General features: G+C 62.8%; 411 protein-coding genes, 3 tRNA genes, 1 other RNA gene and 4 pseudogenes (2 of these 419 only partly in view). 225 read left to right on the top strand and 194 right to left on the bottom strand.

The annotated features are described in order from the left end of the window. From recB to ACUXVH_RS09700, 5 genes are all read left to right on the top strand, one after another. On the top strand, positions 1–371 hold the end of the coding sequence (gene recB, locus ACUXVH_RS09720) for an exodeoxyribonuclease V subunit beta (RefSeq protein WP_065364678.1). 3,322 nt of this gene lie to the left of the window's left edge; 371 of the gene's 3,693 nt are visible here — the last part of the coding sequence; its start codon lies beyond the left edge, outside the window; the stop codon is at positions 369–371. Then, complete coding sequence (gene recD, locus ACUXVH_RS09715) at positions 368–2,449, top strand: exodeoxyribonuclease V subunit alpha (protein WP_065364677.1); 2,082 nt, start codon at positions 368–370, stop codon at positions 2,447–2,449. The genes recB and recD overlap by 4 nt, the downstream gene beginning before the upstream one ends. A 116-nt stretch (positions 2,450–2,565) precedes the next feature. Further along, positions 2,566–3,147, top strand: coding sequence for a YfiR family protein (locus ACUXVH_RS09710; RefSeq protein WP_026020227.1), 582 nt, complete (start codon positions 2,566–2,568; stop codon positions 3,145–3,147). Then, positions 3,144–4,412, top strand: a complete 1,269-nt coding sequence (locus ACUXVH_RS09705; RefSeq protein ID WP_011059108.1) for a diguanylate cyclase domain-containing protein — start codon at positions 3,144–3,146, stop codon at positions 4,410–4,412. Before ACUXVH_RS09710 ends, ACUXVH_RS09705 begins: the two co-directional genes overlap by 4 nt. 14 nt (positions 4,413–4,426) lie before the next feature. Further along, positions 4,427–4,921, top strand: coding sequence for an OmpA family protein (locus tag ACUXVH_RS09700; protein ID WP_015634043.1), 495 nt, complete (start codon positions 4,427–4,429; stop codon positions 4,919–4,921). A gap of 46 nt (positions 4,922–4,967) precedes the next feature. Here ACUXVH_RS09700 and ACUXVH_RS09695 read toward each other — a convergent pair whose 3' ends face one another. Then, positions 4,968–5,918 (bottom strand): LysR family transcriptional regulator, encoded by a 951-nt coding sequence (locus tag ACUXVH_RS09695; protein WP_011059110.1) that lies wholly within the window; start codon positions 5,916–5,918, stop codon positions 4,968–4,970. A 149-nt stretch (positions 5,919–6,067) separates the two neighbouring features. On the opposite strand from ACUXVH_RS09695, the gene ACUXVH_RS09690 reads away from it, so the two are divergent. Next, positions 6,068–7,594: a CoA-acylating methylmalonate-semialdehyde dehydrogenase gene (locus ACUXVH_RS09690; protein ID WP_065364676.1), complete on the top strand. Its 1,527-nt coding sequence runs from the start codon at positions 6,068–6,070 to the stop codon at positions 7,592–7,594. 10 nt (positions 7,595–7,604) lie between these two features. Continuing rightward, on the top strand, positions 7,605–8,492 hold the full coding sequence (mmsB, locus tag ACUXVH_RS09685; protein ID WP_011059112.1) for a 3-hydroxyisobutyrate dehydrogenase: 888 nt from the start codon (positions 7,605–7,607) through the stop codon (positions 8,490–8,492). Positions 8,493–8,827: 335 nt separating this feature from the next. On the opposite strand, the gene ACUXVH_RS09680 is transcribed toward mmsB, so the two are convergent. From ACUXVH_RS09680 to ACUXVH_RS09670, 3 genes are all read right to left on the bottom strand, one after another. Beyond that, positions 8,828–9,346, bottom strand: a complete 519-nt coding sequence (locus ACUXVH_RS09680) for an RES family NAD+ phosphorylase (RefSeq protein ID WP_011059113.1) — start codon at positions 9,344–9,346, stop codon at positions 8,828–8,830. Next, positions 9,343–9,828, bottom strand: coding sequence for a type II RES/Xre toxin-antitoxin system antitoxin (parS, locus tag ACUXVH_RS09675; protein WP_015634047.1), 486 nt, complete (start codon positions 9,826–9,828; stop codon positions 9,343–9,345). The genes ACUXVH_RS09680 and parS overlap by 4 nt, the downstream gene beginning before the upstream one ends. Before the next feature lie 126 nt (positions 9,829–9,954). Next, complete coding sequence (locus ACUXVH_RS09670; RefSeq protein ID WP_011059115.1) at positions 9,955–10,299, bottom strand: cupin domain-containing protein; 345 nt, start codon at positions 10,297–10,299, stop codon at positions 9,955–9,957. A 287-nt stretch (positions 10,300–10,586) separates the two neighbouring features. Here ACUXVH_RS09670 and kynB point away from each other — a divergent pair, with 287 nt between their 5' ends. The 3 genes from kynB to pdxR all read left to right on the top strand — a co-directional run bounded on the left by kynB (position 10,587) and on the right by pdxR (position 13,943). After that, positions 10,587–11,240, top strand: coding sequence for an arylformamidase (gene kynB, locus ACUXVH_RS09665; protein WP_065364675.1), 654 nt, complete (start codon positions 10,587–10,589; stop codon positions 11,238–11,240). 93 nt (positions 11,241–11,333) lie between these two features. Continuing rightward, a complete protein-coding gene (gene kynA / locus ACUXVH_RS09660; protein ID WP_065364674.1) occupies positions 11,334–12,185 on the top strand; it encodes a tryptophan 2,3-dioxygenase in 852 nt (283 codons plus the stop codon). Positions 12,186–12,443: 258 nt separating this feature from the next. After that, the gene (gene pdxR / locus ACUXVH_RS09655; protein WP_065364673.1) at positions 12,444–13,943 is read left to right on the top strand and encodes a MocR-like pyridoxine biosynthesis transcription factor PdxR; all 1,500 of its coding nucleotides are present in this window, start codon (positions 12,444–12,446) and stop codon (positions 13,941–13,943) included. A 27-nt stretch (positions 13,944–13,970) separates the two neighbouring features. Here the strand turns inward: pdxR and ACUXVH_RS09650 are convergent, their stop codons facing one another. From ACUXVH_RS09650 to antA, 5 genes are all read right to left on the bottom strand, one after another. Beyond that, positions 13,971–15,179, bottom strand: coding sequence for a benzoate/H(+) symporter BenE family transporter (locus ACUXVH_RS09650; RefSeq protein ID WP_065364672.1), 1,209 nt, complete (start codon positions 15,177–15,179; stop codon positions 13,971–13,973). Between the two features lie 186 nt (positions 15,180–15,365). After that, on the bottom strand, positions 15,366–16,766 hold the full coding sequence (locus ACUXVH_RS09645; RefSeq protein ID WP_011059120.1) for an amino acid permease: 1,401 nt from the start codon (positions 16,764–16,766) through the stop codon (positions 15,366–15,368). A gap of 67 nt (positions 16,767–16,833) precedes the next feature. Then, entirely contained in the window at positions 16,834–17,856 is a 1,023-nt protein-coding gene (gene antC / locus ACUXVH_RS09640; protein ID WP_065364671.1) for an anthranilate 1,2-dioxygenase electron transfer component AntC, read from the bottom strand. A 17-nt stretch (positions 17,857–17,873) separates the two neighbouring features. Then, positions 17,874–18,365 (bottom strand): anthranilate 1,2-dioxygenase small subunit, encoded by a 492-nt coding sequence (gene antB, locus ACUXVH_RS09635; RefSeq protein ID WP_053156267.1) that lies wholly within the window; start codon positions 18,363–18,365, stop codon positions 17,874–17,876. Between the two features lie 2 nt (positions 18,366–18,367). Next, positions 18,368–19,756 carry an anthranilate 1,2-dioxygenase large subunit gene (gene antA / locus ACUXVH_RS09630; RefSeq protein WP_065364670.1) on the bottom strand — a complete coding sequence of 463 codons (1,389 nt, stop codon included), beginning with the start codon at positions 19,754–19,756 and terminating at the stop codon, positions 18,368–18,370. A 369-nt stretch (positions 19,757–20,125) separates the two neighbouring features. Here antA and ACUXVH_RS09625 point away from each other — a divergent pair, with 369 nt between their 5' ends. Next, a complete protein-coding gene (locus ACUXVH_RS09625; RefSeq protein WP_011059124.1) occupies positions 20,126–21,139 on the top strand; it encodes an AraC family transcriptional regulator in 1,014 nt (337 codons plus the stop codon). Positions 21,140–21,145: 6 nt separating this feature from the next. Here the strand turns inward: ACUXVH_RS09625 and ACUXVH_RS09620 are convergent, their stop codons facing one another. Continuing rightward, on the bottom strand, positions 21,146–21,619 hold the full coding sequence (locus ACUXVH_RS09620) for an Lrp/AsnC family transcriptional regulator (protein WP_011059125.1): 474 nt from the start codon (positions 21,617–21,619) through the stop codon (positions 21,146–21,148). A gap of 187 nt (positions 21,620–21,806) precedes the next feature. On the opposite strand from ACUXVH_RS09620, the gene kynU reads away from it, so the two are divergent. Together kynU and ACUXVH_RS09610 are read left to right on the top strand one after the other, a co-directional pair. Next, complete coding sequence (gene kynU / locus ACUXVH_RS09615; protein WP_065364669.1) at positions 21,807–23,057, top strand: kynureninase; 1,251 nt, start codon at positions 21,807–21,809, stop codon at positions 23,055–23,057. Positions 23,058–23,167: 110 nt separating this feature from the next. After that, entirely contained in the window at positions 23,168–24,571 is a 1,404-nt protein-coding gene (locus ACUXVH_RS09610; protein WP_011059127.1) for an amino acid permease, read from the top strand. 21 nt (positions 24,572–24,592) lie between these two features. Here the strand turns inward: ACUXVH_RS09610 and ACUXVH_RS09605 are convergent, their stop codons facing one another. From ACUXVH_RS09605 to ACUXVH_RS09595, 3 genes are all read right to left on the bottom strand, one after another. Continuing rightward, complete coding sequence (locus ACUXVH_RS09605) at positions 24,593–24,964, bottom strand: MerR family transcriptional regulator (protein WP_053148950.1); 372 nt, start codon at positions 24,962–24,964, stop codon at positions 24,593–24,595. A gap of 64 nt (positions 24,965–25,028) precedes the next feature. Further along, positions 25,029–25,604: an NAD(P)H-dependent oxidoreductase gene (locus tag ACUXVH_RS09600; RefSeq protein ID WP_053156272.1), complete on the bottom strand. Its 576-nt coding sequence runs from the start codon at positions 25,602–25,604 to the stop codon at positions 25,029–25,031. A gap of 56 nt (positions 25,605–25,660) precedes the next feature. Continuing rightward, complete coding sequence (locus tag ACUXVH_RS09595; RefSeq protein ID WP_065364668.1) at positions 25,661–26,542, bottom strand: LysR substrate-binding domain-containing protein; 882 nt, start codon at positions 26,540–26,542, stop codon at positions 25,661–25,663. Positions 26,543–26,756: 214 nt separating this feature from the next. On the opposite strand from ACUXVH_RS09595, the gene ACUXVH_RS09590 reads away from it, so the two are divergent. Next, on the top strand, positions 26,757–27,521 hold the full coding sequence (locus tag ACUXVH_RS09590; RefSeq protein WP_065364667.1) for a sulfite exporter TauE/SafE family protein: 765 nt from the start codon (positions 26,757–26,759) through the stop codon (positions 27,519–27,521). Positions 27,522–27,528: 7 nt separating this feature from the next. Here ACUXVH_RS09590 and ACUXVH_RS09585 read toward each other — a convergent pair whose 3' ends face one another. Then, positions 27,529–27,843: a putative quinol monooxygenase gene (locus ACUXVH_RS09585; protein ID WP_019095171.1), complete on the bottom strand. Its 315-nt coding sequence runs from the start codon at positions 27,841–27,843 to the stop codon at positions 27,529–27,531. Positions 27,844–28,046: 203 nt separating this feature from the next. Between ACUXVH_RS09585 and ACUXVH_RS09580 the strand changes: the two genes are divergently transcribed. The 8 genes from ACUXVH_RS09580 (at position 28,047) to ACUXVH_RS09545 (ending at position 37,532) form a co-directional block, all read left to right on the top strand. Continuing rightward, positions 28,047–28,637: an NAD(P)H-dependent oxidoreductase gene (locus ACUXVH_RS09580; protein ID WP_041115830.1), complete on the top strand. Its 591-nt coding sequence runs from the start codon at positions 28,047–28,049 to the stop codon at positions 28,635–28,637. Between the two features lie 67 nt (positions 28,638–28,704). Next, complete coding sequence (locus tag ACUXVH_RS09575; protein WP_123397687.1) at positions 28,705–29,616, top strand: LysR family transcriptional regulator; 912 nt, start codon at positions 28,705–28,707, stop codon at positions 29,614–29,616. 220 nt (positions 29,617–29,836) lie between these two features. Next, positions 29,837–31,504: a gamma-glutamyltransferase gene (gene ggt, locus ACUXVH_RS09570; protein WP_011059135.1), complete on the top strand. Its 1,668-nt coding sequence runs from the start codon at positions 29,837–29,839 to the stop codon at positions 31,502–31,504. Positions 31,505–31,732: 228 nt separating this feature from the next. Next, positions 31,733–33,178, top strand: coding sequence for a SulP family inorganic anion transporter (locus ACUXVH_RS09565; RefSeq protein WP_065364664.1), 1,446 nt, complete (start codon positions 31,733–31,735; stop codon positions 33,176–33,178). Between the two features lie 190 nt (positions 33,179–33,368). Continuing rightward, entirely contained in the window at positions 33,369–34,718 is a 1,350-nt protein-coding gene (locus tag ACUXVH_RS09560; RefSeq protein WP_065364663.1) for a GntT/GntP/DsdX family permease, read from the top strand. After that, on the top strand, positions 34,719–35,579 hold the full coding sequence (locus tag ACUXVH_RS09555) for a MurR/RpiR family transcriptional regulator (protein WP_053156278.1): 861 nt from the start codon (positions 34,719–34,721) through the stop codon (positions 35,577–35,579). It abuts the gene before it with no gap. Between the two features lies 1 nt (position 35,580). Further along, complete coding sequence (locus tag ACUXVH_RS09550) at positions 35,581–37,047, top strand: N-acyl-D-amino-acid deacylase family protein (protein WP_065364662.1); 1,467 nt, start codon at positions 35,581–35,583, stop codon at positions 37,045–37,047. A gap of 116 nt (positions 37,048–37,163) precedes the next feature. Beyond that, positions 37,164–37,532: a glyoxalase superfamily protein gene (locus ACUXVH_RS09545; protein ID WP_019095177.1), complete on the top strand. Its 369-nt coding sequence runs from the start codon at positions 37,164–37,166 to the stop codon at positions 37,530–37,532. 6 nt (positions 37,533–37,538) lie between these two features. Here ACUXVH_RS09545 and gliR read toward each other — a convergent pair whose 3' ends face one another. From gliR to ACUXVH_RS09525, 4 genes and pseudogenes are all read right to left on the bottom strand, one after another. After that, positions 37,539–38,567, bottom strand: coding sequence for an AraC family transcriptional regulator GliR (gliR, locus tag ACUXVH_RS09540; protein WP_053156284.1), 1,029 nt, complete (start codon positions 38,565–38,567; stop codon positions 37,539–37,541). Between the two features lie 172 nt (positions 38,568–38,739). Further along, positions 38,740–39,453 (bottom strand): methyl-accepting chemotaxis protein, encoded by a 714-nt coding sequence (locus tag ACUXVH_RS09535; protein WP_370505855.1) that lies wholly within the window; start codon positions 39,451–39,453, stop codon positions 38,740–38,742. 144 nt (positions 39,454–39,597) lie between these two features. After that, positions 39,598–40,524 (bottom strand): annotated as a pseudogene (locus ACUXVH_RS09530) (methyl-accepting chemotaxis protein); the annotation flags it as partial. Positions 40,525–40,655: 131 nt separating this feature from the next. Further along, a complete protein-coding gene (locus tag ACUXVH_RS09525; protein ID WP_138641097.1) occupies positions 40,656–40,952 on the bottom strand; it encodes a hypothetical protein in 297 nt (98 codons plus the stop codon). Positions 40,953–41,019: 67 nt separating this feature from the next. On the opposite strand from ACUXVH_RS09525, the gene ACUXVH_RS09520 reads away from it, so the two are divergent. Continuing rightward, a complete protein-coding gene (locus ACUXVH_RS09520; RefSeq protein ID WP_065364661.1) occupies positions 41,020–41,697 on the top strand; it encodes a lipopolysaccharide core heptose(II)-phosphate phosphatase PmrG in 678 nt (225 codons plus the stop codon). A gap of 50 nt (positions 41,698–41,747) precedes the next feature. On the opposite strand, the gene ACUXVH_RS09515 is transcribed toward ACUXVH_RS09520, so the two are convergent. The 3 genes from ACUXVH_RS09515 to ACUXVH_RS09505 all read right to left on the bottom strand — a co-directional run bounded on the left by ACUXVH_RS09515 (position 41,748) and on the right by ACUXVH_RS09505 (position 43,535). Then, positions 41,748–42,329 carry a DUF2589 domain-containing protein gene (locus tag ACUXVH_RS09515; protein ID WP_011059144.1) on the bottom strand — a complete coding sequence of 194 codons (582 nt, stop codon included), beginning with the start codon at positions 42,327–42,329 and terminating at the stop codon, positions 41,748–41,750. Between the two features lie 80 nt (positions 42,330–42,409). Beyond that, the gene (locus ACUXVH_RS09510; RefSeq protein WP_011059145.1) at positions 42,410–43,069 is read right to left on the bottom strand and encodes a DUF2589 domain-containing protein; all 660 of its coding nucleotides are present in this window, start codon (positions 43,067–43,069) and stop codon (positions 42,410–42,412) included. 82 nt (positions 43,070–43,151) lie between these two features. Then, complete coding sequence (locus tag ACUXVH_RS09505) at positions 43,152–43,535, bottom strand: transcriptional regulator (RefSeq protein ID WP_065364660.1); 384 nt, start codon at positions 43,533–43,535, stop codon at positions 43,152–43,154. Positions 43,536–43,703: 168 nt separating this feature from the next. Here ACUXVH_RS09505 and ACUXVH_RS09500 point away from each other — a divergent pair, with 168 nt between their 5' ends. Next, complete coding sequence (locus ACUXVH_RS09500; RefSeq protein ID WP_065364659.1) at positions 43,704–44,261, top strand: pesticin C-terminus-like muramidase; 558 nt, start codon at positions 43,704–43,706, stop codon at positions 44,259–44,261. Positions 44,262–44,303: 42 nt separating this feature from the next. Here ACUXVH_RS09500 and ACUXVH_RS09495 read toward each other — a convergent pair whose 3' ends face one another. The 5 genes from ACUXVH_RS09495 to ACUXVH_RS09475 all read right to left on the bottom strand — a co-directional run bounded on the left by ACUXVH_RS09495 (position 44,304) and on the right by ACUXVH_RS09475 (position 47,531). Continuing rightward, the gene (locus ACUXVH_RS09495; protein ID WP_065364658.1) at positions 44,304–44,762 is read right to left on the bottom strand and encodes a hypothetical protein; all 459 of its coding nucleotides are present in this window, start codon (positions 44,760–44,762) and stop codon (positions 44,304–44,306) included. 85 nt (positions 44,763–44,847) lie between these two features. Beyond that, positions 44,848–45,045, bottom strand: coding sequence for a hypothetical protein (locus ACUXVH_RS09490; RefSeq protein WP_065364657.1), 198 nt, complete (start codon positions 45,043–45,045; stop codon positions 44,848–44,850). Between the two features lie 147 nt (positions 45,046–45,192). Further along, a complete protein-coding gene (locus tag ACUXVH_RS09485; protein ID WP_065364656.1) occupies positions 45,193–46,659 on the bottom strand; it encodes an ArnT family glycosyltransferase in 1,467 nt (488 codons plus the stop codon). A gap of 133 nt (positions 46,660–46,792) precedes the next feature. Then, positions 46,793–47,158, bottom strand: coding sequence for a hypothetical protein (locus ACUXVH_RS09480; RefSeq protein WP_169893843.1), 366 nt, complete (start codon positions 47,156–47,158; stop codon positions 46,793–46,795). A 19-nt stretch (positions 47,159–47,177) separates the two neighbouring features. After that, positions 47,178–47,531 (bottom strand): winged helix-turn-helix transcriptional regulator, encoded by a 354-nt coding sequence (locus ACUXVH_RS09475; protein WP_047283843.1) that lies wholly within the window; start codon positions 47,529–47,531, stop codon positions 47,178–47,180. Positions 47,532–47,637: 106 nt separating this feature from the next. On the opposite strand from ACUXVH_RS09475, the gene ACUXVH_RS09470 reads away from it, so the two are divergent. Further along, positions 47,638–48,672, top strand: a complete 1,035-nt coding sequence (locus ACUXVH_RS09470) for a zinc-binding alcohol dehydrogenase family protein (RefSeq protein ID WP_065364655.1) — start codon at positions 47,638–47,640, stop codon at positions 48,670–48,672. A 100-nt stretch (positions 48,673–48,772) separates the two neighbouring features. On the opposite strand, the gene ACUXVH_RS09465 is transcribed toward ACUXVH_RS09470, so the two are convergent. Then, on the bottom strand, positions 48,773–49,291 hold the full coding sequence (locus ACUXVH_RS09465; RefSeq protein ID WP_065364654.1) for a hypothetical protein: 519 nt from the start codon (positions 49,289–49,291) through the stop codon (positions 48,773–48,775). Positions 49,292–49,376: 85 nt separating this feature from the next. Beyond that, positions 49,377–49,847 carry a hypothetical protein gene (locus ACUXVH_RS09460; protein ID WP_065364653.1) on the bottom strand — a complete coding sequence of 157 codons (471 nt, stop codon included), beginning with the start codon at positions 49,845–49,847 and terminating at the stop codon, positions 49,377–49,379. Between the two features lie 366 nt (positions 49,848–50,213). On the opposite strand from ACUXVH_RS09460, the gene ACUXVH_RS09455 reads away from it, so the two are divergent. Beyond that, positions 50,214–50,531, top strand: coding sequence for a hypothetical protein (locus ACUXVH_RS09455; protein WP_011059155.1), 318 nt, complete (start codon positions 50,214–50,216; stop codon positions 50,529–50,531). A 26-nt stretch (positions 50,532–50,557) separates the two neighbouring features. Here ACUXVH_RS09455 and ACUXVH_RS09450 read toward each other — a convergent pair whose 3' ends face one another. Then, entirely contained in the window at positions 50,558–51,340 is a 783-nt protein-coding gene (locus ACUXVH_RS09450) for an AraC family transcriptional regulator (protein WP_123397686.1), read from the bottom strand. Positions 51,341–51,455: 115 nt separating this feature from the next. Between ACUXVH_RS09450 and ACUXVH_RS09445 the strand changes: the two genes are divergently transcribed. The 3 genes from ACUXVH_RS09445 to ACUXVH_RS09435 all read left to right on the top strand — a co-directional run bounded on the left by ACUXVH_RS09445 (position 51,456) and on the right by ACUXVH_RS09435 (position 54,799). After that, positions 51,456–52,340: an EamA family transporter gene (locus ACUXVH_RS09445; protein WP_015634081.1), complete on the top strand. Its 885-nt coding sequence runs from the start codon at positions 51,456–51,458 to the stop codon at positions 52,338–52,340. Positions 52,341–52,609: 269 nt separating this feature from the next. Next, complete coding sequence (locus ACUXVH_RS09440) at positions 52,610–54,250, top strand: ArnT family glycosyltransferase (protein WP_065364651.1); 1,641 nt, start codon at positions 52,610–52,612, stop codon at positions 54,248–54,250. A 69-nt stretch (positions 54,251–54,319) separates the two neighbouring features. Beyond that, on the top strand, positions 54,320–54,799 hold the full coding sequence (locus ACUXVH_RS09435; protein WP_041115866.1) for a GNAT family N-acetyltransferase: 480 nt from the start codon (positions 54,320–54,322) through the stop codon (positions 54,797–54,799). 1 nt (position 54,800) lies between these two features. Here ACUXVH_RS09435 and ACUXVH_RS09430 read toward each other — a convergent pair whose 3' ends face one another. The 6 genes from ACUXVH_RS09430 to ACUXVH_RS09405 all read right to left on the bottom strand — a co-directional run bounded on the left by ACUXVH_RS09430 (position 54,801) and on the right by ACUXVH_RS09405 (position 61,712). Next, entirely contained in the window at positions 54,801–55,160 is a 360-nt protein-coding gene (locus ACUXVH_RS09430; protein ID WP_176707075.1) for a RidA family protein, read from the bottom strand. A gap of 43 nt (positions 55,161–55,203) precedes the next feature. Beyond that, a complete protein-coding gene (locus ACUXVH_RS09425) occupies positions 55,204–55,857 on the bottom strand; it encodes a DUF3726 domain-containing protein (RefSeq protein WP_065364649.1) in 654 nt (217 codons plus the stop codon). Continuing rightward, complete coding sequence (locus ACUXVH_RS09420; RefSeq protein ID WP_065364648.1) at positions 55,838–57,532, bottom strand: hypothetical protein; 1,695 nt, start codon at positions 57,530–57,532, stop codon at positions 55,838–55,840. Before ACUXVH_RS09420 ends, ACUXVH_RS09425 begins: the two co-directional genes overlap by 20 nt. Beyond that, the gene (locus ACUXVH_RS09415) at positions 57,533–59,092 is read right to left on the bottom strand and encodes a BCCT family transporter (protein ID WP_019092820.1); all 1,560 of its coding nucleotides are present in this window, start codon (positions 59,090–59,092) and stop codon (positions 57,533–57,535) included. A 122-nt stretch (positions 59,093–59,214) separates the two neighbouring features. Continuing rightward, positions 59,215–60,264: a membrane dipeptidase gene (locus tag ACUXVH_RS09410; RefSeq protein ID WP_065364647.1), complete on the bottom strand. Its 1,050-nt coding sequence runs from the start codon at positions 60,262–60,264 to the stop codon at positions 59,215–59,217. Beyond that, positions 60,261–61,712 carry an aldehyde dehydrogenase family protein gene (locus ACUXVH_RS09405; protein ID WP_065364646.1) on the bottom strand — a complete coding sequence of 484 codons (1,452 nt, stop codon included), beginning with the start codon at positions 61,710–61,712 and terminating at the stop codon, positions 60,261–60,263. Before ACUXVH_RS09405 ends, ACUXVH_RS09410 begins: the two co-directional genes overlap by 4 nt. 151 nt (positions 61,713–61,863) lie before the next feature. Here ACUXVH_RS09405 and ACUXVH_RS09400 point away from each other — a divergent pair, with 151 nt between their 5' ends. Beyond that, positions 61,864–62,739 carry a LysR family transcriptional regulator gene (locus ACUXVH_RS09400; protein ID WP_011059166.1) on the top strand — a complete coding sequence of 292 codons (876 nt, stop codon included), beginning with the start codon at positions 61,864–61,866 and terminating at the stop codon, positions 62,737–62,739. Between the two features lie 78 nt (positions 62,740–62,817). Here the strand turns inward: ACUXVH_RS09400 and ACUXVH_RS09395 are convergent, their stop codons facing one another. The 3 genes from ACUXVH_RS09395 to ACUXVH_RS09385 form a co-directional block, all read right to left on the bottom strand. Further along, positions 62,818–63,873 carry a YkvI family membrane protein gene (locus ACUXVH_RS09395; RefSeq protein ID WP_065364645.1) on the bottom strand — a complete coding sequence of 352 codons (1,056 nt, stop codon included), beginning with the start codon at positions 63,871–63,873 and terminating at the stop codon, positions 62,818–62,820. 102 nt (positions 63,874–63,975) lie between these two features. Next, positions 63,976–64,353, bottom strand: coding sequence for a RidA family protein (locus ACUXVH_RS09390; protein ID WP_015634090.1), 378 nt, complete (start codon positions 64,351–64,353; stop codon positions 63,976–63,978). A gap of 26 nt (positions 64,354–64,379) precedes the next feature. Beyond that, positions 64,380–65,516 carry an NAD(P)/FAD-dependent oxidoreductase gene (locus ACUXVH_RS09385; protein ID WP_065364644.1) on the bottom strand — a complete coding sequence of 379 codons (1,137 nt, stop codon included), beginning with the start codon at positions 65,514–65,516 and terminating at the stop codon, positions 64,380–64,382. Between the two features lie 165 nt (positions 65,517–65,681). On the opposite strand from ACUXVH_RS09385, the gene ACUXVH_RS09380 reads away from it, so the two are divergent. Next, positions 65,682–66,311, top strand: coding sequence for a helix-turn-helix domain-containing protein (locus ACUXVH_RS09380; protein ID WP_065364643.1), 630 nt, complete (start codon positions 65,682–65,684; stop codon positions 66,309–66,311). 169 nt (positions 66,312–66,480) lie between these two features. On the opposite strand, the gene ACUXVH_RS09375 is transcribed toward ACUXVH_RS09380, so the two are convergent. Next, on the bottom strand, positions 66,481–66,918 hold the full coding sequence (locus ACUXVH_RS09375; RefSeq protein ID WP_065364642.1) for a GNAT family N-acetyltransferase: 438 nt from the start codon (positions 66,916–66,918) through the stop codon (positions 66,481–66,483). A 285-nt stretch (positions 66,919–67,203) separates the two neighbouring features. After that, entirely contained in the window at positions 67,204–67,752 is a 549-nt protein-coding gene (locus ACUXVH_RS09370) for a GNAT family N-acetyltransferase (RefSeq protein ID WP_015634094.1), read from the bottom strand. Between the two features lie 156 nt (positions 67,753–67,908). Between ACUXVH_RS09370 and ACUXVH_RS09365 the strand changes: the two genes are divergently transcribed. Together ACUXVH_RS09365 and ACUXVH_RS09360 are read left to right on the top strand one after the other, a co-directional pair. Beyond that, the gene (locus ACUXVH_RS09365; protein WP_065364641.1) at positions 67,909–68,763 is read left to right on the top strand and encodes a helix-turn-helix domain-containing protein; all 855 of its coding nucleotides are present in this window, start codon (positions 67,909–67,911) and stop codon (positions 68,761–68,763) included. Positions 68,764–68,847: 84 nt separating this feature from the next. Beyond that, positions 68,848–69,405, top strand: a complete 558-nt coding sequence (locus ACUXVH_RS09360; RefSeq protein WP_123397697.1) for a helix-turn-helix domain-containing protein — start codon at positions 68,848–68,850, stop codon at positions 69,403–69,405. 65 nt (positions 69,406–69,470) lie between these two features. On the opposite strand, the gene ACUXVH_RS09355 is transcribed toward ACUXVH_RS09360, so the two are convergent. The 3 genes and pseudogenes from ACUXVH_RS09355 to ACUXVH_RS09345 form a co-directional block, all read right to left on the bottom strand. Then, on the bottom strand, positions 69,471–69,845 hold the full coding sequence (locus ACUXVH_RS09355; RefSeq protein ID WP_065364640.1) for a DUF6124 family protein: 375 nt from the start codon (positions 69,843–69,845) through the stop codon (positions 69,471–69,473). A gap of 534 nt (positions 69,846–70,379) precedes the next feature. Then, positions 70,380–71,369, bottom strand: coding sequence for a hypothetical protein (locus ACUXVH_RS09350; protein WP_065364639.1), 990 nt, complete (start codon positions 71,367–71,369; stop codon positions 70,380–70,382). 565 nt (positions 71,370–71,934) lie between these two features. After that, positions 71,935–72,051 (bottom strand): annotated as a pseudogene (locus ACUXVH_RS09345) (site-specific integrase); the annotation flags it as partial. A gap of 254 nt (positions 72,052–72,305) precedes the next feature. On the opposite strand from ACUXVH_RS09345, the gene ACUXVH_RS09340 reads away from it, so the two are divergent. After that, on the top strand, positions 72,306–72,446 hold the full coding sequence (locus tag ACUXVH_RS09340; protein ID WP_081305215.1) for a DUF2514 family protein: 141 nt from the start codon (positions 72,306–72,308) through the stop codon (positions 72,444–72,446). 12 nt (positions 72,447–72,458) lie between these two features. Here ACUXVH_RS09340 and ACUXVH_RS09335 read toward each other — a convergent pair whose 3' ends face one another. The 9 genes from ACUXVH_RS09335 to ACUXVH_RS09295 form a co-directional block, all read right to left on the bottom strand. Beyond that, positions 72,459–73,034, bottom strand: coding sequence for a hypothetical protein (locus ACUXVH_RS09335; protein WP_065364638.1), 576 nt, complete (start codon positions 73,032–73,034; stop codon positions 72,459–72,461). A gap of 190 nt (positions 73,035–73,224) precedes the next feature. Continuing rightward, positions 73,225–73,644, bottom strand: coding sequence for a hypothetical protein (locus ACUXVH_RS09330; RefSeq protein ID WP_141679910.1), 420 nt, complete (start codon positions 73,642–73,644; stop codon positions 73,225–73,227). A 138-nt stretch (positions 73,645–73,782) separates the two neighbouring features. Beyond that, positions 73,783–74,176, bottom strand: a transfer-messenger RNA (tmRNA) gene (ssrA, locus tag ACUXVH_RS09325). Positions 74,177–74,264: 88 nt separating this feature from the next. Then, positions 74,265–74,552: a hypothetical protein gene (locus ACUXVH_RS09320; protein WP_019095638.1), complete on the bottom strand. Its 288-nt coding sequence runs from the start codon at positions 74,550–74,552 to the stop codon at positions 74,265–74,267. A 208-nt stretch (positions 74,553–74,760) separates the two neighbouring features. Beyond that, the gene (locus ACUXVH_RS09315; RefSeq protein WP_065364636.1) at positions 74,761–77,571 is read right to left on the bottom strand and encodes an FAD-binding and (Fe-S)-binding domain-containing protein; all 2,811 of its coding nucleotides are present in this window, start codon (positions 77,569–77,571) and stop codon (positions 74,761–74,763) included. Then, complete coding sequence (locus ACUXVH_RS09310; protein WP_065364635.1) at positions 77,568–78,239, bottom strand: LutC/YkgG family protein; 672 nt, start codon at positions 78,237–78,239, stop codon at positions 77,568–77,570. Before ACUXVH_RS09310 ends, ACUXVH_RS09315 begins: the two co-directional genes overlap by 4 nt. Further along, positions 78,239–79,693 (bottom strand): LutB/LldF family L-lactate oxidation iron-sulfur protein, encoded by a 1,455-nt coding sequence (locus tag ACUXVH_RS09305; RefSeq protein WP_065364634.1) that lies wholly within the window; start codon positions 79,691–79,693, stop codon positions 78,239–78,241. The genes ACUXVH_RS09310 and ACUXVH_RS09305 overlap by 1 nt, the downstream gene beginning before the upstream one ends. After that, positions 79,690–80,514: a (Fe-S)-binding protein gene (locus tag ACUXVH_RS09300; protein WP_065364633.1), complete on the bottom strand. Its 825-nt coding sequence runs from the start codon at positions 80,512–80,514 to the stop codon at positions 79,690–79,692. Before ACUXVH_RS09300 ends, ACUXVH_RS09305 begins: the two co-directional genes overlap by 4 nt. A gap of 151 nt (positions 80,515–80,665) precedes the next feature. Then, entirely contained in the window at positions 80,666–82,360 is a 1,695-nt protein-coding gene (locus ACUXVH_RS09295; protein WP_065364632.1) for a lactate permease LctP family transporter, read from the bottom strand. Positions 82,361–82,621: 261 nt separating this feature from the next. Here ACUXVH_RS09295 and ACUXVH_RS09290 point away from each other — a divergent pair, with 261 nt between their 5' ends. Then, the gene (locus ACUXVH_RS09290) at positions 82,622–83,389 is read left to right on the top strand and encodes an FCD domain-containing protein (protein ID WP_015634108.1); all 768 of its coding nucleotides are present in this window, start codon (positions 82,622–82,624) and stop codon (positions 83,387–83,389) included. Positions 83,390–83,470: 81 nt separating this feature from the next. On the opposite strand, the gene smpB is transcribed toward ACUXVH_RS09290, so the two are convergent. Further along, entirely contained in the window at positions 83,471–83,953 is a 483-nt protein-coding gene (gene smpB, locus ACUXVH_RS09285) for an SsrA-binding protein SmpB (protein WP_011059180.1), read from the bottom strand. Between the two features lie 117 nt (positions 83,954–84,070). On the opposite strand from smpB, the gene ACUXVH_RS09280 reads away from it, so the two are divergent. Genes ACUXVH_RS09280 through ACUXVH_RS09270 form a run of 3 tightly spaced genes read left to right on the top strand, consistent with a single transcriptional unit; the run spans position 84,071 to position 86,223 of the window. Continuing rightward, positions 84,071–85,474: a sodium-dependent transporter gene (locus ACUXVH_RS09280; protein ID WP_065364631.1), complete on the top strand. Its 1,404-nt coding sequence runs from the start codon at positions 84,071–84,073 to the stop codon at positions 85,472–85,474. A gap of 7 nt (positions 85,475–85,481) precedes the next feature. Then, positions 85,482–85,916, top strand: a complete 435-nt coding sequence (locus ACUXVH_RS09275) for a type II toxin-antitoxin system RatA family toxin (protein ID WP_011059182.1) — start codon at positions 85,482–85,484, stop codon at positions 85,914–85,916. Beyond that, positions 85,909–86,223 (top strand): RnfH family protein, encoded by a 315-nt coding sequence (locus ACUXVH_RS09270; protein ID WP_053149012.1) that lies wholly within the window; start codon positions 85,909–85,911, stop codon positions 86,221–86,223. Before ACUXVH_RS09275 ends, ACUXVH_RS09270 begins: the two co-directional genes overlap by 8 nt. 60 nt (positions 86,224–86,283) lie before the next feature. Here the strand turns inward: ACUXVH_RS09270 and ACUXVH_RS09265 are convergent, their stop codons facing one another. After that, positions 86,284–86,811, bottom strand: coding sequence for an outer membrane protein assembly factor BamE (locus ACUXVH_RS09265; protein WP_011059184.1), 528 nt, complete (start codon positions 86,809–86,811; stop codon positions 86,284–86,286). A gap of 98 nt (positions 86,812–86,909) precedes the next feature. Here ACUXVH_RS09265 and fur point away from each other — a divergent pair, with 98 nt between their 5' ends. Beyond that, entirely contained in the window at positions 86,910–87,314 is a 405-nt protein-coding gene (gene fur, locus ACUXVH_RS09260; RefSeq protein WP_011059185.1) for a ferric iron uptake transcriptional regulator, read from the top strand. A 94-nt stretch (positions 87,315–87,408) separates the two neighbouring features. On the opposite strand, the gene recN is transcribed toward fur, so the two are convergent. Beyond that, positions 87,409–89,082: a DNA repair protein RecN gene (recN, locus tag ACUXVH_RS09255; RefSeq protein ID WP_011059186.1), complete on the bottom strand. Its 1,674-nt coding sequence runs from the start codon at positions 89,080–89,082 to the stop codon at positions 87,409–87,411. Between the two features lie 250 nt (positions 89,083–89,332). On the opposite strand from recN, the gene grpE reads away from it, so the two are divergent. The 8 genes from grpE to ACUXVH_RS09215 all read left to right on the top strand — a co-directional run bounded on the left by grpE (position 89,333) and on the right by ACUXVH_RS09215 (position 99,832). After that, positions 89,333–89,899, top strand: coding sequence for a nucleotide exchange factor GrpE (grpE, locus tag ACUXVH_RS09250; protein ID WP_011059187.1), 567 nt, complete (start codon positions 89,333–89,335; stop codon positions 89,897–89,899). 102 nt (positions 89,900–90,001) lie between these two features. After that, complete coding sequence (dnaK, locus tag ACUXVH_RS09245) at positions 90,002–91,918, top strand: molecular chaperone DnaK (protein WP_011059188.1); 1,917 nt, start codon at positions 90,002–90,004, stop codon at positions 91,916–91,918. 322 nt (positions 91,919–92,240) lie between these two features. Then, positions 92,241–93,365 (top strand): molecular chaperone DnaJ, encoded by a 1,125-nt coding sequence (gene dnaJ, locus ACUXVH_RS09240; protein WP_015634112.1) that lies wholly within the window; start codon positions 92,241–92,243, stop codon positions 93,363–93,365. Positions 93,366–93,375: 10 nt separating this feature from the next. Next, positions 93,376–94,182: a 4-hydroxy-tetrahydrodipicolinate reductase gene (gene dapB / locus ACUXVH_RS09235; protein ID WP_011059190.1), complete on the top strand. Its 807-nt coding sequence runs from the start codon at positions 93,376–93,378 to the stop codon at positions 94,180–94,182. 256 nt (positions 94,183–94,438) lie between these two features. Continuing rightward, entirely contained in the window at positions 94,439–95,575 is a 1,137-nt protein-coding gene (gene carA, locus ACUXVH_RS09230; RefSeq protein WP_011059191.1) for a glutamine-hydrolyzing carbamoyl-phosphate synthase small subunit, read from the top strand. A gap of 129 nt (positions 95,576–95,704) precedes the next feature. Further along, a complete protein-coding gene (gene carB / locus ACUXVH_RS09225; RefSeq protein WP_011059192.1) occupies positions 95,705–98,926 on the top strand; it encodes a carbamoyl-phosphate synthase large subunit in 3,222 nt (1,073 codons plus the stop codon). Next, positions 98,923–99,399: a transcription elongation factor GreA gene (greA, locus tag ACUXVH_RS09220; protein WP_011059193.1), complete on the top strand. Its 477-nt coding sequence runs from the start codon at positions 98,923–98,925 to the stop codon at positions 99,397–99,399. The genes carB and greA overlap by 4 nt, the downstream gene beginning before the upstream one ends. Positions 99,400–99,427: 28 nt before the next feature. Then, a complete protein-coding gene (locus tag ACUXVH_RS09215) occupies positions 99,428–99,832 on the top strand; it encodes a hypothetical protein (RefSeq protein ID WP_011059194.1) in 405 nt (134 codons plus the stop codon). A 12-nt stretch (positions 99,833–99,844) separates the two neighbouring features. Here the strand turns inward: ACUXVH_RS09215 and ACUXVH_RS09210 are convergent, their stop codons facing one another. Continuing rightward, complete coding sequence (locus tag ACUXVH_RS09210) at positions 99,845–100,153, bottom strand: YhbY family RNA-binding protein (protein WP_015634115.1); 309 nt, start codon at positions 100,151–100,153, stop codon at positions 99,845–99,847. A gap of 104 nt (positions 100,154–100,257) precedes the next feature. Between ACUXVH_RS09210 and rlmE the strand changes: the two genes are divergently transcribed. The 19 genes from rlmE (at position 100,258) to ACUXVH_RS09115 (ending at position 119,375) form a co-directional block, all read left to right on the top strand. Next, positions 100,258–100,887: a 23S rRNA (uridine(2552)-2'-O)-methyltransferase RlmE gene (gene rlmE, locus ACUXVH_RS09205; RefSeq protein ID WP_011059196.1), complete on the top strand. Its 630-nt coding sequence runs from the start codon at positions 100,258–100,260 to the stop codon at positions 100,885–100,887. 201 nt (positions 100,888–101,088) lie between these two features. Then, on the top strand, positions 101,089–102,993 hold the full coding sequence (gene ftsH / locus ACUXVH_RS09200; protein ID WP_011059197.1) for an ATP-dependent zinc metalloprotease FtsH: 1,905 nt from the start codon (positions 101,089–101,091) through the stop codon (positions 102,991–102,993). A gap of 8 nt (positions 102,994–103,001) precedes the next feature. Further along, complete coding sequence (gene folP / locus ACUXVH_RS09195) at positions 103,002–103,853, top strand: dihydropteroate synthase (protein WP_011059198.1); 852 nt, start codon at positions 103,002–103,004, stop codon at positions 103,851–103,853. A gap of 16 nt (positions 103,854–103,869) precedes the next feature. Further along, complete coding sequence (gene glmM / locus ACUXVH_RS09190) at positions 103,870–105,207, top strand: phosphoglucosamine mutase (protein WP_011059199.1); 1,338 nt, start codon at positions 103,870–103,872, stop codon at positions 105,205–105,207. Between the two features lie 66 nt (positions 105,208–105,273). After that, positions 105,274–106,029, top strand: a complete 756-nt coding sequence (tpiA, locus tag ACUXVH_RS09185; RefSeq protein WP_015634119.1) for a triose-phosphate isomerase — start codon at positions 105,274–105,276, stop codon at positions 106,027–106,029. A gap of 4 nt (positions 106,030–106,033) precedes the next feature. Further along, positions 106,034–106,417, top strand: a complete 384-nt coding sequence (secG, locus tag ACUXVH_RS09180) for a preprotein translocase subunit SecG (RefSeq protein WP_015634120.1) — start codon at positions 106,034–106,036, stop codon at positions 106,415–106,417. 29 nt (positions 106,418–106,446) lie between these two features. Beyond that, positions 106,447–106,532: transfer RNA gene (locus tag ACUXVH_RS09175), tRNA-Leu, on the top strand. 96 nt (positions 106,533–106,628) lie between these two features. After that, positions 106,629–106,705: transfer RNA gene (locus ACUXVH_RS09170), tRNA-Met, on the top strand. Positions 106,706–106,835: 130 nt separating this feature from the next. Beyond that, positions 106,836–107,294, top strand: a complete 459-nt coding sequence (gene rimP / locus ACUXVH_RS09165) for a ribosome maturation factor RimP (protein ID WP_041120545.1) — start codon at positions 106,836–106,838, stop codon at positions 107,292–107,294. A 47-nt stretch (positions 107,295–107,341) separates the two neighbouring features. Then, complete coding sequence (nusA, locus tag ACUXVH_RS09160; RefSeq protein ID WP_011059201.1) at positions 107,342–108,823, top strand: transcription termination factor NusA; 1,482 nt, start codon at positions 107,342–107,344, stop codon at positions 108,821–108,823. Between the two features lie 27 nt (positions 108,824–108,850). Beyond that, the gene (gene infB, locus ACUXVH_RS09155; RefSeq protein ID WP_011059202.1) at positions 108,851–111,367 is read left to right on the top strand and encodes a translation initiation factor IF-2; all 2,517 of its coding nucleotides are present in this window, start codon (positions 108,851–108,853) and stop codon (positions 111,365–111,367) included. A 159-nt stretch (positions 111,368–111,526) separates the two neighbouring features. Continuing rightward, entirely contained in the window at positions 111,527–111,928 is a 402-nt protein-coding gene (gene rbfA, locus ACUXVH_RS09150) for a 30S ribosome-binding factor RbfA (protein WP_011059203.1), read from the top strand. Between the two features lie 3 nt (positions 111,929–111,931). Further along, positions 111,932–112,849, top strand: a complete 918-nt coding sequence (gene truB, locus ACUXVH_RS09145) for a tRNA pseudouridine(55) synthase TruB (RefSeq protein WP_011059204.1) — start codon at positions 111,932–111,934, stop codon at positions 112,847–112,849. 115 nt (positions 112,850–112,964) lie between these two features. Beyond that, positions 112,965–113,234, top strand: a complete 270-nt coding sequence (gene rpsO, locus ACUXVH_RS09140; protein WP_011059205.1) for a 30S ribosomal protein S15 — start codon at positions 112,965–112,967, stop codon at positions 113,232–113,234. Between the two features lie 197 nt (positions 113,235–113,431). Further along, positions 113,432–115,537 (top strand): polyribonucleotide nucleotidyltransferase, encoded by a 2,106-nt coding sequence (pnp, locus tag ACUXVH_RS09135; protein WP_015634122.1) that lies wholly within the window; start codon positions 113,432–113,434, stop codon positions 115,535–115,537. Between the two features lie 119 nt (positions 115,538–115,656). Beyond that, positions 115,657–115,732, top strand: a tRNA-Thr gene (locus ACUXVH_RS09130). A 161-nt stretch (positions 115,733–115,893) separates the two neighbouring features. Further along, the gene (locus tag ACUXVH_RS09125) at positions 115,894–117,216 is read left to right on the top strand and encodes a tyrosine-type recombinase/integrase (RefSeq protein WP_065364745.1); all 1,323 of its coding nucleotides are present in this window, start codon (positions 115,894–115,896) and stop codon (positions 117,214–117,216) included. 894 nt (positions 117,217–118,110) lie between these two features. After that, positions 118,111–119,091 (top strand): integrase domain-containing protein, encoded by a 981-nt coding sequence (locus tag ACUXVH_RS09120; protein ID WP_065364744.1) that lies wholly within the window; start codon positions 118,111–118,113, stop codon positions 119,089–119,091. Further along, a complete protein-coding gene (locus ACUXVH_RS09115) occupies positions 119,088–119,375 on the top strand; it encodes a hypothetical protein (protein WP_065364630.1) in 288 nt (95 codons plus the stop codon). Before ACUXVH_RS09120 ends, ACUXVH_RS09115 begins: the two co-directional genes overlap by 4 nt. A 176-nt stretch (positions 119,376–119,551) precedes the next feature. Here the strand turns inward: ACUXVH_RS09115 and ACUXVH_RS09110 are convergent, their stop codons facing one another. Together ACUXVH_RS09110 and ACUXVH_RS09105 are read right to left on the bottom strand one after the other, a co-directional pair. After that, the gene (locus ACUXVH_RS09110; RefSeq protein ID WP_065364629.1) at positions 119,552–121,402 is read right to left on the bottom strand and encodes a phospholipase D-like domain-containing protein; all 1,851 of its coding nucleotides are present in this window, start codon (positions 121,400–121,402) and stop codon (positions 119,552–119,554) included. 2 nt (positions 121,403–121,404) lie between these two features. Beyond that, complete coding sequence (locus ACUXVH_RS09105; protein WP_305955116.1) at positions 121,405–125,046, bottom strand: AAA domain-containing protein; 3,642 nt, start codon at positions 125,044–125,046, stop codon at positions 121,405–121,407. A 1,370-nt stretch (positions 125,047–126,416) separates the two neighbouring features. Between ACUXVH_RS09105 and ACUXVH_RS09100 the strand changes: the two genes are divergently transcribed. Both ACUXVH_RS09100 and ACUXVH_RS09095 read left to right on the top strand, forming a co-directional pair. Then, positions 126,417–126,947: a hypothetical protein gene (locus tag ACUXVH_RS09100; RefSeq protein ID WP_065364627.1), complete on the top strand. Its 531-nt coding sequence runs from the start codon at positions 126,417–126,419 to the stop codon at positions 126,945–126,947. A gap of 321 nt (positions 126,948–127,268) precedes the next feature. Further along, positions 127,269–127,565: a DUF6388 family protein gene (locus tag ACUXVH_RS09095; protein WP_015634123.1), complete on the top strand. Its 297-nt coding sequence runs from the start codon at positions 127,269–127,271 to the stop codon at positions 127,563–127,565. Between the two features lie 40 nt (positions 127,566–127,605). Here ACUXVH_RS09095 and nadC read toward each other — a convergent pair whose 3' ends face one another. Further along, positions 127,606–128,454: a carboxylating nicotinate-nucleotide diphosphorylase gene (nadC, locus tag ACUXVH_RS09090; RefSeq protein WP_015634124.1), complete on the bottom strand. Its 849-nt coding sequence runs from the start codon at positions 128,452–128,454 to the stop codon at positions 127,606–127,608. Between the two features lie 363 nt (positions 128,455–128,817). On the opposite strand from nadC, the gene ACUXVH_RS09085 reads away from it, so the two are divergent. From ACUXVH_RS09085 to ACUXVH_RS09060, 6 genes and pseudogenes are all read left to right on the top strand, one after another. After that, positions 128,818–131,046: a DUF1631 domain-containing protein gene (locus ACUXVH_RS09085; RefSeq protein ID WP_065364626.1), complete on the top strand. Its 2,229-nt coding sequence runs from the start codon at positions 128,818–128,820 to the stop codon at positions 131,044–131,046. Positions 131,047–131,109: 63 nt separating this feature from the next. Beyond that, positions 131,110–131,670, top strand: coding sequence for a 1,6-anhydro-N-acetylmuramyl-L-alanine amidase AmpD (gene ampD, locus ACUXVH_RS09080; protein WP_011059210.1), 561 nt, complete (start codon positions 131,110–131,112; stop codon positions 131,668–131,670). Further along, entirely contained in the window at positions 131,667–132,503 is an 837-nt protein-coding gene (gene ampE, locus ACUXVH_RS09075; protein ID WP_011059211.1) for a regulatory signaling modulator protein AmpE, read from the top strand. The genes ampD and ampE overlap by 4 nt, the downstream gene beginning before the upstream one ends. 295 nt (positions 132,504–132,798) lie before the next feature. Continuing rightward, positions 132,799–133,938: pseudogene (locus tag ACUXVH_RS09070) on the top strand (HAMP domain-containing protein); the annotation flags it as partial. Between the two features lie 144 nt (positions 133,939–134,082). Then, on the top strand, positions 134,083–134,796 hold the full coding sequence (locus ACUXVH_RS09065) for a methyl-accepting chemotaxis protein (protein ID WP_404944722.1): 714 nt from the start codon (positions 134,083–134,085) through the stop codon (positions 134,794–134,796). Positions 134,797–134,992: 196 nt separating this feature from the next. Beyond that, positions 134,993–135,364: a hypothetical protein gene (locus ACUXVH_RS09060; RefSeq protein WP_019095647.1), complete on the top strand. Its 372-nt coding sequence runs from the start codon at positions 134,993–134,995 to the stop codon at positions 135,362–135,364. Here the strand turns inward: ACUXVH_RS09060 and ACUXVH_RS09055 are convergent. Further along, positions 135,350–136,141, bottom strand: a complete 792-nt coding sequence (locus ACUXVH_RS09055) for a TatD family hydrolase (protein WP_065364625.1) — start codon at positions 136,139–136,141, stop codon at positions 135,350–135,352. The two genes, ACUXVH_RS09060 and ACUXVH_RS09055, sit on opposite strands and share 15 nt — an antisense overlap. Before the next feature lie 3 nt (positions 136,142–136,144). Beyond that, on the bottom strand, positions 136,145–137,140 hold the full coding sequence (cra, locus tag ACUXVH_RS09050; protein ID WP_011059214.1) for a catabolite repressor/activator: 996 nt from the start codon (positions 137,138–137,140) through the stop codon (positions 136,145–136,147). 301 nt (positions 137,141–137,441) lie between these two features. On the opposite strand from cra, the gene ptsP (ACUXVH_RS09045) reads away from it, so the two are divergent. The 4 genes from ptsP (ACUXVH_RS09045) to ACUXVH_RS09030 all read left to right on the top strand — a co-directional run bounded on the left by ptsP (ACUXVH_RS09045) (position 137,442) and on the right by ACUXVH_RS09030 (position 144,875). Continuing rightward, positions 137,442–140,303: a phosphoenolpyruvate--protein phosphotransferase gene (ptsP, locus tag ACUXVH_RS09045; protein WP_065364624.1), complete on the top strand. Its 2,862-nt coding sequence runs from the start codon at positions 137,442–137,444 to the stop codon at positions 140,301–140,303. Next, the gene (gene pfkB / locus ACUXVH_RS09040) at positions 140,303–141,244 is read left to right on the top strand and encodes a 1-phosphofructokinase (RefSeq protein WP_065364623.1); all 942 of its coding nucleotides are present in this window, start codon (positions 140,303–140,305) and stop codon (positions 141,242–141,244) included. Before ptsP (ACUXVH_RS09045) ends, pfkB begins: the two co-directional genes overlap by 1 nt. An 11-nt stretch (positions 141,245–141,255) precedes the next feature. After that, on the top strand, positions 141,256–143,001 hold the full coding sequence (locus ACUXVH_RS09035; protein ID WP_065364622.1) for a PTS fructose-like transporter subunit IIB: 1,746 nt from the start codon (positions 141,256–141,258) through the stop codon (positions 142,999–143,001). 332 nt (positions 143,002–143,333) lie between these two features. Then, positions 143,334–144,875 (top strand): alkaline phosphatase D family protein, encoded by a 1,542-nt coding sequence (locus tag ACUXVH_RS09030; RefSeq protein WP_065364621.1) that lies wholly within the window; start codon positions 143,334–143,336, stop codon positions 144,873–144,875. A 266-nt stretch (positions 144,876–145,141) separates the two neighbouring features. Here ACUXVH_RS09030 and ACUXVH_RS09025 read toward each other — a convergent pair whose 3' ends face one another. After that, a complete protein-coding gene (locus tag ACUXVH_RS09025) occupies positions 145,142–147,673 on the bottom strand; it encodes a PepSY domain-containing protein (protein WP_445494579.1) in 2,532 nt (843 codons plus the stop codon). Positions 147,674–147,829: 156 nt separating this feature from the next. Beyond that, a complete protein-coding gene (locus ACUXVH_RS09020; RefSeq protein WP_065364619.1) occupies positions 147,830–150,136 on the bottom strand; it encodes a TonB-dependent receptor in 2,307 nt (768 codons plus the stop codon). 206 nt (positions 150,137–150,342) lie between these two features. On the opposite strand from ACUXVH_RS09020, the gene ACUXVH_RS09015 reads away from it, so the two are divergent. Genes ACUXVH_RS09015 through ACUXVH_RS09000 form a run of 4 tightly spaced genes read left to right on the top strand, consistent with a single transcriptional unit; the run spans position 150,343 to position 152,406 of the window. Next, entirely contained in the window at positions 150,343–151,023 is a 681-nt protein-coding gene (locus ACUXVH_RS09015) for a Fe2+-dependent dioxygenase (RefSeq protein ID WP_053156347.1), read from the top strand. A 3-nt stretch (positions 151,024–151,026) separates the two neighbouring features. Next, the gene (locus ACUXVH_RS09010; RefSeq protein ID WP_065364618.1) at positions 151,027–151,812 is read left to right on the top strand and encodes a tetratricopeptide repeat protein; all 786 of its coding nucleotides are present in this window, start codon (positions 151,027–151,029) and stop codon (positions 151,810–151,812) included. 55 nt (positions 151,813–151,867) lie between these two features. Beyond that, a complete protein-coding gene (locus ACUXVH_RS09005) occupies positions 151,868–152,131 on the top strand; it encodes a CopG family ribbon-helix-helix protein (RefSeq protein WP_047283908.1) in 264 nt (87 codons plus the stop codon). Beyond that, positions 152,128–152,406 (top strand): type II toxin-antitoxin system RelE/ParE family toxin, encoded by a 279-nt coding sequence (locus ACUXVH_RS09000; RefSeq protein ID WP_053156352.1) that lies wholly within the window; start codon positions 152,128–152,130, stop codon positions 152,404–152,406. Before ACUXVH_RS09005 ends, ACUXVH_RS09000 begins: the two co-directional genes overlap by 4 nt. 70 nt (positions 152,407–152,476) lie before the next feature. On the opposite strand, the gene ACUXVH_RS08995 is transcribed toward ACUXVH_RS09000, so the two are convergent. The 5 genes from ACUXVH_RS08995 to ACUXVH_RS08975 form a co-directional block, all read right to left on the bottom strand. Then, entirely contained in the window at positions 152,477–153,640 is a 1,164-nt protein-coding gene (locus tag ACUXVH_RS08995; protein ID WP_015634137.1) for a type III PLP-dependent enzyme, read from the bottom strand. A gap of 678 nt (positions 153,641–154,318) precedes the next feature. Beyond that, positions 154,319–155,476, bottom strand: coding sequence for an osmoprotectant ABC transporter ATP-binding protein OsmV (locus tag ACUXVH_RS08990; protein WP_011059224.1), 1,158 nt, complete (start codon positions 155,474–155,476; stop codon positions 154,319–154,321). Continuing rightward, a complete protein-coding gene (locus ACUXVH_RS08985) occupies positions 155,473–156,126 on the bottom strand; it encodes an ABC transporter permease (protein ID WP_011059225.1) in 654 nt (217 codons plus the stop codon). The genes ACUXVH_RS08990 and ACUXVH_RS08985 overlap by 4 nt, the downstream gene beginning before the upstream one ends. A 12-nt stretch (positions 156,127–156,138) precedes the next feature. Then, positions 156,139–157,032, bottom strand: a complete 894-nt coding sequence (locus ACUXVH_RS08980; RefSeq protein WP_065364617.1) for a glycine betaine ABC transporter substrate-binding protein — start codon at positions 157,030–157,032, stop codon at positions 156,139–156,141. 24 nt (positions 157,033–157,056) lie between these two features. Then, positions 157,057–157,773, bottom strand: coding sequence for an ABC transporter permease (locus ACUXVH_RS08975; protein WP_011059227.1), 717 nt, complete (start codon positions 157,771–157,773; stop codon positions 157,057–157,059). 350 nt (positions 157,774–158,123) lie between these two features. Here ACUXVH_RS08975 and ACUXVH_RS08970 point away from each other — a divergent pair, with 350 nt between their 5' ends. Next, complete coding sequence (locus ACUXVH_RS08970; RefSeq protein WP_011059228.1) at positions 158,124–159,707, top strand: peptide chain release factor 3; 1,584 nt, start codon at positions 158,124–158,126, stop codon at positions 159,705–159,707. A gap of 339 nt (positions 159,708–160,046) precedes the next feature. After that, positions 160,047–160,289, top strand: coding sequence for a hypothetical protein (locus tag ACUXVH_RS08965; protein WP_015634142.1), 243 nt, complete (start codon positions 160,047–160,049; stop codon positions 160,287–160,289). Between the two features lie 104 nt (positions 160,290–160,393). Here the strand turns inward: ACUXVH_RS08965 and ACUXVH_RS08960 are convergent, their stop codons facing one another. The 11 genes from ACUXVH_RS08960 to ACUXVH_RS08910 all read right to left on the bottom strand — a co-directional run bounded on the left by ACUXVH_RS08960 (position 160,394) and on the right by ACUXVH_RS08910 (position 173,396). Continuing rightward, the gene (locus ACUXVH_RS08960) at positions 160,394–161,365 is read right to left on the bottom strand and encodes a peptide ABC transporter ATP-binding protein (protein WP_011059230.1); all 972 of its coding nucleotides are present in this window, start codon (positions 161,363–161,365) and stop codon (positions 160,394–160,396) included. Further along, positions 161,365–162,333 carry an ABC transporter ATP-binding protein gene (locus tag ACUXVH_RS08955; RefSeq protein ID WP_011059231.1) on the bottom strand — a complete coding sequence of 323 codons (969 nt, stop codon included), beginning with the start codon at positions 162,331–162,333 and terminating at the stop codon, positions 161,365–161,367. Before ACUXVH_RS08955 ends, ACUXVH_RS08960 begins: the two co-directional genes overlap by 1 nt. 10 nt (positions 162,334–162,343) lie before the next feature. Then, entirely contained in the window at positions 162,344–163,255 is a 912-nt protein-coding gene (locus tag ACUXVH_RS08950) for an ABC transporter permease subunit (RefSeq protein WP_011059232.1), read from the bottom strand. 11 nt (positions 163,256–163,266) lie between these two features. Next, the gene (locus ACUXVH_RS08945) at positions 163,267–164,277 is read right to left on the bottom strand and encodes an ABC transporter permease subunit (RefSeq protein WP_011059233.1); all 1,011 of its coding nucleotides are present in this window, start codon (positions 164,275–164,277) and stop codon (positions 163,267–163,269) included. A gap of 73 nt (positions 164,278–164,350) precedes the next feature. Continuing rightward, positions 164,351–165,946, bottom strand: coding sequence for an ABC transporter substrate-binding protein (locus ACUXVH_RS08940; protein WP_011059234.1), 1,596 nt, complete (start codon positions 165,944–165,946; stop codon positions 164,351–164,353). A 78-nt stretch (positions 165,947–166,024) separates the two neighbouring features. Next, the gene (locus tag ACUXVH_RS08935) at positions 166,025–167,431 is read right to left on the bottom strand and encodes an OprD family porin (RefSeq protein WP_053149027.1); all 1,407 of its coding nucleotides are present in this window, start codon (positions 167,429–167,431) and stop codon (positions 166,025–166,027) included. 166 nt (positions 167,432–167,597) lie between these two features. Beyond that, positions 167,598–169,199: an ABC transporter substrate-binding protein gene (locus ACUXVH_RS08930; RefSeq protein WP_011059236.1), complete on the bottom strand. Its 1,602-nt coding sequence runs from the start codon at positions 169,197–169,199 to the stop codon at positions 167,598–167,600. Positions 169,200–169,508: 309 nt separating this feature from the next. Further along, positions 169,509–171,134 carry an ABC transporter substrate-binding protein gene (locus ACUXVH_RS08925; protein WP_011059237.1) on the bottom strand — a complete coding sequence of 542 codons (1,626 nt, stop codon included), beginning with the start codon at positions 171,132–171,134 and terminating at the stop codon, positions 169,509–169,511. Positions 171,135–171,247: 113 nt separating this feature from the next. Then, the gene (locus ACUXVH_RS08920; RefSeq protein ID WP_041751953.1) at positions 171,248–171,655 is read right to left on the bottom strand and encodes a hypothetical protein; all 408 of its coding nucleotides are present in this window, start codon (positions 171,653–171,655) and stop codon (positions 171,248–171,250) included. 265 nt (positions 171,656–171,920) lie between these two features. Continuing rightward, positions 171,921–172,484: a helix-turn-helix domain-containing protein gene (locus ACUXVH_RS08915; protein WP_015634148.1), complete on the bottom strand. Its 564-nt coding sequence runs from the start codon at positions 172,482–172,484 to the stop codon at positions 171,921–171,923. A 195-nt stretch (positions 172,485–172,679) separates the two neighbouring features. Next, a complete protein-coding gene (locus ACUXVH_RS08910; RefSeq protein WP_011059238.1) occupies positions 172,680–173,396 on the bottom strand; it encodes an SIMPL domain-containing protein in 717 nt (238 codons plus the stop codon). A gap of 229 nt (positions 173,397–173,625) precedes the next feature. Between ACUXVH_RS08910 and ACUXVH_RS08905 the strand changes: the two genes are divergently transcribed. The 3 genes from ACUXVH_RS08905 (at position 173,626) to ACUXVH_RS08895 (ending at position 177,267) form a co-directional block, all read left to right on the top strand. Then, positions 173,626–174,888, top strand: coding sequence for an ATP-binding protein (locus ACUXVH_RS08905; protein ID WP_015634149.1), 1,263 nt, complete (start codon positions 173,626–173,628; stop codon positions 174,886–174,888). Further along, the gene (locus ACUXVH_RS08900) at positions 174,881–175,441 is read left to right on the top strand and encodes a response regulator transcription factor (protein ID WP_011059240.1); all 561 of its coding nucleotides are present in this window, start codon (positions 174,881–174,883) and stop codon (positions 175,439–175,441) included. The genes ACUXVH_RS08905 and ACUXVH_RS08900 overlap by 8 nt, the downstream gene beginning before the upstream one ends. A gap of 98 nt (positions 175,442–175,539) precedes the next feature. Continuing rightward, entirely contained in the window at positions 175,540–177,267 is a 1,728-nt protein-coding gene (locus ACUXVH_RS08895) for an ABC transporter ATP-binding protein/permease (protein WP_041115965.1), read from the top strand. A gap of 96 nt (positions 177,268–177,363) precedes the next feature. On the opposite strand, the gene ACUXVH_RS08890 is transcribed toward ACUXVH_RS08895, so the two are convergent. Together ACUXVH_RS08890 and ACUXVH_RS08885 are read right to left on the bottom strand one after the other, a co-directional pair. Continuing rightward, the gene (locus ACUXVH_RS08890) at positions 177,364–177,555 is read right to left on the bottom strand and encodes a hypothetical protein (protein WP_011059242.1); all 192 of its coding nucleotides are present in this window, start codon (positions 177,553–177,555) and stop codon (positions 177,364–177,366) included. A 13-nt stretch (positions 177,556–177,568) separates the two neighbouring features. Continuing rightward, positions 177,569–179,209 carry a hypothetical protein gene (locus ACUXVH_RS08885; RefSeq protein WP_015634152.1) on the bottom strand — a complete coding sequence of 547 codons (1,641 nt, stop codon included), beginning with the start codon at positions 179,207–179,209 and terminating at the stop codon, positions 177,569–177,571. A 259-nt stretch (positions 179,210–179,468) separates the two neighbouring features. Here ACUXVH_RS08885 and ACUXVH_RS08880 point away from each other — a divergent pair, with 259 nt between their 5' ends. Next, positions 179,469–180,410 carry an AEC family transporter gene (locus tag ACUXVH_RS08880; RefSeq protein WP_011059244.1) on the top strand — a complete coding sequence of 314 codons (942 nt, stop codon included), beginning with the start codon at positions 179,469–179,471 and terminating at the stop codon, positions 180,408–180,410. A 54-nt stretch (positions 180,411–180,464) separates the two neighbouring features. Here ACUXVH_RS08880 and ACUXVH_RS08875 read toward each other — a convergent pair whose 3' ends face one another. From ACUXVH_RS08875 to gatC, 6 genes are all read right to left on the bottom strand, one after another. Beyond that, complete coding sequence (locus ACUXVH_RS08875; RefSeq protein WP_011059245.1) at positions 180,465–180,845, bottom strand: carboxymuconolactone decarboxylase family protein; 381 nt, start codon at positions 180,843–180,845, stop codon at positions 180,465–180,467. Beyond that, on the bottom strand, positions 180,842–181,906 hold the full coding sequence (locus ACUXVH_RS08870) for a calcium/sodium antiporter (RefSeq protein WP_026020272.1): 1,065 nt from the start codon (positions 181,904–181,906) through the stop codon (positions 180,842–180,844). The genes ACUXVH_RS08875 and ACUXVH_RS08870 overlap by 4 nt, the downstream gene beginning before the upstream one ends. Before the next feature lie 50 nt (positions 181,907–181,956). Further along, the gene (locus tag ACUXVH_RS08865) at positions 181,957–182,331 is read right to left on the bottom strand and encodes a septal ring lytic transglycosylase RlpA family protein (protein WP_019095661.1); all 375 of its coding nucleotides are present in this window, start codon (positions 182,329–182,331) and stop codon (positions 181,957–181,959) included. 187 nt (positions 182,332–182,518) lie between these two features. Beyond that, the gene (gene gatB / locus ACUXVH_RS08860) at positions 182,519–183,964 is read right to left on the bottom strand and encodes an Asp-tRNA(Asn)/Glu-tRNA(Gln) amidotransferase subunit GatB (RefSeq protein ID WP_445494563.1); all 1,446 of its coding nucleotides are present in this window, start codon (positions 183,962–183,964) and stop codon (positions 182,519–182,521) included. A 10-nt stretch (positions 183,965–183,974) separates the two neighbouring features. Next, the gene (gene gatA / locus ACUXVH_RS08855; protein ID WP_053149031.1) at positions 183,975–185,426 is read right to left on the bottom strand and encodes an Asp-tRNA(Asn)/Glu-tRNA(Gln) amidotransferase subunit GatA; all 1,452 of its coding nucleotides are present in this window, start codon (positions 185,424–185,426) and stop codon (positions 183,975–183,977) included. Positions 185,427–185,442: 16 nt separating this feature from the next. Continuing rightward, complete coding sequence (gatC, locus tag ACUXVH_RS08850) at positions 185,443–185,730, bottom strand: Asp-tRNA(Asn)/Glu-tRNA(Gln) amidotransferase subunit GatC (RefSeq protein ID WP_011059250.1); 288 nt, start codon at positions 185,728–185,730, stop codon at positions 185,443–185,445. Positions 185,731–185,941: 211 nt separating this feature from the next. Between gatC and mreB the strand changes: the two genes are divergently transcribed. The 8 genes from mreB to tldD all read left to right on the top strand — a co-directional run bounded on the left by mreB (position 185,942) and on the right by tldD (position 197,119). Next, positions 185,942–186,979: a rod shape-determining protein MreB gene (gene mreB / locus ACUXVH_RS08845; protein WP_002555108.1), complete on the top strand. Its 1,038-nt coding sequence runs from the start codon at positions 185,942–185,944 to the stop codon at positions 186,977–186,979. Positions 186,980–187,121: 142 nt separating this feature from the next. Continuing rightward, entirely contained in the window at positions 187,122–188,219 is a 1,098-nt protein-coding gene (gene mreC, locus ACUXVH_RS08840; RefSeq protein WP_445494643.1) for a rod shape-determining protein MreC, read from the top strand. Continuing rightward, a complete protein-coding gene (mreD, locus tag ACUXVH_RS08835) occupies positions 188,219–188,710 on the top strand; it encodes a rod shape-determining protein MreD (RefSeq protein ID WP_011059252.1) in 492 nt (163 codons plus the stop codon). Before mreC ends, mreD begins: the two co-directional genes overlap by 1 nt. 43 nt (positions 188,711–188,753) lie before the next feature. Beyond that, positions 188,754–189,359, top strand: coding sequence for a Maf family protein (locus tag ACUXVH_RS08830; RefSeq protein WP_011059253.1), 606 nt, complete (start codon positions 188,754–188,756; stop codon positions 189,357–189,359). Between the two features lie 56 nt (positions 189,360–189,415). Continuing rightward, complete coding sequence (rng, locus tag ACUXVH_RS08825) at positions 189,416–190,873, top strand: ribonuclease G (protein ID WP_011059254.1); 1,458 nt, start codon at positions 189,416–189,418, stop codon at positions 190,871–190,873. Between the two features lie 75 nt (positions 190,874–190,948). Next, entirely contained in the window at positions 190,949–194,752 is a 3,804-nt protein-coding gene (locus ACUXVH_RS08820) for a YhdP family protein (protein WP_065364615.1), read from the top strand. 58 nt (positions 194,753–194,810) lie between these two features. Continuing rightward, the gene (locus tag ACUXVH_RS08815; protein WP_011059256.1) at positions 194,811–195,650 is read left to right on the top strand and encodes a carbon-nitrogen hydrolase family protein; all 840 of its coding nucleotides are present in this window, start codon (positions 194,811–194,813) and stop codon (positions 195,648–195,650) included. A 26-nt stretch (positions 195,651–195,676) separates the two neighbouring features. Continuing rightward, complete coding sequence (tldD, locus tag ACUXVH_RS08810; protein ID WP_011059257.1) at positions 195,677–197,119, top strand: metalloprotease TldD; 1,443 nt, start codon at positions 195,677–195,679, stop codon at positions 197,117–197,119. Between the two features lie 49 nt (positions 197,120–197,168). On the opposite strand, the gene yjgA is transcribed toward tldD, so the two are convergent. Beyond that, positions 197,169–197,690, bottom strand: a complete 522-nt coding sequence (gene yjgA / locus ACUXVH_RS08805; protein WP_011059258.1) for a ribosome biogenesis factor YjgA — start codon at positions 197,688–197,690, stop codon at positions 197,169–197,171. 108 nt (positions 197,691–197,798) lie between these two features. Here yjgA and pmbA point away from each other — a divergent pair, with 108 nt between their 5' ends. The 6 genes from pmbA (at position 197,799) to ACUXVH_RS08775 (ending at position 203,167) form a co-directional block, all read left to right on the top strand. Further along, complete coding sequence (pmbA, locus tag ACUXVH_RS08800; protein ID WP_445494558.1) at positions 197,799–199,145, top strand: metalloprotease PmbA; 1,347 nt, start codon at positions 197,799–197,801, stop codon at positions 199,143–199,145. 238 nt (positions 199,146–199,383) lie between these two features. After that, positions 199,384–199,779, top strand: coding sequence for a hypothetical protein (locus ACUXVH_RS08795; RefSeq protein WP_011059260.1), 396 nt, complete (start codon positions 199,384–199,386; stop codon positions 199,777–199,779). Further along, on the top strand, positions 199,772–201,148 hold the full coding sequence (locus ACUXVH_RS08790; protein ID WP_011059261.1) for a class II fumarate hydratase: 1,377 nt from the start codon (positions 199,772–199,774) through the stop codon (positions 201,146–201,148). Before ACUXVH_RS08795 ends, ACUXVH_RS08790 begins: the two co-directional genes overlap by 8 nt. A 28-nt stretch (positions 201,149–201,176) precedes the next feature. Continuing rightward, positions 201,177–201,626 (top strand): hypothetical protein, encoded by a 450-nt coding sequence (locus ACUXVH_RS08785; protein WP_011059262.1) that lies wholly within the window; start codon positions 201,177–201,179, stop codon positions 201,624–201,626. Between the two features lies 1 nt (position 201,627). After that, complete coding sequence (locus ACUXVH_RS08780; protein WP_011059263.1) at positions 201,628–202,239, top strand: superoxide dismutase; 612 nt, start codon at positions 201,628–201,630, stop codon at positions 202,237–202,239. A 34-nt stretch (positions 202,240–202,273) separates the two neighbouring features. Beyond that, the gene (locus ACUXVH_RS08775) at positions 202,274–203,167 is read left to right on the top strand and encodes a ZIP family metal transporter (protein ID WP_011059264.1); all 894 of its coding nucleotides are present in this window, start codon (positions 202,274–202,276) and stop codon (positions 203,165–203,167) included. A 29-nt stretch (positions 203,168–203,196) separates the two neighbouring features. Here the strand turns inward: ACUXVH_RS08775 and ACUXVH_RS08770 are convergent, their stop codons facing one another. The 10 genes from ACUXVH_RS08770 to ACUXVH_RS08725 form a co-directional block, all read right to left on the bottom strand. Next, positions 203,197–203,469, bottom strand: coding sequence for an HPr family phosphocarrier protein (locus ACUXVH_RS08770; RefSeq protein ID WP_011059265.1), 273 nt, complete (start codon positions 203,467–203,469; stop codon positions 203,197–203,199). A gap of 16 nt (positions 203,470–203,485) precedes the next feature. Beyond that, complete coding sequence (gene rapZ, locus ACUXVH_RS08765) at positions 203,486–204,343, bottom strand: RNase adapter RapZ (protein ID WP_011059266.1); 858 nt, start codon at positions 204,341–204,343, stop codon at positions 203,486–203,488. Positions 204,344–204,345: 2 nt separating this feature from the next. Beyond that, positions 204,346–204,810, bottom strand: a complete 465-nt coding sequence (gene ptsN / locus ACUXVH_RS08760) for a PTS IIA-like nitrogen regulatory protein PtsN (RefSeq protein WP_011059267.1) — start codon at positions 204,808–204,810, stop codon at positions 204,346–204,348. Between the two features lie 12 nt (positions 204,811–204,822). Beyond that, positions 204,823–205,128 carry a ribosome hibernation-promoting factor, HPF/YfiA family gene (hpf, locus tag ACUXVH_RS08755; protein ID WP_011059268.1) on the bottom strand — a complete coding sequence of 102 codons (306 nt, stop codon included), beginning with the start codon at positions 205,126–205,128 and terminating at the stop codon, positions 204,823–204,825. Positions 205,129–205,253: 125 nt separating this feature from the next. Beyond that, the gene (locus tag ACUXVH_RS08750) at positions 205,254–206,747 is read right to left on the bottom strand and encodes an RNA polymerase factor sigma-54 (protein WP_011059269.1); all 1,494 of its coding nucleotides are present in this window, start codon (positions 206,745–206,747) and stop codon (positions 205,254–205,256) included. Positions 206,748–206,929: 182 nt separating this feature from the next. Then, positions 206,930–207,655, bottom strand: coding sequence for an LPS export ABC transporter ATP-binding protein (gene lptB, locus ACUXVH_RS08745; RefSeq protein ID WP_011059270.1), 726 nt, complete (start codon positions 207,653–207,655; stop codon positions 206,930–206,932). Then, the gene (gene lptA / locus ACUXVH_RS08740) at positions 207,655–208,200 is read right to left on the bottom strand and encodes a lipopolysaccharide transport periplasmic protein LptA (RefSeq protein WP_011059271.1); all 546 of its coding nucleotides are present in this window, start codon (positions 208,198–208,200) and stop codon (positions 207,655–207,657) included. Before lptA ends, lptB begins: the two co-directional genes overlap by 1 nt. Beyond that, positions 208,187–208,759, bottom strand: coding sequence for an LPS export ABC transporter periplasmic protein LptC (lptC, locus tag ACUXVH_RS08735; protein ID WP_065364614.1), 573 nt, complete (start codon positions 208,757–208,759; stop codon positions 208,187–208,189). Before lptC ends, lptA begins: the two co-directional genes overlap by 14 nt. 9 nt (positions 208,760–208,768) lie before the next feature. Next, the gene (locus ACUXVH_RS08730) at positions 208,769–209,293 is read right to left on the bottom strand and encodes a KdsC family phosphatase (protein ID WP_011059273.1); all 525 of its coding nucleotides are present in this window, start codon (positions 209,291–209,293) and stop codon (positions 208,769–208,771) included. After that, positions 209,293–210,267 carry a KpsF/GutQ family sugar-phosphate isomerase gene (locus tag ACUXVH_RS08725; protein WP_011059274.1) on the bottom strand — a complete coding sequence of 325 codons (975 nt, stop codon included), beginning with the start codon at positions 210,265–210,267 and terminating at the stop codon, positions 209,293–209,295. Before ACUXVH_RS08725 ends, ACUXVH_RS08730 begins: the two co-directional genes overlap by 1 nt. Before the next feature lie 264 nt (positions 210,268–210,531). Here ACUXVH_RS08725 and ACUXVH_RS08720 point away from each other — a divergent pair, with 264 nt between their 5' ends. The 10 genes from ACUXVH_RS08720 to hisC all read left to right on the top strand — a co-directional run bounded on the left by ACUXVH_RS08720 (position 210,532) and on the right by hisC (position 218,522). Further along, positions 210,532–211,341 carry an ATP-binding cassette domain-containing protein gene (locus tag ACUXVH_RS08720; RefSeq protein ID WP_011059275.1) on the top strand — a complete coding sequence of 270 codons (810 nt, stop codon included), beginning with the start codon at positions 210,532–210,534 and terminating at the stop codon, positions 211,339–211,341. Further along, entirely contained in the window at positions 211,341–212,138 is a 798-nt protein-coding gene (gene mlaE, locus ACUXVH_RS08715; RefSeq protein WP_011059276.1) for a lipid asymmetry maintenance ABC transporter permease subunit MlaE, read from the top strand. Before ACUXVH_RS08720 ends, mlaE begins: the two co-directional genes overlap by 1 nt. Continuing rightward, the gene (gene mlaD, locus ACUXVH_RS08710; protein WP_011059277.1) at positions 212,138–212,605 is read left to right on the top strand and encodes an outer membrane lipid asymmetry maintenance protein MlaD; all 468 of its coding nucleotides are present in this window, start codon (positions 212,138–212,140) and stop codon (positions 212,603–212,605) included. The genes mlaE and mlaD overlap by 1 nt, the downstream gene beginning before the upstream one ends. A gap of 11 nt (positions 212,606–212,616) precedes the next feature. Continuing rightward, a complete protein-coding gene (locus ACUXVH_RS08705) occupies positions 212,617–213,270 on the top strand; it encodes an MlaC/ttg2D family ABC transporter substrate-binding protein (protein WP_011059278.1) in 654 nt (217 codons plus the stop codon). Beyond that, positions 213,267–213,575, top strand: a complete 309-nt coding sequence (locus ACUXVH_RS08700) for an STAS domain-containing protein (protein WP_011059279.1) — start codon at positions 213,267–213,269, stop codon at positions 213,573–213,575. Before ACUXVH_RS08705 ends, ACUXVH_RS08700 begins: the two co-directional genes overlap by 4 nt. Before the next feature lie 116 nt (positions 213,576–213,691). Beyond that, positions 213,692–213,931 carry a BolA family protein gene (locus ACUXVH_RS08695; protein WP_011059280.1) on the top strand — a complete coding sequence of 80 codons (240 nt, stop codon included), beginning with the start codon at positions 213,692–213,694 and terminating at the stop codon, positions 213,929–213,931. 22 nt (positions 213,932–213,953) lie between these two features. Beyond that, a complete protein-coding gene (gene murA / locus ACUXVH_RS08690; RefSeq protein WP_011059281.1) occupies positions 213,954–215,219 on the top strand; it encodes a UDP-N-acetylglucosamine 1-carboxyvinyltransferase in 1,266 nt (421 codons plus the stop codon). 129 nt (positions 215,220–215,348) lie between these two features. After that, positions 215,349–215,984, top strand: a complete 636-nt coding sequence (gene hisG, locus ACUXVH_RS08685; protein WP_011059282.1) for an ATP phosphoribosyltransferase — start codon at positions 215,349–215,351, stop codon at positions 215,982–215,984. A 154-nt stretch (positions 215,985–216,138) separates the two neighbouring features. After that, positions 216,139–217,467, top strand: coding sequence for a histidinol dehydrogenase (gene hisD, locus ACUXVH_RS08680; protein WP_011059283.1), 1,329 nt, complete (start codon positions 216,139–216,141; stop codon positions 217,465–217,467). 2 nt (positions 217,468–217,469) lie between these two features. Then, positions 217,470–218,522 (top strand): histidinol-phosphate transaminase, encoded by a 1,053-nt coding sequence (gene hisC / locus ACUXVH_RS08675; RefSeq protein ID WP_011059284.1) that lies wholly within the window; start codon positions 217,470–217,472, stop codon positions 218,520–218,522. Between the two features lie 33 nt (positions 218,523–218,555). On the opposite strand, the gene ACUXVH_RS08670 is transcribed toward hisC, so the two are convergent. The 3 genes from ACUXVH_RS08670 to algW form a co-directional block, all read right to left on the bottom strand. Beyond that, positions 218,556–219,284, bottom strand: coding sequence for a DUF4198 domain-containing protein (locus ACUXVH_RS08670; RefSeq protein ID WP_011059285.1), 729 nt, complete (start codon positions 219,282–219,284; stop codon positions 218,556–218,558). A 12-nt stretch (positions 219,285–219,296) separates the two neighbouring features. After that, positions 219,297–221,402: a TonB-dependent siderophore receptor gene (locus ACUXVH_RS08665; RefSeq protein WP_404674061.1), complete on the bottom strand. Its 2,106-nt coding sequence runs from the start codon at positions 221,400–221,402 to the stop codon at positions 219,297–219,299. Positions 221,403–221,487: 85 nt separating this feature from the next. Then, the gene (gene algW, locus ACUXVH_RS08660; RefSeq protein WP_011059287.1) at positions 221,488–222,642 is read right to left on the bottom strand and encodes a Do family serine endopeptidase AlgW; all 1,155 of its coding nucleotides are present in this window, start codon (positions 222,640–222,642) and stop codon (positions 221,488–221,490) included. 102 nt (positions 222,643–222,744) lie between these two features. Between algW and ACUXVH_RS08655 the strand changes: the two genes are divergently transcribed. From ACUXVH_RS08655 to cysN, 3 genes are all read left to right on the top strand, one after another. Further along, positions 222,745–223,503: a Nif3-like dinuclear metal center hexameric protein gene (locus tag ACUXVH_RS08655; RefSeq protein WP_011059288.1), complete on the top strand. Its 759-nt coding sequence runs from the start codon at positions 222,745–222,747 to the stop codon at positions 223,501–223,503. Between the two features lie 224 nt (positions 223,504–223,727). Further along, positions 223,728–224,645, top strand: coding sequence for a sulfate adenylyltransferase subunit CysD (gene cysD / locus ACUXVH_RS08650; protein ID WP_011059289.1), 918 nt, complete (start codon positions 223,728–223,730; stop codon positions 224,643–224,645). Between the two features lie 9 nt (positions 224,646–224,654). Beyond that, on the top strand, positions 224,655–226,553 hold the full coding sequence (gene cysN, locus ACUXVH_RS08645) for a sulfate adenylyltransferase subunit CysN (RefSeq protein WP_011059290.1): 1,899 nt from the start codon (positions 224,655–224,657) through the stop codon (positions 226,551–226,553). A 121-nt stretch (positions 226,554–226,674) separates the two neighbouring features. On the opposite strand, the gene ACUXVH_RS08640 is transcribed toward cysN, so the two are convergent. From ACUXVH_RS08640 to ACUXVH_RS08630, 3 genes are read right to left on the bottom strand one after another with little or no spacing between them, the layout of a single operon-like run. After that, positions 226,675–227,580 carry an acyltransferase gene (locus tag ACUXVH_RS08640; RefSeq protein ID WP_011059291.1) on the bottom strand — a complete coding sequence of 302 codons (906 nt, stop codon included), beginning with the start codon at positions 227,578–227,580 and terminating at the stop codon, positions 226,675–226,677. After that, positions 227,581–229,680 carry a phosphate acetyltransferase gene (gene pta / locus ACUXVH_RS08635; RefSeq protein ID WP_019096051.1) on the bottom strand — a complete coding sequence of 700 codons (2,100 nt, stop codon included), beginning with the start codon at positions 229,678–229,680 and terminating at the stop codon, positions 227,581–227,583. A 56-nt stretch (positions 229,681–229,736) separates the two neighbouring features. Continuing rightward, entirely contained in the window at positions 229,737–230,075 is a 339-nt protein-coding gene (locus ACUXVH_RS08630; protein WP_011059293.1) for a DUF3565 domain-containing protein, read from the bottom strand. On the opposite strand from ACUXVH_RS08630, the gene ACUXVH_RS08625 reads away from it, so the two are divergent. The 3 genes from ACUXVH_RS08625 to ACUXVH_RS08615 all read left to right on the top strand — a co-directional run bounded on the left by ACUXVH_RS08625 (position 230,044) and on the right by ACUXVH_RS08615 (position 232,424). After that, complete coding sequence (locus ACUXVH_RS08625) at positions 230,044–230,529, top strand: FKBP-type peptidyl-prolyl cis-trans isomerase (protein WP_011059294.1); 486 nt, start codon at positions 230,044–230,046, stop codon at positions 230,527–230,529. The two genes, ACUXVH_RS08630 and ACUXVH_RS08625, sit on opposite strands and share 32 nt — an antisense overlap. 121 nt (positions 230,530–230,650) lie before the next feature. Then, positions 230,651–231,133 carry a glutathione peroxidase gene (locus ACUXVH_RS08620; RefSeq protein ID WP_015634175.1) on the top strand — a complete coding sequence of 161 codons (483 nt, stop codon included), beginning with the start codon at positions 230,651–230,653 and terminating at the stop codon, positions 231,131–231,133. A gap of 187 nt (positions 231,134–231,320) precedes the next feature. Further along, the gene (locus ACUXVH_RS08615; protein WP_011059296.1) at positions 231,321–232,424 is read left to right on the top strand and encodes an NADH:flavin oxidoreductase; all 1,104 of its coding nucleotides are present in this window, start codon (positions 231,321–231,323) and stop codon (positions 232,422–232,424) included. Here the strand turns inward: ACUXVH_RS08615 and ACUXVH_RS08610 are convergent. Together ACUXVH_RS08610 and cysZ are read right to left on the bottom strand one after the other, a co-directional pair. Continuing rightward, on the bottom strand, positions 232,421–233,701 hold the full coding sequence (locus ACUXVH_RS08610; protein ID WP_065364612.1) for a glycosyltransferase family 4 protein: 1,281 nt from the start codon (positions 233,699–233,701) through the stop codon (positions 232,421–232,423). The genes ACUXVH_RS08615 and ACUXVH_RS08610 overlap by 4 nt on opposite strands. Before the next feature lie 45 nt (positions 233,702–233,746). Beyond that, complete coding sequence (cysZ, locus tag ACUXVH_RS08605) at positions 233,747–234,496, bottom strand: sulfate transporter CysZ (protein WP_011059298.1); 750 nt, start codon at positions 234,494–234,496, stop codon at positions 233,747–233,749. A 310-nt stretch (positions 234,497–234,806) separates the two neighbouring features. On the opposite strand from cysZ, the gene trxB reads away from it, so the two are divergent. Continuing rightward, positions 234,807–235,769 (top strand): thioredoxin-disulfide reductase, encoded by a 963-nt coding sequence (trxB, locus tag ACUXVH_RS08600; RefSeq protein WP_011059299.1) that lies wholly within the window; start codon positions 234,807–234,809, stop codon positions 235,767–235,769. Between the two features lie 146 nt (positions 235,770–235,915). Here trxB and ACUXVH_RS08595 read toward each other — a convergent pair whose 3' ends face one another. The 6 genes from ACUXVH_RS08595 to ACUXVH_RS08570 form a co-directional block, all read right to left on the bottom strand. Next, on the bottom strand, positions 235,916–236,254 hold the full coding sequence (locus ACUXVH_RS08595; protein WP_019093350.1) for a HopJ type III effector protein: 339 nt from the start codon (positions 236,252–236,254) through the stop codon (positions 235,916–235,918). Beyond that, complete coding sequence (locus ACUXVH_RS08590; protein WP_011059301.1) at positions 236,251–236,544, bottom strand: DUF1244 domain-containing protein; 294 nt, start codon at positions 236,542–236,544, stop codon at positions 236,251–236,253. The genes ACUXVH_RS08595 and ACUXVH_RS08590 overlap by 4 nt, the downstream gene beginning before the upstream one ends. Positions 236,545–236,604: 60 nt before the next feature. Next, positions 236,605–236,985 (bottom strand): dihydroneopterin triphosphate 2'-epimerase, encoded by a 381-nt coding sequence (gene folX / locus ACUXVH_RS08585; protein ID WP_011059302.1) that lies wholly within the window; start codon positions 236,983–236,985, stop codon positions 236,605–236,607. A 2-nt stretch (positions 236,986–236,987) separates the two neighbouring features. Further along, positions 236,988–237,548 (bottom strand): GTP cyclohydrolase I FolE, encoded by a 561-nt coding sequence (folE, locus tag ACUXVH_RS08580; protein WP_011059303.1) that lies wholly within the window; start codon positions 237,546–237,548, stop codon positions 236,988–236,990. Between the two features lie 23 nt (positions 237,549–237,571). Further along, positions 237,572–238,282 carry a dihydromonapterin reductase gene (folM, locus tag ACUXVH_RS08575; protein ID WP_041115997.1) on the bottom strand — a complete coding sequence of 237 codons (711 nt, stop codon included), beginning with the start codon at positions 238,280–238,282 and terminating at the stop codon, positions 237,572–237,574. Positions 238,283–238,458: 176 nt separating this feature from the next. Next, entirely contained in the window at positions 238,459–239,028 is a 570-nt protein-coding gene (locus ACUXVH_RS08570) for an antibiotic biosynthesis monooxygenase (RefSeq protein ID WP_011059305.1), read from the bottom strand. Between the two features lie 211 nt (positions 239,029–239,239). On the opposite strand from ACUXVH_RS08570, the gene ACUXVH_RS08565 reads away from it, so the two are divergent. Further along, a complete protein-coding gene (locus ACUXVH_RS08565; RefSeq protein ID WP_015634184.1) occupies positions 239,240–240,181 on the top strand; it encodes a MerR family transcriptional regulator in 942 nt (313 codons plus the stop codon). 11 nt (positions 240,182–240,192) lie between these two features. On the opposite strand, the gene ACUXVH_RS08560 is transcribed toward ACUXVH_RS08565, so the two are convergent. Together ACUXVH_RS08560 and ACUXVH_RS08555 are read right to left on the bottom strand one after the other, a co-directional pair. Then, entirely contained in the window at positions 240,193–240,798 is a 606-nt protein-coding gene (locus ACUXVH_RS08560; protein WP_011059307.1) for a hypothetical protein, read from the bottom strand. A gap of 68 nt (positions 240,799–240,866) precedes the next feature. Beyond that, complete coding sequence (locus ACUXVH_RS08555; RefSeq protein WP_011059308.1) at positions 240,867–241,325, bottom strand: PAS domain-containing protein; 459 nt, start codon at positions 241,323–241,325, stop codon at positions 240,867–240,869. A gap of 154 nt (positions 241,326–241,479) precedes the next feature. Between ACUXVH_RS08555 and ACUXVH_RS08550 the strand changes: the two genes are divergently transcribed. Beyond that, positions 241,480–241,935, top strand: a complete 456-nt coding sequence (locus ACUXVH_RS08550) for a flavodoxin (RefSeq protein ID WP_015634186.1) — start codon at positions 241,480–241,482, stop codon at positions 241,933–241,935. Here the strand turns inward: ACUXVH_RS08550 and ACUXVH_RS08545 are convergent. Further along, positions 241,916–242,812: a LysR family transcriptional regulator gene (locus ACUXVH_RS08545; RefSeq protein ID WP_011059310.1), complete on the bottom strand. Its 897-nt coding sequence runs from the start codon at positions 242,810–242,812 to the stop codon at positions 241,916–241,918. The two genes, ACUXVH_RS08550 and ACUXVH_RS08545, sit on opposite strands and share 20 nt — an antisense overlap. 98 nt (positions 242,813–242,910) lie before the next feature. Between ACUXVH_RS08545 and ACUXVH_RS08540 the strand changes: the two genes are divergently transcribed. The 9 genes from ACUXVH_RS08540 to ACUXVH_RS08500 all read left to right on the top strand — a co-directional run bounded on the left by ACUXVH_RS08540 (position 242,911) and on the right by ACUXVH_RS08500 (position 253,891). Continuing rightward, positions 242,911–243,297, top strand: a complete 387-nt coding sequence (locus ACUXVH_RS08540) for a CidA/LrgA family protein (RefSeq protein WP_011059311.1) — start codon at positions 242,911–242,913, stop codon at positions 243,295–243,297. After that, complete coding sequence (locus ACUXVH_RS08535) at positions 243,287–243,973, top strand: LrgB family protein (RefSeq protein WP_011059312.1); 687 nt, start codon at positions 243,287–243,289, stop codon at positions 243,971–243,973. Before ACUXVH_RS08540 ends, ACUXVH_RS08535 begins: the two co-directional genes overlap by 11 nt. Positions 243,974–244,116: 143 nt before the next feature. Beyond that, complete coding sequence (locus ACUXVH_RS08530) at positions 244,117–244,899, top strand: class II aldolase/adducin family protein (protein WP_011059313.1); 783 nt, start codon at positions 244,117–244,119, stop codon at positions 244,897–244,899. Next, entirely contained in the window at positions 244,899–245,801 is a 903-nt protein-coding gene (locus ACUXVH_RS08525) for an alpha/beta fold hydrolase (RefSeq protein WP_019096053.1), read from the top strand. The genes ACUXVH_RS08530 and ACUXVH_RS08525 overlap by 1 nt, the downstream gene beginning before the upstream one ends. Before the next feature lie 138 nt (positions 245,802–245,939). Next, on the top strand, positions 245,940–246,851 hold the full coding sequence (locus ACUXVH_RS08520) for an SDR family oxidoreductase (protein WP_011059315.1): 912 nt from the start codon (positions 245,940–245,942) through the stop codon (positions 246,849–246,851). 183 nt (positions 246,852–247,034) lie between these two features. After that, on the top strand, positions 247,035–247,394 hold the full coding sequence (locus ACUXVH_RS08515; protein ID WP_019093356.1) for a hypothetical protein: 360 nt from the start codon (positions 247,035–247,037) through the stop codon (positions 247,392–247,394). 497 nt (positions 247,395–247,891) lie between these two features. Continuing rightward, positions 247,892–249,682, top strand: a complete 1,791-nt coding sequence (locus tag ACUXVH_RS08510) for a DUF1302 domain-containing protein (protein ID WP_053156403.1) — start codon at positions 247,892–247,894, stop codon at positions 249,680–249,682. A gap of 24 nt (positions 249,683–249,706) precedes the next feature. Further along, the gene (locus ACUXVH_RS08505; RefSeq protein WP_015634191.1) at positions 249,707–251,074 is read left to right on the top strand and encodes a DUF1329 domain-containing protein; all 1,368 of its coding nucleotides are present in this window, start codon (positions 249,707–249,709) and stop codon (positions 251,072–251,074) included. A 261-nt stretch (positions 251,075–251,335) separates the two neighbouring features. Continuing rightward, positions 251,336–253,891: a LuxR C-terminal-related transcriptional regulator gene (locus ACUXVH_RS08500; protein ID WP_065364610.1), complete on the top strand. Its 2,556-nt coding sequence runs from the start codon at positions 251,336–251,338 to the stop codon at positions 253,889–253,891. A 10-nt stretch (positions 253,892–253,901) separates the two neighbouring features. Here the strand turns inward: ACUXVH_RS08500 and ACUXVH_RS08495 are convergent, their stop codons facing one another. Next, positions 253,902–254,696 (bottom strand): IclR family transcriptional regulator, encoded by a 795-nt coding sequence (locus ACUXVH_RS08495; RefSeq protein ID WP_065364609.1) that lies wholly within the window; start codon positions 254,694–254,696, stop codon positions 253,902–253,904. A gap of 167 nt (positions 254,697–254,863) precedes the next feature. Here ACUXVH_RS08495 and hmgA point away from each other — a divergent pair, with 167 nt between their 5' ends. From hmgA to ACUXVH_RS08475, 4 genes are all read left to right on the top strand, one after another. Beyond that, positions 254,864–256,168, top strand: coding sequence for a homogentisate 1,2-dioxygenase (hmgA, locus tag ACUXVH_RS08490; protein WP_011059321.1), 1,305 nt, complete (start codon positions 254,864–254,866; stop codon positions 256,166–256,168). Positions 256,169–256,171: 3 nt separating this feature from the next. Then, positions 256,172–257,476 carry a fumarylacetoacetase gene (gene fahA / locus ACUXVH_RS08485; protein WP_065364608.1) on the top strand — a complete coding sequence of 435 codons (1,305 nt, stop codon included), beginning with the start codon at positions 256,172–256,174 and terminating at the stop codon, positions 257,474–257,476. A gap of 12 nt (positions 257,477–257,488) precedes the next feature. Next, positions 257,489–258,127, top strand: coding sequence for a maleylacetoacetate isomerase (gene maiA, locus ACUXVH_RS08480; RefSeq protein ID WP_015634196.1), 639 nt, complete (start codon positions 257,489–257,491; stop codon positions 258,125–258,127). Positions 258,128–258,265: 138 nt separating this feature from the next. Further along, positions 258,266–259,633 carry an MFS transporter gene (locus tag ACUXVH_RS08475; protein ID WP_065364607.1) on the top strand — a complete coding sequence of 456 codons (1,368 nt, stop codon included), beginning with the start codon at positions 258,266–258,268 and terminating at the stop codon, positions 259,631–259,633. Between the two features lie 13 nt (positions 259,634–259,646). On the opposite strand, the gene ACUXVH_RS08470 is transcribed toward ACUXVH_RS08475, so the two are convergent. Both ACUXVH_RS08470 and ACUXVH_RS08465 read right to left on the bottom strand, forming a co-directional pair. Then, complete coding sequence (locus ACUXVH_RS08470) at positions 259,647–260,114, bottom strand: GNAT family N-acetyltransferase (protein ID WP_015634198.1); 468 nt, start codon at positions 260,112–260,114, stop codon at positions 259,647–259,649. A gap of 229 nt (positions 260,115–260,343) precedes the next feature. Beyond that, complete coding sequence (locus tag ACUXVH_RS08465; RefSeq protein ID WP_011059326.1) at positions 260,344–261,147, bottom strand: SirB1 family protein; 804 nt, start codon at positions 261,145–261,147, stop codon at positions 260,344–260,346. 182 nt (positions 261,148–261,329) lie between these two features. On the opposite strand from ACUXVH_RS08465, the gene ACUXVH_RS08460 reads away from it, so the two are divergent. From ACUXVH_RS08460 to ACUXVH_RS08450, 3 genes are all read left to right on the top strand, one after another. Next, a complete protein-coding gene (locus tag ACUXVH_RS08460) occupies positions 261,330–262,349 on the top strand; it encodes a Leu/Phe/Val dehydrogenase (RefSeq protein WP_011059327.1) in 1,020 nt (339 codons plus the stop codon). Between the two features lie 79 nt (positions 262,350–262,428). Then, entirely contained in the window at positions 262,429–262,683 is a 255-nt protein-coding gene (locus ACUXVH_RS08455; protein WP_065364606.1) for a hypothetical protein, read from the top strand. Positions 262,684–262,694: 11 nt separating this feature from the next. After that, on the top strand, positions 262,695–263,147 hold the full coding sequence (locus tag ACUXVH_RS08450) for a hypothetical protein (protein ID WP_065364605.1): 453 nt from the start codon (positions 262,695–262,697) through the stop codon (positions 263,145–263,147). Between the two features lie 135 nt (positions 263,148–263,282). Here ACUXVH_RS08450 and ACUXVH_RS08445 read toward each other — a convergent pair. After that, a pseudogene (locus ACUXVH_RS08445) lies at positions 263,283–263,537 on the bottom strand (YebG family protein); the annotation flags it as partial. Between the two features lie 266 nt (positions 263,538–263,803). On the opposite strand from ACUXVH_RS08445, the gene ACUXVH_RS08440 reads away from it, so the two are divergent. Then, positions 263,804–264,304: a phosphate-starvation-inducible protein PsiE gene (locus ACUXVH_RS08440; protein WP_011059330.1), complete on the top strand. Its 501-nt coding sequence runs from the start codon at positions 263,804–263,806 to the stop codon at positions 264,302–264,304. Here the strand turns inward: ACUXVH_RS08440 and ACUXVH_RS08435 are convergent. The 3 genes from ACUXVH_RS08435 to ACUXVH_RS08425 all read right to left on the bottom strand — a co-directional run bounded on the left by ACUXVH_RS08435 (position 264,301) and on the right by ACUXVH_RS08425 (position 267,572). Beyond that, entirely contained in the window at positions 264,301–264,618 is a 318-nt protein-coding gene (locus ACUXVH_RS08435; protein ID WP_011059331.1) for a DUF3509 domain-containing protein, read from the bottom strand. The genes ACUXVH_RS08440 and ACUXVH_RS08435 overlap by 4 nt on opposite strands. Positions 264,619–264,836: 218 nt before the next feature. Next, positions 264,837–266,132 carry a serine/threonine transporter gene (locus ACUXVH_RS08430; RefSeq protein ID WP_065364604.1) on the bottom strand — a complete coding sequence of 432 codons (1,296 nt, stop codon included), beginning with the start codon at positions 266,130–266,132 and terminating at the stop codon, positions 264,837–264,839. Positions 266,133–266,195: 63 nt separating this feature from the next. Next, positions 266,196–267,572, bottom strand: a complete 1,377-nt coding sequence (locus ACUXVH_RS08425) for an L-serine ammonia-lyase (protein ID WP_065364603.1) — start codon at positions 267,570–267,572, stop codon at positions 266,196–266,198. A 135-nt stretch (positions 267,573–267,707) separates the two neighbouring features. Here ACUXVH_RS08425 and ACUXVH_RS08420 point away from each other — a divergent pair, with 135 nt between their 5' ends. Both ACUXVH_RS08420 and ACUXVH_RS08415 read left to right on the top strand, forming a co-directional pair. After that, complete coding sequence (locus ACUXVH_RS08420) at positions 267,708–268,655, top strand: LysR substrate-binding domain-containing protein (protein ID WP_011059334.1); 948 nt, start codon at positions 267,708–267,710, stop codon at positions 268,653–268,655. Positions 268,656–268,868: 213 nt separating this feature from the next. Next, positions 268,869–269,276 (top strand): HPF/RaiA family ribosome-associated protein, encoded by a 408-nt coding sequence (locus ACUXVH_RS08415; protein ID WP_011059335.1) that lies wholly within the window; start codon positions 268,869–268,871, stop codon positions 269,274–269,276. A 72-nt stretch (positions 269,277–269,348) separates the two neighbouring features. On the opposite strand, the gene fecA is transcribed toward ACUXVH_RS08415, so the two are convergent. The 3 genes from fecA to ACUXVH_RS08400 form a co-directional block, all read right to left on the bottom strand. After that, positions 269,349–271,709 (bottom strand): TonB-dependent Fe(3+) dicitrate receptor FecA, encoded by a 2,361-nt coding sequence (gene fecA / locus ACUXVH_RS08410; RefSeq protein ID WP_445494525.1) that lies wholly within the window; start codon positions 271,707–271,709, stop codon positions 269,349–269,351. Positions 271,710–271,911: 202 nt separating this feature from the next. Beyond that, entirely contained in the window at positions 271,912–272,877 is a 966-nt protein-coding gene (locus tag ACUXVH_RS08405; RefSeq protein ID WP_053156423.1) for a FecR domain-containing protein, read from the bottom strand. 8 nt (positions 272,878–272,885) lie between these two features. Continuing rightward, a complete protein-coding gene (locus tag ACUXVH_RS08400) occupies positions 272,886–273,374 on the bottom strand; it encodes a sigma-70 family RNA polymerase sigma factor (protein ID WP_019093370.1) in 489 nt (162 codons plus the stop codon). Between the two features lie 219 nt (positions 273,375–273,593). On the opposite strand from ACUXVH_RS08400, the gene ACUXVH_RS08395 reads away from it, so the two are divergent. The 12 genes from ACUXVH_RS08395 to ACUXVH_RS08340 all read left to right on the top strand — a co-directional run bounded on the left by ACUXVH_RS08395 (position 273,594) and on the right by ACUXVH_RS08340 (position 287,312). Next, positions 273,594–273,899 (top strand): DUF3649 domain-containing protein, encoded by a 306-nt coding sequence (locus ACUXVH_RS08395; protein WP_053149073.1) that lies wholly within the window; start codon positions 273,594–273,596, stop codon positions 273,897–273,899. Then, positions 273,896–275,479 (top strand): PepSY-associated TM helix domain-containing protein, encoded by a 1,584-nt coding sequence (locus ACUXVH_RS08390; protein WP_065364601.1) that lies wholly within the window; start codon positions 273,896–273,898, stop codon positions 275,477–275,479. Before ACUXVH_RS08395 ends, ACUXVH_RS08390 begins: the two co-directional genes overlap by 4 nt. Next, positions 275,480–275,806, top strand: coding sequence for a DUF3325 domain-containing protein (locus ACUXVH_RS08385; RefSeq protein ID WP_047283981.1), 327 nt, complete (start codon positions 275,480–275,482; stop codon positions 275,804–275,806). 11 nt (positions 275,807–275,817) lie between these two features. Next, on the top strand, positions 275,818–276,396 hold the full coding sequence (locus tag ACUXVH_RS08380) for an RNA polymerase sigma factor (RefSeq protein WP_011059342.1): 579 nt from the start codon (positions 275,818–275,820) through the stop codon (positions 276,394–276,396). Next, complete coding sequence (locus tag ACUXVH_RS08375; protein WP_065364600.1) at positions 276,393–277,382, top strand: FecR family protein; 990 nt, start codon at positions 276,393–276,395, stop codon at positions 277,380–277,382. The genes ACUXVH_RS08380 and ACUXVH_RS08375 overlap by 4 nt, the downstream gene beginning before the upstream one ends. 168 nt (positions 277,383–277,550) lie before the next feature. After that, a complete protein-coding gene (locus ACUXVH_RS08370) occupies positions 277,551–277,958 on the top strand; it encodes an ExbD/TolR family protein (protein ID WP_011059344.1) in 408 nt (135 codons plus the stop codon). A gap of 4 nt (positions 277,959–277,962) precedes the next feature. Then, positions 277,963–278,730, top strand: coding sequence for an energy transducer TonB family protein (locus ACUXVH_RS08365; protein WP_011059345.1), 768 nt, complete (start codon positions 277,963–277,965; stop codon positions 278,728–278,730). A 43-nt stretch (positions 278,731–278,773) separates the two neighbouring features. Then, complete coding sequence (locus ACUXVH_RS08360; protein WP_019093373.1) at positions 278,774–281,014, top strand: TonB-dependent receptor family protein; 2,241 nt, start codon at positions 278,774–278,776, stop codon at positions 281,012–281,014. 28 nt (positions 281,015–281,042) lie between these two features. Continuing rightward, entirely contained in the window at positions 281,043–281,687 is a 645-nt protein-coding gene (locus ACUXVH_RS08355) for a MotA/TolQ/ExbB proton channel family protein (protein WP_011059347.1), read from the top strand. A gap of 136 nt (positions 281,688–281,823) precedes the next feature. Beyond that, entirely contained in the window at positions 281,824–283,527 is a 1,704-nt protein-coding gene (locus tag ACUXVH_RS08350) for a bifunctional metallophosphatase/5'-nucleotidase (RefSeq protein WP_065364599.1), read from the top strand. 300 nt (positions 283,528–283,827) lie between these two features. Further along, on the top strand, positions 283,828–286,263 hold the full coding sequence (locus ACUXVH_RS08345; RefSeq protein ID WP_015634217.1) for a TonB-dependent siderophore receptor: 2,436 nt from the start codon (positions 283,828–283,830) through the stop codon (positions 286,261–286,263). Further along, entirely contained in the window at positions 286,263–287,312 is a 1,050-nt protein-coding gene (locus tag ACUXVH_RS08340) for a hypothetical protein (protein ID WP_065364598.1), read from the top strand. Before ACUXVH_RS08345 ends, ACUXVH_RS08340 begins: the two co-directional genes overlap by 1 nt. Here the strand turns inward: ACUXVH_RS08340 and ACUXVH_RS08335 are convergent. The 3 genes from ACUXVH_RS08335 to ACUXVH_RS08325 all read right to left on the bottom strand — a co-directional run bounded on the left by ACUXVH_RS08335 (position 287,309) and on the right by ACUXVH_RS08325 (position 290,834). Continuing rightward, positions 287,309–288,136 (bottom strand): acid phosphatase, encoded by an 828-nt coding sequence (locus ACUXVH_RS08335; protein WP_019093376.1) that lies wholly within the window; start codon positions 288,134–288,136, stop codon positions 287,309–287,311. The genes ACUXVH_RS08340 and ACUXVH_RS08335 overlap by 4 nt on opposite strands. A 51-nt stretch (positions 288,137–288,187) precedes the next feature. Further along, positions 288,188–289,462, bottom strand: a complete 1,275-nt coding sequence (locus ACUXVH_RS08330) for an OprD family porin (protein ID WP_065364597.1) — start codon at positions 289,460–289,462, stop codon at positions 288,188–288,190. A gap of 496 nt (positions 289,463–289,958) precedes the next feature. Then, positions 289,959–290,834 carry an AraC family transcriptional regulator gene (locus ACUXVH_RS08325; protein ID WP_011059353.1) on the bottom strand — a complete coding sequence of 292 codons (876 nt, stop codon included), beginning with the start codon at positions 290,832–290,834 and terminating at the stop codon, positions 289,959–289,961. Positions 290,835–290,988: 154 nt separating this feature from the next. Here ACUXVH_RS08325 and ACUXVH_RS08320 point away from each other — a divergent pair, with 154 nt between their 5' ends. Then, the gene (locus ACUXVH_RS08320) at positions 290,989–291,936 is read left to right on the top strand and encodes a DMT family transporter (protein ID WP_011059354.1); all 948 of its coding nucleotides are present in this window, start codon (positions 290,989–290,991) and stop codon (positions 291,934–291,936) included. A gap of 89 nt (positions 291,937–292,025) precedes the next feature. Here the strand turns inward: ACUXVH_RS08320 and ACUXVH_RS08315 are convergent, their stop codons facing one another. Next, positions 292,026–293,000, bottom strand: a complete 975-nt coding sequence (locus tag ACUXVH_RS08315) for a 2-hydroxyacid dehydrogenase (RefSeq protein ID WP_065364596.1) — start codon at positions 292,998–293,000, stop codon at positions 292,026–292,028. A 327-nt stretch (positions 293,001–293,327) separates the two neighbouring features. Further along, entirely contained in the window at positions 293,328–294,296 is a 969-nt protein-coding gene (locus ACUXVH_RS08310) for a LysR family transcriptional regulator (RefSeq protein WP_011059356.1), read from the bottom strand. A 274-nt stretch (positions 294,297–294,570) separates the two neighbouring features. Here ACUXVH_RS08310 and ACUXVH_RS08305 point away from each other — a divergent pair, with 274 nt between their 5' ends. The 4 genes from ACUXVH_RS08305 to ACUXVH_RS08290 are packed head-to-tail and all read left to right on the top strand — an operon-like array spanning position 294,571 to position 299,362. Beyond that, positions 294,571–296,082, top strand: a complete 1,512-nt coding sequence (locus ACUXVH_RS08305) for an efflux transporter outer membrane subunit (protein WP_065364595.1) — start codon at positions 294,571–294,573, stop codon at positions 296,080–296,082. Between the two features lie 11 nt (positions 296,083–296,093). After that, complete coding sequence (locus ACUXVH_RS08300; RefSeq protein ID WP_019094736.1) at positions 296,094–298,301, top strand: FUSC family protein; 2,208 nt, start codon at positions 296,094–296,096, stop codon at positions 298,299–298,301. Continuing rightward, positions 298,291–298,491: a DUF1656 domain-containing protein gene (locus ACUXVH_RS08295; RefSeq protein ID WP_007930063.1), complete on the top strand. Its 201-nt coding sequence runs from the start codon at positions 298,291–298,293 to the stop codon at positions 298,489–298,491. The genes ACUXVH_RS08300 and ACUXVH_RS08295 overlap by 11 nt, the downstream gene beginning before the upstream one ends. A 10-nt stretch (positions 298,492–298,501) precedes the next feature. Beyond that, positions 298,502–299,362: an efflux RND transporter periplasmic adaptor subunit gene (locus tag ACUXVH_RS08290; RefSeq protein WP_011059359.1), complete on the top strand. Its 861-nt coding sequence runs from the start codon at positions 298,502–298,504 to the stop codon at positions 299,360–299,362. A gap of 185 nt (positions 299,363–299,547) precedes the next feature. On the opposite strand, the gene ACUXVH_RS08285 is transcribed toward ACUXVH_RS08290, so the two are convergent. The 4 genes from ACUXVH_RS08285 to ACUXVH_RS08270 form a co-directional block, all read right to left on the bottom strand. Further along, positions 299,548–300,573 (bottom strand): sel1 repeat family protein, encoded by a 1,026-nt coding sequence (locus tag ACUXVH_RS08285; protein ID WP_255313389.1) that lies wholly within the window; start codon positions 300,571–300,573, stop codon positions 299,548–299,550. Positions 300,574–300,804: 231 nt separating this feature from the next. Further along, positions 300,805–301,833, bottom strand: coding sequence for a hypothetical protein (locus tag ACUXVH_RS08280; protein WP_065364594.1), 1,029 nt, complete (start codon positions 301,831–301,833; stop codon positions 300,805–300,807). Between the two features lie 176 nt (positions 301,834–302,009). Beyond that, positions 302,010–302,834 (bottom strand): SDR family oxidoreductase, encoded by an 825-nt coding sequence (locus ACUXVH_RS08275; protein WP_019094738.1) that lies wholly within the window; start codon positions 302,832–302,834, stop codon positions 302,010–302,012. A gap of 36 nt (positions 302,835–302,870) precedes the next feature. Next, a complete protein-coding gene (locus ACUXVH_RS08270) occupies positions 302,871–303,335 on the bottom strand; it encodes a hypothetical protein (RefSeq protein WP_019094739.1) in 465 nt (154 codons plus the stop codon). Between the two features lie 422 nt (positions 303,336–303,757). Between ACUXVH_RS08270 and ACUXVH_RS08265 the strand changes: the two genes are divergently transcribed. From ACUXVH_RS08265 to ACUXVH_RS08255, 3 genes are all read left to right on the top strand, one after another. Next, the gene (locus ACUXVH_RS08265) at positions 303,758–304,237 is read left to right on the top strand and encodes a YhfG family protein (RefSeq protein WP_011059363.1); all 480 of its coding nucleotides are present in this window, start codon (positions 303,758–303,760) and stop codon (positions 304,235–304,237) included. Continuing rightward, positions 304,230–304,814, top strand: coding sequence for a putative adenosine monophosphate-protein transferase Fic (locus ACUXVH_RS08260; RefSeq protein WP_065364593.1), 585 nt, complete (start codon positions 304,230–304,232; stop codon positions 304,812–304,814). Before ACUXVH_RS08265 ends, ACUXVH_RS08260 begins: the two co-directional genes overlap by 8 nt. 388 nt (positions 304,815–305,202) lie before the next feature. Then, positions 305,203–305,475 (top strand): DUF3077 domain-containing protein, encoded by a 273-nt coding sequence (locus tag ACUXVH_RS08255; protein ID WP_019094742.1) that lies wholly within the window; start codon positions 305,203–305,205, stop codon positions 305,473–305,475. Positions 305,476–305,768: 293 nt separating this feature from the next. On the opposite strand, the gene ACUXVH_RS08250 is transcribed toward ACUXVH_RS08255, so the two are convergent. From ACUXVH_RS08250 to yaaA, 13 genes are all read right to left on the bottom strand, one after another. Next, a complete protein-coding gene (locus tag ACUXVH_RS08250; RefSeq protein WP_011059366.1) occupies positions 305,769–307,220 on the bottom strand; it encodes a mannose-1-phosphate guanylyltransferase/mannose-6-phosphate isomerase in 1,452 nt (483 codons plus the stop codon). Between the two features lie 192 nt (positions 307,221–307,412). Beyond that, on the bottom strand, positions 307,413–308,081 hold the full coding sequence (locus tag ACUXVH_RS08245; protein ID WP_011059367.1) for an alginate O-acetyltransferase AlgF: 669 nt from the start codon (positions 308,079–308,081) through the stop codon (positions 307,413–307,415). A gap of 15 nt (positions 308,082–308,096) precedes the next feature. Continuing rightward, a complete protein-coding gene (locus ACUXVH_RS08240; protein WP_053149123.1) occupies positions 308,097–309,272 on the bottom strand; it encodes an alginate O-acetyltransferase in 1,176 nt (391 codons plus the stop codon). An 11-nt stretch (positions 309,273–309,283) separates the two neighbouring features. Further along, complete coding sequence (locus tag ACUXVH_RS08235; RefSeq protein WP_053149125.1) at positions 309,284–310,849, bottom strand: MBOAT family O-acyltransferase; 1,566 nt, start codon at positions 310,847–310,849, stop codon at positions 309,284–309,286. Positions 310,850–311,036: 187 nt separating this feature from the next. Next, positions 311,037–312,152, bottom strand: a complete 1,116-nt coding sequence (locus tag ACUXVH_RS08230; protein WP_065364592.1) for a mannuronate-specific alginate lyase — start codon at positions 312,150–312,152, stop codon at positions 311,037–311,039. Between the two features lie 8 nt (positions 312,153–312,160). Continuing rightward, on the bottom strand, positions 312,161–313,621 hold the full coding sequence (locus ACUXVH_RS08225; protein ID WP_011059371.1) for an alginate O-acetyltransferase: 1,461 nt from the start codon (positions 313,619–313,621) through the stop codon (positions 312,161–312,163). Positions 313,622–313,632: 11 nt separating this feature from the next. Further along, positions 313,633–315,222: a mannuronan 5-epimerase AlgG gene (algG, locus tag ACUXVH_RS08220; RefSeq protein ID WP_065364591.1), complete on the bottom strand. Its 1,590-nt coding sequence runs from the start codon at positions 315,220–315,222 to the stop codon at positions 313,633–313,635. 26 nt (positions 315,223–315,248) lie between these two features. Beyond that, positions 315,249–316,706: an alginate export family protein gene (locus ACUXVH_RS08215; RefSeq protein WP_036996876.1), complete on the bottom strand. Its 1,458-nt coding sequence runs from the start codon at positions 316,704–316,706 to the stop codon at positions 315,249–315,251. A gap of 143 nt (positions 316,707–316,849) precedes the next feature. Then, a complete protein-coding gene (gene algK, locus ACUXVH_RS08210) occupies positions 316,850–318,355 on the bottom strand; it encodes an alginate biosynthesis TPR repeat lipoprotein AlgK (RefSeq protein WP_065364590.1) in 1,506 nt (501 codons plus the stop codon). Between the two features lie 9 nt (positions 318,356–318,364). Further along, positions 318,365–319,534, bottom strand: a complete 1,170-nt coding sequence (locus ACUXVH_RS08205) for an alginate biosynthesis protein Alg44 (RefSeq protein ID WP_011059375.1) — start codon at positions 319,532–319,534, stop codon at positions 318,365–318,367. Positions 319,535–319,569: 35 nt separating this feature from the next. Continuing rightward, positions 319,570–321,051, bottom strand: a complete 1,482-nt coding sequence (gene alg8 / locus ACUXVH_RS08200) for a mannuronan synthase (protein WP_065364589.1) — start codon at positions 321,049–321,051, stop codon at positions 319,570–319,572. Between the two features lie 142 nt (positions 321,052–321,193). Then, on the bottom strand, positions 321,194–322,510 hold the full coding sequence (locus tag ACUXVH_RS08195) for a nucleotide sugar dehydrogenase (protein ID WP_011059377.1): 1,317 nt from the start codon (positions 322,508–322,510) through the stop codon (positions 321,194–321,196). A gap of 813 nt (positions 322,511–323,323) precedes the next feature. Then, positions 323,324–324,103, bottom strand: coding sequence for a peroxide stress protein YaaA (gene yaaA, locus ACUXVH_RS08190; RefSeq protein WP_011059378.1), 780 nt, complete (start codon positions 324,101–324,103; stop codon positions 323,324–323,326). Between the two features lie 211 nt (positions 324,104–324,314). Between yaaA and ACUXVH_RS08185 the strand changes: the two genes are divergently transcribed. Next, positions 324,315–325,439: a polysaccharide deacetylase family protein gene (locus tag ACUXVH_RS08185; protein ID WP_011059379.1), complete on the top strand. Its 1,125-nt coding sequence runs from the start codon at positions 324,315–324,317 to the stop codon at positions 325,437–325,439. A gap of 346 nt (positions 325,440–325,785) precedes the next feature. Beyond that, a complete protein-coding gene (locus ACUXVH_RS08180; protein ID WP_011059380.1) occupies positions 325,786–327,180 on the top strand; it encodes a PhoH family protein in 1,395 nt (464 codons plus the stop codon). Positions 327,181–327,239: 59 nt separating this feature from the next. On the opposite strand, the gene ACUXVH_RS08175 is transcribed toward ACUXVH_RS08180, so the two are convergent. Genes ACUXVH_RS08175 through ACUXVH_RS08165 form a run of 3 tightly spaced genes read right to left on the bottom strand, consistent with a single transcriptional unit; the run spans position 327,240 to position 331,894 of the window. Beyond that, complete coding sequence (locus ACUXVH_RS08175) at positions 327,240–330,302, bottom strand: MexW/MexI family multidrug efflux RND transporter permease subunit (protein WP_011059381.1); 3,063 nt, start codon at positions 330,300–330,302, stop codon at positions 327,240–327,242. After that, a complete protein-coding gene (locus ACUXVH_RS08170) occupies positions 330,299–331,450 on the bottom strand; it encodes an efflux RND transporter periplasmic adaptor subunit (protein WP_015634242.1) in 1,152 nt (383 codons plus the stop codon). The genes ACUXVH_RS08175 and ACUXVH_RS08170 overlap by 4 nt, the downstream gene beginning before the upstream one ends. 30 nt (positions 331,451–331,480) lie before the next feature. After that, positions 331,481–331,894 (bottom strand): VOC family protein, encoded by a 414-nt coding sequence (locus tag ACUXVH_RS08165; RefSeq protein WP_011059383.1) that lies wholly within the window; start codon positions 331,892–331,894, stop codon positions 331,481–331,483. Between the two features lie 46 nt (positions 331,895–331,940). On the opposite strand from ACUXVH_RS08165, the gene ACUXVH_RS08160 reads away from it, so the two are divergent. Further along, positions 331,941–332,867, top strand: a complete 927-nt coding sequence (locus ACUXVH_RS08160) for a LysR family transcriptional regulator (RefSeq protein WP_011059384.1) — start codon at positions 331,941–331,943, stop codon at positions 332,865–332,867. On the opposite strand, the gene ribD is transcribed toward ACUXVH_RS08160, so the two are convergent. From ribD to ACUXVH_RS08130, 6 genes are all read right to left on the bottom strand, one after another. Then, complete coding sequence (ribD, locus tag ACUXVH_RS08155) at positions 332,846–333,952, bottom strand: bifunctional diaminohydroxyphosphoribosylaminopyrimidine deaminase/5-amino-6-(5-phosphoribosylamino)uracil reductase RibD (protein WP_011059385.1); 1,107 nt, start codon at positions 333,950–333,952, stop codon at positions 332,846–332,848. The two genes, ACUXVH_RS08160 and ribD, sit on opposite strands and share 22 nt — an antisense overlap. Continuing rightward, positions 333,949–335,652, bottom strand: a complete 1,704-nt coding sequence (locus tag ACUXVH_RS08150) for a WD40 repeat domain-containing protein (protein WP_015634244.1) — start codon at positions 335,650–335,652, stop codon at positions 333,949–333,951. The genes ribD and ACUXVH_RS08150 overlap by 4 nt, the downstream gene beginning before the upstream one ends. Positions 335,653–335,732: 80 nt before the next feature. After that, entirely contained in the window at positions 335,733–336,332 is a 600-nt protein-coding gene (locus ACUXVH_RS08145; protein WP_065364588.1) for a GTP cyclohydrolase II, read from the bottom strand. A gap of 66 nt (positions 336,333–336,398) precedes the next feature. Continuing rightward, a complete protein-coding gene (locus tag ACUXVH_RS08140; RefSeq protein WP_170866326.1) occupies positions 336,399–337,406 on the bottom strand; it encodes a formylglycine-generating enzyme family protein in 1,008 nt (335 codons plus the stop codon). A 41-nt stretch (positions 337,407–337,447) separates the two neighbouring features. Beyond that, positions 337,448–338,188 carry a class I SAM-dependent methyltransferase gene (locus ACUXVH_RS08135; RefSeq protein ID WP_015634246.1) on the bottom strand — a complete coding sequence of 247 codons (741 nt, stop codon included), beginning with the start codon at positions 338,186–338,188 and terminating at the stop codon, positions 337,448–337,450. Positions 338,189–338,289: 101 nt separating this feature from the next. After that, a complete protein-coding gene (locus tag ACUXVH_RS08130) occupies positions 338,290–338,736 on the bottom strand; it encodes a DMT family transporter (protein ID WP_011059390.1) in 447 nt (148 codons plus the stop codon). 230 nt (positions 338,737–338,966) lie between these two features. Between ACUXVH_RS08130 and moaC the strand changes: the two genes are divergently transcribed. The 4 genes from moaC to ACUXVH_RS08110 all read left to right on the top strand — a co-directional run bounded on the left by moaC (position 338,967) and on the right by ACUXVH_RS08110 (position 341,128). Further along, on the top strand, positions 338,967–339,440 hold the full coding sequence (moaC, locus tag ACUXVH_RS08125; protein WP_011059391.1) for a cyclic pyranopterin monophosphate synthase MoaC: 474 nt from the start codon (positions 338,967–338,969) through the stop codon (positions 339,438–339,440). Beyond that, on the top strand, positions 339,437–339,679 hold the full coding sequence (locus tag ACUXVH_RS08120; protein WP_011059392.1) for a MoaD/ThiS family protein: 243 nt from the start codon (positions 339,437–339,439) through the stop codon (positions 339,677–339,679). The genes moaC and ACUXVH_RS08120 overlap by 4 nt, the downstream gene beginning before the upstream one ends. Before the next feature lies 1 nt (position 339,680). Further along, complete coding sequence (gene moaE, locus ACUXVH_RS08115; protein ID WP_011059393.1) at positions 339,681–340,133, top strand: molybdopterin synthase catalytic subunit MoaE; 453 nt, start codon at positions 339,681–339,683, stop codon at positions 340,131–340,133. 218 nt (positions 340,134–340,351) lie between these two features. Further along, a complete protein-coding gene (locus tag ACUXVH_RS08110; protein ID WP_019094752.1) occupies positions 340,352–341,128 on the top strand; it encodes an ABC transporter substrate-binding protein in 777 nt (258 codons plus the stop codon). A gap of 94 nt (positions 341,129–341,222) precedes the next feature. Here the strand turns inward: ACUXVH_RS08110 and ACUXVH_RS08105 are convergent, their stop codons facing one another. The 5 genes from ACUXVH_RS08105 to ACUXVH_RS08085 form a co-directional block, all read right to left on the bottom strand. Next, on the bottom strand, positions 341,223–341,852 hold the full coding sequence (locus tag ACUXVH_RS08105; RefSeq protein ID WP_011059395.1) for a helix-turn-helix transcriptional regulator: 630 nt from the start codon (positions 341,850–341,852) through the stop codon (positions 341,223–341,225). Between the two features lie 73 nt (positions 341,853–341,925). Beyond that, entirely contained in the window at positions 341,926–343,065 is a 1,140-nt protein-coding gene (locus ACUXVH_RS08100; protein WP_065364587.1) for an NAD(P)/FAD-dependent oxidoreductase, read from the bottom strand. Positions 343,066–343,098: 33 nt separating this feature from the next. Next, positions 343,099–344,052, bottom strand: coding sequence for an ornithine cyclodeaminase family protein (locus tag ACUXVH_RS08095; RefSeq protein ID WP_065364586.1), 954 nt, complete (start codon positions 344,050–344,052; stop codon positions 343,099–343,101). A 140-nt stretch (positions 344,053–344,192) separates the two neighbouring features. Beyond that, entirely contained in the window at positions 344,193–345,689 is a 1,497-nt protein-coding gene (rhlB, locus tag ACUXVH_RS08090; RefSeq protein WP_015634252.1) for an ATP-dependent RNA helicase RhlB, read from the bottom strand. A gap of 97 nt (positions 345,690–345,786) precedes the next feature. Next, positions 345,787–346,443 carry an alpha/beta hydrolase gene (locus ACUXVH_RS08085; protein WP_445494496.1) on the bottom strand — a complete coding sequence of 219 codons (657 nt, stop codon included), beginning with the start codon at positions 346,441–346,443 and terminating at the stop codon, positions 345,787–345,789. Positions 346,444–346,919: 476 nt separating this feature from the next. Here ACUXVH_RS08085 and ACUXVH_RS08080 point away from each other — a divergent pair, with 476 nt between their 5' ends. The 4 genes from ACUXVH_RS08080 (at position 346,920) to ACUXVH_RS08065 (ending at position 351,078) form a co-directional block, all read left to right on the top strand. Next, positions 346,920–347,948 (top strand): amino acid ABC transporter substrate-binding protein, encoded by a 1,029-nt coding sequence (locus ACUXVH_RS08080; RefSeq protein ID WP_011059399.1) that lies wholly within the window; start codon positions 346,920–346,922, stop codon positions 347,946–347,948. A gap of 65 nt (positions 347,949–348,013) precedes the next feature. Further along, complete coding sequence (locus tag ACUXVH_RS08075) at positions 348,014–349,195, top strand: amino acid ABC transporter permease (protein ID WP_065364585.1); 1,182 nt, start codon at positions 348,014–348,016, stop codon at positions 349,193–349,195. Between the two features lie 10 nt (positions 349,196–349,205). Then, on the top strand, positions 349,206–350,303 hold the full coding sequence (locus tag ACUXVH_RS08070; RefSeq protein WP_011059401.1) for an amino acid ABC transporter permease: 1,098 nt from the start codon (positions 349,206–349,208) through the stop codon (positions 350,301–350,303). Positions 350,304–350,313: 10 nt separating this feature from the next. Next, positions 350,314–351,078 (top strand): amino acid ABC transporter ATP-binding protein, encoded by a 765-nt coding sequence (locus tag ACUXVH_RS08065; RefSeq protein ID WP_041116093.1) that lies wholly within the window; start codon positions 350,314–350,316, stop codon positions 351,076–351,078. 65 nt (positions 351,079–351,143) lie between these two features. Here ACUXVH_RS08065 and ACUXVH_RS08060 read toward each other — a convergent pair whose 3' ends face one another. Both ACUXVH_RS08060 and ACUXVH_RS08055 read right to left on the bottom strand, forming a co-directional pair. Beyond that, a complete protein-coding gene (locus ACUXVH_RS08060; protein WP_065364584.1) occupies positions 351,144–351,626 on the bottom strand; it encodes a type II toxin-antitoxin system MqsA family antitoxin in 483 nt (160 codons plus the stop codon). Continuing rightward, the gene (locus ACUXVH_RS08055) at positions 351,623–351,934 is read right to left on the bottom strand and encodes a type II toxin-antitoxin system MqsR family toxin (RefSeq protein WP_011059404.1); all 312 of its coding nucleotides are present in this window, start codon (positions 351,932–351,934) and stop codon (positions 351,623–351,625) included. The genes ACUXVH_RS08060 and ACUXVH_RS08055 overlap by 4 nt, the downstream gene beginning before the upstream one ends. Before the next feature lie 165 nt (positions 351,935–352,099). Between ACUXVH_RS08055 and ACUXVH_RS08050 the strand changes: the two genes are divergently transcribed. The 5 genes from ACUXVH_RS08050 (at position 352,100) to ACUXVH_RS08030 (ending at position 356,033) form a co-directional block, all read left to right on the top strand. Next, positions 352,100–352,759 (top strand): FadR/GntR family transcriptional regulator, encoded by a 660-nt coding sequence (locus ACUXVH_RS08050; RefSeq protein WP_065364583.1) that lies wholly within the window; start codon positions 352,100–352,102, stop codon positions 352,757–352,759. A 13-nt stretch (positions 352,760–352,772) separates the two neighbouring features. Further along, a complete protein-coding gene (locus tag ACUXVH_RS08045) occupies positions 352,773–354,065 on the top strand; it encodes a CynX/NimT family MFS transporter (protein WP_053156472.1) in 1,293 nt (430 codons plus the stop codon). A 99-nt stretch (positions 354,066–354,164) separates the two neighbouring features. Beyond that, the gene (locus ACUXVH_RS08040) at positions 354,165–354,635 is read left to right on the top strand and encodes a nuclear transport factor 2 family protein (protein WP_011059407.1); all 471 of its coding nucleotides are present in this window, start codon (positions 354,165–354,167) and stop codon (positions 354,633–354,635) included. A gap of 54 nt (positions 354,636–354,689) precedes the next feature. After that, positions 354,690–355,010, top strand: coding sequence for a GIY-YIG nuclease family protein (locus tag ACUXVH_RS08035; RefSeq protein WP_011059408.1), 321 nt, complete (start codon positions 354,690–354,692; stop codon positions 355,008–355,010). A gap of 87 nt (positions 355,011–355,097) precedes the next feature. After that, positions 355,098–356,033 carry a glutathione S-transferase family protein gene (locus ACUXVH_RS08030; protein ID WP_015634257.1) on the top strand — a complete coding sequence of 312 codons (936 nt, stop codon included), beginning with the start codon at positions 355,098–355,100 and terminating at the stop codon, positions 356,031–356,033. A 79-nt stretch (positions 356,034–356,112) separates the two neighbouring features. Here ACUXVH_RS08030 and ACUXVH_RS08025 read toward each other — a convergent pair whose 3' ends face one another. Further along, a complete protein-coding gene (locus tag ACUXVH_RS08025; protein WP_011059410.1) occupies positions 356,113–356,466 on the bottom strand; it encodes a glutaredoxin family protein in 354 nt (117 codons plus the stop codon). Further along, positions 356,466–357,470: a nucleoid-associated protein YejK gene (yejK, locus tag ACUXVH_RS08020; RefSeq protein WP_011059411.1), complete on the bottom strand. Its 1,005-nt coding sequence runs from the start codon at positions 357,468–357,470 to the stop codon at positions 356,466–356,468. The genes ACUXVH_RS08025 and yejK overlap by 1 nt, the downstream gene beginning before the upstream one ends. 394 nt (positions 357,471–357,864) lie before the next feature. Here yejK and ACUXVH_RS08015 point away from each other — a divergent pair, with 394 nt between their 5' ends. Continuing rightward, the gene (locus tag ACUXVH_RS08015) at positions 357,865–358,146 is read left to right on the top strand and encodes an HU family DNA-binding protein (protein ID WP_003440137.1); all 282 of its coding nucleotides are present in this window, start codon (positions 357,865–357,867) and stop codon (positions 358,144–358,146) included. Between the two features lie 94 nt (positions 358,147–358,240). Here ACUXVH_RS08015 and rlmF read toward each other — a convergent pair whose 3' ends face one another. From rlmF to ACUXVH_RS07990, 5 genes are all read right to left on the bottom strand, one after another. Beyond that, a complete protein-coding gene (gene rlmF / locus ACUXVH_RS08010; protein ID WP_065364582.1) occupies positions 358,241–359,266 on the bottom strand; it encodes a 23S rRNA (adenine(1618)-N(6))-methyltransferase RlmF in 1,026 nt (341 codons plus the stop codon). 204 nt (positions 359,267–359,470) lie between these two features. Further along, a complete protein-coding gene (locus tag ACUXVH_RS08005) occupies positions 359,471–362,317 on the bottom strand; it encodes a valine--tRNA ligase (protein WP_445494489.1) in 2,847 nt (948 codons plus the stop codon). Positions 362,318–362,436: 119 nt separating this feature from the next. Next, positions 362,437–362,925 (bottom strand): hypothetical protein, encoded by a 489-nt coding sequence (locus tag ACUXVH_RS08000; RefSeq protein WP_053156481.1) that lies wholly within the window; start codon positions 362,923–362,925, stop codon positions 362,437–362,439. Between the two features lie 7 nt (positions 362,926–362,932). Further along, positions 362,933–363,361: a DNA polymerase III subunit chi gene (locus ACUXVH_RS07995; RefSeq protein ID WP_015634262.1), complete on the bottom strand. Its 429-nt coding sequence runs from the start codon at positions 363,359–363,361 to the stop codon at positions 362,933–362,935. Between the two features lie 60 nt (positions 363,362–363,421). Then, positions 363,422–364,912 (bottom strand): leucyl aminopeptidase, encoded by a 1,491-nt coding sequence (locus ACUXVH_RS07990; RefSeq protein WP_065364580.1) that lies wholly within the window; start codon positions 364,910–364,912, stop codon positions 363,422–363,424. A gap of 306 nt (positions 364,913–365,218) precedes the next feature. Between ACUXVH_RS07990 and lptF the strand changes: the two genes are divergently transcribed. From lptF to pdxJ, 8 genes are all read left to right on the top strand, one after another. Beyond that, positions 365,219–366,337 carry an LPS export ABC transporter permease LptF gene (gene lptF / locus ACUXVH_RS07985; RefSeq protein ID WP_065364579.1) on the top strand — a complete coding sequence of 373 codons (1,119 nt, stop codon included), beginning with the start codon at positions 365,219–365,221 and terminating at the stop codon, positions 366,335–366,337. After that, positions 366,330–367,391, top strand: a complete 1,062-nt coding sequence (lptG, locus tag ACUXVH_RS07980; RefSeq protein WP_065364578.1) for an LPS export ABC transporter permease LptG — start codon at positions 366,330–366,332, stop codon at positions 367,389–367,391. Before lptF ends, lptG begins: the two co-directional genes overlap by 8 nt. 168 nt (positions 367,392–367,559) lie before the next feature. Further along, positions 367,560–369,359 carry a translation elongation factor 4 gene (gene lepA, locus ACUXVH_RS07975; RefSeq protein WP_011059419.1) on the top strand — a complete coding sequence of 600 codons (1,800 nt, stop codon included), beginning with the start codon at positions 367,560–367,562 and terminating at the stop codon, positions 369,357–369,359. Between the two features lie 5 nt (positions 369,360–369,364). Next, positions 369,365–370,219: a signal peptidase I gene (gene lepB / locus ACUXVH_RS07970; RefSeq protein WP_011059420.1), complete on the top strand. Its 855-nt coding sequence runs from the start codon at positions 369,365–369,367 to the stop codon at positions 370,217–370,219. Between the two features lie 216 nt (positions 370,220–370,435). Next, positions 370,436–371,125, top strand: a complete 690-nt coding sequence (gene rnc, locus ACUXVH_RS07965) for a ribonuclease III (protein WP_011059421.1) — start codon at positions 370,436–370,438, stop codon at positions 371,123–371,125. Next, on the top strand, positions 371,118–372,020 hold the full coding sequence (gene era / locus ACUXVH_RS07960; protein WP_019094760.1) for a GTPase Era: 903 nt from the start codon (positions 371,118–371,120) through the stop codon (positions 372,018–372,020). The genes rnc and era overlap by 8 nt, the downstream gene beginning before the upstream one ends. Positions 372,021–372,138: 118 nt before the next feature. Next, entirely contained in the window at positions 372,139–372,828 is a 690-nt protein-coding gene (recO, locus tag ACUXVH_RS07955) for a DNA repair protein RecO (protein ID WP_011059423.1), read from the top strand. Positions 372,829–372,877: 49 nt separating this feature from the next. Further along, on the top strand, positions 372,878–373,624 hold the full coding sequence (gene pdxJ, locus ACUXVH_RS07950) for a pyridoxine 5'-phosphate synthase (RefSeq protein WP_065364577.1): 747 nt from the start codon (positions 372,878–372,880) through the stop codon (positions 373,622–373,624). A 66-nt stretch (positions 373,625–373,690) separates the two neighbouring features. On the opposite strand, the gene mltF is transcribed toward pdxJ, so the two are convergent. Further along, positions 373,691–375,151: a membrane-bound lytic murein transglycosylase MltF gene (mltF, locus tag ACUXVH_RS07945; protein WP_011059425.1), complete on the bottom strand. Its 1,461-nt coding sequence runs from the start codon at positions 375,149–375,151 to the stop codon at positions 373,691–373,693. A 287-nt stretch (positions 375,152–375,438) separates the two neighbouring features. Between mltF and purL the strand changes: the two genes are divergently transcribed. Together purL and ACUXVH_RS07935 are read left to right on the top strand one after the other, a co-directional pair. Further along, positions 375,439–379,335: a phosphoribosylformylglycinamidine synthase gene (purL, locus tag ACUXVH_RS07940; protein WP_011059426.1), complete on the top strand. Its 3,897-nt coding sequence runs from the start codon at positions 375,439–375,441 to the stop codon at positions 379,333–379,335. Between the two features lie 5 nt (positions 379,336–379,340). Next, positions 379,341–379,652, top strand: a complete 312-nt coding sequence (locus ACUXVH_RS07935; protein WP_015634269.1) for a Nif3-like dinuclear metal center hexameric protein — start codon at positions 379,341–379,343, stop codon at positions 379,650–379,652. A 123-nt stretch (positions 379,653–379,775) separates the two neighbouring features. On the opposite strand, the gene nagE is transcribed toward ACUXVH_RS07935, so the two are convergent. The 7 genes from nagE to ACUXVH_RS07900 all read right to left on the bottom strand — a co-directional run bounded on the left by nagE (position 379,776) and on the right by ACUXVH_RS07900 (position 388,301). After that, on the bottom strand, positions 379,776–381,482 hold the full coding sequence (gene nagE, locus ACUXVH_RS07930) for an N-acetylglucosamine-specific PTS transporter subunit IIBC (protein ID WP_065364576.1): 1,707 nt from the start codon (positions 381,480–381,482) through the stop codon (positions 379,776–379,778). A gap of 22 nt (positions 381,483–381,504) precedes the next feature. Then, positions 381,505–384,027, bottom strand: a complete 2,523-nt coding sequence (gene ptsP, locus ACUXVH_RS07925; protein WP_065364575.1) for a phosphoenolpyruvate--protein phosphotransferase — start codon at positions 384,025–384,027, stop codon at positions 381,505–381,507. A gap of 26 nt (positions 384,028–384,053) precedes the next feature. Continuing rightward, on the bottom strand, positions 384,054–385,076 hold the full coding sequence (locus ACUXVH_RS07920; RefSeq protein ID WP_011059430.1) for an SIS domain-containing protein: 1,023 nt from the start codon (positions 385,074–385,076) through the stop codon (positions 384,054–384,056). Next, positions 385,057–386,163: an N-acetylglucosamine-6-phosphate deacetylase gene (gene nagA, locus ACUXVH_RS07915; protein ID WP_015634273.1), complete on the bottom strand. Its 1,107-nt coding sequence runs from the start codon at positions 386,161–386,163 to the stop codon at positions 385,057–385,059. Before nagA ends, ACUXVH_RS07920 begins: the two co-directional genes overlap by 20 nt. 27 nt (positions 386,164–386,190) lie before the next feature. Beyond that, positions 386,191–386,922, bottom strand: a complete 732-nt coding sequence (locus ACUXVH_RS07910; protein WP_011059432.1) for a GntR family transcriptional regulator — start codon at positions 386,920–386,922, stop codon at positions 386,191–386,193. 275 nt (positions 386,923–387,197) lie between these two features. Further along, positions 387,198–387,701: a L,D-transpeptidase family protein gene (locus tag ACUXVH_RS07905; protein WP_011059433.1), complete on the bottom strand. Its 504-nt coding sequence runs from the start codon at positions 387,699–387,701 to the stop codon at positions 387,198–387,200. Positions 387,702–387,749: 48 nt separating this feature from the next. Beyond that, positions 387,750–388,301: an NUDIX hydrolase gene (locus ACUXVH_RS07900; protein ID WP_011059434.1), complete on the bottom strand. Its 552-nt coding sequence runs from the start codon at positions 388,299–388,301 to the stop codon at positions 387,750–387,752. 147 nt (positions 388,302–388,448) lie between these two features. On the opposite strand from ACUXVH_RS07900, the gene ACUXVH_RS07895 reads away from it, so the two are divergent. The 5 genes from ACUXVH_RS07895 (at position 388,449) to purT (ending at position 391,716) form a co-directional block, all read left to right on the top strand. After that, the gene (locus ACUXVH_RS07895) at positions 388,449–389,048 is read left to right on the top strand and encodes a CoA pyrophosphatase (protein ID WP_011059435.1); all 600 of its coding nucleotides are present in this window, start codon (positions 388,449–388,451) and stop codon (positions 389,046–389,048) included. Between the two features lie 56 nt (positions 389,049–389,104). Next, complete coding sequence (locus ACUXVH_RS07890) at positions 389,105–389,629, top strand: gamma carbonic anhydrase family protein (protein WP_011059436.1); 525 nt, start codon at positions 389,105–389,107, stop codon at positions 389,627–389,629. Next, a complete protein-coding gene (locus ACUXVH_RS07885; protein WP_011059437.1) occupies positions 389,626–389,841 on the top strand; it encodes a DUF1289 domain-containing protein in 216 nt (71 codons plus the stop codon). Before ACUXVH_RS07890 ends, ACUXVH_RS07885 begins: the two co-directional genes overlap by 4 nt. 132 nt (positions 389,842–389,973) lie before the next feature. Then, complete coding sequence (locus ACUXVH_RS07880; RefSeq protein WP_011059438.1) at positions 389,974–390,441, top strand: preQ0 transporter; 468 nt, start codon at positions 389,974–389,976, stop codon at positions 390,439–390,441. 93 nt (positions 390,442–390,534) lie between these two features. Beyond that, a complete protein-coding gene (gene purT, locus ACUXVH_RS07875) occupies positions 390,535–391,716 on the top strand; it encodes a formate-dependent phosphoribosylglycinamide formyltransferase (protein ID WP_015634276.1) in 1,182 nt (393 codons plus the stop codon). 77 nt (positions 391,717–391,793) lie between these two features. Here the strand turns inward: purT and ACUXVH_RS07870 are convergent, their stop codons facing one another. The 3 genes from ACUXVH_RS07870 to ACUXVH_RS07860 form a co-directional block, all read right to left on the bottom strand. Continuing rightward, a complete protein-coding gene (locus tag ACUXVH_RS07870) occupies positions 391,794–393,110 on the bottom strand; it encodes an MFS transporter (protein ID WP_019094767.1) in 1,317 nt (438 codons plus the stop codon). A 290-nt stretch (positions 393,111–393,400) separates the two neighbouring features. Then, positions 393,401–394,630, bottom strand: a complete 1,230-nt coding sequence (locus ACUXVH_RS07865) for a transporter associated domain-containing protein (protein ID WP_445494475.1) — start codon at positions 394,628–394,630, stop codon at positions 393,401–393,403. Positions 394,631–394,639: 9 nt separating this feature from the next. After that, complete coding sequence (locus tag ACUXVH_RS07860; protein WP_011059442.1) at positions 394,640–395,452, bottom strand: cytochrome C assembly family protein; 813 nt, start codon at positions 395,450–395,452, stop codon at positions 394,640–394,642. A gap of 209 nt (positions 395,453–395,661) precedes the next feature. Here ACUXVH_RS07860 and ffh point away from each other — a divergent pair, with 209 nt between their 5' ends. The 5 genes from ffh to rplS all read left to right on the top strand — a co-directional run bounded on the left by ffh (position 395,662) and on the right by rplS (position 399,233). After that, entirely contained in the window at positions 395,662–397,038 is a 1,377-nt protein-coding gene (ffh, locus tag ACUXVH_RS07855; protein ID WP_011059443.1) for a signal recognition particle protein, read from the top strand. A 250-nt stretch (positions 397,039–397,288) separates the two neighbouring features. Further along, entirely contained in the window at positions 397,289–397,540 is a 252-nt protein-coding gene (rpsP, locus tag ACUXVH_RS07850; RefSeq protein ID WP_007927680.1) for a 30S ribosomal protein S16, read from the top strand. Between the two features lie 5 nt (positions 397,541–397,545). Then, positions 397,546–398,082 (top strand): ribosome maturation factor RimM, encoded by a 537-nt coding sequence (gene rimM / locus ACUXVH_RS07845; protein WP_011059444.1) that lies wholly within the window; start codon positions 397,546–397,548, stop codon positions 398,080–398,082. Further along, positions 398,064–398,837 carry a tRNA (guanosine(37)-N1)-methyltransferase TrmD gene (gene trmD / locus ACUXVH_RS07840; RefSeq protein WP_019094770.1) on the top strand — a complete coding sequence of 258 codons (774 nt, stop codon included), beginning with the start codon at positions 398,064–398,066 and terminating at the stop codon, positions 398,835–398,837. The genes rimM and trmD overlap by 19 nt, the downstream gene beginning before the upstream one ends. A gap of 45 nt (positions 398,838–398,882) precedes the next feature. After that, positions 398,883–399,233: a 50S ribosomal protein L19 gene (gene rplS / locus ACUXVH_RS07835; RefSeq protein ID WP_009047143.1), complete on the top strand. Its 351-nt coding sequence runs from the start codon at positions 398,883–398,885 to the stop codon at positions 399,231–399,233. A 58-nt stretch (positions 399,234–399,291) separates the two neighbouring features. On the opposite strand, the gene ACUXVH_RS07830 is transcribed toward rplS, so the two are convergent. Continuing rightward, entirely contained in the window at positions 399,292–401,418 is a 2,127-nt protein-coding gene (locus ACUXVH_RS07830; protein WP_065364574.1) for a DUF4132 domain-containing protein, read from the bottom strand. A gap of 324 nt (positions 401,419–401,742) precedes the next feature. Between ACUXVH_RS07830 and ACUXVH_RS07825 the strand changes: the two genes are divergently transcribed. After that, positions 401,743–402,156 (top strand): acyl-CoA thioesterase, encoded by a 414-nt coding sequence (locus tag ACUXVH_RS07825; protein ID WP_019094772.1) that lies wholly within the window; start codon positions 401,743–401,745, stop codon positions 402,154–402,156. Between the two features lie 69 nt (positions 402,157–402,225). Here the strand turns inward: ACUXVH_RS07825 and ACUXVH_RS07820 are convergent, their stop codons facing one another. Next, positions 402,226–404,028 carry a cation:proton antiporter gene (locus ACUXVH_RS07820; protein WP_065364573.1) on the bottom strand — a complete coding sequence of 601 codons (1,803 nt, stop codon included), beginning with the start codon at positions 404,026–404,028 and terminating at the stop codon, positions 402,226–402,228. 107 nt (positions 404,029–404,135) lie between these two features. Between ACUXVH_RS07820 and xerD the strand changes: the two genes are divergently transcribed. The 6 genes from xerD (at position 404,136) to ACUXVH_RS07790 (ending at position 413,922) form a co-directional block, all read left to right on the top strand. After that, the gene (gene xerD, locus ACUXVH_RS07815) at positions 404,136–405,032 is read left to right on the top strand and encodes a site-specific tyrosine recombinase XerD (RefSeq protein WP_011059449.1); all 897 of its coding nucleotides are present in this window, start codon (positions 404,136–404,138) and stop codon (positions 405,030–405,032) included. A 149-nt stretch (positions 405,033–405,181) separates the two neighbouring features. Then, positions 405,182–405,913 (top strand): thioredoxin fold domain-containing protein, encoded by a 732-nt coding sequence (locus tag ACUXVH_RS07810; RefSeq protein ID WP_011059450.1) that lies wholly within the window; start codon positions 405,182–405,184, stop codon positions 405,911–405,913. 134 nt (positions 405,914–406,047) lie between these two features. Next, positions 406,048–407,352, top strand: coding sequence for a homoserine dehydrogenase (locus ACUXVH_RS07805; RefSeq protein ID WP_011059451.1), 1,305 nt, complete (start codon positions 406,048–406,050; stop codon positions 407,350–407,352). Positions 407,353–407,459: 107 nt separating this feature from the next. Then, on the top strand, positions 407,460–408,869 hold the full coding sequence (gene thrC, locus ACUXVH_RS07800) for a threonine synthase (protein WP_011059452.1): 1,410 nt from the start codon (positions 407,460–407,462) through the stop codon (positions 408,867–408,869). A gap of 100 nt (positions 408,870–408,969) precedes the next feature. Further along, complete coding sequence (locus ACUXVH_RS07795; RefSeq protein WP_169892734.1) at positions 408,970–412,572, top strand: ATP-binding protein; 3,603 nt, start codon at positions 408,970–408,972, stop codon at positions 412,570–412,572. 90 nt (positions 412,573–412,662) lie between these two features. Then, positions 412,663–413,922 (top strand): EAL domain-containing response regulator, encoded by a 1,260-nt coding sequence (locus tag ACUXVH_RS07790; RefSeq protein ID WP_072451201.1) that lies wholly within the window; start codon positions 412,663–412,665, stop codon positions 413,920–413,922. On the opposite strand, the gene ACUXVH_RS07785 is transcribed toward ACUXVH_RS07790, so the two are convergent. Beyond that, positions 413,919–414,581 (bottom strand): response regulator transcription factor, encoded by a 663-nt coding sequence (locus ACUXVH_RS07785; RefSeq protein ID WP_011059455.1) that lies wholly within the window; start codon positions 414,579–414,581, stop codon positions 413,919–413,921. The genes ACUXVH_RS07790 and ACUXVH_RS07785 overlap by 4 nt on opposite strands. Positions 414,582–414,789: 208 nt before the next feature. Between ACUXVH_RS07785 and ACUXVH_RS07780 the strand changes: the two genes are divergently transcribed. Next, a complete protein-coding gene (locus ACUXVH_RS07780) occupies positions 414,790–415,077 on the top strand; it encodes a DUF3509 domain-containing protein (protein WP_011059456.1) in 288 nt (95 codons plus the stop codon). A gap of 168 nt (positions 415,078–415,245) precedes the next feature. Here ACUXVH_RS07780 and ACUXVH_RS07775 read toward each other — a convergent pair whose 3' ends face one another. Further along, positions 415,246–416,097, bottom strand: coding sequence for a TIGR02285 family protein (locus tag ACUXVH_RS07775; RefSeq protein ID WP_065364568.1), 852 nt, complete (start codon positions 416,095–416,097; stop codon positions 415,246–415,248). A gap of 76 nt (positions 416,098–416,173) precedes the next feature. Then, a complete protein-coding gene (locus ACUXVH_RS07770; RefSeq protein WP_015634286.1) occupies positions 416,174–417,373 on the bottom strand; it encodes a CaiB/BaiF CoA transferase family protein in 1,200 nt (399 codons plus the stop codon). A 320-nt stretch (positions 417,374–417,693) separates the two neighbouring features. Between ACUXVH_RS07770 and bacA the strand changes: the two genes are divergently transcribed. The 6 genes from bacA to ACUXVH_RS07740 all read left to right on the top strand — a co-directional run bounded on the left by bacA (position 417,694) and on the right by ACUXVH_RS07740 (position 427,896). Then, entirely contained in the window at positions 417,694–418,314 is a 621-nt protein-coding gene (gene bacA / locus ACUXVH_RS07765; protein WP_011059459.1) for a biofilm formation regulator BacA, read from the top strand. Positions 418,315–418,329: 15 nt separating this feature from the next. Then, a complete protein-coding gene (locus ACUXVH_RS07760; RefSeq protein WP_015634287.1) occupies positions 418,330–419,025 on the top strand; it encodes a PspA/IM30 family protein in 696 nt (231 codons plus the stop codon). 66 nt (positions 419,026–419,091) lie between these two features. Further along, positions 419,092–419,733: an OB-fold-containig protein gene (locus tag ACUXVH_RS07755; RefSeq protein WP_011059461.1), complete on the top strand. Its 642-nt coding sequence runs from the start codon at positions 419,092–419,094 to the stop codon at positions 419,731–419,733. Between the two features lie 37 nt (positions 419,734–419,770). Beyond that, the gene (locus ACUXVH_RS07750; protein ID WP_011059462.1) at positions 419,771–421,846 is read left to right on the top strand and encodes a flotillin family protein; all 2,076 of its coding nucleotides are present in this window, start codon (positions 419,771–419,773) and stop codon (positions 421,844–421,846) included. 176 nt (positions 421,847–422,022) lie between these two features. After that, entirely contained in the window at positions 422,023–427,170 is a 5,148-nt protein-coding gene (locus ACUXVH_RS07745) for a DNA repair ATPase (RefSeq protein ID WP_445494462.1), read from the top strand. Between the two features lie 36 nt (positions 427,171–427,206). Beyond that, positions 427,207–427,896 carry a phospholipase D-like domain-containing protein gene (locus ACUXVH_RS07740; RefSeq protein WP_077933399.1) on the top strand — a complete coding sequence of 230 codons (690 nt, stop codon included), beginning with the start codon at positions 427,207–427,209 and terminating at the stop codon, positions 427,894–427,896. A gap of 29 nt (positions 427,897–427,925) precedes the next feature. Here the strand turns inward: ACUXVH_RS07740 and ACUXVH_RS07735 are convergent, their stop codons facing one another. Beyond that, the gene (locus ACUXVH_RS07735; RefSeq protein ID WP_445494459.1) at positions 427,926–429,644 is read right to left on the bottom strand and encodes a hypothetical protein; all 1,719 of its coding nucleotides are present in this window, start codon (positions 429,642–429,644) and stop codon (positions 427,926–427,928) included. Between the two features lie 69 nt (positions 429,645–429,713). After that, positions 429,714–431,450, bottom strand: coding sequence for a hypothetical protein (locus ACUXVH_RS07730; protein ID WP_065364564.1), 1,737 nt, complete (start codon positions 431,448–431,450; stop codon positions 429,714–429,716). A gap of 219 nt (positions 431,451–431,669) precedes the next feature. On the opposite strand from ACUXVH_RS07730, the gene ACUXVH_RS07725 reads away from it, so the two are divergent. From ACUXVH_RS07725 to ACUXVH_RS07715, 3 genes are all read left to right on the top strand, one after another. Continuing rightward, a complete protein-coding gene (locus ACUXVH_RS07725) occupies positions 431,670–432,212 on the top strand; it encodes a YaeQ family protein (RefSeq protein ID WP_011059467.1) in 543 nt (180 codons plus the stop codon). A gap of 57 nt (positions 432,213–432,269) precedes the next feature. Continuing rightward, a complete protein-coding gene (recJ, locus tag ACUXVH_RS07720; RefSeq protein WP_019093923.1) occupies positions 432,270–433,979 on the top strand; it encodes a single-stranded-DNA-specific exonuclease RecJ in 1,710 nt (569 codons plus the stop codon). Positions 433,980–434,389: 410 nt separating this feature from the next. After that, entirely contained in the window at positions 434,390–435,496 is a 1,107-nt protein-coding gene (locus ACUXVH_RS07715) for an NADH:flavin oxidoreductase/NADH oxidase (protein WP_065364563.1), read from the top strand. Positions 435,497–435,656: 160 nt separating this feature from the next. On the opposite strand, the gene ACUXVH_RS07710 is transcribed toward ACUXVH_RS07715, so the two are convergent. Continuing rightward, on the bottom strand, positions 435,657–437,276 hold the full coding sequence (locus ACUXVH_RS07710; RefSeq protein WP_015634296.1) for a glucan biosynthesis protein D: 1,620 nt from the start codon (positions 437,274–437,276) through the stop codon (positions 435,657–435,659). Between the two features lie 200 nt (positions 437,277–437,476). Between ACUXVH_RS07710 and ACUXVH_RS07705 the strand changes: the two genes are divergently transcribed. After that, positions 437,477–438,010 carry a GNAT family N-acetyltransferase gene (locus tag ACUXVH_RS07705; RefSeq protein ID WP_065364562.1) on the top strand — a complete coding sequence of 178 codons (534 nt, stop codon included), beginning with the start codon at positions 437,477–437,479 and terminating at the stop codon, positions 438,008–438,010. Here ACUXVH_RS07705 and ACUXVH_RS07700 read toward each other — a convergent pair. From ACUXVH_RS07700 to ACUXVH_RS07685, 4 genes are all read right to left on the bottom strand, one after another. Further along, positions 438,007–439,200: a DUF418 domain-containing protein gene (locus ACUXVH_RS07700; RefSeq protein ID WP_015634298.1), complete on the bottom strand. Its 1,194-nt coding sequence runs from the start codon at positions 439,198–439,200 to the stop codon at positions 438,007–438,009. The genes ACUXVH_RS07705 and ACUXVH_RS07700 overlap by 4 nt on opposite strands. Before the next feature lie 147 nt (positions 439,201–439,347). Beyond that, positions 439,348–440,370, bottom strand: a complete 1,023-nt coding sequence (locus ACUXVH_RS07695) for a hypothetical protein (RefSeq protein ID WP_228102379.1) — start codon at positions 440,368–440,370, stop codon at positions 439,348–439,350. Between the two features lie 50 nt (positions 440,371–440,420). Beyond that, positions 440,421–440,864 (bottom strand): hypothetical protein, encoded by a 444-nt coding sequence (locus tag ACUXVH_RS07690; protein WP_015634300.1) that lies wholly within the window; start codon positions 440,862–440,864, stop codon positions 440,421–440,423. Next, the gene (locus tag ACUXVH_RS07685; RefSeq protein WP_019093917.1) at positions 440,854–441,264 is read right to left on the bottom strand and encodes a hypothetical protein; all 411 of its coding nucleotides are present in this window, start codon (positions 441,262–441,264) and stop codon (positions 440,854–440,856) included. The genes ACUXVH_RS07690 and ACUXVH_RS07685 overlap by 11 nt, the downstream gene beginning before the upstream one ends. 272 nt (positions 441,265–441,536) lie before the next feature. Between ACUXVH_RS07685 and ACUXVH_RS07680 the strand changes: the two genes are divergently transcribed. From ACUXVH_RS07680 to ACUXVH_RS07645, 8 genes are all read left to right on the top strand, one after another. After that, a complete protein-coding gene (locus ACUXVH_RS07680) occupies positions 441,537–442,262 on the top strand; it encodes a tellurite resistance TerB family protein (RefSeq protein WP_011059476.1) in 726 nt (241 codons plus the stop codon). A gap of 216 nt (positions 442,263–442,478) precedes the next feature. Further along, on the top strand, positions 442,479–444,101 hold the full coding sequence (locus tag ACUXVH_RS07675; protein ID WP_065364560.1) for a methyl-accepting chemotaxis protein: 1,623 nt from the start codon (positions 442,479–442,481) through the stop codon (positions 444,099–444,101). Beyond that, complete coding sequence (locus tag ACUXVH_RS07670; RefSeq protein ID WP_011059478.1) at positions 444,101–444,637, top strand: chemotaxis protein CheW; 537 nt, start codon at positions 444,101–444,103, stop codon at positions 444,635–444,637. The genes ACUXVH_RS07675 and ACUXVH_RS07670 overlap by 1 nt, the downstream gene beginning before the upstream one ends. Next, positions 444,634–445,908, top strand: coding sequence for a CheR family methyltransferase (locus tag ACUXVH_RS07665; RefSeq protein ID WP_041116174.1), 1,275 nt, complete (start codon positions 444,634–444,636; stop codon positions 445,906–445,908). Before ACUXVH_RS07670 ends, ACUXVH_RS07665 begins: the two co-directional genes overlap by 4 nt. Continuing rightward, positions 445,905–446,591: a chemotaxis protein CheW gene (locus ACUXVH_RS07660; RefSeq protein ID WP_015634305.1), complete on the top strand. Its 687-nt coding sequence runs from the start codon at positions 445,905–445,907 to the stop codon at positions 446,589–446,591. The genes ACUXVH_RS07665 and ACUXVH_RS07660 overlap by 4 nt, the downstream gene beginning before the upstream one ends. Next, positions 446,588–448,924 (top strand): hybrid sensor histidine kinase/response regulator, encoded by a 2,337-nt coding sequence (locus ACUXVH_RS07655; RefSeq protein ID WP_123397672.1) that lies wholly within the window; start codon positions 446,588–446,590, stop codon positions 448,922–448,924. Before ACUXVH_RS07660 ends, ACUXVH_RS07655 begins: the two co-directional genes overlap by 4 nt. Next, entirely contained in the window at positions 448,921–449,931 is a 1,011-nt protein-coding gene (locus ACUXVH_RS07650; RefSeq protein ID WP_011059482.1) for a chemotaxis response regulator protein-glutamate methylesterase, read from the top strand. Before ACUXVH_RS07655 ends, ACUXVH_RS07650 begins: the two co-directional genes overlap by 4 nt. A gap of 48 nt (positions 449,932–449,979) precedes the next feature. Next, on the top strand, positions 449,980–450,981 hold the full coding sequence (locus tag ACUXVH_RS07645) for a response regulator (protein WP_011059483.1): 1,002 nt from the start codon (positions 449,980–449,982) through the stop codon (positions 450,979–450,981). 5 nt (positions 450,982–450,986) lie between these two features. Here ACUXVH_RS07645 and ACUXVH_RS07640 read toward each other — a convergent pair whose 3' ends face one another. Next, the gene (locus ACUXVH_RS07640) at positions 450,987–451,397 is read right to left on the bottom strand and encodes a hypothetical protein (protein ID WP_255313390.1); all 411 of its coding nucleotides are present in this window, start codon (positions 451,395–451,397) and stop codon (positions 450,987–450,989) included. A 293-nt stretch (positions 451,398–451,690) separates the two neighbouring features. Here ACUXVH_RS07640 and prfB point away from each other — a divergent pair. Both prfB and lysS read left to right on the top strand, forming a co-directional pair. Next, a protein-coding gene (prfB, locus tag ACUXVH_RS07635) for a peptide chain release factor 2 (RefSeq protein ID WP_100255254.1) occupies positions 451,691–452,786 on the top strand; the annotation gives its coding sequence in 2 pieces (ribosomal slippage) (positions 451,691–451,762 and positions 451,764–452,786; 1,095 coding nt in all). Positions 452,787–452,898: 112 nt separating this feature from the next. Next, positions 452,899–454,346, top strand: the 5' portion of a protein-coding gene (gene lysS / locus ACUXVH_RS07630) for a lysine--tRNA ligase (RefSeq protein WP_011059486.1). Its footprint extends 55 nt past the window's final position; the window shows 1,448 of its 1,503 coding nt (coding positions 1–1,448); it begins with the start codon at positions 452,899–452,901; the stop codon falls past the right edge of the window.

The following is a 454,346-nucleotide window of genomic DNA, read 5'->3' as shown; positions in this document are numbered from 1 at the left end:
ACCTGACCTTCGAACACCAGGGCCGCTATTACGTGGCCGACTACAAATCCAACTGGCTGGGCGCGGACGACGCGGCCTACACCGAGCAGGCCATGGAACAATCGATTCTCGACAACCGTTACGACCTGCAATACGTGTTGTACCTGCTGGCCCTGCACCGGCAATTGAAGGCCCGGCTGGCGGACTACGACTACGATCGCCATGTGGGCGGCGCCTTGTACCTGTTCCTGCGGGGCACCCGTGCCGCCAGCCAGGGGGCCTACTTCGCCCGGCCGCCTCGACAGTTGATCGAGCAACTGGACCGCATGTTCCAGGGCCAGCCCGAGCCACCCAAGGCCGAGCCCGCCTGGGAGCAGGGAGTGTTGCTATGACCCAGGACCTGTTCGATGCACTGGACCAGGCGCCGCAACCGGCCTTCGACCTGGCGCCCCTGAGCCGCGCCGACGACTTGCTGCTGTTGCTTGAGCGCTGGGTCGAGCGCGGCTGGCTGCGTTCCCTGGACCGGGCCTTTGTCGGCTTCCTGCATGAGCTGGACCCGGGCTGTGATCCGCTGGTACTGATGGCCGCGGCCCTGACCAGCCATCAGCTGGGGCACGGGCATGTCTGCCTGGACCTGTTCGAAACCCTCAAGGAGCCGGACTTCGCCCTGTCGCTGCCGCCCGAAGGCGACGCACAAAACGGCGCACCGGCGCTGCCGTCCCAGGTGTTGATGGGGCTTGAAGGGGCGCACTGGTGCAAGGTCCTGGCCGGCAGCCGCCTGGTGGCCCTGGCGGCGGATCATGCCGAGTCTTCCCGGCAGCGGCCGCTGGTGCTGTCCGGCAAGCGCCTGTACCTGCGCCGCTACTGGGCCTATGAGCGGCGTATCGACAACGCCTTGCGCCAGCGCCTGGCCTTGGCCGAGGCCACCCCGGAAAACCTCGCGGCGCGCCTCGACGGGCTGTTCGGCCCGGCCAAGGCGGCGGGGCCCGTCGACTGGCAGAAACTCGCCTGTGCCCTGGCCACCCGGGGCGCCTTCAGCATCATCACCGGCGGCCCCGGCACCGGCAAGACCACCACCGTGGTGCGCCTGCTGGCCTTGCTCCAGGGCCCGGCGGTGGAAGCACGCAAGCCGCTGCGCATTCGCCTGGCGGCGCCTACCGGCAAGGCCGCGGCGCGCCTGACCGAGTCCATCAGCTTGCAGGTGCGTTCCCTGGCGGTGCCCGATGAGGTGCGGGAAATGATCCCCAGCGAGGTGACCACCGTGCACCGCTTGCTGGGCAATCGCCCGGGCACCCGGCATTTCCGCCATCACGCCGGCAACCGCTTGCCCCTGGATGTCCTGGTGGTGGACGAAGCCTCGATGATCGACCTGGAAATGATGGCCAACCTGCTGGACGCCTTGCCCATTCATGCACGCCTGGTGTTGCTGGGGGATAAGGATCAACTGGCCTCGGTGGAAGCCGGCGCCGTGCTCGGCGACCTGTGCCGTGACGCCGAGGCCGGTTGGTACAACCCGCAGACCCGGGCCTGGCTGGAGGCGGTCAGTGGCGAGCACCTGGGAGCCAGCGGCCTGCAGGAAGACAGCGCCCACCAGCATCCCCTGGCGCAGCAGGTGGTGATGCTGCGCCATTCCCGGCGTTTCGGCGAAGGCAGCGGCATCGGCCAGCTGGCGCGTTGGGTCAACCAGCAGCAGGCCGATGAAGCCCGGCGCCTGCTGGCGGCTCGCAGCCATGCCGACCTGTATGGCCTGAGCCTCAAGGGCGAGCAGGATCGGGCCCTGGAGCGGCTGCTGCTGGAGGGCCATGGCGAGGGGCCGCAAGGCTACCGCCACTACCTGAATGTACTGCGCAGCCAGCGCCCGCCGCCGGGTACGCCTCTGGAGGATCGGCGCTGGACCGACTGGGCGCGCCATGTTCTGCAGGCCTTTGATCGCTTCCAATTGCTGTGCGCGGTGCGCAAGGGCCCCTGGGGTGTCGAAGGCCTGAACCTGCGGATCACCCAGGCGCTGTTCAAGGCCCGGCTGATCGACAGCGACCAGCAATGGTACGAGGGCCGCCCGGTGCTGATGACCCGCAACGATTACGGCCTGGGCCTGATGAACGGTGATATCGGCATCGCCCTGAAACTGCCGGAGCAGGAAGGCTCGGAGGCGGGGCGTCAGGTGCTGCGCGTCGCCTTTCCGCGCAACGATGGCCAGGGCGGGGTGCGGTTGGTGCTGCCAAGCCGGCTCAATGACGTGGAAACCGTTTACGCCATGACGGTGCATAAGTCCCAGGGCTCGGAGTTCGCCCACACCGCGTTGATCCTGCCCGACGCTTTGAACCCGGTGCTGACCAAGGAGCTGATCTACACCGGTATCACCCGGGCCAAGGACTGGTTCAGCCTGATCGAGCCCCGTGCCGGAGTGTTCGAAGAGGCTGTTCGGCGCAAGGTCAAGCGTCTGAGCGGGTTGATGCTGGAGTTGGACTGACGCCCATGTTTCCGGCTTTTCTCAGGCATCGTGCTCGGGCGCTGGTCTCGCTGCATTTTCCCGGGCTGTGCTATCGTTGCGGCATCATTTCCGTGAAAATCAAAGAGAATCCCTGCATGGACGTGGCTGTCTTGAGGACAGAGCGCATTTTGGGGTGGAGACAGTGTGTGCTGTCGACCATTCTCTGCCTGTTCAGCCTGTTGGCCATCGCGCAGTCGGAGCCACCGGCGTCCGCGAGCCTGGCCGAGCAACGGGCCAAGGCTGTAACCCAAGTGGTGCTGGGCATTCTCAGCTACGCTCGCTGGCCCGTGGAGCCTGCGCAACTGCGTCTGTGCGTGGTTGGCCCCACCGAATACACCGATGACCTGCTCAAGGGCGCGACCCAGGCCACCGGCCGCCCGGTGCTGGTGCGGCGTCTGCTGGCCAACAACCCGTCGTTGGCCAGTGAGTGCGATTCGGTCTATGTCGGCAAATTGTCCAATGATGAGCGTACCCGCCTGTTCAACTCGCTGATCGGGCAACCGGTGCTGAGCATCAGCGAGGGGGGCGACCAGTGCACCGTGGGCAGCCTGTTCTGCCTGCGGGTCGGCGACAGCCAGGTGTCGTTCGAGGTCAACCTGGATTCCGTGGCGCGCAGTGGGGTGAAGATTCATCCCAGCGTGCTGCAGCTTTCCCGTCGTCGTCCGGCGGCCCCATGAAACTGTTCAAGCCCAACGCCCGCCCTACACTGCGGTCGGTCATCGGTCGCGGCCACCTGATCGTCGCTCTGCTGGCGATCTCCATGGCCAGCCTGTCCCTGACCTTTCTCGGGGTGTTGGCCCTGCGCGTGTACGCCGATCACAACCTGCACCTGATCGCCCGCTCCATCAGCTACACCGTGGAAGCTGCAGTGGTGTTCAACGACAGTGTGGTGGCCACCGAGGCCCTGGCCCTGATCGCCTCCACCGAAGAGGTGGCCGACGCCAAGGTGTATGACAGCCAGGGCCAGTTGCTGGCCAGCTGGCAGCGCCCGGAAAGCGGCTTTCTGACCAATCTGGAAATGCACGTCGCCAGCGCCTTTCTGGAAAAGCCCATCAGCCTGCCGATCCTGCACCAGGGGCGGGAAATCGGCACCATCAATGTCACCGGCCATGGCGGCAGCCTGTTGCGGTTTCTCCTCAGTGGCCTGGTGGGCATCGTGCTGTGCATCGCCCTCAGCGCCTGGTTGGCGCTGTACCTGGCGCGCCGCCAGCTGCGGGGCATCACCGGGCCGTTGCGCAGCCTCGCCGATGTGGCGCACGCGGCCCGGCGCGAACGGGCCTTCGATCAGCGGGTGCCGCCTGCGGAAATCGCCGAACTGGACAACCTGGGCAACGACTTCAACGCCCTGCTCGATGAGCTGGAGGCCTGGCAGACCCATCTGCAAAGCGAGAATGAAACCCTGGCCCACCAGGCCAGCCACGACAGCCTGACCGGCCTGCCCAACCGGGCGTTCTTCGAAGGCCGGCTGATCCGTGCCCTGCGCAGCGCCAACAAGCTCAACGAGCGCATGGCGGTGCTGTTTCTCGACAGCGACCGGTTCAAGGAGATCAACGATAACTTCGGCCACGCCGCTGGCGATGCGGTGCTGGTGGCTGTGGCCACGCGGATTCGCGCGCAGTTGCGCGAGGACGACCTGGTGGCGCGCCTGGGCGGGGACGAATTTGCCGTGCTGCTGACCCCGCTGCACCGGGTCGAGGATGCCCAGCGCATCGCCGACAAGATCATCAGCAGCATGGAAGTACCGATTCAACTGCCCGGCAGCCTGTCGATCCTGACATCGCTGAGTATCGGTATTGCCGTGTACCCGGATCATGGCGCGACACCGGGCAGTCTGTTGAATGCCGCCGACGCGGCCATGTACCAAGCCAAGCGCGGTTCGCGAGGCGGGCAACACACAGTGGGGGCGGAGCCCCCTATCGTTCAGGTTCAAAACAGGAGCTAATTCCCTTGTTCTCGATGACGCAACGTTCGGTTCGACTGTTCAGCACTCTGGTGTTCATGGCCCTGCTGGCCCTGGCCGGCTGTCAGAGCGTGCCGCCCAAAGGTCTGACCCCGAAACAGATCGCGGTACTGAAACAGGAGGGCTTCGAACTGACGGATGAAGGCTGGGCCTTTGGCCTGTCGGGCAAGGTGCTGTTTGGCAGCGATGTGGAAACCCTGAACCAGGCCAGTACCGAGATCGTCCAGCGCATCGGCAAGGCGCTGCTCAGCGTCGATATCCAGAAGGTCCGGGTCGACGGTCACACCGACGCGTCGGGCAAGGAGGCCTACAACGTGCAACTGTCCGTGCGCCGGGCCAAGAGCGTGGTCAAGGTGTTGACCCAGGTTGGCATGCGTGAAGAAAACATCCAGCTGCGCGGCCTGGGCAGCAGCGAGCCGGTGGCCTCCAACAGCACCGTGGCCGGGCGTACCGAGAACCGTCGGGTGTCGATCGTGGTGATCGCCGACTGATCGACGACCTGCCGGGTTGCGGCTGCAGCCTTGCGGCCGCTAAGGGTCAGGGGGCGGCGAAGCGCATGCTGCGACTCTCGCCCATGAGCAGCGGCCGATTCTGCTCGGTCACCTCGCGGATGTAATCCCATAACAGGGTGATCCGCTTCAACTTCCTGAGATCCTCCCGGCAGTACATCCAGAATTGCCGGGTCAGGTTGATTTCCTTGGGCAGCACTGGCAGCAGGCGCGGGTCCTGGGCCGCCAGGAAGCACGGCAGGATCGCCAGCGAGCGGCCCTGCTGCGCTGCCACGTACTGGGCAATCACGCTGGTGCTGCGCAGGTTGGCGCTGGCCCCGGGCACCACATTGGCCAGGTACAGCAGCTCGGAACTGAAGGCCAGGTCATCCACATAACTGATGAATTGATGCTCGCCCAGGTCGCCGGGGCGGCGGATCGGCGGGTGGCGGTCGAGGTATTCCTGGGTGGCGTACAGCTGCAGGCGGTAGTCGCACAGCTTGCAGCACACATAGGGGCCGTGCTCCGGGCGTTCCAGGGCGATGACGATATCCGCCTCGCGCTTGGACAGGCTGATGAAGTGCGGCAGCGGCAGGATATCCACCGAGATTGCCGGGTAGGCGTCGAGGAAGTGGCTGAGTTGCGGGGTGATGAAGAAGGTGCCGAAGCCCTCGGTGCAGCCCATGCGCACATGGCCGGACAACGCTACTCCGGAGCCCGAGACCTGCTCGCACGCCATGTGCAGGGTGCTTTCGATGGACTCCGCATAACCCAGCAGGCGCTGGCCCTCGGCGGTGAGGACAAAGCCGTTGGTGCGGGACTTTTCGAACAGCAAGGTGCCCAGGGCGGTTTCCAGGGACCCGATGCGCCGCGATACCGTGGTGTAGTCCACCGCCAGACGCTTGGCCGCGCTGCTGGCCTTGCGAGTGCGCGCCACTTCGAGGAAAAACTTCAGGTCGTCCCAGTTCAGGGTGCTTAGCGAAGTGATGTTTTTTTGCATGATGGACCGGATTTTATGTGCGTTCTTATTAGAAGTTTGCACATCTATACTCCAAAAACCGTCCGATACCAACTCGCGACAGGCCTTCTTTCAAGGCGCTTGCCCGCCTTGGTTTCCCTGCATAAGAACTCAAGAAGTCAGGAGACCCCATGAACGCATCCCTCAAGCCCGACGGCACCACCCTGCAACAGGTCAAACTGCTGATCGACGGTGAATGGGTCCAGTCCCAGAGCCAGGAATGGCACGACATCGTCAACCCGGCGACCCAGGAAGTGCTGGCCAAGGTGCCCTTTGCCACTGCCGCTGAAGTCGACGCCGCGATCGCCGCTGCCCAGCGCGCCTTCCAGACCTGGAAACTGACCCCGATCGGCGCGCGGATGCGCATCATGCTCAAGCTCCAGGCCCTGATCCGCGAGCACTCCAAACGCATTGCCGTGGTCCTCAGCGCCGAGCAGGGCAAGACCATCGCCGACGCCGAGGGCGACATCTTCCGCGGCCTGGAAGTGGTGGAGCATGCCTGCTCCATCGGCACCCTGCAGATGGGCGAATTCGCCGAAAACGTCGCCGGCGGCGTGGACACTTACACCCTGCGCCAGCCGATCGGCGTGTGCGCCGGGATCACCCCGTTCAATTTCCCGGCAATGATTCCGCTGTGGATGTTCCCGATGGCCGTCGCCTGCGGCAACACCTTCGTCCTCAAGCCTTCCGAGCAGGACCCGCTGTCCACCATGCTGCTGGTGGAGCTGGCGGTGGAAGCCGGGGTGCCGGCCGGTGTGCTCAACGTGGTGCACGGCGGCAAGGACGTGGTGGATGCGCTGTGCACCCACAAGGACATCAAGGCGGTGTCCTTCGTCGGTTCGACTGCGGTCGGCACCCACGTCTATGACCTGGCGGGCAAGCACGGCAAGCGCGTGCAATCGATGATGGGCGCGAAGAACCACGCCGTGGTGCTGCCCGACGCCAACCGCGAACAGACCCTCAATGCCCTGGTGGGCGCCGGCTTCGGCGCGGCCGGCCAGCGTTGCATGGCCACCTCGGTGGTGGTGCTGGTGGGGGCGGCGAAACAATGGTTGCCGGACCTCAAGGCCCTGGCGCAGAAACTCAAGGTCAACGCCGGCAGCGAGCCGGGCACCGATGTCGGCCCGGTGGTCTCCAAGCGTGCCAAGGCGCGGATTCTGGAGCTGATCGAAAGCGGCGTGAAAGAAGGTGCCAAGCTGGAGCTCGATGGCCGCGACATCAAGGTTCCGGGCTACGAGCAGGGCAACTTCATCGGCCCGACCCTGTTCTCCGGGGTGACCACCGACATGCAGATCTACACCCAGGAAATCTTCGGCCCGGTGCTGGTGGTGCTGGAGGTGGATACCCTGGACCAGGCCATCGCCCTGGTCAACGCCAACCCCTTCGGCAACGGCACCGGCCTGTTCACCCAGAGCGGTGCGGCGGCGCGCAAGTTCCAGAGCGAAATCGACGTCGGCCAGGTGGGCATCAACATCCCCATTCCGGTGCCGGTTCCATTCTTCAGCTTTACCGGCTCCCGCGGTTCCAAGCTCGGCGACCTGGGCCCCTACGGCAAGCAAGTGGTGCAGTTCTACACTCAGACCAAAACCGTCACCAGCCGCTGGTTCGACGATGACAGCGTCAATGACGGTGTGAACACCACCATCAGCCTGCGTTGAGGAGCCTGACATGAACATTGCATTTATCGGCCTGGGCAACATGGGCGCGCCCATGGCCCGCAACCTGATCAAGGCCGGCCATCAGTTGAACCTGTTCGATCTCAACCAGAGCGTGCTGGCCGAGCTGGCGCAACTGGGCGGGCGTATCAGTGCTTCGCCCAAGGCCGCTGCCGAAGGCGCCGAACTGGTGATCACCATGCTCCCCGCTGCGGCCCATGTGCGCAGCGTCTGGCTGGGCGAGGATGGGGTGCTGGCGGGTATTGGCCGCGGCATTCCGGCGGTGGATTGCAGCACCATCGACCCACAGACCGCCCGTGAAGTGGCCGCAGCCGCCGCCAAGCAGGGCGTGGCCATGGCCGATGCTCCGGTATCCGGTGGCACCGGCGGCGCCCAGGCCGGGACCCTGACCTTCATGGTCGGCGCCAGCGCCGAACTGTTCGCCACCCTGCAACCGGTGCTGGCGCAGATGGGCCGCAACATCGTGCACTGCGGTGAAGTGGGTACCGGGCAGATCGCCAAGATCTGCAACAACCTGCTGCTGGGGATTTCGATGATCGGCGTCAGCGAAGCCATGGCCCTGGGGGATGCCCTGGGCATCGACACCCAAGTGCTGGCGGGGATCATCAACAGCTCCACCGGCCGGTGCTGGAGTTCCGACACCTACAACCCGTGGCCGGGCGTGATTGAAACCGCCCCGGCGTCCCGCGGCTACACCGGAGGCTTTGGTGCCGAGCTGATGCTCAAGGACCTGGGGCTGGCCACCGAAGCCGCGCGCCAGGCCCACCAGCCGGTGGTGCTCGGTGCCGTGGCACAGCAGCTGTACCAGGCCATGAGCCAGCGTGGGGAAGGTGGCAAGGACTTCTCGGCCATCGTCAACAGCTACCGCAAGCCGCAGTAAGGCGTCGCTTGTAGGGAGGGGGCGCTGGCGGGTTTGCGCGGCAATCTCGACGCCGCCAGTGGTCTCTCTGGGTATCGTCAAACAAGGCCCTGCGGCTCAGCAGCGGCTACAAGGGGCGATGTAGCCGCTGCCGCAGGCTGCGAACGGCTCCGCAGGAGACGCAGCGGTCTCAAACCCGGCAGAGGTTTGTCTGGGTATCGCCAGGCAAGGCCCTTCGGTCCTTTTCGCAGCTTCGCGGGCTCAGCAGCGGCTCCACGCGTCATTGAATGCAGCCCCTTCAGCCGGGGCATTTGCGGGAACCTGCGTCGGGCAGGTTCCCGCTTTTTTTGCCCGGCTCAGTTCGGCCGGCTGGCAACGGTGCCGGAGGGAGGGTTGAGGCGGGTGTCGAGGCCGAAGCGTTCCTGGATCACCACCTGGTACAGCCCCTTGGCCAGCAGCGGATTGATCAGGATATTCCAGCTGTGCCGGGAAACCGACGAGGGCACCAGCACGAAAGGGTGGTCCGCCAGCAACTGATCGGCGAACTTCTGCTGGCCGGCGCTGGGAATCCCCGGCACCAGCCAGTTGGGGTTGGGAATACGGTTTTCATCGACTCGGTAGATGGCGGTCGGGTCCTGGATCAGGGCGCCGGTGAGTACATGGGGCACGCTGTCCAGGGCGGCAAAACCCTTGTGCACCGCCACTTCCAGAATCGCCGTGGCCGGGTCGGCGCTGGCGTACACCGCCTTCACGCCCTTGGAGTTCCAGCGGCCGCCACACAGTTCGGCGCCAATGCCGCTGTCCCAGCTGTCGGCGTGCCGGGCGGCGTCCAGCCGCCAGAAGTGAAGGGTGCTGCTGCCCGGCACACTGATCACTGATAGACCCCGTATTCCAGGCGGGTGAGGAACTCGTCCACCAGTTCGAAACCGATGGGGTTGGTCAGCAGGTCCACCGGTTTGTGGCCGTCCAGGCCCATCACCGGCTTGGCCATCCACTCCTGGGCCTCTTCACTGCTGCCGAAGATGTCCTCGGCCTTGGCCAGCACCTGGGCGAAGCGCACCGCACGGGCGCTCTGTTCCGGGTTCAGCGGCTCGTCCGGGGTTTTCAGGCGCCGGTGCAGGGTGCGTTCGGAAAGGCCGATGATCTTGGCCAGGACCTGTTCGTCCTTGAGCATGGGCACCGAGGAGACGAACTTGATGATCGCCGTCAGCGGGATGCCCTCCTCGGTCAGGCGATAGATCGAGATACGATCGTCAAAGCGTGCCCGGCCACCCAGAAGGATGTCCGAGGACTGCTCTTTCAATACCAGTTTGCCTCGCCGCTTGGGAACGAGGCCGGTGCCTGTCAGCGCGACCATGAGTGCTGCTCCTGCCTTTTGCCATTTGGCAGTGATTATATAGACATTTGGCAAAAGGCGCTGGCTTGAATCGCAACACGGCCAGGGGAGCCCGGCTGGCGCGGGCTCCCGGTATCGAGGGAGGGCTCAGGCGAAGACGAAGTACTTGCGCACGGTTTCCACCACTTCCCAGGTGCCTTTCATCCCGGGCTCCACCACGAAGATATCGCCGGCGCGCAGGTGGATGGGGTCGCGGCCGTCCGGGGTGATCACGCAGTAGCCTTCCTGGAAATGGCAGTACTCCCACTTTTCATAGGCCACCCGCCATTTGCCCGGGGTGCAGATCCAGGTGCCCATGATCTTGCTGCCATCCTCGCTGGTGTAGGCGTTGAGGTTGACGGTGTGCGGATCGCCCTGGAGTTTTTCCCACTTGCAGGCGTCGAGCACCGGCAGCGGATGAGTGTCGCGAAGAACGGTGATGGGTTGGGACATGCTGTGCTCCTAGCAGGCAGAGAACTGAAGCCGCACCCTATAGCGCCTGGCGGGCAGGGGGTTGTCTGTACTCGACCTCGGGGTATCCAGAAGCGCAGCGCCTGCCCCGAGTCGAGGTGGCTGGGCGCAGGGCCGGGAAGAGGCGTGGCGGTTGCAAGATTCATTCGGCAAACAGGGCTTTGTTAGCAGTAATTGCGAAATACCCGCGGCTGCCCGAGTTATTTCGCAAGAATCTTTACCGGTTTCGCTCGTATCATTCAGCTCGGAGTGACCTAAGAGCCGCACGAATGGAAAATACACCACGCTGGTGGGATATCAGCCCGCCGTTGAGTACCGCAACCCCGACCTGGCCGGGAGATACGCCGTTCCAGGAGGAGCGCGTCTGGCAGTTCGGCCCCGAGTGCCCGGTGAATGTCGGGCGGGTGACCCTGTCGCCCCACACCGGTGCCCATGTCGATGCGCCCCTGCATTACCGGCCGGAGGGCCTGCCCATCGGTGAAGTGCCGCTGGATGTCTACATGGGCCCGTGCCGGGTCCTGCACTGCCTGGACAGCGGTGCTCTGGTGCAGCCCGAGGCGTTGCTCGGGCGCCTCGAAAACTTGCCTGCGCGAGTGTTGCTGCGTACTTATCCACAGGCTCCGCTGAGTGCCTGGGACCCGGACTTTACTGCCGTTGCTCCAGCCACTGTCGAGCTGCTGGCCAGCCTCGGCGTGCGCCTGATCGGCATCGACACCCCGTCCCTCGACCCCCAGCAGTCCAAGACCATGGACGCCCACAACACCGTGGCCCGCCATGGCATGGCGATCCTCGAAGGCGTGGTTCTCGATGAGGTTGCCGAAGGCGACTACGAACTGATTGCCCTGCCACTGCGCTTCGCTCACCTGGACGCCAGTCCGGTGCGGGCGATCCTGCGCCCCCTGGCCGATTCATTCCTACAATAAATACACAGCTGGCCCTTCGCGCCGTTGTGCATCCCGATCCGGGCTGCGCAGCCAGCGATGGGCAACCGCTGCCTGAGGCGAGGAGCCCACGCGATGAGCCAATGTCCCTTTTCAAGCAATCCGCCGGCTGAGTGGCATAACGCCGAGCTGAATTTTTCCGACTCCATGAGCTACGGCGACTACCTGGACCTGGGGCGCATCCTCAGCGCCCAGCATCCCCTGTCGCCGGACCACAACGAGATGCTCTTCATCATCCAGCACCAGACCTCGGAGCTATGGATGAAGCTGATGCTGCACGAGCTCAAGGCGGCCCGCGAGCATGTGCGCCAGGGCCAGTTGCCGCCGGCGTTCAAGATGCTGGCGCGGGTTTCGCGGATTTTCGATCAACTGGTGCACGCCTGGGCGGTGCTGGCCACCATGACGCCGTCCGAGTACAAGTCGATCCGGCCTTACCTGGGCCAGTCCTCGGGCTTCCAGTCGTTCCAGTATCGGGAGATCGAATTCATCCTCGGCAACAAGAGCGCGGCCCTGCTGCGGCCCCATGCCCATCGTCCCGAACTGTTGCAATCGCTGGAAGCGTCGATTGCCACCCCGTCCATGTATGACGAAGCGATCGCCCTGATGGCCCGCAGCGGCTTGAGCATCGACCCTGCGCGCCTGGCACTGGACAGCACCACCACGACTCAGCATGACCCGTCGGTGGAAACGGCCTGGCGCGAGGTCTACGCCAACCCTTCGGCCTATTGGGACCTGTACCAGTTGGCGGAGAAGTTCATCGACCTGGAAGACTCCTTCCGCCAGTGGCGCTTTCGCCATGTGACCACGGTGGAGCGCATCATCGGCTTCCAGCCCGGTACCGGTGGTACCGAGGGCGTGGGCTACCTGCGCAAGATGCTCGACACCGTGCTGTTTCCCGAACTGTGGCGAGTGCGCTCCTCGCTCTGACCCGAAAACGCCCCGCCTGCCGGGGCGTTTTCATGTGCCTGCCGGTGACTGACTCCCAGAGTGCGGCCGCTGCCGCAGACTGCGATCGGCAGCGCAGCAGACGCGTTCTTGAGGTCTGGAAGGTCCTCCGGACCTTATCGCAGCCTGCGGCAGCGGCTACAGAGGTCGTTAGAGAGCAGCGGGCGCTGGCGGCAGTTGCGCTCTGGGGATAAGGTGGCCGCCTTCGGTGCACCATTTTTACTCTCTAAGGCAGACCACATGTCCCGGACCTTCGAGCTTGAAACCCTCAAGATGCGGCTCAGCGATCCTGAGTTCCGCCCTCTGGACCTGCACCAGCGCATCCAGCGCGCCTTGCGCGGGCTGATCCTCGACGGCGCCCTGGGCCCCGGCGTGAAGCTGCCGGCGACCCGGGCCCTGGCCAAGTCGCTGGCGGTATCGCGTGACACCGTGGAAAACGCCTATGTGCAGTTGCAGCGCGACGGTTTTGTCCTGCGGCGCAAAGGCTCGGGGAGCTATGTCTGCGAAACCATCGGTGCCCAATTGCGTGGCCCGTCCCGCCGGCGCCAGCTCCAGCAAGGGTTGCCGGCCCACAGCCCGGAACCGGGAGCGGGCCTGAGCCGGCGCGGCGCGGCACTGTTGGCGCGGGGTGGGGTCAGCGATCAGCAGGCGGTCACGGCCTTCGCTACCGGTTTGCCGGAAACCCGCAGCTTCCCGCTGGAGGTCTGGGAGCGCCTGCAACGCCAGGCATTGAAGGATTACCGTGCCAGCGTGCTGCTGCATGGCGATCCCCAGGGCGCGCTGCCCCTGCGCAAGGCGATTGCCGCCTACCTCAACCTGGAACGCGGGGCCAAGGTGCAGCCCGAGCAGATCCTGGTGCTGAGCAGCACTCGCCAGGCGCTGTTCCTGTGCGCGCAACTGCTGGTGGACGCCGGCAAGCCGATCCTGATGGAGAATCCAGGCTACTTCGGCGCGCGCAAGGCCTTCGAGGCGGCCGAGGCGCGGATCGTGCCCATTGATGTGGATGGCCAGGGCATCCGCACCGACCTGTTGCGAGCCGACCGCAGCGGCGCCCGCTGTGTCTATGTGACGCCCTCGCACCAGTACCCCACGGGTGCCACCCTGTCCCTGGAGCGCCGCCTGGAGCTGACCCGCTGGGCCGCCGAGCACGACCGATGGATCATCGAGGACGACTACGACAGCGAGTTCCACTACGAGGGCCTGCCCACCGCCTGCGTCCAGGGCCTGGACCCGTTTCGGCGCACCCTGTACATCGGCACCTTCAGCAAGACTCTCTATCCGGGCCTGCGCATGGGCTACATGATCCTGCCCGCCGAACTGGTGGGGGCCTTCAGCAGTGCCCGCAGCATCATGGACGGGCACACGCCGCAGATCCTCCAACTGACCCTGGCGCGGTTCATGGAGGAGGGGCACTACAACGCCCATGTACGGGCCATGCGCAAGCTCTACGCCGGGCGCCGGCAGGCCATGCTCGAGGCCATAGGCCGGCATTTGCCGGGCATTGCCAGGGCCTTGCCGCCACCCGGCGGGTTGCAGGTCCCGTGTCTTCTGGAGCCCGGCTGGAGCGAAGAGCTGACCCAGCAACGCGCGGCCAGGGCTGGCATCCAGTTGCCGGGGCTCAGCCGGCTTTATGCGGGCGAGCAGAAGCAGCAGGGCTGGCTATTGGGCTATGCGTCCCTGAGCGCCCATGAGATCGAGGCGGCGATGGCGCGTCTGGCCCAGGCCCTGGGAAAGCCCTAGCCAGCGGCCTTTTTCCAGCGCCGGCGGTCAGGGCTTGGCGCGTTCCAGTGCCAGGGCGCTGCGCGGGCCCAGGATCAACAGGTGCACGGTCAGCCCGGCAACCAGCCCCCAGAAGGCACCACCGATCCCCAGCAGAGTGACGTTGGCGGCAGTGGCAAGGAAGGTGATCAGCGCGGTTTCCCGGGTGGCCGTATCGGCCATGGCGTTGGCCAGGCTGCCGCCGATTGCCCCCAGCAATGCCAGGCCGGCCAGGGTGGTGATAAAGGCCTTGGGCAAGACCATGAACAGGGTCGCCAGGGTGACCCCGAAGGTCCCCACCAGGATGTAGAAAACGCCGCAGGCGATACCGGCGATATAGCGTTTGCCCGGGTCCGGGTGGGCATCTTCGCCGGTACAGATCGCCGCGGTGATCGCCGCCACGTTGAATGCGTGAGCGCCGAACGGCGCCATGATCAGCGAGCCCAACCCGGTGACCGTGAGCAGCGGGTTGGCGCTGGTCTGGAAGCCGTCATTGCGCAACACCAGCATGCCCGGCATGTACTGGCCGGTCAGGGTGATGACGAACAGTGGCAGGGCCACGCCGAGCAAGGCCGACACGGAGAACTGTGGCGCAGTGAACAGGGGAGCGGCGAAGCTCAGGTGCACGCTGGCGAAGTCGACCCGCTCCTGGACGATCAGCAACGCCAGGCCGATGAACAGGATGCCCACCACGGCAAAGCGTGAAGTGAAGCGCCGCAGCACCGCATAGGACAGTACCAGCACGATCACCAGCAGTGGATCGGCACTCGCGCCGCCAAAGGCGTTGATCCCGAACTGCAGCAGGATGCCTGCCAGCAGGCCAGCCGCGATGCCCTTGGGAATCAGGCGCACCAGCTTGTCGAAAGCCCCGGACCCGCCCAGGACGATGAACCCCAGGGCGCAAACCAGGTAGGCGCCGATCACCTCGGCATAGGGCGTGAAGGGCATCACCGTGGCCAGGAAGGCCGCCCCGGGGGTAGACCAGGCGGTGATGATCGGCGCCCTGTAGCGCAGGCTCAGCCACATGCCGCTCAGGCCCACGCCCAGGGACACGGCCCAGACCCAGGAGGTGGTCTGGGCGGGTGTCAGCCGGGCCAGTTCAGCGGCCTGGAACACCAGGATGAAGGTCCCGCCATAGTTCACCAGCACTGAGATCAGTGCCGCCACGGTGGGAGAGAAGATATCGGCCGGTCTAAGGCCTGTCGCGGTTCTGTTCATAAGCCACTCTCCGTCGAGGAACAGGCTCCCTGGCCCAAGCGCCGGGAGAGGCCCGATTCTAGGTAACGGATGGACTATCGTTTCGAGCCACATTCTTGTTTGCTGGCAGACCACTTTGGCGGCGCCGACAAAAAAGCCCGGCCTTGGATAAGGCCGGGCTCGGGGGTGTGGCGTGAACCTGTGGGCTTAGCGCAGGGCGGGTTGCGAAGCTTTCTTCGCCCGGCTCAGGAGGTAGAAGCCCCAGATCACCAGGACCCACACCGGGATCGCGTACACCGAGGCACGGATGCCGGGGATCATCCACATCACGCCGACGATCATCACCATGAAGGCCAGGCACAGGTAGTTGCTCAGCGGCGACCAGAAGGCCTTGAACGAAGGCACCACGCCCTGCTCGGCCATGGCCTTGCGAAAGCGCAGGTGGGTCAGGCTGATCAGCGCCCAGTTAATCATCAATGCGGCCACCACCAGGGCGAACAGCAACTCCAGCGCTTCATGGGGCGCCAGGTAGTTGACCAGCACGCAGAGCAGGGTGATCAGCGCGGAGATGCCCAGAGCCAGGATCGGCACGCCCTGCTTGTTGAGCTTCATCAGCGCCTTGGGTGCGTCACCCTGTTCGGCCAGGCCATAGAGCATGCGGCTGTTGCAGTACACGCCGCTGTTGTACACCGACAGCGCCGCAGTCAGGACCACGAAGTTGAGGATCTGCGCTGCGGCATCACTGCCGATCAGCGAGAAGATCTTCACGAACGGGCTGCTGCTGTAGGCATCGCCGCCAGCGTTGAGGCTCACCAGCAGTTCGTCCCACGGGTACAGCGACAGCAACACCGCCAGGGCGCCGACGTAGAAGATCAGCACCCGGTAGACCACCTGGTTGATGGCCTTGGGAATGACCTTGCGCGGTTCGGCGGCTTCGGCGGCAGTGATGCCCACCAGTTCCAGGCCGCCGAAGGAGAACATGATGAAGGCCATGGCCATCAGCAGGCCGGTGCCGCCGTTGGGGAAGAAGCCGCCGTGTGACCACAGGTTGCTCACCGAGGCCTGGCTGCCGCCGCTGCCGCTGAACAGCATGTAGCAGCCGAGGACGATCATGCCGACGATGGCCACTACCTTGATAATGGCGAACCAGAACTCGGCCTCGCCGAAGAACTTCACGTTCATCATGTTGATCAGGTTGACCAGCACGAAGAACACCGCGGCGCTGACCCAGGTGGGGATCTCCGGCCACCAGAACTGCACGTACTTGCCCACCGCAGTGAGCTCGGCCATGCCCACCAGGACATACAGCACCCAGTAGTTCCAGCCCGCGAGAAAGCCGAAATAGCCGCCCCAGTACTTGTGCGCGAAGTGGCTGAAGGAACCGGCCACCGGCTCCTCGACAATCATTTCCCCCAGTTGGCGCATGATCAGGAAGGCAATGAACCCGGCAATCGCGTAGCCCAGGATCATTGAAGGTCCGGCGGATTTGAGAACCCCGGCCGAGCCGAGGAACAGTCCGGTGCCGATCGCCCCACCCAGGGCGATCAGCTGAATATGGCGGTTCTTCAAGCCACGCTTGAGTTCACCCTGCTTCAAGGTTTGATCCACTAATGTGCGCTCTCTTCTAGTTGTTATCAGGATCGATCGGGGTCGATCACGGCGAATGCTGACGGGATCAGATATTACTCTCGGTGAACCGCTCGTAATACAGCTGAACGCGGTTAAGTTGCTGTTCTTGCAGCCAGATCCGGATCGAATCGACCATTGGCGGCGGCCCGCACACATACATGTCGGTGTCCTGGTCCCGCAGTTCGCTGCTGTCAAAGTGTTCGCTGATGTAGCCGCGCTTGCCCGGCCAATCCGGGTCGGCGTCGCTGATCACCGGGGTGAAGCGAAAGTCCGCCAGGCGTTCGCCATGGGCCTGGATCCGCTCCAGTTCGCACAGGTCGCGGCTGTGGCGCACGCCGTAGTACAGGTGCACCGGCTGCTGGCAGCCCTGCTCGACGATCTGTTCGAGCATCGCCAGCAGGGCCGAGAGCCCGGTGCCACCGGCCACCAGGATCAGCGGACGGCTGATCTGGCGCAGGTAGAAGGCTCCCAGCGGCGCCTCCAGCTGGAGGGTGTCGCCCACCAGGCAGCGCTCGCGGATGTAGTTGCTCATCACCCCGTCGGGCAGCAGGCGGATCAGGAACTGCAACTGGTTGTCCGCCGCCGGCCGGTTGGCGAAGGAGTAGGCCCGGCTAGTGCCGGTACCGGGGATGCTCAGGCGGGCGTATTGGCCCGGGAGGAAATCCAGTGGCGCCTGATGGCCGCCCAGGTCCAGGTGGAGGATGGCGGTGCTTTCGGACACCTGGCGCACGTCGATCACCGAGCCCTGCAACTGCACCGGGTCGGCGCTGTGGCACAGGCTGGAGTCGAAATCGAAATAGAACGCTGCGTCGGACTGCACCCGGGTCTGGCAGGTGAGCATCTTGCGTTGCTCCAGGTCCTGGGCGCTGAGGGCTTCTTCGTCCACATAGTCCTGGCTGTACTGGCCGGACTCGCAACGGCCCTGGCAGGTGCCGCACACCCCTTCACGGCAGTCCAGGGGGATCTTGATGCCGTTGCGCAGGGCGGCGTCGAGCAGGATTTCATTGGCCTTGACCGGGAAGAACAGGGTCTTGCCGTCGGCAAAGCTGAACGCGACCTTGTGCGTCATGGGAGAACTTCCGTGGGTCAGAGGTGATAGAAATCGAGCACCGAGTTGATCGTGTCGTTGAGCAGCAGCACGTGCTTGCGCTGGATCAGCCAACTGTCGCCCTGGGGCTTGAGGTCGTAGGTGGCGTGGCCGTAGAACTCCTCGGCGGTGGCCAGGCGATAGAACAGCGTGTGCCAGTTCAGGCGTACCCGCAGCAGGCCGTTGTCGCCCTCGGCAATGCGCAGGTTGCTGACCATGTGCAGGGTGCGCGGCATGGGGATGGTCGAGGCCGCCTTGCCGGTGCGCAGGCGGAACACCCGGTCCTCCAGCCCCGAACGGTTGGCGTAGTAGATCAGCGACATCTCGCGTTTCGGGTCCCGGGTGTAGACGTGTTCCGAGTCCCACTGGGGCAGGTGGAACTCGCTGTCCACGGCAAACAGTTGCAGGTAGGCGTCCCAGTCCTGGGCATCGCAAAGCTCGGACTTGCGATAGAAGAATTGCTCGATCTGGTACTGCAATTGCGCATTCATGCTTACACCTCACGCAGTTTCAGGGGCTGGCGCTGCAGGCCGTCCAGGAGGAACTTCTGCCAGTTCTGGTGCTGGTTGACGTACAGCCCCTCATGGGTGATTTCGGTGCCGGTCATGGCCGGCTGGATGCCCAGGTTCTCGCTGTTGGCGGTGGGCCCGCTGACCCAGCGGTGATGGCCGCGCGAGACATCGCTCCAGCGCTCCAGGCGCCCCTGGAAACCGCGCTGGGCCTCGCGAAATTCCACCAGGTCGTCCGGCGTGCCCATGCCCGAGACGTTGAAGAAATCCTCGAACTGGCGGATGCGGTTTTCCCGGTCGGCGTCGCTCTCGCCCTTGACCCCGATGCACTGGCTGATGATCTCGGTCTTGTTCCAGGCAATGGGGCGGATGATCCGCAACTGGGAACTGATCTGGTCGAGGAAGAACAGGCTGGGGTAGATGTTCAGGTTGCGCAGGCGGTGCATCATCCACTCGGCCTTGGCCTGGCCGTGCTCGGCCACCAGGCGCGGCATGATGCTGGCGTAGCCGGAGCGCACCGCCGGGTTGGGCATTTCGCTGAACAGCACGCTGTGGCCGTTCTCGAAGGCGAACCAGCCATCGTCGGTGCTGGCGTCGCCGGCGCCGAGCTTGCTGTAGTCCAGGGTGGCGCTGCTGCCGGCGCCGCTGTCGGCGTTGACCTGCTGGCGGTGCTGCACCGTGGCCACGTAGTTGTAGTGCACGGTGCTGACGTGATAACCGTCCAGGCCGTTCTCGTTCTGCAGCTTCCAGTTGCCGTCGTAGGTGTAGGCGGACTTGCCCGGCAGCACCTCCAGTTCACCGTCGGGGGACTGGGCGACCATCATGTCGAAGAAGATCCTGGCGTCGCCGAGGAAGTCTTCCAGGGAATTGTCGGCGGCCACGTCCAGGCTGATGAAGACGAAGCCCTTGTAGCTCTCGATGCGGGCCTTCTTCAGGCCGCGGGTGGCCTTGTCGAAGCCCTCGTCGTATTCCCCTGGCGCCTTGACCTTCACCAGGCGCCCGTCGCTCTTGTAGCACCAGGCATGGAAGGGGCAGGTGAAGGTGGACTGGTTGCCCTTGCCGACCCGGGTCAGGGTGGTGCCGCGGTGCTGGCAGGCGTTGACCAGGGCATTGAGCCGGCCCTCGCCGTCGCGGGTGATGATCATCGGCTGGCGCCCGGCGCGCATCGTGATGAAGTCGTGGTTGTTGGGCAACTCGCTTTCGTGACAGGCGTAGATCCAGTTCTTCTCGAAGATCAGCTCCATCTCCAGGTCGAACAGCTCGGGTTCGGTGAACATGTCCCGGGCGATACGGAACACCCCGTCCGCGGGACGAAAATCCAGGCAGCTGCCGATGAAGTCTTGCCACTGCTCGACGTTTCTTGCACCACTCATGAGTCGGTACCTTTTTTATTCAGGCCAATCGGGTGCAGTCATTAGAGAGAGGGGAGGGGGCCTGCGGCTATCCGCTTAGTCGGCCAAGGTCATCCACAAAATTGCCCGTTCCCGGCAAGGCATGGAGCAGCAGGCCCCTGGGTAGCATCTACCCAGCATCGTGCAGGCAAGCGATGGATGGCTGCCTGTTGGTGCGCTGATCGGCTACTGTGAGCGCAGCCAATGAGGGTGATGGGGCCCGGTTATCCACTTAGTCGACGATTGCTATCCACTGGGTTGGCAGCGCCGTCGGCTGGCGCAAAACTTGCCCTGTCATACAAGACGCGCCGTCAGAGCGCGCTGAATAAAAATTGCCGTGGGTGCGCCGTGATGAATAGCAAGGCTGATGGGCAGTTTCGCGAGATTCGTATCGATCGCTTTGACCTTGAAGGGGCCAGGAACTGGATGGCGGGAATCTGTGGGCCTCACCGCCTGGAAACCGCCAACCCCGAACGCATTCGTTTCCACCACAGTGCCAACGTGCTCAGGTCCCGTTCCACGACCCTGGGCATCATCGAATACGGCACCGATGTGGTGGTGGATATCCAGGACACCGAGCGCTTCAGCAGCTACAGCCTGAGCCTGCCGCTGTGCGGCGAGCAGGAACTGAGCAAGGACGGGCGCCTCTTGCGCTCGGACCGCGGCCAGGGGGTGATCATCGCCCCCAACGAAAGCCAGGTGCTGGCCATCTCCGGAGACTGTCGCAAGCTGCAGGTGGTGATTTCCCGGCCGGCCATGAGCGAGGCCCTGGAAGGCCTGTTGCAGCGCCCGGTGCTGGAGCCGCTGCGTTTCGAGCCCGGCATGGATGCGCTGCACGGTGCCGCCGCGGCCTGGTGGCGCATGGCGCAGCATTTCATCGGCGAACTGGCCCAGGGCAACGAGCTCTATGAACAGCTGGCCTTCACCCGGGAAATCGAAAGCTCATTGATCAAGGGCCTGATCCTGGCCCAGCCCAACAACTACTCCAGCGAGTTGCGGGCAATGCTCGGGGTCAAGCTGCCCCACTATCTGGTACGGGCCCGCCAGCACTTGCATGAACATGCCCGCGAGACCGTGCACCTGGAGGACCTGGAGGCCGCCGCCGGCGTCTCGCGCTTCAAGCTGTTCGAGGCCTTTCGCAAGTACTTCGCCCTGTCGCCCATGGCCTACCTCAAGCGCCACCGGCTCAATGGCGTGCGCCAGGAAATTCTCGAGCACGGCTCGGCGCGCAACATCTCGGAGATTGCCCTGGGCTGGGGCTTCACCCACCTGGGGCGGTTCTCCGCCGAGTACCGCAAGCTGTTCGACGAAACCCCGAGCGTCACTGCCCAGCGTCACCCCGCGCGGCGCCCGGCCGGGTTCTAGGACGGCTTACTTGCGCTGCACCAGGTCCAGCAGGCTGTTCTGCTCCTTGATCTTCTGCAGGACGATTTCCGAGCGGATGTCGGTCACGCCCGAGGCGCGGTTCAGATGGTTGACGATGAAATCCGAGAAGTGCTTGAGGTTGCGCGCCTGGATGCGCAGCACGTAGTTGCTGGCGCCGGTGATCACGTAGGCGGCCACCACTTCCGGCCACTGCTGGACCTTGCCGATAAAGGTCTCGTGCCAGCCTTCCACGTCCTGGCGCAGGGATACGTGGACGATCGCTTCCAGCTCGATGCCCAGGCGCTCGGCATTGAGCTGGGCGCGATAGCCGCTGATGATCCCCTCCGTTTCCAGCAGGCGCAGGCGGCGCAGGCAGGCCGAGGGCGAGAGGGCGACTTTCTCCGCCAGTTCCTGATTGCTGATACGCCCGTCCTGTTGCAGGAAGTAGAGGATGCGCAGGTCCGTGGAGTCGAGGGTCATGGTTGGCATAAATCCGCGTTTTTTATTGGAGGATTAGAATTTTATTCGAGATTAGTACGACAGCGCGCTGCACTTTGCACGAAAATTCTCCCGGCCTTCGTCCATTATTTCTCAAGTTTTCGGGTTTCCAGGACCCCGTGCCCGGCCCCTTCCGGTGGGCATGACATTGACCAAGACAGGACTGCCAATGATCGATAAAAACCACTGCCTGCGTCTCGATGAACAGGACCCCCTGGCGCCGCTGCGCCAACAGTTCAGCCTGCCCGAAGGGGTGATCTACCTCGATGGCAACTCCCTTGGTGCCCGCCCCGTGGCGGCTGCCGAGCGGGCCCGGCAGGTGATCGAGCAAGAGTGGGGCGAGGGCCTGATCCGCAGCTGGAACACGGCCGGATGGCGTGACCTGTCCCAGCGCCTGGGGGATCGGCTGGCGCCGCTGATCGGTGCGGGTGCTGGTGAGGTGGTCATCACCGATACCACTTCCATCAACCTGTTCAAGGTCCTCAGCGCCGCCCTGCAGGTCCAGGCCGGACGTGCGCCCCAGCGGCGGGTGATCGTCTCCGAAAGCAGCAACTTTCCTACCGACCTGTACATAGTCGAAGGCCTGACGCAGCTGCTGCAGCAGGGGTACTCCCTGCGCCTGGTGGACAGCCCGGAACAACTGCCGGCGGCCATCGGCCAGGACACCGCGGTGGTGCTGCTGACCCACGTCAACTACAAGACCGGCTACATGCACGACATGCAGGCGACCACCGGGTTGATCCACGAGGCGGGCGCCCTGAGCATCTGGGACCTGGCCCACTCGGCCGGCGCGGTGCCGGTGGACCTGGGCCGCAGCGGCGCCGACTACGCCATCGGCTGCACCTACAAGTACCTCAATGGCGGCCCCGGCTCCCAGGCCTTCGCCTGGGTCGCTCCGGCGCTCTGCGACCTGGTTACCCAGCCGCTGTCCGGCTGGTTCGGCCATGCCCGGCAGTTCGACATGGCCACCCGCTACGAGCCTTCCAGCGGCATTGCCCGCTACCTGTGCGGCACCCAGCCGATTACCTCTCTGGCCATGGTCGAATGCGGCCTGGAAGTCTTCGAACGGACCGACATGCAGAGCCTGCGGCGCAAGTCCCTGGCGCTGACCGACCTGTTCATCGAACTGGTGGAGCAGCGCTGCGCCGGTCACGAGCTGAAGCTGGTGACCCCGCGTGAGCATGCCAAGCGTGGCAGCCACGTGAGCTTCGAGCACCCCGAAGGCTACGCGGTGATCCAGGCCCTGATCGCCCGGGGCGTGATCGGCGATTACCGCGAGCCGCGGATCATGCGTTTCGGCTTCACTCCGCTGTACACCCGCTTCAGTGAGGTGTGGGAAGCGGTGCAGATCCTCGGTGAAATCCTCGATCAGAAAACCTGGGCCCAGGCGCAATTCCAGGTGCGCCACAGCGTGACCTGAGACGTGTTTCACCCCCTGGTTGCCGCCCTGTGCGGCGACCAGGCCAGCGGCACAAGGACGGGCCGTCACAACGATTTATACGTGCACACAACAATAAAGAGGCACTCAAAGTGACCACCTCCAACAAGGGTTTCGAAGCGATATCCAATCGCGAGCACGGCCTCAGGCGGCAGTTGACCGCCGGCCAGATGAGCATGATCGCCATCGGCGGAGCCATTGGCACCGGGCTCTTCATGGGCAGCGCCTACGCCATCGGTTATGCCGGCCCCAGCGTGCTGCTGAGCTACGCCATCGGCGCGTTGATCACCCTGATCCTGATGGGCTGCCTGGCGGAAATGACCGTGGCCCATTCCACCTCCGGCTCCTTCGGTGCCTACGCCGAGTTCTACGTCAGCCCGCTGGCCGGCTTCCTGGTGCGCTATGCCTACTGGGCGGCCATCGTGCTGGCGGTGGGGGCCGAAGTCACGGCCATCGCCATGTACATGAAGTACTGGTTCGCCAACGTTCCGGAGTGGGTGTGGATCATCTCCTTCTCCAGCGTGCTGATCGTGCTCAACGGCATCAGCGTGAAGACCTTCGGCAACTTCGAATACTGGTTTTCCACCATCAAGATCGCCGCCATCGTCGGCTTCATCATCCTGGCGGTGTACGTGGTGTTCGGCTCTGGCAACCCCGACTACGGGCTGCACAACTACAGCGCTCACGGCGGCTTCTTTCCCAACGGTTTCGAAGGCATGTGGATTGCCGTGATCGTGTCGATCTTCAGCTACCTGAGCGTGGAGATGATCGCGGTGGCGGCGGGGGAGGCCAAGGACCCGCAACGCGCGGTGAAACAGGCCTTTCGCGCCACTATCGTGCGCCTGGTGGTGTTCTATCTGCTGACCCTGGCGCTGATGCTGGCCATCGTGCCCTGGGCCCAGGCCGGCAAGGCCCAGAGCCCGTTCGTCACGGTGATGCAGACCATCGGTATTCCCGGGGCCACCGGGGTGATGAATTTCGTGATCCTGATCGCCGCGCTATCGGCGATGAACAGCCAGCTCTACATCACCACGCGGATGATGTTCAGCCTGTCCCGCGCCGGCTATGCGCCCAAGTCCATGGGGGCCCTGAGCAAGAACGGGATTCCGCTCAATGCCCTGCTGCTGTCCAGCTCCGGCATCGCCCTGGCGACCCTGGTCAACGTGCTGTACCCCGAGAGTTCGTTCACCCTGATGATGGCGATCTCGATGTTCGGCGCGATCTTCACCTGGTTCATGATCTTCCTCACCCACTACTGCTTCCGCCGCTATCACCAGCGCCACGGCGAGCAGCAGTTGTCGTTCCGCATGCGCCTGTTTCCCTATAGCACCCTGCTGGGGCTGGTGCTGATGGGGGCGGTGATGATCACCACCTTCTTCACCGAGGCGTTCAAGATGACCCTGGTGTTCGGGGTGCCGTTCCTGCTGTTGCTGACCCTGGTCTATTACCTGTGCTTTCGTAAGCCGCGGGTGGTCGCCGGCTTGTCGGAGGTCTGAAGCAAGGCCGCCCGGGCGGTCCTAGCGGCTGCCCAGGGGGCATTCCTCTCGCGCCTGTTGCAGGCTGGTCTCGAACAGCTCGAGCCGGCCCTGCAACTGCTGCAAATCCTCGATCTGCTGTTGCAGCTCGCGCTTTTTCTGCGCCAGGGCCGCCTGGGCCCGGTCCCAGGGGAAGGCCTGCCCCTGGTGGGTGGCGAACACCTGCTGCAGTTCCTTGAGCTTGAAGCCCAACTGCTGGGCGCACTTGATGAATATCAGTTGCTCGACGCTCTGCGCGTCATACAGGCGGTAGCGACCCTGGCGCGCCGGCTCCGGCAAGAGGCCGATGGCCTCGTAATGACGGATGCTCTTGACCGTGGTTCCGGACAGTTGCGCGGCTTGGCCGATGTACATGAAGGCTCCTTTTCCAGTACCGGGTCGTCGGGCGGTGGACGGCGTTGCGCATTATCCGGCGCTTTCACTGCCTGGCAAGGTGCTCCACTTGCAGCAGCCAGTCGGCCCGGCGTTCCTGGCTGGCGTCCAGCACCGGGCCGAAGGTCAGGGTGCGCAAGGGCTTGATGCCGCAGAAGGCCAGGGTGGTGCGGCGCATCTGCTGCAAGCCGGGCATGCGGTAGAACCAGCGGAAGTACCAGGGCGGTGTATCCATGGTCACCAGCAGGTGGGCGCTGCGGCCCTTTAGCAGTTGCTCCGGAAAGGCTTTGCCGGGGCGGTACTTGAAGGCGAAGCCCGGCAGCAGCACGCGATCGAGAAAGCCCTTCATCAGCGCCGGGATGCCGCCCCACCAGATGGGGAAGACCCAGGTCAGGTGCTCGGCCCAGAGGATGTCGGCCTGGGCCTGCTGCAGGTCTTCTTCCAGGGGCTGGATCTGGCGATAACCTTCGCGCAGCACCGGGTCGAAATGCAGGTCGCCGAGCTTGAGCTGGCGCACTTCATGGCCGGCTTCCTGCGCCGCTTTCACGTAGCGCTCGCTCAATGCCGCGCACAGGCTGTGGCGCGAAGGGTGGCCGAGAATCACCAGGATGCGTTTGCTCATTGCCGTGGTCCTTGAGGAATAAACCCCAAGGCTAAAGTCTGCCCCTAAGGGGAGAGTCAAGGCTCCAGCAGCGCACGGCACAAGCCCTGGGCATACAGGGGCAGGGCGTTGAAGTCGCGGGCGCACAGCAGCAAGCGGCGGCGTGCCCAGGCCTCGTTCAAGGGGCGGCTTTGCAGAGCCAGGTGCAGGTTGCGTTGCAGGGCCGCCAGGGGCACCAGGGCCAGCCCGGCGCCGCGGGCCACCATGCGCAGCACGGCGTCGAAGCCTTCGGCGCGGATGCGCAACTGCATGCGCCGGCCCAGGTGCAGGGCCTGTTCCTCCAGGTACACCGCCAGGGCGCTGTGGCTGGCCAGGCCGACATAGTCGTGGGCCAGGCTGTCGCTGAAGCTGGGGGCCGCCAGGGCACCCAAGGGGTGGTCCGGGGACATCACCAGCACCAGGGGGTCGTCGCGAAAGGCCCGGGTCATCAGGCCCTGAGTGTCCACCGCATCGGAGACGATCCCCAGGTCCGCCGCGCCCTGGCGCAGGGCGTGGGTGATGCGCTGGCTGGGCAGCTCCTGCAGCTCGATATCGACATGGGGCTGGCTGTGCAGGAAGTCTGCCAGCAGCTCTGGCAGGTACTCGCTGAGTGCGGTGGTGTTGCACAGCAGGCGCACCTGGCCCTTGACCCCCCTGGCGTATTCGCCAAGGTCCTGCTGCAGGTGCTCGGCGTACAGCAGCAGCGTTCGTGCATGCTGGGCCAGGGCCTTGCCGGCGGCTGTCGGGCGGATGCCACGACGCCCGCGTTCGAGAAACTCGATGCCCAGCGAGGCCTCCATGGCGCGGATTCGAGCGCTGGCGGCGGCCAGCGACAAGTGGCTGCGAGCGGCACCGGCGGTGATGTTGCCGGCCTCCAGAATGTTCAGGTACAGGCGCAGGTCGATCAGGTCGAAGTGCATGGGGCATCTCTCGGGGAGCGTCATTTTTGTAGGAGCCGGCTTGCCGGCGAAGAGGCCGCTGGGTTTTGCGCAAATCTCGAAATCGCTTTCGCTGGCAAGCCAGCTCCTACGGCGGTACGGGCCATAGGTTTTTGTATGTGCCTATTGCCGGGCAAGAGGCTGGCTCAGTATATGGCAGATTTTCAGCAGGGCGGGCAGGGCGCAGGATAGGCCCATGAACAGCTCGCTCGCGTTTTATCAGAATCTCGGAATGGCCCTTTCCCTGTTGGTGATCGGCACTTTTGTGCTGGCCGGCATGGTCAAGGGGGTGATCGGTCTTGGCCTGCCCACCGTTGCCATGGGCCTCTTGGGGTTGGCTATGGCGCCGGCGCAGGCTGCGGCCCTGCTGATCATTCCGGCGACCCTGACCAATCTCTGGCAACTGGCCTTTGGCGGGCATCTGCCGGCCTTGCTCAAGCGCCTGTGGCCGATGCTGCTGGCGATCTTTGCCGGCACCGCCGCCGGCTCCCTGTGGCTGGGAATCGACGCCGGGCATTGGGTGGTGCGGGGCTTGGGGGCGGCGCTACTGCTATATGCCCTGAGCGGCTTGCTGTTGCCGACCCTGCGAGTGTCGGCGGCCCAGGAGCGCTGGCTGGGGCCGCTGTGCGGGCTGGTCACCGGGGTCATCACCTCGGCCACCGGGGTGTTCGTGATTCCGGCGGTGCCCTACCTGCAAGCCCTGGGGCTGAACAAGGATCAGCTGGTGCAGGCCCTGGGCCTGTCGTTCACCGTCTCGACCCTGGCCCTGGCCGGCGGCCTGCTGTGGCGCGGCGCCCTGGGCGGCGCCGAGCTGGGGGCCTCGCTGCTGACCCTGGCCCCGGCGCTGCTGGGCATGTGGCTGGGGCAGTGGTTGCGCCAGCGCATCAGCGCCCAGTTGTTCAAGCGGGTGTTCTTTGTCGGCATGGGCCTCTTGGGCGGGCACTTGCTGATCAGCGGCTAGCTTTTGCTCAGCGGCCAGCCGCGGCCGGGCTGAGCATGTCGATGGCGCGGATCTGGAAGTCCTGCTCTAGGTAGTCCATGCGCGCGTCGAGGAACTGCTGCATGTGCGGCAGGCTGGAGTGGCTATCCAGCGCCTCCTGGGAAGCCCAGACCTCGTAGAAAATGAACAGGCTCGGGTCCTGTCGGTCCCGCAGCATGTGGTATTCGATGCAGCCGGCTTCAGCGCGGCTGGCGGCTACATGGCCGAGAAAGAACGCCTCGAAGGCATCAGCCCGTTCCGGGCGGGTCTTGGCGTGAAGGATGAAGGCCTGGGGTGTGGGCATAAGGAGCACTCTTGCTGATGGGGAGGTCGGCAAAAATTCTAAGGCAACAATCCACCGCTGATTCGTGCGTTTGAGTCAAATGTATTTTGAACAACCCGGGCTTATTCTCCGGCCCTGGCCTGATTAACCTGCCGCCATCGTTTTCAATCTTTACAGCCCGCCGCCATCGATGCGCAACGGGTTGTTCCCGATGAGGCTGGATCATGAAAAAAGTACTGCTGCTCAATGGCGCCAAGCAATTCGCCCACTCCGATGGCCGCTACAACGCGACCCTGCACGACACCGCCCTGGCGGTGCTCGACCGGGGTGGTGTGGAGGTCAAGGTCACCCACATCGACGAGGGTTATGACATCCAGGAAGAAGTGGCGAAGTTTCTCTGGGCCGACGTGATCGTCTACCAGATGCCCGGCTGGTGGATGGGCGCGCCGTGGATCGTCAAGAAATACATCGACGAAGTCTTCACCGAAGGCCACGGCAGCCTCTACGCCAGCGACGGCCGGACCCGCTCCGATGCCTCGCAGAAGTACGGTAGCGGCGGCCTGATCCAGGGCAAGCAGTACATGCTTTCGCTGACCTGGAACGCCCCGCAGCAAGCCTTCGACGATCCCACCGACTTCTTCGAGGCCAAGGGAGTGGACGCGGTCTACTTCCCGTTCCACAAGGCCAACCAGTTCCTGGGCATGAGCGCCCTGCCAACCTTTCTCTGTGTGGACGTGATGAAACGCCCGAACATCGAAGGCGATGTGCAGCGTTACGAGGAACACCTCAAGGCAGTGTTCAATCTGCCGGGCTGAATCCGGCTACTATTGAGTGCCTTGAAATTCAGGGGCGATGTCGCCCCGCTGCCGCCAGAGGACTCATGTGAAAGCCCGATCCGACGAGTTGCAAGTCTTCGTCTGTGTCATCGAGTGCGGCTCGATTTCCGCCGCCGCCGAGCAGTTGGCCCAGACCCCTTCGGCGGTCAGCCGCAGCTTGTCGCGGCTGGAGGCCAAGCTCGACACCACGCTGATCAACCGCACCACGCGACGCATGGACCTGACCGAGGAAGGGCGCTACTTCTTCGAACAGGCCAAGCTGATCCTCGATCAGATGGACGAGCTCGAAGAGCGCCTGTCGTCGCGCCAGCGCAACCCGTCCGGGCGCCTGCGGATCAACGCCGCATCGCCCTTCATGCTGCATGCCATCGTTCCCTACGTGGCCGAGTTCCGCAGCCTGTACCCGGATATCCAGCTGGAACTCAACAGCAACGATCTGATCATCGACCTGCTGGAGCAGAGCACCGATATCGCCATCCGCATCGGCGTGCTGGCGGATTCCACCCTGCATGCCCGCTCCCTGGGCTGCAGCCCGCTGCACATCCTCGCCAGCCCTGACTACCTGGCCCGCCACGGTACGCCGCAGAGCGTGGCCGAACTGGCCGAGCACACCCTGCTGGGCTTCACCCAGACCGAGACCCTCAACCACTGGCCGCTGCGCCATGTGCATGGCGACCGCTGGCAGATCCAGCCGGGCATCAGCGCCTCCAGCGGCGAGACCCTGCGCCACCTGGCGCTGGAAGGGCAGGGCATTGCCTGCCTGTCGCACTTCATGACCATCGACGACATCCGCGCCGGGCGCCTGCAACCGGTGCTGGCCTCGTTCAACAGCGGCTATCGCCAGCCGATCAACGCCGTGTACTACCGCAACTCGCAACTGGCCCTGCGCATCCAGTGCTTCCTGGATTTCATCCAGGGCAAGCTGGCCGATTACGCCAACCCCGAGTTCCAGGGCTGAAGGCTCCCCCATTCCCCGCCTATCCCCCGTAGGAGCCGGCTTGTCGGCGAAGGGGCCCCCGGGTTTTGCGCAACTCTTGAAACTGCATTCGCTGGCAAGCCAGCTCCTACGGTTATCCACGGCTGAGGCTTGGGACGTTCGTGCCACGATTGGCGATTGCTCAACCCCCCGTCTCGGGCCTAAGGTTCTTGCCGTTCAATAACAAGAAAAGGAAGGACCTATGCGCATTCTGTTGTTCAAGACCCTGGCCCTGACGGCCGCCATCGCCGCCAGCAGCTCGGCCTTCGCCGTGACCCTGGAAGGCGGCGCGGTGGCCGCGCCCAACCAGTACGGCGCCGATGTCGCGGCGCAGATCCTCAAGAAGGGCGGCAACGCGGTGGATGCCGCGGTGGCCACGGCCTTCGCCCTGGCCGTGACCTACCCCGAGGCCGGCAACATCGGGGGCGGCGGGTTCATGACGATGTACATCGACGGCAAGCCGTACTTCCTCGACTACCGGGAAACCGCGCCCAAGGCCGCGACCCGGAACATGTACCTGAATGAAAAGGGCGAGGTGATCGAGAACCTGAGCCTGGTGGGCGCTCGCGCTGCCGGGGTGCCGGGTACGGTGATGGGTCTGTGGGAGGCCCACCAGAAGTTCGGCAAGCTGCCGTGGAGCGAGCTGATCACCCCGGCCGTGGGTTATGCGAAGAACGGCTTCAAGGTGGCGGACAAGCAGTACCAGTACCGCGAGGATGCGTTGAAGCTGTTCAACGGCACCACCAACTTCGGCGACTACTTCGGCAGCATGAAACCGGGCGAGACCTTCCGCCAGCCGGAACTGGCCGCGACCCTGGAGCGCATCGCCGACCAGGGCGCCAAGGAGTTCTACAGCGGCAAGACCGCCGACTTGCTGGTGGCGCAGATGCAGGCCGACAAGGGCCTGATCACCAAGCAGGACCTGCAGGACTACAAGGTCCAGTGGCGCCAGCCGCTGCAGGTGACCTTCCGTGGCAACACCCTGTACACCGCGCCGCCGCCCAGCTCTGGCGGGGTGGCCCTGGCGCAGCTGATCAGCATCAAGGAAGAGCGCGCGGCGGACTTCAAGGGTGTGGAGCTCAATTCAGCCAAGTACATTCACCTGCTGGCGGAAATCGAAAAGCGGGTGTTCGCCGACCGCGCCGACTACCTGGGCGACCCGGCGTTTTCCGATGTTCCGGTCAAGCAACTGACCGACCCGGCGTATCTGAAAAAACGCGCCGCCGAGGTCAACCCCAACGCCATCTCGGCTACCGAGAAAGTGCGCCCCGGGCTTGAGCCGCACCAGACCACCCACTTCTCCATTGTCGATGCCCAGGGCAACGCGGTGAGCAACACCTACACCCTGAACTGGGATTACGGCAGTGGCGTGGTGGTCAAGGGCGCGGGCTTCTTGCTCAATGACGAAATGGACGACTTCAGCGCCAAGCCAGGCGTAGCCAACGCCTTTGGCGTGGTGGGTGGCGATGCCAACGCCATCGCCCCGGGCAAGCGCATGCTGTCCTCCATGAGCCCGAGCCTGGTGACCCGCGACGGCAAGGTCACCCTGGTGCTGGGCACCCCCGGTGGTTCGCGGATCTTCACCTCGATCTTCCAGGTGCTGAACAACCTCTACGACTACCACCTGCCCCTGGAAAAGGCCGTGGCCGCGCAGCGCGTGCATCACCAGCTGCTGCCCAAGGACACGATCTACTACGACGCCTATGCGCCGCTCACCGGCAAGGTGGCCGACGAGCTCAAGGCCATGGGCTACACCCTGGAAGACCAGGGCTGGGAGATGGGCGATATCCAGGCCATCCGGGTCAATGGCACCGCGCTTGAAACCGCTTCCGACCCACGTGGCCGCGGTGTGGGCAAGGTCGTCAAATAACCGCTGAACCCCTGTAGGAGCTGGCCGGGCGGCGTTCCGCTTGCCGGCGAAAGGGCCCGCAAGCCTGGCGCCAGGTCGAGCGGCCTCTTCGCTGGCAAGCCAGCTCCTACCTTCGTTGTGCAGGCGCCGACGGCCGGCTGGTCGGAGGCGGCTCAATTCCGTAACATTCCCCGCCTTCTTTCCGCACTTCCCAGGGCCGCGCCTGCCGGTCCGTCTATCAGGTCAATCATGAAAGCAAAACGTCTGCGTGCCGATGTCCTGGCCGGACTCACCACCTCCTTTGCCTTGCTGCCCGAGTGCATCGCCTTCGCCCTGGTGGCCCACCTCAACCCGTTGATGGGCCTGTATGGCGCGTTCTTCATCTGCACCCTGACCGCGCTGTTCGGCGGCCGGCCGGGCATGGTCTCCGGCGCGGCCGGCTCCATGGCGGTGGTGATCGTCGCCCTGGTAGTGCAGCACGGGGTGCAGTACCTGCTGGCCACGGTGCTGCTGGGCGGGCTGGTGATGGTCGCCTTCGGCCTGCTGCGCCTGGGCAAGCTGGTGCGCATGGTGCCGCACCCGGTGATGCTGGGCTTCGTCAACGGCCTGGCGATCGTCATCGCCCTGGCCCAGCTGGAACATTTCAAGAGCGGCGAACACTGGCTCAGCGGCCAGCCGCTGTACCTGATGGCCGGGCTGGTGGCATTGACCATGGCCATCGTCTATCTGCTACCGCGCCTGACCCGGGCGGTGCCACCGGCCCTGGTGGCGATCCTCGGGGTCGGCGCGCTGGTGTACCTGCTGGGCCTGCCGACCCGCACCCTGGGGGACATGGCCCACATCGCCGGCGGCCTGCCGAGCCTGGCGCTGCCCCAGGTGCCGTGGAACCTGGAGACCCTGGGCATCATCGCGCCCTATGCGTTCCTGATGGCCATGGTCGGCCTGCTGGAAACCCTGCTGACCCTCAACCTCACCGACGAAATCACCGAAAGCCGCGGCTACCCGGACCGTGAATGCGTGGCCCTGGGCGCGGCCAATGTGGTCTCGGGAATGTTCGGCGGCATGGGTGGCTGCGCGATGATCGGCCAGACCGTGATCAACCTCAGTTCCGGTGGCCGCGGGCGTTTTTCGGGCGTGGTGGCGGGCGCTCTGATCCTGCTGTTCGTGCTGTTTCTCTCACCGCTGATCGAGCGCATCCCCCTGGCGGCGCTGGTGGGGGTGATGTTCGTGGTGTCGCAGCAGACCTTCGCCTGGGCGTCCCTGCGGGTGATCAACAAGGTGCCGCTCAACGATGTGCTGGTGATCCTCGCGGTGACCGTGATCACCGTGTTCACCGACCTGGCCATGGCGGTGTTCTGCGGCATCGTCATTGCCGCCCTCAACTTCGCCTGGCAGCAGGCCCGCGAGCTGTACGCCGACAGCCACCTGGAAGCCGACGGCAGCAAGCACTACCAACTGCACGGCACCCTGTTCTTCGCCTCCACCACGCCGTTTCTCAACCAGTTCGATCCGGCGGGCGATCCTCGGCACGTGACTGTCGACTGTCGCCACCTGAGTTTTGTCGACTACTCGGCCATCGCCGCGCTGAAAACCCTGCGCGAGCGTTATGCCAAGGCCGGCAAGCAGTTGCGGGTGCTGCACCTGTCCGAGCGCTGCAAGAAGCTGCTCAAGCGTGCCCGAGAGCATCACGACTGAGATCGGCCACCGCGGCAGTGGATGAAAATACCCACTGCCGATTTTCATAAGCCGGCCTTTCACTTAGCTGTTCGCGACAAAGCCTGCCTCTTTACGAAAATAAGTTTCACTCGGTTTGAAGTTCACTTTCCTAAGTGATTAATGAATTTCACAACCATTCGAAAGTGACGCTGTTTTCAAGGAGGACGCCATGGCTCCCGCTACGGGTTCTTGGCTGCTGGGCTACGCCGCAGTCGCCATCATTGCGCTGATCGTGTTGATCGCCCGCTACCGACTCAACCCCTTTATCGTCATCACCCTGGTGTCGGTGGGCCTGGCGCTGATGGCCGGCATGCCGCCTTCCGGAGTGGTGAGCGCCTACGAGGCCGGGGTTGGCAAGACCCTGGGGCATATCGCCCTGGTGGTGGCACTGGGCACCATGCTCGGCAAGCTGATGGCCGAATCCGGTGGTGCCGAGCAGGTGGCGCGCACCCTGATCGACCGCTTCGGCGAACGCAACGCCCACTGGGCCATGGTCTGCATCGCCTTCCTGGTGGGGCTGCCGCTGTTCTTCGAAGTGGGCTTCGTACTGCTGGTGCCAATTGCCTTCACCGTGGCGCGGCGGGTCGGGGTGTCGCTGCTGATGGTGGGCTTGCCGATGGTCGCCGGGCTCTCGGTGGTGCACGCCCTGGTGCCGCCGCACCCGGGAGCGATGCTGGCGGTGCAGGCCTATCAGGCGTCGGTGGGGCAGACCCTGGTGTATGCGCTGCTGATCGGTGTGCCCACGGCGATCATCGCCGGGCCGCTGTACGCGCGGTTCATCGTGCCGCACATCCACCTGCCGGCGCAGAACCCCCTGGAGCGCCAGTTCATCGCCCGCGAGCCGCGCCTGCGCCTGCCGAGTTTCCGCCTGACCTTGGCCACCATCCTGCTGCCGGTGGTGCTGATGCTTCTCGGCGGCTGGGCCAACCTGCTGGCCGAGCCCGGCACCGGCCTCAACCAGTTCCTGCTGTTTATCGGCAACTCGGTGATCGCCCTGCTGGTGGCCACCCTGGTGAGTTTCTGGACCCTGGGGCTGGCCCAGGGCATGAACCGCGAATCGATCCTCAAGTTCACCAACGAATGCCTGGCGCCCACCGCCAGCATCACCCTGCTGGTGGGGGCCGGCGGCGGCCTCAACCGCATTCTCATCGACTCCGGGGTGACCAAGCAGATCGTCGGCCTGGCCCATGAGTTCCAGCTCTCGCCGTTGTGGATGGGCTGGCTGTTCGCGGTGCTGATGCGGGTCGCCACCGGTTCGGCCACCGTGGCCCTGACCACCGCTTCCGGGGTGGTGGCGCCGGTGGCCGTCGGCCTGGGCTACCCGCACCCGGAACTGCTGGTGATCGCCACCGGCGCCGGCTCGGTGATTCTTTCCCACGTCAACGACGGCGGCTTCTGGCTGGTGAAGGAATACTTCAATATGACCGTCATCCAGACCTTCAAGACCTGGACCGTGCTGGAGACCCTGATCTCGGTGATCGCCTTCGGCCTGACCCTGGTCCTCGCGGAGTTTTTGTAGATGGACATCCTTTACCAGATCCGCTCGCGCCTGGATTTTCTCAGCGCCGGGGAAGGGCGGATCGCCCGGCTGATGCTCGACGATGTGGGCTTTGCCGCCTCTGCCAGCCTCGACGAACTGGCCCGCCGCGCTGAAGTCAGCGCCGCCACCCTGTCGCGCTTTGCCCGCAGCGTCGGCTGCCGCGACTTGCGCCAGTTGCGCCTGCAGCTGGCCCAGGCCAGTGGGGTGGGCAGCCGTTTCCTGGACCCTGCCGGCACCCCGGAACAGTCCGGGTTCTACCGGCAGATCGTTGGCGATATCGAAGCTGCGCTGCACCAGCATCTGGCCGGTTTCGAGGAGGCCCAATTCGCCGATGCGGTGCGCCTGCTGGGGCGCGCGCGGATGATCCACGCCTTCGGCATGGGCGGCTGCTCGACCCTGTGCAGCAGCGAGTTGCAAGTGCGTCTGGTACGCCTGGGCTACCCCATTGCCGCCTGCCACGACCCGGTGATGATGCGTGTCACCGCCGCCGCCCTGGGGCCGCAGCACGCGGTGATCGCCTGTTCGCTGACCGGTATCACCCCCGAGCTGCTGGAGGCGGTGGCCCTGGCCCGTACCTACGGCGCCGGGATCCTGGCCATTACCTTGCCCGACTCGCCCCTGGCGCAATTGGCGGATGTGCTGCTGCCGCTGCACAGCGCCGAGACCTCGCTCATCTACAAACCCACCGCGGCCCGCTACGGCATGCTGTTGGCCATTGATGTGCTGGCCACCGAGCTGGCCCTGGCCCTGCCCGACGACAACCAGGAACGCCTGCGACGGATCAAGCTGGCCCTGGACCATTACCGTGGCGGCGACGATTGCCTGCCCCTGGGAGACTGACATGCGCTACCACACGCTGATCCGCAACGCCCTGATCATCGACGGCAGCGACCGTCCCGGTTACCCCGCCGACCTGGCCATCCTCGACGGGCGCATCGCGCGCATCGGCGATCTGTCCGCGGCCAGCGCCGAGCAAGAGATCGACGCCGCCGGGCGGGTGCTGGCCCCGGGTTTCATCGATGTGCATACCCATGACGACACGGTGGTGATTCGCCAGCCGCAGATGTTGCCCAAGCTCAGCCAGGGGGTGACCACGGTGATCGTCGGCAACTGCGGGATCAGCGCCGCGCCGGTGACCCTCAAGGGCGAGCCGCCGGACCCGATGAACCTGCTGGGCGAGCGCTCGATGTTCGTCTACCCGCGTTTTCGTGACTACCGCGCGGCGGTGGATGCCGCGCGCCCGGCGATCAACGTGGCGGCGCTGGTGGGGCACACCGCGCTGCGCAGCAACCATCTGCCGGACCTGTTTCGCACGGCCACGGCCGATGAAATCAGCGCCATGCGCGGGCAACTGCGCGAAAGCCTGGAGGACGGCGCCCTGGGCCTGTCCAGCGGGCTGGCCTACGCCAGCGCGTTTTGCGCCGAGACCGATGAAGTGCTGCAACTGGCCCAGGAATTGACGGCGTTCGGCGCGGTGTACACCACCCATTTGCGCAGCGAGTTCGAGCCGGTGCTGGAGGCCATGGCCGAAGCTTTTCTGATTGGTCGCGCGGCCCGGGCACCGGTGATCGTCTCGCACCTCAAGTGCGCCGGCGCCGGCAACTGGGGGCGCAGCCCGCAACTGCTGGCGGCCCTGGAAAACGCCGCCCGGGAACACCCGGTGGGCTGCGACTGCTATCCCTACGCCGCCAGTTCCTCGACCCTGGACCTCAAACAGGTCACCGATGCCTACCGCATCACCATCACCTGGTCCACACCGCACCCCGAGCAGGGCGGTCGCGACTTGAGCGAGATCGCCGCCGACTGGGGCGTCAGCCTGCTGGCCGCCGCCGAGCGCCTGCAACCGGCGGGGGCGGTGTACTACGGCATGGATGAAAACGATGTGCGGCGCATCCTCGCCCATCCGCTGTCGATGATCGGCTCCGATGGCCTGCCGGAAGATCCTTTCCCCCATCCAAGGTTGTGGGGCGCCTTCCCCCGGGTACTGGGGCACTTCAGCCGCGACCTGGGCCTGTTCCCGCTGCACACTGCGGTGCACAAGATGACCGGGCTGTCCGCGGCGCGCTTCGGCCTGCACCAGCGTGGCGAGATCCGCGAAGGGCACTGGGCCGACCTGGTGCTGTTCGACCCGGCGCGGGTGCGCGACGTGGCGGATTTCAAGGAGCCGCAGCGCGCCGCGCAAGGCATCGATGGGGTCTGGGTCAATGGCGTGTGCAGTTTTGCCCAGGGCCGGGCCAACGGTGAACGCCAGGGGCGCTTCCTGCCCCGGGAAGGTGACCTGCGCCCGGGATTTGCATCCGCTGGCTGATTTGTTGACCTCCATCACAATGATGGCGCTGTGCTATTAAAGAATCCCCGAGCGGCGCCGAACTGCTGATAATCGCCGTCTGTATAGTCGGCTCATTTCAGTCAGGGAGTCGCGCAATGAGCTTTGGCAAAACCACCCCCATCCTGCGGATCTTCGATGAAGCCAAGGCCCGGGAGTTTTACCTCGATTTCCTGGGTTTCTCCCTGGATTGGGAACACCGCTTCGAAGCCGATTTTCCGCTGTACATGCAGGTCTCGCGGGGCGAGTGCGTGCTGCACCTTACCGAGCACCATGGCGACTGCTCGCCGGGTGCGGCCCTGCGGATCGAGACCGATGAACTGGAAACCTTCCAGCAGCAGTTGCTGGCCAAGCACTACCGCTTCTCCCATCCGCAGATCCAGGCCATGCCCTGGGGCAGCCAGGACATGACCATCAGCGACCCGTTCGGCAATCGCCTGGTGTTCACCAACGCCATCAGCGTGTAACGGGTTTCAGGCCTTGCCGGAGCTCTGCGCGCTCAGGCGGAACTGCCCCGGGGTCAGCCCGGTGCGGGTCTTGAAACTGCGGTGGAACGAGCGCGGTTCGGTGAAACCCAGGCAATCGGAGATGCCCTGGATCGACAGCTCGCTGTGGCGCAGATAGTGCTCGGCCAGCTCCTGGCGCAGGTCGTCGAGAATCTGCTGGTATGAAGTGCCAGCCTGTTGCAGTTGGCGCTGCAGGGTGCGTACCGACAGGTGCAGGTGCTGCGCCACCTGCTCCTTGCGCGGCAGGCCGTCCTTGAGCAACTGGCGCAGCACGTTGTGCACCTGCAAGGCCAGGGGCGCATCGCCCAGGGAAGCCATCATCGCCTGGGCATGTTCTTCCAGGGTCTTGAGCAGGCGCGCGTCGGCCTGGCGCAGGGGCATCTGCAGGTACTCCAGCGGCGCCACCAGCGCCGAGCAGGGTTGCTGGAACAGCACCGGGCAGCCGAACAACGCCTCGTACTGCGCCGCCTCGACGGGTTCCGGCAGGGCGTGTTCGAACCACACCGCGCTGGGCGACAACTGCGAATCGGCGATCCAGCGCGCATACAACAGCCAGGACGCCAGGACGTTTTCCACCAGGTGGCGGCGGATGTCCGGGCGCTGATGGCGGCAACTCCAGATCAGCCGCACCTGGTTGCCAGCGACTTCGGCGCGGCTGGTGCCCATGTCCCCCACCAGTTTTTCGAACGGCATGATGCGGCCCATGGCTTCGCCGAGGGTCGCGCAGTTCATGGTGATGTAGCCCAGCACATTCCACGAGCTGGGTTTGACGAAGCGCGCCGAATTGAGCCCGAACAGCGGATCGCCCGAGTGCTGGCAGAAGTAGTCCAGCAGCCGCTCATGCACCTCCATCGGCAGGCGCAGGCTGGTGTCGTTCAACTGCGCGGCGCTAAGCCCGGCCGCCGCCAGCGCCGGCTCGGTGGCAATACCCAATTGCTCCGCATAGAGCAGGTATTTCAGCAGGGGCGGGACCGAAGTAAAACCGAGGCTGGGCATGAACGGGTTCCTGGTGACTAATCCCTAGGACAGCAGGACGAAGACCGGGAAAGGTAAGGGCAAACCCTGATGGGTGTAAATGCTCGGGTCCGGGGATTGGCGCCTTTCGCCGGAAAGCCAGCTCCTACGGAGGGTGTAGGAGCCGGCTTGCCGGCGAAGGGGCCTGCGCGAATCAGACGCGGAAGTGGCTGACCATCATCTGCAACTGGCCGCCCAGGCGCGCCAGTTCAACGCTTGCGGCTGCGGTTTCATCGCTGGCGGCGGCGGTCTGTTCGGACACGTCGCGCACGTTGATGATGCTGCGGCTGATCTCTTCGGCCACGGCGCTCTGTTGCTCGGCAGCGGCGGCGATCTGCTGGTTCATCGACTGGATGTTGGACACGGTGCGGGTGATGCTTTCCAGCGAGGCGCCGGCCTTGCGGGTCAGTTCGACACTGCTGTCGGTCAGGCTGCGGCTGTTGTTCATCACGGTAGCCACTTGCTGGGTGCCGTTCTGCAGGCCGGCCACCAGTTCCTCGATCTCTTCGGTGGACTTCTGGGTGCGCTGGGCCAGGGCCCGCACTTCGTCGGCGACCACGGCAAAACCACGGCCGGCTTCACCGGCACGGGCGGCTTCGATGGCGGCGTTGAGTGCCAGCAGGTTGGTCTGTTCGGCCACCGCCTTGATCACGTCCATGACGCTGCCGATCTTGTCGCTTTCCTGTTGCAGCACGGTCATGGCGTCGGTGGAGCGCACCACTTCGCTGGCCAGGCGCTCGATCTGCTCGATGGCCTGGGCCACCACCTTGTCACCCTGGCGGGCTTCGCCGTCGGCGGCGGCCGCGGCCTGGGAGGCTTCTTCGGCATTGCGCGCGACTTCCTGCACGGTGGCGGTCATCTCGTGCATGGCGGTGGCCACCTGGTCGGTCTCGACTTTCTGGCTGTTGACCCCGGCGCTGGTTTCTTCGGTCACCGCGGACAGTTCTTCGGCGGCACTGGCGATCTGGGTCACGCCGTCGCGGATGCCGCTGATCAGCTCGCGCAGGGTCACGCCCATGCGCACGATGCCTTGTTGCAGCACGCCCAGTTCGTCGCGGCGGGTGACCCGCAGGTTCTCGGTCAGGTCGCCGGAGGCAATGCGCTCGACCACGGCCAGGGTTTCCTGCAGTGGGCGGGTGATCTGCCGGGTGATGATCACGGCGGCCAGTACACCGACCAGCAGCGCCAGCAGGGTGCTGATCAGCTGCAGGCTGCGGGCCTGGGCGCTCTCGATGTCGCGGCGGTCCAGCTGGATCTGGTACAGGGCGTCACTGCGGCTGACGATGTCGGCGCCCTGGTCGGTCATTTCCTTGCGCGCCTCTACGGCGTTGGTGAAGGCGACCTTGAAGGCCTGCAGCGAGCTGCGGTAGCCGCTCAGGGCGGTTTCCAGCTGTTGCAGGGCATCGCGCTGGGTGCTGCTGAAATGGGACTTGAGCTGATCCATTTCGGCAATCGCAGCGTTGAGCTGGGTGACGGCTTTCTGTTCGGTGTCCGGGTTGTTGGTGGTGACGTAGCCGCGCACTTCATAGCGCGCCAGCTGGAAGGCTTCCTTGGCCTGGGTGATGGCCTGGAACTGCGTAAAGCGCTCGTCGCTCAGGGGCAACTGCTTGACCCAGGAGTTGATCCCGTTGATCAGGTCATTGGCGCGTTCGGCGTTCTGGTTCATCGCCAGGCGTGCGGCGTCGCCGCTGCGGTAGGCATTGCGCATCTTGTTCAGCGAATCCTGATAGGCACTGATGGTCGCGCCCAGGCCTTGCAGGAGCTTGATGTTTTCCGGGCTCTGGAACGAGGCCAGGAGTTTTTTCTGCTGGGCGCTGAAATCGTCCAGGGTGTTCTGCACGCCTTGGGCGGCGGTTTCGTCGCCGTTGGCCAGCATGTACTGCAGGCGGGTGACCCGCAGCTTGGTCAGGCCGCTGTTGAGTTGAGTGATGTCGCTCATCCAGTTGCTGCGGTCGATCAGGCTGCCCAGGCTGGTCCAGCCGGTCAGTGCAAGGACGGTGGTCAGGGCCAGGACCAGGCCGAAACCCAGGCCCAGCTTAAGGTTGACGCTGATGTTGGCAAACCAACTACTCATTGAATTCCTCCAGGAACGTAGCTCTTCTTGATCTTGAGTTGGCTGGAAGATTGTTGTTGTTGGTGACCAGCAAGGTGTTTTGTAGGGGGTGTATCGGCGGGATGTGCCATAGCTGAAACGATTTCGTCGGCATTGTCCCAAGACAATGTTTTAGGCGATGGACGGCTATTTTGCGGGATGTGCCGCCGGTCCGTTGAGCTTTTTTTCACATTGATTTCACTCGGGTCCCACGCCCGGCGCCCTAGAGTCTGGGCGGTCGATGCCACAGGCATCGGCCAGCGTTCAATTGTCATCAGGCTTTCGTAGCCTTGCTGTGCGCTGCTCAACACATCGGAACATTCTCGTAAGGGCGGCTGGGAATTGACTACAAGACTGGTGTTGCCGGCGAGCAAGCGGCCCTTCCTGGGGCGCGTCCTGGTCCGTTACAAGAACCTGCTGGCGCTGCTGCTGGGCGCCTGCCTGGTGATTCCCCTGGGGCTGTTCCTGCTCCGGCCGGCCTCGGTGCCCGACCTGAGCCACGGCAACGGGGTCGGGCTCCAGGCCCTGACGGCCGCCTGGGACAAGGGCGAAATGATTGTGCTGGTGCGCCACATGGAGCGCTGCGACCGCTCCAATGCCGCGTGCCTGGGCCCGGCCGATGGCATTACCGACCGGGCCCGCGAGGTGGCGGTGGGGCTCGGCGCGCAGTTCGAGCACCTGGGCCTGGAGCGTACCGATATCTACAACAGCCCGTTGACGCGCACCGCGCAGACCGCGAGCTACATGTTCAGCAAGGTCAGCAGTGGCGATGGCTGGCTGTTCAACTGCAAGAACACCATGTTGCGCGATGTCATGGCGCACAAGGTCGCCGGGCGCAACCTGGTGCTGGTGACCCACAGCGAATGCATGGCGCAGATGGAGCAGGACCTGAAACGGGCGACCCCGACCCTGGGGTACGGCGCTTCCCTGTTCGTCTCCACCGATACCCTCAATGGCGCGCCGAAGATGCTCGGCCTGATCGAGGCCAGTGACTGGCGCTCGGTGAACCTCAAGCCCTGACCGCAGGCGGCCGCTCCGTGTGGCTGGCCTTCAGGGGCATAGGAAGCGGCTCAAGGTGCCAGCAGGTCCGGCTCGGCCGGTGGCGTGCCAGCCGCTGGCGGGGTGGCTGGCGGGCCGTCGTTGATGCGCTGCGGGCTGATCAGGTTGGTGAACTCCTCGATCAGGCGCTGGATCGCTTCCGGCGGCTGGCAGTCGCGAAACTCCATGCTGATCTGTACCTCGTCCGGGTCGCGTTCCTGGCCGTCACGTTTGCCGCTGCCGAAGGTGACGAAAAACTTCTCGCTCTGCAGCTCGCCGTTCTCCAGATCGTGGCTGGCCTTCTGCAGCTCGGTGGCCTGCATGCGCACCGACAGGTCGACAGTCATCTTGTGCAGGGCCAGGCCCTTGGGCGAGACCAGGGCAATCAGCGGCACATTGATGATGTGGTCTTCGTTGAGCGCCACCTCGACCATCTTGGCCTTCATCGGCGTGCCCAGGTCGTCGACGTTGTAGTCGAAGAACTGGTCGAACAACTTGATGTACTGCTGGGCGATCAGGTTGTGGGTGGCGGCTGCAGCCTGATGCATGCCGCGGGTGATATGGCTCAGGTCGCTGGCGGACATGGGCTCCTTGCTGCGAGAAAAAAACGCCATGGATCACGCTCCTTGTTCGGTGGCTGAAGTGCCCCGCCATGAAGGCGGGGCGGGTTACTGGGGCGAAGGCGCGATGTGGATCAACCGCCGGTGCCGGTTTTCTTCTCGTCCGCGGCATCGGGCATTTTCAGCGCGTTGGCGGTGGGCAGCTTGTCGGTGTCGGTTGGTTGAGTGCTAGGCAGCCGCACAGGCTTGGTGGCTGCGTCGGTGAGGAAGTCGATGACCCGCATCAGGGCTTCCGGTGGGTCCTGGCGGACGATCTTGGTGCTGATGGCGTAGCGGGCACGGGTGTCGGTCTTGCGGGTCTGGGTCGATTTGTGGCTCGCCGCGCCCTTGACCGAAACGCTGAACGGGCCCCAGCCCATCTTCGCCTCGAAACTGCCGGAGGCTTCGGTGCTGCTGGTGTCCTCGGCCATCTGGCTGATGGTCAGCTCGAACTCGATGGAGCCTTCCTCGATGGTGATGTTGGGGTGACTGATGGCCGCCAGCAACGGGATGCGCATCGACTTCTTCACGGTGCCCTTGTACACCCCCTGCTCATCCACCAGGGTTTCGTCATAGTCGAACTGCACCGAAACCGCCTGGCCGTTCTGAATGCACACGCCCATCAGGAAGTCCGCATAGGCTTTGCTCGCGGCGACCTGCGCCTGAATCATCGCCATCAACGGACCGGTGATCATCTTGTCCAGGGGCAGGGCGGCGATCACGCCGCCAATCAGGCCCTTATCGATATCTGCCATGGTCTAGCTCCTTGTTCTTTGTTGCGCGAAATGCGCCCTTGCAGGTTAAGAAAGCCGTGAAGGCCGATTCAGCAGGAATCGATTACCGGTGAGTGTTGGCATCCAGGCGGCGGATGTTGCCGATCTGCCGCAGGCTCAGGCCGTACTTGTCCGCCAGCACACTGCGGGAAATACCGCCCAGGCTTTCCAGTTGAATGTGCTGGTTGCGGATCTGCCGGCAGAAGTGGTCGGCCTTGGGGATCTCCAGGGCCAGGCCGGCGAAACGCTCGATCAGCGCGTTGAGGGCGTCGGGCGGCAGGATCAAAGCCAGGGAGGTACGTTCGGCGTGCTTGGGGATGTACTTGGGGCGGCCGCCGTATTCACGGGTCAGGTGGTAGGCATTTTCCAGTCCGATGCAGTCGATGAGGGCCTGGAGCGAGTGAGGGAGCTGGCGAACATCGATGAGTACGAGGTCTTTCACGTCCATTTGGTACCTCCTTGGAATTATGGATAAGGCTGGTTTGATCCTAAGGAGGTGTCTCGTCCTCTGTTCAGTGGGAAATTTCCCCCCTATTAAGGGGAACTATTACATTCTGATGTTGTATCGGTCGCTGGTGGTGCACTGGATTTTCCTAAACTGGATGAGGAAAAATCCATGTCACGCTACGCGATTGATTTCAGTTTTATCGCCGCTCTGGAGGGAGCTGCCATTACCCGCGGTTATGTGCCCGATCCGGACAAGAGCAAGAGTGGCGTCACGGTGGGCACAGGCTTCGATCTGGGGCAACGGAACGTAGAGGACCTGCAGGCGCTCAATCTGCCGGTGGACCTGATCCGGCGACTGACCCCCTACCTGGGGCTGAAGGGGCTCAAGGCCAAAGCGTTTCTCGACGGCCAGCCCTTGAACATCAGCAGTGACGAGGCGCTTTTGGTGGACGAGGCATTCAAGGCGCCCTTCGTCGATCTTCTGGCAGCGAACTACACCCAGGCCAGCGGAGTGGACTTCGCCCAACTGCCGGCACCGATGCAGACCGTTATCGCCTCGGTGGCCTTTCAGTACGGCAACCTGGCCAGTCGCACACCGAACTTCTGGGCCCAGGTGGTGGCCCGCGACTGGAAGAGTGCCCTGGCCAACCTGCGCAACTTTGGCGACAGCTACGGCACTCGCCGGCGCAAGGAGGCTGATCTGCTGGGCTCGCAGCTAACCTCGTAAGTGCTCGCCGCCCAGGCTCAAGGCCTGGGCGGCTTGCCGGTTTCAAGGGCAGGGGTAGGTTTGCAGCAGGCTGGCGTTGCCCATGTGGCTGGTGTCTTCGGGTTGTGTGCCGCTGGGCAGCGAGCGCCAGTCCACCAACAGGCACATGGCCTTGAGGGAAATGCCCTTGGCCTGGCCGATGGGGTTGGAAAACTCATAGCGGTACAGCGCCTGGGTGGTGTTCTGCGGGGTTACGCTGCTGGCATTGATCAAGGTGCTGCGAGCCATGTCCGGCAGTTTGTCCTGGGTGATGGTAAAGCGCGGTTGTTCACCCTGTTGGCTGAATGCGCCCTGGTCCCGAGAGCGTTTCCACAGCTGCTGCCACTGGCTGTTGCCGGCGGCGGTGCTCAGGGTGGCGGCATAGGCCTTGAGGGTGGCGGGTGGGAGATTGGTGGTTTCCAGGGCTTGGGCAGCGCTGGCCAGCAGGCTCAGGCCGAGGATCAGTGAACGCAGAATCAACATGGGAATATCTCCTTTTCCAGGCCGCAAGGGCCCGACACGAACATAGGGAAGATCCCGGCAACGAGGGTGTCGCCGGGGGCAAGGCTCAGCGGGCGTCGAGGTAGTCCCAACGCAGGCCTTCCTTGCTGCTCTTGGCGATCAGTTCCTTGGCCACGGTGTTCTCGATGGCGTTGTCGTTGATGTTTTCCACCCCAAGGATGTTTTGCGCCGCCAGTTGCTGGCGCAACTCGGCCTTCTGGGCAAGGGCCCGGCTCAGGGGGCTACTGATAACGGTGATGCTCATGCCTGACTCCTTTTCGGGGAAAGCCCGTCGTTGGGCAGGAGTCATGGTTTCAAGGGCGGCGGGCGGGTATCAGCGGGAAAGGGTTCAAGGGGCATGGGCGGCGGGGATGGGCAAACGGCACCTGATTCAGATGCCGTTTTTTTGCGTTCAGCCGGCCGGCGCCAGGTTGACGAAGTAGTAGGCCTGGCGGCCCACCATGAGGGTCTGCTGGATCTGCAGCGGCGGCTTGGGCGCCTCGGCGCCACCCAGTACCGCCATGTGCTGCGGTGACTCGCGCAAGAAGGCCAGCAGTTGCGCCTCGTTCTGCAGGTCCTTGAGCAGGCTCTGGGTGTAGAACACGCTGGCGCCGGCGATGCGCTCGTTGGCCTGGTACAGCGCCAGCTGGTGCCCGCTACCCTGCAACGCCATGATCCGGTCGGTCACTGGAACGAACGACAGTTCGCGGTCGGCCCTGGGCGCGGCCCATTGGGCGTTGGCCAGGTAGCCGCCGATCACCAGGGCCATGAGCGCTATCAGCCACCCCTTGCGCTGGCGCCCCACGGCACTCCAGAAACCCGTGCCCGGGGCCCGCTTGGCCAGGCGCTGGTAGAGCACTGCGCCATATTCCGCCGCCAGCACCGCCGCGGCCGGGGTCAGGGACATCAGGTACACCGTGCGCTTGCTCGAAGCCAGGCACAGCAGGGCGAACTGCGCCAGCAGCCAGAGGCTGAAAAACAGCAGGTAGCGGTTCTGCACCAGGGTTTTACGGAAATGCCACAGGCCCAGGTAAACCAGGATGTTCCACGGCAGGAAGGCCTGGGGCAGCTTGGCCAGGTAGTAGTAGAAGGGTTCGTAGTGTCCGGCCTCCTCGAAGGAGCCGTCGAAGCGCCCGACGCTGTTGGTCCACAGCACTTCCCCCAGGGCCTGCAGGCCGCCGCGCTGGTAGAGCATGTACAGCCAGATCATCAGCGGCACCAGCCCCAGCAGGGTCAGCAGGCCCGGGCGCAGCCAGTGGCTGAAGGTGAAGCGCTTGTCGATCAGGCTGTCGGCCAGCAGGTAGGCGAAGATCACCACCCCGGGCATGGCCAGGCCGAGCACGCCCTTGCTCAGGGTGGCGATGGCGATCCCGCCGGCGAACGCCAGCCAGGAGAGCAGCGCCGGCTGCTGCGCGGCCTGGCGTCGATGGGCCTGGAAAAACGCCAGCAGGGCCAGGGTTACCCCGAGGCTGAGCAGGGCATCTTCGCCCACGCCGCGCACGTTGCTCCAGTAACTGGCCATGGTGGCCAGCATCAGCCCGGCCATGGCCGCCAGGGCTGCCGGTCGGCCAAAGCGGCGCAGCATGGCGTACAGCAGCATCACGCTGAACAGCCCGGCGAAGGCCGAGGCCAGGCGCACCGCCAGGGGCGTGCCGCCGAAGGCGCGGATGGCCCCGGCATCGAGCCACAGGCTCAGCGGCGGTTTTTCCAGGAATGGCGTGCCGAACAGGCGCGGCGTGACCCAGTCATCGTCCAGGTGCATTTCCATGGCGATCCCGGCCACCCGGGCTTCGGTGGAACCTTGCAACTGGTGGTTGCCCAGGGCGAAGAAGAACAGCAGGCAGGCCAGCAGAAACAGTAGCGGAGCGGGTCGTGACATGAGTTGTGCGCCGGCAGGTCGAGGGGCGCAGCCGGAAGGCCGCGGGCAAGCCCGAAAGTATACGTAGGCAAGTCTTAACGAATTGTGAACAAGTAGGGGTAAAACGTGCGGATGTTCGCCGGCTGTGCGCGGGTTAGCCCATGGCCTGCTGGTAGGCGGCCACGGCTTGCGGGAACAGCTGTTCGTAGAGGGGGTAGGCGATGCCCAGCACGGTGATCTCGATGGCATCGGCGCCACATTCGGCGGAGTAGTCCTGAATGCTCACGCCCAGGGCAGGCACGGGTTGGTCGAGGTGGTGTACTACCAGGTGCAGCCCGCTCTGGCTCGCTCCTGCCAGTGCACGAACCTGCTGCTGGAGGCCGGCATAGGCCGGGGCGGCGATGAATTGGCCGAAGGCCACACCCATGGGCGGGTCGGCCGACTCCAGGGCCGACCAACCGAGCAGGGTCGAGCCCTGGTAGACCTTGAACCTTGCTGGAGCATCCGGGTGGGTGGGCATAGGGGGCTCTGGTGAGGGATCAGGTGAGGGCGCTTTCCTGCTGTTGCCGGCTGATGCGCCCGCGGCCCCAGGCCGACAGCGCCTCGATCACCGGCTGCAGCGATTGCCCCTCGTCGGTCAGGCGGTATTCCACCCGCGGCGGCACCTCGGCGTACACCGTGCGCGACACCAGGCCGGCGGCTTCCAGGTCCCGCAACTGCTTGGTCAAAAGACGTTGGGAGATCCCCGGCAGGCGCCGTTGCAGTTCGTTGAAACGCAGGAACTCGTTGGCCAGCAACTGGTGCAGGACCACGCCTTTCCAGCGGCCGTCGATCAGGTCCAGGGTGACCTCCACCGGGCAGCCTGGAATGTCCTGATAGTGTTTGTTTTTCATTGCCTGACGACCCTTTTGCGTAGCTGGTACGCAAAAGTACCCTACTTGTGCGGGCAGGGCATGAGGGATTTAAGTGTGCGCTTTCAATCGCCAAGGAAGCTCTGCAATGAAGGCCATCGCCTACCTCAAAGGCTCGCACCTGTCTGACCCCCACGCGTTCTGCGAGGTGCAACTGGACCCGCCGCCACTGGAACCCCACGACCTGCTGGTGGCGGTCGAGGCAGTGTCGGTCAACCCCCTGGATACCAAGGTCCGCGCCGGCCAGGTGGCGGTGCCCGACGAGGTGCGGACCCTGGGCTGGGACGCCAGTGGCGTGGTCCGCGCGGTGGGTAGCGCGGTGACCCTGTTCGCCCCTGGGGACGCGGTGTTCTATGCCGGCACCTTCACCCGCGATGGCGCCAATGCCGAGCTGCACCGGGTGGACGAGCGCTTGGTGGGGCACAAGCCGGCCAGCCTGTCCTTCGCCCAGGCGGCCGCCATGCCGCTGACCTCGCTGACCGCCTGGCAATTGCTCTTCGAGCGCCTGGGCCGGGTGCCCGGCGACCTCGCTGAACAGGGCACGCTGCTGATTGTCGGCGGTGCCGGGGGCGTGGGGTCGGTGCTGATCCAGCTGGCGCGCCGGCTGACCGCAATGACCGTCATCGCCACGGCTTCGCGGCCGGACAGCCGCCGGTGGTGCCTGGACCTGGGGGCCCATCAGGTGCTGGACCATTCCCGTTCGCTGGTGGAGCAACTGGCGGCCCTGGACCTGCCACCCGTGACCCATATTGCCGCCCTGACCCATACCCAGCGGCACTATGCCGAGCTGGCCCGGATCATCGTGCCCCACGGCCATATCGCGCTGATCGACGATCACGACTTTTTCGATGCGGTGCCGCTCAAGGCCAAGAGCGTGTCCCTGCACTGGGAGATGGTGTTCACCCGCGCCCTGTTTAAGACCCCGGACATGATCGAGCAGCACCACATCCTCAACCGGCTGGCGCAGTTGCTGGACCAGGGATTGATCCGCTGCACCCTGAATGAAGTCTTCAGCCCGTTCAACGCCGACAGCCTGCGCCGGGCCCATGAGCGCGTGGAGCAGGGCGGCCTGCCGGGCAAGGTGGTAGTGGCCCGCGACGCCCAGGCCATCGCCTCCTTGTAGGCGCTGGCTGGGTGGGCGCTGATTGGGTGCTGGCTTGCCAGCGAAGGCGGCACCACCTCTGGCGCAGGGCCGCAGGGCCTCTTCGCCGGCGAGCCGGCTCCTATGGAAGTGGAGTGTCGGGGAGGACTGATCGGCGCAGGTGGCGCCCGCTGCGCCACCAGAAGATGCCGCCGAGGAAGGCCCCAGAACAGCCGAACAGGGGCGCCATCGGCAGGTAGCGCGCCAGCCCTTCGGGCTCGGGTTCTTCATCCGGCGAGTCGGTGTAGAAGCTCGACGGGGCCAGGCTCATCACCAGCGGAATGGTCGGCATCGCCGCCAGTGCACCGCAGAACAGATAGATCAGCACATTGCGCCAGGCAAAGCGCTGGGCCAGCCAGAAGAACAGCACACAGGGCAGGACCGTGAAAATGCCGATCAGCACACCGCTCAACACCAGGGTCAGCAGGCCCACGAACAGGGTCTGGAGAATGATGTCCGTGTTCAACGCGCCGGCACTGGCCAGCATCCCCAGCATCATCAGCACGGCCACGAGCGTGGCCAGGGCCGTGACGCCGATGAAGTAGGCGGCGAACCAGTCTTCAGGCTGCACGGTACGAAGGGTTGGCGTTTTTGCGGGCATGGGAAATATCGCTTCTTGAGGTGAGTGACAAGGCCGGGGCCGGGGGAGCTTTCTTTGCCGGCATGCCGGCTCCTGCAGGAAGTAGTCAGCGCAGATGACGCCCGCTGAGCCACCAGGACATCGCTCCCAGAAAGGCCCCGCAAACGGCGAACAAGTGTGCCAACGGCGCATAGCGCTCAAGGATGTTGACGCCGTGCGGGAGGTTGAAAAAGCCGGGAGACAGGCTCACCACCATGGGAATGGCGGGCAGCGCCGCCAGGGCTCCGCCCAACAGGTAGATCCACAGATGGCGCCAGGTGAAACGCTGGGCCAGCCAGAAGAACAGGATGCAGGGCAGGGCGGCGACGGCGCCTATCACCGCCACGCTCACCAGCAGCGCCACCACGCTGAAAGACAGGACGTCGAGCAGATTGCTCCACGGGTCTCGGCTGCTGAACTGCACGACCAGGTTGACCAGCAATGTCAGGACCAGGGCCAGCGTCGCGACGCTGATGAAATAGGTGGCAACCCAATCAGAGGGCTCAACGGTGCGAAGGGATGTGGACGGCTGGGGCATGGTGGCAGTGGCTTCAGGCTGAGAATGACCGGAGCAAGGCTATCGGCAGCGAGCCTGTCTGTTTGTGGAGTTTGCGTGGTTTTTTCGCGGTCGACGCGCTCTGGTGGATGACGCCGGGGCAGAAAATCCCTTATACAGGCAGCGGCCCGTCGGTCGTGCACGGGCCCGGTTTGCACCCCCCACCCAGAAGGAGATGGACATGTTCAAGTTCCTGGATATTACCGAGTTGCCTCGTACCCCTGCGCATCGAGATACAGGCTCCGTCAGCGGAGCGATCAATGCCTGGGAGCTGAAAAATCGGGCTCTCAATACGAAGGGGTTTGTTACATGTCCAAAGAATTACTCGGAGTTTCTGCTGTAGGGCTGATGGTGCTGGGCGAGTTCTGCGCCATCTACAGTGAAGTGGTGGTGGCGCGGCTGGCCCATTCCGGCAACACCTCCGGTGCCGAACTGGCGTTGCCAGTGCTGATCATGTGCCTGGGCGGTATCTGCCTGCTGGCGGCCTACTGGCTGGGTTACGTGGCGGTGGGCGACATCTGGATCATCACCGTGGTCTCGGTGACGTCGCTGCTGCTCCTGGAGCCGCTGGTGATCTGGGCCCTGTTCCAGCAGGCGCCCGGGCGCGGTGCCTTGATCGGCTTCTGCCTCGGCGCGCTGGGGATGTTGTCCGCCGTGTTCCTCTAGCACGGCCTCGCTCCGGCTCGGGTCCTTCAGGCCCGGGCCCGGGCAAAATAGCGGCTGGGCGTCTCGCCCAATACCTTGCGAAACACACCGCTGAACGCGCTCGGGCTGCTGTAGCCCAGGTCGCTGGCGACCCGGGTCACGGCTTCGCCCTGGCCCAGGCGCACCACGGCAGCCAGCAGGCAGGCCTGCTGGCGCCACTCGACGAAGCTGATGCCGGTGTGCTGGCGGAACAGCCGGGTGAAGGTGCGGCGGCTCATGCCGGCGCGCTCGGCCATTTCATCGATCCCCAACTCCAGCGAAGGTTGCTCCAGCGCCTCGCGGCAGGCCCTGGCCAGCCGTGGCTCGCGGGGAAGCGGAGCATTGAGGGCAAGGGCCGGCATGGTCGCGACTTCATGCAGCAGCAGGTTCATCACCTGGCCCTGCACGCTGCCCACGGCGTAGCGCGGGGGAATGGCCGTGGCCCGCAGCAGCAACTGGCGCAGCAGCTCGGACACCTCCCGCACCTGGCATTGTTCCGGCAGGCCCAGGCGCTTGGCTGCCCGGGGCCGTACATAGGTGTTGAGCATGGTCACCGGCCCGCTCATGTGCATGGCGTGGGGCACGCCGGCCGGCACCCAGATGGCCCGCTGCGGCGGCACCACCCAGTTGCCCTGGTCGCTGAAGACGCTGATCACCCCCGTGGCCGCATAGGCGAACTGCCCGCGCCGGTGCTGGTGCTCGGCGAAGTACAGGCCGTCGGGGTAGTCGATGGCGGTGACCACCACATCCCGCGGGGTATTTTCGTAAGGATCGATATCGATGGGTTGCATGGCCCGAATCTACTGATAGTTGACCTGATACTGCAAGCGGGCCATGGCGCGCCGGGGCGATAGTTCGGCCCCGGCCGGGGAATGACCCGCGGCCGCCTGTCCTGGACCGCGCGACATGCAGAAAAAACACCTGTTCCTGGCCCTGCTGGTGACGGCCTTGTGGGGCCTGAACTTTCCCATCACCAAACTGGGCCTGGCCAGTATCGATCCGTTGCTGCTCACCGCCCTGCGTTTCACCCTGGCGGCGCTGCCCTGGGTGTTCCTGGTGCCGCGCCCGCCGGTGGCATTCGCCTGGCTGGCGGCCTACGGGCTGATTTTCGGCGTCGCCATGTGGGCGCTGATCAACCTGGGGATCGATCACGGCGTGGCGCCGGGCACGGCTGCACTGTTGATCCAGTTCAGTGCCTTTTTCTCCCTGGGCTGGGGCGTGCTGCTGTTCGGCGAGCGCCTGCGCCTGCAACAGGTGCTGGCCACGGCCATTGCCCTGTGGGGGCTGCTGCGGATCATTGGCGACAGCCCCGGGCATGCCACCAGCCTGGGTTATGCCCTGCTGCTGGTGAGTGCATTCAGCTGGAGCGTGGGAAACGTCATCATCAAGCGCTGCGGGGTGCGCGAGGTGTTTGCTTTCGTGGTCTGGGCGAGCCTGTTTGCGCCATTGCCGCTGCTGGCATTGACCTGGATAAGCCATGGTGCGGCGCCGTTTCTGCAACTGGCCGGGCAAGTGTCCGCCGGCGCGGCCTTGTCGCTGATGTTTCAGGTCTATGCTGCAACGCACTTTTGTTACTGGGGCTGGAACCTGTTGCTGCGCGAGTATCCGGTCTCCCGGGTGGCGCCCTTGTCGCTGCTGATCCCGGTGTTCGGCATGGCCGGTTCGGTGTTGATCCTGGGGCAGCGGCTTGGGGTCGAGGAGGGCATTTCCATGGGCCTGATCCTGCTGGCGCTGGCGGTGGGGCAGTTCGACTGGCGCCGGTTTTTCACCCTGGGTCGCCGTTCCCTGTAGCCGCTGCCGCAGGCTGCGAACGCTCCGGGCGGCACTGTCGCAGGAAGCGCAGGGACCCTGAGGCCGCCAGAGGTTTGCCAGGAGACCGCCAGGCAAGGCCCTGCGGGCCTTTTCGCAGCCTTGCGGGCTCGGCAGCGGCTACAGTCGGTGACAGTCGGCTGTGCGGAGCGGGTTTTTTATCCTTGTTCAGGCACCGTTCAGGGGCTGCGCGAGCAACATGTCCAGCCTTATGCCTCGCTTTGGGTGCGGCGCTTTCTGGTGGGGCGAAGATGGTTCGAGAAACGCGTTTGAGTATTGAGGCATGGGGTATTTACCTGGTGGCCCTGCTGCTGTTCACCTTTGGCATCTGGGACCAGCAGCCCCAGGGTTTCGACGGCCGTTGGGCGCTGTTCCTGCAGGAAATGTTCCGCCACGGCGCCAGCCTGTTCCCCACCACCTACGGCCAGCCATACCCGGACTACCCGGGCACTGCGACCTTCTTCAGCTACCTGTTCGCCCAGGCTTTCGGCGCCCCCAACCACCTGGCCAATATCCTGCCCACCGCGCTGGCCTCGGCCGGGGTGCTGGCGCTGCTGTATCGCTTGCTGGCGCCTTCGGGGCGCACCTGGGCACTGCTCGCGGTGCTGCTCACGGCGCTGACCAGCCAGCTGTTGGACAAGTCACGCTCGGTGTGCCTGGACCAGATGGTTTCCCTGCTGTGCCTGGGCACCTTCTACCTGCTGCACAGTGGCGAGCAACTGGGCTCCCGGCTGCGGTTGTGGGCGGTGCTGTCGCTGCTGGTGCTGGCCTTTGCCATTCGCGGGCCCCTGGGGCTGGTGGAAGTCTGCGGGGTGGCCTGCACCTACTGGCTGCTGGGGGAGAGCCGCACCCGCGAGGCGCGCCTGACGCTGATCAAACGGGTGCTCGCCTATGGCGTCAGTGGCCTCCTGTTGCTGGCCGGCTGCTGGTGGCTGCTGATGCAACTGGCCTATCTCGCTGGTGGCGAAGATTTCGTCCGTCAGGTCTACAACATGCAGGTGGTCGGGCGCCTGGATGAAAGTGGCGAGCCGTTCTACTTCTACTTCCAGCTGGCGCTGTACCGCTACTTCCCGGTGGTGCCCCTGGCCCTGGCGACGCTCTGGGTATTGCGCCGGCAATGGTCGCAGCGCCATGTGAACCCGCAGCTGCGCCTGGTACTTCGGCTGGGGGCCTGTGGCCTGATGATCCTGCTGGGCCTGTCGGTGCCGCACTTCAAGCGCGCCTATTACATCCTGCCCATGGTGCCGATGTTCGCTGCGGTGGCGGCCTACGGCCTGCTCACGGCCCGGGGCTGGCTGGGCAAGGTGCGCAGCGGCTACCTGTGGCTGGTGGGGCTGCTGCCGGGGCTGTGCATCCTGGTGCTGTTCGTCTTGCGCCACAGCTGGCACAAGCACGGTTACTGGCCGCCGGTGTCCATGCCGCTGCTGATCGCGATCTTCGTCGTGTTGCAGCTGCTGGCGCTGTATGGCTGGCGCAGGACCCTGGGCAGTTTCGGGCGGCGTCTGGTGCTGCTCAGCGGCTTGGCGCTGGCGGCGCAATGGACGTTGCTGGTGGCGGTGGTGGACCCGGCCAAGGACCTGCAGTTCGACACTAAGGCCTTCGTTTCCCAGGTGGAGCAGTTGCGCCAGGCCAGCCCCGGGCCGCTGGTGTTCTTCAACCTGGGCCAGGACACCTGGGCGGTGCGCTACATGATGAACCTGGACCACGACGAACAGCCGCTGTTCGTCAGCGGCGACGACCCCGGGCACCTGGACTCGCTGCCCCATGACTCCTTGGTGATCATCGCGCGCAAGGACCGGGGGCTGCTGGATAACACCTCCCTGGAGAATCAATTGCCGGTGTTCGAGGGGCGGCTCAACGACAACCCCTGCCTGGTGTTCCAGTTGCAATAAGTGCTTGGCAGGGCCTGGGGCGGGCCGTATTTTGGCCACTGTCATCCGCGGGATAACCAGGGAGTGGTCATGCAATATCAGGTTCGTCCGGCCGTGCCGGCCGATGCTCCACAGGTCAGCCAGGTGATCCTGGCGGCCTTGCTCGCCAGCAATGCCCAGGACTACCCCGCCAGTGTGATCGAGCGGGTCCAGGCCAGCTTCACCCCCGATGCAGTGCGCCAACTGATGCAGCGCCGGCAGATGTTTGTCGCCCTGGTGCACGGGGAATTGCGGGGCACCGCCAGCCTCGACGGGCGTGCGGTGCGTTCGGTGTTTGTCGACCCGGCCTACCACGGCCAGGGTCTGGGGCGGCAACTGATGGCCGCGGTCGAGCAGGCGGCGCTGGATTCGGGCCAGACCTCGCTGGTGGTGCCCTCGTCGGTCACCGCTGAAGGCTTTTATGCCCGCCTGGGCTTTGTCCGGGTACGCGAGCATTACGAGGGCGAGGAGCTGACGCTGATCATGGAGCGGGCCCTGGTGGCCGCCGAGACCGGGCCAGGGCTGGGCTGATTCAGGCCGGTTGCGCAGCAATCACCAACACTTCGATGCGGTAGTGCGGCTTGGCCATGGGCGCCTGCACGCAAACCCGCACCGGTGCCTGCACACCTTCGAGCCAGGCATCCCAGAGCAGGTTCATGGCCGGGTAGTCGGCCATGTCCTTGAGCCAGATCTGCGCGCTGAGCAGGTGGCCCTTGTCGGTGCCGGCCCTGGCCAGCAGGGCGTCGATCTGTTGCAGCACATCCTGCGTCTGGGCGCGGATGTCCCCTTCGGTCAATTGCGAAACCTGGCCTGCCAGGTAGACGGTCCGGTTGTGGATCACGGCCTGGCTGAAGCGCGCGGTGGTGCCGATTCGCTGGAGGGATGAGGTCATGTCGAGGTCCATTGGTTCGTCCATTGGTTCAAGGGTGGAAAGGTCAGTTGTTGTCGCTCAGGCCGGCCCCGGCGCCCAGCAGGCGCGAGGCTTCGGAGGCCGGCACGTAGGTGCGGGCGGCCAGGTGATCGAGCTCGTGCTGGGGGCTGTCGCCCAGGTCCGGAATGCTGCCCGCCAGAGGCTTGCCGAGGGTGCCGGCAGGATCGGTGCAAGCGCAGCGCACCTGGGCGGCTGTGGCGGCGCCGAGGTTCTGCGCACGTACCAGCCAGGCTTCGCCCGAGGGGGAAAACTTCAGGCAGCAGCCGTTCCAGGACAGCTCCAGCCACAGGCCGAGCTGGCGTGCGGTGGCGCTGGCAAAGGGCAGCAGCAGTTGCGGGTGCGCCACCTGCCTGAGCTCGATGCGGCCGTTGCTGCGCAGCAGGTAGGCGTGGTCGCTCAGGGTCGCCCCGGCAATCAGCGGGCACAGGGCATGCCCGGGCACCTGCCAGGGCTCGGCGCTGACATCCGGGGCCAGTTGCTGGTAGGCACAGCCGTCATTCTGTCGCAGTTGCGTGGCCAGCAATCCGGGCCCGTCGAGGCCGTGGGCCGAGAGCCAGCGCGCGGCCTTGCCGGCTTCCTCCGCCAGGCCCCAGGACAGCCCGGCACCGCGGGCGGCTTTCTTGCACAGGCTTTCGATTTCATTCAACGAGGCATGCACGGCGCTGCTCCTGGCTGTCGAGGTTGGGGTAGGACCAGTCGTCCGCGGCCATCTGCCCCAGCTCATGGGGGAAGGGCGCGTTCTGGTAGAGGGTGATGCGTACCCAACGATCCGAGCGCGGGTCGAAGTGGGTGGCGCCGAAGAACGACAGCTTGCAGCGCAGCAGGTCGATGGGCAGCAGCGCCTGGTCGATCAGGTTGTCCTGGATATCGGCGTAGGGGAACGCTGGCGCCAGTTGCACCCGGCGCAGGCTGTGGCGATGTTCCGGGTGCCGCAGCAGGAAGCTGGCGACGCTTTGCGCGTCGCTCCAGCCGGGCAGGGCGGATTGCAACTGGGCGATGTCCCGGGCCACTGCCAGGGGCTGCTCCAGGTCTTGCCCGGGCTCGGCAAAGCGCTGGCCGATCCGCGGTTCGAGTTTTTCCTCGGAGACGTACCAGAACAGCGCGCGGCTGGCTTGGCTGGAAAAGTCGATGGCCGCGACCCAGGAATAATGCTCGTCGAGTATCTGCCGCAGGCGGCCGATGCTCATGCTGCCGTCGACGCTGAAGCTGGCCTGCTCATCGGCCTGCATGCCGGCGCCCAGCTCATCCACCAGGTGGCCGTAGGGCTCCAGCAGCAGCGACACCAGGCATTCCTGGGCTTCCAGCGACAGCGCGCCTTCGGCCCAGCGATAGAGTTCGTCCCAGGGGGAATCCTGCTCCAGGATGCCGCTGGCGAGATGGTGCTCCAGGCGCTGCAGGTCACCTTGCAGTTGCAGGATGCGGCCGTGTTGCAGTTCATGCTCGGAGTGCCAGTGGCCGATGCCGGCCTGGGCCCGGGTGAGGAATTCGACGAACCGCTGGCGCTCCGCAGCCGATGGCTGGCGCACGGCGCGTACCCGTTGCAGGGCGGTTTCCCGGGCCTGTACCCAGTTGTTCAAGAGCACTGGATGGTTCAGCAGGAACGGCGCCATGCCCAGCCCCGTGGAGTTGCCGATGCCCAGGCGCCGGCGCAGTTGCGGCTCCAGGGGCACCGCCTGCCGGGGCGCCCGGGCCTGGGCCAGATGCTCCACCAGGTCCAGGGTGAAGGCGCGGATCAGGAACACGGTGAGCATTTCCGCCTGGAAGGGTGCCGCCAGCTCCGGCCGCTGGGCGATGCTTTCACGGTCGGCCGCGCCGAACTTGCCGCTGCCGTAGACCGCGGTGGTGCGCATCAGGTAGCCGACTTCATCGATGAACTCGCGCTGCGGCTGGCGGCCGGCAGCCAGGGCCTCGATCACATGGTCGAACAGCCGCACCGAACGGTTGGCCCGGGCCATGCACAGCTCGCGGGAGGAAATGCGCCCGGCTTCCTGCTTCGGCACATTGGCCTCCAGGCGGTCCAGGTCGGCGGCATCGGGGATGCCGTCGAACAGGGCGAAGGTGGCATCCCAGGCGGTGGCGATGACCCGGTCCGAGCGCAGTGCCGGGTCCAGGTCATGGGCGAAGGCCACCAGGCTGTAGCTGCGCTGCGGGCCGGTGGCGGTGTACACCGCACGGCCCACGCCCTGGCTGTCGAGGGTCCACAGCGGGCGTTGGAACTGCCAGTTTTCAGCCTTGAGGCGGCGCAGCAACTGGCGCATGAACGACAGCCGGGATTGGTGGAAGGCCCCCAGGCGCGCCGCCTTCATGACGCTGGCGGGTGGTCGCAGGTTCATTCAGAGCACTCCCTGTTCACGGGCCATTTGCCGGGCAATGCGGATCGCGTCCCAGACCGCCGGGAGGATCAGCAGCGACACCGGCACCGCAGTGATCACGATGAACGACTGCAAGGCACTGATGCCGCCCTCACCGAGGGTGATCAGGGTCGCCCCCACCAGGCCCATGCCGGCGCCCCAGAACACCCGCAGCCAGGCCGGGGATTCGGCGTGGTTGCTGCTGATGGCCATGGCCACGGTATAGGACATGGAGCCGGCGCTGGTGACCACCGAGAAGAAACTGAGGAACAGGAACAGCGCCGAAATCAGGTTGGGCAGCGGCATCGACTGGGCCACCCCGAGCAGCAGCGCCTCAGGTTGCACGCCGTGGCTGATCACGCGGCCCGGCGACTGCAGTTCGATACCGATCCCGGTGCCGCCCACCAGGGTGAACCAGAGCATGGTGATCAGCGGGGCGGCCACCGACATCAGGGTGATCACCTCACGGATGCTGCGCCCGCGAGAGACCTTGGCCACGTAGATACCCATCATCGGCGCGTAGCCGATGAACCAGCCCCAGTAGAACAGGGTCCAGCTGTTGAGCCAGGCGTTGTCATCGCGGTACAGGGCGGTCTGGAAGAAGCTGGTGACGTGCACCGCCAGGCTCTGGGCCAGGGTTTCGCTGAGGAACAGGGTGGGGCCGAAGATGAACAGGAACGCCGCCAGGCCCAGCATCAGCCACACGTGGACCTTGCTCACCAGCCGCAGGCCGCCCAGGCCCACCACACAGGACAGGGTGTAGATCACCGTCACCGAGAGAATCACCATGGCCTGGACCATGATGGTGTTCGGCACGCCCCACACCGAGTGCAGGACGAAGGCGATCTGCAGGCCGAGAAAACCCACCGGGCCGATGGTGCCGGCCACCACCGCGATGATCGCCGAGGCATCGGCGAACACGGCGATCGGGCCCTTCAGGGCTCGCTCGCCCAGCAGCGGATAGAGCAGGGTGCGCGGCATCAGCGGCAGGTTCTTTTCGTGGTGCAGGTACATGTAGACCACGGTCAGCAGGCTGCCGAGCACCGCCCAGGCCATGAAGCCCCAGTGCAGGAACGACTGGGATAGCGCGGCCACGCCGGCGGCGTCGCTCTTGGCCACGGCGCCGAAGTACGGCGGTGGGGCGATGAAATGCATCATGGGTTCGGCAGCGGCCCAGAAGGCGCCGCCCCCGGCCAGCAGGGCGCACATGATCATCGATACCCAGTTGAAGGTGCTGATGCTGGGCTTGTGCCCGACGCCGCCCAGGCGCACCCGGCCCAGGCGGGTGAAGCCGATGTACAGGCTGGCGCCGAAGGTCGCCAGCATCAGCACCTGCCAGTACAGGCCGAAGTAGTGGGTGCTCCAGGTGAAGGCGTGGCCGATCAGGCTGGAAAGGGTGTTCAGGTCTATCAGGGCAATGACCAGGAACAGCAGGAAGAAACCTCCGCTGATCCAGAAAATCGACCAGTCGAGGGTTCCAGCGGCGCGGCTGTGCAGCGAGCGGGTGTCGATCCCCGCTTTGATTTCGCCTGGAATTTCCATGGTGCCTCCGTGTTGCGTTGTCGATCGCTAATAATTGTTATGGGCGCATTTGTTGTTGTTAGTGCTTGGCGATGACCCTGTTCAGGCCGGACGTCAGGACAATCGGGAAACAGTCGGGGACCTCAAACCGCGATCTCGTGAGGGTGGACGGCGGCACCTGCCTGGGCCTTGGCCGGAACAAAATTGTTCTCGAAGAAGCGCAGCCAGTTGCCGCCCATGATCGCGGCGACCTCCTGGGCGCTGAAACCCACGCCGTGCAGGCTCGCCTCGATGTTGGGGAAGTCGCGGTTGTCGCGGAACCAGGCCGGCTGCTCGGGGAAGCCCGGTTGCGCCTTGGAGCCTTCGCCGTAGTCGACATCCAGGGTCCAGCGGCCGACGCGCATCCAGTCCACCACGCTGTTGGGCTGGTCCTGGCACAGGTCGGAACCCAGGCCCAGGTGCTCGACGCCCATCAGCTCGGCGGTGCGCGCGATCATTTCGCAGAAGCTCTGCACGCTGCAGGCGCTCTTGTCCTTGAGGTGGTGCGGGTACAACGAGAAACCGAACATGCCACCGCTCTGGCCCAGGGCCTTGAGCACGGTGTCGGACTTGTTGCGCAGCGCCGCGTGCCAGAACGCCGGGTTGGCGTGGGTGATGGCGATCGGGCGCTCGGAGTGCTCGATGGCTTGCAGGGTCGAGCGTTCGGCGGAGTGGGACATGTCCACCACCAGGCCGACCCGGTTCATCTCCCGTACCACCTGCTTGCCCATGCGGGTCAGCCCCGGGTCTTCCTGTTCATAGCAACCGGTGGCCAGCAGCGACTGGTTGTTGTAGGTCAGCTGCATGAAGCGTGCGCCGAGGCTGTGCACCACTTCCACCAGGCCGATGTCGTCCTCGATGGGCGAGGGGTTCTGGAAGCCGAAGAAGATCGCCGTGCGCCCGGTCTGCCGTGCCAGGGCGATGTCGCTGGCCCACTTGCCGTGCAGGATCAGGTGCGAGTAGCGCTGGAACCTGCGGTTCCAGGCTTCGATATTGGCCACCATTTCGCGGAAGGTCTCATGGTAGGCGATGGTCACGTGGACCGCATCGACGCCGCCTTCGCGCATCTGCTGGAAGATCTTTTCCGACCAGTTGTCGTACTGCATGGCATCGATGCGCGGGCCGCGGCTGGCGAAGGTCTGGGGCAGGTTCATAGTGGCGCCCCTGCGGCGATGTAGCCGGTCTTCACGTGGGTGTAGAACTCCACCGCCGAGCGCCCCTGCTCGCGCGGGCCGTAGCTGGACTCGCCACGGCCGCCGAAAGGCACGTGGTAGTCGGTGCCGGCGGTGGGCAGGTTGACCATCACGCAGCCGACCCGGGCATTGCGGCGAAAGTGGCTGGCGCGGGCCAGGGAGCGGGTCATGATGCCGGCGGTAAGGCCGAAGCGGGTGTCGTTGACCAGGCTCAGGGCCTCTTCGTAGCTGCCGGCCTTGATCACGCAGGCGATGGGTGCGAACAGCTCTTCGCGGTTGATGCGCATGGCATTGCTGCCGCCAATGAACAGCGCCGGTGCCTGGTAGTAACCGGGGCTTTCCAGCTCCAGGCGCTGGCCGCCGGTGAGCAGTTCGGCGCCTTCCTGCTGGCCCAGTTGCAGGTTCGCCAGGTTGGCCTCCAGCTGTGCGGCGCTGGCTACTGGGCCGATCTGGGTGCCGGCTTCCAGGGCGTGGCCGACCTTGAGCGCCTGGGTTGCCGCCAGCAGTTTTTCCACGAAGGCATCGTGGATGCCTGCATGCACGATCAACCGCGAGGAGGCGGTGCACTTCTGCCCGGTGCCGCCAAAGGCGCCATTCACCGCGCAGCTCACCGCCAGGTCGAGGTCGGCGTCGTCCATCACTGCCAGGGCGTTTTTCGAGCCCATTTCCAGTTGCACCTTGGTCAGGTTGGCGGCGGCCGAGGCGGCGATGCCCTTGCCCACGTCCACCGAGCCGGTGAAGGAAATGGCGCTGATGCCCGGGTGCTCGATCAGCGCCTGGCCGATCTCGGAACCGGCGCCCATCACCAGGTTGAACAGGCCCGCGGGCAAGTCCTGGCGGGCGATGATCTCGCTGAGAATCACTGCGCTGGCCGGGGTCAGGTTGGCCGGTTTCCACACCACGGCGTTGCCGAAGGCCAGGGCCGGGGCGATCTTCCAGCAGGCGGTGGCCATGGGGAAATTCCATGGCGAAATGATCGCCACCACGCCGATGGGTTCACGGCGGATATCGATCTCGATGCCGTCGCGCACCGAGTCGGCGGTCTGGCCCAACTGGCGCAGGGTTTCCGCAGCGTAGTAGGTGAAGAACTGCCCGGCGCGGTACACCTCGCCAGCACCTTCGGCCATGGGCTTGCCTTCTTCCCGGGACAGGGTCCTGCCGATTTCCGCAGAACGCTGCATCAGCTCCTGACCGATGGCCATCAGCACCTTGTAGCGTTGCTCGAGGCCGCTGCGGGCCCAGATTCGCTGGGCCTCGCTGGCGGCGGCAATGGCACTGTCCAACTGCGCCCGGGAGGCCTGGGCGTAGAGGCCGATCAGGTCGCGGGTGTCGGACGGGTTGCGGTTCTCGATCTCGCTGGCGCCCTTGAGCCATTGGCCGGCGATGTAGTTGTGATGGTTGTCGCTCATGAAATCCTCCAGGGCGGCACGCCAGGCGGGGCGTTGCCTTTGTGCGGTTCTGGGAGGATTATGAGTCGGCCTTGTATTAAGTAAATCTAATAAATTTTAAGGTTGTTTAAGTAAAATTTAAGCTATGCCTTTGCCAGCAGGACGCGCCGCCATGAGCATCAAGATCTCCAATTTGCAGTTTTTCGTCGCGGTGGCCACCAGCCAGAGCCTGACCCAGGCTGCCCAGCGCCTGCACCGTACACCGGCAGCGGTGTCGCTCTCGCTCAAGCAACTGGAAGAGGAACTGGGCGGCGCCTTGTTCGAAGGCGAGCGCAAGAACCAGCTCAGCCCCCTGGGGCGTTTCGTGCTGCTGGAAGCCCAGCGCGAACTGGCGCATTTCGACCGCACCATCAGCACCATCAAGACCTACGCCAAGGCCGAGACCGGCCTGGTGCGGGTGGCGGCGGTGCCGTCCTTCGCCATCACCCTGCTGCCGCCGCTGCTCAAGCAATTCCATGAACAGCACCCGCAGTTCCACCTGGATATCCGCGATATGGATTCCGAGCGAGTGGTGCAAGCGGTGCTCAGCGGCGACGTGGACATCGGCATCGGCACCGTACCGGCGAGCATCCCCAACATCGACCAGGACTTCCTGTTCTCCGACGCCTTCTGCGTGGTCTGCGCCAGCGACAACCCCCTCAACCGCCTGGCGCGCCCGCTGCGCTGGAGCGACCTGGACGGGCAGAACTTCATCAACAGTGGCTTGGGCGCCGAGATCAACGCCGCCGAGTTCCGGCACATCCGCGACCACTCGACCCTCAGCGTCAGAAACACCACCTCCTTGCTGGCACTGGTGGCCCAGGGCATGGGCGTGACCTTGCTACCGGAACTGCTCAGCCGTTCGGCGGCGGGGGATCAGCTGAATTTCCTGCGCCTGGAAGACCAGCGCATCGTGCGCTCGGTGAGCGTGATCACCGCCCCGCGAGAGACGTTGAACCATGCGTCCTATACCTTCTTGAAGGCGCTCAAGGGCAGTCGGTTTGCTTGAGCGGGCCGCCCCTACGGCACCGGGCTTGACTCAAGGCACCTGGGATAACTCCCGGGTGCCTGCCCCATCGAGCGATGCCTACGCCACCACCACCCGCCGTGGTCGCAGCCAGCCGATCACCACCGCGGCAATCAGCAGGAACCCCAGGTAGCCGAAGAACGGATAGACCTGCCCCACCAGGCTGATAAAGCCCACCAGACTGCCGACAAACGCCAGGGCGCCGGCGGCTATCGAACCGAGGCGGAACTGTCGGGTGCCCGCCGGCAACAGCCGCGCGGAGAAGGAGTACAGGGTGCCCACGGCGGTGTTGAGGATCATGCAGAAGATGATCAGCGCCATCAGCAGCCCCAGGGCCGGTGAGACTTCGCTGGCGATCGACAGCATGGGCATCGGCAGGTCCGCCACGCTGTCCAGGCGCGACAGCAGGCCCAGGCTCATCACCAGCATCAGCACGCCCAGCAGCGCGCCGCCGAGGATGCCGCCCCACATCGCCTGTTTTTCACCCTTGGCCGCGCCGCCCATTATCGCCAGGATCGGCACCCCGGCCACGATGTTGTAGGAGACGTAGAGCAAGGCGCCCAGCAGCCAGTGGCTGGCACCGGCTTCTTGTTTGGCCGCCAGTTGATTGAGTTCGCCGAAGCTCAGGTCGCGGGTCGCGGCGCCATACAGGGCCACGCCCACCGCGGTGATGATCAGGAAGGGCGTCACCGCGCCGATCATGCCGATGACCTTGTGCACGTCCAGGCACACGATGGCGACCACGATCAGGGTCACCAGCACGCTGCCGGCAATGGCGGGAATGCCAAATTGCTGTTCCAGCAGGGCACCGCCGCCGGCCAGCATCACCACGGTCACGGCGAACATGAAGAAGGTGATCATCAGGTCCACCAGGGCACCCAGGTGTTTGCCGCACAGGGCATGCACCACGTCCTTGTGCGACGCCGCTCGCAGGCGGCTGCCCATGCTGGCCAGGGCCATGCCGAGGAAGGTGAACAGCGCCGCGCTGACCACCGCACCCGCCAGGCCCCAGGCGCCGAAGTCGACGAACATCAACAGCAGTTCACGACCGGAGGCGAACCCCGCGCCGACAATCACACCGACGAAGGCGCCGGCGATCTTCAGACTTTCTTTCATGACGATTAGCCTCGATTTTTTGTTGTTATGTGGGGTGGACCACCCCGGCATTCATGGCCTTGGTGGTCCTGGGCATCGCACTTGAGGGCTGGGGCGGGTGACTCAGTTTTCGCCGACCCAGGCCTGGACTTCGATCTCGACATCGACCCCCAGCGCCAGTTGGGCGCTGACGGTGGAACGCACCGGGAAACCGTTCTTGAAGTGGCGCTGGTAGACCTCGTTGAAGCCGGCGAAGTGCTGCATGTCGGTGAGCCAGACAGTGCTCTTCACCACCTGGTCGAAGCTGGCACCGCATTCGGCCAGGGTCTCGCCGATGCGCGCCAGGGCGGCTTCGGTCTGCACGCGGATGTCGCCGTGCACCACTTCGCCTTCGGCGCTCATGGGCACCTGGCCGGAGAGGAACAGAAAGCCGCCGACCCGGATCGCCCGGGAGAAGGGGTAGGGCAGGTGGCTGGGATAACGCTGGATGTCATTGGACATGGCAAGGGCCTCGTGGGCTGGGTGGGTTAACGCAAGCGAGCGGGGGCCAGGGCCTGGGCATCGACGCCCTGGCTTAGCAGTTCTTCGGGGACCGGTTGCCCCAGCAGCAGGGCGCAGGCCAGTTGCGAGACGCCGGCCGCCGACTGGATGCCGTAGCCGCCCTGGGCGGCGAGCCAGAAAAAGCCTTCGCAGCTGTCGTCCCAGCCCACCACCAGATCGCCGTCGGCGACGAAGGAGCGCAGGCCGGCCCAGCTGTGGCGCGGGCGGCGGATGCTCAGGGAGGTGACGTTCTCGATGTGGTAGATGCCGGTGGCGATGTCCAGCTCTTCGGGCATCACGTCCTGGGCCGGCACCGGGTCGGCATTGGCCGGGGAGCCGAGCAACTGGCCGGCGTCGGGCTTGAAGTAGAAGCTTTCGTCGATGCCGATCACCGCCGGCCAGCGGCTGAAGTCTTCATCCGGTGGGCCATCGAAGGTGAAGGCGCTGCGCCGGCAGGGTTGCAGGCCGATGGGGGCCACGCCGCACAGCTGGGCCACGTCATCGACCCAGGCGCCGGCAGCGTTCACCAGATTGCGCGCCTGCAGTACGCGGCCATCACTGAGTTTGAGGTTCCAGTGGCGGTCTTCGCGGCTGGCCTCGACTATGTGCAGGTCGCACTCCAGCAGCCCACCGGCCTGGCGCATGGCCCTCAGGAAGCCCTGGTGCAGGGCGTGCACGTCCAGGTCCTGGGCGGCGGTTTCTAGCATCGCCCCGGCGACGGCCTCGGGGCGCAGGCAGGGCACCAGGGCCCGGGCCTGTTCGGCCGTGATCAGGCGCACATTGGCGGAGCGGGCGCGGGTTTCATCGTAGGTTTGCTGCAATTGGTCCAGCTGTTCCTCGCTGGCCACGTACAGACAGCCACGGGGTTCCATCAACGGGTGTTCGCAGAAACCTTGCGGCGGCCGCTGGTAGAAAGCCCGGCTGGCGCGGGTCAGGGCCTGGATCTGCGGGGTGCCGTAGGCCTCCATGAACATCGCCGCCGAGCGCCCGGTGGAGTGGTAGCCCGGCTGCGATTCACGTTCCAGCACCAGCACGCTGGCCTGCCCGGCCAGGCGATAGGCCAGGGAAGCACCGGCAATACCGGCGCCGATGATGACGAAGTCGAAGCATTGGTTCGCGTGCATGCCGGGGTTCCTGAATCGCTGGGAAATGACAGGGATCAAAATTCTCACATACGAGAAATGTAAGATATGAGAATTTTCCAGTCAACCCGGGGTCATGGGTTAATATTTCGCCACGTGCCCCGGCCAGCGTCGCGGTTGCCCTTATTTGCCAGACAGAGAGCCTCAATGAGTTCCGACCGAGCCCAGCCCGCCTCGAGCTCCCACGCCCATCCACTGATCGACCGGACCCAGGTCGGCGCACGCCTGCGGACCATTCGCAAAAACCAGAAGCTGACCCTCAAACAGCTTTCGGAACGCTCCGGCGTGGCGCTGTCGACCCTGTCGAAAATGGAGCTGGCCCAGGTCTCGGTCAGCTACGAAAAACTCGCCGCCGCGGCCCGCGCCCTGGGCGTCGACATTGCCCAACTGTTTAGCCCGGCGCCGAACCTGATCCAGACCCGCAGCGCCCAGGTGCAACCGACCGTGGTCAGCACCACCATCGCCGACGCCCCCGGCTACAGCACCGGCAACTACGACTACCACCCCATGGCCGGGGACTTTCCCGGGCGCAGCATGACCCCCATGTACGCGCGGATTTTCGCCCGCGAGCTGCAGCAGTTCGAGGATTACATCCGCCACCCCGGGCAGGAATTTGCCCTGGTGCTGTCGGGGCGTGTGCGAATTCAGTTCGAGACCGGAGAAGCTGTAAGCATTGGCCCGCAGGAGACTGCCTACTTCAACAGCAGCATTGGCCATATCTACCTGGCGGAAGGGGATGAGGATGCGGAGGTGATGGTGGTGATGTCGGAGCGTTGAGGCCCCTCACCATCGAGCAAGGCATCCACAATTCCCGGTACAAGTGGTTAGGTTCAACCTGGACGTTTCGCACAATAGAAACAGACTCTGCGCCCTCCTGAGCCATAAGCGGTTGGAGTTGAAGGTAATTAGAACTGTTGTGCAACGCTCGAATTGTATTTGGCGCAGTTCAAATCCTGATCCTCGCCAGCATATCTTCGCCGTCTGCATCCATACCAACCTCGACAAACCCGAAACTGGAGTAAAACCCTTTGGCTACGATGTTGTTGGGGTTGTAGCAAATTTCAATTTCTTCCAAATCCGCGATCTGTTTTATTTCATGTAGGGCGAGGCCCAGCGCTACTCTACCGATGGATTTCTGCTGATGTTCTTTGTCCACCATAAAGCGCCAGATAGAAACTTTGCCTTTTGACTCTTGCACCCACATAAAGAAGCCTACAGGCTCTCCATCCGCGATGATGGCGCGTGTGAAGTAACCTGGGTTGTACGCAGCCTCAACGAGCGACCAGGTATTACTTGCCACGTAGTCTTCCTGCTCTTCAGTGACCTCCAGTTCACAAATTGCTTCATAGTTTTTTTGCGTTACTTGGGTAAGTGAGATTTTCATAAGTCTCCTGAACTGGGGTGTTGATAAGGCTCAATTAACTTTCACGGGCATTCAGTTCCTCCTGCGCCTTCGCCAGCAGCGCGACGAACAGTTCGGCGCTGTCCTGCGGCAGGCTTCGCACTCTAGCTGTTGCAGTTCGCGGCAGTGCTGGGGCGGCGGGGGATTCCGGCTAGCTCTCCCCAAGTAAGGTTTGCACTCCTCTGCGGCGTTCGTGCGGTTTACGTCGTCACCAGACTGCGTCCGTCGGTCGTTGCCGCCGTACACCGGGATCTTCGGTTTGTGCCCTTACTCTTTCGTATGGTCCAGCCATTCTTGGTAGGTGATACGGCTAATGTGTTCTGTCCGATAGTCTTGGAGGAACTGGTTGTATTTGTTTTCTTCCGTGTGATGAAAGCGAAAGCCGCACTTGGATTGAGCAGCATAGGACTGGATGTTGTTGGCGAAGTAACCACACCAAAGTGCTTTGAGATTCAGGTTTTCAAAGGCGTGTCGCATCACTTCACGCACGGCTTCCGGAGTCAGGCCTTTGCCCCAGTACGGCACACCGATCCAGTAGGCGATTTCCCCTTCCTGCTCACTGATTTCAAAATTGCTGTTGCTGCCTATGAGAATGCCCACACAACCAACAGCACGGCGATTTTCCTTCAGTTCGACCGCGTACACCTCGGGGTGATTGAAGACCGTACGGATGATGTCGGCACTGTTCTCCACGCTGGTGTGTGGGGGCCAGCCAGCGATAGGGCCGACTCGGGCGTCTTTGGCATATTCGTATAGATCGGCGGCGTCTGTGGCCTGCCAGGGGCGAAGCAAGAGTCGTTCTGTTTCAAGTGTCATGTCCTTTACCCGAATGGATTGGTTCGTTCGGGACAGAGTATTGGGAGACAGATCATCGGTACACGCCAGTACCTCGGCTTTTTCGGTACTTTTCGAAACAGCTGCGCCAAGCGGTGATAGGATTTTGGCTCTTGTTTGTTGTAGCGCTGGGGCACTATGCATCACATTCCGAAACTTTCCGCTCCTGACGACTCGATGCGGATCGGAGAAACCACGCTAGCGGAAGGGCTCGGTTTACCGCTCTCCTTCGGCCACGCTTACTTGACGCTGCTGGTATGCCTCTGCGGTAGTGCCCACTTCACACTTAACTTCAAAGAGCATGCGGTTAGGCGCGGTGCTGTGATGCTGCTGGCTGAGGACACTATTGCCTTGCTCAAACGTCGCTCGCGCCGCTTCAAGGTGTTTTTCTGCCTTATGCCGAAAAGTTTTGCCGCAGAGGTTGCCTACCCGCTACCCAATACCTTGTTCGTATTTCTGCATGACCATCCTCATTGCGTTCCATCCAAGGACGACATGCCGCTGATAGAGGGCTGGGTGACGCAGATGCGGAACATTGCGCAGACCTGTCCCACCTACCAACGCATCATGTTGCGCAATCAGCTGCAGAATCTCTTTCTGAAGATAGCCGAGCAACTTCCAGCCAACCAGATAGAAAACAGGGGATTCAGCCGGAAGGAAATGCTCAGTTGGCGCTTCTGGGAATTGATAGGCAAACATTGTGTGCGCCACAGAGATGTGAAGTTCTACGCCGACGCACTGAATATCACGCCGTTCTACCTGTCGCAGTTGACCAAAGCGTTTTTCAATGACACTCCCAAGGGCCTGATCGATCGGCAGGTAACCTTGGAGATCAAGGCTCTTCTTTCATACAGTGACTTGGCTATTGGCCGTGTGGCCGACGAATTGAACTTCGTCGACGCGTCTTATTTGTGTCGCTACTTCAAGCGCCAAACGGGAATTTCGCTCTCCCGTTATCGTAAGCACAAGAGAGAGGAGGGGGAGCAGGACTGACCTGCGGTCGAAATGGAGGAGGGAAGGCGCACTATGGAAAAGGTTTCCCTCCTGGATATAACACTGATTCCAGCGCGCGATTGGTTGTCCATAGGACGAAGCCAATTTCATCAGAAGCTGTCCCTAAAACAGCTCTCGGAACGCTCTGGCGTAGCGCTGTCGACCCTGTCGAAAATGGAGCTGGCCCAGGTCTCGGTCAGCTACGAAAAACTCGCCGCTGCGGCCCGCGCCCTGGGCGTCGACATCGCCCAACTGTTCACCCCGGCGCCGAACCTGATCCAGACCTGCAGCGCCCAGGTGCAACCGACCGTGGTCAGCACCACCATCGCCGACGCCCCCGGCTACAGCACCGGCAACTACGACTACCACCCCATGACCGGCGACTTTCCCGGGCGCAGCATGACCCCCATGTACGCGCGGATCTTTGCCCGCGAGTTGCAGCAGTTCGAGGATTACATCCGCCACCCCGGGCAGGAATTTGCCCTGGTGCTGTCGGGGCGTGTGCGGATTCAGTTCGAGACCGGGGAAGCGGTGAGCATTGGCCCGCAGGAGACGGCCTACTTCAACAGCAGCATTGGCCATGTCTACCTAGCGGAAGGGCAGAAGGATGCGGAGGTGATGGTGGTTATGTCGGAGCGCTGAAGCCCCTCATCATCAAGCAACAGCGCGACAGACTGTGCCGCCGCGCCGTGCTGTCGCGGGGTGTTTTACTTCAGCGTTGGCGTGTGGCGACTGCCATCGAGCAAGGCATCCACCACTGCCCGGGCCATCTCCACCGAGTGCACCAGGGACCAGATCAGACCGCGCTCGATGCCGCTGCCGCGTTCGGTGATTTCATCGGAAACCTCTTCGGCGCTTTTCAGCAGCAGGGAGACGTGGAGTAGGGCTTCTTCGGCGCTGATGCCGCCGTGTACCGAGAACAGAGAATCGCGACTCACCGGGGTACTGATGGTTTGCTTCAGTGACTGGATCAGAGAGGCATCGGCAGGCTGAAGTGACAGCTTCTGCCGGATCTGCTGATTGGCCAGATCGTGTTCGGGGTTTCTAACGCGGTGGGGCGGATCGGGGACGAGCTTTTTCATGGCGTAACTCCTAGTACAGAGATAGGAGCCTTCACCGTCGCTGCTAAACGATAGGGTGGCGGCCGTTCGCAGGTTAGCAGACCGGTGTACTAGGAACCCGGCGCACCCGAGGGTGCCCTGCGCACGGCCGCCATAAAGCGGAGCCAAAAAAAGCGCCACGTAATGGGGGCGCCATGCGCCTAGTTACACGTCGAGCTGCTAAACCCGGTCACTGAATTTGCAGTGACGGATCGAGGCTAGCCAGGGTGAGGGGTGAGGCGCAAGCGGCTAGGAGTTTCTAGGAAAGTTCGCCCAATAGAAAGAGACTTAACGCTGCTTTGGGGGAAGGAACGCTTGGCCTGTGAGTGCGGTGGAGATGGAGGTTGGCAATGGTGTCGGAGCGCTGAGGCCAGAAACAACAAAGCCCGCACAAGGCGGGCTTTGTTGGTGCTTCGTTTGGTGGAGCCGGAGGGATTTGAACCCCCGTCTAAGGCCCATCCTGTGCGGATTCCAGTCAGAAGGCTGGCATAAAGCTGTCATTCCTATCAAAGATCGTTACGCGTCTCTAAAAATGTCTTGGGCTTTCCCCGTGGCTACGTAATCCGCCAACCCTTGCAACCGTCTGAAGTAAGCCAGGACGATCTTTACTGCTGACAAAGGATCTCCGCTCGCCAGCCCGAGGATATGATCGCTATGGTCCTGTAGCCCGAATGCCTTGCAGCTTGAGTAGAGGAGCTGAGTCAACTCAACGAGATCTGACGCAGAAAGTTGAATATCTGTGTCTGACTTGCTCAGCCAGTTTCTATCTTGTAAGAATCTACGGGCTTTTCGATAGCTTTCTTGAGCAGGGCTTTCATCGTCATTTATTTCAAGTACAAGCTCGCGTATGGAGTCAGCTACGTCTCCATTCATGTAAAATTTTATTTCGCCAGGAGAAGCGTAGTCTATCTTTCGAATTCCCGCTCGATCTTCTTGAGGGATATTCTTGTAAAGCTCTTTGAAGAAGTTTACTGAGCTGAATCCACCTCTCCACGGATGCTTATGGAATAAGGAGTCTATTTTGGCCTTGGCAGCATTTCCTGTCGCGCCCAACAGCGCGAACCCGAATGAATAGCAATCTTGAACTAGGTCTGAGAACTTACGTAGATCACTGATCTCCCACCGACCATCAATATCTACCACCTTGTAATCGCTGTTGAGGCTCTCTTGCGCATGCCCAGGAATGAACATGCCAGGCTCTGGAAGAAAGTCAGGGTCTAACTCAGAAAAGCGCTTTGTCTGGAACTCTTCACCAAACTTACCCCATAACTCTCCAAACTCATATTTTCCAGTATGAAGTTTGGTTACCGCATAGTGAACATCAATCTTCTCAGCGTAGAGAAGCTTCAAATGCTCTGTTTTTATTCTTGAGAAATAGAATTTATGACCGACCGACGCGTCGTCATAATTCACACCCAGAAAACGGTCACCTGCGCCCGATTTTGCAAGCACCACCAAAGGCATCTCGTAGCTAAGCAAAACCTTTTCGATCTTAAGCTTAGCCATTTAGCTTCTCCACATCTCCGATTTGAGCCACAGGATCTGCGCCCTTAAAAGGCCACCAGTTTACGTGTGTCTCGCTGTCCTTATGCCATACACCGAGTGATGGATCATACGGAACCGGAACCGCGTGGCTAAACTTCATCCGGGGACTCTTCACTACTGCCCTGCATACGGCAAGTGAGGTAACTAGTGAAATCGACCTTGCCAAACATTCGTCGTCATAGGGTCGCGTGGGTAAACGCTCGCGTTGTGAGACAAAATCCGCTGCACAGGGAGACCCTGACTTTAGCAGTCTCCACAGGGTAGGTTCAGTAGGCGGTGTCACATTACTTGGTGGGCAGCTCTCTGGCAGGGGTTCGAGAAATTCAAATCCATTTGTGTTAGACATGAAGCAAGTCCGATGGCAGGGTTCAATTTTCGCGAATTCTGAGTGACCGGCTGAGTACAGTCAAAAGCTAATTTCAAGCGGCTCTTATCCCTTTGATAGTACGTGTATTTCATTTTTCCTATCGGTCGCGAAGGTGCGTTCAGCCTTTTGCCCAGCTTCCTGATCCGCTTGAGGAATTCATCGCCCATAGACCCGCGCAATCATGGCCGAGTCGCTATGCCCCATCTGTTTGGCTACCCACATCGGGTGCTCACCCGCCGAAAGCATCATCGAGGCGTAGGTGTGCCGAGTCTGGTACCGGGTTCATATCGCTGCTTTCAGATTGCATGCCTTCTTGCTCGTACATACACGCATCTGAATACCCATATCCATTTAATCCAGCGAGGTAGCGCTATGCCGCGCGAGCGAGAGACCTGTCAGCAGATGCTGATCAAAGCCGGGGAAGGGGAGTGACGTGCGAGCAGGCCTATGAATGTATCTCCAAGGGCTCGATCAGTTCCGGCCCAGGTTATATCGCTGCCGCTAGAGGCGAGGCAGCCTGCTGCTCCGCCATGGTGCTCTCCGACCAGATCAACCGGTCTGTCGCAACGAATCAAAAGCTGGCGCAAGCTTATGGTCGAGCCAGGGTAACTGGGAAGATGTGTGAATCTACATATGAAGAGTTACACAGTCGTCAGGTAATTAGAAAATAAAGTACATGGTATTCAGGGGAGGTGGGAGTCTAGGTGTTTCAAAAGAACCTCATAGGCGTCAAACATTGTTCTGAATTGCTCCTGGTTTATTTCGTAAGTCTGGCCAAGGCTTCCGACTTTTGTCTTTCTTAGGAAGTCTTCATCAATGATGCCGTAGTTGTGGATGCAGATGTGACGAACCTGAAAGGCAAAGTCAATTTTTATTAAGCTATCTTCTATTTCTGAAAAGTCGTGGCCAGATTCTTTTAGGGTCGCTATCACATCGTTGAATCGTTGATAGAATCCTTTTCCGCTACCCTTCTTGTAATTATATTTTTCGAAGGTTTGTTTGAAAAACAACTCTATGTCGGAGCAGAGTGAAATCACACACAGCTGAAATAAGCGGGCGTATACGTTTCCGAACATCATTCGGTAGTCATACCATGTCTTTATGTCGCTACCCCAGCCTAAAACTTCGCCTGGAAACTTAGTCTTTTGGTCGTCGCTGGCGGCAGTTATGGCGTGTACAAATACTAAGTTATTTGTGCTCTCTAATGCGGTTGTGTAGTGCAAGCGTACATGGCTGTTTTTTAGGTCTTTGGGTTGCATTTTACATCCTTGTGTGAATATTCGCGTTCCGTGCGCCGAAGGTCTTGCGTCGCCTGGGATAGTGGCCGGCCTGCGCAAGACTGACAGCCTGGAGGTGAAGGTACGGGCGCTGCTGGCAGAGGGTCGGCAGCGCATCGGATATGAGAGGGGTCCAGAACCATTTTGAGGGCTTGCCAATAATGGTGTGAGGTCAATCAGGAACTAGTGCAGTAAGTCGTTTGAAAAGCAGCTCTTCTGAGTAGGTAATCGGTACCGAGCCGCGGTCATCGCTTGCTATCCATTTGAAGCCTGGCTGCAGTTTGAATTCAAGCGTGCGATCGTACAAACCAGTTACTTCCACGCAGAACTCCTCTTGCCGGTCGACAACTGAGAACCGCACCACTTGATCCAGAAGATTGATTTCTAACCAATCATCTTCCAATCCCTGGTCGAGGTCTTTCATCGTAACGGTGAGGCCTTCGATCTCTTTGAGGGCTATGGAAATTCCCGAGAAAAGACCTCTTGCATGCTCTTGGGTCTTGGCTCGCCGATCCTCCCGAGCTGTTCTAGCCTCCTCCAGCCTTGATAGGTGCGCTTTGATTTTCAGTTGCAGCTTCTCTGCGTCGGTCATCATCTCGTCCCTAGGATCGCTACGGTCTTTCGTTGTTGATGCTGTCATTAAGCTGGCATAACCGAGCCAAAACAGCCCATTTAGGCACAAAAAAAGCACTCGCGATAAACGCTAAGTGCTTGATTTGTAATACTTGTTTGGTGGAGCCGGGGGGATTTGAACCCCCGTCCGCCAGTACTCCGCTGTCGGTACTACATGCTTAGCCGTGTCTATTGAGTTAACCCTCAGCGACCCGACGGGCAGGGTGCTTTGGGCGAGTTGTGTAAGTTTTAGCCGCTTCGTCCACAACGTACTGCACGGCGATTCTGTTCTATATGACAATCATTTTGGGTTTACAGACATCCCCTGATGATTGCTGGACCCGAAGGTACCAGGGGGGAAGGGCTAAGGCTGCTTACGCAGCGAGAGCGTAATCCCCGTAGGTTTCGTCATTGGCAACTATAGGAAGTTGCAACAGTGGATTTACGAGTTCTGTTACCAACTCGGCATGCACCTAAAGTTTCGCAACCGGCGTCGAATCCTAAACGGCCCCGAACCTGTTGTGCATTACCAACAGGTGGACGGATTCTACGCTAACCGAGGCCAGAAGGCCAACCCGAAGGTTGGCCCAGTGCATCGGCCTACTGATCGCCCTTGGTGTTGTTCTGCAATTTCTGGATCGCCTGGGTGGTCAGGGAGATGCAATTCTTGGTGCCTTGCTCGGTGCCCTTGGCCTGTTCGGCGGTGGCTTGCTGCACCGTGGCGTCGATGTCGCTGCTCAGGTCCGAGCTCATGGCTTCGGTGCTGACTTTGGCATCCTTGATCTTTTGCAGGTTGATCTGGCACAGGTCCTCTTGCCCGGCGGCAAACACCGGGGAGGCCAGCATCGCGGCGGTAATGAACAGTCCAGCCAGTGCGGAACGCTTCATGGTTATCTCCTTGATCGCAGGGGCTCGGTGTTGCCGGTCAACAGGGCCGGCGGCCGAGTGGGCTAAGCCCTTTTTTGCGGGCCTAGAAAATGGACTGTAGCCGCGCGCTGGGGTTCTGTTTTTTTTTCGAAGGAATGAAAAAGCCAGGGGCGTTTTCCGCCAGGCACAAAAAAGGGGCGAAAACGCCCCTTTTTTCCGGCTCGATGGCTCAGAGCGCCTTGGCCCGGGTTACCCGATCCACCAGGTAGACCAGCCCGTGATAGTCGATCCCGCCATGCTGGCTGAGGCCGATTTCGCAGGTGCGGCTGGTGGAGATGCCTTCGCTGCAATACTGCACCGCGTCCTTGAGGCTGCGCAGGGAGTGGGCGTTGAGCTCCGGGGTGGTGAAACCCTTGTCGCCGGCGAAACCACAGCAGTGGATGCCTTCGGGGATTACCACATTCTTGCTGCAACGCCGGGCCAGTTCGATCAAGGCCTGGCTCTCGCCCAGGTGCTGGGTGCTGCAGGTGACGTGCACCGCGATCGGCGCTTCCTGCGGCGTGAACTCCAGGCGCTCCAGCAGGTGGGTGCGGATGAAACGTACCGGATCGTAGAGGTCCAGGCGCACGTCCCCCAGGTCTTGCACTAGGCGCAGGGTGCAGGGGCTGGTGTCGCAGTAGATCGGGTCGAGGCCGCCGCGGCTGGCGTGGAGCAGGGCGCCGATCAGTTCCTGGCGCTTGTCCTCGGCCTGGGTGGCGTAGCCCTTGGAGGCGAACGGCTGGCCGCAGCAGAGGTTGTCCAGGTTGTCCGGCAGCACTACTTGATAACCGGCCTTTTCCAGCAGGCCGCGGGTTTTCTCGTAGAGCGAGCTTTGCTCCTTGTCGCCCGCCGCTGGCCCCATGACCCGGGACACACAGGCTGCCAGGTACACCACCCGCGGACGCGCGTCGCTGACGCTCGGGCTGAAGCGAATGGCCTTTTCCGGCTGAGGCATGGCGCTGCTCCACTGCGGCACCTGGCCTTTGGATAGGCGTGTCAGGCTCGCCGACAGCTTGCTCAGGCGCGGCACGCCCAAGAGCATGCGCGCACCGTTGGCCACGTGCAGGGTGAAGCGGGCGCCCTGCAAGGTGGTGGCAAAGTGCGAGCCGAGCCAGTCGGCGGTGCCGTTATGGGTGGCGTGTTCACTGCGCAGTTTCTTCACCAGCTCGCCGGTGTTGATGCCCACTGGGCAGCGCTGGGCGCACAGCCCGGTGGCGGCGCAGGTGTCGATGCCCTGGTATTGATAGGCCGCTTCCAGCTCGGACGTATCGATGCCGGCCCGTTTACGCGCCTGGATATCACGCCAGATGACGATGCGCTGGCGCGGGCTCAGGGTCAGCCCCTTGGAGGGGCACACCGGCTCGCAGAAGCCGCATTCGATGCACTTATCCACAATCTCGTCGGCCGCCGGCAGTGGCTTGAGGTGCTTGAGGTGGATCTGCGGGTCTTCGCTGAGTACCACGTCCGGGTTGAGGATGTTGTTGGGGTCCAGCAGGCGCTTGAGCTGCCACATCAGCTGGTAGGCATCGCTGCCCCATTCCAGCTCGACGAAGGGGGCCATGTTGCGCCCGGTGCCGTGCTCGGCCTTCAGCGAACCGCCGAATTCCACCGCCACCAGTTGCGCCACGTCGTCCATGAACGCCTGGTAGCGGTTCACTTCCTCGCTACTGTTGAAGCCCTGGGTGAAGACGAAGTGCAGGTTGCCCTCCAGGGCGTGGCCGAACAGGATCGCTTCGTCGTAGTGGTGCTTGTCGAACAGCTCGATCAGGCGGTTGACGCCGATGGCCAGCTGTTCCACGGGGAAGGTCACGTCTTCGATGATCACCGTAGTGCCGGTCTTGCGCACCGCGCCCACCGCCGGGAAGGTGTCCTTGCGGATCGCCCAGAGCTTGGCGTTTTCCTGCGGGTCTTCAGTGAAGTCCACCTGCTTTTCCACCGGGAAGGCGGCCAGGGAATTCATGATCTGCGCCAGTTGCTCATGCAGCAGAGACGAGGATGCGGCGCGGGACTCGATCAGTAGCGCGCAAGCGTTGGCCGAGAGTTGCTGGACGAAGGCCGGCATGCCGGGCTTGTCCTGCACCGAGCGCAGGCTGCGGCGGTCCAGCAGTTCCACAGCAGATACCGGCTGGCTCTTGAGCACGGTCACCGCGTTGCAGCAGGTGTCCACATCGGGAAAGACGATCAGCGCCGACGCCTTGTTCGGGTGGTCGATCACCGTGTCGTAGGTCACTGCGCTGATAAAGCCCAGGGTGCCCTCGGAACCCACCAGCAGGTGGCTGAGGATGTCCAGTGGCTCGTCGAAATCCACCAGGGCATTGAGGGACAGGCCGGTGGTGTTTTTCAGCCGGTATTTGTGGCGGATCTTCGCTGCCAGCTCGCTGTTGGCGCGGGTGCTGCGGCCCAGCTCGGCCAGGCGCTCCAGCAGCGGGCCATGGCTGGCGCGGAAGGCGGCGATGCTGGCCTCATCCTCGGTATCCAGACGCGTGCCATCGGCCAGCACCAGGCGGATGCCGGCCAGGGTGTGATAGGTGTTCTGCGCGGTGCCGCAGCACATGCCGCTGGCGTTGTTGGCGACGATGCCACCGATCTTGCAGGCGTTGATCGAGGCCGGATCGGGGCCGATCTTGCGCCCGAAAGGTGCCAGCCAGGCATTGGCCTGGGCGCCGATCACACCAGGCTGCAGGCGAATCTGCGCACCCTGGTGGCGAATCTCCTTGCCGTTCCAGTTATCCCCCAGAACGATCAGCACCGAGTCACTGATGGCCTGCCCGGAAAGGCTGGTGCCCGCCGCACGGAAGGTCACCGGCACCCGGTCGCGCTGGGCCAGCTGGAGCAGGGCGACCACTTCGTCCTCGGACTCGACGCGGATCACCAGCTTGGGGATCAGCCGGTAGAAGCTGGCGTCGGTGCCGAAGGCCAGGGTCGAGAGCGGGTCGTCGAAGCGCCGCTCCTGGGGAATCAGTTGCTGGGCATCACGCAGAAAAGCGGCCGGTAGGCTCATTGGTCCTCCAGGATCAGCACCACCAGGTCTTTCGGGCCGTGGGCGCCGTAAGCCAGGACTTGCTCGATATCAGCGGTCTTCGACGGGCCGGACACCAGCAGCGCGTTGGTCGGCATGCCGGCGGCCCAGTTCATCTGTTGCTGCACCTGATAGAAGTTGTCGCGGATCTCGCTGGCCTTGAGCAGGGCGAAATGCACCGGCGGCACCAGGCTCATCAGCCGCGGCTCTTCCCGGGTCGGCCAGAGGATCAGGCTGCCGGTGGCGGCGATGGCGCCCAGGGTGGTCGTGAGGCTGGCCGGGGTGTCGTTGAACAGCTCGGCTTTCCATTCTTCCACCGGGCGGTCGTAGGCCTTGAGCGCCGGCAGTTGCGGGTGCTCGGCCCAGTACTGGGTGACCCGCTGGCCGTGGGGCGTGCCGGGGGCGATCAGCAGGCTGGGCAACTGGCGTTCCTGCAGCAGGCGGGCCAGCAGTTCGGGCCAACCGGCGCCGGTGCTCAGGTGGATTTCGGTGTGCACCGCTTCCATCTGTTTGCGCAGCTGCGGGATGCGTTGTTCCGCGCTGTAGCTGTAAGGCTCGGTGACCAGCGCCTCATCGAAGTTATCCACAATCGGCGTGGTGCCGGTCAGGCTGTTGCGCAGCTTGGCGAGGATGTTGTGTTTCGCGCTCATCAGCGGTCTCCCTGCTTGTCCAGGTGCTCACGGGCCAGGTCGTGCAGCGACCGGGCGGCGGGTTTTGGCGCACTGTGGTTCTGCGTCCAGGGGCCGACCTTGCTCGGGGCGAGGGCGCGCAGGCGGGTGGCGGCCAGGGTGAACAGGCGATACAGGGTCGGCGAGCTGTTGAGGCGGGCCCAGGCGTTCCAGATGAAACGTTCCTTGCGCGAGTACTTGCTGCCCTGGCCGCGCATCACTTGATGGGGGCTGTCGGGGGCCTTGACGTTTTCTTCCCGCAGTCGGCGCAGCAGGGCCGGGATCGGGATCTTCACCGGGCAGACTTCGCCACAGGCGCCGCACAGCGACGAGGCGCTGGGGTGATCCGGCACCTTGGCCAGGCCCACCATGTGCGGGGTGATGATCTTGCCGATCGGCCCCGGGTAGACCTCGCCATAAGTGTGGCCGCCGACCCGGGTGTAGACCGGGCAGTGGTTCATGCAGGCGCCGCAGCGGATGCAGTTCAGGGTCTGGCGCAGTTCGCTGTCGGCAAAGGCCTGGCTGCGGCCGTTGTCCAGCAGCACCAGATGCACTTCCTGGGGGCCGTCGAGCTCATGCTCTTTGCGCGGGCCGGAGATCATGTTGACGTAGGTAGTGATGGGCTGGCCCAGGGCCGAGCGGGTCAGCAGCGACAGCAGCGGCACCACGTCCCGCAGGTTCTCGACGACTTTCTCGATCCCAGTGACGGCGATGTGCACTGGCGGCACGGTGGTGGACATGCGCCCGTTGCCTTCGTTTTCCACCAGCAGCAGGGTGCCGGTCTCGGCTACGGCGAAATTGACGCCGGAGACGCCGATATCGGCTTCGAAGAATTTCTGCCGCAAGACCTTGCGACCGATCTGAATGAGTTGGTCAACGTCCTTGGTGTACTCCACGCCGAGTTTGTCGTGGAACAAGGACGCGACCTGACCGGCATTCTTGTGGATCGCCGGCATAATGATGTGTGAAGGCTTCTCGTGGTCGAGCTGGACGATGAACTCGCCCATGTCCGACTCAAGGCATTCAATGCCTTGTTCAGCGAGGACATGGTTCATTTCCATCTCTTCGCTGACCATCGATTTGCCCTTGATCACTTGCCGCGCCTCGTGAGCGCGGATGATCGAGAGGACGATGCCATTGGCTTCGTCCACCGTTTCCGCCCAGTGCACTGTCACACCGTTGCGGGTCAGGTTCTGTTCCAGCCGCTCGAGCAGGTCGGGCAGCTTGGATAACGCCCGGGCGCGAATCGCATTGCCCAGGGCGCGCAGGTGTTCTCTTTCGTGGGCATCGCTGAACGAAGCCGCACGCTTGGCCATGAGTGAATCCATGGCGCTGCGAAAGTTGTTTCGCAGTTGTTGGTCACCCAGGGCCTGGTGGGCCCGGGTGCGAAAATCGTCCGCCACGTTGGTGGTCGGAATCAGCTCTGGGGTGCTCATTGCGCACCTCCAGTACGTTGCCAGAGGAAGCTCGCCAGGTGCTGGCCGCGCAATGCCTCTTGTTGTTTCTCCAGCGCGCCGTTGATGTTCATCAGGCAGCCGCAGTCGGCACTCAGTACCTGGTGGGCGCCGGATTCCTTCAGCGCGCGGGTCTTGTCCGCCACCATGGCGCCGGAGATGTCCGGCATTCGGACGCTGAAAGTCCCGCCAAAGCCACAGCATTCGCTTTCGTGGCTGTGTTCTACCCGTTCCACGTTGCTCAGCTGTGACAGCAACTCACGGCCGTGCAGGTGGGTGTTCATTTCCCGGCGTGCCGAGCAGGAGGTGTGCAGCGCCACCTTGACCGGGGCGCCGCTGTCCTTGAGCTGCACCTTGCACACGTGCAGGAGGAACTCGGCCAGTTCATAGGTGCGGGCGGCCAGGGCCTGCACCTGTTTCAGCGTTTCGGGCTCGTCCTTGAACAAGTCCGCGTAATGCTCGCGCAGCATGCCTGCGCAGGAACCCGACGGCACCACCACCGGATAGTCGCCGGCAAACAGCGCCAGTTGCGAGCGGGCCACGGTGCGCGCCTGCTCGGTGTAACCCGAGGTGTAGGCCGGTTGTCCGCAGCAGCTTTGCCCTTGCGGGTACTCCACGCGAATGCCTTCGCGCTCCAGCAGGTGAATCGCGTCCATCCCGGCTTCGGGATAGAACAGGTCGACCACGCAGGTGCCGAACAGGTAGACCCGCGCCGGCTTCGCACTAGGGTACTGCCGGGGTTCGGCCAGCGGCGGTGCGACACGGGTCGCATTGGGCACGGCGTTGTAGAAAAGCTCGCTCATCAGGCGTGTCTCCGGGTGGTCCCGGTTATTCGTCCGTTGCGGCGGCTGAAAGATAAACCAGCAAGCTTTCAGCAGCCTTGCAGACCGGGTGGTGAATGACTGACGCCGCGGGTGAGGGCGGCGTCGGTTCCATCGGTGTCGCAGGTGTTGCTTAGTGCACCAGCATGCCGGTGAACCAGTAGGCCTGGGCCAGGGTGATCAGACCGACAATAGTGGCAAAGAACAGACTGTGCTTGAGGGTGAAGCGGAACAGGTCCGACTCCTTGCCCACCAGGCCGGTGGCGGCGCAGGCCACGGCGATCGATTGCGGCGAGATCATCTTGCCGGTTACGCCGCCGCTGGTGTTGGCCGCGACCAGCAGAGTGTCATTGACCCCGATCTGGTGTGCGGTGGTGGCCTGCAGCGAGCTGAACAGGGCGTTGGACGAGGTATCGGAGCCGGTGAGGAACACCCCGAGCCAGCCCAGGAACGGCGAGAAGAACGGGAATGCCGCGCCGGTGGCAGCCAGGACCAGGGCCATGGTCGAGGACATGCCCGAGTAGTTGGTGACGAAGGCGAACGCCAGCACCATGCCGATGGACAGGATCGGCCAGCGCAGCTCGTAGAAGGTCTCTTTCAAAGTGGTCAGACCAGTTTTGAAGTCGATCTTCAGCACCAGCATGGAGATCAGCGCGGAGAAGAAGATCGCCGTGCCGGTGGCCGAGATCGGGTCGAGCTTGAACACCGCCGGGATGGCCGTTGGCGTGGTCACGATCGGCGCCATCTTGATCACCAGCTGATCCAGGTGCGGGATGGCGAAGTTGAACACCCAGCCGTACATCGAGCCGCCGGCAGCGAACATCGCCTTGAAGGGCTTGAGGGTCCAGATGGTCACCAGCACGGTGAGGATCAGGAACGGCGACCAGGCCTTGAAGATCTGGCCCAGGCTGTAGGGTGAGGCCTGGGTTTGGCGTGGCTGGCCGAAGCCACCGGCACTGGCGGTGATGGCCGCGCTGGAGGTGGCACCGGCAATCTGCGCGCCGGCGGTGCGCTTGGGCTGCCAGATTTTCAGGAACAGGGTCAGGGAGATCAGGCTGGCCAGGGCCGAGGTGATGTCCGGCAGTTCCGGGCCGATGAAGTTCGAGGTGAAGTACTGGGTGATGGCGAAACTCAGGCCGGCCACCAGTGCGGCGGGCCAGGTCTCTTTGACGCCACGCATGCCGTCCATCATGAACACCAGCCAGAACGGCACGAACAGCGACAGCAGCGGCAGCTGGCGGCCGGTCATGGCGCCGATCTTGAAGGCGTCGATGCCGGTCACCTGGCCGGCGACGATGATCGGAATCCCCAGGGCGCCGAAGGCCACGGGCGCGGTGTTGGCGATCAGGCACAGGCCGGCGGCGTACAGCGGGTTGAAGCCCAGGCCCACCAGCAGGGCGGCGGTGATCGCCACCGGCGCGCCAAAGCCGGCAGCCCCTTCAAGGAAGGCACCGAAGCAGAAACCGATCAACAGCACCTGGAGGCGCTGGTCGTCGGTGATCGACAGCACCGAGCTGCGGATGATTTCGAACTGGCCGCTCTTCACGGTCAGCTTGTAGAGGAAAACGGCGGCGACAATGATCCAGGCGATGGGCCACAGACCGTAGGCAAATCCATAGCCAGCGGCAGCGAGGGCCATGTCGGTGGGCATCTGGAAGGCGAAGATCGCCACCAGGATCGACAAGGCCAGGGTGATACTCCCGGCGACGTGTCCTTTGAGACGGAACACGGCCAGAGCCAGGAAGAAAAACACGATCGGGATAACGGCGGCGAGGGCGGACAGGCCGAGGCTGCCAAGCGGGCTATAGAGCTGTTGCCAGGTTTGCATAATGGGGTGGCCCCTAATTGTTGTTGGTCAGGCACTGCTAGCGTCTTGGTTAATTGGTAAGACCAATTTACAATCGCTGTTGGCTAGGGTAAAAGCCTTGTGCTCGGTGTGTCAATTTGCCGCCCTAAAACTTTTGTCGAATGCGCTATGGCGCGGGCATCTGATCGGTGCAAATGGCCGTGTTCTGACAGGTGTTGGCGCGCCATGAATAGGCCAGAATAGAGCCCCCCGGCGAAGGGTCGGGAGGGTGGAGAGTGAGTTATGGGGTTTGATCAGATACGCCAGCGCCGTTTGTCCGACGATATCGTCGAGCGTCTGGAAGGGATGATTCTTGAAGGCACCTTGACGGCCGGCGAGCGGCTGCCGGCCGAGCGCGCCCTGGCCGAGCAGTTTGGTGTCTCCCGGCCCTCACTGCGCGAGGCGATCCAGAAGCTCACGGCCAAGGGGCTGCTGATCAGCCGCCAGGGTGGCGGCAACTACGTGGTGGAATCCCTGGGCTCGACCTTCAGCGATCCTCTGCTGCACCTGCTGGAAAACAACACCGATGCCCAGCGCGACCTGCTGGAGTTCCGGCATACGCTGGAAGCGTCCTGCGCCTATTACGCGGCGCTGCGGGCGACGGCAGTGGATCGTGAGCGGCTGACTCAAGCCTTCGAGGAGTTGCAGGATTGTTATTCCCGTTCCGACGATGTCAGTCGTATCGAGGAGGGTGCGGCGGATGCCAAGTTCCACTTGGCGATTGCCGAGGCCAGCCACAACGCCGTGCTGCTGCACACCATCCGCGGGCTGTTCGACCTGCTCAAACGCAACGTGGTGACCAACATCGGTGGCATGTACAAGCAGCGCACGGAAACCCGCGACATGCTGATCAGCCAGCACCGAGACCTGTACCAGGCAATTATCGAAGGGCGGGCCGAAGAGGCACGGGAAATCTCCAGCCGGCACATTCTCTATGTGCAGGAAGTGCTCGAAGAAGTGCGTCAGGAAGTGCAGCGAGTGGCCCGGGCCGAACGGCGCAAGGGCATGTAATGCAAATCGCCGGCAAGTCGGCTCCTACCTGGGTGTTGTAGGAGCCGGCTTGCCGGCGAAAGCGACCTCAAGGCAGGAAGATCAGTCTTCCTTGCCCTTGGTCCGCACCGCACGCTGCAGTTCGCGATCGGAATCGCGCTCGCGTTCGGTATGACGCTTGTCGTATTCCTTCTTGCCCTTGCCCAGTGCGATCTCACACTTGACCAGGTGCTTGCTCCAGTAGAGCGAAAGGCATACGCAGGCATAACCCTTCTGTTGCACGGCGGCAAACAGCTTTTCCAGCTCGCGCTGGTTGAGCAGCAGCTTGCGCGAGCGCGTAGGGTCGGCAATGACGTGGGTGCTGGCGGTGGTCAATGGCGTGAAGTGGCTGCCGAGCAACCAGGCTTCACCATCCTTGAGCAGCACATAACTGTCCACCAGCTGTGCCTTGCCTGCACGCAGACTCTTTACTTCCCAGCCGGCCAGGACCATGCCAGCCTCGAACCGATGTTCGATGAAGTAATCGTGACGCGCCTTTTTATTTTGCGCGATGGTCCCTGTTGGGTGTTTCTTCTGTTTAGCCATAGGGGCGGCATTATAGGGAGTTGCGCGCGCGTCGGCTACGGTGACGCAGCGTGCTTGAGCAGGTTGATTGAATCCCGGACAATGCGGCCTCTTTTTTTTCGGTTGGGCGCGTTAACGATGTCGACAGACAGGGTCTCTGTCCACGGCGGCTGGGCAAGCCGCTGGGTCTTTATACTCGCTGCAACTGGTTCGGCCGTGGGCCTGGGGAGTATCTGGAAATTCCCCTACATGGTCGGCGTCTATGGTGGTGGTGCCTTTGTCCTGGTGTTTCTGGCGTGTATTGCGCTGATCGGGTTGCCGGTGATGCTGGCGGAAACCCTGATTGGCCGCCGCGCGCGGCAAAGCCCGGCGAATGCCCTGAAGGTGCTGGCCCTGGAGGCCGGGCATTCGGCCAGGTGGTCCTGGGGCGCCTTTGCCGGAATGATCACGGCGCTGCTGATCCTCTCCTTCTATAGCGTGGTGGGTGGTTGGTCCCTGGACTACATCATCGACATGGGGCGCGGCGATTTTCAGGGTGTCACGGCGGATCAGGTCGGCGCCTATTTTTCCGCGGTGACGGCCGACCCCTGGCGCCTGACCCTGTGGCACACGCTGTTCATGCTGTTGTCGGCGCTGGTGATTGCCAAGGGTGTGGTGGCCGGGCTTGAGCGCAGCCTGCGGGTCATGATGCCACTGCTGTTCGTGATGTTGCTGGTGCTGCTGGGCTACAGCATGACCACCGGGCATTTCATGCAGGGCCTGCACTTCATGTTCGACTTCAGCCTGGAGCGTTTGCTGGACGGGCTGTTGCCAGCCATGGGGCACGCGTTCTTTTCCCTCAGCGTGGGAGTGGGCTCGATCATGATCTACGGCGCCTACATGCCCAAGCATTCGTCCCTGGCCGGCACCGTGGTCGGGGTGGCGCTGCTGGATACCTTCGTTTCGCTGGTGGCTGGGATGGCCCTGTTCCCCATTGTATTTGCCGCCGGGCTGAACCCCGGCGAAGGGCCGGGGCTGATGTTCATCAGCCTGCCGTTTGCCTTCGGGAATGTGGCGTTCGGCCAGCTTATGGGCGTAGTGTTCTTTATCCTGGTGGCGATCGCTGCCTGGAGTTCGGCCATTTCCTTGTTGGAGCCGATGGTGGCTTATCTCGTCGAGAGGACTAAAATCCGCCGCGGCTGGGTGACATTCTGGCTGGCGTTCAGTTGCTGGTTCGTGGGATTGGGAACGGTGTTCTCTTTCAACATCTGGCAACAGGCCAAATTTTTCGTGAACGAAGGCGGCGTTTTTCATCTCTACCAATGGGGCGCGGCCGGCGGTCTGGACTTCTTTGGTGTGATCGACTTTTTCACCTCGCGGATCATGTTGCCTCTTGGCGGTTTGTGCTTCGTGGTATTTGCAGGTTGGGTGATGGGCCGTGAGGCAGTTCGTGATGAGCTGTCGTTACGTAGCCCGCTGTTATTCGCTCTGGCCTTGTTTTTGATGCGCTATGTGGCGCCCGTCGGCATTCTTGTGGTGTTTGCCGCCCAGTTGTGGAAATGAAGCTCACATGACGACCCATATTCAACGTTCGGCCCTTCTGCCCTATCCGGCGCAGTTCCTTTACGACCTGGTCAATGACGTGGCCCGGTACCCGGAGTTTCTGCCCTGGTGCTCGTCGGCCGAGGTGCTGGAAAGCAGCGAAGAGCGGATGCGCGCGAGCCTGGCGGTGGCCAAGGGCGGCATGAGCCAGCGCTTCGTTACCTGCAACAATCTGGTGCCGGGGCAGTCGATCGAGATGAATCTGGAGGAGGGGCCATTCAATCAGTTGCATGGCGTGTGGGTGTTCAAGCCGCTGGGCGAGAAGGCCTGCAAGATCAGCCTTGATCTGTCTTTCGATTATGCGGGGCCTTTGGTTCGAGCGACCTTGGGGCCGCTGTTCAACCAGGCGGCGAATACCCTGGTGGACGCTTTCTGCCAGCGGGCCAAGCAGTTGCATGGCTGAGCCGATGATTTCGATTGAGGTGGCCTACGCGGCTGTCGATCGCCAGGCGTTGATCAGTGTGCAGGTGCCCCAGGGGTCGACGCTGCGTGCAGCCTTGCAGGCTTCAGCCATCGGGCAGCAATTTCCCGAACTGGATCTGGCGGCTTGTCCGGTGGGGATCTTCGGCAAGCAGGTCAGTGACCCTGAACAGCATGTGATTCAGGCGGGGGATCGGATCGAGGTCTATCGCCCATTGCTGGCCGATCCGAAAGAGGTTCGGCGTCTGCGGGCGGCGAAAGCGGCCGAGGCACGCAAGCGCGAATCGTGATTGATGGTGGCAGGCAATAAAAAGCCCGGGCATGCCCGGGCTTTTTTATTTCGCCACAAATTATTCCGGCGAAGTATCCAGTGGTTCAGGCGTAGGAACTGGCACGGTTTTCACGCCATCCACGTCCTTCTGGATCTGGTCGAGCAGCGAGCCAGGCTTGGCTGGTTTCTCGGCTTTTGGTTTCTCGACGTTCTCGGCAGGCGCTGTCACGGTGTTGGCGCTGTCCTTGCCCAGCAGGGCTTCGTCGCGGCTTACACCCGGCATGAAGTCACCGGCCAAGCTGACCAACTGGTCGTTGCCGTTGAAGATCAGGCTCACGCGTTCCTGTTGGCGTTCACCACCACCAGGCTGCAGGCTGTAGAGATAATCCCAGCGATCGGCATGGAACGTGTCGGTCAACAGAGGGTTGCCCATGATAAACCGTACTTGCCGTCGGGTCATTCCGGGGCGCAACTGGTCTATCATGTCCTGCGTGACGACATTGCCCTGCTGGATGTCGATTTTGTAAACCCCGGGGAATGAACAACCGGCGAGTGCGAGCAGTCCCACGAAGGTGAAACTGGTTAGCAAGAGCTTGGTGTTTTGCATCGGTGGGCGACTTCCACTATCTTGGCTGGGACAACGTAAACCCCGATCATACCCGCATTAAGAGAAGCTGCGAAGCAGCATCGGCGAGAAAGCTGACCATGGTTGAAAATAGCGAACTACGTAAAGCCGGCCTCAAAGTGACTCTGCCACGAGTCAAAATTCTACAAATGCTCGATTCCACCGAGCAGCGGCACATGAGCGCCGAGGATGTCTACAAGGCGCTGATGGAAGCTGGTGAGGATGTGGGTCTGGCCACGGTTTACCGTGTACTGACTCAATTCGAAGCAGCCGGACTGGTGGTACGCCATAATTTTGATGGCGGTCACGCTGTATTCGAGCTGGCGGATGGCGGTCACCACGACCATATGGTCAACGTGGAGTCTGGTGAAGTGATCGAATTCTTCGACGAAGAAATCGAAAAGCTTCAGAAGGCGATTGTCGAAAAGCACGGTTTCGAGTTGGTGGATCACAATCTTGTGCTGTACGTGCGCAAGAAGAAGTAAGCCCCTCACGCGGCGTTTATCGTCGTGAAACGATCGAAGGCGACCCTAGGGTCGCCTTCGTGTTTTGCGCCTATATAAAAGAAGCGCTGAAGGTTCAGGCCTTGGCGGTCACCACCATTTTCTTGGCGTGGGCCAGAGACTCCTTGGTCAGGTCGATGCCGCCGAGCATCCGCGCCACCTCCTCGACCCTCTCATTCTTGCCCAGCTTGGATACTGCGGTATGAGTGGCATCGCTGCCGCGCACCTTGTGCACGAACAGATGCTGATGCCCCTGGGCGGCGACTTGCGGCAGGTGTGTCACGGTCAATACCTGGCCGCGTTCGCCGAGGCGGCGCAGCAGCTGGCCGACGATCTCGGCTGTCGGGCCGCCAATCCCCACGTCGACTTCGTCGAATACCAATGTGGGAACCCGCGAGGTCTGCGCGGTGATGACCTGGATCGCCAGGCTGATACGTGACAGCTCACCGCCGGACGCGACTTTCGCCAGGGCCTTGAGGGGTTGCCCAGGGTTGGCACTGACCAGCAGTTCCACCTGCTCCAGGCCGTTGGGCAGCAGTTCATCGCTGCTGTTGGCGCGCAGCTCGATGGTGAAGCGCCCTCCGGGCATGCCCAGGCGCTGGATTTCCTGCTCCACTGCGCTGGCCAGGCTGGTCGCGGCCTGCTGGCGCAACTGGCTCAGTTCCTGGGCTTTCTCCTGATAATGACGAGCGAAGGATTGCAGCTCTTCGCCCAGCCGTTCGATGGATTCGTCATTGGCGTCCAGAGTCTCGATTTCATCCAGCAGGGTTTGCTGCATGGCGGCGAGTTCGAAGGGCTGGATGCGATGCTTGCGCGCCAGGGTATAGATGGCGTCGAGGCGTTCTTCGAGTTGTTGCAGGCGTGCCGGATCTGCGTCGAAGTGGTCAAGGAAACGATTCAACTCGCCCACGGCTTCTTCGACCTGGATCTGCGCGCTGGCCAGTAGGTTGGTGGCCTCCCCCAGGGAGCCCGAGGAGTTGCCGATGCTCGACAGGCGGTTGAGGCTGACAGTCAGGGCGTTCAGGACATTGCCTGAATCACTTTCGCTGCATTGCTCCACCACCTGGCGGCAGATGCCCAGCAGTGTTTCGGCATTGGTCAGGTTCTTGTGCTCCTGCTCCAGCTGTTCGAGTTCATTTTCCCCGAGCCCCAGGTTTTCCAGTTCTTCGAGCTGGTAACTGAGCAGTTGATGGCGAGCGCGCTGCTCGTCGCCGGAGTTGGACAGGCGCTCCAGCTCCAGGCGGGTCTGGCGCCAGCGCTGCGCAGCCAGTTGCACCTGGCGCGCCAGGTCGGTTGCGCCGGCGTACTCGTCCAGCAGGCGCCTATGGGTATCGGTCTTGAGCAGCGACTGGTGTTCATGCTGGCTGTGGATATCGATCAGCAGTTCGCCCAGGGCTTTCAAGTCTCCGAGCGGGCAGGGCGTACCGTTGATATAGCCGCGGGAACGTCCTTCTGCCGTGATGACTCGACGCAGGATGCACGGGCCGTCGGTGTCCAGGTCGCGCTCGGCCAGCCAGGCGTGGGCCTCGGGGATATCCGCCAGATCGAAGGTGGCGAGGATATCGGCCTTGTCGGCTCCGGGGCGTACCACGCCGCTGTCGGCACGATCACCCAGGGTCAGGCCGAGCGCGTCGAGCATGATCGACTTGCCGGCACCGGTCTCGCCGGTAATGACGCTCATCCCGCGATCGAGTTCCAGATCCAGGTGTTCGACGATGGCGTAATTGTGTACGGACAGGTGCACCAGCATTAAGGCCGCTCCCAAACTAGATGTCTGGTTATTTATACAGTGTTTTGTTTCGGGCTGACAATGCTTTCCCTTAGCTCGATTTGCTTGGTCGTTCTGGCTTTTTAGTGCGCTCGGTAATGTCCACATACAGGATTTATCGGGTCGGAACGACTTTTGCTGTGGCTGCGGACTTGAACCTTGAAAATGCGACCCCATATAGCTGGGCAGAAGAGTGAGCCCGGCTCACAGACGATATTGAAAGGAGAATTTCATGGCTGACGAACAGACGCTGGATACGCAAAATCTAGACGCCAATCAGGCTCCCGAGGCATCGGGTGATGACCTGGCGGCTCGTGTACAAGTGCTCGAAGAGCAACTGGCTGGCGCGCAGGATCAGGCTTTGCGTGTTGCTGCCGATCTGCAGAACGTCCGCCGCCGCGCTGAGCAGGACGTGGAGAAAGCTCACAAATTCGCGCTGGAGAAGTTTGCCGGCGACCTGCTGCCGGTGATCGACAGCCTGGAACGTGGCCTGGAGCTGTCCAACCCGGACGACGAAAGCATCCGCCCGATGCGTGAAGGCATCGAGCTGACCTTGAAGATGTTCCACGACACCCTCAAGCGTTATCAGCTGGAAGCCATCGATCCACACGGCGAACCCTTCAACGCTGAACAGCATCAGGCCATGGCCATGCAGGAAAGCGCGGATGTCGAGCCGAACAGTGTTCTGAAAGTGTTCCAGAAGGGCTACCAGCTCAACGGTCGCCTGCTGCGCCCGGCCATGGTCGTGGTCAGCAAGGCTCCTGCACCGGTTTCGCCTTCGATTGACGAAAAGGCTTGAAAACGGCTGTAGAGCCCCCATTTATCAGTCAAGCGTTTAAGTGCTACCGCAGTTTGCCACCACAGCTGCGGCATCCAAATCCAAAGTTTCGGGAGAGTTAACATGGGCAAGATTATCGGTATTGACTTGGGGACCACCAACTCGTGCGTCTCCATTCTTGAAAACGGCAACGTAAAAGTTATCGAAAACGCTGAAGGCGCGCGTACCACGCCGTCGATCATCGCGTACGCCAACGATGGCGAAATCCTGGTAGGTCAGTCGGCCAAGCGTCAGGCTGTCACCAACCCGCACAACACCCTGTACGCAGTAAAGCGTCTGATCGGTCGTCGCTTCGACGAAGAAGTTGTGCAGAAAGACATCCAGATGGTCCCTTACAAGATCGTCAAGGCTGACAACAACGACGCCTGGGTTGAAGTGAACGGCCAGAAAATGGCTCCGCCACAAATCTCGGCTGAAATCCTCAAGAAAATGAAGAAGACCGCCGAAGACTACCTCGGCGAAGCCGTGACCGAAGCGGTCATCACTGTTCCGGCCTACTTCAACGACAGCCAGCGCCAGGCGACCAAAGACGCCGGCCGCATCGCAGGCCTGGACGTCAAACGTATCATCAACGAACCAACCGCAGCCGCTCTGGCCTACGGTATGGACAAGGCCAAGGGCGATCACACCGTGATCGTTTACGACCTGGGCGGTGGTACTTTCGACGTTTCGGTGATCGAAATCGCTGAAGTCGATGGCGAGCACCAGTTCGAAGTGCTGGCCACCAACGGTGACACCTTCCTCGGTGGTGAAGACTTCGACATCCGCTTGATCGACTACCTGGTTGATGAGTTCAAGAAAGAAAGCGGCATGAACCTCAAGGGTGACCCGCTGGCCATGCAGCGCCTGAAAGAAGCTGCCGAGAAAGCCAAGATCGAGCTGTCCTCGAGCCAGCAGACCGACGTCAACCTGCCGTACATCACTGCAGATGCCACCGGTCCTAAGCACCTGAACGTGAAGATTTCCCGCGCCAAGCTGGAGTCGCTGGTTGAAGACCTGGTTCAGCGCACCATCGAGCCTTGCCGTATCGCGCTCAAAGACGCCGGTATCGACGTGGGTTCGATCAACGACGTGATCCTGGTCGGCGGCCAGACCCGTATGCCGCTGGTACAGAAGACCGTAACCGACTTCTTCGGTAAGGAAGCCCGCAAGGACGTCAACCCGGACGAAGCTGTTGCCATGGGTGCTGCCATCCAGGGTGCGGTACTGGCCGGCGACGTGAAAGACGTACTGCTGCTGGACGTCAGCCCGCTGACCCTGGGTATCGAAACCATGGGTGGCGTGATGACCGCGCTGATCGAGAAAAACACCACGATTCCTACCAAGAAATCCCAAGTGTTCTCGACTGCCGACGACAACCAGGGCGCAGTGACCATTCACGTACTGCAGGGCGAGCGCAAGCAAGCCGCGCAGAACAAGTCCCTGGGCAAGTTCGACCTGGCCGACATTCCACCAGCTCCACGTGGCGTGCCGCAGATCGAAGTGACCTTCGACATCGATGCCAACGGCATCCTGCACGTAGGTGCGAAGGACAAGGCTACCGGCAAGACTCAGTCGATCGTGATCAAGGCCAACTCGGGTCTGTCGGATGAAGAGATCCAGCAGATGATCCGTGACGCGGAAGCCAACTCGGAAGAGGATCGCAAGTTCGAAGAGCTGGCCACTGCCCGTAACCAGGGTGACGCGTTGGTGCACTCGACTCGCAAGATGGTGGCTGACGCCGGCGACAAAGTGACTGCGGAAGAGAAGACCGCGATCGAAGCTGCCGTGGTTGCCCTGGAAGCCGCTGTCAAAGGCGACGACAAGGCCGCCATCGACGCTAAGGTCGAAGAGCTGTCGAAAGTCTCGGCCCCGGTTGCCCAGAAGATGTACGCCGAACAGGCTCAGCCTGCAGAAGGCGCGGCACCGCACGCCGAGTCCGCTGAAAAAGCCGACGATGTCGTCGACGCCGAGTTCGAAGAAGTAAAAGACCACAAGTAATGGCTTGTTGGTCGGCCGGTTGACTGCCTTTGGGCGGTGACTGGTAGGATGTCGCCGCGCGGGAGCTTGCTCCCGCGTTGGCGTGTCTGGAGTCAGCGAAATTTTGACGGCGTACAAGCTCCGTTTGTGCGCTGGCGGTCGGGTCGGAGAAGCTCCTGCTTTCCGGCTGTGATGACCGCAATGGTCGGCCCGCAACCGGGTTGGCTTTCCAAGACCAGGATCGTTGAATTGACGTGAGTTGGGTCCGGGCCTGTATTGGGGCTCAGCGAGTTTGGCAGAGCTCAGGAGGGTTTGCCGGACGTCCTTAAGAGTGCAAAGACTTATGGCAAAGCGTGACTATTACGAAGTGTTGGGTGTGGAGCGTGGCTCCAGCGATGCGGAGCTGAAAAAGGCTTACCGTCGCTTGGCGATGAAGCATCACCCGGACCGTAATCCCGGCGACAAAGCGTCGGAAGACATGTTCAAGGAGGCCAACGAGGCCTACGAAGTACTGTCCGATTCCAGCAAGCGTGCCGCGTATGACCAGTACGGCCACGCTGGTGTCGACCCGAGCATGGGTGGCGGGGGTGCCGGCTTCGGCGGGCAGAACTTCTCCGATATCTTCGGTGACGTGTTCAGTGATTTCTTCGGTGGCGGTCGCGGCGGTTCCCGTGGCGGTGCGCAACGCGGCAGCGACCTGCGTTACACCCTGGAGTTGAACCTGGAAGAGGCGGTGCGTGGCACCACGGTGAATATCCGTGTGCCGACACTGGTCAACTGCAAGCCATGCGATGGTTCGGGCGCCAAGAAGGGGTCTTCCCCTGTCACTTGTCCGACCTGTGGCGGTATTGGTCAGGTGCGCATGCAGCAGGGTTTCTTCTCGGTGCAGCAGACCTGCCCGCGCTGCCATGGCCAGGGCAAGATCATTTCCGATCCGTGCGATTCCTGCCACGGCGAAGGTCGGGTCGAAGAGTACAAGACGCTGTCGGTGAAAGTGCCGGCAGGGGTTGATACCGGCGACCGTATTCGCCTGTCCGGCGAAGGCGAGGCGGGGACCCAGGGTGGTCCGACTGGCGACCTGTATGTGGTGATCAATGTGCGCGAGCACGCGATCTTCCAGCGTGACGGCAAGCACCTGTTCTGCGAAGTGCCTATCAGCTTCGTTGATGCGGCGCTGGGTGGCGAGCTGGAGATTCCGACCCTGGATGGTCGGGTCAAGCTGAAGATCCCAGAGGGAACCCAGACCGGCAAGCAGTTCCGGATTCGTGGCAAGGGCGTTGCTCCCGTGCGTGGCGGCGGTGCCGGCGACCTGATGTGCCGGGTTGCGGTGGAGACGCCAGTGAACCTGAGTCGTCGTCAGCGCGAGCTGCTGGAAGAGTTGCGTGGTTCGCTGGACGACGACAATTCTCACTCGCCGAAAACTACCGGCTGGTTCGAGGGCGTCAAGCGCTTCTTCGGCGACCTGTAAGGAGTAACGCATGCGACGTATAGCAGTGATGGGCGCCGCTGGGCGCATGGGCAAGACCCTGGTCGAGGCCGTGCAACTGCGTTCGCCGCTCTCCGGGCTGACCGCGGCGATCGTGCGTCCGGGCAGTTCTCTGGTGGGGGCGGATGCGGGTGAGCTGGCATCCCTGGGGCGTCTTGGCGTGCCGATGTCCGACAGCCTGGAGAAGGTGGTTGATGAGTTCGATGTACTGATCGACTTCACCTTGCCGGAAGTGATGCTCAAGAACTTGGCGTTCTGCCGCAAGGCAGGCAAGGCCATGGTGATCGGTACCACCGGCCTGGGTGCCAGGGAAAAGCAATTGCTGGCCGAGGCGGGCAAGGAGATTCCGATCGTCTTCGCTGCCAACTTCAGTGTTGGGGTCAACCTGTCGCTGAAGCTGCTGGATATGGCGGCTCGGGTGCTGGGTGATGATGCGGATATCGAGATCATCGAGGCGCATCACCGACACAAGATCGATGCGCCATCGGGCACCGCCCTGCGCATGGGTGAGGTGATCGCCAGCGCTCTGGGGCGCGATCTGCAGCAGGTCGCGGTGTATGGTCGTGAAGGCCATACCGGCGCCCGTGAGCGTGAAACCATCGGCTTCGCCACGGTTCGTGGTGGCGATGTGGTGGGGGATCACACCGTGCTGTTTGCCACTGAGGGCGAGCGCCTGGAGATTACCCACAAGGCCTCCAGTCGCATGACCTTCGCCAAGGGCGCGGTGCGTGCCGCGCTGTGGCTGGACGGGCGCGAGGCCGGCCTATACGACATGCAGGATGTGCTGGATCTGCGTTGAGATGCATCTGAAGTGGGGTTGAGGCTGTCCTTCAACCCCACTTCGTACCGCTAGGCGATGTTCTGTCGCATTCCTCTGCCTTTAGGGCTCATTAGCGGTGGACCGAAAAAGCCTTTTTCTGTAAGCTACAGCTTTAGTGTGTCCACTAAAAGCGCGCAGATAATTCGACGAAGAAGCGGGGTGACGTGTCTATACGTCATTCCGCTTTTTTGCAACCTGCGATCGCCCTTTCAGGCTCTATTTACGGGAGGTCTTCTTGACTAAGCCAGCCATACTCGCCCTTGCTGATGGCAGCATTTTTCGTGGCGAAGCCATTGGAGCCGACGGTCAAACCGTTGGTGAGGTGGTGTTCAACACCGCAATGACCGGCTATCAGGAAATCCTTACCGATCCTTCCTACGCCCAGCAAATCGTTACCCTGACTTATCCCCACATCGGCAACACCGGCACCACGCCGGAAGATGCCGAGTCCGACCGTGTGTGGTCGGCCGGCCTGGTCATCCGTGACCTGCCGCTGGTAGCCAGCAACTGGCGTAACACCCTGTCTCTGTCCGATTACCTGAAAGCCAACAACGTGGTGGCGATCGCTGGTATCGACACCCGTCGCCTGACCCGCATCCTGCGTGAGAAAGGTGCACAGAACGGCTGCATCATGGCCGGTGACAACATTTCCGAAGAAGCGGCGATCGCTGCAGCGCGCGGCTTCCCTGGCCTCAAAGGCATGGACCTGGCGAAAGTCGTCAGCACCAAGGAAAGCTACGAGTGGCGTTCGACTGTCTGGGATCTGAAGACCGACAGCCACGCCACCATCGAGGCTTCCGAGCTGCCGTATCACGTGGTTGCCTACGACTACGGGGTCAAGCTGAATATCCTGCGCATGCTGGTGGAGCGCGGTTGCCGCGTCACCGTGGTGCCTGCCCAGACCCCAGCGAGCGATGTGCTGGCTCTCAAGCCTGACGGTGTGTTCCTGTCCAACGGCCCAGGTGACCCCGAGCCTTGCGACTACGCCATCAAGGCGATCAAGGAAATCCTCGAAACCGAGATTCCGGTGTTCGGCATCTGCCTGGGTCACCAACTGCTGGCCCTGGCCTCTGGTGCCAAGACCCTGAAAATGGGCCACGGCCACCACGGTGCCAACCACCCGGTGCAGGATCTGGACAGCGGCGTGGTCATGATCACCAGCCAGAACCACGGTTTTGCGGTGGATGAAGCCACGCTGCCGGGCAACGTCCGGGCGATCCACAAGTCGCTGTTCGACGGCACCCTGCAGGGTATCGAGCGTACCGACAAGAGCGCGTTCAGCTTCCAGGGCCACCCGGAAGCCAGCCCGGGCCCGAACGATGTGGCGCCGCTGTTCGACCGCTTCATCAACGAGATGGCCAAGCGACGCTAAGCGCTCGCCTTGAAAGTGTAGCGAGCAGCGCTTGAGGGCGGCCCCGGCAAATCCGGCGGAACCCCTCGGGCGCCTCAGAGAATGTTCAAGACGGCTTGCCGACTGACCTGCGGATTTGAGTGACAACCCATGCCAAAACGTACAGACATTAAAAGCATCCTGATTCTTGGCGCTGGCCCGATCGTGATCGGCCAGGCCTGCGAATTCGACTACTCCGGCGCCCAGGCTTGCAAGGCCCTGCGCGAAGAGGGTTACCGGGTCATCCTGGTGAACTCCAACCCGGCCACCATCATGACCGACCCGGCCATGGCCGACGCCACCTACATCGAGCCGATCAAGTGGCAGACCGTTGCCAAGATCATCGAGAAAGAGCGTCCGGACGCGCTGCTGCCGACCATGGGCGGCCAGACTGCGCTGAACTGCGCCCTGGACCTGGAGCGTGAAGGCGTCCTGGAGAAGTTCGGCGTAGAGATGATCGGCGCCAACGCCGACACCATCGACAAGGCTGAAGACCGTTCGCGCTTCGACGCTGCCATGAAGTCCATCGGCCTGGCGTGCCCGCGCTCCGGTATTGCCCACAGCATGGAAGAGGCCAATGCGGTCCTCGACAAGCTGGGCTTCCCTTGCATCATCCGTCCATCCTTCACCATGGGTGGCACCGGTGGTGGCATCGCCTACAACCGTGAAGAGTTCGAAGAGATCTGCGCCCGCGGTCTGGACCTGTCGCCGACCAAGGAACTGCTGATCGACGAATCCCTGATCGGCTGGAAAGAGTACGAGATGGAGGTGGTCCGCGATAAGAAGGACAACTGCATCATCGTCTGCTCCATCGAGAACTTCGACCCGATGGGCGTGCACACCGGTGACTCCATCACCGTGGCTCCGGCGCAGACCCTGACCGACAAGGAATACCAGATCCTGCGTAACGCCTCCCTGGCGGTGCTGCGCGAGATCGGTGTGGAAACTGGCGGTTCCAACGTGCAGTTCGGTATCTGCCCGAACACTGGCCGCATGGTCGTGATCGAGATGAACCCGCGGGTATCCCGTTCCTCGGCGCTGGCTTCGAAAGCCACCGGTTTCCCGATCGCCAAGGTCGCGGCCAAGCTGGCTGTCGGCTACACCCTGGACGAGCTGTCCAACGATATTACCGGCGGCAAGACCCCGGCGTCCTTCGAGCCGTCCATCGACTACGTCGTGACCAAGCTGCCACGCTTCGCCTTCGAGAAGTTCTCCAAGGCCGACGCGCGCCTGACCACCCAGATGAAGTCGGTGGGTGAGGTCATGGCTATCGGTCGGACCTTCCAGGAATCCCTGCAGAAAGCCCTGCGCGGTCTGGAAGTGGGCGTTTGCGGCCTGGATCCCAAGCTCGACCTGAGCAATCCGGAAAGCATGAACGTGCTCAAGCGCGAACTGACCGTGCCCGGCGCCGAGCGTATCTGGTACGTGGCTGATGCCTTCCGTGCCGGCATGACCGTCGAGCAGATCTTCGGCATGAACATGATCGATCCTTGGTTCCTGGTGCAGATCGAAGACCTGATCAAGGAAGAAGAGAAGGTCAAGACCCTGGGCCTGTCGGCCATCGACCGCGACCTGATGTTCCGCCTCAAGCGCAAAGGCTTCTCCGATCAGCGTCTGGCCAAGTTGCTGGGCGTGACCGAGAAGAACCTGCGCACACATCGTCAGAAGCTGGAAGTGTTCCCGGTCTACAAGCGCGTCGACACCTGCGCCGCCGAGTTCGCCACCGACACCGCGTACCTGTACTCGACTTATGAAGAAGAGTGCGAAGCCGCACCTTCGACCCGCGACAAGATCATGATTCTGGGCGGTGGTCCAAACCGTATCGGCCAGGGCATCGAGTTCGACTACTGCTGCGTACACGCCGCCCTGGCGCTGCGCGACGATGGTTACGAAACCATCATGGTCAACTGCAACCCGGAAACCGTTTCCACCGACTACGACACTTCGGATCGCCTGTACTTCGAGCCAGTGACCCTGGAAGACGTGCTGGAAATCGTCCGTGTCGAGAAGCCAAAAGGCGTGATCGTGCAGTACGGCGGCCAGACTCCGCTGAAACTGGCTCGTGCCCTGGAAGCCGCCGGCGTGCCGATCATCGGCACCAGCCCAGACGCTATCGACCGCGCCGAAGACCGTGAGCGCTTCCAGCAGATGGTCGAACGCCTGAATCTGCGTCAGCCACCAAACGCTACCGTGCGCAGCGAAGACGAAGCAATTCGTGCCGCCGCCAAGATCGGTTACCCGCTGGTGGTGCGTCCGTCCTACGTGCTGGGCGGCCGGGCGATGGAAATCGTCTACGAGGAAGATGAGCTCAAGCGCTACTTGCGCGAAGCGGTGCAAGTGTCCAACGACAGCCCGGTGCTGCTGGATCACTTCCTCAACTGCGCCATTGAAATGGACGTGGATGCGGTCTGCGACGGCACCGACGTAGTGATCGGCGCCATCATGCAGCACATCGAGCAGGCTGGCGTTCACTCCGGTGACTCTGCGTGCTCGCTGCCGCCGTACTCGCTGCCGGCGCACATCCAGGACGAGATGCGCGAGCAGGTCAAGAAAATGGCCCTGGAGCTGGGTGTGGTTGGCCTGATGAACGTGCAGCTGGCCCTGCAGGGCGATCAGATCTACGTCATCGAAGTGAACCCGCGCGCTTCCCGGACCGTGCCGTTCGTTTCCAAGTGCATCGGTGTCTCCCTGGCGATGATCGCTGCTCGTGTGATGGCCGGTAAGACCCTGAAAGAGCTGGGCTTCACCAAGGAAATCATTCCGAACTTCTACAGCGTCAAGGAAGCGGTATTCCCGTTTGCCAAGTTCCCGGGCGTCGACCCGATCCTCGGCCCAGAGATGAAGTCCACCGGTGAAGTGATGGGCGTGGGCGACACCTTCGGCGAAGCCTTTGCCAAGGCCCAGATGGGTGCCAGCGAAGTGCTGCCGACCGGCGGTACTGCGTTCATCAGCGTGCGCGACGATGACAAGCCTCTGGTTGCAGGCGTGGCCCGTGATCTGATCAACTTGGGCTTCGAAGTGGTCGCTACTGCGGGCACCGCCAAGCTGATCGAGGCGGCCGGCCTGAAGGTGCGTCGTGTGAACAAGGTGACTGAAGGTCGTCCGCATGTAGTCGATATGATCAAGAACGACGAAGTCACTCTGATCATCAACACCACCGAAGGCCGTCAGTCGATTGCTGACTCTTATTCCATTCGTCGTAACGCCTTGCAGCACAAGATCTACTGCACCACCACCATTGCTGCTGGCGAAGCTATCTGTGAAGCGTTGAAGTTCGGTCCGGAAAAGACCGTGCGTCGCTTGCAGGATCTACACGCAGGATTGAAGGCATGAATAAATACCCAATGACCGTCCAGGGCGCGCGCGCCCTGGAAGAAGAGCATGCTCACCTGACCAAGGTCGTGCGTCCGAAGCTCAGCCAGGACATCGGTACGGCCCGCGAGTTGGGTGACCTGAAGGAAAACGCCGAATACCATGCTGCTCGCGAACAGCAGGGCATGGTAGAGGCGCGGATCCGCGATATTGAAGGCCGCCTGCAGAACTCGGTGGTCATCGATGTCACGACCATTCCCCATACCGGCAAGGTGATCTTTGGCACCACGGTAGAAATCGCCAACGTCGAAACTGACGAAAGCGTCACCTACCAGATCGTGGGTGAGGACGAGGCTGACATCAAACTCGGTAAAATTTCCGTCGGCTCGCCGATCGCTCGCGCCTTGATTGCCAAGGAAGAGGGTGATGTGGTGGCGGTCAAAACGCCTGGTGGCGTTATCGAGTACGAGATTGTCGAAGTCCGTCACATCTGAAAGAAGGCGCCCGCTGCACGCGGGCGCCATGCTTTGGCAGCTGGCCCAGATGTTGTGGGTCGGCGGCTTGTGGTTGTTGCATCTCGGCTTGCTGCCCGCCCTGGGGCAGATTGGCCTTGCCCCCTTGCTGATCGAAGAAATCTCGTCGCTGCTCAGTGCGTTGCTGGTAGGTTTTTCGGCGGCGTGCCTGGTCCTGCAGATACTGGTATTGATCCAGTCCGAAGGGCTGAGGAGCTTGTGGCGGGATATTCGGGGGCAACTGCTATTGATGGCGATGTATGCGTGTGCGATGTATTTCGTCGTACGCATCTTGTTGCCGGAAGCTCAGCGCTGGCAGTTGTTCAGCTATCTGGTCCTGGGTTTTTCCGGGCTGGTACTGGTGTTGCAGCCAGTGCCGGGATGGGGTGGCAGGGTGCGCCAGGCACACCCTTGACCCGAGTCGACGTCAGTGGAAACGATGGACGTTCGACAATTGCTTGTTTACCTTGGCGTTCTTGCGGTAGATCAGCGCCATCTTGCCGATGACCTGCACCAGATCCGCTTTGCCGGCCTTGCACAATTGGGCAATGGCTTCCAGGCGCGACTCGCGCTCGAGGATGTTGAGCTTGATCTTGATCAGCTCGTGATCGCTCAAGGCGCGTTCAAGTTCGGCTAATACACCTTCGGTCAAACCGTTGTCAGCCACAGTCAATACTGGTTTCAGATGGTGGCCAATGGATTTGTACTGTTTCTTCTGCTCTTGAGTGAGCGGCATAATCTGACCCCTGCGTCTGATCTTGTAAAAAGCGGCGGCCAGTTTACCCGAGCGAGTCCGGGACCGCCCAGTTAATCACGACCCGTTTTATTTTGAGGTGGCCCGTGGCCCGTTCCAAAACTAGCCATAACTGGCTGAAAGAGCACTTCAACGACCCATTCGTCAAAATGGCGCAAAAAGATGGGTACCGTTCCCGTGCCAGCTACAAACTGCTGGAGATCCAGGAAAAGGACCGCCTTATCCGTCCTGGCATGAGTGTTATCGACCTGGGGGCCGCCCCTGGTGGCTGGTCGCAGGTGACCAGTCGTCTGATTGGTGGCCAGGGGCGCCTAATTGCCTCGGACATCCTGGAAATGGACAGCATTCCCGATGTGACCTTTATTCAAGGGGACTTCACTGAGGATGCAGTACTGGCGCAGATCCTCGAGGCGGTTGGAAATTCTGAAGTTGACCTTGTGATTTCCGATATGGCCCCCAATATGAGTGGGTTAGCAGCCGTGGATATGCCGCGAGCGATGTTCCTGTGCGAGTTGGCGCTGGATCTTGCAGGTCGGGTCTTGCGTCCAGGTGGTGATTTTCTGATCAAGATCTTCCAGGGTGAAGGCTTCGATGAGTACCACAAGAGCGTGCGGCAGATGTTCGAGAAAGTGCAGATGCGCAAACCGTCATCATCTCGTGACCGTTCTCGGGAGCAATACTTGCTGGGTCGCGGCTTCCGTGGTCGTAGTGAGTAAGTAAGAGTTTTGACTGGGGTGATAGGATTTTCGTATTTCGCCCCGTCAGATTAAGCGCATATTGTGTAGTCTAAGTTTCACATAGGGTTACAGACAGCGCCTGCCAGAGCTGTAGGTAATGTAGTAAGTTAGGCCGGTGAATATCATGCGAAGCGCGCGCCAGTAGCGGAGCTTGCTTCAGAGGGTAGTTAATTGAACGACATGGCAAAGAATCTGATCCTGTGGTTGATCATCGCCGCCGTCCTGGTGACGGTGATGAACAACTTCTCCAGCCCTAACGAGCCGCAGACCCTCAACTATTCCGACTTCATCCAGCAAGTTAAGGATGGCAAGGTCGAGCGCGTAGCGGTTGATGGCTACGTGATTACCGGCAAGCGCAACGATGGCGACAGCTTCAAGACCATTCGTCCTGCCATTCAGGACAATGGCCTGATCGGCGACCTGGTGGACAACCACGTGGTGGTCGAAGGCAAGCAGCCTGAACAGCAAAGCATCTGGACTCAACTGCTGGTGGCCAGCTTCCCGATCCTGGTGATCATCGCGGTGTTCATGTTCTTCATGCGCCAGATGCAGGGTGGTGCCGGAGGCAAGGGCGGGCCGATGAGTTTCGGCAAGAGCAAGGCGCGCTTGCTGTCTGAAGATCAGGTGAAAACTACCTTGGCTGACGTTGCCGGTTGCGACGAGGCCAAGGAGGAAGTAGGTGAGTTGGTTGAATTCCTCCGTGACCCAGGCAAGTTCCAGCGTCTGGGCGGTCGTATTCCTCGCGGCGTGTTGATGGTGGGCCCACCAGGTACCGGTAAGACGTTGCTGGCCAAAGCCATCGCTGGTGAAGCCAAGGTGCCGTTCTTCACCATTTCCGGTTCCGACTTCGTCGAGATGTTCGTCGGGGTGGGTGCCAGCCGCGTCCGTGACATGTTCGAGCAAGCCAAGAAGCATGCTCCTTGCATCATCTTCATCGACGAGATCGACGCCGTCGGTCGTCACCGTGGCGCCGGCATGGGCGGCGGTCATGATGAGCGTGAGCAGACCCTCAACCAGTTGCTGGTTGAGATGGATGGCTTCGAAATGAACGACGGCATTATCGTGATCGCCGCGACCAACCGTCCTGACGTACTGGACCCGGCCTTGCTGCGTCCGGGCCGTTTCGACCGTCAGGTCGTGGTTGGCCTGCCGGACATTCGTGGTCGCGAACAGATTCTCAAGGTGCACATGCGTAAAGTGCCAATGGGCGACGACGTTGCACCTGCGGTAATCGCCCGCGGTACCCCGGGTTTCTCCGGTGCCGACCTGGCGAACCTGGTCAACGAGGCCTCGCTGTTTGCGGCGCGTACCGGCAAGCGCATCGTTGAAATGAAGGAATTCGAACTGGCCAAGGACAAGATCATGATGGGCGCGGAGCGCAAATCCATGGTCATGTCCGAAAAAGAGAAGCAGAACACGGCTTATCACGAAGCTGGCCACGCCATTGTTGGTCGTGTCGTGCCCGAGCACGACCCGGTCTACAAGGTGTCGATCATTCCTCGCGGCCGGGCCTTGGGTGTCACCATGTTCCTGCCGGAAGAAGATCGTTACAGCCTCTCCAAGCGTGCCTTGATCAGCCAGATCTGCTCGCTCTACGGCGGTCGTATCGCCGAAGAAATGACCCTTGGCTTCGACGGCGTGACCACCGGCGCCTCCAACGACATCATGCGTGCCAGCCAGATCGCGCGGAACATGGTGACCAAATGGGGTCTTTCCGAGAAGCTTGGTCCGCTGATGTATGCCGAAGAAGAGGGTGAGGTGTTCCTGGGGCGCAGCGCGGGTAGCCAGCATGCGAGCCTGTCTGCGGAAACGGCGAAACTGATCGACTCCGAGGTGCGCAGCATCATCGATCAGTGCTACGGCACCGCCAAGCAGATCCTGACGGACAACCGCGACAAGCTGGACGCCATGGCAGACGCCCTGATGAAGTACGAAACCATCGACGCCGATCAGATCGACGACATCATGGCAGGGCGTACTCCACGCGAGCCTCGTGATTGGGAGGGCGGCTCGGGTACTCCTCCTCCAGTAGTGCAGAATGAGCGTCCGGAAACACCCATTGGCGGCCCAGCAGCCGACCACTAAGGTTTTAAATGACTTCTGTTCCTTCCTCCACCCGGTTGCCTTGCGGCAACCGGGTTCTTGATTTGGCCCATGCACATGTCATGGGCATCTTGAATGTAACTCCCGACTCCTTCTCTGATGGTGGCCGCTTCAGCCAGCTTGATCTGGCTTTGCGGCATGCCGAGGCCATGGTTGCGGCCGGTGCTACGCTGATTGATGTCGGTGGCGAATCCACTCGCCCGGGTGCCCGTGCGGTATCGCCGCTGGAGGAGTTGGAGCGAGTCGCGCCTGTGGTCGAGCGCATCCACCGTGAGTTGGATGTGATCATTTCTGTTGATACCTCGACACCGGCGGTGATGCGTGAAACCGCTCGCCTCGGCGCAGGGCTGATCAATGACGTTCGTTCATTGCGCCGGGAGGGTGCCCTGGATGCGGCGGCGGCCACTGGCTTGCCGGTGTGTCTGATGCACATGCTGGGTGAGCCCGGTGACATGCAGGACAACCCGCATTATCAGGACGTGACCCGAGAGGTTGCCGAGTTCCTGGTTGAGCGCATGGCCCAGTGTGCGTCAGTGGGCATCGGTCCAGAGCGAATTGTGCTCGATCCGGGCTTTGGCTTTGCCAAGACCCTGCAACACAACCTGAGCCTGTTCAAGCATATGGATGCCTTGCATGCACTTGGGCGCCCGTTGTTGGTTGGGGTGTCGCGCAAGAGCATGATTGGCCAGGCCTTGAATCGCCCCGTAGGTGAGCGATTGCACGGCAGTCTGGCGCTAGCGGCCCTGGCAGTGGCCAAGGGCGCGAAAATTATCCGTGTCCATGATGTCGCCGAGACCGTGGATGTGGTGCGAATGATTGCGGCAGTGGAATCCGCCGAATAAGAATGATGGAGTACTTATGACTAAAAAATACTTTGGCACCGACGGTATCCGCGGCCGTGTAGGCGAATTCCCTATCACTCCTGATTTCATGCTCAAGCTCGGCTGGGCCGCCGGCATGGCATTTCGCAGCATGGGCGCCTGCCGCGTGCTGGTGGGCAAGGACACGCGTATCTCCGGGTACATGTTCGAGTCTGCACTGGAGGCCGGGTTGTCTGCAGCCGGTGCTGATGTGATGCTCCTGGGGCCGATGCCGACTCCGGCCATTGCTTACCTGACGCGTACCTTCCATGCGGAGGCGGGCATCGTTATCAGTGCCTCGCACAATCCTCATGATGACAACGGCATCAAGTTCTTCTCGGGCGAAGGCACCAAACTGCCTGACGAGGTCGAGCTGATGATCGAGGAGTTGCTGGATGCGCCGATGACCGTGGTGGAGTCGAGCAAGCTCGGCAAGGTGTCGCGGATCAACGACGCTTCAGGGCGTTATATCGAATTCTGCAAAAGCAGCGTGCCTTCCAGCACCAGCTTCGCTGGTTTGAAAGTTGTTCTCGACTGCGCTCATGGTGCGACCTACAAGGTGGCGCCAAGCGTGTTCCGCGAGTTGGGGGCGCAGGTCACTGTGCTGTCCGCGCAACCCAATGGCTTGAACATCAACGAGAACTGCGGTTCGACTCATATGTCGCAATTGCAAGCGGCGGTCCTGGCAGAGCACGCGGATCTGGGTATTGCCTTTGATGGCGACGGTGACCGGGTGCTCATGGTCGATCAGACTGGCGCGATCGTGGATGGTGATGAGTTGCTGTTCATCATCGCTCGCGACCTGCATGAGCGTGACAAGCTGCAAGGCGGCGTGGTCGGAACGCTCATGAGCAACCTGGGGCTGGAACTGGCCCTGGCGGACTTGGGTATCCCCTTTGTCCGGGCCAACGTCGGTGACCGTTATGTGATCGCCGAGCTGCTGGAGCGCAATTGGCTGGTAGGTGGCGAAAACTCCGGGCACATCGTGTGCTTCCGTCATGCTACTACCGGGGATGCGATCATTGCCGCGCTGCAGGTGCTGATGGCGCTCAAGGCTCGTGGTGAAAGCCTGGCCCAGTCCCGTCAGGGGCTGCGCAAGTGTCCTCAGGTGCTGGTCAATGTGCGCTTTGGCGGCGGTGAGAACCCGGTCGAGCATCCTGCGGTGAAAGAGGCTTGCGAGCGTGTCACGGCCGCTATGGCTGGGCGTGGTCGGGTTCTGTTGCGCAAGTCGGGTACTGAGCCTCTGGTGCGCGTGATGGTTGAAGGCGACGACGAAGCTCAGGTTCGCGCTTATGCCGAAGAGCTGGCGAAACTGGTTGCTGAAGTTTCTGCCTGATTTCGGCTTGCCAGTGTTGTTTTGGTTGGGTAACATCTGCGCCCACTTTGACCGACGAGGTACAGCATGCGTCGCCCTATGGTAGCTGGTAACTGGAAGATGCACGGTACCCGCGCCAGCGTCGCTGAGCTGATCAACGGCCTTCGTCATCTGGCCTTGCCAAGCGGTGTTGATGTCGCGGTATTCCCGCCTTGCTTGCATATCAATCAAGTGATTGATGGCTTGAAGGGTAAGTCGATTCAGGTCGGCGCGCAGAACTCTGCGGTGGAATCCATGCAAGGTGCATTGACGGGCGAGATCGCCCCGAGTCAGTTGGTGGATGCAGGTTGTTCCCTGGTGCTGGTTGGGCACTCCGAGCGCCGCCTGATCATGGGTGAGCGTGACGCGACTCTCAATCGCAAGTTCGCAGCGGCGCAGGCCTGTGGCTTGAAGCCGGTTCTGTGTGTAGGGGAGACCCTCGAGCAGCGCGAAGCCGGGAAGACTCTAGAGGTTGTCGGGCGTCAGCTGGGCAGCATCATCGAAGAGTTGGGTGTTGGTGCGTTCGCCAATGCTGTTATCGCTTACGAGCCGGTCTGGGCCATTGGTACCGGGCTGACTGCGACACCGCAACAGGCGCAGGATGTGCACGCAGCTATCCGCGCGCAGTTGGCGGCAGAAAATTCTGAAGTGGCACGAGGTGTGCGGCTTCTATACGGCGGCAGCGTGAAGGCGGCCAATGCGGTCGAACTGTTCGGCATGCCGGATATCGATGGGGGGCTCATTGGTGGAGCTTCCCTGAATGCAGATGAGTTCGGTGCGATCTGTCGCGCCGCGGGAAACTGAAAAAATGCTGGAAACAGTCGTAGTCGTTTTTCATCTGCTGGGTGCCCTGGGCGTAGTTGCTCTGGTTTTGCTGCAGCAGGGTAAAGGTGCGGATGCTGGCGCGTCTTTCGGTGCAGGTGCTTCAAATACTGTGTTCGGAAGCCAAGGTTCCTCTACCTTTCTTAGTAAGTTTACTGCTATACTTGCCGCCGGTTTCTTCATAACCAGCTTGGGGTTAGGTTACTTTGCTAAAGAGAAAGCTCACCAGCTGACTCAAGTAGGTTTGCCAGATCCAGCAGTGCTTGAAGTACCAAAGCAAAAACCGGCTTCTGATGATGTCCCGGTGCTCCAAGAGCAAAAGTCGGCCAACAGCGCGACTGACGTACCTCCAGCTCCAGAGCAGAAGTAAGAAGAGTTTCACGCAGTAACGTAGTCTATGCCGAGGTGGTGGAATTGGTAGACACGCAACCTTGAGGTGGTTGTGCCCATAGGGTGTAGGGGTTCGAGTCCCCTTCTCGGTACCAATTATCAGGAGAGCCCGCTGTTGCGGGCTTTCTTGTAGGTGGAAGGTTACATTGACCCAAAAAGGGATCAGTCGTATACTTCCGCCCCAGCTTTGTCGCGGGGTGGAGCAGTCTGGTAGCTCGTCGGGCTCATAACCCGAAGGTCGTCGGTTCAAATCCGGCCCCCGCAACCAGTTTTAGCGGAGCCCCTTTTCAGGGGCTTTTTGTTAGCTGGACACTTTACAACGCCGCTATTCAACGGCGTTTCCGGGATGGGCGCTTCGCCCATTTTTTATTTGCACAAGCATGCACGAGGGGGTTCAGGTGTCGAGCAAGCTAGAACAGTTGCAGGCCTTGTTGGCCCCGGTGGTCGTGGCCCTTGGCTATGAATGCTGGGGTATTGAGTTTTCGGCTCAGGGTCGCCACTCATTGTTGCGCGTTTATATCGATAAAGAAGGCGGCGTGCTGGTGGACGATTGCGCCATCGTCAGCCGTCAGATCAGTGGTGTTCTCGACGTAGAAGATCCGATCTCCGTTGAATACACCCTTGAAGTTTCCTCTCCTGGCATGGAACGCCCACTGTTCACTCTTGAACAGTTTGCCAAGTATGTCGGTGAGCAAGTGAAGATCAAACTGCGCTCGCCCTTCGAAGGTCGGCGTAATTTTCAGGGCCTTCTCCGCGGGGTGGAGGAACAGGATGTCGTGGTGCAAGTGGATGACCATGAGTTCCTGTTGCCGATCGATATGATCGACAAGGCCAACATAATTCCCAGTTTTGACTGAGACGCGGATCCCGCGGATCCAATGGCTTGCGAAAGGCGAGGCGTACGATGAGCAAAGAAGTACTGCTGGTTGTTGAGTCGGTATCCAATGAAAAGGGTGTACCGGCAAGCGTAATTTTTGAAGCGCTGGAGCTGGCCCTGGCCACTGCTACCAAGAAGCGTTTTGAGGACGAAGTAGACCTGCGTGTGGAAATCAATCGCCACACCGGTTCCTACGAAACTTTCCGTCGCTGGACGGTGGTCGAAGAAGCCGACCTGGATGATCCAGCGGTCGAGACCTGGTTGAGCAAGGCTCGCGAAACCCATCCCGACGCCAAAGTCGGTGATGTGATCGAAGAAAAGATCGAATCCATCGAGTTCGGCCGCATCGCTGCCCAGACCGCCAAGCAGGTCATCGTGCAGAAGGTTCGCGAAGCCGAGCGCGCACAGGTAGTTGATGCCTATCGCGAGCGCCTGGGGGAAATCATCTCCGGCACCGTGAAAAAAGTGACACGTGACAACGTGATCGTCGACCTGGGTAACAACGCCGAGGCGTTGCTGGCCCGTGAGGACATCATCTCCCGTGAGACTTTCCGGGTTGGCGTGCGCCTGCGCGCGCTGCTCAAGGAAATCCGCACCGAGAACCGCGGCCCGCAGCTGATCCTGTCGCGTACCGCGCCGGAAATGCTGATCGAGCTGTTCCGTATCGAGGTGCCGGAAATTGCCGAAGGCCTGATCGAAGTAATGGCCGCCTCCCGTGATCCGGGTTCGCGGGCCAAGATCGCAGTTCGCTCCAAGGACAAGCGCATCGACCCGCAGGGCGCGTGCATTGGTATGCGCGGTTCGCGCGTCCAGGCCGTTTCCGGTGAGTTGGGTGGCGAGCGTGTGGATATCGTCCTGTGGGATGAGAACCCGGCGCAGTTCGTGATCAACGCCATGTCGCCGGCCGAAGTCGCGGCAATTATCGTCGACGAAGATGCCCATGCCATGGACATCGCCGTTGGCGCAGACAATCTGGCTCAAGCCATCGGTCGTGGTGGTCAGAACGTGCGTCTGGCCAGCCAACTGACTGGCTGGACCCTGAACGTGATGACCGAATCGGACATCCAGGCCAAGCAGCAAGCAGAAACCGGCGACATCCTGCGCAATTTCATCGACGAGCTGGAAGTCGATGAAGAACTGGCACAGGTTCTGGTTGATGAAGGCTTCACCAGCCTGGAAGAGATTGCCTACGTACCGCTGGAAGAAATGCTCAACATCGACGGCTTTGACGAAGACATCGTCAACGAGCTTCGCGCTCGGGCCAAGGATCGCTTGTTGACTAAAGCCATCGCTACTGAGGAAAAGCTGGCAGACGCCCATCCGGCCGAAGACCTGCTCTCGCTTGAGGGTATGGACAAGGATTTGGCGATGGAACTGGCGGTGCGCGGCGTAATTACCCGCGAAGACCTGGCCGAGCAGTCTATTGACGACCTGCTCGACATCGACGGCATTGACGATGATCGTGCCGGCAAGTTGATCATGGCCGCCCGAGCCCACTGGTTCGAGTAATTAGGCGCGGCCTGAGGAGAGAAGTGCATGACGCAAGTCACGGTGAAACAACTGGCCGATGAGGTCAAAACACCGGTAGAGCGCCTGCTGCAGCAGATGCGTGAGGCAGGTCTGCCGCACACCGCCGCCGAGGAACATGTGAGCGACAGTGAGAAGCAGTCGTTGCTGACTCACCTGAAAAGCAGCCACAAGGCGAAAGTGGAAGAACCACGCAAAATTACTTTGCAGCGCAAGACCACCAGCACCCTGCGGGTTGCTGGCAGCAAGAGCATCAGCGTTGAAGTGCGCAAGAAGAAAGTCTTCGTACAGCGCAGCCCGGAAGAAATCGAAGCCGAGCGTCAACGCGAACTGGAAGAACGTCGTGCAGTAGAAAATGCTGCTCGTCAGAAGGCTGAAGAAGAAGCCAAGCGTCGCGCCGAAGAAGAAGCGCGTCGCCAGCCTGCTCCGGTTGCCGAGCCGGTTGCTGCGCAAGCAGCAGCTCCTGCTCCAGCGCCTGTAGTCGAGCCTGTGCAGGAAGCTCCGGTGGCCACTGCGGCTCCAGCAGCTGACGCGCGCAAGAAAGACGAACAGCGCCGTCCGGACAAGACCCGCAACGACGACAACCGTCGTGGCGGCGATGGCGAGCGCAAAAATGCTCCGCATCGTGCTTCGGTCAAGGAAAAGGCGCCAGCTCCGCGCGTTGCCCCACGTACCACCGACGAAGAAAGCGATGGCTTCCGTCGTGGTGGTCGCGGCAAGGCCAAGCTGAAGAAGCGCAATGCTCACGGTTTCCAGAGCCCAACCGGGCCAGTGGTACGTGACGTGCAGATCGGCGAGACCATCACTGTGGGCGAACTGGCCCAGCAGATGTCGGTCAAGGCTGCCGAAGTCATCAAGTTCATGTTCAAGCTGGGTACTCCAGCCACCATCAACCAGGTTCTGGACCAGGAAACTGCCCAGCTGGTTGCTGAAGAACTGGGCCACAAAGTGACCCTGGTCAGCGACACCGCCCTGGAAGATTCCCTGGCCGAGTCCCTGAAGTTCGAAGGTGAAGCGGTTGCCCGTGCGCCGGTCGTGACCGTAATGGGCCACGTTGACCACGGTAAGACCTCGTTGCTGGACTACATCCGTCGCGCCAAAGTGGCCGCGGGCGAGGCCGGCGGCATCACCCAGCACATCGGTGCCTACCACGTAGAAACCGAGCGCGGCATGGTCACCTTCCTCGACACCCCAGGTCACGCCGCGTTTACCGCCATGCGTGCCCGTGGTGCCAAGGCCACCGACATCGTGATCCTGGTGGTTGCAGCGGACGACGGCGTGATGCCGCAGACCGTTGAAGCCGTTCAGCACGCACAAGCTGCCGGCGTTCCGCTGGTGGTTGCGGTGAACAAGATCGACAAGCCGGGCGCCGACCTGGACCGTATCCGCAGTGAGCTTTCGGTTCACGGCGTGACGTCGGAAGACTGGGGTGGTGATACTCCATTCGTACCGGTCTCCGCAAAAATGGGTACCGGTGTCGACGACCTGCTGGAAGCTGTTCTGCTGCAGGCCGAAGTCCTGGAACTCAAGGCGACTCCTTCGGCCCCGGGCCGTGGTGTCGTGGTCGAGTCCCGCCTCGACAAGGGCCGCGGCCCGGTAGCTACCGTGCTGGTTCAGGACGGTACGCTGCGTCAAGGCGACATGGTGCTGGTCGGCTCGAACTATGGCCGCGTGCGCGCCATGCTCGACGAGAACGGCAAGCCAATCAAGGAAGCCGGTCCTTCCATTCCGGTCGAGATCCTCGGCCTGGACGGTACTCCGGACGCTGGCGACGAGATGAGCGTGGTTGCCGACGAGAAGAAAGCCCGTGAAGTGGCTCTGTTCCGTCAAGGCAAGTTCCGCGAGGTCAAGCTGGCCCGTGCTCACGCTGGCAAGCTGGAAAACATCTTCGAAAGCATGGGCCAGGAAGAGAAGAAGACGCTCAACATCGTCCTCAAATCCGACGTCCGTGGTTCGCTGGAAGCTCTGCAAGGCGCTCTGAACGGCCTGGGCAACGACGAAGTGCAAGTGCGCGTAGTGGGCGGCGGCGTCGGTGGTATCACCGAAAGCGACGCCAACCTGGCACTGGCCTCCAACGCTGTACTGTTCGGCTTCAACGTGCGTGCCGACGCCGGCGCACGGAAGATCGTCGAGCAGGAAGGTCTGGATATGCGTTACTACAACGTGATCTACGACATCATCGAAGACGTCAAGAAAGCCCTGACCGGTATGCTGGGCAGCGACGTTCGGGAGAACATCCTGGGTGTTGCCGAAGTTCGCGACGTGTTCCGCTCGCCGAAGTTTGGCGCGATCGCCGGTTGCATGGTCATTGAAGGTGTCGTGCACCGTAACCGTCCAATCCGCGTACTGCGTGAAGACATCGTTATCTTCGAAGGCGAGCTGGAATCCCTGCGTCGCTTCAAGGATGACGCCTCTGAAGTACGTGCCGGCATGGAATGCGGTATCGGCGTGAAGAGCTACAACGACGTCAAAGTCGGCGACAAGATCGAAGTCTTCGAGAAGGTCCAGGTTGCTCGCAGCCTCTAACTCGCGCACTTCAAGAGCCCTGATGGCCGCTCGCATGCAAATGCACGGCGCCCTCGGCGGCCTCTAAACGCAACGCCCGGTCTGGCTTCTGCCAGGCCGGGCGTTTGCCGCTTTCAGACCACACGGGTTTCACCGTGAGGCAGTAACAGGTAACAAGACATGGCAAAAGAATACAGCCGTACCCAACGTATCGGTGATCAGATGCAGCGCGAACTGGCGCAACTGATCCGTCGTGAAGTCAAGGATCCACGCGTCGGTCTAGTGACCATCACCGCCGTGGAAGTCAGCCGCGACGTCGGCCACGCGAAGATCTTCATCACCGTGATGGGCCAGGAAAACGCCGAGCAAATCGCCCAGAGCATCAAGGTGCTGAACTCGGCGGCAGGTTTCCTGCGTATGCAATTGGCCAAGGAAATGAAGCTGCGCAGCGTGCCGCAACTGCACTTCCATTACGACGAGAGCGTCGCCCGCGGGGCGCACCTGTCGGCCCTGATCGAGCGTGCCGTGGCTGAAGACAGCCAGCATGGCGACGCGCCTGCCCCTGAAGACGCCAAGGAGTAAGCGGTGGCTCAGGTCAAGCGTATCCGTCGTAACGTCAGCGGCATCATCCTCCTGGACAAGCCGCTGGGCTTCACCTCCAACGCGGCGCTGCAGAAGGTCCGTTGGCTGCTCAACGCCGAGAAGGCCGGCCACACCGGTAGCCTCGACCCCCTGGCCACCGGCGTTTTGCCGCTGTGCTTTGGCGAGGCCACCAAGTTCTCGCAATACCTGCTCGATTCCGACAAGGGTTACGAAACCCTGGCTCAGTTGGGCAAGACCACCACCACCGCGGACGCTGAAGGCGAAGTTTTGCAGACCCGCGAAGTGACCGTTGGTCGTGCCGATATCGAGGCGGTATTGCCGGAATTTCGTGGCGAAATCAAGCAGATACCGCCGATGTACTCGGCCCTCAAGCGCGATGGCCAGCCACTCTACAAACTGGCTCGTGCAGGGGAAGTGGTGGAGCGCGAACCGCGTTCTGTTACTATTGCGCGCTTGGAATTGCTCGCCTTCGAAGGTGACACTGCTCGCTTGGCGGTGGACTGCAGCAAAGGCACCTATATCCGCACCCTGGTGGAAGATATCGGTGAAAAGCTCGGCTGTGGTGCCTACGTTGCAGAACTGCGACGGACCCAGGCCGGACCTTTCAGCCTGGCGCAGACGGTCACCCTGGAAGAGCTTGAAGCAGTGCACGCCGAAGGCGGCAACGAAGCGGTAGACCGCTTCCTGATGCCATCGGACAGCGGTCTGCTGGATTGGCCGCTGCTGCAGTTCTCGGAGCACAGCGCGTTCTACTGGCTCAATGGCCAGCCGGTACGTGCCCCGGATGCACCGAAGTTCGGCATGGTGCGGGTACAGGATCACAACGGTCGCTTCATTGGTATCGGTGAAGTGAGCGAAGACGGGCGCATCGCGCCGCGTCGACTGATTCGGTCAGAATGACCGGACGAGGGTGGCTGTTAACAGGCACGGTCACTACTCATTTATAGATACAGGGATTTGTCCCTGGCCTGTTGAAACTGTTCTTGAACAGTTTCCTGATATAAGGATTGCCCACATGGCACTCAGCGTTGAAGAAAAAGCTCAGATCGTAACCGACTACCAGCAAGCTGTTGGTGACACTGGTTCGCCAGAAGTGCAAGTTGCACTGCTGACCGCCAACATCAACAAACTGCAAGGTCACTTCAAAGCCAACGGTAAAGACCACCACTCCCGTCGTGGCCTGATCCGCATGGTAAACCAGCGTCGTAAGCTGCTGGACTACCTGAAAGGCAAGGACCTGAGCCGTTACAGCACCCTGATCGGTCGTCTGGGTCTGCGTCGCTAATCAGCGATTGCGCTATGAGGTTGGTTGTTTGCCATGCGTCAGCGGTTTTTCCGCCGGCGTATGGCAGGCTTCCAGCCTCAAGTTTTATCTGCTGCACTGTTTTACCTGGACAATAAAGGCTGGGCCGATTCCCCGCATTGCCCAAGAATTTCGCAAGAATCAAGTTTCCCCAAGAGCCACAAAGAAGGTAGGACACCGTGAACCCGGTAATCAAAAAATTCCAGTTCGGTCAGTCGACCGTAACCCTCGAGACTGGCCGTATCGCCCGTCAGGCCTCCGGCGCAGTATTGGTCACCGTTGACGACGACGTCAGCGTATTGGTGACCGTGGTTGGCGCCAAGCAAGCCGATCCAGGCAAGGGCTTCTTCCCTCTGTCTGTTCACTACCAGGAAAAGACTTACGCTGCCGGTAAGATCCCTGGCGGTTTCTTCAAGCGCGAAGGCCGTCCTTCCGAGAAAGAAACCCTGACCTCGCGTCTGATCGACCGTCCGATCCGCCCTCTGTTCCCAGAAGGCTTCATGAACGAAGTGCAGGTAGTCTGCACCGTGGTTTCCACCAGCAAGAAGACCGATCCGGACATCGCTGCGATGATCGGTACCTCGGCTGCCCTGGCGATCTCCGGCATTCCTTTCGACGGCCCGATCGGCGCCGCTCGCGTGGCATTCCACGAAAGCACCGGTTACCTGCTGAACCCGACCTACGAGCAACTGGCTGCTTCGAGCCTGGACATGGTCGTGGCCGGTACCGAAGAAGCCGTACTGATGGTTGAATCGGAAGCCAAAGAGCTGACCGAAGACCAGATGCTGGGCGCTGTACTGTTCGCCCACGACGAATTCCAGTCGGTGATCAAGGCTGTCAAAGAGCTGGCCGCCGAAGCTGCCAAACCTACCTGGGACTGGGCTGCTGCCCCAGAAGCCACCGAACTGCTGGGCGCTATCCGTGCCGAGTTCGGCGAAGCCATCTCCCAGGCTTACACCATCACCGTCAAGGCCGACCGTTACGCTCGCCTGGGCGAGCTGAAAGACCAGGTCGTCGCCAAGCTCTCCGGTGAAGAAGGCCAGCCTTCGGCGTCCGACGTCAAAGCCGCTTTCGGCGAGATCGAATACCGCACCGTTCGCGAAAACATCGTCAACGGCAAGCCACGTATCGACGGCCGCGACACTCGCACTGTACGTCCGCTGAACATTGAAGTCGGCGTACTGCCCAAGACTCACGGTTCGGCCCTGTTCACCCGTGGCGAAACCCAGGCCCTGGTGGTTGCGACCCTGGGTACTGCCCGTGACGCACAGCTGCTGGACACCCTGGAAGGCGAGAAGAAAGACCCCTTCATGCTGCACTACAACTTCCCTCCGTTCTCGGTGGGCGAGTGTGGTCGCATGGGCGGCGCTGGTCGTCGTGAAATCGGTCACGGCCGTCTGGCCCGTCGTTCGGTCCAGGCCATGCTGCCAGCCGCCGACGTGTTCCCTTACACCATCCGCGTAGTATCGGAAATCACCGAGTCTAACGGTTCCAGCTCCATGGCTTCCGTGTGCGGTGCTTCCCTGGCGCTGATGGACGCTGGTGTACCAATGAAGGCGCCGGTTGCCGGTATCGCCATGGGCCTGGTCAAGGAAGGCGAGAAGTTCGCAGTCCTGACCGACATCCTGGGTGACGAAGACCACCTGGGCGACATGGACTTCAAGGTAGCCGGTACCGCCAAAGGCGTCACCGCGCTGCAGATGGACATCAAGATCAAGGGCATCACCGAAGAGATCATGGAGATCGCCCTGGGCCAGGCCCTGGAAGCTCGCCTGAACATCCTCGGTCAGATGAACCAGATCATCGGTCAGTCCCGTACCGAGCTGTCGGCCAACGCTCCGACCATGATCGCGATGAAGATCGACACCGACAAGATCCGTGACGTCATCGGTAAAGGCGGCGCCACCATCCGCGCGATCTGTGAAGAAACCAAGGCTTCGATCGACATCGAAGACGACGGCTCGATCAAGATCTTCGGCGAAACCAAGGAAGCTGCAGAGGCCGCGCGTCAGCGCGTTCTGGGCATCACCGCGGAAGCCGAGATCGGCAAGATCTACGTCGGCAAGGTTGAGCGCATCGTCGACTTCGGCGCCTTCGTCAACATCCTGCCGGGCAAGGATGGTCTGGTGCACATCTCCATGCTGAGCGACGCTCGCGTTGAGAAAGTCACCGACATCCTGAAAGAAGGCCAGGAAGTGGAAGTGCTGGTACTGGACGTGGACAACCGCGGCCGTATCAAACTGTCCATCAAAGACGTGGCAGCAGCCAAGGCTTCGGGCGTTTAATCACCCTTTAGCCTTACGCTGAACAAGCAGACGCCCCGACTGGTTCGGGGCGTTTTGCTATCTGCAATAAAAGCCTCTCGGTTGCCGGCCCGGGGCGCTGGTGCTAGGTTTTAGCCCACGCCGGTGTAGCTCAGTCGGTAGAGCAGCGCACTCGTAACGCGAAGGTCGCAGGTTCGATTCCTGTCTCCGGCACCAGTTCAGGTTCCAGTGAAGGCTACCAAAATCTCTGGAACCCCCGTAAAACCCGCCTTCTGGCGGGTTTTTTCGTTATGGCGTTCCGTCGGATTCCGACAGCTGCCAGCCGATTTAGGGGTAACGTTTGGGATAAAGTCGATTCGATAAAGGGGTTTACCCTTATGGCTCGTACTACTGTTCCCCTTACTGACACCGCCTGCCGCTCGGCCAAACCTACTGACCGCCCATACAAGCTATTTGACGGTGACGGTCTTTACCTCCTCGTTTACCCCAATGGCCGCAAAGGCTGGCGCTTCCGGTATGTGAAACCGGATGGGCGAGAGGGGCTGACCTCGTTTGGCAACTATCCCGTCATTGGGCTTGCAGATGCTCGGCAGAAGCGTCTGGAGACCAAGCGGATGCTGGCTGAGGGCATTGATCCGATTGCGTCCAAGCAGCAGGCCAAGGCCGAGGCGGTTGTAAGAGGCCACACATTCGAACGCGTTGCCTTGGACTGGCATAAGGAAATGTCCGTGAAGTGGGCACCTGGCCATTCGAGGACCGTGCTGAGTCGCTTGAAGACGCACGTATTCCCGCTGCTAGGCGCACGCGCCATCGTTGATCTGGATACCTTCGACCTCATGCAGCCGCTTGAAGCAATCAAGAAGCGCGGCACGATCGATGTGGCCTTAAGGGTACAAAACTACCTTCAGAGCATCATGCGTGAGGCTAAGCGGCTACGGCTGATCACGGTGAACCCTGCGTATGACCTTGAGGGCTTCATCAGCGCGCCACGGGTTACGCACCGGCCTGCACTCCCGCTCTCACGTCTGCCTGAGTTGATGGACCGCATCGAGAACTACAAAGGGCGCACGCTCACTCGGCTGACAGTCATGCTGTCGCTGCATGTGTTCGTACGCTCCAGCGAATTGCGGTTCGCACGTTGGAGTGAGTTCGACCTGAAGCGCGGTATCTGGGAGATACCGGATACGCGACCCGCGTTGGACGGCGTACCGTATTCGACCAGAGGAACGAAGATGGCGGGTGACATCCATCTTGTCCCTCTGTCACCGCAAGCGGTGGCGTTACTCGAACAGATTCATGCGATCACGGGGTACTTCGATCTGGTGTTCACCAGTGACGCTCGCTCGTGGAAACCTATGTCCGAGAACACGGTCAACAGTGCTCTGCGGAACATGGGCTATGACACCAAGACCGAAATCTGCGGGCATGGCTTCCGGTCCATGGCGTGCAGTGCCTTGGTCGAATCCGGGCTGTGGTCAGAGACGGCTATCGAGCGGCAGATGAGCCACAGGGAGCGCAACAATGTTCGGGCGGCGTATATCCACAAGGCCGAGTTCCTGGAGGAGCGGCGAATGATCATGAGTTGGTGGAGCCGTTACCTCGAAGCGAACCGGCAGGAGCATATCTCGCCGCATGAGTTCGCGAATCAGACCGGGGCAAACGTTTCTAGCCTACGAGCAAGGCGTGGCGCAGTCGAGTGAGCGCACGGCTTTGAAATTTCGGTGATCCGCTTTCCATACGGGTCCATCCAAACAGGGCTGCAAAGCCGCCCTGTTTGGATGGACCTCATCTGAAAAATCAAAAGCACCCAATCTGCCACTGGAAACCACGGGATTCCGTACACGCCCCATGCCATTTTCAACTGCAAAATCCGGCGGGCGAGTCGCTTGACCCTCCTGGATTGCGGGCGTAGAAAAGACAGTGCAAAGGCTGTCGTTGACAGCACCCAGGTGGCCAGAACCTTCGAGGTCACGCCGCTCCCGCGGTGGTTCTCCCCAAGGGCGATTCGCATCCGGCAGCTCGCCCGGTCACTACCCATGTGATGGATGCTCTTACACATATAGCGCTCGTGCGCCAGATACACCGTACCTCGCTGCCCTGCAGCAACCTATCCGCTTGGCCGAATATTGCGCCAACCTGTGCCCGTCTCTTTCTTCTGGAAAGAGACGGGCACTTCTACCACTGCTGCAGCCCGATCGCACAAGGCTTTGCGGCATTTCCCCTCGTGACAATCGGCGTGACAAACGCCGATGTCACCAGCAACAGCGCTGTAGATGATGGTGCCGCAGACCAGGGAATGGACTGCACCTGACTGACAGTCAGGCATGCCCCGGTCATCGCACTGCTGCGTACACTCGGCTCAGGATCTTCAGGCGCTGGTCTCGTCAGCCAATGCAGCCTCCACCCGCCCACCGGTAACGGTGCTCAGGAGGCCAGATCATGAGATGCCCTTGCTCCCGGTCGTAAGGAGCCGCCAGTCCCGCGTAGAGGACATTCCCCACAGGTCGCAGGGGCCTTGATCCCTGATAACACTCAGCATTCTTGGCGGGATGACGTGGGGCGAGGATGGGAGAAGCGGCGATGAGGTGATCGACATGGCATTAGTGGGTAGACGCGATGGTCGTAATTTCGGTTACGGCAGGCAATTGAGTTACGCGGGGCCGCATGCGCTGAAAGACATGTTTGGCGGCGGCCACTACGGCACGGTGAAAGCGCACAGTGATCGATGGTTGGCATTCGTGAAGTGGTGCCGTTCCGAACAGGGGTCAGGTATCAATGATGCGCGGCAGATTGATCGGAAGGTATTGGCCGACTATGCAGCGTATTTGCGCGACGCGGTTGGGCGCGGTGACCTCGCCGTCAGCACCGCACAAAATCGGCTATCCAGCGTTAACAGGACCATGGCGGCGCTTCGCGGTGATCAGTACGTGAAGTTGCCGAGTCCGAGCAAGGCGTTGGGTATGCAGCGCACCGGGGTTCGATATTTAGTGCCGCAGGGCCAAGACCGCGAACAGGTTAAGCAGATTGTCGATGCGCTTAGCAGCCAACATCAGCTACGGGCCGCCGCGATTGTTCTGTTAGCGCGCGCCACCGGTATGCGCTTGCGTGAGGCCATCCTAGCCGACTTGCCACGGCTGAGCCGTGAGGCTAAGGACCTGGGCAGAATCAACATCCAGGATGGCACCAAAGGCGGTCGCGCCGGGGCTTCGGCGCCGCGTTGGATTGCGGTGGACGGCCATGTTCGAGGTGCACTTGAGTTTGCACAGCAGGTGTCGCCTGCGGGTAGTCGCAACTTGATTGCGCCACACGAGAGCTACCTGAGTCTTCTGCAAGAAATTATCCGCCCGGCGCGGGACATACTGCATGCACACAACCTCAAAGGCTTCCATGAGCTACGAGCAGCGTATGCATGCGAGCGTTATGAGCAAATCACCCAACACCCCGCACCTATCAACGGCGGCCAATGTTGCCAGGTAGATAGGCACCTAGATCGTGAGGCCAGAAGGCAAATCAGCTATGAGCTGGGGCACGGTCGGATCGACGTGGTCGCGGCCTACATTGGGGGGCATGCATGAGTAAGCCATTCGACATGGAGCTCTTCTTGGCTGCGGTGCTGACGGGGTCGTACGCAACGCGGCAGCGCCATATACGACAAGCAAAGCTCATCCATGCTGAGATATCAGAACGTTGGCAGCTAGAAATACCTTGGACTTGGCGAAGAAAGCATCTACTTTGGTTTCTGGAGTATCGCCTGACTAGGCGATGCGAGGCGACTAGATATTACTACCTGCTGACCGTACGGCTGATAGCGCGTCGTTTAGAAAGGCCATGGGTCTTCAAGTGCTACTCGAAGATTTGATTTGATAGTAGCGATTGCCCGTTTTCGACATATAGAAGCCTCTTTTCCTAGCTATCTTGTTTTTATTTTGAAGCGAACCCTACGGGCCGCGGCGCCTAGTCGCTGGGGTAGCAGCGACTAGGCTATAATTGAGTTACATCATGGTTTGTGAGATGAAGTGATATGTAGGCGATTAATTACGAAGAAGGGTAGAACTGATTGAAAGAATTCATCATTTGCTCACTAAAATCGCCACCCGTGATGAGTACGCCTAGCTCGCCAAACTCATGCCCCTTTGAAGATGCCGACAGCCAATTTAAACTACTGATTATGAGATTGTTTTGATCCCAAGTGACAAATTTCGCGTGAATTTGTGGGTCATCTGCCTTGGTTATGACGAAACCAAGGTTTCGTAACTCTGCGTTTACTGAGTTAGCATCTCTGTTCTTCATGGCGCCACTGGCGCGTCCGTAAGCAACTTTTACGGTCAAATTTGGATTTTCGCGTTTGGCGGCTAAAAGTGGTGTCAGGATTGGGCGCTCTGCGGCAAAGCTGAAGCGGTGGCTGCAGATAAAAAAATCACTAGTAACGGAATCGCTGGCGTTTTTTATGGTTTGATGATGCTCGGCGGAGGTCAATAGTTGCACCGAGATGGGATTTTTTACGGTATTTTTGTTTAATTCAGATAGTGAGTAAATTCTGGCTGCTTCTACTGCTAACTCACGACTCAATATGTTTGAGACCCCGTACCGACCTGTTGCTAGATCAGACGCAATGTTAAGAGCATCGGCGACAATAGCTAGGTCTTTGATTTGAACCGATGCCTCAAATCTGTTGAATTGCGTAGATAGCCAATTGCATGAGCCTATTGTTAACTGCCAAGAATCGTCTGGCGTATCATGTATGATGAATTTTGAGTGGGAGCCGGTTGGTACAGAGTGGAAATTTATTTGAGTTGATAGGCCCTCGGAATTGATGCGCTCTTGGAAGGACTTAATGCACTCTACTAATTCGTTGTACTGTTGTACGCGGCTTGTTTGTTCAGGTTCGGTTTGCCCCCACAAGATATCAATCTTGGTGCGATTCCTAGCGGCCTCCAATAGGTCAGGAAATAATGTTTCTACTGTTGATGGGTTTATAAAGGTAGAGTGTATTATTAGGCGGGTGTTTGCTGTTTTTATGGATTCAGTCAAATGTTTTTGGTGCTCGCTACCATCGGTTATTACTTTGATTAAGCTTTCGTCGACCTTGCGCGCTTTAAAGTTAGTGTCAATAGATTCTGTTTCGTAAACGCCACTTTTACTATTTTTTGATAAAGTATGGAGTGAGTGTTGTGTAAGGGATTGTCGTTGATTTTCCGCTGCGTGGATTATTGCTTCTTTGAGCAGCGGTGATATTTCTGGGATTCCGGAGATTTGATTGTCTGAGTCAACGCATGCAAGCATGTATCTCAGAGAGTCGCTAAAGTTTTCCTTAATGAATTCGTCTTCAATTCCGACAATTTGTTCATTTTCGTTGGGTAGGCAGTTTAATATTTCTGTTAATAGTGGTGCGTATTTTGGTTGCTTGATTTTGAGCTCGGTAAAATTGCCTCCATACTGTTTGGCTAGACTGTTGGCTTTTGCTGATTTATATATCAGGTAGTTTTGTTTTCTTTTTTTCTTTTCAAATTTATAGCACTCTCCAGTGACTGGGTCTATCAGGAAGCTTCTTACGGCGCTGATTGGTTCTTGGCTAGAAGGTAGCTCTTCGTCGCTAGATACCGCTTTACCTCTGTCTGTCAGGGCGAAGAGAAATTCACTGTTAGAGTTTATAATTTCTACCCAGCCGGCTTTCATTAAAGGTATAAGGATTTCGATTATAAGCTGCCTTGGTAGTTGCGATTCATTTGAAATTATTTCCGAGGACTTAGGCTTTTCTAAAAGAGAAATCAAAATCAAAAGATCAATAGCGCCCCATTTTGTTGAGCGCAATACTTTCAATCGAAATGAGCCGTATCCAAAAGGAACTTTTACGAAAATTTTTTGCTGATTATTTATCTTTGTCATTGTTAACGTTTTCCGGATTGAGGAGTTGGTTCGTAAAAAGCGCTAGAGCCAATGAACGTGACCTCACGTCTACTCCTCAACTCTTCCAGTTTTTTGACAAGCTTGGGTAGGAACTCGTTGTTTAAGTTGCCGCGATCAACCTCTTCGGATTGTATTTTTTTTGACCAGTGAGTAATGAACTCATAAGATCCAATGATTACTAGTTGGTGCTTTGCCCTACTAAGTAAAACGTTCATTCGCCTGCTGTCCAGCAGGATTCCTAAAGCGCTAAGAGGGTATGAGTCGCTATTGTTGCGGGCCAGTGAGACAACTGTTAAATCTGCTTCTGCCCCTTGGAATCCATCTACAGTGCTGCAAAAAGTAGGGAGGTCATCAGGTTTTGAGAAATAGTCTAAGTTTCTAAGGTCTCGCTTGTTTCTGTCGAGCGCGATCGAAATCTTCTCGATTTGTTTGTTGTATGGAGAGAGTAAGGCAAGCTTGGGTGATTTTGAGTTTCCGTTTTTCTTACGCAGGCTTTTAAGCAGATTAATTAATACTTTTACTTCATATGGGTTGTGCCATTGGGGCTTTTTGTCTCCCGAGTCGATTTTTTTGTTGGCTTGTACGTCGGGGGTTTCAATCCATATAATCGGGGAGTCGTTGATTTCGTCTATATTGTTTGTTTGGAAGTAAAATGGCTTATTAGCTTTGGTGTAATATTGTTTTTTTTCTTCCGAGGTATCTAGGTCTTTTTTATAGAACACATGCGATATCACCTCCGCGATTACAGGATGCATTCTATGCTGGATAGTGAGCATGCTTGCGATAGGTTTGTGACGTCGATCATGGCCGTAGTGTTTGCTCGATCTTGCTAACGCAATCTCTTCCTCTGCGATCAAGTTTTCGAATAGCAAGTGAAGTCGCAAGGCAGATTTGCAGATTGTTTCTAATTCAACTTCTGACAGCAGGTCAACATTTTCCTGACTGAATTGTGTTTTTATATATTCTCCTTTTATATTGTTGTTGTATATTTCTTGCGAGAATTGCAATGATTTTTTTAAACTTTCCGTATTGCCTAGCGCTTTCCTCATTACCTCGGAGGCGTAAGGTGGTAATTGTTTATGGTCACCTATCATAAGGCGGCGGTGAGAAAGTAATAGTGGGCTGAGGAGTTCAATTCCGGTGACTTTTCCAGTTTCTTCCATTATGGACCAGTCAAATTGTGAGTTTGATTTTATGAGGTCTTCTACCTGCTTTGAGTTTGTCGTCGCGAAAACAAGGTTCGCCGACTTTAGAAGCTGGCTTACCAACGTGCTGCGTCCAGATCTGTTTCCGGGGTTACTAAGAGCTAGAACATTGTTCTTGGTGCTCTGGGACGGGCTGGATAGGAAAAGTTGGCTGGATACTAATTTGTCGATTTGCTCTCGAGCAATTTCGTCAACTTTTAAGTTTGGGTCTAGGTCATCTTCTGGTGATCCATTTTTGACGCAGCTGATTACTAGTAGTTCTTCTCCATTACCCTCTCCGTTGCTTAGAGCTTTACAGACTTCGTTGTAGAGGTGGTGAACGGTTGAATGACTTTGTGCTGTAAGTAATAGGCGGCTATTGGGTTCGCTTGTAAAGGCTTGCTGTACCAGTGTGGTGACTAAGTAAGTCTTGCCTACGCCGGGAGGACCTTGAACTAGATATAGTGGTAAGGTTTTTACTATTCGCTTGAATACAGCTTTTTTAGATTCATCTAATTCGTCATATGATGGGTGAATTTTAGAGTGCTCATGGGAGTTCATTATCCTGTTGTGAGGCGAACTCAGCAGGGCGATTAGCTCGTCATGCTGGCTTAATGCATCAATTGCCGCAGCTCTTCGTCCTAGTTGGCTAATAGTTCCTTGAGTTGAACTAGTGATAATGAATGGGTTTTTGTATTCTGGATTCACTGCGTTGGTTGTAAATTCATAAATATAGTCGCCGTCTTCAAATTTCGCGGACAGGAAATCAAGCGATATTTCATGGTCTTCTTCGTTAAAGTTTGAGTTGCTCAGCAGTAGCCATCTAGAATATTCGCCACTGTTCTTAAATAACTGTTTTAATCTGACTCCAGGGCTTTTTATTGAGAGGCTTTGCGAAATGGCTTCTGCTTCAATGTCATATCTGGTGCGAAGCTTAACATTGCATAGCGCGGGGTCATCTTCATCTATCGAAAAAGATAATATCTCTATTGGGTATATTTCAGATTTGGCAAATGCTATTTCGGTAAGGTGATATGCTGCAAATCCTGCCGTAAGTTTTTCTGTTTCATCGCTTGCCGCGGCGGGGGTTTCAAGTTGGTTAACATATTCTTCCCAGCTATAAGGGCAGGAATTTTCGATCTCCAATCTGTTTGAATGTAAGAAGCAATTTATATTTCTTTTTATAGCTATTTTTAGGTTTTTTTGGTCGAGTTTAGTAGGTGGGCGTAGATATGCTGAGTGACAAAATGCTGTTGACCAACTGCCCTCTAGATCAGTTCGGTTGCTTTTGTTTTTACCTATAATATACGTAAGCTGGCAGCCAAAAAGTAAGTGCTCCGTATCACCGTTTCTATGGCATACCTTTGTCATGTATGGATTTTCTAAGTCCTGTTTGATAAAGGCAAGTAATTCAGGAGTGTCTGCTTCTGATAGAGAAATTCCATGATTTTCAAAGAAGATAGACTGTACGGCGTTAAATATTGATGTTTTCCCTTGGTTGCTCTGTCCGCTGGTTGTCATGTTGAAGAGAAACGCTACGACCAATGCATTTGGGTTTTTATCTAGCAGGCTGTTTAATTCTGCTAGTATATTCTGAATTTTCGATATCGCAACTTCGGAATTGATAATCTTGTGTGATAAATTTTTATCAATATTGATGACGCCCATCAATCCTCTGATGAGTACTAGCTCATTGATTGTTAGCTCTGTCTCTTCAATGAGTTGTTCGATAGGGTAGTGGTTGTTTGATATTGATTCGCTACGAATTTTGAAAATATTGGCGAGTAAGTAGCCGAGATCTACCCAGTCAGTAAGGAAGGAAAAGTTTGCTTTGCTTCCGATATGATCACTTTTGGATGGATTATCTTCAGATATTCTCTGCATCCTAATGGACCATTCGAAGCCGGTAAGCTGAAAATCACAATTTGCAGTTGGGTCGGTTAGTATGGAGTCGAGATTTAGATGGCGGTGGAGCAATCCCTGTGAGTGAAGTATTCCTATTGCTGAAGCAATTCGTATAATATTCTTCCATAGCCTTATCCTGTTTTCTATTGATCGTGGGTTGTACATCCATGGTTTTTGGAGGGATAGAGTTCTGCTAGTGTTTTTATAGTGGAATGACAGCGGAAGACGAGATCCCGTTTCAAGGACTAAATAGAATCCATGATCGTCGATATGAGACTCTTGAATTGGTGATATGTAATCTCCGACACCTGGGCAACCTCTTAGTCGATGCAGTTGCCTTGTTTCATACAGCCATATCTCTTTGAGTATTTCTGTTTTGTCGTCGTCACGATTCAACCAGTATTTGATTATTACTAGTTTTCCTGAAATCTCAGCGGCAATTAAACCCGGTTTGCCATGGTTGAAGTCGTAATCCTGTATCTGTATCTGGTCGCTGAATTTAGAAAAAAAAGGCAAGCTAATTACATCATGCATTATCAATCTCCGTGATCCCAGCAATAGGGGGCGATTGAATGCTATATCAGGATGGTGTCCTAGTGCCACTAGCGGCCCATGTGGGTAGTAGCCATTTACAGCATGTGCACGGGGAGCACGTTGGCTTGATGTAGTGCGGGCTACGTCAAAGAATGGCTGGGCGTAGCTGATGTCACTGGCTCGACCGCCAGGCAGAAGGAAGCGCAACGCCATCTCGTTGGAGCCGCAGAAGGGTTGTCAGGCCGCCGCGACTATGGCCTAGAGAGTGCTCTGCATGCTCGTCAGCCCTCTTTTTCCGATCGCCAGATGGAGCTCGGGCTGCGCGTACAATCTAGGTTTGAAGGTCGATCAAACCTTCCTCATTCAGTCTCAGGTGAAAACATTGGAGCATCTGATCGAATGTTCCATGACTCCGCCATGGATGTGAAGAAAGAAGGCTTCGAGTCGCCCTGCATCGCTTGCTCAGCGGAACGCGGCGCACTTGGCCGTGAGTTGAGGGACACGCCGATTGCTGCTACGTCCATTTTCACTTCAGGCGGAGAAGGGGAGATGTTCATTCGTTCTTGCAAGAGCTTTTGCTGGGATACTCTCTTAGCCGTCACCTGTACATAGCCCCTAGCCGCTCCTTCACTCTGTTGAGGAAACGAGCAGTTACGAAAATTCTATCCATCTCAAGCAGTTCTCGTGCGGGCCCATGGTCGTGCAGCGGCCGATACAAGCTTGAGGTTCGTTTGGCTCAGACAAACCGGAGCCTTAAATTGAATTTTAAACATGGGTGGCAGAGCGCTTCAGCGCCTCCCATCACCCATGCAAGGCATTTTTACGGCGAACCGGAGTCCGGTAATGGTCTGAGGATAGTTTTAGAGATAGAGCGCTGTAGTCTGAAGGATAATAGTCATTAAATTCAAATAGTTGAGTATTGATACGATTCCTGTCTCCGCACCACATTTCGGGTTGAGAGCAGTTTATGGCTGTCTAAACCCACCCTCCCAACAAAGTTCGCCAGGCTTTGAATAAGCGCCCTTGAAAGGCGGGAAATTACGGAGCACCCGCAAAAGTGTGCTATGGAAGTTTCAGAGGTTCCCGGTGCTATTCAATTGAGCGCTCCTATAGTTGTTTGTGGACGTGCGCCTCATTGTTTATGCGGATTTAGCAGCCAGAGAGACTTGTATCAACGAAGACTTACCGCGCCTGTACTCAGCATCCTGTACCGAGTTTCCAGCGGTTTGCTCAGGGTTATCTGGTGTCGGTGTTTTTGTGTCTGGACGAGGTTAGTGCCCAGTTGTTCACACCTGTGCGGGTCATGAACCGGGTGGTAGCAGCCAGGGGCATTGCGCATAATGACGCCCGCAAATCATGGAGTGACCGGTGTGAAGAAGTGGAAGTTGGCTTTGGCCGGCGTAGTGTCGCTGTCCCTTGCAGCCTGTGAGAAAGGACCCTCTTATGAGTTTGAGGGGGAATATTTTGCCGCTGAAGGCGAAGACTGCACGACGCCAACGAATACCAAAGACCTGGAGCAATATTTCTTAAGAATAACCAAGCAGGTACAGGGAGGAAGTGTGTTGTATTCCGCTGAGTTTCCTGCTGCTTCAAGGGCTCGGCTGCCTGTTGTCAGCGCGCAAAGCGTTTCACCAGGCGATGATAATGAACTGACTTTCAATTTCACTGAGACCAAGGTGCCGGAGAGTCGTCCAGAGAGTCCGACATTGAATTTCGTAGTTACTGTCATCCCTAATCAAAGCAAGGAAGGGTATCTATGGCTGACTAGAGCCGGGATCCTCATAGCCAAGGATGGAGAAGTAAAGGAGTTCGATATTCTCGATAATCTAAGAAGGCTTATCGATGTCGGGCAGACAGGAGCTTGCTTGAGAAAAGGAACAGCTACGGCTGTGGGGTCCTAGCTCCGTAACCTGGTGAAACACCGGCATGAAATATCGCTGCGGCTGCATTTGCGAAATCTCGTTCTCTGAGGGTTCTGCCGGGCTGGCGTCTGCCGGTGGCTTGGAAAACCCGGAGTTTTTCTCCAATGGGTGCATCAGGTCATATAAATCGTGGACCAAAGGTCCTATATTCGGTCCCTGTCTGAGTACCAGCATGCTGTTTTCAGATGATCCAGAATGGTTCTGAAGGCCAGATAAATCGAAGTTCACAACGGTTTTTTGCGGCAGAGAGATCCCAACGATCCAGATCCATCTTCCATTCCCACGATCAGAGAGAACGAGATGATTCCTAAAGAGGCAAGAATCGACGTAGCGCTTGAAAGGTACCTGGCTGCCACGCCTTCCTTGCAAGAGGAAATCAGCGCCCTGAGCCCGGAAGAGCAGAAGCAGCAGGCGCAATGGGCGTTCGAGGACGAGGCGGAATCCCGCGGCATAGAGCCATGGGAACTGGTGCTCGATCTGGTGGCAGAAACACCGGAGGAACTGAAGGCCATGCGCCTGGAGGTGCATCAGGAAGTTGCTGAAGCGCTGGGCATGGACCTGGAGGACTATCTGCAGCTCAACGAGATCGACGGTTGAGCACGACGCCAGCCTGAACCAGGCTGGCGTTTTTCATGGCTCAGAGGCTCAAGCGCATGGACAGGTCCAGCGCTTTCACGTCCTTGGTCATGGCACCGATGGAAATGTAATCCACCCCGGTCTCGGCGATCGGGCGCAAGGTGCTTTCGTTGATCCCGCCACTGGCTTCCAGCTTGGCCTTGCCGGCGTTCAAGCGCACGGCCTCGCGCATGTCGTCCAGGCTCAGTTCGTCGAGCATGATGATGTCGGCCCCGGCGGCCAGGGCCTCCTTCAGTTCCTCCAGGCTTTCCACTTCCACTTCCACCGGCTTGCCCGGGGCGATCCTGTGGGCGGCGCTGATGGCCTGGGCGATACCGCCGCAGGCAGCGATATGGTTTTCCTTGATCAGGAAGGCGTCATACAGGCCGATGCGGTGGTTGTGGCAACCGCCGCAGGTGACCGCGTACTTCTGTGCCAGGCGCAGCCCCGGCAGGGTCTTGCGGGTATCCAGCAGCTTGACCTGGGTATCGGCGACAAAGTCCGCCAGGTACCGCGCGCGGGTGGCCACGCCGGACAGCAGTTGCAGAAAGTTCAGGGCACTGCGCTCGCCGGTGAGCAGCGAGCGGGCTGGGCCTTCGAGGTGGAAAAGCACCTGGTTGGGCACCACCCGCTCACCGTCGGCCACTTGCCAGTGCACAGCGACCCGCGGGTCCAGCTGGCGAAAGACCGCATCGACCCAGGCGGTGCCGGCGACTACTGCGGCTTCGCGGGTAATGATGGTGGCCTTGGCCAGACGTTCGGCCGGGATCAGTTGCGCGGTGATGTCGCCGCTGCCGATGTCTTCCAGCAACGCACGGCGCACGTTGGCTTCGATTTCGGCGGTCAGGTCGGCGAGGCGTAGATTCGGCATAACGGGCTCCACAAACAAAGTGCGCCGATTATAGGGCCAGGGGATCAGCGAACCCAAGGTGGCAAATGCCTGCAAGGCATTGGCGAACCTGTCCTGGATGGCTTTGTCTGATGAATAGGAGTGACTTTTCTTGAGTCGCTAGGGGTTATTTCGGAGGAGGCCACAGAGTCTGCTGGCGCAAGAGGGGACTTTTACAAGATAATATGACTTGTAATTGACGTCATAGCTTTGACGTGTCTTTGGCTTCCCCCTAAATGAAGTGCAGTGGAGTGCATGCGCCTCCGCTGAGAGCCGGCTGTGAGCGTCGTCGGCTTGACTGAATCTTGATCTCGAACCGAAGAAACACCTTTCCAGGAGGCTTGGATGCACAACGACGGGAATGTAGTGCCTTTGCACAAGGCCGCTACAGATCAGGCGACCGCTTCGCCGCTTGCCCGCCTGCCTGTGATTCTGCTTCAGGTCCGAGACAAGGCCGCCCAACAATTGCGCCACGGCTTGCAGGAACTGTTTGATAACGCTGATGACACCCTGTTCGAAATGGCCGATCGGGCCCGCAACAACGTCGAGCAAAACACCCTCTTCGAAGCCATGCGCGACCTGCGGCTGAAGCGCAAGAGCATCGAGCGCGGTTTCCTGGAGGCGTTCTTCCAGGCTTTTGCCTGCCTGGTGCAGTATGACCCGGCCCTGGCCATTCCCCATGCCGTGGTCTACGACCCATCACTGGATCCGTCCCACGATGACCTGGAAAAGACCGTCGCGGTGGATGCCATGGTGGCCAAGGTGCTCAACCGTGATGGCTTCGCCCTGGGGCAGTTGACGGAGCGCCTGAGTGTGCTGCTGGGACGGCGCCTGGTGGATGGGGACAACCCCCTGGGGCCGGCGCTGCTCTGCGAGTATTTCCTCCAGGCCGGGCGCAGCCTGGGGGTGGAAATCAAGGTCAAGCTGATCATCCTCAAGTTGTTCGAGCGTTATGTGCTCAGCGATGCCGAACAACTCTATGCCGAAGCCAACCAACTGCTGATCGCCACCGGGATCCTGCCGGAACTGATGCCTGCTCCGGCCCGCCGGGCGGCCGATCGAGCCCAGGCCGAGGCCCGTGCGTCAGCGACCGAGGGGGGCACGGCGAAATCCAGCCAGTCGCAGCTCGACGAGAGCGTGCAGGAAGTTTTCGCCGCCCTGCAGACCCTGCTGTTTCATGTGCGTGGCAGCGTGGCGCCGACCCTGGAAGCCAGCGCCGAAACCCAGCCGATTTCCACCCGCGACCTCATGCGCCTGCTGTCGCACCTGCAGCAATACGTGCCGGCGCCCAGCGCCCAGGACGATTTCGACCTGCGCAACCAGTTGGAACAATTGCTGACCCGGGTCAGCGTCAAGAGCGGCAAATCCCGGGTGGTGGATGTGGCCGATGAAGACGTGATCAACCTGATCGCCATGCTCTTCGAATGCATTCTCGATGACCGCAACCTGCCGGACTCGCTCAAGGCGCTGATTGGCCGCCTGCAGATTCCCATGCTCAAGGTGGCGGTGCTGGACAAGAGTTTCTTCAGCCGCGGCAATCACCCGGCCCGGCGCCTGCTCAATGAGATCGCCGCTGCAGCCATGGGCTGGGGCGGTTGCGATGACCACCAGCGCGACAGTCTGTACCTGCGGATCGAGCAAGTGGTGCAACGCCTGCTCAGCGAGTTCAGCGATGACCCGGCGATCTTCTCCGAGCTGCTGGCGGACTTCCTGGCCTTCACTGCCGACGAGCGGCGTCGCGCCGAGTTGCTGGAGCAGCGTACCCGTGACGCCGAGGAAGGGCGGGCCAGGGCCGAACTGGCCCGGCGCCGGGTAGAGCAGGCCCTGAATGACGCCCTGCTGGGCAAGGTGTTGCCGCAGAAGGTGGTGGATTTTGTCCGCGAAGCCTGGAGCCAGGTGATGCTGCTCAGTTGCCTCAAGCACGGCGACGACTCGCCAGAGTGGCAAACTGCGGAGCAGACCCTGCTGGAGCTGATCTGGAGCGTGCAGCGCCATGAACAGCCGGATACTGCCATGCGTCTGCTGGCGCTGGTGCCGGGGTTGCTCAAGGGCCTGCGCGATGGTTTGAGCGCGGCGGCTTTCGATCCTTTCGCTACCAGCGAGTTCTTCAGCCAGCTGGAGCTCCTGCACTTGCAGGCATTCGAGCGCGAGGCTCAGGCCCCGCAACTGCAGGGTGCCGTCCTGGAAGCAGACCCTGCACACATGATCGTGGTGGCCGAAGAGATTGTCCTGCCCAGTGCCGAAGAGGGCCCGCTGGAAGTCACGCCGCTGGCGTTGCCGGCCAACGACCCCAGCGTGCAATGGGTGGACCAACTGCGGCTTGGGGCCTGGGTCGAATTCCTGGAGGACGAGGACAACACCCTGCGCTGCAAACTGGCGGCGATTGTTCCCCATCCGGTGGCCAAATACGTGTTCGTCAACCGCACCGGCATGAAAGTGCTGGAGCGTACGCGTATGGGCCTGGCCCTGGAGTTCCAGCGTGGCGCAGTGCGCGCCCTGGATGACACCCTGCTGTTCGACCGCGCCCTGGAATCGGTGATCGGCAACCTGCAGCGACTCAATCACGGCAAGTGATCGCAACCCGAGGGGATAACGCGGCATACTGGGCCACCCAAGGCTTTAGTTGAAGGAATCGGTATGCGGCTGGACCCTGCCACGGGGTGGTGTCATGGCGTACGGCATTGCCCGTCACCCAATTTCAATGAACGTCCGGCGGGCGAGATTTCCCTGCTGGTGATTCACAACATCAGCCTGCCGCCGGGGCAGTTCGGCACCGGCAAGGTGCAGGAATTCTTCCAGAATCGCCTTGATGTCACAGAGCATCCCTATTTTGCCGGGATCGCCGATCTGCGTGTTTCTGCGCATTTTCTGATCGAGCGTGACGGCGCCGTCACCCAATTCGTTTCCTGCCTGGATCGGGCCTGGCATGCCGGTGTCTCGAGTTTCCAGGGGCGTGAGACGTGCAACGACTTTTCCCTGGGCATCGAACTGGAAGGCACCGATGATCAGCCCTTCAGCGATGCTCAATATCACTCGTTGATCAGCCTGAGCAGGCAACTGCGCCGGGCCTTCAGCGACATCACGCCACAACGGATCTGCGGGCATAGCGACATCGCGCCCGGGCGCAAGACCGATCCGGGCCCGGGATTCGACTGGGCACGCTTTCGTGCCGCCTTGGAGAAGGGGGAAGGACAATGAGTTTTCTGGTGTTGCTGTTGGCGGTGTGGATCGAGAAGTTCTCGGCCCTGCGCCAGCGGGTGCAGCGTGATGGCTGGTGGCTGGGGGAATTGGCGCGGCTGGAGTCGAGCCCGCGTATGGCCGGGCATCCGTGGTGGCTGCTGATCGTCATGGTGTTGCTGCCGGTGGCGCTGCTCGGGCTGTTGCTGCTGGTGCTGGAGCCCATCGCCTATGGCTTGCTGGCGCTGCCGGTGCACCTGCTGGTGGTGATCTACGCCCTGGGTCGCGGCGATCTGCTGGGTGAACTGGGCCCGTTCCGTGACGCCTGGCGGCGTGAGGATCTGCAAGCGGCAGCCCATGTCGCAGAACGTGACCTGGGCATCTGCGCCGAAAATGGCGAACAACTGCTGGAGCGAGTGCAGGGCCACCTGCTGTGGCAGGCCTTCCAGAGTTTCTTCGCGGTGATCTTCTGGTACTTCCTGCTGGGGCCGGTAGCGGCCCTGAGCTATCGCCTGTTGGCTCTCGCCGCCGAACATGGCAAGAACCCCGCCCTGGTCGAACGCGCGGGGCAGTTGCGACATGCCTTCGACTGGTTGCCGGTGCGCCTGCTGGCGGCGAGTTTTGCCCTGGTGGGCAACTTTGTCGCAGTCGGCCGGGTGATGCTCCACGAGTTGCTCAACTGGCATATCGGTGCCGCGCAGTTGGTGGAAAAGGTCGGCCTGGTGGCCGCGGAAATCCCGCCGCCGGAAGTCGGGCCTGAAGGTATCAACAGCCTGGATCGTATCTGGGAGCTGTTGTTGCGGGCGGCGGTGCTCTGGTACGCCGGCTTTGCCCTGTGGACCGTCCTGGCCTGAGGTGACCAAGGGCTGGCCCCAACCGCCCACCGAGGGTTTTCTGGCGCAGCGCATCGCAGAGAGTGCGACGGCTGCGCCGTCGATCGGCAGCAAGCTCCCTCGCCACAGCCCGCGAGCTGTCCCCTGGATGCCGCGCTGGCGGTTAACTTTAAGTTACAAAACCTCCCACGAAATTGAGCTATACAGACGGAGCGCCGAATAGTGGCTATCTGCTGCCTTCGCCTGCCTGCCAATAACAATAAAAGAAAAGGGAGACTTCTTTGTGAAGAGCTTGCTCTATCCCGCTGTCGCGCTGATGAACCGCCTGAGCTTCGGCATGAAGTTCAGCCTGATCAGCGTGCTGTTCTTTCTACCCATGCTGGTGACCAACTTCTATCTGGTGCGCGACTCCTACCGCGAATTCCAGGGCACCCGGGTCGAACTGCAAAGCCTCGACCTGCTGGGCAGCAGCCTGGCCCTGCGCCGAGACCTGGAAACCCTCAATAACCTGGTGCAGATCAACGCCAGCCTCGGTCAGTCCGGCAAGGCAGGGGACCTGGAAGGCAAGATCGTGGCCCTGGAGAAATCCGTGCTGGAACGCCTGCAGGCCTTGCAGGCGGTAACCACGGACCCACAGCAGGTGGAGGTCTTCAACGCCAAGCGCGATGAACTGATTGCCGCCTTCAAGACCCAGCAAGTGGAAAGCTCGCTGCTGAACAAAAGCGGCCTGATCGGCAAGTTGCTGGGCAGCGCGCAGTTGTTCAGCCAGATCATCGCCAGCCAGTCGGGCCTGAGCCGCGGTGGCCAGGGTGACATTCGCCAGCTCAGCGAGCTGATCACCAGCGTCACCCCGCAGGTTACCCAGCTCCTCGGTGAAGGCCGGGCCATGGGCGCCTACTCCCTGGGCCAGGGGTTCCTCAATTCCTCGTCCAGCACGCGTTTCGACGAATTGCTGGTGCAAATCGAAAAGCTCCAGGCCGAATACGGGCTCAAGTTGCAGGATGCCCTGGGGTCCAGCCGCGCTGCCCACGATGCTCTCGACACGCTGGCCACGACCAGCAAGGGCAGCCTCAAGCAGGCCAGCGAGCTGTTCGAGGAGCAGGTGGTGATGGCCGATACCCTGGATGCGCCCTGGCAGGCCTTCTACGACCAGGTCAGCGGGCTGATGGCGCAGACCTACCAGCTCAATGAAGGCACCTTGAAATTCCTGGATGTCGAGTTGCAAAAGCGCCTGGAGCAGAACCGTCGCCACATGGTGCTGCTGGTGGCGGCTCTGGCCCTGGTGTTTCTCTCCATCGTCTACCTGTACGGCGGTTTCTACGCTTCCACCCGCACCACTCTGCGGCGCCTGGGAGCGATGATGGACAAGGTAGCGGCGGGGGACATGACCGTCAGCTTCACCGCCCACAGCCGCGACGAACTGGGGGAACTGGGCAGTGTGTTCAACGGCACCGTGCTGAAAATCCACGACCTGATCGAGCGGGTTGGCCACACCGTCAGTGAGGTGGAGCGCCAGGCCGGGCAAGTGCAGAGTGTATCGGCCCAGAGCAATCAGGCCGTGGCTGGCCAGCGCACCCAGATCGAGCAAGTGGCCACGGCGATGAACCAGATGTCCGCCACCTCCCAGGAAGTGGCTCGCAGCGCCGCGGCGGCGGTCAGCAGCGCCCACAGCGTGAATGACGAAACCATCAGCGGCCGCGGGCTGGTGGAATCCCAGCAGGGCAGCATCGCCCGGCTGGCCAGCGAGATCGACCAGTCGGTGCTGGTGATCAACCAGCTGGCCAGCGACAGCCAGTCCATCAGCCGGGTCCTGGAGGTGATCAAGAGCATCGCCGAGCAGACCAACCTGCTGGCCCTCAACGCGGCCATCGAGGCGGCGCGCGCCGGTGAGCAGGGGCGGGGCTTTGCGGTGGTGGCCGATGAAGTGCGGACCCTGGCCAAACGCACCCAGCAGTCCACCGAGGAGATCGAGGACATGATCGGCAAGCTCCACGGTGGCGTCAGCGCGGCGGTCAAGGCCATGGGCAGCAGCCACGCCATGGCCAACGGTACGGTGGACCAGTCGGAAAAGGTCCAGCAGGCGTTGGAAAATATCCTTGGGGCGGTAGGCATGATCGTCGATCAGAACCAGCAAATCGCCGCGGCCGTGGAGCAGCAGACCGCGGTGGCCCACGACATCGACCAGAACATCGTCGAGATCAATCGTGCCGGTGAGCGCACTGCCGAGGGCGCGCACCAGACCGAGGATGCCAGCCGGCAGTTGTCGGCCCAGGTGGTGCAACTGAAGCAATTGATCGGCGCTTTCCGCGTCTGAGCAACGTGCACCGGCTCTCGGCGAGGCCCCGGAAACCAGGGGCTTCGCTGCTTTGCATACAATCGGTAGTAAATGAATGCTTTGTTTGTCGCGTGTTTCCTGTTTTCCTGCGCGTCTGATTTTTCAGCCCCGGTGATGCCGCAGGCTGTTCGACCAGTTGGCCATGTGCCTTGCATGGCCCTGAGGAAATACGTTGATGACTGCCACTTCTGGAATCCAGGGCCGTTGCGCCCATTGCCAGACCCTCCTTGAACTCGAACCCTGGCAACTCAATGCCATGGCGTTGCAGGAAGCCTTCAACTGCAACCATTGCCACAAACCGCTGAAGCTCAGTTGCCCCGAACAGATCAAGCGCCTCAGGTCCCTGGGCTCGCTGGCCACCCTGCGCGCGACCATGATCGTGCTGTGTGCCACGGTGATATTGGTGACACTGGTGCTGGAGTGGGTCGGGCTGGTAAGCCTGGCTCAGCAACTGAGCGTTTCGGCATTGATGCTGGTGAGTTACCTGTTGGTGATGATGGCTGCCCGCCGGCGTCAGCGCCGACCGTTGCAGCTACAGGCCGGCTGAAGGCCAGCCGAACAGCTCGCAGGCGTTGCGGGTGCTGGCGCTGGCCAGTTGCTCGGGCGTGATGCCGATGATCTGCGCCAGGGCGGCGCAGATGGCCGGCAGGTGCTGCGGGCTGTTGCGCAGGCCGGGAAACATGGCAGGCGCCATGTCCGGCGAGTCGGTTTCCAGCACCAGGGCGTGCAGCGGCAGCTCGGCGATCACTTTGCGCAGGCGCAGGGCCTGCGGCCAGGTCGCGGCGCCCCCCAGACCCAGCTTGAACCCCAGCTTGAGGTATTCCCGGGCTTCCTCGCGGCTGCCGGCGAAGGCGTGGATAATGCCGCCACGCTTGAGCTTGAAGCGCTTCAGGCTGGCGATCACCGCCGCGTGGCTGCGCCGGACATGAAGCAGGGCGGGCAACTGGAAATCTGCCGCCAGCTGCAATTGCGCTTCGAAGAGTGCCTGTTGGCGCTCGCGATCCAGGTGCGCAAGAAAGTAGTCCAGGCCGATCTCGCCCACCGCGCACACTTGCGGGTGCCCTGCCAGCCGGGTCAGCCAGTCACCCAGTTGCTGGAGATGTTCCGGGCGGTGATCGTCCAGGTACACCGGGTGCAGGCCAAAGGCCGCGTACAGCTGCGAGTCGCTTTGCACCAGATCCCAGAGCCGCTGCCAATTGGCCTGATAGACCCCCAGCACCACCATTCGCGAGACGCCCAGGGCGCGGCTGTCTGCCAGCAGCGCCCCGCGATCGGCATCGAAATCCGCGAAATCCAGGTGGGTGTGGCTGTCGATCAGCTCCACGGTTCAGCCCTGTTGGATGCGCTGTTTGAAGGTCCGCGCGATGGCCTGCACGCCGGGCTGGTAATGCGCCTCTTCAATGGCAGCCAGGGCCAGTTGCAGGGCTTTTTCGGCGATCAGTTGATGCTGCTGGGCCATGGCATTGACCGGCAGCGGCAGGAAATCCAGCAACTGGGTATCGCCAAAGGTGCCCAGGCGCAGAGGCCGGGATTTCAGCGGGAAGTCGTGCAAGGCATCGAATACCCCTTGCAGCAGGACATAGGAGGTGGTTACCAGGGCATCCGGCAGATGACCCAGGCGCTGCAGCAGTTCTTCCATCAGCTGGCGGCCGCAATCACGACTGAAGGCTTCGCCGTGCTCGATCAGCACCTCGCCGCCGAAACCCTCGAGGGCCTGGCGGAAACCGGCGGCACGCTCCTGGCTGATGCTCAGTTCCGGGCGCGCGCCGATCAGCACGATCTGCTTGGGCTCAGGCTCAAGCAGGCTCTGGGTCAGGTGCAGGCTGGCTTGCAGGTCATCGCTGATCACCGAGCAGAACAGCTCGGGCGGCATCACCCGGTCGATGGCGATGATCGGCAGGCCCTGGGCCTGCAACTGCTGGTAGCTGTCGTCTTCCGGCGGCAGGCAGCTGGCGACGAATAGCGCGTCGCAACGCCGGGCGCGGAACAGCTGGAGCAATTGCCGCTCGCTGTCCGGAGCGTCGTCGGAACTGGCGATCAGCAGCTGATACCCTCGGGCCCGGGCGCCTTGCTCCAGCAGCTTGGCGATGCGTGCGTAGCTGGGGTTCTCCAGGTCCGGGAGAATGAAACCCAAGGTACGGGTGTGCCGGCTGCGCAAGCCGGCCGCCTGGGGGTTGGGCGTAAAGCCGTGTTCTTCCACCACCGCCCGCACCCGTTCCACGGTGGCGTTGCTGATGCGTTGTTGTTCGGCCTTGCCGTTGATGACGTAACTGGCGGTGGTCACAGACACACCGGCCAGGCGAGCGATATCACTGAGTTTCAACCCGGGATTTCCTTGTTTTTGGTGCTTGCCCCGATATTTTCGCCAATCCTACCTGATCTGGGCAGGCGACCAACGTCGGAACCGGCAATCGACCAGAAGGACTTCAAGCGCTCGAGATTATGGAGTAACGTACCAAACTTGCTAGATTAAACGTTTCAGCAAGCGTATTTTCTAGGCCCAAGCCCGAACGGAAAACGCCCCTGCCAGGCACCGAGTCCCGTTTGTGGCAGTAAAGACGCCTACGCTGCTTACTTAAAACAATACCTAGCGCCGCCCCCTGCCGCGCTAAATAGGAGAAGCCATGCTCGAGCTCACTGTAGAGCAGATATCCATGGGCCAGTCGGCTGTGGATAAGTCCGCGGCGCTGCACTTGCTGGCCGACAAACTGGTGGCGGACGGCCTGGTGGCCGAGGGTTACCTGGCTGGCCTCCAGGCCCGCGAAGCCCAGGGCTCGACCTTTCTTGGCCAAGGCATCGCCATTCCCCATGGCACCCCGGAAACCCGCGACCAGGTCTTTGCCACCGGCGTGCGCCTGCTGCAGTTTCCCGACGGCGTGGATTGGGGAGACGGGCAGATCGTCTACCTGGCCATCGGCATCGCGGCTAAATCCGACGAGCACTTGCGACTCCTGCAACTCCTGACCCGCGCCCTGGGTGAAACCGACTTGGGCCAGGCCCTGCGCCGCGCCAGCTCTTCCCAGGCCCTGCTCAAGTTGTTGCAGGGCGCACCCCAGGAACTGGCGCTGGACGCACAGATGATTGGCCTCGGTGTGGCGGCGGAAGATTTCGAAGAGCTGGTCTGGCGCGGCGCTCGCCTGCTGCGCCAGGCCGAGTGTGTGAGCAACGGCTTTGCCGCGGTGCTGCAACAGGTGGAGGCGCTGCCCCTGGGTGACGGCCTGTGGTGGCTGCACAGCGAGCAGACCGTGCTGCGCCCGGGGCTGGCGTTCGTCACCCCGGACAAGCCCATCCGCTACCTGGGCCAGCCCCTCAGCGGCCTGTTCTGCCTGGCCAGCCTGGGGGAAGCCCACCAGGCCCTGCTGGAGCGCCTGTGTGCGCTGCTGATCGAAGGCCGTGGCCAGGAATTGGGCCGCGCCACCAGCAGCCGCGCAGTCCTGGAAGTGCTTGGCGGCGAGTTGCCTGCGGACTGGCCCAGCGCCCGCATCGCCCTGGCCAACGCCCACGGCCTGCATGCGCGCCCGGCCAAGGTGCTGGCGCAACTGGCAAAAAACTTTGAAGGCGAGATCCGCATCCGCATCGTCGATGGCAAGGATTCTGCGGTCTCGGTCAAAAGCCTGAGCAAGCTGCTGAGCCTCGGGGCCCGGCGTGGCCAGGTACTGGAACTGATCGCTGAACCCAGCATTGCCGCCGATGCCTTGCCCGCGTTACTGGCAGCCATCGAAGAGGGCCTGGGCGAAGAGGTCGAGCCATTGCCGGCTGTCAGCACGCCTCGGCAAGCGCTACAAGAGGTCGTCGAGCCGCTCAGCGCCCCGGCCTCCGGCAGCCTGATCCAGGCCATCGCCGCTGCGCCCGGCATCGCCATCGGCCCGGCCCATATCCAGGTCCAGCAAAGTATCGATTACCCACTGCGGGGCGAGTCCACCGCCATCGAGCGCCAGCGCTTGCAGCAGGCCCTGGCCGAGGTCCGCGAGGACATCCAGGGGCTGATCCAGCGCAGCCAGGCCAAGGCCATCCGCGAAATCTTCATCACCCATCAGGAAATGCTCGACGACCCCGAACTGAGCGATGAAGTGGACACCCGCCTCAAGCAGGGCGAAAGCGCCGAAGCGGCGTGGATGACCGTGATCGAAAGCGCCGCCAAACAGCAGGAAGCCCTGCAGGATGCCCTGCTCGCCGAGCGCGCCGCCGACCTGCGGGACATCGGCCGCCGGGTGCTGGCGCAACTGTGCGGCATTGAAACCCCGGCCGAGCCGGACCAGCCCTACATCCTGGTGATGGACGAAGTCGGCCCTTCGGACGTCGCACGCCTCGATCCGACCCGGGTCGCCGGCATTCTCACTGCCCGCGGCGGCGCCACCGCCCACAGCGCCATCGTCGCCCGGGCCCTGGGGATTCCGGCCCTGGTGGGCGCGGGGGCCAGCGTGCTGCTGATCAAGTCCGGTACGCCCTTGTTGCTGGACGGCCAACGCGGGCGCCTGCATGTCGACGCCGATAGCCACACCCTGCAGCGGGCCGCCGAGGAGCGCGACAACCGCGAGCAACGGCTCAAGGCGGCCGCCGAACAACGCCATCAACTGGCCCATACCGCCGATGGTCACGCGGTCGAGGTGTTCGCCAATATCGGTGAAAGCGCCGGTGTCGCCGCCGCCGTGGAAAACGGCGCCGAGGGCATCGGCCTGCTGCGCACCGAACTGATCTTCATGGCCCATCCCCAGGCCCCGGACGAAGCCACCCAGGAAGCCGAATACCGCCGTGTACTCGACGGCCTCGCCGGGCGTCCGCTGGTGGTGCGCACCCTGGATGTGGGCGGCGACAAACCGCTGCCTTACTGGCCCATTGCCAAGGAAGAAAACCCCTTCCTCGGCGTGCGCGGCATCCGCCTGACCCTGCAGCGGCCGCAGATCATGGAAGCGCAATTGCGTGCTCTGCTGCGCTCGGCGGACAACCGCCCGCTGCGGATCATGTTCCCCATGGTCGGCAGCGTCGAAGAGTGGCGCCAGGCCCGGGACATGACCGAGCGCCTGCGCCGGGAAATCCCCGTGGCCGACCTGCAACTGGGGATCATGATCGAAGTGCCGTCCGCCGCCCTGCTGGCGCCGGTGCTGGCCAAGGAAGTGGACTTCTTCAGCATCGGCACCAACGACCTGACCCAATACACCCTGGCCATCGATCGTGGCCACCCGACCCTTTCCGCCCAGGCCGATGGCCTGCACCCGGCAGTGCTGCAACTGATCGACATCACCGTGCGTGCCGCCCACGCCCACGGCAAGTGGGTCGGGGTCTGCGGCGAGCTGGCGGCCGACCCGCTGGCGGTGCCGGTGCTGGTGGGCCTGGGGGTGGATGAACTCAGCGTCTCCGGACGCAGCATCGCCGAGGTCAAGGCGCGGATCCGCGAACTGCGCCTGGCCCAGGCACAAACCCTTGCTCAACAGGCCCTGGCCGTCGGCAGCGCCAACGAAGTGCGCGCCCTAGTGGAGGCCATGTAATGGCGAAGATCCTTACCCTGACCCTCAACCCGGCGCTGGACCTGACGGTGCAGCTGGCGCGCCTGGACGCAGGGCAGGTCAACCGCAGCGACGCCATGTACACCCACGCCGCCGGCAAGGGCGTGAACGTGGCCCAGGTGCTGGCCGACCTCGGCCATCAACTGACCGTCAGCGGCTTTCTCGGGGAAAACAATCCGCAGGCCTTCGACCTGTTGTTTGCCCAGCGCGGGTTTGTCGACGCCTTTATCCGTGTGCCCGGGGACACTCGCAGCAACATCAAGCTGGCCGAAGGCGACGGGCGCATTACCGATATCAACGGCTCAGGGCCCGAGGTCAGTGAAGCCGCGCAACAGGCCCTGCTTGAACGCCTGGAACAGATCGCTCCCGGGCATGACGCGGTGGTGGTGGCCGGCAGCCTGCCGCGTGGGGTCAGCCCCGAATGGTTCCAGGCCCTGCTGCTGCGTTTGAAAAACCTCGGTCTTAAAGTCGCCCTCGACACCAGCGGCGCTGCCTTGCGCGCCGGCCTGGCGGCAGGCCCCTGGCTGGTCAAGCCCAACACCGAAGAGCTGGCGGACGCCCTGGGCAGCCCGGTGGTTTCAGTGGCCGGGCAGGCCGAGGCTGCGCGCCAGTTGCACGCCCAGGGCGTCGAGCATGTGGTGATTTCCCACGGCGCCGAGGGGGTCAACTGGTTCAGTGCTGCACCGTCCTTGCAGGCCTTGCCGCCCAAGGTCCGCGTGGTCAGCACCGTAGGCGCCGGCGACTCGCTGCTGGCGGGCATGCTCCACGGCCTGCTCAGCGCCCAGCCGTTTGAACAGACCCTGCGCACCGCCACGGCGATTGCCGCCATGGCCGTGACCCAGATCGGTTTCGGCATCAGCGACAGGGTGCAACTGGCCCGGCTGGAGCAGGGGGTGCGCGTGCATCCCCTCCTAGAACAATAAGAGGGTTGCCCATGAAGTTAGCCATAGTTACCGCCTGCCCCAACGGCATGGTCACCAGCGTGCTCTGCGCCCGCCTGCTGGACGCCGCGGCGCAGCGCCAGGGCTGGAGCACCAGCGTCGAAGTGCACGATGAAGCGCACCCGGAACGCCAACTCTCGGCGGCCACCATTGAGGCTGCCGAGTGGGTGCTGGTGGTCAGCACCGGGCCTGTGGATATGTCGCGTTTTGTCGGCAAGCGGGTGTACCGCAGCAGCCCGTCCCAGGCCCTGCAGGATGTCGATGCAGTGCTGCGTCGCGGTGCCGAAGAGGCCCAGGTCCATGTGGCCACCGAGGCCCGTGCCGAGCCGGTGCTCGAAACAGGCAAACGCGCCCCGCGGCTGGTGGCGATCACTGCCTGCCCGACTGGCGTGGCTCACACCTTCATGGCCGCCGAGGCCCTGCAGCAAACCGCCAAGCGCCTGGGCTACGACCTGCAAGTGGAAACCCAGGGCTCGGTGGGCGCGCGCAATCCGCTGAGCGCCCAAGCCATTGCCGAGGCCGACGTGGTGCTGCTGGCGGCGGACATCGAAGTACCCACCGAACGTTTTGCCGGCAAGCGCATTTATCGCTGCGGCACCGGCGTGGCCCTGAAACAGTCCGAAGCGACTCTGAACAAGGCCCTGGCCGAGGGCCGGCTGGAGTCCTCCGCAGCAGGCGCCCAGGCACCGGCCAAACAGGAAAAGACCGGGGTCTACAAACACCTGCTGACCGGGGTGTCGTTCATGCTGCCGATGGTGGTGGCGGGCGGCTTGATGATTGCCCTGTCCTTCGTCTTCGGCATCACTGCGTTCAAGGAGGAGGGCACCCTGGCCGCGGCGTTGATGCAGATCGGCGGCGAGACCGCCTTCAAGCTGATGGTGCCGCTGCTGGCGGGTTACATCGCGTACTCCATCGCCGACCGCCCAGGCCTGGCGCCGGGAATGATCGGTGGCATGCTCGCCAGCACCCTGGGTGCGGGTTTTATCGGCGGCATCGTCGCCGGTTTCCTCGCCGGCTATGCGGCCAAGGCGATCAATAAATATGCGCGCTTGCCGCAAAGCCTGGAGGCGCTGAAACCTATCCTGATCATCCCGCTGCTGGCCAGCCTGTTCACCGGGCTGGTGATGATCTACGTGGTGGGCAAACCCGTGGCGGGCATGCTCGAAGCCCTGACCCACTTCCTCGACAGCATGGGCACCACCAACGCGATTCTGCTGGGGGTACTGCTGGGCGGCATGATGTGTGTCGACCTGGGCGGGCCGATCAACAAGGCGGCCTATGCGTTCTCGGTAGGGCTGCTGGCCTCCCAGAGCTATGCACCGATGGCCGCGACCATGGCCGCGGGCATGGTACCGCCCATTGGCCTGGGCATTGCCACCTTCATTGCCCGACGCAAATTTGCCCAGACCGAACGTGAGGCCGGCAAGGCGGCGCTGGTATTGGGCCTGTGCTTTATCTCCGAAGGCGCAATCCCGTTTGCCGCCAAGGACCCGTTGCGAGTGATCCCGGCGAGCATCGCCGGCGGCGCCCTGACCGGGGCTTTGTCGATGTACTTCGGCTGCAAACTGATGGCGCCCCACGGCGGCCTGTTCGTCATGCTGATCCCGAATGCCATCAACCACGCCCTGCTGTACCTGCTGGCGATTGTCGCGGGCAGCCTGCTGACGGCGGTGGTCTATGCGCTGGTGAAACGACCAGAGACCGTCGAACTAGCCCTGGAACCGGCCAAGGCGGCCTGACCTCCACGGCACATCCGTTGCGGCGCAATCCCGCAACGGCACCCGTTGTAGCCGCTGCCGCAGGCTGTGAACGCTTTGGGCGGCACTCCCTCGCAGGAGACGCAGCGATTCCAAACCTGCCCGAGGTTCGTCGGGAAATCGCCAAGCAAGGCCCTTCGGTCCTTTTCGCAGCTTCGCAGGCTCAGCAGCGGCTACAGGGATTACCTGGCTTCGTGTAGCCGCTGCCGCAGGTTGAGAACGACCTATCTGCATTACGGCCTTCAGCTCCTTGTCACACCCCCTTCATCCCCACTGTCTAAGGTGTGCTTTTTGACCATTGTCAGGGAGTCACCATGAGCGAGTTCAACCTCGGCCGTCGTCGGATCATGCAAATCGCCGGGGCGGGGCTGTTGATGCCGAGCCTGGCGCCGGCGGTGATCGCTTCGGTCAAGGATCGGCCGCAGCTCACCGACGGGGTGCAGTCCGGGGATCTGCTGGGGGATAAGGCGATGATCTGGAGCCGCAGCGATCGTCCGGCGCGGATGGTGGTGGAGTGGGACACGCGAAGCATGTTCAGCAACCCTCGGCGTTTCATCTCGCCCCTGGCCGATGCGCGGACCGACTTCACGGCGCGGGTGGAGTTGACCGGGCTGCCGGCCAACCAGGCGATCTTCTATCGGGTGACCTTCGAGGATACCCAGTCCGGCGTGGCCAGCGAACCCTGGTTCGGCCACTTGCGCAGTGCGCCTTCGCAACGCCGGGACATCCGTTTTGTCTGGAGCGGCGACACGGTAGGGCAGGGCTTCGGCATCAACCCGGATATCGGCGGCATGCGCATCTACGAGGCAATGCGTCTGCGCCTGCCGGACTTCTTTATCCACAGCGGCGACACCATCTACGCCGACGGCCCGGTGCCGGCGCAGTTGACCGTGGAAGACGGGCGCATCTGGCGCAACCTCACCACCGAGGCCAAGAGCAAAGTGGCCGAGACCCTCGACGAATACCGGGGCAACTACCGCTACAACCTGATGGACGAAAACCTGCGCCGCTTCAACGCCGAGGTGCCGCAGATCTGGCAGTGGGACGACCATGAGGTGGTCAATAACTGGTCGCCGAGCAAGCAGCTGGACGAACGTTACGTGGTCAAGGACATCCAGACCCTGGTGGGCCGCGCGCGCCAGGCCTGGCTGGAGTATTCGCCCATGCGCCGGCAGAGCGCCGATGGCGGCGGGCGCATCTATCGCAAGCTCAGCTATGGGCCGTTGCTGGATGTGTTCGTGCTGGACATGCGCAGCTATCGCGGCCCCAACGATGACAACCTCGGCGGCGAGAAACCTTTCCTCGGCCGCGAGCAACTGGATTGGCTGAAGCGTGAGCTCAAGGACTCCTCGGCCCAGTGGAAAGTGGTGGCGGCGGACATGCCCATTGGCCTGGGCGTGCCCGATGGCGAAGTCAGCCCCGGGGTGGCGCGCTGGGAGGCGATCGCCAACGGCGACCCGGGCCCGGCCCAGGGCCGCGAGCTGGAGATTACCGAGCTGCTGGCGTATTTGCGCAAGCATCAGGTGCGCAACCATGTGTGGCTGACGGCGGACGTGCACTACTGCGCGGCCCACCACTACCACCCGGATCGGGCGGCGTTCCAGGATTTCGAGCCGTTCTGGGAGTTTGTCGCCGGCCCCCTGAACGCCGGGAGTTTCGGGCCCAATGTGCTGGACAAGACCTTCGGCCCGGAAGTGGTGTTCCAGAAGGCGCCGCCAGCGCAGAACACTTCACCCTTTGCCGGCTTCCAGTTCTTTGGCGAAGTGCAGATCGATGGGCAAACGGCAGAGCTGAAGGTAATCCTGCGGGACCTGGATGGCGTGGCGGTGTACGAGCACAACCTGCAACCGGCGTAACCATCCCCGCCAACGCCCCGTCCCGTAGGAGCCGGCTTGCCGGCGAATAGGGCCCGTGAGCCTTGCGCTGTTCTGAAGGGCGCCTTCGCTGGCAAGCCAGCTCCTACGGAGGGTGCGGCACGATTGATGTAGGAGCCGGCTTGCCGGCGAAGAGGCCCTTGCGCCTTGCGCTGTTCAGGCGGGCGCCTTCGCTGGCAAGCCAGCTCCTACGGAAGGTGCAGCAGGATTGGTGCAGGAGCCGGCTTGCCGGCGAAGCGTCTGACGCCTCAGTAAACGTCGCGGCGGTAGCGACCCTGCTCAATCAGGCGTTCGACGTGGTCTGCGCCCAGTACCTCGATGAGCACCTGATCCACCCCCGACGCCATGCCCTGCAAGCTGCCGCAGATGTAGATCGCGGCGCCATCGTCCAGCCATTTTTTCAGCTCGTCCGCCGCCTGGCGCAGGCGGTCCTGGACGTAGATCTTCTCGGCCTGGTCCCGGGAGAACGCCAGGTCCAGGCGGCTCAGGTCGCCCCGGGTGCGCCATTCCTGCAGTTCATCCTTGAAGTAGAAATCATGCTCGGCATTGCGCTCGCCAAAGATCAGCCAGTTGCGTTGCTGGCCCTCGGCGATGCGGGCCTTGAGCAGGCTGCGCAAGCCCGCCAGCCCGGTGCCGTTGCCCAGCAGAATCAGCGGGCAAGGTTCGGCCGGCAGGTGGAAGCCGCTGTTGCGCCGTACCCGCAGGCTGATGCTCGAACCCACCGCAGCATGCTCGGTGAGCCAGCCGGAACCGATCCCCAGGCTGCCGTCGGCGTGGCGTTCCTGGCGTACCAGCAGCTCCAGGCAACCGTCGGCGGCAATCGAGGCGATGGAGTATTCGCGCATGCTCAGGGGCACCAGGGCATCCACCAGGGCCTGGGCGTGCAGGCCCACCAGGTGGGTGCGGTTTTCTGGTAGCTGGCGGCTGCCCAGGGCTTGTTCCAGGCTCTCTTCCAGGCCGTCGAGCTGGACCCTGGCCTCGCCGGAGAGCCCCAGGCCGTCGAGGAAGTATTCGACCAGCCACGGGCTGTTGCGCGGCATGACTTCCACCAGGTCGCCAGCCAGCCAGCTGCTGGCGCTGGGGGCCAGCAGTTGCAGCAGGTAGACCCCGGAGCCGCTGCTGTCGGGGTTGAGCAGGGTGCGGCTCTTCAGGGTCCAGTTGTCGAAGGCCGGGGCCTGCCACAGGTCTACCGGGGCATGGCCGGTGAGCTGGCCCAGTTGCTGCTGCCAGTGGCGCAGGGCGTAGCTGTCGCCGCTGTCCACCTCGATGGGGGCGAACAGGGTGCTGCCGCCCTGGTTCGACAGCCAGTCGTGCAGGCGTCGGGCAAAGCCGCAGAAGTGCTGGTACTGGCGGTCGCCCAGGCCGAGCACGGCGTATTGCAGGCCTTGCAGCGACAGCTCGCGGCCCAGCAGCTTGCGCTCGAAGCCGCGGGCGCTGTCCGGTGCTTCGCCGTCGCCAAAGGTGCTGACCACGAACAGCGCGCGCTGGGCGTCACGCAGGTCCTGTTCGCTGAGATTGCTCAGCGGCTGGACCTTGGTCGCCACCCCGGCAGCCTGCAATTGCCCGGCGGTCTGCCAGGCCAGTTGCTCGGCAAAGCCGCTCTGGCTGGCGAAGCCGATCAGCCACGCCGAGCCGTCGGGGGCGGTACTTTCCAGGCCCTGGCGGGCCTGCTTGATCTGGCGCTTCTTGCGTCGGCGATCCAGGTACAGCAGCCAGCCGGTGACGAAGAACAGCGGCATGGTCAAGGAGGCCAGGGTCAGCAGGATGCGCCCCACCAGGCCGAAGTAGCTGCCCACGTGCAGTGCGTAGACGCTGGTGAGCAACTGCGACTTGAGGCTCTTGTCGGCGTAGCGGTCATGACGCCTGATCACCCCGGTGGTCGGGTCCAGGGTCAGTTGGTTCAGCGCCCGTTCGTGGGGGGAGCTCTTGAGCAGGTAGAACACAGTCGCCGGCTGCCCGGCCACGGCAGGCATACGGATGTTGTAGGCATTGAGGTCCTTGCCGGCGGCGCTGTAGATGCTGCTCCACATGGCGTTGTAGTCCGCCACCGGGGCCGGGCCCTTGGGCGGCGGGCCACCACGGCCACCACGCTGGCGTTCGCTGTGTGGCGCATCGGAGAGCAGCTTGGTCAGGCCCTCCCGGTACCAATCGTAGGACCAGTACAGGCCGGTGAGGGCGAACAGCAGGTAGAACAGCAGGCACCAGGTGCCGAACACCGCGTGCAGGTCCCAGTTGAAGCCGCGGCCTTTCTTGGCCCAGTCCAGGGTCAGCCACACCCGCCAGTTGCCGACCTGGCGCGGCCAGCGCAGGTACAGCCCGGACAGGCAGAAGAAGATCAGGATCAGGGTGCAGGCGCCGGTGATCTGCCGGCCGGTGTCGCCGATGGCCAGGAAACGGTGCAATTGCAGCATGAGGCCGAAGAAGTCCTGGCCGACGGCGTCGCCCATGAACTCGCCGGTATAGGGGTCGAAGTAGCGCATCTGGCCACGGCGTTCCCCCGGCGGCGGGGTGAAGAACACCCGCGCGGCGTTGCCGCTGTCGGTCTCGACCCAGAGCATGGACACCGTCTTGCCTTCGGCGGCCTGGATTTTTTCCACCAGTTCGGCGGGCGGCAGCACCCCGGCGGGGAGCTTGTCGACTTGCAGCACCGATGGATTGAGGGCGCGCAGGATTTCGTCCTGGAACGACACGGTCGCCCCGGTGATGCCCATCAGGGCCAGGATCAGCCCCGCGCTGATGCCGAAGAACCAGTGCAGCTGGAACAGGGTTTTCTTCAACACGTCACTCGCCTTGTTCGTCCAGAGAGAGGAAACACGGCGCGCATTATGCCGTGTGTTGTCGAGAAGCATTCGTTTTTACATGCAAAAGCCCCAGGCACTGAAATGCGTGGGGCTTGGGCGCCTGTGGCCGTGGCCACAGGAAGGTCTTGCGTTGGATCAGAAGTGGAAGCTGGTGGTCAGCAGCGCGGTACGACCGGCCGCCTGGTTGGCGAAGTGCGCCGCGTAGGCCTTGTCGTAGTAGGTCTTGTCGGTCAGGTTCTGCACGTTCAACTGCAGGTCGACGTTCTTGGTCAGCTTGTAGCTGGCCATGGCGTCGTAGCGGGTGTAGGACGGCACGTACAGGCTGTTGTTGTTATCGCCCCAGACCTTGTCGACGTAGAAGGCGCCACCACCGATGGTCAGCTTCTGGGTCAGGTTATAGGTGGTCCACAGGCTGAAGCTGTTTTTCGGCGTATTTGGCAATTCATTGCCCTTGGCCGGGTTGGCGAGGCCACTGACTTTACCGCTGCGATCACCGCTGGCGCCCGGATCGACGATGGTGCTGTCCAGGTAGCTGTAGCCGGCGAACACTTGCCACTTGTCGGTCAGCTTGCCGCTCGCAGTCAGCTCAAGGCCGTCAACTCGGGTCTTGCCGGCGTTTTCGTAGGTGTAGTTGCTGCTCAGGACCCGGGTGTTTTCCTTTTCGGTACGGAAGATCGCACCGGTCAGTGCCAGACGGTCGTTGAACAGGTCCCACTTGGTGCCGATCTCGTAGTTGACGGTTTCCTCGGGCTTCATGTCGCTGACGATGCTGGTCGGCGTGCCGGAAGTGGTGGCAAACGGGTTGGTCTCGGCGCCGTTGTCCAGGGTGCTGCCGACCGGTGTAGCCGAGGTGGCATAGGAGATATAGACGCTGCCGTTGTCCTGCGGCTTCCATACCAGGCCCAGTTGGCCTGTCACGAATTCGCTGGTGTCCTCGGCCTTGAAGGTGGTGGTGCGCGCGGTGTTCTTGGTCTTGGCCTGGGTTTCGAAGTGGTCGTAGCGCAGGCCCATGTTGACCAGCCACTGCGGGGTCAGCTCCAGAGTGTCGGCAAAGTAGATGGCCCGGGTGGTGCCTTCGGTGTCGGTGCCCGCGTAGTTGCGGCTGATGGTGCCGGCATAGGCGTCATCCGGAGTCGGATTCGACAGCGAGGTACAAACGCCAGCAGGCTGCGGCACGTTGCACTTGATATTGGCGTTGTTGGAAACGGTGTAGCCACTTTTGCTCGAGGACTCGTCGGACAGTTCGATGCCGGCGGAGAAGTTGTTCTTGAAGCCGCCCAGCACGAACTCACCGTACAGATCGGTCTGGTTGGTGGTGGTGTCGGTGTTCGACACCCGGGTGTTGGCCCGGCGCCAGACGGTGCCACTGCGCACGTTGCCCTGGCTGTCGTCCGGCTGGGTCAGGATGTAGTCCTGCATGCTGGTGCCGTGACGGAAAGTGTTCTTCAGGGTCAGCGAGTCATTCAGGTCGTGCTCGATGGCGAAGGTCGCGGTGTCCACGCGGGACTTGCGGAAGTCGCGGTCGGTCAGGCCATAGAAGTTGCTGCTGTCGCCGCCGTTGACCGGTTTGTCCGGATGGGCCGCGGTGTGGGCGGTGCCCATGGAATAGCCGTAGGGAATGCCCGAGTCCGGCAGGTCATCGCTTTCCAGGTGGTAGTAATCGAGGAATACCCGGGTGTCGGTGCCTAGGCCGAAGGCCAGGGACGGGGCGATGCCCCAGCGGTCGTAGTTGACCTTGTCTCGTCCGGCGACGTTGCTTTCATGGCTCATCAGGTTCAGACGGCCAGCGGCGGTATCGCTGAACTGGTAGTTGCCATCCAGGGTGTAGCGCTGGGTCTGATCGGAGCCCCAGGTGAAGCCACCGTCCAGGGAGTTGCCCAGGTGCGCCTTCTTGCTCACCAGGTTGATGCTGCCGCCAGCGGCGCCACGGCCGCCCATGGCCGAGTTGGGGCCTTTGCTGACTTCGATGTTTTCAACTGCGAAGACTTCGCGGCTTTGGGCACCTGTGTCGCGGACGCCGTCCAGGTAGGTGTCACTTTGGGCGTCGAACCCCCGGATGAAGGGACGGTCGCCTTGGGGGTTGCCGCCCTCACCGGCACCGAAGGTGATACCGGGCACGGTACGCAGGGCGTCCTGCAGCGAGGTGGCCGCGGTGTCCTTGAGTACTTGCTGTGGCACCACGGTCACCGAGCGTGGGGTGTTCACCAGCGGCGCGGTGTACTTTTTCGAGGAGGAGTTTTCGACCTTGTAGGACGTCTGGTCCTGGGCCTCACCGGTAATGCTGGTGGCTTCCAGGGCAATGGCTTTGCCCGAAGTCTTCTGCTGAGTCTCTTCAGCCGCCTGGACCATATGGCCTGCGGAGCCGGCGGTGATCGCCACGCCAATTGCAGACGCCAGAAGGCGTGGTGAACTGACAGCGGATGGTGGTTGTTGGCGTGACATGTTTTTCCCCTCCCCAAGGATTTGAGGCGGCGGAATATAGGGGAAAGAAACATTTGTTATCAATTGCGAAATATTGCTATTCGCACTTAATTTACATTCTTTACAATTTGCCTTTACGGTTTTTACGTTCTCATGCGTCCCGGGGTTTTACACAGTCAATAAGAATCAATATCATTGACGGCCTTTCGCTCTGCAGGTACCTGGCCATGTTGCTGCACATCCCTGGCGTGTTCACCCGTGACGAGGTCGGGCGCATCCGTGAAGCCCTGGAACAGGCGGACTGGGCGGACGGCAAGATCACCGCCGGTTACCAGTCGGCCAAGGCCAAGCACAACCTGCAACTGCCGGAAGGCCACCCTCTGGCCCAGGAGATCGGCGCGGCGATGCTCGATCGCCTGTGGCAGAACCCGCTGTTCATGTCCGCCGCCTTGCCGCACAAGGTGTTTCCGCCGCTGATCAACTGCTACACCGCCGGCGGCAGTTTCGACTTCCACATCGACAACGCCGTGCGCCAGCCCAAGGGCAGCCCGGAGCGGGTGCGTACGGACCTGTCGTCGACCCTGTTCTTCAGCGACCCCGAGGATTACGAAGGCGGCGAGCTGGAGATCCAGGACACCTTCGGCCTGCAGCGGGTCAAGCTGCCGGCGGGGGACATGGTGCTGTATCCAGGCACCAGCCTGCACAAGGTCAACCCGGTGACCCGGGGTGCTCGCTATGCCTCATTCTTCTGGACCCAGAGCCTGGTGCGCGAAGATAGCCAGCGCGCCTTGCTGTTCGAGATGGACGGCGCGATCCAGGAGCTGACCCGGGACGTGCCCGAGCATCCTTCGCTGATCCGCCTGACCGGCACCTACCACAACCTTCTGCGTCGCTGGGTCGAGGTGTAAGCCGTGACTTTTCAACTTCGTCGCGAGGAGCTCCTCGACGGCGCGCAACTGAGCGCCATGCTTGAGGAGAGCCCGGCCCGCGCCGCCCAGGCGGTGCTGGCCGCTGCTTCCGAGGGGCTGCTGGACGCCCAGGCGCTGCTGGGGCAGATCCTCCTCGACGGTCGCGGCATCCAGCAGGATCAACCCCTGGCGGTGCGCTGGTTCGAGATCGCCGCACAACGTGGGCACCTGATGGCGCGCAACATGCTGGGGCGCTGCCATGAGCACGGCTGGGGTTGCCCGGCGGATGCCGCCAGCGCGGCCGGGCACTATCGCCTGGCTGCCGAAGCGGGGCTGGACTGGGGGCTGTACAACTACGCCAACCTGTTGGCCACCGGTCGCGGCGTGGTGCAGAACCATGCCTTGGCCCTGGCCTGTTACCGTCGTGCGGCGGACCTTGGCCATGCCAAATCGATGAACCTGCTGGGGCGCTACCTGGAGGAGGGGCTGGTGTGCCAGGCCGACCTTGAAGCGGCGCGGGACTGGTACCGGCGCTCGGCCGAAGGCGGGGATTTTCGCGGGCAGTTCAGCCATGCGGCGGTGCTGGCCGATGCCGGGCGTATCGACGAAGCCGTGGCGTGGCTGCAACGGGCTCTGGCCGGTGGCAACCTGAATTTCCTCCGGGTGGCATGCGCCGCGCTGCTCAAGGCCACGCACCCCGAGATTCGCGACCTGGCCCAGGCCTATCAGCGGCGGGCGGCGCAATTGGGTGACGAACGGGATGGAGAGCGGCTTGCTGTGTTGTCTTAAATCACTATGATTCAAAGCTAATCGCTTTTAATCATTCTGATGCAGGTCTTGCCTCATGCCCGCGACAAAAGTACTGACCGCTCACATTCCCTTGGACCTGGCTGATAAGGTCGATCAACTTGCTTCTCGCCTGGAACGCTCCCGGGCCTGGGTCGTGAAGCAGGCGTTGGTGGCCTGGGTTGACCAGGAAGAAGAGCGCCGTCGACTGACGCTTGAGGCCTTGGCAGATGTCGATGCTGGAAGGGTTGTCGATCATCAGTCAGTGTTGGCTTGGGCGCAGAGTCTGTCTGGCGACAACCCTCTGCCCTTACCAAAATGAGACAGCTGAAATGGACGAGCAAGGCCCTATCCGATCTGGCTCGGCTTTTTGAGTTTCTCGCCCAGGTCAATCGTTCTACTGCTGCTCGGACCGTGCAATCGCTGGTGCAGGCTCCAGATGCTCTTCTATCTAACCCTCGATTGGGAGAGCAGTTGGAGGAATTCAAGCCGAGGGATGTTCGACGATTGCTGGTGGGGCATTACGAGATGCGTTATGAGATTCAAGGCATGGCCTTGTCCATCCTGAGTATTTGGCATGTCCGGGAAGATCGTTGAATCACTGAACCGCGCGCACAAAAAAGCCCATGACAAGTCATGGGCTTTTTCTTGCAGCTAGCTGCCGTCTTTAAACGTAGAAGGCCTTCAGCGGCGGGAAGCCGTTGAATTCCACCGCGCTGTAGCTGGTGGTGTAGGCGCCGGTGGACAGCCAGTACAGGCGGTCGCCGATGGCCAGGTTCAGTGGCAGGCCGTACTTGTAGTTCTCGTACATGATGTCGGCGCTGTCGCAGGTCGGGCCGGCGATCACCACTTCTTCCACTTCACCTTTCTTCTCGGTCCAGATCGGGAACTTGATGGACTCGTCCATGGTTTCGATCAGGCCGGAGAACTTGCCCACGTCGGTGTACACCCAGCGCTCGACGGCGGTGCGGGATTTGCGCGCCACCAGCACCACTTCGCTGACCAGGATGCCGGCGTTGGCGATCAGCGAACGGCCTGGCTCGAGGATGATTTCCGGCAGGTCGTCGCCGAAGTCTTCCTTGAGGAAGCGGATGATTTCCTCGGCATAGGTTTCCAGGCTGTTGGTGCGGGTGATGTAGTTGGCCGGGAAGCCGCCACCCATGTTGATCAGCTTCAGCTCGATACCGTCTTCTTCCTTGAGGCGCTCGAAGATCACCTTGACCTTGGCAATGGCGGCGTCCCAGACGCTGATGTCGCGCTGTTGCGAACCCACGTGGAACGACACACCGTAAGGCACCAGGCCCAGGTCGCGAGCGAGGATCAGCAGGTCCATGGCCATGTCGGTCTGGCAGCCGAACTTGCGCGACAGCGGCCAGTCGGCGGTGGTGGAGCCTTCGGTGAGAATGCGCACGTAGACTTTCGAACCCGGTGCGGCCTTGGCGATGTTGCGCAGGTCGGCCTCGGAGTCGGTGGCGTACAGGCGCACGCCCTTGTCATAGAAGTAGCGGATGTCCTTGGACTTCTTGATGGTGTTGCCGTAGCTGATGTTGGCCGGGTTGACGCCGCGGCCCAGCACCTTGTCCAGCTCGTAGATCGAAGCGATGTCGAAGCTGGAGCCTTTTTCGTGCAGCAGGTCGATGATCTCGACGGCCGGGTTGGCCTTGACCGCGTAGTAGACCTTGGCGAATTCGAAACCGGCGCGCAGGTCGTCGTAGGCCTGGGAGATCATCTGGGTGTCGATGACCACGAACGGGGTTTCTTGCTGGTCGGCGAAAGACTTCATTTTCTGAAAGGTTTCGCGCGCGAAATAGTCTTCGACGTTAATCGACATGCGTTGGGAACTCCTACTGGCAAACGTTGGTAATCAATGGGTTTAAGGACATGTCATTGATGACAGTGCCTTGTGAACGTCCTCCGTATCCCCACTTTGGTTCGCCTACTTCCCAAGGCATGTCGCCGAAAGCAAAAAGGCCATGGGAAATCTGCCCTTGGCCTTGCTGTCTCGTCGTCAGTACTTGAGCCGGATGGATCGTTTCCAGCATGGACGTTCGGCGCGAACTTTAGGCGGTGAGGGGGCTGAGATCAACAAAAAATGTCGCGTTTTTGCACTTGTCTGACGTGCGTTATCGACACCTCTCTTTGTAGCCGACACAGATGACGGACAGATGTTCCCGAAGAATTCTCGAGTGTTAAAAATACCTGCACGTTCGACGCTTTTGCGTGCCAAGTAGCTGGGAAGTATGAAAGCGTCAACATCGGCGACGTTAGCGGCGAGAGGGCGGTTTGAGGGGGATTTTGGCTGTTTCGGAGGAGGGCGTCGGACAGCTCTGACCGGGGCGGCTGTTGATATTTTTTTCCGGCGTGTGGATGGGCCAAAAACACCCGGTGGCGAGGGCGCTTGCTCGCGCCGGATGCGCAGCAGCCCCATTCTTTTTGCAAAGAGGGGCCGCTTCACGGTCCCGCGGGAGCAAGCGCCCTCGCCACAGGTTGGTTATTGGCTATTTATTGATCAGGCGACCACTGTTTCAGCCGGCGAGACGATATTGGTCTTCATCCCCCGCGAACGCCCGGAGCTCAGGTAGGCGGCGATGGATTCCTGAGTCACCTCGCCCAGGAACACCCGCTCGGCATCCATCACCGGCAGCCACGAGCGGTTGAACTCGTACATGCGCGACAGAAGAATCCGCAGGTGTTCGTCGTAGGCGGCTGTAGCGTTGAACTCTCGCAGGAACTGGGCGCAGGTGCCGGTCTGACGGTGCAGGTCGCGACGACGTACATAACCCAGAGCCTTGTTCTCGGCACAGGTCACCACCACGTAGCGGCGGTCGTGTTCGTCCATCAGTTCCAGGGCGTCGGCTACCGGGGTTTCCGGGCTGACCGACGGGGCGTTGTCCGCGGCGTCTTCGGCCTTGACCAGCAACAGGCGTTTCAAGGTGCTGTCCTGGCCGACGAAGTTGCTGACGAAGTCGTCCGCCGGGTGCGCCAGCAGGGTGTCGGGGTGATCGATCTGCAGCAGCTTGCCGGCACGGAAGATGGCGATCTTGTCCCCCAGCTTGATGGCTTCGTCGATGTCATGGCTGACCATGATCACGGTCTTGTTAAGCGCCCGCTGCATCTCGAAGAATTCATTCTGGATCATCTCGCGGTTGATCGGGTCCACCGCGCCGAAGGGCTCGTCCATCAGCAGCAGCGGAGCGTCCGCCGCCAGGGCGCGGATCACCCCGATTCGCTGTTGCTGGCCACCGGACAGTTCCCGTGGGTAGCGATGCAGGTACTGCTTGGGTTCGAGCTTGATCATGCTCATCAGCTCGCGGGCCCGGTCGTGGCATTTCTGCTTGTCCCAGCCCAGCAGGCGTGGCACCACCACGATGTTTTCCTCGATGGTCATGTTGGGGAACAGGCCGATCTGCTGGATCACGTAGCCGATGTTGCGGCGCAGGGTCACTTCGTCCAGGCCGGTGGTGTCCTCGCCATTGATCAGCACCTTGCCCGAGGTGGGCATGATCAGGCGGTTGATCATTTTCAGCGTGGTGCTCTTGCCGCAGCCGGAGGGCCCGAGGAACACGCAGATCTCGCCTTCATTGACGGTCAGGCTTACCGAGTCGACGGCTTTGACATCCTTGCCGTTGCTGCGAAAGGTCTTGGTCAGGTTTTGAAGTTCGATCATTTCAGGAGTCCTTTTGGAGTCAGCGAGCGTTGCAGCCATTGCAGAAGCAGGTCGGCGAAGATGGCCAGGAGACTGACCAGCACGGCGCCGACGATCAGCATCGACATGTCGCTGCGGCTGATGGAAGCAAGAATGAGTACGCCCAGGCCGCCGGCGCCGATGGTGGCGGCGATGGTCATGACGCCGATGTTCATCACCACGGCGGTGCGTACCCCGGCGAGGATCACCGGCACCGCGATCGGCAACTCGACCATGCGCAGGCGCTGGCCGAAGGTCATGCCGATGCCGCGGGCGGCTTCACGAATGCCCGGTTCGACGCCGGTCAGCGCCAGGTAGGTGTTGCGCATGATCGGCAGCAGGGAATAGAGGAACACCGCGGTGATAGCCGGTAGCGGGCCCAGGCCCTGGCCGAACTTGGAGTAGAACGGCAGCAGCAGGCCGAACAGGGCGATGGACGGAATGGTCAGCAGCACGGTGGCGCTGGCCTGCAGTGGGCCGGCAAGGGTCGGGAAGCGGGTCATCAGCACGCCCAGGGGCACGCCGAAGACGATGGCCAGGGTGACGGCGATGCCCACCAGGGTGATGTGCTGCCAGGTCAGGTGCAGGACCTGGGCCCAATCGAGATGGGAAAAGGCGTTCAGGAATTCCATGTCTTCTCCTCTTTAGTTGATCGGGTGCTGGCGCAGGAAATCTGCGGCCACGGCGGATGGGCTTTCATGGTCGACGTCGACCCGCGCGTTCAGCTGGCGCATGGTTTCGTCGTCGAACAGCGCCGCCAGCGGCTTGAGCTCGGCGGCCAGTTGCGGGTGGGCGTCGAGGTAGGCCTGGCGTACCACCGGCGCGGCGGTGTAGTCCGGGAAGTAGTGCTTGTCGTCTTCCAGCAGTTTGAGCTTGAAGGCATTGAGGCGCCCGTCGGTGGTGTACACCAGGCCGGCGAACACCTGGCCGTTGCGCAGGGCGGTGTAGACCAGGCCGGCGTCCATCTGCCGGGTGTTCTTGCGGGTCAGGGGCATGTCATAGAGCTTGACCATCCCGGCCATGCCGTCGGAGCGGTTGGCGAACTCGGTGTCCAGGGCCACCAGGCGGTTTTCCTTGGTGTTTTCGGCCAGGGCCAGGGTCAGGTCGCTGATGCTATTGATCTGCGGATGTTCCTTGGCCACGTTCTCTGGCAGCGCCAGGGCATAGGTATTGCTGAACTTGGACGGTGACAGCCAGACCAGGCCTTTTTTCGCATCGAGTTCTTTCACCCGGGCGTAGGACTGTTCGCTGTCGAGTTTCTCGTCGATGTGGTTGTAGGCCACCAGCGAGACTCCGGTGTATTCCCAGATCAGGTCCAACTGGCCACTTTCCTGGGCACTGCGGGCCAGGTTGCTGCCCAGGCCCCCGGTGACGCGGGTGTCGTAGCCCTTGCTGCGCAAGTACTGGGAGGTGATCTCCGCCAGCAGGGTCTGTTCGGTGAAGACCCGGGCGCCTATGCGGATCAGCGGTTTTTCCACGGCGTGGGCCAATGTGCTGAAAAGCAGGGCGCAGCCGAGTATCAGGCTTAATTTCTTCATGTCGGTTCCTTGGCTCTGACGGGCTTAAGACGGGCGCAGACCACGTTCCAGCCAAAGTCGGCTGGCCAGGGTCACCAGGCCATCGAGGAGCAAGGCCAGCAGCGCGGTGCAGGCGGCGCCGAGCAGCAGTTGCGGCTGATTGTTCAGGGCGATGCCGGGGAAAATCAGGCTGCCCAGGCTGTTGGCGCCGATCAGGAAGGCCAGGGGCGCGGTGCCGACGTTGATCGCCAGGGCCACCCGCACGCCGCCGATGATGATCGGCACGGCATTGGGCAATTCGACTTTCCACAGCACCTGGCGTGGCGTCATGCCGATGCCGACCGCAGCTTCCTTGAGGGAACCCTGGACATTCTTCAGGCCTTCATAGGTGTTGCGCACGATGGGCAGCAGGGAGGCGAGGAACAGCGCGAAAATGGCCGGGCCACTGCCGATGCCGAGGATCCCCAGAGCGATGGCCAGGACGGCCAGGGGAGGGACGGTGTTACCGATGTTGAACACTTGCATGAAGCGTTCGGCGCGTCCGACCATGCTCGGGCGGCTGAGGACGATGCCGGCGGGGATCCCCACCACCAGCGCGGCTAGCATTGAAGCCAGGACCAGGAACAGATGAGCTTGCAGGTAGAACAACAGATCGTCGCGGTAGTGTTCGATCGTAGTGATGCCGATCCAGTGGACCAGCAGGGCCAGGAGGGCGATTACCGCAGCGCCTCCTATCAGCCCTTTGCCATAGCGAATAGCCACAGGCGGACTCCTTTTTGTCGGTCGGCGGGCACTTTCCCGTGTGGCAGGGCCATTCCTGGCTGCCGGGAAAATACGCGCGAAAAGCAGCTCGTCGAGCGCCGGCAGAGCGGCGGGTGAACGGGCCATGAGCGCAGCTTCGTCAAGCTAACTTGCTGATATTTCAGCCCCTGACGACAGTGCGTGACAGGGGAGTGGACGTCTCCACGTTTTAAAAGGTTCCATAATTGGCAGCATTTAGCCACCGTTAATCTGCCGTCCGGTCGCCCGGGCGACGGGGTGAGCTGTGGCCCGCAAGGCTATGTCTGGGCTATAATCTGCGCCCTTTTTTGATCACCGCCAGGCGATTTCCCATGACCCAACAGGCCGCCGAAGTCGCGAAACGCCGCACTTTCGCCATTATTTCCCACCCGGATGCGGGTAAGACCACGATCACCGAGAAGCTGTTGCTGATGGGCAAGGCCATTGCGGTGGCGGGTACCGTCAAATCGCGCAAGTCCGACCGCCACGCCACTTCCGACTGGATGGAGATGGAGAAGCAGCGGGGTATTTCCATTACCACGTCGGTCATGCAGTTCCCCTATCGCGAACACATGATCAACCTGCTGGACACCCCCGGCCACGAAGACTTCTCGGAAGACACCTACCGCACCCTGACCGCGGTGGACTCGGCGCTGATGGTGCTCGACGGCGGTAAGGGCGTCGAGCCACGGACCATCGCCCTGATGGACGTCTGCCGCCTGCGCGACACGCCCATCGTCAGTTTCATCAACAAACTCGACCGGGACATTCGCGACCCGATCGAACTGCTGGACGAAATCGAAGCGGTCCTGAAGATCAAGGCTGCCCCCATCACCTGGCCGATCGGTTGCTACCGCGACTTCAAGGGCGTGTACCACCTGGCCGGCGACTACATCATCGTCTACACCCCGGGCCACGGCCACGAGCGCACCGAAACCAAGATCATCGAAAAGCTCGACTCCGCCGAAGCCAGGGCCCACCTGGGTGACGAGTACGAGCGCTTCATCGAGCAGCTGGAACTGGTGCAGGGCGCCTGCCACGAGTTCAACCAGCAGGAGTTCCTCGACGGCCAGCTGACGCCGGTGTTCTTCGGGACCGCGCTGGGCAACTTCGGTGTCGACCACGTGCTCGACGCCGTGGTGGACTGGGCGCCGCTGCCGCTGGCCCGCGTTGCCAACGAGCGCAGCGTGGCCCCCCAGGAAGAGAAGTTCTCGGGCTTCATCTTCAAGATCCAGGCGAACATGGACCCCAAGCACCGCGACCGCATCGCCTTCATGCGCATCTGCTCGGGCAAGTACGAGAAAGGCATGAAGATGCGCCACGTGCGCACTGGCAAGGACGTGCGCATTGGCGACGCCCTGACCTTCTTCTCCTCCGAGCGTGAGCAACTGGAAGAGGCCTATGCCGGCGACATCATCGGCCTGCACAACCACGGCACCATCCAGATCGGCGACACCTTCACCGAAGGCGAGGCGCTGGGCTTCACCGGTATCCCGCACTTCGCCCCGGAGCTGTTCCGCCGTGTGCGTCTGAAGGATCCGCTCAAGTCCAAGCAACTGCGCCAGGGCCTGCAACAGCTGGCCGAAGAAGGCGCGACCCAGGTGTTCTTCCCCGAGCGCAGCAACGACATCATCCTCGGCGCCGTGGGTGTGCTGCAGTTCGACGTGGTGGCCAGCCGCCTGAAGGAGGAATACAAGGTGGAGTGCTCCTACGAGCCGATCACCGTGTGGTCCGCCCGCTGGATCGAATGCAGCGACAAGAAGAAGCTCGAAGAGTTTTCCAACAAGGCGGTGGAAAACCTGGCCCTGGACGGCGGCGGCCACCTGACCTACCTGGCGCCGACCCGGGTCAACCTGGCGCTGATGGAAGAGCGCTGGCCGGACGTGAAATTCCGCGCCACCCGCGAACACCACTAAGTTCGCCGGCCACCCTCGAGCCCCGCTGTGCAGACAGCGGGGCTTTTTTTTGCGCGCAGGATTGGCCTGCCGCCACCCCGTAGGCGCTGGCTTGCCAGCGACGGCGGCGGACGCTGTTGTGCCTGGCTTGCGGGTTTCTTCGCCGGCAAGCCGGCTCCTACGGATTGTGGTGTTCTTAAGGGAGCGCCGTTAGTCGGAAGGGCTTTGGCGGCTCGGGAATCGATAGGGAGCTATCTGGAAAAGCCGGGATATCACGACTAGGTTTCAGACAGTGCTGTGGCCGCCGCAAGGCTGGCGCGCAGCCATCGATGATTCACCTATGAAAGGATGGAATCGGCTATGAGAATTTTCCAACGCGTTGTGCTGTTGATCAAAGTGCTGGTGATGCTGTCGCTCGGAACCTCGGCGGCCTGGGCCCACAACCTGATGCAGGTGAGCGAGCCGGGTTACTCCTCGAGCCAGAGCGCACCGGTGCAGATGCTTGCCAAGTCCGAATCGGAGCCGGGCGATGAAGGTCAGGGTGGCAGTTCCGGCGATGACGACCAGACCACCGACGAGGATGACGGCGACAGCCAGGGCTAAAAGAAACCCCCGACGACGGACTGATGCGCAATCTGTCGCCGGGGGCGGGTCGAACAAGGTTCAGGCGCTCCCGGAGGCATCCGGGAGCGCCTTTTTCATGGCCGCTACAGCACGAATTGCTCGGCGTAGTGGCAGGCCACCTGGCGGCTGTCGAGCTGGCGCAGGGCCGGCTCTTCAGTGCTGCAACGCTCGGTGGCATAAGGGCAGCGCTTGTGGAAGGCGCAGCCCGGTGGTGGGTTCAGCGGGTTGGGCAGCTCGCCGACGATCTTGATCTTCGGCTTGTCCGGGTCCGGGTGGATGGTTGGTGTCGCCGACAGCAGGGCCTGGGTGTAGGGGTGCAGGGGGCGGGTGTAGATGTCCTCCTTGGGGCCCATTTCCACCGGCCGGCCGAGGTACATCACCAGCACCTGGTCGGCCACGTGGCGCACCACTGCCAGGTTGTGGGAAATGAACACGTAGGCGGTGTTGAATTCCTGCTGCAGGTCCATGAACAGGTTCAATACCTGGGCCTGGATCGATACGTCTAGGGCCGAGGTCGGTTCGTCTGCCACCAGCACCTTGGGCTGCAGCATCATTGCCCGGGCCAGGGCGATACGCTGGCGCTGCCCCCCGGAGAACATGTGCGGGTAGCGCTGGTAATGTTCGGGGCGCAGGCCTACCTGCTTCATCATCGCCTGGACTTTTTCCCGGCGTTCGGCGGCCGACAGCTTGGTGTTGATCAGCAGCGGCTCGGCCAGCTGGTCACCGATCTTCTGCCGCGGGTTGAGCGAGGCATAAGGGCTCTGGAACACCATCTGCACGTCTTTGCGCAGTTGCTTGCGCTGGGCCTTGTCGGCACCGGCGACTTCCTGGCCGGCGATTTTCAGCGAGCCGGAAGACGGTTCCTCGATCAGGGTCAGGGCCCGCGCCAGGGTGGATTTGCCACAGCCGGATTCACCCACCACAGCCAGGGTCTTGCCGGCTTCCAGCTCGAAGGACACGCCGTTGAGTGCGCGCACGGTGGCGTGGCCCTTGAACAGGCCACGGGACACTTCGTAGTGACGGGTGAGGTCGCGGGCGGTAAGAACGACGGCCATTACGCCACCTCCTGATTCAGCGGGTAGAAGCAGCGCACCAGGCTGGCGGCTTTCGGGTCGAGGCTGGGGCGCTGGGCGCGGCAGTTGTCTTGCACGTAGGGGCAGCGCGGCGACAGCAGGCAGCCTTGAGGCCGGTCGTAGCGCCCGGGGACGATGCCCGGCAGGGTCGACAAGCGAGTGGCGCCGAGGCTGTGCTCGGGAATCGCCGCCAGCAGCGCTTCGCTGTAGGGGTGCGCGGGGATGTCGAACAGCTCCGGTACCTGGCCCACCTCAACCGCCTGGCCGGCGTACATCACGCACACCCGCTGGGCGGTTTCGGCGACCACGGCGAGGTCGTGGGTGATCAGCACCAGGCCCATGTTCTGCTCTTTCTGCAGGTTCAGCAGCAGGTCCATGATCTGCGCCTGGATGGTCACGTCCAGGGCGGTGGTGGGTTCGTCGGCGATCAGCAGCTTGGGCTCGCCGGCGATCGCCATGGCGATTGCCACCCGCTGGCTCATGCCGCCGGACAATTGGTGCGGGTAGGCGTCCATGCGGCTGGCGGCGCCGGGGATCTCGACCTTTTCCAGCAGTTCGATGGCGCGCTTGCGCGCCGCCTTGCTGGACATCTTCAGGTGCAGGCGCAGCACTTCCTCGATCTGGAAGCCCACGGTGTAGCTGGGGTTCAACGCGGTCATCGGGTCCTGGAAGACCATGGCCAGGTCCTTGCCGACGATCTGCCGGCGCTGGCGCGCGCTGAGCTTGAGCATGTCGCGGCCGTCGAAGCTTAGGGCATCGGCGGTGACGATGCCGGGGTGCTCGATCAGGCCCATCAGGGCCATCATGGTCACCGATTTGCCGGAGCCGGACTCGCCGACGATGGCCAGCACTTCGCCCTTGTCGACCTTGAGGTCGAGGCCATCGACCACCGGCACCGCAGTGGCGTCGCCGAAACGGACATTGAGATTCTTGATTTCTAGCAGTGACATGGGAATCTCCTCAGGCGGCGTTCTTGAGTTTCGGATCCAGCGCATCGCGCAGGCCGTCGCCCATCAGGTTGATTGCCAGCACGCTGAGCAAAATGGTCAGGCCCGGCAGGCTCACGACCCACCAGGCGCGTTCGATGTAGTCCCGGGCCGAGGCCAGCATGGTGCCCCACTCCGGAGTCGGCGGTTGCACGCCCAGGCCGAGGAAGCCCAGGGCGGCGGCGTCGAGGATCGCCGAGGAGAAGCTCAGGGTGGCCTGGACGATCAGCGGTGCCATGCAGTTGGGCAGCACGGTGATGAACATCAGGCGTGGCAGGCCGGCACCGGCCAGGCGCGCGGCGGTCACGTAGTCGCGGTTGAGTTCGCCCATCACTGCGGCGCGGGTCAGGCGTACATAGGACGGCAGGGACACCACGGCAATGGCGATCACGGTATTGATCAGGCCTGGGCCGAGGATGGCGACGATGGCCACGGCCAGCAGCAGCGATGGCAGGGCCAGCATGATGTCCATCAGGCGCATGATGGTCGGGCCCAGCAAACGCGGGAAGAAGCCGGCGAACAGCCCGAGGAGGATCCCCGGGATCAGCGACATCACCACCGACGACAGGCCGATCAGCAGCGACAGGCGCGAACCCTGGATCAGGCGCGAGAGCAGGTCGCGGCCCAGTTCGTCGGTGCCCAGCAGGAACTGCATCTGGCCGCCTTCGAGCCAGGCCGGAGGGGTCAGCAGGAAGTCGCGGTACTGCTCGCTGGGGTTGTGCGGCGCCACCCAGGGCGCGAACAGTGCGCAGAACACGATCAGCAGCATGAACAGCAGGCCGGCCACCGCGCCCTTGTTGCGGGAGAAGTGCTGCCAGAATTCTTTGTAGACGGACGGATAGAGCAGGCTTTGATCGACTGCTACTGAGGAAGTTGGAGTGCTCATTAGTCTTGATCTCAGCGCTGATGACGGATGCGTGGGTTGGCAAAGCCGTAGAGGATGTCCACCACGAAGTTGACCATGATCACCAGGCAGGCGATCAGCAGGATGCCGTTCTGCACCACGGGATAGTCCCGGGCGCCGATGGCTTCGATCAGCCACTTGCCGATGCCCGGCCAGGAAAAGATGGTTTCGGTCAGGACCGCACCGGCCAGCAGGGTGCCGACTTGCAGGCCGACCACGGTCAGCACCGGAATCAGCGCGTTGCGCAGGCCGTGGACGAACACCACCCGAGCCGGCGACAGGCCCTTGGCCTTGGCGGTACGGATGTAGTCCTCACGCAGCACTTCGAGCATCGAGGAGCGGGTCATCCGCGCGATCACCGCCAGCGGAATGGTGCCCAGCACGATGGCGGGCAGGATCAGGTGCTGCAGCGCGTCGAAGAAGGCGTCGGTGTCTTTGGCCAGCAGGGTGTCGATGAGCATGAAGCCGGTTTTCGGCTCGATGTCGTAGAGCAGGTCGATACGCCCGGAAACCGGGGTCCAGCCCAGGCTTACCGAGAAGAACATGATCAGGATCAGGCCCCACCAGAAGATCGGCATCGAATACCCCGCCAGCGAGATCCCCATTACCCCATGGTCGAACAGCGACCCTCGCTTCAAGGCGGCGATCACCCCGGCCAGCAGGCCGAGCACACCGGCGAACAGCAGGGCGGCCATGGACAGTTCCAGGGTCGCGGGGAACAGCGAGGTGAATTCGCTCCAGACGCTGGTGCGGGTGCGCAGGGACTCGCCCAGGTCGCCGTGGGCCAGCTTGCCGATGTAGTCCAGGTACTGGGCGTACAGCGGCTTGTTCAATCCAAGGCGTTCCATTGCCTGGGCATGCATCTCAGGGTCGACCCGACGCTCGCCCATCATGACTTCCACGGGGTCGCCGGGAATCATGCGTATCAAGGCGAAGGTCAGCAAGGTGATGCCGAAGAATGTGGGTATCAGCAACCCCACACGGCGGGCAATAAAACTAAACATCTTCTGAAGTACCTCAATCAGCCGGTTAGGCGTTCCCGCCATCCTTGGGGTCAAGGACGGCGGGCGTTTCTTATTACTTCACTTGGGTGGTAGCGAAGTTGTTAGTGGTCAGGGGGCTAATGTGATAACCCTCGACGTTCTTGCGCATGGCGGTGAACATTTTCGGATAGGCCATGGGGATCCACGGTTGATCCTGTTCGAAAACCAGCATGGCCTTTTCATAGAGCTCGGCGCGTTTGGCGGGTTCAGCGTCGGAGCGTGCTTCGTCGATCAGATCCTGGAACGTCTTGTTGCACCAGCGGGCGTAGTTTTCGCCGTTTTTCGCCGCGTCACAACTCAGGTTCGGGGTCAGGAAATTGTCCGGATCGCCGTTGTCCCCGGCCCAGCCCGCCGACACCATATCGTGTTCGCCGTTTTTCGCACGCTTGAGCATCTCGCCCCACTCCATCACGCGGATGTCGAGCTTGAGGCCCACCTTGGCCAGGTCGGCCTGCATCATCTGTGCGCCGAGCATCGGGTTGGGGTTGGTCGGGCCGCCGCCGTTGCGGGTGAACAGGGTGATAACCGTACCCTCCGGTACGCCGGCTTCCTTGAGCAGCGCGCGGGCCTTGTCCAGATCCCGGGGCGGGTTCTTCAGGCTGTTGTTGAAGCCCAGCAGGGTCGGCGGATACGGGCCGGTGGCCACCAGGGCGTTGCCCTTGCCGTACAGGCTGTTGACGTAGGCTTCCTTGTCGAAGGCGATGTCGATGGCCTTGCGCACTCGCACGTCGCTCATGTATTTGCGCGTGGTGTTCATGGCGATGTAGCCGGTGGTCATGGCGGCCAGCTCGTCGACCTTGAGGTTGGCGTCGGCCTTGATGCTGGGAATGTCATCGGGCTTGGGGTACAGGGCGATCTGGCATTCGTTGGCCTTGAGCTTCTGCAGGCGCACGTTGTTATCGGTGGTGATCGCCAGCACCAGCGGGTCGGCCGGCGGCTTGCCGCGGAAGTAGTCCGGGTTGGCCTTGAAGCGTACCTGGGCGTCCTTGGCATAGCGGGTGAAGATGAACGGGCCGGTGCCGATGGGCTTGCTGTTGAGCTCAGAGGTCTTGCCTTCCTTGAGCAGCTTGTCGGCGTATTCGGCCGGGAAGATCGACGAGAAGGCCATGGCTACGTCGGCGAGGAAAGGGGCTTCGCGGCGGGTCAGGGTGAAGACCACGGTGTGGTCGTCGATCTTCTCGACGCTTTTCAGCAGTTCCTTGAAGCCCATGCTTTCGAAATAGGGGAAGCCCACGCTGGACTTGTCATGCCAGGGGTGCTTCGGGTCCAGCTGGCGCTGGAAGCTCCAGAGCACGTCGTCGGCGTTCATCTCGCGCGTCGGGGTGAAGTAGTCGGTGCTGTGGAACTTCACGCCCTTGCGCAGATGGAAGGTGTATTGCAGGCCGTCGGGGCTGATGTCCCAGGATTCGGCCAGGGCCGGCTCGATGTCAGTGGTGCCGGGCTTGAAGTCCACCAGGCGGTTGAAGATGGTTTCCGCCACTGCGTCGGCCGTGACTGCAGTCGTGTACTGGACCATATCGAAGCCTTCCGGGCTGGCTTCGGTACAGACCACCAAGGGTTTGGCTGTGGCGCCCAGGGCGACGCTCAGCAGGGCGGCGCCAACGGCCGCTTTCAGGGGAAGCATTTTCATCAGGAACCCTCTGCAATCGATTGAACCAGATTAGCTTGAATGGCGGATTCGTCATGAATCCGCCCTTCAACTGGTGGGTTAGAGAATATTGAATGGGATGGTGGTAACCAGTCGGAATTCATTGATGTTGCCGTCGGCCTGGTTCTCGCTGGCGCGGTGCGTGGTGTAGGTGGCACGGATCGCGGTGGCTTTCAGCGGGCCGCTCTGTACGGCGTAGGAAGCACCGATGCCGTATTCGTAGTGGTGCTCGCCGTCCATGGTGCGTACGCCATAGACCGTACCGTCTGCCTTGACGCCGCTGTAGGCGGTGCCGTTGTAGTGGGTACCGTCGATGCCCCAGCCACGGGCCTGGTAGATGTTGAACTTGAGGCCGGGCACGCCGTACTCGGCCATGTTCAGGCCGTAGGCGATCTGGAAGGATTTCTCGTTCGGGCCGTTGAAGTCCGAGAGCAGGGAGTTGGCCAGGTAGATGCCGTTGGTTTCGTGCAGGTAGTCGAAGTACTCGTTACCGTTAATTTCCTGGTACGAGAAGGTCAGGCTGTGGGCCTGGTGGGTCAGGCCGAGCGACAGCGAGTAGGTGTCGTTGTCGATCTCGCCCATCTTCTTCTTGCCGGTATCGACGGTCTTGTAATAGTTCAGGCCGGTGGTCAGGCTCAGCACCGAGCTGTCGCCCAGCTCGTGGGTGGCGCCGAAGTAGTACTGGTTCCAGAAGTCTTCCACCTTGGAGGCGTAGAGGCTGGTCTTCAGGCTTTTCAGCGGCTGGTAGTTGGCGCCGACCAGGCTTACGCGATCGGTCTCGGCACCGTTGCTGTTGTACTCGGAGCTGAACTTGGACAGGCTCTGTTCGGTCCGTGGCGATACCCGGTCGAAGCTGCCGGCGTCGAACGACAGGTTGTTGAACTCTTCGCTGTGGATGCTCACCCCTTCAAAGCTCGAAGGCAGCGGACGGTTGCCGATGACGTCGACGATCGGCGTGCTGAAGTTCTGCCGGCCGGCGGTCAGGGTGGTGTTGGACACGCGGAACTTGACGTTGGCCAGGCCCAGCTTGCTCCACTGGCCCACGGCGTCGCCGTCGGAGTGGGTCAGGGTGCGGTTGTTCTTGCCGGCGATGTCCTTGCGGTCACGATCCAGAGCAATAGCGTTGTAGGCGGCGACTTCCGTGCTGACGCCAACGGTGCCTTCAGTGAAACCCGAGGTGTAGTTGAGGATGGTGCCCTGGACCCAGTTGATACGGCGCGGGGTCGAGGTATCTACACCATTGTGGTTGTACGAAAAACGGTCGTTACGACGTTTCAGCTCGTTGGCGTACCAGTTGCGCGTGGTACCCGACAGGCTCTGCCCTTCGATAAAACCCTTGGTCTCAGCCTGGGCACTGGTGGCGTTCAGTTCAGTCGGGACGAAGTCCTGGCTGACGTTCTCCGCATAGGCCGAGGCGGTGATGCTACTGATAGCCAAGGCTAACAATGCGCTGCTGCTCAGTTTCATGGGTGAAGCTCCTTTGTTTTCTTTTTTAAATGCCGGTTTTTTTGGGCCGGCTGGTTTTTGGAACTCATTCAAGGCATCGCAAACGTTTGCATGTGGCTTGATCGCCGAATTCAGGCAAAGCGTCTGCGTGAGGGCGAAAATCGCCCCCAGGGTTTTGGCTCATCGGTTATGGGGCTAGGCTGACACCCGAAAAGGCGTTGCGGCCGAAAGGACTGACCTTGAAACCTTCGACTTTCGCGCTCAGCGGCTGGTTGATCGTCGAGTGGGCCACGGGTGTGATAGGGACCTGTTGCTTGAGCAGTTGCTGGGCCTGTTTGTACAGCAGGCTGCGCTGTTCACGGTCGGTGACGACCTTGGCCTGCTTGATCAGCTTGTCGTACTGCGGGTTGCACCACATGGAGTAGTTGTTGCCGCCAATGGCGTCGCAGCTGTACAGCGTGCCCAGCCAGTTGTCCGGGTCACCGTTGTCGCCGGTCCAGCCGATCAGGCTGATGTCGTGTTCGCCGTTCTTGGTGCGCTTGATGTACTCGCCCCACTCGTAGCTGACGATCTTCACCTTGAGGCCGATCTTCGCCCAGTCGGACTGCAGCATCTCGGCCATCAGCTTGGCGTTGGGGTTGTAGGGGCGTTGCACCGGCATAGCCCAGAGGGTGATTTGCGTGCCTTCCTTGACCCCGGCGGCCTTGAGCAGCTCCCGGGCTTTTTCCGGGTTGTAGGCGGCGTCCTTGATGGTTTCGTCGTAGGACCACTGGGTCGGTGGCATGGCGTTGACTGCCAGCTGCCCGGCACCCTGGTACACGGCGTTGAGGATGCTTGGCTTGTTCACCGCCATGTCCAGCGCCTGGCGCACTTCGAGCTGGTCGAAGGGTTTGTGCTGCACGTTGTAGGCGATGTAGCCCAGATTGAACCCGGGCTTTTCGATGACTTGCAGTTTCGGGTCGTTTTTCAGCGTGTCGATATCGGCGGGGCGCGGGTGCAGGGTCACCTGGCATTCGCCGGCCCGCAGCTTTTGTACCCGTACCGAGGCGTCGGTGTTGATGGCGAAGATCAGCCGGTCGAGCTTGACCCGGCTTGGGTCCCAGTAGTGCGGGTTGGCGCTGTAGCGGATCTGCGAGTCTTTCTGATAACGCTGGAACACGAAGGGCCCGGTGCCGATGGGTTTCTGGTTGATCTGGCTCGGGGTGCCGGCCTGGAGCAGTTGCTCGGCGTATTCGGCGGAAAGGATCGCGGCGAAGCTCATGGCCAGGTTCTGGATGAAGGCCGCGTCCACGGTATTGAGGGTCATGACTACGGTCAGCGGGTCGGTCTTTTCGACCCGGGCGATGTTCTTGTTCAGGCTCATGCCGTTGAAGTAGGGAAACTCCGTCGGGTAAGCCTTGCGGAACGGATGTTCGGCGTCGAGCATGCGGTTGAAGGTGAACAGTACGTCGTCGGCGTTGAGGTCTCGGCTCGGCTTGAAATAGGGCGTGCTATGGAACTTCACCCCTTCGCGCAGGTGAAAGCTGTAGGTGAGACCGTCCTCGGAAATGTCCCAGCTCTTGGCCAGCGCTGGCAGCACGTTGGTGGCGCCTCTTTCGAACTCCACCAGGCGGTTGTACAGAGGCTCGGCGGCATCGTTGTCGGTGGCAGTGGTGTATTGGGCGGTGTCAAAGCCCGCCGGGCTTCCTTCGGAACAGAACACCAGGCTGCGTTCGGCGGCGGTGCCGAACGAACTGGCGGCCAACAGGCCACTGCCCAGCAGGGCCGGGAAAATCCAGGAATGACGCATGACCGTACTTCTCCATTTTTGTTGTGATGAGCAATGGGCCATGACTCCTTCCTGGAGCCTGTACAGGCCATTGATGCCAAACCAATACGTGCGGCAGGTGCCCGTTGGCAGACGCAGCTTCGCCTTGCACCGACCTTGAGGGTCGAGGGCCGGGCGGTAACTGCGTCGAACCTGAAATGCCTGTAGGAATCGGCTCTGAATTCGCAAGACAGTGCGCCAGTGGCGGGTCGTTGCGCAGTAGAGACCGAGCTCCAGCGGGCCGGGCTGGTAAAGCAACGGCGACGTCATGGACGTCGCCGTTGCAGAACCTTATTTGCCGATGCTGACGCCGTAGAAGGAGTTCAAGCCAAAGGGGCTGATTTTGAAATCCTGCACGTTGGCGCGCATGGGTTGGAACACCGTCGAGTGAGCGATAGGTGTCATCGGTACTGCATCTTTGAGGATGTGTTGCGCCTGCTTGTACAGCTCGGTGCGCTTGGCTACATCAGAGGTAGCCTTGGCTTGCTTGATCAGGGCGTCGTAAGGCTTGTCGCACCATTTCGAGAAGTTATTGCCGTTCATTGCATCGCAACCGAACAGGGTGCCGAGCCAGTTGTCGGGGTCACCATTGTCGCCGCTCCAGCCGATGATCATCGCCTGGTTCTCGCCGCCCTTGGAGCGCTTGATGTACTCGCCCCACTCGTAGCTGACGATGTTCACTTTCAGGCCGATCTTCGCCCAGTCCGACTGCAGCATTTCGGCCATCAGCTTGGCGTTGGGGTTGTAGGGACGCTGTACCGGCATGGCCCACAGGGTGATCTGGGTGCCTTCCTTGATGCCGGCTTCCTTGAGCAGCTCCTTGGCTTTCTCGGGGTCGTACTTGGCGTCCTTGATGGTGGTGTCATAGGACCACTGGGTTGGAGGCATGGCGTTGACCGCCAGCTGGCCGGCGCCCTGGTACACCGAATCGATGATCTGCGGCTTGTTCACCGCCATGTCCAGCGCCTGGCGCACCTTGAGGTCGGCCAGCGGGTTGGCATCGGTACGGCCCTTGAGGACCGGCATCACGTTGTAGGCGATGTAGCCGAGGTTGAAGCCTGCCTGCTCAGGCATCTTCAGGGTCTTGTCTTCCTTGAGGGCCTTGAGGTCGGCCGGACGCGGGAAGAGGGTGACCTGGCATTCGTTCTTCTTCAGCTTCTGGATACGTACCGAGGGGTCGGTGGTGATGGCGAAGATCAGGTTGTCGATCTTCACGTCTTCAGGCTTCCAGTAGTCCTTGTTGCCGGTGTAGCGGATGTTCGAGTCTTTCTGGTAGCTCTTGAACACGAAGGGGCCAGTGCCGATCGGCTTCTGGTTGATGTCGCTGGCCTTGCCTTCCTTGAGCAGCTTGTCGGCGTATTCGGCGGACTGGATCGAGGCGAAGCTCATGGCCAGGTTCTGGATGAAGGCTGCGTCCACGGTCTTGAGGGTGAACTTGACGGTCTTGTCGTCGACTTTCTCGACCTTGGTGATGTTGGTGTCCATCCCCATGTCGGTGAAATACGGGAATTCGGTGGGGTAGGCCTTACGGAACGGCATGTCCTTGTCGATCATGCGGTTGAAGGTGAACAGCACGTCGTCGGCGTTGAAAGTACGGGTCGGGGTGAAGTACGGCGTGGTGTGGAACTTGACGCCTTCGCGCAGGTGGAAGGTGTAGGTCAGACCGTCGTCCGAGATGTCCCAACTGGTGGCCAGGCCCGGAATGACCGCGGTGCCGCCACGTTCGAACTGGCTGAGGCGGTTGTAGAGGGTTTCGGCTGAGGCGTCGAAGTCGGTTCCGGTGGTGTACTGGCCAGGGTCGAAACCGGCCGGGCTCCCTTCAGAGCAGAACACCAGGTTAGTCGCCGCTTGGGCGAAGGGTGCGCTGGCGAGCAAGCCGGCGCTGACTAATAACGGAAGGACTGCTTTCTTGAACATGGTGGCCTCATGATTTGTTGTCATTTTTGGTGTAGAGGGCGACCTTGTGAGTCGACCCGCCGATACTTATGCAGCCCTCATACCCAATGCAAGATGCAGGGCTGCCACAAGTCTCAAAGAGTGGAACGAACGTACAGGAATGACGCATTTGTATAAATCTTGACGCATTTGATCGTTTGCGCCGGTGTTTTGTGGTGCATGCGCTGCCTTTTCACGGGGCAATCGAAGCCCATCGCGCCCACTCTTGGTGCGGTGCTGGCTGGTGTGCCGGGTGATGCTTGGCCCAGGCGCCCGGCCTTGTCTGACCGGATGGAGGTGGGCGGCTGGGTGAGGGAGGCCGTGGAGAACGGATGCCCGCAATTTTGCTGGCGATGGCGCGTGCTCGGCACATCGTCGCAGGTGCTGAATTCGGGGCTCGCAGTGAGGTTGTCACTGTGGAGGTCGCTGCGGGTTTGTGACGGCGTAGTGCCGCGGATCAGACCAGTTGTCTGCCAAACCTGGAGCGGAAAGGTCTTATCCATGCAAACCTCATTTTTTCTTTTTCTAGGGCATATCTGAGGATTGGCCTTGTGGGCCATGGAAACTCGCCTTCTTATGGGGAGTGGATGCAGCCCCATGGACCCTGTGCGGCGACGGCGATCGCTTTGTTGTGTTGTTGATAGTCGATTCGCCGATGCCGAAATTAAGTCATGCTGAAATCGTGGTCAACGAAAATTAAGCGTGACTAACATTTCTCCTTGTGCACAGGTTTGTCCCAGGGGTTCGACTGACGGCCGTGCGCTGGGCTCAGGCCGCGGAATGGTCGTCGAACAGGCCCATGGTGGTGACGGTCAGGACTTCTGCCGGGCCATTGCCGACGTTGGCCAGGCAATGAGTCTTGGTGGCGTCGAAGTGCACCGAGTCACCGGCACTCAGGGGATATTGACTGCCCTCGATGGTGTAGACGATCTGTCCTGAAAGCACGTAGGAGAACTCCGAGCCGTCATGGGAAATCAGCTCGGACTGGTAGCCTACCGGTATGTTCATCTTGACCGCGTTGATCAGGTTTCCGGGAAAGGAGCTGGACAGGCGCTCGTAGGCCAGTGGCTGGCCTTCGATGGTGTAGCGCACCCGCTTGCCGTCGTGGGAGTCGGGTTGCGCCTGGATCGGCTGGTCGAACAGGGCGTTCAGCGGAACGTTCAGAGACTTGGCGATATTGACCAGGGAAGAGATCGATACACCCGTGAGATTACGCTCTGCCTGGGAGAGGAAGCTGGCGGTCAGACCGGATTCGCTGGCGATCTGGCGCAGGGTTTTCTTGGCGGCGCGGCGATAGCGACGCAGGCGTTCGCCGATGCGATCTGCGGTCATTGAAGAGACTCTTATAGGAAAGAAGCAGTATACCCGGCGGACGTCAGCAACATCTGAGCTGCTGCGTACCGCGGGGCATAACTCTAACACCACAAAGCCGGGTTCCCCCGGGTCCGGGTTGAAATAGCCGGTAACGAAAAACGGCGATAACCTTGATGCCGCAGGTTATCGCCGTTGGAAGACGCAGGGAAAAGGTCAGGGCATCAGCACTTCGATGGCGCCGTCGGCGGTCATGCTGACCTGGCTGGTGCCGGCCTCGACTTCTGGTGTCACTGGGGCCGAATCCATGCTGGCGGCCTTCATCATCATCGGCGCGCGCATGTAAGGCTGTGGATAGCCATTGCTGTTGAGGTTCAGGTTGACGATCTTGTAGCCCTTGCCGCCCAGAGCCTCGGTGGCCAGTTGCGCACGGGCCTTGAAGGCCTTGACCGCATCCTTGAGCAACGCGTCTTCGCTGGCCTTGCGGGTCGGGTCGGCGATGGCGAAGTCCATGCCACCCATCTTCAGGTCGCCCAGCAGTTCACCGGTGAGCTTGGACAGCGCGGCGAAGTCGGAGCTTTCCAGGCGCAGTTCGGCGCGCTCACGCCAGCCTGTGATCTTCTGGCCCTTGCCGTCGTAGATCGGGTAGCTGTTGCGGCTGCCCTGGCGCAGGGTCACGTCCTTGACCTGGCGCGCCTGGTCCAGGGCCTTGTTCATGGTGGTGGTGATTTCTGCGGCGAGCTTGGCCGGGTCGGTGTTCTGCGATTCGCTGTAGAGGGTCACGATCATCAGATCCCGAGCCACTTCCTGGCTGACTTCGGCGCGCAGGGAAATCTGGTTGTAGTGCAGTTCATCGGCGGCCAGGGCGGGCAGGCTGGTGAGGGTGCCGGCGCTGAGTGCGAGAAGGGCGACGCTGCGACTGAAATGCTGCATGAAAACTCCTTGAGTGCGGTCCGCAGGATAAGGTCAGAGCCTGGGTGAAACCTTCAGACTGTGGTTTTTATTCCTCGTTGCGGCCAATTACAACTTTGATACACATGATCGCCATGGATCGTCCGCGGCCGCTCAAGCCAGTGTGGCGCTTTGCCGCAGTTTTGCCTGTGCCGGGGGCTGCTTGGTTATACTCCCGGCGATTGCCCTGGAGCGCTCATCAGGAGAGCTCATGCTCGCCCCCGTAAAATTGCTGTCCGCAACCCGTCAGAACCTCTGGCGCCTGACCTTTATCCGTACCCTGGTGCTGGCCGCTCAGGCCGGTTCGGTGGGGCTCGCCTACTGGCTGGACCTGCTGCCGCTGCCCTGGTTGCAACTGGGCGTGACCCTGATGTTTTCCATGGTGTTGTGCGCTTTCACCGCGATCCGCCTGCGCACCTCGTGGCCGGTGACGGAGCTGGAGTACGCCCTGCAACTGGCCTGTGACCTGTTTATCCACAGTGTCCTGCTGTACTTCTCCGGTGGTTCCACCAACCCCTTCGTCTCCTATTACCTGGTGCCCCTGACCATCGCCGCGGTGACCTTGCCGTGGCGCTACTCGGTGGTCCTGTCGGGTATCGCCCTGACGCTCTATACCCTGTTGCTGGCGCGTTTCTACCCGTTGCAGACCTTCCCCATCGCCCGGGAGAACCTCCAGGTCTACGGCATGTGGCTGAGCTTTGCCCTGGCTGCGGCGGTGATCACCTTCTTCGCTGCACGCATGGCAGAAGAGCTGCGCCGCCAGGAAGAACTGCGGGCGATCCGGCGCGAAGAGGGGCTGCGCGACCAGCAATTGCTGGCAGTGGCGACCCAGGCCGCCGGCGCCGCCCACGAATTGGGCACGCCCCTGGCGACCATGAGCGTGCTGCTCAAGGAAATGCGCCAGGACCATTCCGACCCGCTGCTGCAGGATGACCTCGGCGTGCTCCAGGACCAGGTCAAGCTGTGCAAGGAAACCCTGCAGCAACTGGTGCGCGCGGCCGAGGCCAATCGCCGCCTGGCGGTGGACATGCAGGAAGTCACCCAGTGGCTGGACGAAGCCTTGAACCGTTGGCACCTGATGCGCCCGGAAGCCAGCTACCGTTTCCATCTGTTGGGCGAGGGGCCGGTGCCGCGCCTGGCGCCGCCGCCGGACCTGACCCAGGCCCTGCTCAATCTGCTGAACAATGCCGCCGATGCCTGCCCCGAAGGCCTGGAAGTACGCCTGGACTGGGACGCGGAAAACCTCACCATCAGTATTCGTGACCACGGTGCCGGAGTACCCTTGGCCATCGCCGAACAGATCGGCAAACCGTTTTTTACCACCAAGGGCAAAGGCTTCGGCCTGGGCCTGTTTTTGAGCAAGGCCAGCGTGACCCGCGCTGGAGGCTCAGTGAAACTCTACAGTCATGAGGAAGGCGGAACGCTCACCGAGCTGCGCCTGCCCCGTGCCGCCCGAGGAGACGACCATGAGTGAAGAGATCCAAGTCGAAGGCGAGGAACTGCCGCACCTGTTGCTGGTGGATGATGACGCCACCTTTACCCGCGTGATGGCCCGTGCCATGAGCCGCCGCGGTTTTCGCGTGAGCACCGCCGGTTCCGCCGAGGAGGGCCTGGTCATTGCCCAGCAGGACCTGCCGGACTACGCCGCGCTGGACTTGAAGATGGATGGCGACTCCGGGCTGGTGCTGTTGCCCAAGCTGCTGGAGCTGGACCCGGAGATGCGGGTACTGATTCTCACCGGCTATTCGAGCATCGCCACCGCGGTGGAAGCGATCAAGCGTGGCGCCTGCAACTACCTGTGCAAGCCGGCGGATGCCGACGATGTACTGGCCGCGCTGCTCTCCGAACACGCCGATCTCGACACCCTGGTGCCGGAAAACCCGATGTCGGTGGACCGCTTGCAGTGGGAACACATTCAGCGCGTGTTGACCGAACACGAAGGCAACATCTCCGCCACTGCCCGGGCCCTGGGCATGCACCGCCGTACCTTGCAGCGCAAATTGCAGAAGCGTCCCGTGCGTCGCTGAACCGCGACTGAACGAATGTCCGCTGGGCGTCGTGAAAAAGCGAGCCGATCTACTATGATCGGCTCAACGCTTGCCCTTCTTCCTATCGAGCCTCAACGATGAATCAGAACGCTGAATACTCCGCGGTCAACGATGCCGTGCGCGGGCAATTCTTTCGCCGGGTCTGGGCCATGATCACGCCGTACTGGCGCAGTGAGGAAAAGGGCAAGGCCTGGCTGTTGCTGGTTGCGGTGATCGGACTGTCGCTGTTCAGCGTGGCCATCTCGGTATGGATCAACAGCTGGTACAAGGACTTCTACAACGCCTTGCAGAAAAAGGACGAAGCGGCGTTCTGGCACTTGATCCTGTATTTCTGCGGGATTGCCGCGGTGGCGATCCTGGGGGCGGTGTACCGCCTGTACCTGACCCAGATGCTGACCATCCGCTGGCGGGCCTGGCTCACCGAGAAGCACTTTGCCCGCTGGCTGGGCCACAAGAACTACTACCAGCTGGAGCAGGGCGGCTACACCGACAACCCGGACCAGCGGATTTCCGAAGACCTCAACAGCTTTACCAGCAATACGCTGTCCCTGGGCCTGGGGCTGATCCGCAACATTGTCAGCCTGGTGTCCTTCTCGATCATCCTGTGGGGGGTGTCCGGCAGTATCGAGGTGTTCGGCTACACCATTCCCGGCTACATGTTCTGGTGCGCGCTGGTCTATGCCGCTGTCGGCAGCTGGCTGACCCACTTGATCGGGCGCCGCCTGATTGGCCTCAACAACCAGCAACAGCGCTTCGAAGCCGACCTGCGTTTTTCCATGGTGCGGGTACGGGAGAATGCCGAGAGCATTGCCCTGTATGACGGCGAGAAGAACGAGAACCAGCGTCTGAGCAGCCGTTTCGGCAAGGTCTGGCACAACTTCTGGGACATCATGAAGGTCTCCAAGCGCCTGACCTTCTTCACCGCCGGGTATGGCCAGATTGCGATCATTTTCCCCTTTATCGTGGCTGCCCCGCGGTACTTTTCCGGCAAGATCGAGCTGGGTGAGCTGATGCAGATCAACTCGGCATTCGGGAACGTTCAGGAGAACTTCAGCTGGTTCATCAGTGCGTATTCGGACCTGGCGGCCTGGCGCGCCACCTGTGATCGTCTGCTGAGTTTCCGCCAGGCCATGAGTGATAACGAAGAACGGACCCCGGCTATCGACGTGCAGCATCAGGGCGAACAATTGTGCGTACGTGACCTGGGCCTGGACCTGGCCGATGGCCGGCATCTGCTGGCCGGCGCCGAAATGACCGTGAATCCAGGTGAGCGGCTCATGCTCAGCGGCCGTTCCGGCAGCGGCAAGAGTACCTTGCTGCGGGCCATGGGCCGGCTGTGGCCGGCCGGGCACGGGAGCATCCTGCTGCCGAACCGGCGTTACCTGTTCCTGCCGCAAAAGCCCTATCTGCCCATTGGCAGCCTGCGCGAAGCCTTGAGTTATCCACAGTCTGGCGACAGCTACCCCCAGGAGCGTTATGCACAGGTCCTGGAAACCTGCCGCTTGCCCCATCTGGTGGCGCGCCTGGACGAGAGCAATCACTGGCAGCGCATGTTGTCGCCGGGCGAGCAGCAGCGCCTGGCCTTTGCCCGGGCCTTGCTCTATGCACCGCAGTGGCTGTACATGGATGAGGCCACCTCGGCCATGGACGAAGAGGACGAAGCCACCTTGTATCAGGCGCTGATCGATCAGTTGCCGGGCCTGAGCATTGTCAGCGTCGGCCATCGCAGCAGCCTCAAGCGCTTCCATCCACGGCTCGTTCGTATCGAGCAGGGGCATCTGCAAGAGCAGACTCTTACGGCCTGACGGAGGGCCGAGCGCTAGCCTCAAGCCCAGCGCCATGCAGCGCTGGTGCAAGGGCGCTGGGCCGTTTCGCGAGCGAGCCGTTCCTACAGACCGCGATCAGGCCTGGTGCAGGATCGAACGGTCCACACGTACGGCCAACTGGCCGCTGCCCGGCTTCGCGTTGAAGGCCACGTTGCCATGTTCATCCACGCTGGCTCGGGCGATCGGGGCGCCGTTGAGCAGCAGCTCCAGTGGTGCATCCTTGAGAGACTGGCCGGAGGCCAGTTGCAGTTTCAGGTTGATAGCCATGGTGATCTCCTTATCAGGCGTTGCTGTCGATGAAGTGGCTGGCGTTCTTGTCGATGGAGCCGACCAGCTCCGGTGAACCACCACGGAACTGGCGGAACACATTGCGCCCGGTGGCGCTGCTGTTGCTGGTACCGGCCGGAATGCTCAGGGTTGGCTGGAAGCTGTCGCTCAGTTCCACATAGGCCGACCAGGGGCCGATGTAGGACTCGTTCAACCCGTTGGTTTCGCTGAGGGCGTAGCGCACCGCGTGGCCTGGCAGCCAGTTGGGTTCGCTGGGGCTGTGGCTCTGCCAGCCATCGGCGAGGATCACCGGAACCGCGCTGGGGGTTTCCAGGTAGCCGGTCGGCTTGTTCGGGCTGTAGTTCTGCAGCAGCAGGTAGGTGCTCCAGCCCCACCAGTTGTCGATGGTCTTGCTGTCATTGAGGTTGTTGACGTCGCTGCGGCGCAGGACCTTGTCGCCACTCATCACGAACAGTGGCGAGAAGTTGCCGGTTTTCGCGGCATTCAGGTCCGGCAGGGTTTTCAGGGCTGCGTAGCTGGCGGGTGCGGGGAGGTTGCCGCTGAGGTAGCTGGCGAAGATTTCGTCTGCCGAACTCTGCACAGCCATCTTCACTTGCTGGCGATTGCGATGGTCGACGCTGTCGAAGTAGCGCTTGTCGCCATAGGCGTGCCAGCGATCGCCCTGGGCGTTGCTGACATTCAGGCCGAACTTGCTGTCCTCGTCATGCATGAAGCGGGTAATCAGCGAACCCAGGTCGCTGGGGGTGACGACCGCCGCCACCTGTTTGCGCGGCACCCGTACGTGGCCGGAGGAAAACAGATCGGTGAGGAAATGGTCGGCGAAGGCGTTCATTGCGTAAGCCAGTTCCAGTTGCTTGTCGTCCGCGCTCTTGCCCGCCAGTACCGCTTGCTGCAGCGCTGCGGTATGCCCTGCGGTGTAGGCAGCCAGGGCCCACTCGCCGAAGTGATCGGCGTTGTTGGCCGCCAGCTTCAGGTAGCGCCCCAGGGGGAACAGGGCGGATACCACGCTGCCGCCCCCGGTTATCTTGTTCCACTCCTCGGACAGGGTGTCGCCCAGGGCGTCATAGGCTTCATGGGGCTGCTTGCCGTCGCGGATCGCCTGGTTGGCGGCGACGATTTCCTTTTGCATCACCGCAAGGATCTGCCGGGCTTCGTCTTTCGCGGCCGGCAGTACCGCAAGGGAGTTGAACGCCGCGATAAAGCGCTGCACTCGATCACTGGGGGTTGCACCTTCGCAGATCGGCTGCTCGGGAATGCCATAGAAGTCGCCCCCCAGGGCCACCACCTGGCCGTAGGTCAGCGCCAGGCCGTTAGGTAGGTGCAGTTCGACCTGCCACGCCGGGATGGCCGGTGCATCCTTGACGAAGCGCAGCAGGGTGCTGTCGCCGATGGCTGTGTGTTCGCCGCCCTCGAAACGCAGCTGTGGCTGGCCCTTGGTGGTTTTTTGTGCAGAACGAGGCAGGTCTTCCGGGCGGTGGTACTTGATGGTGTGGTGGCCATCGGCGACCAGTACCAGGGTGTCGCCATCGCCGGAAATGGCGATGCCTTGTTCACTGAACAGGCGGTCCAGGTCGGCGACGATCTTGCCCGCGTGTTGTGGCTGTTGCTGCTTCTGTGCAGAGAGTCCTGACATTTCTAGCTCCTTGATATGTCATGGGGATATTTCCTTATTTAACTGTATGCATATACAGTTAAATCGAGCATAGAGGAAAACGTTTTCCCGTCAAGAAGCGAATGCACCGCTGCAGCATTTTTTCTTTCGCCTCGCAATGGAGCCGCAGGCTGGGTACTGCGTGGGGCAGGCAGATCCCATGGAAGCGAGGCTCCAGACGCCAGCGTGCGGATTGAATTATCATTAGCGCCCTAACGACAGGCTCAAGGTCCACCCGCCCATGCTGGCTATTTTTCTCGAAACCCTGACGATCACGGCGCCGGTCTTTGCCATGTTGCTGCTCGGCCTGTTGCTCAAGCGGGTGGAATGGATCGACGACAACTTCATTCATACGGCCTCGGCCCTGGTGTTCAACGTCACCATGCCGGCGCTGCTGTTTCTCGGCATTGTCCATGCCGACCTGCATTCATCGTTGAAACCCGGGGTGCTGATCTATTTCTCCTTGGCCACCCTGGCGTGCTTTGGCTTGGCCTGGGGCTGGGCGATCTGGCGTTGCCCCAAGGCCGACCGCGGGATCTATACCCAGGGCGCGTTTCGCGGCAATAACGCAATCATCGGCCTGGCCCTGGCAGCCAGCATGTACGGCGATTACGGAATTTCCCTGGGCGCAGTGCTCGCAGCCCTGGTGATCCTGTTCTACAACACCCTCTCGACCATCGTCCTGGCGGTCTACAGCCCGGTGATCAAGTCCGATCCCTGGAGCATCTTCAAGAGCGTTGTCAGCAACCCGCTGATTGTCAGTGTGCTGGTGGCCGCACCGTTCGCCTACTGGCAGATCGGCATTCCCAACTGGCTGGAAACTTCGGGGCGCTACCTGGCGCAGATGACTCTGCCCCTGGCGCTGATCTGCATTGGCGGCACCTTGTCCCTGGCAGCCTTGCGCAACAGCGGCGAGCTGGCGATGAGCTCCAGTTTGCTGAAGATGGTCAGCCTGCCGGCCCTGGCGACCCTGGGGGCCTGGCTGTGCGGGTTTCGCGGGGCGGAGTTGGGGATCCTGTTCCTGTACTTTGGCAGCCCCACCGCGGCGGCCAGTTTTGTCATGGCCCGGGCGGCCAATGGCAACCACGAACTGGCGGCGGCGATCATCGTCATCACCACGGTGATGGCGGCGGTGACCACCAATATCGGGATTTTCCTGTTGCAGTGGGGTGGGTGGATCTAGGTTTTGCCGCGAGCCGGCTCCTGCACGGCTATTGCGTAGGAGCCGGCAGCAGGTTCACTGCGGTTGCTGATAGGTGTCTATCACTTCCTGGGCCGCGCGAAACGCATCGATGGCCGCCGGCACTCCGGCATACACCGCGCAATGCAGCAGCGCTTCACGAATCTCTTCGACACTGCAGCCGTTGTTCAGTGCGCCGCGCACGTGGCCCTTGAGTTCCTGTGGGCACTTGAGTGCGGTCAGGGTCGCCAGGGTGATCAGGCTGCGGGTCTTGAGCGGCAGGCCCTCACGGTTCCACACACCGCCCCAGGCATGCTCGTTGACGAAGTCCTGCAAGGGCTGGGTGAATTCGGTGGCATTGCCCAGGGCGCGATCGACGAACGCATCGCCCATGACCTGGCGACGCATCTGCAACCCGCTTTTCTTGTTCTCGCTCATGGTGCTTCCTTCTTGTGTTGGCGGCGCCAGGCTCGCAGCGAACTGAACAGCAGGAACGCCACCAGCGCTGGCAGGACGAAAAACAGCATCAGGTGTTCCAGCTTGCCGGCCAGAGGCATGCCGGTGGTGAAGGACACCACATGCAGCCCGTAAGCCAGGTACAAGCCCAGGAACAGCAGGCCTTCGGCCCGGGTCACGCGGTATCCGGAATAGAACACCGGCAGGCACAGCACGGCCACGCCGAGCATGACCGGCAGGTCGAAGTCCAGGGCATTGGGCGAGACCGAAAGAGGTGTCGGTGCCACCAGGGCGGTGAAGCCCAGCACTCCCAGCAGGTTGAACAGGTTGCTGCCGATGATGTTGCCCACGGCAATCTCGCGCTGGCCGCGCAGGGCCGCCAGCAGCGAAGTGGCGAGCTGGGGCAGGGAGGTGCTGACGGCGATCACGGTCAGGCCCATGACCCGCTCGGACAGCCCCAGGTCGTCGGCCACGGAGACGGCGGCGCCCAGCAGCAAGTGCCCGGCGAAGACCAGCAGGCCGAGGCCGAGCAGGACCATCAGCAGGCTGCTGATGCGCGGTGCCCAACTGCGCTGGCCGGCCGGTGCGGGTGAGTGGGGGCGGTGCGAATGGCGGGACTGGCGCAACAGCAGGCCCAGGTACAGCACCAGGGCTGCCAGCAGGATCAGGCCGTCGCTGGGGCTGAGTTGTTCGTTGTAGGCCAGCACGAACACCAGCAGGCTGGCGCCGATCATCAGCGGGATGTCCAGGCGCACCAGTTGCCGCGAGACCCGCAGCGGGATGATCAGCGCGGACAGGCCGAGGGTCACCAGGATGTTGAAAATGCTGCTGCCGATCACGCTGCCCACGGCAATGTCGGTGTTGTCGGCCAGGGTCGCCTGCAGGCTGATGGCCATTTGTGGCGCGCTGCTGCTGAAGGCGACGATGCTCAGGCCGATGATCAGTGGGCGCATGTGCAGGCGTGCAGCCAGGCGGATGGCCGCGCGCACCAGCAGTTCGGCGCCAGCGATCAGCATCACCAGGCCGCTGATGAGCTGGATCAGGCTGAGCAGGGGCAGTTCGGCAAAAGCGGTAATGGCGTGGGCTCCCGGGGTCAGTCGCTGAGGGCTTGGACGCGGACTTTGGCAGTTCCGCTGCGCAGCATGTCCAGTTGTTGGGCGGCGGCGCGGGACAGGTCGATCAGGCGGCCTCGGGTGTGCGGGCCTCGGTCGTTGATACGTACCACGACGCTCTTGTCGTTGCCCAGGTTGGTGACCTGTACCCGGGTGCCGAATGGCAGTTCGCGGTGGGCGGCGGTCAGGCCGTTCTGGTCGAAGGGCTCGCCACTGGCAGTGCGATTGCCGTGGTGCCGAGCGCCGTAATAGGAGGCGGTGCCGGTTGTGTCATAACCTCGGGGGTCGATGACGTGGCTGGTGGCGCAGCCGGTGAGCAGAGCGAGCAGGGCGCTAGTGGCAACCAGACGCTTCATTCGGGAGCTCCGATGGTTGATGTGGCGAGGGAGCGTACTCCCGCTGGTCTGTCTGGCAGACCGCAAGCCGACGGCGATGTTCCTTGCTGGAGCGGCGCCGGCCGGTTTGCAGTCGCTGTCGGACCGAGCGGGAGCACGCTCCCTCGTCACGCGCAAGCGGCCGGGGCCGCTTGCGGTTAAACCGCGATCAGCCCTCGAGCTTGCTCTTCAGCAGCTCGTTGACCTGTTGCGGGTTGGCCTTGCCTTTGGATGCTTTCATCGCCTGGCCGACGAAGAAGCCGAACATCTTGCCGCGCTTGCCTTCATCGGCGGCACGGTACTGTTCGACCTGTTCGGCGTTGGCTGCGAGCATCTCATCGAGCACCGCAGAGATCGCGCCGCTGTCGGTGACTTGCTTGAGGCCACGCTTGTCGATGATCTCGTCGGCATTGCCCTCGCCATTGGCCATGGCTTCGAACACGGTCTTGGCGATCTTGCCGGAGATGGTGTTGTCCTTGATCCGCAACAGCATGCCGCCCAGTTGTTCGGCCGAGACCGGGGCTTCGTCGATTTCCAGGCCCTGCTTGTTCAGCAGGCTGCCCAGCTCGACCATGACCCAGTTGGCGGCGAGCTTGGCGTCACCGGCGATGCTGGCGACCTTCTCGAAGTAGTCCGCCTGCTCACGGCTGGTGGCCAGTACGCTGGCGTCGTAGACCGACAGGCCGAACTGCTCCTGGAAGCGCTCGCGTTTCTGTGGTGGCAGCTCAGGCAGGGTGGCGCGTACCTGGTCGAGGAAGGAATCCTCGATGACCACGGGCAGCAGGTCCGGATCGGGGAAGTAACGGTAGTCGTTGGCTTCTTCCTTGCTGCGCATCGGACGGGTCTCGTCCTTGTTCGGGTCGTACAGGCGGGTCTGCTGGATCACCTTGCCGCCGTCCTCGATCAGCTCGATCTGGCGCCGGATCTCGGAGTTGATGGCCTTCTCGATGAAGCGGAACGAGTTGACGTTCTTGATCTCGCAGCGGGTGCCGAACTCGACCTGGCCCTTGGGGCGGATCGAGACGTTGCAGTCGCAACGCAGGGAGCCCTCGGCCATGTTGCCGTCGCAGATGCCCAGGTAGCGCACCAGGGCGTGGATCGACTTGACGTAGGCCACGGCTTCCTTGGCGCTGCGCATGTCAGGCTCGGAAACGATTTCCAGCAGCGGCGTGCCGGCACGGTTCAGGTCGATGCCGGTGGCGCCGTTGAATTCTTCGTGCAGGCTCTTGCCGGCGTCTTCTTCCAGGTGCGCGCGGGTGATGCCGACGCGTTTCATGGTGCCGTCTTCCAGAGGGATGTCCAGGTGGCCCTTGCCGACGATCGGCAACTCCATCTGGCTGATCTGGTAGCCCTTGGGCAGGTCCGGGTAGAAGTAGTTCTTGCGGGCAAACACGTTGTGCTGGCCGATCTCGGCGTCAACCGCGAGGCCGAACATCACCGCCATGCGCACCGCTTCCTGGTTCAGCACTGGCAGCACGCCGGGCATGCCCAGGTCGATCAGGCTGGCCTGGGTGTTGGGCTCGGCACCGAAGGCGGTGGAGCTACCGGAGAAAATCTTCGATTGAGTGGTGAGCTGGGTATGAATCTCCAGCCCGATCACGACTTCCCATTGCATGTGTGTCTCCTCAGAAGCCGGTTGGGGTGCGGGTGTGCCAGTCAGTGTTCAACTGATACTGGTGCGCAACGTTGAGCAAGCGGCCTTCCTGGAAATACGGAGCGAGCAGTTGCACGCCGACCGGCAAGCCGTCGACGAAGCCGGCCGGCATCGACAGGCCCGGCAGGCCCGCGAGGTTGGCGGTGATGGTGTAGACGTCTTCCAGGTATGCAGCGACCGGGTCGCTGCTCTTGGCGCCGAGCTTCCAGGCCGGGTTGGGCGTGGTCGGGCCGAGGATGATGTCGACTTCGTTGAACGCGCTCATGAAGTCGTTCTTCACCAGGCGACGGATTTTCTGCGCCTTGAGGTAGTAGGCATCGTAGTAGCCGGCGGACAGTGCGTAGGCACCGACCATGATCCGGCGCTGCACTTCGCTGCCGAAGCCTTCGCCGCGGGAGCGCTTGTACAGGTCTTCCAGGTTTTCCGGGTTCTCGCAACGGTAGCCGAAGCGCACGCCGTCGAACCGCGACAGGTTGGAAGAGGCTTCCGCCGGGGCGATCACGTAGTACGCGGGGATGGCGTGCTGCATGTTCGGCAGGCTGATTTCCTTGATCACCGCACCGAGCTTTTCCAGCTCCTTGATGCTGTTGTGGATCAGCTCGGCGATGCGCGGGTCCAGGCCGGCGCTGAAGTATTCCTTCGGCACGCCGATGCGCAGGCCCTGCAGCGAGCCGTTGAGGCCGGCGCTGTAGTCCGGCACCGGTTCATCGATGCTGGTGGAGTCGTTCGGGTCGAAGCCGGCCATGCCTTGCAGCAGGATCGCGCAGTCTTCGGCGGTGCGCGCCAGCGGGCCGCCCTGATCGAGGCTGGAAGCGTAGGCGATCATGCCCCAGCGGGAAACGCGACCGTAGGTCGGCTTCAGGCCGGTGAGGTTGGTGAAGGCGGCGGGCTGGCGGATCGAGCCGCCGGTGTCGGTGGCCGTGGCGGCTGGCAGCAGGCGCGCAGCGACCGCGGCGGCGGAACCACCGGACGAACCACCGGGCACGTGTTCCAGGTTCCACGGGTTTTTCACCGCGCCGTACCAGCTCGACTCGTTGGCCGAGCCCATGGCGAATTCGTCCATGTTGGTCTTGCCCAGGGTCACGGCCCCGGCAGCGGCCAGCTTGGCGACCACGGTGGCGTCGTAGGGCGCCTTGAAGTTGTCGAGCATCTTCGAGCCGCAGCTGGTGCGGATGCCCTGGGTGCAGAACAGATCCTTGTGGGCGATCGGCGCGCCCAGCAGGGCACCGCTCTCACCATTGGCGCGACGCTCGTCGGCGGCCTTGGCCTGGGACAGTGCCAGGTCCTGGGTGAGGCTGATGAAGCTGTTGATCTGCGGATCCAGCTGGGCGATGCGCGCCAGCAGGGTCTGGGTCAGTTCTACAGAAGAGAATTTCTTGTCGGCGAGGCCGCGGGCGATCTCGGCCAGAGTCATGTGATGCATTGCAGGCTCTTTCCCTTTAGTCGATGACTTTCGGAACCAGGTACAGGCCGCTTTCGACCGCTGGTGCGATGGACTGATAGGCCTCGCGATGATTGGACTCGGTCACAACGTCTGCGCGCAGGCGCTGGCTGGCTTCCAGGGGGTGGGCCAGGGGCTCGATACCGTCGGTATCGACTGCCTGCATTTCATCCACCAGCCCGAGAATGCTGTTCAGGGCGGAGGTGATGTGTGGAAGATCGCCTTCATTGAGCTTGATGCTGGCCAAATGAGCGATTTTTTCCACGTCGGAGCGTTCAAGCGCCATGGGATTCTCCAGTGGAAAACAAAAACGGATTTCGTCCGCGTGTTAGATTGTCGGAACACTACCGCATTTCTACGGTCTTATGGCCGCGATTGTGGGGGTTGGTGCACAGAAAAGCGGCCAATTTAACATATTGGCGCCTTGCCCAAAATCCCTGTCGTTGTTAGAGTTTGCCGCACTTTTTTACCCACGCGTTGCCTAGGGTCCCTTTCCCATGTTCAAGAAACTGCGTGGCATGTTTTCCAGCGATCTTTCCATTGACCTGGGCACTGCCAACACCCTTATTTACGTGCGCGAGCGCGGTATTGTCCTGAATGAACCATCGGTTGTGGCCATTCGGACCCACGGTAATCAGAAAAGTGTTGTCGCGGTTGGTACTGAGGCCAAGCGCATGCTCGGTCGTACCCCGGGCAACATCGCAGCCATTCGTCCGATGAAAGACGGCGTGATCGCCGACTTCAGCGTTTGCGAAAAGATGCTGCAGTACTTCATCAACAAGGTTCACGAAAACAGCTTTCTGCAGCCCAGCCCACGTGTGCTGATCTGCGTTCCATGCAAGTCCACCCAGGTTGAGCGTCGCGCCATCCGTGAATCGGCCCTTGGCGCCGGTGCCCGTGAAGTGTTCCTGATCGAAGAGCCGATGGCCGCTGCGATCGGTGCCGGCCTGCCGGTTGAAGAGGCCCGCGGTTCGATGGTCGTGGACATCGGTGGTGGTACCACTGAAATCGCCCTGATCTCCCTGAACGGTGTGGTCTACGCCGAATCCGTACGGGTTGGCGGCGACCGTTTCGACGAAGCGATCATCACCTACGTGCGTCGCAACTACGGCAGCCTGATCGGTGAGTCCACCGCCGAGCGCATCAAGCAGGAAATCGGCACCGCCTACCCGGGCGGCGAAGTGCGTGAAGTCGACGTCCGCGGCCGTAACCTGGCCGAAGGCGTGCCACGTGCCTTCACCTTGAACTCCAATGAAGTGCTGGAGGCTCTGCAAGAGTCTCTGGCAACCATCGTTCAGGCGGTGAAAAGCGCCCTGGAGCAATCGCCTCCGGAACTGGCTTCGGACATCGCCGAGCGCGGCCTGGTGCTGACCGGTGGTGGCGCGCTGCTGCGTGATCTGGACAAGCTGCTGGCCCAGGAAACCGGCCTGCCGGTGATCGTTGCCGAAGACCCGCTGACCTGTGTCGCTCGCGGCGGTGGCCGTGCATTGGAAATGATGGACAAACACACCATGGACCTGCTCTCCAGCGAATAACTTCGCCGGTTGCATCTATGCTGTTGCGCTCACAGGCAGCACTTTGCAGTGCTGCCTGTGGCGTTTATCTTCTGTCAATCTGCATCCAGGCCGGTTTGATGCCGTATGAATAAACACAACATTTGCCTGGGAGGAGCGGCCTATTAAACCGCTTTTCGCCAAAGGCCCCTCATTAGGCGTGCGCCTCCTGGTGCTGGTCGTTCTCTCGGTCGCACTGATGGTGGTCGATGCCCGCTTCACACTGCTCAAGCCAGTGCGTAGCCAAATGTCGCTGGTGTTGATGCAGTCCTACTGGATCACCGACCTGCCGCAGCGGCTATGGCAAGGCGTGGCCAGTCAGTTCGGCAGCCGTACCGAGCTGGTCGCTGAAAACGAAAAACTCAAGACCGAAAACCTGCTGCTGCAGGGGCGCATGCAAAAGCTCGCGGCCCTGACCGAGCAGAACGTGCGCCTGCGCGAGTTGCTCAATTCCTCGGCACTGGTCAACGAGAAGGTTGAAGTGGCCGAGTTGATCGGCATGGACCCGAACCCCTTCACCCACCGCATCATCATCAACAAGGGTGAGCGCGATGGCGTGTTCCTCGGCCAGCCGGTGCTCGATGCCCGTGGCCTGATGGGCCAGGTGGTGGAGTTGATGCCCTACACCTCCCGCGTACTGCTGCTCACTGACACCACCCACAGCATTCCGGTGCAGGTCAACCGCAACGGCCTGCGCGCCATCGCCAGCGGCACCGGCAATCCGGAGCGCCTGGAGTTGCGCCATGTGGCCGACACCGCGGATATAAAGGAAGGCGATCTGTTGGTCAGCTCCGGTCTGGGCCAGCGTTTCCCCGCCGGCTACCCGGTGGCCACGGTCAAGGAAGTGATCCACGACTCCGGCCAGCCGTTCGCCATTGTGCGGGCGGTACCCACCGCTGCGCTGAATCGCAGCCGCTACCTGCTGCTGGTATTCAGCGATCCGCGTACCGCCGAAGAGCGTGCCAACGATGCCGCCCAGGCCCAGGAAGCCCAGGACCAGCAGGGCGTCAGCGCCGCGCCAGTGGTCCCTGCCACCGTGCCCAAGCCGGCCGCGGCGGCAAACGCCGGGGCTGCGCCCGCCACTGCGACTCCTGCTGCGCCGGCGACCCCGGCCAAACCCGCGGCTCACGCTCCGGCCAAGCCGGTCCATAAACCTGTGGTGAAACCGGCCGCTGCCAAACCACCGGCAGCAGCACCGGCCACCACCGGAGGAAGAGAATAATGGCGGGTAGCACCTATTCGCGAAATGGCTGGATCGTCTGGTTGACCTTCCTTATCGGGCTGCTGCTCAGCGTCTCGCCCCTGCCGCAGTTCATGGAGATCCTGCGTCCGCTGTGGCTGGCGCTGTTGCTGGCGTTCTGGGCCCTGGCCCTGCCGCACAAGGTCGGCATGGTCACTGCCTGGTGCCTGGGGCTGGCAGAGGATGTGCTCTATGGCACGCTGCTGGGGCAGAATGCCCTGATCCTGACGCTGATCACCTTCCTTGTACTGTCTCTGCAACAGCGCCTGCGGATGTTCCCGATGTGGCAGCAGAGCCTGGTGATCCTGGTGATCTTCGGCCTGGCGCAGTTGGTGCAACTCTGGCTCAGCGCCCTGACCGGCAACCGCCAGCCGACCCTGGCCCTGGTGCTGCCGGCCCTGGTCAGTGCCTTGTTGTGGCCCTGGGTCAGCTTCGGCCTGCGCGGCTTGCGTCGACGTTTCAAAATCAATTAATTCGGTCAGGCATTGGCCCGCACCTCGACAGGGAGATGTCTTGATGAATCCGCTTTACCTCGCTTCCGGTTCGCCTCGTCGGCGTGAGTTGCTGACGCAGATCGGCGTGCCGTTCACCGCCATCAGTGCGGACATCGATGAAACCCCGCTAGCCGATGAGTCACCTGCCGCCTACGTCGAGCGCCTGGCCCGAGGCAAGGCTGCGGCGGGGCGCGGGCTGATCACCAGCAGTGAATCCCAGGCCCCGGCCTGTGTGCTGGGGGCCGACACCGCGGTAGTGCTCGATGGGCGGATTCTCGGCAAACCGCTGGATCAGGCTGATGCGTTGCAGATGCTCATGGCGCTTTCGGGGCGTGAGCATGAAGTGTTCACCGCCATTGCCCTGCTTGACGGTGAACGCTGCGAGTCGCGAGTGGTGCGCAGCCTGGTACGTTTTCGCCCGATCTCACCTGCAGAGGCCGCGCTCTACTGGGCCAGTGGCGAGCCCTGCGACAAAGCCGGTGGCTATGCTATCCAGGGACTGGCAGCGGTGTTCGTCGCCGGCCTCAATGGCAGTTATTCCGCGGTGGTCGGCTTGCCGGTGTGCGAAACCGCAGAACTGCTCGGGCATTTCGGCATACCCTGTTGGCAAAACCTTCCAGTGCGCTAAAGCGCCGTACCCGATTGCTGCGGCCCTCTATGAACACGCCTGAACGAGACACTGCCATGAGTGAAGAGATTCTGATCAACATCACGCCGATGGAATCACGCGTGGCGGTGGTCGAAAACGGAGTGCTGCAAGAGGTTCACGTCGAGCGCACCCAGCGCCGGGGGATCGTCGGCAACATCTACAAGGGCAAGGTGGTGCGGGTCTTGCCGGGCATGCAGGCGGCCTTCGTCGACATCGGCCTGGACCGGGCGGCGTTTATCCACGCCTCGGAAATTTCCACCCGCGAAGGCACTGCGGTAGAGAGCATCAGCGCTCTGGTGCACGAAGGGCAGAGCCTGGTGGTGCAAGTCACCAAGGACCCCATCGGTTCCAAGGGCGCGCGCCTGACCACTCAGTTGTCGATCCCTTCCCGCTATCTGGTGTACATGCCGCGTACCGCCCATGTCGGTATCTCGCTGAAGATCGAGGACGAAGCCGAGCGTGAGCGCCTGAAGCAGGTCGTCAGTGATTGCGTGGCCCAGGAAGGCATCAAGGAGGCCGGTGGTTTTATCCTGCGCACCGCCGCCGAAGGCGCCGGGGCCGATGAGATCATGATGGACATCCGTTACCTGCGCCGGCTCTGGGACCAGATCGGCGCGCAGATCAAGACCATCGGCGCGCCCAATGTGATCTACGAGGACCTGGGCCTGGCTCTGCGCACCCTGCGCGACCTGGTGAGCCCGAAGATCGAGAAGATCCGCATCGACTCCCGGGAAACCTTCCAGAAGACCACGGTGTTCGTGGCCGAACTGATGCCGGAAATCGCCGACCGCCTGGAGCACTACCCCGGCGAGCGGCCGATCTTCGATCTGTACGGCGTCGAGGACGAAATCCAGAAAGCCCTGGAGCGCAAGGTGCCGCTCAAGTCCGGAGGCTACCTGGTGGTAGACCCGGCGGAAGCCATGACCACCATCGACGTCAACACCGGGGCCTTCGTCGGTCATCGCAACCTTGAGGAAACCATCTTCAAGACCAACCTCGAGGCGGCCACCGCCATTGCCCGGCAACTGCGCCTGCGCAACCTGGGCGGGATCATCATCATCGACTTCATCGACATGGAAGATGAAGAGCACCAGCGCCAGGTATTGCGCACCCTGGAAAAGCAGCTGGAGCGTGACCACGCCAAGACCAACATCATCGGCATCACCGAGCTGGGCCTGGTGCAGATGACTCGCAAGCGTACCCGCGAGAGCCTGGAGCAGGTGCTGTGCGAGCCTTGCAGCAGTTGCCAGGGGCGGGGCAAGTTGAAAACCCCGGAAACCGTCTGTTACGAAATATTCCGAGAAATCCTCCGCGAGGCCCGGGCTTATCAGGCAGAAGGGTATCGGGTGCTGGCCAATCAGAAGGTGGTCGATCGGCTGCTGGACGAAGAGTCGGGCAATGTTGCGGAGCTGGAGGGTTTTATCGGCCGGACCATCAGGTTCCAGGTCGAAACCATGTATTCCCAGGAACAATACGACGTGGTGCTGCTCTGATTCCGCGTGTTCTACATCCGTGGAAATGGCTGGCTTCAGCTTTTTGCATGACTTTTACCCTGGGAGCCAACTGAAATGGAGCGGCTGATGCGCCTGTTCACCACGCTGATTCGCTGGGGGCTTGGCTTCTGTGCGCTGGCGCTGGTGGCGACTGCCTTGTATGTCAGTCTGGGCCGGGAACTGACCCCGCTGGTGGCCGAGTACCAGCCCGAGGTCGAGGCCAAGGTGCAGCAGGCCGTGGGCTTGCCGGTGCATATCGGTAGCCTGGAGGGGCGCTGGAGCGGCTTGTCGCCGATCCTGCTGGCCCACGACGTGCAGGTGGGCGAGGGCGCCAATGCGCTGCGCCTGGATCAGGTGAGCGTGGCGCCGGATATGCTCGGCAGCCTGCTGGCCCGTGACCTGCGGATCGGCCGCCTGGAGCTCAGCGGCCTGAGCCTGAGCCTGAAAGAGGGCGCGGACGGCCAGTGGCAGCTTGAAGGCCTGCCGGTGCAACAGGACCAGCCGATGGACCCCCAGCAGTTGCTGGGCCGCCTGCAACAGGTTGCCGAGCTGTCGCTGCTGGACAGCCAGGTCACCTTGCAGCCTCTGGACCACCAGCCCGTGGCCCTGACCTACGTCGGGCTCAATCTGCGCAGCGGTACCAGCCGCCAGCGCCTGGACCTGCGCCTGACGCTGCCGGACGGCCAGCCCCTGGCAATGAACCTGCGGACCAGGATGCGGGCCGAGGCCTGGCGCGATGCCCAGGCCGACTTGTACCTGAGCCTGCCGCAAAGCGACTGGTCGCGTTGGGTGCCGGCCCGGCTGACCCGGGAGTGGAAGCTCTCCGAGCTCAAAGCGGGTGGCGAGCTGTGGCTGAAGTGGGCCAAGGGTGGGGTGCAAAACGCCACGCTGCGCTTGAATGCCCCGCAATTCACCGGGGCCTATGCCGAGCGCACGCCGGTGTCCCTGAGCAACCTGGCGTTGAATGCCTACTTCCAGCGTGACGAGCAGGGCCTGCAGGTGCAGCTTGACTCCCTGGCGCTGAACCTCGGCGAGACCCGCTGGGAATCCCGTGTGCAGGTGCAGCAGCGCAACGCGACCGAGCAGCAGGAAGAACTCTGGCATGTGCAGGCCGACCGCCTGGACCTGAAGCCGATCACCCCGATCCTCGATGCCCTGGCGCCCTTGCCGGAAGGCCTGGCCACGGCCATCGACCGACTGAAAGTCACTGGCGGCCTGCGCAACGTGCTGCTCGACTACCGTCCCCAGAACACTGGCGACCAGCGCCTGAGCTTCGCCGCGAACCTCGACCGGGTTGGCTTCGATGCCTATCACGGTGCTCCAGCAGCACGAAATGTCAGCGGCAGCATCAGCGGCGACCTGGGCAAGGGCGAGCTGCGCATGGACAGCAAGGATTTCTCCCTGCACCTGTACCCGATCTTCGCCAAGCCCTGGCAGTACATCCAGGCCAACGCCACCCTGACCTGGAAGCTCGACAAGGAAGGCTTCACCCTGATTGCCCCCTACCTGAAGGTGCTGGGCGAAGAGGGCAAGATCGCCGGCGACTTCCTGATCCGCCTGCATTTCGACCACAGCCAGGAAGACTACATGGACCTGCGAGTCGGCCTGGTGGACGGCGATGGGCGCTACACCGCCAAGTACCTGCCCCAGGTGCTCAACGCCGGTGTGGATGAATGGCTGCGCACGGCGATCCTCAAGGGCGCGGTGGACCAGGGCTTCTTCCAGTACCAGGGTTCGCTCAACCATGACGCCGTCGAGGCCGCCCGCAGCATCAGCCTGTTCTTCAAGGTGCATGACACCGAGCTGGCGTTCCAGCCGGGCTGGCCGCACCTGACCAAGGTCAGCGGCGATGTGTTCATCGAAGACAGCGGCGTGCGCATCGTCGCCAGCAAAGGCCAGTTGCTGGACACCAAGGTGCGGGATGTCTTCGTCAACATTCCCCATGCTGCCAGCGGGCAGGACAGCCACATGTACATCGATGGCGCCTTTGCCGGTGGCCTGGGCGATGGCGTGAAAATTCTCCAGGAAGCGCCGATCGGCACCGGCTCGACCTTTGCCGGCTGGCATGGCGAGGGCGATCTGCAAGGCAAGCTGGATCTGGATATTCCCCTGGTCAAGGGCCAGGAGCCGAAGATCGTGGTGGCGTTCAAGACCGACAAGGCGCGCCTCAAGCTCAGTGAGCCTGAACTGGAACTGACCCAGCTCAAGGGCGATTTCCGCTTCGATAGTGCCAAGGGCCTGAGTGGCGAGGGCATCAGTGCCCAGGCGCTCGAGCGGCCGGTCACGGCGCAGATCTTCGCCGATGGCAAGCCGGGCAAACCCAACACTCGAGTGGTTGCCAGGGGCCAGGTTGCGGTCAAGAAACTTACCGACTGGTTGCAAGTCGGCCAGCCGTTGCCGGTGTCCGGCGAGGTGCCCTACCAGTTGCAACTGAACCTGGACGGAGCCGACAGCCAGTTGATGGTCAGTTCCAGTCTCAAGGGCGTAGCGGTGGACCTGCCGGCGCCGTTCGGCATGGCGGCCAGCACCGGGCGCAACAGTGTATTTCGCATGACTCTGCAAGGGGCCGAGCGGCGCTACTGGTTCAACTACGGCGAACTGGCCGACTTCACCTTTGCGGCGCCCAGCGGCAAGCTCGCCGAGGGTCGGGGCGAGCTGTTCCTCGGCGATGGCGCGGCCTTGCTGCCGCCGGGTAAAGGGCTGCGGATACGAGGGATTCTCTCCGAGCTGGATGTGGAACCCTGGAAAGCCCTGGTGGATCGCTACGCCGGGCAGGACCCGGGAGGCAGCGCCAAACAGTTGCTCAGCAGTGCGGACTTCAAGGTTGGCAAGCTCAGTGCCTTCGGCACCACCCTGGACCAGGTCAACCTGTTGCTGGCGCGCAAGCCCGCTGCCTGGGAGTTGCAGATCGACAGCCAGCAGGCCAAAGGCAAGGTCGGGATTCCCGATGCCAAGGCGGCGCCGATGGCCATCGACATGGCGTACGTGCGCCTGCCGGCTGCCGATCCGGCAGCGCAGGCCGATGAAAATGCGCCCGACCCCCTGGCCTCGGTGGATCCCAAGAGCGTTCCGCCCCTGGATATTTCCATTGCCCAGCTGTTCCAGGGCCAGGACCTGATCGGCCGCTGGGCGCTCAAGGTGCGGCCGACGTCCAGGGGCATGGTCTTCAATGGCCTGGACCTGGGCCTCAAGGGCATGCAGTTGCAGGGCGAGGGCGGCTGGGAAGGCCAGGCCGGTGCCAGCAACAGTTGGTACCGGGGCCGCATTGGCGGCAAGAACCTGGCGGACGTGCTCAAGGGCTGGGGCTTCGCCCCGACCGTGACCAGTGAAGATTTTCACCTGGACGTCGATGGCCGCTGGCCGGGCTCGCCGGCCTGGGTGGGCTTGAAGCGCTTCTCCGGCAGCCTGGACGCTACCCTGCGCAAGGGCCAGTTCGTCGAAGTCGAGGGCGGGGCCCAGGCCTTGCGGGTGTTCGGCCTGCTCAACTTCAACTCCATCGGTCGCCGCCTGCGCCTGGACTTCTCCGACCTGTTCGGCAAGGGCCTGAGCTATGACCGGGTCCGGGGCGTGCTGGCGGCGAGCAATGGCGTTTACGTCACTCGCGAGCCGATCACCCTGACCGGGCCGTCGAGCAACCTGGAGCTCAATGGCACCCTGGACATGGTGGCCGACCAGGTCGACGCCAAGCTGCTGGTGACCTTGCCGGTGACCAACAACCTGCCGATTGCCGCGCTGATTGTCGGTGCGCCGGCGGTGGGCGGGGCGTTGTTCCTGATCGACAAGCTGATCGGTGACCGCGTGGCGCGCTTCGCCAGCGTCAAATACAACGTCAAAGGCCCATGGAAAGAGCCGAAAATCACCTTCGACAAACCGTTTTGAGAATCCTCGATTCGCGCCTATGGAGTAGCATGGCGGCCTACCCTACAAGGAGTTCGCCATGTCTCTTGCGGTGATTCAAATGGTCAGCCAGAGCGATGTCCTGGCCAATCTGCAGCAGGCTCGGAGCCTGCTCGAACAGGCTGCTGCCGGCGGTGCAAAGCTGGCCGTCCTGCCGGAAAACTTCGCCGCCATGGGGCGCCGCGACATGGCGGCCATTGGTCGCGCCGAAGCGCTGGGCGAAGGTCCGATCCTGCCATGGTTGAAACAGGCCGCCCGCGACCTCAGGTTATGGATAGTGGCCGGCACCTTGCCGTTGCCCCCCGTCGATCAGCCCGAGGCCAAGTCCAATGCCTGTTCGTTGCTGGTGGATGACCAGGGGCAGTTCGTGGCGCGCTACGACAAGCTGCACCTGTTCGATGTCGATGTGGCGGACAATCGCGGACGCTACCGTGAATCCGATGACTATGCTCATGGAGACCGGGTGGTGGTGGCGGATACTCCGGTGGGGAGGGTCGGTCTTACAGTCTGTTATGACCTGCGCTTTCCCGAGCTGTACAGCGAGTTGCGCGCCGCTGGCGCCGAGTTGATCACCGCGCCTTCGGCGTTTACCGCGGTCACCGGTGCGGCTCATTGGGAGGTGCTGATTCGCGCCCGTGCCATCGAGACCCAGTGCTATGTGCTGGCGGCGGCCCAGGGCGGCGTGCATCCCGGCCCGCGGGAAACCTACGGCCATGCGGCGATCGTCGACCCCTGGGGGCGGATAGTGGCGCAACAGGATCAAGGTCAAGGCGTGCTGCTGGCCGAGCGCGACAGCAGCGAACAGGCGTCCATCCGGGCGCGGATGCCGGTGTTCAGTCACCGGCGCATTTTCTCGCAAGGCGTGCAACGGCTTGCATAAGTACGACGAATTTAAGGCCAAAACATATGAGCGGGTTGTTGTCCTCTGTCAGTGAACATCTACTAGCCCCGGGCGGCGTGACCATCGAAAGCTTGCAAGGCGTGCTGGGGGATCTGGCCGGCCCGGGCATCGATGCCGCCGATCTGTATTTCCAGGGGCAGATTTCCGAGTCCTGGTCCCTGGAAGACGGAATCGTCAAGGAAGGCAGTTTCAACCTCGACCAGGGGGTTGGGGTGCGTGCGCAATCCGGTGAGAAGACCGGCTTCGCCTACAGCAATGCCATCACCCTGGAGGCCCTGGGCCTCGCCGCCCGGGCGGCGCGCTCGATTTCCCGGGCCGGGCAAAACGGCACCGTGCAGGCGTTCTCGACCCAGGACGTGGCGCAGCTGTATGCGCCGGACAACCCCCTGGAAGTCATCAGCCGGGCCGAGAAGGTCGAGCTGCTCAAGCGCGTTGACGCCGCAACCCGCGCCCTGGATCCGCGCATCCAGCAGGTCAGCGTGAGCATGGCCGGGGTCTGGGAGCGGATCCTGGTGGCCTCTACCGATGGCGGCCTGGCGGCGGACGTGCGGCCGCTGGTGCGTTTCAACGTCAGCGTCATCGTCGAGCAGAACGGTCGCCGCGAGCGCGGTGGCCATGGCGGCGGCGGGCGTACCGATTACCGCTATTTCCTCAGCGAAGATCGGGCCATGGGCTATGCCCGTGAAGCCCTGCGCCAGGCGCTGGTCAATCTGGAAGCCATTCCGGCGCCGGCCGGAACCCTGCCGGTGGTGCTGGGCTCCGGCTGGTCCGGAGTGCTGCTGCACGAAGCCGTGGGCCACGGCCTGGAGGGCGACTTCAACCGCAAGGGCAGTTCGGCCTACAGCGGTCGCATGGGCGAAATGGTGGCTTCCAAGCTCTGCACCATCGTCGACGACGGCACCCTGGCCGGGCGCCGTGGTTCCCTGAGCGTGGACGACGAAGGCACCCCCACCGAATGCACCACGCTGATCGAGAACGGCGTGCTCAAGGGCTACATGCAGGACAAGCTCAATGCCCGGCTGATGGGCGTGGCCCGCACCGGCAACGGTCGCCGCGAGTCTTATGCGCACCTGCCGATGCCGCGCATGACCAACACCTACATGCTGGGTGGCGAAAGCGATCCGGCGGAAATCATCGCTTCGGTGAAGAAGGGCATCTATTGCGCCAACCTCGGCGGCGGCCAGGTGGATATCACCAGCGGCAAGTTCGTGTTCTCCACCAGTGAGGCCTACCTGATCGAGGACGGCAAGATCACCGCCCCGGTCAAGGGCGCGACCTTGATCGGCAACGGTCCGGAAGCCATGAGCCGGGTATCGATGGTGGGTAATGACCTGTCCCTGGACAGTGGCGTCGGCACCTGCGGCAAGGATGGGCAATCGGTGCCAGTGGGCGTCGGCCAGCCGACCCTGAAGATTGATGCGATCACCGTGGGTGGCACTGGGGCATAAGGAGGGAGGGCGTCGGGTGAGCTGCAGGGCAGCTCACCCGTGGCAAGGCTCAGCGCAGGCCGCGTTGAGTCTCGTCCAGCTCGCGGATGTACTTGAAGATTTTACGGCTTGAGGCCGGTGCCTTGTTATGCGCCAGCTCATGCTGGGCCTGACGGATCAGGGAGCGCAGTTGCTGGCGATCGGCGTCCGGGTACTCGCCGACGAACTTTTCCAGCACGTCATCGCCGCCGCCGATCAGGCGGTCGCGCCAACGCTCTAGGTTATGGAAGCGTTCGTTGTACTGCCGGGTGGAGGCATCGAGTTGGTCAAGCAGTTGCAGAATCGCGTCGGTGTCCTGGTCCCGCATCAGCTTGCCGATGAACTGCAGGTGGCGCTTTCGGGCGATATGGGCGACGTGCTTGGGTGCATCCGCCAGGGCCCGGCGCAAGGCGTCGGTCAGGGGCAGTTTGTTCAGCAAGTCGGGCTTGAGAGTGGTAAGGCGCTCGCCGAGATCAACCAGAGCATGCAGCTCGCGTTTGACCTGGGATTTGCTTTTCTCCCCATCGAGGGAGTCGTCGTAAGAATCAACCATGGTGGCAGTCCGCAAAGAAACGCCGCCATGATAACCAGTCGGGGGCCGCTTGTCCGGCCCGGTCGCTCGCCGGCCTTAATCGAAAGCAGAATTTGAGTGGAGAACAGCATGAGTGCAGCACAAAGCGTCGGCCCACAGGCTTTGCCGGCCCTGCAGGAGCAAGTCGAGCAGATCATCGCCGAGGCCAAGCGCCAGGGGGCCAGCGCCTGTGAAGTGGCGGTGTCCCTGGAGCAGGGGCTGTCGACTTCGGTGCGCCAGCGGGAAGTGGAAACCGTCGAGTTCAACCGCGACCAGGGCTTTGGCATCACCCTCTACCTGGGCCAGCGCAAGGGTTCGGCCAGTACGTCTGCCAGCGGCCCCGAGGCCATTCGCGAAACCGTGGCGGCGGCCCTGGCGATTGCCAAGCACACCTCCGAAGACGAAGCCTCGGGCCTTGCCGACGCGGCCCTGATGGCCAAGGACCTGCAGGACTTCGACCTGTTCCACGCCTGGGACATCACCCCCGAACAGGCCATCGAGCAGGCCCTGACCTGTGAGGCAGCGGCCTTTGCTGCCGACAGCCGGATCAAGAATGCCGACGGCACCACCCTCAGCACCCACCAGGGCTGTCGGGTGTATGGCAACAGCCACGGCTTCATTGGTGGTTATGCGTCCACCCGCCACAGCCTGAGCTGCGTGATGATTGCCGAGGCGGATGGCCAGATGCAGCGCGACTACTGGTACGACGTCAATCGCCAGGGCCAGTTGCTGGCCGACCCGGTGAGCATTGGCCAGCGTGCCGCCCAGCGCGCGGCCAGCCGGCTAGGTGCCCGTCCAGTGCCGACCTGTGAGGTGCCGGTGCTGTTTTCCGCAGAACTGGCCGGTGGCCTGTTCGGCAGTTTTCTCGGGGCGATTTCCGGTGGCAACCTGTACCGCAAGTCGTCCTTCCTCGAAGGCGCCCTGGGTCAACAACTGTTTCCGCAGTGGATGACCATCGATGAGCGCCCGCACCTGATGCGCGCCATGGGCAGTTCGGCTTTCGACGGCGATGGCCTGGCCACCTACGCCAAGCCGTTCATCCAGGACGGTGAGCTGGTGTCCTATGTACTGGGCACCTATTCCGGACGCAAGCTGGGCATGCCGAGCACCGCCAACGCCGGTGGCGTGCACAACCTGTTCGTCACCCATGGCGACGAAGACCAGGCCGCGCTGCTGCGGCGCATGGGCCGTGGCCTGCTGGTGACCGAGCTGATGGGCCATGGCCTGAACATGGTCACCGGGGACTACTCCCGCGGTGCGGCGGGTTTCTGGGTCGAGAACGGCGAGATTCAGTTCGCGGTGCAGGAAGTGACCATTGCCAGCAACCTGCGGGACATGTTCAAGCAGATCCTTGCAGTGGGTAACGACCTGGAGCTGCGTAGCAACATCCGCACCGGCTCGGTGCTGATCGAACGCATGACCGTCGCCGGCAGCTGACCGCGCCCAGCTTCACCCCCAACGCGCCACCTCCCCGAGGTGGCGCGTTTTTTATGGCCGCCATTTTTGTAGGAGCTGGCTTGCCAGCGAAAGCGTCCTGACATCCGGCACCAGGCTCAAGGGCTCATTCGCCGGCAAGGCGGGCCCTATAAGAGTTGGACAAAAATCATACAAGCCAGATTGATTTGATTCTCAATATCATTTAATAATGAAAATCATTATTCGATGAGCCCAGGTCATGAGTTCTGCCTTGCACGAGCAGCCTTACCTCGAAAGCTGGCGCTGGATGAGCCGCCAGATCCGTTGCGCACTGGAACCGGACGAACCCCGTCTGATCGAGCATTACCTCGCCGAAGGCCGCTACCTGGCCTGCTGTACCGCGATGTCGGCCTGGACCGTCGCTGAAACTTCCTTCCGTTTATTGATCGATACCGCAACCGATACAGCGCTGCCCTGGCATTGGCGCAGCCAGTGCCTGGACCAGGCCTGGCGGCCGCTGCGCGACATGGAGCGGTTGTCTTTGTGCAATTGCCGGCTCAAGCGCTGGCAGAGCCACGCCTGGCAGTTGGCGACCTGCTCGCTGCTGCCTTCCATTCCCCTGATAGAACTGGTGCAAGGATTTCCCGATGAGTAATACCCGTATCGAACGCGACAGCATGGGCGAACTGCAGGTACCGGAACTGGCCCTGTACGGCGCACAGACCCAGCGTGCGGTGGACAACTTCCCCATCAGCGGGCAACGCATGCCGGCAGCCTTCATCCGTGCGCTGATCCTGGCCAAGGCGGCTGCGGCCAAGGCCAACGTCGAACTGGGGCAGATCAGCGAAGCCCAGGGCAAGGCCATCGTCGATGCCGCCCAGGGTCTGCTGGAAGGTGATTTCATGCAGCACTTCCCGGTGGACATTTTCCAGACCGGCTCTGGCACCAGTTCCAACATGAACGCCAATGAAGTACTGGCAACCCTGGCCAGCCGCCTGCTGGGTGAACCGGTCAACCCCAATGACCATGTCAACTGCGGCCAGAGCAGCAACGACATCATCCCTACCACCATTCATGTCAGCGCCGCGCTGACCCTGCATGAGCAACTGCTGCCGGCCCTGGTGCATCTGGTGGAGGTCATCGAGCGCAAGGCGGTACAGGTGCACCCCTTCATCAAGACCGGCCGCACTCACCTGATGGACGCGATGCCGGTGCGCATGAGCCAGGTGCTGGAGGGCTGGGCGCAGCAACTCAAGGCCAATATCAGCCACCTGCAGGATCTGCTGCCGAGCCTGCAATCCCTGGCTCAGGGCGGCACCGCTGTGGGCACCGGGATCAATGCGCATCCCGAGTTCGCTGCGCGTTTCAGCCAGCAGTTGAGCAAGCTGACCCAGGTGCAATTCACCCCGGGCAAGAACCTCTTCGCCCTGATCGGCTCCCAGGACACTGCGGTGACGGTATCCGGCCAGCTCAAGGCTACCGCGGTGTCGTTGATGAAGATCGCCAACGACCTGCGCTGGATGAACTCCGGCCCGCTGGCCGGGCTCGGCGAGATCGAGCTGGAAGGTTTGCAGCCCGGTTCGTCGATCATGCCCGGCAAGGTCAACCCGGTGATTCCTGAAGCCACCGCGATGGTCGCCGCCCAGGTCATCGGCAACGACAGCACCATCACTGTGGCCGGGCAATCGGGCAATTTCGAGCTCAACGTGATGCTGCCGATCATTGCCCAGAACCTGCTGAGCAGCATCGAATTGCTGGCCAACTCCAGCCGCCTGCTGGCGGACAAGGCCATCGCCAGCTTCAAGGTCAACGAGCCCAAGCTCAAGGAAGCGCTGTCGCGCAACCCGATCCTGGTCACGGCGCTGAACCCGATCATCGGCTATCAGAAGGCTGCGCAGATCGCCAAGACCGCCTACAAGCAGGGGCGCCCGGTGATCGACGTGGCCCTTGAACATACCGATCTGCCACGCAGCCAGCTGGAGGTCCTGCTGGACCCGGAAAAGCTCACTGCCGGCGGCGTGTAACCCACCGACACCGCTTTGGAGGCTCACCATGGAGCACTGGAAACGCACGATCGAAAGGGCCAATCGCCTCTTTATGCAGGGCGAACTGGTGGATGCTCGCGAGTTCTACCTGCAGGCGCTGGCCCTGGCCCAGGTGCTGTTCGAGCGCTGGTCGGATGCCGACGAAGCGGTGGCGGCCTGTGTGATTTCCCATCACAACCTGGCAGACCTGCACCTGCGCCTCAATCAGCCGGAGGAGAGCGCGGAATACCTCTGCGCCATCCATCAGCGGTTGCTGCAGACCATGCAGGACAGTCGCTTGCCCACAGCCCTGCGGGAAGCGGCCTTGCGCCAAAGCAGCAAGACCTACGTCGAACTGCTGAATTTCATCGGTGATCACGGCGAATACCCGCGCACTCACCGTTTGCTGGACAGCAACGTCGCGGGCCTGTCAGCCGACAGCCCGCAACCAGACAGCCCCTCTTACGGAGCCCATTGATATGTCCTTTACCTTGCCTGCACTGCCTTACGCCTACGACGCCCTGGAGCCGCACATCGATGCGCAAACCATGGAAATCCACTACACCAAGCATCACCAGACCTACATCAACAACCTCAACGCCGCCGTCGAGGGGACCGAATGGGCAGGGTGGGAGGTGGAAAAGCTGGTAGCCAGCGTTCAGCAACTGCCGGAAAAACTGCGTGCTGCGGTGATCAACCAGGGTGGCGGGCATGCCAACCATTCGCTGTTCTGGGCGGTGATGACACCCGCCGGTGGCGGTCATCCCCAAGGCGCCCTGGGGCAAGCCATCGAGCAGCAACTGGGTGGTTTCGAGAGCTTCAAGGAAGCGTTCACCAAGGCCGCACTCACCCGTTTCGGCAGTGGCTGGGCCTGGCTCAGCGTGACACCGGAGAAGAAACTGGTGGTGGAAAGCAGCGGTAACCAGGACAGCCCGCTGATGAACGGCAATACGCCGATCCTCGGTCTGGATGTGTGGGAGCACGCCTACTACCTGCGCTACCAGAACCGCCGTCCGGAATACATCAACGCCTTCTACAACGTCATCAACTGGCCGGAAGTCGCTCAGCGCTACCAGGCCGCGATGGCTTGATACCTTTCCATCAAAACAAGATCTAAGGCCGACTATGGGCACTGAAACACTGGCAATCAGCAGCGGGCGAATGTTTCGTTATGCCTTCGGTTCGCTGTTGCTGTTGGCGGGCACGGCGTTGCTGGTGGCTCAAGGGTTGAGCTGGCTGAACCTGGAGCCGCGCTTGCTGCGCGCCTTGCAGGGCGGTTCGATCTGCGCGCTGGGCACGGCGCTGGGGGCGGTCCCGGTGCTGGTGATCCGGCGGATGCCGGTGGCGGTGAGCGATACCCTGCTGGGCTTTGGTGCCGGAGTGATGCTGGCAGCCACGGCATTTTCGCTGATCGTCCCCGGCATCGCTGCGGCCCAGGACCTGGGCTTGTCTGCCTGGGGCTCCAGCGGCCTGATCTGCGCCGGCATCATGCTCGGGGCCTTTGGCCTGTTCCTGGTGGATCTCAAGGTCTCGGGGGGCAGCCCGGAGGTGCTGGTGGGCACGCCAGAGCATCCGGTGATTGCCCCGCGTATCTGGCTGTTCGTCTTCGCCATCATTGCCCACAACATTCCTGAAGGGATGGCGGTGGGGGTGTCGGCGGGAGGCGGCATGCCGGATGCGGACAGCCTGGCCATGGGCATTGCCCTGCAGGATGTGCCGGAAGGCCTGGTGATTGCCCTGGTATTGGCGGGGGCGGGGATGTCGCGGGTCAAGGCATTCCTGATTGGTGCGGCTTCAGGTCTGGTGGAACCGGTCTTTGCCTTGCTCTGCGCCTGGCTGGTGAGCCTGGCGCAGGTATTGCTGCCCCTGGGCCTGGCCCTGGCGGCGGGGGCGATGCTGCTGGTGGTCACTCATGAAGTGATTCCGGAGTCGCGTCGCAATGGCCATGACAAGCTTGCCAGCCTTGGCCTGTGTATCGGTTTCTGCCTGATGATGGTCATGGATACGGCACTCGCCTGAGAGCCGTATGGTGAGGGGCCCGCCCGGGCCTACTCGCCTTCGTCGAAGAAGTTGTTGATCAGTGCCACCAGCGCATCCATCGCTTCCTGTTCCTGCTCGCCTTCGGTCTTCAGGTGGATCCTGGTGCCCTTGCCGGCGGCCAGCATCATCATGGCCATGATGCTTTTGCCATCGACCATGGAATCCGGGGTCCTGCCGGCGCGGATCTGGCAGGGAAACTGCCCGGCCACGCCGACGAACTTGGCCGAGGCACGGGCATGCAGGCCCAGTTTATTGATGATCTCGATTTCCAGAGCTGGCATCGCGGGGTAGATCCTTTCAGCTAAGGTCGCGGTGGCGAACCTGGACGTTCTTCAGGGATTTTTGCAGGACCTGGCCCAGGCGCTCGGTCAGGTACACGGAGCGGTGGTGCCCGCCGGTGCAGCCGATGGCGATGGTCACATAGGCGCGGTTGCTGGCGGCAAAGCGTGGCAGCCATTTGAGCAGGTAGCTGGAGATGTCCTGGAACATTTCCTCGACATCGGGTTGCGCCGCCAGATACTCGGCCACGGGCGCATCCAGGCCTGATTGGGCGCGCAACTCGGGCTTCCAATACGGGTTGGGCAGGCAGCGCACGTCGAACACCAGGTCTGCATCTACCGGCATGCCGCGCTTGAAGCCGAAGGACTCCACCAGGAACGCGGTACCGGGTTCCGGCTGGTTCAACAGTCGCAGCTTGATGGTGTCGCGCAGTTGGTAAAGGTTCAGGTTGGTGGTGTTGACCTTGAGATCGGCCAGGTCGACGATCGGCCCCAGCAGTTGGGTTTCATCGTGGATGGCTTCGGCCAGGGAGCGGTTGGCGCTGCTCAGCGGGTGGCGCCGACGGGTCTCGGAGAAGCGCTTGAGCAGGGTCTCTTCGTCGGCATCCAGGTACAGCACGTCGCACTGGATATGCCGGCTGCGTACTTCTTCCAGCAATTCGGGGAAGCGCGACAGATGACTGGGCAGGTTGCGGGCATCGATGGATACCGCCACCAGCGGTTGCGCCAGTTCGGTGTGGATCAACGCACGTTCAGCCAATTCCGGCAGCAAGCCGGCTGGCAGGTTGTCGATGCAGTAGTAGCCGTGGTCCTCGAGAACATCGAGGGCGGTGCTTTTACCTGAGCCGGAGCGGCCGCTGACGATGATCAAACGCATGATTACTGACCGTTTTGCTCGTCCAGAACGACCTGATACAAGGCTTCGTTGCTGGTGGCGCTGCGCAGCCGGTCACGGACTTCCTTGCGATCGAGCATGCTGGCGATCTGCCGGAGCAGTTCCAGGTGTGCATCGGTCGCGGCTTCCGGAACCAGCAGGACGAACAGCAGGTCGACCGGTGCGCCATCAATGGCGTCGAAATCGATCGGAGCGTCCAGGTGCATCAGCGCACTGATGGGCGACTCGCAGCCTTTGAGGCGGCAGTGGGGAATGGCGATGCCGTTGCCAAAACCGGTGGAACCGAGTTTTTCACGGGCAATCAGGCTCTCGAAGACATCCTGCATCTCCAGATCAGGCACTTCACGGCTGATCAGGTTGGCAATTTGTTCGAGGGCGCGTTTTTTACTGCCGCCCGGCACGTTCACCAGGGAACGGCCGGGGGTCAGGATGCTTTCAAGTCGGATCATGGGAGGGGAGTGTTAGCGACCCGTGCCTTGGAGAAGGTGGAGTTGCTTTTCCTTATGCTTTTTCAGTTGGCGGTCAAGCTTGTCCGTGAGCAGGTCGATTGCGGCATACATATCGTCATGTTCTGCGTTGGCAACGACCTCCCCACCGTGGATGTGCAGGGTGGCTTCGATTTTCTGCTTCAGCTTCTCGACAGCCATGGTGACCTGCACATTGGTAATCTTGTCGAAGTGCCTCTCCAGCCGGTCGAGTTTTTCGCCGATGTAGACGCGCAGGGGTTCAGTCACTTCGAGTTGGTGTCCACTGATGTTGACTTGCATACAGCTTCTCCTTCGTTGCCAGTGCATAACGCGGCAGGCTGGGTTGCCTGCCACCTAGACTACGTTTGAAAACGACACCGGGCCCTTTTCAAACACACTCTGAAACGCTGTGGCCAGCCCTGCGGCTACATCAACCGCTTACGTTCGCTGGAAGGCGCGATCCCAAGGGATTCGCGGTACTTGGCGACGGTACGACGGGCTACCTGAATGCCTTGTGCCTCCAGTAAACCAGCGATCTTGCTGTCACTCAACGGCTTTTTCTGATTTTCCGCGGCCACCAATTTTTTGATGATCGCGCGGATCGCCGTGGACGAGCATTCACCGCCTTCCGAAGTGCTGACGTGGCTGGAGAAAAAGTATTTCAGCTCATATATGCCGCGTGGGGTATGCATGAATTTTTGCGTGGTCACCCGGGAAATCGTCGATTCGTGCATGCCCACCGCCTCGGCGATATCGTGCAGAACCAGCGGCTTCATCGCTTCATCGCCATATTCGAGAAAGCCGCGCTGGTGCTCGACGATCTGGGTGGCGACCTTCATCAGGGTTTCATTGCGGCTTTGCAGGCTCTTGATGAACCAGCGGGCTTCCTGCAACTGGTTGCGCATGAAGGTGTTGTCGGCGCTGGTGTCGGCGCGGCGTACAAAACCGGCGTACTGGGCGTTGACCCGCAGGCGCGGCACGGATTCCTGGTTCAGTTCCACCAGCCAGCGCTCGTTGTCCTTGCGCACTATGACGTCCGGGACCACGTATTCGGCTTCGCTGGATTCGATCTGCGAACCGGGGCGGGGGTTGAGGCTCTGCACCAGCTCGATGACCTGGCGCAGCTCATCTTCCTTGAGCTTCATGCGCCGCATCAGCTGGCTGTAGTCGCGGCTGCCCAGGAGGTCGATGTAGTCACTGACCAGGCGCTGGGCCTCGCCCAGCCAGGGCGTTTTCGCCGGCAGCTGGCGCAGTTGCAGCAACAGGCACTCGCCCAGGTTGCGGGCGCCGATGCCCGCGGGTTCGAATTGCTGGATGCGGTGCAGGACGGCTTCTATCTCGTCCAGTTCGATGTCCAGTTCCGGATCGAAGGCTTCGAGGATCTCCTCGAGGGTTTCGTCCAGGTAGCCCTGATTGTTGATGCAATCGATCAGGGTCACGGCGATCAGGCGGTCGGTGTCCGACATCGGCGCCAGGTTCAGTTGCCAGAGCAGGTGGCTCTGCAGGCTCTCGCCCGCGGAAGTGCGGGTGGTGAAGTCCCACTCGTCGTCATCGCTGCTGGGCAGGCTGCTGGCGCTGGTCTGGTATACGTCTTCCCAGGCGGTGTCGACCGGCAGTTCATTGGGGATGCGCTCGTTCCACTCACCGTCCTCGAGGTTGTCCACCGTGGGGGCGGTTTCCTGGTAGGAGGGCTCCTGGATCTCGGTATTGGGTTTGGACTCGGTGTTGTCGGCCAGGGGGTCGCTGTTGTCGAAGTCGTCGCCTTCTTCCTGGCGTTCGAGCATCGGGTTGGACTCCAGGGCTTCCTGGATTTCCTGTTGCAGGTCCAGGGTCGACAATTGGAGCAGGCGGATGGCCTGTTGCAGCTGCGGTGTCATCGTCAGCTGCTGGCCCATTCTAAGGACTAGCGATGGTTTCATGGCAGGGGCTTAACACCTTATTTGCCGGCGCACATGCGCCATCCACTACAGGGCGCCGGAGCGCCAAACATAAGCAAATTATATGCCTGAAACTGAAGTGTTTGCCTAGAGCGCTGTAACAATAAAGTTTGTAGGGTTTTATTGTTCCCGGCGCCCTGGCGTCCAGCCCAACACATCAGCCCTTACAGGCGGAACTCATGGCCCAGATAGACTTCCTTGACCAGTTCGTTGGCCAGGATGGTCTCGGAGTCGCCTTCGGCGATCAGTTGCCCGTCGTTGACGATGTAGGCGGTCTCACAGATGTCCAGGGTTTCCCGGACGTTGTGGTCGGTGATCAGCACCCCGATGCCCTTGGCCTTGAGGTGGTGGATGATCTGCTTGATATCGCCCACCGAGATCGGGTCGACACCGGCGAAGGGTTCGTCCAGCAGGATGAACTTGGGCGCGGTGGCCAGGGCCCGGGCGATCTCCACACGGCGCCGCTCACCACCGGACAGGCTCATGCCGAGGTTGTCGCGGATGTGGTTGATGTGGAATTCCTGCAGCAGGCTTTCCAGTTCCTGGCGACGGCCGGCCTTGTCGAGCTCCTTGCGGGTCTCGAGGATGGCCATGATGTTGTCGGCCACCGACAGCTTGCGAAAGATCGAGGCTTCCTGGGGCAGGTAGCCGATACCGGCGCGTGCGCGACCGTGCATCGGTTGGTGGCTGACATCCAGGTCGTCGATCAGGACGCGGCCCTGATCGGCCTGGACCAGGCCGACGATCATGTAGAAGCAGGTGGTCTTGCCGGCGCCGTTGGGGCCGAGCAGGCCGACGATCTGACCGCTGTCGATGGACAGGCTGACATCACGCACGACCTGGCGGCTCTTGTAGCTCTTGGCCAGATGCTGAGCTTTCAGAGTTGCCATTACTGGGCCTTTTGCTCGTCGGTTTTCTTTTTCGGCTGGATGACCATGTCGATCCGCGGACGCGGCGCGGTAACCGAGCTGCCATTGGCGCGACCGGCGTTGGCAACCTGCTTGACGGTGTCGTAGACGATCTTCTCGCCTTCGGTGGTATTGCCGTCGTTGATGACCTTGGCCTTGTCGATCAGCACGATGCGGTTCTGCTGGGCATGGTACTGGATGGTCACGGCGTAGGCCTGGACCGGTTTCGGGTCGGTCTGCTTCTGCAGTTGCTCGAAGTAGGCGAGGTTGCCCACCGAGGTCACCACGTCGATTTCACCGGTCTTGGACCGGGTGATGGTCACGGTGTTACCGGTGATCTTCATCGAGCCCTGGGTGATGATGACATCGCCCTTGTAGGTGGCCACGCCGTTCTTGTCGTCCAGCTGGGCGTCGTCGGCCTGGATGCGGATCGGCTGTTGGCTATCGTTCGGCAGAGCCCAGGCGCTCACGCTTCCCAGTGCTGCGCCCAGACTGAGCAAAATAGGGAGGGTTTTAACGAGCCTCATACTGTCCTCTTACGTTCGATAGCAGGTTCATCCTGCCGTCTTTCAAATACGCTTTCATTCCCTTGGCCGTAGTCACGCCGTCGGCGCCGTCGATTCTAACGGCTTGCTCGGTCTGCGCATATTGCTTCTGCGGGAATACTGTCATGCGGGTCGTGGTGATCAGCAGGTTGCGGTTGTGCTCGTCGGTGCGGGAAACCCGTACCGAATCGATCAGCTCGACCTCGGTGCCGTCCGGGTTGACCTCGCCGCGTTCGCTCTGGACATGCCAGGGGAACGTGGTGCCACGGTACATCTGCAGGTCCGGCTTGGTCAGCAGGGTCACTTCGCTGGCCTTGACGTGCTCGACCTTGTCCGAGGTCATTTCGTACTGCAGTTTGCCGTCGGGCAGGTACTGCACGCTGCGGGCGTTGATCACGTAGTAGTCAATGGCGCTTTCGTCGACCTGGGCCACCGGCTTGTCGAGGAAGCGTTCCGGGCTGATGTTCCAGTAACCGACCGCTGCGAACAGCAGGGCGATGGTCCCGAAGATCAGGATGTTGCGAATCTTTTTGCTCAGCATGGGAAGGCTCTATAAGTAAGCGGCATTGGCTGCTTCAAGGCGGTCCTGGGCACGCAGGATCAGTTCGCAGAACTCGCGGGCGGCACCTTCGCCGCCGCGGGCCACCGTGACGCCGTGGGCGTGTTCGCGGACAAACGCTGCGGCATTGGCCACCGCCATGCCCAGCCCCACGCGGCGGATCACCGGCAGGTCGGGCAAATCGTCGCCCAGATAGGCGACCTGTTCATAGCTTAGGCCCAGTTGGCCAAGAAGCTCGTCCAATACCACCAGCTTGTCTTCGCGGCCCTGGTACAGGTGGGGAATCCCCAGGTTCTTGGCTCGGCGCTCTACCACCGGGGTCTTGCGCCCGCTGATGATCGCCGTCTGCACGCCGGCCGCCATGAGCATCTTGATGCCCTGGCCGTCCAGGGTGTTGAAGGTCTTGAACTCGCTGCCGTCTTCGAGGAAGTACAGGCGCCCGTCAGTCAGCACGCCGTCGACATCGAATACCGCCAGCTTGATGTTTTTACCGCGTTGCAGCAGGTCGGCACTCATCACATCACTCCCGCGCGCAGCAGGTCGTGCATGTTCAAGGCGCCGATCGGCCGGTCTTCCTTGTCCACCACCACCAGGGCGCTGATCTTGTGGTCTTCCATGATTTTCAGGGCTTCGGCGGCCAGCATGTCGGCACGTGCGGTCTTGCCATGAGGGGTCATCACCGAATCGATGGTGGCATGGTGTATATCGATGGCCCGATCCAGGGTGCGACGCAGGTCGCCGTCGGTGAAGATCCCGGCCAGGCGGCCGTCGGCCTCCAGGATCACGGTCATGCCCAGGCCCTTGCGGGTCATTTCCATGAGCGCGTCCTTGAGCAGGGTGCCGCGTTGCACCTGTGGCAGATCGCTGCCTTCGTGCATGACGTTCTCCACCTTGAGCAGCAGGCGACGGCCCAGGGCGCCACCCGGGTGGGAGAAGGCAAAGTCCTCGGCAGTGAAGCCGCGGGCTTCCAGCAGCGCCACGGCCAGGGCGTCGCCCATGACTAGGGCGGCGGTGGTCGAGGAGGTCGGTGCCAGGTTCAGCGGGCAGGCTTCGTGCTCGACGTGGACGTTGAGGTTGACGTCAGCCGCCTTGGCCAGCGGCGACTCGGGGTTGCCGGTGAGGCTGATCAACTGGATGCCCAGACGCTTGATCAGGGGCAGCAGGGTGACGATTTCGTTGGTGGAGCCGGAGTTGGAGAGGGCCAGGATCACGTCATCGCGGGTAATCATGCCCATGTCGCCATGGCTGGCTTCGGCAGGATGGACGAAGAAAGCCGTGGTCCCGGTGCTGGCCAGGGTAGCGGCAATCTTGTTGCCGACGTGCCCGGACTTGCCCATGCCGACTACCACTACGCGGCCTTTGCTGGCCAGAATCATCTCGCAAGCGCGTACGAAATCTGCGTCGATATGGGGCAGCAAGCCTTCTACTGCCTGTAGTTCGAGGCGGATGGTGCGTTGTGCTGATTGAATCAGGTCGCTGGATTGGCTCATGTCTGAAATCGTATAGCCCGATGAAAAGGCGGCGATTATAGCGGTAATGAACAAATCCCTCACGCAAGTTCGTCAGGCTTTGTCTACCGGGCGCGAGGAAAGTCTGGTTTTTGCCTGTCGTCGACCTGAACGGGGGTGGCGTCGGCCTTGGGGGCTCCGTATCAGCAGTGATATAGTTCGCCGCCAGTTCGGCCTGCCCAGGGGCATGTACTCCCGGCAGGGAGCCAAGCGTCCGAGTGATAGGCTGCATCGCAAGGAGTTTAGATGAGTGCCGATAACGCCTACGCGGTCGAGCTGAAGGGACTGTCCTTCAAGCGCGGTACGCGCAGCATTTTCAATAACGTGGATATCCGTATTCCGCGGGGCAAGGTCACCGGCATCATGGGGCCTTCCGGCTGTGGGAAGACCACCCTGTTGCGCTTGATGGGCATGCAGTTGCGGCCCAGCAGCGGCGAAGTGTGGGTCAATGGCCAGAATCTGCCGAGCCTTTCGCGCAGCGATCTGTTCGACGCGCGCAAGCAGATGGGCGTGCTGTTCCAGAGCGGCGCACTGTTCACCGACCTGGACGTGTTCGAGAACGTGGCCTTTCCGCTGCGGGTGCACACCCAACTGCCGGACGAAATGATTCGTGACATCGTCCTGCTCAAGTTGCAGGCGGTGGGCTTGCGCGGCGCGGTCGACCTGATGCCCGACGAGCTGTCCGGCGGCATGAAGCGCCGGGTCGCCCTGGCCCGGGCTATTGCCCTGGATCCGCAGATCCTCATGTACGACGAGCCTTTCGTGGGCCAGGACCCCATTGCCATGGGCGTTCTGGTGCGCCTGATCCGGCTGCTCAACGATGCCCTGGGCATCACCAGCATCCTGGTTTCCCACGACCTGGCGGAAACCGCGAGCATTGCCGACTACCTCTATGTAGTGGGCGATGGCCAGGTGTTGGGCCAGGGAACTCCCGAAGAGCTGATGGACTCCGATAATCCGCGTATCCGTCAGTTCATGAAGGGCGATCCCGACGGCCCGGTGCCGTTTCACTTTCCAGCGACGGACTACCGCGCAGATCTTCTGGGGAAGCGCTGATGCGCAAAATATCGCTAATCGAGAGGGTTCGCCTCTTCGGTCGCTCAGGCATCGATGTCCTGGCGGTACTGGGGCGTTCCACGCTGTTCCTGTTCCATGCGCTGCTGGGCCGCGGTGGCATCGGCGGCAGCTTTGGCCTGCTGGTCAAGCAACTGCACTCAGTGGGCGTGATGTCCCTGGTGATCATTGTCGTGTCCGGGATCTTCATCGGCATGGTGCTGGCGCTGCAGGGCTTCAATATCCTTTCCAGCTACGGTTCGGAGCAGGCGGTGGGGCAGATGGTGGCCCTGACCCTGTTGCGGGAGCTGGGGCCGGTAGTGACTGCGCTGCTGTTCGCCGGGCGTGCCGGTTCGGCGCTGACCGCGGAAATCGGCAACATGAAGTCCACCGAGCAGCTCTCCAGCCTGGAGATGATCGGTGTCGACCCGCTCAAGTACATCATTGCGCCGCGCCTGTGGGCCGGCTTCATTTCCCTGCCATTGCTGGCGATGATTTTCAGCGTGGTGGGCATCTGGGGCGGTTCGTGGGTCGCTGTCGACTGGCTGGGAGTCTACGACGGCTCCTACTGGGCGAACATGCAGAACAGCGTGACCTTCAGTGGTGACGTGCTCAACGGTGTGATCAAAAGTATTGTTTTTGCGTTTGTAGTGACCTGGATCGCCGTTTTCCAAGGCTATGACTGTGAGCCCACTTCAGAGGGGATCAGCCGTGCCACTACCAAGACCGTGGTGTATGCCTCGTTGGCCGTACTCGGCTTGGACTTTATTCTGACCGCCTTGATGTTTGGAGATTTCTGATGCAAAACCGCACCCTGGAAATCGGTGTCGGCCTTTTCCTGCTGGCCGGCATCCTGGCTTTGCTGTTGCTTGCCCTGCGAGTCAGTGGCTTGTCTCCAACCGCGAGCACCGATACTTATAAACTTTACGCCTACTTCGACAATATCGCCGGTTTGACGGTCAGAGCCAAAGTGACCATGGCCGGCGTAACCATCGGCAAGGTCACGGCGATCGATCTGGACCGTGACAGCTTCACTGGCCGGGTAACGATGCAATTGGAAAAGCGCGTGGATAATCTGCCGACTGACTCCACTGCATCTATCCTGACTGCTGGCCTGTTGGGTGAGAAATACATCGGTATCAGCGTGGGCGGGGAAGAAGCCTTGCTCAAGGATGGTGGAACCATCCACGACACCCAGTCGTCGCTGGTACTGGAGGACCTGATCGGTAAATTCCTGCTCAATACCGTTAGCAAAGACGCCAAATGAGGAGTTTTTCGATGATCTCTATCTTGCGACGTGGCCTGTTGGTGCTGCTGGCGGCTCTGCCGTTGCTGGCCAACGCGGCAAGCACGCCTTCCGCGCATGATCTGGTGCAGGACACGACCACCCGTCTGCTCGCTGACCTGGCGGCTAATAAAGAGAAGTACAAGCAAAGCCCGAACGACTTCTACAATGCCTTGAACAGCATCGTCGGTCCTGTGGTGGATGCCGACGGCATTTCCCGCAGCATCATGACCGTCAAGTATTCGCGCAAGGCCACGCCGGAGCAGATGGTGCGCTTCCAGGAAAATTTCAAGCGCAGCCTGATGCAGTTCTATGGCAATGCCTTGCTGGAGTACAACAACCAGGGCATCACGGTTTCTCCGGCCAAGGATGAAAGCGGCACCCGCACCAGCGTCGATATGCAGGTCAAGGGCAACAACGGCGCGATCTACCCAGTGTCCTACACCCTGGAAAAGATCAACGACGAGTGGAAAGTGCGTAACGTGATCATCAACGGCATCAATATCGGCAAGCTGTTCCGTGATCAGTTCGCCGACGCGATGCAGCGCAATGGCAACAACCTGGACAAGACCATCGACGGCTGGGCCGGTGAGGTGGCCAAGGCCAAGGAAGTGACCGAAGACGCTGCACAAAAGGCTGCGCAATGAGTGAATCGGCCGTGCGCCTCGGTGATGCCGGGGAACTGTTGATCAGCGGCGTGCTGGATTACCGCAGCGGCCCGGGCCTGCGCAAGCAGGGCCAGGCGCTGATCAAGTCGAGCCAGGCACCGGCGCTGGTGCTCGATTGCTCGGCGGTGGAGAAGTCCTCCAGCGTCGGACTCGCGCTGCTGCTGGCCTTCATGCGTGATGGCCAGGCACTGGGCAAGGCGGTGAGCGTTCGTGCGCTGCCCGAGGACATGCGCGAGATCGCCGAGGTCTCCGGAGTCACCGAAATCTTCGCCCATCCCCAATAACCCACATCTCTATATAGAAGCCCCCCGTCAGAGTCCTGCTATGCGGGGTTCGCAGGCGCGGGGCTTTTTTGTATGATGTCCGACCCGCGCGCACAGGGCGCCGATTGAGGTTGAGCATGCAGGCCAACGAAGTGAAGAGCTTTCTTGAGGGAAAGCTGCCCGGAGCTCAGGTAGAAGTTGAGGGCGAAGGCTGCAACTTTCAGCTGAACGTGATTAGCGACGAACTGTCGGCCTTGAGCCCGGTGAAGCGTCAGCAGAGCATCTATGCCCATTTGAATCCATGGATTGCCGATGGCAGCATCCACGCGATCACCATGAAATTTTTCAGCCGCGCGGCCTGGGCCGAGCGCACCTGAGCCCAAGGGCGTCGAGACTGTTATGGATAAATTGATTATTACCGGCGGCGTTCGCCTTGATGGCGAGATCCGCATTTCCGGGGCCAAGAACTCCGCGCTGCCGATTCTGGCGGCAACCCTGCTGTGCGATGGCCCGGTCACCGTGGCCAACCTGCCGCACCTGCACGACATTACCACCATGATCGAGCTGTTCGGTCGCATGGGTATCGAGCCGGTGATCGACGAGAAACTCAGCGTCGAAATCGACCCGCGTACCATCAAGACCCTGGTAGCACCCTACGAGCTGGTGAAAACCATGCGCGCCTCGATCCTGGTACTGGGCCCGATGGTTGCCCGTTTCGGCGAAGCCGAAGTGGCCCTGCCTGGCGGTTGTGCCATCGGCTCGCGTCCGGTGGACCTGCATATCCGCGGCCTGGAAGCCATGGGCGCGGTGATCGACGTCGAAGGCGGCTACATCAAGGCCAAGGCGCCTGAGGGTGGCCTGCGCGGCGCGAATTTCTTCTTCGATACCGTGAGCGTGACCGGTACCGAGAACATCATGATGGCTGCAGCCCTGGCCCGTGGCCGCAGCGTGCTGCAGAACGCCGCTCGCGAACCAGAAGTCGTGGACCTGGCGAACTTCCTGATCGCCATGGGCGCGAAGATTTCCGGCGCCGGCACCGACACCATCACCATCGATGGCGTAGAGCGCCTGCATTCGGCGATCTACAAAGTGATGCCTGATCGTATCGAAACCGGCACCTACCTGGTGGCCGCTGCGGTCACCGGCGGCCGCGTCAAGGTCAAGGACACCGATCCGACCATCCTTGAAGCCGTTCTGGAAAAGCTCAAGGAAGCCGGCGCTGAAGTCACCACCGGCAGCGACTGGATCGAGCTCAACATGCACGGCAAGCGCCCCAAGGCGGTCAACGTGCGTACCGCTCCGTACCCGGCGTTCCCCACCGACATGCAGGCGCAGTTCATTTCCCTGAACGCGATTGCCGAAGGTACTGGCGCGGTGATCGAGACCATCTTCGAAAACCGCTTCATGCACGTCTATGAGCTGCACCGCATGGGCGCCAAGATCCAGGTCGAAGGCAACACCGCCATCGTTACCGGTACCGAAATCCTCAAGGGCGCGCCTGTCATGGCTACCGACCTGCGGGCTTCGGCCAGCCTGGTGATCTCGGCCCTGATGGCCGAAGGCGACACCCTGATCGATCGCATCTACCACATCGACCGTGGTTACGAGTGCATCGAAGAGAAGCTGCAGATGCTCGGCGCCAAGATCCGTCGCGTACCGGGCTAGTTGCATGACGGGCACAGGGAGGTGCCCACTGCCGAATCTGTTCCACGTCGAGCCTGTCTTCAGGCTCGACGCATGTCTGGCGCCGTTTGCGTCCGGGCATCAGTCGCCGCATAAGGACTTACGTTACTCATGTTGACCATCGCACTGTCCAAGGGCCGTATCCTCGACGACACGCTGCCGCTTCTGGCTGAAGCGGGCATCGTGCCAACCGAGAATCCGGACAAGAGCCGCAAACTGATCATCCCCACGACCCAGGACGATGTCCGCCTGTTGATCGTGCGTGCCACTGACGTGCCGACCTATGTCGAGCATGGCGCTGCCGACCTCGGGGTGGCCGGCAAGGACGTCCTGATGGAATACACCGGCCAGGGCCTGTATGAGCCACTGGACCTGCAGATTGCCCAGTGCAAGCTGATGACTGCCGGTGCCATTGGCGCCGCAGAACCCAAGGGCCGCCTGCGCGTGGCCACCAAGTTCGTCAACGTAGCCAAGCGCTACTACGCCGAGCAGGGTCGTCAGGTGGACATCATCAAGCTCTACGGTTCCATGGAGTTGGCGCCGCTGATCGGCCTGGCCGACAAGATCATCGACGTGGTCGACACCGGCAATACCCTGCGGGCCAACGGCCTGGAACCCCAGGAACTGATTGCTACCATCAGCTCCCGCCTGGTGGTCAACAAGGCATCGATGAAGATGCAGCACGCCCGTATCCAGGCGTTGATCGATACCCTGCGCAAGGCAGTGGAATCGCGACACCGCGGCTGATTCACATGCGTGGCCTTGAGCCGCGCCCATCTATCCGCGTCATAGCCAGAATGCTCAGGTGCCCACGCGGATGGCTTGGTAGTCTTGCGGCGCCTGAGCTTTGCAAATCCAAGCTTGCCCTTTTGTGCATTCGCCAATCATTGAGGCCTTCGCTATGACCGCTCCGACTGCAATTCGCCGACTCAACGCTGCCGACCCGGATTTCGCCCGTCATCTGGATCATCTGCTGAGCTGGGAAAGTGTCTCTGACGATTCGGTCAATCAGCGGGTGCTGGACATCATCAAGGCCGTGCGCGAGCGCGGCGATGCGGCGCTGGTGGAGTTCACCCAGCGTTTCGACGGCTTGCAAGTGGCCTCCATGGCAGACCTGATCCTGCCGCGCGAGCGCCTGGAGCTGGCCCTGACCCGGATCACCGTGGCCCAGCGCGAAGCCCTGGAAAAGGCCGCGGCGCGGGTGCGCAGCTACCACGAGAAGCAGAAACAGGACTCCTGGACCTACACCGAGGCCGACGGCACGGTGCTGGGCCAGAAGGTCACGCCGCTGGACCGCGCCGGGCTGTACGTACCGGGGGGCAAGGCGTCCTACCCGTCGTCGGTGCTGATGAACGCGATTCCGGCCAAGGTGGCGGGCGTTACCGAGGTGGTGATGGTGGTGCCGACCCCGCGTGGCGAGGTCAACGAACTGGTACTGGCTGCCGCCTGCATCGCCGGGGTCGATCGGGTGTTCACCATCGGCGGCGCCCAGGCCGTGGCCGCGCTGGCCTACGGCACCGAAAGCGTGCCCCAGGTGGACAAGGTTGTCGGCCCGGGCAACATCTATGTAGCCACCGCCAAGCGCCACGTGTTCGGCCAGGTCGGCATCGACATGATCGCCGGCCCGTCGGAGATCCTGGTGGTCTGCGACGGCCAGACCGACCCGGACTGGATCGCCATGGACCTGTTCTCCCAGGCCGAGCACGACGAAGACGCCCAGGCGATCCTGGTCAGCCCGGATGCCGAGTTCCTGGATAAAGTCGCGGCAAGCATCGCCAAGCTGCTGCCAACCATGGAGCGCGCGGAAATCATCAACACCTCGATCAATGGCCGTGGAGCCCTGATCAAGGTCCGTGACATGCAGCAAGCCATTGAAGTGGCCAACCGCATTGCCCCCGAGCACCTGGAGCTGTCCGTGGCCGACCCGCAAGCCTGGCTGCCGCAGATCCGCCACGCCGGGGCGATCTTCATGGGCCGCCACACCAGCGAAGCGCTGGGGGATTACTGCGCCGGGCCGAACCACGTGCTGCCGACTTCCGGCACCGCGCGTTTCTCGTCGCCGCTGGGGGTGTATGACTTCCAGAAACGTTCGTCGATCATCTTCTGCTCCGAGCAGGGCGCCTCTGAACTGGGCCGCACCGCCTCGGTGCTGGCCCGTGGCGAGTCGCTGACCGCCCACGCCCGCAGCGCCGAATACCGCATCGTCGATGACCAAGATCAGGGGCAATGAACATGAGCAAATTCTGGAGTCCGTTCGTCAAGAACCTGGTGCCCTACGTGCCGGGCGAACAACCCAAGCTGACCAAGCTGGTCAAGCTCAACACCAATGAAAACCCCTATGGCCCGTCGCCCAGGGCCCTGGCGGCGATGCAGGCCGAACTCAACGACAACCTGCGCCTGTACCCGGACCCCAACAGTGACCTGCTTAAGCAGGCGGTGGCCAGTTACTACGGGGTGCAGGGTAACCAGGTGTTCCTCGGCAACGGTTCCGACGAAGTCCTGGCGCACATTTTCCATGGCCTGCTGCAGCAGGAAAAACCGCTGCTGTTCCCGGACATCAGCTACAGCTTCTACCCGGTGTATTGCGGCCTGTATGGCATCGAGCACGAAGCGGTGCCACTGGACGAGCAGTTCCAGATCCGCGTGGCCGACTACGCCAGGCCCAACGGCGGGATCATCTTCCCCAACCCGAATGCGCCCACCGGCTGCCTGTTGGCCCTGGATGCGGTGGAGCAGATCCTCAAGGCCAGCCCGGATTCCGTGGTGGTGGTGGATGAGGCCTACATCGACTTCGGCGGCCAGACCGCCATCAGCCTGGTGGATCGCTACCCGAACCTGCTAGTGACCCAGACCCTGTCCAAGTCGCGCTCCCTGGCCGGCTTGCGAGTGGGCCTGGCGGTAGGGCACCCGGATCTGATCGAGGCCCTGGAGCGGGTCAAGAACAGCTTCAACTCCTACCCGCTGGATCGCCTGGCGATCGTCGGAGCGGCGGCGGCCTTCGAGGACCGCGAGTACTTCGCCAAGACCTGCCAGCAAGTGATCGACAGTCGCGAATGGGTGGTGGCGCAGTTGCAGGCCAAGGGCTTCGAAGTGCTGCCGTCGGCGGCCAACTTCATCTTTGCCCGCCACCCGCGGCACGACGCAGCCGGCCTGGCGGCCAAGCTGCGCGAGCAAGGGGTGATAGTGCGCCACTTCAAGCAGCAGCGGATCGCTCAGTTCCTGCGAATCAGCATCGGCACACAGGAACAGAACCAGGCGCTGATCGACGGCCTGGGCGAGCTGTAGTCCAGGCGCCTGGCTTCCGAGGCGGCCGTACCTTCATTCGTGGTGCGGCTCGCCGAGGAAGGTCAGGGAGCTGAACAGTCCGCGTGAGGCCACATCCGGGTTGTCCTTGAGCGCTACCTCCAGCTCTGCGGCAATCACGTTCAAGCCTTCGTTCCTCACCAGCACTTGGGCGCGTCCCTGGGCATCGGTCTCGGTGCTCAGGGTGCTCGGTGCATTGCGGTAATCGCCAATCAACTTCACCCCGGCCACCGGCTGCCCATCCAGCAGCACCCGCACCGGCAGGTTCTTGCCCGGGCCGACGGTCAGCGGGTCGACTTCCGGCAGGATCACCAGCTTGAGCTGTTCCAGCTTGGGCAGCTTCGCTCCCGGTTGATAGATCGCCAGGCTGTACTTGTACGTGTGAGTCGAGGCGATGGCCCCCGGGACCTTGCTGCGACCCTGGTTGACCCAGCGCTTGTCCGCGGTTTGCGACCAGGGGCCGTTGTCCAGTGCCACGGCCAGTACCGCCGGCGGCTTGAGCGGTTGCAGGCGTGCGTGGTCCGCCAGGCGTTGCACGGTCACCGGAATCATTCTGGCCGCGCCGTCATAGGCCCAGGCACCGCTGATTTTCTTGGCCTTGAAGGCGTCGTCTTCGGCGCCGTGGCCGTAGATCACTTCGATATTGCCGCGTCGTTGTTCGGTCCACAGGCCGTGGGCCGAGGCCTGGGTGGCGCCCAGTGTGGCGAGCAGGCCCAGCAGGGCGATGGATTTGAGGCTGTGCATGGCGGCTCTCTTCTACAGGTTGAGTGTGAGGCTGAGGGTGAAATTGCGCGGTTCGCCGGGATTGACCCAGTAGTTGCTGTAGGAGCGTTCGTAGTACTTCTCGTCGAACAGGTTGTTCAGGTTCAGGCCCAGGGTCAGGTTGTCGCTGGCCTTGTAGTGGGCCAGCAGGTCCAGGGTGCGGTAGGCGGGCAGCTCGAAGCTGCCTCCGGCCTCGCCCGAGCGGTCGCCGACATAGGTCAGGGCTGCGCCGATGTCCGAGCCCTTGAGCCGGCCGTCCTGGAATTCATAGACCCCCAGCAGGCTGGCGCTGTGCTTGGCCACGCCGAGAATGCGGCTGCCGGCGGGGATTGCCGGGTCGCCCTTGGTGACTTGCGCATCAATCAGCGCATAGGCGCCTATCACGCGCACCGCGTCGGTCAACTGGCCGCTGAACTGCAGGTCGAAGCCCTGGCTGCGGGCCTTGCCCATGGCGCGGCTGGAGTCGGTGCCAGGGTCCAGGGCCAGGACGTTTTCCTTGTCGATATGGAAGGCGGCGAGGGTGGCGCTCAAGCGCTCGTCGAACAGCTCGCTCTTGATCCCCACTTCATAGCCAACGCCTTCCTCGGGCTTGAAGGTCTTGCCGCCCGCATCCAGCCCATTGTTGGGCTTGAACGAGGTGGAGGCGTTGGCGAACAGCCCCACCTGCGGGGTCAGTTGGTAGAGCAGGCCGGCGCGCTGGGTCAGGGCATCGTGGTTCTGGCGGCTGCGCTTGCCGGTGGTGTGGTCGTCGATCTTTTGCTCGAAGTGTTCAAAGCGGGCGCCGACCATGCCTCGCAGGCGGTCAGTGAAGATGATCTGGTCCTGCAGGTTGAGGGCCTGGCTTTCGACATGCTCGAAAAAGTCCGTGCCAGAGCGTTTGCCGTTGGGCTTGGCCTGACCGTAGATCGGGTCGTAGATATCGATGGCATAGGCGCCGCCGGCAATGCTGGTGACCCGCTCGTTCTTGCGGTAGTTCTCGTATTCGCTGCCGATCAGCAGTTCATGCTGCCAACTGCCGAGGTCGAACAGGCCGCGCAGTTCCAGCTGGGTGATGCTGTCATGCCAGTTGTTGTCCCGCTCGCGGTAGCGCCGGTTGACCGTGTGCCGGTCGGCGTTCAGCGGTCGGGTTTCGGAGGCGAAGCCCCAGAGCTTGCCTTCCTTGTAGTGGCTGGCCAGACGCAGTTTCCAGCTGTCATTGAGGTGGTGTTCCAGGGTGGCCTGGAGCATGTTGTTGTGGTTGTCGATGTTGCCGTCATCGGGTTCGCCGAGGAAGGTCGAGCGGGAGACGCCGCTCCAGCGATTGTTCGGGGCCACGATGCCGCGGTCGAAGGTCGAGCTGTGGCGCACCCATTCGCTTTCCAGCAGCAGGCTGGTGTCCGGGTTCAACTGCCAGCTGAAGGAAGGCGCGACGAACACCCGGCGGCTGTCCACGTGGTCGCGAAAGCTGTGGTTGTCCTCCACGGCCAGGTTGACTCGGGACAGCAGGTTGCCCTGGGCATCCAGCGGGGTGTTGAGGTCCAGGGCGGTGCGGTAGCGGTCCCAGCTGCCAGCACTGGTCTGCAAGGTCGCGAAGGCTTCGGGCTGGGGTTTCTTGGTGACGATATTCACCGTGCCGCCGGGGTCGCCACGGCCGTAGAGGCTGGCGGCCGGCCCCTTGAGCACTTCGATGCGCTCGACAGTGGCGGCGTCCGGGGTACTGGGATAGCCGCGGTTGGCGCTGAAGCCGTCCTTGTAGAACTCCGAGGTGGTGAAGCCGCGCACGCTGTATTCATACAGGGTCAGCCCGCCGAAGTTGTTCTGCTTGGAAACCCCGCCGGCAAACTCCAGGGCGCGTTCGACGTTGTTGCTGCCCAGGTCCTTGAGCACGCTGGCGGGGATCACGCTGATGGATTGGGGAATGTCGCGGATCGCCGTATCGGTCTTCGTCGCGCTGGCCGAGCGTGTGGCCCGATAGCCCTTGACCGGGCCCGTGGCGGATTCGTATTCGGTGCTGATACGGGTGGTTTCAAGTTCCAGCGGCTCAGGTTCTTTGGCCAGCAGCGGATCTGCCAGCAGGCCCAGGGTCAGGCCTGCCAAGGGGAGGATTCTTCGGGACGTCATGGGGCTGTTCCAATAGCGATATTGAAACAATATAACATGACTAATGAGAGTGTATGCTGTTAGCCCGGCGTGGCCGGGCCCAGCTTCACTCTTCTTCTTTGACGGGCGCGGGCGGTGGTCGCAGGCCGATTTCTGCCGTCAGCTTGAGTTCCTTGCCGTTGCGCATGACCAGGATCGAGACTTTGTCCGTCGGTTTGATCCGCGCCACCTGGTTCATCGAACGCCGGCCGTCGCCGGCAGGTTCGCCATCGATACTGAGGATCACGTCACCCAGTTGCATCCCGGCTTTCTGCGCCGGGCCGTCGCGGAAGATCCCCGCCACCACGATTCCCGGGCGCCCGGCCAGGCCGAAGGACTCTGCCAGCTCCTGAGTCAAGGGTTGCACTTCGATCCCCAGCCAGCCGCGGATGACCTGGCCGTGCTCGATGATCGACTTCATCACTTCCATGGCCAGCTTGATCGGGATCGCAAAACCGATGCCCTGGGAGCCGCCGGACTTGGAGAAGATCGCGGTGTTGATCCCGGTCAGGTTGCCGTTGGCGTCCACCAGGGCGCCACCGGAGTTGCCCGGGTTGATGGCGGCGTCGGTCTGGATGAAGTCTTCGTAGTTGTTCAGGCCCAGCTGGTTGCGCCCGGTGGCACTGATGATGCCCATGGTCACGGTCTGGCCGACCCCGAACGGGTTGCCGATGGCCAGCGCGACGTCGCCGACGCGGACGTTTTCCGAACGGCCGACGGTGATCGAAGGCAGGTTCTTCAAGTCGATCTTGAGCACCGCCAGGTCGGTTTCCGGATCGCTGCCGATCACCCGGGCCAGGGTCTCGCGGCCGTCCTTGAGGGCCACCACGATCTGCTCGGCACCGGAGGTCACATGGTTGTTGGTCAGCAGGTAGCCCTCGGGGCTCATGATCACCCCCGAGCCCAGGCTCGATTCCATGCGCTGCTGCTTGGGCAGGTTGTCGCCGAAAAAGCGCCTGAACTGCGGGTCTTCAAAGAGCGGGTGAGCCGGCTTGTTGATGACCTTGGTGGTGTACAGGTTGACCACCGCGGGCGCGGCGATCACCACGGCGTCGGCGTAGGACACCGGCCCCTGTTGCGTGCTGGTGGTTTGCGGGGCTTGCTGCAGATTGACGTCGAGGCTGGGCAGGCCCACCCATTGCGGGTAGCGCTGGATAATCAACAACGCGATAAGCACGCCGGCCAGTAGCGGCCAGCCAAAAAAACGCAGAGCCTTGAGCATTGAGCAAGTCCTGGGTGGTTACGAAGGGCTGCGCACGGCCCATAATGTCGCGCATTATACGAGGCCGCGCGTGCCTCTGAACGGGATATTTAGGAGTCTTTTATGGCCGTTGCCCTGAGCACACTGGTGGAAGAAGCGGACCGTTACCTGGGCAGTTCACGTATTGCCGATTACTGCCCCAATGGCCTGCAGGTCGAAGGGCGCCCGCAGGTGATGCGCATCGTCAGTGGCGTGACCGCCAGCCAGGCGTTGCTGGACGCTGCGGTGGAGGCCAAGGCCGACTTGGTGCTGGTGCATCACGGCTACTTCTGGAAGGGCGAGAACCCCTGCATCACCGGCATGAAGCAGCGTAGGCTGAAAACCCTGCTCAAGCACGACATCAGCCTGCTGGCCTATCACCTGCCCCTGGACCTGCACCCGGAAGTGGGCAACAACGTGCAACTGGCCCGTCAGCTGGACATCACCGTGGAAGGCCCGCTGGACCCGGAAAACCCCAAGGTCGTCGGCCTGGTGGGTTCCCTCAGCGAGCCGATGACCGCGCGGGACTTTGCCCGCCGGGTGCAAGAGGCAATGGGGCGAGAGCCGCTGCTGATCGAAGGCAGCGAGATGATCCGTCGGGTCGGCTGGTGCACCGGTGGCGGCCAGGGCTACATCGACCAGGCGGTGCAGGCCGGCGTCGACCTGTACCTCAGTGGCGAAGCCTCGGAGCAGACCTTCCACAGTGCCCGGGAAAACGACATCAGCTTCATTGCCGCCGGCCATCACGCCACCGAGCGTTATGGCGTCCAGGCCCTGGGTGACTACCTGGCCCGGCGCTTTGCCCTGGAGCACCTGTTCATCGATTGCCCCAACCCCATCTGACCCCCGGCAGGAGCCGGCTTGCCGGTCAGCCCGAAGGTGCGCTTGAAAGCGCCTTCGCTGGCAAGCCAGCTCCTGCAGAGCGGCGCCTGGGGCCTAACGGAGCGGTATATTCATATACCGTTTCGTTCTAGTTGGCTCCCTGATTAGAAGCAGGTCGCTGTGCTAGCATGCCCCGCTCGAACACGGCCCGATGGCCGTCCATAAGAAAGCTTTCGTGAGTAGCCATGGTCGACAAACTGACGCATCTGAAACAGCTGGAGGCGGAAAGCATCCACATCATCCGCGAGGTGGCCGCCGAGTTCGACAACCCGGTGATGCTGTACTCCATCGGTAAAGACTCCGCCGTGATGTTGCATCTGGCTCGCAAGGCGTTCTTCCCCGGCAAGCTGCCGTTCCCGGTGATGCACGTCGATACCCAGTGGAAATTCCAGGAAATGTACAAGTTCCGCGACCGCATGGTCGAAGAGCTGGGCCTGGACCTGATCACCCACGTCAACCCGGATGGCGTGGCCCAGGGCATCAACCCTTTCACCCACGGCAGTGCCAAGCACACCGACATCATGAAGACCGAGGGCCTCAAGCAGGCTCTGGACAAACATGGTTTCGACGCCGCGTTCGGCGGTGCCCGCCGCGATGAAGAGAAGTCCCGCGCCAAGGAGCGCGTCTACTCGTTCCGCGACAGCAAGCACCGCTGGGACCCGAAGAACCAGCGCCCCGAGCTGTGGAACGTCTACAACGGCAAGGTCAACAAGGGCGAGTCGATCCGTGTGTTCCCCCTGTCCAACTGGACCGAGCTGGACATCTGGCAGTACATCTACCTCGAAGGCATCCCGATCGTGCCGCTGTACTTCGCCGCCGAGCGTGAAGTGATCGAGAAGAACGGCACCCTGATCATGATCGATGACGAGCGCATCCTCGAGCATCTGTCCGATGAAGAGAAAGCCCGCATCGTCAAAAAGAAAGTACGTTTCCGTACCCTTGGCTGCTACCCGTTGACGGGCGCGGTGGAGTCCGAGGCCGAGAGCCTGACGGACATCATCCAGGAAATGCTCCTGACGCGAACTTCCGAGCGCCAGGGCCGGGTCATCGACCACGATGGCGCCGGCTCAATGGAAGACAAGAAACGTCAAGGTTATTTCTAAGGGGCTGTCATGTCGCATCAATCTGATTTGATCAGCGAGGACATCCTCGCGTACCTGGGCCAGCACGAACGCAAGGAGCTGCTGCGCTTTTTGACCTGCGGTAACGTCGACGACGGCAAGAGCACCCTGATCGGGCGCCTGCTGCACGACTCGAAGATGATCTACGAAGACCATCTGGAAGCCATCACCCGGGACTCGAAGAAGGTCGGCACCACCGGTGACGACATCGACCTGGCGTTGCTGGTCGACGGCCTGCAGGCCGAGCGTGAGCAGGGCATCACCATCGATGTCGCCTACCGCTATTTCTCCACCGCCAAGCGCAAGTTCATCATCGCCGACACCCCCGGCCATGAGCAGTACACCCGCAACATGGCCACTGGTGCATCCACCTGTGACCTGGCGATCATCCTGGTGGACGCCCGCTACGGCGTGCAGACCCAGACCCGTCGCCACAGCTTCATCGCCTCCCTGCTGGGCATCAAGCACATCGTCGTGGCCATCAACAAGATGGACCTCAAGGACTTCGATGAAGGCGTGTTCGAATCGATCAAGGCCGACTACCTGAAGTTCGCCAAGGGCCTGAAGCTGCAGCCCACCAGCCTGCACTTCGTGCCGATGTCGGCGCTCAAGGGCGACAACGTGGTGAACAAGAGCGAGCGCTCGCCCTGGTACACCGGCCAGTCGCTGATGGAAATCCTCGAGACCGTGGAAGTGGCCGGCGACCGCAACTTCACCGACCTGCGTTTCCCGGTGCAGTATGTCAACCGTCCGAACCTGAACTTCCGTGGTTTTGCCGGCACCCTGGCCAGCGGCATTGTGCACAAGGGCGACGAGATCGTCGTATTGCCGTCGGGCAAGAGCAGCCGGGTCAAGTCCATTGTCACCTTCGAAGGTGAACTGGAGCAGGCCGGCCCGGGCCAGGCCGTGACCCTGACCATGGAAGATGAAATCGATATCTCCCGCGGCGACCTGCTGGTGCATGCCGACAACGTGCCGCCGGTCACCGACAGCTTCGAAGCCATGCTGGTATGGATGGCCGAAGAGCCGATGCTGCCGGGCAAGAAGTACGACATCAAGCGCGCCACCAGCTATGTGCCGGGCTCGATTGCCAGCATCCATCACAAGGTCGATGTGAACACCCTGGAAGAGGGCGCGGCCAGCGCGCTGCAACTGAACGAGATCGGCAAGGTCAAGATCAGCCTCGACGCGCCGATTGCCCTGGATGGTTACGAAAGCAATCGCACCACCGGTGCTTTCATCGTCATCGACCGCTTGACCAACGGCACCGTCGGCGCCGGCATGATCATCGCCCAGCCGGTGGCCCATGGCAGCGTCACCCAACACGGCAAGCTGGCTCATGTAGCCACCGAAGAGCGTGCCCAGCGTTTCGGCCAGCAACCGGCTACCGTGCTGTTCAGCGGCCTGTCGGGTGCGGGCAAGAGCACTCTGGCCTACGCGGTCGAGCGCAAGCTGTTCGACATGGGGCGCGCGGTGTATGTGCTCGATGGCCAGAACCTGCGGCATGACCTGAACAAGGGCCTGCCTCAGGACCGTGCCGGGCGTACCGAGAACTGGCGGCGCGCGGCCCATGTGGCCCGTCAGTTCAACGAAGCCGGGCTGCTGACCCTGGCGGCGTTCGTGGCACCGAGTGCCGAAGGGCGCGAGCAGGCCAAGGACCTGATCGGCAAGGAGCGTCTGCTGACGGTCTACGTCCAGGCATCGCCTGCGGTGTGCGCCGAGCGTGATCCGCAGGGCCTGTACGCGGCCGGCGGGGATAACATCCCGGGCGAGTCCTTCCCCTACGACGTGCCGCTCAATGCCGATCTGGTGATCGACACCCAGTCGCTGTCGCTGGAAGAAAGCGTCAAGCAGGTGCTGGACCTGTTGCGCAGCCGCGGCGCGATCTAAGCCATAGCAAAAAAGCCCGCAGCCGAGTGATCGGCTGCGGGCTTTTTTGTGCGCTTCAGATAGCGTTCGCCGGTAAGTAGGGTGCAGGACCGCAGGAGCTGGCTTGCCAGCGAAAAGGCCCTCAGGGTCTTGCCGGATACTCCCGATGCAGCGTTTCGAGCAGCGCATCCTTGTCCAGCCACTGCTGGTTGATCCAGCCCTGGAATTCCTGGCGATAGGCCGTGTCCTGCTCGTAGTTCTTGCCAAGGAACTGCGCCGGGATCTGCACCTCTTCGAAACGCACCACCACATCCTTGACCCTGCCGCACAGCAGGTCCCAGAAACCGGGGCGGCCCGCTGGGTAGTGGATGGTCACATCGATGATCGACTGCAGTTGCTCGCCCATGGCATCCAGGACAAAGGCGATGCCGCCGGCCTTGGGCTTGAGCAGGTAGCGGAACGGCGATTGCTGCTGGGCGTGCTTGGCGTCGGTAAAGCGCGTGCCCTCGACGAAGTTGAAGATGCCCACCGGGTTGTTGCGAAACTTCGCACAGGTCTTGCGCGTGGTTTCCAGGTCCTTGCCTTTCTTTTCCGGGTGCTTCTCCAGGTACGCCTTGGAGTAGCGCTTCATGAACGGAAAGCCCAGGGCCCACCAGGCCAGACCAATCACCGGCACCCAGATCAGCTCCTGCTTGAGGAAGAACTTCAGGGGGCGGATACGCCGGTTGAGCACGTACTGCAGGACCATGATGTCGACCCAGCTCTGGTGGTTGCTGGTGACCAGGTAGGAGTGCTGGTAATCCAGGCCTTCCAGGCCCTGCACGTGCCAACGGGTACGGCATACCAACTGCATCCAGGCCTTGTTGTTGCTGATCCAGGCTTCGTGGGTGTGGTTCATCAGCCACAGGCTCAAGCGCTGGGTGAGGGCGAACGGCAGGGCCTTGACCAACGCCACGCAGAACAGGAACGAGCACAGCAGGATGGTGTTCAGCGCCAACAGGAGCGAGGCGATGACTCCGCGCACCACGGCAGGTAGGAATTCCAGCATTTAGACATCCATAGGTCGGTTGGCGGCTTGAATCGCGGTAAGGGCGATGGTGTAGACGATGTCGTCAACCTGGGCGCCCCGGGGCAGGTCGTTCACCGGTTTGCGCAGGCCTTGCAGCATCGGCCCCAGGCTCACGCAATCGGCGCTGCGTTGCACCGCCTTGTGGGTGGTGTTGCCGGTGTTGAGGTCAGGGAACACGAAGACCGTGGCCTTGCCCGCGACCTGGCTGTTGGGGGCCAGTTGCCGGGCGACGTTTTCGTTGGCCGCGGCGTCGTATTGCAACGGCCCGTCGATCAGCAGCGAACGCTGGGCTTCGTGGGCCAGCAGAGTGGCTTCGCGAACTTTCTCCACTTCTTCGCCGCTGGCCGAGTCGCCGCTGGAGTAGCTGATCATCGCCACGCGCGGGGTGATACCGAAGGCGGCTGCCGAGTCGGCGCTCTGCAGGGCGATTTCCGCCAGCTCGCTGGCGCTGGGGTGCGGGTTCATCACGCAGTCGCCATACACCAGCACTTCCTCGGGGAACAGCATGAAGAACACCGAGGACACCAGGCTGCAGCCCGGCGCGGTCTTGATCAACTGCAGGGCCGGGCGGATGGTGTTGGCAGTGGAGTGGATGACCCCGGAAACCAGGCCATCGACTTCATCCAGGGCCAGCATCACCGTGCCGATCACCACCGGATCCTCCAGCTGCTGCTCGGCCATGGGAGCGTTGAGGCTCTTGCTCTTGCGCAGGGCCACCATGGGCTCCACGTAGCGTTGGCGAATCAGGTCCGGGTCGAGAATCTCCAGGCCTTCGGGCAGTTCGATGCCCTGGGCCCGGGCCACCGCGTGCACGTCCTCGGGCTTGGCCAGCAGCACGCAGCGGGCGATGCCCCGGGCCTGGCAGATGGCGGCGGCCTGCACGGTCAGCGGCTCGCTGCCTTCGGGCAGGACGATACGCTTGTTGGCCTGCTGGGCGCGCTGGATCAACTGGTAGCGGAACACCGCAGGTGACAGGCGCATTTCCCGTGGGGTGCCGCAGCGCTGGTGCAGCCAGTTGGCGTCCAGGTGACTGGCGACGAAGTCGGTGATGATTTCCGCGCGCTCGCGGTCATCGATGGGAATTTCCTTGTTCAGGCCATTGAGCTGGTTGGCGGTGTCGTAGGATCCGGTGCTCACCGAAAGCACTGGCAGGCCGGCGTTCAGGGCGCCCCGGCAGAGCTCCATGATCCGCGGGTCGGGCAGGGTGTCGCTGGTCAGCAGCAGGCCGGCCAGGGGCACGCCGTTGATGGCCGCCAGGCTCACGGCGAGGATGATGTCGTCACGGTCGCCCGGGGTCACCACCAGCACGCCGGGCTTGAGCAGTTCCACGGTGTTGCGCATGGTGCGGGCGCAAATGATGATCTTGGTCATGCGCCGGCTTTCGTAGTCGCCGGCGTTGAGCACCTGGGCGCCCATCAGGTCGGCCACGTCCCGGGTACGCGGGGCATTGAGCTCCGGCTGGAAGGGGATGCACCCCAGCAGGCGGAAGTCGCCGCTGCGCAGCAAGGGCGAATGTTCCTTCAAGCGCGCGGAAAACGCCTCCATGCTTTCGTCGGTGCGCACCTTGTTGAGGATCACCCCCAGCACTTTCGGGTCCCGCGGGCCGCCGAACAGCTGGGCCTGCAACTCGACCCGTCCGGACAGCTCGGTGAGCACTTCGTTTTCCGGGGCGGATACCAGGATCACCTCGGCATCCAGGCTTTTTGCCAGGTGCAGGTTGACCCGGGCGGCGTAGCTGGCACTGCGGGTCGGCACCATGCCTTCGACGATCAATACATCCTTGCCGATGGCCGCCTGCTGGTAGAGGGTGATGATTTCTTCCAGCAACTCATCCAGCTGGCCGTCGCCGAGCATCCGCTCCACATGGGCCAGGCCCAGGGGTTGTGGCGGTTTCAGGCCATGGGTGCGCGCCACCAGTTCGGTGGAACGCTCGGGGCCGGTGTCACCGGGGTGAGGTTGGGCTATGGGTTTGAAGAAGCCGACCTTGAGGCCAGCCCGTTCCAGCGTACGCACCAGCCCGAGGCTGATGGAGGTCAGACCCACTCCAAAATCGGTGGGCGCGATGAAAAAAGTTTGCATGCGAATTCTCAGAAGGTGCATGGCAAAGGCGACGGTCTTTGGCCGTCTGCCTGAAGTCAGGCGCTAAGGTTATCGTTATCCGGGGCTTGAGCACACCAGCCGCAGGCAAAGCGCTGGCCTATTTTTTTGGCTCGCAACTGCGGCTCCAGGACCCAGGCCCGGGACTGCCAGGGCGGTTGGTGGCGCAGGTGCTGGGTATGCCCGCAGGACAGTTCAGCCACCCAATGGCCTTCTTCATCCTGATGAAAACCGCAGATTGTCGAGTGATTTTTCACGTTCCGTTGGTCCGGGTTCCGTTCGCTTTCGAGCGATTGCTTCGCTAAACTTGGACGTTCTTCATTCTTATGCAAAAGGTCCCGCCCCATGCTGATCGCCGCCAATAAGGCTGTCTCCATCGACTATACCCTCACCAACGACGCTGGTGAGGTCATCGACAGCTCTGCCGGCGGCGCCCCGCTGGTTTACCTGCAAGGCGCAGGTAACATCATTCCTGGTCTGGAAAAGGCCCTGGAAGGCAAGCAAGTTGGTGACGAACTGAAAGTCTCCGTAGAACCTGAAGATGCCTACGGCGAATACGCTGCCGAACTGGTCAGCACCCTGAGCCGCAGCATGTTCGAAGGCGTCGACGAACTGGAAGTGGGCATGCAGTTCCACGCTTCCGCTCCGGACGGCCAGATGCAGATCGTGACCATCCGTGACCTGGACGGCGACGACGTTACCGTCGACGGCAACCACCCGCTGGCCGGTCAGCGCCTGAATTTCCAGGTCAAGATCGTTGCCATCCGTGACGCCAGCCAGGAAGAAATCGCTCATGGTCACGTCCATGGCGAAGGTGGCCATCACCACTGATTTTCTGCGCTAAGCTCAAGCTTACTGGAGAGGCGCCCGAGGGCGCCTTTTTAGTCCGCGGCTTTTGGCTGTACTGTCGAGAGGCTGTTTTCTGTAAGAACACAGGAATTTGGAGTTCGTCATGAGTGCTTTTCACGACCTTAAATTGAAAGCCCTGGATGGTCAGGAGCTGCCGCTCGCGCCCTTCAAGGGGCACGTCGTGCTGGTGGTCAACGTCGCCTCCAAATGTGGTCTGACACCACAATATGCGGCGCTGGAGAATCTCTACCAGCAATACAAGGCCCAGGGATTCAGCGTGCTGGGGTTGCCTTGCAACCAGTTCGCCGGGCAGGAACCGGGCACCGAGCAGGAGATCCAGGAATTTTGCAGCCTCAACTACGGGGTGACCTTTCCCTTGAGCAGCAAACTGGACGTGAACGGTCCCGAGCGCCATCAGCTGTACCGCCTGCTGGCGGGCGAAGGCGCCGAGTTTCCCGGGGACATCACCTGGAACTTCGAGAAATTCCTATTGGGCAAGGACGGCCGGGTACTGGCGCGTTTCTCGCCGCGTACTGCTCCCGATGATCCGACAGTGATCCAGGCGATTGAAAAAGCCTTGAGCTGAACCCGCGCCGGGCCCTTGTTTAACGCCGCTTCAATGCGGCGTTTTTGCATCTAAATCACTCAAATCAATAATGCTGTGCAGTGCATTGAGGGGGGAATATTATCCTCATCATAAGTGCGCCGGGGCCGGTACCCGGCGCAGTCTTGTGCGTCGAATATCGACTCAAGCCTTTTTCTCGGAGCGCAGCATGCCTGTTCAAGCCTTGTTCAAACCCTTTCAACTCGGCGCGCTGGAACTGCCGACCCGCGTGGTGATGGCACCAATGACCCGGTCGTTTTCCCCCGGTGGCGTGCCCAACTCCAAGGTCATTGAGTATTACCGCCGCCGCGCTGCTGCGGGTGTCGGCCTGATCATTACCGAGGGCACCACGGTGGGTCACCAGGCTGCCAATGGTTACCCCAATGTGCCGCAGTTCCATGGCGAGGCGGCCCTGGCCGGCTGGAAGAAGGTGGTGGATGCGGTCCACGCCGAAGGCGGCAAGATCGTCCCGCAACTCTGGCATGTGGGCAATGTGCGGCGCCTGGGCACCGAGCCGGACGCCAGCGTGCCCGGCTACGGCCCCACCGAGAAGCTCAAGGACGGCAAGGTGCTGGTGCACGGCATGACCCACCAGGACATCCAGGAGGTGATCGCAGCCTTCGCCCAGGCCGCCAAGGATGCCCAGAGCATCGGCATGGACGGTGTGGAGATCCATGGTGCCCACGGTTACCTGGTGGACCAGTTCTTCTGGGAAGGCACCAACCAGCGTACCGATGAATACGGTGGCGACCTGGCCCAGCGCTCGCGCTTCGCCATTGAGCTGATCCAGGCCGTGCGGGCTGCCGTCGGTCCGGATTTCCCGATCATCCTGCGTTTTTCCCAGTGGAAGCAGCAGGACTACAGCGCGCGCCTGGTGCAGACCCCGGAAGCTCTGGAGGCCTTTCTCAAGCCGCTGGCGGATGCCGGTGTGGATATCTTCCACTGCTCGACCCGCCGCTTCTGGGAGCCGGAGTTCGAAGGTTCCGACCTCAACCTGGCGGGCTGGACCCGCAAACTCACCGGAAAGCCCACCATCACCGTGGGCAGCGTCGGCCTGGACGGCGAGTTCCTGCAGTTCATGGTCAACACCGACAAGGTGGCGCAGCCGGCCAGCCTGGAAAACCTGCTGCAGCGTCTGAACAACGACGAGTTCGATCTGGTGGCCGTGGGCCGTGCACTGCTGGTGGATCCGGATTGGGCGCAGAAAGTCCGTGAAGGTCGCGAGCAGGACATCCTGCCGTTCAGCCGTGACGCGCTGACGACCCTGGTTTAACTGCCGGCTCCGGGCGGCGAGGGGGGCAGCCCCCTTGCCGTGCCGAGTGTCTCCACGGCGCTGCGGGGTTTGACCGTCGCTTCGATAAGCCCTTCGTAATCCTCGGCCGGCCCGTGCTCGCAGGCACTGCGCAGGCGATCTTCAAACTGCTCGATAACCGCGGCCCAGCCCTGGCGGCTGGCATGCTGGCGGGCGTTGAGGCGTACCCGGCGCAAGGTTTCCGGTTCTTCCAGCAGCCAGCTGGCAGCGTCGCAGAAGGCGCTTTCGTCGCCGGGCATGGCCAGCACGCCGTTGTAGCCATGGCGGATATGCTGGGCTGCGGCAGCCTGATCGTAGGCCACCACCGCGAGCCCCGAGGCCAGAGCCTCCAGCACCACGTTGCCGAAGGTTTCGGTGAGGCTGGGAAACAGGAACAGATCCCCGCAGGCGTAGTGGGCGGCCAGGGCTTCGCCCCGCTGGCTACCACAGAACAGGGCCTCGGGCAGGCTTTTTTCCAGAGCCCCACGTTGCGGGCCGTCACCCACCACGATCAGCTTCATCCTGCGCTGTGGATAAGTCACCTGCAGGCGTTCGAAGCAGCGCTTGAGCAAGCCCAGGTTCTTCTCCTGCGCCAGGCGCCCAACGTGGATCACCGCCAGGTCATCGGCGCCCAGGCCCCAGTCGGCCCGCAGCGTATCGAGCCGCTTGGCTGGGTGGAACAGTTGGCTGTCGACGCCCCGGGACAGCAGGGCCAGGCGTTCGAAATGCCGGCGCTCCAGCTCCAGGTGCTGGCTGGTGCTGGGTACCAAGGTCAGTTGCGAGCGGTTGTGGAACCAGCGCAGATAGTGGGTCAGCAGGCGGGTCAGCAAACCCAGGCCATATTGGCTGGAGTACTGCTGGAAGTTGGTGTGAAAGCCGCTGACCACGGAGATTCCCAGGCGCTTGGCGGCCCGCAGCGCAGACAGCCCCAGCGGCCCCTCGGTGGCGATGTAGAGCACGTCCGGGCGCTGGCGTTTCCAGCGTCGCAGCAGCTTGTGCATCGACGACTGGCCCCATTGCAGCCCCGGGTAGCCCGGCAGCGGCCAGCCCCGGCACAGCAGCAGGGCTTCGTCGCTGGCTCGGCTCTGGTCGCAACCCTGGCGCGGGCGCACCAGCTCAACCTGATGCCCACGGGCACGCAGGCCCTCGCAGAGGCGGCCAAGGGTATTGGCCACGCCATTGATTTCCGGTGGGAAGGTTTCAGTGATGAGGGTGATATGCAGAGCTGTCGTCATGGCCTCAGTGTCGGCTGAGGCCATGTCGCCATTGTGACCTTGCGATGATGGATTTATGACGCCCCGGCCTTATTTGGCCGGCAGGTTCTCCACCCCGCGTTCACGCACCCAGAACAGCGTGGCACCGGCCACGGCGGCCGGCATCATCAGGATATTGACCAGCGGGATCAGCAGCGCCAGGTAGACGATGCCGCCAAAGCCCAGGCTCTGCCAGCGCTTCTGGCGCAGCCAGGCGAGCATGTCCTGCCAGCTCATCTTGTGGTTGTCCGCCGGGTAGTCGATGTACTGGATAGCCATCATCCAGATACCGAACAGCAGCCACAGCGGCGCGGCAATCAGGTTGACCACCGGAATCAGCGAGAGGATGAACAGGCCGATGGCCCGGGGCAGGAAGTAGCCGAGCTTGCGCATTTCCCGCGCCAGGGTGCGGGGGATCATGGCAATCAGCTCACCCCAGCTGAAGGGCGGGAAATCATCGGTGCCGCGCACCACGGTTTCGACTTTTTCCGAGAGGAAACCGTTGAAGGGTGCGGCGATGATGTTGGCCAGCATGGTGAAGCTGAAAAACACCATGAAGGCCACCAGCACCACGAACAGCGGCCAGATGACATAGCTGAGGAAACTCAGCCAACTGGGCAGGGACGGCATCAGCGCATCGACCCAGAGGCTGAATTGATGGCCGGCGAAATAGATCAATCCGACGAACAGCACCAGGTTGATTGCCAGGGGCAGGAGCACGAACAGGCGCAGGCCGGGGCTGAGGACCAGCTTCAGGCCTTCACGCAGGTATTGCGGGCCGGACAGGACAGGGGCGGGCATAGAGCGCTCCGAGCAGAATGAAAACGCGCCGACCTTACCGGCTTTGTCCTGGGGGCGAAAGCACGGCGAAGCGGTCGACATCAACGGTAACAAAGACCCTTTCAAATAGGCCTCCTGAGGATAGAGACCGCCTATGAGCTGGATTGTTAAACCGTATTTCCTTAATCTTCGCCCCCTCTATACGCTTCACCCATTATTTTTTGGACGGACGAGTTCAAGCCTTCCCCAAGGTTTCGCCGTCCTTTTTTATTCCAGCCGGCAATCCGGCGTTCCGCGCCAGGCTAGCCGGGCCGGTCGATAGGAGTGAGTCATGTCTGAAGTACGCCATTCGCGTGTGATTATTCTCGGTTCCGGCCCTGCCGGTTACAGCGCCGCCGTCTATGCCGCCCGTGCCAACCTGAAGCCGCTGCTGATCACCGGCATGCAGGCCGGTGGCCAGCTGACCACCACTACCGAAGTCGACAACTGGCCGGGTGACGTGCACGGCCTGACCGGCCCGGCCCTGATGGAGCGGATGCGCGAGCACGCCGAGCGTTTCGAGACTGAAATCGTCTTCGATCACATCAATGCCGTGGACTTCGCAGCCAAGCCCTACACCCTGACCGGTGACAGCGCGACCTACACCTGCGACGCCCTGATCATCGCCACCGGTGCCAGCGCTCGCTACCTGGGCCTGCCTTCGGAAGAAGCGTTCATGGGCAAGGGTGTTTCCGCCTGTGCCACCTGCGACGGCTTCTTCTATCGCAACAAGCCGGTGGCAGTGGTCGGTGGCGGTAACACCGCTGTTGAAGAAGCGCTGTACCTGGCCAACATCGCCAGCACCGTGACCCTGATCCACCGTCGCGAAACCTTCCGCGCCGAGAAGATCCTGATCGACAAGCTCAACGCCCGGGTGGCCGAAGGCAAGATCATCCTCAAGCTCAATGCCAACCTGGACGAAGTCCTGGGTGACAACATGGGCGTGACCGGTGCCCGCCTGAAGAACAACGACGGCAGCTTCGACGAGCTGAAGGTCGACGGCGTGTTCATCGCCATCGGCCACACCCCGAACACCTCGCTGTTCGAAGGCCAGTTGACCCTCAAGGACGGTTACCTGGTCGTGCAGGGCGGCCGTGACGGCAATGCCACCGCCACCAGCGTCGAGGGCATCTTTGCTGCCGGCGACGTGGCCGACCACGTTTACCGCCAGGCCATCACCTCGGCCGGCGCCGGTTGCATGGCGGCACTGGACACCGAGCGTTACCTGGACGGCCTGCAGAACGCTTCGTTCTGATTTGCCACCCATAAAAAAAACCGGCGCAAGCCGGTTTTTTTATGGGTGTTGCACGGTAGCAGCCGGCTTGCCGGCGAACAGGCCCTCGAGCCTTGCGCCGCTGTGCTGACGCCTTCGCCGGCGAGCCAGCTCCTACAGAATGCGGATCAGCGGCGGGTCAGCGGCTGGGCGGAGAACTTGACCCCGGCCAGGCCGTGAACGATCAGGGCGCGGATATTGCCGTGGTCAGTGCCTTCGGGGGTGGCCAGTACCGAGCGGTAGTGTTCGCCGAAGGCCAGCAGGGCCTCTTCGTCGCTCAGGCCTTCCAGCAGGGCCAGGCCCAAGGTCTTGCACGAACCTTCGTTCTGCCCGGCGGCGTTTTCCACGCCGCCGTTGTTGAAGGCCTGGGGCTGGTAGTCATAGCCGGCGGCGACAAAGGCCAGGGTGTCGGCAAAAGCGTGTTCACCGCTGTTCAGGCTGGCGCGCAGGGTGTTCAGGTCAGTCATTGGGGTTTTCCTTTGGCGAACGCCGCTTGCTGCTCGGCGCTGGCTTCTTTCTGGTAGAGATTTTTCCATTCGGCGTAGGGCATGCCATACACCACTTCACGAGCGTCATCGAGGCTGACCTCGATCTGGCGTTCGTCGGCCTCGGCCTTGTACCACTTGGACAGGCAGTTGCGGCAGAACCCGGCGAGGTTCATCAGGTCGATGTTCTGTACGTCCTTGCGGCTGTCCAGGTGGGCCACCAGGCGGCGAAAGGCCGCGGCTTCCAGTTCCAGGCGTTGTTGTTCAGTCATGGGGTTTCTCCGGGACAGGGGCAAGCGCCCAGGCGGGCGCTTGCCACTTGTGGCAGTTTTCTAGGCGCTGGCGCGGCTGGCCGCGAGGGTGATCGACACCGACTCGGCAAAACGCAGGGCGTGGGGTTTGTCGACTTCGACTTCGGCGTACTGCACCGAGGCGTTGCTCATCACCAGGTCCAGCAGCTCCTGGGTCAGGCGCTCCAGCAGGGCAAAGCGGTTGCCCTCGACATGGGCAATGATCGCCTTGGTGATGGTGCGGTAGTTCAGTGCGTGGTCGATGTCGTTGTCCCGCACCGCGTCCTGGGCCGCGTAGAGGATGGTCAGGTTGATCAGCACATCCTGCTTGTTGAGGATCTCTTCCTCGTTGATTCCGATGTAGGTCCGCAGGAGCAGGTCCTTGACTCGGATACGAGCCATTCCTGGCTGAAGTTGTGGCATTGCTACTTGCTCCGTCCAATCAATTGCAGGAATTCCTGGCGAGTGGTGCTCGAATCGCGGAAGGCGCCGAGCATCACCGAGGTGTGCATGGTGGAATTCTGTTTCTCGACGCCGCGCATCATCATGCACATGTGCTTGGCCTCGATCACCACCGCGACGCCGGCGGCCTGAGTCACGCTCTGTACCGCGTCGGCGATTTCCCGAGTGAGATTTTCCTGGATCTGCAGGCGCCTGGCGAACATGTCGACGATCCGCGCGATCTTCGACAGCCCCAGGACCTTGCCGGTAGGAATATAAGCCACATGAGCCTTGCCGATGAAGGGCAGCAGGTGATGTTCGCACAGGGAATACAGCTCGATGTCGGCGACTATCACCATTTCATCGCTGTCGGAAGCAAACAGCGCGCCGTTGACGATGTCCTCCAGCGACTGGCCGTAGCCGTGACACAGGTACTGCATGGCCTTGGCCGCGCGCTTGGGGGTATCGAGCAGGCCTTCGCGCTCGGGGTCTTCGCCCAGGTCCTTGAGGATCTCGCGATAGTGCTGGGGCAGGGAAAGGGTCATGCAAGGTCCTCACAGGGGCCGGCTTACTTGAGGTGCCGCCCGCCGTTGACGGTCAGGGTGGTGCCGGTGACATAGGGGTTGTCCAGCAGATAGCGCAGGCTCTGGTAAATCACTTCGCTGCCGGGTTCGATGCCCAGCGCGGATTTGGCCAGGGTCTTGGCGCGGTACGCCGCGTCGTCGTCGGGGTTGAACAATAGCAGGGCCGGGGCAATGCCGTTGACCTTGATTGTCGGGGCGTATTTCGCTGCGAAGGACAGGGTCAGGCTGTCCAGGCCGGCTTTGCTGGCGCAGTAGGCGATGTGCTTGCTGCTGCCCTTGCGAGTCACGTCGTCGCTGATGTGGATGATGTCTGCCGGGCTCGAGCGCTGCAGCAACTCGGCGCAATGCAGGTTGATCAGGTAGGGCGCCAGCATGTGCACGCCGAACATCCGGGCAAAGGCCGCTGCTTCGTCGCCAGGGCTCTCCTCCAGCCATTCCGAGGCGTTGTGGACGATGGCCCGCAGGCTCTGGGTACGGTTTTTCAGCTCGGTGATCAGGGCCAGGATCCCGGCTTCGCTGGAGAGATCGGCGAACAGCAGGGTCGCGCCCTTTTCCCGCAGGGCCTCAAGGCCCGGGCGCTGGCTGCGGTAGGTGACGATCACCGGCTGCCCGTCTTGGAGCAGGCGCAGGGCGCAATGCAGGCCGACTCGCTGGCTGGCGCCGGTGATCAGGATCGGGGCAGGAGAGGTGTTCATGAAGGGCTCGCGTCGCGGGTAGTGGGAAAACTATACCAGCGAGGGAAGGCCCTGTGCCTGCAGGCAACGGGCTTGCCGGCGAATGCGATCTTGCGGGGTTTTTTCGTTGGCAAGCCAGCTTCTACGGTAGGCGCGAATGTTGCGCGAGGTGTGGTAGGAGCCGGCTTGCCGGCGAATCACGGATTCTGCGTCGAGGGGGTGGCCGGCAGCGGTCGGGCCGGTGTGCTGTTGAGCCAGTTGGCCAGCAGCCGGGTGGACAGCGGAATGAAGAAATAGACCATCAGCGGGGTCAGGGCCAGGGTGCTGACAAATACCCGAGGCAGCAGGCTCAGGTCGCCGAGCAACGGGCCCAGGACAAAGTTGAACAGCAGTGACACCGGGAAGAATGCCAGCCAGATGGCCACGGCCTGCTTCCAGCGCGGCGGGCGATGGCCGGCGGCGCCGAACCAGCCGTCGATACCGCTGACCCGGTGCTCCGAAGGGTGGGCGAACAGGTCGCTGCCCCGGGCCAGCCAGGCCGTACGCGAGGCGGAGTGTTCCCAGGTATGCAGGGTGGATTCGTCGGCGAAGCGGAAGATGATCTGGAATTCGTCATCGTTGGGGGGCGGCGCAAGAACGCCGGAACCCAGGTAGCCGGGAAAGTCGGTAGCCAGTTGTTCGCCTTCGCGCAGCCAGGCGATCAGGTCCTGGTAACGGCCGTCGGCAACGCGCCGGGCAACCATCAGGGTGACGGGTGAGGTAGACATTATGTATCTCCGTAAAACCAATGCGCTGCCTGGGTAAGGCAGTCGCTTGACGAGGCACCGGGGTGGCGGGCCGCGCCTGAAGCAAGCAAGGATTATTCCTGATTGCTGCCCAGGCACCAATGACGGCGGTCGGTTTTTCTCGTGCTTGAAGCATCGCCACCTGAGGGGAGTAGAATGATCGCCACTTTGTTTTCCGGTGTTTTCTTCCCAGATGCCCGTCATGACTGAACTTGCCCCTGCCCCTCACGCCCCCGAAGCCGTTCGTCAGGACGAGTTGTTTCCGATCCGTGAGGTGGCGCGCCTGACCGGAATCAACCCGGTGACCCTGAGGGCCTGGGAACGACGCTACGGTCTGATTCAGCCGACACGCACCGAAAGTGGGCATCGCCTGTACTCCATGCACGATGTTGAGGCGGTGCGTGAGATTCTCGGCTGGATCGAACGCGGCGTGGCGGTGAGCAAAGTGGGCAAGATCCTGGCCAAGGGCCGGGCTGCCCAGGCCCAGCTCAAGGCTCCGGTGGATGGCGGCTTGCAGGGCGAATACGGCCAGTGGCGCGATCAATTGAAGCTGGCGGTCAGCGCGTTCGATGAGGAGCAGCTTGAGCGCCTCTACGGGCAGATCTTCTCCAGCTATGCCTTGCCGGTGGTGTTCCAGGACATCTTCCTGCCGTTCTGGAAGCAGTTACTGCTGGCGCGCGAGGCTTTTGGCCAGACCAGCGAATGGCTGTTCCTGGATGGCTTCCTGCGGGCGCGGATTACCCAGCGCCTGCTGTTGCAACGCGCCACCCAGAGCCGCTATCTGCTGCTGACGGCGCTCAATGAGCAATGCCGCGAACTGGAGCTGTTGGTGGCGGCGCTGATGCTCGGGCAGGACCCGATCGGTGTGCGCCTTCTAGGCGCGGGTGTGCCGCTGGAGGAACTGACCCTGGTCTGCGAAAAGGTCGCGCCGGTAGCCCTGGTGGTGTTTTCCAATCACGCACCCTCGGCCGAGTTGCCCAAGCGCCTCAAGCGCCTGGCACTGACCCTGGATTGCCCATTGCTGCTGGCCGGGGACGCGGCGGACCTGGCCCAGGACAGCCTGGTCGGTTCGCCGGTGGCTTGCCTGGGTAACGAGGGGCGCTTGATGCAGCAGCGCCTGCGCGGGTTCCTTTGAGGCGCTAGCCTTCAGGCGTGCAGTGCCGGATGGCTGTGGCGGTGCTGCTGGAGGATGAACTGGCGCAGGCGCTCGGTTTCCTCCAGGTCGCTCTGATCCAGGCGGTAGGCGTAGAAACCGGCTTCGGTCTGGCGCTCGAAGCGCCCGTGCAGGGCAATCCGTTCATAGCCCGAGGGGCTGAACCACTGGGCGAACTGCCGCGGTGGCCGGGTACCGTTGCGGATCTCCACCAATATCCCCTTGAACGAGACCTCCCGAACCCACAGGCGGCCAGGCTGGCCCCTGGCATTTTCCAGGGCCACCGGCTGCTCCAGGGCCAGGCGCCAGGGGCGCACCATGGGCCCATCCTCGAAGATGCTCGGCACCCCCAGCCGCAGGTGCAGGGCATGGAATTCGTCTTCCACCAGCTGCAGCGGGAAGGTCATCTGCTGGTTGTCGAAACGGGCCTGGATGGTGACCTTTTCATTGGCCGCCAGGCGCGTCAGCAGGTCACGGATCTGCGCGCCGCCATTGACCATCAGGCTCGAGGTGGTATCACGCACATTGAGCTGCGGGTTGTGCTGCATGGTCTGGATGAAGTCCAGTTCATCCTGGGTGAGGAGGGCGTCACGCTGCATGATGTTGCTCGGAGGGTGGAGGACAGATCGGCGGGGAATATCCCTACGACCACGAATTCCGCGATTTATTAGTGGCCGCTGGTCGCCTTGAGGGCGGCCAGTTCAGCTTGCACTTCGGCCAGTTGCTGCTCCAGCTGGAGCAAGCGTTGCTGGGCCTTGACCTGGACGCTGACGTCTTTCTGCACGCCGATGAAATAGGTCAGCTGATCACTGTCATTGAATACCGGGGTGATCGACAGCTCATTCCAGAAGTGACTGCCGTCCTTGCGGTAGTTGCGCAGCACCTCGCGGCACGGGCGGCCTTGTCGCAGGGCCTGGCGGATCACTTCCAGGCCTGGCTGGTCACGGTCCCCGGATTGCAGGAAGCGGCAATCCTGGTACAGCACTTCGTCGGCGCTGTAGCCGGTCAGCCGCTCGAAGGCCGGGTTCACATAGATCACGATGTTGTCTTCGCCTTCCTGCTCGGCGACCACAATCCCGTCGTTGGAGGCGTTGATCATCCGTTGCAGCAGATGAGCGTTGATCATCCTGAAGTTCCGCTTTCGATCAGCAAGTGCTGGAGTGTAAGAGAGGCTGGCCCGCTGTCCACCAGCGCTTTGCAGCAGAGGTGGCGGCACAGGCGGGATTTTACTCCGTAGCTGTTAATATCCCAGCCTTTTAGTCAGCTTCAGGATCAGATTGATGAAAGTCGCCATCCTTTCCGGCTCGGTGTACGGCACGGCTGAAGAAGTCGCCCGGCATGCCGCCAAACTCCTCAACGCCGCAGGTTTCGAGGCCTGGCACAACCCGCGCGCCACTCTGGCCGAGCTTCAGGCCTTCGCCCCGCAGGCGTTTCTGGCCGTGACCTCCACCACCGGCATGGGCGAGTTGCCGGACAACCTGCTGCCGCTGTATTCGAGTATTCGCGATCAGTTGCCCGCCGCCTGGCGCGGGTTGCCCGGAGCGGTCATCGGCCTGGGAGATTCCAGCTACGGCGATACCTTCTGTGGCGGTGGCGAGCAGATGCGCGAGCTGTTCGCCGAGCTGGGCGTGCAGGAAGTGCTGCCCATGCTGCGCCTGGACGCCAGCGAGAGCGTGACCCCGGAAACCGACGCCGAGCCCTGGCTGGCCGAGCTGATCAGCGCCCTGCGGGGCTGACCGGCTGTTCCCGCAGCAGCGCCAGCCAGGCTTGCGCTGCCTTGGACAGATAAGCACCCTGGCGCCAGATGAAGGCGATATCCCATCGCAGGTAGTCCGGCGCCTTCAAGGTCAGGCGCACCACCCCAGGCCGCACCAGGCCACGGGCCACCACACTGGGCAACAGCACCACGCCCTGGCCGGCGGCCACCAGCGCCGCCAGGAAATCCGCCTGGCCGCTGCGCCCGCCTTCCCTGGGGGTGAAACCCACCTGCTGGCAGGCCTGCAACAGCCGGTCGTTGAGCACGAAACTGCGCTGGTACAGGAGGAACGGCGTGTCCGCCAGTTCTTCCAGGCGTACCTGGGCGTTCATCGCCAAGGGGTGATCGGCGGGCAGCAAGGCATCCAGCGGTTCATCGCAGAAGGGCTGGTAGGCGAACGCCGGGTCCTTGGGGGTCAGGCTGCCCCCCAGTTCCAGTTCGCCGTTGCGCACCGCCTGTTCGACATTCAGGCTGCCGCCTTCGAGCAACTGCACCTGGATATTCGGATAGCGCCGGCGGTATTCGGCAAAACGGCTGGCGAACAGCGCGTCACTGCCTAGCAGCGGCAGCCCCAGGCGCAGTTCCCCCCGTGCCAGCTGGCTCAGGTCGTCCAGTTCGCTGAGCAGTTCGTGGCGCAGGCGCAACATGCCTTCGGCCCGTTGCAGCACCACGTTGCCGGCGGCGGTGAGGTGGATATGCGAACCCTGGCGCTCCAGCAAGGGCGTGCCGAGGCTCTGTTCCAGCTGGGCGATCTGCTTGCTGACCGCCGACTGGCTGATGTGCAGGGTCCTGGCCGCCTGGGTGAAGCCGCCCTGGCGGATCACCTCGACAAAGCTGCGCAGTTGTTTGAAATCCATGGCGTTGATTCCAGATTGGAATGGCTTCCAGTCTAACAATTCGCTTCGGTAATCATGGGGCTTTTCATAAAATAAACCCCTGAGAGGACCGAACCACCATGAACATTTCCACCTGCAAACGCCTGGGCCGCCTGATTCTTGAACTGGCGGTGCTGCTGGCCATCTATTTTCTCGGCTGCCAACTGGCCAGCTGGCTGCCCTGGCCGATTCCCGGTGGGGTCATGGGCCTTGCGCTGTTGCTGCTGGCCTTCGCCTTGGGCTGGGTCAAGCCGGCGGCCCTGCAGCTGGGGGCTGGCCTGTTGATGGCCGAGATGCTGCTGTTCTTCATTCCCGCACTGATGAGCCTGCTGGACTACGGCGGCCTGCTGCGCCAGGACGGCTGGCGGATTCTGCTGGTAATAGGCGTCAGCACCCTGCTGGTGATGCTGGTGACAGCCTTGACCGTGGAATTGGTGTGCCGCTGGAGGATGCGCCATGAAGCTTGAAGCCATGCCGGTGTTCTGGCTGGCCCTGACCCTGGGCGCCTACCTGTTCAGCCGCTGGATCTACCGGCGCACCGGGCGCTACCTGCTGTCGCCGCTGATTCTGGTGCCGGCCCTGCTGCTGGCGGTCGCCGTGCCGCTGCACACCGCCTACGCCGAATACGCCGCCAATACCCACTGGCTGATGCTGGTACTGGGGCCGGTGACCGTGGCCTTCGCCATTCCCATCTGGCAGCAGCGGCAACTGCTGATGCGCCACTGGTCGGCATTGCTGCTGGGCATGCTGGCGGGCAGCGCGGCTTCCATTGGCAGCTCGTTCGGCCTGGCCAAGGCCCTGGCCCTGGACAGCTCGGTGACCCTGTCCCTGGTGCCGCGCTCCATCACTACGCCGTTCGCCATGCCCCTGGCCCATGACCTGGGCGGCGTACCCGAGCTGACTGCGGTATTCGTGATGTTCACCGGGGTATTCGGGGCCATGCTCGGCGGTGTGCTGCTGCGCTGGCTGCCGCTGCGCAGCGCCCTGGCCCGCGGTGCCCTGTTTGGCGTCGGGGCCCATGGTGCAGGGGTGAGCCGGGCCCATGAAGTGGGGGGCGAAGAAGGTTCGGTGGCAGGGCTGGTGATGGTCCTGACCGGGCTTCTGAACCTGTTCGCCGCCCCTTTGCTGGCGTCGTTGCTTTGACGCGCAAGCCCCGGGCCAGGGCCTGATTCCCGGCTGACCCGCATGGCCATCAAGCTGGCTGCCAATGCAACTCCGCCAGCGGCGTGAGCTGTCTAGACTCTGGAGGTCCTCTTCCTATAAGAACCATCACCGAGGTCCTTGCCGTGAGCCTAGCCCCCGTTCAATCGACACCGAGTGTAAAAAACCAGGTCAGCGCCATCGAGTGGCAAACCCGCGTGGACCTGGCTGCCTGCTATCGCCTGGTGGCGATGCATGGCTGGGACGACCTGATTTTCACCCACATCTCCGCCAAGGTGCCGGGCACCGAAGATTTCCTGATCAACCCGTTTGGCCTGATGTTCCACGAGATCACCGCGTCGAGCCTGGTGAAGGTCGACCAGGCCGGCAACAAGCTGATGGACAGCCCCTACGAGATCAACCCGGCGGGCTACACCATTCACAGCGCGGTGCATGCGGTGCGTCACGATGTGGTTTGCGTGCTGCACACCCATACCGCGGCCGGGGTTGCGGTGTCGGCGCAGAAGCAGGGCGTCTTGCCCATCAGCCAGCAGTCGCTGTTCGTGTTGTCGAGCCTGGGTTACCACCCCTATGAAGGTGTGGCCCTGAACCCCGAGGAGAAGGTCCGGCTGCAGGCCGACCTGGGGGACAACAGTTTCCTGATGCTGCACAACCATGGCCTGCTCACCTGCGGCGCGACCATCGCCGACACCTTCCTGATGATGTTCACCTTCCAGCGCGCCTGCGAGATCCAGGTGCTGGCGCAGAACGGCGGCGCCGAGCTGATTGCCATCCCTGCGCCGATCCTGGCCGGGGCCAGGGCGATGATCGCTGGTGTCACCCGCAGCGCTCAGGGCATGGGCGGCGCTCTGGCCTGGCCGGCCCTGCTGCGCAAACTCGATCAACTCGACCCGGGTTACACACTCTGATGCCTATTGCCGAGATCCCGCTGTGCGTGTGGCGTACACGCGGACATGACCTGCTCTTTCGCGGCCAGCGCATCCGTTACTGGGTGGCCGGGCAGGGCGAGCCGCTGCTGCTGATCCATGGCTTTCCCACCGCCAGCTGGGACTGGCACTACCTGTGGCAGCCCCTGGCCCGGCATCATCAGGTGATCGCCTGCGACATGCTGGGCTTCGGTGATTCGGCCAAGCCCCTGGAGCATGACTACAGCCTGCTGGAGCAGGCTGACCTGCAGCAGGCGCTGCTGGCCCATCTGGGTATCGCCGAGCCGGTGCATCTGCTGGCCCACGACTACGGCGACAGCGTTGCCCAGGAGTTGCTGGCCCGGCACTACGAAGAGCGGATCGATATCGCCAGTTGCGTGTTTCTCAACGGCGGCCTGTTCCCGGAAACCCATCGCCCGGTGCTGACCCAGAAGCTGCTGCTCAGCCCGCTGGGCTGGATGCTCGGGCGAACGTTCAGCCGCCAGGGCCTGGCCAAGAGTTTCCGGCAGATATTCGGCCCCCAGAACCGCCCCAGCGAGTCGGTGCTGGATGATTTCTGGAGCCTGGTGCAGAGCAACGATGGCCCGCGAATCCTGCACAAGCTGATCGGCTATATCCCTGAGCGCCGGGCCCGGCGTGAACGTTGGGTCAGTGCCATGCAGCGCGGCGAGGTGCCCCTGCGGGTGATCGATGGTGCCCTGGACCCGATTTCCGGGGCACACATGGTGGAGCGCTATCGGCAATTGATCCCACGGGCCGACACGGTGCTGCTGCCGAGCATCGGGCATTACCCGCAGATCGAAGCGCCCCTGGCGGTGCTCAAGCATTACCTGGAGTTTCGCGACAATCTGCTGTCGCCATCATCACGGTTGGCGTGTTCCTGAACCCCGCGGCCTTGAGCGGGCAAGGCGATTATCCCGCTGCCTTATTGCGCACCATTCAGGTCAAAACGTTTTTATTGTGACCAAAGGCTGGCTGCCTGACACTCGAAGCATTGTCCATTGGCCCTGCTGGAGTTCGGTATGAGTGAGTCTGTGCGCTTGGAAGATAAAGTGGTGATCGTCACCGGGGCCGGCGGTGGCCTGGGCCGGGCCCATGCACTGCTGTTCGCCCGGCACGGCGCCAAGGTGCTGGTCAACGACCTCGGCGGCTCGGCCCAGGGCGAAGGCGCCAGCGCTTCGGCCGCCGACCGCGTGGTGGCGCAGATCCGCGAGGCCGGCGGTATCGCCGAAGCCAGCCATGACTCGGTCACCGACGGTGAAAAGATCGTGCAGAACGCCCTGGATGTGTTTGGCCGGGTCGATGTGGTGGTCAACAACGCGGGGATCCTGCGGGACAAGACCTTCCACAAGATGGAGGACGCCGATTGGGACCTGGTGTATCGGGTGCATGTCGAGGGGGCCTACAAGGTCACCCGCGCCGCCTGGCCACACCTGCGCGACCAGGGGTATGGGCGGGTGATCTTCACCGCTTCCACCTCGGGCATCTATGGCAACTTCGGCCAGTCCAACTACGGCATGGCCAAGCTCGGCCTGTACGGCCTGACCCGGACCCTGGCCATCGAAGGGCGCAAGAACAACATCCTGGTCAACGCCATCGCGCCCACCGGCGGTACGCGGATGACCGAGGGGCTGATTCCGCCCCAGGTGTTCGAGCAGCTCAAGCCCGAACTGGTCAGCCCGCTGGTGGTGTACCTGGGCAGCGAGCAGTGCCAGGAAACCTCCGGCCTGTTCGAAGTGGGCGGCGGCTGGATCGGCAAGGTGCGCTGGGAGCGCAGCCTGGGCGCCGGCTTCGATCCTCGCCAGGGCTTTTCCCCGGAAGACGTGGCGGCCCACTGGCAGCAGATCTGCGACTTCGAGGGCGCGGCTCACCCCAAGGACAATATCGAGGCGTTGAAGGAGATGATGCAGAATCTGCAAAAGTACGCCCTCTGAAGCGCCCCTTTGTCCATCCCCTATCGCCTGTGCCAGGGTGATAGGGGCCGGCTTCTGGCGCTAAGTGCGCCGGGTTTTCAGCACTGGATGCATCACCCCGCCGGGCCCTGGCCCCGGCGGTTTTACTCCTGCAGCGTTCGTCACTATGCTCGACGGTCCGCGAACGAACAGGGAGTGCTGCATATGTATGAGTCAAAGGATCAGCCGGTATTGTCGCGGCTGCTGTTCATCCGCCGTTTATGCATGCATGGGCTGGTGGTGCTGGCGCTGATCATCTTCTCGGTGCTGCTGGGTATCAGCGGCCTGCTGTACTTCGAACAAGACATTTCCTTCCATGACGCCTTGTATGACGCGGCCATGATCCTCGGCGGCATCGGCCCCATCAACATGCCGCAAACCCCTGGTGGCAAACTGTTTTTTGCCAGCTACGGGCTTTATACCAACCTGGTCTTCGCTGCCACCCTGGGCTTGATCCTGTCCCCAGTGGCGCACCGTCTGCTGCACAAGTTTCATTACGACGAGAGCGAGGACGACGCGGCGTAGTTGCCACTTTCCTCTGGTGTTCCAGGCATAAAAAAGGCCGCTGCAAGAGCAGCGGCCGAAGCAAGACGTTAGATCAAGGAGCTACAAAATCAACGTCGGTGAACCAGGGGCAGCAGCTTGAATCACACGCCTTCAAGCGGCTGGAAATCATTCCCGGGAACAGTTCGTGCCCGGTACTTGCAAGGTCAGTGGCAAGCGGTTGTTTGCCGTGACTGCGAGTGAAGAATAAGCCCTGGCCGGGTACGGAAAAATAGCGATTCAGGACAAGGACTGTTACAGCCTGAGCAACAGTCTGAGCGTTTTTTCGCCCCGGTCATCCCCCTGCATCGACGCCCCTGATAAGCCTGCATCCAGCCGCTGGATAACCCCTTGAACGGCCGTGATGGCAAGGGCACTAATTCCTTCGAGTGACAGCGCGAATACCTCCTTGGTGCGCTTATCGACCGTGCTACCCCGGCAGTAGGGTGAGGCCTCCTGTCACTCACCGGGGAAGACGCATGACAAGAATAACAATGCGCGCCATCTTCAAACCGCAGGCGCTGGCCGTCGCGGTGGCGCTGGGCTGCTGCGCCCAGGCGCAGGCGGTGTCGTTCAACATCGGGGAAATCGAAGGGCAGTTCGACTCGTCGCTATCGGTTGGTGCCAGCTGGGGCATGCGCAATGCCGACCGCGCCTTCGTCGGAACGGTCAATGGCGGTACCGCCCAGTCGTCCACCGGCGACGATGGCCGCCTGAACTTCAAGAAGGGCGAAACCTTCTCGAAGATCTTCAAGGGCCTGCATGACCTGGAACTCAAGTACGGCGACACCGGGGTCTTCGTTCGCGGCAAGTACTGGTACGACTTCGAGCTCAAGGACGAAGACCGCGAGTTCAAGCCCATCAGCGACCACAACCGCAAGGAGGGCGCCAAGTCCTCGGGGGCGCAGATCCTCGATGCCTTCGTCTACCACAACTATTCCATTGCCGACCTGCCGGGTACCGTGCGTGCCGGCAAGCAGGTGGTCAGCTGGGGCGAGAGCACCTTCATCGGCAACTCCATCAACAGCATCAACCCTGTGGATGTCTCGGCCTTTCGCCGCCCCGGCGCCGAAATCAAGGAAGGCCTGGTGCCGGTGAACATGCTGTTCGCTTCCCAGGGCCTGACCAACCAGCTGACCGTGGAAGGCTTCTATCAGCTGGAGTGGGACCAGACCGTGGTGGACAACTGCGGCACCTTCTTCGGCAACGACGTGGTGGCCGATGGCTGCACCACCGGCTACACCGTCGGCAGCCCGGCCATCGCGCCGTTGCAGCCGGTGGCGGCGGCCTTCGGCCAGGGCTTCCAGGTGACCCGCGAAGGGGTGATCCTGCCCCGCGGCGGTGATCGTGATGCCCGCGACTCCGGGCAGTGGGGCGCCGCCCTGCGCTGGCTCGGCGATGACACCGAGTACGGCCTGTACTTCATGAACTACCACTCCCGCAGCCCGGTGGTGAGTACCACCACGGCCAATGTCAGCGCGACGACCCTGGGCGCCATTGCCGGCGTCGCCAACGGCATCGTTCCGGGTTCTGGCAGTGGCCTGGTGCAAAGCGTGATGCTTGGCCGTGGCCAGTACTACCTCGAATACCCGGAAGACATCCGCCTGTATGGCGCCAGTTTCTCCACCACCCTGCCCACCGGCACCGCCTGGACCGGCGAGATCAGCTATCGGCCCAACGCGCCGGTGCAGGTCAACACCAACGACCTGACCCTGGCCCTGCTCAACCCTATTTCCGGGGGCGCGGCGTCGCCGATCAAGACCGCCATGGGGGCCGACAACACCGGCTACCGGCGCAAGGAAATCACTCAGATCCAGAGTTCCATGACCCAGTTCTTCGATCAGGTGCTGGGGGCCGACCGCCTGACCCTGGTAGGCGAGGCGGCAGTGGTCCACGTCGGAGGCCTGGAAGACAAGAGCAAGCTGCGCTACGGCCGGGACTCGGTGTACGGCCAATACGGCTACGGGGGCGACACCGACGGTTTCGTCACGGCCACCTCCTGGGGCTATCGCGCCCGGGCCATCCTCGACTACAGCAACGTGATCGCCGGCATCAACTTCAAGCCCAACCTTTCCTGGTCCCATGACGTCAACGGCTACGGGCCCAACGGCCTGTTCAACCAGGGCGCCAAGGCCCTGAGCGTTGGAGTGGATGCCGACTACCGCAACACCTACACCGCCAGCCTCAGCTACACCGACTTTTTTGGCGGGCGCTACAACACCCTGACCGACCGGGACTTCCTCGCGTTGAGCTTTGGCGTGAACTTCTGAACCGGCACAAGAAGGAGCATTTGAATGCGCAAGATGATTCTGCAATGCAGCGCCCTGGCACTGGGGTTGTGGGCGGCCAACCTGATGGCCGCCGTGAGCCCGGAAGAAGCCGCCAAGCTGGGAACCAGCCTGACCCCGGTGGGTGCGGAAAAAGCCGGTAATGCCGACGGCTCGATCCCGGCCTGGACCGGAGGCATTCCCAAGAATGCCGGGGCGGTGGACAGCAAGGGCTTTCTCGCCGACCCGTTCGCCAATGAAAAACCGCTGTTCATCATCACCGCGGCGACGGTGGACAAATACAAGGACAAGCTTTCGGACGGCCAGGTGGCGATGTTCAAGCGCTACCCGGACAGCTATCGGATCCCGGTCTACCCCACTCACCGCAGCGTCGGCTTGCCACCCGAGATCTACGAGTCGGCCAAGCGCAGCGCCTTGAGCGTGACCACTACCAACGACGGCAACGGCCTGGCCAACTTTACCGGCAACCGTTACTACGCCTTCCCGATTCCGAAGAACGGCATCGAGGTGCTGTGGAACCACCTGACCCGTTATCACGGCGGCAACCAGAAGCGCATCGTCACCCAGGTCACCCCGCAGACCAACGGCAGCTACACCTCGATCCGTTTCGAGGAAGAGGTGGCGGCGCCGCAACTGATCCCGGACCTGGACCCGGCCAAGGCGGCCAACGTGCAGAACTTCTTCAAGCAGTCGGTGACCGCCCCGGCGCGGCTGGCGGGCAACGTGCTGCTGGTCCACGAGACCCTGGACCAGGTCAAGGAACCGCGTTCGGCATGGATCTACAACGCGGGCCAGCGTCGCGTGCGCCGCGCCCCGCAAGTGGCCTACGACGGCCCGGGCACCGCCGCCGACGGCCTGCGCACCTCGGACAACTTCGACATGTTCTCCGGTGCTCCCGACCGTTACGACTGGAAGCTGGTGGGCAAGAAGGAGATGTACATCCCCTACAACAGCTACAAGCTGGATTCCCCGAGCCTCAAGTACGACGACATCGTCAAGGCCGGGCACATCAACCAGGACCTGACCCGCTATGAACTGCACCGGGTGTGGGAAGTGGTGGGCACGGTCAAGCCCAACCAGCGGCACATCTACGCCACTCGGCACATGTACATCGACGAGGACAGCTGGCAGGTGGCCCTGGTGGACCACTATGACGGACGCGGCCAACTGTGGCGGGTAGCCGAAGGTCATGCGCAGTACTACTACGACCACCAGGTACCGGCCTACACCCTGGAGGCCCTGTATGACCTGAACGCCGGCCGTTACCTGGCCCTGGGCATGAAGAACGAAGAGAAGCACAGCCTGGAGTTCGGCTTTGCCGCCAAGGCGGCCGACTACACCCCGGCGGCCCTGCGCGCCAGCGGAGTGCGCTAGGCGCCTCTTGGGTTGCAGTGGAGCAATGGTCGAGCCGCACGCTCTTGGGGCGTGCGGCTTTTTATGGCGGCCAGTCCTGGCAAGCGAGCTTGCTCGCCACAGTCGCGGCAATACTGCGTTCCTCTTGACTGGCAGTTATCCGACTGCCTGGTCGGTTTTTTTATGGGGGCTGATCAGCCTGCTGAATACTTCTTCAACTGGCCGGGAGGTCGGGGCTAGGGTGGGGCTACGCTGGCTAAAACTATAAAAAGGCACGCCGCAATGACCGCCATGACTCGTTGTCCAGAGCGTCCCGGGTTCATGCCCCGTTTGTCCTCCCATCATTTTTCCCGCAGCCGTCTGAGCGCGCCGTTGCTGGCCTCCGGTGCGCGGGTCAAGCTGCTTTGCGCGCCTGCCGGCAGCGGCAAGACGGCGCTGCTGGCTGAGTGCCTGCAACAGGCACCGGAGACCTGCCGGGTGAGCTGGTTGCCGTTGTCCGGCGGGCGGCATAGCCCGCAGGGGCTGTGCGCTGCCCTGGCCCAGGCCCTGGGGCTGGAGCGCGATGACGAAGCCACGGTGCTGCAGCACCTGGCGCACCTGCAGGCGCCGGCCTGGATCTTCATCGATGACTATTGCCGGGTCGCGGCTGCGGACCTGGACCTGCTGCTCGATCGCCTGCTGAGCCTGGACAACCCGCAGTTGACCTGGTGGCTGGGTTGCCGTCGCCGGCCCCTGTGCAACTGGCCACGCCTGCTGCTGGACGATCAGTTGTTCGAGCTGGACGGCCCGGCACTGGCATTCAGCCAGATCGAGATCGAGCAACTGCTGCAACGGCTGCCGCAACCCCTGTGTGCGCAGACCGCCAGTCGCATTCTGCAACGCAGTGGCGGCTGGTGCGCCGGGGTGCGCATCGCCTTGCTGGAAGGCAGCGAGCTGACGATTCAGCCCTGCAAGCCGGGGCGCCCCAATACCTTGCTGGAGTACCTGGAGCACGAGCTGTTCAGCGTGCTGCCGGCGGAGCTGGCGCAAGTCTGGCAAGTACTGGCGCACCTGCCACGTTTCAACGCCGAGCTGTGCGAGCATCTGTTCGGCGTCGGGGAGGGTGCCCAGTACCTGCGGACCCTGCAGGACATGGCCTGCTTCATCGAACCCTGGGACGGTGGCGGCGACTGGCTCCAGGTGTTTCCGCCGCTGGCCCGGCTAATGCGCGACGAAGCCTGGCCGGGGGGGCGCTCCTGGCATCGCCGGGCCTGCCAGTGGTTCATTGCCCAGGAGGATTGGCAGTCGGCCTTTGAGCAGGCGCTGCGGGCCCAAGAGTATGAAGTCGCGGTCAGCCTGCTGGAGCATTTCAGTTTCGAGTTCCTGTTCCAGCAGGACAATGCGCTGCTGTTGCTGCAACTGCATGAGCGCCACGGTGGCGAACTCTTGCTGGTGTCGCCGCACCTGGTGGGACTGCTGGTTGCGGCCATGCTGTTTGCCGGGCGCTTCGAGCAGGCCGGGCAGTGCATGGCGCAGATGGCCCGGTTCGCCCCCCAGCCCTCGGCAGCGCAGCAGCGTCAGTTGCTGGCCCGCTGGCAGGCACAGCAGGGCTGGCTGCTGCACCTGAGCGGGCGGATGGAGGCGGCGCGGCAGCATTTTATCGAGGCCCTGGATGAGCTGGCGGACAGCGCCTGGACCACCCGCCTGCTGTGCCTGTCGGGGCTGACCCAGCAGGCCCTGCTGGGTGCGGAGCTGGATGTGGCCCAGGCCCTCAATCGTGAAGCCCTGTGCCTGGCCCGGGCCCAGGATGCCCAGCTGTTCGAAGGCCTGCTGGAACTGGACCATGCCCAGTTGCTGGAGCAAAGGGGCGCGCCGCATCGGGCCCAGAGCCTGCTGGAGCAGGTCTGTGAGCGCTTGTCGATGCAGGCGCTGCGGGCGACCCCGCTGCTCGGTCGCATCGCCCTGCGTCTCGGTCGCCTGGCCTTGCGCCAGGGGCATGCAGAGCAGGCGGCCGGCTACTTTCGCAGCGGCCTCGAGGATTGCCTGCTGAGCCACGACAAGCGTGCCTTGTATGGTTTCCTCGGCCAGGCCCAACTGGCGGCCAACCAGGGTGATTATGCCCAGGCCTTCGTACGCCTGCGGGATGCGGAGCGGCTGATGCAGCAGCGGCAGATTCCCGACACGGTGTACCGGGGCGTGCTGTTGCAGGTCAGCAGCCAGCTCTGGCTGCAACAGGGGCGACCGGAGCTGGCTCAGGAGGCCTTGAGCCGCTTGCTCCGGCACTTTCGCGGCCCGCAGGCGCTACAGGCGCCACCGGCCACCCTGGAGTTGATTCCGGGGATCGAATACCTGCTGGTGCTGGCCGAGGTGCACCTGGGGCGGGCCCAGGCGCCGATCGCTACCTTGCAGGGGCTGCTGGCCCGGGCCCAACGCCACGGCATGCAGGGGTTGGAGGCCGAGGTGCAACTGGCCCTGGCCGAGGTCGCCCACCTGCAAGGCAACCCGGCGCTGGCGCAGGAAGCATTGCAGGCCGGGCAGGCACTGGTGCAGCGATGCAACCTGCCGCAGGCACTGCACGAACTGCGCCTGCGGCAACCACTCTTGCTGGCTGCGGGGGAAACGCTGCAGACGCCGTCATCGGCAGGCCCCCTGGAAAACCGCGAAAGCCTGCTCAGCCTGCGGGAATTGCAAGTGCTGCAACTGATCGCCCAGGGCTGTTCAAACCAGCAGATCGCCGAGCAATTGTTCATTTCCCTGCATACCGTGAAGACCCACGGGCGCCGGATTCACAGCAAGCTGGGGGTGGAGCGGCGTACCCAGGCGGTAGCCAAGGCCCAGGCCCTGGGGCTGATGAGTTGAGCGCTAGCGGTTATTGCGGCTGATAACCCATGCGCCAGCTCACTGCAGAGCTGGCCGCCAGCAGACGTTGGGCTGCGGGCCCATGTTCATCGGCGTGGAACAGCGATGTCGGCCCTACCACGGTCAGCACCGCGGCGATCTTGCCGGTGGCATCGAACACCGGCGCCGACAGGGCATCGACACCGGGCATCAGCAAACCGTGGACATGGTGCAGCCCGCGCTGGCGAATCTGCTCGGCCAGGGCATCGTGCACCTGCTTGTCGGCCAGGGCGTGGGGGCTGCCGGCTGCCAGTTCCTGCTGGCGCAGGTCGAGGGTTTCGCGCTGTGGCAGGTAGGCGTTGAACACCAGCCCGGTGGATGAACTGAGCAGTGGCAGCACCGAGCCCAGTTGAGTGACCACGGTCACCGCCCGCACCGCCGGTTCGATATGCACCACCGTCGCGCCCTGGTTGCCCCACACCGCGAGGAAGCAGGTTTCGTTCAATTCGTCCCGCAGTTCCGCCAGGGGCAGGGTCGCGACTTTCAGTACGTCCATGCTGCCCAGGGCGGCCAGGCCTACCCGCAGGGCTTCGCGGCCCAGGCCGTAGTGATTGGTGGCGCTGTTCTGTTCGGCAAAGCCGCTGGCAATCAAGGCCTGCAGGTAGCGATGCACCTTGCTTGCCGGCATCTGCACATGTTCGGCCAGGCGCGAAAGGGAAGTGGCCGGCGACAGTTCGGCCAGGGCCTTGAGGATGTCGGTACCGACCTCGGCCGAGCGGACTTTCTGTTTACCGGTGCTGTCGCTGATGCTGCGCGGCTTTTCCATGGAGGCATTGGGGTCCCGTGACAAGTGGCGGTCTTTATAGCTTGACGCTCCTGGGCAATCAAATTACGTTATGCGTAATTGGATTACGATAAAAATAACCCAGGCGTGCCGATAGCTCTTGTGAGGGAGTGGTGGGCCCCTGCCTATTCCAACTTCCAGGAGGCTCCATGAACCTCGATTCTTCGGCGTCGGCCCTCAGCTACCAATCGGGCTTCGGCAACGAATTTGCCAGCGAGGCCCTGCCAGGGGCGCTGCCCGTCGGCCAGAACTCCCCGCAAAAAGCCCCTTATGGCCTGTACGCTGAACTGTTTTCCGGCACCGCCTTCACCATGACCCGCAGCGAAGCCCGGCGTACCTGGATGTACCGCATCCAGCCCTCGGCCAAGCACCCGGCTTTCGCCAAGCTTGCGCGCCAGCTGGCAGGCGGCCCCCTGGGTGAGGTCACCCCCAACCGCCTGCGCTGGAGCCCCCTGCAGATTCCAAGCGAGCCCACCGATTTCATCGACGGCCTGGTGGCGATGGTGGCCAACTCGGCTGCGCAGAAGCCGGCGGGTATCAGCGTCTATCACTATCGTGCCAACCGCTCGATGGAGCGGGTGTTCTTCAATGCCGATGGCGAGCTGCTGCTGGTGCCGGAGCTGGGCCGCCTGCGCATCGTCACCGAACTGGGCATGCTGGACCTGGAGCCATTGGAAATCGCCGTGTTGCCTCGCGGGCTGAAATTCCGCATCGAACTGCTGGACCCGCAAGCCCGCGGCTACGTCGCCGAGAACCACGGCGCGCCGCTGCGCCTGCCGGACCTTGGGCCGATTGGCAGCAACGGCCTGGCCAACCCTCGGGACTTCCTGGCCCCCGTGGCTCATTACGAAGACCTGCGCCAGCCCACCACGCTCGTCCAGAAGTACCTCGGCGAGCTCTGGGGCTGCGAGCTCGACCACTCGCCACTGAACGTGGTGGCCTGGCACGGCAACAACGTGCCGTACAAATACGACCTGCGTCGTTTCAACACCATTGGCACCGTCAGCTTCGACCACCCGGATCCGTCGATCTTCACCGTATTGACCTCGCCCACCAGCGTGCCGGGCCTGGCCAACCTGGACTTCGTGATCTTCCCGCCACGCTGGATGGTGGCCGAGAACACCTTCCGTCCACCGTGGTTCCACCGCAACCTGATGAACGAGTTCATGGGCCTGATCCAGGGTGCCTACGATGCCAAGGCCGAAGGCTTCCTGCCCGGCGGCGCGTCGCTGCACAGTTGCATGAGCGCCCACGGCCCGGACGGCGAAACCTGCACCAAGGCGATCAACGCCCAGTTGCAGCCGGCCAAGATCGACAACACCATGGCCTTCATGTTCGAGACCAGCCAGGTGCTGCGCCCGAGCCAGTTCGCCCTGGAGTGCCCAGAGCTGCAGAACGACTACGATGCTTGCTGGGCCTCGCTGCCCGTCACCTTCAACCCGAATCGGAGATAACCCATGACCTTGCCCACCATCACCCGTAGCTGGGTCGAGTCCGCCAACGGTCACCCCGACTTCCCGTTGCAGAACCTGCCCCTGGGCGTCTTCAGCACCCAGGGCTCGGCGCCCCGCAGCGGGGTCGCCATTGGCGAACAGATTTTCGACCTGGAAGCGGCGCTGGATGCCGGGCTGTTCGAAGGCCAGGCCCAGGCTGCGGTGCAGGCGGCCCGTGGCGGCCAGCTGAATGCGTTCTTCGAACTCGGCCGACCGGCCCGGGTCGCCTTGCGCGAACGCCTGCTGGAACTGCTCGGCGAAGGCAGCAGCCTGCGCGGCAAGATCGAGGCCCAGGGGGCGAAACTGCTGCCCCTGGCCGCGGACTGCCAGATGCACCTGCCGGCCAAGATCAACGATTACACCGACTTCTATGTGGGCATCGAACACGCGCAGAACGTCGGCAAGCTGTTCCGCCCCGACAACCCGCTGCTGCCCAACTACAAGTACGTGCCGATCGGCTACCACGGTCGCGCCTCCACTATCCGTACTTCCGGTGCCGACGTGCGCCGGCCCAAGGGCCAGACCCTACCGGCCGGGCAGTCCGAACCGACCTTCGGCCCCTGTGCGCGCCTGGACTACGAATTGGAGCTGGGCATCTGGATCGGCCAGGGCAACGAGATGGGCGAGCCCATCGCCATTGGCGACGCCGCCGAACACATTGCCGGGTTCTGCCTGCTCAATGACTGGTCGGCGCGGGATATCCAGGCCTGGGAATACCAGCCGCTGGGCCCGTTCCTGTCGAAAAGCTTCATCACCAGTATTTCGCCCTGGGTGGTGACCGCCGAGGCCCTGGAGCCGTTCCGCCAGGCCCAGGCCCCGCGCCCTGAAGGCGACCCGCAACCGCTGCCGTACCTGCTGGACAAGCGCGACCAGGCCGGCGGTGGCTTCGACATCGAACTGGAAGTGCTGCTGACCACCCGCACCATGCGCGAGCAGGGCCTGCCGGCACACCGCCTGACCCTGAGCAACACCCGGTACATGTACTGGACCGTGGCGCAGATGGTTGCGCACCACAGCGTCAACGGCTGCCAGTTGCAGGCCGGCGACCTGTTCGGTTCGGGCACCTTGTCCGGCCCAGAGAGCGGCCAGTTCGGCAGCCTGCTGGAGATCACCGAAGGCGGCAAGAAACCCATCGAACTGGCGTCCGGCGAGGTGCGCAAGTTCCTCGAGGACGGCGATGAAATCATCCTGCGCGGGCGTTGCAGCCGTGAGGGTTTCGCCTCCATCGGCTTCGGCGAATGCCGTGGCACGGTCCAGCCGGCACGTTAAGGGAGAGCCCCCATGCAGCTCTATACCTACTACCGCTCCACTGCGTCCTACCGGGTGCGCATCGCTCTGGCCCTCAAGGGCCTGGAGTTCCAGGCCATACCGGTCAATCTGCTGGTGCCCAAGGGCGGTGCGAATCGCCAGCCGGAGTACCTGGAGATCAACCCGCAGGGCCGGGTGCCGGCCCTGCGGACCGATGAAGGCGACCTGCTGATCCAGTCGCTGGCAATCATCGAGTACCTGGAGGAGCGTTATCCACAGGTGCCGCTGCTGTCCACGGACCTGGTCAGCCGCGCCCGGGAACGGGCGGTTGCCGCGATCATCGGCTGCGACATTCATCCGCTGCACAACTCCAGCACCCAGAACCTGCTACGGGAATGGGGTCATGAGGAAGCGCAACTGCTGGTGTGGATCGACCACTGGATCAGCCAGGGGCTGGCGGCCCTGGAGCAACTGATCGGCGACCAGGGCTTCTGTTTTGGCGATGAGCCGGGGCTGGCCGATGTGTTCCTGATTCCCCAGCTGTATGCGGCCGAGCGTTTCAAGGTGTCCCTGGACGCTTATCCGCGGATCCTCCGGGTCGCGGCCCTGGCCGCCGAGCACCCGGCGTTCCAGGCCGCGCACCCGGCCAACCAGCCGGATACGCCAGCCTGAACCCGCACGCTGCCCGGTATCCGGGGCAGCGTGGCATCCGCATCACCCAGGCCCCGCAACGGGGCCTGAGCGGTCACCGCCTGTGACCTGCGCGACACTGCTGCCCATAACCATAAAAAACCGAACAGGTACCTTGCGATGCAAAATCAGATTGCCAGCTTTCGTGCTGCGCTCGACGCCCGCCCGGTGTCCCGCTACCAGTGGTTGCTCTTGTTGCTTCTCGCCTTGCTGCTGGTCACTGATGGCTACGACGCCCAGGTGCTGGGCTATGTGGTGCCGGCCCTGGCCCAGGACTGGGGGCTGGAGAAGGCCGCCTTCGGCCCGGTGTTCAGCGCCAACCTGCTGGGCCTGACCCTGGGGTCCCTGGCGGTGACGCCCCTGGCCGACCGTTTTGGCGTGCGCCGGATCCTGCTCTGTTGCGTGCTGATCTACGCCAGCCTGACGGTGCTGATGGTGTTCGCCAATTCCCTTGAAAGCCTGATGGCCGCCCGTTTTATCTGTGGCATCGGCATGGGCGGGGCGATGCCCAGCGCGATGGCGCTGATGTCCGAATATTCGCCGCCGCGCCTGCGCACCCTGATGGTGACCCTGGCCGCCTGCGGTTTCTCCTTTGGCGGCGCGGCGGGTGGTTTCGTTGCCGCCGGCTTCATCGATCGCTTTGGCTGGGAAGCGGTGTTCCTCGCCGGCGGCATCACGCCGCTGCTGCTGTTTCCTTTCCTGCTCTGGCGCCTGCCCGAATCGCTGCCGCGCCTGCTGCGGGACGCGCCGCCCTATGCGCGGCTGCGCAAGGTCACCGCACAGATGCTCCCGGACTGGCAACCGCCGGCCGCAGTGCTCAACAGCGGTGAGCAGGTGGACAGCAAGCTCACGGTGCTGGAGCTGTTCCGCCACGGCTATGCACGGCCGACCTTGCTGATCTGGGCGACCTTTTTCGTCAGCCTGATCCTGCTGTATTTCATGATCAGCTGGTTGCCGACGCTGCTGCTGGAGAGTGGCCTGGCCCTGAAGCAGGCCAACCTGGTGACTTCGATGTTCCTCTTCGCCGGCACCCTCGGCGCGATCTGCATGGCCTGGTTCGCCGACCGCCTGAAACGCAAGGTGCGCCTGCTGGCCGCGGTGCTCAGCGCCGCCGCACTGTGCACCGTGCTACTGGGGTTGAACCACGACAACCCGCGCTACCTGGTGGTGTTCGTGTTTGCCGCGGGCTTCTGCATCATCGGTGGCCAGTTGACCCTGAATGCCTTCGCCAGCAACTTCTACCCGGCCCAGGTGCGCGCCACCGGCACCGGCTGGGCTTTGGGCGTGGGGCGTTTCGGTTCGATCCTCGGTCCGCTGTTCGGCAGCATGCTGCTGGCGATGCATATTCCTGTGCAGCAGATTTTCTTCTTCTGCGCGATTCCGGCCCTGCTTGCGGCGTTGTTGATCATCCAGGTGCGTTCGCCCCTGGCGTCGGCCTCGGGTGAGGCGGGGCCGGCCGCGCAACGGCAGGCGCCGCTCAAGTCCTGAGGGGCAGGGGGGTTCAGCGTGCCAGGTGCTTGATCATCGGCACGCAGGCCAGGGTCAGGCCCCGGGGCGACTGGTACTGGGCGATGCGCTCACCGACGAAGCCGCAGCGGCGATAGAAGTCGGCGGCGTTGAGGGTCGAATCCAGGATCAGGTGGGGCAACTCGGCTTCCAGCGCCCGTTCTTCGAGGTACTCCATCATCTTGCGGCCGATGCCGCGTCCCATGTAGGCCGGGTCGACGAACACCGCGTCGACCTGCCCGGTCTCCAGGTCGAGCATGCCGCTGGCGGTCACCTGATTGTCGATGACCGCGACATGGCCGGTGTTTTCCACCACTTCGATGAAGTAGTCGCTCAGTTCGCCAGCCGTCCAGACCTGGAGGTCCGCTTCGGGGTAGTGGCCGGCGCACTGCTGGTTGATGGCCTGGTTGCGAATGTCGAAGACCCGTTGTGCGTCGGCGCCGTGGGCTTTTCTGATGAGCATGCTGTGTCCGTTCCCTGGGGTTAGCCGCCCATCCTGCCAGAGCCCGGGCGCTGCTGTCATGCGGCCCTGGCCTGGATCAGCAACAGCCCCCAGCCGTTGGCGTGGTGCCGGGGTGGCGCGGGTGGAAATCCTGGAGGAAGCGTTCGGCGCTGTTCATGCTTTTTCATCCTTGCAGCAGGCAGAAGGGCGGCGGGCCTTGTTGCACGGCAGGCGCGAAACAGCGGGGGATTCAGTGCACGATGGTGTTGGGCGGCAGGTGCCCCAGGCGTTCGGTCAGGCGCAGGCGCTGGATCGGGTCGTCGCTGAGCAGCAGGGCGTGCTCCAGGTCGAAGCGTTCGGCATTCGGGCATTCCAGGCGCTGGTAGAGGCTGGCCCGGGCCAGGTAGTCGGCGGCGCTGCCGTTGCCGATTTCCAGGACCCGTTCGGCATTGATCAGGGCCCCCAGGTGGTCGTCGTAGGACAGGTGCAACTGGCGCAGGTTGCGTGACAGGCGCTGGAACATCTGCAGCGGTTCGGCGCTGGCCAGGTGCTCGGCGCTGAGCTTGATATGGGCGCCGTACTGGCGTTGCAGCAGTTCCCGGCAATCGTTGGGGTACAGCCGGCGCCCGCCGCACGGGTCCAGCAGGTGGTCGGCACCGGGCACCCGCAGCAGGAAGTGCCCGGGAAAGTTCACCCCCGCCAGCGGCACCTGCAGCCGCTGCGCCAGTTCCAGAGCGATCAGGGCCAGGGCCAGGGGCTGGCCGCGCCGACGCTCCAGGACCTTGTCCATCAGCGCCGCCTGGGGCCGCAGGGGCAGGTGTTCGTCCTGTTGGAAACCCAGGTCGTTGAGCCGGCGCAACAGCGGTTGGCCAAGCTCGTTCGCCGGCAGCGTCGGCAGGCTGCTGCCCACTTGCTGCTGCAGTTGCTTGAACTCCTCCAGCAACAGGCCGGGCACCACCTGGGGATCATGCTCGGCGGCAATCCACAGGGCAGCTTCCAGCAGGGCGGGTGGCGAGCGGTGCAGACAGGCGAAAAAAGCTTGGCGCGGGTTCATCTCGATCTCCGACGGATGCCTCGTTTTAGCCTCGTGACGAAGCTTCGTCCAGTGTTGAAATGCGTGGTAGCAGGTTATTTCCCAAAGCCTGCAAAACCCCGGGGCTTATTCCTGCGCGGCGCAGCAAATTCCAGGCGCAAGCCTATACTGGCGTCTACAAGAAGTGATTCGGGAGCCCGTCGATGTTCGCTCTCATGCACAGCACCCGCCTTGAATCGCTGCACCTCAGCGTCGACCCTTGTACCGGGTTGAAGGCAGTGATCGCCATCCACGACAGCCGCCTGGGGCCCGCCCTGGGCGGCTGTCGTTACCTCGCCTACCCCGACGACAGCAGTGCCGTGACGGATGCCGCGCGCCTGGCCCAGGGCATGAGCTACAAGGCCGCCCTGGCCGGCCTGCCCCAGGGGGGCGGTACCGCCGTGATCATCCGCCCCGCCCATGTGGAAAGCCGCGCCGCCCTGTTCGAAGCCTTCGGCCGATGCGTCGAGCAACTGGACGGGCGCTACATCACCGCCATCGACAGCGGCACCTCGGTGGCCGACATGGACTGCATCGCCCAGCAGACCCGTTACGTCACCAGCACCAGTGCCGCGGGCGACCCGGCCCCCCATGCCGCCATGGGAGTGTTCGCCGGTATTCGCAGCACCGCCATGGCGCGCCTGGGCAGCGACAACCTGGAAGGCCTGCGGGTGGCGATCCAGGGGCTGGGCAATGTCGGCTATGCCCTGGCCGAGCAGTTGCACGCTGCCGGGGCGGAGTTGCTGGTCAGCGATATCGATGCCGGCAAGGTGCAACTGGCCATGGAGCAACTGGGCGCCCATCCCATCGCCAACGATTCTCTGCTCAGCACCCCTTGCGACATCCTCGCACCCTGCGGCCTGGGGGCGGTGCTCAACAGCCTCAGCGTGGCGCAACTGCGCTGCTCGGCGGTGGCGGGTTCGGCCAACAATCAACTGACCAACCTGCAGGTGGCCGATCAACTGGAGCGCCGCGGGATTCTCTATGCGCCGGACTACGTGATCAATTCCGGGGGGCTGATCTATGTGTCCCTCAAGCACCGCAACACGGAACTGCCGGTCATCACCGCCCACCTGTCGAAGATCAGCCAGCGGCTGACGGAGATCTTCGCCCACGCCCAGGCCGAAAAGCGCTCCCCGGCGCGAGTGGCCGATGAACTGGCGGAACGGGTGCTGTACCGCTAGGCATTCTTGCCTTAACCCTTGGCCAGGCTCTGTGTACCATCCGGCTGTGAAGTGCCCACTGACAAGGAATGTATCGACGATGCGTGAAGCGCTGGAGACCGGGCTGGGTGAGCAGTTGTCCTGCCTGTTGCGGGCGGGGGCGGACATTCAGGCGGTTCGTGATGTTCTTGTGGCATACCGGGACAAGGGCTTTTGCGCAGAGGCCGTATACAAGCATCTGTCATCACTCCGCCCTGGCGCATCAGAAGAGCTGGAGGACCGAATTCTGGAAGCCATGGATATCGCATCAGGTTTTTGTTCCGCAGGCTCCAGGGTCTGGGACGTCGCGCAATGACAGCGCCAGATATGGCCCCACCATTGACTGGCTGCTCCATCAGGCAACTGCAGTTGTACGCAGCGGCATGCCTGGCGGTTTACTGCGAACGAAAAGGCATTGCTCACCCGTCCATCGATGAGTTGATAAAGCACCTTGAGGGCTACCCGCCAAAGGGCGATCTACTGGCGTGGGAGAGAGCCGGGGCGCTGCTGGAACTCAATGGTCGCGGAGATGATTGGCCCCAGGAGCTTGTCGCCTTGATAGCGCCTGAAGAGGTCGAGGCGTTCTCCTGCATCGTTGACAGCGCAGTTGAGGTGGGAATGGTTGACCTGTATGGCGACTCGACTGATATGCCCCTGGCCTTCCTGGGCAAGATCACTTCCCTGCTCCATCGCAACGCTATCGAACTGCCTGATCCGCCAGGGGCGACAGCGCTTCAACCGGCCACCGCACAAGTGCCACTCTTGCCTTCGCAGGCATGAAAAAAGCCCTGTGCCAGGGGCACAGGGCTTATTCAATTCGCGTAAAGCCTATTTTGCGGCCTTGGCCGCTTTCGCCGGTTTGGCTGGCGCCTCGGCTTCAACAGGTTGCGGCTCTGCCACAGCCTCCACTACGGGAGCAGGGGCACTGAGCAACTCGGACAACGCGTCCGGCTGGCTCTTGAACGCCTTGGCGAACACATCGCGGTTCTTCGCCATGTAGATCCCGGCTTCTTCCACCTGCTGTTCGCTCAGCGACGGCACGGCTTTGTGCAACACTTCAGCGAGCAATTCAGCCAGTTCGAGCATTTTGTCATGACGGTCAGCTTCGGCTTTATCCATGAACAAGCGCTCCAGATCTCGGCTGCTGCGGTATACCACTTCGACGGCCATTCACCACCTCACATGCCTTCACGATAATGGGTCTGTATAAACACTGTATCTATATACAGGTCGAGAGAATAGGCGAAACCTTTTCCCTTGGATAGTGGCTTTTTAATGTAGACGCAATTTTTTTCCCGGGCCGATTGTTACCAGGCCGTGCCTCGTTGCCGGCGGCCACCATCTCATTGAAGGCTCCTGGCCTTTTTTCTGCATGCAGAACAACCGTCACGTCCAATCCGCATCATCCGGTCGAAACGACCTAAGGAAAAACCATCGTGAAAATCAATTGGGCCGAGAACCTGCGGCAGAACGTCCACCAGCTGGCCGAATCCCTGGGCAACCTGTTCGTCGAGTCGTTCCACTACCTGGCGCTGTTCGCCATCGGTGCGGTGACCGCCTGGGCGGCGGTGATGGAGTTCCTGCAGATGATCGAGGTGGGCCACATCAAGATCGATGACATCCTGCTGCTGTTCATCTACCTGGAATTGGGGGCGATGGTCGGCATCTACTTCAAGACCAACCACATGCCGGTGCGTTTCCTGATCTACGTGGCGATCACCGCGCTGACCCGGTTGCTGATCTCCAACGTCTCGCACCACAACCCGCCGGACCTGGGCATCATCTACCTGTGCGGCGGCATCCTGTTGCTGGCCTTCGCCATCCTGGTGGTGCGCTACGCCTCGTCGCAGTTCCCTTCGGTGAAGATCGAGCATCCGCAGCGCAAGATCGGCGCGGGCTCCGGCGAACACCCGGAAGTGGAGAAGGGCGAGCTCTAGAACCTCAGGGCCGGCGGCGCGAGCTTCTGGCCGGTGGGCGGCGGCAGGCCCAGGCTGTCGCCGTTGGTCATGGCTTCGAGAATGGCCACGGCACTGTGGCCCTGCTCGATGGCGATACCAAACTGAATGCTTTGCACCAGGCGCTTGATGCGCTGCGGATCATTGCGCTGGGCCGCGCTGATCATGCGCTTGGCCACCACCCGGCCACCTTCGGACAAGGTCAGCATGATGCTGCCGTCCAGGCCCTGGATGCTCAGGTTGACCTGGTATTGCGGGGTGAAGGTGTCGGTAATCAGTTGAAAAGGGTTGTCCATGATGCGTCACCGCCTGATTGGATCGTGCAGTCATTGACCGGCAGGGCGCGGAATTAGTTCGCGATTCCGGACCACTGGCCAGTCGTTCGCCGAGGGTGGCCAACGTCCGTATTCCTCCCCCGGGACAAAGCAAGGGGCATGCCGGGAAACGCGCCGGGCAATGAATACGGGGACAAAAAAGCGGACCACGAGGTCCGCTTTTTTTATCCCGGCCCGATTCAGGGCACGACCGAATAAATGATCGCAGACAGTGCGACCAGCCCGATCAGCACCACGAACAGGTTCGACAACTGGCCCGAATACTGGCGCAGTGAAGGCACCCGCCGGATCGCATACATCGGCATCAGGAACAGCAGGCAGGCGATTACCGGTCCGCCCATGGTCTCGATGATGCGCAGGATGCTCGGGTTGAAGGTGGCCACGGCCCAGCACGTGAGGATCATGAACAGCGCGGTGATCTTTTCCAGGCTGCTGGAGGACAGCGAGCGCCCCCGCAGGTTTTTCACGATCAGGCCCTGGAAGCCTTCGCTGGCGCCGATGTAGTGGCCCAGGAACGACTTGGTAATGGCCACCAGGGCGATCAGCGGGGCGGCATAGGCAATCACCGGGGTCTGGAAGTGGTTGGCCAGGTAGGACAGGATCGAGATGTTCTGCTCCTTGGCCGCTACCAGGTCCGCCGGCGACAGGGCCAGCACGCAACTGAAGCAGAAGAACATCACTGTCAGCACCATCATGCCGTGGGCCGTGGCCAGGATACCGCTGCTCTTGGCTTCGGCCTGCGGGCCGTAATGGCGCTTCTGATCCAGGGCGAAGGCCGAGATGATCGGCGAATGGTTGAAGGAAAACACCATCACCGGGATCGCCAGCCACAGGGTCTTGAAGAACAGCGGCAGGGGCATGCCTTCGCCGGCCGAGGCGAAGAACGCGCCGTTCCAGTTGGGGATCAGGCTCAGGGCCAGTAGCAGCAACGCAGCGACGAACGGGTAGACCAGCAGGCTCATGGCCCGCACGATCACGCCTTGGCCGCAGCGCACGATGGCCATCAGGCCGAGGATCAGCAGCAGCGATAGCAGCGCCCGCGGCGGTGGAGTCATGTGCAACTGGTGTTCCATGAAACTGCTCAGGGTGTTGGTCAGCGCCACGCTGTACACCAGCAGGATCGGGAAGATGGCAAAGAAGTAGAGCAGGGTGATGAGCTTGCCGGCGCCGACCCCGAAATGCTCCTCGACCACTTCGGTGATGTCTCCGGAGCGCCCGGAAAGAACGAAGCGGGTCAGGCCGCGGTGGGCGAAGAAGGTCATGGGGAAGGCCAGCAGCGCCAGCACGATCAGCGGCCAGAAGCCCCCAACCCCGGCGTTGATCGGCAGGAACAGGGTGCCGGCGCCGATGGCGGTGCCATACAGGCCGAGCATCCAGGTGGTGTCGTGCTTGCTCCAGCCCTGGCGGGCGCTGGTGGTGTCGCGGGGTGTGGCTACAGCAGGGGTTTGGGCTGCAGGTGTCGGTACATCGGTCATCGTTATCGCCTCGTTATTATTTTTGCTCGGGCTCACGTAGTGCGGACGGTCAGGGAAGGCTCCTCAGCATTCCACCCAGCTCACCGCCAGGCCGCCCCGTGAAGTCTCTTTGTATTTGTCATGCATGTCGGCGCCGGTATCGCGCATGGTGCGGATCACCCGGTCCAGGGAGATGAAGTGCTTGCCGTCGCCGCGCAGGGCCATCTGGGTGGCGTTGATCGCCTTCACCGCGGCAATCGCGTTGCGTTCGATGCAGGGCACCTGCACCAGCCCGCCTACGGGGTCGCAGGTCAGGCCGAGGTTGTGCTCCAGGCCGATTTCCGCGGCATTGCACAGTTGCTCCGGGGTCGCCCCGAGGATCTCCGCCAGCCCGGCGGCAGCCATGGCGCAGGCCGAGCCCACTTCGCCCTGGCAGCCGACTTCGGCGCCGGAGATGGAGGCGTTCTTCTTGCACAGGATGCCCACGGCGGCGGCACCGAGGAAAAAGTTGAGGATGTCGTCGTCACAGGCCTGCGGGTTGAACTTCATGTAGTAGTGCAGCACCGCCGGGATGATCCCCGCCGCGCCGTTGGTGGGCGCGGTGACCATGCGCCCGCCGGCGGCGTTTTCCTCGTTCACGGCCAGGGCATAGAGGTTGACCCACTCCATGGCCGAGAGGGTCGAGGTGATGACATTCGGCTTGCCGATTTCCAGCAGGCTGCGGTGCAGCTTGGCGGCGCGGCGGGGTACGTCGAGGCCGCCGGGCAGGATGCCTTCGTGGCGCAGGCCCTGTTCCACGCATTCGCGCATCACCGACCAGATGTGCAGCAGGCCGCTGCGGATCTCGGCGTCGCTGCGCCAGGCCCGTTCATTGGCCAGCATCAGTTCGCCGACCCGCAGCTTATGGGTCTTGCACAGGGCCAGCAGTTCAGCGGCACTGTTGAAGTCGTAGGGCAGTTGGACGCCGGTGGTGGTTTCGGCACCAGCCTCGACCTGGGTCGCTTCGATGATGAAGCCGCCACCCACCGAGTAGTAGGTCTGCTCCAGCAGCGTGCCCTGCTCGCCAAAGGCGGTCAGGGACATGGCGTTGGGGTGGTAGGGCAGGCTTTCGTCCAGCAGGAGTAGGTCCTGCTGCCAGTCAAAGGCAATGGGGCTGTGCCCGCCCAGCAGCAGTTGGCCGCTGTCGCGCAACTGCTGGATGCGCGGGTTGATGCTGGTGGGGTCGATGCTGTCTGGCCATTCACCCATCAGCCCCATGACACTGGCGCGGTCGGTGGCATGGCCGACGCCGGTGGCGGACAGCGAACCATAGAGACGGATCTGTACCCGCTGCACCTGGTCTTGCAGGCCCTGCTCGAACAGCGCCTGGGCGAAGGTCGCGGCGGCGCGCATCGGGCCCACGGTGTGGGAGCTGGAGGGGCCGATACCAACTTTGAAGAGATCGAAAACACTGATAGCCATGCTAAAGCCTTACAAGCAATGGAAGGTGGATCGCTGCCATTTTTTGTAGGCCAAGCGCAATGTCGGCGATACTGCCCGCCTCGGTCAGCACTGACCAACGAAACTTCCTAAGAGATCCTTTAGCAGGGCTAAACGATGAGCCGACAATTTCATGCCCAGACCTATGTCTGGCTGCATGTGTTTTCCTGTGCCGCGCGGCACCTGTCTTTCACCCGGTGTGCCGAAGAGCTGCACATCACCCCGGGGGCGGTCAGCCAGCAGATCCGCCAGTTGGAGGAGCGCCTGGGTTTTCGCCTGTTTCACCGGCGGCCCCGGGGGGTGGAACTGAGTGCCGAAGGCCAGCGGCTGGCGCTGACGGTGAGCGAGGCCTACGGCAGCATCGACGCGGAACTGCGGCGCCTGGATGCGGGGATGATCGGGGGGACCTTGCGCTTGCGCTCGATCCCGTCGTTTCTCGGCAAGTGGCTGACTCCGCGCCTGCCGCGCCTGCAGCAGCGTTATCCGGAGATCCAGCTGCGGCTGGTGGCCGAAGACAGCAGCGTGGCCCTGCACGAGGGCGACTTCGACCTGGCCATCGACCTGAACGACGGCAGCTACCCCGGCTTGCAGTCCACCGCGCTGCTGGACGAGCAGATCTTCCCGGTGTGCGCCCCGAGCCTGCTGCGTGGGCGCCCGCCGCTGCACGGTCCGGCGGACCTGGCGCACTTTGCGCTGTTGCACGACATCACCGCCTGGCGCGGCAGCTATGAATACGCCGAGTGGGAGTTCTACCTCAATGCCATCGGCTTCGAGGGCGCGGACGTGCGTCGTGGCCATACCTTCAATCGCAACCACCTGACCATCGAGGCGGCGATTGCCGGCATGGGCGTGGCGATTGCCCGGCGCACCCTGCTCAATGACGAACTGGAGCGTGGCACCCTGATCGTGCCTTTCGGCCTGGCGGTGCCCAACCACAAACGCTACGTGCTGCTCTATGCGCCGGGCGCCCTGAGCCATCCGGGCGTACGCGCGGTGCATGACTGGCTGGTGGAGGAAGCGGAGATCTTTCGCGGCTTGCACCCTCTGGGCGAGGGGCAGTTGTGAGCGGTTTTGACTGATGCGTGGGGCGGGCTAACTCCCGACCTTAACAGCGCCTTTGCGGTTTGTCCGGCTTTATTTGCGTATGAATATTTATCTTTTTTAAGGGGTTGAAATGTTCGTCGCCGTGCCTAATTGTGTAATCAAGAGGTCACGAAATGCAGGTTCATACGCATTGCCTTGACCCTCTTACGAGCAAGCTGAAATAAGGGAAGAACTATGCAAATCCAAGTCCATAGCGATAACCATATTCAAAGCAGCCTTCGGATGGAGGAGTGGGTGCGCAGCACCGTTGAAAGCACGCTCGAACGCTACGAAGAAGACCTGACCCGGGTAGTGGTCCACCTGCGGGACGAGAACGGCGGCAAGTCGGGTCCGGACGATATGCGCTGCCAGCTGGAAGCCCGTCCGAAAGGTCACCAACCGGTTTCCGTGACCCACAAGGCCGACACCCTGGAGCAGGCCCTCGACGGCGCCACCGTCAAGTTGGAAAGTGCCCTGGAGCACATGTTCGGCAAATTGCGCGGCAAACGTGCGGCAGCGGTGCCCACAGCCGATGGCAGCGAGGCAGATGCCCTGCTCGAAGAAGAATTCCTGGAGAACCAACAGGCCGCGCTCAATAGCTGACGGCCGAGTTTCACCCCCCCCAACCGGGCGGGCCTGCATTGCAGGCCCGTTTTGCTTTGTGGGGAAAATTAATCAGAACGCCACGGAGGTCTGCACATAGAGCGTGCGGGGCTCGCCTACGTACTTGCCCTTGTTGTTGTCGTCGAAGGAACGGGTGAAGTACTGGTGGTTGAAGATGTTCTTCACCCCCACCGCCACGTTCAGGTCCGACAGTTGCGGGCCGAAGTCATACCCGGCGCGGGTGCTGAACAGCATGTAGCCGGGGATGCGCCCGGTGCTGCCATCGGCGCTTTCGGCACGGGTGTTGGCATTGTCGGCAAACTGGCTGCTCTGGTAGCTGCTGTCGAGGTTGAGCTTCCACGGGCCTTCGGTGTAGCTCACCCCCAGGGTGCCCTTGTGCTTGGAAGAGAAGGGCACGCGGTTGCCCTTGTTCGGGCCGTCTTCACGAATGGTGGCATCGACATAGGCGTAGGTGGCGTAGACATCGAAGCCCGCCAGCGCCGGGGCCAGGCCATCCAGGGCGTAGCTGACGCTGCTCTCGATACCCTGGTGGCGAGTCTCGCCCCGGGCGATCACCGTGTCGTTGGTCTGGTTGCTGTCGTACTGGTTGTCGAAGTTGATCAGGAAAGCGCCGATCTCCGCCCGCAGGGTGCCGTCGTCATAGCGGGTGCCCAGTTCCCAGGTGCGGGCTTTCTCCGGCTTGACCTCGCCACTGGCCACGCGGTTGGGCATCTGGCTGTATTGCACGCTGCCGAAGGAGCCTTCGGTGTTGGCGTAGAGGTTCCAGCTCTCGTTGAGGTGATACATCACATTCAGCGCCGGCAGCGCGGTGTTGTAGTCGCCCTTGTATTTGACGTGGGTGAGGTTGTTGCTCTGCTGCGACTCGATCATCTCGTAGCGGATGCCCGGGGTCAGGGTCCACTTGCCGATATCGATCCGGTCGTCGACGAAGAAAGCGTGAGCCTCGGTGCCGCCACGAGTGTCCCGGTCGTTGCGACTGTTGGTGGTGGGCAGTTGCTGATTGGCGGTCAACGGCGTGCGATAGCGCAGTTCATGACCGGCTTCGTTGATGTAGCGGTAACCGACGCCCACTTCGTGGCTGCTGTCCCCCAGGTCGAAGCCTTGGGCGAAACGGGTTTCCAGGCCGCGTACCCAGTATTCGCGAGGCGACAGGGAGAGGAAGCTGCCCTGGTCCAGGTAACCGCTGCGCAGGGTCTTGGTGAAGAAGCTGTTGACGGTGAATTCGCGGCGGTCTTCCTGGTAGCGGTAGCCGACGTTGAACATCGTGCGCCGGCCCCAGAACTTGTCGTAGGGGCGGGTCGACTGGTACGGGTCAGCCTTGTAGTCCGCCACGTTCAGGCCGCCGGGCATGTCCGCCTCACCTTCGTAGTACTGGGCCATGGCATTGAAACTGTTGGCTTCATCGAGCTGGTACTTGCCCTTGAGGATCAGGTCGTCGATCTGCGTATCGCTGTGTTCGCGCCAGTCGCCGCCGCGGGTGCCGGAGTACAGCAGGGCGCCGCCCAGGCCGTTGTCGGCGGTGCCACCGGCCAGCAGGTTGCCGGTGGTCTTGAAACCGTCATGGCTGGAGGAGGGGCTGGTTTCGGTCTGGAAGCCGCCCTTGACCGTCGGCGCGTCGGGAATTGCCCGGGTCACGAAGTTGACGATGCCGCCGACGTTCTGCGGGCCATAGCGCACCGCGCCACCACCGCGCACCACGTCCACGGCATCCATGTTGCCCATGCTGATGGGGGCAAACGACAGTTGCGGCTGACCGTAGGGGGCGAAGGGTACCGGGATGCCGTCCATCAGCACCGTGGAGCGCGAGGCCAGGCGCGGATTGAGGCCGCGGATGCCGAAGTTCAGCGCCATGTCGTGGCTGCCGGTGCCGTTGTTGTCCGGTGCGTTGACCCCGGGAATCCGATTGAGCACGTCCCGCGCCTGGGTGGCGCCCTGGCGTTCGAACTCCTCGCGACGGATCACGTCCCGGGCCCCTGGGTGCTCGAACACATCGCTTTGCTGGGCATCGCCGAGCCAGTCGCCGACCACGCTGGAGGCGCCCAGGTGCAGCGGCTGCGCAGCGGCCTCGGGGTTGGCCGGTTGCAGGCTGAAGGCATTGTTGCCCTCGGCCCGGGCTTGCAGGCCGGTGCCTTGCAGCAGAACGTTCAGGCCTTCCTGCGGGCTGTACTGGCCTTGCAGGCCACGGCTTTGCACGCCACTGGTGACGTGTGAGCCGAAAGAGATCAGCACCCCGGCTTGCCGGCCGAACTGGTTCAGGGCGTTTTCCAGCGAGGTCGGGGCGATGTGATAACTCTGGGCCAGGGCCTCGGCGGCCTGGACCAGGGGCAGGCTGGCCAGGCTCAGGCTGGCCCCCAGGAGCAAGTGGCGCAGGGTACGGGCCAGAGGCGTGAGGCAGGTGGGTTGCTCGATCATGAAGGTGGGTCCTGAGAAGGGGGAATCAAGGTGGCTTTCCTTCTCTGTCACTTGAACCTGGGGAAACGGCTCATGGGCGGTGGTTTTTTTTCGGTGCCGGGGCGGGCGGCGATTGGTTTGCGGGGGCTTGGGTGCGGCCCGGGTCAAGGGCGCGTCCCCTGCGGAGCCGGTTGCAGCCCGCGGCAGCGGCGACAGAGTGCCGTCAGGCGCGGGCCTGGACGGTGACCCAATAGCGGGTGAAGCGACGTACCTTGACCGGCAGGCTGATCTCCAGCAGGTCGAGAATCCGCTCGCTGTCATCCAGGGGGTAGCTGCCGGAAATCAGCAGGTCCGCCACCTGCGCATCACAGTTGAGCTGGCCGCGGCGGTAGCGCCCCAGTTCGTCGAGAAAGTCCGCCAGGCGCATGTGCGCTGCCACCAGCATGCCTTCGCTCCAGGCGCCGCTGCCGGCATCCAGGGCCCGGGGAGCTTGCCAGCTGTTGCCGGTGAAATTCAGTTGCTGCCCGGCCGCCACCTGGGGCGGGGTTGTGGCGTAGTCCAGGGGCGTCACGCCGACGGTTCCGGAGAACACCGCCAGTTGGGTGTAGTCCTTGAATTGGCGCAGGTTCAGCCGCGCGCCTTGCGGGCTTACCTGCCCTTGTGCGGTCTGCACCCGCAGCGGCCGGGCATCCTGGGCACTGGTGAGCATGATCTCGCCCTCCAGCAGGCGGATCAGCCGTTGCTGGCCATCAAAGCGCACATCCACCGCGCTGCTGGTATTGAGCTGCAACTGGCTGCCGTCGCTCAGTTGCAGTTTGCGCCGCTGCCCCAGGGGGCTGCGGTAATCCGCCAGCAGTGGCGGCAGCGGGTTGTGTTCGCGCAGGCCCCAGGCGGCGGCCGAGCCGGCGCCGAGAATCAGCAGCAGCTTCAGTGCCTGGCGCCGGCTGGCGGATTTCGGCGCGTTCAGGGCGGCGTGGGCCAGGGGCGAAGACAGGCCACGCAGGCGCTGGTTGACGCGCTGGATATGCTCCCAGGCCCGCTGATGTTCGCTGTGGGCATCGTGCCATTGCTGCCAGGCCTGTTGCTGGCGCGCGCTCAAGGGCCCGCCCTGCATTTCGATCAGCCAGTGCACGGCCTGTTCGGCCACCTGGTTGCTGAAATCGGGCTGGCCATTGAGGTGTGGGTTCATCGAGGCACTCACAGGGCGAAGTAGCAGCGCATCGCCGCTTTGTTCAGGTGGCGTTTGACCGTGGCGATGGAGATATTCAGCTCCCGGGCGATTTCGCCGTAGGTCAGGCCGTCCAGCTGGCACAGCAGAAAGGCTCGCTTGACCGGCCGCGGCAGGCCGTCGAGCAGGCTGTCCAGATCCATCAGGGTTTGCAGGATGATGGCCCGCTCTTCCTCGGAGGGCGCCACCTGTTCAGGCATCTGCGCCAGGGTTTCCTGATAGGCCCGCTCCAGGTCCTGGCGCCGGTAGTGGTTGAACAGCACGCGCTTGGCGATGGTGGTGAGAAACGCCCGGGGCTCGATCAGGGCCGGTGTTTCCCGGGCGCTGAGTACCCGGATGAAGGTGTCCTGGGCCAGGTCTGCGGCGCTGTGGGGGCAGCCGAGCCGGCGCCGCAACCAGGTGTTCAACCAGCTGTGATGGGCCTGGTAGAGGCCTTCGACGGTAGCGGTGTGGGACAAGCCGGACGCTCCTGCACCGAGATGGCGCATAAGAGAACAAGAATTGTTCGCATTGTAGTGGGGCGACATGGCATTCGGCAATCAGGCCGGACCGACGGGTTTGCATCGGGTTCGTCGCTGCTTTTTGCATATGAGAATATTTATCATTAAACTTGCCCGCCTACTTCCCCCGGCCGCCTGTGTGCTGTGCCGGACCTCCCCTCGCGTCAAGGTCGAAACATGAAAAGCAAGGCTGGCGGTCTTTCCGCTTCCTATCGTCTGGCGGTGGCTTCGCGGGTATTCGCCGCGGTGCTGGGGGGCTATCTGCTGGCGGCGCTGGGCAGTGTCTGCCTGACCTTGCTGCTGCCCCTGCCCAGGGCCGATGCCGTGGTCAGCGGAATGATGACGTCCTTCCTGTTCTATCTGGTGGCAGTGCTCTGGTGCTTTGCCTGTCGCAGTGCCTGGCAGGCCTGGCTGGGCCTGTTGCTGCCGAGCCTGGTGCTGGCGCTGGTCGCCGGCAGCGCCTACTGGGTGGCCCTGCTATGAAGGAAGGATTTCGCCAGTCCATGGCCTGGCTGCACACCTGGAGCGGGCTGCTGTTCGGCTGGTTGCTGTTTGCGATCTTCCTCACCGGGACCCTGTCCTACTTCAAGGATGAGATCACCCACTGGATGCAGCCGGAGGCGCCGGCCCGGGTCCTGAACGCCGATGCCAGCCTGGGGCTGGCCCAACGCTACCTGGAACGCCATGCCCAGGGCGCGCAACGCTGGTTCATCGGCCTGCCCGATGCCCGCCAGCCGAGCCTGTCGGTGGGCTGGCAGGCGCCCGGCAAACCCGGCGAGCGCGGTGCCTTCACCGAGAAACTGCTGGACCCGGCCACCGGCAGCGAAGTGCATGTGCGCGACACCCGCGGCGGCGAGTTCTTCTACCGCTTCCACTTCCAGCTGCAGATGCCCTATCCCTGGGGCCGATGGCTGTCGACGATGGCAGCCATGGTGATGTTCGTGGCGCTGATCAGCGGCATCATCACCCACAAGAAAATCTTCAAGGACTTCTTCACCTTCCGCCCGCGCAAGGGCCAGCGCACCTGGCTCGACGGGCACAACGCGGTGGGCGTGCTGGTGCTGCCGTTTCACCTGATGATCACCTACAGCAGCCTGGTGATCTTCATGTACATGGTCATGCCGGCGAGCATCCTGGTGGCCTACAAAGGGGATTCCGATGCCTTCTTCGAGGACTTGCGGCCCGCTGCTGCCGCTGCCTCGGCCGCCGGGCAGAGTGCCCCGCTGGCCCCCCTCGAACCCATGCTGAAGCAGGCCCGGGAACGTTGGTCGGGCGGCCATGCGCAGCGCCTGGTAGTCAGTTACCCGGGGGACCTGAATGCCTCGGTGCAGGTGTTTCGCCATGAAGCCGACCGGGTGGCCCGGGATTTCGGCAGCCAAGTGGCGTTCAATGGCGTGACCGGCCAGCCGTTGCAGGCCTCTGCCGCGCAATCCCTGCCGCTGGCCATCGGCGGCAGCTTCTATGGCTTGCACATGGGTCGCTTCGCCGGGCCGGTGTTGCGCTGGCTGTACTTCCTCTGTGGGCTGGCCAGCACCGCGATGATCGGCACCGGGCTGGTGATCTGGCTGGGCAAGCGCCAGCTCAAGCATGCCAAGAGTGCCGCCCAGCCTTTCGAACTGCGCCTGGTGGAAGTGTTGAACATCGCCAGCATGGCCGGGCTGCTGCTGGCGGTGGCGGCGTTCTTCTGGGCCAACCGCCTGTTGCCCGCAGGCTTCGCCGAACGCGCCGACTGGGAGGTCAGCAGCTTCTTCTGGGCCTGGGGCCTGAGCCTGTTGCACGCCTGCGTCCGCTCTGGCCGTCGCGCCTGGGTTGAACAACTGGGCCTGGGCGCCTTGCTGTTCGCCGGGGTGCCGGTGCTCAGCGTGCTCACCAGCCCGAGCCTGATGGATGGTTTCATGGTCCGGGGCGACTGGGCCATGGCGAGCTTCGACCTGGCGTGCCTGGGCAGTGGCCTGTTCCTGGCCTGGGCGGCGCGCAAGCTGCAGCGCGCGGGGGCCGCCGCCACAGCCACGCCCCGGGTGCCCCGGCAACGCCCGCCGGCTCCTGAAACCGAGGTGAATTGAATGCTCCTGGTGCTGTTGCTCTGTTATGCCGGCTTTACCGGCCTGTGCCTGTCCCTGGACCGGCATCACGGCGAGCTGCTCGGGCACAAGCCTTCGGCCCTGCGCCGCCACGGCCTGCGTCTGGGCGGCTGGATGCTGCTGGGCCTGTCGCTGGCAGCAGCAGTGCAGGGCACCGGCTGGAGCCTGGGGCTGGTGCAGTGGTGCGCGGTGCTGATGTTCAGCGCCTTGCTGCTGGTGCTGCTGTTGCCCTATCGGCCGCGCCTAGTGCTGACGATGGCGGGGGCCAGCCTGCTGGCCAGCCCGGTCGCGGCCCTGGCCCACTTCTGAGCGGACCGACGATGATGAGCACCCTGCCACCGGAGCCTGCCGAGGGGGATCACCCTGATCCGCAGGGCAGCCGTGCGCATTTTCTCCAGGTGTTCCTCTCCCAGCGTTCGCAGATGGAGGCCCTGGTCAGCCGCCGGGTCGGTTGCCGGGCCACCGCCGCCGACCTGGTGCAGGACCTGTTCCTGCGCTTCTGGCGCCGGCCCTTGGTGCAGGTCGAGGAACTCAGCACCTACCTGCTGCGTTGCGCCGGCAATATCGCCATCGACCACCTGCGCAGCGAGGGCGCGCGAGTGCGGGTCAATGAAGGCTGGCTGCCAGAGCAGCAGGACAACCAGGGCAGCGAGCCCCAGGCGGCGCTGGAAGCCGGCAACGACCTGCGGCATGTCGAAGCGGCCCTGCGCAGCCTGCCGCAGCGCACCCGGCAGATCTTCCTGCTCAACCGCATCCACGGGCGCAAGTACGCCGAGATCGCCAAGGCCATGGGCTTGTCCCAAAGCGCCGTGGAAAAACATATGATGCGCGCCCTCGAAGCCTGCAAGGCCAGCCTGCGGGAAGCCCCGGGCACGCGCACGCCAAGGAATGCACCGTGAACCACCGCACGAGTATCTGCCCGACGCCCGCTCAGGAGCAGGCCGCGCTGGCCTGGCTGAGCCTGCTCCACGATCAGCCCAGCAGTGGCGACCAGGCCACCTTCAGCCAGTGGTTGCAGGCCGACCCCGCGCATATCGAGGCCTATGCCCAGGCCCAGGTGGTGTGGGAGCTGAGCGAGCAGCCGGCGCGCACCCTGGCCGATGAAGACGCCTTTGCCCTGCACGGCCTGCTGCGTTCCATGGATGCTGCCAGGGGCCGGGCCCGGCGGCGCTGGTCGGCGGGGCTGGCGCTGGCCGCCAGTGTATTGCTGGCGGTGGCCCTGGGCGCCGGCTGGCAGCCCGGGCGCTGGGTCGATGACCTGGGGGCCGACTACGTTTCCGCGCCGGGCCAGGTGCGCACCCTGATCCTGGCCGACCAGAGCCAGGTGACCCTGGATGCCGACAGCGCCATTGCCGTGGATTTCAGCCGCGGCGAGCGGCATGTGCAGCTGCGTCGCGGCGCCGGTTTCTTCAGCGTCAGCCACACCGGCGAGCCCTTTGTGGTGGACGCGCAAGAGGGGGAGGCGCGGGTGCTGGGCACCCAGTTCGAAGTGCGCCTGCAGCCGGGCGGGGCCCAGGTCACGGTGCTGTCCGGCCGGGTGGGGGTCACGCCGGTCAAGGGCGCGGCGCAGCAGGTGCTCGGCGCCGGGCAGCAAGTGGCCTACGGACATGGCGTTGCGGCCCCGCTGCACGCTGTCGACAGTGAGGCGCAACTGGCCTGGCGCCAGGGCTGGCTGAACTATTACCACGCGCCTCTGGCCGAGGTGGTGGACGACCTGCGGCGCTATTTCCCCGGGCGTATCCTGCTGCTCAACGATGAACTGGCGGCGCGGCGCATCAGTGGCAGTTTCTCCAGCAAGGACCCGCAGGCGGTCCTCGATTCACTGCAGGCGGTGCTCGGCTTCCAGCAGCATCGGGTGCTCGGGAGGTTCATCGTCCTGCGCTGAGAACCGCGTCCCAGAGCTCCCGAACATTCATCGTTATCACTCCGTTCTGTCACCAAACCGTTACATCAGACGGGGATGATCTGCGCATTCCTGAGCACATGGTCAGGATCGGCGAGGGTTGTGATTCAGCTCTCACAAGGGAGGGATGGCTGAAGCGGGAGCAAGACGATGCGCAGCTGGGATGTAGCTAAAAAGAAAAAAGCTCATATCGAGATCATTCCGATGATCGATGTGATGATGTTTCTGCTGGTGTTCTTCGTACTCATCAGCCTCAACGTGATCCCGGCCGTAGGGATCAAGACGCAGTTGCCGGTCGCCAGTACCGCGCAACAGTTGAAGCCGCAAAACAAGGCAGTGATTACCCTGGGCCTGCAAGAGCGCCTGCAACTCGATGGCCAGGACCTGGATGAAAGTGCATTGCTGGCGCAACTCAAAGTGTTGAACGACAGCAGTGAAAAGTTGGTGATCATTATCAACAGCGATCAGGGCGTGGAAGTTAAACGCCTGGTTTCGGTGATGGACTTGCTCAAGGGCAATGGCTTCTCTTCCGTCTCCATCGCTACACGCAAGTCCTGACGCCATGTTCAGTCTCTATAGAACTCGCAAGTTGCTTGCGTGCCTGCTGCCGGCTGGCCTGTTGCTGCTGGTGATCTATACCAGCCAGTTGCAGCAGTTGCAGATCAAGCCGGTGTATGACGAAAGCACCGTGGAAATCGCCCTGGTCGATGCCGCCGAACTGCTGGCGGCGGCCGAGCCACCACCGCCACCGCCTGAGCCGTTGCCCATCGAGCCCGAGCCGCCGCAGGTGGTGCCGGAGGAAGAACCGCTGGTGATCGAGCCGCCGAAACCCAAGCCGGTGGTCAAGCCCAAGCCGCCGGTGCCCAAGCCCATGGTGGCCAAGCCTGCGCCACCCAAGCCGGCCCCGGCCGTGGCCCAGAACGCCCCCACCGCGCCGCAGCCCGCAGTGGCCGCTGCGCCGAAACCGGTGGCCGCACCGGCTCCCGTACCTGCTCCGGCCACCGCGCCCGCGGCGCCCAGCAGTGCAATCAAGGAAAGTCTGTACACCGCCGCTTTGCGCAAGGAACTGGAAAAGCACAAGCAATACCCCAGCGGCCGCGAGGCCTCGCTGCAACGTCCCCAGGGCGATGTGGTGATCTGGCTGGAAGTCGATCGGGCCGGCAACGTGCTCGACAGTGGCATCGAAAACAAGGCGCCGAACATGTTGCTCAATCGCGCGGCGCAAACCAGTTTGCGCCGCGTGGAGAAAGTTTCGCCGTTTCCCTCGGACGCGTTCTCCGGCAAGAACAAGCAACGTTTTACCGCGACCTTTAGTTACAACGTGGAATAAACCCATCACCTATTAACGAAAGTTGTAAGCAAGGGATTGACCCGTGAAGATCAATAAACTTTATGCCCTGCTTCTGGCATCGGGCCTGGGCAGTTTTGCGCCACTGGTTTTGGCCGACGATACCGTGGACGTAGGTTCGGTGAACGTTGCCGGTAAACAGACCCTGGGCAACGGCCACATGATCAAGGAAGAAAGCGCCAAGGGCCGCTCCACCGTGACCAAGGAGGCCATGGATCAGATGGCCCCCACCGCCAACGCCGTGGACAAGCTCAAGTACACCCCGGGGATCAACGTTTCCAGCACCGACGCCTCGGGCCTGAGCGGCACCAACTTCACCATGCGCGGGATGAACTCCGACCAGGTCGGGCTCTCCGCCGACGGTTTCCCGATCAACGACTCGGGCGACTACAGCATCTACCCGAACCTGATGGGCGACCCGGAGAACTTCAGTGAAGTCTTCGTCACCCAGGGTTCGTCCGAAGCCGACGGCCCGCACATCGGTTCCAGCGGTGGCAACATCGGCCTGGTGACCGTGCGCCCGACCAAGGATTTCGGGGTGTTCGTCAAGCAGTCTGTGGGTTCCAACAACCTGCGCAAATCCTTTGCCCGCCTCAACACCGGCGAGCTGGGGGGCTTCAAGACCTGGGTCTCGGCGTCCCATACCGAAGGTGACAAGTGGAAGGGCAAGGGCACCTTGCGGGCCGACAAGATCGAGTGGAACACCCTGTTTGAAGACGGCAACGGCAACTCCACCAACGCCATCGTCAAATACAACCTGCAGGAAAACTACAACTACAACAGCGTCAGCAAGTCCCAGTTCCAGACCCAGGGCCGGCGCCTGGACTACTCGGAAAGCACCGTGTTCAAGAACGGCAGCGTGTCCCAGTCCTACAAGCTCAACCGCAACCCCTTCGAAAGCGTGACCGCCTCGGTGACCCAGCGCTTCCAGCTGCGCGACGACCTGAGCCTGACCTTCAACCCGTACTACGTCTGGTCCAACGGCGGCAGCTTCAGCGGCCAGACCGCCACCACCTTGTCCAGCACCTCCAGCCGGGCCGGCAACTATGACCTGAGCGGGCTGCCCAGCGGCACCTACTACCGGCCTTCGTGGACCGAGACCTGGCGCCCCGGCATGACCACCAAGCTCAAGTGGGACCTCAACGAAGAGCACAGCCTGGACGTCGGCTACTGGTACGAGCGCGCCCGCCAGCGCCAGACCCAGCCCTTCATCGGCATCAAGGGCAACGGTGCTCCGGAAAACGTCTGGGGCGACTACAACGGCTCCGACCAACTGGTGGACCGCAATGGCGCGACGGTCCAGGGCCGCCACCAGTACACCGTGACCCCGGCGCAGAAACTCTGGGTGCAGGACACCTGGCAGGCGACCCCGGACCTGACCCTCACCGGAGCCCTGGCCTACCAGTACGTGGAGCGCGATGGCAACAACCTGGGCAGCCTCACCGACAAGCCGGAAAAACGCGACGCCAAGTACCACGAGTTCCTGCCCAGCTTCAACGCCAAGTACCAGGTGGACCCGAACAACCAGGCGTTCTACAACGTCACCCGCAACATGCGCACGCCGCCCAACTACGTGCTCTACAACAAGGGTGACTCCATCAGCCTGAAACCCGAGCTGAGCTGGAACCAGGAACTGGGCTGGCGCTACAGCGAGGAGAACATGGCCCTGAGCGCGACCCTGTTCTACATCACCTTCAAGGACCGGCAGATCTCCACCACCGACCTCAATGGCGACTACGTCGTGGCCAACGTCGGCGAAGTGAAGAACCGTGGCCTGGAGCTGGAGTGGAGCGGCCGCTTGCCGCACAACTTCAACTACTACGCCTCGTACACCTACACCAAGTCCGAGCAGATGGATGACCTGACCAACAAGAACGTGCTGCTGCCGACGTCCGGCAAACAGCTGACCAACGTTCCGGAAAACATGTTCAACCTGAGCCTGGGCTACGACGATTCGCTCTACTACGGCAACGTGGTGGGCAAGTACGTCGGCGCCTTCTACGGCGACCTGACCAACGACGAGAAGATCTCCGGACGCACCGTGTTCGACCTCAATGCCGGTATCCACCTGCCGGTGGACAAGAAGGTGCTGAAGTCCGCGACCCTGCGCTTTTCGATGCTCAACGTGTTCGACAAGGAATACCTGGCGTCGGTACGCACCGTGTCTTTCAACTCGGTAAGGACCAATGGCCTGGCGCCAAGCACCGCCTATTACAACGTGGGTGAAGAACGCACCGCGATGGTCTCCCTGGAAGCTGCGTTCTGATTCGATTCAGGCACAAGAGGAAATGACGATGGACATGAATCTGCTGCACGACATCACCTTCTACACCATGTACGGCGCTGCCGCGATTGCCGCCTTCATCGCGGTGGAGCGGGGCATCTACTTCAGCTTCAGCCTGCGCCAGGCGAAGAAACTGGAGACCGTGCTCAACCCGAAGATGCACAGCGTCGACGATCTGCCCGCCCCGCTGCGCGAGCGCAACAGCCTGCCCCTGGAAATGGTCGCAGAGCTGTTTGCCCACAAGCAGGGGCTGGCCAGCCACAAGGACCTGGAAGACCTCAGCGAGTCGATCTACATCGCCACCCGCAGCAAGCTGATGCATGGCCTGTGGCTGCTGGAAACCGTGGTTACCGCTGCGCCCTTGCTGGGCCTCTTGGGCACCATCCTGGGGATCATCGACACCTTTAAGGCCCTGGCCGAGACCGGCGTCAGCGACCCGGGCGAAGTGTCCAAGGGTATCGGCACCGCGCTGTATGCCACGGCCCTGGGGATCGCCATTGCCCTGGGCAGCATGATCTTCCACAACCACTTCCAGGACCGGGTCGAGCGCATCACCGACCACCTGAAGATCCTGCTGCTGCGCGCCGGCATGGGCACCGCGCTGAAGGCCCCGCCAGCACCCCAGGTGGTCCACGGCAGCCTGCAACCTGCCTGATGACCTGACCTGTAGCCGCTGCCGCGGGCACGGGCTGCGATCGACGGCGAAGCCGGCGCTGTTTCCAGCGCTGTTCTCTGTCTGATTGGCCTGCGCCAGCGGCTTTTTTTTCGCTGATCTACCAAGGATTTCTTTCATGTCCCGTCTTCGTCCCATGCCCCGGATGCTGGGGGCACTGACCCTGGCCCTGGTCACCCTGGCCGGTTGCAGCTCGCTGTCTGAACCGCCGCAACCGGTGGCGGTGAACATCGTCGCCATCAACGATCTGCACGGCTACCTGCAAGCCAACCCCTTCAGCTACAAGGACCCCCAGGCCCCGGGCGGCGTGCGCAAGCTTGCGGCCGGCGGCATCGCTACCCTGGGCGGCATGCTTGCCCAACTGCGCCAGCAGGACCCGCAACTGCTCTTCATCGGCGCCGGCGACCTGGTGGGCGGCAGCCCGCCGCTGTCGGCCATGTGGGCCGACGAACCGACCCTGGACGCCCTGCGCCAGATGGGCATGAAACTCAGCGCCATCGGCAATCACGAACTGGACAACGGCAAGGCCGAGTTCCTGCGCCAGCTCGATGGCGGCTGCCAGTCGTCGCGGCCGGACAAGGCCTGCCAGTTCCGCCCGAACTACCCCGGCAGCGGCTTCCCCTACCTGGCGGCCAACCTGCTGGACAGCGACACCGGCAAGCCGTTGCTGCCGGCCTACCGCATCGAAGAGGTGCGCGGGGTCAAGGTGGCCTTTGTCGGTGCGGTGCTGCGGGACGTGGCCTCGGTGGTCAGCGCCAAGGGCATGCGCGGTTTGCAGGTGGCCGACGAAGCCGAATCCATCAACAAGCTGATCCCCGAACTCAATGCCCAGGGTGTCAACGCCATCGTCGCCGTGGTGCACCAGGGCGGCTCGACCCCGGAGCCGTTCGACAAGCAGGACTGCTCGCAGCTCGGCGGCGATATCGTCGACGTGGCCAAGCGCCTGGACCCGGCGGTGGACGTGCTGATCAGCGCCCACTCGCATCAGGGCTACCTGTGCAAGGTCGGGCCGCTGCTGGTGACCCAGGGCAATTCCTACGGCCACCTGCTGACTCACCTGACCCTGCAAGTGACCCCGGGCCAGCACCGGGTGGCGAGCATCCAGGCCCTCAACCTGCTGGCCGATCCGGCCCGTTATCCACAGGACCTGGCCCTGGCGCAGTTGCAACAGGAGGTCGAGGCCCGTAGCAACCAGGTGCTGCTCAAGCCGGTGGGGGCGATTGCCGCCTCGCCGATTGCCCGGCGTGCCGACGCGGCCGGGGAAATGCCCATCGGTGACCTGATTGCCGACGCGCATCTGGCCGGCGGCCGGGCCAATGGCGCACAGATCGCCTTCATGAACACCGGTGGCATTCGCAGCGACCTGGCCCTGGAGCCCGGGCAGACCCGGGTCAACTACGGGCAACTGGCGACCTTGCAGCCGTTCAACAACAACCTGATCGCTTTCGACCTCACGGGCCGGCAGATCGAACAGGTGCTCAACCAGCAATGGAAGGGCGCGGACGATGCCAACATCCTGCAAGTGTCCCAGGGCTTCACCTATCGCTGGGACCCCAAGCGCCCGCCGGACAGCCGTGTCGTCCCCGGCAGCGTGCGCCTCAACGGCAAGCCGCTGCAGGCCGGCGCGAACTACCGGCTGGTGATGAACGGCTTCCTGGCCGATGGCGGCGACCGCTTCAGCCTGTTCAAGAGCGGCCTGAACCGCAGCGACCTGGGGGTCAGCGACCTGGAGGCGATGCTGCACTACCTCAAGGACATGGACCAGCAGGGCAAGCCCGTGGGTTCCAGCACCAGTGCCGGGCGCATCCAGCGATCCCTGTAACGAGCGCTGTAGCCGCTGCCGAGCCTGCGAGGCTGCGAGAAGGTCCGCAGGACCTTGCTTGACGGTCTCCCGTCAAGCCTCCTGCGGCCTCACGAGCGCCTCGATCGCTTCGTCGGAGTGCCGCCCAGCCCGATCGCAGCCTGCGGCACTGGCTACAGGGGATGCATCGGGCGGGGGGCGTTTTCGCCGCCCTGAAAATATTTTCAAAAAAATGCTGAGGTCTTTGCCTGCGACATACGTGTAGTGCTTGAAAGTGCGACTAATTCGCATTCACGGTGCTTTTACACACGAGTCTCCAGCATGAAGTCCAGGGCAAATTCGGCGGTAAACGGTTCGGTCAAACGGTGGTTCGGCGCTTCGGCGCTGGTGGTTTCGGGGTTGGCCCTGCTGCCCCTGAGCGTGGCATTGGCGGCCCAGGCCGGCAGCGAGCAGCACAGTGCGCTGTTCAACTTCGCCATCGCGGCCAAGCCGCTACCCCAGGCCCTGAGCGATTTCACCCGGGTCACCGGGATCAGCGTGGTCTACACCGACGAGGCGCCCTACAACCTCAAGGCCCCGGCCGTCACCGGCCAGCTCAGTGCCGAGCAGGCCTTGCAGCGTCTCTTGGGCAATTCCGGTTTCACCTATCGCCGCAGCGACGCCCATACCCTGGTTCTCGAACCCCTGCCCCAAGGTGCCGGGCTGAACCTGGGGACTTCCAGCATCACCACCCAGGGCGTCGACGAAAGCACCAGCTACCAGCCGCCGGCCACCACCTCGGTGGCCCGCTCCCAGGCGCTGAACCAGGAAATCCCGCAGATCATCAACGTGATCCCGGCCCAGGTACTGCGCGACCAGACCCCGCGCAACCTGGATGACGCCCTGAAGAACGTCAGTGGCATCACCCAGACCAACACCCTGGGCGGCACTCAGGACGCGGTGCTGCTGCGCGGCTTCGGCGACAACCGCAACGGCTCGATCATGCGCGACAGCATGCCGGTGGTGCAGGGCCGTGCCCTGAACGCCACGGCCGAGCGCGTGGAAGTGATCAAGGGCCCGTCGTCCCTGCTCTATGGCATCCAGGACCCGGGCGGGGTGATCAATATCGTCAGCAAGAAACCCGAGTTGCAGCAGTCCACGGCCCTGACCGTGCGCGGTTCGACCTACGGCTCGGGCAAGAACGGCAGCGGCGGCAGCCTGGACACCACCGGGCCGCTGGGGGATTCCGGGCTGGCCTACCGGCTGGTCGTGGACCACGAAGACGAAGACTACTGGCGCAACTTCGGCACCCACCGCGAATCCCTGGTGGCGCCGTCCCTGGCCTGGTACGGCGAGCGCACCAAGGTGCTGCTGGCCTATGAGCATCGCGAATTCCTGACCCCGTTCGACCGCGGCACGGCCATCGACCCCAAGACCAACCACCCGCTGGACATCCCGGCCACCCGGCGCCTGGACGAGCCGTTCAACAACATGGAAGGGCGTTCGGACCTGTATCGTTTCGAGGTCGATCACGAGCTCAGCGACGACTGGAAGGCCCATTTCGGCTACAGCTGGAACCGTGAAACCTACGACGCCAGCCAGGTGCGCCTGACCGCGGTGAACGCCAACGGCACCCTGACCCGGACCATGGACGGCACCAAGAATGCCCTGACCACCGACCGCTATGCCACCGTCAGCCTGGAAGGCAAGGTGCAACTGGGCGGCATGCAGCACGACCTGGTGTTCGGCCTGGACGACGAGTACCGCAAGATCTACCGCGCCGACCTGATCCGCGGCAAGAACACCAGTTTCAACTACCTCAACCCGGTGTATGGCCAGCAAGTGGCGGGGACCAACGTCAGCGCCCCGGACAGCGACCAGACCGACCTGCTGCGCAGTGACTCGCTGTTCTTCCAGGATGCCATCCACCTCACCGACCAGTGGATCCTGGTGGGCGGCGGGCGTTTCCAGGAGTACGACCAGTACGCGGGCAAGGGCCGGCCGTTCCACGCCAATACCGACAGCAACGGGCAGAAGTTCGTGCCCCGCGCCGGCCTGGTGTACCGCTACACCGACCAGCTGTCGTTCTACGGCAGCTACACCGAGTCGTTCAAACCCAACTCCAGCATTGCCCAGCTGGCCGGCGGCAGCGTGGTGCTGGACGGCTCCATCGCACCGGAAGAAGCCAAGTCCTGGGAACTGGGGGCCAAGCTCGACATTCCAGGGCGCATCACCGCCAGTGCGGCGTTGTTCGACATCACCAAGCGCAACGTGCTGGTGACCACCGCCACGGCCTCCGAGACTGTCACCAGCGTGGCCGGTGAAGTGCATTCCCAGGGCCTGGAGCTGGACCTGACCGGGCAGCTCACCGACCAGTGGAGCCTGATCGGCAGCTACGCCTACACCGACGCCGAAGTGACCAAGGACACCCAGTACAAGGGCAAGCAACTGCAGAACGTGGCCAAGAACACCGGCTCGCTGTCGGCGGTCTACGACTTCGGCAGCCTGATCGGCGGCGACCGCCTGCGGGTCGGCGCCGGTGCCCGTTATGTCGGTGAGCGCGCCGGGGATGCGCCCAACAGCTTCGACCTGCCGGGCTACACCGTGGCCGATGCCTTCGCCACCTACGACACCAAGGTCGAAGGGCAGAAGGTCAAGTTTCAGCTCAACGTGAAGAACCTGTTCGACAAGACCTACTACACCTCCTCGGTGAGCAAGTACTTCGTGTCCCTGGGGGATGCTCGCCAAGTGTCGCTCTCCAGCACCCTGGAGTTCTGATGAAAGCCCTGGCCCTGAGTGTGCTCCTGGCGTTCTGTGGCGTGGCCCAGGCGGCTGCGCCGGCGGATGAGCGCCTGTACCACCGCGAGCAGCAAGTGCAGCTGCCGGGCTCCGGCAGCAGTTGGGGCTTCATCGCCCTGGACCCGACCCGGCCCTACCTGTTCCTGGCCCGCCGGGAAAACGGCCTGAGCGTGTTCGATGTGGACAGGCAGCGCCCGGTGCGCACCCTCGAACAGTCCCGGGGCGCCAATGGTGTGGTGTTGGTACCGGAGCTGGACCGCCTGCTGGTGCTCAACACCGACGGCAGCCTGGGGGTGGTGGAGTTATCCACATTCAAGCCGCTCAAGCGCATCACCGTGACCCAGAGCAACCTCAACAGCGCGGTGTACGAGCCGCGCACCGGGCAGGTGATCATTGTCAGCGGGCGCCGGGCCGATCGTTCCACCCTGTTCGTCTTCGATCCCAAAGAAGAGCGCATCACCGCCGCCCATGAGCTGGCGGTAAAGAAGATCGACCCGTTGCTGCTCAAGGGCGATGGCAGTTTCTTTCTGCCGATGCGCGATGAGGGCATCGTCGCGCGGTTGTCCTCCAGCAGTTTCAAGGTCCTGGACCGCTGGCAGTATCCCGACTGCCCGCGGCCCAGTGCCCTGGCCCAGGATGAACAACGGGGGCGGTTGTTCGTCGCTTGCCGTGGTGAGCGGCCAGTGCTGCTGGTGCTCGACCGCGACAACGGCGCGCTGAAGGCCAGCCTGCCGATCACCCGGGACGTCAACGGCCTGGCCTACGACCCGCAGGCCCAGCGCTTGCTGATCGCCAGCGGGGTGGACGCCAACCTCAGCGTCGTCGCCCAGCTCGATGCCGACCGCTACCAGCTCCTGGGTAGCGTCAGCACCCAGCCCATGGCCTACAACATGGCGTTCGACCCGCGTACCCGGCGGGTCTACCTGGCGGCAATGGACTTCACCCAACCGGCCGCGAGCCCGGCCGAACCCAAGCCGGACCCGCTGTTTCATGCCAATACCTTCAAGGTCCTCACCCTGGCACCCTAGTCGGCGTCAAGTGCCAGGGCCTGCGCTTGCGCTGCACAGTCAGCGCCGGCGGTCAGGCCCTGGGCCCGAACGGCCAGCAACTCTTGCCGGGCGACGGCGAAATCGGCCTGGAAGGTCGGGTCGGCGTGCAAGCGTGCCACGGTGGTCGCGCCTATTTCACGGCCTTCACGGATATCGCTGTACCAGTGCACGTTGCACACCATGCGGCTTTGCGAGTAGGCCCGGCCGCGGGCCCAGAGCGCATTGCCGTGCTCGGGGGACAGTTCGCTCAGCAACAGCGCCCAGGCCCAGCCGATTGCGCTGTGGCCCGATGGGTAGGAACCATCTGCGGCCAGTTTCGCCTCGTCTTCCGGGGTGCAGCTGGGTTGCTGGTTGTAGACGAAGGGCCGGGTGCGCTGGTAGCGCTTCTTTGCGCTGTAGGTGGCCAGCCCGGCGTCGGCCAGGGTCCGCCGCAGGACTCTGTACAGCGTAGGTGTCAGCTGTTCGCTGATCGGGGCATTCAGGGCACAGGAGAATGTCTGCGCGGCGGCAGGGAACTTCAGGTTGGCATCGCTGACAGCCAACTCCCAGCGTTTGCTGCCCCGCAAGGCCTGGTTTTTCTCGGCCATGCTCTGGTCCAGAGCGAAGGCTGGGGTCCCCACTGCAGGAGGGGGCGGCAACAGCGACAGACTGTCGGGCAGATCCTGCTGTTTCAGATAACCGATCAAGTAACCCGGTCGGAACTCCGGGACGCTTTGCGCTTGCAGGGGCTGTTTCGCCGCGACCGGGTTGAACAGGCTTAAAAACAACAGGCTGGCCAAACTTTTCGATAATAGACGTTGCATGGAGATAGTCCTCTAGGCATTTGATCCGTTACATCGGTTCTGGTGGTCTGCTTACTTGATATTCCAGGTGTAGTTGAACATCAGTCGCGTATCATCAGTGTCGCGAATGAAGTTCTTGGCGTAGTTGGAGCGATAGAGCGCACTGCGCAGGCGTACACTTAAGTTCTTCAGCGGGCCTTGTTGCACGACATAACGCAATTCATTATCCAGCTCCCATGACTTGCCAATTCTTTGGCTGCCGGTTATCTCGGCATGGCTGCCGGATATATAGCGGCTATTGATAGTCAGGCCCGGCAAGCCCAGGTTGGCAAAGTCATAGCCATAACGAAGTGCCCAGGAGCGCTCCTTGGCATTGGCGAAGTCACCCAGTACGGATAAGTTGATCAAGTTGGCATCGGTACCCAGGATGTTGGCATAACCGGTGTCCCCCAACATTCGCTGATAAGTCAGGCCAAGGCTGTGGCCTTTATAGGCATAGCCGAGCAACCCCTGCAGGGCGCGGTTGTCGATCTTGCCGCCTTTGGCATTGCCATAGTCGTTCATCAGGCTCAAGCGCAGATCGCTGCTGAACGTCCCCGCTCCCCAGGGGCTCTTGTTGACCAGGGTGAAGACCTGCTGGCGGTAGATATCCTGCAGCTGGGCGACATGCACGCGAGCCAGCCATTGCTTGCGGAACCGATAGTCGAGGCCCGCCATGTCGAAGTGTTCCGCGGTGGCCCCCAGCTTCTCGAAGCGCCGGTTCAAGGGGCTCAGGGTCAGCGGTGTGTACTGCGTGGCGTTGCGCTGCAGGACCCGGCTCAGACGCCCGGCGGTAAACTCCAGGTCTTCGATTTCATTGGAGGTCAGCAGCCCGCCTTCGAACATCTGCGCAAACAGGCGGCCGTCATTGGGTCTCAGTGTCGGCAGTACCGGCGGTACCAGGGTTCCGAACTTGAACAGGGTCTTGCTGGTCTTGAGCTTGCCGGCCAGGGCCAGTTTCGAATAGTCATCCTCGGCCCGGCCATTGCGCGCCACCTTCAACAGCCCGGTGCCGGTCCGGCCAGGAGCGGAATCCAGCTTGATCCCGAGCATGCCGATGGCGTCGGCACCGACGCCGAGGCGGCCTTCGGTGAACCCCGAATCCAGGCGCAAGAGGAAACCTTGCGCCCATTCTTCACGGGTAGGGGCAGTGCCTTCGCGGTAGTCCCGATTGAAGTAGTAGTTGCGCAGTTCCAGGCGTGCGCTGCTGTCCTCGAGCAGTTCGGCTTTTACCGGAATGGCCAGTATCGAGGCACACAGCAGGGGCGAGTGTCTGACCCATTGCCGTGGCAAACTTTGTGAAAGCATTTCATCGTCCTCTGTTTTTGTTGTTTTGGAGTAAGGCGATTAACGGCTGAGTTGTTGCTGGTTTGTTCAAGGACCCAATGGTTGAAGGTTGGATTGCCTCAGGGGTGTGGTGAAAGTTGTGTGTCAATTGTTGTGGGCAAGAGTCTGCCGGGTACTTCAGGTAATTGGCTCCTGTAAGGGGGTGGGTATTTATGGAATGCCTGGCACTCAAGGTCCGAAGACTAAGTTGAAGCTGGGCTTAAACAATAATCATCAGCTCCATGAATGAAGTGATAAATAAAATATTAAAATAATTACCTGGTTATGTTCTTGAGTGTCATATAAGAACTTGCCGGGCGTGATCTTTCTGAGAGAGATATGTAGGGGGTTTTTAATTGGCTTGTAAGAATTGTCTTATTTAAGTAAGGAACTTTAACCGTTCACTGACTCAGGCGTGTCAGCCTGGGCTTTGGCATAAGAAGGAGCATGCAGAGGCGGGTTTTGGGTAACCCTGGCCTCAGCGCAGGAACGCCAGGCGGTAGTCTCCCGGCGTGCCCCCCAGGGCGTGCCGGAAGCGATTGCTGAAGTGGCTGGCACTGGCAAAACCACAGGCCAGTGCAATCTCGCCCAGAGGCTGGGCGGTGGTGCGCAGCAGGTGCCGGGCCCGGCTCAGGCGTCGGGCTAGCAGGTATTGGTGGGGCGGCAGGCCGAAGCTTGCACGGAACATGCGGGCGAAGTGGTATTCGGAGAGGGCGCACAACCCCGCCAGCTGGCCCAGGCTCAGGGGCGCGTCCAGCTGGCTGTCGATGTAGTCCACCAGCAGCCGTCGCTGGTGTGCGGCCAGCCCGCCCTTGAGCCGGGCCCCCTGGCGCTGGCCCACTTGATTGAGCAGGGCATGGCTGAGCATCTCGTGGGCCAGGCTGCTGGTCAGCAGGCGCTCGCCGGGTTCGTCCCAGTTCAGGCGGACCAACTGCGCAAAGCGCTGGGTCTGCTCGGGGTCGTCGAGAAAGGTGCTTTCGCGCAGTTGCAGTTCCCGGGGCTCGCGATCCAGCAGGGTGACGCAGCCCAGGGCGAACTGCTCGGGACTGAAGTACAGATGGGCCAGGCGAATATCACCGTTGATCACCCAGGCCGACTGGTGCTCGGCGGGCAGGATGCACAACTTGCCCGGGCCGCCCTTGCTGCCCGGCTGGTCGCGGCGGAAGGTGCCGGTGCCGCCGGCCAGGTAGCAGGACAGGGTGTGATGGCTGGGGGCCTCGTACTCCTGGGCGTCGTGATGGTTGCTCCACAAGGCTGCGGACAAGCCGTCACCGAGCTCGGCGCTGTGCTCCAGGCGAGCATTGGGCGAGCGGTTCAGGGCTTGGAAGACTTGCAGGGTATCCAGTGCGTGCATGGTGGGGCGTCAACATGGGTGCGGCTGCCGGTGTTCTGCATGCTACTCCGTAGCCCGTGTGCTGCCAGCCCCGGGCGGATAAAAAGCGCAAGTTTGTGCAAGCGCGCAAGGCCGGCGGGGCGTGACACTGCACTCCTGACAAAGGAGTCGCGCCATGAACCTATCGCTGTACCTGTTGACCGTGCTGATCTGGGGCACCACCTGGATCGCCCTGAAACTGCAACTGGGGGTGGTGGCGATTCCGGTGTCCATCGTCTATCGCTTCGCCCTGGCGGCCCTGGTGCTGTTCGTCCTGTTGCTGCTCAGCCGCAAGCTGCAGCCGATGAACCGTCGTGGTCACCTGATCTGCCTGGCCCAGGGGTTGTGCCTGTTCTGTATCAACTTCATGTGCTTTTTGCACGCCAGCCAATGGATTCCCAGTGGCCTGGTAGCGGTGGTGTTTTCCACTGCGACCCTGTGGAACGCCCTCAATGCGCGAGTGTTCTTCGGCCAGAAGATCGCTCGCAACGTGCTGCTGGGCGGCGGCCTGGGGCTGCTGGGGCTGGGGCTGCTGTTCTGGCCGGAGCTGGTGGGCCACAGTGCCAGCCCGCAAACCCTGCTGGGCCTGGGCTTGGCCCTGCTGGGCACCTTGTGCTTCTCGGCGGGCAACATGCTGTCCAGCCTGCAGCAAAAAGCCGGGCTCAAGCCGTTGACCACCAATGCCTGGGGCATGGCCTACGGCGCGACGATGCTGGCGGTGTATTGCCTGTTCCAGGGCATCGCCTTCGATGTGGAATGGAGCACCCGCTACATCGGCTCACTGCTGTACCTGGTGATTCCGGGCTCGGTCATCGGCTTTACCGCCTACCTGACCCTGGTGGGGCGCATGGGCCCGGAGCGCGCGGCTTACTGCACCGTGCTGTTCCCGGTAGTGGCGTTGAACGTCTCGGCCTTTGTCGAAGGCTACCAATGGACCGCCCCGGCGCTGGCTGGGCTGGTGTTGGTGATGCTGGGCAACGTCCTGGTGTTCCGTAAACCCAAGGTTGTGCCTGCCTCTGTAGCCGCTGCCGAGCTTGCGAGGCTGCGAACGGCGGCGCAGCCGTCGCAAAACCGGGCGACCTGATTCTGCCGGGCTATCGCTGAAGGTCCTGCGGACCTTTTCGCAGCCTCGCAGGCTTGGCAGCGGCTACAGAGGGGATAGGCCGTGGGTGGTCAGCCCTTCCATACCTGCGGGTTGACCAGGTCCTGCGGCCGCTCACCCAGCAGGGCACTGCGCAGGTTGCTCATGGCGCGCGCGGCCATGGCGTCGCGGGTTTCATGGGTGGCCGAGCCAATGTGCGGCAAGGTCACTGCGTTCTTCAGCTGGAACAGCGGCGACTCCGCCAGCGGTTCCTTCTCGTACACATCCAGGCCGGCGCCACGGATCTGGCCCTTCTGCAAGGCTTCGATCAGCGCCGGTTCATCCACCACCGGCCCGCGGGAAATGTTCACCAGGATTGCACTGGGCTTCATCAGCGCCAGTTCGCGCTGGCTGATCAGGTGCTTGGTCTTTTCGCTCAACGGCACCACCAGGCAGACGAAATCCGCCTCCGCCAGCAGTTGCTCCAGGCTGCGATACTGCGCCCCCAATTCCTGCTCCAGGGCCGCCTTGCGGCTGTTGCCGCTGTAGAGGATCGGCATGCCGAAGCCCAGGCGCCCACGGCGGGCGATGGCCGCGCCAATGTTGCCCATGCCGACGATGCCCAGGGTCTTGCCGTGCACGTCGCAGCCGAACAGCGCCGGGCCGACGCTGGCCTGCCATTGCCCGGCCTTGGTCCAGGCGTCCAGCTCGGCCACTCGGCGGGCGCTGCTCATGAGCAGGGCGAAGGCCAGGTCGGCGGTGCTTTCGGTGAGCACGTCCGGGGTGTTGGTGAGCATCAGCCCGCGTTCGTTGAAGTAGGCCAGGTCGTAGTTGTCGTAGCCCACCGAGATGCTCGACACCACTTCCAGGCGCGCGGCGTTTTCCAGCTGCGCACGGCCCAGCTTGCGGCCGACACCGATCAGGCCGTGGGCCTGGGGCAGGGCTTCATTGAACTGCGCGGCGATGTCCCCGTGCTTGGGGTTGGGCACTATGACCTCGAAATCCTGTTGCAGGCGTTCGGTCATCTCGGGGGTGATGCGGCTGAAGGCAAGTACAGTCTTTTTCATCGCGCGAAGGCTCGTCAGGCGGGGAGAATGCCAAGCAAGCTAACATTTTTGCCGCCGCCACCAAAGCACCCCGCCACGAGCCTGCATGTGTAGGAGCTGGCTTGCCAGCGAAGGCGGCATCCAGGTTTGCACAGGACGTGCGGGCTTCTTCGCCGGCAAGCCGGCTCCTACGGGGGATGGGCCGGCGTTTGGGGGAGGGGCGTACACCGTGTAGGAGCTGGCTTGCCAGCGAAGGCGGCATCCAGGTTTGCACAGGACGTGCGGGCTTCTTCGCCGGCAAGCCAGCTCCTACAGGTGGGACGGTGGTCTGGGCGGGGCGCCCCGCGGTCAGGTGGCCAGGCGTGCGCCGGTCAGGCTGCCGCTCAGTTCATAGGCCGCCAGTTCCGTCTGGTGCGCGGTGAGGATCTCCGGCAGCGAGCCGCGCAGGTATTCGACCCAGGTCTTGATCTTGGCGTCCAGGTACTGGCGCGACGGGTAGATGGCGTACAGGTTCAGCTCCTGGGAGCGGTACTTGGGCATCACCCGCACCAGGGTGCCGGTGCGCAAACCCTCTATAGCCGCATATACCGGCAACACCCCGACCCCCATGCCGCTGATGATCGCAGTCTTCATGGCATCGGCGGAGTTCACCAGGAACGGCGAGCTGTTGATGGTGACCATTTCCTGGCCTTCCGGGCCGTCGAAGGTCCACTTCTCCAGGGGAATCACCGGGCTCACCAGGCGCAGGCAGGCATGGTTCAGCAGATCGCTGGGCTTTTGCGGGCAGCCGTTGGCTTTCACATAGGCCGGCGAGGCGCAGACGATGCTGTAGGTCATCCCCAGGCGCTGGGAGACGAACCCCGAATCCGGCAGCTCCCGGGCCAGGACGATGGACACGTCGTAGCCCTCGTCCAGGAGGTCCGGCACACGGTTGGCCATGGTCAGGTCGAAGGTCACGTCCGGGTGGGTCTTGCGGTAGCGGGCGATGGCGTCGATCACGAAGTGCTGGCCGATGCCGGTCATGGTGTGCACTTTCAACTGCCCGGCGGGGCGGGCGTGGGCGTCGCTGGCCTCGGCCTCGGCTTCTTCGACATAGGCCAGGATCTGCTCGCAGCGCAGCAGGTAGCGCTTGCCGGCCTCGGTCAGGGCGATGCGGCGAGTCGTGCGGTTGAGCAGGCGGGTTTGCAGGTGCGCCTCTAGATTGGAGACGGCGCGCGAGACGTTGGCGGTGGTGGTGTCCAGCTGCACCGCGGCGGCCGTGAAACTACCGGCTTCGGCAACACAACTGAAGGCGCGCATGTTTTGCAAGGTGTCCATGGGGTGCTCTCAAGGGAGATTGCAAATTGTGACACGAAGTTTCTGTTTTTACAGGCGTACAGGGATACGACCAAGGGATTATCGCGTTTACGGTAACAAAGATTCACAGGAATCCCAGCTTATCGCCACAACGACCGCCCCCTAGAATTGCGCCGATCCCTAGGAGCCGGCAGGCCGGCGATCCGCGCAACGCGGTGTAGCAGGCGTATCGCTGCGCCGGCAAGCCAGCTCCTACGAGAGAAATACTCCCCCCCGATCTCAGGAATTCGCAGCAGTGCCGCGTCGCATCAGCAGAGGGTTCAAGACCCTCAGTGTTTGGGCTTTATCGTTAGCAATCAGCGGCTGCATCGGAACCGGAGGCATTGCCCCACAGGGCAAGACACTTCCCGCTAATACATTGGCCACGGATGAGGCGATAAAGAGCGCCGCGCAGGACGCCCACTGGCCCAGCGCCCAGTGGTGGCAGGCCTATGGCGACCCGCAACTGGACCGCTGGATCAGCCTTGCGGTGCAAGGCAGCCCGAGCCTGGCCATGGCCGCCGCCCGGGTCCGCCAGGCCAAGGCCCTGGCCGGCATCGCCGAGTCGGCCGAGTCGCTGCAGATCAAGGGTGACGTCACCCTCAAGCGCCACAACTGGCCCACCGATCAGTTCTACGGCCCCGGCGCCCTGTCCAACAGCACCACCTGGGACAACAACGCCGCCCTGGGCTTGAGTTATGCCCTGGACCTCTGGGGCCGGGAAAGCAACAGCACCGAGCGTGCCGTGGACCTGGCCCACATGAGCGTGGCCGAAGCCCGTCAGGCCCAGCTGGAACTGGTGAACAATGTGGTGCGCAGCTATATCCAGCTGTCCCTGCACTTCGCCCAGCGCGATATCGTCGCGGCCACCCTCAAGCAGCAGCAACAGATCCTCGAACTGGCGCAACGGCGCCTGGACGGCGGCATCGGCACTCATTTCGAAGTCAGCCAGGCCGAGGCGCCGCTGCCGGAAACCCATCGCCAACTGGACGCCCTGGACGAAGAAATCGCCCTGACCCGCAACCAGCTGGCGGCCCTGGCCGGCAAGGGCCCGGGGGAGGGCGCGCAGTTGCAGCGGCCAAGCCTGTCCCTGGGCGCCGCGCTGAAACTGCCCTCGGTCCTGCCCGCCGAACTGCTGGGGCAGCGCCCGGACGTGGTCGCCAGCCGCTGGCAAGTGGCGGCCCAGGCTCGCGGTATCGATGTGGCTCACGCCGGCTTCTACCCCAACGTCGACCTGGTGGGCAGCATCGGCTTCATGGCCACCGGCGGTGGGGCCCTGGAGTTCCTCACCGGCAAGAAGCTCAACTACAACGTCGGCCCGGCCATCAGCCTGCCGATCTTCGACGGCGGGCGCCTGCGCTCGGAGCTGGGTGAAGCCTCGGCCGGCTACGACATGGCCGTGGCCAGGTACAACCAGACCCTGGTGGATGCACTGAAAAGCATCTCCGACCAGTTGATCCGCCGCGAGTCCATGGACAAGCAGCAAGCCTTCGCCGCCGAGTCGGTGGCCGCTGCGCAGAAGACCTACGACATCGCCACCGTGGCCTTCCAGCGCGGCCTGACCGACTACCTGAATGTGCTCAACGCCCAGAGCCTGCTGTTCCATCAGCAACAGGTGCAGCAGCAGGTGCAGGCCGCACGCCTGACGGTCCAGGCGGACCTGGTCACGGCCCTGGGCGGCGGGCTTGAAGCCGGCCGCGACGTTCCCGCGCAAGACCGCCTTGAGGCACCCAAGACCCCCGCGGCCCTGGCCGTGTTCGACCATTGAAGCAGGCACCCATGACTTCCTTGCCCGCACCTTTGCGCTGGCTGTACTCCCTTGAATGGCGCCGGGGTTTCTTCGACTGGGCGCGCAGCGACGGCGTGACCTGGGTCTATATCTTCAAGGTCCTGGCCGCCGCGTTCCTCACCCTGTGGCTGGCCATGCGCCTGGAGTTGCCGCAACCGCGCACGGCGATGATCACCGTGTTCATCGTCATGCAGCCGCAGAGCGGCCAGGTGTTCGCCAAAAGCTTCTACCGCTTTCTCGGCACCCTGGCGGGCTCGGCGGTGATGGTGGCGCTGATCGCCCTGTTCGCCCAGAACACCGAGCTGTTCCTCGGCTCGCTGGCGATCTGGGTCGGCATCTGCTCGGCCGGCGCGGCGCGCTACCGCAACTTTCGCGCCTACGGTTTCGTCCTCGCCGGCTACACCGCGGCCATGGTCGGCCTGCCGGCCCTGGCCCATCCGGAAGGGGCCTTCATGGCCGCGGTGTGGCGGGTACTGGAGATCTCCCTGGGGATTCTCTGCTCCACCCTGGTCAGCGCCGCGATCCTGCCCCAGACCGCCAGCGCTGCCATGCGCAACGCCTTGTACCAGCGCTTCGGGGTGTTCGCCCTGTTCGTCACCGACGGCCTGCGCGGGCGCAGCCAGCGCGACAGCTTCGAAAGCAGCAACGTGCGCTTCATCGCCGAGGCCGTGGGCCTGGAAGGGCTGCGCAGCGTCACCGTGTTCGAAGACCCGCACATGCGTCGGCGCAACGGCCGCCTGAGCCGCCTGAACAGCGAGTTCATGGGCATCACCACGCGCTTCAACGCCCTGCACCAGTTGCTCGAACGCCTGCGCAGCAGCGGCGCCGATCACGTGGTGGCGGCGATCAAGCCCGGCCTGCAGGACCTGGCGGAACTGCTGGACGGCTTCTCCGGCCGTGCCCTGACCAGCCCCGATGCGGCGCGCCTGGCCACGGCCCTGGCGGCCTACAAGGCCGAGCTGCCGGCGCGGGTGCGCAGCCTGCGCACGGCCTTCCAGGAGAGCGGCCCGAGCGACGCCGAGCAGCTGGATTTCCACACCGCCTACGAGCTGCTCTACCGCTTTGTCGACGAGATGCACAGCTACGCCCAGACCCACGCGTCCCTGGCCGACCACAGCCACGAGCGCGAGCGCTGGGACGAGCCCTACACCCCGCAGACCAACTGGCTGGCCTGCGCCGCCTCGGGCATCCGCGCGGCCTTCGTGCTGGTGGTGCTGGGCAGCTACTGGGTGGCCACGGCCTGGCCCAGCGGCGCCACCATGACCCTGATCGCCGCCGCCACCATCGGCCTCTCGGCCGCCACGCCGAACCCCAAGCGCATGGCGTTCCAGATGGCCTGCGGGACTTTCATCGGCGCCCTGGTGGGCTTCGTCGAAATGTTCTTCGTGTTCCCCTGGATCGACGGCTTCCCGCTGCTGTGCCTGATGCTGGCGCCGGTGATCGTGCTCGGTTCGTTCCTCGCGTCCAGGCCCAAGTACGCCGGGGTCGGCCTGGGCTTGCTGATCTTCTTCAGCACCGGTTCGGTGCCGGACAACCTGACCATCTACAACCCCTACACCTTCATCAATGACTACATCGCCATGGTCATGGGCATGCTGGTCTGCGCCGCGGCCGGGGCGATCATCCTGCCGCCCAACAGCCGCTGGCTGTGGCGGCGCCTGGAGCAGGACCTGCGCGGCCAGGTGGTGTACGCCATCAGCGGCAAGCTCAAGGGCCTGGCGTCGAGCTTCGAGAGCCGTACCCGCGACCTGCTGCACCAGGCCTATGGCCTGGCGGTGGGCCAGCCCAAGGTGCAGAGCGAGCTGCTGCGCTGGATGTTCGTGGTGCTGGAAGTCGGCCACGCGATCATCGAGCTGCGCAAGGAGCAGGCGATCCTCCCGGTGCACCCGGCCTATGCCGAATCCCAGCCCTGGCGCCAGGCGATCCGGGTCATGGGCCGCTCCCTGGTGCGGCTGTTCCTGCAGCCCAGCCAGAGCAACCTGGAGCGCGGCCTGATCGCCGTGGACCACGCCATCAGCCGGGTCCAGGCCACCGACGAGCCCTTTGCCCCGCACTTCGACACCTCGGCCCTGCGCCGGGTCAAGAGCTACCTGCACTTCATCCGTACTTCATTGCTCGACCCGCAATCGCCGCTGGCGGCCTATGCCGTGGCCAAGCCAACGGCTCCTGCACCCCAAGGACTTGACCATGCCTCGTGAAATCGCCTTCCACGGCGTTTACATGCCCACCATGACCCTGATGTTCTTCATCGCCGCGGCCCTGGCCTGGGCCCTGGACCGGTTCATTTCCGGCTATGACCTGTATCGCTTCTTCTGGCACCCGGCGCTGCTGCGCCTGAGCCTGTTCTGCTGTCTGTTCGGCGCCATGGCGCTCACTGTCTACCGTTGAGACCCCCGCAATGAAAAAGTTTTTCAGCCTGCTCGCCACCCTGCTCGTGCTGGCCCTGGCCCTGTGGATCGGCCGTACCCTGTGGGAGCACTACATGTACACCCCCTGGACCCGTGACGGCCGGGTGCGCGCGGACATCATCAACGTCGCCGCCGATGTCACCGGCGAAGTGGTGGACGTGCCGGTCAAGGACAACCAGCTGGTGCGCAAGGGCGATCTGCTGATGCAGATCGACCCCGAGCACTACCAGATCGCGGTCAAGCAGGCGCAAGCGCTGGTGGCGTCGAAGAAGGCCACCTGGGAGATGCGCAAGGTCAACGCCCGGCGCCGCGCCGACATGGACAACCTGGTGATCTCCAAGGAAAACCGCGACGACGCCGGCAACATCGCCGACTCGGCCCTGGCCGACTACCAGCACGCCCAGGCCCAGCTGGAAGCGGCGCAACTCAACCTTGCACGCACCCAGGTGCGGGCGGCGGTGGATGGCTATGTCACCAACCTCAACGTGCACCGTGGCGACTACGCACGCATCGGCGAGGCGAAGATGGCGGTGGTCGACATGAACTCGTTCTGGGTCTACGGCTTCTTCGAGGAAACCAAGCTGCCCCACGTGCGCGTCGGGGATAAGGCCGACATGCAACTGATGAGCGGCGAAGTGCTCAAGGGCCATGTGGAAAGCATTTCCCGGGGCATCTACGACCGCGACAACCCGGAAAGCCGCGAACTGATCGCCGACGTCAACCCGACCTTCAACTGGGTGCGCCTGGCCCAGCGCGTACCGGTGCGCATCCACATCGATGAAGTGCCCGAAGGCGTCCTGCTGGCGGCCGGCATCACCTGCACCGTCATCGTCAACCCCGAGCCTTTGTAGGCGCTGGCTTGCCAGCGAAGGCGTCGGCAGGGGCAATGCAAGGCTCGCGGGCCTCTTCGCCGGCAAGCCGGCTCCTACGAGGGAGGCATTGGTTGTAGGAGCTGGCTTGCCAGCGAAAGCGTCGGCAGGGGCGATGCAAGGCTCGCGGGCCTCTTCGCCGGCAAGCCGGCTCCTACAGGGGGCGGTTATTTGTAGCTTTTGTCCATGATCGCCTGGGACTTCTTCGCCGCAGCTTCCAGGCCGTCGTTGACGTTGTTGATGGTGGCCACCAGCTTCGGGTTCTGCAGCACGTCGACACCGGGGTAACGCTGCTGGGCCAGGCGCGAGACGATGATGTACTGGGTCACTGCGTAATGCAGCTTGAACTGGCCGCTGTCCCGGGCCTTGGCGATGGCCGCCTTGACGAAGGCCTGGCGCTCGGCCGTGGTCATGCCCTTGAACAGGTCGGGGAGATCGAAATGGATCTCGGCCGAGAAAATCGCCACTTCTTCATCCCGCGCCTCGTCGTACATCACCTGCTTGCTGGTCACCCGCGCCTTAAGCTCGTCAAAGTGCTGTTCGCCTTCGGCCAGTTGCTCTGGGCTCATCTTGCCTTTAAGGGCATCCAGCTGGCTGGTGTCCTCGGTGTTGTCGATAACCTTCAGCCAGGCGTAGGCCTTCACCAGATCGCCGGACTCTTCGGCGGCGTCGGCCAGGCTCTGCTGCGGTTCCGGGTTGCCGTGCAGCGCAGAGCGCTCCAGCCAGCGCAGGGCCAGGTCCCGGTCCTTGGGGATGTCCTTGTCGCCGAACCAGTAGGTGGCGTACATGCCGTACTCGGCGCACCAATCGTTCTGTGACGCCGAGTAGGCGATGTAGTTGAAGGACTCGCGGTCGCGCTCAGCCTTGGGCTTGTCCGTTTCCTGATCGGTGGTGGTGGACAGATAGCAGAAGGCCCGGGTGTAGTGCGGCGCGGCCATGGCGAAGCAGCTCTTGGCGTTCTTGTAGTCCTCGATCTCGTTCAGCTTGTAACCGGCGCCGTACAGCACATCCGCGTCCATGGCCGGGTTGCAGTACTCGTTGGCGCTGACCTTGGGCAAGACGCTGTCCAGCGTCAGCTTGGGCAGGGTGTCATTGAGTTCGGGGCGTTTCGGTTCGGTGTTTTGCGCAGGCGTGGAGGCGCAAGCCGCTAGCAAGACAGCCAATGCCAGTGGCAGCGCGTTGAACAATTTCAATGGATATTCCCTGATCGGCGAATGAAAAAAGACGCGCATGAAATCAGGCAGGGACGGCAAAGGAGGGGAGCGTGAGCAGTTCCGTGCTTGGGTGTCGGCGCCAGCGATTCCATGCTGCTTGAGCGCGGGCGCTCAAGACCGCGGATTCTACTGGGTTTGAGAGGGCGCACAACCGAAACCGCAGCAGCTGTCTGGCTGCGGCTGCAAAAGCAGTAGCGCCTGCCGCTCCAGTTATGGCGTGCGCTTGGCCAGGAGGATTTTGGCCTTGGCCACGCTGTCTTCCACGCTCAGGTCATCGTCCTCCAGCACGGCCTGCAGCGCCGGGTCTTGCCACAGGTCCACGGCCGGCCCGGTGCTTTGCACCAGGCGGGAAATCAAGGCGTAGGCCACCAGTTGGCCGCGGGTGTGGAACTTCGGGTAGCGGTCCTGCATGTCCACCAACTGGGCGACGAAAGCATGCTGTTGCTCAGCGGACATGCCCGCGAACACTTCCGGGTAGTCGTAGTAGATATCCCCTGTGCCCAGGAGGATGACGTTCTGGCGCAGCGCCTGCTCAAGATCCTGTTTGGAGGGGAGCTGGCTGAGTAGCCGGGTGTAGTGCTGTTCGCCTTCAGCTGTTTGCTGAGGGCTCATCTTGCGTTTCAGCGCTTCGAGCCTTTGGGCGTCATCGAGGGTTCGGGCCCAGGCGTAGGCCAGTGGCAAATTGTCCTGTTCGCTGCTGCGCAGCATCTCTTGTTGCGAGTCCTCGTCGCCGTGCCGAGCGGCGCGTTCCAGCCAGGCCATGGCCAATGCCTTGTTCGCCGGCTGGTCCAACTTGCCAAGGTTGTAGATGTCGTACAGGCCCGCTTCCGCGCAGGATTCATTGTGCTGGGCGGCGTAAGCGATGTAGTTGAAGGCTTCGCTTTTGTCATAGTCCTTCTGCCTGGAGCCGACAATCCCGCCCAGGATGCACAGGCTCATGGTATCGCGGGGGGCGGCCATGATCAGGCAGCCGCGGGCCATTTGTATGGCCTTGCTCGCCAGCAAGGTACGGCTTGCGCCATGCAGCACCTCGTCCTCATTCATCAGGCGGATGCCGAGGCCGACCAGCCGTTCGCTGTCCATCTCCGGCGAGCAGTACGGGTTGGCCTCGACCTTGGGCAGGATCTGTTCCAGGCTCAGCTCCGGCAGGGTGGCATTGAGTTTTTCGTCCGGTGACGAGGCATGGCAGCCCAGCAGCAAGGCGAACAGGGTCAACGTCAGCGCACTACGATATTTCAATGGGGCAGATCCTTGATTGGCGAATGAACAAAGGCGCACTGCGCCACCGCGGTAGGAGCTGGCTTGCCAGCGAAGGTGGTCGCAAGATTTGCACTTGGCTCGCGGGCCTCTTCGCCGGCAAGCCGGCTCCTACGGGAGGCACGCGGTACACCCTAGATGGCTTGCGTGCGTAGGGGTCAGAGCCTGGCGCTCAGGCCGAAGCGCTTCATCAGTCCCTTCTCCAGCAGACCCTTGGGCAGCAGGTTGGCCAGCAGCGGCAGGGCGCGGCTGCCATTGCCCAGCCGTACCAGGCGTGGCGGATTGTCCTGCTGCACCGCCTTGAGCAAGCCGGCGGCGAATTCGCTGGCCGGGGTCGGCTTGTCCTGGGAGGCCTTGGCCCGGGAGCGGATGCCCTCGCGCAGCGGCCACCAGGGCGATTGCTCGTTGAGCAGCTGTTCGGCTTCATGCCCGGCATTCTTGGCGAAGCTTGAAGCAATGGCCCCGGGCTGCACTTCCATGACGCGGATGCCGAACGGCGCCAGCTCCATGCGCAGGGCATCGCTCAAGGCGTGCACTGCGGCTTTCGAGGCGCAGTAGGCACCGGCAAAAGGCGTCACCAGCACCCCGGACACACTGCCGATGTTCACCACCAGGCCGCGGCAGCGGCGCAGCACCGGGAACATCGCCCGGGTCACCCCGACCACCGAGAACACATTGGTTTCGAACTGGCGCTGCATGGCTTGCACGCCGCCGTCCAGCAACGGGCCCATGGCGCCGTAGCCGGCGTTGTTGATCAGCACATCGAGGCCGCCGTACTGCTGGTTGATCTCCTCGCCCAGGGCGCCCAGGGCCGGGCCGTCATTGACGTCCAGTTGCACGGCCTTGAAACCGGCCGCTTGCAGGGCAGAGACGTCCTCGGCCTTGCGGGCGGTGGCGAGCACGGTGAAACCGGCGCCCTTGAAGGTGTCCGCCAGGGCGCGGCCGATGCCGCTGGAACAACCGGTGATCAACGCTACGGGCATGGCGCGGTCCTTGTGCTGGGTGAGGGAGGGGGTGAATCAGTCGGAGAAACTACCCTGTAAACGCTCGGCGCGAAACTCCAGGGTTTGCGGGCGATAGCCGGGGCGCAGCGGCGGCAGGGGCAAGCAGTCCTGCCAGTTGGCGCCGGCCTGCAACTCGCCGGGGCCACGGTAGCGCGGGGCACTGTACTGGTTGTCGGCGAGGTTGACCGTATCCCCCGGGGCATAGGCGGCGACCCGCCAGCGCAATTCCACCAGGGGCACCTTGTTGCCGTTGTTCAGCTTGACCTGCAATGGACGGTCGGCGGGGCAGTGCTCCGGCGCGTAGGTCAGGCGCAACTCCAGGCGCGCCAGTTGCTGGGCTTCGCGGTTGTCCAGCCAGACCACCCAGCAGGCCACCAGGGCCAGGCCGAACGCGGCAGCCAGGGACACGGGGAGGGCTTTGGCGGGGTAGCGCAGAAGCAGAATCAGCCAGGTAATGACCAGCAGAACGCCGATGAACATGACGCGAGCCTCGGGGAAAAGGAGGGGACATCCTACCTAAGCGTAGGTGGGGTTGGCGATGGAGGGTGGCTGTTGTGACGTTATCCACAGGCCAGGTTTTGATGGGGGCGTTAGGGACAACAGAAGGTCTGTTAAAGCGGATTTATGCCGATAGTGGACATCATGTGGTCCACTCTGGTGCCCGCCCGAGCAGGTGGCTGGCATGCTTCGGGGTCATCTATCCATTTCTGGAACACCTTTACCGGGACTGGAAAATGCTCAGGCTCTCAGGGCTGCAAACATCGAACGAGGCGAATGCTAGCTGAAGGGGTGGGCTCCGCTTTTGACTGTGAAGAGTGCTGGTGCCAAGGACGAGACGTGCCCGTGGTGGCGATCTATGAGGTGTATAATCTCCGGGCTTTGGCATCAATCATGGGGCGATGATGGACGTATCACTGCAGCAGATTTTGCAAACTGCACAGATCAGCGATCTGAAGAAGCTGGGGACGTTTCTTGAGGTCAAACGCTTTGTCGAAACTCAGCTTCATCTGAAATTAGGGGCAAATGGCTGGAGCTCTTTATCTTTGAAGTTAAAGCGCCTGAGTGCCCTCGCAGAAGAGGGGCGAGAGTGCGAACGCGTGCTTATTGATGCGTTGCCCTATCCGGCCGTGCGCAATGAAGTTTCAAAAAGAATCGGCTTCAGGATGTGCGCCAGGAATGTTGCAGAACTTAGAGGCGCTTTGTCCCTGTTGTCGAAATGCGCTGTTCGTCCAGCGTTTGATCCTTATGAGCGTTTCGAAAAGAACAAGCTTAAAAACTTTGTCAGCAGTTCAAGACTGGAAGGCATAGATATACCGATCTTCGACGAAAAAGCCTCGTTGGAAAAAATCTTGGCCAAGCATGGAAGACCGTTGAATGGATAAATACGACGCCTCTCATGATCATTACTGCTACCCCGCCTCCTCAGTGCTTAAAAACAAGCTGAATATCCAGGAAATGGCCGCCCTTGAGGCAGCGGAGAGGGACATCACCGCGCTGACCGTCAGTCGGGTTCGCTATGTCGCTCCGCCCTACAGCCTGGAGAATTTCAAGCTGCTGCATCGCCAGTTGTTTTCCGACCTCTATGCCTGGGCGGGAGAGATAAGAAATGTTGATATCTCCAAGGGCGGAACGCGTTTCTGTAACTGCGGAAGAATCGAGGCGGAAGCCCTGAAGATTTTTTCCAATCTTCAAGAAAACAACTGGCTGAGTGGACTTGAACGAAACGATTTCTGTGAAAAGTTGGCGGAATTCTACTGCGAGCTGAACATGATTCATCCGTTTCGCGAGGGCAATGGCCGAGTCCAGCGGATCTTCTTTGAACACCTCGCGCTATCGGCAGGTTACGAACTGGATTGGGAAGAGCTCAGCCAGGATGAGTGGCTTGAAGCGAATATCAATGGCGTCTATGTGAACTACACGCCCATGGCAGATATCTTCAAGCGCATCGTCACTGCCTAAAACCCCTATCGAAGTTGGCCGCAATGGCCTGCTGGTTCTGGCGTGCTACGGCGTGCCACCATCCTGAACATTCCCAACACCCGTGGCTTGGACATAAACTGCGACGCCTTTGTCGTTGCTCCGTGTCGAACCCGGGACTAGCCTTTGAGCGTCGCTGCCAACTCAGCGGCCGGGCTTGGTAACCCGTGTTGATACAGGCGCAACAGCGCCCCTTGACGATTGCAGGCGTTTTTTTTGCGCCCGCGTTTCCGTGCAATGGCGGCTGTGCGTGGGAGGGCTCGTCCCTGCCGGGTTCCTGTATCTCCGGTTTACCAACCTGCGCACGGCTGCCACCCATTCGCTTGGTAACGAACGTGGCAGCTCTCACTTTGATACGGGAGGTTCAACCATGTGCGCTATCAAGACCTCGGGCTTCGTCACCTTCGGTTCCTGTGGTGACGCCGATCAGTCCCTGTTCCGCGTCAATGCCGATGTGCCTTTGCAGCAGGCGCTGGAGCACGCGTCGACCCTGCTGTATTACGCCAAGAAACTCACCCTGGATGCGGCCATGGAAGACCAGGGCGAGCGCTACGCCTGGGCCGCGCATTTTCTGGCGGAAATGGGCAAGGCGGTGATCGATGACGTGGGATTGGGAATGAAGGAAGAGGTGTTGCAGGCCTGATCGATGTTTCTTGATGGAAGGAGTCGAAAGGGCGCTGCGTCTTCGTGGGAGGGACGCAGCGCTTTTTTGCTTCTTGTAGCCGCTGCCGCAGGCTGCGAACGACCGCGCAGGGGGCTCAAGACCGCTGAAGGTCCTTCGGCCCTTTTCGCAGCCTGCGGCAGCGGCTACAAAAAAATCCCCCTGTCCAGGCGCCTGCGGATAGGGGACGCAGGCGCCTGGAAGGGGGTTGAAAGGACTCGCTGATAACGGCGCTCTGCCTTTGCTCGCAGCTTGCCGCTTGAAGCCTGTCGCTGTTACTGGGCGATGGTCTTCACTGAGACGCCACGTTCCACCGGGGTGGAGCGGCCGTAGATATCTTCAAACCGCTCGATATCGTCTTCGCCCAGGTAGCTGCCCGATTGCACTTCGATGATCTCCAGCGGGATCTTGCCCGGGTTGCGCAGGCGGTGCACCGAGGCAATCGGGATGTAGGTGGACTGGTTCTCGGTGAGCAGGAACACGTTCTCGTCACAGGTGACTTCGGCGGTGCCGCTGACCACGATCCAGTGTTCGGCGCGGTGGTGGTGCATCTGTAGCGACAGGCAGGCCCCCGGCTTGACCGAGATGTGCTTGACCTGGAAACGCCCGCCCATGTCCACCGAGTCGTAGGAGCCCCACGGACGGTAGACCTCGCAGTGGTTCTGGGTCTCGCTGCGGCCCTGTTCGTTGAGGGTGTTGACCATCTGTTTCACCCCTTGGACCTTGTCCTTGTGGGCGATCATCATGGCGTCCTTGGTTTCCACCACGACGATGTTTTCAAGGCCGATCACCGACACCAGCTTGCCGTTGCCGTGGATCATGCAGTTCTTGCTGTCCTGGATCACCACATCGCCTTTGCTGACGTTGCCGTTGGCGTCTTTTTCATGCACGTCCCACAGCGACGACCAGCAGCCGACATCGCTCCAGCCGGCACTCAGGGGGACCACGCAGGCGCGCTGGGTCTTCTCCATCACCGCGTAGTCGAGGGAGTTGTCCGGGCAGCAGGCGAAGGTGGCTTCGTCGATGGTCACGGTGTCCGGGTCCTGCTGGCTGCGCTCCAGGGTCAAGAGGCAGGTGTCGTAGATGTCCGGGTCGTGTTTCTTCAGCTCTTCGAGGAAGCGGCTGGCGCGGAACAGGAACATGCCGCTGTTCCAGAAATAGCCGCCAGCCTGGACAAACTCGGTGGCGCGTTTTTCGTCGGGCTTTTCGACGAAGTGCGAGACCCGGCTGACCCCCTCCGGGAGCAGCGCATCGTTGGTGGACTTGATGTAGCCGTAGCCGGTTTCCGGCTTGGTTGCCGGGACCCCGAACAGCACCATTTCGCCACGCTCGGCGGCCACGGTGGCCAGGGCCAGGGCCCGTTGCAGGGCTTTCTGGTCGTCCAGGACGTGGTCGGCGGGCAGTACCAGCATCAGCTCGTCACGGCCTTCGTTGACCAGCATCATCGCGGTCAGGGCCACGGCCGGGGCGGTGTTGCGGCCGAAGGGCTCCATGAGGATGCGCTGGGATTCGAGCTTACGGGCCGCCAGTTGCTCGTTGACGATAAAGCGGTGGTCCTTGTTGCAGACCACGATGGGGGTATCCATGCCTTCGAACACCAGGCGCTCCAGGGTCTGCTGGAACAAAGTGTGTTCGCCGGTCAGGGCGAGGAACTGCTTGGGGAATTGCTTGCGCGAAAGCGGCCAAAGACGTGAGCCGCTACCACCTGACAAGATCACCGGAATCATGTTGTTACTCCTTCAAACATCGTATGGGTTAGAGCTACTGCGTTCTGTCGTTTCACTCTTGTTTTTGTTGCGTGACCGGATGCTCGCGGCGTTCCTGTGTAGGAGCTGGCTTGCCAGCGAAGGCGTCCTCAAGGGCCCCTTCGCCGGCAAGCCGGCTCCTACGGGGGGACGGGCAAGGCATCCGGAAATTCGTTAGCGCGTGGAGACGGGGCGTTTCACCCAGACCGGCGACAGGTTGCTGCCGTTGCCGGTGACGTAGAGCACCGCTGCTTCGCCGCGCTCCAGGGCCACGGGCTTGAGGTCGCTGACCTTTTTCTCGCCGTCATACAGGGCGAAGCTGACCTTCACCGGGTTGATTTCGCGCTCGCCGCGGCCCTTGGCGGCCACGGCCTTGACCACATCGGTCTTGCCGTCGGCGGTCTTCAGGGTCAGGGCCTGGTCGCTGAGGTTCTGCACCCGCACCAGGGATTTCTGCTTGTTCTTGAACGGCGGTTCTTCGATCAGTTGCGGCTGGCCGCTGGCGTTGTTGACCAGGGTGTAATAGTGATCGGCGGCCAGTTTTACCGGTACGCTCTGGCTGCCCACCTTGGCGGTGTAGTCGCCGCCGGGCATGAAGCTGAAGTCGCTGCTGGCCAGGGGCGCGACGTCATTGACGTTGGTGCTGCCCACCGTGGCGCTGACTTCGCTGTTGCTGGCGTTGTACAGGCGCACGAAGGTCGAGCCCTTGGGCGCGGTGGGGCCGTACAGGGCGGCATCGCCACCGGCGAATACCGGAGCTGATAGCAGGCCCAGGCCCGCGGCCAATACGGCAGCTTTCAGGGATTTGGCAGCGAGACGACGAGGAGTAGTAGTGAAAGTCATGAGTGTTACCTCTTTTCAGTTTTGCGCCCGGTCGGGCGTCTCGGATTTGTTGAGTGCAGCTACGTTCTGTTGGCGAGCACCGGCTTGCTTGAGCTCTGCGACCCACTGCGGGTCGGCGTCGCCGATTTCGTTGTTCACAGGCAGATAGCGTTCAGGGAATTCCCAGATCAGCACCTGGGGCGGGTTGTTCTTGAAGTCGTCGCTTTTCAGGTAGCTGAGCATCGGCAGGATCGGGCCGTGGCCGTCTTCGGCGTAGCTCAGCACGTCGCTGTGCAGGGCCTGTTTCAGGGCGCCGACGAAGTTCCAGCTGGGGTTGGCGCTGTAGCTGGTGCCCACCAGGGTCACCGGCACTTCGCGGTCGGCGAACAGCGCGTCGTCGGCGGCCGGCTGCTCTTCGCTGGCCCGGGTCACGCGCTTTTGCAGGGGCTCTTCGGCCGGCATCAGGTTTTCGAACAGCGGGTCCAGGGGCAGGAAGCGGCGCAGGTCGCCCTTGTGTTCCACGGTCTCTTCGGTCTCGGTGACGAAGCGCTGTGGCTGACCGCTGAGCGGGGTCTTGGCGGCGATGGTCAGGGCCAGTTGGCGGGCGACGATCTCGGCGCCGGCGGGGGTCCAGTGGGTGTCGGTGCGCAAGAACACTTGCTGGCCCTGTTGCTTGGCCTGTTGCAGGGGGCCAAGCAGGTCGGGGGCAAGGATCTTGTCGGCAGCGACCCGGGCGTGGAAGTCCTGGTAGAGGTTGGCGTGGATGCGCGCCGGGCGCACTTCGTCCATGTGTTCCGGGTACAGGCGCACCTTGGCCGGAACGATCGCCATCACCAGTTTCACCCCGTGCTCCTTGAGGGTCTGGCGCACGCCTTCCACCAGGGCGTAGTTGCCCTGCAGATTGAGCTCCTCGTTGACCACGGGGTTGAACTCTTCATCGCTGTACAGCCACTGGTCACGGCCCAGCACCACTCCCGGGCGCCCTTCGTTGAACAGCTTGAAGTCCAGGGCGGCCCAGAGGTTGGTGCCCAGGCGCTTGATCGGGAACTGGTCGTCGTAGTGGGTTTCCACCGCCTTGGCCCAGCGCCCGTTGAGCACGGTGGCATCGTTGTTGGTACTGAAACCGAAGAAGCTGCGCGCCGACCACAACCCCAGCACCAGCAGGGTCAGCAGGAACAGGGCGATGTAGAACACACGTAATGAGCGGGTCATGGGCAGATCCCTCAGAACTGGAAGTAAAGGAACGGCGAGAAGCTTTGCGCCGAGAGTTTGAGAATCGAGGCAATGAACAGCAGCAGCACCAGGGCGCGCATGGCGTAGCGCGACCAGTCGGCAGTCCAGTAGGCCGGCTGCACCTGGGCCTCGGTGCCGACGATGTAGCCCGGCTGGTGAATGCTGCCGGGGTTGTCCCCGGGCACCGCCTTGATCAGGCCGGGCTGGGCGCTGGCCGGGCCGTCGGCGGCGGTAGTGACCTCGGGCTTGGCCTTGACCGGCGCCGGGTTGCGGTACAGGTCACGCAGGCCGAAGAACGCCAGGGTGGCGTAGGCCAGGATCAGGGTCGCCACTTGCAGGCCGGTGAGGCTGGCGCGGTTGAGTTCCGACAGCGACCAGTCGCCAAAGCTGAACATCGCGCCGTACATGCGGCCTGCTACGTGCAGGTTCTCGGCGCGGAAGATCACCCAGCCCATCACCACCAGCAGGAAGGTCAGGGCCCAGCGCACCGGGTTCAGGCTGCGCGGCGTGGTATTGATGCCCAGGGCCTTTTCGATGGCCAGCCACATGCCGTGCCAGGCGCCCCAGACGATGTAGGTGAAGTTGGCGCCGTGCCACAGGCCGCCCAGGAGCATGGTCAGGAACAGGTTGCGGTAGGTGATCAGGGTGCCTTTGCGGTTGCCGCCCAGGGTGATGTACAGGTAGTCGCGCAGCCAGGTAGAGAGGCTGATGTGCCAGCGCCGCCAGAACTCGGTGATCGACTGGCTGATGTAGGGCTGCTTGAAGTTTTCCATGAAGCGAAAACCCATCATCAAGCCCAGGCCGATGGCCATGTCGCTGTAGCCGGAGAAGTCGAAGTACAGCTGCGCGGTGTAGGCCAGGGCGCCGAGCCAGGCATCGCCCGTGGTGGGGTTGTGCAGGGCGAAGCAGTGGTCGGCGACCACCGCCAGGGTGTCGGCGATGAACACTTTCTTGATGAAGCCCTGCATGAACCGCGTGCAGCCTTCGGAGAACTTGTCCAGGGTGTGGGTGCGGTTGTTGAACTGGTCCGCCAGGTCACGAAAGCGCAGCACGGGGCCGGCGATCAGGTGCGGGAAGATTGCCACGAACGCCGCGAAGTCGATCAGGTTGCGGGTGGCCGGGGTGTCGCCGCGGTAGACGTCGATGATGTAGCTGATGGACTCGAAGATGTAGAACGAGATGCCGATCGGCAGCAGCACGTGGGTCAGGATGAACGGCTCAAGCCCCATGGAGGTCATGATGGCGTTGATGCTGTCGACGCCGAAGTTGGCGTACTTGAAGTAGCCGAGGATGCACAGGTCCACCGCCACCCCCAGCAGCAGCCAGCGCTGGGCGGGTTTGGTCCTGACACCGGCGGCGCCGACTTTCAGGCCGATCCAGTAGTTCCACAGGGTGACCCCGGCGAACAGCGCCAGGAAGTCCACGCGCCACCAGGCATAGAACACATAGCTGGCGATCAGCAGCAGCAAGTTGCGATAGCGTTGCCCGCTCAAGTAGTACAAGCCGAGAAAGATCGGCAGGAACAGGAACAGGAACACATTGGATGAGAAAACCATCCCGATCTCTCCATGTTTAACCAATAGTCAGAGGCCGGAGCCCCCCCAAACCCCCCCGTGAAAAACCGGGAAAGCGGTACTGCGTGCAGCGCGCCCCCTGTAGGAGCCGGCTTGCCGGCGAAGGCGCTCTTGAGGGCCTCTTCGCTGGCAAGCCAGCGCCTACAGGGGGACGTTCCAACGATTCGAATCAGGAGCCCTTTTCATGGGCCGGGTCGTAGACCTTGGTCAGGTCGCCACCCAGGCGGAAAGTCTTGAACGGCTGCATCTTGTGCTTGCGCTCCAATGTCTCCGGAGCGCAGGTGTAGAGGCTGCAGTAGGGTTCCAGCCAGGCGAATTTCGAGTCGACCTTGAGGTCGGTCATGTCCTGTTCCTTGCCGTTCTTCTTCTCGAAGGTGTCCGGGTCCTTGACCCCGGCCAGCACCCGCTCGCCCAGGCGCTTGAGGGCGCTGTTGTTCTCCTGGCGCAGGTCGACGCCGTTGACCTGGGCGAAGCTGGCGATCATTGCCAGCGGCGGCAGGGCGTAGTTGTGGTAGGCCAGGGCTCGCTGCTGGCGCTTGAGTTCGTTGGGCAAGAAGCCGTCGGCATCGACCTGGTTGGCGCCGACCTTGTATTCCTTGACCGCCCAGTCGAACAGGTCGCGGCGGTTGGTGGCCACGGCGGTGGCCATCACCGACCAGGCGGCCCAGTAGGAGTGGTTGTTGGTCTTGTCCAGGGGCAGGTTGTCCCAGTCGCTGACCACCTGGTCGGCCATCTTGCTGAACCAGGCCTCGATCTTCTGTGCCTGTTCCTGGTGGGTGGCCAGGGGATGGGAGTCGGAGAACTTCAGCCGCAGGTAGGCCGAGGCCATGCTGCCCAGGGCCCATTTGCGCATCGACTTGCCGGTGTGGTTGAAGTCCTTGGACATCAGCGCATCGGCCTGGGCCCAGGCACTGAGCCAGGCGAGGGTGCAGTCCAGCTGTTCAGGGCGGCCGTCGCGCATGAACTGCATGACCCGCTTGCTGGTACCGCGCTCGATCTTGGTGATGTCCGCGGTGGTGTCGCGAAAGGCCTGTTCGGACTGCACGTTGAGGGTCGCCCGGGCCTTGTCCGAGCCTTCGTACTTGCTGCGAAACTGCAGGGCGCCGGTGTAGGGCGCCGGCATGGCGTCGCAGCCCTCGCTGTTGTCGCCGCTCTTGAACTTGTCCACCGGGGCGTAATAGCCCTGGGGCGGGCGCAGCGGCGCGGCGGCCTGGGCGCTGCCGGTGACGATGGCCAGCCCCAGCAGGCTGGGTATCAACAAGCGTTTCAAGTCTGTGCTTTGCATAGGTAACCTCATTGCCCGATCTGCGCGGTGCGTTGCTCGGCGCTCGGGAATACGTTGCGTTTGCAAATTTTCGCTTCGACCTTCTGCCCCGCAGTGCCCGCTTCCGGGCCCTGGATCTCGACCGCCAGCAGGTTCTGCGAGGCCCAGTCTTCGTCGGTGCGCAGTTCGAAGGCGAAGCGCCCGTCGGTGTCGGATGTTTCCGGTTTTTCGATCTTGATGTCCTCGTGGCGCCCGTTCATGTACCAGAGGGTGGCTTGCAGGGTTTTCACCGAGGTGTCGGCGAAGCGGATGTCGACCTGATGACCGCTGTTGCGCAGGTCCATGTTCTTGCTGTTGACCAGCAATTCGTTCTTGCCGGGCTTGAGGGTGGTGCTGCCGGTCATCTGCGCGTCCTTGCCCTCGCAGCCGTTGTCCAGCAGGGCCATCATCTGCCGGTAGATGGTTTCCTGGTCCAGGCGGTACAGCGGCGAGAATTCCCAGATGAGGATTTTCGGCGGGCTCTTCTGGAACTCGTCGCTGCCCAGGTACTGCAGCATCGAGCCTTCCAGGCCGCCGCCGGGGAAGGCGACGTTGAGGATGTCGGCACCGATGGCCTCTTCCAGGAAGCCGGCGAAGTTGTAGTTCTTGCCACTGTGGCTGGTGCCCACGAGGGTGATCTGCGGGTTGCCGGAGTCGCCGAACAGGTCGCCGTCGCCAGCCTCGCCCTTGGGCTCGGTGGTGAACTGGTCCATGTACTGGATGGCGTAGCTGGTGCCGCACAACTGGCCGGCCATGTTGTGCAGGGTGCCGGTCTTGCCCATGCGCCCGGACTTGTGGGTTTCGAATTCACGCCGTGGAATGTCGGCAAAGGCCGGCAACTGCTTGACCTTGTCGGCGACGATCTTCGCCGTGCGCTGGGCGCCATAAGGGGTCCAGTGCTGGTCGCCGCGGAAGTAGAAGTCGTGGGCCGGCAGGGTATCGGGCAGTTGTTCGTTGGTCAGCGGCGAGAGGTCCGGCACCACGTAGCCCATCTGCGCGAAGCGCCCGAGCATGGCCTTGTAGTTGCTCAACGCCTTGTCATAGTCGAAACGGGCTTTCTCCGCCGGGTTGAGCTTGTTGCGGTTCACCAGGCCGCGGGTCGGCTGATAGACCACCACCAGTTCCACGCCCTTGCTCTTGAAGGCTTCGTGCAACTGCTTGAGGCGGCGGTAGCCTTCGGGAGTGGTGTTGAACTCGGTGCGCAAATCTTCCTGGGTACGGAACAGCCAGTCGCCCTGGGCTTGCACTAGGGTGGTGAAGTTCTGCTGGTAGCGGGTCACGTAGTTCTTTGCGTCGTGGGCGGCCGGGCACAGGTTGCAGCACGGCTCGGCCTTGAAGTTCGGCGCGGCGCTTGTGGCGCTGGTTTCGTCGGCACGGGCGCCGGCGCTGGCGGCGAGAATCCCCGCGGTCAGGGCCGACAGGCCCAGGAGTTTGATCCAGTGTGGGTGCATGAAAGTCATCCTCAATCCCGCAATTCGGTCTGGCGTTCGACGGGGTCGATCAACACGGCTTTCTGCTGGCGCACCAGCAGGTCGAGAATTTCATCCTGGCGGTCGCCCAGGACCCCGGAGAAGCTGATGCCGCTGCTTTTGGTCGGCGCCAGCATGGAGACCCGGTACAGCTCCACGCTCAAGGGGGAGTCGATGGACATCGGCCCGCTGCCGTTGGCGGCCAGCTCGCCGCCGACCACGATCAGCGAGACCTGGGCGTCGAACGGGTCGAGCTTGATGTCGCGGTCGGTGTCGGAAAGGTCCTTGATGTGGCCGTAGACCCCGGTCAGGCCGTTGGCCATGGCGATGTTTTCGTACAGGCGGATGTTCACGCTGTTGCGAATGCGGATGCCGTGGCGGCGGTTGCTGATCACCTTGTTGCCGTAGATCAGGTTGTCGGCACTCTCGTAGAGGGTGATGCCGTCGGTGTGGTTGCGGTAGATCTCGTTGTAGGCGATCAGGTTGTTGACGCTGTTACGGTCGATCACCAGCCCTGAGAGGTGGTTGTCGTAGCTGCGGTTGTTGAAGATGAAGCTGTCGTTCACTTCCCGGGAAATGATGATGCCGTGCTTCTTCTTGGTGCCGTGGACGGTGTTGTCGGCAATGATCAGGCCATGGGAACGGTCGTGGGGGTCGATGCCGTAGACGATGTTGTCCTTGTAGGTGTTGCCCTTGAGCACGAAGTCCCGGGTCTCGTAGCAGTAGAAGCCGTACCACATGTCCGAGAACGTCGAGCCGACGATCCAGCCGGTGGGCTCGGGGCGCTTGAGCACCTTGGCCATGTTCGGCGTGTACTGGGAAATACTCACCCCGTAGGACTTGGAGTTGGCGTAGCCGAAGCTGGCCATCGTGCTGTTGACGATGTAAGTCTCGGTGCCGCCCCAGGCCAGCAGGAACGGGCGGAACTCCTTGGGCGAGCGGAAGGTCGCCGGGCCGTTGTCCTTTTCGCGCCAGCCCGTGACTTTGGTGTCACGCACGAACAGCTGGCCATCGTTGACCAGGAACGAGCCGCCTTCTTGGGACAGGCGCAGCTCCTGGGTCTGTTTGTCGATTTCCAGGATGCCGTGGCGGCCGACGACGATGGGCAGGCGGGCCAGGTAGACCCCGGGCGCGGTTTCGCTGATGTACTGCTTGGGCAGCTTGCCTACCAGTTCCTTGAGGTTGACGTAGCCGTCGTCGATGAAGATCGCCTGGGGTATGCCGTGCTGGCGCACCACCCATTCGGCCATCTTGTTGTCACCGCCGATAAAGTCCTTCAGGGCGTCTTCCTGCATCATCCGGCGCACGCTGATCTTGCCCGGCTTGCTGCGCACGATCTTCGCCGCGGCCGCCTCGGCGGTGTAGCCGGAGAGGTCGGGCAGGGTCGGCTTGGCCAGGGCCAGGGGCTCGGTGGGAGCACTGCTGACGGTGTAGGTCTTGGCCTGTTGCAGCTCCTTGGCGATGATCGGCGCCTTGGCCGTCTCGGCAGTGGCGAAGGCGCTGCTGCTGGCCAGCAGCAGGGCGCCGGCCAGGAGGCTCAGGGAGCCTCTGGACAACGGGCTCTGGAGAGTTTGAGTAGGCATGTCGGGCACTCCTTTAGCGGCTTGCATCAGAAGCGCCAGATCACGTCGATAAAGGCGCGGTGCATGTAGGAGTCGACCTCTTTGCCGTAGGCGTCGCCGGGCTTGAACACGCCACCGCGCAAACGCACCAGGGCCGAAGGTTCATCGATCGACTGGCTCAGGGCCGCGGGCAACAGGCCTTGCTTGAAGTACTTGGTGACCACCAGGTCCATCTCCTGGCCGAGGTCCTTCTTGCCATCCATGAGCGGCAGCGAGGTGCTGCTGAGCAGGGCGCCGGTGGTGTCGTCGTAGTTGTTGTCCACTGCGTTGATGCCGTTGCTGCCCACCGGTTTGTTGCCGTCCACACGCCAGAACTTGTGGTAGACCAGGCTGGCGTCGTAGTCCTCGCGCAGTTGCCAGGAACCGAACAGGGTGGCGCTCTGGGTGTTGTTCATTTCGCCCCGGAAGGCTTCGCCGAAGCGGTGCACCCGGGAGCGAGTACCGGTGTAGTTGGAGCGGTTGCTTTGCAGGCCGTTCTGTTCGTACTCGGCGCTGGCCCGGGCATAGGCCGCGCCCACTTGCCAGTTCGGGTCAAGGCGCAGGCGCACGCCCAGGTCGGTGGCCCAGCCGTTGAGGTTGTCCCCGCGCTTGGCTTGGGTCGGGCGGCTGCCATCGGCGTTCAGCGGGTTGACCGTATCGCGGTCGCCGCGCATGCCGGTGAGGCTGGCCCAGTAGTTGACGGTATTGGTGTTGCGCCAGTTAAAGGCGTCGCTGTTGGCTTCCAGGCCGAGCCAGGTCAGGTCGCCGTTTTCCTTCTTGTCCAGCGGGTCGCTGGCCACGCCGGGCTGGGCATAGTCGAGCTTGCCGTCGTCGTGGGTATGGTGGGCGCGGATGCCCACCCACTGGCCGGGCGTCCACTGGTAGGCGGCGTCGGCGTACAGGTGCAGGCGGTCCTTGTCCTTGGGCGCCAGCTCCTTGAGGTCGGTGCGGTATTCACTGAAGCGCTCGGCGGCCCCCAGGTTGGCCCGCAGCAGGGTGGTGTCGAAGGTCCAGTTCAGCGCCTCGATGTTGGTGTCGCGCCATTGCCCGTCATCGTTGCGCAGGCGCTGGCGGCCGAACTTCAACTGCTCGCCGGGGTAGGCGGTGAAGCCGCTGTAGCCGACCCAGAACTCGCGCATGGCTAGGTAGTTCTTCTTGGTCTTGCGGTCATCGTTGCTGGACTGCTGGCTGGCGTCGTCGCCGGACTGTTGCAGGGTGTCGGTTTCGATCACGTCGCTTGCGGTCACTGCCTGGCCCATGGCGTAGGCGCTCCAGTTGCCGCTTTCGCCATAGACCCAGGGCCGCAGGTCGAGGCCGATGCCGTTGACGTCGCCACCGCCCTGGGTGCCCAGGTCGCGATCGTCCTCGGACTGGCCGGTGATCTTCACTTCCAGGCCGAAGTTCTTGGTGTCGGTGATGGCCGCCAGGGTCGGGTTGGACCAGATCATGGCAAAACCCAGGGCCATGCCCAGTTTCGACAGGCACAAGCGCTTGCCTGTGGTTGTGGCGGCGGGGTGTGCCCGGTCGCGCAGGCCGTTGTGGCGAGCGCTTCGCGCTTGGTCGCAGCCTGCGGTAGCGGCTACAGGGGCGGTGTTGAATGGGATGGACTTCATAGGGATTCCTCGCCGTCTTCTTCCTGCAGCGCGTGCAGTTGCAGCGTGTTCTGGGTCAGGGCACCGCGCGCCGCCTGCTCCTGTTGCAGCAGGCGCTGGGCTTCGGCGCGCTGGCCGGGGGGCAGTTGTTGATCCAGCTGCTGGGCCAGTTCGTTGGCCTGTGGGGTGTCCTGGGCCTTGGCCAACTGGCTGAAGACGTAGGCGTTGACCGGGTTGGGCGCGGTGCCGCGGCCCTGGGAAAACAGCTGGGCAATGGCGAAGTCGGCGCTGTTCTGGCCGTTGCGGGCAGCCGTCAGCAGGTGGTCCAGGGCTTTTTGCGGGTACACCTGGCCCAGGTAGCCACGGCGGTAGATCTGACCCAGGTAGTAGTCGGCGGCGACTTCGCGGCCCACGGCTTTCTGGAAGTGCGCCTCGGCCACCTTGGCGTCCGCCGGCACCCACTTGCCTTCGTAGTAGAGCTTGCCCAGCAGCAGTTCGGCCCGGGGCTGGTCGGCGGCGCGGCCGTTCTCCAGGTATTCCATCATCTTGTCGACGTCACCCAGCTCGGGGAAGTCGTAGAGCAGTTGCGCCAGGCTGACCCAGGAGGCCGGGTAGCCGGGGGCGACCTGCTCCAGCAGGGCCTGGGCGGTCTTTTCGTCCGGCTTGCCCAGGCTGGCATCGCCCAGTACCCGGGCCACGCTGTCGACCCGCTGGGCACTGACGCTGCCACGGCTGTAGCCGGCCTCCAGTCGCTTGATCAGCTCGGCCTGCTGTTCTGGCTGGCCGCGTTTCTGGTAGACGGTGGCCAGCTCGACGTAGCAGATGTCGGTGCTGTCGAGGGCGGCCTTGCAGATGCTTTCCACCTGGTCCAGGTGCTGGTCGTAGGTGCCCTGGGTGCGGTACAGCAGGACCTGGGCCAGACCGGCTTCCGGATAGCCGGCGGCGCGCCATTGGCTGATCTGCTGCTGGGCGTCGACGTTGGGGAAGCTGTGGGGGTATTGCAGGTACAGCATCGCCAGGGGGATCAGGGTGTTGCCTTCGCCATTGGCAAAGGCTTTCTTCAGCAGGCCTTCGGCTTCGTGCTGCTCGGCCTCGCTGGAGCCGGGCTTGGCCACCAGCAGGCGCCCCAGGCGCGCCTGGGCACGGGGCGAGGTGTCGGCTGCGGCGCGGTAGGTGGCCTCGGCCTGCTTGATCTGCGCCGGGTCGCGGCTTTCCACCTGAATGTCGGCCAGGCCCACTTGCGCTTCGCTGTAGCCCAGGTCTGCCAGTTGGCGGTAGTTCTGCTGGGCCAGGGCGGTGTCGCCGCGCTTCAGGGCCTCGTTGGCCAGGCGCTGGTCCGGCAGGCCGGCGCAACCGGCCAGGCTCACGGCCAGCGCCAGGGCGCACAGGGCCAGATGGCGGCGGCCTTGAGCGCTTTCGCGAGCAAGCTCGCTCCTACGGGAGGCGGCGGTGTTCTGGTAGGAGCGAGCTTGCTCGCGATCGAGTGCGCAGCACTCGCCAATGAAAAGGCTAGTCACAGGCATGTCCTCCGCTCAGAGACCCGCAGCCATGGCTTTGTCGATCAGCCAGTTCATCGATGGTCCGCGGTCGCTGCTGACTTCCACCGGGCGGCCGGCGAAGGCGCTGCTCAGGGGCGCGTCGGGCTTGATCTGCACGCGGATGTCGGAGGACAGGTCGTTGCTGTTGAGGCTGGCGCTGCTGACGATGGTGCCGGTGCGCACTTCATCCTCGCCGGCGATCTGGAAGTTGACCTTGGTGCCCGGGCGCACGTCGCCGAACTGGCGGTAGGAGAACCGCGCCTCGACATTGGCCAGGCTATTGCGCGGCACCAGCTGGAAGATCACGTCGCCCTTGCTGGCGTACTGCCCGTCGGCCACCAGTTGCTGGGCCACGGTGCAGTCGCAGGGGGAGGTCAGGGTGCCGGTCATCTGCTTGCCGAACAGTTCCTCGACCTTGGCCGGTTGCAGCTGGTTCTCGTCCAGGTGGCCCTTGAGCACGTCCAGCATGCTGGTGCTGAAGCTGGCCAGGGGCGCGCCTTTGGCGACGCTGCCATCGGTCTGCACCAGGCTCTGCACGGTGCCGTCGCGCGGCATGGTGACGTTCATCCCCGGAACGTTGACCAGGCCGGCCTCGGCGTGGCTGACGAAGTACATGCCGTACACCGACTTGAGGATGAAACCGAAGGCGGCAAGGCCGACGATGAAGATCCCAGCGCTGAAGGTCACCGCCCGCAGGCGCCCCAGCGGAGTCATGCCGCTGCCGCTGTCCTTGTTCTTGCGCGCCTTGGTGAAGTTGTCCCGCTGCAGGGTGGCGAGCACGTCGCCCATGCTGACGATGTCGCCGGCCAGGTGCGAGGTGATCAGGTGGCGCAGGGTGGAGATGTCCTGGGGTTCGAGGTTCTGGAACTGGCAACCGACGCGGCCGCTCTGGCGATCGAAGGAGCGGACCTGCAGCTCGACGTCCATGGCCAGGCCGAGGTTGTCGATGACAAATTGCAGGCGGCCCTTGTGCACTTCGCCCACGGTCAGCATCTGCTGCCCGGCGTTGAAGCTCAGGCCGCCGGCGGAGAGGTCGTGGACCCGCACTTCAAGAGGCTTGGCCTCGGTTCCGAAGAAGCGCAGCTTGGCCGGGATCTTGACCCGGGCGTGCTGGCGTTGGGCTTCGGATTCATGCACTACATTGACGTTCACGGCGGTGTTCATAGAGTCGATTTCCTAGTTAATTCAGGCAAGGCGGTTCAGACCATCAGCAGCAGGACAGCGACGAACACGCTGCCGGCCGAGAAGGTCATGGTCCGAGACGACCAGGTGTTGAACCAACGTTGAAAACTGGCCAGGTCGCGGGTCAGCTTGGTGTCCTGGCGGGTCCAGGATTGCTGGTCGAGGCGGAAGAACACGTAGATCTTCACCAGCGCGCCGACGATCTGGTTGTAATAGAGAATCAAGGGGTAGGCCGGGCCGATGCGGTGCCCCGAGCAGGACAGCAGCAGGGTCAGGATCAGGCGGGTAATGCCGATCCACAGCAGGTAGGCCAGGATGAAGGCGGTGCCGTACTTGAAGCTGGCGATGATCGCCACGGTCAGGCCCAGCAGCGAGGTCCACATCGACACGCGCTGGTCGAACAGCACCACGCTGGTGAACAGCCCCAGGCGTTTCATGCCCAGGCCGAGGGCCCGGGAGTTCTGCCGCAGGTTGTTGCCGTACCAGCGGAACATCAGCTTGCGGCTGGCCTTGATGAAGCTCTTCTCCGGCGGGTGCTCCACGGTGTTGATTGCCGCGTCAGGCACGTAGAAGGTGTCGTAGCCCAGGCGCATCAGGCTGAACCAGCTGGACTTGTCGTCGCCGGTAAGGAACTTGAAGCGGCCCAGGCGCCAGTGCTGCAGGGAGTCGCTTTCCACGTCGGCGATGAAGTCCGGGTCGGTGACCACGGTGGCGCGAAACACCGACATGCGCCCGGTCATGGTCAGCACGCGCTTGGACAGGGCCATGGAGCACATGTTGATGTGGCGCTGGGCGAAGCGCAGCTTGTGCCATTCGCTCATGATGTAGCCGCCGCGCACTTCGCAGAATTCGTTGGTGGTCAGGCCGCCGACATTGCCGAACAGCTGGAACCAGGGCACGGTCTTGCGTACCACGCCTTCGCCGAGCACGGTGTCGCCGTCGATCACCGCTACCACGGCGCGGCTGTCCGGCAGGTGGCGGGAGATGGCACGAAAGCCGAAGGCCAGGCCATCACGCTTGCCGGTGCCGGGGATGCGCACGAAGTCCAGCTTGACCCGCTCCGGCGGGTTCATCCGCGCCCACAGGCTTTTCACCAGCAGCTCGTCGGACATTTCCACGATCGAGCAGACCACGGTGGTGGGGAAGCCGCAGTCGATGGCTTCACGGATGACCGAGCCGTAGACCTGGGCGGTGGTCAGCGCGTCGATCCGGAAGCTGGTGACCATCAGGTACACATGGGACGGGTCCGCCGCGCTGCCGAGCTTGCGCACCTTGCGCCGCAGGTGCGGGTAGACCACGTAGAGAAACAGCATGCCGCGCACGAAGTGCGTGGCACCCATCGAGTAGCGCCAGATGCCCACGGCGCCAATCAGGAAAATGAAGTCCTGGGACTGTGAGTCGAAGGTCGAGGCGGGCAGCAACAAGGCCATGCCCATCAGCAAACTCAAGTAGAACAGCCAACCGGCGGCCTGAAGCAGGCCGTGCTTTAGCCTGTGCATAATCTGCGTCCATCAAGGTCTCGGGCGAGCCTGTGGGGTGGCCCGAGGGGGGTTAAGGCAGGCATGGAGATCTGGGAGGGCCAGATCGCTGGCCAGCCAGCTCCTACGGGGATGGGGTAGGAGCCGGCTGGCTGGCGAACCCTTACCAGCAGATCCCTTCGGTACGGCCTTTGCTGCAGGTAGCCTTGGACATGAAGCCCACCAGGTCGATGACCTGCTTGCCGTGGGGCACGTCTTCGGCCAGGGCGCGGAACTTCTCGTCGCGGTTGCCGAGAATGATCACGTCGGAGTTGCCGATTACCGCGTCGAAGTCCGAGTTGAGCAGGGACGAAACGTGGGGGATCTTCGACTCGATGTAGTCCTTGTTGGCGCCGTGAACCCGGGCGTACTCGACGTTGCTGTCGTAGATGCTCAGGTCGAAGCCCTTGCCGATGAGCATTTCCGCCAGTTCCACCAGCGGGCTCTCGCGCAGGTCGTCGGTGCCGGCCTTGAAGCTCAGGCCCAGCAGGGCGACCTTGCGCTTGTCATGGCTGGAAACGATGTCGAAGGCGTTCTGCACCTGGGATTCATTGCTGCGCATCAGCGAGTTGAGCAGGGGCGCCTCAATGTCCAGGGAGCCGGCGCGGTAGGTCAGGGCGCGCACGTCCTTGGGCAGGCACGATCCGCCGAAGGCGAAGCCCGGGCGCATGTAGTACTGGGACAGGTTGAGGGTCTTGTCCTGGCAGACCACGTCCATCACTTCACGGCCGTCCACGCCCACCGCCTTGGCGATGTTGCCGATCTCGTTGGCGAAGGTGACCTTGGTGGCGTGCCAGACGTTGCAGGTGTACTTGATCATCTCGGCGACTTCGATGTCCTTGCGGATGATCGGTGCATCGAGCTCTTCGTACAGCGCTTGCAGCACATCACCGGAGGCCTGGTCGAACTGGCCGATCACGGTCATGGGCGGGAAGTCGTAGTCCTTGATCGCGGTGCTTTCACGCAGGAACTCGGGGTTCACCGCGACGCCGAAATCCACCCCGGCCTTCTTGCCCGAGCAGTCTTCGAGGATCGGGATCACCACGTTCTTCACGGTGCCCGGCAGCACGGTGCTGCGCACCACGATGGTGTGGCGGGTGGCCTTGTCGCGCAGGACGAAACCGATCTCGCGGCACACCGATTCGATGTAGTCCAGTTCCAGGTCGCCGTTCTTCTTGCTCGGGGTACCGACGCAGATCATCGACAGGTCGGTATCGCGAATGGCCTCGGCGAAGTTGGTGGTGCCACGCAGACGAGCGGTCTGGATTCCTTGCGCCAGAAGTTCGCCCAGGCCCGGTTCGACGATCGGCGACTTGCCGGCGTTGATCAGGTCGATCTTGTCTTTGGAGATATCTACGCCAACCACTTCATGGCCCCGTGCGGACAGGCAACCGGCACATACTGCACCGACGTAACCCAAACCAAATATGCTGATGCGCATCGCATTTACCTCTGTGTTATTCACGCCATTAGATGGCCGGAGTTAATGTTTGCCAGCTGTTGTTGCGCACTCGGAAGTCCAGCGAAGTACGCTGTAGTACCGTGTGCAGGCAGACTAAGTTCCGAGTGACTAAATAAATGCACTCAAGTTGTGCGCAACCGATCCATGTTGTTTTGACTTGCCCTTGAATGTTGCCGGCGGCTCCTGCTGCAGGTCCCTCGAGAAAAACCATCCGCGTTCCTGTGGATGGCTGGATGCCACGTAGTACGGGCTCTCCAGTTGTTTTCGGGGGCCTTGAAGGCCAGCTGTTCCTTGGCTCGTTAGGGGATAGTTGAGGTGCCTTATCTCCGTTTGTTTACCCTTTAGTTCAAGTTTGTGACTCGTTGGTCAAATCAATGTTGCAACTTGATTAGTTCCTCGTGAGTCCGTGTAAGTCATCTCCTACAACCTCGTTGAGAATCGTTACCGGTGGTATGAGCGGTGTCTGAAGGCATAGTTCCTGCCCGCTCATCCTGTTTTTCGAAATTTCTTGAAATATTGAGAAAGATGGCACTGCTCTCAAACTGATAGCACTAACGGTTTGAGCCTTTAGTTATGGGGAGTTGAAGCGAGGGGATATTTTTGTGCCACTACCGAATAAAAAAAGTGGTGCCACTACTGAAAAAAATCAGGGCTGTCGAGTGAAATAAAAGTTAGGCAAAACGCTGAAAGTTCTATGGCGCCAGAAAATTGGCTTATTAAAGGCGGGGAATGTGCGGATGATCACATTCTGGCGCGCTCGCCGGTTGGAAGCGAGCGCGGCAGGGGAACGCTTTATTCCGGTGCGTGGTCGCGCAGGAATACCAGGTTGTCGGCTTTGGACTGCTCCGCGCTGAAGCGGTAGCCCTGGACGTCGAATTGCTTGAGCTGAGCGGGGTCGTTGATGCGCTCCTGGATGACGAAGCGGCTCATCAGGCCACGGGCTTTCTTGGCATAGAAACTGATGATCTTGTACTGGCCGTTCTTCAGGTCCTTGAACTCGGTATTGATGATCCGCGCGTTCAGGGCCGTGCGCTTGACCGCCGAGAAGTACTCGTTGGAAGCCAGGTTCAGCAGCAGGTCGTCACCTTGCTCGGCCAGGGCCTCGTTCAGCCATTCGCTGATACGGGTGCCCCAGAAGGCATACAGGTCCTTGCCCCGGGCGTTGGCCAGCTTGGTGCCCATTTCCAGGCGATAGGGCTGCATCAGGTCCAGGGGGCGCAGCAGGCCGTACAGGCCGGAAAGCATGCGCAGATGCTGCTGGGCGTAGTCGAAATCCGCCTCGCTGAGGGTTTCGGCGTTGAGCCCGGTATAGACGTCGCCCTTGAACGCCAGCAGCGCCTGCTTGGCGTTGTCTGGAGTGAAGGCCGGGGTCCAGCTACCGAAGCGCGCGGCGTTGAGCCCGCCGATCTTGTCGGATACGTGCATCAGCTCGCTGATCTGCGCCGGGGTCAGTTCCCGCAGTTGCTGGATCAGTTCCTGGGAGTGGTCGAGGTATTGCGGCTGGGTGAAGCGCTGGGTAACCGGCGGTGTTTCGTAATCGAGGGTCTTGGCGGGTGAAATCACCATCAGCATGGGGTCGTCTCCTTTTGGCGTCGGGGGATTCTAGGGGCTCGGGCGCCCGGACTCCACCTATGATGGCGATAGTCATGACCGCTGATCGCGGTTCGCCGGCAAGCCGGCTCCCGCACGAGCCTGTAGGAGCCGGCTTGCCGGCGAAGGGGCCCTGATTCCTGGCACAGATCGGCTATAGTGCGGCGCGGGTTTTGTTCTGGAGGCATCCCTTTTGCGTATCGCGTTTCTCTTCTCGGCCTGGCTTCTGAGTTTCAGCGTGCTGGCAGCGCCCAATGATGTGGCGACCCTGGACCGCAGCACCTGGCCGGAAAGGCTCGACAATCCGACCCTGTTCGACGTCGCCTCGCGGGCCGAGATCCTCTCCTTCGCTCGCGCCTTGCTGATCAGCGAAGCCTGGGACGAGGCCTCGATGAAGCAGCGCCTGGGCCTGCGGATGATCAACATGGAGGCGATCTCTGAGCTGCGCGAACATCTGTGGCAGCGCCTGCTGGATAACTACAACTTCGCCCAGCAGAGCTGCGACCAGGACGCGTCCTTCTGTTACCTGGTGGAAAACATGCAGCAGTTGCGCAAGCAGGCCGGCAAGTTCCATCTGGCGCAGGACTCCTACTACGCGCGCTGGGGCGAGCCGAGCCGGACCTTCCACGAGCAGTACCTGGACGAATTGCTGCGCAAGGCCGCGCTGTCACCGCAGACCAGCAGCGAAGTGCTGCGCTTTGGCGACTACGAGCGCAATGGCGACGAGCTCAATGACCGGCTGTTTCTGCTGACCTTCGACAGCGCCGCCAACCTGGCGCCGGACAACACGCCCTGGCTCACCAACTACCTGCGCAAGGCCAACCTCAGCGGCACCTTCTTCGTTCTTGGCAACGATATCCAGAACCGTCTCGACAAGGCGTCGGTGGCCAGCCTGCAATCCCTGTATTCCCGGCAGTGCGTTGGGGTCCAGGGGTGGGAATTCCGTTCCCACAGCCATTGGCAGGACTGGCAGTACTCGATCCAGCGCAGCGCCGACCTGGTGAAAAGCAAGCTGCCGGAAAACTACGTGCCGCTGTTCCGCCCGCCCTATGGCCAGCGTCGCGCCGACGCCCAGGGCTTCTTCAATGCCCAGGGCATGCAGGTGGCGCTATGGGACATCGACGCCCAGGACGGCGCCGGCAAGCTCAAGGCCGAGGACAGCGGGCAGAGAGTGTTGACCTTGATGCTGCTGTGGCGACGCGGGGTGATCGCCTTCAATGCCAAGCAGGATGGGGTCAAGAGCAGCCTGCCCTGGTTGCTGGCCCAGACCGCGCAGAGCGGCATCGGTTGGGAAGACTGCCAGGATGCATTTCGCTGAAACGAAACAGCCTGCGCAAACAGGGAGAAATGGCGGCTGAAGAGGGGAAAAATAGCAGGATTTCGAGGCAGGCGGACTTCCGACTTTAACGGTGCCCGGGCCACTCGCCAAGGGCTATTCGTCACTCTGCAAAATAAACATCAAAAAAGCGTCAAAGTGCTTTTTCCTGTCACGGTTTTTGGAGTATTACGAACTCAGACCGCCGAAACCTGCGACACAGGTGGCGTCTCCCAAGACTCCTTGTGTGTGCAGGTCACCTGAACCCCCGCGGGTGAATTCGGTGGCCCTTCGAGGCGCGATACCCCATGGTATTGCGTCGACTGGCTCCCACATAAGGTGACCGAGTATGGATGACCACGGACGTAGCTCTTCTTCCAACCAGCCAATCCTTTATGTACTCGATACCAATGTATTGATTCACGATCCAAACGCCTTACTGAATTTCGAAGAACACCACGTCGCCATCCCCATGACCGTCCTCGAAGAGCTGGACAAGCTCAAGAGCGGGCATCACAGCGTGGCCGCCGAATGCCGCCAGGCCATCCGCCTGATCGACAAGACCCTGGGTGAAGCCTCACCCGAGGACGTCGAGCTGGGCGTACCGATCCAGCGTGGCAAGAGCGGGCCCAAGGGCTTGCTGTCGATCCTCATGAGCAAGCGCAACGAGCCCACCAGCCTGTTGCCGGACAACCTCAACGACAACATCATCATCAACCAGCTGATCGACCTGCACGCGCGCAACAAGGACCTGCCCGTGGTGCTGGTGACCAAAGACATCAACATGCGCCTCAAGGCGCGGGCCTGCGGGATCGCCGCCGAGGACTACAGCACCGACCAGCTGGTGGACGATGTTTCCCTGCTGCCCAATGGTTTCCACAACATGAGCGGCTCGTTCTGGGACCGCGTAAGCAAGGTGGAAACCCGCCAGGACCATGGCCGTACCTGGCACCAGGTGCAGTTGATCGACAACCTGCCGGCGGTGCACATCAATGAATTCATCATCGACGAACAGGGCTTTGTCGGCTGGATCAAGGAAATCCGCGCCGATGTGCTGCTGATCCTCGACCTGCATCAGGAGCCCCTGTTGCACCAGGAGGCCTGGGGCCTGAAACCGCGGGACATCTACCAGGGCCTGGCGCTGTACGCGCTGCTCGATCCGGATATCCACCTGGTCAACCTGTCCGGCGCCGCGGGCTCGGGCAAGACCATCCTGGCCCTGGCCGCCGCTATCGAGCAGACCATGGTCAGCAAGCGCTACCGGCGCATCATCGCCACCCGCAGCGTGCAGGGGCTGGACCAGGAGATCGGCTTCCTGCCCGGCACCGAGGCGGAGAAGATGGAACCCTGGCTGGGCGCCATCACCGACAACCTCGAAGCCCTGCACATGGATGACGAGAACACCCACGGCAGCGTCGACTACATCCTCAGCAAGGTGCCGTTGCAGTTCAAATCCCTGAACTACATCCGCGGCCGCAGCTTCCAGCAGAGCCTGATCCTGATCGACGAATGCCAGAACCTCACCCCGCACCAGATGAAGACCATCATCACCCGTGCCGGCGCCGGTTCCAAAGTGGTGTGCCTGGGCAACCTGGCACAGATCGATACCCCCTACCTGTCGGCCACCAGTTCTGGCCTGACCTACCTCACCGAACGTTTCAAGGACTTCCCCAACGGCGTGCACATCACCCTGCAAGGGGTGCCGCGCTCGATCCTGGCGGAATACGCCGAAAGCCACTTGTAACCTCACCCTGGAACACAACGGGCGGCCCTTGGGCCGCCCGTTGCACTTCTGGCGCAGGCTCAAGCCAGTTGCTGCAGTTCCTCCAGCTCGCTGGAGCGACTGTGGGCGCGTGCCATCAGGCTGTAGATCGACGGCAGCACGAACAGGGTGAACAGGGTGCCCACCAGCATGCCGATGACGATCACCAGCCCCAGGCCGAAACGGCTGCTGGCGCCGGCGCCGGAAGAAAACAGCAGCGGCACCAGCCCCACCACCATGGCGGCGGTGGTCATGAGGATCGGCCGCAGGCGGATCCGTGCCGCGCGGATAATCGCCTGGGCCGCAGTGCAGCCCAGGGCCGCGCGCAGTTCATTGGCGAACTCCACCATCAGGATGCCGTGCTTGCTGATGAGGCCGATCAGGGTCACCAGGCCGATCTGCGTGTAGATATTGATGGTCGCCAGCCCCAGCGCCAGGGGAATCAGCGCGCCACAGATCGACAGCGGCACGGTGATCAGGATGATCAGCGGGTCGCTCAGGCTTTCGTACTGCGCGGCCAGCACCATGTAGATCACGATGAGGGCGAACAGGAAAGTCAGCAGCAGGGCATTGCCTTCGTGGATGAACTGCCGCGAATCGGCCTGCCAGTCATGGCTGAAACTGGCGGGCAGGGCCTGGCTTTGCTGCTGCAGGAAGGCCACCGCCTGGCCCAGGCTGACCCCCGGGGCGGGGATGCCCTGGAAGGTCGCGGCATTCTGCTGGTTGAACTGCTTGAGCTTGTTGGGCTGGATGCTGTCATGCAGGCTGACCACGGTGGACAACGGCACCTGGGTGCCGCTGTCGGTCTCCACGTAGAAGCCGTTGAGGGCCTGGGGCGTCAGGCGCTGGGCTGCGGCGCTCTGGGGAATCACGTCGTAGGAGCGGCCTTGCAGGGCGAAGCGGTTGGTGTAGTTCTCGCCGATCAGCACCGCCAGGGTGGTGCCGATGTCCTGCATGCGGATGCCCAGGCTGTTGGCCTTGCTGCGATCGATGCGCACCTCGGTCACCGGGTTGTTGAACTCCAGGTCGCTGTCCACCACCGCGAACAGGCCGCTGGCCCGGGCCTGCTGCTTGATCTCCTCCATGGCCTGGAACAGCGAGCGGTAGTCCTCGGTGCTGCGGATCACCAGTTGCACCGGCAGGCCGCCGGTGGAGGCCGGCAGCGGCGGCAACTGGAAGACGAAGATCGAGTTGCCCTCGACCGCATCGACCTCCTGCTGCAACTGCTGCTGGATGCTGGCCGCGCTGCGCTGGCGTTGCGACCACTCGCTGAAGTTGACCCCGGCGAAACTGGCAGCCACGCCGTCGCTGCCATTGATGATCCAGGTGCTGACGGTTTCCGGCAGGCCCTGGAGGATCGCGTCCAGCTGGTAGGCATAGCGCTCGACATAGTCCAGGTTGGCGTGCTGCGGCGACTTGATCGCCAGCAGCAGGTTGCCCTGGTCTTCGTTGGGCGCCAGCTCCTTGCTGGCGTGGCCGTAGAGCCACGGCAGGCTGAGCAGCACCAGGGCGGCAAACGCCAGGACCGCGCCGCGCCAGCGCAGGGAACGCACCAGGCCGTGCTGGTAGAGACGTGCCAGCCAGTGGAAGAACTGCTCGGCCCAGCGGCTCATGCGGCCTTCCTGCTGCCCCGCCGGCAGCAGCGTGGCGCACATCACCGGGGTCAGGGTCAGGGCCACTACCCCGGAGATCAGCACCGCGCCGGCCAGGGTCAGGGCGAACTCCTTGAACAGCGCGCCGGTCAGCCCGCTCATCAGGCCGATGGGCATGTACACCGCAGCCAGGGTGATGGTCATGGCGATCACCGGCGAGGCGATTTCGCGGGCCCCGACAAAGGCCGCCTGCAACGGCGTGCGACCCTCCTTGAGGTGGCGGTGGATGTTCTCCATGACCACGATGGCATCGTCCACCACCAGGCCGATGGCCAGGACCATGGCCAGCAGAGTCAGGAGGTTGATGCTGAAGCCGAACAGGTGCATCAGCGCCAGTGCGCCGACCATCGACAGCGGAATGCTGACCACCGGGATCAGCACGCTGCGGGCCGAGCCCAGGCACAGGTAGATGATCGCCACCACGATCAGGATGGCTTCGATCAGGGTTTCGATGACCTCGATGATCGAGGCCTGGATGAAGTGGGCGGTCTCGAACGCCAGGGCCACCTCCACTCCCGGCGGCAGGGTCTTCTGGATCTCCGGCAGCAGGCGCTTGATGTCGGCGACGATCAGCAGCGGGTTGCCCTTGGGCGTGGCATACAGGCCCAGGTGCACCGCCGGCTTGCCGTCCATCAGCGCACTGGTTTCATAGGACGCCGAGCCCAGCTCGACCCGGGCGATGTCCCGCAGGCGCAGCAGGTGGTCGCCACGGTTGCTGATGACCATGTCGCGAAACTCGTCGAGGTTGCTCAGGTCGGTGTTGACCTGGATCGACGAGATCACGTACTGGCCCTTGATCTGCCCGGGGGCGGCCTGGAAGTTGTTGGCGCGGATCGCCTGTTCCACCTGGGCCGCGCTGACGCCGTGGCCGGCCATGCGCTGCGGGTCCAGCCACAGGCGCATGGCCAGGCGCTGGCCGCCGAAGGTCTCGACCTTGGCCACGCCCTCGATGCTGGAAAACAGCGGCTGTACCACCCGGCTGAGGTAGTCGCTCAGCGCCGAGGCGGACAGCGAGCGGCTGGCGAAACCGACATAGGCCACGGCGGTGGCGTCCCCGGCGGAACGCTCGATCACCGGGTCGTAGGCCTGCTCGGGCAGGCGGTACTTGACCTGGTTGACCTTGGCGATCACCTCGCTCAGGGTCTTCGACGAATCCTGGTTGAGGGCCATGCGCAGGGTGATCAGGCTGCGCCCCTGGACCGAGGACGAGCTGACGTAGTCCACCCCCTCCACCGAGGCCAGGGACTGGTTGATCGGCTGGGTGACAAAGCCCTGCATCAGCTCAGCCGGCGCCCCGGGGTAGTCGGTGGTGACGCTGATCACCGAGCTTTCCAGCAACGGGTACTGGCGCACCGGCAGGTTGCTGTAGGCCTTGAGCCCCGCCAGCAGGATCAGCAGGCTGACCACCAGCGCCAGCACCGGGCGGCGGACAAACAGATCGGTGAACTTCACGGCTCTTCTCCCGCGGCCAGGGTCGTCGCACTGCCGCCGGCATCGCTGAGCACGCTGTGCTGCTGCGGTTCGATCGGGGCGCCGTCACTGAGCTTGATCTGCCCGGACGTCACCACTTGCGCGCCCGGCGCCAGGCCGCTGTCGATCACCACCCGGCCGGCATGCCGCGCGCCGGTTTTCACCGATACCCGCTGCACCGTCGGCGCGCCCTGGGCATCCTTGGCCGGCTGGACCACGAACAACTCTTCGCCGTAGGCGTTATAGGTCACCGCGGTTTCCGGCACGCTCAAGGTGCCGCTGGGCAGCGGCTGGGCCAGCCGCACACGGGCGAACATATGGGGCAGGGCGCTGGCTGGCGGGTCTTGCAGGCGCGCCTGGATGCTCAGGGTGCGGGTGCGATCGAGAAACGGATCGACAGCGCTCACTTTGGCGCTGAGCACCTGCCCGGGCAGGGCGTCGAGAAGCACTTCCAGGGTCGCCCCTGGCGTGACCTGGGCCAGCGCCTGCTCGGGCACGCTGAAGTTGACGTACAGGCCCTTGTCGCCAATCAGGTTGATCAGTACGTCCCCGGGGTTCACGTATTGCCCAAGGTGCACCTTGCGAATGCCCAGGGTGCCGGCAAAGGGCGCGCGAATGGTGCGCTGCTCGATTTCCGCGGTCAGCGCCTGCAAGGCGCCCTTGGCGGTGGACAGCTCGGTCTGGGCATTGTCGAAGGCCTCCCTGGAGGTGGCGTTGACCGACACCAGGCGCCGCGAGCGTTCGAGGCGGATCCGGGCGTTTTCCATTTCCCCTTGCAGGCGCACCAGGTTGCCGCGCTGGGGCGCGTCGTTGAGCTGGACCAGGACCTGGCCGCGTTCGACCCGCTGCCCTGACTGGATCGGCAGGTTGACGATGCGCCCGCCGATTTCCGCCGGCACGCTCACTTGCTGGATCGCCTCCAGTTCGCCGATGGCTTCCAGGTAGTTGGGGAAGGGCAGGGTACTGGCCGTGGCCACGGCGACCTTGACCGGTGCCTGTGCATAGGCCTGTGGGCCGGGCCGGGCCCCGTGCCACAGCCACCCGGCCAGCAGGCCGACGGTCAGCAGCGCCGCGATCAGCGCCAGCCATGCGCGCAGGGAGGGGGGCTTGGTTACACCGACGGACACCATGACATTCACTCCTTGACGTCAGTTGCAGTTTCAGTAGATCGGCCAGCAACCGGGGGTGAGCAGCTCGACGAGGTTTTCATCCGGGTCGCGGAAATAGATGCTGGAGCCGCCCTTGGGCCATTCGGTACGACCTTCCAGGGGAATGCCGGAGCGGGCCAGGCGTTCCTTCCAGCCGGGCAGGTCCTGTTTGTCGATGGCAAAGCACACATGGATCCGCCCGCTGGCGTCGTGGGGCGGGATCTCGCCGCCGCTGAGGTATTTGGTGTGCAGCGAGGCGCCCCGCTTGAACAGCAACAGGGTATTCTGGCCGCCGATGTTCAGCGCCACGAGGACATCACTCTCGACCATGACTTCCAGCTGGAAGGTTTTTGCGTAGAATTCTTTCGCGATGTCGAGATCGTTCACATAAAGGGCTGTTTCAATAATTCGTTTGAGTTGCAGCATGTGTTGCTCCTTTTGGGACCTTGCTCTCTGAGTTGGAAATGACAGGATGGTCACGGTCTTACTGCGCAATATCGATTTGAACCTGCTGGTGGTGCTTGATGCCCTGCTGACAGAAAAACATGTCACCCGCACGGCCTTGCGCCTGCACTTGAGCCAGCCGGCCATCAGCCACTCGTTGAGCAAGTTGCGCGGGTTGCTGGATGACCCGATCCTGATTCGCCGGGGCAGCGAACTGGTGCTCAGTTCCCTGGCCCAGAACATCCAGCAGCCGCTGCGGGAAATCCTCGGCCAGATCGAAACCCTGTTCGGCAAGTCCATCGACTTCGACCCGGCCAGTTCCCAGCGCATCTTCACCCTGGCGATGTCCGACTACGGCGCCGCGTTGGTGCTGCCCAACCTGATGGTGCGTTTGCGCCGCGATGCGCCGAACACCACCTTGGTGGTGACCCAGGACACCCGGCACGGAATGTTCGAGCAGGTTTCTCAGGGCAAGATCGACCTGGCCCTGGGGGTGTTTCCCAACCTGTCCGGCGACATTTCCACCGAGGTACTGTTCGAGGAAACCTTCTCCTGCCTCCTCGATCGACGCACGTTGCCGGCCGACGGCACGCTGGACCTGGACAGCTACCTGGCCCGGCCACACATCCTGGTGTCGATGGATGGCAGCGCCAACGGCGAGGTGGACAGCCTGCTGCGCGACGAAGGGCTGCAGCGGCGGATAGCCGTGAGCGTGCCCCATTGGCGCACTGCCCCCAGCATGATTCACAACACCGACCTGATTCTCACGGTGGCCACTCGCACCCTGGACGAAGCGCTGCTTAACCAGGACCTGATCCAGCTGCGACCGCCGTTGCCGATTCCGCCGTTTCCCTTCGTGCAGATCTGGCATCAGCGTTTCGACAATGAACCGGCCCATGTCTGGTTGCGTGAGCAGGTCAAGCAGGTGGTCGCTCATAGCGCGCTCGGCGGCTGAGCCGGCCGCAGGCGCAGACGCAGGTCCGGCCCCAGCTGGCTGACGTCATACAGGGCAAAGTCCAGGGCCTCCTCCAGGCGGTCGAAGCACGGCAGGTGCACCAGCGGCCGGGCCAGATCCCCCAGCAGGCGCGGAGCCACGTACAACAGCAACTCATCCACCAGATGCGCCTTGAGCAGGTTGCCGGCCAGTGTCGGGCCGGCTTCCACCAGCAGGTCGTGCAGGCCGCGCTGGCTGAGGTTGTGCAGCAACTGCTCAAGGTGCAGGCCCTGGTCGTCCCCGGGCAGCGCCATGACCTGCTCGCTGTCGCTGCTGGCCAGCGGGCACTCCCGGTGCACCACGTGCAGGCTCGGCGCCTGGTCGTTGAACACCCGCGCCGTGGCGGGCACCCGGCCCTGGCTGTCGAGCACCACACGTACTGGCGCCAGGGCCTCCGGGGAGGACAGCTGGCGTACCGTGAGCAGTGGGTCGTCCGCCAGGACGGTACCGCTGCCGGTGAGGATCGCCGAGCTGCGGGCCCGCCAATACTGCACGTCGGCCCGGGCCCGGGTGCTGGTGATCCACTTCGAGCGCCCATTGTCCAGGGCCGTGCGCCCGTCCAGGCTCATGCCCATTTTCAGTTGCACCCAGGGCCGCTGGCGCCGCACCGTGGACAGAAAGCCGCGGTTCAACTCCTGGGCCGCCGATTCCAGCAGGCCGACCCGCACCTCGATTCCGGCGTTGCGCAGTTGGGCGATGCCCTGGCCGTTGACCTGTTCGAACGGGTCCTGATGGGCCACCACCACGCTGTGCACGCCGCTGTCGATCAGGGCCTGATGGCAGGCACCGGTGCGTCCGACATGGCTGCAGGGTTCCATGGTCACGTAGGCGGTGGCACCCCGCGCCAGGCCACCGGCCTGGCGCAGGGCGAACACCTCGGCGTGGGGCCCGCCGGCCCGCCGATGCCAGCCTTCGCCGACCACTTGCGAGCCATGGGCGATCACGCAACCCACCCGCGGATTGGGCCAGGTGGAGTGGCTGCCCCGTTCTGCCAGGGACAGGGCGTGCTGCATGTGCTGGAAGTCGACTTCGCTGAAGTAGGTCATGGGCGCGCCGACTGGACAGCGGCCGGGGGCGTGATCGGGTAGATCCGGCCGTCGTAGGCGCTGGCCAGGAAACCTTCGCCGCTGGCGTCATGGATCAGGCAGGAAATGCCGCTGGCGGTGGGTTTCTCCACGCTGGCCCAGACGCGCTTTTTCAGATCGAAGACGGCCACGGTGCCGCCGTAGCTGCCGGTGGCGATCATCGAGCGGTCCCGGGAGATGGCGATGCACTTGATCGAGTGGCTGTGGGGCGTGTCGAACACCTCGCTGGCGCCATCGCGCCACAGGCGCAGTTTCAGGTCGCGACCGATGCTGGCGAAGCCGCCCTGGATCTGCGTGCAGCCGTTGGAGATCCGCTCGTGGGCCTTGTCCAGGTAGGTTTCCAGGCCGAAGTCGGCAATCCGGAAGAAGGCCGCGGCTGCGGTGGCGCACACGCTGAAAATGTAGGTTTCATCGGCGGCGATGCCTTTGATGGCGTTCTCATGCATGCGCACCTGGGTGACGAAGCGCGGCTGCTGCTGGTCCAGGCAGAAGATCAGCGCTTCGCCGGTGTAGGTGCCGATAGCTGCGTGCAAGGCACCGTCCTTGATGAAGGTGGTGCCGCAGTTCAGGGGCGAGCGGTGCTGGTACAGGGTGGCGCCGGTGCGGGCGTCGAACACCGTGCCCATCTGGCCGCCGGTCAACACACTGTCGCCAAAGGGCAGGAGGAAGTTGCACAGGCTGCCGGCCTTGATGCTAGGTTGGCCGTTGATATGCAGGATGCCGGCGTCGCCGATGCTGTAGACGTCTTCGCCGACCACCGCCACGGCGTTGAGGCTGACCGCCGGTTCGATGCCGCTGAGGTCCCAGGTCTGGGTGGCGAAATCCCAGGTGGCATAGCGTGAGCCGAAGGTGACGAAGGCGATGCGATGGCTGCCCAGCAGCGCGCAACTGCGTGGCCAGATGATGCTCGGCAGGGAGGTTTCCGCGGTCTTGACCAGGGTGCCGTCCTGCTTGAGGTGCCAGAGCATGACCGAGCGGTCGTAGCTGAGGCTGATCAGCAGGCGCTGGCTGTCGTCCCAGATGATGCGCTTGATCCCGGCGCTGTGGGCGGGCTGCAGCAGAGTGCCGCGGGGGCTGATGATGGAGATCTTGCCTTCGTCGTCGCCGGCGAAAATGATGCCCTCGCGGGACAGGGCCACGGTGTCGGTTTCCACGCCGCCCAGGTCGATGGTTTCCAGCTGTTGCCCGGTATTGGCATCCCAGCGCCGGATCGAACCGTCATCGCTGCTCGACACCAGGGTCTGGCCATCGGCCGACCAGCACACCGAGATCACGTCGGCGGTGTGGCCGTGGAGGATCCGCAGGGTCTGGCCGCTGAGGTTGAACAGGCGGATGCTGTGGTCTCGGGAGCAGGTGGCGATGGTCTGGCCGTCCGGGGAGAAGGCGGCCATCTCGATGTCGTCGTCATGGCCGATGAGCACGGTCTTCAGGCGCAGGGACGGCACTTCCCAGACCCGCGCGGTGTAGTCGCTGCTGGCGCTTACCAGCAGCGTGCCGGCGGCGTTGAATGCGCACTGGTTGGCCAGGTGATCGTGAAGGACCCGCTGGATCGGGGTCCGGGTCCTGGCATCCCAGAGGATCACCTGGTTGTCGTAGCCGGCGGTGGCGACGTAGGTGTCCTTGAACGTGGCGATGCCGCTGATGGGCCCGAAATGTCTCATGATTATTGTCCTTAATAATGCGTTGGCGGATGACGGGCAGCCGTCCCCCGGCCCGCGGGCTCCGGGGGAGGCAGGCTCTTCTATTTGATGAGATCGATGAGGTGGTGCTTCTTGTCTTTCTTGGCTTGCAGGTAGTGGCCGTTGTGCCGGGTGAGGAAGACCCCGGTGGGGATGGTGCTGTCCACGATGATGCCGTTGTCCTTCAGGGCCTGGACCTTGTCCGGGTTGTTGGTGATCAGGCGGCAGTGCTGCACGCCCAGGGCCTTGAGCATCCTGGCGGCCATGGAGAAGTCCCGGCCGTCCTCGGGGAAGTTCAAGTGGCTGTTGGCTTCGAAGGTGTCCATGCCGCCGTCTTGCAGGCGGTAGGCATCCAGCTTGGCGTACAGGCCGATGCCCCGGCCTTCCTGGCGCAGGTAGATGAGGTAGCCGCCTTCTTCCTGCATGCGCGAGATGGACTCGCTCAGTTGCGGGCCGCAATCGCAGCGCTGGGAGTTGAAGACATCGCCGGTCAGGCATTCGGAATGAATGCGCACCAGGGGGCTGTGTTCGCTGGCGGGGCCCAGCTTGATCAGGATGTGTTCATGGGCCGCTTCCAGGCCGCTGAAACTGTAGAAAGTGCCGGGGGTGGGCGAGTCGTTCAGGGGGATGTCGACCTGGTTTCTGATGCTGAGTGTGTTCATGGAAATCCCTTCCGTTCTTTGACGTTGAACGTGTAATTGTTTGGTTGCAAAAGTAGAAATGCCGGGTCAGAGGCTCTCGGCGAGCCTGAAGCCCATCACGTAGATCTCCCTGGGGTATTTGCCGTGTCGACGGCAGTTGCGGGTCAAGTCGCGAAAGCGCGTGAAGCTGCCGCCGCGGGCAATCCGGTGGGTGCCGACCACGGTCACCAGGTCGTCGATGACGGCGTTGCCGCCGGGGTAGGGGGCGTAGTCATCGGCCACGTATTCTTCGACGTTTCCGGCCATGTCCATGCAGCCGAAGGGCGATGCGCCCTCGGGCAGGGCACCTACCGGGGTGGTGGCGAACAGGCCCATTTCCGCGGTGTTGGCGTGCAGGGGCAGAAACTGGTCGCCCCAGGGGTATTCGAGGTTTTCATGGCCGGCGGCGGCAAACTCCCATTCCGCTTCGCTGGGCAGGCGGAACGAGCGACCGGTACGGGCCGCCAGCCACTGGCAGTAGACGTCGGCATCGCCGGCGCTCAGGCCATAGACCGGATGGTTGGCGCGTTCGCTGGGGAACTGGCCGAAAAGCCAGTTGCCGGGGATGGCGGGGTACTGCGAATCCTCCAGGAATGCCCGGTATTCCAGGTTGGTTACCGGGTACTTGCCAATGGCGTAGGGCTTGAGCTCCACCCGGTGGCGCGGGGCCTCCTTCTCGATCCAGCTGCGGTCCAGCCCCAGGCCCTGCATGCGCTGCAGCACCTGGTCGATGGCCGACTCCTCCAGGCCGATCTCGACCTGGCCGCCTTCGATGGTGATCATCGGCGGGTTGAGTACATCCAGGCGTGGGTCCATGGTCTGTGCCAGCAGCCGTGCCGAGGCCAGACGCCATGACAGGGGAGCGTCAGGGTTTTCCACCCCCAGGGCCAACTGCTCCGCCGATTTGTCGGACAACTGCCGCCAGACTGCCAGGGGCAGCGAAAGCTCGATGCCTGGCTGAAAGTGTTCCGCGAGGCCCATCAATTGCCTGTCGGTCATTTCGGCTGTCAGGGGGCCGTCGAACACTGGCCAGTGAGCAAAACCCTTGGAATTCATAGTACTTCTTGTCCTGCATCTGGTTGAGGGGAGAGGGGCGGTCACAGGGTGCAGATCAGCCCGGTTTGCAGGCAGTTGCGCTCGAAATCGTCCCAGTAGCCGACGGGATGCTTGGCACGATTGGCGACGGAGATGATTGGCTTCTGCCACTGCAGCTTGGAGAAGCCGGCCTTGAGGATGGCGTGCTCGTAGGTGTCGCGGCTCCAGCGGTGGAAGGTGAAGGCGCTGGGCGGTTGGGTAACGAACTCGGCGTGATGGCGGAAGCCACCGGCATGGGCTTCTTCGCTGAGTACGTGGACGCCGTACTTGGTGAAGTTGCCGCGTTGCAGCTCGAAGCCCGGGTCCACGGTGTAGGCGATGAGTTTGCCGCCGGGGACCATGTTCCTGGCCACGACCTTGAACATCTTTTCCAGCTCTTGTGGCGATTGCGCGTAGTTGAACAGCCAGGCCGCAGTGACGCGGTCGAAGTGCCCCAGTACGCCCATGTCGCAGACGTTGGCGACGTGATACTCGATGGCCTCCTGGTTGCGCGCCGATTCCTTGCGTGCCAGTTCGATCATCGATGAGGAAATATCCACCCCGACCACCTTGCTGGCGCCCTGGTGGTAAAGCTCGCGGCCGAAGTAGCCGAAGCCGCAGGCCAGGTCCAGGACGGATTTGCCTTGGATGGCTCCCACCATATGGAAGAAGGTTTCGGTTTCTACCGAGCGTTGCGAGGCGGTGTCGGTAAAGTCTTCAAAGCGTTCACCGATGGAGTCATAAGTTGCAGCTTGACTGGTCATTGTTCACCTATATGGTCGGCTGAGTGTTATTAACTTTCCGATGAGGAAATAGTTGGGCAGGTTGTTTCTGGTTGTTATCGGTTGTTGCGTTGTTCTTATGGCTAGCCGCGAGTGGTAATGATGAATCCACCAATGACTACTAGTACGCCAATGAGTTTTTGCATGCTTATTGTTTGGCGTGGAAGACCGACCAAACCGAAATAGTCGATGAGCAAGGAAATGATCAGTTGTCCGACAATCACTGTCATGATGAAGTTGAGGGCCCCTAGGCGTGGCGCCATCAGTAGGGCGACGGTGATGTAGAACACACCGGCAATCCCGCCCATCCAGATCCACCAGGGGCCTTCCTGAGCGGCTGCGAAGTTGGGGCGAGGAACTTTAATAAAGATTATTACAGCAATAAGTGCCAGTAGGCTGACAAGTAGTGATACCCCGGTGGCCCATAGTGGATGGCCTAATAAGTGTCCAAGTCTTGAATTGGTTCCTGCTTGTAGTGGTACTGCGAAACCGGCCAGGAGGCTTAGGAGGATTGATATTAGAAATGCCATGTTTTTTCGTTTCCTTTTTCCGGGAAGTTGTACTTTTATTAATATAATGGCGCCAATTCTTTGTTCTTATGCTGGGTATTCGCCACGCTGATCGTCCTCTGGGACCCTGGGCCAGACAGGCCGGCTGACCATCTCGGGCAGGAATGTTTCCCCCCGGGGGGCGGGGCTGCAGGGTGCGGAAAACTGACCCGCGGGTTTACAATCGCCGCCACCAGATCAGGAGTAACGCCGTGCTGACTCATCTCGATTCCCAGGGGCGCGCCAATATGGTCGACGTCACCGACAAGGCCGTGACCTTTCGCGAGGCGGTGGCCGAAGCGCGGGTACGCATGCTCCCGCAAACCCTGCAGATGATCGTCAGCGGCGGTCACCCCAAGGGCGATGTATTCGCCGTGGCGCGCATTGCCGGGATCCAGGCGGCAAAGAAAACCAGTGACCTGATTCCCTTGTGCCATCCGTTGATGCTCACCAGTGTCAAGGTCGAGCTCAGTGCCGAAGGCGAGGACTGCGTGCACATCGTTGCGCGTTGCAAGCTATCGGGGCAGACCGGGGTGGAAATGGAGGCGCTGACCGCCGCCAGCGTAGCTGCGCTGACCATCTATGACATGTGCAAGGCGGTGGACCGGGGCATGACCATCGACAGCGTTCGGGTGCTGGAGAAGCTCGGCGGCAAGAGCGGCCATTACCAGGCGGATCAGGCATGAAGATCTCGGTGAAGTTTTTCGCTCGCTACCGCGAGGCTCTGGGCATTGACGGGCTGGAGATCGAAGGCGTGTTCCAGCAGGTCGAGGATGTGCGCCAGGCGTTGCTGTCCCGGGACGGGGCCGAGGTATTGGCCGAGCAGAACCTGATGTGCGCTCGCAATGAAGAGCTGTGCCAGCTGGACGAACCCCTGGAAGACGGCGACGAAGTGGCGTTTTTCCCCACGGTGACCGGAGGTTGAGATGGCGATTCGAGTGCAGTCAGCAGCGTTCGATCCCGGGGCTGAAGTCAACGCCATGCACGCCGCGGATACCGGGGTGGGTGCGGTGGTCAGCTTTGTCGGCTACGTGCGCGATTTCAATGATGGGCAGGATGTCCACGGCATGTTTCTTGAGCACTACCCGGGCATGACCGAAAAGGCCCTGGGCAAGATCGCCGCCGAAGCCGAGCAGCGCTGGCCGCTGTTGCAACTGGATGTGCTGCACCGCATCGGCGCCCTGGAGCCGGGCGAGCCCATTGTGTTTGTCGGCGCGGCCAGTGCCCATCGCCAGGCGGCATTCGATGCCTGTGCCTTTGTCATGGACTACCTCAAGACTCGGGCGCCGTTCTGGAAAAAGGAAAACACCGCCGACGGCCCGCGCTGGGTCGAAGGTCGCGACAGCGACCATGCGGCGGCCGCGCGCTGGAAAGACTGATCCCCTGATACTTGCCGGCGGCGCCTGAGCCCGCCGCAATCCAACCTGCAATCGACTGCGACTGTTCCCGCCGACCGCTGGGGATAAGTCGTTGCGCGCGTCGTTGACGATATGTACGTAAAAGTCCAGTATGGAATTACAAGTACAAATACAGCGTTCCCCGTTTCACCTCTTCCTTCTGTCTTGCCAAACCAACAACAACCCGCGAGAGAACGAACATGAAAAAACTCCCCCTGATCAGTGGCCTGGCCTTGAGCCTGTTGGCGTGCAGCAGCCTGTTCGCGGCCGAAAAGACCCTGCGCCTGGGCATCGAGGCGGCGTACCCGCCATTTGCCTTCAAGACCGCCGAGGGCAAGATCGGTGGTTTCGACTACGACATCGGCAATGCCCTGTGTGCGCAGATGCAGGTCAAGTGCGAGTGGATCGAGGGCGAGTTCGACGGCCTGATTCCTTCGCTGAAGGTGAAGAAGATCGACGCTGCGCTGTCCTCCATGACCATTACCGCCGAGCGCCGCAAATCCGTGGATTTCACCCACAAGTACTACTTCACGTCGTCGCGCCTGGTGATGAAGAAGGGCGCCGAGGTGGACGACCAGTACGCCAGCCTCAAGGGCAAGACCGTGGGCGTGCAGCGCTCCACCACCACCGACCGCTATGCCACGGAGGTGTTCGAGCCCAAGGGCATCAAGGTGGTGCGCTACAGCAACAACGAGGAGATCTACATGGACCTGGCGGCCGGGCGCCTGGACGCGATCTTTGCCGACAGCATTCCGCTGGCCGACTTTCTGTCGATGCCCCGGGGGGCCGACTACGCCTTTGTCGGGCCTGAGCTCAAAGATCCGAAGTACGTCGGCGAGGGCGCCGGGATTGCCGTGCGCAAGGGCAACAGTGAACTGGTGGGCGAGTTGAACAAGGCCATCGATGATATTCGGGCCAATGGTGAATATCAGAAGATCCAGGCCAAGTACTTCAAGTCGGATATCTATGGGGATTGAGACATTGTGGCGTTCTTGAGGACGCCTTCGCGAGCGAGCTCGCTCCTACAGGTGTTGTGCAACTCCGCGTAGGAGCGAGCTTGCTCGTGAACCTTTATTGTCCCTTCAATTCCTTCAGGTGCTTGTATACCGTCGCCCGGCCCATGTTCAGCACGTTGGCCACGTAGTTGGAGGCGCTCTTGCCCTTGAAGGCGCCCTCGGCGTGCAGCGCCAGCACCAGTTCGCGCTTGTGATCGCGGGTCAGCAGGTTCAGCCCCAGCTGGCGCTCGCGCAGCCAGTTGTGCAGGAAGGTGTTGATCCGCTCCTGCCAGTCATCGCGAAACAGCGAGTCGGGCTGGGGAATCAGTTTGCTCGGCGACAGAAACAGGTCCAGCGCCGCCTTGGCGTTTTCGAACAGCGAGATGTTCAGGTTGATGCACAGCACCGCCTGGGGCTGGCCCTGGCTGTCGCGCAGCACGCTGCTGAGGCTGCGGATCTTCTGTCCGTCCCAGTTGAGCTTTTCATAGGGGCCGATGTTGCGTTCGTCGCGGTCGCCGCTGAGCAGGTCTTCCAGGGCTGCGTCGTCGCCCACTTCGCGTTTGGACAGGTTGTTGGCGATGTAGTCGATCTTCTGTGTACGCAGGTCGTGGAGCACCACCTCGGCATGGGGGAAGAACAGGGTGGCAATGGCATCGGCAATCGCCCGGAAATTGTCCAGGGCAGGGTCCTTTGCAGGTGAGGTCATGGTCGTACTCCAGGCAGCTTCAGCGCCCGCCGGCAGCGGGCGCTGGGAGTGTGCCGCAATCGTTGGGGGCGCCTCAACCGGTGGTTCGGTCGAGGCGGGCCGGGGAGAGCATGGCAGGCGTGAGGCCGAAGCGGGTCAGGTGTTCCGGCAAGGGGGCACCTCGCACCAGGGCGGCGCTGGCCTGGCCCATGGCCGGCGAGGTCTGGATACCGTAGCCGCCCTGGCCTGCAACCCAGAACAGCCCCGGAACCTGCAGGTCGAAACCGGCCAGCAGATCGCCGTCGCTGACAAAGCTGCGCAGCCCGGCCCAGGTCCGGGTCGGACGACGGATGCTCAGGGTGGTGGCTTCTTCGATCTGGTGGATACCCAGGGCAATGTCCAGTTCTTCGGGTTGCACATCGTGGGGTTCAACCGGATCGGCATTGGCCGGTGAGCCGAGGAACATGCCGGCGTCGGGCTTCATGTAGAAGGATTCATCCAGGCTCACCAGCATTGGCCAGTGGTGAAAGTCCAGGCCTTCGGCGGCGGCGAAGATGAAAGCCGCGCGGCGCTTGGGCTGCAGGCCCAGGGCGCGGGCTCCGGCCATTGTGCCGATGTGGTCGGCCCAGGCCCCGGCGGCATTGATCAACACCGGCGCACTGAACGCCTGAGCGGCCGTTCGCACCTGCCACTGCCCTTGGCTGTCGCGCTCGATCCCCAGCACCTCATGGTCGGTGCAGACCTGGCCCTGGTTGCGGCGGATGCCCCGCAGGTAGCCCTGGTGCAGGGCGTCGGTTTCGATATCGCTGGCGCTGGGGTCGTAGAGCGCGCCATGGACCTTTTCCCGGCGCAGGATCGGCAGGCGCGCGCAGGCTTCGTCGGCGCTCAGCAGTTGCATCTCCGGCACCGTGGCCCTGGCGCTCAGGTACTGGTTGTTCAGCTCGGCCGGATCACCGTTGAAGTCCACGGTCATTTCACCCCGCGGGGTCAGCAGCGGGTGCTCGCAGAAACCCTGCGGCGGGTGGTCGAAGAAAGCCCGGCTGGCCAGGGTCAGGGCGCGCACCTGGGCGGTGCCGTAGGCGGCGGTATAGAGCGCCGCGGAGCGGCCGGTGGAGTGATAGGCGGGATGGGATTCACGCTCCAGCACAACCACCCGGCCATGGGGCGACAGCCAGTAGCCGGTGGACGCGCCGGCGATACCGCCGCCAATGATGATGAAATCTGCCTGGATCATTCGAAGCTCCGCAATAGGGGCGAGCAGCAGTGGTTACTGCGGGCGCCGCAGGTGGTACAGGGCATTGGCCAGGGCGATGTCTTCCAGGCCCAGGCCGATGGAACGGAAGAACACCGGGCGTTCGGCATCCGGGAGCGGGGCCTGTTCGCTGAGCAACTCCGGCAGGTCGCCGAGAATCGCCGCACTGTCCCAGCCGTGCTTTTCTTCGGCGATCAGCATTTCACCGGCGCAGCCCGGCGTGGTGCGCCGGTAGTCGCAGTAGACCTGCATCTGTGCCAGGGCCGCGGGCGGCACTTCGTGGGCCCGTGGCGCATTGGTGCTGATGGAGGTGATCAGCGCCGGCTTGCCGAGGCTGCTCGGATCCAGCACGGGTCCGGCGGACGAGGTGCAGAGCATGATCACGTCGGCGCCCTCGGTGGCGTCCTCAAGCCGGGCCACCAGTTGCAGGCGCGGGTCGAGGGCTTGCAGGCGGGCAAGCTCTGCGGCGGGCTTGTGCGCCAGGCTCGGGGAGTAGAGGCGGATGCTCTGCCAGGGGCGCAGGTTCTGCACATAGCGCAAGTGCGCCTGGGCCACCGCGCCGCTACCGATGATCGCCAGGTGCCGGGTTGTGGGGGGCGCCAGGGCGTCGACCGCGACCGCTGTGGTGGCCGCGGTACGGGCGGTGGTCAGTTCGGCGGCGTCGCACAGCAGTAACGGCTGGCCGCTGTCCATGGACATCAGCAACGTCCAGGCGGTGACCAGCGCGCCTTGGGTACGGACGATGTAGGGCGAGGTCTTGACCCCGTACACCCGGTCTTCGGCCAGCACCCCCAGGTAATTGATGAAGTCGCCGGCCCCCTGGGGAAACTCCACCAGTTGCTGCGCCGGTTGCACGGCGAGCCCGGCAGCCAGGTCGCGGAACAGTTTGCGCAGGATCTGCGGTACGTCGATGCGTTCGAGCAATTGACGGGCCTCGGGGCGGGCAATCACGTAAGGCGTGCTGGACATGCAAGGCTTCCCAGGATTTAAACTAATTTGTCTATTATGGACTTTTAGTTTTGGCGGGCAATATCCAGGCGAAAAAAAACGCAGCCTGTGGTCGGGCTGCGTTTCTCCAGGTTGCCGGGGCGCTGCGGGAGCGCCGGCCGTCAGGCTTGCGGGCGCTTGCGCTCCACCGGGCGCAGCAGTTCGGCGGGCGGCATCTCGCAGCTGATCTTGCGGCCCAGCAGGGCTTCGATCGATGGCAGCTGGTAGGAGTCGTCTTCGCCGGCGAAGCTGATGGATACGCCGTCGGCACCGGCGCGACCGGTCCGGCCGATGCGGTGCACGTAGTCGTCCGGCACTTCCGGCAGGGTGAAGTTGATCACGTGGCTGATGCCGTCGATGTGGATGCCGCGGCCGGCCACGTCGGTGGCCACCAGGACCCGGATCTTGCCTTCGCGGAAGCCTTCCAGGGTCTTGATCCGCTTGTGCTGCGGCACGTCGCCGGACAGCTGGGCGGCGTTCACCCCATCGCGTACCAGGCGTTCCTCGATGCGTCGCACTTCATCCTTGCGGTTGGCGAAGACCATCACCCGTTCCCAGCCGTTGTCGGTGACCAGGTTGTACAGCAGCTTGTACTTGTCGGCGCCGGCCACGGCATAGATGTGCTGTTCGACGTTGGCGTTGGCGACGTTCTCGGCTTCGATCTCGACGATGGCCGGGTCGGTGGTCCATTGCTTGGCCAGGTTCATCACGTCTTCGGTGAAGGTGGCGGAGAACAGCAGGGTCTGGCGCTCGCTCTTGGGGGGCGTCTGGCGAATGATCTGCCGTACCTGCGGGATGAAGCCCATGTCGAGCATGCGGTCGGCTTCGTCCAGCACCATCACTTCGACCATGTCCAGGTGCACGTCTCCGCGCTGGTTGAAGTCCAGCAGGCGGCCCGGGGTGGCGACCAGGATGTCGCAGTGGCGCGCTTCCAGGTGCTTGAGCTGCTTGTCGAAATCCATGCCGCCAACGAAGGTCATGACGTTGAGGCCGGTGTACTTGGTCAGCGCCGCGGCATCCTTGGCGATCTGTACCACCAGCTCCCGGGTCGGAGCGATGATCAGCGCCCGTGGTTCGCCCATGTAGCGCTCCTTGGGCGGCGGGGTCTGCAGCAGCTGGGTGATGATCGACACCAGGAATGCGGCGGTCTTGCCGGTACCGGTCTGGGCCCGGCCGATGGCGTCCTTGCCCGCCAGGGTATAGCCCAGCACCTGGGCCTGGATTGGCGTGCAATAGGGAAAGCCCAGGTCCTGGATGGCGTGCATCAGTTCCGGAGCGAGCTTGAAGTCGTGGAAGCGGGTCTTGCCTTCCTGGGGTTCGACCACGAAGTCTTCGAGTTTCCAGGTGCTGACCGGCGGTTTCGGCGCGCGCGGGCGACGCGGCTGCTCAGCTTTGGGTTGCTCGGCCTTGGGCTTCTCTTGGCGTGGGGCTTTGGGAGCGGAAGGGGTGGCCGGTGTGTTCACCGGTTCTTTTTTAGCTGCGGTAGCGGGTGCGCTCCGTTCCGGCTGACGGCCGTCATGACGGCTGCTGGAACTGGGGGAGGGGGCACTGGGGCTTGGCGCGAGCGGCTCAGCCTCGCTTTTACCGAAGATTTTCTTGAGTGCTTTGAGCACGGTCATCTCATCAATTGGTTAAGGAATGTACGCCGGCCAGTGTAATGCAAGAAGCGGGCGCGGCGTAGTCTGTTGCTCGCCGGGGGCACGGCGCGCGGATTTTCTAGCGCAAGCGCTCGCTCAGCCAGGTGCCGATGTCGCGGATTTCCTCTGGTAACACCTCGTGTTCCATTGGGTATTCCTGCCATGTCACGGTGACACCATGCTGCTTCAGGTACTCATAAGCGGTACGGCCCATGGCGTTCTGCACCACTTCGTCGTACTGGCCGTGCAGGCAAAGCACCGGAATCCGCTGTTGGCTGGCCGATAGTTGCAGTTCATCGCTGAAGGTCGGGGCATAGGTGGACAGGGCAAGTACGCCACCCAATGGACCCTGCCATTTGAGGAAGGCGGTGTGCAGTACAACGGCGCCACCCTGGGAGAAGCCGGCGAGGAAAATTCGCGATGCGTCTATTCCGCTGGTGCGTTGTTCTTCGATCAGTCTGATGACCTCATCAGACGATTCCTCGAGCTGTTCACGGCTGATGGCGCGGGCCGGGTTCATGGCCAGAATGTCGTACCAGCTGGGCATGGCATATCCGCCATTGATGGTCACTGCCCGGGTCGGCGCCTGGGGCAATACGAAGCGCGTGCTCAGCAGGGTTTCCAGCAGCATCTCGGCTACCGGCAGGAAGTCGTAACGGTCCGCTCCCAGGCCGTGAAGCCAGATCACACAGGCATCTGCGGGCTTGCTGGGCTGAAGAATCAAGGGCTCGGTCATGGCTGCTCCATTTGTGTGCGTGCGCGCTGATTGAGTGCGTGAGTGAAGGGCGCGCCCGGTTGATCGGTGAAGAAGATGTCGCACGGTTGAACGTTTTACTGTTGACCACTGGCTGAAACGCTTTAGCCGGGACTGTGGTACGGGCTTTGCTATGGCTCAGAAAGAGGAGTCCAGGTGAAAGCCCTGTCCGCCGGCGGTAACACTAACAGGCTACCGCAGGCGATGGGATAGCCAGCCTCCTCTGATGAAGGTTCGCCACTGGCCGCTACGGGCTTTGCGAACTGCGAAGGGCTACAGCCCGTTCGGCCGATTGGTGAGATGTAGGCCCCCTATTACGTGGATTTCTCCTACTAGACTCATAGCTAAGGTCTTACGCCGCTTGACCCCATAAAAAAGCCGACACGGGTCAACAGCGCCTCATGAGGGGGCGGCAGGACTCAAGCTCCGACACAACAAGAGCAAAATTGGAGGTTTGAATGAAGATGTTGAAATCCACCCTGGCTGCCGTCACGGCAGCAACGGTGCTGGGTATGAGCGGTTTCGCACAGGCGGGTGCGACCCTCGATGCAGTACAGAAGAAAGGATTCGTGCAATGCGGCGTCAGTGACGGTTTGCCGGGCTTCTCGGTACCGGATGCCACCGGCAAGATCCTCGGCATCGATGCCGACGTTTGCCGCGCGGTGGCGGCTGCGGTGTTCGGCGATGCGACCAAGGTCAAGTTCAGCCAGTTGAACGCCAAGGAGCGCTTCACTGCGCTGCAGTCCGGCGAGATCGACGTGCTGTCGCGCAACACCACCTGGACCAGTTCCCGCGATGCGGGCATGGGCCTGGTGTTCGCCGGCGTCACCTATTACGACGGCATCGGTTTCCTGGTGAACAAAAAACTGGGCGTAAAAAGCGCCAAAGAGCTGGACGGTGCGACTATCTGTATTCAAGCCGGTACTACTACCGAACTGAACGTGTCGGACTACTTCCGCGGCAATGGTCTGAAATACACCCCGATCACTTTCGATACCTCTGACGAAAGCGCCAAGTCCCTGGAGTCCGGGCGTTGCGACGTACTGACCTCCGACAAATCCCAGCTCTACGCACAGCGCAGCAAGCTGGCAACCCCTACCGACTATGTCGTTCTGCCGGAAACCATCTCCAAGGAGCCCCTGGGCCCGGTGGTGCGCAAGGGCGACGAAGAGTGGTTCAGCATCGTCAAGTGGACCCTGTTCGCCATGCTCAACGCCGAAGAGGCGGGCGTCACCTCGAAGAACGTCGAGGCTGAAGCCAAATCCACCAAGAACCCTGATGTTGCACGTCTGCTGGGCGCGGACGGTGAATACGGCAAAGACCTGAAGCTGCCGAAGGACTGGGTGGTGCAGATCGTCAAGCAAGTAGGTAACTACGGTGAAGTGTTCGAGAAAAACCTCGGCAAGAGCACGCCACTGGCCATCGACCGCGGCCTGAACGCGCTGTGGAACAACGGCGGCATCCAATACGCACCACCTGTGCGCTGATGGTTCTATCACCCGGCGGGCCAACCGCCGGGTGATGTTCTGTTCCATTATTCCTGGGGCACTTCATGCAAAATACAATCGGCGCACCCAAGCAGAGGCTTAGCCTCAGCGACCCGCGTGCGCGCGCCTGGCTGTTCCAGATCATCACCCTGGTGGCGGTGGTTTCGCTGGGATGGTTTCTGTTCGACAACACGCAAACCAACCTCCAGCACCGAGGGATCACCTCGGGTTTCGACTTTCTCGAGCGCAGCGCCGGGTTCGGCATCGCGCAACACCTGATTGCCTACACCGAAGCGGACAGTTATGCCCGGGTGTTCGTCATCGGCCTGCTCAACACCCTGCTGGTGACCTTTATCGGGGTGATCCTCGCGACCCTGCTGGGGTTCATCATCGGTGTGGCGCGGCTATCGCCGAACTGGATCATCAGCAAGCTGGCGACGGTGTATGTGGAAGTGTTCCGCAACATTCCGCCGCTGCTGCAGATCCTGTTCTGGTACTTCGCGGTATTCCTGACCATGCCGGGGCCGCGCAACAGCCACAACTTTGGCGATATGTTCTTTGTCAGCAGCCGCGGCCTGAACATGCCGGCGGCGCAGATGGCCCCCGGTTTCTGGGCGTTTGTCGCAAGCCTGGTCCTGGCCATCGGCGCCATCGCGCTGATGTGCCGCTGGGCCAACCGGCGCTTTGAGGCCACCGGCGTGCCTTTTCACAAGTTCTGGAGCGGCCTGGGCCTGCTGTTGGTGATTCCCGCGTTGTGCACGCTGATCTTCGGCTCGCCGGTGCACTGGGAGATGCCGAAGCTGGCGGGGTTCAATTTCGTCGGCGGCTGGGTACTGATTCCCGAGCTGCTGGCCCTGACCCTGGCCCTGACTGTCTACACCGCGGCGTTCATCGCCGAGATCGTGCGGTCCGGGATCAAGTCGGTGAGCCACGGCCAGACCGAGGCGGCCCGCTCCCTGGGGCTGCGCAACGGCCCTACCCTGCGCAAGGTGATCATTCCCCAGGCCCTGCGGGTGATCATTCCGCCGCTGACCAGCCAATACCTGAACCTGGCGAAGAACTCTTCCCTGGCCGCGGGTATCGGCTACCCGGAAATGGTTTCGCTGTTCGCCGGCACGGTGCTCAACCAGACCGGCCAGGCCATTGAGGTCATTGCCATCACCATGAGCGTGTACCTGGCGATCAGCATCAGCATTTCCCTGCTGATGAACTGGTACAACAAGCGCATTGCGCTGATCGAGCGGTGAGGAAGCGCCCATGACGACTCATACCTTCAAGCCCGATATGCCGCCGCCCAGCCGCAGTATCGGCGTGCTGGCGTGGATGCGCGCCAACATGTTCTCCAACTGGCTCAATACCCTGTTGACCCTGTTTGCCTTCTACCTGATCTACCTGGTGGTGCCGCCGCTGCTGCATTGGGCGATTCTCGACGCCAACTGGGTCGGTACCTCTCGCGCCGACTGCACCAGGGGCGGCGCCTGCTGGGTGTTCATCCAGCAGCGCTTCGGCCAGTTCATGTACGGCTACTACCCGGTGGAACTGCGCTGGCGAGTGGACCTGAGCGTGTGGCTGGCGGTGATCGGTGCCGCACCGTTGTTCATCTCGCGCTTCCCGCGCAAGGCGATCTACGGGCTGTGCTTCCTGGTGGGTTACCCGATCATTGCCTACAGCCTGTTGCACGGCGGTTACCTGGGCCTGAGCACGGTGGCCACCAGCCAGTGGGGTGGCCTGATGCTGACCCTGGTGATTGCCACCGTGGGCATCGCCGGGGCACTGCCGCTGGGAATCCTGCTGGCATTGGGAAGGCGCTCCAACCTGCCGGCGATCCGCGTAGTCTGCGTGACCTTCATCGAGTTCTGGCGCGGCGTGCCGCTGATCACCGTGCTGTTCATGTCCTCGGTGATGCTGCCGCTGTTCCTGCCCGAAGGCATGAATTTCGACAAGCTGTTGCGTGCGCTGATCGGGGTGATCCTGTTCCAGTCGGCCTATGTGGCCGAGGTGGTGCGGGGTGGCTTGCAGGCCATTCCCAAGGGCCAGTACGAAGCGGCTGCGGCCATGGGCCTGGGCTACTGGCGCGCCATGGGCCTGGTGATTCTGCCGCAGGCCCTGAAGCTGGTGATTCCCGGCATCGTCAACACCTTCATCGCCCTGTTCAAGGACACCAGCCTGGTGATCATCATTGGCCTGTTCGACCTGCTCAACAGCGTCAAACAGGCCGCCGCCGACCCCAAATGGCTGGGCATGGCCACTGAAGGCTATGTCTTCGCGGCCCTGGTGTTCTGGATTTTCTGTTTTGGTATGTCCCGCTACTCCATGCACCTGGAGCGTAAGTTGGACACAGGCCACAAGCGTTAGGAGTATCTCCATGAGTGAAGCGAGCAAAAAGCCTGTGGGCCCTGAAGGCATTATTCAGATGCAGGGTGTGAACAAGTGGTACGGCCAGTTCCACGTGTTGAAGGACATCAACCTCAACGTCCGCCAAGGCGAACGCATTGTCCTGTGCGGGCCTTCGGGGTCGGGCAAATCCACCACCATCCGCTGCCTCAACCGCCTGGAAGAACACCAGCAGGGGCGCATCGTGGTGGACGGCGTGGAACTGACCAACGACCTCAAGCAGATCGAGGCCATTCGCCGGGAAGTGGGCATGGTGTTCCAGCACTTCAACCTGTTCCCGCACCTGACCATTTTGCAGAACTGCACGTTGGCGCCGATGTGGGTACGCAAGATGCCCAAGCGCAAGGCCGAGGAAATCGCCATGCATTACCTGGAGCGAGTGCGCATTCCGGAGCAGGCCAACAAGTACCCTGGCCAGCTCTCCGGTGGCCAGCAGCAACGGGTGGCGATTGCCCGGGCGTTGTGCATGAAGCCTAAGATCATGCTCTTTGACGAGCCCACCTCGGCCCTCGACCCGGAGATGGTCAAGGAGGTGCTGGACACCATGATCGGCCTGGCCGAAGACGGCATGACCATGCTCTGCGTGACCCACGAAATGGGCTTTGCCCGCACCGTGGCCAACCGGGTGATCTTCATGGACAAGGGCGAGATCGTCGAGCAGGCGGCGCCCAACGACTTCTTCGACAACCCGCAGAACGACCGTACCAAGCTGTTCCTGAGCCAGATCCTGCATTGATGCTGCAGCGGGGCCTGCGCTGACGATAAACCCGGACTGGCTCCGGGTTTATTTTTGCCCGGCGTTCAACGGCCGGCAGCGCCGAGCTGTGGTTCGGGTTGGTCGCTCAAGGCTGAGGGCGCCAGTTGCGGCTCGCTGAGCTCCAGTACGTCCTTCATCAACTGCGGGTGGCGATCCAGCAGGCGCATCAGCATGTACAGCGGTTGAGGGGCACCGACTTCGCCGCGCTCATAACGGGAAAAGGCATTGTGCCCGCCACCCGACAGCAGCCTGACCGCTTCTTTCTGGGAAAGGTGCAGCTTGCGGCGGATGCGCTTCATGTCGGCGGCGACGATCTGCCGGTAATCCTCCAGCAATTGGTCGCCCGCGGCGGCGTAACGTTCTGCGCTCGGTGCGTCGAATTCGATCTCACCGCACTCCTGGCATTCCCAACCCGCCAGGCCATGGAGGTGACGCTGCAGATGCCGGTAGTCGATAAGCTCGCTGCGCTGCTCGAACGCCAGCATGCCGGTGGGAGCGCCGCAGCTGTAGCACTGTTGTCGTTTCATGCTTGTGCCTCCTTGAAGGAGATCACTGGAGGCCCTATGCCGGGGCGCTGGGTGATCTTGATGTAGAGCGTCCGGTTATCGATGCCGGTGTAATACACGTCCTGCCACACCCGGTGATCGTGATAGGTGGTCATCGATTTGTAGAACATGCTGCCCTGGAGTCCGGCTATCACTCGTTGCATGGCCGCCAAGGACAATCCGAGTTCCTTGCCGCAGAGCAACGCGCTTCGAGTGAAGGCTTGCGCCCCTTGCCGAACGACCTGTGCCTTGATCAGCGACAGGTCATAGTGAGGTGTTTTCTTTTCCATGAGACACCCTTGAGGCTGACTCGAAATTACCCTTAAAGGGTTTTTTGTCAAGGCCTGTTTGAAATGGCGAAAGTGCCTGCACCAGCCTAAAACGTTGAACTCTGGGAAAGGTCTGAATACCATGCCAGGCAATTCGTCCGATGATTGGATGAAAGAGTGAGTTCAATGAGCGAAATATCCCCCCTGATCAAACGTTCCCTGGTCGACCAGGCCCTGGAGCAACTGCGCCTGCGCATCACCAATGGCGCCTGGGTCGTGGGCCAGCGCCTGCCCACCGAACCGGAACTGGCCAGTGAGCTGGGCATCAGCCGCAACACCGTGCGCGAGGCCCTGCGAGTACTGGCGTTTTCCGGGCTGATCGAGATCCGCCAGGGTGACGGCAGTTACCTGCGGGCGGTGGCCGATCCCTTGGACATGCTCCAGGCACTGTCCCAGTGCTCCCTGGAGCAGGCCCGGGAAACCCGCCACATTCTGGAAGTGGAGGCCGTCGGCCTGGCCGCCCTGCGCCGCACCGACGAGGACCTGCACGCCCTGAGCGATGCGCTGGCCGTTAGCGGCGGGCACTTTCATGGCGACCTGGAAAGCTACATCGCCTGCGACCTGGTGTTTCACCAGCGCCTGGTGGACGCCGCCCACAACCCGACCCTCAGCCAGCTGTATCGCTATTTCTCCAGCGTGGTCGGCGCCCAGTTGCGCCAGACCCTGACCGTGACCCCCAGGCGTCAGGAAGTCTTCGATCGGCACCAACACCTGCTGGATGCCATCGAGCAACGCGACCCCGAACGGGCCAAGAACATTTCCCGCCAGCTGATCAACGAATCCTGAGTCCGAGACCTCCATGTCCAATCAAACGGTACCTGCGAAAACCCCGTCCTCGCCTCGGCGTTCTGCCGAGCTCGAAGAGCTGCTGATCGACGCCGAGGCTGATGATGAGGAGGTGCAGCAGGCTCCACCGCCTCTGCAGCGCCCCTGGCTGTTGCTGCTGGGGCTGATCCTGGTGGCGCTGAACCTGCGTCCGGCGCTGTCGAGCATGGCGCCACTGCTCAGTGATGTGTCGCAGCACCTGGGGCTATCGGCCGCCAAGGCCGGGCTGCTGACTACCTTGCCGGTGCTGTGCCTGGGGCTGTTCGCGCCTTTGGCGCCGCTGCTGGCCCGGCGCTTCGGCGCCGAGCGGGTGGTGCTGGGCATCCTCATGACCCTGGCCCTGGGCATTGTGCTGCGCAGTTCCTTCGGTGAGGTCGGAGTGTTTGCCGGGAGCATCCTGGCCGGCGCCAGCATCGGCGTGATCGGGGTGCTGCTGCCGGGTATCGTCAAGCGTGACTTCGCCCGGCACGCGGGCACCATGACCGGGGTCTACACCATGGCCCTGTGCCTGGGTGCGGCGATGGCGGCGGGGGCCACGGTACCTCTGAGCCAGCATTTCGGGGGCAGTTGGGCCATGGGGCTGGGCTTCTGGGTGGTGCCGGCGCTGGTGGCGGCCCTGTTCTGGTTGCCTCAGGTCGGGCACAAGCACGGTGCTCACCATGTGGCCTTTCGCGTGCGCGGCCTGTTGCGGGACCGCCTGGCCTGGCAGGTAACCCTGTACATGGGCCTGCAATCCTCCCTGGCGTACATCGTGTTTGGCTGGTTGCCGTCGATCCTGATCGGCCGTGGGCTGACCCCGACCCAGGCCGGGCTGGTGCTGTCCGGTTCGGTGATCGTGCAATTGGCCAGTTCTCTGGCGGCGCCCTGGCTGGCGACCCGGGGCAAGGACCAGCGCCTGGCCATCGTGATTGTCATGCTGATGACCCTGGGCGGCCTGTTCGGTTGCCTGTACGCGCCCATCGAGGGCCTGTGGGGCTGGGCGGTCCTGCTGGGCCTGGGGCAGGGCGGCACCTTCAGCCTGGCCCTGACCCTGATCGTGCTGCGCTCCCGGGACCCCCATGTGGCGGCCAACCTGTCGAGCATGGCCCAGGGCATCGGCTACACCCTGGCTTCCATGGGGCCGTTTGCGGTGGGCCTAGTGCACGACTGGACCGGGGGCTGGAACGCTGTGGGCTGGATTTTCGCGGTGTTGGGCTGCGGTGCGATCATTGCCGGGCTGGGCGCCGGTCGTTCGCTGCATGTGCAGGTGCAGAGCGAGAGAATCTGACGGGCCTTGCTTGCGCTATTTGCCCGGTAAATGCCGATAGTGTTCGCCGGGGTTGCGGATTATTGTGCTGCATCCCTCTTGCCCTTTCGGAGTCCGTTCATGAGTGATGCCCATCGCGCCCTGATCACCGAGTTCTATCAGGCTTTCCAGCGTCTGGATGCCGAGGCCATGAGCGCCTGCTACACCGAGGATGTGCTGTTCAGTGACCCGGCGTTCGGCGAGTTGCGCGGGCGTGATGCCGGCGATATGTGGCGCATGCTCACCTCCCGTGCCAAGGACTTTTCCCTGACTTTCGATCAGGTGCGTGCCGACTCGAATTCCGGCGGCGCGCACTGGGTTGCCACCTACCTGTTCAGCCAGACCGGCAATACGGTGATCAACGATATCCAGGCCCGGTTCGTGTTTCGCGACGGCAAGATCTGCGAGCATCACGATCAGTTCGACATGTGGCGTTGGGCGCGCCAGGCCCTGGGCACCAAGGGCCTGCTGCTGGGTTGGACGCCGCTGCTCAAGAATGCTGTTCGAGCCCAGGCGCGCAAGGGGCTCAAGGCCTTCCAGAGCGGTCGCTGAAAGCCATCCTCTGCTAAGATCGCGGCTTGTTATCCACAGGCCTCGATACCTTTTGTGACCAGCCCTCTTTCATCCTCCAGTGCCGAAACGGCGCAGCCTGCCACTGACGCCAAGCCCTGGTTCGTGTATCTGGTGCGGGCGGCCAACGGTGCCCTGTACTGCGGTATCAGCGACGACCCGGTGAAGCGCTTCGCCAAGCACCAGAGCGGCAAGGGCGCGCGTTTCTTTCTCTCCAGCCCGGCGGTGGCGCTGGTCTATACCGAGGCTTGCCGGGACAAGGGCGAAGCCTTGCGCCAGGAGCGGCTGATCAAGAAGCTCAGGAAGAGTGCCAAGGAATGCCTGGTGGCTTCGGCCACCGCCGCGGCATCAATCTGACTGATAGGTTCTCATCAGCCGGATCTGTAGGCCGTCCACGGATTGCGCGCTAAGCTCAGCGCTCTCCCTCTTCCGGCGGACCCCAGCATGTCAGAGTTGATTCTCCACCATTACCCGACCTCTCCCTTTGCGGAAAAAGCCCGCTTGCTGCTGGGTTTCAAGGGTCTGTCCTGGCGCTCGGTGAAGATTTCCCCGGTGATGCCCAAGCCCGACCTGACCGCCCTGACCGGTGGCTATCGCAAGACCCCGGTGTTGCAGGTCGGCGCGGATATCTATTGCGACACGGCCTTGATCGCGCGCCGCCTGGAACAGGAAAAATCCTCGCCTGCGCTGTTTCCCGAAGGCCAGGAAATGATCAGTGCGGCCTTCGCCGCCTGGGTCGATTCGGTAGTGTTCCAGCACGCGGTGACCCTGGTATTCCAGCCTGAATCCGCAGCCGTGCGTTTCGGCAAGCTGCCGCCGGAAGCGGTCAAGGCCTTCATGGCCGACCGTGCCGGGCTGTTCAGTGGCGGCAGCGCCAGCCGGCTCCCTCTGGAGGTGGCCAAGCATCAGTGGCCGACCCTCATGGCGCGCCTGGAGCAGCAGTTGCAGCGCGAGCCCGGGGACTTCCTGTTTGGCCAACCGTCGATTGCCGATATTGCCCTGGCTCACCCGCTGTGGTTCCTCAAGGGCACGCCGGTGACCGCGCCGCTGGTGGACGACTACCCGGCGGTTGCTGGCTGGCTGGCGCGGGTCCTGGGTTTCGGGCATGGCTCCTTCACCGAAATGAGCGCCGAAGAGGCCCTCGAGGTCTCGCGCAGTGCCACCCCGGCGGCGCTGCCGGATGAACAGTTCGTCGACCCCAACGGCTTCAAGGCGGGCCAGCAGGTGGTGATTGCCGCGACTGACTACGGTGTCGACCCGGTGGCGGGCGAGTTGCTGTTCGCCGGTACTGAAGAGCTGATCCTGCGCCGTGAAGATCCACGTGCCGGTGTGGTCCACGTGCACTTCCCACGGCTGGGCTTTCGCATCCAGGCCCAGTGATGCATATCTGCAGGAGCTGGCTTGCCTGCGAAGGCGTTCCCAGAGCGGCCGCCCCCTTCGCTGGCAAGCGAAACGGCTCCTAGGGCTTCAGCGCGGCCATGATTGCGTCGGGGTCGTAGGTGCGGATCAGGGTGCCATTCACGTCCAGGATCGGAATCCCGGCACCGCCCAGGGCGGTGTAGGCCTGGCGTGCCGCGGCGTCTTTCTCGATGTCGAATTCCCGGAAGGGAATGCCCTTCTGATCGAGAAAGCGCCGGGTGGCCTTGCAGTAGCCGCACCAGTCGGTGGCGTACAGCACCACCCGGGCATGCTCGCGGGTCTCTTCGCTGACCATTGCCGAAGGGTTGAACAGCCGTTCGATCTTGCCCCAGTGCTGGTAGGTCACCACCACCAGCAGGATCAGCAGGAACTTCTTCAATACCCCCTGGAGCATCAGTTACGGCGCTTGAGCTGGTCGGTCAGTTGGGTGGGCAGGCCCTTGATGATCAGGGTCCCGGCTTCTTCGTCGTACTCGATCTTCGAACCCAGCAGATGGGCCTCGAAACTGATGGACAGGCCCTCGGCGCGACCGGTGAAGCGGCGGAACTGGTTCAGGGTGCGCTTGTCCGCCGGGATCTCCGGCGACAGCCCGTAGTCCTTGTTGCGGATGTGATCGTAGAACGCCTTGGGGCGATCCTCGTCGATCAGTTCCGAGAGTTCTTCCAGGCCCATGGGTTCGCCGAGCTTGGCCTGGCTGCTGGCGTAGTCCACCAGGGTCTTGGTCTTCTCCCGGGCCGAGTCTTCCGGCAGGTCCTCGCTTTCCACGAAGTCGCTGAAGGCCTTGAGCAGGGTGCGGGTCTCGCCCGGGCCGTCGACACCTTCCTGGCAGCCGATGAAGTCGCGGAAATACTCCGAGACCTTCTTGCCGTTCTTGCCCTTGATAAAGGAGATGTACTGCTTGGACTGCTTGTTGTTCTGCCATTCGGAGATGTTGATCCGCGCCGCCAGATGCAACTGGCCCAGGTCCAGGTGGCGCGACGGCGTCACGTCCAGCTGGTCGGTCACCGCCACGCCCTCGCTGTGGTGCAGCAGGGCGATCGCCAGGTAGTCGGTCATGCCTTGCTGGTAGTGGGCGAACAGTACGTGGCCGCCCACCGACAGGTTGGACTCTTCCATCAGCTTCTGCAGATGCTCCACCGCCACCCGGCTGAACGCGGTGAAGTCCTGGCCGCCGTCCAGGTACTCCTTCAGCCAGCCGCTGAAGGGGAACGCACCGGACTCGGGGTGGAACAGGCCCCAGGCTTTGCCCTGTTTGGCGTTATAGCTTTCATTGAGATCGGCGAGCATGTTCTCGATGGCCGCGGACTCTGCCAGTTCGGAATCGCGGGCGTGCAGGACTGCTGGGCTGCCGTCGGGTTTTTTGTCGATCAGGTGGACGATGCAATGACGGATCGGCATGGGCTTCTCGGCTGATTGAAGGGGGAGGGCGGGCTCCCCGAAAAAGTGCCCAGTGTACCGCACCCGCTGGTTTTGGCGCGGTTTGCCGGGTGATGAACGGCTCGTCGGTAAGGCTTATGCATTTTTTTACCGATTTAGAGCAATAAAGCTGACCAAATGGCTAGGTAGAGGCGGATATTTCCCCGTCTGTGTGCTAGTTTTGCCCCGTCTTACGCGATGTCTCAGCGTTAAGCGTGCATTCAGCATTTGTCGGGTCGAACCAAACCCTGATTTCGGTATCTATAACCCCGATCTGTCGTGGTTGTAACCGGGGTGCCAGATTCACAAGATCTGGCTCGATGGCTGACACTGCACTCTGCAATCCAAATGAATTTGATAGGGAAGGAACACCACAATGGCTATTACTAAAGACCAACTGATCGCTGATATCGCTGAAGCTATCGACGCGCCGAAAACCACCGCGCGTAACGCCCTGGACCAACTGGCTCAGATCGTTGCTGATCAATTGGAAAATGGCGGCGAAATCACTCTGCCAGGTATCGGCAAACTGAAAGTGACCGAGCGTCCTGCCCGTACTGGCCGTAACCCATCGACTGGCGCTGCCATCGAAATCGCTGCCAAGAAAGTTATCAAGCTGGTTGTGGCTAAAGGCCTGACCGACGCTGTTAACAAGTAATACTTGCAGTGAAACCGTGCTCAGAAGTCTTCCGGGCACGGTTTGTGTGATACCGATTCACGCAAGGTGAATCGTCTTTGAATTCCCCGCCTCTCTAGTTCTTCCTAACCCAGCGTTCCTGACCCCAGGCCTGTTGCTGTGCCTTGTCCTTGAAGGTCCAGGCGACGAAGCGGCTCTGTTTCTGCCCCTGGGACATTTCCACCACCTGGCTTTCCAGGGCTCCGGCCTTTTTCAGCGCGCTTTCAATCGCCGGCAGGTTAGAGGCCTTCGACACCAGGGTGCTGAACCACAGTACCTGTTGGCCGACGCTGGCGCTTTCACTGATCAACTGGCTGACAAAGCGGATCTCGCCGCCTTCGCACCAGAGCTCCCGGGCCTGCCCGCCGAAATTCAGCACCGGCAATTTGCGCTTGGGGTCGGCCTTGCCCAGGGCCCGCCATTTACGCTGGCTGCCGCGGGTGGCTTCGTCCAGGGAGGCATGGAAGGGCGGGTTGCACATCGTCAGGTCGAAACGCTCGGTGCTGTCCAGCAGGCCGGTGAGGATCTGCTTGGGATTGCCCTGCTGGCGCAGGCTGATGGCCTTGTTCAAGCCGTTGGCCTGGACAATCGCCTTGGCCGCGGCCAGGGCGGTGCTGTCGATGTCCGAGCCGAGGAACTGCCAGCGGTAGTCGCTGTAGCCGATCAGGGGGTAGATGCAGTTGGCGCCGACGCCGACATCCAGGACCCGCACGGCCGCGCCACGAGGGATTTCACCCTGGTTGTGGCTGGCCAGCAGATCGGCGAGGAAGTGCACATAGTCAGCGCGACCGGGCACTGGTGGGCAGAGGAAGTCCGCCGGAATATCCCAGTGGGCGATGCCGTAGAAGGCCTTGAGCAGGGCCCGGTTGAATACCCGCACGGCGGCCGGGTCGGCAAAATCGATGCTTTCCTTGCCATAGGGATTGAGGATCACGAATTGCCCCAGCTCCGGGGTGCTCTTGATCAGTTGCGGGAAGTCGTAACGCCCCTGGTGACGATTGCGCGGATGCAGGCTGGCCTTTTCCCGGGGCGTGGCGGGCTTGGCTGGGGAGGCAGGCTTGGGCTTTTTGCGCGAAGGCTTGGGGGTGCTGGGGGCGGTCATGGGGGATCGATTCGGGGGTGGTTCAAAGTGGCGGGCATTGTCCCATATCTTGCGGCGTTGGGGCGTGAGGCTTCGCCGTCGGCAGCCGGCCCCTGCCAAAGCACCGTCTACTGGTAGGAGCTGGCTTGCCAGCGAAAGCGATCTGCCGCCAATAAAAAAGGGAGGCCTTTGCGGCCTCCCTCTTTCACACTGCGCGAATCGCCGTTACAGGCTGGAGATCCGTGCGTGCTGCTCCGCCAGCTTGCCCAGGGCCTGTTCGGCCTCGGTCAGTTTGGCGCGTTCCTTCTCGATCACTTCGGCCGGGGCCTTGTCGACGAAGGACGGGTTGGACAGCTTGCCGCCCACTCGCTGCACTTCGCCTCGCAGGCGCTGGATTTCCTTGTCCAGGCGTGCCAGTTCGGCGCCCTTGTCGATCAGGCCGGCCATGGGCACCAGCACTTCCATCTCACCCACCAGGGCTGTGGCGGACAGCGGCGCTTCGTCGCCGGCAGCCAACACAGTGATGGACTCGAGACGGGCCAGCTTCTTCAGCAAGGCTTCGTTCTCGGTCAGGCGACGCTGGTCTTCGGCGCTGACGTTCTTCAGGAACAGGGCCAGGGGCTTGCCCGGGCCGATGTTCATTTCCGCGCGAATGTTGCGCGTGCCGAGCATCAGGCCCTTGAGCCATTCGATGTCGTCCTCGGCGCCTTGGTCGATGCGGGTTTCGTTAGCCACCGGCCAAGGTTGCAGCATGATGGTCTTGCCGGTGCTGCCTGCCAACGGCGCCAGGCGCTGCCAGATTTCCTCGGTGATGAACGGCATGAACGGATGCGCCAGGCGCAGCGCCACTTCCAGCACGCGCACCAGGGTGCGACGGGTGCCGCGCTGGCGTTCAACCGGCGAGTTCTCGTCCCACAGCACCGGCTTGGACAGCTCCAGGTACCAGTCGCAGTACTGGTTCCAGATGAACTCGTACAGGGCCTGGGCGGCCAGGTCGAAACGGAACTGGTCGAGTTGGCGGGTGACTTCGGCTTCAGTGCGCTGCAGCTGCGAAATGATCCAGCGGTCCGCCAGGGACAGCTCGTAAGCTTCGCCGTTCTGGCCGCAGTCCTCGCCCTTGTCCAGCACGTAGCGCGCGGCGTTCCAGATCTTGTTGCAGAAGTTGCGGTAACCCTCGACGCGGCCCATGTCGAACTTGATGTCGCGACCAGTGGTGGCCAGGGAGCAGAAGGTGAAGCGCAGGGCGTCGGTGCCGTAGCTGGCGATGCCGTCGGCGAATTCGGCGCGGGTCTGCTTCTCGATGGCTTTCTGCAGTTTGGGCTGCATCAGGCCGGTGGTGCGCTTCTGCACCAGGGTTTCCAGGTCAATACCGTCGATGATGTCCAGCGGGTCGAGGACGTTGCCCTTGGACTTGGACATCTTCTGGCCCTGGCCGTCGCGGACCAGGCCGTGCACGTACACGGTCTTGAACGGAACCTGCGGCGTGCCGTCTTCGTTCTTCACCAGGTGCATGGTGAGCATGATCATCCGGGCGACCCAGAAGAAAATGATGTCGAAGCCGGTGACCAGCACGTCGGTGGGGTGGAAGGTCTTGAGGAAGTCGGTCTGCTCTGGCCAGCCCAGGGTCGAGAAAGTCCACAGCCCCGAACTGAACCAAGTGTCGAGCACGTCGTTGTCCTGCTGCAGGGCAACGTCCGGGCCGAGGTTGTGCTTGGCCCGTACTTCCGCTTCGTCGCGGCCGACATAGACCTTGCCCGACTCGTCGTACCAGGCCGGAATGCGGTGGCCCCACCACAGCTGGCGGCTGATGCACCAGTCCTGGATGTCGCGCATCCAGGAGAAATACATGTTCTCGTACTGCTTGGGCACGAAGGCGATGCGGCCGTCTTCCACGGCGGCGATGGCAGGTTCTGCCAGCGGCTTGGTGGAGACATACCACTGGTCGGTCAGCCACGGCTCGATGACGGTGCCGGAACGGTCGCCCTTCGGCACTTTCAGCGCGTGGTCGTCGACGCTCACCAGCAGGCCGGCGGCGTCGAACGCGGCAACGATCTGCTTGCGTGCTTCGAAGCGGTCCAGGCCCACGTACTCGGCCGGGATCTTGCCGTCGACGCTGTCGTTCAGGCTGCCGTCCAGGTTGAACACCTGGCAGGCCGGCAGTACGGCGGCGTTCTTGTCGAAGATGTTGAGCTGCGGCAGGTTGTGGCGCTTGCCGACTTCATAGTCGTTGAAGTCGTGGGCCGGGGTGATCTTCACGCAGCCGGTGCCGAACTCGGGGTCGCAGTAATCGTCGGCGATGATCGGGATGCGGCGGCCCACCAGGGGCAGCTCGACGAATTTGCCGATCAGGGCCTTGTAGCGCTCGTCTTCAGGGTTCACCGCGACGGCGGAGTCACCGAGCATGGTTTCCGGACGGGTGGTGGCGACGATCAGGTAGTCGTTGCCTTCGGCTGTCTTGGCGCCGTCGGCCAGTGGGTACTTGAGGTTCCACAGGAAACCCTTCTCGTCGTGGTTTTCCACTTCGAGGTCGGAAATCGCCGTGTGCAGCTTGGTGTCCCAGTTCACCAGGCGCTTGCCGCGGTAGATCAGGCCGTCTTCGTGCAGGCGCACGAAGGCTTCCTTCACCGCTTCCGAGAGGCCGTCGTCCATGGTGAAGCGCTCGCGGCTCCAGTCGACGGAGGAGCCCAGGCGGCGGATCTGGCGGCTGATGTTGCCCCCGGACTGATCCTTCCATTCCCAGACTTTCTCGAGGAATTTTTCCCGGCCCAGGTCATGGCGATTCTGGCCCTGGGCTTCGATCTGGCGCTCCACCAGCATTTGCGTGGCGATACCGGCGTGGTCGGTGCCCGGCTGCCACAGGGTGTTGCGACCCTGCATGCGGCGGAAACGGATCAGGGCGTCCATGATCGCGTTGTTGAAGCCGTGGCCCATGTGCAGGCTGCCGGTGACGTTCGGCGGCGGGATCATGATGGTGTAGGAGTCGCCCGCGCCTTGCGGGGCGAAGTAGTTCTCGGACTCCCAGGTCTGGTACCAGGAAGTTTCAATGGCGTGCGGCTGGTAGGTCTTATCCATGCGCGGCGGGACCCTATTGGCATTTATTCAGGAAAAGCCGGGAAGTATAGCGGAGGGGGGCGGCAGCAAGCCACCAGCGGCAAGCGACAAGATGGCCCGGCCCGGCTTTTGCGTGTGGCTTATGGTTTGCCGCTGGTGGTCGCTGCGAGCAGGCGTTCCAGGCGGGCGTCGAGGCGACGCTTGATCTCGGTTTCGATATGCGGCGCGAAGTCGTCGATCACGTCCTGCATGATCAGTTGTGCGGCGGCGCGCAGTTCGCTGTCCAGGTGCAGCAAGGCATCGGCGTTGTTGCTGGCGGTGGCAGGCTTGGCGACGGGGGCCGCCGCTGCAGGTGCTGGAGCGGGTGTTGCCGCTTGAGCCGGCGCGGGGGTGGCCACTTGCGCCGGGGCTGGCGCGGGTTGCGCCTTGGCGGGTGCGGCAGGAGCGGCTTGGGCAGCGGCCGGCTGCTGGTTGCCCACCATATCGAACAGCAGGGGAATCTGTACTTCGCTGCTGACGGTCTCGGTCAGCAGTGGCGGTTGCAGGTTTTCATCGCCGAGCAGTTTACGGATCGACTCGAGGTCATCCAGCAGGTGCGCGGGCTTTTGCAGCGGATTGGGAGTGTCCATCGGGTGCTCAGAGTCGCTGTAAACGGTGATCTTGCAGAGGATAGCCCTGTTCGCGATAGAAACGGAAACTCTCGCGGGCCGCCTGACGAATAGCGGGGTCTTCCACCACCACCTCGGCAATCCGGGCAAAACGCGGGGCGAAGGCCGGCACTTTCAGGTCCAGGTTCACCAGCAGGTCATTGTGGGGGCCGGGGTCCTGGCCGAGGCCGAGGACGATCAGGCTTTCGGGTTCGCTTTCCGCCGGGCCGTGGGGGACGAAGGTTTCGCCCTTGAAGCGCCACAGGCGGGCATCGAGCTCGTCCCGTTGCTCTGCATCGCTGCAATGCAGGTAGATGCGGTGGCCCATGCGCCAGGCCTTGTCGGTGAGCTTGCAGGCAAAATCCAGGCGCGCCGCAGGGTCCGCGCTGGGAAGAATATAGAAGTCGACTTTGGTCATTGGGCTTCCTGAGCCGAGGAGGGCGCCGCCTTCATGCGGCGCCCCCTGCGGTCATGGTTTTCAGGCTTTGGCGCGGTCCAGCAGGTATTGGGTCAGCAGGGGGACCGGACGGCCAGTGGCGCCTTTGTCCTTGCCACCGCTGGTCCAGGCAGTGCCGGCGATGTCCAGGTGCGCCCAGTTGAGGTTCTTGGTGAAGCGCGAGAGGAAGCAGGCGGCGGTGATGGTGCCGGCCTTCGGCCCGCCGATGTTGGCGATGTCGGCGAACGGGCTGTCCAGTTGCTCCTGGTACTCGTCGAACAACGGCAGTTGCCAGGCGCGGTCGTCGGCTTGCTGACCGGCGCTGAGCAGTTGGCCGATCAGTTCGTCGTTGTTGCCCAGCAGGCCCGAAGTATGGGCGCCCAGGGCGACCACGCAGGCACCGGTGAGGGTGGCAATATCGATCACGGCCTGTGGCTTGAAGCGCTCGGAGTAGGTCAGGGCATCGCACAGCACCAGGCGGCCTTCGGCGTCGGTGTTGAGGATCTCCACGGTCTGCCCGCTCATGGTGGTGACGATGTCGCCAGGGCGCGCGGCGCCACCGCTGGGCATGTTCTCGGCGCAGGCCAGGATGCACACCAGGTTGATCGGCAGCTTCAGCTCCAGCACGGCGCGCAGGGTGCCGAACACGCTGGCGGCGCCGCCCATGTCGTACTTCATTTCATCCATGCCGGCGCCCGGCTTGAGGCTGATGCCGCCGGTGTCGAAAGTGATGCCCTTGCCCACCAGGGCGAACGGCTTCTCGGACTTCTTGCCGCCGTTGTACTGCATGACGATCAGGCGTGGCGGCTGGTCGCTGCCCTGGCCCACGGCATAGAACGAGCCCATGCCCAGTTCCTTGATCTTCTTCTCGTCGAGGACCTCGACCTTCAGGCCCTTGAACTCCTTGCCCAGGGCCTTGGCCTGTTCGCCGAGGAAGGTCGGGTGGCAGACGTTCGGCGGCAGGTTGCCCAGGTCGCGGGTAAAGGCCATGCCGTTGGCGATGGCCTGGGCATGGGTCACGCCGCGCTGGACTTCGGCTTCGGCGGCCTTGATGGTCAGCAGGGTGATTTTCTTCAGGGCGCGGGGCTCGGCCTTCTGGCTCTTGTAGCGGTCGAAGACATAACCACCGTCCACCAGGGTTTCCGCCAGCAGGCGGGTCTTGCCGTAGCTGTCGCGGCCCTTGACCACGACTTCATCCAGCGCCAGCACGGCGTCGCTGCCGCCCAGGCCCTTGAGGGTGGTGAGCACGCCGCTGATGATCTTGCGGAACGGGCGGTCGCCCAGTTCGCCGTCCTTGCCGGTGCCTACCAGCAGCACCCGCTCGGCCTTGAGCTTGGCCACGCCGTGCAGCAGCAGGCTCTGGCCGACCTTGCCGGCCAGGTCGCCGCGCTTGAGTACGGCGCTGATGGCACCGCCGCTGAGTTCGTCGAGTTGCTTGGCAACGCTGCCGAGTTTGCGGCCTTCGCCGACGGCGACCACCAGGGTGGCGGTCTTCAACGTTTCCGGGCTAACGCTTTTTACAACCAGTTCCATGTCTGGGTCCCTGAATAAATGGTCAAAGAGCGCAGGAAGCTGTCCTGCGCCGAGCTTATCTATATAGAAGAAGACGCCGCATGCTGCCGACGACAAAGCCGCCAGTTTGAACCTCGCCGGTCGCGGCTGACAACCCTCGCATGGGCCAGTTTCGGCGCATTAGAGCGCTGGGTGAGCATCCTCCGTGACAGGCGCGCGCAATCACAGGATAATGCGCCATCTTTTTTCGGCGGCCCTGCGTCTGGGGCCGGCTCGATACGTTTGCTTGTTCGGCCGCCTTAGCCTGACAACCCTGGAGTGTCTGGTTTGATCGTCTTTCGTTATCTGTCCCGCGAAATCCTGCTGACCCTGAGTGCCGTGAGCGCGGTATTGCTGGTCATCATCATGAGCGGGCGCTTCGTCAAGTTCCTCGCGCAAGCCGCCTCGGGGGCCCTGGATCCGGGCTCGCTGTTCCTGATCATGGGTTTTCGCCTGCCGGGCTTCTTGCAACTGATCCTGCCCCTGGGGCTGTTCCTCGGCATTCTCCTGGCTTACGGCCGGCTCTATCTCGAAAGCGAGATGACCGTGCTGTCGGCCACCGGCATGAGCCAGCAACGCCTGCTGGGCATGACCATGATCCCGGCGGCTTTGGTGGCCCTGCTGGTGGCCTGGCTGAGCCTGAGCCTGGCGCCCCAGGGTGCCAACCAGTTCCAGCTGCTGCTGAACAAGCAGGATGCCCTGACCGAGTTCGACACGCTGGTGGCCGGGCGCTTCCAGGCGCTCAACGACGGTACCCGGGTCACCTACACCGAGCAGTTGTCCGAAGACCGGGCCAACCTGGGCGGCGTGTTCATTTCCGAGAAACGCCTGGGCCAGCAGAAAAAGGACGAGGGCATTTCGGTGCTGGTGGCCGAGAAGGGCCATCAGGACATTCGCCCCGACGGCAATCGCTACCTGATCCTGGAAAACGGCTATCGCTATGACGGCAACCCGGGCGAGGCCAACTACCGGGTGATCAAGTACGACACCTACGGTGTTTTGCTGGAACGTCCGGACGTCAGCGACGAAGTCACCGATCGCGACGCCATGCCGACCTCCCAACTGATCGGCAAGGATGACCTGCGGGCACGTGCCGAGCTGCAATGGCGCCTGTCCCTGCCATTGCTGGTGTTTATCGTGACCTTGATGGCGGTGCCGTTGTCCCGGGTCAACCCGCGCCAGGGCCGCTTCCTCAAGCTGATCCCGGCGATCCTGCTGTACATGGCCTACCTGACCATCCTGATCGCCGTGCGCGGTGCACTGGAGAAGGGCAAGATTTCCCCGGCCCTGGGGCTGTGGTGGGTGCACCTACTGTTTCTGTTGATCGGCCTCGGCCTCATGTATTGGGAGCCGATGCGCTTGAAAATGGCGAGTCGTCGCAGTGTGAAGGAGATGGCTCGTGGTTAAGCTCGATCGCTACATCGGTAGCAGTGTGTTCATGGCTATCCTGGCGGTCCTGGGGATCATCCTCGGGCTGGCCTCGCTGTTTGCCTTCATCGATGAGATGGGGGCTGTCAACGAAACGTATACCGTGGTGGATGTAATGAGCTACGTGGCCCTCACTGCGCCGCGTCGGGTCTATGAAATGCTGCCCATGGCAGCCCTGATCGGCTGCCTGATCGGCCTTGGCAGCCTGGCCAGTAACAGCGAGTTGACCATCATGCGCGCGGCCGGTGTATCGGTGGGCCGTATTGTCTGGGCGGTCATGAAACCCATGCTGGTGCTGATGCTGGTGGGCGTGCTGGTGGGCGAATACGTAGCGCCGGCCACCGAGACCCAGGCCCAGGCCAGTCGGGCCCTGGCCCAGGGTTCCGGCGATGCCCAGAGTTCCAAGCACGGCCTGTGGCACCGCCAGGGCGATGAATTCATCCATATCAACGCAGTGCAGCCCAATGGCCTGCTTTATGGCGTGACCCGCTACCACTTCGATGACCAGCGCCACATGCTGTCGTCGAGTTTTGCCCGCCAGGCCCGTTTCCACGAGGACTACTGGCAGCTGACGGATGTCACCACCACCTACTTCCGCGACGGTCATACCGAAGTCATCAGCGTGCCCGGCGAACGTTGGGATGTGGCCTTGAGCCCGCAACTGCTGAGCACTGTGGTGATGGCGCCGGAATCCCTGTCCATCAGCGGCCTGTGGGGCTACATCCACTACCTGGCCGACCAGGGCCTGAACAACGGTCGCTACTGGCTGGCGTTCTGGGTCAAGGTCCTGCAGCCGCTGGTGACGGCGGCGCTGGTATTGATGGCCATTTCCTTCATTTTCGGTCCGCTGCGTTCGGTGACCCTGGGTCAGCGGGTATTCACCGGCGTACTGGTGGGTTTCACCTTCCGCATCGCCCAGGATCTGCTGGGCCCTTCGAGCCTGGTATTTGGCTTTTCGCCGCTGTTCGCGGTGCTGGTGCCTGCGGGTATCTGCGCGGTGGCGGGCGTCTGGCTGTTGCGCCGGGCCGGCTGATTCCGCGGCTTTGCCAGGGTCTTGACGTAACGCCCCGGTCCTTGGATCGGGGCGTTTTTGCATTTGACAAACGCTGACAGGCGAGCGTGACGCTTGTGCCGAGTATCAGGTACAATTCCCGGCTATTTTTCGGCGGGCCATGCCTGCAGCCTTTTTGAGTGTTCATCCGTGAGTGATTTGAGTCATATCCGCAATTTCTCCATCATCGCCCACATTGACCATGGCAAGTCGACTCTGGCCGATCGCTTCATCCAGATGTGCGGCGGCCTGGCCGAGCGCGAAATGGAAGCCCAGGTTCTGGACTCCATGGACCTTGAGCGTGAGCGCGGGATCACCATCAAGGCCCACAGCGTCACCCTCTATTACAAGGCCCGCGACGGCATTACCTACCAGCTGAACTTCATTGACACCCCGGGCCACGTGGACTTCACCTACGAAGTCAGCCGTTCCCTGGCGGCCTGTGAAGGTGCATTGCTGGTGGTGGACGCCGGCCAGGGCGTCGAAGCCCAGTCGGTTGCCAACTGCTACACCGCCATCGAGCAAGGCCTGGAAGTGATGCCGGTGCTGAACAAGATCGACCTGCCACAGGCCGATCCGGAGCGGGTCAAGGAAGAGATCGAGAAGATCATCGGTATCGATGCCACCGACGCCGTGACCTGCAGCGCCAAGACCGGCCTGGGCGTGGACGAGGTGCTCGAGCGCCTGGTGACCACCATTCCGGCACCGACCGGCAACATCGAAGACCCGCTGCAAGCCCTGATCATCGACTCCTGGTTCGACAACTACCTGGGCGTCGTGTCCCTGGTACGTGTACGTCATGGCCGGGTGAAGAAGGGCGACAAGATCCTGGTGAAATCCACCGGCAAGATCCACCTGGTGGACAGCGTTGGTGTATTCAACCCGAAACACACCGCCACCACCGACCTCAAGGCCGGTGAAGTGGGCTTCATCATCGCGGGCATCAAGGACATTCACGGCGCGCCCGTGGGTGACACCCTGACCCTGAGCTCGACCCCGGACGTTGAAGTGCTGCCGGGTTTCAAGCGCATCCAGCCCCAGGTCTACGCCGGCCTGTTCCCGGTCAGCTCCGACGACTTCGAGGATTTCCGCGAAGCGTTGCAGAAGCTCACCCTCAACGACTCGTCGCTGCAGTACACCCCGGAAAGCTCCGACGCCCTGGGCTTCGGCTTCCGCTGCGGGTTCCTCGGCATGCTGCACATGGAGATCATCCAGGAGCGCCTGGAGCGCGAGTACGACCTGGACCTGATCACCACCGCACCGACGGTAATCTTCGAGCTGCAACTGAAGAACGGTGAAACGATCTACGTCGACAACCCGTCCAAGCTTCCGGATCTGTCGGCGATCGAAGACATGCGCGAGCCGATCGTGCGGGCCAATATTCTTGTGCCGCAAGAGCACCTGGGCAACGTCATAACCCTGTGCATCGAGAAGCGCGGCGTACAGCACGACATGCTGTTCCTCGGCAGCCAGGTCCAGGTGACCTACGACCTGCCGATGAACGAAGTGGTCCTGGACTTCTTCGACCGCCTGAAATCCACCAGCCGCGGCTATGCTTCGCTGGATTACCATTTCGATCGTTACCAGTCGGCTAATCTGGTGAAACTGGATGTGCTGATCAACGGTGAGAAGGTCGACGCCCTGGCGTTGATCGTGCACCGTGACAACGCCCACTACAAAGGGCGTGCGCTGACCGAAAAGATGAAAGAACTGATTCCTCGGCAGATGTTTGACGTGGCAATCCAGGCCGCCATTGGCGGGCAGATTGTGGCGCGGACAACCGTCAAGGCGCTCAGAAAGAACGTACTGGCCAAATGCTACGGCGGCGACGTTAGCCGTAAGCGCAAGCTGTTGGAAAAGCAGAAGGCCGGTAAGAAACGCATGAAGCAAGTGGGCAACGTGGAAATTCCACAAGAAGCCTTCCTTGCCGTGCTCAGGTTGGATAGTTAGGTCCTATGTCACTAAATTTCCCGCTGTTGCTGGTCATCGCTGTCTTCGTTTGCGGTCTCTTGGCGTTGCTCGACCTGGTGTTCCTGGCACCGCGCCGGCGTGCCGCCATTGCCAACTATCAGGGCAGCGTCAGCCAGCCGGACGGGGTAGTGGTCGAGAAGCTGAGCAAAGAGCCGCTGCTGGTTGAATACGGCAAGTCGTTCTTTCCGGTGCTGTTCATCGTCCTGGTGCTGCGTTCGTTCCTGGTGGAGCCGTTCCAGATTCCATCGGGCTCGATGAAGCCGACCCTGGATGTGGGCGACTTCATCCTGGTGAACAAGTTTTCCTACGGGATCCGCTTGCCGGTGATCGACAAGAAGGTCATCGAAGTCGGTGATCCGCAGCGCGGCGATGTGATGGTGTTCCGCTACCCAAGCGATCCGAACGTCAACTACATCAAGCGTGTGGTCGGCCTGCCGGGTGATGAAGTGCGCTACACCAGCGACAAGCACCTGTTCGTCAACGGTCAGCCGGTGGCGGAGCAACTGGTGGGGGCTGAACCCGGCACCTTGGGCAGCGCCGAGCTGTACAAGGAAAAACTGGGCGCCGCCGAGCACTTGATCCGCAAGGAAATGAGCCGTTACCGGGCAACCCCGGACGGTCGCTGGGTGGTGCCGGCCGGGCACTACTTCATGATGGGCGACAACCGCGACAACTCTAACGACAGTCGCTACTGGGACGATCCAAGTATTCCCAAGGACCTGCTGGGCATGGTTCCCGACAAGAATATCGTCGGCAAGGCCTTCGCAGTCTGGATGAGCTGGCCCGAACCGAAACTCAGCCACCTGCCGAATTTCTCGCGGGTTGGCCTGATCAAGTAATCACACGCGGCGCTGTTGAACACAGCGCCGAATGCTTTTCTGGCTCTTGTATAAAACGGCCTTGCCCTTGGGCGACCCGTAACAGCCTTATCGCCAGAAGCATGCAGTCAACGATATTCAGGATGTAAATTTGAACACAGCGTTAATTGCCACCCGCACCTCGTGCGCGGCCCCTGGGATGGCGAGTTTCGGCAACGAAACCAGCGTGGGTAAACCGTGAGCGTTTCTTTGAGCCGTCTCGAGCGTCAGCTCGGTTATTCCTTCAAGGACCAGGAGCTGATGCTGCTGGCCCTCACTCACCGCAGCTTTGCCGGGCGCAACAACGAACGCCTGGAGTTTCTCGGTGACGCCATTCTCAACTTCGTTGCCGGCGAGGCGCTGTTCGAGCGCTTTCCCCAGGCCCGCGAAGGCCAGCTGTCGCGTTTGCGCGCGCGTCTGGTGAAAGGTGAAACACTGGCGGTGCTGGCCCGTGGTTTCGACCTGGGCGAGTACCTGCGCCTGGGCTCCGGCGAATTGAAGAGCGGCGGTTTCCGTCGTGAGTCGATCCTTGCCGATGCCCTGGAGGCCCTGATTGGTGCGATCTACCTGGACGCCGGCATGGAGACTGCCCGTGACCGCGTGCTGTCCTGGCTGGCCTCGGAGTTCGAGAGCCTGACCCTGGTGGACACCAACAAGGACCCCAAGACCCGGCTGCAGGAATTCCTCCAGTCCCGCGCCTGCGAATTGCCACGCTACGAAGTGGTGGATATCCAGGGCGAACCGCATTGCCGGACATTCTTCGTTGAATGTGAAGTCACCTTATTGAATGAAAAAAGCCGAGGTCAGGGTGTGAGCCGCCGTATTGCCGAACAGGTAGCGGCCGCCGCAGCACTGATTGCCCTGGGCGTGGAGAATGGCCATGACTGATTCAACTGCAACACGCTGTGGCTATGTCGCCATCGTCGGCCGCCCCAACGTGGGCAAGTCGACGCTGCTCAACCACATCCTCGGCCAGAAGCTGGCGATCACCTCGCGCAAGCCCCAGACCACTCGTCACAACATGCTCGGGATCAAGACCGAAGGCGCCATCCAGGCGATCTACGTCGATACCCCCGGTATGCACAAGAGCAACGAGAAGGCGCTGAACCGCTACATGAACAAGACCGCTTCGGCGGCGTTGAAAGACGTCGACGTGGTGATCTTCGTGGTCGATCGCACCAAGTGGACCGACGAAGACCAACTGGTGCTGGAGCGTGTGCAGTACGTGCAGGGCCCGGTAATCCTGGCGATCAACAAGACCGATCGCATCGAGGACAAGGCCGAGCTGATGCCGCACCTGACCTGGCTGCAGGAGCAACTGCCGAACGCCGAGATCGTGCCGGTCTCCGCCCAGCAGGGGCACAACCTCGAAGCCCTGGAAGGCCTGATCGCCAAGCACCTGCCGGAGAACGACCACTTCTTCCCGGAAGACCAGATCACCGACCGCAGCAGCCGCTTCCTCGCCGCCGAACTGGTGCGGGAAAAGATCATGCGCCAGCTCGGTGCCGAGCTGCCCTACCAGATCACCGTGGAAATCGAAGAGTTCAAGCAGCAGGGCAAGACCCTGCATATCCATGCCTTGATCCTCGTCGAGCGCGACGGCCAGAAGAAAATCATCATTGGCGACAAGGGTGAGCGGATCAAGCGCATCGGCATGGAGGCGCGCAAGGACATGGAGCTGCTGTTCGATTCCAAGGTCATGCTCAACCTCTGGGTCAAGGTCAAGGGCGGCTGGTCCGACGACGAACGCGCCCTGCGCTCGCTGGGCTACGGCGACCTCTGATGCACTTCGCCGGCAAGCCGGCTCCTGCACCTTCCTGTAGGAGCCGGCTTGCCGGCGTACAGCTGCAACCCCTTCTCCGGACCCGGTTCCCTCTCTTCCCCTGAGATCCCCCGCAACCATGTCCAGCAACGCCCCAGTCGGCCAACTCGCCTACGTCCTGCACAGCCGCGCCTACCGCGAAAGCAGTGCCCTGGTGGATTTTCTTACCCCCCAAGGTCGCCTGCGAGCGGTGCTGCGCAATGCCCGGGGCAAGGCCGGGACCCTGGCGCGGCCCTTCGTGCCCCTGGAGGTCGAGTTTCGCGGCCGTGGCGAACTGAAGAACGTCGGGCGCATGGAAAGTGCCGGCATTGCCGCCTGGCTCAATGGCGAGGCGTTGTTCAGCGGCCTCTATCTGAACGAGCTGTTGATTCGCCTGCTGCCGGCGGAAGATCCCCATCCCGCGGTATTCGACCACTACGCTGCCACGCTGCTGGCCCTGGCCGAAGGCCGTCCCCTGGAGCCTCTGCTGCGGGCCTTTGAGTGGCGCCTGCTGGATGACCTGGGCTACGGCTTTGCCCTGGACAGCGACATCCATGGCGCGCCCATTGCTGCCGACGGTCTGTACCGCTTACAGGTGGATGCCGGGCTGGAGCAGGTGTTCCTGCTGCAGCCGGGGCTGTTCAACGGCACCGAGTTGCTGGCCATGGCCGATGCCGACTGGAGCGCTCCCGGCGCGCTGTCGGCGGCCAAGCGCCTGATGCGCCAGGCCCTGGCGGTGCACCTGGGCGGCCGGCCCCTGGTCAGTCGCGAGTTGTTTCGCAAGCCTTAGTCTCCCCGTATGCTGTGCGCCGAATCTTCATTTATTCAGGAGCGCTTCCGTGACCACCAGCAATCGCATTCTTCTTGGCGTGAACATCGACCACGTTGCCACCCTGCGCCAGGCACGGGGCACCCGTTACCCGGACCCGGTCAAGGCAGCGCTGGACGCGGAAGAGGCGGGCGCCGACGGCATCACCGTGCACCTGCGCGAAGATCGCCGGCATATCCAGGAGCGCGACGTGCTGCTGCTCAAGGATGTGCTGCAGACCCGCATGAACTTCGAAATGGGCGTCACCGAAGAGATGATGGCTTTTGCCGAGCGTATCCGTCCGGCACATATCTGCCTGGTGCCGGAAACCCGCCAGGAGCTCACCACCGAAGGCGGCCTGGATGTGGCGGGGCAGGAGGCGCGGATCAAGGCGGCGGTAGAGCGGCTGTCGAAAATCGGTTCCGAAGTGTCCCTTTTCATCGACGCCGACGAGCGCCAGATCGAGGCCTCCAAGCGGGTCGGCGCGCCGGCCATTGAACTGCACACCGGGCGTTATGCCGATGCCCAGACGCCCAGTGAAGTGGCCGAGGAGCTGCAGCGTGTCGTCGACGGCGTTGCTGTTGGCCTGGCCCAGGGCCTGATCGTCAACGCCGGCCATGGCCTGCATTACCACAACGTCGAGGCGGTGGCGGCGATCAAGGGCATCAACGAGCTGAACATCGGCCATGCCCTGGTGGCACACGCTCTGTTTGTCGGTTTCAAGGGGGCGGTGGCTGAGATGAAGGCCTTGATCCTGGCGGCTGCGGCCAAGGCCTGAATCGCCTTCGCCGGCCAGCCGGCTCCTGCACAACCTGCGTAGGAGCCGGCTGGCCGGCGAATGCTTTTAAAGCGGCGGATTCTCTTCCGGCGGCTTGGTCTTGTTGACCCCGGGTACGTGCAGGTTGCCTTCGGCGACCTGGTCGCCTTCCAGCTGCGGCTGGGTCACCCAGGTGAGAATGTCGTAGTAGCGACGGATGTTGGCGACGAAATGCACGGGCTCGCCGCCCCGGGCATAGCCGTAGCGGGTCTTGCTGTACCACTGCTTCTGCGACAGGCGCGGCAGCATCTTCTTCACATCTAGCCACTTGTTCGGGTTCAGGCCTTCTTTCTCGGCCAGCTTGCGCGCATCGTCCAGGTGGCCGGTGCCGACGTTATAGGCGGCGAGGGCGAACCAGGTGCGGTCCGGTTCCTCGATCTTGTCGTCCAGCTGTTCCTTGATATAGGCCAGGTACTTGGCCCCGCCGCTGATGCTCTGCTTGGGGTCCAGGCGGTTGGAAACGCCCATGGCCTGGGCCGTGTTCTGGGTCAGCATCATCAGCCCGCGCACCCCGGTCTTGGAGGTGACCTCGGCCTGCCACATCGATTCCTGATAGCCCACCGCCGCCAGCAGGCGCCAGTCGAGCTTTTCCTGCTTGGCCGACGCCTTGAAGTGCTTCTCGTACTTGGGCAGGCGTTGCTGCAGGTGCTGGGCAAAGGTGTAGGCGCCGACATAGCCGAGCACGTCCACATGGCCGTAGTAGCGGTCCTTCAGGCGTTGCAGGGTGCCGTTCTTCTCGACCTTGTCGAGGAAACTGTTGATCTCGTTGAGCAGGCTGTTGTCGTCGCCTGCGGCCACGGCCCAGCTCTGGCTGCGGGCGTCGCCCAGGTCAAAGGCCACTCGCACATTGGGGAAGTAGACCTGGTTCATCGCCAGTTCGTTGGAGTCCACCAGGGTCAGGTCGATCTGCCCTTCGTCCACCATGCGCAGCAGGTCCACCACTTCCACGGCGTCCGACTCTTCGTATTCGATGCCGGGGTACTTGAGCTTGAGTTCCGCCAGTTGTTCGGCGTGGGTGCTGCCCTTGAGCACCATGATGTGCTTGCCCACCAGGTCTTGCGCGGTGGTGGGGCGGGAACGGCCATTGCGATAGATGACCTGGGGCGTGACTTCCAGATAGGGGTGGGAGAACCGCACCTGCTGCTTGCGCTGCTCGCTGCTCACCAGGCCGGCGGCGGCCAGTACCGGGCCCTTGGGCTGGCCCAGCTGGTCGAATAGGTCGTCGAGGTTGTCGGCGGTCTCGATCTTGAGCTCCACCCCCAGATCGTCGGCAAAGCGTTTCACCAGCTCGTATTCGAAGCCGGTTTCACCGTTGCGATCCTGAAAGTAGGTGGCAGGGCTGTTACGGGTGACCACCCGCAGCACACCATCCTCCTTTACGCGCTCGAGCGTGCTGGGTTTCTCAACACAGGCGCCGAGCATCAGGAAGAGTCCGGTAACGATGAGCCACTTGGCGCAGCGCGGACGTAAAGCCATAGGGGAAAACATTGGCGCAGTATACGCAAAGGATAACGGCCGCCATATCTCGACAGCGAAGGGCTTGTCTGCTAGCGATGGTCGAGCCGGGCTGAAGGCCTCAGGAATGGGGCCTGGGCGCTGAATGTGACGTTTAAAATAACCACCGGCAATGACCCTGATGAGGCTTTGTTATAGGGGGCTGGCCCCGGGCCGACGTCCGGAGGCGCCCGGGGGTTGCGTTTCGAGTGCCGATGCCAGCGGTTTACGTTAGAATGCACGGCCTCAAAGCACACCCCCTTCCCGAGGCTGTCCCGAAGATGTTGATCCTGCGCGGCGCTCCTGCCCTTTCTGCCTTTCGCCACAGCAAACTCCTTGAGCAACTGAGCCAGAAAGTACCGGCTGTCAGTGGCTTGTATGCTGAATTCGCTCACTTCGCCGAAGTCACCGGCGTCCTGACCGGCGACGAACAGCAGGTGCTTGCGCGCCTTCTGAAGTACGGCCCCAGCGTTCCGGTACAAGAGCCGACCGGCCGTCTGTTCCTGGTCCTGCCACGTTTCGGCACCATTTCGCCGTGGTCGAGCAAGGCCAGCGACATCGCCCGCAACTGTGGCCTGGCGAAGATCCAGCGCCTGGAGCGCGGCATCGCCTTCTATGTGGCCGGTGAGTTCAGCGAGGCCGAGGCCCAACTGATTGCCGACGCCCTGCACGACCGCATGACCCAGATCGTGGTGGCCAACCTGGAACAGGCCGCCGGCCTGTTCAGCCACGCCGAACCCAAGCCGCTGACCGCCATCGACATCCTCGGCGGTGGCCGGGCTGCGCTGGAGCAGGCCAACAGCGAGCTGGGCCTGGCCCTGGCCGAAGACGAAATCGATTACCTGATGAACGCCTTCCAGGGCCTCAAGCGGAATCCCCACGACATCGAACTGATGATGTTCGCCCAGGCCAACTCCGAGCACTGCCGCCACAAGATCTTCAACGCCAGTTGGGATATCGACGGCCAGAGCCAGGAAAAAAGCCTGTTCGGCATGATCAAGAACACCTATCAGATGCACAACGAAGGTGTGCTCTCCGCCTATAAGGACAACGCCGCGGTCATCGTCGGTTCGGTTGCCGGGCGTTTCTATCCGAACCCTGAGACCCGCCAGTACGGTGCGGTGCAGGAGCCGGTGCACATCCTGATGAAGGTCGAGACCCACAACCACCCGACCGCCATCGCGCCGTTCCCGGGGGCCTCCACCGGTTCCGGCGGTGAAATCCGCGACGAAGGCGCCACCGGGCGCGGCGCCAAGCCCAAGGCCGGCCTCACCGGTTTCACCGTGTCCAACCTGCAGATCCCGGGCTTCGAACAGCCGTGGGAAGTGCCGTACGGCAAGCCTGAGCGCATCGTCACCGCCCTCGACATCATGATCGAAGGCCCACTGGGTGGCGCGGCGTTCAACAACGAATTCGGCCGTCCGGCCCTGACCGGTTATTTCCGCACCTTCGAGCAATCCATTACCACGCCTCGTGGCGATGAAGTTCGCGGTTACCACAAGCCGATCATGCTGGCCGGCGGCATGGGCAACATCCGTGACGAGCACGTGCAGAAAGGCGAGATCACCGTCGGCTCCAAGCTGATCGTCCTCGGCGGCCCGGCCATGCTCATCGGCCTGGGCGGCGGCGCCGCTTCCTCCATGGCCACCGGCACCAGCTCGGCGGACCTGGATTTCGCTTCGGTACAGCGTGAAAACCCTGAGATGGAACGCCGTTGCCAGGAAGTCATCGACCGTTGCTGGCAACTGGGGGATAACAACCCCATCAGCTTCATCCACGACGTCGGCGCCGGTGGCCTGTCCAACGCCTTCCCGGAACTGGTCAACGATGGCGGCCGTGGCGGTCGCTTCGAACTGCGCAACATCCCCAACGACGAGCCGGGCATGGCCCCGCACGAAATCTGGTCCAACGAATCCCAGGAGCGTTATGTCCTGGCGGTGGGCGCTGCGGATTTCGAACGTTTCAAGGCCATCTGCGAGCGTGAGCGCTGCCCGTTCGCGGTGGTCGGCGAAGCCACTGCCGAACCACAGTTGACCGTGACCGACAGCCACTTCGGCAACAGCCCGGTGGACATGCCGCTGGAAGTGCTGCTGGGCAAGGCCCCGCGCATGCACCGTTCGGCCGTGCGGGAAAACGAGTTGGGTGACGATTTCGATCCAAGCACCCTGGACATCGCCGAGAGCATCGAGCGCGTCCTGCACCACCCGGCCGTGGCCAGCAAGAGCTTCCTGATCACCATCGGCGACCGCACCATCACCGGCCTCGTGGCCCGCGACCAGATGGTCGGCCCATGGCAGGTGCCGGTGGCCGACGTGGCCGTGACCGCCACCAGCTTCGACGTCTACACCGGTGAGGCCATGGCCATGGGCGAGCGCACGCCGCTGGCCCTGCTGGACGCCCCGGCGTCCGGCCGCATGGCGATCGGCGAGACCCTGACCAACATCGCGGCCTCGCGCATCAACAAGATCAGCGACATCAAGCTCTCCGCCAACTGGATGTCCGCTGCCGGCCACCCGGGCGAAGACGCGCGTCTGTACGACACCGTCAAGGCAGTGGGCATGGAGCTGTGCCCAGAGCTGGGCATCACCATCCCGGTGGGCAAGGACTCCATGTCCATGGCCACCCGCTGGAACGAAGAGGGCGTGGACAAGAGCGTCACCTCGCCGCTGTCGCTGATCGTCACTGGCTTCGCACCCGTAGCGGACATTCGCCAGACCCTGACCCCGCAACTGCGCATGGACAAGGGCACCACCGACCTGATCCTGATCGACCTCGGTCGCGGGCAGAACCGCATGGGCGCCTCGATCCTCGCCCAGACCCACGGCAAGCTCGGCAGCCAGGCACCGGACGTGGATGATGCGGAAGACCTCAAGGCCTTCTTCGCGGTGATCCAGGGCCTCAACGCCGACGGTCACCTGCTGGCCTACCACGACCGTTCCGATGGCGGCCTGCTGGTCAGCGCCGTGGAAATGGCCTTCGCCGGCCATTGCGGCCTGAACCTGAGCCTCGACGCCGTGGCGGAAAACACCGCCGAAATCGCCGCCATCCTGTTCAACGAAGAGCTGGGTGCGGTGATCCAGGTGCGCCAGGACGCTACTCCGGACGTGCTGGCCCAGTTCAGCGCCGCCGGCCTGGGCGATTGCGTGGCCGTGATCGGCCAGCCGATCAACAACGGTGAAGTGAGCATCTCCTACAACGGCGAAAGCGTGTTCACCGGCCAGCGCCGCCTGCTGCAGCGTCAGTGGGCAGAAACCAGCTACCAGATCCAGCGCCTGCGGGACAACGCCGACTGCGCCGAGCAGGAATTCGACGTGGTACTGGAAGAAGACAACCCGGGCCTGAGCGTCAAGCTGGGCTTCGACGTCAACCAGGACATCGCCGCGCCTTACATCAAGAAAGGCGTGCGTCCACAGGTGGCGGTACTGCGTGAGCAGGGCGTCAACGGCCAGGTGGAAATGGCAGCGGCCTTTGACCGCGCCGGCTTCAACGCCATCGACGTGCACATGAGCGATATCCTCGCCGGTCGCGTCGACCTCAACGACTTCAAGGGCATGGTTGCCTGCGGCGGCTTCTCCTACGGCGACGTACTGGGCGCCGGTGAAGGCTGGGCCAAGTCGGCGCTGTTCAACAGCCGTGCGCGGGATGCCTTCCAGGGCTTCTTCGAACGTACCGACAGCTTCACCCTGGGTGTGTGCAACGGTTGCCAGATGATGTCCAACCTGCACGAGCTGATCCCGGGCAGCGAGTTCTGGCCGCACTTCGTGCGCAACCGCTCCGAGCAGTTCGAAGCCCGAGTGGCCATGGTCCAGGTGCAGGAGTCGAACTCGATCTTCCTGCAGGGCATGGCCGGTTCGCGGATGCCGATCGCCATCGCCCACGGTGAAGGCCATGCGGAGTTCGAAAGCGAAGAGGCATTGCTGGAAGCCGACCTGTCCGGTTGCGTGGCCCTGCGTTTCGTCGACAACCACGGCAAGGTCACCGAGCGTTACCCGGCCAACCCCAACGGTTCGCCGCGCGGGATCACCGGCCTCACCAGCCGCGACGGTCGCGTCACCATCATGATGCCGCACCCTGAGCGGGTGTTCCGTGCCGTGCAGAACTCCTGGCGCCCGGATGAGTGGAACGAAGATGGGGCGTGGATGCGCATGTTCCGTAACGCTCGGGTCTGGGTGAACTGAGGCTGATGTACAAGCTCAGCTTCTTCGTGCCTCCCAGCCATGTGGAGTCGGTCAAGAGCGCTGTGTTCGCCGCGGGCGGCGGACGCATCGGCGCCTATGACCAGTGCGCCTGGCAGGTGCTCGGCCAGGGCCAGTTTCGCCCGTTGGACGGCAGCCAGCCGTTTCTCGGGCAGACCGGCCAGGTGGAGCGGGTGGAGGAGTGGAAGGTCGAGCTGGTGGTGGCCGACGAACTGATTCGCGACGTGGTACTGGCCCTCAAGCAGAGCCATCCCTACGAAACGCCGGCTTATGAAGTCTGGCGCCTCGAAGCGTTCTGAGGTTATCCACAGACACAAAGCCCGCTGAACCGGCAACGGTCAGCGGGCTTTTTTGTGGGCCTTCGCCAGCCAGCCGGCTCCTACAGGAGCCTTGCAGGAGCCGGCTGGCCGGCGAAAGTGCCTTCAAGCTCCTGCGCCGACCTCTCGGTGCAGCAAGCCCGTCAGCGCCACCTGCAAGCCCCCGGCCTTTTCGCCAATCAGCACGTGCCAGACGTCCCCCTCCATGCGCCGCATGCCCTGGCAGCCCAGCCCCTTGAGCGCCGGCTCCGACAGGCTGCGGCTATTGTTCACTCGCACTCGCAACCGGGTCAGCGCCACACAGTCCATCTGCAGCAGGTTGTCCCGACCGCCCAGGGCGTTGAGCCACTGCTGGGCTTCGTGGATGGAAATGTCGACCTGCGGGGGTTCTTCAACAGGCGCCTGTGCCACCGCAGCCCTGGCTGAAACGGGTGACGCCAGGCGGATCTCGTCGGCGATGCTGTCTGCCAGCGGCCCCACCACCACCTGCAAGCTGCCGCCCTTGCCGGGGCGCACCACGGCCATGGCGCCCAGGGCCTTGAGCTCGCTGTCCGAAGCCAGGTTGCGGTCTGCCAGCTCCAGGCGCAGGCGCGTGGTGCAGGCACCGACGGTAAGCAGGTTGCCGGCGCCACCCAGGGCCTTGATGTAGGCCGCGGCGCGCTGGTCGACGCTCAGTTCAGTCTTTTCGCTGGAGGGGCTGTCTTCACGGCCCGGGGTCTTGAGGTTGAAGCGGCGGATGCAGAAATCGAACACCAGGTAGTACACCACCGCGTACAGCAGGCCCACCGGAAACACCTTCCAGCCGTTGGTGGAGCGGCCCCAGCCCAGGGCCATGTCGATGGCGCCGCCGGAAAAGGTAAAGCCCAGGTGGATGTTCAGCAGGTTGGTCAGGGCCATGGCCAGCCCGGTGAGCAGGGCATGCACCAGGTACAGCAGGGGGGCAAGGAACATGAAGGCGAATTCGATCGGCTCGGTGACCCCGGTGAGGAAGGATGTCAGGGCCATGGACAGGAAGATCCCGCCCATTACCTTGCGCCGTTCCGGCGGTGTGTTGCGGTACATCGCCAGGCAGGCGGCGGGCAGGCCGAACAGCATCATCGGGAACATCCCGGTCATGAACTGGCCGCCCTTGGGGTCGCCGGCAAAGTAGCGGGTCAGGTCGCCGGTGACCACGGCGCCGGTGCTCGGGTCGGTGAAGCTGCCGAAGATGAACCAGGCCATGTTGTTGAGGATGTGGTGCAGGCCGGTGACGATCAGCAGCCGGTTGAACACGCCGAAGACAAAGGCGCCGAAGCTGCCGCTCTCCAGCAGCAACTGGCCGAAGCTGTTGATGCCGTGCTGGATCGGCGGCCAGATCAGGCCGAACACCACCCCCAGGCCCACGGCGGTGAAACCGGTGGCGATGGGCACGAAGCGCCGGCCGCCGAAGAACGCCAGGTACTCCGGCAGCTTGATGTCCTTGAAGCGGTTGTACAGCGCGCCGGCCATCAGCCCGCTGATGATCCCGGCGAGCATGCCCATGTTGATGCTGGCGTCCAGCACCTTGAGGGTCGAGATCATTACCAGGTAGCCAATGGCCCCGGCCAGCCCGGCGGTGCCATTGTTGTCCTTGGCAAAGCCGACGGCGATACCGATGGCGAAGATCAGCGCCAGGTTGCCGAAGATCGACTGCCCGGCATCGTGGATGATCGCGATGTTCAGCAGGTCGGTGTCGCCCAGGCGCAGCAGCAGACCGGCGATGGGCAAGATGGCGATGGGCAGCATCAGCGCCCGGCCGAGGCGTTGCAGGCCCTCGATGAAATACTGGTACATGGCGTCTCTCCTGGAATTCTTGTTATGAGTGCAGAGGCCAAAGCCGTTCGCAGGCCTGACGGACTGCGGCGGCACCGGGCAGGTTGAGCAGCGGCTGGCTGAGCTGGCGGCACTGGCTGGCGTCCAGCTGGCGCACCCGGTCCTTGATCTCGCCCACCTGGGGGGGGCTGACCGACAGCTCGCTGACGCCCAGGCCAATGAGTACTGGTGTGGCCAGGGGATCGGAGGCCAGGGCGCCACAGACCCCGACCCAGCGACCATGGCGCTGGGCGCCGGCGCAGGTCTGGGCGATCAGCCGCAGCAGGGCGGGGTGCAGGGCGTCGACCCGTGCCGCCAGCCCGGCGTGATCACGGTCCATGGCCAGGGTGTACTGGGACAGGTCGTTGGTGCCGATGGACAGGAAGTCGGCGTGTTCGGCCAGTTGCTCGGCCATCAGGGCGGCGGCGGGGACTTCGATCATGACCCCCAGTTCCGGGCGCTGGCTCAGGCCCAGTTCGGCAGCGAACAGGTCCAGGCGCTGGCGAATGTGCAGCAGCTCGGCGACTTCGGTGACCATCGGCAGCATCACCCGGCAGCGTTGCACGGGGCTGACCTGGAGCAGCGCCCGCAGTTGTTGGTCCAGCAGCTCAGGGCGCGCCTGGGCCAGGCGGATGCCGCGCAGCCCAAGTACCGGGTTGGCTTCCACCGGCAGGGGCAGGTAATCCAGCTGTTTGTCGCCGCCGACGTCGATGGTGCGAATGATCACCGGCTTGTCGCCCATGGCGTTGAGCACTGCCTGATAGGCCTGGCGCTGTTCTTCTTGATCCGGGGCGGTCTGGCGGTCAACGAAGAGAAACTCGGTGCGCAGCAGGCCGACGCCGTCGGCGCCACCCTGGTGGGCGTCCCGGGCTTCATCGCTGGACGCCACATTGGCCGCCACCTCGATCTGCTGGCCGTCCTGGGTCAGGGCGGGCTCATGGGCTTTTTGCTGTTGCAGCGCATGGCGCTGGCGCTGGGTTTCACCGGCCTGTTGCACCTGTGCGATGCGCTGCGGGTCGGGCTCCAGTTCCAGGCGCCCGCCGTTGGCATCCAGCACCACCTGGCGGCCACTGTCGATGCGCAGCACTTGCGGGCCCAGGGCCACCAGGCAAGGCAGGCCCTTGCCCCGGGCAAGGATCGCCACGTGGGAAGTGGCACCGCCGGCGGCCATGCACAGCCCGGCCACGCCCTGGGCGCTGAGTTGCAGAAGGTCGGAAGGGGTCAACTCCTCGGCGGCAACGATCGCCCCGGCTGGCAGGTCGTAGTGCCAGGCCTCCCCCAGCAGGGCGCGCAGAACGCGCTGCAGCAGGTCCCGCAGGTCGTTGGCGCGTTCGGCCAGCAGCGTACTGCCCAGTTGCTGCAGGATCTGGCATTGCTCGGTAATCGCCGCGCTCCAGGCATGGGTGGCGGCGCGGCCCTGGGCAATGGAGGCTTCGGCGGCGTCCAGCAGAGTCGGGTCTTCGAGCAGCGCCAGGTGGGCGCTGAAGATGTCCTGTTCCTGCTGGTCGCGGCGTTGCCGGGCCTGCTCCAGGGTGTGGCGGATTTCCCCGCGCACCTGGTCCAGCGCGGTGCTCAATGCTTGCCGTTGAGGCTCGGGTGCATGCTGGCCATGATCCTCCGCCAGGACCATGGCGTTGAGCCGCACCAGGGGGCCGCATACCAGGCCCGGCGCGGCGCAGACGCCCGGCAGCACGCCGTCTTCCACGGGGCCTTGGGCGGCCGGGGCCGGTACCGGGGTTTCGCCATGGGCATCTGCGGCCATCGCGGTGCCGAGGGTCTGCAGCATCGCCTGCAGGGCATCCTGGCAATCGTCGCCCTGGCAACTGACCAGCACTTCTTCCTGTTCACCGATGCCCAGGCTCATCAGGGCAATCAGGCTGGTGCAGGGGGCGCTCCTGTCCTTGAAGGTCAACTGCGAATGGCTGTTGAAGCTCAGGGCGGTCTGGCGCACCAGGGCGGCGGGGCGGGCATGCAGGCCGCCGCGATGGGCGACCTTGATCCGGGCGCTGGCCTGCTGCCCGGATTGCTCTTGCGTAAGCGGCTGTGGGCCAGCGTTGGCGCGCCGGCTGATGTGCAGCAATGGCTCGCCCACCTGGACCGTCGACAGGGTCAGCGGGCGCAGGTCGAAACCCTCGCCATTGGTCAGGATCAGCAGGCTGATCAGGCTTCGGCAATGCTGTGCCACGTGGTCCAGATCAACCCGCAGCAAGGGCTGGCCGGCACGCACCTGCTGGCCTTCCTTCACCAGCAGGGCAAACCCCTCGCCCTGCAGTTCGACAGTGTCCAGGCCCAGGTGCAGCAGCAGTTCGGCCCCATTGGCGGCGCGCAGGGTGATTGCGTGCCCGGTACGTGCGACCTGGATCACCTGGCCGGCGCAGGGCGCATGCAGGGTGTCGTTGAGGGGATCGATGGCGATGCCGTCGCCCATGGCACCGCTGGCGAACACCGGGTCGGGCACGCTGCGTAGTGCTAGCACTGGCCCGCTTAACGGGGCACCGAGCGTCAGTTCGTTATTGTTGTTGTGCATGGCGCAGTACTCGTTGGCGATGGGGCTTAGTGAGTGCGGGTCACTTTGCTCAGGTGGCGCGGTTGGTCGGGGTCCATGCTGCGGGCTTGGGCGAGGCCGGCGGCCATGACGTAGAAACTCTGGATTGCCAGGATCGGGTCGAGTGCCGGGTGTTCGGCACGACTCAGGGTCAGGTCCCGTTCACCGATGTCGTCCGGAGCGGCCAGCAGCACCTTGGCGCCGCGCTGGCGCATGTCGGCGGCCAGGCTCAGCAGGCCGCCCTGCTCGGCGCCGCGGGGGGCGAACACCAGCAGCGGATAGTCGTGGTCGATCAGCGCCATGGGGCCGTGGCGGACTTCGGCACTGCTGAAGGCTTCGGCCTGGATGGCCGAGGTTTCCTTGAGCTTGAGCGCGGCTTCCTGGGCAATGGCGAATCCCGCCCCACGGCCGATCACCATCAGGCGCTGGCAATCGCGCAGCGCATTGACGGCCAGGCTCCAATCCTGGGTCGCGGCCTGGCGCAGGCCTTCGGGCAGGGCCAGGCCGGCTTCGAGCAAGCGTCCGTCATCATTCCAGTGGCCGATCAGTCGCGCGCTGGCACTGAGGGTGGCAATAAAGCTCTTGGTGGCGGCCACGCTCTGCTCGGCGCCGGCGTGCAACGGCAGGAAGAATTCGCTGGCCGCTTCCAGCGGGCTGTTTTCCGCGTTGACCATGGCCACGCTGAGGGCCCCGCGCTTGCGCAGCAGGCGCACGCTGTTTACCAGGTCCGGGCTTTGCCCCGATTGCGAAAAGGCGAACACCGCCTGGCCGCTGACCCGCAGGGGCGCCTGCTGCATGGTGACCACCGACATCGGCAGCGAGGCCACGGGAATACCCACTTGCTGCATGGTCAGGTAGGCGAAGTAGCTGGCGGCGTGGTCGGAGCTGCCCCGGGCCACGGTCATCGCCACTTGCGGCGGCTGGCGGCGCAGGCGGCCGGCGACCTCGAGCAGCGCCGGGTCAAGGTGCTGCAACTGGTTGCTCGCGGCCAGGTGCGAGGACAGCGCCTCTTCAAGCATTTTTGAAGTCAATGTCTTCTCCTTCGACCATGACGGCGGTCAGTGTGAGTGCCCGGTCCAGGCGCACGCTGTCGGCCCAGCTGCCAGGTTGCAGGCGGCCGCGTTCAGGGATGCCGAGGTAGTCGGCGGGAAATTGCGACAGGCGCTGCGAGGCTTCGGCCAGGGGCAGGCCGATCTTCACCAGATTGCGCAGGGCCTGGTCCATGGTCAGGGTGCTGCCGGCCAGCGTGCCGTCGGCCAGGCGCACACCACCCAGGCACTTGGTCACGGTGTGGCTGCCCAGCTTGTATTCACCGTCGGGCATGCCGGCAGCTGCGGTGGAGTCGGTAACGCAGTACAGGCAGGGGATCGAGCGCAGGGCCACGCGCATGGCACCGGGGTGCACGTGCAGCAGGTCCGGGATCAGCTCGGCGTACTGGGCGTGGGCCAGGGCCGCGCCGACGATCCCCGGCTCACGGTGATGCAGCGGGCTCATGGCGTTGTACAGGTGGGTGAAACTGGTGGCGCCAGCGGCGAGGGCCGCCACGCCTTCCTCGTAGCTGCCCAGGGTGTGGCCGATCTGCATGCGCACGCCGCGGGCGCTGAGTTCGCGGATCAGGCCGTCGTGGCCGGCGACTTCCGGGGCGATGGTGATCACGCGGATCGGCGCCAGCGCCAGGTACTGTTCCACCTCCGCCAGCAGTGCGGTGTGGGCGAAGTTGGGCTGGGCGCCAAGTTTGCCGGGGTTGATGTAGGGGCCTTCCAGGTGCACGCCGAGCACTCGGGCGCAGCCTTTGGGGCGCTGTTCGGCATAGCTGCCCAGTTGCTCCAGGACCTGGCGGATTTCCTCGCTGGGGGCCGTCATGGTGGTGGCCAGCAACGAGGTGGTGCCGAAGCGCACATGGGTGCGGGTGATGGTCTGGAAGGCATCGCGGCCTTGCATGATGTCCTTGCCGCCGCCGCCGTGCACATGCAGGTCGATAAAGCCGGGCAGCAGGTAGGGCAGGTCGTTGTCCGCCGGATTGCAGGGGCTGCCTTCGATGGCGATCACCTTGCCGTCCTGATGCAGCAGACGGCCGCGGACCCAGCCTTGGGGCGTGAGGATATTGTCTTCGGACATGGCGTTTCTCTGGCTCCGGAAGCGGGTTCAGCGTCGCAGTTCAGCGACGAAGTCGTAGTAGTCGTTGCGGCAGTAGGTGTCGGTGACCTCGATCGGCGTGTTGTCTTCCAGGTAGCCGACCCGGGTCATCAGCAACATGGCGGTGCCGGGGGCGATGCCCACCAGGGCGGCGAATTCGTCCGAGGCATTGATCGCCTGGATGTGCTGCAGCGCCCGCACCACGGGCTTGCCGATGCCATCGAGGTATTCATAGAGCGAATCCCCGACCGCTTCCGGCTGGGCGATGATGCTGGCCGGCAGGGTGCTCATCTCGATGGCCATCACTGTGTCATCGGCTTTGCGCAGGCGCTTGAGCCGCGCCACCTTGTCGTTGGGCGACAGGCCGAGGCGGATCAGTTCTTCATGGGTGGGCGGGGTGAGGGTGCGTTCCAGCCATTGGGAGCCGGGCACGAAACCCTTCAGGCGGAGCATTTCGCTGAAGCCGGAGAGCCGCGACAGCGGTTGCTCCAGGCGCGGGGTGATGAAGGTCCCCGAGCCCTGGCTGCGGCGGATCAAGCCCTGTTCGAAGAGCACTTCCAGGGCCTTGCGCGCGGTGACCCGGGAGATCCCCAGCAATTCGCTGAGGTTGCGTTCCGACGGCAGTGCCTGCTCGGCTTTCCACTGGCCGGCATGGATTGCCGCTTCCAGGTTGCGAGCCAGTTGCAGGTACAGCGGAGTGGGTTGGGAGTCGTCGGGGCGCAGGGCCAGGAGGTGATTCATCTGTAGGTTTTCCGATGCGGTTATTAGGTTGTTGTCGCCCGGTAGTGCCGAAAAACTAATACCACTTAGATACCATGTCAACGCCACTGGTCTGCTGGAGGTGGCGTAAATCCAGCGTTTGCGGGGTGATTTGAAGGGTAAATGATTAAAGTGGTATTAGGCAGGTCTGGCTGCCATCGCCATGGCGTCGAGTGGCGACCCCTTGCGGGTCGCCAAGTGGTATGGGCGCAGTGGAAGAGCTGGCGGGGGTAAAAATATTTTTTGCGGAAGGGAAATTAAGGGCGGATCTCGATCATGGTGCCGTCCTTGACCAGGCCCCAGACCTCGCGCATGTCGACGTTGCGCATGGCGATGCACCCGTCTGTCCAGTCCAGGGTATGGAAATACTGCTCCGGGAATTCTTCGGTGTCCGGGGTGCCGTGGATCATGATCATGCCGCCCGGATCCACCCCTTCGCGCCGCGAGCGGGCGGCATCGGTGATGTTCGGATAGGAGATGTGCATGGCCAGGTTGTAGCGGTCGCTGGTCTTGCGCCAGTCGAGCCAGTAGAGGCCTTCAGGGGTGCGCTTGTCGCCCTCCATGAGCTTGGGACCCTTGGGTTTCTTGCCCAGGGATATGCGGTAGGTCTTCAGTGGCTTGCCACCGTTGATCAGTTGCAGTTGATGGGCGGACTTGAGCACCAGGACCTTTTCGATGACCTTGCCGTCCAGGGTTTCCACGGTGGAGGCCTGGCACACAGCAACGACGGAACAGCACAGCAGGGCAAGCAACCAGCGCATTGACACGATATCCCCAGGCGCACACAGATCCCGTGCACGTTTTATTGTTTAACTGATGGCAGGCTGAGAGAGCGGCGGAATGGATTCGGAGCGCACTTCAAAGGCTGCGGCCCGCCGGTCAGCGAAGAAGCATTCTAAGGTACGGCCGACGGTGCGGAAAGCCAGCTCGGACCAAGGGATATCGGCTTCGTCGAACAACTGCACTTCCAGGCTCTCGGGGCCGGCGGCAAAGTCCAGGTCGGCGAGCTCCGCGCGAAAGAACACATGCACCTGGCTGATGTGCGGCACGTCGATCAGGGTGTAGATGCTCAGGCCGCGCACCCGGGCGCAGGCCTCCTCGTAGGTTTCGCGAATGGCTGCCTGTTCGATGGTCTCGCCGTTTTCCATGAAGCCTGCGGGCAGGGTCCAGTAGCCCAGGCGCGGCTCGATGGCGCGACGGCACAGCAGCACCTTGCCCTCCCAGGTGGCAAGGCAGCCGGCGACGATATTGGGGTTCTGGTAATGGATGGTCTGGCAGTGGTCGCAGACATAGCGCAGGCGCGAATCGCCTTCGGGAATGCGCTGGGTCACCGGGTTGCCGCACTGGCTGCAAAATTTCATGTGGGGTATCCGAAAAGGCTGGGGCTATCTTGGCGCGCCAGCCCCGTTGTCGGCAAGTTGTCGTTAAGCGACATGCCCGGGGGCGGGGGTTGGGCCGAAGATTGGATTGGTGCATGATGCACGGTAGCCAACAGATCGAGATGCCTCATGCTGGACGAGCTACTTCATCGGGTAAGCCACTACACGCCGCGTACGCTGGAGACCGACCGACGTTTTCCCGAGGCTGCGGTGCTGGTGCCCATCACCCGCAGCGAAGAACCGGAACTGGTATTGACCTTGCGTGCCAGCGGGCTGTCGACCCATGGCGGCGAGGTGGCTTTCCCTGGTGGCCGGCGCGATCCGGAAGATCCGGACCTGATCTTTACCGCGCTGCGCGAGGCCAAGGAGGAAATCGGCCTGCCGCCGGGGCTGGTGGAGGTCATCGGGCCTTTGAGCCCGCTGATTTCCCTGCACGGAATCAAGGTCACACCTTACGTCGGGGTGATTCCCGACTATGTCGAATACCAGGCCAATGACGCCGAGATCGCCGCCGTTTTCAGCGTGCCCCTGGAGTTCTTCCGCCAGGACCCCCGCGAACACACCCATCGCATCGATTACCAGGGGCGCAGCTGGTACGTCCCCAGCTATCGCTTTGGCGAGTACAAGATCTGGGGCCTGACCGCGATCATGATCGTCGAGCTGGTCAACCTGTTGTACGACGCCGGAATCAGCCTGCATCGCCCGCCGAAAAACTATATCGATACCTGAAGCCATCACTTCGCATGGCATAAACCCGCGGCTGCCTGAGCCATGAGGACAATAAGATGAAATACCGCCTGGGCGATGCCCGAGTCGAGACCCATCCACAGAGCTGGGTTGCCCCGAATGCCACGCTGGTGGGCAAGGTCAAATTGGAGGAGGGAGCCAGCGTCTGGTTCAACGCCGTGCTGCGCGGGGACAACGAACTGATCCTGATCGGCAAGCACAGCAACGTCCAGGATGGCACGGTGATGCACACCGACATGGGCTTTCCCCTGACCATCGGTACCGGCGTGACCATCGGCCACAATGCCATGCTGCACGGCTGCACCGTGGGTGACTACAGCCTGATCGGCATCAACGCGGTGATCCTCAATGGCGCGAAGATCGGCAAGAACTGCATCATCGGCGCCAACTCGCTGATCGGCGAGGGCAAGGAAATCCCCGACGGTTCGCTGGTCATGGGCTCGCCAGGCAAGGTGGTACGGGAGTTGACCGAGCCGCAGAAGAAAATGCTCGAAGCCAGCGCCGCGCACTACGTTCATAATGCCCAGCGTTATGCCCGAGACCTGGTTGAGCAAGAACAATGACAGCCCCTGAAAGACCCGTCGCTTCGCCCTGCGTGAGCATCTGTGCCCTGGACGAGCAGGATATCTGCACCGGTTGCCAGCGCACGGTGGACGAGATCACCCGCTGGAGCCGCATGGACAACGCCGAGCGGCGTGCGGTCCTGGCCCTGTGCCATGAGCGGGCCAAGTCCAGCGGCTTGCTGTGGATGATCGGCTCCAGCTCGGCAAGTTGATCCGCTCGTTTCGCCAGCAAGCCGGCTCCTGCAATCTTGTGCAGGTGCCAGCGTGCTGGCGAAAGGGCTTCTTGGCCCAGCCCCGGGCCTGCAGTAACCTGTGCACCTTCCTGACAGGTACCCTTCGCCCCCATGTTCTTCCTGATCGCCTATATCAGCAGTGTCGTGCTGATCAACTACGCCTTTTCGTCTGCCCCGCATCTGGACATCATCTGGTCGGCCTGGGGCGGGTTGGTGTTTGTCCTGCGGGACATGGTGCAGACTCGTTTCGGCCACGGCGCCATCGTCGCGATGCTGGCGGCCCTGGTGCTGTCCTATGTGACCTCCGATCCGACCATCGCCCTGGCCAGTGCCACGGCATTCGCCGTCTCGGAATGCATCGACTGGCTGGTGTTCAGTATCACCAGGCGGCCCCTGCATGATCGTCTATGGATCAGCTCGGCCCTGAGCATTCCCCTGGATACCTTCATCTTCTTCGGCATGATCGATGCCTTGACCCCTGGGGTGATCCTGACCGCCCTGGGTTCGAAGTTCGCCGGTGTCACCGTGGTCTGGCTGGCCATGGCCTGGCGTTTGCGCAAAGCGGCGTGCGCCGGCTGAGCCAAAGCCCGCGCTTCATGTAAAATGCCGCTCCCCATGGGTCGCCCGCCTGGCGCTCGGCCCTCGATGATCCGCTCCTTTGAGGACCTTCAGATGACTCGTATCGGAACTCCACTGTCGCCAACCGCGACCCGCGTCTTGCTTTGTGGCTGTGGTGAGTTGGGCAAGGAGGTGGTGATCGAGCTGCAACGCCTGGGTGTCGAGGTGATTGCCGTGGACCGCTACGCCAACGCTCCGGCGATGCAGGTGGCCCATCGCAGCCACGTGATCAACATGCTTGATGGCGCGGCGCTGCGGGCCGTGATCGAAGCCGAGAAGCCGCACTTCATCGTGCCGGAAATCGAAGCCATCGCTACCGCGACCCTGGTGGAACTGGAAGCCGAGGGCTTCACCGTGATCCCCACCGCCCGGGCCACCTCCTTGACCATGAACCGCGAAGGCATCCGGCGCCTGGCCGCTGAAGAGCTGGACCTGCCGACCTCGCCGTACCATTTCGCCGACACCTTCGAAGACTATTCCAAGGCCGTGCAAGACCTGGGCTTCCCGTGCGTGGTCAAGCCGGTGATGAGTTCCTCGGGCAAGGGCCAGAGCCTGCTGCGCAGCGTCGACGACGTGCAGAAAGCCTGGGACTACGCCCAGGAAGGCGGCCGTGCCGGCAAGGGCCGGGTGATCATCGAAGGCTTTATCGACTTCGACTACGAAATCACCCTGTTGACCGTGCGTCATGTGGGCGGCACCACCTTCTGTGCGCCGGTCGGCCATCGTCAGGAAAAGGGCGACTACCAGGAATCCTGGCAGCCTCAGGCCATGAGTCCCAAAGCCCTGGCCGAATCCGAGCGGGTGGCCAAGGCAGTCACCGAGGCCCTGGGGGGCCGCGGCCTGTTTGGCGTGGAACTGTTCATCAAGGGCGACCAGGTGTGGTTCAGCGAAGTGTCGCCGCGCCCACACGACACTGGCCTGGTGACCCTGATTTCCCAGGACCTGTCCCAGTTCGCCCTGCATGCGCGGGCCATTCTCGGCTTGCCGATTCCGCTGATCCGCCAGTTCGGCCCTTCGGCTTCGGCGGTGATCCTGGTAGAAGGCACATCCACCCAGACCGCCTTCGCCAACCTCGGTGCCGCCCTGAGCGAGCCGGACACTGCGCTGCGCCTGTTCGGCAAGCCGGAAGTCAATGGCCAGCGCCGCATGGGCGTAGCCCTGGCGCGTGACGAGTCGATCGAAGCCGCCCGGGCCAAGGCGACCCGCGCTGCGCAAGCGGTGGTGGTCGAGCTGTAAAAAGCATCGCGAGCAAGCTCGCTCCTACAGCGTCCGGATTGAACCTGTAGGAGCGAGCTTGCTCGTGAAGCGGTCGCTCAAGCGACCCGATTCAAATCGTTATTGCGCGTTTCCTTCAGGCACAGCACCGCGATCAGGCTCAGGATCGCCGCCCCTGAAACATACCCCCCAACCCAGCTCAAACCGCCCATCGCTACCAGTTTCTGGGCGAAGAACGGCGCGGCCGAAGCTCCGACGATGCCCCCCAGGTTGTACGCCGCCGAAGCGCCGGTATAACGCACGTGGGTCGGAAACAGTTCCGGCAGCAGCGCGCCCATCGGGGCGAAGGTCACCCCCATCAGGAACAGCTCGATGCACAGGAACAGCGCCACGCCGACGGTGGAGCCCTGAGTCAGCAAGGGTTCCATGGTGAAGCCGGACAGAATCGCCAGCACGCCGCCGACAATCAGCACCGGCTTGCGCCCGAAGCGGTCGCTGGCCCAGGCCGACAGAGGCGTGGCCGCGGCCATGAACAGCACGGCGAAGCACAGCAGGCCGAGGAAGGTTTCCCGGCTGTAGCCCAGGGTAGCGACGCCGTAGCTCAGGGAAAACACCGTGGAGATGTAGAACAGGGCGTAGCACACCACCATCGACGCGGCGCCCAGCAGTACCGGCAGCCAGTACTGGCTGAAGAGTTCCACCAGCGGCATCTTCACCCGTTCCTGGCGTGCCACGGCGTTGGCAAAGACCGGGGTTTCGTGCAGCTTCAGGCGCACGTACAGGCCCACCATCACCAGGGCGGCGCTGAGCAGGAAGGGAATGCGCCAGCCCCAGGAGCGGAACTGTTCGTCATCCAGGCCCATGGCCAGGGCCAGGAACAGGCCGTTGGCAGCGAGAAAACCGATGGAGGGGCCCAACTGCGGGAACATGCCGAACCAGGCGCGCTTGCCTTCCGGTGCGTTCTCCGTGGCCAGCAGCGCGGCGCCGCCCCATTCGCCGCCCAACCCAAGGCCCTGGCCGAAGCGCAGCACGCAAAGCAGGATGGGCGCCCAGGCGCCGATGCTGGCGTAGCCTGGCAGTACGCCGATCAGGGTGGTGCACACGCCCATCAGCAGCAGCGAGGCAACCAGGGTCGACTTGCGTCCGATACGGTCGCCGAAGTGGCCGAACAGTGCCGAGCCCAGGGGGCGGGCAAGGAAGGCGATGCCGAAGGTCAGGAACGCCGAGAGCATCTGGGCGGTGCCGGAGGTCTGGGGAAAGAATACCGGGCCTATCACCAGTGCGGCGGCGGTGGCGTAGACGTAAAAGTCGTAGAACTCGATGGCGGTGCCGATAAAGCTGGCAGTGGCCACCCGCGAGGCGGAATTGCTCGGTTGGGCAGGGGTGGTGGCGCTGTAGGCGGTGCTGGTCGTCATGCGGTTATCCCTGACAGTCTGTGCTCCGGTGGAGCGAATTATTATGGTCGAGCACCCAGGGATGTGGGTTTGGCGCGGTCGTCCCTCGGGATGGGAGTGACGTCGAACAGAAGGGCTGGTTATCGGCAGATTTGCGCTGGGTGCGGGTAGCACGCGGGTCTGCACAGGGCTTGGGTAAGCGGATCGATTATAGAAAGGCGGCTAACGATTCAACAAGGGGCTTGGCGGCTGCCGGGCTGGCGAGAAGGTTTTCGACCTTCAGGGGCGCCATTGGCTGCGGCGGCAGGCGATCAGATGCGGGCGGGGACGCTGCTGGTGTGCCAGATCAGTACGCGGCTGACGCGGTTTTCCTCGGTTTCGAGGATTTCCAGGCGGTAGCGGCCGATTTTCAGGCACACCGCGCTGTCGGGGATGGTTTCCAGGGCTTCGGTGACCAGGCCGTTGAGGGTCTTGGGACCGTCGCTGGGCAGGTGCCAGCCCAGACTCTTGTTCAGCTCGCGGATCGATGCCGCACCTTCCACCACATAGCGGCCATCGGCCTGGGGGTGGATGTGCGGGTTGTCCAGGCTGTGCTCGCTTTCGAACTCGCCGACGATTTCTTCGAGGATGTCTTCCAGGGTGACGATGCCCAGCACTTCGCCGTATTCGTCCACCACCATGCCCAGGCGCCGTTGCTGCTTGTGGAAGTTGAGCAGTTGCAACTGCAACGGGGTGCTTTCCGGGACGAAGTAGGGCTCGTGGCAGGCCGCCAGCAGGGCGTCCTTGGTCAGGCTGGCGTCCGGCAGCAGGTGACGGATCTGCCGGGTGTTGAGCACCGCTTCGACCTGGTTGATATCGCTGTGGAACACCGGCAGCCGTGTGCGTCTGTTCAGGCGCAGTTGGGCGATGATGTCCTCGATCGGGTCGTCCAGGTTGATGCCGTCCACTTCGCTGCGGGGCACCAGGATGTCATTGACGGTGATGTTGTCCAGGGCGTGGATGCCGGACAGGGCATGTGGCTCCTGTGGCATGGGCTCGTCGTCCAGCAGCGCCGGGTCGTCGTCACTCTGCTTGACCGCGCCGGCCTTTCGGGCAAACGGGCGCAGCAGCAACTGGCTGAGGGTGTCGAGCAGCCAGGCCAGGGGATAGACGACTTTCATCGGGATGAGCAGCAGGCTGTTGCCAAAGCCCAAGGTACCTTCCGGGTAGCGCACGGCCAGGGCCCGCGGCAGGTATTCGGCCAGCACCAGCAGGGCGCAGGTGCTGATCAGGCAGGCCAGCCAGGGGCCATTTTCCGCCCAGTAGAACAGCGCCAGCAGGGTGCTGATGATCACCGCCAGGACCCGGCACAGGGTATTGCACAGGATCAGGCTTTCCTTGGGGAAGGCCAGGCGTGCCTGGGACTTGTCGCCATTGCGCGAGTTGCCGCGCAGGGTCAGCAGGTGCTGCTGGGCGGCATCGATAGCGGTGAACAGGCCCGACCAGACGATGAGCAGGGCGATTACCGCGAGCATGGGCCCGGTGGGCAGGGAGTCGGTCATGGCCGGTCGTCAGATGTGCAGGATGTATTCACGAACCAGCTTGCTGCCAAAGTAGGCCAGCATCAGCAGGCAGAAACCTGCCAGGGTCCAGCGAATTGCCTTGTGCCCGCGCCAGCCGAGGCGATTGCGGCCCCATAGCAGCACGCTGAACACTACCCAGGCCAGGCAGGCCAGCAGTGTCTTGTGCACCAGGTGCTGGGCGAACAGGTTCTCGACGAACAGCCAGCCGGAGATCAGCGACAGCGATAGCAGGGTCCAGCCGGCCCAGAGAAAACCGAACAGCAGGCTTTCCATGGTTTGCAGCGGCGGGAAGTTCCTGATCAGCCCGGACGGGTGCTTGTTCTTCAGCTGATGGTCCTGCACCAGCAGCAACAGGGCCTGGAACACCGCGATGGTGAACATGCCGTAGGCCAGGATCGACAACAGGATGTGGGCGAGGATCCCGGGTTCCTCATCGATCACCGGCACTGTGCCGGTGGGGACGAATTGCGCCAGTAGCGCGGTCAGGGCGCCGAGCGGGAACAGCAGTACCAGCAGGTTTTCCACCGGGATGCGCCAGCAGGCCAGCAGGGTCAGGGCGATGACTGCAGCGGCAATCAGGCTGGCGGCGCTGAAGAAGTCCAGGCCCAGGCCGACCGGAGTCAGCAAGTGGGTCAGCAGGCTGGCAGCATGGGCCAGCAAGGCCAGGATGCCGAGCGTAACCAGCAGGCGCTTGTTCGCCTTGGCGCCTGTGGCCAGGCGGGAGCCTTGGTAGAAGGTCGCAGCGGCATAAAGGACGGCGGCGGCGAGGGTGGGTAGCAAACTGGGTGACAAGGGGAGCATAAATCCTGTTAGGCAGGCCCGAAAGTCGCTGAGTTTGGCATAGAACCCAGAGCCCTGAAAGACCAGGCAAGCAGACGGCGAGGTGTCCGCCACGCACAGTCTTCGCTATAATCCGCGACCTGCCCACGCCGCAGGCTCATCGAGCACCTGTTTATTACGCTCTGGGCCGCCATTACCCCCGGTCTACCTTGGGCCTGAAAGGATCGAGCATGTTTGAAAACCTAACCGACCGTCTCTCGCAGACGCTGCGCCATGTCACCGGCAAGGCCAAGCTGACCGAGGACAACATCAAAGACACCCTGCGCGAAGTGCGCATGGCGCTGCTCGAAGCCGACGTTGCGTTGCCGGTGGTCAAGGACTTCGTCAATTCCGTGAAGGAGCGTGCGGTCGGCACCGAAGTGTCCCGCAGCCTGACGCCGGGCCAGGCTTTTGTGAAGATCGTCCAGGCCGAGCTGGAAAGCCTGATGGGCGCGGCCAACGAAGATTTGAACCTCAGCGCAGTGCCACCGGCCGTGGTGCTGATGGCCGGTCTGCAGGGTGCGGGTAAGACCACCACCGCCGGCAAGCTTGCGCGCTTCCTTAAAGAGCGCAAGAAAAAGAGCGTGATGGTGGTCTCCGCGGACGTCTACCGTCCGGCGGCTATCAAACAGCTGGAAACCCTGGCCAATGATATTGGCGTGACCTTCTTCCCATCGGACCTGAGCCAGAAGCCGGTAGCTATCGCCGAAGCGGCTATTAAGGAAGCGAAGCTCAAGTTCATCGATGTCGTGATTGTCGACACCGCCGGTCGCCTGCACATCGACAGCGAGATGATGGACGAGATCCAGGCGCTGCACGCGGCCATCAAGCCGGTGGAAACCCTGTTCGTGGTCGACGCCATGACCGGTCAGGACGCCGCCAACACCGCCAAGGCCTTTGGCGACGCGCTGCCGCTGACCGGTGTGATCCTGACCAAGGTCGACGGCGATGCCCGTGGTGGTGCCGCGCTGTCGGTGCGGGCCATTACCGGCAAGCCGATCAAGTTCATCGGTATGGGCGAGAAGAGCGAAGCCCTGGAGCCGTTCCACCCTGAGCGCATCGCTTCGCGCATCCTCGGCATGGGCGACGTGCTCAGCCTGATCGAACAGGCTGAAGCGACCCTCGACAAGGACAAGGCCGACAAGCTTGCTAAAAAACTGAAGAAGGGCAAGGGCTTCGACCTCGAAGACTTCCGCGATCAGTTGCAGCAGATGAAGAACATGGGCGGTCTCGGCGGCCTGATGGACAAGCTGCCGAACATCGGTGGCGTGAACCTGGCGCAGATGGGCAATGCCCAGGGCGCGGCAGAGAAGCAGTTCAAGCAGATGGAAGCCATCATCAACTCCATGACCCCGGCCGAGCGCCGCGACCCCGAGCTGATCAGCGGTTCGCGCAAGCGCCGGATCGCCCTGGGTTCCGGCACCCAGGTGCAGGACATCGGTCGCTTGATCAAGCAGCACAAGCAGATGCAGAAGATGATGAAGAAGTTCTCCGCCAAGGGCGGTATGGCCAAGATGATGCGCGGCATGGGCGGTATGTTGCCCGGCGGCGGCATGCCGAAGATCTGAAGAATCCGCGCCGGCCGTCATGCCGGCGCTTTTTCCACGGGGACGTGGAATCCCGGGCAAACCCTCGATTGGGGTGCGCTCACCCGCTGTCGCTTGCGGCAGCTCCATGGCAAATCTGAATGGCAGCCGACGGGCGCCGGAAAAAGTCATTTGCAAAAGTCCGGATATTCCTTAGAATATGCGGCCTTTCGGGCACCCATGCCCGCTGTGCATTTAGATTTGCAGCACCGACTACAGGAACGATGTTCACATGCTAACAATCCGTCTTGCCCTTGGCGGCTCCAAAAAGCGCCCGTTTTACCACTTGACCGTGACCGACAGCCGCAACCCACGCGACGGTTCGCACAAAGAACAAGTTGGCTTCTTCAACCCGATCGCTCGTGGTCAAGAAGTCCGCCTGTCCGTGAACCAAGAGCGCGTAGCCTACTGGCTGAGCGTTGGTGCACAGCCTTCTGAGCGTGTTGCTCAGTTGCTGAAGGAATCGGCTAAGGCTGCAGCCTGAACCCTATGAACGCGACGCCAGCTCCTGCTGATGATTTGATCGTTATCGGCAAAATCTACTCTGTTCATGGCGTTCGCGGCGAAGTGAAGGTCTTTTCCTTTACTGATCCGATTAAAAACCTGTTGGACTACAAAACCTGGACGCTCAAGCGCGAAGGTAGCGTGAAGCAGGTTGAGCTGGTCAGCGGACGCGGGAACGACAAGTTCCTGGTCGCAAAGCTCAAGGGTCTTGATGATCGCGAGGAAGCTCGTCTTCTGGCCGGTTACGAGATCTGCGTGCCGCGCAGCCTGTTCCCTGAACTGACCGACGGCGAGTACTACTGGTACCAGCTGCAAGGTCTCAAGGTTATCGACGGCCTCGGGCAACTGCTCGGGAAGATCGATCACCTGCTGGAGACCGGCTCGAACGATGTAATGGTGGTCAAGCCTTGCGCTGGCAGCCTGGATGATCGCGAACGCCTGTTGCCCTATACCGAGCAATGCGTGTTGGCTGTCGACCTGGCCGCGGGCGAGATGAAGGTGGAATGGGATGCGGACTTCTAAGCGTGGCTAACTTGCGCGTAGAAGTGATCAGTTTGTTTCCCGAGATGTTCTCCGCCATCAGCGAGTACGGCATAACCAGCCGCGCGGTGAAACAGGGGCTGTTGCAGCTGACCTGTTGGAATCCGCGAGACTACACCACGGATCGACATCACACTGTGGACGATCGCCCGTTTGGCGGTGGTCCGGGCATGGTGATGAAGATCAAGCCCCTGGAAGATGCACTGGTTCAGGCCAGAAACGCAGCCGGGGAGGGCGCGAAGGTGATCTACCTGTCGCCCCAAGGCCGCCAACTGAATCAGTCGGCGGTGCGCGAGTTGGCGAATGAGGATGCATTGATCCTGATTGCTGGTCGTTATGAAGGCATTGACGAGCGTTTTATTGATGCTCATGTCGATGAAGAGTGGTCGATTGGCGACTATGTACTCTCCGGTGGCGAGCTGCCGGCGATGGTCCTGATTGATGCGGTTACGCGACTGCTGCCCGGAGCTTTAGGGCATGTGGATTCCGCGGAGGAAGATTCCTTCACGGACGGTCTGCTGGATTGCCCGCACTACACCCGACCGGAGGTGTATGCGGATCAGCGTGTTCCCGACGTGTTGCTAAGTGGCAACCACGCACACATCCGGCGTTGGCGTTTACAGCAGTCCCTTGGTCGGACCTATGAACGACGCGCCGATCTTCTGGAAAGCCGCTCGCTTTCTGGAGAAGAGAAGAAGCTGCTCGAGGAATATCTCCGCGAGCGGGACGATAGTTAACAACGTATCGATGGTAGATCCGACGATTTACCTTAGGAGCACAGCATGACCAACAAAATCATCCTTGCACTCGAAGCAGAGCAGATGACCAAAGAGATCCCAGCCTTTGCCCCGGGCGACACCATTGTCGTTCAGGTGAAAGTGAAGGAAGGTGATCGTTCCCGTCTGCAGGCGTTCGAAGGCGTAGTTATCGCCAAGCGCAACCGCGGTGTGAACAGCGCGTTCACCGTACGTAAAATCTCCAACGGCGTTGGCGTAGAGCGTACTTTCCAGACCTACAGCCCGCAGATCGACAGCATGGCTGTCAAGCGTCGCGGTGACGTGCGTAAAGCCAAGCTGTACTACCTGCGCGACCTGTCGGGTAAAGCAGCTCGCATCAAGGAAAAACTGGCTTAAGTCCAGCTTCCGATGCAGAAAAAAGCAGCCTACGGGCTGCTTTTTTGTTGCCTGTCATTTAATGCCCGGAGCGGTTCAGCAGGGCGCAGACCGTGTTGGCGATCCGTTCCAGCAGTACCTCGTCATAAGGCAGCCAGGGCACGGCGGTCAATTTGCCGCTTTGCGCCGCCAGGGCCATCTCCACGGGTTCGCCATCGCGTGTCACGCGCCCGGTGGCCAGATGCACCGCATGGTCGCCGATGCGGACATGACGCCCCTCCATCGACAACACCCCCTGCTCGATAAGTGGGGCGAAAGCCCTGCCCAGCACGTGCTGGCGCATCAGAGCCATCTGGGTGAGGTTGTGCCCGGCCAGCAGGTTCAGGCGTTGCTCGCGCCGGGCTGCCGGCATTTGCGGCAGGGGCTGGCCGGTGGCGCTCTGTGCCAGCTCTTCGATGGCGAAACTGCTGACGCTCACCAGCAGGTCGATGGCCCGGCAGGCTTCTGAAAACACCTGCGGCGGCACATCCTGCAGCAGCATCGGCTGCCAGTGTTTATCGGTGCGCCGAGCGAAGCTTGCGCTGCCGGACAGGCAGTGCCCCTGCAGCCCCGGATAGAGTGCCGCGTCCACCGCAAAGCTCACCCGGATATCCCCCAGGTTCCGGCTCAGGCCGCTGTCCCTGTCGATCTTCCAGCCTTCGCGGCGGGCCAGGCCGATCAGGGGGCGGATGGACAGGCTGTATCCGGCGAATGCCTGGCAGGTGTGGCTTTCCAGCTCTTGCTGAGAGGGCAGGTAGTACTCGCGAAACACTTGGCGCAGCGGTTGTTTGATCCGGCGTTCGCTGATCAGGGCCTGCCAGGCGTGGCGCTCTGCGGCGTTGGCTGACAGCGGGTGCCATAGCGAAATCCTGCACCCGGCATCCAGGCTCAGCGGTTGGCCCCGGGAGTCTAGCGCTTGCGCATCTGCGTCCAGCAGGAAGCTGCGGCGTTGGCCGTCTGTGCAATGGGCAACCCAAACCAGTGAGCGGGCAAAGGGCGAGCCCACGGCGGAGTCCGCCAGTTGCGCTCGCCAGTCGCTGAAAGACAACTCAAAGGCTTGCCACAGCCCGGATTCCAGGCAACTGGCCAGAAGCCCGTGCTGGGCCTTGCCGGGCGTGCTGGTGGGGGCCAGGCGCAGGGCGATCTCGGGGCGTTGGGCCAGGCCGCGTTCGGCAGGTTTGAGGTTGCGGGCGAGTTTTTTCTGGATGCTGGCATGGCGCACCAGGCCCAGGGCGCTGCGCAGTGCCTGCACGCTTTCCGGGGTTGGCACCTGCTCGATGCAATGCCCCAGGGCGATGGCCAGGGACTGCGACGGCGCAGTCTTGGCCTGGGTCGGGGCGACGCAGGCCTTGGGCAGCAAAATGTCCATCAGTGGCGGCATCCAGGAGGCATCGCGCAGCAGGGCGACCCGCGCGGCGCGGGCGATCACCGGAGTGTCATCGGTGGTAAAGGCGCCATCGGCCACATAGGGCGTGGCGCCTCTGTGGATGGCGTCCAGGCGCTGGGCTGCGGTACTGAGGATCTGCTGTGAGAATTCGACGTACGCCGCGTCATCCATCAGCACCCTGGCCGGATCGGCGCTCAGGTGATGATGGCCGGTCCAGTACTCGCTGCCGGCCAGGGCCTGCCGTGAGCGAGGCTCCAGTTGCCCAAGCAGTTCGAACTCCTGCCGGGCGTAGGGCGCATCGGCGTAGTGTTGTTCCACGCAACGCCGCAGCGCCGTGCGGGTTTCTTCATCCACCCATTGCGCCAGCACGTACGCCTGGTGGTAGTACAGCGCCCACTGTGGGCCCGGTTCCGCAAGGATCCTGCGCAGTTCTTCGGCCAGGGCGGAGCTCGGTGTTCCGCTGAAACAGGCCAGTTGTTCCAGTGCCTCCTGCCAGTTCACGCAACTGCGCAGCGCCTCCAGCAGGGTGGTTTGATCGAGGGCCGGGCTCAGCTCCAGTTGCGTGGCCTGTTGCACGATCGCGGTCGCCAGTTGCTGCGCTGCCGGGTTGGCATGATCGCGCAGGGCTCGGCGGATGGCCGGCCACAGGCTGCCCAATTGAGCGGGCGTCAATGGGCTGATGTCGGGCGGCGGGCCGATGAAGTTCGGATGATCCACTCGGTCGGTGTTCAGGCGTTGTTGCAGGTGCGCGACGAGCGAAGGCGCGAGCGGGGCATCCATGGCGGCGGGTCTCCTTTTTCAGTGCGCGGATAATCGCATTTTTTATCGCCGGTTGTGGCCTCTGGTCCCTGGCGGGTTCTTTCGGCCCCTGCCGGGCGGCGATATACTCGCCGGCCCAATAAAGTGTGATCGCCCGATCCCTGCAGCCTGTACGGACGCCCAGGGTGCGTCGCATCCTCCCGGCAATCCTGGCCTGGTTCTATCCACAGGCAGGCCGCCCCGATTATTCCCATCAAGCCTTGGGTCGCTGCCCTGCAGCGCTCATGGGCGTTCCATGCCCGCAGCGTGCCCGTGCGCGGATCCATTCATTCAGGCAGTAGTCCGATGACCCTTCGTGAGCAAGAAATCCAGCGCCGTACCGAACTCTCGGTGACCCGCGTGACCAAGGCGGTATTCCCGTCCACCACCAATCATCACAACACCCTGTTCGGCGGCACTGCCCTGGCCTGGATGGACGAGGTTTCGTTTATCGCCGCGACCCGTTTCTGCCGGCTGCCGCTGGTGACGGTGTCCACCGACCGCATTGATTTCAACCATCCGATTGCCGCAGGTTCGATCGTCGAATTGGTGGGGCGAGTGGTGAAGGTGGGTAACACCAGCCTCAAGGTCGAAGTCGAGGTGTTTGTAGAGAGCATGAGCTGTGATGGTCGGGAAAAGGCCATCCATGGCTTGTTCAGCTTTGTCGCCATCGACGATGACAAGCGCCCGGTGCCGGTGCTTCCAGGGTTTGCGACGTAGGAGCCGGCGTGCCGGCGAATAAGCCATCGGGCCTCTTCGCTGGCAAACCAGTTCCTGCAAGGGGGAGCGTTACAGGGACTCGGGCTGGATCAGGGCCAGCAGCGTCCAGCCTGCCGCCGGCTTGAGGCTGCTGTCTGGGGTGACGACATGCACCCAGCCGCTACTGTCGCGGGCAAACAGCAGAGTGGCGCGTTCGCCGTGCAGGGCCTGGTAATCGTCCCAGCCAAAGGCTTCGGTCAGGTTGGTGCTGTACAGCTCCGCGCCCTGGCCCAGCAGGCTGGCCAGCTTGGTGTAGGTCAAGGCCTCGCTGCCCAGCAACTGGCCGCGGTGTTCGTGGCTGGCCCGGTGCTTGTCGGTGCGCCGGCTTTCCTGGCTGTTGGCCAGGGCGAACAGGCGCTGGTGGCCGAAGTCGTGGCGAAAGCGCATGGCGGCCAGGGTGTTCAGCTCTCCTGAGGGCGAGAGTGCAAGCAAGTGGCCCAGGCCCACCAGGTCCAGATGGGCATCGGCGTGCTGCGAGGCCGGGTTGCCGAAATAGGTGGGCAGCCCTTCCATGCGCGCCGCGCGAATGTTTTCCCAGCTGGAGTCGGTCAACAGCACCCGGCTGCCCAGTTGCTGCAAGGCTTTGCCAAGGGTCCGTGCCGGGCCGTTGGCGCCGACGATGAGAAAGCCGCTGGGCGCCGGCTCGGCGACTTTCAACAGGCGCGCCAGGGGGCGAGCCGTGGCGCTTTGCAGGACCACGGTGCCGATGATCACGGCAAAGGTCAGTGGCACCAGCAGCAATGCCCCCTCATGACCGGCTTCGTCCAGGCGGATGGCGAAGATCGCCGACACCGCTGCTGCAACAATCCCCCGTGGGGCAATCCACGCCAGCAAGGCGCGTTCACGCCAGTTGAGGCTGGAGCCGGCCGTGGACAGCAGCACGTTCAGTGGCCGGGCGATGAACTGGATCACCAGCAGCAGGATCAGCACCAGCGGGCCCAGGGCAATCAGCGCCTTGAGGTCCAGGCGTGCCGCCAGGAGGATGAACAGCCCGGAAATCAGCAGCACGCTGAGGTTTTCCTTGAAGTGCAGGATGTGCCGCACATCCACGCCCTTCATGTTGGCCATCCACATGCCCATCAGGGTTACCGCCAGCAGTCCGGATTCGTGCATCACCTGGTTGGAAGCGATGAAGATTCCCAGCACTGCCGCCAGGGTTGCCAGGTTGTGCAGGTATTCCGGCAGCCACTGGCGGCGCATGATGCTGCCCAGGACCCAGCCGCCGGCGATGCCGAACAGGCTGCCGCACAGAATCACCCCGCCAAAGGTCAGCAGGCTCTGGCTCAGGCCGGCGCCCTCGGCGCTGGCGATGATGAAGCTGTAGACCACCACCGCCAGCAGGGCGCCGATAGGGTCGATGACGATGCCTTCCCAGCGCAGGATATTGGCGATCGAGGCCTTGGGCCGCACTACCCGCAGCATGGGCACGATCACCGTCGGTCCGGTGACCAGGGTCAGGGTGCCGAACAGCAGGGCCAGCATCCAGTCGAAGCCCAGCAGCCAGTGGGTGGCCAGGGTGATCACGGCCCAGGTGGACAGCGCGCCGATGGTCACCAGGCGGTGCACCACACTGCCGATCTCGCGCCACTCGGAGAGGTGCAGGGTCAGGCTGCCTTCGAACAGGATCAGCGCCACCGCCAGCGAAACCAGGGGCATCAGCAGCGGGCCGAACATCTCCTGCGGGTCGAGCCAGCCCAGTATCGGCCCGGCCAGAATGCCGCTGAGCAACAGAAAGAGAATGGCCGGCAGTTTCAGCCTCCAGGCCAGCCACTGGCAGCCCAGCGCGGCCACGCCGATGCCGCCGAAGGCCAGCAGAATCTGTTGTTCACTCATCAATGCACCCTGTTCCTGAAAATGGCTGGCTATGAAAGACTAGCGACCCTGCGCGCAGTTCACTATTTTTTTACGCCTGGCCTCTGGGCCGCGCCTTTCGAGTCTTTATGCCTGCCATCGACCACCCCCTGATCGACCGTTTTCTCGACGCCCTGTGGTTGGAGAAAGGCCTGTCCGACAACACGCGCGACGCCTATCGCAGTGACCTGGCATTGTTCAACGGCTGGTTGCAGGAGCAGGGGCTGGAGTTGCCGCGGGCCGGGCGCGAGCTGATCCTCGATCACCTGGCCTGGCGCGTGGAGCAAGCCTACAAGCCCCGCTCGACAGCGCGATTCCTCTCGGGCGTGCGTGGTTTCTATCGCTATCTGCTGCGGGAAAAGCTGATTGAAATCGATCCCACCTTGCAGATCGACATGCCGCAACTGGGGCGTCCGTTGCCCAAGTCGCTGTCGGAGGCGGATGTGGAAGCGCTGCTGGCCGCGCCGGACCTGAGCGAGGCCATCGGCCAGCGCGACCGGGCCATGCTCGAAGTGCTCTATGCCTGTGGCCTGCGGGTTACCGAGCTGATCAGCCTGACCCTGGAGCAGGTCAACCTGCGCCAGGGCGTGCTGCGGGTCATGGGCAAGGGCAGCAAGGAGCGCCTGGTGCCCATGGGCGAGGAGGCGATTGTCTGGGTCGAGCGCTACATGCGTGATGCCCGTGCCGAGCTGCTGGGCGGGCGTCCCAGCGACGTGCTGTTCCCCAGCCTGCGTGGCGAGCAGATGACCCGCCAGACCTTCTGGCATCGGATCAAGCACCAGGCCAAGGTCGCCGGGATCGGCAAGGCGCTGTCGCCCCACACCTTGCGCCATGCCTTCGCTACCCATCTGCTCAATCACGGCGCCGACCTGCGAGTGGTGCAGATGCTGTTGGGCCATAGCGATCTGTCCACCACCCAGATCTATACCCATGTGGCCCGCGCCCGGCTGCAGGATCTGCACGCCAAGCACCATCCGCGCGGTTGATTTGCCTTCCGGGCCGCGCTTTGCGTCGCCCGTAGTCGGTGCCGGCAAACAGATGTGATAGGCTTTGCCGGTTTGCAAAACGGCTGTTTGCGAGCGGTTGCCATGGTGATCGCTGCGAGTGGCCCATTTGCCCGCCTTCAGGAGTTCCCATGCGCTTGACCCAGATTTTTGCCGCCGCCTCCCTGGCGCTGCTCAGCACTTTTGCCATGGCCGATGACAGTGCCGAGAAAGCCATCCGCAAGAGCCTCGAGACCCTGCAGCTCGAAACGCCTGTGGAAAGCATTACCGCCAGCCCCATGGGTGGCCTGTACGAAGTCAAGCTCAAGGGCAGTCGTGTGCTGTACGCCAGCGCCGACGGCCAGTTCGTGGTCCAGGGCTACCTGTTCCAGCTCAAGGATGGCAAGCCGGTCAACCTCACCGAAAAAACCGAGCGCCTGGGCATTTCCAAGTTGATCAACGGCATTCCGGTCGCGGAAACTGTGGTCTATCCAGCCATTGGCGAGACCAAGACCCACATCACCGTGTTCACCGACACCACCTGCCCGTACTGCCACAAGCTGCACGCCGAAGTGCCCGAGCTGAACAAGCTGGGTGTGGAAGTGCGCTACGTGGCGTTCCCGCGCCAGGGCCTGGGCTCGCCGGGTGACGAACAGCTGCAGGCGGTCTGGTGCTCGGCGGACAAGAAAGCCGCGATGGACAAGATGGTCGACGGCAAGGAAATCAAGGCCGCCAAGTGCGCCAACCCGGTGTCCAAGCAATTCGCCCTGGGCCAGTCGATCGGTGTCAACGGCACCCCGGCCATCGTTCTGGCCGATGGCCAGGTGATTCCCGGCTACCAGCCGGCACCGCAGATCGCCAAACTGGCCCTGGGTGCGAAATAATCCTGCATCGTCACGCTAGCCTTTGACGATCATGGCCCGCCGGCCAAGCCGGCGGGCCATTAATAGAGAGCCGCGCAGTTTGCGGCTGTATTCCACGGCCGGCCTAGAGTCGGCCGTTTTATGGGGAGTTCAGAGTGAATCCGGTCAAAGTAGGCATCTGTGGGCTGGGTACTGTCGGTGGCGGTACCCTAAACGTACTTCAGCGCAACGCCGAGGAGATTGCCCGCCGTGCCGGGCGTGGAATCGAAGTAGCGCAGATTGCTACCCGTACGCCAAAGCCGCAGTTCCAAACGACCGGTATTGCGATTACCAACGATGTCTTCGCCGTGGCCACCAACCCTGAAATCGATATCGTCATCGAGCTGGTGGGCGGCTACACCGTGGCCCGTGATCTGGTGCTCAAGGCCATCGAGAACGGCAAGCACGTGGTCACCGCGAACAAGGCGCTGATCGCCGTGCACGGCAACGAGATCTTCGCCAAGGCCCAGGAGAAGGGCGTGATCGTGGCCTTTGAAGCCGCCGTGGCCGGTGGCATCCCGGTGATCAAGGCGATCCGCGAAGGCCTGTCGGCCAACCGCATCAACTGGCTGGCGGGGATCATCAACGGCACCGGCAACTTCATCCTCTCGGAAATGCGCGAGAAGGGCCGCACCTTTGAAGACGTGCTGGCCGAAGCGCAGGCCCTGGGCTACGCCGAAGCCGATCCGACCTTCGACGTCGAAGGCATCGATGCCGCGCACAAGCTGACCATCCTGGCCTCCATCGCCTTTGGTATCCCGCTGCAGTTCGACAAGGCCTACACCGAAGGCATCACCAAGCTCACCACTGCCGACGTGAACTACGCCGAGGCCCTGGGCTACCGCATCAAGCACCTGGGTGTGGCGCGCCGCACCGAGGCCGGTATCGAGCTGCGGGTGCACCCGACCCTGATTCCGGCCGATCGCCTGATCGCCAACGTCAACGGTGTGATGAACGCGGTCATGGTCAATGGCGATGCCGCCGGTTCGACCCTGTTCTACGGCGCCGGCGCGGGCATGGAGCCGACCGCTTCCTCGGTGGTGGCCGACCTGGTGGACGTGGTTCGCGCCATGACCAGTGATCCGGAAAACCGCGTGCCGCACCTGGCGTTCCAGCCTGACTCGCTGTCGGATCATCCGATCCTGCCGATCGAGTCCTGCGAGAGCGCCTACTACCTGCGCATCCAGGCCAAGGATCACCCGGGCGTACTGGCCCAGGTGGCGAGCATCCTCTCGGAGCGCGGCATCAACATCGAATCGATCATGCAGAAGGAAGTGGAAGAGCAGGACGGCCTGGTGCCGATGATCCTGCTGACCCACCGTGTTCTGGAGCAGCACATCAACGATGCGATCACCGCCCTGGAGGCCCTGCAGGGCGTCGTTGGCCCGGTGGTGCGTATCCGCGTCGAACATTTGAATTAATGAAGCAGCCGCAAGTGGCGAGCGGCAAGCGCCAAGTCAGAAGCTGATCGGCTTTGACTTGAGGCTTGAAGCTTGCGGCTTGAGGCTCAAACCGAAGGTTTGTCCCCATGCGCTATATCAGTACTCGTGGCCAGGCACCGGCCCTGAATTTCGAAGATGTGCTGCTGGCAGGTCTGGCCAGTGACGGCGGTCTCTATGTGCCAGAGAACCTGCCGCGTTTCACTCAGGAAGAAATCGCTTCCTGGGCTGGCCTGCCGTATCACGAGCTGGCGTTCCGGGTCATGCGCCCGTTCGTCACCGGCAGCATTCCGGACGCCGATTTCAAGAAGATCCTTGAAGAAACCTACGGCGCCTTCTCCCACAACGCCATTGCGCCGCTGCGTCAGCTCAACGGCAACGAGTGGGTGCTGGAGCTGTTCCATGGCCCGACCCTGGCATTCAAGGACTTCGCCCTGCAGTTGCTGGGTCGCCTGCTGGACTACGTGCTGGAGAAGCGCGGCGAGCGCGTGGTGATCATCGGTGCCACCTCCGGTGACACCGGCTCGGCGGCCATCGAAGGCTGCAAGCGGTGCGACAACGTCGACATCTTCATCCTGCATCCGCACAACCGTGTATCGGAAGTGCAGCGCCGGCAGATGACCACCATCCTCGGCGAGAACATCCACAACATCGCCATCGAAGGCAACTTCGACGACTGCCAGGAAATGGTCAAGGCCAGCTTCGCCGACCAGGGCTTCCTCAAGGGCACTCGCCTGGTGGCGGTGAACTCGATCAACTGGGCGCGGATCATGGCCCAGATCGTCTACTACTTCCACGCGGCCCTGCAGTTGGGCGGCCCGGCACGTTCCATCGCGTTCTCGGTGCCCACCGGCAACTTCGGCGACATCTTCGCCGGCTACCTGGCGCGCAACATGGGCCTGCCGATCAGCCAACTGATCGTCGCCACCAACCGCAACGACATCCTGCACCGCTTCATGAGCGGCAATCAGTACGTCAAGGAAACCCTGCACGCGACCCTGTCGCCGTCCATGGACATCATGGTCTCGTCGAACTTCGAGCGTCTGCTGTTCGACCTGCACGGTCGCAACGGCGCGGCCCTGGCGGCCTTGATGGACAGCTTCAAGCAGGGCGGCGGTTTCAGCGTCGAACAGGATCGCTGGACCGAAGCGCGCAAGCTGTTCGACTCCCTGGCGGTGAACGACGAGCAGACCTGCGAAACCATCGCCGAAGTCTTCGCCCAGACCGGCGAAGTGCTGGACCCGCACACCGCGATCGGGGTCAAGGCCGCCCGTGAATGCCGGCGCAGCCTGGATACACCCATGGTGGTCCTGGGCACCGCGCACCCGGTCAAGTTCCCGGATGCGGTGGAGAAGGCCGGTGTCGGCAAGGCTCTGGAGCTGCCGGCGCACCTGTCCGACCTGTTCCAGCGTGAAGAGCGCTGCACGGTCCTGGCCAACGACCTGAAAGCGGTGCAGGCTTTTGTCAGCCAGCACGGCAATCGTGGCAAGCCGCTCTGATTCATTGGCTTTGCCGACTAACAAGCCCGTCTTCTGACGGGCTTTGTTTTTTCTTGCCCCAGTGGCATGAGTGTGGCTCGCAAGACGCCGGGAGGCCCGGATGATTCGCCGTCGAACCTATCGGAAACTGCCCGTCCAGCGCTGGCTGTGCGGGCCTGTGCTGGTCTGTGCAATATTCGCTTGGGCGGCACCTGCCTACGCCGCTCAGAACCTGTCTTTCAAGTTGGTGCCGGCCTTTGTCGATCTCGACCCCTTGCCCCTGGCTCCCGCCGAGCAGCGATGGCTGAAAAGCCACCGGACCCTAAGGGTGGGGATTTCCATCGATGACTACCAGCCCATCGACATCACTCGCGACCGTAACCGTTACCAGGGCATCAGCGCCGATTACCTGAGCCTGGTGGGCGAGCGCCTGGGAACGTCCATGGAGGTCCTGGGCTTTTCCGAGCGCGAGCAGGCGGTGGAAGCGCTGCGCAACGGCACCATCGATGTGCTGACCAGTGCCAACGGCTATGAGCGCGGAGCGCCGGGGCTGCGTTTTACCAGTGACTACATGCCGGACCTGGCGGTGGTCGTGGTGCGTCGGGACGAGCCGCAGCCCAGTGACGACCTGGCGGGCAAGAAGGTGGTGCTGCTGGACGGCTACGCCAATGCCGCCCAGGTCCATGCGGCCTATCCCGACAGCCAGATCATGCTTTCACCGAACCTCTACAGCGGCCTGGAAGCGGTGAAGCAGGGGGATGCCGACGCCTTCATCGGCAACGAGGTGATCGTTCGCGCCTACAAGGCCCTGCGTCCCTACCTGGGGTTGCAGATCCACGTGGAAAGCCGCCTGCCGCCCACCGGCTTTGCCTTCGCCACCCGCGACAGCAATGTGCTGCTGGCGCAGTTGCTGGAAAAGGCCCTGCAAAGCATCGATGAATCCATACGCCGGGAAATCCAGGCACGCTGGACCACTGGCCTTGGGGCGAGCAACTTCGCCGAGCCGATCGAGCTCAGCGCCCAGGAACAGGCCTGGATCCTCCAGCACCAGCATGTGGTGGTGGCCTCCCAGCAATACCCGCCCCATGTGTTCAAGGACAAGGAAGGCCAGTGGACCGGCCTCAATATCGACCTGCTCAACCGTATCTCGCGCATGACCGGGCTGCATTTCGTGCAGAAGGAAAGCCAGACTACTGCCCAGACTCTGGAACTGCTGGAAAGCGGGCAGGCGCAGATGAACACCACCCTCACGGCCAGCGACGACCGGCGGCTGTTCCTGAACTTCTCCCATGCCTTCGGCGGCGCGGCGTGGGTGTTCGTGGTGCGTCCCGAGGACCGGCGCCTGAGCAGCCTGAAGCAGATGGCGGGGGAGGTGCTGGTGCTTCCGGCCCGGCACACCCTGGAGAGCTTTATCCGGCGCAACTACCCGGACATTCGCCTGCGCAGCGTTGCCAGCTATGAAGAGGCCCGGGCCCTGGTCAGCAATGGCGAGGCCATGGCGACTATCCAGAGCGAGGTGCAGGCCCTGGGGCCGGCCGAGACCGGGGTGATGGTAGGGCGCAGTGTCGAGGGCACCTGGTCGGCCGACGAGTTTTCCGTGCGCAAGGACCAGCCCGAGCTGCTGAGCATTCTCAACAAGGCACTGGAAGCCTTGCCGGTAGCGGAGCTCAGCGCTCTGCGCCTGAAATGGCTGGGGGCTACGCCAGTGCCGGTGCCTGCCTGGCAGCGCGTGCCGAACTGGGTGTATTGGGCGATTGCCACAGCACTGCTGTTCGGCCTGATTTCCCTGGCCTGGAACAGTCGCCTCAAGCGCCAGATCCAGCAGCGATTGCTGGCTGAACAGCGGCTCAATGATCAACTGGTGTTCAAGCGGGCCTTGCTCGACGGTATTCCCAACCCGATTTTCGTGCGCGACCTGCAGGGGCGTTTGATGACCTGCAACAAGAGTTATGAACAGCAATTGGGCACCAGCCTGGCGCAGATCCAGGGGCGGCAACTGACCGAACTGGACATCCTGCCGCCGGCCACCGCCCAGCAGTTGCATGGTGAGTTCATGCAGTTGCTGGCCTCCGGTGAATCGGTGTTCGCCGACCGACAGGTGGAGTCCAGGGATGGCCCTATCGATGTCTATCAGTGGGCGGTGCCCTTCTACAGTGCAGAAGGGCAGTTGCAGGGCTTGCTGGGCGGCTGGATCGACATCACCGAGCGCAAGCGCCTGGAGAACCAACTGGTGGAGGCGCGCCAGGCGGCCGATCAGGCCAACGCGGCGAAGACGGCTTTCCTGTCCACCATGAGCCACGAGATCCGCACACCGATGACCGCCATCCTTGGCCTGCTGGAACTGGAGAAAGAGCAGGCGCGGCTGCGCGGCGTGCCCTTTTCCGAAGCCCTGCGGGTGGCTTACCAGTCTGCCCAGGAATTGATCGGCCTGATGGGCGATAGCCTGGACCTGGCCAAGATCGAGGCCGGGTATATGCACCTGGTGCCCCAGGTCACCGCCCTCAAGCCGTTTTTCGAGAGTATCCGGCAGTTGTTCGAGGTCACGGCGCGCAACCAGGGCGTGCAGTTGCAGCTGGTGTTCAGTGAGCGGGCCAAGGGCCGTTATCTGTTCGACCCGGCGCGCCTGCGCCAGGTAGTGCACAACCTGTTGAGCAACGCGCTGAAATTCACCGCCCAGGGCGAGGTGCGGATGACGGTAGAGTGCCAGCCTGACGAGTCCGGCCTTGAGTGCCTGCGCATCAGCGTTGCGGACACCGGCCGCGGTATCAGCGCCGAGCAGCAGGCCAAGCTGTTCACGCCCTTTGTCCAGGCCGATGCCATGACCTCGTCGGCCTACGGCGGCACCGGGCTGGGGTTGAGTATCTGCCGGCAACTGGTGGAACTGATGGGCGGGCGGATTCACCTGCTCAGCGAGCCCGGGGTCGGTACCGTGGTGTCGCTGGAGCTGTACCTGGAGCGGGTCAGTGACGATTTCGAGTCTGGGCCGGCGTCGACGCAGGAACGTCCGCCGAGCCGGAGCATGGAGGTGCTGGTGGTGGATGACTTGAGCGCCAACCGCATGGTCCTGTGCCAGCAACTGATGTTCCTCGGGCACCGGGTGGTGGCTTGTGACAATGCCCGGGAGGCGTTGCAGCAATGGCGTGGCGGCACCTTCGACGCGGTGATGACTGACTGCAACATGCCGGACATGAGCGGCTACGCCCTGGCCGAGGCGATACGCCAGGCCGAGGCACAGGAAGGGCGCGGGCGTTGTCCGGTGATCGGCTGCACCGCCAATGCCTTTGAAGATGAACGCGAGCGCTGCGAGGAGGCCGGAATGGATCAACTGCTGGTCAAGCCGGTAACCCTGGATCAGTTGGCCCAGGCCCTGGCGCGCTTCCTGCCGCCGCCATCCTTCAACATCCAGACCTTGCGCAGCATGACCCAGGCCGACGACCAGGTGCTGCAACGCATGCTGCACGAGTTGTTGCGCAACCTCGCCGAGGAGCAGCAGGCGCTGGAAGCGGCGCACCAGGCCCGCGACCGGGAACGCCTTGGGGGTACCCTGCATCGGCTCAAGGGCGTGTGCTGCCTGATCGATGCCCTGCCCCTGGCCAGGGCCTGTATCGAGCTCGAGGGGCTGGTCAAGGGGCGGCAGGACGAGGCCATCGATCGTCATTGGCCATTGTTGCTGGAGGTCATCGCCAGCTTGCGCAGTGATATCCAGGCTGTCCTGGATGATTAAGACTTGTCCTATGTGTGCGTAGGAATTGTCTGATTAACCTGCCGGTTCGTTGTGGATACTTGCCACGCACGTCGTACCGGAGGTTGCCCCATGCATTCGCTTAAAGTGCTGATTCTCGAAGATAACTCGTTCCAGCTGATGGCCCTGCACCAGATGCTCAACGCCAATGGCGTGTTCAATGTGCTGACCGCCGAGAGTGTCGAGGCCGCGCGGCGTTCGCTGGACAGCAAGGGGCCGGTGGATATCGCCATCTGCGACCTGTACCTGGAGCAGGCCGACGGGCTGGAGCTGATCCGTGACCTGGCCCGTCAGGAGCGGGCTCGGGCGCTGATCATCCTCAGCGATGCTGAAGAGGATGTGCTGGAGGGGGCGGCCGGCATGGCCCGGGAGCTGGGCCTGAAAGTGCTGGGCTGCCTGCCCAAGCCGGCCTCGGTGGCGGTGATCGGCGACTTGCTCACGGCCTACCAGCAGCACTCCAGGCAGGGGGCGCCTGCGCCGGACCAGGCGTTGCTGCGGGACTTGCTCGGGCTGGAGCCGTTTTCCCTCGACAGCGTCACCCAGGAGGAAGGGCTGGCGGCGATCCTGGGCCACGGCGTGGCGCATTTCCAGCCGGTCATCCAGCCCCACGGCGAGCTCCAGGGGGTCGAGGCCCTGGCCCGCTGGCAGCACCCCGAGCGCGGGCTGCTGATGCCCGGGGAGTTTCTGCCATTGATCGAGTTCGCCGGCCTGCAGGAGATCTTTACCTGGCACATGCTGGAACAGGCCCTGGAGCTGGCGGCCGGGGTGAAGCTGGTGATGGGCCATTCGTTGCCGGTGGCAGTGAACATTCCCATCGGCATCCTTGAACGGCCGCTGTTTCCCCGTCAGTTGGAGGCCTTGCTGAGGCGTTTCGAAGTGCCAGCCCGGCTGCTGACCCTGGAAATCATCGACACCACCCGGCTACAGACCGATACCGCCCATGTGGAGGCGCTGCTGCGCCTGCGGATGATCGGCTGCAAATTGTCCATCGGCGACTTCGGCATCGGCGGCACCAGCCTGCAGCGCCTGCTGGAACTGCCCTTTACCGAGTTGAAGATTCCCCCGGTGTTCGTGGCGGGCATGGCGGCCGACGAACGCAAGGTGGCCCTGGTCGGTGGGGCGATGAACATGGCCCGGCGCATGTCCCTGGGAGTGGTGGTGGCCGGGATCGAGAGCGAGGCCGACTATAAGGCGGCCAAGGCCCTGGGGGCGGCCCATCTGCAGGGCTGCTTCCTGGCCGGGCCGATGAGCGCTGCCCAGATGCGCCAGTGGCTGGCGCAGGCGCTGGACCGGGGTGCTGAGGGGGCTGGCGCTGAGGGCCTGTGTGCCTAGGACAGCCCGTGCTCCTGCACGTAGATGTACAGCGCGGCTTCGCTGGACAGGCCGAGCTTGCGCATGGCACTGACCTTCTGCGCACTGACGGTCTGCTTGCTGCGGTTGAGTTGCGCGGCAATTTCCCCGACCGCATGGCCAGCGGCCAACAGGCGGATCACTTCCAGCTCCCGCGGCGACAACTGATCGCTGGAAACCAGGCGGTCCGGCCCCACTTCGCCGGCCAGGCTCAGGGCCTGCTTGATGGCCTGGGCGATGTAGGGCTTGTGTTGCCGCGCCCGGGCGATGGCAGTCGGCAGCTCGTCCGCCAGGCTGGCCTTGCTCAGCAGGCCCGTTACTCCCAGATCGAGGATCGAGCGGAACAGTCCGGGGTGGTTGAGCATGGTCACCACCACGATGGGCAGGTCGGGGTGGCGGCGGCGCAGCTGTTCGATCAGGCGCAGGCCGTCGTTCTGCTGTTCGGCTGGCATCATGAAATCCGTCACCAGCACATCGCATTCGATCTCCTGCATCAGTTGCGCCAGGGCGGAGGGCGAGCTGGCCTCGCCGACGATGGCCAGGCTGTCGTCCTGTTCCAGGACGGCGCGCAGGCCAATGAGGAAGATCGGGTGGTCGTCGGCAAGGATGATGCGCAATTTGTTGTTCGTCGTTGCTTTCAAAGCTGAGCTCCAATGCAAAGGCGGCGTTGTTTGCGCCTGGTCGGCCGTTTTTCAGCTGTCATATTACCCGTGCATGCTCGATTGACTCAGGTCGGCAGCAGTAGGTGTGGCGAACTTTCTTCTCTGAGCGATGGTCACTTGAATGTCAGAAAGCTACCGGCATTTTTGTTTTCGAACCTTTAATTCGAGCTATTGAGTGGTGATCTAGATGGAAAGTATCAGTCTTTTATTGAGTGAGGCCCTGAGCCCTTACCAGGTTGCTCTGACGCCTTGCGGGGCTCGGGGCGAATGCCTGGTGACCTTGAAGAATGCTGCCGGCGCCATCGTGGTGGAGCGTGAGGTCAATCGGGCGCAGCTCACTGACAAGCGCCTGCTCACTGATGTGGTGGACGGCCTGCACCGTGATGTGCTGATCGCCGAAGGCCGGCTCGAACCCTGCGTGATCGCCGCCCTGCGCCATGCCGCCGAAGACAAGGCGTTCGCCCGGCGCAATTGATCTGAAATTTTACGGAACCTTCCGCCAGGCCCGTCAGTCAGACTCAGTATCAGCAGGATCAGGCATTGTGCTCCGGTGCTTGTGGCCTGCTGGTACGGGTCTGCAAAGACCACGTTTAACCCCGAGTCGTCTCCCCACTTCTCGGGGTTTCTTTTTGCCCGGCGTTTGTCAGTGGTCCTTCAAGTCCTGGAAGTAGGCCCGGGCATCGGCGCGGTATTCATCGCGCATTCCGGGGTCCAGCCAGGCGGCATACAACTCCACCAGTCGCTCCTCGCGCAGCTTGAGCAGGGCTTGGTTGATCCGGGTGATGGCTTTGCGGCCCTGCGGGGTATCGGAGCAGCCGACGTGGATTTCCTGATACTTGCTGGTGCCTTCGACCGGGTAGAACTCCAGATCCTGCGGGTCCATGCCCTGCTGCACGGCCTGGTAGCGGATTTCCGGCCAGTAGCCCAACAGCAGTTGCAGGCGCCCCAGGCGCTGCATCTGCAGCAGGCTGCCCAGGGCGTCGTTGCCGTAGTGGGCGCGGATCTGCTGCGGAGCAACCTGCTGCAGCAGGTTGTCGAGCTGTTGCCCGTAGCTGCGCTCGGCCACCACCCCGATCAGTTCCTTGCCGCTGTCGAGCAGGCCATGCAGGTCGACCTTGCCGTCATGGATGAAGTGCGCGATCTGTTCACGGTCGGCACGGCGGATCGCCAGGCCATTGCTCAGCACTCGAAAGCTGGTGATGGAGAAGGCCACCCATTGCGCACGCTCCTTGTTCCAGATCAGCGCCGGATCACAGGTGAAGCTGGGGTCGCGCAACATCTGCATGCCCCGGGCGCGATTGACCCGTACCAGTTCGTGCTGGTACTCCGGCAGGCTGGCGATCAATTGCGGCATCAGCAGGTCGACCACTCCTCGATCTTTTTGCTGGCCCTCGAAAATATTCAGCGGCGGCAGGTCGCGCAGCAGCCAGGTGAGCATTTCGCCGGCGTGGCCGGGGGCGCAGGGCAGCCACAGCAGGCAGGTTGCGAGCGCCATCGTCAACCGGCCAAGGCCTGGCCTCGGGCGTCGCTGGGCCCGTTGCGGGGGGGCAGTGTGAGACGGCTGTTTCAGCTTAGATTGCCCCAGAGTTGCGCAGGTCCTGGATCTGCTCGCTGCTGTAGCCCAGGCCGGCCAGAACTTCGCTGGAATGTTCGCCGAGCTCGGGGCCGACCCAGTCGGCCGAGCCCGGAGTCTGCGAGAGCTTTGGCACGATGCCGGGCATCTTGAAGGCCTTGCCGTCCGGCAGCCTGGCCTGGAGGAACATTTCCCGGGCGAGGAATTGCGGGTCGTGGAACATGTCCTCGGCGCTGAAGATCCGGCTCGCCGGGACTTCGGCCTGGTTCAACTGCTCCAGCACCTGCTCCAGGGGCAGGGACGCCACCCAGCGGTCGATCACCCCATAGAGTTCGTCGCGGCGGGTGTCGCGCCCGTCGTTGCTGGCCAGGGCCGGGTCATTGGCCAGATCCTCACGGCCAATCAGGAGCATGAAGCGCTTGAAGATCGCATCGCCGTTGGCGCCGATCTGCACGTGCTTGCCGTCGGCACTGGTGTGGATCGACGAAGGGGTGATGCCGGGCATGATGTTGCCACTGCGTTCGCGGATGAAACCGAATACATCGAACTCCGGAACCATGCTTTCCATCATGGCGAAGATCGCCTCGTACAGCGCCACGTCCACCACCTGCCCCTGGCCGCCGTTGACCTCGCGGTGACGCAGCGCCATCAGCGCGCCGATCACCCCCCACAGGGCAGCGATGGAGTCGCCGATGGAAATTCCGGTGCGCACCGGTGGGCGGTCCTCGAAACCGGTGATGTAGCGCAGGCCGCCCATGGATTCGCCCACCGCGCCGAAGCCCGGTTGGTCCTTCATCGGCCCGGTCTGGCCAAAGCCCGATAGCCGCACCATCACCAGTTTGGGGTTTAGGGCGTGCAGCACGTCCCAGCCCAGGCCGAGTTTTTCCAGCACGCCGGGGCGAAAGTTCTCGATCAGGATGTCCGCTTCGCCCAGCAGTTGCTTGAGCACCGCCAGGCCTTCCGGGTGCTTGAGGTTCAGGGTCAGGGACTTCTTGTTGCGTGCCTGGACGAACCACCACAGCGAGGTGCCTTCATACAGCTTGCGCCACTTGCGCAGCGGATCGCCGCCATCGGGTGACTCGACCTTGATCACCTCGGCACCGAACTCGGCGCAGATGCGCGCGGCGAAAGGGCCGGCGATCAGGGTGCCGAGTTCTATCACTTTCAATCCGGCGAGGGGCTTGCTGAGGCTGGTCATGGGGCATCCGCTGGGCAGGAAAATCCGCCTAGCCTAGACCATTGGTCGCCATTAAGGCAGCGCCTGACGCCTGCCTTTGCCGATTATTTCCCGCTCGGGCCAAGGATTATTGTGCTTCTCATTCCATTGGGCGGCAGGGTTTAATGACGCCGCTTGAAAAAAGAGCGGTTGCGAAAGCTGTAAAAGGGTCTATGCAGCGATGGATGCCTTGCGGCTGTTTGCCGAGCGTTCCTCCTGATATTTCTTGTTACAAATGTCGCCTGTAAATTTTACATGTGATGAATTGAAAACCTTACATGTGATGTTCTAGTCTCTGCGCCATGGAAAACAAATCCTCAGCCCATTACCAACGTTTATTCCGCCAGCGCCTGCGTGATCAGGGCCTGGTGAAAAAGGAAGTCTGGATACTGCCGGAGAACGCCCAGGCGTTGCTGGCGGTTGAACGCAAACTGCGTCAGCCCTCAGAAGGGCTGGCTCCTGTGGAAAAGGATGGAGAAATGAGCATGCCGCAGATCTGGAATGCCCGATCGCTGTGCCAGGCCCTGGTAGCCACCGAGTTGTTCAGCAGTGGCGAAGCCAGCGTTGAACTGCTGGAGGGTGCCGAGCCGAGCTTGCACGTGACCATGCGCGAATACGGCGACCTGCCGTTGTTCGTGGCCCTGTCCGGCGAGCAGATCCTGGTGGAGGCGCTGCTGTGGCCGCAAAGCGAAGTGACCGATGTGGCCGCGTTCAACGAGGAAGTGTTGCTCAGCCGCCAGTTGTTCCCGCTGTCGAGCATCGGCCTGGAAACCCGCTTTGGCGGTGAGCGCCACTACATGATGTACGGCGCCCTGAGCGCAACCTCGATTCTCTCCAACGTGCTCTACGAGATCGAAACCCTGGCCAGCAACGTGATCAGGGCAACCGAGGCCTACGAAGGCTACCTGAAGGCTCAGGCCTGACCTGGAGGAATGCACATGAACGTATGGAGCAAGCTGCTCACCGCGCTGCGCGGTGGTGCCAATGAGGCGGGCGAGGCCCTGGTGGACAGCCAGGCACTGAGGATTCTCGATCAGGAGATCCGCGACGCCGATCAGGAACTGCGCAAGTCCAAGGAAGCCCTGGCCGAGATCATGGCCCGGCAGAAACTCGCCGCCGAGCGCGCCAACGGCAGCGCGGCCAAGATCGCCGAGTATGAAAGCTACGCCCTCAAGGCCCTGGAAGCGGGCAACGAAGCCCTTGCCCAGGAAGTGGCGCAAAAGATCGCCAACCTGGAAAATGACCTGGCCGTGGAGCGTGAGCAGGCCGATGGTTTTGCCGCCAGCGTCGCGCAGTTGCGCAAGGCCGTGACCCAGGCCGAGGGCAATATCAAGCATTTGAAACAACAGGTGGATACCGTCAAGGCCACCGAAAGCGTGCAGAAGGCCCAGCAGGCCGTGGCCCAGCGCTACGGCGGCTCCCAGAGCAAGCTGCACACCGCCGTGGAGTCCCTGGAGCGGATCAAGCAGAAGCAGGCCGAGCGCGCGGCAAAGATGGACGCCGCGGCCGAGCTGGCCAGTACCAGCAGCCCGGACGATGCCCTGGATGCCAAGTTGCGTGAAGCCGGGATCGTTGCCGGCAGCACCAGCGCCGACAGCGTGCTGGCGCGCCTCAAGGACCGTAGCAAGTCCTGATTCACCGTTGTGTTGTAGGGGCGGGGCCGCCTGGCCTTGCCCGGCTTTTTCAGGGATAGGAAAGCAATGGAAATCTTCCTGCAGACAGTGTTGTCGTTCCCCACAGTGCTGTTCAGCTTCATGCTCTGCCTGGCCGTGATCTACTGGGCCGTGGTGGCCATGGGCATGCTTGAAGTCGACCTGCTGGACTTCGAGGCCGACTCGCTGCTCGACAGTGCCCACGCCGGCGAAGGCCTGGCCGGGCTGCTGATCAAGTTCAAACTCAACGGGGTGCCGGTCACCCTGGTGCTGACCCTGCTGATGTTCTTCAGCTGGTTCCTGACCTATTTCGCCGAACTCTACGTGCTCAGCCACCTGCCCCTGGGTTGGCTGCGCTATCCCCTGGGCCTGTTGCTGGCGGTGCTCGCACTGTTCCTGGCAGCGCCCATCAGCGCGACGATCTGTCGTCCGCTGCGCCCGCTGTTTCTCAAGATGGAGGCCACCAGCAGCAAGTCGGTGCTGGGGCAGACGGCTGTGGTACGCAGCGGCAGAGTCACCCTGGAACATGGCGAAGCCGTGCTCGAGGACGGCGGCGCGGGCCTGATCCTGCGTGTGCGTGCCGATGAGGCACGAGCTTTCAAACGCGGCGATCGCGTCGTGTTACTGGAGTATCTGGAGGCGCAACACGCCTATCGGGTCATTACAGAGGACGAGTTTCGCGGCCTCTGAGCCCGGGCTCCCTCAAGAATCAAAGGAGATTGATTGCATGAATTTACCGTCGCTGCTGCCCATCCTGCTCGGGATCGGCCTCGTCGTCCTGGTGGTCTTCGGCCTGTTGGCCCTGTTCAAGGCCTTCTATATCAAGGTTCCCCAAGGCACGGCGTTGATCGTCAACGACATGTCCTCGACCCCCAAGGTGCATTTCACCGGTGCCCTGGTGTACCCGGTGATCCACCTCAAGGAGTTCATGCGCATCTCGCTGATCACCCTGGAAGTCGACCGTCGGGCCAAGGACGGGCTGATCTGCCGCGACAACATGCGCGCCGACATCACCGTGGCCTTCTACCTGCGGGTCAATGAAACCCAGGAAGACGTGCTCAAGGTGGCCAAGGCCATCGGTGTCGACCGTGCCTCCGACCGCGCCGCGGTCAACGAACTGTTCAACGCCAAGTTCTCCGAAGCGCTGAAGACCGTGGGCAAGCAGTTCGATTTCGTCCAGCTGTTCGAGAACCGCCAGGACTTCCGCGACCGCATCATCGAGATCATCGGCAACGACCTCAACGGCTATGTGCTGGAAGACGTGGCCATCGACTACCTGGAGCAGACCGCCAAGCACTCCCTGGACCCGAGCAACATTCTCGACGCCGAGGGTATCCGCAAGATCACCGAGCTGACCGCGGCGCAGAACGTCATCACCAACGAACTGGAGCGCAACCAGGAACTGGCGATCCAGAAGAAGAACGTCGAGACCCGCGAAGCCTCGCTGTCCCTCGAACGCCAGCAGGCCGATGCCGAAGCCCGGCAGAAGCGCGAGATCGAAACCATCCGTGCCCGCGAGGAAGCCGAGACTGCCAAGGTCAAGGAAGAAGAGCGCCTGAAGGCCGAACAGGCACGCATTCAGTCCCAGCAGGAAATCGACGTGCGCACCGAGAACCATCAGCGCGAAGTCGAAGTGGCCCAGCAGAACCGCCAGCGTGCGGTGGTCATCGAAGTCGAGAAAGTCACCCGCGCCAAGGACCTGGAAGTGGTGGCCCGCGAGCGTGAAGTGGAACTGCAACGCATCGAGAAAGAAAAGGCTCTGGAAGAGCAGCGCAAGAACATCGCCACCGTGATCCGTGAGCGGGTAGCGGTGGAGAAGACCGTGGCCCAGGAGGAAGAGCGGATCAAGGAAGTGCGCGAAGTCTCCGAAGCCGAGCGCGCCAAGCAAGTGGTGGTGATCCAGGCCCAGGCCGAAGCCGAGCAGGATCTGGTGCGCCAGGTCAAACAGGCCGAAGCCGACGAGACCCGTTCCAAGCACAAGGCCGTGGAAATCAACAACCTGGCCCAGGCCGAACTGGAAGCCGCGGCCAAGCAGGCCGAAGCCAAGAAACGCCTGGCCGAAGGCCTGGAAGCCGAGCGCGCCGCGCCTGGCCTGGCCGATGCCCGGGTGCTGGAAATCACCGCAGCGGCCCAGGAAAAAGAAGGCCTGGCCCAGGCTCGCGTACGCACCGAGCAGCTGATTGCCGAAGCCCGTGGCGAGCAGGAAAAAGGCCTGGCCGACGCCCGCATCATGGAAGCCCAGGCGGCTGCCAAAGAGAAGGACGGCCTCGCTGAAGCCAAGGTCATGGAAGAGAAGCTCGGTGCCCAGGCCCGTGGCGAAGAACAGTTGGGCGCGGCCAAGGCCAAGGCCACCAAGGACCTGGGTTCGGCCGAAGCCGAAGTGCTGCTGCAGCGCCTGAACGCCGAGGCCGAAGGCCTGGGCAAGAAGTTCGGTGCCCTGGACTCCCTCAGCGACAGCGCGCGGTCCCACGAAGAGTTCCGCATGCAACTGGAGAAGAACTTCGAGGAAGCGATGGCTGCCATCGCCGCCAACAAGGAAATCGCCAAGGACCAGGCCGAAGTGCTGTCGGCTGCCCTCAGCAAGGCCAAGATCGAGATCGTCGGCGGCGAAGGCGACTTCTTCAATTCCTTCGCCAAGTCGCTGTCGGTGGGCAAGGCCATCGAGGGCGTGGTGGGCAAGAGCCCGGTGGTCCAGGACGTGCTGGCACGCCTGCTCAATGGCAAGGGCGCTCCGGCCGTAGCCGCTGAGCTGGCCGCCGCTGCCGTTACGCGCAAGGCCGACGCTCCGTCTGCCGAAGCCTGAAATGCCTGACCACAGCTGATTCGCCAGCCCTCGCCTGATCCTGTAGCCGTCGTTTTTATCGACGGCTGCAGGGCAGGTGGCAGGCGGCGGGTTTCAGCTGGCTGGTTTCAGGTGCTGGGCTCCAGGTTTGAGGAGCTCGCTTTTTTGCATACCGCCGTAGATCCAGGAAGGCCACGATGTCGGACGCTCAAGTCGCAACTCCCCCACAGGACGTATTGGACAAGGCCGTCGCCGAAGGCGGCGCCTATGAGGTGCTGCACAAGCGCCTGCTGGACCAGGGCCAGCGCCTGCGGGCCACCACTGACGACCTCAACCAGAGGCGTCTCGACGAGTTCGGCAACAGCCGCATGGAAGTGGTCGGGCGGGTGCGCATCCGTACCGAGAACAACTGCATCGCCCGGGACATCGTCCAGGTCGGCGACTGCTTGCTGTTCGGCTACAACGTGTTTATCGGCCTGAAGAAGGAAACCAGCGTCGCTGACGTGTTTTCCCTCTATCGGTTGGTGGAAGAGGGCGAAGGCTACGAAGCCGAGCCCGTGCCCCTGGAAGGCAGCTTTTTGGCGGCCCAGGGCTTCCTCAACGATTTCAACGAGCTCTATACCTATTACAAGAACACCCGCCTGCTGCAACTGGCGATCCGTGACGGCAAGCTGCTGGCAAGTTTCCAGATCGGCGAGCGGGTCACCGATGTGCGGGTGTTCCGCTGGTCGATCTCGGTGGACGGGCGTGATGTCCGTTACATCGACAACCGGGGCGAACGGGATATCGCCCTGCCGGCACCCTTCGATTTCGAATGGAAGAAAGCCACCCGCGAGATGGTGGTCGAAGGCCGCTTCCCGCACCTGAACATCCTCGACACGGTGTTCGTCGAGACCATCGGTGGCGACCTGACCATCAAGGTCGAGAACAACACCGAGTCGGGCCTGGGCATCTATCGCGAAGAGGTGCTGGACAAGACCCAGTCCCTGGACGACTCGCAGATCGAATTCGCCCGCCTGGGCAGCCTGATCCTGCTCAAGGTCCTGCCGTACCGCGAAGAGCAGTGGCGCTACCTGGTGTTCAACAGCCTGACCCGCCAGGTGGAGCGCATCGACGCCATCGGCCTGGCCTGCGTGCAGTTGCCGGAGGACCACGGGATCATCTTCCCCGGCGGCTACTACCTGCAGAGCGGCGAGTACAAGACCTTCGAGCAGTCCATGGAGGGCATGCGCTACAAGCGCTCGGTGCGCTCGCCCAACGGTGAAGATGTGCAGTACATCTTCTACCACCCGGAGCAGGGCCGCTCGGTGCTGCTGACCTACAACATGATCAACCGCCAGTTGCAGAACCCGCTGTTCGGCCACGGCTACGCACGCCTGGAAGACGGGCGCATGGTGATCTTCGCCGCCGAGGGCGAAGAGCCGACCCGGGTGCATCCGATGCAGGTCTGGCAGACACCGTTCTTCACCGAGGAGTACGCCGCGCGGCAGCCGACCCGCAGCGGTTTCCTCGGGCGCATCGGCAACGCCGAACTGGTGCGCAGCGTTTCCGACCTCTACGACCTGTGCCGCGAGATCGACACCCCGGCGGTGTCGGTGCAGCGCTACTCGCTGCTGTGCCAGAACACCCGTCGGCTGTTCGATGTGTACCACTGGCTGGGCAGCGACGAGCTGGACGGCCTGGCCCCGCTGCTGCGGGAAGTGGCGTCCACGTCGGAGCTGGTGCTGGACGAATACGAGAAGGTCGAAAGCATCCGCCGCCAGTCGGACCAGGCCATGGTGGCCGCGGAGGCCAAGCAGAAAGCCCTGCTGGACAGCCTGCTGGTGGACAGCTGGGACCAGGTCCAGAGCTTCGTCGATGCGCTGAACGGCATCACCACCCAGCGCGGCCTGCTGCTGACCATTCGCGACTACCGCTACATCGACGTGGCGCGCATCGACGCCATGGAAGCCGAGCTGCTCAAGGCCCAGGAACGCACTGCCGCCGGCACCGCGACCTTCCTTGCCAGCGAGCAGGCCCTGCAACCCTTCGTCACCCAGCTGGAAACCCTGGACGCCCAGGCGCAGAAAGCCGAAACCGTGGCCCAGCTCAGCGAGCCCCTGGGCGCCCTGCAAGCCATGGCCGGGGACCTGGACATGCTGTCGAGCCTGATGGCTTCGTTGCAGATCGACGACGCCACCCAGCGCACCCGCATCATCGAATCCATCTCGCAGATCTACGCCCGCCTGAACCAGGCCAAGGCCCGCGCCGAACAACGGCGCAAGGCCCTGGGTTCGACCGAGACCGTGGCCCAGTTCGGCGCCCAGTTCAAACTCTTCAGCCAGGGCATCACCAACGCCCTGGCCCAGGCCCAGGACCCCGAGCGTTGCGATGAGCAACTGTCGCGCTTGCTGGTGCAGCTTGAGGAGCTGGAGAGTCGCTTTGGCGATCACGAACAGTTCCTCGGCGACATCCTCGGCAAGCGCGAGGAGTTGCTGGAAACCTTCGAGGCCCACAAGCAATCGCTGCTCGACGAGCGCCAGCGCAAGGCCCAGGGCCTGCTGGATGCCGCGCGGCGGATTCTCGACAGCCTCGGTCGGCGCACCGCCAAGTTCACCCAGGCCGAAGAGCTCAATGCGTTCTTCGCCGCCGACCCGCTGATCCTCAAGCTGCGGGAGCTGGCCGAGCGCTTGCGCGAGCTCAAGGACAGCGTCAAGGCCGACGATGTCGAGTCGCGCCTCAAGGGCGCCCGGGACCAGGCCGTGCGTGCCCTGCGCGACAAGACCGAGCTGTTCGAAGAGGGCGGCAACGTCATCAAGCTGGGGCCGCGCCACCGCTTCAGCGTCAACACCCAGGAGCTGGACCTGACCCTGATGCCCCGGGGCGATGAGCTGCACCTGCACCTCACCGGCACGGATTTCCTCGAACCCCTGCGCGACCCCGAGCTGGAGGCCCTGCGGGACTTCTGGCAGGTAGCCCTGGAGTCGGAATCGGCCCAGTTGTACCGCGCCGAATACCTGGCCGGGCAGGTGCTGGACGCTGCCGACCGCGGCCAGGAAGGCCTGAGCCTGGAAAGCCTGAAACCCTTGCTGGCGCACCCTGAAGAACTGGCGCGGGTGATCCGCGACTTTGCCGCGCCGCGCTACAAGGAAGGCTACGAGAAAGGCATCCACGACCACGACGCCGCAGCGATTCTCCTGCAACTGCTGCCCCTGCGCGACAGCGCCGGCCTGTTGCGTTTCGGCGCGGCGGCCCGTGCCTTTGCCTGCCTCTACTGGGATCGCCAGCAGGAACAGCCGCAACCTCGGCAATGGGTGGAACGTGCCCGTACCAGCCGGCATATCCAGCAACTGTTCGGGCGTCGTGAAGGCTTGCTGCAATTGCAGGAGGAAATCCTCGTGGCGCTGGGTGACTGGCATCAGCAGCACGCCTTCACCCTGGCCGCGGAGCTGTTGCCGGAGGCTGCCGAGTACCTGGTTCAGGAACTGGCCGCAGAACGCATCGAATTCACCTTCAGCAAATACGCCAAGCAGCTGCAGGAAGCCCTGACCCTGCGTCTGCAGGGCGCGCGGATGTGGGACGACTACCAGCAGGCCCTGGCGCGGCTGGTGGAACGGCCCGCTGCGCAGTGGGCGCTGACCGAGAACTGGCTCTCGGCCCTGTGCGCCGAGGGCGAGTTCGTCGAGTGGGCCGACTACGTGCCCGAGGCGGTGGCCCTGTCGCTGCTGCGGGAAGACTTTGCCAAGCGCATCACCGAAGTCGATCTGCGGTTCAAGGTCGACAACCTGATGGGCGAACACCCGCGCATCCAGGAGCGCAGCCTGTCCCTCACCGTGGACGGCTTCTTCGCTCGCCTGCGGGCCCATCGCGAACAATTCCTGCCTGGCCTGCAGCGTTACCAGAGCCTGCGCCAGGGCATCATCAGCCGCGAACGCTCGGCCCTGCGCCTGAGCGAATTCAAGCCGCGGCCGCTGAGCTCGTTCGTGCGCAACAAGCTGATCAACGATGTGTACCTGGGCTTTATCGGCGACAACCTGGCCAAGCAGATGGGCACCGTGGGCGAGAACAAGCGCACCGACCTGATGGGCCTGTTGATGCTGATTTCGCCACCGGGCTACGGCAAGACCACCCTGATGGAGTACGTGGCGCACCGCCTGGGCCTGATCTTCATGAAGATCAACGGCCCGGCCCTGGGGCACCAGGTCCGTTCCCTGGACCCGGCCCAGGCGCCGGACGCCACTTCGCGCCAGGAGCTGGAGAAGCTCAACCTGGCCCTGGAGATGGGCAACAACGTGATGCTCTATGTCGACGACATCCAGCACACCCACCCGGAATTCCTGCAGAAGTTCATCTCGCTGTGCGACGGCACCCGGCGCATCGAAGGCGTGTGGAAAGGCCGCACCAAGACCTACGACATGCGCGGCAAGAAGTTCTGCGTGGTGATGTCGGGCAACCCGTATACCGAGTCCGGCGAAGTGTTCAAGATCCCCGACATGCTGGCCAACCGGGCCGACATCTATAACCTCGGCGACACCCTGGGGGGCATGCAGGACGCCTTCGCCCTGAGCTACATCGAGAACGGCCTGACCTCCAACCCGGTGCTGGCGCCACTGGCCACCCGCGACATGGCGGACGTCTACCGCTTCGTCGCCAAGGCCGAGGGCAAGGCCTTCTCCAGCAACGAGCTGAGCCACAGCTACAGCGGTGCCGAGATCAACGAGATCACCACCACCCTGCAACGCCTGATGCAGGTGCGCGACGTGGTGCTGCGGGTCAACCAGCAGTACATCGCCAGCGCCGCCCAGGCCGACCAGTACCGCAGCGAGCCGCCGTTCAAGCTGCAGGGCAGCTACCGCAACATGAACAAGATGGCCGAGAAGATCTCGGCGGTGATGAACGACGCCGAGCTCCTGCAACTCTTGGCCGACCACTACCAGGGCGAATCCCAGCTGCTGACCACCGGCGCCGAAGAGAACCTGCTCAAGCTCGCCGAACTGCGGGGCAACCAGACCCCGGAGCAGAGCGAGCGCTGGACCCAGATCAAGCGCGACTTCGTGCGCAACCGTTCCATGGGCGGCAGCGACAGCGATGTCGGCACCCGCGTCGTGGCCCAGCTCAACGATCTGGTGGAAGGCGTGCGCGGCCTGGCCCGGCCCGCGCCGCAGCAAGGCATGCGTGAAGTGCTGGAGAACCTCTCCGAGCACCTGGAGCAGAGTTTCCTGCCGCTGCTCAAGGTCATGCACAAGAAGATCGATGTCGACCTGCACAGCCACCAGCGCATTGGCGACATTGCCACGCGCCTCGACGAACTGAGCCAGATGCTCAGTAACGGCGAGGTTCCGACCCTCAAGGACTCCCAACCGTAGGAGCCGGCTTGCCGGCGAACAGCCAAGGATCACGACATGGATTTTGCCCACCTGGACCAGCAACTGCGCGACAGCCTGCTGGACCTGAAACTGAGCAACGAAGAGCGGGACGAGCTGCGCCAGCTGGGCAGCGAACTGGGCCAGGACCAGGTGCGCTACATGCGTAACCGTGCCTTTGACCTGGTACGCGAGCTGGCGCTGGCGGACAGCGTCAATGTGCTGCCGGCGTTGAAGTGGCTGGAACAAGTGATCAAGACCCTGGACGCCAACAGCGCCCCGGTGCGGGACATGGCCAGCGCCCACTTCAGCCCCGGCGAAGACTGCCGGCGCAAGATCCGCGACCTGTGCCGCCAGGCCCGAATCTCGGTGGATATCTGTGTGTTCACCATTTCCGACGATCAACTGAGCGACGAAATTCGCGCCTGCCACCAGCGCGGCGTGGCCGTACGGGTGATCAGCGACAGTGAAAAGCAGTTCGATGTCGGCAGCGACATCGCCGCGCTGCGCGAGGCCGGGGTGCCGGTGCGGATCGACGACACGCCGTTCCACATGCACCACAAGTTCGCCGTGTTCGATGGCCGGACCCTGCTCAACGGCAGCTTCAACTGGACCCGCAGCGCCACCACCGGCAATGAGGAGAACCTGCTGGTGATCGACCACCCGCAACTGGTGGCCAGTTACCTCAAGGAGTTCAACGAACTCTGGAGCCGCTACGCGCCGCGTTAAGGCGTGCAGCGGCGGGCCTTGACGCGGCCTCAGGCGGCGTTCGGCTGGCCCCAGGCGCTCTCGGCGGCCAGGTGGTCGATCAACTTCTGGCACAGCCCTTGGGCTTTTTCCGGGGCGCTCTGGCGCAGGGTTTCCAGGGCCAGGTGCAACTGCTGCACCGGGTTTTCGCCGATAAACAGGTTGCTCGGTTCCAGCCCGGCAATCGCCTCGTCGAAGCGTTGCTCGTGGATGTGCTTGAGCACCATGGCCTGGCTCAACTGGTGGGTGTAGGCCGCCTGCTGCTCCAGGCGAGCTTTCAGTTCGACAGCCTTTGCCTGGTCGTCGATGTAGACGTAGCTCAGCGCCAGCTGTTCCAGGAAGAAGTTCTTTTCCGCTGGATCCAGAGGCGCATTCTGACTGTCGTCGAGGGCTTGCACGGCCTGGTCCAGCAGTTCACCGGCTTGCCGGGTCTGCTCCAGGTCATGCAGCAGCTTGGCCTGCAAGGCCAGTTTCATCGGTCGATCGGCGTATTCGAGCTGGGTGTTGAGGCGCGCCATTTCCTCCAGATTGTTGCGGATCAGCCAGCTGTCGCGGCGCAGGCGCGGCAGGTCGGCCTGCACCCGCAGCTGGGTTTCCAGGATCAGCAGGCGCAACCATGGCCATTGCTCATCGCCACGCAGGGTTTCCAGGGTCAGCAAGGCTTGCTCCAGCAGATGGGCGCACCATTGCGAGTGTTCCTCGACGTAGCTGCCCCACAGGCAGACCAGGCACCAGATACGCTGCGAGGGCGAAACGGCGCAGGCCTGCAGGGCCGCCTCGGCCTTGGCCATTTCGTTGCGCCCGACATGCCAGTTCAACAGGCTCAGCAGTAGATCGCTGGCGTAGCTTTCCGGCATCTGGGCGATCAGCCGTGGAGCCAGATCCGGGCGGTTGGCGTCCAGTATCAGCTTGAGCAGCGGCGGGTAGCCGAAGTAGTCCTCGGGCTCGAGGGCCTGCGCCAGCAGTTCGAACCCGGCCTCGAATTCCCCGGTTTCCATGAGCAGGGTCACGACGATGATCCGAGCCGATCCGGGCAATTGCGCGGCCATGGCCGGGAACTGTGCATCCTGCCCCTGGGCACGGTACTCGCGCAGGGTCTGCTCTACCTCGTGTGGGTCCAGTTCGTTGACCGGCTGTTTGAGCAGCAGTTGCCAGGCCAGGCCGATGCTGATGGCAGCCTCGTCGGCCAGGCCCAAGCTGCGTTGCAGGGTAGCCAACTGCCGGTGCTCGCCGGGGGAGTCCGGGCTCAGCTGGTTGACGCCGAAGGTCACCAGCAAGTCGCGGGCCTGCTCGTGTTCACCCTTGGCCAGCAGCAGCGGGATGCGCAGCAAGGGCGCTGACGGCAGGGGTTGATGCAGGCGCTCCAGCAAGCCCAGCACAGCCTGCGGGCCGTCGTTGTCGAGCAGGGTTTCGAGCAACTGGTTCAGTGCCATGGGCTGGTAGGTTTCATCCAGCTCGGCCAGTACTTCCAGGGCCTGTTCCGGGTGCCCCTGCCGGTACAGCGCTGCGGGCATCTGGAACAGCCCCAGTTGCCGGGCTTTACCCGTCAGGCGTTGGGCCAGTTGCAGGCCCACTTGCGGTTCGATGGCGCTCAGGTGCGCCGCGCGATTGATCTGCGCCGCCTCGTCCAGGGTGATGCCCAGGTCATTGCCGGCGCTGCGCTTGTTGGCATAGACCACCAGCAGCGTTATCACGCCGGTAATCAGCAGCAGGATGACAAGTACTTCCATGATGAATCTTCCTCGGGTGCGGCTGTTGGCCGGTGACGCGCCCCGCCAAGGGCGCGCAACCGGGGGGCGTCAGTTGGTCTGGGAACTGAGCCAGATCTGGCCGTTGGCAATGCGCGCCATCAGCTGCTGTTTCAGCTCGCCGGCACGTTCGGGGGCACGCTGCTGCAGGTCTTCCAGGGCCTGGTACAGCAGCGACAGGGGCTTCTTGTCACTGAGCAGGATGCCCAGGTTCAGGCCCTCGATGGCTTGGGCGTAACGCTGATGCTGGATATGGTTGAGCAGCAGTTCCTCTTCCAGGATGCGACTGCCCGAATCCTCGGCGTTGAGCCGGTCCTGCAGGGCCTGGGCCTGTTGTACATCGTCGATGTTCAGGTAGGCGCTGGCGATGTCCTCCAGGTAGAAGCGGGCGTCCATCTCATCCACATCCGGCAGCGGCTCGCCATCCAGTAGCTGCACCGCCTGCTCCAGCAGGGACCTGGCCTGGGCGGTCTGGTCCAGGGCGTGCAGCAGCTTGGCCTGGTCGCACAGATGCAGCAATTGCTCGTCACCGGGCATCTGCTGGCGCAGGCGGTGCATTTCCTCGATGCTGCTGCGCACCAGCCAGCTATCCCGGCGATGAGCTGGCAGGTGGCTTTGCATCAGTAGCTGGGTTTGCAGGGCCTGCATGCGCAAGCTGTTGTAGAACTCATGTTCATTCTTGTAGCCGTCGATCAGTTGCAGGGCCTGGGCCAGCAGGGCTGTGGTCCATTGCGGCTGCGCCTGGTGCAACTCATCGCAGAGGTTGAGCATCAGCCCCGGACGCTGCGACTCGTGGCTGGCTCGCGCCTGCAGCAGGGCCTCGGCTTCGGCGGTCTGGCCCTGGGCCGCCAGATGGTTGAGCAGTTGCAGCAGCAGGCTGTGCTGGTGCATCTCGGGGGTCAGGTCCAGCAGGCGCAGGGCGGTTTCGGTTGGCTGGCGTTTCAGGGCCGAGTCCATCAGGTCGCTGTAGGTCGAGGAGTAGAGGGTGCCGTTGTCGGCCAGCAAGCTGAAGGCCGGCTCCACCTGGCCGGCATCGAACAGCGCGATCAGCGCCTGCACCTGTTCCGCGGCCGGCAGTTCGGCCGAGTGGGCCAGAATCCGCTCGGCATGCCCTTGGGTGGCGAACGCGTCGAACAGGCTGCGCAGCACAGTGTGATAGCGCTCCTGCCCGGGTTGCTGGAAGCTCGCCCAGGCCTGTTCGAGGCTGATCAGCGCGGCGTCTTGCATGCCCGCCTGAAATTGCAGGCGCGACAGCATCAGCAGATTGCCGATGCTCTGGCGTTCATGGGCCGCAGGGTTTTTCGGGTCGCCGAGCTCGCCGATCAGGGCCAGGGCGCGCGCCTGTTCACCGCGGGCCTGGAGGATTGGCACCTGCAGCAGCGGCCAGCTGGGCAGGGATTCGCCCCAGTGCTCCAGGAGCTCCAGGCAGGCCTGGGTATCCTGGCTGTCGAGCAGCGTTTCAATCAGGGTATTGAGCACGTATTCTCGAGCGTGAGGCGGCAGTTGCTGGTAGATCGCCGTGGCCTGGGCCTTGTGTCCAGCCACATAGAGCTCGCTGGCCACCAGTTGCAGGGCCAACTGCTGCGCCTCGCCCTCTGGCAGTTGCAGCGCCAGTTCTAGGGCCAGTTGCGGCTCGGCCTTGCTCATCAGCAGGGTCTGATTGATCTGGGCGGTGAGGTTGCCGGTCTGTTCCAGGTATTGCTGTTGGTCGGCGGATTTCTGGCGCAAGTACAGGATCAGTGCGATGAACAGCAGCACGATGACGAGCAGGATGACAAAGAGGGTCATGGACGTCCTTTTCTATTGAACAGCGGCTCTGGCGCGGTGCGCGTCAGCCGGTTTGCGCGGGGTTATAAAGCCATGGTCACGGGCTGGCAACCGACTTTACCCAGCCAATGCGTTTCAGCGGATGTCATCCAGGACAGGGGCGGCCCGGTCAGCGGTCGGGCAGGGCGGCGGGTTTCGGGTTAGACTTGCCGCCTTTTCGCACATTCAAGAAGCCCGCACATGGCCCAGCCGTCCACCACCTACAAATTCGAACTGAACCTGACCGACCTCGATCGTGGGGTCTATGAAAGCGTCAAGCAGACCATCGCCCGTCACCCTTCGGAAACCGAAGAGCGCATGACCGTACGGTTGCTGGCCTACGCCTTCTGGTACAACGAGCACCTGTCGTTCGGTCGGGGTCTGTCGGACGTGGATGAACCCGCCCTGTGGGAAAAGAGCCTGGATGACCGCGTCCTGCACTGGATCGAAGTCGGCCAGCCGGACGCCGATCGCCTGACCTGGTGCTCGCGCCGCACCGAGCGCACCAGCCTTCTGGCCTACGGCAGCCTGCGGGTCTGGCAGACCCGGGTGCTGGACGCGGTGAAGAACCTGAAGAACCTCAACATCGCCGGCGTGCCCCAGGAAGTCCTCGAGACCCTGGCCAAGGACATGCCGCGTGTCATCAAGTGGGACGTGATGATCAGCGAAGGCACGATCTTCGTCACCGACGATCGCGGCCAGCACGAAGTGCAGCTGGAATGGCTGCTGGGCGAGCGCGGCTGATCGCCCGCTCTGCCCCTGAACGATCCACCGTCCCCCCAGAGAAGTTGCTGTTAGCCCATGCGTATCGAACCCCGTGAGTTGCCCGCCGTCCTGCCCTTTCTTGGCGATCTGCCGCCACTGCTGACCCGCCTCTACGCCGCCCGTGGCGTGCAGTCGGTGGAGGAGCTGGACAAGAGCCTGGCGCGGCTGATCCCGTATCAGCAGCTCAAGGGCATCGATGCCGCGGTGGACCTGCTGGTGACCGCCCTGGACCAGCGCCAGCGCATCCTCATCGTCGGCGACTTCGACGCCGACGGCGCCACCGCCAGCACCGTGGGCCTGTTGGGCCTGCGCCTGCTGGGCGCGGCCCATGTCGATTACCTGGTACCCAACCGCTTTGAATACGGCTACGGCCTGACCCCCGAAATCGTTGCCGTGGCCCTGCAGCGCGAACCGCAGCTGCTGATCACCGTGGACAACGGCATCTCCAGTGTCGAGGGCGTGGCGGCGGCCAAGGCAGCAGGCTTGCAAGTGCTGGTCACCGACCACCACTTGCCCGGCCATGAACTGCCCGCGGCGGACGCCATCGTCAACCCCAACCAGCCGGGCTGCGAGTTTCCGAGCAAGGCCCTGGCCGGGGTCGGGGTGATCTTCTACGTGCTGATGGCCCTGCGCGCCCGTTTGCGCAGCCTGGGGCGCTATGAAACCCGGCCACAGCCGAACATCGGCGAGCTGCTGGACCTGGTGGCCCTGGGCAGCGTGGCGGACGTGGTGCCCCTGGACGCCAACAACCGCATCCTGGTGCACCAGGGCCTGGAGCGGATTCGCGCCGGTCGCGCGCGGCCGGGGCTCAAGGCGATTCTCGAAGTGGCCAAGCGTGATCATTCGCGCATCACCTCCACCGACCTGGGCTTTATCCTCGGCCCGCGGCTCAACGCCGCCGGGCGCCTGGACGACATGAGCCTGGGTATCGAGTGCCTGCTCAGCGACGACGTTTCCGCCGCTCGGGCCATGGCCGCCCAGCTGGACGAACTGAACCAGGACCGCAAATCCATCGAGCAGGGCATGCAGCGCGAAGCGTTGGCCCAGCTCAAGGAACTGCCGGTGGAGTCGATGCCGTTTGGCCTGTGCCTGTTCGACGCCGACTGGCACCAGGGGGTGATCGGGATTCTCGCCTCGCGCCTGAAAGAGCGTTACCACCGGCCGACCATCGCCTTTGCCGATGCCGGCGACGGCATGCTCAAGGGTTCGGCGCGTTCGGTGCCGGGCTTTCATATCCGCGACGCCCTGGACGCCGTGGCCGCGCGCCATCCGCAACTGATCAGCAAGTTCGGCGGCCACGCCATGGCCGCCGGCCTGTCGTTGCCGGAGCAGAACTTCCCGGCCTTCGCCGAAGCCTTCGACGTAGAAGTGCGGCGCCAGTTGCGCGAAGAAGACCTCACCGGGCGCCTATTGTCGGACGGCACCCTGGCCGTGGAAGAGTTCCACCTGGAACTGGCCCGGGCCCTGCGCCACGCCGGCCCCTGGGGCCAGCATTTCCCCGAGCCGATGTTCCATGGCGTGTTCGAACTGGTGGAGCAGCGCATCGTTGGCGAACGCCACCTGAAAGTGGTGCTGCGCAGCGAATGCGGCTCGCTGAAGCTGGACGGCATTGCCTTCGGCATCGACCGCGAAGTCTGGCCCAACCCGACCATCCGCTGGGTGGAGCTGGCCTACAAACTCGACCTCAACGAGTTCCGTGGCCAGGAAACCGTGCAGTTGATGATCGCCCACATCGAACCGCGCTGACCTGCGAAAGGGCGCCGGGCCTTGCCTTGTGCGTCCTCACCACCTTCCCCCGCCTCTGCTGGCAACCCCTGTAGCCGCTGCCGAGCCTGTGGCGAGGCTGCGAAAAGGCCTGCAGGGCCTTGCCGGCAATCTTGCGCCGACCTCTGAGGGCCTTTGAAGCCCCACGTCTGCTACGCAGCCGATCGCAGCCTGCGGCAGCGGCTACAAGGGGAGCAGCGCCTTTTTTGCCCGGGCACGCATCAGGAACCCTGCCGGCGACAGTGTTGTCGACTAGTCTCTAAGCACTGTCTGATTGGCCTTGTGACCTTTTGTCATTCTTCTACCCGCGGGGGCGGGCGCTTCACTTCGCAGTCACTCGTCGACCGTTCAAACAGAACCCTGGAGCCTGACCATTGACCGAGAGGTGCCCCATGAGTCTGCTGCTTGAACCCTATACCCTGCGTCAACTGACCCTTCTCAACCGCATCGCCGTGTCGCCCATGTGCCAGTACTCGTCGGTGGACGGGTTGGCCAACGACTGGCACCTGGTGCACCTGGGCAGCCGCGCCGTCGGCGGCGCCGGGTTGATCTTCACCGAGGCCACGGCGGTTACCGCCGAAGGCCGGATCACCGCCCAGGACCTGGGCCTGTGGAACGACGCGCAGATCGAACCCTTGCAGCGCATCACCCGTTTCATCACCGCCCAGGGCGCGGTGGCGGGTATCCAGCTGGCCCATGCCGGGCGCAAGGCCAGTACTCATCGACCCTGGCTGGGCAAGTCCGGCAGCGTCAAGCCCGAGGACGGTGGCTGGGTGCCGGTGGGGCCATCGCGGATTGCCTTCGATCCGCAGCACACGCCGCCCACCCAACTGGACGAGGGGCAGATCGGCGAGATCATCCAGGCCTTCGTTGAGGCGGCCAAACGCGCGCTGGAGGCCGGTTTCAAAGTGGTGGAAGTGCATGCCGCCCATGGCTACCTGTTGCATCAGTTCCTCTCGCCCCTGAGCAACCAGCGCCAGGATCAATACGGCGGTTCGTTCGAAAACCGCATTCGCCTGGTGTTGCAGGTGACCGAAGCGGTACGCGCGGTGTGGCCCGAGGAGCTGCCGCTGTTCGTGCGGGTGTCGGCCACCGATTGGGTGGAAGACGGCTGGAACCCGGACGAGACCGTGGAGCTGGCGCGGCGCCTCAAGGACCTGGGGGTGGATTTGATCGATGTGTCGTCCGGAGGCACCGCGGCCAATGCCGAGATTCCCACCGGGCCGGGCTACCAGACGCGCTTTGCCGAGCGAGTGCGCAAGGAGTCGGGGATTGCCACCGGGACCGTGGGGATGATCACCGAACCGGCCCAGGCGGAGCATATTTTGCGTACCTGTCAGGCGGACATCATCTTCCTGGCCCGGGAGCTGCTGAGGGACCCTTACTGGCCGCTGCATGCCGATGACGACCTGGGCGGGCGCAAGGCGATCTGGCCGGCGCAGTACCAGCGGGCGACCCACAGGGACCAGCCGATTCATGAGTCGGATTTGCGCGATTAGGCTTTTGCCGATGTAAAAAAAACGGCCCGTGCGGGCCGTTTTTTGTGCCTGGCTTCAGGCTGCCTTCGCTGGCAAGCCAGCTCCTACGGGAGCGGTGCGGTCTGTAGGAGCCGGCTTGCCGGCGAAGAGGCCCGTAGGGCGGGCCGGGGCTGGCAGCGGGTCACGGGTATTTGCGTTTGTCCGGCGCCGGCGGGAAGTACTGGTACAGCCAGGTCTCGCTCAGGGTTCGGTCGTTGGTGCGGATGAACAGCCGCAGCTCCACCGGTTCGACGCTGTCGTTGGTGGGGAACCAGTCGAAGGTGATGCGGTAGCCCTTGATCTCGTCCAGCACCAGCACGTTGAAGTCCTTGACCTCGCCGTTAGACGCGGTGACCACCGGCTCGATGCCAGTGCCCGCTGGCAGGCGGTCGAGGCCGCCGCCGGTGAAGTCCACGGCAAAGCGCCGCGCCCAGACTTCCGGGTAATGCTCGCCCGGGGCCCAGCCTTCGACGAAACCGCCCATGCCGGAGCGGGTGGCGTGTACTCGCGCCAGGGGCGTGCCCACGGGCGGCAGGGCGCTCCAGTAGAGTTTGTAGCCGTAGTTCAGCGAGTCCCCGGCGGCCACCGGTTTTTTCGGGGTCCAGAAGGCCACGATGTTGTCCAGGGTTTCGCCGGTGGTGGGGATTTCCAGCAGGTCGATGCTGCCTTCGCCCCAGGCAGTGGTGGGCTCGACCCACAGGCTCGGGCGGCGGCTGTACCAGTCCACGGTGTCCTGGTAGCTGGCGAACTCGTGGTCGGTCTGCACCAGGCCGAAGCCTTTCGGGTCCTTGTCGGCGAAAGCGTTGAATTGCAGGTTCGCCGGGTTGTTCAGCGGGCGGCAGATCCACTCGCCATTGCCGCGCCACATGGCCAGGCGGTCGGAGTCGTGGATCTGCGGGTGGATGGTGTCGCACATGCGCCGTTCATGGGTGCCGCAGCTGAACATGCTGGTCATGGGTGCAATGCCCAGTTGTTCGATGGCGGTGCGGGCATTGATGTGGGCGTCGACGTCCATCACCACGCGTTCGGCCTGGCAGTCGATGTCGAAACGGTAGGCACCGGTGGCGCTCGGCGAGTCCAGCAGGGCGTAGACCACGAAGCGGGTGCTGTCCTTGTCCGGGGTCTCGAACCAGAACTGGGTGAAGTCGGGGAATTCCTCGCGGCGCTTGGCGTAGGTGTCGATGGCCAGGCCACGGGCCGAGAGGCCGTACTGGCCGGTGGCGTCCACTGCGCGGAAGTAGCTGGCACCAAGGAAGGACACCACGTCGTGCTTGTCCAGTTCCGGGGCCTTGAACAGCTTGAACCCGGCAAAGCCCAGGTCGCCCTTGAGCTGGGCGGTGTCGACGCTGGTGTTCTGGTAGTTGAACAGTGGCGGGCGGAAGTGCACCTCCCGCGCCTGGCGGGTCTTGGGGTCGACACTGTGCATGCGCACCGGCTGCTTGAAGCCCATGCCGACGTGGAAGAACTGCACGTCCAACTGCCCGTTCAACTCGTTCCACAGCGAGTGCTTGCTGTCGTACTGGATGGCGTTGAAGTTCTGCGGGGTCATCTTCGCCAGGGTGGGCGGCAACACCTGCTTGGTGTCCACGTACTGGCTGGCGGCAAGTTGCTTGGCCTGGGCCTTGAGCTGGTCGAAATCGAACGCCTGGGCCTGGCCATCAGCGGCGCCGGCCCAGGCGCGGGCGGCCAGCAGGCCGCTGGCCGAGAGGCCGGTATAGGCCGCCAGGGCCATGGAGGCTTTGAGGAGATTCCTGCGGTGCATGGTTGAACCTTGATCAGAGAAAGATCCCAAGCCGTTCCTGGCTGCGTGGGGGGATCGCGAGGGGTGGTTCGGTCATGCCATCGGCCAAACGCAACGGACTATAAACAGACGCCGGATAGAATAAACGGTTCGCCAGGGGCAGAAAAATGATTAGCTTGTGTCCATTGGTAACCGCCCGATCCCCTTCAGGAACTGCTCCCATGCTGCACCCGCGCTTGCTCGGCGAAGACGATATTCCCTTGCTCAAATGGATCGACCGCGCCGAGGTCATCGATGAGTTCTACCGCCTGTGCAATGGGCAATTGAGCTGCTACGCCCAGCATGAAGTGGTGCAGGGCTGGCCGGAGGGCGAGGCCGAGCATGATGCGCTGATCTTGCAGCAGTGTTACCGGCGTGGCGGTTGGCTGTACGGGGTGTTCGACGGCCCGGCGCTGGTGGCCGCGGTGGTGGTGGATTGCCTGCCGATCGCCTGTGCCGGGCTGGATCTGCGGCAATTGAAGTTCCTCCATGTGAGCCAGGCCTATCGCGGCCTTGGCCTGGGCCGGCAGTTGTTTGCGCTGGCCCGGGAGCAGGCCCTGGTCCTGGGGGGGCAGGGCTTGTATGTGTCGGCCACGCCGTCGCGGCATACGGTGGATTTCTACAGGAGCCTGGGCTGCGAACTGCTGGCCGCGCCCGACCCGGAACTGCTGCGCATCGAGCCCGAGGACATCCACCTGTACCTGCGCCTGGCCTAGGCCGCCAGGCGCTTGCGCCAGCTTGGCCAGGCCGCGATGGTCACGGCCCGCAGCAGCCACTCGCAGGGGCCGTACTGGTGGCTGCGCAACCACAGGGTGCTGAGCTGCATCTGCAGCAGGTAGATGGCAACCACCAGCAGCACAATCCACAGCGGCGGCAAGTGGTTGACCAGCCCCAGCCCGTAGCCGGTGAACAGCAGCCCCAGAATCAGCGATTGCAGCAGGTAGTTGCTCAGGGACATGCGCCCCAGTGGCGCCAGCCGTCGGCACAGGCGTTGGCCCGGGGCCGAGCCGAAGGCCTTGAGCAGCAGCATGGCGTAGCTGGCCGAGAGCAGTGGTGCGGTCAGTTGGCTGATGCCGTAGCCGAGCACTTCCAGGCCGCCGCCGGGCGCATAGGCCGCCCAGTAGCCGTAGAGCAGGGCGCCACCCAGGCCCAGCGGCAGGCTGATCCTCAGCAGCCGTGCCAGGTGCGGTTCGAAGGCGTAGGGCGCCACCAGCAGCTTGTTGCGCCCCGCCACATAGCCCAGCAGGAACATTGCCAGGGTGCAGGGGCCCTGCAGCAGCCACAGCGCGGAGGCGGTTTCCAGCAGGTGCGAGGCGTTGTAGGCCAGGGTTTGCAGGGCGCTGCCGCTCAGGGCCAGGTCCTTGAGTACCGGCCCGCCATCGGCGGCGCCGGTGTAGAGGCCGGCCTCCAGCAGGGTGATGCCGAACAGCAGGAACAGCGCCGCCGTGCCGCTGATCAACAGTGCGGCCAGGGCCGCCGCCCAGCGGACCGACAAGCCGCGCAGCATCAGCAGGACCAGCCCCAGCACGGCGTACAGCGAGAGAATTTCGCCATAGAACAGCAGGGCGCCGTGGATCAGGCCGATCACCAGCAAGGCCAGTTGCCGGCGCAACATGCGCGGCACGAAGCGCTCCCCCGAGCGTTCGGCGGAGGTCATCTGCAAGGTGAAGCTATAGCCGAACAGGAACGAGAACAGCAGGTAGAACTTGGTCTCGAAGAACACCGACACCAGCCAGCGAACCAGGTGGTCAAGGCTACTGGCGTAGCCCGGGTTGCTCACCGACGAGGCGTAGTACGGATCGGCGAAGGACCAGATATTCACCGCCAGGATGCCCAGCAGGGCGAAACCGCGCAGGGCGTCCACCTGCTCCAGGCGCGCTGCTTGCGTCGCTCCGGAGGCCGTCATCTGCGGGGTACCGGCAACAGCGGTGGTGAAAGCGGGGTACAGCGCATGGAACGGACCTCCGGGGTTGATCGAGCCAGAGGCTCAATTAACCCGATCAGGCCGGGGCGCAGCTATGGGGATTTTGTTAAAAAGCGTCAAGATGCGGGCTCAGCTTCCCGCCTGGGCGGGCGCTGAAGGTTCCAGGCACTGGGCGCCGCTGGCCGGCATCTCATTCTTTTTGCTCCACCAGGTCAGCGGCCAGAGGCTATGCAGGTCACCGCGCTTGAGTGCTTCCTGGTGACAGGCCAGGGCCCTGGGTCTGTCGGTGACGCCCCACTGGCCATCGGCATAGCCACTGCCCAGGTAGTAGAAGGCGCTGCCTGAATCCAGTTCCCTGGCGGTGCGCAGCACCAGCTCTTCGGACTTGCGCGGCTGCTGGCATTGGGTGATCGAGCCATCGCCGACTGGGTCGCAGTAGTACATGGACAGCATCAGCGCCGCCTCGGCATCGGTCTTGGCGTAGGGCAGCAGCAGTTCTTCCGGCTCCCCCGGCTTGAGCGCCGGGGCCATGCCCGAGTAGCCGAGGCTGACCGCCTGCACCGCGGCCTTGGGTGAGCCGTGGCGGGCGGCATCGAGCAGGATGCGTTGCCCGAGCTCGAAGAAGTACGCGGTCAGCGGGTACTGCTCGCGTCCGCCGTAGCCCAGGAACAGGTCAGCCTTGCGCATCTGTCGCTGCAGGGCGCTTTCGCCTGCGGGGGCGTTGTGTGTGAGCAATTCGTCCATGGACCATTGCTCGACGCGCACCAGTTGCCAGCAGGCACCCTGTTCAAAGACGAAGGCTTGCACCACATCGCCCAGGGGATCGTTGACCACCAGGGTATTGCCCTCCCAGAAGCTCTGCAGGCCAGCTTCGGCCTGGGCCTTGGGGGCGAGCCGGGTCAGCAGGTGGTGGGTGTCGCCCGTGAGCTTGTAGCGCGCGGTGACTTCCCGGCCGCGCTCGTCAGTGATCGGCCGTTGCTCGACCAGTGGCACGGCAGTGAATGCCTGCTGCAGTTCCGGGCTGCTGGCAAAGGCCTGGGCAAAGACCTTCAGGTCGCTGGACGGGCAGGCAGGTGCGGCGGCGGCCTGGGCGGCGGCACCGAGCATCAGGCTCAGGGCGATCAGGTGCAAACAGCGACGGGGGGTGGGCATCGGCAGGGTCATCCGGGGGCGATACAGAACAGGCATGTGGGCAAGCAGGCTCATTGGCTTTGCGGGTCGCAATACAGCACCGAGCTGCCGGGAGTATGGCGGTCTTCGGTGAGCAGCGGGCGTTCCCGGCCATCACCGAAGAAGGCGGTTCCCAGACGCTGGCGCACGCTGTCGACACTGTCCTTGAGATACAGGGCGTGGACCGAGAACGGCCCGCGATAGGGAATCATCACCGCGCTGACTGCCAGGCCGTGGTACTGGTCGTCGACGCAATAGCGGGCGGCTTCGTCCAGCTCGCAGGGCTGCAGTTGGCGTTCGCTGAAGTACGCGCCCCGGGGCTGGTGGTCGCTGGCGTCCAGATAGACGTTTTCCATGGAGCAGTCGGCAAGCCCGGCGAACTGCTGCTCCAGGCTCATGGCCAGGCAGGGGCGGCCAATGATCAGCAGCACAAGCGCCAGCCAGAAGCGCGCAATTGGGGTGTTTCTACTGGGCATGCAACTGCTCCCCGGGCAGGCACAGCCGGCACAGACCCTGCGCCAGCCAGATCGCCAGCAATGGCGGCACGGTCATCAGGAAGCAATAGACGTAGCCGCGTATCGGATGGTCGGGAAACATTGCCCAGGCGGTGAACAGCGCCAGGGTGCCGATCAGGACCAGCTTGACCTTGAGCTGGGGCACCAGGACCTGCAGGAAGCTGACGACGATCAGCAGTTGCAGCAGCAGTTCCACCATCATCCCCAGACCGAAGCCCTTGGCGAGAGCGCCGAAGTGGCTGCGGTACACCGGTATGCCCCAGACATGGGCGTAATAGAACAGCAGCGGTGGCAGGCAATGGGGCGCCAGGCCGGTGAGGATTCGCGTCACCTGATAACGGCTGGCAGCGTCCAGGCTCATGGGCGGCACTCGCAGGCGGTGGCGGGGTTGTCACGGGGCATGGGCGCATCCTTGCTGCCGGAAGGTATGGGGTGAGTCCGGGCAGTGGCGCCGGTGCTTTTCAGGAGGCGGATAGTGCCGTAACTCGGGGCGCCAATCCAGTGGGGCGACGTCGGTGTTCCAGGCCGGGCAAAGCAACATTCAGAAGCACTATCGCCGCATCGACCCGGGCACTTCTCTCTAGGCTTACAGCCTTATGTGTCGACATGACACCTATTTTCCGGAGGCAGCAGATGAACACCCGTGGATTGCTTGATCAATTACTCAGGTCCGGCCAGGAAATGCTGCAGAACAAGGCAGGCGCAGCGCCGGCGGAGCACGGCAAGGGCTCGCAGGGCGGCCTCGGCGGCTTGCTCGGTGGCCAGTCCGGCGGCCTCGGTGGGCTGCTTTCCGGTGCCGGTGGCGGTGCCTTGGCAGCCGGGGCCATGGGCCTGCTGCTGGGCAACAAGAAGGCCCGCAAGTACGGCGGCAAGGCCTTGACCTACGGCGGTCTCGCGGCCCTCGGCGTGCTGGCCTACAAAGCCTACGGCAACTGGCAGGCGCAGCAGGGCGCCGCCCCGCGCAGCGAACCCCAGACCCTGGACCGCCTGCCGGCGCAGCAGGTGGAATTGCACAGCCAGGCGATCCTCAAGGCGCTGGTGGCGGCGGCCAAGGCCGACGGCCATGTGGACGAGCGCGAGCGGGCGCTGATCGAGGGCGAGTTCCGCAAGCTGGACAACGACCCGCAATTGCAGCAGTGGCTGCACAGTGAACTGAACAAGCCCCTGGACCCGGCGGATGTCGCCCGGGCCGCGAGCACGCCGGAAATGGCCGCGGAAATGTACCTGGCCAGCGTGATGCTGGTGGATGAAGAGCACTTCATGGAAAAAGCCTACCTGGACGAGCTGGCGCGCCAGTTGCAACTGGCGCCGGGGCTCAAGGCCGAACTGGAGAACCAGGTGCGCCAGAACAATCTCTGAAGCGGCGCTGGGAGTGCCGTTCGCCACGGATGGCGGTTCTGCCGGGTGGATTTGCCGAATTGCCTTGGCTGGGGTGATAAAACCGCCGCTGAGCCGCCATCCAGAGCGGGTGCACAAATTTATCGAAAGTGCCAACCGTGGTGCTAAACCACCCATAAAACCTGCATCGTCCTCGGCTATACTCCCCACATTTTTGAATGGCCTCGAGGACTGACTGTGAAGAACTGGACGTTGCGCCAACGCATTTTGGCGAGCTTTGCGGTGATTATCGCCATCATGCTGTTGATGGTCGTCGTCTCGTACTCGCGGCTGTTGAAGATCGAATCCGGTGAAGAGCGCATGCGCAATGACGCGGTGCCCGGGGTCTATTTCAGTTCGATGATCCGCAGCGCCTGGGTCGACACCTACCTGCAGACCCAGGAAATCATCGGCCTCAAGCAGAATCAGGACATCAGCGCCGAGGACAAGGCGGACTTCAAGGCCTTCGAAGAACGCCTGCAGACCCAGATGACCAATTACAAGCAGACCATCAACAGCCGCGAGGACCAGAGCGAGTTCGATGCCTTCGAGAAGGACCACCAGGAGTTCAACCGCATCCAGGCCGCCGTGCTCGATCTGCACCAGCGTCGCCAGGAAGCCGAGGCAATCCGCCTGTTCAATGAGCAACTGACCCCGGCCTGGACCGCCGGGCGGATGAAACTCAACGACATCATCAGCGAAAACAAGGCCGTGGCCGATTCCGCCACCGCCGCCATCGACGATGCAGTGGCCGCGGCCAAGGTCAGCATGGGCGTGTCGTTGCTGCTGGCGGTGCTGGCTGCCGGGCTCTGCGGCCTGCTGCTGATGCGCGCAATCATGGCGCCGATGAACCGCATCGTGAGCATTCTGGAAATCATGCGCACCGGTGACCTGAGCGGCCGCCTGAACCTGGACCGCAAGGACGAGTTCGGCGCCGTGGAAACCGGCTTCAACGACATGATGACCGAGCTCACCGCCCTGGTGTCCCAGGCCCAGCGCTCCTCGGTGCAGGTCACCACCTCGGTGACCGAGATCGCCGCCACCTCCAAGCAGCAACAGGCCACCGCCACCGAGACGGCCGCCACCACCACGGAAATCGGCGCCACCTCGCGGGAGATCGCCGCGACCTCCCGGGACCTGGTGCGCACCATGACCGAAGTGTCCAGCGCCGCCGACCAGGCCTCGGTGCTTGCCGGCTCCGGCCAGCAGGGCCTGGCGCGCATGGAAGACACCATGCACTCGGTGATGGGCGCGGCAGACCTGGTGAACGCCAAGCTGGCGATCCTCAACGAGAAGGCCGGCAACATCAACCAGGTGGTGGTGACCATCGTCAAGGTCGCCGACCAGACCAACCTGCTGTCGCTCAACGCCGCCATCGAGGCCGAGAAGGCCGGCGAGTACGGCCGTGGTTTTGCCGTGGTCGCCACTGAAGTGCGGCGCCTGGCGGATCAGACCGCAGTGGCCACCTATGACATCGAGCAGATGGTCCGTGAGATCCAGTCGGCGGTGTCGGCGGGGGTCATGGGCATGGACAAGTTTTCCGAGGAGGTGCGCCGCGGCATGGCCGAGGTGCAGCAGGTGGGTGAACAGCTGTCGCAGATCATCCATCAGGTCCAGGCCTTGGCTCCGCGGGTGTTGATGGTCAATGAGGGCATGCAGGCCCAGGCCACGGGTGCCGAGCAGATCAACCATGCCCTGGTGCAACTGGGGGATGCCAGCAGCCAGACCGTCGAGTCCCTGCGCCAGGCCAGCTTTGCCATTGACGAGCTGAGCCAGGTGGCGGTGGGGCTGCGCAGCGGCGTTTCGCGTTTCAAAGTCTGATGGATGAGCTCGCGCACAAGCGCAACGGCGCAACTGGCGCCAGGAATGCTCTGTTCCTGGTGTTCCGCATCGGCCAGGAGCGCTATGCGCTGCAGGCCGTGGATGTGGTGGAGGTGTTGCCGCGCCTGCAGCTCAAGCCCATTGCCCAGGCGCCGTCCTGGGTGGCCGGGGTGTTTGCCTATCGCGGCGTGGTGGTGCCAGTCATCGACCTGTGCGAGCTGACCTTCGGCCGCCCGGCGCAGTTGCGCACCAGTACCCGGCTGGTGCTGGTGCACTACCGTGGCGATGCCGGGCAGCCGGCGCGGATTCTCGGGTTGTTGCTGGAGCAGGCCAACGACACCCTGCGCTGCGACCCGGCGCAGTTCCAGCCCTATGGCCTGGACAACCGCCAGGCGCCATACCTGGGGCCGGTGCGCGAAGACGCCCAGGGCCTGCTGCAATGGGTGCGGGTCGACGACCTGCTGCCCCTCAAGGTGCGTGAGCTGCTGTTTCCCGCCGTGCCCCTGGATCCGGCATCGCTTGAGGAGCCTCGATGAGCGAGGAGCAACGATTTTTCGATTTCCTCAAGGAACGTATCGGCCTGGATGTCGCCTCCGTGGGGCCGGCGATCATCGAGCGCGCGGTACGCCAGCGCTGCAATGCCCTGTATGCCCGCAGCAGCGATGAGTACTGGCAGAAACTGCAAGGCTCGCGGGATGAGCAGCAGGCCCTGATCGAAGCGGTGATCGTTCCTGAAACCTGGTTTTTCCGCTATCCGGAATCCTTCGCTACCCTGGTCAAGCTGGCCAAGGCGCGGCTGGCGCAGATCAAGGGCATGCGGGCCCTGCGCCTGTTGAGCCTGCCGTGCTCCACCGGCGAGGAGCCCTATTCCATCGCCATGGCCCTGCTCGATGGCGGCCTGGCGCCGCATCAGTTCAAGGTCGACGGCCTGGACGTCAGCCCGTTGTCGGTGGAGCGGGCCAAGGCTGCGCTGTACGGCAAGAATTCCTTTCGTGGCCAGCCCATCGAGTTTCGCGAGCGGCATTTCAACCCTGAAGAAGGCGAGCGTTATCGCCTGAGCGAGCGGGTTCGTGAGCAGGTGCGGTTGCAGGTGGGCAATGTCCTGGATCCGGGCTTGCTGGCCAGTGAGCCGGCCTTCGATTTCGTGTTCTGCCGCAACCTGCTGATCTATTTTGACCAGCCGACCCAGCGCCAGGTGTTCGAGGTGCTCAAGCGCCTGACCCATGAAGAGGGCGTGCTGTTCATCGGCCCCGCCGAAGGCAGCCTCCTGGGCCGCCTGGGCATGCGCTCCATCGGCATCCCGCAGTCCTTCGCCTTCAGCCGCCACCATGAGCCCGAGCCGGCTCCGGTGGTGCTGCCGCAACCCTTGCCGCTGCCGGTTCCCGTGCGCAGCGTGGTGCCCCCGGCGCCGCGCCCACGGCCGTTCGCCAGGCGCCCGGTAGCGGCGCCGTTGAGCGACGGCGCGCTGATGGAAAGCGATGCCGCCAGCCTGCTGGCCACCATTGCCGCCCTGGCCAACGAGGGCAAGAGCGCCGAGGCCCGTGCCGCCTGCGAGCGTTATTTGCAGCAGCACGAGCCGGTGGCCCAGGTGTTCTACTGGCTGGGCCTGCTCAGCGATGTGGCCGGCAACGCCATGGAAGCCCAGGGTTACTACCGCAAGGCCCTGTACCTGGCGCCCCAGCACCCCGAAGCCCTGGCGCACCTGGGCGCGCTGCTGGCTTCCCAGGGTGATGTGGCCGGGGCCCAACGATTGCAGGAGCGCGCGGCCCGCAGCGTTCGCTCTGCCGACAGTGAGTTGAAACGATGAGCCATCCCTATTCATTGGACGTCACCCGTGAAGATGCGCAGGCCATCGATGATTGCTGGAACCGCATCGGTATCCATGGCGACAAGTCCTGCCCGTTGCTGGCCGAGCACATTCATTGCCGCAACTGCTCGGTGTATTCGGCCGCCGCCACCCGCCTGCTGGACCGCTATTCGTTGCGCCAGGAGGACCGCGAGCATTCGGTGGTGCTGGAGGCCGACAGCGATGTGGTCACTCGCTCGCTGCTGATGTTCCGCCTCGGCGAAGAGTGGCTGGGCCTGCCGACCCGCTGCCTGCTGGAAGTGGCACCGCAGCAGGCGATTCATTCCTTGCCGCACCAGCGCTCGCGCGCCCTGCTGGGGGTGGCCAATGTCCGCGGGGCGCTGGTGGCCTGCCTGTCGCTGACCGAGCTTCTGGGGCTGGATCCTTCCCCGGCCGCGCCGGCAGGAGGACGGGTGATGCCGCGCATGCTGATCATCGGCGCCGCCGGAGGCCCGGTGGTGGTGCCGGTGGACGAAGTGCACGGCATCCACGCCATCGACGAGCGCATCCTCAACGGCGCCTCGGCCTCCGGCGAGCAGGCCAATGCCAAGTACACCCGTGGCGTGTTGCAATGGCAGGGGCGCAGCCTGCGCCTGCTGGACGAAGAGCAATTGCTCGCGGCCGTGACCCGGAGCCTGACATGACCCCCGATCAGATGCGCGACGCCTCGCTGCTGGAGCTGTTCAGCCTGGAAGCCGAAGCCCAGACCCAGGTGCTCAGCACCGGGCTGCTGGCCCTGGAGCGCAACCCGACCCAGGCCGACCAGCTGGAAGCCTGCATGCGCGCAGCCCATTCCCTCAAGGGCGCGGCGCGGATTGTCGGGGTCGATGCCGGGGTCAGCGTTGCCCACGTAATGGAAGACTGCCTGGTGAGCGCCCAGGAAGGGCGGCTGTACCTGCAGCCCGAGCATATCGATGCCCTGCTGCAGGGCACCGACCTGCTGATGCGCATCGCCACCCCGGGCGGTGCGGAGCTGGTCGCCGCGGACATCCCGTTGTACGTGGCCCTGATGGAGCGCCTGTTGACCCCAGGGGCCGCGATGCCGGCGGCGCAAATGCCGGAACCGCCAGTACCGGAGCTGCCAATCGCACAACCGCAAGCCCCGGTGCAAGCCCATGGAGCGTTCCTGGGCGAGCCCGAGGCCGAGGCCGAGCCCGAGCCCGTGCTGCTGGCTGCCAGCGAACCCGCCCATGAGCCCGCTCGCCCGGGCAAGCGCATGACCGAAGGCGGCGAGCGGGTGCTGCGGGTCACGGCCGAACGTCTCAACAGCCTGCTGGACCTGTCGAGCAAATCCCTGGTGGAAACCCAGCGGCTCAAGCCCTACCTGGCCACCTTGCAGCGCCTGCGGCGGATCCAGAGCAACAGCCTGACCGCCCTGGAAAACCTCAACCTGCACCTCAAGGAACATGCCTTGAGCCTGGAGGCTCAGGAGGCCCTGGCGGATGCGCGGCGCCTGCTGGCCGAATCCCAGCAGTTGCTGGCGGAGAAAACCGCCGAGCTCGACGAATTCGGCTGGCAGGCCAGCCAGCGCGCCCAGGTGCTCTACGACACCGCGCTGGCCTGCCGCATGCGGCCCTTTGCCGACGTACTCACCGGCCAGGTGCGCATGGTTCGCGACCTGGGTCGCAGCCTGGGCAAGCAGGTACGCCTGGAGATCGAGGGGGAGAAGACCCAGGTCGACCGCGATGTGCTGGAGAAACTCGAAGCGCCGCTGACCCATTTGCTGCGCAACGCTGTCGATCACGGCATCGAACTGCCGGAGCAGCGCCTGCTGGCGGGCAAGCCGGCGGAAGGGGTGATTCGCCTGCGGGCATCCCACCAGGCCGGTCTGCTGGTGCTGGAACTCAGTGACGACGGCAATGGGGTCGATCTGGAGCGTTTGCGCCAGAGTATTGTCGAGCGCCAGTTGTCGCCGGCGCAGACCGCGGCCCAGCTCAGTGAGGAAGAGTTGCTGACCTTCCTGTTCCTGCCGGGCTTCAGCCTGCGGGACAAGGTCACCGAGGTCTCCGGTCGCGGCGTCGGCCTGGATGCGGTGCAGCACATGGTGCGTCAGCTGCGCGGGGCGGTGGTGCTGGAACAGGACACTGGCCAGGGCAGCCGTTTCCACCTGGAGGTGCCGCTGACCCTGTCGGTGGTACGCAGCCTGGTGGTGGAGGTCGGCGACGAGGCCTACGCCTTCCCGCTGGCCCATATCGAACGCATGTGCGACCTGGAGCCCGAGGCCATCGTCCAGGTGGAAGGGCGCCAGCATTTCTGGCACGAAGGCCGGCATGTCGGCCTGGTCGCCGCCAGCCAGTTGCTGCAGCGGCCGGCAACCCAGGAAAGCGCGCCAACTCTGAAAGTGGTGGTGATCCGCGAGCGCGATGCGGTGTACGGGATCGCCGTGGAGCGTTTCATCGGCGAGCGCACCCTGGTAGTGCTGCCGCTGGACGACCGCCTGGGCAAGATTCAGGACATCTCCGCCGGAGCCCTGCTCGATGACGGCCGGGTGGCGCTGATCGTGGATGTCGAGGACATGCTGCGCTCGGTGGACAAACTGCTCAATACCGGGCGTCTGGAGCGCATTGCGCGCAACCATCAGCAGCACGCACAGGCCGCGCGCAAGCGTATTCTGGTGGTGGACGATTCGCTGACGGTGCGTGAATTGCAACGCAAACTGCTGATCAACCGCGGTTACGACGTGGCGGTGGCAGTGGATGGCATGGATGGCTGGAATGCCTTGCGTTCGGAAAGCTTCGACCTGTTGATCACCGACATCGACATGCCGCGAATGGATGGAATTGAATTGGTCACACTCTTGCGTCGTGACAATCGCCTGCAGTCCCTGCCGGTGATGGTGGTGTCCTACAAGGACCGTGAGGAAGACCGGCGCCGTGGACTGGATGCCGGTGCCGACTATTATCTAGCCAAAGCCAGTTTCCATGACGACGCCCTGCTGGATGCAGTGGTGGAACTGATTGGAGGAGCGCGGGCATGAAGATAGCGATAGTCAATGACATGCCCATGGCCGTGGAGGCCCTGCGCCGTGCCCTGGCCTTCGACCCCAGCCACGAGGTGGTGTGGGTCGCCACCAATGGTGCGGAAGCGGTGAAGTACTGTGCCGAACTGACCCCGGACCTGATTCTCATGGACCTGATCATGCCGGTGATGGATGGCGTCGAGGCCACGCGGCGGATCATGGCCGAGTCGCCGTGCGCCATCGTGATCGTCACCGTCGATCGCCAGCAGAATGTGCACCGGGTATTCGAAGCCATGGGCCACGGCGCGCTGGATGTGGTGGACACCCCGGCCCTGGGCGCGGGCAATGCCCAGGAAGCGGCGGCGCCACTGTTGCGCAAGATCCTCAATATCGGTTGGCTGATCGGCCAGCGCGGCAGCCGGGTGCGTTCCGCGCCCCAGCCACTGCGCAGCGGTGCGCCACGCCAGAGCCTGGTGGCCATTGGCTCCTCCGCGGGTGGGCCGGCGGCTCTGGAAGTGTTGCTCAAGGGCTTGCCAAAGGACTTTGCCGCCGCCATCGTGCTGGTCCAGCACGTTGATCAGGTGTTTGCCGCAGGCATGGCCGAATGGCTCAGCAGTGCCTCCGGCCTGGAGGTGCGCCTGGCCCGGGAAGGCGAGCCGCCGCAAAGCGGCAAGGTCCTGCTGGCGGGCACCAACCATCATATCCGTCTATTGAAAAACGGCACCCTGGCCTATACCGCCGAGCCGGTGAACGAGATCTACCGGCCCTCCATCGATGTGTTTTTCGAGAGCGTTGCCAGTTTCTGGAATGGCGATGCGGTGGGGGTGCTGCTGACCGGCATGGGCCGTGACGGCGCCCAGGGCTTGAAGCTGATGCGTGATCAGGGTTATCTGACCATCGCCCAGGACCAGAACAGCAGTGCGGTGTATGGCATGCCCAAGGCGGCCGCTGCCATCGGCGCCGCCTCAGAGATTCGCCCGCTGGACAAGATTGCTCCACGTTTGCTGGAGATATTTGCCAAATGACTGATAAACGCAGCTGTCCTGGCCAGGTAGCAATTCAGGTGACAACCCATGAATGATTTACAGCTCGACGAATTCAAGACCGACGAAAATGCCGCCATGGTGTTGCTGGTGGACGACCAGGCCATGATCGGCGAAGCGGTGCGGCGTGGGTTGGCGAACGAGGAAAACATCGATTTCCACTTCTGCGCCGATCCGCACCAGGCCATTGCCCAGGCGATCCGCATCAAGCCCACGGTGATTCTCCAGGACCTGGTGATGCCGGGCCTGGACGGCCTGACCCTGGTGCGCGAGTACCGCAACCACCCGGCGACCCAGAACATCCCGATCATCGTTCTCTCCACCAAGGAAGACCCGCTGATCAAGAGCGCGGCCTTTGCCGCCGGGGCCAACGACTACCTGGTCAAGCTGCCGGACAACATCGAGCTGGTGGCGCGCATTCGCTATCACTCCCGCTCCTACATGACCCTGTTGCAGCGTGACGCGGCCTACCGCGCCCTGCGGGTCAGCCAGCAGCAACTGCTGGACACCAACCTGGTGCTGCAACGGCTGATGAACTCCGACGGCCTGACCGGGCTGTCCAACCGCCGGCATTTCGATGAGTACCTGGAGCTGGAGTGGCGGCGGGCGATGCGTGAACAGAGCCAGCTGTCGCTGTTGATGATCGACGTCGACTACTTCAAGACCTACAACGACACCTTCGGCCACCTGGAGGGCGACGAAGCCCTGCGCAAGGTGGCCACGGCGATTCGCGAGGCCAGCAGCCGGCCTTCCGACCTGCCGGCCCGCTACGGCGGCGAAGAGTTCGTGCTGGTGCTGCCCAATACCTCGCCGGGCGGGGCGCGACTGGTGGCCGAGAAGCTGCGCCAGACGGTGGAAGCCTTGAAAATCCCCCATATCGCGCCGGTGGAGGGCGCGAGCCTGACCATCAGCATCGGTCTTTCCACCGTAACGCCGCAGCCCAACAGCCATTGCCGGCAGTTGATTTCGGCGGCGGACAAGGGGCTGTACCTGGCCAAGAACAACGGTCGCAACCAGGTCGGGATCGAGTAACCGACTCAGCTTCCAGGCTGCTCGTCGGTCGCCGGGGCCCGAGTGACGGGCACCAGGGTGTCGCCGAACAGGTAGTAGCTGTGGCTTGCGGTTTGCGAGCAGGTGAGAAGGGCGGCTTCGACCCTGTATCGGGTGTGCAGGTCGAGCCTTTTCTCGTTGAAGAGGTTGTTCAGCCGGCAGCAGGCGGCGATGGGGTAGTCACCGAAGCTGTAGCTGAAGTGGCCATTTCTGTGGCTGGAGACCCAGGTGGCGCTGAATTGACCTTGCAGCCACTGGGTCCGGGCTGCCACCTCGCTTTGCTGGCCTTTCAGACGATGCAAGACCCACCACCACAGGAAGATCGCCCACGGCACCAGCAGGGCGCAGGCCAGCTGTGGGGAGATCAACAGCCAGACCCCTTGCAGCAGGATCAGCACGAACAGGCTCAGGAACAGGCATATGAATGCCTGTGCTCCCCTGAGATTGCGACGCTCGCGGGCCTTGATGTAGCGGATTTACGAGTCGCTGAGGGTTCTCTCCATGGCGGCCTGTTTCCTGGTTCTGCTGGCAATCGAGTGCGAGAAGTGGCATTCACGCTCGGATTGTATAGGTCCTGGCGCTTAAATTAGCGGGTCTAATTGCGCTTAAAGCCGCTAAGCGGGCTGCCGTGAATCAGTGATTCCGTTATAATCTCCGGCTTTCAAAAGTTCGCCAACGAGTGCCGCCCCCCATGGAAATCAACCCGATCCTGAACACCATCAAGGACCTGTCCGAGCGCTCCGAAACTATTCGGGGGTATCTTTGACTACGATCAAAAGCATGAGCGTCTGACCGAGGTCAATCGCGAGCTTGAAGATCCGAGTGTCTGGAACAAACCCGAATACGCCCAGGAACTGGGCCGCGAGCGCGCAGCGCTGGCACAGATCGTCGAGACCCTGGACGAACTGAACGGCGGCCTGGCCGATTGCCGCGATCTGCTGGACATGGCGGTCGAGGAAGAGGACGAAGGCGCGGTGGGCGATGTCGTCGCCGAGCTGGCCCGTCTCGAGGAAAACCTCGCCAAGCTCGAATTCCGCCGCATGTTCAGCCACGAAATGGACCCGAACAACGCCTACCTGGACATCCAGGCCGGCTCCGGCGGCACCGAGGCCCAGGACTGGGCCAACATCCTGCTGCGCATGTACCTGCGCTGGGCCGACAAACGCGGTTTCGACGCGACCATCATGGAACTGTCGGCCGGTGAAGTCGCCGGTATCAAAGGTGCGACCGTGCACATCAAGGGCGAATACGCCTTTGGCTGGCTGCGCACCGAGATCGGCGTGCACCGTCTGGTGCGCAAGAGCCCGTTCGACTCCGGCAACCGTCGCCACACCTCGTTTTCCGCCGTTTTCGTCTCGCCCGAGATCGACGACAAGGTGGAAATCGAAATCAACCCGGCAGACCTGCGGATCGACACCTATCGTTCCTCCGGTGCCGGTGGTCAGCACGTAAACACCACCGACTCGGCCGTACGTATCACCCACGTACCGACCAACACCGTGGTCAGCTGCCAGAACGAACGTTCCCAGCACGCCAACAAGGACACCGCCATGAAAATGCTGCGGGCCAAGTTGTACGAGCAGGAAATGCAGAAGCGCAACGCCGCGTCGCAAGCGCTGGAAGACACCAAGTCGGACATCGGCTGGGGTCACCAGATCCGCTCCTACGTGCTCGATGCGTCGCGGATCAAGGATCTGCGCACCAACATCGAACGCAGCGACTGCGACAAGGTACTCGACGGCGACATCGACGAATACCTGGAAGCCAGCCTGAAATCGGGCTTGTAATACTGCAATACGGGATCGGCTGACACGGTGCGATCCCGTAGGAGCCGGCTTGCCGGCGATCTCCAGGCCGAAGGCCTGGGGGCAATGAACCTGTGATGGAATTTCAAAAGACATGAGCGACCAACAACTCGACCCGCAAGCCCTGCAACAGGAAGAAAACTCCCTGATCGCCCTGCGCAAGGAAAAGCTTGCTGCCGAGCGCGCCAAGGGCAATGCCTTCCCGAACGACTTCCGCCGCGAAAACTACTGCGAAGATCTGCAGAAGAAATACGCGGACAAGACCAAGGAAGAGCTCGCAGAGGCTGCAATCCCGGTCAAGGTTGCCGGTCGCATCATGCTCAACCGTGGCTCGTTCATGGTGATCCAGGACATGACCGGTCGCATTCAGGTCTACGTCAACCGTAAAACCCTGTCCGAAGAAACCCTGGCCTCCGTCAAGACCTGGGACATGGGCGACATCATCGCTGCCGAAGGCACTCTGGCCCGTTCCGGCAAGGGTGACCTGTACGTTGAAATGACCAATGTGCGCCTGCTGACCAAGTCGCTGCGCCCGCTGCCGGACAAGCACCACGGCCTGACCGACACCGAGCAGCGCTACCGTCAGCGCTACGTCGACCTGATCGTCAACGAAGAAGTACGCCAGACTTTCCGCGTGCGTTCGCAAGTGATCGCCCACATCCGCAGCTTCCTGATGAAGCGCGACTTCCTCGAAGTCGAAACGCCGATGCTGCAGACCATCCCTGGCGGCGCGGCGGCCAAGCCGTTCGAAACCCACCACAACGCGCTGGACATGGAAATGTTCCTGCGTATCGCCCCTGAGCTGTATCTGAAGCGCCTGGTGGTTGGCGGTTTCGAGAAAGTGTTCGAGATCAACCGCAACTTCCGTAACGAAGGCGTTTCGACCCGTCACAACCCTGAATTCACCATGTTGGAGTTCTACCAGGCTTACGCCGACTACGAAGACAACATGGACCTGACCGAAGAACTGTTCCGCGAACTGGCGCAGCTTGTGTTGGGATCTACTGACGTGCCGTACGGCGACAAGGTGTTCCACTTCGGCGAGCCGTTCGCGCGCCTGTCGGTGTTCGACTCGATCCTCAAGTACAACCCCGAGCTGACCGCTGATGACCTGAACGACATCGACAAGGCTCGCGCCATCGCCAAGAAGGCCGGTGCCAAGGTGCTGGGCTTCGAAGGCCTGGGCAAGTTGCAGGTGATGATTTTCGAGGAACTGGTGGAGCACAAGCTGGAGCAGCCGCACTTCATTACCCAGTACCCGTTCGAAGTGTCGCCGCTGGCCCGTCGCAACGACGATAACCCCAACGTCACCGACCGTTTCGAGCTGTTCATTGGTGGTCGCGAAATCGCCAACGCCTACTCCGAGTTGAACGACGCGGAAGACCAGGCAGAGCGCTTCATGGCCCAGGTGGCGGACAAGGACGCCGGTGATGACGAAGCCATGCACTACGACGCCGACTTCGTCCGTGCCCTGGAATACGGCATGCCGCCCACCGCCGGCGAGGGCATCGGTATCGACCGCCTGGTGATGTTGCTGACCAA

It is taken from the genome of Pseudomonas sp. 8(2025), assembly GCF_052665325.1.
Note: the sequence above shows the minus strand (reverse complement) of the source record. Positions and strands in the feature narration are given on the sequence as shown.

Coding starts and splice junctions, on each gene's coding strand:
- recD (WP_065364677.1), top strand. CDS start 368: ATGACCCAGGACCTGTTCGATGCACTGGACCAGGCGCCGCAACCGGCC.
- ACUXVH_RS09710 (WP_026020227.1), top strand. CDS start 2,566: ATGGACGTGGCTGTCTTGAGGACAGAGCGCATTTTGGGGTGGAGACAG.
- ACUXVH_RS09705 (WP_011059108.1), top strand. CDS start 3,144: ATGAAACTGTTCAAGCCCAACGCCCGCCCTACACTGCGGTCGGTCATC.
- ACUXVH_RS09700 (WP_015634043.1), top strand. CDS start 4,427: ATGACGCAACGTTCGGTTCGACTGTTCAGCACTCTGGTGTTCATGGCC.
- ACUXVH_RS09695 (WP_011059110.1), bottom strand. CDS start 5,918: ATGCAAAAAAACATCACTTCGCTAAGCACCCTGAACTGGGACGACCTG.
- ACUXVH_RS09690 (WP_065364676.1), top strand. CDS start 6,068: ATGAACGCATCCCTCAAGCCCGACGGCACCACCCTGCAACAGGTCAAA.
- mmsB (WP_011059112.1), top strand. CDS start 7,605: ATGAACATTGCATTTATCGGCCTGGGCAACATGGGCGCGCCCATGGCC.
- parS (WP_015634047.1), bottom strand. CDS start 9,828: ATGGTCGCGCTGACAGGCACCGGCCTCGTTCCCAAGCGGCGAGGCAAA.
- ACUXVH_RS09670 (WP_011059115.1), bottom strand. CDS start 10,299: ATGTCCCAACCCATCACCGTTCTTCGCGACACTCATCCGCTGCCGGTG.
- kynB (WP_065364675.1), top strand. CDS start 10,587: ATGGAAAATACACCACGCTGGTGGGATATCAGCCCGCCGTTGAGTACC.
- kynA (WP_065364674.1), top strand. CDS start 11,334: ATGAGCCAATGTCCCTTTTCAAGCAATCCGCCGGCTGAGTGGCATAAC.
- pdxR (WP_065364673.1), top strand. CDS start 12,444: ATGTCCCGGACCTTCGAGCTTGAAACCCTCAAGATGCGGCTCAGCGAT.
- ACUXVH_RS09650 (WP_065364672.1), bottom strand. CDS start 15,179: ATGAACAGAACCGCGACAGGCCTTAGACCGGCCGATATCTTCTCTCCC.
- antC (WP_065364671.1), bottom strand. CDS start 17,856: ATGACGCACAAGGTCGCGTTCAGCTTTGCCGACGGCAAGACCCTGTTC.
- antB (WP_053156267.1), bottom strand. CDS start 18,365: ATGAATGCGCAATTGCAGTACCAGATCGAGCAATTCTTCTATCGCAAG.
- antA (WP_065364670.1), bottom strand. CDS start 19,756: ATGAGTGGTGCAAGAAACGTCGAGCAGTGGCAAGACTTCATCGGCAGC.
- ACUXVH_RS09625 (WP_011059124.1), top strand. CDS start 20,126: ATGAATAGCAAGGCTGATGGGCAGTTTCGCGAGATTCGTATCGATCGC.
- ACUXVH_RS09620 (WP_011059125.1), bottom strand. CDS start 21,619: ATGACCCTCGACTCCACGGACCTGCGCATCCTCTACTTCCTGCAACAG.
- kynU (WP_065364669.1), top strand. CDS start 21,807: ATGATCGATAAAAACCACTGCCTGCGTCTCGATGAACAGGACCCCCTG.
- ACUXVH_RS09605 (WP_053148950.1), bottom strand. CDS start 24,964: ATGTACATCGGCCAAGCCGCGCAACTGTCCGGAACCACGGTCAAGAGC.
- ACUXVH_RS09600 (WP_053156272.1), bottom strand. CDS start 25,604: ATGAGCAAACGCATCCTGGTGATTCTCGGCCACCCTTCGCGCCACAGC.
- ACUXVH_RS09595 (WP_065364668.1), bottom strand. CDS start 26,542: ATGCACTTCGACCTGATCGACCTGCGCCTGTACCTGAACATTCTGGAG.
- ACUXVH_RS09590 (WP_065364667.1), top strand. CDS start 26,757: ATGAACAGCTCGCTCGCGTTTTATCAGAATCTCGGAATGGCCCTTTCC.
- ACUXVH_RS09585 (WP_019095171.1), bottom strand. CDS start 27,843: ATGCCCACACCCCAGGCCTTCATCCTTCACGCCAAGACCCGCCCGGAA.
- ACUXVH_RS09580 (WP_041115830.1), top strand. CDS start 28,047: ATGAAAAAAGTACTGCTGCTCAATGGCGCCAAGCAATTCGCCCACTCC.
- ggt (WP_011059135.1), top strand. CDS start 29,837: ATGCGCATTCTGTTGTTCAAGACCCTGGCCCTGACGGCCGCCATCGCC.
- ACUXVH_RS09565 (WP_065364664.1), top strand. CDS start 31,733: ATGAAAGCAAAACGTCTGCGTGCCGATGTCCTGGCCGGACTCACCACC.
- ACUXVH_RS09560 (WP_065364663.1), top strand. CDS start 33,369: ATGGCTCCCGCTACGGGTTCTTGGCTGCTGGGCTACGCCGCAGTCGCC.
- ACUXVH_RS09555 (WP_053156278.1), top strand. CDS start 34,719: ATGGACATCCTTTACCAGATCCGCTCGCGCCTGGATTTTCTCAGCGCC.
- ACUXVH_RS09550 (WP_065364662.1), top strand. CDS start 35,581: ATGCGCTACCACACGCTGATCCGCAACGCCCTGATCATCGACGGCAGC.
- ACUXVH_RS09545 (WP_019095177.1), top strand. CDS start 37,164: ATGAGCTTTGGCAAAACCACCCCCATCCTGCGGATCTTCGATGAAGCC.
- gliR (WP_053156284.1), bottom strand. CDS start 38,567: ATGCCCAGCCTCGGTTTTACTTCGGTCCCGCCCCTGCTGAAATACCTG.
- ACUXVH_RS09535 (WP_370505855.1), bottom strand. CDS start 39,453: ATGCACGAGATGACCGCCACCGTGCAGGAAGTCGCGCGCAATGCCGAA.
- ACUXVH_RS09525 (WP_138641097.1), bottom strand. CDS start 40,952: ATGACAATTGAACGCTGGCCGATGCCTGTGGCATCGACCGCCCAGACT.
- ACUXVH_RS09515 (WP_011059144.1), bottom strand. CDS start 42,329: ATGGCGTTTTTTTCTCGCAGCAAGGAGCCCATGTCCGCCAGCGACCTG.
- ACUXVH_RS09510 (WP_011059145.1), bottom strand. CDS start 43,069: ATGGCAGATATCGATAAGGGCCTGATTGGCGGCGTGATCGCCGCCCTG.
- ACUXVH_RS09505 (WP_065364660.1), bottom strand. CDS start 43,535: ATGGACGTGAAAGACCTCGTACTCATCGATGTTCGCCAGCTCCCTCAC.
- ACUXVH_RS09500 (WP_065364659.1), top strand. CDS start 43,704: ATGTCACGCTACGCGATTGATTTCAGTTTTATCGCCGCTCTGGAGGGA.
- ACUXVH_RS09495 (WP_065364658.1), bottom strand. CDS start 44,762: ATGTTGATTCTGCGTTCACTGATCCTCGGCCTGAGCCTGCTGGCCAGC.
- ACUXVH_RS09490 (WP_065364657.1), bottom strand. CDS start 45,045: ATGAGCATCACCGTTATCAGTAGCCCCCTGAGCCGGGCCCTTGCCCAG.
- ACUXVH_RS09485 (WP_065364656.1), bottom strand. CDS start 46,659: ATGTCACGACCCGCTCCGCTACTGTTTCTGCTGGCCTGCCTGCTGTTC.
- ACUXVH_RS09480 (WP_169893843.1), bottom strand. CDS start 47,158: ATGCCCACCCACCCGGATGCTCCAGCAAGGTTCAAGGTCTACCAGGGC.
- ACUXVH_RS09475 (WP_047283843.1), bottom strand. CDS start 47,531: ATGAAAAACAAACACTATCAGGACATTCCAGGCTGCCCGGTGGAGGTC.
- ACUXVH_RS09470 (WP_065364655.1), top strand. CDS start 47,638: ATGAAGGCCATCGCCTACCTCAAAGGCTCGCACCTGTCTGACCCCCAC.
- ACUXVH_RS09465 (WP_065364654.1), bottom strand. CDS start 49,291: ATGCCCGCAAAAACGCCAACCCTTCGTACCGTGCAGCCTGAAGACTGG.
- ACUXVH_RS09460 (WP_065364653.1), bottom strand. CDS start 49,847: ATGCCCCAGCCGTCCACATCCCTTCGCACCGTTGAGCCCTCTGATTGG.
- ACUXVH_RS09455 (WP_011059155.1), top strand. CDS start 50,214: ATGGTGCTGGGCGAGTTCTGCGCCATCTACAGTGAAGTGGTGGTGGCG.
- ACUXVH_RS09450 (WP_123397686.1), bottom strand. CDS start 51,340: ATGCAACCCATCGATATCGATCCTTACGAAAATACCCCGCGGGATGTG.
- ACUXVH_RS09445 (WP_015634081.1), top strand. CDS start 51,456: ATGCAGAAAAAACACCTGTTCCTGGCCCTGCTGGTGACGGCCTTGTGG.
- ACUXVH_RS09440 (WP_065364651.1), top strand. CDS start 52,610: ATGGTTCGAGAAACGCGTTTGAGTATTGAGGCATGGGGTATTTACCTG.
- ACUXVH_RS09435 (WP_041115866.1), top strand. CDS start 54,320: ATGCAATATCAGGTTCGTCCGGCCGTGCCGGCCGATGCTCCACAGGTC.
- ACUXVH_RS09430 (WP_176707075.1), bottom strand. CDS start 55,160: ATGACCTCATCCCTCCAGCGAATCGGCACCACCGCGCGCTTCAGCCAG.
- ACUXVH_RS09420 (WP_065364648.1), bottom strand. CDS start 57,532: ATGAACCTGCGACCACCCGCCAGCGTCATGAAGGCGGCGCGCCTGGGG.
- ACUXVH_RS09415 (WP_019092820.1), bottom strand. CDS start 59,092: ATGGAAATTCCAGGCGAAATCAAAGCGGGGATCGACACCCGCTCGCTG.
- ACUXVH_RS09410 (WP_065364647.1), bottom strand. CDS start 60,264: ATGAACCTGCCCCAGACCTTCGCCAGCCGCGGCCCGCGCATCGATGCC.
- ACUXVH_RS09405 (WP_065364646.1), bottom strand. CDS start 61,712: ATGAGCGACAACCATCACAACTACATCGCCGGCCAATGGCTCAAGGGC.
- ACUXVH_RS09400 (WP_011059166.1), top strand. CDS start 61,864: ATGAGCATCAAGATCTCCAATTTGCAGTTTTTCGTCGCGGTGGCCACC.
- ACUXVH_RS09395 (WP_065364645.1), bottom strand. CDS start 63,873: ATGAAAGAAAGTCTGAAGATCGCCGGCGCCTTCGTCGGTGTGATTGTC.
- ACUXVH_RS09390 (WP_015634090.1), bottom strand. CDS start 64,353: ATGTCCAATGACATCCAGCGTTATCCCAGCCACCTGCCCTACCCCTTC.
- ACUXVH_RS09385 (WP_065364644.1), bottom strand. CDS start 65,516: ATGCACGCGAACCAATGCTTCGACTTCGTCATCATCGGCGCCGGTATT.
- ACUXVH_RS09380 (WP_065364643.1), top strand. CDS start 65,682: ATGAGTTCCGACCGAGCCCAGCCCGCCTCGAGCTCCCACGCCCATCCA.
- ACUXVH_RS09375 (WP_065364642.1), bottom strand. CDS start 66,918: ATGAAAATCTCACTTACCCAAGTAACGCAAAAAAACTATGAAGCAATT.
- ACUXVH_RS09370 (WP_015634094.1), bottom strand. CDS start 67,752: ATGACACTTGAAACAGAACGACTCTTGCTTCGCCCCTGGCAGGCCACA.
- ACUXVH_RS09365 (WP_065364641.1), top strand. CDS start 67,909: ATGCATCACATTCCGAAACTTTCCGCTCCTGACGACTCGATGCGGATC.
- ACUXVH_RS09355 (WP_065364640.1), bottom strand. CDS start 69,845: ATGAAAAAGCTCGTCCCCGATCCGCCCCACCGCGTTAGAAACCCCGAA.
- ACUXVH_RS09350 (WP_065364639.1), bottom strand. CDS start 71,369: ATGGCTAAGCTTAAGATCGAAAAGGTTTTGCTTAGCTACGAGATGCCT.
- ACUXVH_RS09340 (WP_081305215.1), top strand. CDS start 72,306: ATGGTGCTCTCCGACCAGATCAACCGGTCTGTCGCAACGAATCAAAAG.
- ACUXVH_RS09335 (WP_065364638.1), bottom strand. CDS start 73,034: ATGCAACCCAAAGACCTAAAAAACAGCCATGTACGCTTGCACTACACA.
- ACUXVH_RS09330 (WP_141679910.1), bottom strand. CDS start 73,644: ATGACCGACGCAGAGAAGCTGCAACTGAAAATCAAAGCGCACCTATCA.
- ACUXVH_RS09320 (WP_019095638.1), bottom strand. CDS start 74,552: ATGAAGCGTTCCGCACTGGCTGGACTGTTCATTACCGCCGCGATGCTG.
- ACUXVH_RS09315 (WP_065364636.1), bottom strand. CDS start 77,571: ATGAGCCTACCGGCCGCTTTTCTGCGTGATGCCCAGCAACTGATTCCC.
- ACUXVH_RS09310 (WP_065364635.1), bottom strand. CDS start 78,239: ATGAGCGCGAAACACAACATCCTCGCCAAGCTGCGCAACAGCCTGACC.
- ACUXVH_RS09305 (WP_065364634.1), bottom strand. CDS start 79,693: ATGAGCACCCCAGAGCTGATTCCGACCACCAACGTGGCGGACGATTTT.
- ACUXVH_RS09300 (WP_065364633.1), bottom strand. CDS start 80,514: ATGAGCGAGCTTTTCTACAACGCCGTGCCCAATGCGACCCGTGTCGCA.
- ACUXVH_RS09295 (WP_065364632.1), bottom strand. CDS start 82,360: ATGCAAACCTGGCAACAGCTCTATAGCCCGCTTGGCAGCCTCGGCCTG.
- ACUXVH_RS09290 (WP_015634108.1), top strand. CDS start 82,622: ATGGGGTTTGATCAGATACGCCAGCGCCGTTTGTCCGACGATATCGTC.
- smpB (WP_011059180.1), bottom strand. CDS start 83,953: ATGGCTAAACAGAAGAAACACCCAACAGGGACCATCGCGCAAAATAAA.
- ACUXVH_RS09280 (WP_065364631.1), top strand. CDS start 84,071: ATGTCGACAGACAGGGTCTCTGTCCACGGCGGCTGGGCAAGCCGCTGG.
- ACUXVH_RS09275 (WP_011059182.1), top strand. CDS start 85,482: ATGACGACCCATATTCAACGTTCGGCCCTTCTGCCCTATCCGGCGCAG.
- ACUXVH_RS09270 (WP_053149012.1), top strand. CDS start 85,909: ATGGCTGAGCCGATGATTTCGATTGAGGTGGCCTACGCGGCTGTCGAT.
- ACUXVH_RS09265 (WP_011059184.1), bottom strand. CDS start 86,811: ATGCAAAACACCAAGCTCTTGCTAACCAGTTTCACCTTCGTGGGACTG.
- fur (WP_011059185.1), top strand. CDS start 86,910: ATGGTTGAAAATAGCGAACTACGTAAAGCCGGCCTCAAAGTGACTCTG.
- recN (WP_011059186.1), bottom strand. CDS start 89,082: ATGCTGGTGCACCTGTCCGTACACAATTACGCCATCGTCGAACACCTG.
- grpE (WP_011059187.1), top strand. CDS start 89,333: ATGGCTGACGAACAGACGCTGGATACGCAAAATCTAGACGCCAATCAG.
- dnaK (WP_011059188.1), top strand. CDS start 90,002: ATGGGCAAGATTATCGGTATTGACTTGGGGACCACCAACTCGTGCGTC.
- dnaJ (WP_015634112.1), top strand. CDS start 92,241: ATGGCAAAGCGTGACTATTACGAAGTGTTGGGTGTGGAGCGTGGCTCC.
- dapB (WP_011059190.1), top strand. CDS start 93,376: ATGCGACGTATAGCAGTGATGGGCGCCGCTGGGCGCATGGGCAAGACC.
- carB (WP_011059192.1), top strand. CDS start 95,705: ATGCCAAAACGTACAGACATTAAAAGCATCCTGATTCTTGGCGCTGGC.
- greA (WP_011059193.1), top strand. CDS start 98,923: ATGAATAAATACCCAATGACCGTCCAGGGCGCGCGCGCCCTGGAAGAA.
- ACUXVH_RS09215 (WP_011059194.1), top strand. CDS start 99,428: ATGCTTTGGCAGCTGGCCCAGATGTTGTGGGTCGGCGGCTTGTGGTTG.
- ACUXVH_RS09210 (WP_015634115.1), bottom strand. CDS start 100,153: ATGCCGCTCACTCAAGAGCAGAAGAAACAGTACAAATCCATTGGCCAC.
- ftsH (WP_011059197.1), top strand. CDS start 101,089: ATGGCAAAGAATCTGATCCTGTGGTTGATCATCGCCGCCGTCCTGGTG.
- folP (WP_011059198.1), top strand. CDS start 103,002: ATGACTTCTGTTCCTTCCTCCACCCGGTTGCCTTGCGGCAACCGGGTT.
- glmM (WP_011059199.1), top strand. CDS start 103,870: ATGACTAAAAAATACTTTGGCACCGACGGTATCCGCGGCCGTGTAGGC.
- tpiA (WP_015634119.1), top strand. CDS start 105,274: ATGCGTCGCCCTATGGTAGCTGGTAACTGGAAGATGCACGGTACCCGC.
- secG (WP_015634120.1), top strand. CDS start 106,034: ATGCTGGAAACAGTCGTAGTCGTTTTTCATCTGCTGGGTGCCCTGGGC.
- nusA (WP_011059201.1), top strand. CDS start 107,342: ATGAGCAAAGAAGTACTGCTGGTTGTTGAGTCGGTATCCAATGAAAAG.
- infB (WP_011059202.1), top strand. CDS start 108,851: ATGACGCAAGTCACGGTGAAACAACTGGCCGATGAGGTCAAAACACCG.
- rbfA (WP_011059203.1), top strand. CDS start 111,527: ATGGCAAAAGAATACAGCCGTACCCAACGTATCGGTGATCAGATGCAG.
- rpsO (WP_011059205.1), top strand. CDS start 112,965: ATGGCACTCAGCGTTGAAGAAAAAGCTCAGATCGTAACCGACTACCAG.
- ACUXVH_RS09125 (WP_065364745.1), top strand. CDS start 115,894: ATGGCTCGTACTACTGTTCCCCTTACTGACACCGCCTGCCGCTCGGCC.
- ACUXVH_RS09120 (WP_065364744.1), top strand. CDS start 118,111: ATGGCATTAGTGGGTAGACGCGATGGTCGTAATTTCGGTTACGGCAGG.
- ACUXVH_RS09115 (WP_065364630.1), top strand. CDS start 119,088: ATGAGTAAGCCATTCGACATGGAGCTCTTCTTGGCTGCGGTGCTGACG.
- ACUXVH_RS09110 (WP_065364629.1), bottom strand. CDS start 121,402: ATGACAAAGATAAATAATCAGCAAAAAATTTTCGTAAAAGTTCCTTTT.
- ACUXVH_RS09105 (WP_305955116.1), bottom strand. CDS start 125,046: ATGCATGATGTAATTAGCTTGCCTTTTTTTTCTAAATTCAGCGACCAG.
- ACUXVH_RS09095 (WP_015634123.1), top strand. CDS start 127,269: ATGATTCCTAAAGAGGCAAGAATCGACGTAGCGCTTGAAAGGTACCTG.
- nadC (WP_015634124.1), bottom strand. CDS start 128,454: ATGCCGAATCTACGCCTCGCCGACCTGACCGCCGAAATCGAAGCCAAC.
- ACUXVH_RS09085 (WP_065364626.1), top strand. CDS start 128,818: ATGCACAACGACGGGAATGTAGTGCCTTTGCACAAGGCCGCTACAGAT.
- ampD (WP_011059210.1), top strand. CDS start 131,110: ATGCGGCTGGACCCTGCCACGGGGTGGTGTCATGGCGTACGGCATTGC.
- ampE (WP_011059211.1), top strand. CDS start 131,667: ATGAGTTTTCTGGTGTTGCTGTTGGCGGTGTGGATCGAGAAGTTCTCG.
- ACUXVH_RS09065 (WP_404944722.1), top strand. CDS start 134,083: ATGAACCAGATGTCCGCCACCTCCCAGGAAGTGGCTCGCAGCGCCGCG.
- ACUXVH_RS09060 (WP_019095647.1), top strand. CDS start 134,993: ATGACTGCCACTTCTGGAATCCAGGGCCGTTGCGCCCATTGCCAGACC.
- ptsP (WP_065364624.1), top strand. CDS start 137,442: ATGCTCGAGCTCACTGTAGAGCAGATATCCATGGGCCAGTCGGCTGTG.
- pfkB (WP_065364623.1), top strand. CDS start 140,303: ATGGCGAAGATCCTTACCCTGACCCTCAACCCGGCGCTGGACCTGACG.
- ACUXVH_RS09035 (WP_065364622.1), top strand. CDS start 141,256: ATGAAGTTAGCCATAGTTACCGCCTGCCCCAACGGCATGGTCACCAGC.
- ACUXVH_RS09030 (WP_065364621.1), top strand. CDS start 143,334: ATGAGCGAGTTCAACCTCGGCCGTCGTCGGATCATGCAAATCGCCGGG.
- ACUXVH_RS09020 (WP_065364619.1), bottom strand. CDS start 150,136: ATGTCACGCCAACAACCACCATCCGCTGTCAGTTCACCACGCCTTCTG.
- ACUXVH_RS09015 (WP_053156347.1), top strand. CDS start 150,343: ATGTTGCTGCACATCCCTGGCGTGTTCACCCGTGACGAGGTCGGGCGC.
- ACUXVH_RS09005 (WP_047283908.1), top strand. CDS start 151,868: ATGCCCGCGACAAAAGTACTGACCGCTCACATTCCCTTGGACCTGGCT.
- ACUXVH_RS09000 (WP_053156352.1), top strand. CDS start 152,128: ATGAGACAGCTGAAATGGACGAGCAAGGCCCTATCCGATCTGGCTCGG.
- ACUXVH_RS08995 (WP_015634137.1), bottom strand. CDS start 153,640: ATGTCGATTAACGTCGAAGACTATTTCGCGCGCGAAACCTTTCAGAAA.
- ACUXVH_RS08990 (WP_011059224.1), bottom strand. CDS start 155,476: ATGATCGAACTTCAAAACCTGACCAAGACCTTTCGCAGCAACGGCAAG.
- ACUXVH_RS08985 (WP_011059225.1), bottom strand. CDS start 156,126: ATGGAATTCCTGAACGCCTTTTCCCATCTCGATTGGGCCCAGGTCCTG.
- ACUXVH_RS08980 (WP_065364617.1), bottom strand. CDS start 157,032: ATGAAGAAATTAAGCCTGATACTCGGCTGCGCCCTGCTTTTCAGCACA.
- ACUXVH_RS08970 (WP_011059228.1), top strand. CDS start 158,124: ATGACCCAACAGGCCGCCGAAGTCGCGAAACGCCGCACTTTCGCCATT.
- ACUXVH_RS08965 (WP_015634142.1), top strand. CDS start 160,047: ATGAGAATTTTCCAACGCGTTGTGCTGTTGATCAAAGTGCTGGTGATG.
- ACUXVH_RS08960 (WP_011059230.1), bottom strand. CDS start 161,365: ATGGCCGTCGTTCTTACCGCCCGCGACCTCACCCGTCACTACGAAGTG.
- ACUXVH_RS08955 (WP_011059231.1), bottom strand. CDS start 162,333: ATGTCACTGCTAGAAATCAAGAATCTCAATGTCCGTTTCGGCGACGCC.
- ACUXVH_RS08950 (WP_011059232.1), bottom strand. CDS start 163,255: ATGAGCACTCCAACTTCCTCAGTAGCAGTCGATCAAAGCCTGCTCTAT.
- ACUXVH_RS08945 (WP_011059233.1), bottom strand. CDS start 164,277: ATGTTTAGTTTTATTGCCCGCCGTGTGGGGTTGCTGATACCCACATTC.
- ACUXVH_RS08940 (WP_011059234.1), bottom strand. CDS start 165,946: ATGAAAATGCTTCCCCTGAAAGCGGCCGTTGGCGCCGCCCTGCTGAGC.
- ACUXVH_RS08935 (WP_053149027.1), bottom strand. CDS start 167,431: ATGAAACTGAGCAGCAGCGCATTGTTAGCCTTGGCTATCAGTAGCATC.
- ACUXVH_RS08930 (WP_011059236.1), bottom strand. CDS start 169,199: ATGCGTCATTCCTGGATTTTCCCGGCCCTGCTGGGCAGTGGCCTGTTG.
- ACUXVH_RS08925 (WP_011059237.1), bottom strand. CDS start 171,134: ATGTTCAAGAAAGCAGTCCTTCCGTTATTAGTCAGCGCCGGCTTGCTC.
- ACUXVH_RS08920 (WP_041751953.1), bottom strand. CDS start 171,655: ATGGATAAGACCTTTCCGCTCCAGGTTTGGCAGACAACTGGTCTGATC.
- ACUXVH_RS08915 (WP_015634148.1), bottom strand. CDS start 172,484: ATGACCGCAGATCGCATCGGCGAACGCCTGCGTCGCTATCGCCGCGCC.
- ACUXVH_RS08910 (WP_011059238.1), bottom strand. CDS start 173,396: ATGCAGCATTTCAGTCGCAGCGTCGCCCTTCTCGCACTCAGCGCCGGC.
- ACUXVH_RS08905 (WP_015634149.1), top strand. CDS start 173,626: ATGCTCGCCCCCGTAAAATTGCTGTCCGCAACCCGTCAGAACCTCTGG.
- ACUXVH_RS08900 (WP_011059240.1), top strand. CDS start 174,881: ATGAGTGAAGAGATCCAAGTCGAAGGCGAGGAACTGCCGCACCTGTTG.
- ACUXVH_RS08895 (WP_041115965.1), top strand. CDS start 175,540: ATGAATCAGAACGCTGAATACTCCGCGGTCAACGATGCCGTGCGCGGG.
- ACUXVH_RS08890 (WP_011059242.1), bottom strand. CDS start 177,555: ATGGCTATCAACCTGAAACTGCAACTGGCCTCCGGCCAGTCTCTCAAG.
- ACUXVH_RS08885 (WP_015634152.1), bottom strand. CDS start 179,209: ATGTCAGGACTCTCTGCACAGAAGCAGCAACAGCCACAACACGCGGGC.
- ACUXVH_RS08880 (WP_011059244.1), top strand. CDS start 179,469: ATGCTGGCTATTTTTCTCGAAACCCTGACGATCACGGCGCCGGTCTTT.
- ACUXVH_RS08875 (WP_011059245.1), bottom strand. CDS start 180,845: ATGAGCGAGAACAAGAAAAGCGGGTTGCAGATGCGTCGCCAGGTCATG.
- ACUXVH_RS08865 (WP_019095661.1), bottom strand. CDS start 182,331: ATGAAGCGTCTGGTTGCCACTAGCGCCCTGCTCGCTCTGCTCACCGGC.
- gatB (WP_445494563.1), bottom strand. CDS start 183,964: ATGCAATGGGAAGTCGTGATCGGGCTGGAGATTCATACCCAGCTCACC.
- gatA (WP_053149031.1), bottom strand. CDS start 185,426: ATGCATCACATGACTCTGGCCGAGATCGCCCGCGGCCTCGCCGACAAG.
- gatC (WP_011059250.1), bottom strand. CDS start 185,730: ATGGCGCTTGAACGCTCCGACGTGGAAAAAATCGCTCATTTGGCCAGC.
- mreB (WP_002555108.1), top strand. CDS start 185,942: ATGTTCAAGAAACTGCGTGGCATGTTTTCCAGCGATCTTTCCATTGAC.
- mreD (WP_011059252.1), top strand. CDS start 188,219: ATGGCGGGTAGCACCTATTCGCGAAATGGCTGGATCGTCTGGTTGACC.
- ACUXVH_RS08830 (WP_011059253.1), top strand. CDS start 188,754: ATGAATCCGCTTTACCTCGCTTCCGGTTCGCCTCGTCGGCGTGAGTTG.
- rng (WP_011059254.1), top strand. CDS start 189,416: ATGAGTGAAGAGATTCTGATCAACATCACGCCGATGGAATCACGCGTG.
- ACUXVH_RS08820 (WP_065364615.1), top strand. CDS start 190,949: ATGGAGCGGCTGATGCGCCTGTTCACCACGCTGATTCGCTGGGGGCTT.
- ACUXVH_RS08815 (WP_011059256.1), top strand. CDS start 194,811: ATGTCTCTTGCGGTGATTCAAATGGTCAGCCAGAGCGATGTCCTGGCC.
- tldD (WP_011059257.1), top strand. CDS start 195,677: ATGAGCGGGTTGTTGTCCTCTGTCAGTGAACATCTACTAGCCCCGGGC.
- yjgA (WP_011059258.1), bottom strand. CDS start 197,690: ATGGTTGATTCTTACGACGACTCCCTCGATGGGGAGAAAAGCAAATCC.
- pmbA (WP_445494558.1), top strand. CDS start 197,799: ATGAGTGCAGCACAAAGCGTCGGCCCACAGGCTTTGCCGGCCCTGCAG.
- ACUXVH_RS08795 (WP_011059260.1), top strand. CDS start 199,384: ATGAGTTCTGCCTTGCACGAGCAGCCTTACCTCGAAAGCTGGCGCTGG.
- ACUXVH_RS08790 (WP_011059261.1), top strand. CDS start 199,772: ATGAGTAATACCCGTATCGAACGCGACAGCATGGGCGAACTGCAGGTA.
- ACUXVH_RS08785 (WP_011059262.1), top strand. CDS start 201,177: ATGGAGCACTGGAAACGCACGATCGAAAGGGCCAATCGCCTCTTTATG.
- ACUXVH_RS08780 (WP_011059263.1), top strand. CDS start 201,628: ATGTCCTTTACCTTGCCTGCACTGCCTTACGCCTACGACGCCCTGGAG.
- ACUXVH_RS08775 (WP_011059264.1), top strand. CDS start 202,274: ATGGGCACTGAAACACTGGCAATCAGCAGCGGGCGAATGTTTCGTTAT.
- ACUXVH_RS08770 (WP_011059265.1), bottom strand. CDS start 203,469: ATGCCAGCTCTGGAAATCGAGATCATCAATAAACTGGGCCTGCATGCC.
- rapZ (WP_011059266.1), bottom strand. CDS start 204,343: ATGCGTTTGATCATCGTCAGCGGCCGCTCCGGCTCAGGTAAAAGCACC.
- ptsN (WP_011059267.1), bottom strand. CDS start 204,810: ATGATCCGACTTGAAAGCATCCTGACCCCCGGCCGTTCCCTGGTGAAC.
- hpf (WP_011059268.1), bottom strand. CDS start 205,128: ATGCAAGTCAACATCAGTGGACACCAACTCGAAGTGACTGAACCCCTG.
- ACUXVH_RS08750 (WP_011059269.1), bottom strand. CDS start 206,747: ATGAAACCATCGCTAGTCCTTAGAATGGGCCAGCAGCTGACGATGACA.
- lptB (WP_011059270.1), bottom strand. CDS start 207,655: ATGGCAACTCTGAAAGCTCAGCATCTGGCCAAGAGCTACAAGAGCCGC.
- lptA (WP_011059271.1), bottom strand. CDS start 208,200: ATGAGGCTCGTTAAAACCCTCCCTATTTTGCTCAGTCTGGGCGCAGCA.
- lptC (WP_065364614.1), bottom strand. CDS start 208,759: ATGCTGAGCAAAAAGATTCGCAACATCCTGATCTTCGGGACCATCGCC.
- ACUXVH_RS08730 (WP_011059273.1), bottom strand. CDS start 209,293: ATGAGTGCCGACCTGCTGCAACGCGGTAAAAACATCAAGCTGGCGGTA.
- ACUXVH_RS08725 (WP_011059274.1), bottom strand. CDS start 210,267: ATGAGCCAATCCAGCGACCTGATTCAATCAGCACAACGCACCATCCGC.
- ACUXVH_RS08720 (WP_011059275.1), top strand. CDS start 210,532: ATGAGTGCCGATAACGCCTACGCGGTCGAGCTGAAGGGACTGTCCTTC.
- mlaE (WP_011059276.1), top strand. CDS start 211,341: ATGCGCAAAATATCGCTAATCGAGAGGGTTCGCCTCTTCGGTCGCTCA.
- mlaD (WP_011059277.1), top strand. CDS start 212,138: ATGCAAAACCGCACCCTGGAAATCGGTGTCGGCCTTTTCCTGCTGGCC.
- ACUXVH_RS08705 (WP_011059278.1), top strand. CDS start 212,617: ATGATCTCTATCTTGCGACGTGGCCTGTTGGTGCTGCTGGCGGCTCTG.
- ACUXVH_RS08700 (WP_011059279.1), top strand. CDS start 213,267: ATGAGTGAATCGGCCGTGCGCCTCGGTGATGCCGGGGAACTGTTGATC.
- ACUXVH_RS08695 (WP_011059280.1), top strand. CDS start 213,692: ATGCAGGCCAACGAAGTGAAGAGCTTTCTTGAGGGAAAGCTGCCCGGA.
- murA (WP_011059281.1), top strand. CDS start 213,954: ATGGATAAATTGATTATTACCGGCGGCGTTCGCCTTGATGGCGAGATC.
- hisG (WP_011059282.1), top strand. CDS start 215,349: ATGTTGACCATCGCACTGTCCAAGGGCCGTATCCTCGACGACACGCTG.
- hisD (WP_011059283.1), top strand. CDS start 216,139: ATGACCGCTCCGACTGCAATTCGCCGACTCAACGCTGCCGACCCGGAT.
- hisC (WP_011059284.1), top strand. CDS start 217,470: ATGAGCAAATTCTGGAGTCCGTTCGTCAAGAACCTGGTGCCCTACGTG.
- ACUXVH_RS08670 (WP_011059285.1), bottom strand. CDS start 219,284: ATGCACAGCCTCAAATCCATCGCCCTGCTGGGCCTGCTCGCCACACTG.
- ACUXVH_RS08665 (WP_404674061.1), bottom strand. CDS start 221,402: ATGACGTCCCGAAGAATCCTCCCCTTGGCAGGCCTGACCCTGGGCCTG.
- algW (WP_011059287.1), bottom strand. CDS start 222,642: ATGCTCAAGGCTCTGCGTTTTTTTGGCTGGCCGCTACTGGCCGGCGTG.
- ACUXVH_RS08655 (WP_011059288.1), top strand. CDS start 222,745: ATGGCCGTTGCCCTGAGCACACTGGTGGAAGAAGCGGACCGTTACCTG.
- cysD (WP_011059289.1), top strand. CDS start 223,728: ATGGTCGACAAACTGACGCATCTGAAACAGCTGGAGGCGGAAAGCATC.
- cysN (WP_011059290.1), top strand. CDS start 224,655: ATGTCGCATCAATCTGATTTGATCAGCGAGGACATCCTCGCGTACCTG.
- ACUXVH_RS08640 (WP_011059291.1), bottom strand. CDS start 227,580: ATGCTGGAATTCCTACCTGCCGTGGTGCGCGGAGTCATCGCCTCGCTC.
- pta (WP_019096051.1), bottom strand. CDS start 229,680: ATGCAAACTTTTTTCATCGCGCCCACCGATTTTGGAGTGGGTCTGACC.
- ACUXVH_RS08625 (WP_011059294.1), top strand. CDS start 230,044: ATGCTGATCGCCGCCAATAAGGCTGTCTCCATCGACTATACCCTCACC.
- ACUXVH_RS08630 (WP_011059293.1), bottom strand. CDS start 230,075: ATGGAGACAGCCTTATTGGCGGCGATCAGCATGGGGCGGGACCTTTTG.
- ACUXVH_RS08620 (WP_015634175.1), top strand. CDS start 230,651: ATGAGTGCTTTTCACGACCTTAAATTGAAAGCCCTGGATGGTCAGGAG.
- ACUXVH_RS08615 (WP_011059296.1), top strand. CDS start 231,321: ATGCCTGTTCAAGCCTTGTTCAAACCCTTTCAACTCGGCGCGCTGGAA.
- ACUXVH_RS08610 (WP_065364612.1), bottom strand. CDS start 233,701: ATGGCCTCAGCCGACACTGAGGCCATGACGACAGCTCTGCATATCACC.
- cysZ (WP_011059298.1), bottom strand. CDS start 234,496: ATGCCCGCCCCTGTCCTGTCCGGCCCGCAATACCTGCGTGAAGGCCTG.
- trxB (WP_011059299.1), top strand. CDS start 234,807: ATGTCTGAAGTACGCCATTCGCGTGTGATTATTCTCGGTTCCGGCCCT.
- ACUXVH_RS08595 (WP_019093350.1), bottom strand. CDS start 236,254: ATGACTGACCTGAACACCCTGCGCGCCAGCCTGAACAGCGGTGAACAC.
- ACUXVH_RS08590 (WP_011059301.1), bottom strand. CDS start 236,544: ATGACTGAACAACAACGCCTGGAACTGGAAGCCGCGGCCTTTCGCCGC.
- folX (WP_011059302.1), bottom strand. CDS start 236,985: ATGCCACAACTTCAGCCAGGAATGGCTCGTATCCGAGTCAAGGACCTG.
- folE (WP_011059303.1), bottom strand. CDS start 237,548: ATGACCCTTTCCCTGCCCCAGCACTATCGCGAGATCCTCAAGGACCTG.
- folM (WP_041115997.1), bottom strand. CDS start 238,282: ATGAACACCTCTCCTGCCCCGATCCTGATCACCGGCGCCAGCCAGCGA.
- ACUXVH_RS08570 (WP_011059305.1), bottom strand. CDS start 239,028: ATGTCTACCTCACCCGTCACCCTGATGGTTGCCCGGCGCGTTGCCGAC.
- ACUXVH_RS08565 (WP_015634184.1), top strand. CDS start 239,240: ATGCCCGTCATGACTGAACTTGCCCCTGCCCCTCACGCCCCCGAAGCC.
- ACUXVH_RS08560 (WP_011059307.1), bottom strand. CDS start 240,798: ATGCAGCGTGACGCCCTCCTCACCCAGGATGAACTGGACTTCATCCAG.
- ACUXVH_RS08555 (WP_011059308.1), bottom strand. CDS start 241,325: ATGATCAACGCTCATCTGCTGCAACGGATGATCAACGCCTCCAACGAC.
- ACUXVH_RS08550 (WP_015634186.1), top strand. CDS start 241,480: ATGAAAGTCGCCATCCTTTCCGGCTCGGTGTACGGCACGGCTGAAGAA.
- ACUXVH_RS08545 (WP_011059310.1), bottom strand. CDS start 242,812: ATGGATTTCAAACAACTGCGCAGCTTTGTCGAGGTGATCCGCCAGGGC.
- ACUXVH_RS08540 (WP_011059311.1), top strand. CDS start 242,911: ATGAACATTTCCACCTGCAAACGCCTGGGCCGCCTGATTCTTGAACTG.
- ACUXVH_RS08535 (WP_011059312.1), top strand. CDS start 243,287: ATGAAGCTTGAAGCCATGCCGGTGTTCTGGCTGGCCCTGACCCTGGGC.
- ACUXVH_RS08525 (WP_019096053.1), top strand. CDS start 244,899: ATGCCTATTGCCGAGATCCCGCTGTGCGTGTGGCGTACACGCGGACAT.
- ACUXVH_RS08520 (WP_011059315.1), top strand. CDS start 245,940: ATGAGTGAGTCTGTGCGCTTGGAAGATAAAGTGGTGATCGTCACCGGG.
- ACUXVH_RS08515 (WP_019093356.1), top strand. CDS start 247,035: ATGTATGAGTCAAAGGATCAGCCGGTATTGTCGCGGCTGCTGTTCATC.
- ACUXVH_RS08510 (WP_053156403.1), top strand. CDS start 247,892: ATGACAAGAATAACAATGCGCGCCATCTTCAAACCGCAGGCGCTGGCC.
- ACUXVH_RS08505 (WP_015634191.1), top strand. CDS start 249,707: ATGCGCAAGATGATTCTGCAATGCAGCGCCCTGGCACTGGGGTTGTGG.
- ACUXVH_RS08500 (WP_065364610.1), top strand. CDS start 251,336: ATGACCGCCATGACTCGTTGTCCAGAGCGTCCCGGGTTCATGCCCCGT.
- ACUXVH_RS08495 (WP_065364609.1), bottom strand. CDS start 254,696: ATGGAAAAGCCGCGCAGCATCAGCGACAGCACCGGTAAACAGAAAGTC.
- hmgA (WP_011059321.1), top strand. CDS start 254,864: ATGAACCTCGATTCTTCGGCGTCGGCCCTCAGCTACCAATCGGGCTTC.
- fahA (WP_065364608.1), top strand. CDS start 256,172: ATGACCTTGCCCACCATCACCCGTAGCTGGGTCGAGTCCGCCAACGGT.
- maiA (WP_015634196.1), top strand. CDS start 257,489: ATGCAGCTCTATACCTACTACCGCTCCACTGCGTCCTACCGGGTGCGC.
- ACUXVH_RS08475 (WP_065364607.1), top strand. CDS start 258,266: ATGCAAAATCAGATTGCCAGCTTTCGTGCTGCGCTCGACGCCCGCCCG.
- ACUXVH_RS08470 (WP_015634198.1), bottom strand. CDS start 260,114: ATGCTCATCAGAAAAGCCCACGGCGCCGACGCACAACGGGTCTTCGAC.
- ACUXVH_RS08465 (WP_011059326.1), bottom strand. CDS start 261,147: ATGAACCCGCGCCAAGCTTTTTTCGCCTGTCTGCACCGCTCGCCACCC.
- ACUXVH_RS08460 (WP_011059327.1), top strand. CDS start 261,330: ATGTTCGCTCTCATGCACAGCACCCGCCTTGAATCGCTGCACCTCAGC.
- ACUXVH_RS08455 (WP_065364606.1), top strand. CDS start 262,429: ATGCGTGAAGCGCTGGAGACCGGGCTGGGTGAGCAGTTGTCCTGCCTG.
- ACUXVH_RS08450 (WP_065364605.1), top strand. CDS start 262,695: ATGGCCCCACCATTGACTGGCTGCTCCATCAGGCAACTGCAGTTGTAC.
- ACUXVH_RS08435 (WP_011059331.1), bottom strand. CDS start 264,618: ATGGACAACCCTTTTCAACTGATTACCGACACCTTCACCCCGCAATAC.
- ACUXVH_RS08430 (WP_065364604.1), bottom strand. CDS start 266,132: ATGACCGATGTACCGACACCTGCAGCCCAAACCCCTGCTGTAGCCACA.
- ACUXVH_RS08425 (WP_065364603.1), bottom strand. CDS start 267,572: ATGGCTATCAGTGTTTTCGATCTCTTCAAAGTTGGTATCGGCCCCTCC.
- ACUXVH_RS08420 (WP_011059334.1), top strand. CDS start 267,708: ATGAGCCGACAATTTCATGCCCAGACCTATGTCTGGCTGCATGTGTTT.
- ACUXVH_RS08415 (WP_011059335.1), top strand. CDS start 268,869: ATGCAAATCCAAGTCCATAGCGATAACCATATTCAAAGCAGCCTTCGG.
- fecA (WP_445494525.1), bottom strand. CDS start 271,709: ATGATCGAGCAACCCACCTGCCTCACGCCTCTGGCCCGTACCCTGCGC.
- ACUXVH_RS08405 (WP_053156423.1), bottom strand. CDS start 272,877: ATGAACCCACACCTCAATGGCCAGCCCGATTTCAGCAACCAGGTGGCC.
- ACUXVH_RS08395 (WP_053149073.1), top strand. CDS start 273,594: ATGAAAAGCAAGGCTGGCGGTCTTTCCGCTTCCTATCGTCTGGCGGTG.
- ACUXVH_RS08390 (WP_065364601.1), top strand. CDS start 273,896: ATGAAGGAAGGATTTCGCCAGTCCATGGCCTGGCTGCACACCTGGAGC.
- ACUXVH_RS08385 (WP_047283981.1), top strand. CDS start 275,480: ATGCTCCTGGTGCTGTTGCTCTGTTATGCCGGCTTTACCGGCCTGTGC.
- ACUXVH_RS08380 (WP_011059342.1), top strand. CDS start 275,818: ATGATGAGCACCCTGCCACCGGAGCCTGCCGAGGGGGATCACCCTGAT.
- ACUXVH_RS08370 (WP_011059344.1), top strand. CDS start 277,551: ATGCGCAGCTGGGATGTAGCTAAAAAGAAAAAAGCTCATATCGAGATC.
- ACUXVH_RS08365 (WP_011059345.1), top strand. CDS start 277,963: ATGTTCAGTCTCTATAGAACTCGCAAGTTGCTTGCGTGCCTGCTGCCG.
- ACUXVH_RS08355 (WP_011059347.1), top strand. CDS start 281,043: ATGGACATGAATCTGCTGCACGACATCACCTTCTACACCATGTACGGC.
- ACUXVH_RS08350 (WP_065364599.1), top strand. CDS start 281,824: ATGTCCCGTCTTCGTCCCATGCCCCGGATGCTGGGGGCACTGACCCTG.
- ACUXVH_RS08345 (WP_015634217.1), top strand. CDS start 283,828: ATGAAGTCCAGGGCAAATTCGGCGGTAAACGGTTCGGTCAAACGGTGG.
- ACUXVH_RS08340 (WP_065364598.1), top strand. CDS start 286,263: ATGAAAGCCCTGGCCCTGAGTGTGCTCCTGGCGTTCTGTGGCGTGGCC.
- ACUXVH_RS08335 (WP_019093376.1), bottom strand. CDS start 288,136: ATGCAACGTCTATTATCGAAAAGTTTGGCCAGCCTGTTGTTTTTAAGC.
- ACUXVH_RS08330 (WP_065364597.1), bottom strand. CDS start 289,462: ATGCTTTCACAAAGTTTGCCACGGCAATGGGTCAGACACTCGCCCCTG.
- ACUXVH_RS08325 (WP_011059353.1), bottom strand. CDS start 290,834: ATGCACGCACTGGATACCCTGCAAGTCTTCCAAGCCCTGAACCGCTCG.
- ACUXVH_RS08320 (WP_011059354.1), top strand. CDS start 290,989: ATGAACCTATCGCTGTACCTGTTGACCGTGCTGATCTGGGGCACCACC.
- ACUXVH_RS08315 (WP_065364596.1), bottom strand. CDS start 293,000: ATGAAAAAGACTGTACTTGCCTTCAGCCGCATCACCCCCGAGATGACC.
- ACUXVH_RS08310 (WP_011059356.1), bottom strand. CDS start 294,296: ATGGACACCTTGCAAAACATGCGCGCCTTCAGTTGTGTTGCCGAAGCC.
- ACUXVH_RS08300 (WP_019094736.1), top strand. CDS start 296,094: ATGACTTCCTTGCCCGCACCTTTGCGCTGGCTGTACTCCCTTGAATGG.
- ACUXVH_RS08295 (WP_007930063.1), top strand. CDS start 298,291: ATGCCTCGTGAAATCGCCTTCCACGGCGTTTACATGCCCACCATGACC.
- ACUXVH_RS08290 (WP_011059359.1), top strand. CDS start 298,502: ATGAAAAAGTTTTTCAGCCTGCTCGCCACCCTGCTCGTGCTGGCCCTG.
- ACUXVH_RS08275 (WP_019094738.1), bottom strand. CDS start 302,834: ATGCCCGTAGCGTTGATCACCGGTTGTTCCAGCGGCATCGGCCGCGCC.
- ACUXVH_RS08270 (WP_019094739.1), bottom strand. CDS start 303,335: ATGTTCATCGGCGTTCTGCTGGTCATTACCTGGCTGATTCTGCTTCTG.
- ACUXVH_RS08265 (WP_011059363.1), top strand. CDS start 303,758: ATGGACGTATCACTGCAGCAGATTTTGCAAACTGCACAGATCAGCGAT.
- ACUXVH_RS08260 (WP_065364593.1), top strand. CDS start 304,230: ATGGATAAATACGACGCCTCTCATGATCATTACTGCTACCCCGCCTCC.
- ACUXVH_RS08255 (WP_019094742.1), top strand. CDS start 305,203: ATGTGCGCTATCAAGACCTCGGGCTTCGTCACCTTCGGTTCCTGTGGT.
- ACUXVH_RS08250 (WP_011059366.1), bottom strand. CDS start 307,220: ATGATTCCGGTGATCTTGTCAGGTGGTAGCGGCTCACGTCTTTGGCCG.
- ACUXVH_RS08245 (WP_011059367.1), bottom strand. CDS start 308,081: ATGACTTTCACTACTACTCCTCGTCGTCTCGCTGCCAAATCCCTGAAA.
- ACUXVH_RS08240 (WP_053149123.1), bottom strand. CDS start 309,272: ATGACCCGCTCATTACGTGTGTTCTACATCGCCCTGTTCCTGCTGACC.
- ACUXVH_RS08235 (WP_053149125.1), bottom strand. CDS start 310,849: ATGGTTTTCTCATCCAATGTGTTCCTGTTCCTGTTCCTGCCGATCTTT.
- ACUXVH_RS08230 (WP_065364592.1), bottom strand. CDS start 312,152: ATGCAAAGCACAGACTTGAAACGCTTGTTGATACCCAGCCTGCTGGGG.
- ACUXVH_RS08225 (WP_011059371.1), bottom strand. CDS start 313,621: ATGCACCCACACTGGATCAAACTCCTGGGCCTGTCGGCCCTGACCGCG.
- algG (WP_065364591.1), bottom strand. CDS start 315,222: ATGCCTACTCAAACTCTCCAGAGCCCGTTGTCCAGAGGCTCCCTGAGC.
- ACUXVH_RS08215 (WP_036996876.1), bottom strand. CDS start 316,706: ATGGCCCTGGGTTTTGCCATGATCTGGTCCAACCCGACCCTGGCGGCC.
- algK (WP_065364590.1), bottom strand. CDS start 318,355: ATGCCTGTGACTAGCCTTTTCATTGGCGAGTGCTGCGCACTCGATCGC.
- ACUXVH_RS08205 (WP_011059375.1), bottom strand. CDS start 319,534: ATGAACACCGCCGTGAACGTCAATGTAGTGCATGAATCCGAAGCCCAA.
- alg8 (WP_065364589.1), bottom strand. CDS start 321,051: ATGCACAGGCTAAAGCACGGCCTGCTTCAGGCCGCCGGTTGGCTGTTC.
- ACUXVH_RS08195 (WP_011059377.1), bottom strand. CDS start 322,510: ATGCGCATCAGCATATTTGGTTTGGGTTACGTCGGTGCAGTATGTGCC.
- yaaA (WP_011059378.1), bottom strand. CDS start 324,103: ATGCTGATGGTGATTTCACCCGCCAAGACCCTCGATTACGAAACACCG.
- ACUXVH_RS08180 (WP_011059380.1), top strand. CDS start 325,786: ATGGATGACCACGGACGTAGCTCTTCTTCCAACCAGCCAATCCTTTAT.
- ACUXVH_RS08170 (WP_015634242.1), bottom strand. CDS start 331,450: ATGGTGTCCGTCGGTGTAACCAAGCCCCCCTCCCTGCGCGCATGGCTG.
- ACUXVH_RS08165 (WP_011059383.1), bottom strand. CDS start 331,894: ATGCTGCAACTCAAACGAATTATTGAAACAGCCCTTTATGTGAACGAT.
- ACUXVH_RS08160 (WP_011059384.1), top strand. CDS start 331,941: ATGGTCACGGTCTTACTGCGCAATATCGATTTGAACCTGCTGGTGGTG.
- ribD (WP_011059385.1), bottom strand. CDS start 333,952: ATGACCTACTTCAGCGAAGTCGACTTCCAGCACATGCAGCACGCCCTG.
- ACUXVH_RS08150 (WP_015634244.1), bottom strand. CDS start 335,652: ATGAGACATTTCGGGCCCATCAGCGGCATCGCCACGTTCAAGGACACC.
- ACUXVH_RS08145 (WP_065364588.1), bottom strand. CDS start 336,332: ATGAACACACTCAGCATCAGAAACCAGGTCGACATCCCCCTGAACGAC.
- ACUXVH_RS08140 (WP_170866326.1), bottom strand. CDS start 337,406: ATGAATTCCAAGGGTTTTGCTCACTGGCCAGTGTTCGACGGCCCCCTG.
- ACUXVH_RS08135 (WP_015634246.1), bottom strand. CDS start 338,188: ATGACCAGTCAAGCTGCAACTTATGACTCCATCGGTGAACGCTTTGAA.
- ACUXVH_RS08130 (WP_011059390.1), bottom strand. CDS start 338,736: ATGGCATTTCTAATATCAATCCTCCTAAGCCTCCTGGCCGGTTTCGCA.
- ACUXVH_RS08120 (WP_011059392.1), top strand. CDS start 339,437: ATGAAGATCTCGGTGAAGTTTTTCGCTCGCTACCGCGAGGCTCTGGGC.
- moaE (WP_011059393.1), top strand. CDS start 339,681: ATGGCGATTCGAGTGCAGTCAGCAGCGTTCGATCCCGGGGCTGAAGTC.
- ACUXVH_RS08110 (WP_019094752.1), top strand. CDS start 340,352: ATGAAAAAACTCCCCCTGATCAGTGGCCTGGCCTTGAGCCTGTTGGCG.
- ACUXVH_RS08105 (WP_011059395.1), bottom strand. CDS start 341,852: ATGACCTCACCTGCAAAGGACCCTGCCCTGGACAATTTCCGGGCGATT.
- ACUXVH_RS08100 (WP_065364587.1), bottom strand. CDS start 343,065: ATGATCCAGGCAGATTTCATCATCATTGGCGGCGGTATCGCCGGCGCG.
- ACUXVH_RS08095 (WP_065364586.1), bottom strand. CDS start 344,052: ATGTCCAGCACGCCTTACGTGATTGCCCGCCCCGAGGCCCGTCAATTG.
- rhlB (WP_015634252.1), bottom strand. CDS start 345,689: ATGACCGTGCTCAAAGCACTCAAGAAAATCTTCGGTAAAAGCGAGGCT.
- ACUXVH_RS08085 (WP_445494496.1), bottom strand. CDS start 346,443: ATGACCGAGCCCTTGATTCTTCAGCCCAGCAAGCCCGCAGATGCCTGT.
- ACUXVH_RS08080 (WP_011059399.1), top strand. CDS start 346,920: ATGAAGATGTTGAAATCCACCCTGGCTGCCGTCACGGCAGCAACGGTG.
- ACUXVH_RS08075 (WP_065364585.1), top strand. CDS start 348,014: ATGCAAAATACAATCGGCGCACCCAAGCAGAGGCTTAGCCTCAGCGAC.
- ACUXVH_RS08070 (WP_011059401.1), top strand. CDS start 349,206: ATGACGACTCATACCTTCAAGCCCGATATGCCGCCGCCCAGCCGCAGT.
- ACUXVH_RS08065 (WP_041116093.1), top strand. CDS start 350,314: ATGAGTGAAGCGAGCAAAAAGCCTGTGGGCCCTGAAGGCATTATTCAG.
- ACUXVH_RS08060 (WP_065364584.1), bottom strand. CDS start 351,626: ATGAAACGACAACAGTGCTACAGCTGCGGCGCTCCCACCGGCATGCTG.
- ACUXVH_RS08055 (WP_011059404.1), bottom strand. CDS start 351,934: ATGGAAAAGAAAACACCTCACTATGACCTGTCGCTGATCAAGGCACAG.
- ACUXVH_RS08050 (WP_065364583.1), top strand. CDS start 352,100: ATGAGCGAAATATCCCCCCTGATCAAACGTTCCCTGGTCGACCAGGCC.
- ACUXVH_RS08045 (WP_053156472.1), top strand. CDS start 352,773: ATGTCCAATCAAACGGTACCTGCGAAAACCCCGTCCTCGCCTCGGCGT.
- ACUXVH_RS08040 (WP_011059407.1), top strand. CDS start 354,165: ATGAGTGATGCCCATCGCGCCCTGATCACCGAGTTCTATCAGGCTTTC.
- ACUXVH_RS08030 (WP_015634257.1), top strand. CDS start 355,098: ATGTCAGAGTTGATTCTCCACCATTACCCGACCTCTCCCTTTGCGGAA.
- ACUXVH_RS08025 (WP_011059410.1), bottom strand. CDS start 356,466: ATGCTCCAGGGGGTATTGAAGAAGTTCCTGCTGATCCTGCTGGTGGTG.
- yejK (WP_011059411.1), bottom strand. CDS start 357,470: ATGCCGATCCGTCATTGCATCGTCCACCTGATCGACAAAAAACCCGAC.
- ACUXVH_RS08015 (WP_003440137.1), top strand. CDS start 357,865: ATGGCTATTACTAAAGACCAACTGATCGCTGATATCGCTGAAGCTATC.
- rlmF (WP_065364582.1), bottom strand. CDS start 359,266: ATGACCGCCCCCAGCACCCCCAAGCCTTCGCGCAAAAAGCCCAAGCCT.
- ACUXVH_RS08005 (WP_445494489.1), bottom strand. CDS start 362,317: ATGGATAAGACCTACCAGCCGCACGCCATTGAAACTTCCTGGTACCAG.
- ACUXVH_RS08000 (WP_053156481.1), bottom strand. CDS start 362,925: ATGGACACTCCCAATCCGCTGCAAAAGCCCGCGCACCTGCTGGATGAC.
- ACUXVH_RS07995 (WP_015634262.1), bottom strand. CDS start 363,361: ATGACCAAAGTCGACTTCTATATTCTTCCCAGCGCGGACCCTGCGGCG.
- ACUXVH_RS07990 (WP_065364580.1), bottom strand. CDS start 364,912: ATGGAACTGGTTGTAAAAAGCGTTAGCCCGGAAACGTTGAAGACCGCC.
- lepB (WP_011059420.1), top strand. CDS start 369,365: ATGTCACTAAATTTCCCGCTGTTGCTGGTCATCGCTGTCTTCGTTTGC.
- era (WP_019094760.1), top strand. CDS start 371,118: ATGACTGATTCAACTGCAACACGCTGTGGCTATGTCGCCATCGTCGGC.
- recO (WP_011059423.1), top strand. CDS start 372,139: ATGTCCAGCAACGCCCCAGTCGGCCAACTCGCCTACGTCCTGCACAGC.
- mltF (WP_011059425.1), bottom strand. CDS start 375,151: ATGTTTTCCCCTATGGCTTTACGTCCGCGCTGCGCCAAGTGGCTCATC.
- purL (WP_011059426.1), top strand. CDS start 375,439: ATGTTGATCCTGCGCGGCGCTCCTGCCCTTTCTGCCTTTCGCCACAGC.
- ACUXVH_RS07935 (WP_015634269.1), top strand. CDS start 379,341: ATGTACAAGCTCAGCTTCTTCGTGCCTCCCAGCCATGTGGAGTCGGTC.
- nagE (WP_065364576.1), bottom strand. CDS start 381,482: ATGTACCAGTATTTCATCGAGGGCCTGCAACGCCTCGGCCGGGCGCTG.
- ptsP (WP_065364575.1), bottom strand. CDS start 384,027: ATGCACAACAACAATAACGAACTGACGCTCGGTGCCCCGTTAAGCGGG.
- nagA (WP_015634273.1), bottom strand. CDS start 386,163: ATGTCCGAAGACAATATCCTCACGCCCCAAGGCTGGGTCCGCGGCCGT.
- ACUXVH_RS07910 (WP_011059432.1), bottom strand. CDS start 386,922: ATGAATCACCTCCTGGCCCTGCGCCCCGACGACTCCCAACCCACTCCG.
- ACUXVH_RS07905 (WP_011059433.1), bottom strand. CDS start 387,701: ATGCGCTGGTTGCTTGCCCTGCTGTGCTGTTCCGTCGTTGCTGTGTGC.
- ACUXVH_RS07900 (WP_011059434.1), bottom strand. CDS start 388,301: ATGAAATTTTGCAGCCAGTGCGGCAACCCGGTGACCCAGCGCATTCCC.
- ACUXVH_RS07895 (WP_011059435.1), top strand. CDS start 388,449: ATGCTGGACGAGCTACTTCATCGGGTAAGCCACTACACGCCGCGTACG.
- ACUXVH_RS07890 (WP_011059436.1), top strand. CDS start 389,105: ATGAAATACCGCCTGGGCGATGCCCGAGTCGAGACCCATCCACAGAGC.
- ACUXVH_RS07885 (WP_011059437.1), top strand. CDS start 389,626: ATGACAGCCCCTGAAAGACCCGTCGCTTCGCCCTGCGTGAGCATCTGT.
- ACUXVH_RS07880 (WP_011059438.1), top strand. CDS start 389,974: ATGTTCTTCCTGATCGCCTATATCAGCAGTGTCGTGCTGATCAACTAC.
- purT (WP_015634276.1), top strand. CDS start 390,535: ATGACTCGTATCGGAACTCCACTGTCGCCAACCGCGACCCGCGTCTTG.
- ACUXVH_RS07870 (WP_019094767.1), bottom strand. CDS start 393,110: ATGACGACCAGCACCGCCTACAGCGCCACCACCCCTGCCCAACCGAGC.
- ACUXVH_RS07865 (WP_445494475.1), bottom strand. CDS start 394,630: ATGACCGACTCCCTGCCCACCGGGCCCATGCTCGCGGTAATCGCCCTG.
- ACUXVH_RS07860 (WP_011059442.1), bottom strand. CDS start 395,452: ATGCTCCCCTTGTCACCCAGTTTGCTACCCACCCTCGCCGCCGCCGTC.
- ffh (WP_011059443.1), top strand. CDS start 395,662: ATGTTTGAAAACCTAACCGACCGTCTCTCGCAGACGCTGCGCCATGTC.
- rpsP (WP_007927680.1), top strand. CDS start 397,289: ATGCTAACAATCCGTCTTGCCCTTGGCGGCTCCAAAAAGCGCCCGTTT.
- rimM (WP_011059444.1), top strand. CDS start 397,546: ATGAACGCGACGCCAGCTCCTGCTGATGATTTGATCGTTATCGGCAAA.
- trmD (WP_019094770.1), top strand. CDS start 398,064: ATGGGATGCGGACTTCTAAGCGTGGCTAACTTGCGCGTAGAAGTGATC.
- rplS (WP_009047143.1), top strand. CDS start 398,883: ATGACCAACAAAATCATCCTTGCACTCGAAGCAGAGCAGATGACCAAA.
- ACUXVH_RS07830 (WP_065364574.1), bottom strand. CDS start 401,418: ATGGATGCCCCGCTCGCGCCTTCGCTCGTCGCGCACCTGCAACAACGC.
- ACUXVH_RS07825 (WP_019094772.1), top strand. CDS start 401,743: ATGACCCTTCGTGAGCAAGAAATCCAGCGCCGTACCGAACTCTCGGTG.
- ACUXVH_RS07820 (WP_065364573.1), bottom strand. CDS start 404,028: ATGAGTGAACAACAGATTCTGCTGGCCTTCGGCGGCATCGGCGTGGCC.
- xerD (WP_011059449.1), top strand. CDS start 404,136: ATGCCTGCCATCGACCACCCCCTGATCGACCGTTTTCTCGACGCCCTG.
- ACUXVH_RS07810 (WP_011059450.1), top strand. CDS start 405,182: ATGCGCTTGACCCAGATTTTTGCCGCCGCCTCCCTGGCGCTGCTCAGC.
- thrC (WP_011059452.1), top strand. CDS start 407,460: ATGCGCTATATCAGTACTCGTGGCCAGGCACCGGCCCTGAATTTCGAA.
- ACUXVH_RS07795 (WP_169892734.1), top strand. CDS start 408,970: ATGATTCGCCGTCGAACCTATCGGAAACTGCCCGTCCAGCGCTGGCTG.
- ACUXVH_RS07790 (WP_072451201.1), top strand. CDS start 412,663: ATGCATTCGCTTAAAGTGCTGATTCTCGAAGATAACTCGTTCCAGCTG.
- ACUXVH_RS07780 (WP_011059456.1), top strand. CDS start 414,790: ATGGAAAGTATCAGTCTTTTATTGAGTGAGGCCCTGAGCCCTTACCAG.
- ACUXVH_RS07775 (WP_065364568.1), bottom strand. CDS start 416,097: ATGGCGCTCGCAACCTGCCTGCTGTGGCTGCCCTGCGCCCCCGGCCAC.
- ACUXVH_RS07770 (WP_015634286.1), bottom strand. CDS start 417,373: ATGACCAGCCTCAGCAAGCCCCTCGCCGGATTGAAAGTGATAGAACTC.
- bacA (WP_011059459.1), top strand. CDS start 417,694: ATGGAAAACAAATCCTCAGCCCATTACCAACGTTTATTCCGCCAGCGC.
- ACUXVH_RS07760 (WP_015634287.1), top strand. CDS start 418,330: ATGAACGTATGGAGCAAGCTGCTCACCGCGCTGCGCGGTGGTGCCAAT.
- ACUXVH_RS07755 (WP_011059461.1), top strand. CDS start 419,092: ATGGAAATCTTCCTGCAGACAGTGTTGTCGTTCCCCACAGTGCTGTTC.
- ACUXVH_RS07750 (WP_011059462.1), top strand. CDS start 419,771: ATGAATTTACCGTCGCTGCTGCCCATCCTGCTCGGGATCGGCCTCGTC.
- ACUXVH_RS07745 (WP_445494462.1), top strand. CDS start 422,023: ATGTCGGACGCTCAAGTCGCAACTCCCCCACAGGACGTATTGGACAAG.
- ACUXVH_RS07740 (WP_077933399.1), top strand. CDS start 427,207: ATGGATTTTGCCCACCTGGACCAGCAACTGCGCGACAGCCTGCTGGAC.
- ACUXVH_RS07735 (WP_445494459.1), bottom strand. CDS start 429,644: ATGGAAGTACTTGTCATCCTGCTGCTGATTACCGGCGTGATAACGCTG.
- ACUXVH_RS07730 (WP_065364564.1), bottom strand. CDS start 431,450: ATGACCCTCTTTGTCATCCTGCTCGTCATCGTGCTGCTGTTCATCGCA.
- ACUXVH_RS07725 (WP_011059467.1), top strand. CDS start 431,670: ATGGCCCAGCCGTCCACCACCTACAAATTCGAACTGAACCTGACCGAC.
- recJ (WP_019093923.1), top strand. CDS start 432,270: ATGCGTATCGAACCCCGTGAGTTGCCCGCCGTCCTGCCCTTTCTTGGC.
- ACUXVH_RS07715 (WP_065364563.1), top strand. CDS start 434,390: ATGAGTCTGCTGCTTGAACCCTATACCCTGCGTCAACTGACCCTTCTC.
- ACUXVH_RS07710 (WP_015634296.1), bottom strand. CDS start 437,276: ATGCACCGCAGGAATCTCCTCAAAGCCTCCATGGCCCTGGCGGCCTAT.
- ACUXVH_RS07705 (WP_065364562.1), top strand. CDS start 437,477: ATGCTGCACCCGCGCTTGCTCGGCGAAGACGATATTCCCTTGCTCAAA.
- ACUXVH_RS07700 (WP_015634298.1), bottom strand. CDS start 439,200: ATGACGGCCTCCGGAGCGACGCAAGCAGCGCGCCTGGAGCAGGTGGAC.
- ACUXVH_RS07695 (WP_228102379.1), bottom strand. CDS start 440,370: ATGCCCACCCCCCGTCGCTGTTTGCACCTGATCGCCCTGAGCCTGATG.
- ACUXVH_RS07690 (WP_015634300.1), bottom strand. CDS start 440,864: ATGCCCAGTAGAAACACCCCAATTGCGCGCTTCTGGCTGGCGCTTGTG.
- ACUXVH_RS07685 (WP_019093917.1), bottom strand. CDS start 441,264: ATGAGCCTGGACGCTGCCAGCCGTTATCAGGTGACGCGAATCCTCACC.
- ACUXVH_RS07680 (WP_011059476.1), top strand. CDS start 441,537: ATGAACACCCGTGGATTGCTTGATCAATTACTCAGGTCCGGCCAGGAA.
- ACUXVH_RS07670 (WP_011059478.1), top strand. CDS start 444,101: ATGGATGAGCTCGCGCACAAGCGCAACGGCGCAACTGGCGCCAGGAAT.
- ACUXVH_RS07665 (WP_041116174.1), top strand. CDS start 444,634: ATGAGCGAGGAGCAACGATTTTTCGATTTCCTCAAGGAACGTATCGGC.
- ACUXVH_RS07660 (WP_015634305.1), top strand. CDS start 445,905: ATGAGCCATCCCTATTCATTGGACGTCACCCGTGAAGATGCGCAGGCC.
- ACUXVH_RS07655 (WP_123397672.1), top strand. CDS start 446,588: ATGACCCCCGATCAGATGCGCGACGCCTCGCTGCTGGAGCTGTTCAGC.
- ACUXVH_RS07650 (WP_011059482.1), top strand. CDS start 448,921: ATGAAGATAGCGATAGTCAATGACATGCCCATGGCCGTGGAGGCCCTG.
- ACUXVH_RS07645 (WP_011059483.1), top strand. CDS start 449,980: ATGAATGATTTACAGCTCGACGAATTCAAGACCGACGAAAATGCCGCC.